The 461,373-nt window shown below is 32.0% G+C and carries 359 protein-coding genes, 4 tRNA genes and 1 pseudogene; 203 read left to right on the top strand and 161 right to left on the bottom strand.

Annotation, left to right across the window (positions count from 1 at the left end; all coding sequences use genetic code 11):
- From AWE51_RS27145 to AWE51_RS26690, 4 genes and pseudogenes are all read right to left on the bottom strand, one after another.
- Positions 1–4,583, bottom strand: a pseudogene (locus AWE51_RS27145) (choice-of-anchor L domain-containing protein); the annotation flags it as partial.
- Positions 4,584–5,843: 1,260 nt separating this feature from the next.
- Positions 5,844–6,512, bottom strand: a complete 669-nt coding sequence (locus tag AWE51_RS21065) for a response regulator transcription factor (protein ID WP_066318935.1) — start codon at positions 6,510–6,512, stop codon at positions 5,844–5,846.
- Positions 6,513–6,528: 16 nt separating this feature from the next.
- The gene (locus tag AWE51_RS21070; protein ID WP_066317856.1) at positions 6,529–8,484 is read right to left on the bottom strand and encodes a tetratricopeptide repeat-containing sensor histidine kinase; all 1,956 of its coding nucleotides are present in this window, start codon (positions 8,482–8,484) and stop codon (positions 6,529–6,531) included.
- Positions 8,485–8,574: 90 nt separating this feature from the next.
- Positions 8,575–8,736: a hypothetical protein gene (locus AWE51_RS26690; RefSeq protein WP_157766188.1), complete on the bottom strand. Its 162-nt coding sequence runs from the start codon at positions 8,734–8,736 to the stop codon at positions 8,575–8,577.
- 344 nt (positions 8,737–9,080) lie between these two features.
- On the opposite strand from AWE51_RS26690, the gene AWE51_RS21075 reads away from it, so the two are divergent.
- Entirely contained in the window at positions 9,081–9,626 is a 546-nt protein-coding gene (locus AWE51_RS21075; RefSeq protein ID WP_147405054.1) for a hypothetical protein, read from the top strand.
- A gap of 335 nt (positions 9,627–9,961) precedes the next feature.
- Here the strand turns inward: AWE51_RS21075 and ccsA are convergent, their stop codons facing one another.
- The gene (gene ccsA, locus AWE51_RS21080; RefSeq protein ID WP_066317861.1) at positions 9,962–13,123 is read right to left on the bottom strand and encodes a cytochrome c biogenesis protein; all 3,162 of its coding nucleotides are present in this window, start codon (positions 13,121–13,123) and stop codon (positions 9,962–9,964) included.
- 311 nt (positions 13,124–13,434) lie between these two features.
- Between ccsA and AWE51_RS21085 the strand changes: the two genes are divergently transcribed.
- From AWE51_RS21085 to AWE51_RS21095, 3 genes are read left to right on the top strand one after another with little or no spacing between them, the layout of a single operon-like run.
- The gene (locus AWE51_RS21085) at positions 13,435–14,199 is read left to right on the top strand and encodes a Rossmann-like and DUF2520 domain-containing protein (RefSeq protein WP_066317863.1); all 765 of its coding nucleotides are present in this window, start codon (positions 13,435–13,437) and stop codon (positions 14,197–14,199) included.
- Complete coding sequence (locus AWE51_RS21090) at positions 14,183–14,707, top strand: KdsC family phosphatase (RefSeq protein WP_066317865.1); 525 nt, start codon at positions 14,183–14,185, stop codon at positions 14,705–14,707. The genes AWE51_RS21085 and AWE51_RS21090 overlap by 17 nt, the downstream gene beginning before the upstream one ends.
- A 46-nt stretch (positions 14,708–14,753) precedes the next feature.
- Positions 14,754–15,326: a non-canonical purine NTP diphosphatase gene (locus AWE51_RS21095; RefSeq protein WP_066317869.1), complete on the top strand. Its 573-nt coding sequence runs from the start codon at positions 14,754–14,756 to the stop codon at positions 15,324–15,326.
- Here the strand turns inward: AWE51_RS21095 and AWE51_RS21100 are convergent.
- Complete coding sequence (locus tag AWE51_RS21100) at positions 15,323–15,955, bottom strand: CPBP family intramembrane glutamic endopeptidase (protein WP_066317871.1); 633 nt, start codon at positions 15,953–15,955, stop codon at positions 15,323–15,325. The two genes, AWE51_RS21095 and AWE51_RS21100, sit on opposite strands and share 4 nt — an antisense overlap.
- Positions 15,956–16,727: 772 nt before the next feature.
- On the opposite strand from AWE51_RS21100, the gene nhaC reads away from it, so the two are divergent.
- Positions 16,728–18,212 carry a Na+/H+ antiporter NhaC gene (gene nhaC, locus AWE51_RS21105; RefSeq protein ID WP_066317872.1) on the top strand — a complete coding sequence of 495 codons (1,485 nt, stop codon included), beginning with the start codon at positions 16,728–16,730 and terminating at the stop codon, positions 18,210–18,212.
- A gap of 81 nt (positions 18,213–18,293) precedes the next feature.
- On the opposite strand, the gene AWE51_RS21110 is transcribed toward nhaC, so the two are convergent.
- Complete coding sequence (locus AWE51_RS21110; protein ID WP_066317874.1) at positions 18,294–18,689, bottom strand: acyl-CoA thioesterase; 396 nt, start codon at positions 18,687–18,689, stop codon at positions 18,294–18,296.
- Between the two features lie 88 nt (positions 18,690–18,777).
- Between AWE51_RS21110 and AWE51_RS21115 the strand changes: the two genes are divergently transcribed.
- The gene (locus AWE51_RS21115; protein WP_066317875.1) at positions 18,778–19,407 is read left to right on the top strand and encodes an NAD(P)H-dependent oxidoreductase; all 630 of its coding nucleotides are present in this window, start codon (positions 18,778–18,780) and stop codon (positions 19,405–19,407) included.
- A gap of 128 nt (positions 19,408–19,535) precedes the next feature.
- Positions 19,536–20,726, top strand: a complete 1,191-nt coding sequence (locus AWE51_RS21120) for a DegT/DnrJ/EryC1/StrS family aminotransferase (RefSeq protein ID WP_066317876.1) — start codon at positions 19,536–19,538, stop codon at positions 20,724–20,726.
- Between the two features lie 17 nt (positions 20,727–20,743).
- On the opposite strand, the gene ribB is transcribed toward AWE51_RS21120, so the two are convergent.
- From ribB to AWE51_RS21165, 9 genes are all read right to left on the bottom strand, one after another.
- The gene (gene ribB / locus AWE51_RS21125; RefSeq protein WP_066317882.1) at positions 20,744–21,895 is read right to left on the bottom strand and encodes a 3,4-dihydroxy-2-butanone-4-phosphate synthase; all 1,152 of its coding nucleotides are present in this window, start codon (positions 21,893–21,895) and stop codon (positions 20,744–20,746) included.
- Between the two features lie 48 nt (positions 21,896–21,943).
- On the bottom strand, positions 21,944–23,389 hold the full coding sequence (locus tag AWE51_RS21130) for an LptF/LptG family permease (protein ID WP_066317884.1): 1,446 nt from the start codon (positions 23,387–23,389) through the stop codon (positions 21,944–21,946).
- A 93-nt stretch (positions 23,390–23,482) separates the two neighbouring features.
- Positions 23,483–24,118 (bottom strand): LolA family protein, encoded by a 636-nt coding sequence (locus AWE51_RS21135; RefSeq protein WP_066317886.1) that lies wholly within the window; start codon positions 24,116–24,118, stop codon positions 23,483–23,485.
- A gap of 54 nt (positions 24,119–24,172) precedes the next feature.
- Positions 24,173–26,686 (bottom strand): FtsK/SpoIIIE family DNA translocase, encoded by a 2,514-nt coding sequence (locus AWE51_RS21140; RefSeq protein WP_066317888.1) that lies wholly within the window; start codon positions 26,684–26,686, stop codon positions 24,173–24,175.
- Positions 26,687–26,753: 67 nt separating this feature from the next.
- Positions 26,754–27,122 carry a diacylglycerol kinase gene (locus AWE51_RS21145; protein WP_066317891.1) on the bottom strand — a complete coding sequence of 123 codons (369 nt, stop codon included), beginning with the start codon at positions 27,120–27,122 and terminating at the stop codon, positions 26,754–26,756.
- Between the two features lie 6 nt (positions 27,123–27,128).
- A complete protein-coding gene (gene tpx / locus AWE51_RS21150; protein WP_066317894.1) occupies positions 27,129–27,629 on the bottom strand; it encodes a thiol peroxidase in 501 nt (166 codons plus the stop codon).
- A gap of 113 nt (positions 27,630–27,742) precedes the next feature.
- Positions 27,743–28,000, bottom strand: coding sequence for a DUF6952 family protein (locus tag AWE51_RS21155; RefSeq protein WP_066317901.1), 258 nt, complete (start codon positions 27,998–28,000; stop codon positions 27,743–27,745).
- On the bottom strand, positions 27,981–28,295 hold the full coding sequence (locus tag AWE51_RS21160; RefSeq protein WP_066317903.1) for a thioredoxin family protein: 315 nt from the start codon (positions 28,293–28,295) through the stop codon (positions 27,981–27,983). The genes AWE51_RS21155 and AWE51_RS21160 overlap by 20 nt, the downstream gene beginning before the upstream one ends.
- A gap of 71 nt (positions 28,296–28,366) precedes the next feature.
- Positions 28,367–29,005, bottom strand: coding sequence for a peroxiredoxin (locus tag AWE51_RS21165; protein ID WP_066317906.1), 639 nt, complete (start codon positions 29,003–29,005; stop codon positions 28,367–28,369).
- Between the two features lie 352 nt (positions 29,006–29,357).
- On the opposite strand from AWE51_RS21165, the gene AWE51_RS21170 reads away from it, so the two are divergent.
- The 4 genes from AWE51_RS21170 (at position 29,358) to AWE51_RS21185 (ending at position 33,664) form a co-directional block, all read left to right on the top strand.
- Positions 29,358–31,517 (top strand): tetratricopeptide repeat-containing hybrid sensor histidine kinase/response regulator, encoded by a 2,160-nt coding sequence (locus AWE51_RS21170; protein ID WP_082832546.1) that lies wholly within the window; start codon positions 29,358–29,360, stop codon positions 31,515–31,517.
- A gap of 118 nt (positions 31,518–31,635) precedes the next feature.
- Complete coding sequence (locus AWE51_RS21175) at positions 31,636–32,811, top strand: trans-sulfuration enzyme family protein (RefSeq protein WP_066317908.1); 1,176 nt, start codon at positions 31,636–31,638, stop codon at positions 32,809–32,811.
- Complete coding sequence (gene bshB1 / locus AWE51_RS21180) at positions 32,808–33,530, top strand: bacillithiol biosynthesis deacetylase BshB1 (RefSeq protein WP_066317910.1); 723 nt, start codon at positions 32,808–32,810, stop codon at positions 33,528–33,530. The genes AWE51_RS21175 and bshB1 overlap by 4 nt, the downstream gene beginning before the upstream one ends.
- Before the next feature lie 58 nt (positions 33,531–33,588).
- Positions 33,589–33,664, top strand: a tRNA-His gene (locus AWE51_RS21185).
- Between the two features lie 307 nt (positions 33,665–33,971).
- Here AWE51_RS21185 and AWE51_RS21190 read toward each other — a convergent pair.
- Positions 33,972–35,015: a M28 family metallopeptidase gene (locus tag AWE51_RS21190; protein ID WP_066317911.1), complete on the bottom strand. Its 1,044-nt coding sequence runs from the start codon at positions 35,013–35,015 to the stop codon at positions 33,972–33,974.
- Positions 35,016–35,187: 172 nt separating this feature from the next.
- Here AWE51_RS21190 and AWE51_RS21195 point away from each other — a divergent pair.
- The 5 genes from AWE51_RS21195 (at position 35,188) to AWE51_RS21215 (ending at position 38,948) form a co-directional block, all read left to right on the top strand.
- Positions 35,188–35,272 (top strand) — tRNA-Ser (locus AWE51_RS21195).
- 274 nt (positions 35,273–35,546) lie between these two features.
- Positions 35,547–36,314 (top strand): helix-turn-helix domain-containing protein, encoded by a 768-nt coding sequence (locus tag AWE51_RS21200; RefSeq protein WP_066317913.1) that lies wholly within the window; start codon positions 35,547–35,549, stop codon positions 36,312–36,314.
- Positions 36,315–36,333: 19 nt separating this feature from the next.
- A complete protein-coding gene (locus tag AWE51_RS21205; protein ID WP_066317920.1) occupies positions 36,334–37,635 on the top strand; it encodes a ferredoxin reductase family protein in 1,302 nt (433 codons plus the stop codon).
- Positions 37,636–37,653: 18 nt separating this feature from the next.
- Positions 37,654–38,388, top strand: coding sequence for a hypothetical protein (locus AWE51_RS21210; protein WP_066317921.1), 735 nt, complete (start codon positions 37,654–37,656; stop codon positions 38,386–38,388).
- 23 nt (positions 38,389–38,411) lie between these two features.
- Positions 38,412–38,948 (top strand): hypothetical protein, encoded by a 537-nt coding sequence (locus AWE51_RS21215; protein WP_066317922.1) that lies wholly within the window; start codon positions 38,412–38,414, stop codon positions 38,946–38,948.
- Positions 38,949–39,040: 92 nt separating this feature from the next.
- Here the strand turns inward: AWE51_RS21215 and AWE51_RS21220 are convergent, their stop codons facing one another.
- Positions 39,041–41,683, bottom strand: a complete 2,643-nt coding sequence (locus tag AWE51_RS21220; protein WP_066317924.1) for a TonB-dependent receptor plug domain-containing protein — start codon at positions 41,681–41,683, stop codon at positions 39,041–39,043.
- A 218-nt stretch (positions 41,684–41,901) separates the two neighbouring features.
- Positions 41,902–42,777 carry a helix-turn-helix domain-containing protein gene (locus AWE51_RS21225; protein WP_066317926.1) on the bottom strand — a complete coding sequence of 292 codons (876 nt, stop codon included), beginning with the start codon at positions 42,775–42,777 and terminating at the stop codon, positions 41,902–41,904.
- 243 nt (positions 42,778–43,020) lie between these two features.
- Here AWE51_RS21225 and AWE51_RS21230 point away from each other — a divergent pair, with 243 nt between their 5' ends.
- On the top strand, positions 43,021–43,413 hold the full coding sequence (locus AWE51_RS21230) for a DUF983 domain-containing protein (protein WP_066317931.1): 393 nt from the start codon (positions 43,021–43,023) through the stop codon (positions 43,411–43,413).
- Entirely contained in the window at positions 43,410–44,258 is an 849-nt protein-coding gene (locus AWE51_RS21235) for a helix-turn-helix domain-containing protein (RefSeq protein ID WP_066317934.1), read from the top strand. Before AWE51_RS21230 ends, AWE51_RS21235 begins: the two co-directional genes overlap by 4 nt.
- Before the next feature lie 56 nt (positions 44,259–44,314).
- Here AWE51_RS21235 and trxA read toward each other — a convergent pair whose 3' ends face one another.
- From trxA to AWE51_RS21350, 23 genes are all read right to left on the bottom strand, one after another.
- Positions 44,315–44,632, bottom strand: a complete 318-nt coding sequence (trxA, locus tag AWE51_RS21240) for a thioredoxin (protein ID WP_066317937.1) — start codon at positions 44,630–44,632, stop codon at positions 44,315–44,317.
- Between the two features lie 20 nt (positions 44,633–44,652).
- Positions 44,653–45,072, bottom strand: coding sequence for an OsmC family protein (locus tag AWE51_RS21245; protein ID WP_066317940.1), 420 nt, complete (start codon positions 45,070–45,072; stop codon positions 44,653–44,655).
- A 4-nt stretch (positions 45,073–45,076) separates the two neighbouring features.
- Complete coding sequence (locus AWE51_RS21250; RefSeq protein WP_066317943.1) at positions 45,077–45,805, bottom strand: isochorismatase family protein; 729 nt, start codon at positions 45,803–45,805, stop codon at positions 45,077–45,079.
- 156 nt (positions 45,806–45,961) lie between these two features.
- Positions 45,962–46,594 (bottom strand): copper homeostasis protein CutC, encoded by a 633-nt coding sequence (locus tag AWE51_RS21255; RefSeq protein WP_066317946.1) that lies wholly within the window; start codon positions 46,592–46,594, stop codon positions 45,962–45,964.
- A 9-nt stretch (positions 46,595–46,603) separates the two neighbouring features.
- Positions 46,604–47,503, bottom strand: coding sequence for an ROK family protein (locus tag AWE51_RS21260; RefSeq protein WP_066317949.1), 900 nt, complete (start codon positions 47,501–47,503; stop codon positions 46,604–46,606).
- Positions 47,504–47,528: 25 nt separating this feature from the next.
- Entirely contained in the window at positions 47,529–48,935 is a 1,407-nt protein-coding gene (locus tag AWE51_RS21265) for a sugar MFS transporter (protein ID WP_066317952.1), read from the bottom strand.
- A 19-nt stretch (positions 48,936–48,954) separates the two neighbouring features.
- On the bottom strand, positions 48,955–52,293 hold the full coding sequence (locus AWE51_RS21270; protein ID WP_066317953.1) for a VCBS repeat-containing protein: 3,339 nt from the start codon (positions 52,291–52,293) through the stop codon (positions 48,955–48,957).
- A gap of 79 nt (positions 52,294–52,372) precedes the next feature.
- Positions 52,373–53,923: a SusD/RagB family nutrient-binding outer membrane lipoprotein gene (locus tag AWE51_RS21275; RefSeq protein ID WP_066317955.1), complete on the bottom strand. Its 1,551-nt coding sequence runs from the start codon at positions 53,921–53,923 to the stop codon at positions 52,373–52,375.
- 26 nt (positions 53,924–53,949) lie between these two features.
- Complete coding sequence (locus tag AWE51_RS21280) at positions 53,950–57,102, bottom strand: SusC/RagA family TonB-linked outer membrane protein (RefSeq protein WP_066317957.1); 3,153 nt, start codon at positions 57,100–57,102, stop codon at positions 53,950–53,952.
- A 250-nt stretch (positions 57,103–57,352) separates the two neighbouring features.
- Complete coding sequence (locus AWE51_RS21285) at positions 57,353–59,662, bottom strand: GH92 family glycosyl hydrolase (RefSeq protein WP_082832549.1); 2,310 nt, start codon at positions 59,660–59,662, stop codon at positions 57,353–57,355.
- 55 nt (positions 59,663–59,717) lie between these two features.
- The gene (locus AWE51_RS21290; RefSeq protein WP_066317960.1) at positions 59,718–62,054 is read right to left on the bottom strand and encodes a GH92 family glycosyl hydrolase; all 2,337 of its coding nucleotides are present in this window, start codon (positions 62,052–62,054) and stop codon (positions 59,718–59,720) included.
- Between the two features lie 13 nt (positions 62,055–62,067).
- Positions 62,068–64,179 (bottom strand): c-type cytochrome domain-containing protein, encoded by a 2,112-nt coding sequence (locus AWE51_RS21295; protein ID WP_066317962.1) that lies wholly within the window; start codon positions 64,177–64,179, stop codon positions 62,068–62,070.
- 2 nt (positions 64,180–64,181) lie between these two features.
- Positions 64,182–65,009 (bottom strand): chitobiase/beta-hexosaminidase C-terminal domain-containing protein, encoded by an 828-nt coding sequence (locus AWE51_RS21300; protein WP_066317963.1) that lies wholly within the window; start codon positions 65,007–65,009, stop codon positions 64,182–64,184.
- Positions 65,006–66,049, bottom strand: a complete 1,044-nt coding sequence (locus tag AWE51_RS21305) for an NHL repeat-containing protein (RefSeq protein WP_066317964.1) — start codon at positions 66,047–66,049, stop codon at positions 65,006–65,008. The genes AWE51_RS21300 and AWE51_RS21305 overlap by 4 nt, the downstream gene beginning before the upstream one ends.
- An 11-nt stretch (positions 66,050–66,060) precedes the next feature.
- The gene (locus AWE51_RS21310) at positions 66,061–67,533 is read right to left on the bottom strand and encodes a DUF1501 domain-containing protein (protein WP_066317966.1); all 1,473 of its coding nucleotides are present in this window, start codon (positions 67,531–67,533) and stop codon (positions 66,061–66,063) included.
- Positions 67,534–67,538: 5 nt separating this feature from the next.
- Positions 67,539–69,911 (bottom strand): PSD1 and planctomycete cytochrome C domain-containing protein, encoded by a 2,373-nt coding sequence (locus AWE51_RS21315; RefSeq protein ID WP_066317968.1) that lies wholly within the window; start codon positions 69,909–69,911, stop codon positions 67,539–67,541.
- Positions 69,912–69,944: 33 nt separating this feature from the next.
- Positions 69,945–70,940: an isoaspartyl peptidase/L-asparaginase family protein gene (locus AWE51_RS21320; RefSeq protein ID WP_066317970.1), complete on the bottom strand. Its 996-nt coding sequence runs from the start codon at positions 70,938–70,940 to the stop codon at positions 69,945–69,947.
- A 2-nt stretch (positions 70,941–70,942) separates the two neighbouring features.
- On the bottom strand, positions 70,943–73,192 hold the full coding sequence (locus AWE51_RS21325; RefSeq protein WP_066317971.1) for a GH92 family glycosyl hydrolase: 2,250 nt from the start codon (positions 73,190–73,192) through the stop codon (positions 70,943–70,945).
- 46 nt (positions 73,193–73,238) lie between these two features.
- Positions 73,239–74,351, bottom strand: a complete 1,113-nt coding sequence (locus AWE51_RS21330) for a family 10 glycosylhydrolase (RefSeq protein ID WP_066318944.1) — start codon at positions 74,349–74,351, stop codon at positions 73,239–73,241.
- A 1-nt stretch (position 74,352) separates the two neighbouring features.
- Positions 74,353–75,465 (bottom strand): carbohydrate-binding family 9-like protein, encoded by a 1,113-nt coding sequence (locus AWE51_RS21335; RefSeq protein WP_066317972.1) that lies wholly within the window; start codon positions 75,463–75,465, stop codon positions 74,353–74,355.
- 1 nt (position 75,466) lies between these two features.
- Positions 75,467–76,435 (bottom strand): glycoside hydrolase family 130 protein, encoded by a 969-nt coding sequence (locus AWE51_RS21340; protein WP_066317973.1) that lies wholly within the window; start codon positions 76,433–76,435, stop codon positions 75,467–75,469.
- Positions 76,436–76,449: 14 nt separating this feature from the next.
- The gene (locus AWE51_RS21345) at positions 76,450–78,279 is read right to left on the bottom strand and encodes a sodium:solute symporter family protein (RefSeq protein ID WP_066317974.1); all 1,830 of its coding nucleotides are present in this window, start codon (positions 78,277–78,279) and stop codon (positions 76,450–76,452) included.
- Positions 78,280–78,291: 12 nt separating this feature from the next.
- Positions 78,292–80,562, bottom strand: a complete 2,271-nt coding sequence (locus tag AWE51_RS21350) for a GH92 family glycosyl hydrolase (protein ID WP_066317981.1) — start codon at positions 80,560–80,562, stop codon at positions 78,292–78,294.
- A gap of 142 nt (positions 80,563–80,704) precedes the next feature.
- On the opposite strand from AWE51_RS21350, the gene AWE51_RS21355 reads away from it, so the two are divergent.
- From AWE51_RS21355 to AWE51_RS21370, 4 genes are all read left to right on the top strand, one after another.
- Positions 80,705–81,784: a sensor histidine kinase gene (locus AWE51_RS21355; RefSeq protein WP_066317983.1), complete on the top strand. Its 1,080-nt coding sequence runs from the start codon at positions 80,705–80,707 to the stop codon at positions 81,782–81,784.
- Positions 81,784–82,518, top strand: coding sequence for a LytR/AlgR family response regulator transcription factor (locus tag AWE51_RS21360; protein WP_066317985.1), 735 nt, complete (start codon positions 81,784–81,786; stop codon positions 82,516–82,518). The genes AWE51_RS21355 and AWE51_RS21360 overlap by 1 nt, the downstream gene beginning before the upstream one ends.
- A gap of 236 nt (positions 82,519–82,754) precedes the next feature.
- A complete protein-coding gene (locus AWE51_RS21365) occupies positions 82,755–84,959 on the top strand; it encodes a PAS domain-containing sensor histidine kinase (protein ID WP_066317993.1) in 2,205 nt (734 codons plus the stop codon).
- Positions 84,956–85,330, top strand: a complete 375-nt coding sequence (locus tag AWE51_RS21370; protein WP_066317994.1) for a response regulator — start codon at positions 84,956–84,958, stop codon at positions 85,328–85,330. The genes AWE51_RS21365 and AWE51_RS21370 overlap by 4 nt, the downstream gene beginning before the upstream one ends.
- A gap of 42 nt (positions 85,331–85,372) precedes the next feature.
- Here the strand turns inward: AWE51_RS21370 and AWE51_RS21375 are convergent, their stop codons facing one another.
- From AWE51_RS21375 to AWE51_RS21385, 3 genes are all read right to left on the bottom strand, one after another.
- Positions 85,373–86,482, bottom strand: coding sequence for a DEAD/DEAH box helicase (locus tag AWE51_RS21375; RefSeq protein WP_066317996.1), 1,110 nt, complete (start codon positions 86,480–86,482; stop codon positions 85,373–85,375).
- Between the two features lie 78 nt (positions 86,483–86,560).
- Positions 86,561–86,953: a hypothetical protein gene (locus tag AWE51_RS21380; protein ID WP_066318003.1), complete on the bottom strand. Its 393-nt coding sequence runs from the start codon at positions 86,951–86,953 to the stop codon at positions 86,561–86,563.
- A 216-nt stretch (positions 86,954–87,169) separates the two neighbouring features.
- A complete protein-coding gene (locus tag AWE51_RS21385) occupies positions 87,170–88,060 on the bottom strand; it encodes a DUF72 domain-containing protein (protein WP_066318004.1) in 891 nt (296 codons plus the stop codon).
- Positions 88,061–88,332: 272 nt separating this feature from the next.
- On the opposite strand from AWE51_RS21385, the gene AWE51_RS21390 reads away from it, so the two are divergent.
- Positions 88,333–88,737 (top strand): glyoxalase, encoded by a 405-nt coding sequence (locus AWE51_RS21390; protein WP_066318008.1) that lies wholly within the window; start codon positions 88,333–88,335, stop codon positions 88,735–88,737.
- Between the two features lie 62 nt (positions 88,738–88,799).
- On the opposite strand, the gene AWE51_RS21395 is transcribed toward AWE51_RS21390, so the two are convergent.
- Both AWE51_RS21395 and AWE51_RS21400 read right to left on the bottom strand, forming a co-directional pair.
- Positions 88,800–89,750 carry a phosphoribosylaminoimidazolesuccinocarboxamide synthase gene (locus tag AWE51_RS21395; protein WP_066318010.1) on the bottom strand — a complete coding sequence of 317 codons (951 nt, stop codon included), beginning with the start codon at positions 89,748–89,750 and terminating at the stop codon, positions 88,800–88,802.
- 55 nt (positions 89,751–89,805) lie between these two features.
- Positions 89,806–90,762 (bottom strand): PhoH family protein, encoded by a 957-nt coding sequence (locus tag AWE51_RS21400; RefSeq protein WP_066318013.1) that lies wholly within the window; start codon positions 90,760–90,762, stop codon positions 89,806–89,808.
- Between the two features lie 267 nt (positions 90,763–91,029).
- On the opposite strand from AWE51_RS21400, the gene AWE51_RS21405 reads away from it, so the two are divergent.
- The 11 genes from AWE51_RS21405 (at position 91,030) to AWE51_RS21455 (ending at position 100,709) form a co-directional block, all read left to right on the top strand.
- Positions 91,030–91,860 carry an SAM hydrolase/SAM-dependent halogenase family protein gene (locus AWE51_RS21405; protein WP_066318016.1) on the top strand — a complete coding sequence of 277 codons (831 nt, stop codon included), beginning with the start codon at positions 91,030–91,032 and terminating at the stop codon, positions 91,858–91,860.
- 68 nt (positions 91,861–91,928) lie between these two features.
- Complete coding sequence (locus AWE51_RS21410; RefSeq protein ID WP_066318019.1) at positions 91,929–92,213, top strand: putative quinol monooxygenase; 285 nt, start codon at positions 91,929–91,931, stop codon at positions 92,211–92,213.
- An 80-nt stretch (positions 92,214–92,293) separates the two neighbouring features.
- Positions 92,294–94,690, top strand: coding sequence for a gliding motility-associated ABC transporter substrate-binding protein GldG (gene gldG, locus AWE51_RS21415; RefSeq protein WP_066318021.1), 2,397 nt, complete (start codon positions 92,294–92,296; stop codon positions 94,688–94,690).
- A gap of 111 nt (positions 94,691–94,801) precedes the next feature.
- Complete coding sequence (locus tag AWE51_RS21420) at positions 94,802–95,536, top strand: ABC transporter ATP-binding protein (RefSeq protein WP_317041848.1); 735 nt, start codon at positions 94,802–94,804, stop codon at positions 95,534–95,536.
- 57 nt (positions 95,537–95,593) lie between these two features.
- Positions 95,594–96,343, top strand: a complete 750-nt coding sequence (locus AWE51_RS21425) for a DUF2927 domain-containing protein (protein ID WP_066318025.1) — start codon at positions 95,594–95,596, stop codon at positions 96,341–96,343.
- Between the two features lie 67 nt (positions 96,344–96,410).
- Positions 96,411–97,814: a DNA recombination protein RmuC gene (gene rmuC / locus AWE51_RS21430; protein WP_066318027.1), complete on the top strand. Its 1,404-nt coding sequence runs from the start codon at positions 96,411–96,413 to the stop codon at positions 97,812–97,814.
- A 10-nt stretch (positions 97,815–97,824) separates the two neighbouring features.
- On the top strand, positions 97,825–98,163 hold the full coding sequence (locus AWE51_RS21435; protein WP_066318033.1) for a hypothetical protein: 339 nt from the start codon (positions 97,825–97,827) through the stop codon (positions 98,161–98,163).
- Between the two features lies 1 nt (position 98,164).
- Positions 98,165–99,310 (top strand): serine hydrolase domain-containing protein, encoded by a 1,146-nt coding sequence (locus tag AWE51_RS21440; protein WP_066318035.1) that lies wholly within the window; start codon positions 98,165–98,167, stop codon positions 99,308–99,310.
- A 7-nt stretch (positions 99,311–99,317) separates the two neighbouring features.
- Positions 99,318–99,686 (top strand): 6-phosphogluconate dehydrogenase, encoded by a 369-nt coding sequence (locus tag AWE51_RS21445; protein WP_066318037.1) that lies wholly within the window; start codon positions 99,318–99,320, stop codon positions 99,684–99,686.
- On the top strand, positions 99,687–100,229 hold the full coding sequence (locus tag AWE51_RS21450; protein ID WP_066318043.1) for an acyl-CoA thioesterase: 543 nt from the start codon (positions 99,687–99,689) through the stop codon (positions 100,227–100,229).
- Positions 100,230–100,322: 93 nt separating this feature from the next.
- Complete coding sequence (locus tag AWE51_RS21455; RefSeq protein ID WP_066318046.1) at positions 100,323–100,709, top strand: hypothetical protein; 387 nt, start codon at positions 100,323–100,325, stop codon at positions 100,707–100,709.
- A 66-nt stretch (positions 100,710–100,775) separates the two neighbouring features.
- On the opposite strand, the gene carB is transcribed toward AWE51_RS21455, so the two are convergent.
- Positions 100,776–103,628 carry a carbamoyl-phosphate synthase large subunit gene (carB, locus tag AWE51_RS21460; protein ID WP_066318048.1) on the bottom strand — a complete coding sequence of 951 codons (2,853 nt, stop codon included), beginning with the start codon at positions 103,626–103,628 and terminating at the stop codon, positions 100,776–100,778.
- 101 nt (positions 103,629–103,729) lie between these two features.
- Positions 103,730–103,888 (bottom strand): 50S ribosomal protein L34, encoded by a 159-nt coding sequence (rpmH, locus tag AWE51_RS21465; protein ID WP_066318051.1) that lies wholly within the window; start codon positions 103,886–103,888, stop codon positions 103,730–103,732.
- 171 nt (positions 103,889–104,059) lie between these two features.
- On the opposite strand from rpmH, the gene AWE51_RS21470 reads away from it, so the two are divergent.
- A complete protein-coding gene (locus AWE51_RS21470; protein ID WP_066318063.1) occupies positions 104,060–104,575 on the top strand; it encodes a hypothetical protein in 516 nt (171 codons plus the stop codon).
- 148 nt (positions 104,576–104,723) lie between these two features.
- Positions 104,724–105,596, top strand: a complete 873-nt coding sequence (locus tag AWE51_RS21475; RefSeq protein WP_066318065.1) for a TlpA family protein disulfide reductase — start codon at positions 104,724–104,726, stop codon at positions 105,594–105,596.
- Positions 105,597–105,620: 24 nt separating this feature from the next.
- Here the strand turns inward: AWE51_RS21475 and AWE51_RS21480 are convergent, their stop codons facing one another.
- From AWE51_RS21480 to AWE51_RS21490, 3 genes are all read right to left on the bottom strand, one after another.
- On the bottom strand, positions 105,621–105,989 hold the full coding sequence (locus AWE51_RS21480) for a sulfite exporter TauE/SafE family protein (RefSeq protein WP_066318067.1): 369 nt from the start codon (positions 105,987–105,989) through the stop codon (positions 105,621–105,623).
- A 61-nt stretch (positions 105,990–106,050) separates the two neighbouring features.
- Positions 106,051–106,998 carry a lytic transglycosylase domain-containing protein gene (locus AWE51_RS21485; RefSeq protein WP_066318069.1) on the bottom strand — a complete coding sequence of 316 codons (948 nt, stop codon included), beginning with the start codon at positions 106,996–106,998 and terminating at the stop codon, positions 106,051–106,053.
- Between the two features lie 64 nt (positions 106,999–107,062).
- Positions 107,063–107,734 (bottom strand): alpha/beta fold hydrolase, encoded by a 672-nt coding sequence (locus AWE51_RS21490; protein ID WP_066318070.1) that lies wholly within the window; start codon positions 107,732–107,734, stop codon positions 107,063–107,065.
- A gap of 286 nt (positions 107,735–108,020) precedes the next feature.
- Between AWE51_RS21490 and AWE51_RS21495 the strand changes: the two genes are divergently transcribed.
- Positions 108,021–108,323 carry a GNAT family N-acetyltransferase gene (locus tag AWE51_RS21495; protein ID WP_066318073.1) on the top strand — a complete coding sequence of 101 codons (303 nt, stop codon included), beginning with the start codon at positions 108,021–108,023 and terminating at the stop codon, positions 108,321–108,323.
- Between the two features lie 56 nt (positions 108,324–108,379).
- Here AWE51_RS21495 and mtaB read toward each other — a convergent pair whose 3' ends face one another.
- On the bottom strand, positions 108,380–109,708 hold the full coding sequence (mtaB, locus tag AWE51_RS21500) for a tRNA (N(6)-L-threonylcarbamoyladenosine(37)-C(2))-methylthiotransferase MtaB (protein ID WP_066318074.1): 1,329 nt from the start codon (positions 109,706–109,708) through the stop codon (positions 108,380–108,382).
- A 115-nt stretch (positions 109,709–109,823) separates the two neighbouring features.
- On the opposite strand from mtaB, the gene AWE51_RS21505 reads away from it, so the two are divergent.
- Together AWE51_RS21505 and AWE51_RS21510 are read left to right on the top strand one after the other, a co-directional pair.
- Complete coding sequence (locus AWE51_RS21505; RefSeq protein WP_394332240.1) at positions 109,824–111,461, top strand: ABC transporter substrate-binding protein; 1,638 nt, start codon at positions 109,824–109,826, stop codon at positions 111,459–111,461.
- A 104-nt stretch (positions 111,462–111,565) separates the two neighbouring features.
- The gene (locus AWE51_RS21510; RefSeq protein WP_066318080.1) at positions 111,566–112,663 is read left to right on the top strand and encodes a YajG family lipoprotein; all 1,098 of its coding nucleotides are present in this window, start codon (positions 111,566–111,568) and stop codon (positions 112,661–112,663) included.
- Positions 112,664–112,737: 74 nt separating this feature from the next.
- Here the strand turns inward: AWE51_RS21510 and AWE51_RS21515 are convergent, their stop codons facing one another.
- The 3 genes from AWE51_RS21515 to AWE51_RS21525 form a co-directional block, all read right to left on the bottom strand.
- Positions 112,738–113,910 (bottom strand): GlmU family protein, encoded by a 1,173-nt coding sequence (locus AWE51_RS21515; protein WP_066318082.1) that lies wholly within the window; start codon positions 113,908–113,910, stop codon positions 112,738–112,740.
- A 172-nt stretch (positions 113,911–114,082) separates the two neighbouring features.
- On the bottom strand, positions 114,083–114,334 hold the full coding sequence (locus AWE51_RS21520) for a type B 50S ribosomal protein L31 (RefSeq protein WP_066318090.1): 252 nt from the start codon (positions 114,332–114,334) through the stop codon (positions 114,083–114,085).
- A 125-nt stretch (positions 114,335–114,459) separates the two neighbouring features.
- Positions 114,460–114,942 (bottom strand): hypothetical protein, encoded by a 483-nt coding sequence (locus AWE51_RS21525; protein ID WP_066318093.1) that lies wholly within the window; start codon positions 114,940–114,942, stop codon positions 114,460–114,462.
- 217 nt (positions 114,943–115,159) lie between these two features.
- On the opposite strand from AWE51_RS21525, the gene AWE51_RS21530 reads away from it, so the two are divergent.
- From AWE51_RS21530 to AWE51_RS21570, 9 genes are all read left to right on the top strand, one after another.
- Positions 115,160–115,762, top strand: coding sequence for a DUF4199 domain-containing protein (locus tag AWE51_RS21530; protein ID WP_066318094.1), 603 nt, complete (start codon positions 115,160–115,162; stop codon positions 115,760–115,762).
- Between the two features lie 166 nt (positions 115,763–115,928).
- Positions 115,929–116,456 carry a DUF4199 domain-containing protein gene (locus tag AWE51_RS21535; protein WP_066318096.1) on the top strand — a complete coding sequence of 176 codons (528 nt, stop codon included), beginning with the start codon at positions 115,929–115,931 and terminating at the stop codon, positions 116,454–116,456.
- Between the two features lie 495 nt (positions 116,457–116,951).
- Positions 116,952–117,521: an RNA polymerase sigma factor gene (locus AWE51_RS21540; protein ID WP_066318098.1), complete on the top strand. Its 570-nt coding sequence runs from the start codon at positions 116,952–116,954 to the stop codon at positions 117,519–117,521.
- Between the two features lie 233 nt (positions 117,522–117,754).
- The gene (locus AWE51_RS21545) at positions 117,755–118,702 is read left to right on the top strand and encodes a glycosyltransferase family 2 protein (protein WP_066318101.1); all 948 of its coding nucleotides are present in this window, start codon (positions 117,755–117,757) and stop codon (positions 118,700–118,702) included.
- Positions 118,703–118,804: 102 nt separating this feature from the next.
- Positions 118,805–120,535 (top strand): phospho-sugar mutase, encoded by a 1,731-nt coding sequence (locus AWE51_RS21550; RefSeq protein WP_066318103.1) that lies wholly within the window; start codon positions 118,805–118,807, stop codon positions 120,533–120,535.
- A gap of 28 nt (positions 120,536–120,563) precedes the next feature.
- The gene (locus tag AWE51_RS21555; protein WP_066318106.1) at positions 120,564–122,390 is read left to right on the top strand and encodes an ABC transporter ATP-binding protein; all 1,827 of its coding nucleotides are present in this window, start codon (positions 120,564–120,566) and stop codon (positions 122,388–122,390) included.
- 1,494 nt (positions 122,391–123,884) lie between these two features.
- On the top strand, positions 123,885–124,412 hold the full coding sequence (locus tag AWE51_RS21560; protein ID WP_449371665.1) for an RNA polymerase sigma factor: 528 nt from the start codon (positions 123,885–123,887) through the stop codon (positions 124,410–124,412).
- A 31-nt stretch (positions 124,413–124,443) separates the two neighbouring features.
- The gene (locus tag AWE51_RS21565) at positions 124,444–124,974 is read left to right on the top strand and encodes a hypothetical protein (protein ID WP_066318111.1); all 531 of its coding nucleotides are present in this window, start codon (positions 124,444–124,446) and stop codon (positions 124,972–124,974) included.
- 10 nt (positions 124,975–124,984) lie between these two features.
- Complete coding sequence (locus AWE51_RS21570; RefSeq protein ID WP_066318949.1) at positions 124,985–125,434, top strand: hypothetical protein; 450 nt, start codon at positions 124,985–124,987, stop codon at positions 125,432–125,434.
- A 50-nt stretch (positions 125,435–125,484) separates the two neighbouring features.
- Here AWE51_RS21570 and AWE51_RS21575 read toward each other — a convergent pair whose 3' ends face one another.
- On the bottom strand, positions 125,485–126,549 hold the full coding sequence (locus tag AWE51_RS21575; protein ID WP_066318112.1) for a WD40/YVTN/BNR-like repeat-containing protein: 1,065 nt from the start codon (positions 126,547–126,549) through the stop codon (positions 125,485–125,487).
- A gap of 78 nt (positions 126,550–126,627) precedes the next feature.
- Here AWE51_RS21575 and AWE51_RS21580 point away from each other — a divergent pair, with 78 nt between their 5' ends.
- Positions 126,628–127,836, top strand: a complete 1,209-nt coding sequence (locus tag AWE51_RS21580) for an RsmB/NOP family class I SAM-dependent RNA methyltransferase (protein ID WP_066318114.1) — start codon at positions 126,628–126,630, stop codon at positions 127,834–127,836.
- 72 nt (positions 127,837–127,908) lie between these two features.
- Here the strand turns inward: AWE51_RS21580 and AWE51_RS21585 are convergent, their stop codons facing one another.
- A complete protein-coding gene (locus tag AWE51_RS21585; protein ID WP_066318116.1) occupies positions 127,909–130,113 on the bottom strand; it encodes an RICIN domain-containing protein in 2,205 nt (734 codons plus the stop codon).
- 291 nt (positions 130,114–130,404) lie between these two features.
- Between AWE51_RS21585 and purL the strand changes: the two genes are divergently transcribed.
- The 9 genes from purL to AWE51_RS26230 all read left to right on the top strand — a co-directional run bounded on the left by purL (position 130,405) and on the right by AWE51_RS26230 (position 149,072).
- Positions 130,405–134,070: a phosphoribosylformylglycinamidine synthase gene (purL, locus tag AWE51_RS21590; RefSeq protein WP_066318120.1), complete on the top strand. Its 3,666-nt coding sequence runs from the start codon at positions 130,405–130,407 to the stop codon at positions 134,068–134,070.
- 5 nt (positions 134,071–134,075) lie between these two features.
- Positions 134,076–134,633, top strand: coding sequence for an isochorismatase family protein (locus AWE51_RS21595; protein ID WP_066318123.1), 558 nt, complete (start codon positions 134,076–134,078; stop codon positions 134,631–134,633).
- A 319-nt stretch (positions 134,634–134,952) separates the two neighbouring features.
- The gene (locus AWE51_RS21600; RefSeq protein WP_066318129.1) at positions 134,953–136,725 is read left to right on the top strand and encodes an AMP-dependent synthetase/ligase; all 1,773 of its coding nucleotides are present in this window, start codon (positions 134,953–134,955) and stop codon (positions 136,723–136,725) included.
- Positions 136,726–136,917: 192 nt separating this feature from the next.
- Positions 136,918–137,373, top strand: coding sequence for a MarR family winged helix-turn-helix transcriptional regulator (locus AWE51_RS21605; RefSeq protein ID WP_066318131.1), 456 nt, complete (start codon positions 136,918–136,920; stop codon positions 137,371–137,373).
- A 19-nt stretch (positions 137,374–137,392) separates the two neighbouring features.
- Entirely contained in the window at positions 137,393–139,798 is a 2,406-nt protein-coding gene (locus AWE51_RS21610; RefSeq protein ID WP_066318133.1) for a 3-hydroxyacyl-CoA dehydrogenase/enoyl-CoA hydratase family protein, read from the top strand.
- A 14-nt stretch (positions 139,799–139,812) separates the two neighbouring features.
- Positions 139,813–141,003, top strand: coding sequence for an acetyl-CoA C-acyltransferase (locus tag AWE51_RS21615; protein WP_066318135.1), 1,191 nt, complete (start codon positions 139,813–139,815; stop codon positions 141,001–141,003).
- A gap of 22 nt (positions 141,004–141,025) precedes the next feature.
- Entirely contained in the window at positions 141,026–142,843 is a 1,818-nt protein-coding gene (locus AWE51_RS21620; protein WP_066318137.1) for an acyl-CoA dehydrogenase family protein, read from the top strand.
- Between the two features lie 406 nt (positions 142,844–143,249).
- Positions 143,250–147,197, top strand: coding sequence for a T9SS type A sorting domain-containing protein (locus tag AWE51_RS21625; RefSeq protein ID WP_066318139.1), 3,948 nt, complete (start codon positions 143,250–143,252; stop codon positions 147,195–147,197).
- A 339-nt stretch (positions 147,198–147,536) separates the two neighbouring features.
- Complete coding sequence (locus tag AWE51_RS26230) at positions 147,537–149,072, top strand: RICIN domain-containing protein (protein WP_082832552.1); 1,536 nt, start codon at positions 147,537–147,539, stop codon at positions 149,070–149,072.
- A gap of 102 nt (positions 149,073–149,174) precedes the next feature.
- On the opposite strand, the gene AWE51_RS21635 is transcribed toward AWE51_RS26230, so the two are convergent.
- Positions 149,175–149,975, bottom strand: coding sequence for a hypothetical protein (locus tag AWE51_RS21635; protein ID WP_066318141.1), 801 nt, complete (start codon positions 149,973–149,975; stop codon positions 149,175–149,177).
- A gap of 509 nt (positions 149,976–150,484) precedes the next feature.
- On the opposite strand from AWE51_RS21635, the gene AWE51_RS21640 reads away from it, so the two are divergent.
- The 3 genes from AWE51_RS21640 (at position 150,485) to AWE51_RS21650 (ending at position 155,223) form a co-directional block, all read left to right on the top strand.
- Entirely contained in the window at positions 150,485–152,773 is a 2,289-nt protein-coding gene (locus AWE51_RS21640) for a starch-binding protein (RefSeq protein WP_066318144.1), read from the top strand.
- Between the two features lie 198 nt (positions 152,774–152,971).
- Positions 152,972–153,766, top strand: a complete 795-nt coding sequence (locus tag AWE51_RS21645; protein ID WP_082832553.1) for a sugar-binding protein — start codon at positions 152,972–152,974, stop codon at positions 153,764–153,766.
- Positions 153,767–154,104: 338 nt separating this feature from the next.
- Complete coding sequence (locus AWE51_RS21650; protein ID WP_317041849.1) at positions 154,105–155,223, top strand: MFS transporter; 1,119 nt, start codon at positions 154,105–154,107, stop codon at positions 155,221–155,223.
- Between the two features lie 29 nt (positions 155,224–155,252).
- Here the strand turns inward: AWE51_RS21650 and AWE51_RS21655 are convergent, their stop codons facing one another.
- The gene (locus AWE51_RS21655; protein WP_066318150.1) at positions 155,253–155,789 is read right to left on the bottom strand and encodes an RNA polymerase sigma factor; all 537 of its coding nucleotides are present in this window, start codon (positions 155,787–155,789) and stop codon (positions 155,253–155,255) included.
- Between the two features lie 136 nt (positions 155,790–155,925).
- On the opposite strand from AWE51_RS21655, the gene AWE51_RS21660 reads away from it, so the two are divergent.
- The 7 genes from AWE51_RS21660 (at position 155,926) to AWE51_RS21690 (ending at position 167,850) form a co-directional block, all read left to right on the top strand.
- Positions 155,926–157,095 (top strand): FecR family protein, encoded by a 1,170-nt coding sequence (locus AWE51_RS21660; protein WP_066318152.1) that lies wholly within the window; start codon positions 155,926–155,928, stop codon positions 157,093–157,095.
- A gap of 121 nt (positions 157,096–157,216) precedes the next feature.
- Complete coding sequence (locus tag AWE51_RS21665) at positions 157,217–160,921, top strand: SusC/RagA family TonB-linked outer membrane protein (protein ID WP_198403853.1); 3,705 nt, start codon at positions 157,217–157,219, stop codon at positions 160,919–160,921.
- Between the two features lie 14 nt (positions 160,922–160,935).
- Entirely contained in the window at positions 160,936–162,417 is a 1,482-nt protein-coding gene (locus AWE51_RS21670; protein WP_066318155.1) for a RagB/SusD family nutrient uptake outer membrane protein, read from the top strand.
- Positions 162,418–162,427: 10 nt separating this feature from the next.
- Positions 162,428–163,330: a substrate import-associated zinc metallohydrolase lipoprotein gene (locus tag AWE51_RS21675; RefSeq protein WP_066318158.1), complete on the top strand. Its 903-nt coding sequence runs from the start codon at positions 162,428–162,430 to the stop codon at positions 163,328–163,330.
- A 13-nt stretch (positions 163,331–163,343) separates the two neighbouring features.
- Complete coding sequence (locus tag AWE51_RS21680) at positions 163,344–164,723, top strand: DUF4302 domain-containing protein (RefSeq protein ID WP_066318161.1); 1,380 nt, start codon at positions 163,344–163,346, stop codon at positions 164,721–164,723.
- A gap of 198 nt (positions 164,724–164,921) precedes the next feature.
- Positions 164,922–166,106, top strand: coding sequence for a nuclear transport factor 2 family protein (locus AWE51_RS26915; RefSeq protein WP_198403854.1), 1,185 nt, complete (start codon positions 164,922–164,924; stop codon positions 166,104–166,106).
- Between the two features lie 16 nt (positions 166,107–166,122).
- Positions 166,123–167,850 (top strand): amidohydrolase family protein, encoded by a 1,728-nt coding sequence (locus AWE51_RS21690; protein ID WP_066318163.1) that lies wholly within the window; start codon positions 166,123–166,125, stop codon positions 167,848–167,850.
- 2 nt (positions 167,851–167,852) lie between these two features.
- On the opposite strand, the gene AWE51_RS21695 is transcribed toward AWE51_RS21690, so the two are convergent.
- From AWE51_RS21695 to AWE51_RS21710, 4 genes are read right to left on the bottom strand one after another with little or no spacing between them, the layout of a single operon-like run.
- Positions 167,853–169,637, bottom strand: a complete 1,785-nt coding sequence (locus AWE51_RS21695) for a hypothetical protein (RefSeq protein ID WP_157766189.1) — start codon at positions 169,635–169,637, stop codon at positions 167,853–167,855.
- Positions 169,638–169,688: 51 nt separating this feature from the next.
- Positions 169,689–170,912, bottom strand: a complete 1,224-nt coding sequence (locus tag AWE51_RS21700; protein ID WP_157766190.1) for a DUF4249 domain-containing protein — start codon at positions 170,910–170,912, stop codon at positions 169,689–169,691.
- Positions 170,913–170,915: 3 nt separating this feature from the next.
- The gene (locus tag AWE51_RS21705) at positions 170,916–173,684 is read right to left on the bottom strand and encodes a TonB-dependent receptor (protein ID WP_066318170.1); all 2,769 of its coding nucleotides are present in this window, start codon (positions 173,682–173,684) and stop codon (positions 170,916–170,918) included.
- 4 nt (positions 173,685–173,688) lie between these two features.
- The gene (locus tag AWE51_RS21710) at positions 173,689–174,441 is read right to left on the bottom strand and encodes a hypothetical protein (protein WP_157766191.1); all 753 of its coding nucleotides are present in this window, start codon (positions 174,439–174,441) and stop codon (positions 173,689–173,691) included.
- 267 nt (positions 174,442–174,708) lie between these two features.
- On the opposite strand from AWE51_RS21710, the gene AWE51_RS21715 reads away from it, so the two are divergent.
- Positions 174,709–176,046: a M28 family peptidase gene (locus AWE51_RS21715; protein WP_066318177.1), complete on the top strand. Its 1,338-nt coding sequence runs from the start codon at positions 174,709–174,711 to the stop codon at positions 176,044–176,046.
- Positions 176,047–176,081: 35 nt separating this feature from the next.
- Positions 176,082–177,011: an alpha/beta hydrolase gene (locus AWE51_RS21720; RefSeq protein WP_066318178.1), complete on the top strand. Its 930-nt coding sequence runs from the start codon at positions 176,082–176,084 to the stop codon at positions 177,009–177,011.
- Between the two features lie 18 nt (positions 177,012–177,029).
- On the opposite strand, the gene AWE51_RS21725 is transcribed toward AWE51_RS21720, so the two are convergent.
- The 5 genes from AWE51_RS21725 to AWE51_RS27200 all read right to left on the bottom strand — a co-directional run bounded on the left by AWE51_RS21725 (position 177,030) and on the right by AWE51_RS27200 (position 191,345).
- The gene (locus tag AWE51_RS21725; RefSeq protein WP_066318181.1) at positions 177,030–177,659 is read right to left on the bottom strand and encodes a LysE family translocator; all 630 of its coding nucleotides are present in this window, start codon (positions 177,657–177,659) and stop codon (positions 177,030–177,032) included.
- A gap of 216 nt (positions 177,660–177,875) precedes the next feature.
- Positions 177,876–178,907, bottom strand: coding sequence for a M12 family metallopeptidase (locus AWE51_RS21730; protein WP_066318183.1), 1,032 nt, complete (start codon positions 178,905–178,907; stop codon positions 177,876–177,878).
- Between the two features lie 30 nt (positions 178,908–178,937).
- Positions 178,938–181,364, bottom strand: coding sequence for an Ig-like domain-containing protein (locus AWE51_RS21735; protein WP_066318184.1), 2,427 nt, complete (start codon positions 181,362–181,364; stop codon positions 178,938–178,940).
- A gap of 5 nt (positions 181,365–181,369) precedes the next feature.
- A complete protein-coding gene (locus AWE51_RS26235; RefSeq protein ID WP_198403855.1) occupies positions 181,370–185,632 on the bottom strand; it encodes a glycoside hydrolase family 19 protein in 4,263 nt (1,420 codons plus the stop codon).
- Positions 185,633–185,753: 121 nt separating this feature from the next.
- A complete protein-coding gene (locus tag AWE51_RS27200; protein ID WP_066318187.1) occupies positions 185,754–191,345 on the bottom strand; it encodes a glycosyl hydrolase family 18 protein in 5,592 nt (1,863 codons plus the stop codon).
- A gap of 526 nt (positions 191,346–191,871) precedes the next feature.
- Here AWE51_RS27200 and AWE51_RS21750 point away from each other — a divergent pair.
- Positions 191,872–192,663 carry a sensor histidine kinase gene (locus AWE51_RS21750; protein WP_082832557.1) on the top strand — a complete coding sequence of 264 codons (792 nt, stop codon included), beginning with the start codon at positions 191,872–191,874 and terminating at the stop codon, positions 192,661–192,663.
- A 42-nt stretch (positions 192,664–192,705) separates the two neighbouring features.
- The gene (locus AWE51_RS21755) at positions 192,706–193,440 is read left to right on the top strand and encodes a LytR/AlgR family response regulator transcription factor (protein WP_066318195.1); all 735 of its coding nucleotides are present in this window, start codon (positions 192,706–192,708) and stop codon (positions 193,438–193,440) included.
- A gap of 19 nt (positions 193,441–193,459) precedes the next feature.
- Here AWE51_RS21755 and AWE51_RS21760 read toward each other — a convergent pair whose 3' ends face one another.
- The 4 genes from AWE51_RS21760 to AWE51_RS21775 form a co-directional block, all read right to left on the bottom strand.
- On the bottom strand, positions 193,460–195,523 hold the full coding sequence (locus tag AWE51_RS21760; protein WP_066318196.1) for a beta-N-acetylhexosaminidase: 2,064 nt from the start codon (positions 195,521–195,523) through the stop codon (positions 193,460–193,462).
- A gap of 9 nt (positions 195,524–195,532) precedes the next feature.
- Positions 195,533–197,449, bottom strand: a complete 1,917-nt coding sequence (gene nagB, locus AWE51_RS21765) for a glucosamine-6-phosphate deaminase (protein ID WP_066318964.1) — start codon at positions 197,447–197,449, stop codon at positions 195,533–195,535.
- Between the two features lie 274 nt (positions 197,450–197,723).
- Positions 197,724–199,316 carry a RagB/SusD family nutrient uptake outer membrane protein gene (locus tag AWE51_RS21770; protein ID WP_066318198.1) on the bottom strand — a complete coding sequence of 531 codons (1,593 nt, stop codon included), beginning with the start codon at positions 199,314–199,316 and terminating at the stop codon, positions 197,724–197,726.
- Between the two features lie 11 nt (positions 199,317–199,327).
- Positions 199,328–202,330, bottom strand: a complete 3,003-nt coding sequence (locus AWE51_RS21775) for a TonB-dependent receptor plug domain-containing protein (protein WP_066318200.1) — start codon at positions 202,328–202,330, stop codon at positions 199,328–199,330.
- On the opposite strand from AWE51_RS21775, the gene AWE51_RS26695 reads away from it, so the two are divergent.
- The 22 genes from AWE51_RS26695 to AWE51_RS21880 all read left to right on the top strand — a co-directional run bounded on the left by AWE51_RS26695 (position 202,329) and on the right by AWE51_RS21880 (position 221,039).
- The gene (locus AWE51_RS26695) at positions 202,329–202,478 is read left to right on the top strand and encodes a hypothetical protein (RefSeq protein WP_157766193.1); all 150 of its coding nucleotides are present in this window, start codon (positions 202,329–202,331) and stop codon (positions 202,476–202,478) included. The two genes, AWE51_RS21775 and AWE51_RS26695, sit on opposite strands and share 2 nt — an antisense overlap.
- A gap of 158 nt (positions 202,479–202,636) precedes the next feature.
- Entirely contained in the window at positions 202,637–203,362 is a 726-nt protein-coding gene (locus tag AWE51_RS21780; RefSeq protein WP_066318208.1) for a LytR/AlgR family response regulator transcription factor, read from the top strand.
- Between the two features lie 11 nt (positions 203,363–203,373).
- Positions 203,374–205,314 (top strand): sodium:solute symporter family protein, encoded by a 1,941-nt coding sequence (locus AWE51_RS27080; RefSeq protein ID WP_232517429.1) that lies wholly within the window; start codon positions 203,374–203,376, stop codon positions 205,312–205,314.
- A gap of 24 nt (positions 205,315–205,338) precedes the next feature.
- Positions 205,339–206,961 (top strand): M1 family metallopeptidase, encoded by a 1,623-nt coding sequence (locus tag AWE51_RS21790; protein WP_066318210.1) that lies wholly within the window; start codon positions 205,339–205,341, stop codon positions 206,959–206,961.
- Positions 206,961–207,473, top strand: a complete 513-nt coding sequence (locus tag AWE51_RS21795; protein WP_099098811.1) for a DUF2867 domain-containing protein — start codon at positions 206,961–206,963, stop codon at positions 207,471–207,473. The genes AWE51_RS21790 and AWE51_RS21795 overlap by 1 nt, the downstream gene beginning before the upstream one ends.
- Before the next feature lie 20 nt (positions 207,474–207,493).
- Complete coding sequence (locus AWE51_RS21800; protein ID WP_066318212.1) at positions 207,494–208,300, top strand: arginase family protein; 807 nt, start codon at positions 207,494–207,496, stop codon at positions 208,298–208,300.
- Positions 208,301–208,347: 47 nt separating this feature from the next.
- On the top strand, positions 208,348–208,827 hold the full coding sequence (locus AWE51_RS21805) for an OmpH family outer membrane protein (protein ID WP_066318214.1): 480 nt from the start codon (positions 208,348–208,350) through the stop codon (positions 208,825–208,827).
- Between the two features lie 53 nt (positions 208,828–208,880).
- Positions 208,881–209,669: a hypothetical protein gene (locus tag AWE51_RS21810; protein WP_066318216.1), complete on the top strand. Its 789-nt coding sequence runs from the start codon at positions 208,881–208,883 to the stop codon at positions 209,667–209,669.
- 61 nt (positions 209,670–209,730) lie between these two features.
- A complete protein-coding gene (locus AWE51_RS21815) occupies positions 209,731–210,771 on the top strand; it encodes a zinc-dependent alcohol dehydrogenase family protein (protein ID WP_066318219.1) in 1,041 nt (346 codons plus the stop codon).
- 26 nt (positions 210,772–210,797) lie between these two features.
- On the top strand, positions 210,798–211,523 hold the full coding sequence (locus AWE51_RS21820; protein ID WP_066318222.1) for a sulfite exporter TauE/SafE family protein: 726 nt from the start codon (positions 210,798–210,800) through the stop codon (positions 211,521–211,523).
- A 26-nt stretch (positions 211,524–211,549) separates the two neighbouring features.
- Complete coding sequence (locus tag AWE51_RS21825; RefSeq protein ID WP_066318229.1) at positions 211,550–212,476, top strand: carbon-nitrogen hydrolase family protein; 927 nt, start codon at positions 211,550–211,552, stop codon at positions 212,474–212,476.
- Between the two features lie 4 nt (positions 212,477–212,480).
- Positions 212,481–213,011, top strand: a complete 531-nt coding sequence (locus AWE51_RS21830; protein WP_066318232.1) for a GNAT family N-acetyltransferase — start codon at positions 212,481–212,483, stop codon at positions 213,009–213,011.
- A 20-nt stretch (positions 213,012–213,031) separates the two neighbouring features.
- Entirely contained in the window at positions 213,032–213,508 is a 477-nt protein-coding gene (locus tag AWE51_RS21835; protein ID WP_232517430.1) for a nuclear transport factor 2 family protein, read from the top strand.
- 101 nt (positions 213,509–213,609) lie between these two features.
- Complete coding sequence (locus AWE51_RS21840) at positions 213,610–214,272, top strand: DUF2306 domain-containing protein (RefSeq protein ID WP_066318236.1); 663 nt, start codon at positions 213,610–213,612, stop codon at positions 214,270–214,272.
- A 98-nt stretch (positions 214,273–214,370) separates the two neighbouring features.
- Positions 214,371–215,357: a toll/interleukin-1 receptor domain-containing protein gene (locus AWE51_RS21845; protein WP_066318238.1), complete on the top strand. Its 987-nt coding sequence runs from the start codon at positions 214,371–214,373 to the stop codon at positions 215,355–215,357.
- 160 nt (positions 215,358–215,517) lie between these two features.
- Positions 215,518–215,886, top strand: coding sequence for a superinfection immunity protein (locus AWE51_RS21850; RefSeq protein ID WP_082832558.1), 369 nt, complete (start codon positions 215,518–215,520; stop codon positions 215,884–215,886).
- A gap of 91 nt (positions 215,887–215,977) precedes the next feature.
- The gene (locus tag AWE51_RS21855; protein WP_066318245.1) at positions 215,978–217,243 is read left to right on the top strand and encodes an alpha/beta hydrolase-fold protein; all 1,266 of its coding nucleotides are present in this window, start codon (positions 215,978–215,980) and stop codon (positions 217,241–217,243) included.
- Between the two features lie 179 nt (positions 217,244–217,422).
- Positions 217,423–218,262: an alpha/beta fold hydrolase gene (locus tag AWE51_RS21860; RefSeq protein WP_066318248.1), complete on the top strand. Its 840-nt coding sequence runs from the start codon at positions 217,423–217,425 to the stop codon at positions 218,260–218,262.
- On the top strand, positions 218,255–218,752 hold the full coding sequence (locus tag AWE51_RS21865; protein ID WP_066318249.1) for an RNA polymerase sigma factor: 498 nt from the start codon (positions 218,255–218,257) through the stop codon (positions 218,750–218,752). Before AWE51_RS21860 ends, AWE51_RS21865 begins: the two co-directional genes overlap by 8 nt.
- Positions 218,742–219,347: a hypothetical protein gene (locus AWE51_RS21870; RefSeq protein ID WP_066318251.1), complete on the top strand. Its 606-nt coding sequence runs from the start codon at positions 218,742–218,744 to the stop codon at positions 219,345–219,347. The genes AWE51_RS21865 and AWE51_RS21870 overlap by 11 nt, the downstream gene beginning before the upstream one ends.
- A 216-nt stretch (positions 219,348–219,563) precedes the next feature.
- A complete protein-coding gene (locus AWE51_RS21875; RefSeq protein ID WP_066318255.1) occupies positions 219,564–220,451 on the top strand; it encodes a 3-keto-disaccharide hydrolase in 888 nt (295 codons plus the stop codon).
- An 18-nt stretch (positions 220,452–220,469) separates the two neighbouring features.
- Positions 220,470–221,039, top strand: a complete 570-nt coding sequence (locus AWE51_RS21880) for a Crp/Fnr family transcriptional regulator (RefSeq protein ID WP_066318261.1) — start codon at positions 220,470–220,472, stop codon at positions 221,037–221,039.
- Positions 221,040–221,472: 433 nt separating this feature from the next.
- On the opposite strand, the gene AWE51_RS21885 is transcribed toward AWE51_RS21880, so the two are convergent.
- On the bottom strand, positions 221,473–222,864 hold the full coding sequence (locus AWE51_RS21885; protein WP_066318263.1) for a S41 family peptidase: 1,392 nt from the start codon (positions 222,862–222,864) through the stop codon (positions 221,473–221,475).
- Positions 222,865–223,064: 200 nt separating this feature from the next.
- On the opposite strand from AWE51_RS21885, the gene AWE51_RS21890 reads away from it, so the two are divergent.
- The 15 genes from AWE51_RS21890 to AWE51_RS21960 all read left to right on the top strand — a co-directional run bounded on the left by AWE51_RS21890 (position 223,065) and on the right by AWE51_RS21960 (position 242,763).
- Entirely contained in the window at positions 223,065–223,511 is a 447-nt protein-coding gene (locus AWE51_RS21890) for a hypothetical protein (protein ID WP_066318267.1), read from the top strand.
- Positions 223,512–223,698: 187 nt separating this feature from the next.
- The gene (locus AWE51_RS21895; RefSeq protein ID WP_066318270.1) at positions 223,699–224,820 is read left to right on the top strand and encodes a GAF domain-containing protein; all 1,122 of its coding nucleotides are present in this window, start codon (positions 223,699–223,701) and stop codon (positions 224,818–224,820) included.
- A 157-nt stretch (positions 224,821–224,977) separates the two neighbouring features.
- Positions 224,978–225,553, top strand: a complete 576-nt coding sequence (locus AWE51_RS21900; RefSeq protein ID WP_066318273.1) for a YdeI/OmpD-associated family protein — start codon at positions 224,978–224,980, stop codon at positions 225,551–225,553.
- A 267-nt stretch (positions 225,554–225,820) separates the two neighbouring features.
- Positions 225,821–229,129, top strand: coding sequence for an amidohydrolase family protein (locus tag AWE51_RS21905; RefSeq protein ID WP_066318277.1), 3,309 nt, complete (start codon positions 225,821–225,823; stop codon positions 229,127–229,129).
- Positions 229,130–229,146: 17 nt separating this feature from the next.
- Positions 229,147–230,220 (top strand): proline iminopeptidase-family hydrolase, encoded by a 1,074-nt coding sequence (locus AWE51_RS21910; RefSeq protein WP_066318280.1) that lies wholly within the window; start codon positions 229,147–229,149, stop codon positions 230,218–230,220.
- A gap of 27 nt (positions 230,221–230,247) precedes the next feature.
- Positions 230,248–231,669 (top strand): amidohydrolase family protein, encoded by a 1,422-nt coding sequence (locus AWE51_RS21915; RefSeq protein WP_066318282.1) that lies wholly within the window; start codon positions 230,248–230,250, stop codon positions 231,667–231,669.
- An 11-nt stretch (positions 231,670–231,680) separates the two neighbouring features.
- On the top strand, positions 231,681–233,057 hold the full coding sequence (locus AWE51_RS21920) for an amidohydrolase family protein (protein WP_066318285.1): 1,377 nt from the start codon (positions 231,681–231,683) through the stop codon (positions 233,055–233,057).
- A gap of 8 nt (positions 233,058–233,065) precedes the next feature.
- Positions 233,066–234,577 (top strand): S10 family peptidase, encoded by a 1,512-nt coding sequence (locus AWE51_RS21925; protein WP_066318288.1) that lies wholly within the window; start codon positions 233,066–233,068, stop codon positions 234,575–234,577.
- 101 nt (positions 234,578–234,678) lie between these two features.
- The gene (locus tag AWE51_RS21930; RefSeq protein WP_066318291.1) at positions 234,679–235,143 is read left to right on the top strand and encodes a DUF3291 domain-containing protein; all 465 of its coding nucleotides are present in this window, start codon (positions 234,679–234,681) and stop codon (positions 235,141–235,143) included.
- Between the two features lie 17 nt (positions 235,144–235,160).
- Positions 235,161–235,748: a hypothetical protein gene (locus tag AWE51_RS21935; RefSeq protein ID WP_066318294.1), complete on the top strand. Its 588-nt coding sequence runs from the start codon at positions 235,161–235,163 to the stop codon at positions 235,746–235,748.
- Between the two features lie 50 nt (positions 235,749–235,798).
- Positions 235,799–236,455, top strand: a complete 657-nt coding sequence (locus AWE51_RS21940; protein WP_157766194.1) for a DUF2490 domain-containing protein — start codon at positions 235,799–235,801, stop codon at positions 236,453–236,455.
- Between the two features lie 78 nt (positions 236,456–236,533).
- On the top strand, positions 236,534–237,544 hold the full coding sequence (locus AWE51_RS21945) for a pirin family protein (RefSeq protein WP_066318297.1): 1,011 nt from the start codon (positions 236,534–236,536) through the stop codon (positions 237,542–237,544).
- Positions 237,545–237,656: 112 nt separating this feature from the next.
- Positions 237,657–239,717, top strand: a complete 2,061-nt coding sequence (locus AWE51_RS21950; RefSeq protein ID WP_082832559.1) for a response regulator — start codon at positions 237,657–237,659, stop codon at positions 239,715–239,717.
- A 139-nt stretch (positions 239,718–239,856) separates the two neighbouring features.
- Positions 239,857–241,941 carry an ATP-binding protein gene (locus tag AWE51_RS21955; RefSeq protein ID WP_082832560.1) on the top strand — a complete coding sequence of 695 codons (2,085 nt, stop codon included), beginning with the start codon at positions 239,857–239,859 and terminating at the stop codon, positions 241,939–241,941.
- A complete protein-coding gene (locus AWE51_RS21960; RefSeq protein WP_066318300.1) occupies positions 241,942–242,763 on the top strand; it encodes a DUF1853 family protein in 822 nt (273 codons plus the stop codon). It begins immediately after the preceding gene.
- Between the two features lie 46 nt (positions 242,764–242,809).
- Here AWE51_RS21960 and AWE51_RS21965 read toward each other — a convergent pair whose 3' ends face one another.
- Positions 242,810–244,273: a MoxR family ATPase gene (locus AWE51_RS21965; RefSeq protein WP_066318302.1), complete on the bottom strand. Its 1,464-nt coding sequence runs from the start codon at positions 244,271–244,273 to the stop codon at positions 242,810–242,812.
- A 23-nt stretch (positions 244,274–244,296) separates the two neighbouring features.
- Positions 244,297–245,421, bottom strand: a complete 1,125-nt coding sequence (locus tag AWE51_RS21970; RefSeq protein ID WP_066318305.1) for a vWA domain-containing protein — start codon at positions 245,419–245,421, stop codon at positions 244,297–244,299.
- Between the two features lie 219 nt (positions 245,422–245,640).
- Between AWE51_RS21970 and AWE51_RS21975 the strand changes: the two genes are divergently transcribed.
- Both AWE51_RS21975 and AWE51_RS21980 read left to right on the top strand, forming a co-directional pair.
- Positions 245,641–247,113: a M28 family peptidase gene (locus tag AWE51_RS21975; RefSeq protein WP_066318307.1), complete on the top strand. Its 1,473-nt coding sequence runs from the start codon at positions 245,641–245,643 to the stop codon at positions 247,111–247,113.
- 360 nt (positions 247,114–247,473) lie between these two features.
- Positions 247,474–247,833, top strand: coding sequence for a hypothetical protein (locus AWE51_RS21980; RefSeq protein ID WP_066318310.1), 360 nt, complete (start codon positions 247,474–247,476; stop codon positions 247,831–247,833).
- 1 nt (position 247,834) lies between these two features.
- Here the strand turns inward: AWE51_RS21980 and AWE51_RS21985 are convergent, their stop codons facing one another.
- Complete coding sequence (locus AWE51_RS21985) at positions 247,835–248,071, bottom strand: hypothetical protein (RefSeq protein ID WP_066318313.1); 237 nt, start codon at positions 248,069–248,071, stop codon at positions 247,835–247,837.
- Between the two features lie 112 nt (positions 248,072–248,183).
- On the opposite strand from AWE51_RS21985, the gene AWE51_RS21990 reads away from it, so the two are divergent.
- Both AWE51_RS21990 and AWE51_RS21995 read left to right on the top strand, forming a co-directional pair.
- Positions 248,184–248,957, top strand: a complete 774-nt coding sequence (locus tag AWE51_RS21990) for an MBL fold metallo-hydrolase (RefSeq protein WP_262482911.1) — start codon at positions 248,184–248,186, stop codon at positions 248,955–248,957.
- 19 nt (positions 248,958–248,976) lie between these two features.
- Entirely contained in the window at positions 248,977–252,186 is a 3,210-nt protein-coding gene (locus AWE51_RS21995) for a VPS10 domain-containing protein (protein WP_066318316.1), read from the top strand.
- Between the two features lie 61 nt (positions 252,187–252,247).
- Here the strand turns inward: AWE51_RS21995 and AWE51_RS26700 are convergent, their stop codons facing one another.
- The 6 genes from AWE51_RS26700 to AWE51_RS22020 form a co-directional block, all read right to left on the bottom strand.
- Entirely contained in the window at positions 252,248–252,394 is a 147-nt protein-coding gene (locus tag AWE51_RS26700) for a hypothetical protein (protein WP_157766195.1), read from the bottom strand.
- A 454-nt stretch (positions 252,395–252,848) separates the two neighbouring features.
- Positions 252,849–253,508: a hypothetical protein gene (locus tag AWE51_RS22000; RefSeq protein ID WP_066318326.1), complete on the bottom strand. Its 660-nt coding sequence runs from the start codon at positions 253,506–253,508 to the stop codon at positions 252,849–252,851.
- 256 nt (positions 253,509–253,764) lie between these two features.
- Complete coding sequence (locus AWE51_RS22005; RefSeq protein WP_066318329.1) at positions 253,765–254,187, bottom strand: hypothetical protein; 423 nt, start codon at positions 254,185–254,187, stop codon at positions 253,765–253,767.
- Between the two features lie 4 nt (positions 254,188–254,191).
- On the bottom strand, positions 254,192–255,709 hold the full coding sequence (locus AWE51_RS27085) for a hypothetical protein (RefSeq protein ID WP_232517431.1): 1,518 nt from the start codon (positions 255,707–255,709) through the stop codon (positions 254,192–254,194).
- A 252-nt stretch (positions 255,710–255,961) separates the two neighbouring features.
- A complete protein-coding gene (locus AWE51_RS22015) occupies positions 255,962–256,234 on the bottom strand; it encodes a hypothetical protein (protein ID WP_066318333.1) in 273 nt (90 codons plus the stop codon).
- 376 nt (positions 256,235–256,610) lie between these two features.
- Positions 256,611–257,105: a hypothetical protein gene (locus tag AWE51_RS22020; protein ID WP_066318337.1), complete on the bottom strand. Its 495-nt coding sequence runs from the start codon at positions 257,103–257,105 to the stop codon at positions 256,611–256,613.
- A gap of 330 nt (positions 257,106–257,435) precedes the next feature.
- Here AWE51_RS22020 and AWE51_RS22025 point away from each other — a divergent pair, with 330 nt between their 5' ends.
- From AWE51_RS22025 to AWE51_RS22045, 5 genes are all read left to right on the top strand, one after another.
- Positions 257,436–258,728 carry a tetratricopeptide repeat protein gene (locus AWE51_RS22025; RefSeq protein ID WP_066318340.1) on the top strand — a complete coding sequence of 431 codons (1,293 nt, stop codon included), beginning with the start codon at positions 257,436–257,438 and terminating at the stop codon, positions 258,726–258,728.
- Positions 258,728–259,168 carry a helix-turn-helix domain-containing protein gene (locus AWE51_RS22030; RefSeq protein ID WP_066318342.1) on the top strand — a complete coding sequence of 147 codons (441 nt, stop codon included), beginning with the start codon at positions 258,728–258,730 and terminating at the stop codon, positions 259,166–259,168. Before AWE51_RS22025 ends, AWE51_RS22030 begins: the two co-directional genes overlap by 1 nt.
- Before the next feature lie 123 nt (positions 259,169–259,291).
- Entirely contained in the window at positions 259,292–261,235 is a 1,944-nt protein-coding gene (locus AWE51_RS22035; protein ID WP_066318344.1) for a S9 family peptidase, read from the top strand.
- A 212-nt stretch (positions 261,236–261,447) separates the two neighbouring features.
- Complete coding sequence (locus tag AWE51_RS22040; RefSeq protein WP_066318346.1) at positions 261,448–262,137, top strand: DUF2490 domain-containing protein; 690 nt, start codon at positions 261,448–261,450, stop codon at positions 262,135–262,137.
- Entirely contained in the window at positions 262,137–262,718 is a 582-nt protein-coding gene (locus AWE51_RS22045; RefSeq protein ID WP_066318349.1) for a cysteine hydrolase family protein, read from the top strand. The genes AWE51_RS22040 and AWE51_RS22045 overlap by 1 nt, the downstream gene beginning before the upstream one ends.
- 44 nt (positions 262,719–262,762) lie before the next feature.
- On the opposite strand, the gene AWE51_RS22050 is transcribed toward AWE51_RS22045, so the two are convergent.
- Positions 262,763–263,590 (bottom strand): alpha/beta hydrolase, encoded by an 828-nt coding sequence (locus tag AWE51_RS22050; RefSeq protein ID WP_066318350.1) that lies wholly within the window; start codon positions 263,588–263,590, stop codon positions 262,763–262,765.
- A 193-nt stretch (positions 263,591–263,783) separates the two neighbouring features.
- Here AWE51_RS22050 and AWE51_RS22055 point away from each other — a divergent pair, with 193 nt between their 5' ends.
- The 13 genes from AWE51_RS22055 (at position 263,784) to AWE51_RS22115 (ending at position 274,393) form a co-directional block, all read left to right on the top strand.
- Positions 263,784–264,998, top strand: a complete 1,215-nt coding sequence (locus AWE51_RS22055; RefSeq protein ID WP_066318352.1) for a bifunctional alpha/beta hydrolase/OsmC family protein — start codon at positions 263,784–263,786, stop codon at positions 264,996–264,998.
- A 64-nt stretch (positions 264,999–265,062) separates the two neighbouring features.
- Entirely contained in the window at positions 265,063–265,587 is a 525-nt protein-coding gene (locus tag AWE51_RS22060) for a GNAT family N-acetyltransferase (RefSeq protein ID WP_066318354.1), read from the top strand.
- Positions 265,588–265,740: 153 nt separating this feature from the next.
- Positions 265,741–266,244 carry a hypothetical protein gene (locus AWE51_RS22065; RefSeq protein WP_066318356.1) on the top strand — a complete coding sequence of 168 codons (504 nt, stop codon included), beginning with the start codon at positions 265,741–265,743 and terminating at the stop codon, positions 266,242–266,244.
- A gap of 128 nt (positions 266,245–266,372) precedes the next feature.
- Complete coding sequence (locus tag AWE51_RS22070; RefSeq protein WP_082832561.1) at positions 266,373–266,873, top strand: thioredoxin family protein; 501 nt, start codon at positions 266,373–266,375, stop codon at positions 266,871–266,873.
- 74 nt (positions 266,874–266,947) lie between these two features.
- On the top strand, positions 266,948–267,748 hold the full coding sequence (locus tag AWE51_RS22075) for a hypothetical protein (RefSeq protein WP_066318363.1): 801 nt from the start codon (positions 266,948–266,950) through the stop codon (positions 267,746–267,748).
- 170 nt (positions 267,749–267,918) lie between these two features.
- Positions 267,919–268,329 carry an Rrf2 family transcriptional regulator gene (locus AWE51_RS22080; RefSeq protein WP_147405034.1) on the top strand — a complete coding sequence of 137 codons (411 nt, stop codon included), beginning with the start codon at positions 267,919–267,921 and terminating at the stop codon, positions 268,327–268,329.
- A 50-nt stretch (positions 268,330–268,379) separates the two neighbouring features.
- Positions 268,380–269,234, top strand: a complete 855-nt coding sequence (locus AWE51_RS22085; RefSeq protein ID WP_066318368.1) for an alpha/beta fold hydrolase — start codon at positions 268,380–268,382, stop codon at positions 269,232–269,234.
- Positions 269,235–269,255: 21 nt separating this feature from the next.
- A complete protein-coding gene (locus AWE51_RS22090; RefSeq protein ID WP_066318370.1) occupies positions 269,256–270,134 on the top strand; it encodes an SDR family oxidoreductase in 879 nt (292 codons plus the stop codon).
- A gap of 78 nt (positions 270,135–270,212) precedes the next feature.
- Positions 270,213–271,142 carry a pyridoxamine 5'-phosphate oxidase family protein gene (locus AWE51_RS22095; RefSeq protein ID WP_082832562.1) on the top strand — a complete coding sequence of 310 codons (930 nt, stop codon included), beginning with the start codon at positions 270,213–270,215 and terminating at the stop codon, positions 271,140–271,142.
- A gap of 15 nt (positions 271,143–271,157) precedes the next feature.
- Positions 271,158–271,556: a YybH family protein gene (locus AWE51_RS22100; protein ID WP_066318372.1), complete on the top strand. Its 399-nt coding sequence runs from the start codon at positions 271,158–271,160 to the stop codon at positions 271,554–271,556.
- 14 nt (positions 271,557–271,570) lie between these two features.
- Entirely contained in the window at positions 271,571–271,954 is a 384-nt protein-coding gene (locus AWE51_RS22105) for a YybH family protein (RefSeq protein WP_066318374.1), read from the top strand.
- A gap of 383 nt (positions 271,955–272,337) precedes the next feature.
- Positions 272,338–273,108: a hypothetical protein gene (locus AWE51_RS22110; protein WP_066318376.1), complete on the top strand. Its 771-nt coding sequence runs from the start codon at positions 272,338–272,340 to the stop codon at positions 273,106–273,108.
- Positions 273,109–273,193: 85 nt separating this feature from the next.
- Entirely contained in the window at positions 273,194–274,393 is a 1,200-nt protein-coding gene (locus tag AWE51_RS22115; RefSeq protein WP_066318379.1) for a serine hydrolase domain-containing protein, read from the top strand.
- Between the two features lie 59 nt (positions 274,394–274,452).
- Here the strand turns inward: AWE51_RS22115 and AWE51_RS22120 are convergent, their stop codons facing one another.
- Positions 274,453–278,367: a chondroitinase-B domain-containing protein gene (locus AWE51_RS22120; protein WP_066318381.1), complete on the bottom strand. Its 3,915-nt coding sequence runs from the start codon at positions 278,365–278,367 to the stop codon at positions 274,453–274,455.
- Between the two features lie 381 nt (positions 278,368–278,748).
- On the opposite strand from AWE51_RS22120, the gene AWE51_RS22125 reads away from it, so the two are divergent.
- Positions 278,749–279,669: a GNAT family N-acetyltransferase gene (locus AWE51_RS22125; RefSeq protein ID WP_066318382.1), complete on the top strand. Its 921-nt coding sequence runs from the start codon at positions 278,749–278,751 to the stop codon at positions 279,667–279,669.
- Between the two features lie 74 nt (positions 279,670–279,743).
- Here the strand turns inward: AWE51_RS22125 and AWE51_RS22130 are convergent, their stop codons facing one another.
- From AWE51_RS22130 to AWE51_RS22140, 3 genes are all read right to left on the bottom strand, one after another.
- A complete protein-coding gene (locus AWE51_RS22130; protein WP_066318386.1) occupies positions 279,744–282,020 on the bottom strand; it encodes a fibronectin type III domain-containing protein in 2,277 nt (758 codons plus the stop codon).
- A 178-nt stretch (positions 282,021–282,198) separates the two neighbouring features.
- Complete coding sequence (locus tag AWE51_RS22135) at positions 282,199–284,586, bottom strand: Ig-like domain-containing protein (RefSeq protein ID WP_066318393.1); 2,388 nt, start codon at positions 284,584–284,586, stop codon at positions 282,199–282,201.
- Positions 284,587–284,843: 257 nt separating this feature from the next.
- Positions 284,844–288,080: a M36 family metallopeptidase gene (locus AWE51_RS22140; RefSeq protein WP_066318394.1), complete on the bottom strand. Its 3,237-nt coding sequence runs from the start codon at positions 288,078–288,080 to the stop codon at positions 284,844–284,846.
- A 658-nt stretch (positions 288,081–288,738) separates the two neighbouring features.
- Here AWE51_RS22140 and AWE51_RS22145 point away from each other — a divergent pair.
- From AWE51_RS22145 to AWE51_RS22160, 4 genes are all read left to right on the top strand, one after another.
- Entirely contained in the window at positions 288,739–289,476 is a 738-nt protein-coding gene (locus AWE51_RS22145) for a superoxide dismutase (protein ID WP_232517432.1), read from the top strand.
- A gap of 87 nt (positions 289,477–289,563) precedes the next feature.
- Positions 289,564–290,130, top strand: coding sequence for a superoxide dismutase family protein (locus AWE51_RS22150; protein ID WP_066318396.1), 567 nt, complete (start codon positions 289,564–289,566; stop codon positions 290,128–290,130).
- 104 nt (positions 290,131–290,234) lie between these two features.
- A complete protein-coding gene (locus AWE51_RS22155; RefSeq protein ID WP_066318404.1) occupies positions 290,235–290,765 on the top strand; it encodes an RNA polymerase sigma factor in 531 nt (176 codons plus the stop codon).
- A gap of 7 nt (positions 290,766–290,772) precedes the next feature.
- Positions 290,773–291,573, top strand: coding sequence for an anti-sigma factor (locus AWE51_RS22160; RefSeq protein WP_066318405.1), 801 nt, complete (start codon positions 290,773–290,775; stop codon positions 291,571–291,573).
- Between the two features lie 132 nt (positions 291,574–291,705).
- On the opposite strand, the gene AWE51_RS22165 is transcribed toward AWE51_RS22160, so the two are convergent.
- The 6 genes from AWE51_RS22165 to AWE51_RS27155 form a co-directional block, all read right to left on the bottom strand.
- Positions 291,706–292,863 (bottom strand): hypothetical protein, encoded by a 1,158-nt coding sequence (locus AWE51_RS22165; RefSeq protein WP_066318406.1) that lies wholly within the window; start codon positions 292,861–292,863, stop codon positions 291,706–291,708.
- A 244-nt stretch (positions 292,864–293,107) separates the two neighbouring features.
- On the bottom strand, positions 293,108–293,593 hold the full coding sequence (locus AWE51_RS22170) for a hypothetical protein (protein WP_066318407.1): 486 nt from the start codon (positions 293,591–293,593) through the stop codon (positions 293,108–293,110).
- Positions 293,594–293,777: 184 nt separating this feature from the next.
- On the bottom strand, positions 293,778–294,800 hold the full coding sequence (locus AWE51_RS22175) for a TonB-dependent receptor (protein ID WP_157766196.1): 1,023 nt from the start codon (positions 294,798–294,800) through the stop codon (positions 293,778–293,780).
- 14 nt (positions 294,801–294,814) lie between these two features.
- The gene (locus tag AWE51_RS22180; protein ID WP_066318410.1) at positions 294,815–296,104 is read right to left on the bottom strand and encodes a tetratricopeptide repeat protein; all 1,290 of its coding nucleotides are present in this window, start codon (positions 296,102–296,104) and stop codon (positions 294,815–294,817) included.
- A gap of 95 nt (positions 296,105–296,199) precedes the next feature.
- Positions 296,200–296,805 carry a DUF4331 family protein gene (locus AWE51_RS27150; RefSeq protein ID WP_066318412.1) on the bottom strand — a complete coding sequence of 202 codons (606 nt, stop codon included), beginning with the start codon at positions 296,803–296,805 and terminating at the stop codon, positions 296,200–296,202.
- A gap of 20 nt (positions 296,806–296,825) precedes the next feature.
- Positions 296,826–297,500: a DUF4331 family protein gene (locus tag AWE51_RS27155; protein WP_082832585.1), complete on the bottom strand. Its 675-nt coding sequence runs from the start codon at positions 297,498–297,500 to the stop codon at positions 296,826–296,828.
- Between the two features lie 225 nt (positions 297,501–297,725).
- Between AWE51_RS27155 and AWE51_RS22195 the strand changes: the two genes are divergently transcribed.
- Positions 297,726–298,910, top strand: coding sequence for an LETM1-related biofilm-associated protein (locus tag AWE51_RS22195; protein ID WP_066318414.1), 1,185 nt, complete (start codon positions 297,726–297,728; stop codon positions 298,908–298,910).
- 5 nt (positions 298,911–298,915) lie between these two features.
- On the opposite strand, the gene AWE51_RS22200 is transcribed toward AWE51_RS22195, so the two are convergent.
- Together AWE51_RS22200 and AWE51_RS22205 are read right to left on the bottom strand one after the other, a co-directional pair.
- Positions 298,916–299,539: a hypothetical protein gene (locus tag AWE51_RS22200; protein WP_066318417.1), complete on the bottom strand. Its 624-nt coding sequence runs from the start codon at positions 299,537–299,539 to the stop codon at positions 298,916–298,918.
- A gap of 4 nt (positions 299,540–299,543) precedes the next feature.
- Entirely contained in the window at positions 299,544–300,038 is a 495-nt protein-coding gene (locus AWE51_RS22205) for an RNA polymerase sigma factor (RefSeq protein ID WP_066318420.1), read from the bottom strand.
- A gap of 211 nt (positions 300,039–300,249) precedes the next feature.
- On the opposite strand from AWE51_RS22205, the gene AWE51_RS22210 reads away from it, so the two are divergent.
- On the top strand, positions 300,250–301,545 hold the full coding sequence (locus AWE51_RS22210; protein WP_066318422.1) for an NAD(P)/FAD-dependent oxidoreductase: 1,296 nt from the start codon (positions 300,250–300,252) through the stop codon (positions 301,543–301,545).
- Between the two features lie 2 nt (positions 301,546–301,547).
- Here AWE51_RS22210 and AWE51_RS22215 read toward each other — a convergent pair whose 3' ends face one another.
- Positions 301,548–302,315: a GLPGLI family protein gene (locus tag AWE51_RS22215; RefSeq protein ID WP_082832563.1), complete on the bottom strand. Its 768-nt coding sequence runs from the start codon at positions 302,313–302,315 to the stop codon at positions 301,548–301,550.
- A 149-nt stretch (positions 302,316–302,464) separates the two neighbouring features.
- Positions 302,465–303,277 (bottom strand): GLPGLI family protein, encoded by an 813-nt coding sequence (locus tag AWE51_RS22220; protein WP_082832564.1) that lies wholly within the window; start codon positions 303,275–303,277, stop codon positions 302,465–302,467.
- A gap of 205 nt (positions 303,278–303,482) precedes the next feature.
- Here AWE51_RS22220 and AWE51_RS22225 point away from each other — a divergent pair, with 205 nt between their 5' ends.
- The 8 genes from AWE51_RS22225 (at position 303,483) to AWE51_RS22260 (ending at position 309,999) form a co-directional block, all read left to right on the top strand.
- Entirely contained in the window at positions 303,483–305,636 is a 2,154-nt protein-coding gene (locus tag AWE51_RS22225; RefSeq protein ID WP_066318425.1) for a TonB-dependent receptor, read from the top strand.
- A gap of 18 nt (positions 305,637–305,654) precedes the next feature.
- Positions 305,655–306,077, top strand: a complete 423-nt coding sequence (locus AWE51_RS22230; RefSeq protein ID WP_082832565.1) for a DUF2141 domain-containing protein — start codon at positions 305,655–305,657, stop codon at positions 306,075–306,077.
- Positions 306,078–306,215: 138 nt separating this feature from the next.
- Positions 306,216–306,839: a tetratricopeptide repeat protein gene (locus tag AWE51_RS22235; RefSeq protein ID WP_066318428.1), complete on the top strand. Its 624-nt coding sequence runs from the start codon at positions 306,216–306,218 to the stop codon at positions 306,837–306,839.
- Positions 306,840–306,874: 35 nt separating this feature from the next.
- The gene (locus AWE51_RS22240) at positions 306,875–308,239 is read left to right on the top strand and encodes a 2TM domain-containing protein (RefSeq protein WP_066318431.1); all 1,365 of its coding nucleotides are present in this window, start codon (positions 306,875–306,877) and stop codon (positions 308,237–308,239) included.
- Positions 308,232–308,549 carry a 2TM domain-containing protein gene (locus AWE51_RS22245; RefSeq protein WP_066318433.1) on the top strand — a complete coding sequence of 106 codons (318 nt, stop codon included), beginning with the start codon at positions 308,232–308,234 and terminating at the stop codon, positions 308,547–308,549. The genes AWE51_RS22240 and AWE51_RS22245 overlap by 8 nt, the downstream gene beginning before the upstream one ends.
- A 17-nt stretch (positions 308,550–308,566) precedes the next feature.
- On the top strand, positions 308,567–308,866 hold the full coding sequence (locus tag AWE51_RS22250; RefSeq protein ID WP_066318435.1) for a 2TM domain-containing protein: 300 nt from the start codon (positions 308,567–308,569) through the stop codon (positions 308,864–308,866).
- Positions 308,867–308,884: 18 nt separating this feature from the next.
- Entirely contained in the window at positions 308,885–309,199 is a 315-nt protein-coding gene (locus AWE51_RS22255; protein ID WP_066318442.1) for a 2TM domain-containing protein, read from the top strand.
- 44 nt (positions 309,200–309,243) lie between these two features.
- On the top strand, positions 309,244–309,999 hold the full coding sequence (locus AWE51_RS22260; protein ID WP_066318443.1) for a LytR/AlgR family response regulator transcription factor: 756 nt from the start codon (positions 309,244–309,246) through the stop codon (positions 309,997–309,999).
- An 80-nt stretch (positions 310,000–310,079) separates the two neighbouring features.
- On the opposite strand, the gene AWE51_RS22265 is transcribed toward AWE51_RS22260, so the two are convergent.
- The 3 genes from AWE51_RS22265 to AWE51_RS22275 form a co-directional block, all read right to left on the bottom strand.
- The gene (locus AWE51_RS22265) at positions 310,080–311,462 is read right to left on the bottom strand and encodes a beta-propeller fold lactonase family protein (RefSeq protein ID WP_066318444.1); all 1,383 of its coding nucleotides are present in this window, start codon (positions 311,460–311,462) and stop codon (positions 310,080–310,082) included.
- Between the two features lie 431 nt (positions 311,463–311,893).
- Entirely contained in the window at positions 311,894–312,697 is an 804-nt protein-coding gene (locus AWE51_RS22270; protein ID WP_066318445.1) for a lysophospholipid acyltransferase family protein, read from the bottom strand.
- A gap of 247 nt (positions 312,698–312,944) precedes the next feature.
- The gene (locus AWE51_RS22275) at positions 312,945–313,544 is read right to left on the bottom strand and encodes an NUDIX hydrolase (RefSeq protein WP_232517433.1); all 600 of its coding nucleotides are present in this window, start codon (positions 313,542–313,544) and stop codon (positions 312,945–312,947) included.
- Between the two features lie 38 nt (positions 313,545–313,582).
- On the opposite strand from AWE51_RS22275, the gene AWE51_RS22280 reads away from it, so the two are divergent.
- On the top strand, positions 313,583–314,332 hold the full coding sequence (locus tag AWE51_RS22280) for a peptidylprolyl isomerase (protein WP_066318450.1): 750 nt from the start codon (positions 313,583–313,585) through the stop codon (positions 314,330–314,332).
- Positions 314,333–314,390: 58 nt separating this feature from the next.
- Here the strand turns inward: AWE51_RS22280 and AWE51_RS26710 are convergent, their stop codons facing one another.
- Both AWE51_RS26710 and AWE51_RS22285 read right to left on the bottom strand, forming a co-directional pair.
- On the bottom strand, positions 314,391–314,552 hold the full coding sequence (locus tag AWE51_RS26710; RefSeq protein WP_157766197.1) for a hypothetical protein: 162 nt from the start codon (positions 314,550–314,552) through the stop codon (positions 314,391–314,393).
- A gap of 106 nt (positions 314,553–314,658) precedes the next feature.
- A complete protein-coding gene (locus AWE51_RS22285; protein ID WP_066318455.1) occupies positions 314,659–315,384 on the bottom strand; it encodes an RDD family protein in 726 nt (241 codons plus the stop codon).
- A gap of 40 nt (positions 315,385–315,424) precedes the next feature.
- Here AWE51_RS22285 and AWE51_RS22290 point away from each other — a divergent pair, with 40 nt between their 5' ends.
- The 6 genes from AWE51_RS22290 to AWE51_RS22315 are packed head-to-tail and all read left to right on the top strand — an operon-like array spanning position 315,425 to position 321,534.
- Positions 315,425–316,408, top strand: a complete 984-nt coding sequence (locus AWE51_RS22290; protein ID WP_066318458.1) for a stage II sporulation protein M — start codon at positions 315,425–315,427, stop codon at positions 316,406–316,408.
- Positions 316,374–317,297: a glycerophosphoryl diester phosphodiesterase membrane domain-containing protein gene (locus tag AWE51_RS22295; protein WP_066318460.1), complete on the top strand. Its 924-nt coding sequence runs from the start codon at positions 316,374–316,376 to the stop codon at positions 317,295–317,297. The genes AWE51_RS22290 and AWE51_RS22295 overlap by 35 nt, the downstream gene beginning before the upstream one ends.
- Positions 317,290–318,024: a hypothetical protein gene (locus tag AWE51_RS22300; RefSeq protein WP_066318462.1), complete on the top strand. Its 735-nt coding sequence runs from the start codon at positions 317,290–317,292 to the stop codon at positions 318,022–318,024. Before AWE51_RS22295 ends, AWE51_RS22300 begins: the two co-directional genes overlap by 8 nt.
- A complete protein-coding gene (locus AWE51_RS22305) occupies positions 318,017–319,204 on the top strand; it encodes a DUF4350 domain-containing protein (RefSeq protein ID WP_066318464.1) in 1,188 nt (395 codons plus the stop codon). The genes AWE51_RS22300 and AWE51_RS22305 overlap by 8 nt, the downstream gene beginning before the upstream one ends.
- A gap of 3 nt (positions 319,205–319,207) precedes the next feature.
- Entirely contained in the window at positions 319,208–320,200 is a 993-nt protein-coding gene (locus AWE51_RS22310) for an AAA family ATPase (RefSeq protein WP_066318467.1), read from the top strand.
- Positions 320,200–321,534, top strand: a complete 1,335-nt coding sequence (locus tag AWE51_RS22315; RefSeq protein ID WP_066318469.1) for a DUF58 domain-containing protein — start codon at positions 320,200–320,202, stop codon at positions 321,532–321,534. The genes AWE51_RS22310 and AWE51_RS22315 overlap by 1 nt, the downstream gene beginning before the upstream one ends.
- Before the next feature lie 76 nt (positions 321,535–321,610).
- Here AWE51_RS22315 and AWE51_RS22320 read toward each other — a convergent pair whose 3' ends face one another.
- Positions 321,611–322,363, bottom strand: coding sequence for a polysaccharide lyase family 7 protein (locus AWE51_RS22320; RefSeq protein ID WP_066318471.1), 753 nt, complete (start codon positions 322,361–322,363; stop codon positions 321,611–321,613).
- Between the two features lie 244 nt (positions 322,364–322,607).
- Here AWE51_RS22320 and AWE51_RS22325 point away from each other — a divergent pair, with 244 nt between their 5' ends.
- From AWE51_RS22325 to AWE51_RS22335, 3 genes are all read left to right on the top strand, one after another.
- Complete coding sequence (locus AWE51_RS22325; protein ID WP_066318472.1) at positions 322,608–323,141, top strand: GNAT family N-acetyltransferase; 534 nt, start codon at positions 322,608–322,610, stop codon at positions 323,139–323,141.
- Between the two features lie 443 nt (positions 323,142–323,584).
- Positions 323,585–324,412 (top strand): M57 family metalloprotease, encoded by an 828-nt coding sequence (locus tag AWE51_RS22330; protein ID WP_082832566.1) that lies wholly within the window; start codon positions 323,585–323,587, stop codon positions 324,410–324,412.
- 204 nt (positions 324,413–324,616) lie between these two features.
- On the top strand, positions 324,617–325,039 hold the full coding sequence (locus AWE51_RS22335) for a DUF2141 domain-containing protein (protein WP_066318473.1): 423 nt from the start codon (positions 324,617–324,619) through the stop codon (positions 325,037–325,039).
- 101 nt (positions 325,040–325,140) lie between these two features.
- Here AWE51_RS22335 and AWE51_RS22340 read toward each other — a convergent pair whose 3' ends face one another.
- Complete coding sequence (locus AWE51_RS22340; RefSeq protein ID WP_066318474.1) at positions 325,141–326,643, bottom strand: TlpA family protein disulfide reductase; 1,503 nt, start codon at positions 326,641–326,643, stop codon at positions 325,141–325,143.
- A 530-nt stretch (positions 326,644–327,173) separates the two neighbouring features.
- Here AWE51_RS22340 and AWE51_RS22345 point away from each other — a divergent pair.
- A complete protein-coding gene (locus AWE51_RS22345; RefSeq protein ID WP_066318475.1) occupies positions 327,174–327,977 on the top strand; it encodes a hypothetical protein in 804 nt (267 codons plus the stop codon).
- A 265-nt stretch (positions 327,978–328,242) separates the two neighbouring features.
- Here the strand turns inward: AWE51_RS22345 and AWE51_RS22350 are convergent, their stop codons facing one another.
- From AWE51_RS22350 to AWE51_RS22360, 3 genes are all read right to left on the bottom strand, one after another.
- Positions 328,243–328,812, bottom strand: a complete 570-nt coding sequence (locus tag AWE51_RS22350) for a TlpA family protein disulfide reductase (RefSeq protein WP_066318479.1) — start codon at positions 328,810–328,812, stop codon at positions 328,243–328,245.
- A 113-nt stretch (positions 328,813–328,925) separates the two neighbouring features.
- A complete protein-coding gene (locus tag AWE51_RS22355; RefSeq protein WP_066318481.1) occupies positions 328,926–329,978 on the bottom strand; it encodes a hypothetical protein in 1,053 nt (350 codons plus the stop codon).
- A gap of 336 nt (positions 329,979–330,314) precedes the next feature.
- Complete coding sequence (locus tag AWE51_RS22360; protein ID WP_066318484.1) at positions 330,315–330,968, bottom strand: hypothetical protein; 654 nt, start codon at positions 330,966–330,968, stop codon at positions 330,315–330,317.
- Between the two features lie 293 nt (positions 330,969–331,261).
- Here AWE51_RS22360 and AWE51_RS22365 point away from each other — a divergent pair, with 293 nt between their 5' ends.
- Positions 331,262–332,206, top strand: coding sequence for a LysR substrate-binding domain-containing protein (locus AWE51_RS22365; RefSeq protein WP_066318486.1), 945 nt, complete (start codon positions 331,262–331,264; stop codon positions 332,204–332,206).
- Between the two features lie 94 nt (positions 332,207–332,300).
- On the opposite strand, the gene AWE51_RS22370 is transcribed toward AWE51_RS22365, so the two are convergent.
- The 3 genes from AWE51_RS22370 to AWE51_RS22380 form a co-directional block, all read right to left on the bottom strand.
- Entirely contained in the window at positions 332,301–332,498 is a 198-nt protein-coding gene (locus AWE51_RS22370; RefSeq protein WP_066318489.1) for a hypothetical protein, read from the bottom strand.
- A gap of 134 nt (positions 332,499–332,632) precedes the next feature.
- Positions 332,633–333,433 (bottom strand): TIGR00266 family protein, encoded by an 801-nt coding sequence (locus AWE51_RS22375; RefSeq protein WP_066318491.1) that lies wholly within the window; start codon positions 333,431–333,433, stop codon positions 332,633–332,635.
- 98 nt (positions 333,434–333,531) lie between these two features.
- Positions 333,532–333,987, bottom strand: coding sequence for a DUF4442 domain-containing protein (locus AWE51_RS22380; protein WP_066318496.1), 456 nt, complete (start codon positions 333,985–333,987; stop codon positions 333,532–333,534).
- Between the two features lie 155 nt (positions 333,988–334,142).
- Between AWE51_RS22380 and AWE51_RS22385 the strand changes: the two genes are divergently transcribed.
- The 6 genes from AWE51_RS22385 to AWE51_RS22410 all read left to right on the top strand — a co-directional run bounded on the left by AWE51_RS22385 (position 334,143) and on the right by AWE51_RS22410 (position 339,035).
- A complete protein-coding gene (locus AWE51_RS22385; protein WP_066318499.1) occupies positions 334,143–334,595 on the top strand; it encodes a DUF4870 domain-containing protein in 453 nt (150 codons plus the stop codon).
- Positions 334,596–334,626: 31 nt separating this feature from the next.
- Positions 334,627–335,160, top strand: a complete 534-nt coding sequence (locus AWE51_RS22390; RefSeq protein ID WP_066318501.1) for a hypothetical protein — start codon at positions 334,627–334,629, stop codon at positions 335,158–335,160.
- A 52-nt stretch (positions 335,161–335,212) separates the two neighbouring features.
- Entirely contained in the window at positions 335,213–335,548 is a 336-nt protein-coding gene (locus AWE51_RS22395) for a PadR family transcriptional regulator (protein WP_066318509.1), read from the top strand.
- Position 335,549: 1 nt separating this feature from the next.
- Positions 335,550–337,298: a PspC domain-containing protein gene (locus AWE51_RS22400; protein ID WP_066318512.1), complete on the top strand. Its 1,749-nt coding sequence runs from the start codon at positions 335,550–335,552 to the stop codon at positions 337,296–337,298.
- A 45-nt stretch (positions 337,299–337,343) separates the two neighbouring features.
- Entirely contained in the window at positions 337,344–338,063 is a 720-nt protein-coding gene (locus AWE51_RS22405; RefSeq protein ID WP_066318515.1) for a head GIN domain-containing protein, read from the top strand.
- Between the two features lie 174 nt (positions 338,064–338,237).
- Complete coding sequence (locus AWE51_RS22410) at positions 338,238–339,035, top strand: nuclear transport factor 2 family protein (RefSeq protein WP_066318518.1); 798 nt, start codon at positions 338,238–338,240, stop codon at positions 339,033–339,035.
- On the opposite strand, the gene AWE51_RS22415 is transcribed toward AWE51_RS22410, so the two are convergent.
- Positions 339,036–339,803 (bottom strand): DUF5995 family protein, encoded by a 768-nt coding sequence (locus AWE51_RS22415; protein ID WP_232517434.1) that lies wholly within the window; start codon positions 339,801–339,803, stop codon positions 339,036–339,038.
- Positions 339,804–340,035: 232 nt separating this feature from the next.
- Here AWE51_RS22415 and AWE51_RS22420 point away from each other — a divergent pair, with 232 nt between their 5' ends.
- Both AWE51_RS22420 and AWE51_RS22425 read left to right on the top strand, forming a co-directional pair.
- Positions 340,036–340,899 (top strand): GIN domain-containing protein, encoded by an 864-nt coding sequence (locus AWE51_RS22420; protein WP_082832567.1) that lies wholly within the window; start codon positions 340,036–340,038, stop codon positions 340,897–340,899.
- Between the two features lie 255 nt (positions 340,900–341,154).
- A complete protein-coding gene (locus AWE51_RS22425) occupies positions 341,155–341,994 on the top strand; it encodes a T9SS type A sorting domain-containing protein (RefSeq protein WP_066318525.1) in 840 nt (279 codons plus the stop codon).
- Between the two features lie 76 nt (positions 341,995–342,070).
- Here the strand turns inward: AWE51_RS22425 and trxB are convergent, their stop codons facing one another.
- Positions 342,071–343,039 carry a thioredoxin-disulfide reductase gene (trxB, locus tag AWE51_RS22430; RefSeq protein ID WP_066318526.1) on the bottom strand — a complete coding sequence of 323 codons (969 nt, stop codon included), beginning with the start codon at positions 343,037–343,039 and terminating at the stop codon, positions 342,071–342,073.
- Between the two features lie 161 nt (positions 343,040–343,200).
- Between trxB and AWE51_RS22435 the strand changes: the two genes are divergently transcribed.
- A complete protein-coding gene (locus tag AWE51_RS22435) occupies positions 343,201–343,812 on the top strand; it encodes a trimeric intracellular cation channel family protein (protein WP_066318528.1) in 612 nt (203 codons plus the stop codon).
- Positions 343,813–343,851: 39 nt separating this feature from the next.
- Positions 343,852–344,262 (top strand): hypothetical protein, encoded by a 411-nt coding sequence (locus tag AWE51_RS22440; protein ID WP_066318530.1) that lies wholly within the window; start codon positions 343,852–343,854, stop codon positions 344,260–344,262.
- 79 nt (positions 344,263–344,341) lie between these two features.
- On the opposite strand, the gene AWE51_RS22445 is transcribed toward AWE51_RS22440, so the two are convergent.
- Positions 344,342–344,863, bottom strand: coding sequence for a fasciclin domain-containing protein (locus AWE51_RS22445; protein WP_066318533.1), 522 nt, complete (start codon positions 344,861–344,863; stop codon positions 344,342–344,344).
- A 101-nt stretch (positions 344,864–344,964) separates the two neighbouring features.
- Here AWE51_RS22445 and AWE51_RS22450 point away from each other — a divergent pair, with 101 nt between their 5' ends.
- The 14 genes from AWE51_RS22450 (at position 344,965) to AWE51_RS22510 (ending at position 356,575) form a co-directional block, all read left to right on the top strand.
- Positions 344,965–345,540, top strand: coding sequence for an RNA polymerase sigma factor (locus tag AWE51_RS22450; protein WP_232517435.1), 576 nt, complete (start codon positions 344,965–344,967; stop codon positions 345,538–345,540).
- Entirely contained in the window at positions 345,513–346,328 is an 816-nt protein-coding gene (locus AWE51_RS22455; protein ID WP_066318539.1) for an anti-sigma factor, read from the top strand. Before AWE51_RS22450 ends, AWE51_RS22455 begins: the two co-directional genes overlap by 28 nt.
- Before the next feature lie 72 nt (positions 346,329–346,400).
- Positions 346,401–346,925, top strand: coding sequence for a hypothetical protein (locus AWE51_RS22460; RefSeq protein ID WP_066318542.1), 525 nt, complete (start codon positions 346,401–346,403; stop codon positions 346,923–346,925).
- 1 nt (position 346,926) lies between these two features.
- Positions 346,927–347,379, top strand: coding sequence for a GNAT family N-acetyltransferase (locus tag AWE51_RS22465; protein WP_066318544.1), 453 nt, complete (start codon positions 346,927–346,929; stop codon positions 347,377–347,379).
- Between the two features lie 78 nt (positions 347,380–347,457).
- Positions 347,458–348,390: a TolB-like translocation protein gene (locus AWE51_RS22470; RefSeq protein ID WP_066318547.1), complete on the top strand. Its 933-nt coding sequence runs from the start codon at positions 347,458–347,460 to the stop codon at positions 348,388–348,390.
- A 93-nt stretch (positions 348,391–348,483) separates the two neighbouring features.
- Positions 348,484–348,864: a hypothetical protein gene (locus tag AWE51_RS22475; protein WP_147405032.1), complete on the top strand. Its 381-nt coding sequence runs from the start codon at positions 348,484–348,486 to the stop codon at positions 348,862–348,864.
- A 168-nt stretch (positions 348,865–349,032) separates the two neighbouring features.
- Positions 349,033–349,824 (top strand): transporter, encoded by a 792-nt coding sequence (locus AWE51_RS22480; RefSeq protein ID WP_232517436.1) that lies wholly within the window; start codon positions 349,033–349,035, stop codon positions 349,822–349,824.
- A 24-nt stretch (positions 349,825–349,848) separates the two neighbouring features.
- Entirely contained in the window at positions 349,849–350,052 is a 204-nt protein-coding gene (locus tag AWE51_RS27100) for a hypothetical protein (RefSeq protein ID WP_232517437.1), read from the top strand.
- A 53-nt stretch (positions 350,053–350,105) separates the two neighbouring features.
- Positions 350,106–352,247, top strand: coding sequence for a TonB-dependent receptor (locus AWE51_RS22485; RefSeq protein WP_066318558.1), 2,142 nt, complete (start codon positions 350,106–350,108; stop codon positions 352,245–352,247).
- 54 nt (positions 352,248–352,301) lie between these two features.
- Positions 352,302–353,561, top strand: a complete 1,260-nt coding sequence (locus AWE51_RS22490; protein WP_066318560.1) for a PepSY-associated TM helix domain-containing protein — start codon at positions 352,302–352,304, stop codon at positions 353,559–353,561.
- Positions 353,562–353,571: 10 nt separating this feature from the next.
- The gene (locus tag AWE51_RS22495; RefSeq protein WP_198403856.1) at positions 353,572–354,312 is read left to right on the top strand and encodes a PepSY domain-containing protein; all 741 of its coding nucleotides are present in this window, start codon (positions 353,572–353,574) and stop codon (positions 354,310–354,312) included.
- Between the two features lie 232 nt (positions 354,313–354,544).
- Positions 354,545–354,970 carry a hypothetical protein gene (locus AWE51_RS22500; RefSeq protein ID WP_082832568.1) on the top strand — a complete coding sequence of 142 codons (426 nt, stop codon included), beginning with the start codon at positions 354,545–354,547 and terminating at the stop codon, positions 354,968–354,970.
- Between the two features lie 71 nt (positions 354,971–355,041).
- The gene (locus AWE51_RS22505) at positions 355,042–355,869 is read left to right on the top strand and encodes an OmpA family protein (RefSeq protein WP_066318567.1); all 828 of its coding nucleotides are present in this window, start codon (positions 355,042–355,044) and stop codon (positions 355,867–355,869) included.
- Positions 355,870–356,128: 259 nt separating this feature from the next.
- The gene (locus tag AWE51_RS22510; RefSeq protein WP_066318568.1) at positions 356,129–356,575 is read left to right on the top strand and encodes a hypothetical protein; all 447 of its coding nucleotides are present in this window, start codon (positions 356,129–356,131) and stop codon (positions 356,573–356,575) included.
- Positions 356,576–356,721: 146 nt separating this feature from the next.
- On the opposite strand, the gene AWE51_RS22515 is transcribed toward AWE51_RS22510, so the two are convergent.
- The 3 genes from AWE51_RS22515 to dinB form a co-directional block, all read right to left on the bottom strand.
- The gene (locus AWE51_RS22515; RefSeq protein ID WP_066318570.1) at positions 356,722–356,979 is read right to left on the bottom strand and encodes a hypothetical protein; all 258 of its coding nucleotides are present in this window, start codon (positions 356,977–356,979) and stop codon (positions 356,722–356,724) included.
- Positions 356,980–357,155: 176 nt separating this feature from the next.
- Positions 357,156–360,182 carry a DNA polymerase III subunit alpha gene (locus AWE51_RS22520; protein WP_066318571.1) on the bottom strand — a complete coding sequence of 1,009 codons (3,027 nt, stop codon included), beginning with the start codon at positions 360,180–360,182 and terminating at the stop codon, positions 357,156–357,158.
- 25 nt (positions 360,183–360,207) lie between these two features.
- Positions 360,208–361,428 (bottom strand): DNA polymerase IV, encoded by a 1,221-nt coding sequence (dinB, locus tag AWE51_RS22525; RefSeq protein WP_066318573.1) that lies wholly within the window; start codon positions 361,426–361,428, stop codon positions 360,208–360,210.
- 544 nt (positions 361,429–361,972) lie between these two features.
- Between dinB and katG the strand changes: the two genes are divergently transcribed.
- The 4 genes from katG (at position 361,973) to AWE51_RS22545 (ending at position 368,082) form a co-directional block, all read left to right on the top strand.
- Positions 361,973–364,174, top strand: a complete 2,202-nt coding sequence (gene katG, locus AWE51_RS22530) for a catalase/peroxidase HPI (RefSeq protein ID WP_066318575.1) — start codon at positions 361,973–361,975, stop codon at positions 364,172–364,174.
- A 781-nt stretch (positions 364,175–364,955) separates the two neighbouring features.
- Positions 364,956–365,951: a lipocalin family protein gene (locus AWE51_RS22535; RefSeq protein ID WP_066318577.1), complete on the top strand. Its 996-nt coding sequence runs from the start codon at positions 364,956–364,958 to the stop codon at positions 365,949–365,951.
- A 352-nt stretch (positions 365,952–366,303) separates the two neighbouring features.
- Complete coding sequence (locus AWE51_RS22540; protein ID WP_066318579.1) at positions 366,304–367,209, top strand: M57 family metalloprotease; 906 nt, start codon at positions 366,304–366,306, stop codon at positions 367,207–367,209.
- A 426-nt stretch (positions 367,210–367,635) separates the two neighbouring features.
- Positions 367,636–368,082 (top strand): avidin/streptavidin family protein, encoded by a 447-nt coding sequence (locus AWE51_RS22545; protein WP_066318582.1) that lies wholly within the window; start codon positions 367,636–367,638, stop codon positions 368,080–368,082.
- 345 nt (positions 368,083–368,427) lie between these two features.
- Here the strand turns inward: AWE51_RS22545 and AWE51_RS22550 are convergent, their stop codons facing one another.
- The 9 genes from AWE51_RS22550 to AWE51_RS22585 all read right to left on the bottom strand — a co-directional run bounded on the left by AWE51_RS22550 (position 368,428) and on the right by AWE51_RS22585 (position 376,099).
- Positions 368,428–369,081: a Yip1 family protein gene (locus AWE51_RS22550; protein WP_066318584.1), complete on the bottom strand. Its 654-nt coding sequence runs from the start codon at positions 369,079–369,081 to the stop codon at positions 368,428–368,430.
- Between the two features lie 214 nt (positions 369,082–369,295).
- Positions 369,296–369,817, bottom strand: a complete 522-nt coding sequence (locus AWE51_RS22555; protein ID WP_066318586.1) for a hypothetical protein — start codon at positions 369,815–369,817, stop codon at positions 369,296–369,298.
- A 218-nt stretch (positions 369,818–370,035) separates the two neighbouring features.
- Entirely contained in the window at positions 370,036–370,626 is a 591-nt protein-coding gene (locus AWE51_RS22560) for a hypothetical protein (RefSeq protein WP_066318588.1), read from the bottom strand.
- A gap of 420 nt (positions 370,627–371,046) precedes the next feature.
- Positions 371,047–371,121 (bottom strand) — tRNA-Pro (locus tag AWE51_RS22565).
- Between the two features lie 215 nt (positions 371,122–371,336).
- Positions 371,337–371,543 (bottom strand): hypothetical protein, encoded by a 207-nt coding sequence (locus AWE51_RS22570; protein ID WP_066318590.1) that lies wholly within the window; start codon positions 371,541–371,543, stop codon positions 371,337–371,339.
- Between the two features lie 54 nt (positions 371,544–371,597).
- Positions 371,598–371,747 carry a hypothetical protein gene (locus AWE51_RS26715; RefSeq protein ID WP_157766198.1) on the bottom strand — a complete coding sequence of 50 codons (150 nt, stop codon included), beginning with the start codon at positions 371,745–371,747 and terminating at the stop codon, positions 371,598–371,600.
- Between the two features lie 166 nt (positions 371,748–371,913).
- A complete protein-coding gene (locus tag AWE51_RS22575; RefSeq protein ID WP_157766199.1) occupies positions 371,914–373,587 on the bottom strand; it encodes a T9SS type A sorting domain-containing protein in 1,674 nt (557 codons plus the stop codon).
- A gap of 185 nt (positions 373,588–373,772) precedes the next feature.
- On the bottom strand, positions 373,773–374,795 hold the full coding sequence (locus AWE51_RS22580) for a cytochrome d ubiquinol oxidase subunit II (RefSeq protein WP_066318592.1): 1,023 nt from the start codon (positions 374,793–374,795) through the stop codon (positions 373,773–373,775).
- 2 nt (positions 374,796–374,797) lie between these two features.
- Positions 374,798–376,099 (bottom strand): cytochrome ubiquinol oxidase subunit I, encoded by a 1,302-nt coding sequence (locus AWE51_RS22585; RefSeq protein ID WP_066318595.1) that lies wholly within the window; start codon positions 376,097–376,099, stop codon positions 374,798–374,800.
- A 356-nt stretch (positions 376,100–376,455) separates the two neighbouring features.
- Here AWE51_RS22585 and AWE51_RS22590 point away from each other — a divergent pair, with 356 nt between their 5' ends.
- From AWE51_RS22590 to AWE51_RS22605, 4 genes are all read left to right on the top strand, one after another.
- Positions 376,456–377,208, top strand: a complete 753-nt coding sequence (locus AWE51_RS22590) for a hypothetical protein (RefSeq protein WP_066318596.1) — start codon at positions 376,456–376,458, stop codon at positions 377,206–377,208.
- Positions 377,209–377,309: 101 nt separating this feature from the next.
- Entirely contained in the window at positions 377,310–378,035 is a 726-nt protein-coding gene (locus AWE51_RS22595; protein ID WP_066318597.1) for a hypothetical protein, read from the top strand.
- A 123-nt stretch (positions 378,036–378,158) separates the two neighbouring features.
- The gene (locus AWE51_RS22600) at positions 378,159–380,213 is read left to right on the top strand and encodes a sensor histidine kinase (RefSeq protein WP_066318598.1); all 2,055 of its coding nucleotides are present in this window, start codon (positions 378,159–378,161) and stop codon (positions 380,211–380,213) included.
- Entirely contained in the window at positions 380,210–380,842 is a 633-nt protein-coding gene (locus AWE51_RS22605) for a response regulator (RefSeq protein WP_066318599.1), read from the top strand. The genes AWE51_RS22600 and AWE51_RS22605 overlap by 4 nt, the downstream gene beginning before the upstream one ends.
- Positions 380,843–380,916: 74 nt before the next feature.
- Here AWE51_RS22605 and AWE51_RS22610 read toward each other — a convergent pair whose 3' ends face one another.
- The gene (locus tag AWE51_RS22610; RefSeq protein WP_198403857.1) at positions 380,917–384,234 is read right to left on the bottom strand and encodes a starch-binding protein; all 3,318 of its coding nucleotides are present in this window, start codon (positions 384,232–384,234) and stop codon (positions 380,917–380,919) included.
- 426 nt (positions 384,235–384,660) lie between these two features.
- Here AWE51_RS22610 and AWE51_RS22615 point away from each other — a divergent pair, with 426 nt between their 5' ends.
- The 4 genes from AWE51_RS22615 (at position 384,661) to AWE51_RS22630 (ending at position 386,016) form a co-directional block, all read left to right on the top strand.
- Positions 384,661–385,017, top strand: coding sequence for a hypothetical protein (locus AWE51_RS22615; protein WP_066318602.1), 357 nt, complete (start codon positions 384,661–384,663; stop codon positions 385,015–385,017).
- Between the two features lie 120 nt (positions 385,018–385,137).
- A tRNA-Pro gene (locus AWE51_RS22620) sits at positions 385,138–385,212 on the top strand.
- A gap of 180 nt (positions 385,213–385,392) precedes the next feature.
- The gene (locus tag AWE51_RS22625; protein WP_066318604.1) at positions 385,393–385,653 is read left to right on the top strand and encodes a hypothetical protein; all 261 of its coding nucleotides are present in this window, start codon (positions 385,393–385,395) and stop codon (positions 385,651–385,653) included.
- Positions 385,654–385,809: 156 nt separating this feature from the next.
- Positions 385,810–386,016 (top strand): hypothetical protein, encoded by a 207-nt coding sequence (locus AWE51_RS22630; RefSeq protein WP_066318607.1) that lies wholly within the window; start codon positions 385,810–385,812, stop codon positions 386,014–386,016.
- 663 nt (positions 386,017–386,679) lie between these two features.
- Here AWE51_RS22630 and AWE51_RS22635 read toward each other — a convergent pair.
- The 28 genes from AWE51_RS22635 to AWE51_RS22760 form a co-directional block, all read right to left on the bottom strand.
- Positions 386,680–388,248, bottom strand: coding sequence for a hypothetical protein (locus tag AWE51_RS22635; RefSeq protein ID WP_066318610.1), 1,569 nt, complete (start codon positions 388,246–388,248; stop codon positions 386,680–386,682).
- 189 nt (positions 388,249–388,437) lie between these two features.
- Positions 388,438–389,397, bottom strand: coding sequence for a 2-dehydro-3-deoxygalactonokinase (locus AWE51_RS22640; RefSeq protein ID WP_066318613.1), 960 nt, complete (start codon positions 389,395–389,397; stop codon positions 388,438–388,440).
- Positions 389,398–389,804: 407 nt separating this feature from the next.
- Positions 389,805–391,703 carry a T9SS type A sorting domain-containing protein gene (locus tag AWE51_RS22645; protein ID WP_066318616.1) on the bottom strand — a complete coding sequence of 633 codons (1,899 nt, stop codon included), beginning with the start codon at positions 391,701–391,703 and terminating at the stop codon, positions 389,805–389,807.
- A gap of 891 nt (positions 391,704–392,594) precedes the next feature.
- A complete protein-coding gene (locus AWE51_RS22650) occupies positions 392,595–394,487 on the bottom strand; it encodes a T9SS type A sorting domain-containing protein (protein WP_066318618.1) in 1,893 nt (630 codons plus the stop codon).
- 881 nt (positions 394,488–395,368) lie between these two features.
- Entirely contained in the window at positions 395,369–396,883 is a 1,515-nt protein-coding gene (locus AWE51_RS22655; RefSeq protein ID WP_066318620.1) for a sulfatase family protein, read from the bottom strand.
- A gap of 22 nt (positions 396,884–396,905) precedes the next feature.
- Complete coding sequence (locus AWE51_RS22660; RefSeq protein WP_157766200.1) at positions 396,906–399,128, bottom strand: beta-galactosidase; 2,223 nt, start codon at positions 399,126–399,128, stop codon at positions 396,906–396,908.
- Positions 399,129–399,185: 57 nt separating this feature from the next.
- Entirely contained in the window at positions 399,186–400,634 is a 1,449-nt protein-coding gene (locus AWE51_RS22665; protein ID WP_157766201.1) for a hypothetical protein, read from the bottom strand.
- Between the two features lie 10 nt (positions 400,635–400,644).
- The gene (locus AWE51_RS22670) at positions 400,645–402,549 is read right to left on the bottom strand and encodes a CRTAC1 family protein (protein ID WP_082832569.1); all 1,905 of its coding nucleotides are present in this window, start codon (positions 402,547–402,549) and stop codon (positions 400,645–400,647) included.
- Between the two features lie 4 nt (positions 402,550–402,553).
- The gene (locus AWE51_RS22675) at positions 402,554–404,209 is read right to left on the bottom strand and encodes a sulfatase (RefSeq protein ID WP_066318629.1); all 1,656 of its coding nucleotides are present in this window, start codon (positions 404,207–404,209) and stop codon (positions 402,554–402,556) included.
- Positions 404,210–404,317: 108 nt separating this feature from the next.
- Positions 404,318–404,923, bottom strand: coding sequence for an SMP-30/gluconolactonase/LRE family protein (locus AWE51_RS22680; RefSeq protein WP_394332242.1), 606 nt, complete (start codon positions 404,921–404,923; stop codon positions 404,318–404,320).
- Positions 404,924–405,013: 90 nt separating this feature from the next.
- Positions 405,014–405,265: a hypothetical protein gene (locus AWE51_RS26245; RefSeq protein ID WP_082832571.1), complete on the bottom strand. Its 252-nt coding sequence runs from the start codon at positions 405,263–405,265 to the stop codon at positions 405,014–405,016.
- 255 nt (positions 405,266–405,520) lie between these two features.
- Entirely contained in the window at positions 405,521–406,651 is a 1,131-nt protein-coding gene (locus tag AWE51_RS22685) for an FMN-binding protein (protein WP_066318632.1), read from the bottom strand.
- A gap of 3 nt (positions 406,652–406,654) precedes the next feature.
- Positions 406,655–408,577 (bottom strand): FAD-dependent oxidoreductase, encoded by a 1,923-nt coding sequence (locus tag AWE51_RS22690; RefSeq protein WP_066318634.1) that lies wholly within the window; start codon positions 408,575–408,577, stop codon positions 406,655–406,657.
- Between the two features lie 12 nt (positions 408,578–408,589).
- A complete protein-coding gene (locus AWE51_RS22695; protein WP_066318636.1) occupies positions 408,590–410,227 on the bottom strand; it encodes a sulfatase in 1,638 nt (545 codons plus the stop codon).
- Entirely contained in the window at positions 410,224–412,611 is a 2,388-nt protein-coding gene (locus AWE51_RS22700; protein WP_066318637.1) for a beta-galactosidase, read from the bottom strand. Before AWE51_RS22700 ends, AWE51_RS22695 begins: the two co-directional genes overlap by 4 nt.
- Before the next feature lie 50 nt (positions 412,612–412,661).
- Positions 412,662–413,636: a family 16 glycosylhydrolase gene (locus AWE51_RS22705; protein ID WP_066318638.1), complete on the bottom strand. Its 975-nt coding sequence runs from the start codon at positions 413,634–413,636 to the stop codon at positions 412,662–412,664.
- A 23-nt stretch (positions 413,637–413,659) separates the two neighbouring features.
- Positions 413,660–415,225 carry an MFS transporter gene (locus tag AWE51_RS22710; protein WP_066318640.1) on the bottom strand — a complete coding sequence of 522 codons (1,566 nt, stop codon included), beginning with the start codon at positions 415,223–415,225 and terminating at the stop codon, positions 413,660–413,662.
- A 22-nt stretch (positions 415,226–415,247) separates the two neighbouring features.
- A complete protein-coding gene (locus AWE51_RS22715; RefSeq protein WP_066318641.1) occupies positions 415,248–417,113 on the bottom strand; it encodes an FG-GAP repeat domain-containing protein in 1,866 nt (621 codons plus the stop codon).
- A 140-nt stretch (positions 417,114–417,253) separates the two neighbouring features.
- Entirely contained in the window at positions 417,254–418,549 is a 1,296-nt protein-coding gene (locus tag AWE51_RS22720; RefSeq protein ID WP_066318643.1) for an MFS transporter, read from the bottom strand.
- 35 nt (positions 418,550–418,584) lie between these two features.
- Positions 418,585–419,751 carry a galactonate dehydratase gene (gene dgoD, locus AWE51_RS22725; protein WP_198403858.1) on the bottom strand — a complete coding sequence of 389 codons (1,167 nt, stop codon included), beginning with the start codon at positions 419,749–419,751 and terminating at the stop codon, positions 418,585–418,587.
- 1 nt (position 419,752) lies between these two features.
- A complete protein-coding gene (locus AWE51_RS22730) occupies positions 419,753–421,555 on the bottom strand; it encodes an arylsulfatase (RefSeq protein ID WP_317041845.1) in 1,803 nt (600 codons plus the stop codon).
- A 19-nt stretch (positions 421,556–421,574) separates the two neighbouring features.
- Positions 421,575–423,551, bottom strand: coding sequence for a glycoside hydrolase family 127 protein (locus tag AWE51_RS22735; RefSeq protein ID WP_066318647.1), 1,977 nt, complete (start codon positions 423,549–423,551; stop codon positions 421,575–421,577).
- A gap of 178 nt (positions 423,552–423,729) precedes the next feature.
- Complete coding sequence (locus AWE51_RS26720) at positions 423,730–423,870, bottom strand: hypothetical protein (protein WP_157766202.1); 141 nt, start codon at positions 423,868–423,870, stop codon at positions 423,730–423,732.
- Between the two features lie 195 nt (positions 423,871–424,065).
- Positions 424,066–425,484, bottom strand: a complete 1,419-nt coding sequence (locus AWE51_RS22740; RefSeq protein ID WP_066318648.1) for a sulfatase-like hydrolase/transferase — start codon at positions 425,482–425,484, stop codon at positions 424,066–424,068.
- Between the two features lie 684 nt (positions 425,485–426,168).
- The gene (locus AWE51_RS22745) at positions 426,169–427,887 is read right to left on the bottom strand and encodes a RagB/SusD family nutrient uptake outer membrane protein (protein ID WP_066318650.1); all 1,719 of its coding nucleotides are present in this window, start codon (positions 427,885–427,887) and stop codon (positions 426,169–426,171) included.
- Positions 427,888–427,909: 22 nt separating this feature from the next.
- On the bottom strand, positions 427,910–431,104 hold the full coding sequence (locus AWE51_RS22750; protein ID WP_082832572.1) for a SusC/RagA family TonB-linked outer membrane protein: 3,195 nt from the start codon (positions 431,102–431,104) through the stop codon (positions 427,910–427,912).
- A 168-nt stretch (positions 431,105–431,272) separates the two neighbouring features.
- Positions 431,273–432,139 carry an AraC family transcriptional regulator gene (locus AWE51_RS22755; RefSeq protein WP_066318652.1) on the bottom strand — a complete coding sequence of 289 codons (867 nt, stop codon included), beginning with the start codon at positions 432,137–432,139 and terminating at the stop codon, positions 431,273–431,275.
- A gap of 157 nt (positions 432,140–432,296) precedes the next feature.
- Positions 432,297–432,944: a bifunctional 4-hydroxy-2-oxoglutarate aldolase/2-dehydro-3-deoxy-phosphogluconate aldolase gene (locus AWE51_RS22760; RefSeq protein WP_066318654.1), complete on the bottom strand. Its 648-nt coding sequence runs from the start codon at positions 432,942–432,944 to the stop codon at positions 432,297–432,299.
- Between the two features lie 307 nt (positions 432,945–433,251).
- Between AWE51_RS22760 and AWE51_RS22765 the strand changes: the two genes are divergently transcribed.
- The 8 genes from AWE51_RS22765 (at position 433,252) to AWE51_RS22800 (ending at position 445,759) form a co-directional block, all read left to right on the top strand.
- Positions 433,252–434,286, top strand: coding sequence for a family 16 glycosylhydrolase (locus AWE51_RS22765; protein WP_066318657.1), 1,035 nt, complete (start codon positions 433,252–433,254; stop codon positions 434,284–434,286).
- A 15-nt stretch (positions 434,287–434,301) separates the two neighbouring features.
- A complete protein-coding gene (locus AWE51_RS22770) occupies positions 434,302–434,655 on the top strand; it encodes a hypothetical protein (protein ID WP_066318659.1) in 354 nt (117 codons plus the stop codon).
- 462 nt (positions 434,656–435,117) lie between these two features.
- Positions 435,118–438,249, top strand: coding sequence for a SusC/RagA family TonB-linked outer membrane protein (locus AWE51_RS22775; RefSeq protein WP_082832573.1), 3,132 nt, complete (start codon positions 435,118–435,120; stop codon positions 438,247–438,249).
- Between the two features lie 5 nt (positions 438,250–438,254).
- Positions 438,255–440,036: a RagB/SusD family nutrient uptake outer membrane protein gene (locus AWE51_RS22780; protein ID WP_066318664.1), complete on the top strand. Its 1,782-nt coding sequence runs from the start codon at positions 438,255–438,257 to the stop codon at positions 440,034–440,036.
- A gap of 5 nt (positions 440,037–440,041) precedes the next feature.
- The gene (locus tag AWE51_RS22785) at positions 440,042–441,763 is read left to right on the top strand and encodes a hypothetical protein (RefSeq protein WP_066318667.1); all 1,722 of its coding nucleotides are present in this window, start codon (positions 440,042–440,044) and stop codon (positions 441,761–441,763) included.
- 45 nt (positions 441,764–441,808) lie between these two features.
- Complete coding sequence (locus tag AWE51_RS22790) at positions 441,809–442,966, top strand: mandelate racemase/muconate lactonizing enzyme family protein (RefSeq protein WP_066318669.1); 1,158 nt, start codon at positions 441,809–441,811, stop codon at positions 442,964–442,966.
- Positions 442,967–442,976: 10 nt separating this feature from the next.
- On the top strand, positions 442,977–444,431 hold the full coding sequence (locus AWE51_RS22795; RefSeq protein WP_066318670.1) for an aldehyde dehydrogenase family protein: 1,455 nt from the start codon (positions 442,977–442,979) through the stop codon (positions 444,429–444,431).
- Positions 444,432–444,691: 260 nt separating this feature from the next.
- Positions 444,692–445,759: a formylglycine-generating enzyme family protein gene (locus AWE51_RS22800; protein WP_066318671.1), complete on the top strand. Its 1,068-nt coding sequence runs from the start codon at positions 444,692–444,694 to the stop codon at positions 445,757–445,759.
- Positions 445,760–446,058: 299 nt separating this feature from the next.
- Here AWE51_RS22800 and AWE51_RS22805 read toward each other — a convergent pair whose 3' ends face one another.
- The 6 genes from AWE51_RS22805 to AWE51_RS22825 all read right to left on the bottom strand — a co-directional run bounded on the left by AWE51_RS22805 (position 446,059) and on the right by AWE51_RS22825 (position 457,551).
- The gene (locus AWE51_RS22805) at positions 446,059–448,161 is read right to left on the bottom strand and encodes a carbohydrate-binding protein (protein ID WP_066318673.1); all 2,103 of its coding nucleotides are present in this window, start codon (positions 448,159–448,161) and stop codon (positions 446,059–446,061) included.
- The gene (locus AWE51_RS22810; RefSeq protein ID WP_066318676.1) at positions 448,158–448,664 is read right to left on the bottom strand and encodes a right-handed parallel beta-helix repeat-containing protein; all 507 of its coding nucleotides are present in this window, start codon (positions 448,662–448,664) and stop codon (positions 448,158–448,160) included. Before AWE51_RS22810 ends, AWE51_RS22805 begins: the two co-directional genes overlap by 4 nt.
- A gap of 192 nt (positions 448,665–448,856) precedes the next feature.
- The gene (locus tag AWE51_RS22815; RefSeq protein ID WP_066318678.1) at positions 448,857–451,613 is read right to left on the bottom strand and encodes a right-handed parallel beta-helix repeat-containing protein; all 2,757 of its coding nucleotides are present in this window, start codon (positions 451,611–451,613) and stop codon (positions 448,857–448,859) included.
- A gap of 157 nt (positions 451,614–451,770) precedes the next feature.
- The gene (locus AWE51_RS27240; RefSeq protein WP_157766208.1) at positions 451,771–451,941 is read right to left on the bottom strand and encodes a DUF1565 domain-containing protein; all 171 of its coding nucleotides are present in this window, start codon (positions 451,939–451,941) and stop codon (positions 451,771–451,773) included.
- Positions 451,926–453,845, bottom strand: a complete 1,920-nt coding sequence (locus AWE51_RS22820) for a CBM96 family carbohydrate-binding protein (protein ID WP_066318687.1) — start codon at positions 453,843–453,845, stop codon at positions 451,926–451,928. The genes AWE51_RS27240 and AWE51_RS22820 overlap by 16 nt, the downstream gene beginning before the upstream one ends.
- A 109-nt stretch (positions 453,846–453,954) precedes the next feature.
- Positions 453,955–457,551, bottom strand: a complete 3,597-nt coding sequence (locus tag AWE51_RS22825; RefSeq protein WP_066318690.1) for a carbohydrate-binding protein — start codon at positions 457,549–457,551, stop codon at positions 453,955–453,957.
- A 1,246-nt stretch (positions 457,552–458,797) separates the two neighbouring features.
- On the opposite strand from AWE51_RS22825, the gene AWE51_RS22830 reads away from it, so the two are divergent.
- On the top strand, positions 458,798–459,670 hold the full coding sequence (locus tag AWE51_RS22830) for an AraC family transcriptional regulator (RefSeq protein WP_066318693.1): 873 nt from the start codon (positions 458,798–458,800) through the stop codon (positions 459,668–459,670).
- Positions 459,671–461,373: the final 1,703 nt, after the last annotated feature.

Consider the following 461,373-nt stretch of genomic DNA (forward strand, 5'->3'; position numbering starts at 1 on the left):
TCTGGAATACCATCATTATCATCATCTAAATCTACATTATCGGCAATATCATCGCCATCAGCATCTAAAGGATCTCGCCAGTCTCTATCACCGCCTACATTATCATCATCTGGAAAATCTGTTGCTAACTCCCCTCCATCGGTAGCATTCGTTGCGGGGGTAGTACCTAAATCAATTGTATCATAATTATCATCTAAACCATCTCCATCACTATCAGCATTTGCAGGTAAGGTATCCGGAACATTATCACCATCGGTATCATAAGCCTCGGTAGCATCAGGAATACCATCGCCATCAGCATCGGTATCTATATAATCACCACCACCGGTACCATCGATATCAACAGTATCAGGATCCAATGCAGTACCGTTAGTATCATAAGCATCATTTACTCCATTACCGTCAGTATCTGATTCATCAATTAATGGTGTAGCTGGGTTATCTACAATAGGAGCGATATAACCAACCGTAGGTTGACCCTCAATATTATCCTGAATACCATCATCATCTGAATCAATATCCAAATAATTAGGACCATCATTTACATTACCATCAGTATCAGTAGGTGCACTACTTACTCCTGCTCCATCTACGCCCCCATCTTCTGCAGTATCAGGAATACCATTTGACCCTACACTACCGTTAATAACTCCATCATTATCTGTGTCTAAGGCACCGTTACCCGTCTCGACAACATCATATAAACCGTCATTATCACTATCTAAATCTAAATTATTCGGAATACCATCGTCATCGGTATCTAAACAAACAAATTTAAACGCACCTACACCAATTCCTGTCAAACCACCAGGCTGTTGATTTATATTGAATGTCAATTGTGTTGTATTCCTTGAAAGAAATATTGCTACAGGTGCATCTGCAACAGTCGTGTTAGTTGTATTTATATTTAAAGTTTGCGTGCTTACTAGTCTAGGGTCTAATCCATTAAAATCGAAAAAAGCATCATTCCGTATATCTAGTATCTCAAAAGGATCTCCATCTGTAATTGCTTGAGAAGGTTCCATTACACTTGTTTCTGCATCAAAGAAAAATACATTAGTAGGTTTATCAAATGAATAAACTAAAGTATAACTCCCTCCTTGAGAACCTCCTACTCCACGAAAACCATCGTCTGTATTTGGTGGAGTTCCATTACCTGTTAGTCCAAGAAACAGACCTGCAGGTCGTCCATCATTTGTTTCAATAGAGTTAATAGAAACACTACCTGGATTGTTTGTAATTGTAGCAGTTACTACACTTCCATCTGGTAATGTGACAGAGCTATTAATTGATTGACCGGCATTAAGTACTGTACCCGTAGGCAATAAAAAAGTTTCTAAGGAATTTGCATATGGAGTAGTTGAACCTAATGAAGTAGAAGATAAAAAACACTCAACATCATCCGAAATACCATCATTATCATCATCATCGTCAAAAAAGTCAATAATCTGATCATTATCTGTATCTAATCCAAGCGTATTGTCTCTATAATCTACCTCTATAGTATTTGGATTCTGATTGTTCGGTAAATCTAAAGAACCTCCATTTTGATCATCATCATAATCGATTGCTCCTGCAGCATCTGTGGGGCTGGCATCGTATTGATTTAACAATCCATCACCGTCCGTATCAATTGTATTTGTTGCTGCGGTAAAACCTGCTTCTATAGTATCATTATCACCTTCATCATCTGAATTAAGATCCAAATAATCAGGTTCATCAGCTGCTCCATCTGTATTTTCAGGAGTAAATCCAATTGCCGGAAATCCGTTAGGAATACCATTGGCAGCTACGTTAGTACCCACTACTCCATTATTAGGTAGTGGTATATAGCCGCTGGTAGGTTGTGCTTCTACAACATCAGGAATTCCATCATTATCACTATCTATATCTCTACAGTTTGAAATACCATCCCCATCAAAATCTGCAAATAATTTGGCTAGTGTTATATCATCTAAACGAATGTCATTTCCAAAGCACCCTCCTTGTGTATTTGCTATCTCTATAGTTACAGCTCCAGATACGGCTACAGAATTCCAATTAAACTCTACTTCTTGCCATGTTCCTTCTTGACCAACAGAACCATCGCCCACTGGACTATTAAATATTGTAGCTCCATTGATAATAAAAGCTAATTCTGGGTTTTGCTCTACTATATATATGAAACATCTAAAAACATATGTCGAGTTTGCTTCAATATTAGGGACAGTTTGTTTCCAATAACTTTCTCCTGCATCATCATTTGGATCTATATATAACGTATTATTAGGATTCGCCAATGTACCTGGTGTACCATCGGTAAAAGATATATAATTGGCATCACATGCAACATCTCCTCCAGTCCCTGGTGGTACAGGTCCACCCGTATAATATACGTTTGCTCCTGTTTGATCGGCATCTACAATTAATACACTTCCATCAGGTATTCCTGGTAAAGTATTAGGATATGAATAATACGTGTTACAACGACCATCTGTACTATTGTATGGAGAAATCGCTACCCACCCTTGATCTAGACAAGTATTACCAGAGGTAGAAGGGTAACCTGTACCCCCGTCTTCGTTACCTCGTCCACGATTAAAATCTGATGTCCAAAATGCATAACCATCATCAAAATTAGAGTTTAACACTAGATTTGGGCCTTCAACCGATGTACCCGTAACTGCAGGACATTCTACGGTGTCTAAAATACCATCATTATCATCATCAAGATCTGTAGTATCTCCTATTCCATCTAAATCATAATCTCCATCTACTATTATTGTAATTAAAGACGTACTACAAGGCATGGCTGAGCCTGCTTCACAAATTTGATATCCTATGGTATAAGTCCCTGCAGCAGTCCCTGGTGCAACATTCACTTCACCATTGGCTGTATTCAAAGTTACATTAGGATCAGATGATGAAACTACTGTAATATCAACTGTTCCTATAGTTGCAGTAGCCCCACCAAATGTATCATTAACCAGAACATTTGCTATAGCTAAACCACCGGTACTACCAAGAACTTGTATAGAATTTACATCTGTATTCGCATCAATACAAGTACTGGCGTTACTGCTAAATGTTACTGCAGTATTGGTACCTAGAGTATAGTTTATTCCTGTTTCTGTGACTAATCCATCTCCATCTACTGTAGCTGGATCTGTCATTCCGTATTGACCGCCATCACCTCCATCGGCATCTGGATCACTATATGCCTCATTGGCATCACTACATCCATCATTATCACTATCAAGATTTAAGTGATCAGGAGTTCCTGCTGTGGTTTCTATTGGTACGAGTCCAGTTCCTGCTGTCGCAGGGATCCCAATAGTTCCTGCAGTATTACCTGGCGCTCCATCAGCATCTCCATCATTATCATCATCTGTTCCTCCTGCTTCTACAACGTCATAAATACCATCATTATCACTATCAAGATCAAGATGATCTGAAACATTATCACCATCAAAATCAAAAACTGGATCTAATGTATCACAAATACCATCAAGGTCTGCATCAATGCAAACTGGAGCTGTAGCTGTTCCATTATCATCAAAATCTTCATAATTTAGGATAAAATCCCCATCTGCATCTCCCGAAGGATCTACATTTAATGTATTTTCAGCAGTATCTAATATACCATCATTATCATCATCAAGATCTGCCTGATCTGAAGTACCATCACCATCGATATCATTTGTTCCTATAATTTGATTAATAAATACTGCAGAATCCAAAGACCTATCACCTGTATCCGCAATGGCAATCTTAAATCTATACGTAACTCCTGCAGTAAGCCCATTTATTGTTCCTGTAAACTGATTCGTAATACCATTATATTCTGTAAATATGGGAAATGCTCCAGAGTTCGTATTACAAGTCGCAGGAGGTCCAGGAGGAGTTGCTGTATCAAAACCATTGTTTATAAATAATGCAGATTGCGATAAATCTGCCGGTGCCGCTATTCCGGCATTAGCATTATTACATCCCAAAAAACCTCCATTAACAGAATTTACTGCTACGGGATTTGATGTACCGGGTACCAATGCTAGATTTTGTGAGCCCGTTATCCCTGGCCCTGAAACAAAAAAACCAAATACATCATTAAAAACAGTACCAACATAGTCAGGGTATTCATCTGAACCAAATTGATATACAATCTACAATGCTGTTAATCTAGGATCCAATACCACATCAAATGAAAATACAACTACATCAAAATTAGCATTTGGGTCTATCGCAATGATATCGGGATCGTTATACGTTGTTGGTTGTACTTGTTCAGTAGCAGCGACACCCGAGTTAGACGGAAACGCAGCTGTACCATTACTGCCAAATGCTTGTGTAGCAGTTCCTGTAGTCATCAATACCCCTGTATCTATCGAAAGACTAGCCCCTGCATTACCGTTAGAAAAAGTTGCTAATTGAAAAAACCTACTTCCATTTTCTAAAGTAGGGTTAGATATGGTTATACCTGTACCTCCAAGTTGTGTGGTCAATGCTACATCTGTGGGATTGGCAGTAAAAGTAGCTTGAGACAATACTTCCTTACCATTAAATAGCAATACTATAAAGAAAGTGATTAGCGTAATTTTTTTCATATACTATAAAATTTTGATGCTGTTTTATATTTTATTGATCCTTTACTACTATAAATAAGTAGTTTACAACCAATTAAATTAATGTGTATTGCACACTATGGTTTTTAATATCGTTGAATCAACCGATAGGAAAGGTGAATTACCAAAATGTTGAGATAAATCAATATTATCTTCTCGCATTTTTCTTTCAAAAAAAAAGTTATCTATATGTTGTACTGTTTTTTTTATCTTGAAGAAACTATAAGATACCTGCTCAACAGTACTTACTTTGTAAGTATTAATCATGATGGTTGATTTACAATTTATTGTTATTCAGATTCCCTGCATTCGCTGACTCGCCAAAGGTTACAATTGCAGTTCGTTTTATTTATAATACATTCTAATTCATATCTCTTGTTTAAAAATATAATAGATATGAACTTTATATTTCAAAAATTCAGACAACGGTTAAAAAAGATAGGCATGACTTTTACATACTAAAATTCATGCACAATCATCCAACTTCTACATGAACTCTTTTAAATAGTATTAATGATAATATATCATTATAAGATAATACATCATTTATACTATTACATTGGACGATAAGGAATAAAGGCAGTTTTTTTAGAAACATCTACAAAAATTGTAGTTAAAAAGGGGTAATCGTATGTTTTCTAACAACTTATCTTTATGACTAAAAATTGTATTTACTGTTAAAATATTTAACATAATAAATGTATAGATAATACTTTGATTAGCACTATTTGTTTTCCGCATTTTTTTTACGGTTTTTGTGTATTTTTATTTGCTATAATTTAAAATGAAAACAAATTACTTGCCACATAAAAATTTGCTATTATTCCCTATAATAGTATATTCTATGCTAATTCTTATTGATTTAGCAGTGTAAATCATACAATTTTATTACTTATCATCGATTAATTATGGCTCATAACCAAATAAATTATTTATGGTTTCCCGTAAATAATTAAAAGCTTCTTAGTATATTGTGCAAGATAAAAGGTAAGAAAATTCTATTTAAAAATATTTTTATCTGGTTGTAAGGATAGTGTATTCAACCGTCAAAATGCATAGTATTTTGAATACATTAGTTTTCAAAAAACATCCAGTTAATGATTGGTTTAAATTAAATCGATCGTTATTCAGACCCTGCTTTTGTTGGCTCGCCAAAGTTTTACAATCGCAGGGTTGTTTCTGCGTATAACTGATCTATTAAACAACCATTAACTGGTGTACTTTAAGTTAAAATATGCTTAGTTACAAAAGACCTAAATCTTTTGTCATAGCCACTAAATGAATTGCATTTTTAGCTTTAAAATTATACTTTAATTTATTTAATCTTTTTTCTATAGAACTAATGCTATTTGGGGATATATGGTTTCTTTTAAAGTACATTCTGATTTCTTCCTGAGTTAATCCATCTGATAAATGTTTTAATAGGAGTAAATCGTAATCTTTGAGTTCGAATACATTATTTTTATTCATCGCATTTGCAAGTAGCGGAGATATAAAAGTATTGTTATGATATACCTCACCTACCGATTGCACTAATTCATTTAGTCCATATCGACCTTTACATACATAACCATTTATACTTTGTTCTTTAAAAAATGATTTTACTTTTGCAGGTCTATCTTCCATAGAATAAATAATCACCTTAATGTCAGGTTGTATTAACCGTATTGCATCTATTAGTTGAAGTCCAGATACGAGTTCTCTTTGCCTATGACTTTCTTTAAAAGAAAGATCTGTTATTAACAAATCAAAAGGCTTATCATCTCTTAATGCACGTCTGAATTTTAGGTAGGCATCATCACAATATTGGGCTTGTTGCACCTCTTTTACTCCTGTTCTTTCATGAAGAATATTTGCTATACCATGATTAATACTACCAAGGTCCTCTGTTACTAAAACTTTCTCGAACATATGCTCAAATATTAAATTAATTCGGAAAACATATATTGGCTTTAAAGCCTTTTCCTTTTTCTGAATCAAAGATAAATGATCCACCAATTATTTTTATACGGTTTTCCGCATTCCTAAGTCCACTACTAAAAATAATTTCATTTTTATCTACTCCAATACCTGTGTCAGCATAAGTAATTTCAACATTTTTAGGAGTTTGTCTAAAACTTACAGCGACTAATGCCGCATGACTATGTTTTTTCATATTCACCATTAATTCCTGAATAATACGGTGAGTAATAATTTTTTTCTCGGGAGTAATCGATTGCCAATTGATAATATCAATATCCTTTATAATAATTTTTGTTTCGTTGGTACTATAACTACTTAGCATATTACCTAATTCTTCAGAATAATGTGTACCTGTATCAAAATTATTATTCTCTCTTGATATGTCTCTTGTACGATTATATATATTTTCTAACTTATCAAGTACATCATGACTATGTTGATTATTCTGTATTTGTGTCATTACATTATACACATCATTAGCTAACTCATCATGTATTCTTTTAGAGATACGAGTTTCTGCGTTAAAAACATCTCGTATTTTTTCTCTTTTATGCCGTTGCCTGAATAAATAAAATACAAGTCCACCAACCAATATAAGTATAAGGGTTCCTAACAGATTAATCACCTTTTGTCTTTCTTTCTTGGCAGTTTCTGCTTTTAGAATTAGGTTTTCGTTCGTGAGTTTGTCGTTTTCATACTTAGTTACTGCATAAATCTCACGGTTACTCTGATTAATATTTTGCAATTTTATATACACTTCATGAAAAACTTTTGCTTCTTCATTACTATCAGACTGTAGTTGAAAAATAAATCCTAATGATTCTAGAATTGATGTTAGACTATTTAATTCTTTTGCATTTTGATACGCAGCTTCGGCATATTGTAAAGCTTTTTCCTTATTTTTTGTCAAATAATACTTAGTAAGATGTATATTACTTGCTATAAGCCCATCAACATCTCTAATACTATCACGTATACTTCTGGCTTGTAACAATAATTTTTCAGAGGTAGTATTCTTGGGGTTCTGAAGCCACTTGACATAACCTAGATTACCAATTACCCTAGCATACTCTCTCATACTTTTTCTAACAACCACATCTGATTCTAATTGGGTAAGAATTGATACAGCCTCTTTATAATTACCTTGACTAGCTAGTATATTTGCTTTAGTGTTCTTGAATACTAAGATATATCTTTGTCCAATTTTTTTAATCGATACACTATCTATCCCTAGATTTAAGGCTTTTTCATTATACTTTAACGCTTCTTCATAATTTTTTTGCTCTCTATTAGCTACCGAAATACCGTGATATAAACCTGAAAGACTTCGTAAATCTTTGTCTGTATTTTCTAAATATTTTACACCTTCTATTGCTGTAGTTTTATTTCCTGAGTAATCACCAAGACTTTTTTGAATATTGGTCATATTTAGCAAACTCTTTCCTGCCATAACACTATCTTTCATTGCCTTGTAAATTTTAAAGGCCTCGTTATGGTATTTAAATGCTTCGGTAAGTTGGTTGTTTTTATTATGATACACTCCTAATTTTATTAGTGAAATACCTAAATAAAAGCTATCTTGATTTTTAGCAGCTAAATCATATAATTTATGTGAGTATATAACGGCACTATCATAATTTTTCATCATACCCAGTAACATGGTCTTTTGCATCAATCCATTATAAATCAATGAATCTTGTTGATACAAATATGCAACTTCAAGGAAAGAAGAAACATATGCTAAACGTTTCGACAGAGGAAGTGTTTTTTGTTTACTTAATTCATATTGTTGAGCAATACTATTTAGTGCTTTTTGTCTAGAAATTCTATTAACATCCTGACTAAAGGCACTATTACTATTAAAAACAAACAAAATCCCAAATACAATAGGGATAAAAGAAATGACACGCCAAAGTTTCATTTCATAAAATTACTAAATTAAATTTGGTCTATATAGCAGCTTTTGCACTACATAGACCAAATTTAACACTTCTTTATTTTTTAAGGAATTTTAATTCCCACCTGGATCCTCTGTTTCTACACTTCCATCTTCACCTGTAGTTGCAACTTCATCTGTTGGGGTTTCTAAATTGTCAGCAATACTATCTGATGTACAAGAGGTAAAACTAACTGTCATTACTAAGGCTAATAGGATATAAGATATGGTTTTCATAATTGATTATTTTTTTTTCGATTTAACACAGGGGTTTCTAGCCGGAATTATTCCAGGAAACATGATCTCTAATTACTGTTACAATATTTGGGAGTACTCCTTTTTACTATGGAAAGTTGAAATCCGCTAATGTAGTATTTGGCAACTTTCCGATTGACCACTGACTACATAATTACGGTTTTCCGTAAAAACTAGGCGGATACATTTACTATGTTAGCAGTACGTAACCGGAACTAATTTCTTATGGTAAATTTATAAAGAGTGGTGACCTTTGTAAACGAAGAATTCCAAGGATTCCAAAGATTCCTAAGAAATCCTAAAGATTCCGAAAATCTGAAATAATTATGAAACGAAAAACAAGTGTTACTTACAGGGATGAGATCCTGCAGAAGTACAAAAGGGAAAAAGGTGGTGAAATGAGTTGCTACTTATTAGAGCCGACCCGCAAACAAATCAAAGAAGCGTGCATGTGGCTTCTAAGTCGAAGAAACGAAAAATACGATCAAGGTATTTTAAATCGTTTTTTTAAATTTAAAGAAGGTGAAAATAGATTGTTTGCAATTGAAAGAGTAAAAGGTGATAAGTTTAAACCTATCGTTAATTTTTTAACCGGAGAAACAAAGTCAACAACTCCAGCCAATTTAGAATTAATTGCTTGGCTTATCGATTTTAAACCTAGACCATTATCTATTTATCTAAGGTCTATACCTAAAATTGAAGAGGAAAATGTAATTTTAAATGTAGGAAGTGATTCTTTACGATCTCTTAAAGAAGAGTTTGAAATAGTAGAAACACCAGAGACAAAGGTTATCCAGAGAAATGAAAAAAGTATTACTATTATTTCTCAAATTAACCCGTCTCTAAAAATTACAACAATAGTATCCTTATGATACTATAATGAAAAACAAAAAAACGTGAACTAAACATTTACTACTTGGATACATAAACTAACCAAGAATAAGAAAGTTTTAATTAAGTTGATTTTAGTTTGAAAACAAATTAATTACATAAACATCTTAATTAAGGGGCATTAATTCTTTAACAGAATATACATCGTCGACATTGCTCTCTTCTTTTTTAAATATACACTTTGCTAATTTTTCTAAGTACTTAGTTTTTAGATAAAACATCTATTTGTGAATTGTAATAAGCCATAGCCCCCCTATCAATTACCGTTCACATCACATTAAACCATATTTTTTTAACACAAGATCTCTTGGAACTTTTATTTTTTTATCTTTTGATAGTGTACTTTATTCCTCCAATATGAAAGTGCGCCTAAAATAATAAGCACGGCTACAGAATAATAAATTGAATTTGGAGTGATTACCTTATCTCCACTTGCATAAGAATGTAAACCTTTAAGGTAAAAGTTTACTCCAAAATAAGTCATTAAAACACTGTAAATTGCTAATACTGAAGCTAGATTAAACCACCATCTACTACGTAGGCCAGGTACTAATCGCATATGTATTACAAATGCATACACCATAATACTAACTAAAGCCCATGTCTCCTTAGGATCCCAACCCCAATAGCGCCCCCAACTCTCGTTAGCCCACATACCACCAAGAAAATTTCCTATAGTAAGCATAACAAGTCCAATGGTAAGGGCCATTTCATTAATAACGGTAATTTCCTTAATATTAAGATCCATTCGTTTCTTATTTGACTCTGTAGTTAAAATCATCAACAATAACGAAAGAATTCCTAAAATAGCTCCTACAAAGAATGGTCCGTAACTTCCAACAATAATAGAAACATGAATAAGCACCCAATACGAATCTAGAACTGGTTGCAAATTAGCAATTGCAGGATCTGTCCAATTTTGATGTGCAAAAAATAAGATTATGGCAGCAACAAATGTAGTAGCGGCAATAGTAAGGTTACTGCGTCTACCAAAAGCAAAACCGATTGCTAATGTAGCCCATGCAACATAAATCATAGATTCATAAGCATCACTCCATGGAGCATGTCCAGAGACATACCAGCGAATAATTAATCCTGCCGTATGTAATATAAATAGCAATGTAACTATACCTATAGTACCATTAATTAAAACCTTAACTATTTTAGATTCTTTAAATATTCTAAGAATTACAAAAATCATTAGTAATAAGCCAAACATCCCATAGTACCTGTATAGTGTTCTAAAAATATCATACTTATTAAGTGCTATTTCAGCTTTAACTTTTTTATCTGTAGGCATTACTTCGCTACCAAACTTTTTTTGAAAACTTTTTATACTAGCAACATATTGGTCTGGTTTACTGTAGTCTCCAGTCTTGCGCGCTTCTTGCAAGGATTGTCTATAAATAGGAATAATCTGTCTTGTATACACAGAGTCCATACCCGTAAACTTAAATTCATTTAATTCAGGTACAGAAACCCATTTATTATCTTCATTTCCAGGAACAGGAAAAACTTTTAAAATTCCTCCCCCTAAAGCTTGATTTAATAAATAAAACTTTTCATGTGTTTTTAAGAATTCTTTTTCAAACTGACTAGGTGTATTTGTGCTACTTGCTTTCTCTAAATATGGATCCAACTTATAGGCCCCACTAGGTTCAAAAAGATCAATTAAAGATACTTTTTTAGCAGATTTAGGAACTCCTAAAATTTTACGAATACTATCATTTTTCCAATCAATTTCGATAATTGGAACACTGTACCATACAAGTGGATTTTCAACCATAGATACAAATACCTGATCTGCATTTAGCTTTTCATACGTATCCTTTTTGCTAATTTTACGCAATAATTCTGAAGAAAATGTATTAACAGGTTTCATTCTACCTCGCTCATCCTGAATTACAATACTTCCAAATTTAGCAGCATGTTCTTTAGGTACTATGTTAGCTTTAATAATAGAATCTAACTCTGCCTTACTAGGTAACGTTTGTAGATGATCATTATGACCTGGTACGTCTTGTGCAAATGAAATTGTAGTTACTAGTAAGGTAATACTTATTGTTAAAGCTTTCTTTTTGGCTTTTATCTTACTTAACTTTTTTTCTAAATCTTTAAATCGTGACCCTCTAGTAAAAAGAATCAGCATTAATCCTAAATACAACAACATATATCCTGCATATGTAATTAACGTTCCCCATCTATCATGATTTACAGAAAGTACCGTTCCTTTTTCATCTGGATCAAAAGAAGCTTGAAAAAATCTATAGCCTTTATGATCCAGAATATGATTCATATAAATATCATATGGCCGTGATGTATCGTTATCTATAATATCCACTTTACTCATATATGATTTATATACATTTTGCGTACCTGGATATTTTTCAGCAATAAAGTCATTTAATTTTAATGAAAAGGGAAGTTCCATTCGTTTAGAACCATATGTAAAGTACATATCAAGACCTCCTAAAGAAATCTTATCCATATCATTTGAGTATCCTTTTCCTCCGAGTAGTTTTATTTCTTTGGTTTCTCCATTAGTTGAAACATCTAAAATTAACGCATCTTGTTGCCCTTTACCTTTAACCTCAATTGGTACGACATCATAACTACCTTTGATTACAGGATCAGGAATTACAAATTGCATTCCTGCAGTTTGATACAAGGAACGCAACATTAAAGGTTGTACACTATCTTTAAACACAAGCCCTTGTTGTTGATCAGCCATTCTAAGATAAGAACCTTCAAAAGGGGATTCTATAAAATAATCATCATTTTTATATGTAATATTGATTGCACCTTTGGTTGGCTTATTAAATGCGATTAGTACATTATGAATATTTGAAACTTCTCCTTCTTCAATAAAATGATCATGACGATCGCCATCACCAGCTTCAACAATTTTCAAATAATTGTTTCCTTCTTCAGATGGTACTAAGCCCATTTCGGCTCCTTGAATATAATTTTTATAAGCTATAGAAACTGGTTGTTTATTATAATCGGTATCTATAACAAAATCGTTACTAGTTGCCTCTGCCAACTCTACAGCCTCAGAAATAATTCTACGACGTGGTTCTCCATTAATTTCTCCATCTAAAAAAATTGTGATGTATGTTTTTTCTGAAAGAAAGGTCGATGTAGTTTCACCTTCACGTATGGGCATCACTCCCTCATAACTAATATAACGTGTAATAAAAGCGCCTACAATAATTAAAATAAAAGATAAATGCAATAGTAATGTGGCCCATTTCTCTTTTTTATACAATCTATATCTAAAAATATTTCCGGAAAAATTTATTGCAAAAAACACCATAATAGCTTCAAACCACCAAGTATTATATATCCATATTCTTGCTGCCGTAGTACCGTATGCATCTTCTAGAAATGTTCCAACCCCCATCGAAGCAGCAAAAACAATAAATAAAACCGCCATCAAACGTGTAGAGAACAAAAGACTTTTTAGCTTATCTAGCATAATGTTTTTTCTTTTTTTTAGCTCGGCAAATTTAATGTTTTTAACAAGATTATATTATATTATGACACTATGATTTAAAGGTTTTAACAGAAGTTTGCATATCGTATACCTAACCAGCCCCTTTTTATGCTTTTTATATGCTCATTAAAAAAAAGTTTCTGCTTTTTGCAAGAAATTTAATAGGATAAAAAAGATATGATCATATAAACCCTTTTGTCTTTGAATTATTAAAATACTATATCGTATTTTATATAATAAAAACCAATACTTTATTATTCTACTTTTTAAGAGAACTTCCTTACTTTTGTCTAATGATTAGGGTTATTTTACTTGGTGCAGGAAATGTTGCACAACATTTGTATAAGGCTTTTTATAAGCAACCAGCTATAACTATTGTACAATGCTATAATCGTAAAGGGGTTCGATTACATCCTGATCAAAATGAAAATAATGTTACCAAAAATATAGCATCCATAAAGGAAGCAGATATTTATATTATGGCTGTAAGTGACGATGCTATAAAAACACTTTCTAGTCAACTCCCTTTTACTAATCGATTAGTAGTACATACATCAGGAAGCGTTCCTATGATTGCTATTAATAATTCTAATAGACAAGGTGTTTTTTACCCCTTGCAAACCTTTACCTCTGATAAAGCTGTAGATTTTGCAAAAATTCCTATTTGCATAGAGGGAGATCAAGAAAAAGACCTTTTCTTGATAGAGAGACTTGCATTACTTTTATCAAAAAAAACGTATCAAATCTCATCTGCACAACGTAATATATTACATGTTTCTGCTGTGTTTGTAAATAACTTTACTAATCATTTATTCTCTATCGGAAATGATATATGTAAAGAAAATAATATCCCTTTTGAAATTTTACATCCTTTACTTCAGGAAACTGCTAAAAAAGCATTAGAAATAAACCCTAATAAAGCACAAACTGGTCCTGCTATGAGAAATGATACTAAGACGATAGCTCGTCATCTTAAATTATTATCAGACCCTTCACAACAAGAAATATATCAAACTCTTACTAAAGCAATACAATCTAAATATGGAAAAAAGTTATAAAGAATACTTACAACACATTACTACTTTTATTTTTGATGTTGATGGTGTGTTAACCGATGGCACTGTTCTAGTACATACTGATGGCCAGCTATTGCGAACAATGAACATAAAAGATGGTTATGCTCTTAAAGCTGCCGTACAACAGGGATTTAACGTTTGTATTATTTCTGGCGGAAAAAACGAAGGGGTACGACAACGCTTAAAAAATCTTGGAATTAAAGACATATATTTAGGGGCGCATCAAAAGGTTGAACAACTAGAAGAATATCTTAAGCTTCATGATATAAAAATGCAAAATGTATTGTACATGGGCGATGATATACCTGATATTCCTGTAATGAAAATGATAGGTTTACCTAGTTGTCCTCAAGATGCTGTCGCAGAAGTTAAGGAAGTATCGAAATATGTTTCTTATAAAAAAGGAGGAAAAGGCTGTGTTAGAGATGTTATAGAACAAGTACTAAAAGTTCAAGAAAAATGGGTATCTAATTTTGATGCAGAAGCATAACTTTAGAACTGTAAAACAAAAAAACAATCTTACTACCTCTTGATAAATGAAAATTGTATTCGCGACCAATAATCAAAATAAAATAAAAGAAGTGAAGGCCTTAATTCCAAGTTCTATAGAATTATTAAGTCTTGAGGATATTAACTGTTTAGAAGACATTCCTGAAACTTCAGACACAATTGAAGGCAATGCAAAACAAAAAGTTTTATACATAAAAGAGAACTATGGATATGATTGTTTTGCTGATGATACTGGCTTAGAAGTAGAAACTCTAAATGGGGAGCCAGGGGTATATTCTGCTAGATATGCTGGCCCAGCAAAAGATGCTAATGCAAATATGGAAAAACTTTTGAATGCATTAGAAAATAAAGAAAACCGTAATGCCCAGTTTAAAACTGTTATCGCCTTAGAATTAAATGGAACGTTAAAAACATTCACCGGAATTTGTAAAGGTCGTATTATTGATCAAAAAAAAGGAGATAAAGGTTTTGGTTATGACCCCATTTTTTTGCCTGATGGGTATACTCAAACTTTTGCAGAACTACCACTATCAGAAAAAAATAATATTGGTCACCGTGGTAAAGCCGTGCAGCAATTAATCAAATTCTTGAATTCCTAATCTGCTTCAGGAAATGCAAGCATCTCTCCCATTCCAACTGTAAACAACCAATTACCGTAAATAGCATGCTCTATAGATACTAAAGTGGTGGATTTTGTTTTTTGAAAAGTGTAGGCGAATAACAATCCTCCAACAAAAGTAAGTAACTGTACCAAAAAACTTCCTAAAAATAGGTGCGCCAAAGAAAAAAGAGTTGCATTAATAAAAATAAACAACCATTTATTTTTCACAAGTTCTTCATAGCGTTTATAAAAAAAAGTTCTGTAGATTATTTCCTGTGGCCAAACAGATAGAAAGGTATACACAAACAAAATCATAATCCACAATTGTGGTTTTTTAATTAAAACCGAAAACAACTTTTCTTGATCAACAAAGAATACATACATTCCTGTTACGATCATTATAATACATAACTTTATTAAAATATTCTTCCAAAAAGGTCTCCAAAACTGTTTATTCGGGAGTTTCAACTTAAGTACACCTTCTCTTTTTGATAAAATCAATATATAAATGAATCCAATAAGAGTTACAATAACCTTAATGATAATAGGGTACTCTATCAAAAAACTAACAGGAAGTAAAATGAAGAGAATGAACAACTCTAAACCTTTGTATAAATTAGTATGCATTGTTAGTCTATTTTTTGACTAATTTCAATATAAAAAACGAACTAAAACCTATTTCCATAAAAAAAACCTCTTGGGGCAAGAGGTTTTTTTCAATTAGGGGTAATTTTTGACGTTTTAGTTTAATTCAATCTAGGTAATCAAAATTTTTATATTTTATGCTTTTATTATCTTTCTTATACTCCAAAGATACCTTGCTTTTATTTATTTTTTAATTGGTATTAGCCAAAACACCTTTTTTGTATCGATGAAAAACAATATACTATCGATAAACTAACACTATTCCTATTAAAGTCGAAGATTTTTTTACTTACTTACATAATAAAATCTCTTTGGGGCAAGAGATTTTATTGGATCACTTTTAAAAAATAGGTAACCAGAATAATTAAAATTGTATTGTACTTTATCTCATTCTAACAACAACAATAAAATTGTTAAAAATAAAAGCCTCGAGGGGATGAGGCTTTATAGGTTAAGGGGCAAAAAAAAGTATACACACAATCAATTCCAATTTTTCTCTTACTTGTTTTTCTTTTACACTTCAAAAGTAGTCTATATTACACATCAATTCACAAAATCAGTTATGAAGAAAACACAATAAATCGACAAAATACACAAATAATCGACAAAATAACTTTTCGTGTTAAAAAAGAACTAATTGTTTTAAGAAATTGTTTATCCTTTTGATTTCCTAAAAGCAATTAAACTAAATATAGCGTTGCATAAATTTTATTAATATCGTAACATTACATCCATAAAATTCTGAAAACAACAAATGGAAAGCACAAACATCACTCCTAAAGATCCCAAAAACGAAGAAATCATTGAAAACAAAGAACTAAGTATTTGGGAAGCCTTGCTACCTGTTATTATATTAGTAGGAATGTTATTTTATAATGTATCTTTTGCTTTTGGGGATGATGCATTAAGTGGTAGTAACCAGTTTATTTTATTACTAGGTGCTGCTGTAGCTGCAATTGTTGGCTTTTTCAACAAAGTGTCTTATAAACAAATGATGGAAGAGGTAGCTAATAATGTTAAATCAACAACAGGAGCACTTCTTATTCTTTTAATGGTAGGGTCACTTGCAGGAACATGGTTAATTAGTGGTATTATACCCACTATGATCTATTATGGGCTACAGATTTTAAATCCTACTATTTTTCTGGCTGCTTGTGTCATTATTTGCGCGATTATATCAATTGCTACAGGTAGTTCCTGGACAACTTCTGCTACAGTAGGTATTGCTCTTATTGGAATTGGTGATACCCTCGGAATATCATTAGGTATGACTGCAGGAGCTGTAATATCAGGAGCATATTTTGGTGATAAAATGTCACCATTATCAGATACTACGAATTTGGCACCAGCAATGGCAGGAGGAGAATTATTTTCTCATATAAAGTACATGGCGTACACAACCGTACCTACCATTATTATTACTCTTATAGTTTTTATAATCATTGGTTTTACTATAGATACTTCTGGAACTCCTGAAATAGGCGAACAATTACAAGCAATTAGCAGCGCCTTTACCATTACTCCATGGCTTTTTATTGTTCCTGTGTTAGTAATCGTTTTAATTATTAGAAAAACACCACCCTTGATCGCTCTATTGGCAGGTACTTTACTTGGAGCAATAGCTGCTATCATAGCTCAACCAGGGATCGTAATGGGTATAGCCGGTAGTACTGAACTTACATTTAATTCTGCCTACATTGGTGTAATGAAAGCAATGACCGTGGATACTGCTGTAGAAACAACCAATGCACAATTAAATGACTTATTCTCTGCAGGAGGAATGTCAGGTATGTTAGGTACGATTTGGTTGATTGTATGTGCTATGGTATTTGGTGGCGTTATGGATGCTATTGGCGCCTTAGCCAGAATTAGTAAAGCTTTATTAAACTTATTTGATACTGTTTTTGGGTTGTTTGCCAGTACCGTAGTAAGCTGCTTAGCTTTAAATGTTACAGCTTCAGATCAGTATTTAGCAATTGTTGTACCTGGTAGAATGTATGCTAAGGCTTTTAAAGATAAAGGACTCGCTCCAGAAAATTTGAGTAGAACATTAGAGGATTCAGGAACTGTAACTTCTGTTTTAGTACCATGGAATACCTGTGGAGCTTATCAAAGTGGAGTTCTTGGTGTTCCTGTCGTAGATTATTTCTTTTTCGCCATATTTAATTGGTTAAGTCCGTTTATGACATTGTTATTTGCAGCATTTAGGATAAAAATCAAACAGCTTGCAAAAAGCTAATTGTATATAACAAACCCCACTCTACTTGGTTAGTGGGGTTTATTTTTTTATATTATGTATTACCTAAAACGGAAGCATTACTTATTTCCTATCAATTATAGGTATGGGCTTTTTATGATTATCTATCGCTACAAACTTAAAGTAACCAGAAACTGCAATCTCACGATCATAATTATACATTTCTTCTTTATAAATATCAACTTTTACAGTGCAACTAGTTCTCCCAACTTCAGAAACTTTTGCTACTAACTCTATAATAGTACCTTCAGGAATAGGTTTCTCAAAATCTATTTTATCCGTCGAAATTGTTACCACTTTTTTTCTAGAAAAACGAGTAGCACAAATAAAAGAAACCTCATCCATAAGTTGTAAAGCAGTCCCCCCAAACAAGGTCTCATAATGATTTGTAGTATTCGGAAAAACAGCCTTAAAAATTCTAGTTTCGGATGCTCTAATCAATTCTTCTATAGTTTTCATAAAGTAGGTATATAGTTTTTTCTTATAATTATTAGGATCAAAGGTAAATCATATCGTAGTATCTTTGCATTGGATTAAAAAAAATCTAATGAATATAATAGAACAATTACAGTGGCGCTATGCTACAAAAAAGTTTGATGACGAAAAGATGCTTCCGCAGGAAAAATTAAATACTTTAATAGAAGCTTTCAACCTTACTGCCACATCATATGGTTTACAACCTCTAAAACTAGTTGTAGTAAAAGATAAAAAGTTACAAAAAGAACTTACAAAACATTCTTGGAATCAACAACAAGTTGCAGATGCTTCACATGTACTAGTGTTTTGTATTGAAAATACTATTGGCGAAGAATATATTAGTAAACATTTTGATAATGTACAAACGATAAGAAATACTTCTGAAGAAATACTAAATCCATTTAAAAAACAGCTAATAGATTCTTTCAAAAACAAACCGAATGAGGAAATCTCTAGTTGGGCTACCAAACAAGCATATTTGGCTATGGGGAACTTATTAACCGTATGCGCCATTGAAAAAATTGACGCATGTCCTATGGAAGGTTTTATTCCTGAAAAGTATAATGAAATTCTTAATCTTACCGAATTAGGATTATCTTCTGTACTTGTGCTACCTGTTGGATATCGAGCTAAAGATGACATGTTTTCTGATTTCAAAAAAGTAAGACGATCAATAAAAGACACTGTTATTACTATATAACTCACTCCTAATCAGCACAAGAAAGCCATGTAAAATAGCTTGTTCAAAAATTAAAAAAACAGCTATTAAATCAAAACTCTTTTCGGTACTTTTGTCAAAATTAGTATTCAATTTAATAAAGTAAAGGTATGCCAGGATTTGAGATATTTGGTGACGAAGAAAAGAAAGAAGTTCAAGATGTTTTGGACAATGGTGTTTTAATGCGCTATGGTTTTGATCCAATGCGAAATGGTCACCATAAAGCTCTAGAACTTGAAAAAGATTTGGCTGATCGTATGCAAACCAAATATGCTCAAGTTGTGTCTAGTGGTACTGCTGCCTTGACTGTTGCTTTAGCTTGCGCTGAAATAGGTTCTGGAGATGAAGTTATTATGCCAACCTTTACATTTGTTGCTAGTTTTGAAGCTATCTTATCCGTTGGAGCCGTACCGGTTTTATGTGATATCGACGATACACTTACTCTTGACCCTAAGGCTGTAGAAGCTACTATCACTACTAAAACTAAAGCTATAATGCCAGTTCACATGTGTGGTTCTATGGCAGATCTAAGCGCTCTTAAAGCCATTTGTGAAAAACATAATTTGATATTATTAGAAGATGCCTGTCAAGCAATTGGAGGAACTTATGATAATAAACCCCTTGGAAGTTATGGAGATCTTGGATGTTTTTCTTTTGATTTTGTAAAAACCGTAACCTGTGGAGAAGGTGGCGGTATAGTAACGAACTCGAAGAAATTTGCTGATAGAGCTCATAAATACCAAGATCATGGTCACGATCATGTGGGTAATGATAGAGGTGCCGAATCTCATCCTTTTTTAGGGTATAATTATAGGTTATCAGAATTAAATGCAGCAGTTGGTATTGCACAATTAAGAAAACTTGATCATACAATCTCTGTTCAGGAAAGAAACTATACAATACTTAGAAATGCATTAAAAACTATCCCTGAAGTAACGTTTAGAAGAGTACCAGTTGGTGGTGTTGAAAGTTATGCTTTTTTGACCCTCTTTTTACCCTCTGAAGACCTTGCTAGAAATACACATAAAGCCCTTGGTAATTATGGTGTAGATGCTTGTTTTTATTGGTATGATAATAACTGGCACTACTACAAAAAATGGGAACACCTGTTAGATCAAAAATCTTTAGGAAAATTTTCACAAGAAATACAGACAGGCCTTCAAAAAAATAACAAAACCTTTGATGCCAGTGATGCATGGATGGGAAGATCAATATCTTGCCTTATCAAACTAGGTTGGTCAGAGACTGAAGTTAATGAAAGAGCTTCGAAAATGGTTGAAGCAATAAAAAGTGTATTATAATATAAAGTACTTTTTATTTAGTAATTAACATATTCTACTATTTCTAGTCCGTAGCCAATCATTCCAACACGTTTTTGTTGTACCGTATTTGACACTAAGCGCAGTTTATGAATATTTAGGTCATGTAATATTTGAGCTCCTATTCCAAAATCTTTACTATCCATTACGATTTTTGGAGCTTTTACTACATCTTCATTATTTTGAATCTCTTTTAATGCTTTTAATCGTCCTAAAAGATTAAGAGACTGACTTTCTTGATTAATAAAAATTATAGCACCTTTACCCTCGCTATTAATACGCTTAAACATCGCATCTAATCGCTTATCGGCATTATTTGTTAATGTTCCTAAAATATCATTGTTAAACAAAGTAGAATTCACTCTAGTTAAAACGGGTTCGTTTTGGTTCCAATTACCTTGCGTCAAAGCTATATGAATCTGGTTATTCGTAGTTTGCTTATACGCTCTTAATCTATATTTTCCAAAACGCGTAACGATATCAAAATCTTCTTTTTTCTCAATAAGAGAATCGTGTTGCATACGATAAGCCACGAGATCTTCGATAGATACTAGTTTTAAATCAAACTTTTTAGCGACTTCTACCAATTGTGGTAATCGTGCCATAGTACCATCTTCATTCATTATCTCAACAATAACCCCTGCTGGTTTTAAACCTGCTAATCTTGCAAAATCTATTGCAGCTTCAGTATGACCTGTTCTTCTCAAAACACCTCCTTCTTTAGCTTTCAGAGGAAAAATATGACCTGGACGAGCCAATTCATAGGATTTAGTAGTATCATCTGTTAAAGCTAATACGGTTTGTGCTCGATCACTTGCCGAAATACCAGTAGTAACTCCTTTTCCTTTAAGATCTACAGAAATTGTAAATGCAGTCTCCATTGGATCGGTATTATTACCAACCATCATATTCAACTTTAAATCTTCACAGCGATTCTCTGTAAGCGGAGCACAAATAAGTCCTCTACCATGAGTTGCCATAAAATTAATCATCTCTGGAGTCACTTTTTCTGCTGCCGCTAGAAAATCCCCTTCATTCTCTCGATCTTCATCATCTACCACAATAATTACTTTACCCTGTCGAATATCTTCGATAGCTTCTTGAATGGTATTCAACTTAATTTTATTGTTGGATTCGGTCATTTGCGACATAGTACTATGATATAAAATAATTACCTGCAAAGATATTCAAAAAGAACTCTATTTTTTAGATTTAGATAGGCGTTTTGCAAAGAAATCTCGTATGGGCTGTATAACGGTATCAAAATTAGAAATCCCCCTATCCGAAGTGGCCCTACGTGTAAGGAATATACTTAACGGAAATATGATAAAAGTAGAAAGCCAAGACCCTACAAAAGGAGGTATACCACCTTCTTCCGCTCCATTTTTAGCAAAAATACCAATAAAATGATACGTTAAAAACAATACTACTCCAATCACTATTGGTAAACCTAAACCTCCTTTTCTAATAATGGCTCCTAATGGTGCACCAACGAAAAAAAGTAAAACACAAGCAACACCCAAAGCATATTTATCATGCAATGACATTTCATATTTATTTAAACCTCGCTTTCGAATAGCCAAACTTCTTTTTGTGGTACTTATTTTTCTGATCATACCATCTGCATTCGAAAAGGCTACACCATAAATTTGTATTTTTTGATTGGTATCAAAATGATCTTTAAAGTCTAATGAATCGTTCTCTTTAACATTTTCATCAACCTCTATTTTTAAATTTTTATTTAAATCTCTTACTCCATTTGATCTATCCACATCGCCCTGAAGAGAATTAATTTCTTTATTTACGGCATCAGATAAGGTATCAATCTCACTTCTTAATTCACTCACATTAAGCATATGATACCCTTTGTTATGCACTTGAGCATCCATATCAACATCGCCTAGAGCTGATAAATCCAAGTTGAGAACATATTTCTTGAAATGCGTTTTTGCAAATGGAAGTTTCTTTCTTCTTTGTGATGATCTTTGTTGAATTTCATCATAATAATTACCATCATTAAGCTCTAAAGTGATCAAATCCGAATCTACACTTCCCTTTAATTCTCCATTCACCGCTTTGATCACCGTAAAATTGCCAGGACGCGCAGCTTTTTTATGAATTATAATATCGTTAAGAAATTGATCATTATCGCCAAATTTCTCGGCTACTTTAATATTAATATCTCCTAGATCATTAAATTGATTAGGAGCAATTACCATGGCGGGTTTGACTTTCACTATATTCTTACGCAGGTTTATAAATCGCTTTTCTGACCTAGGAATCACAGTATTAGAAAATAAAAATGCTCCTATACCTACAAAAAAGATAAATACCGATAATGTTCTCATTGCTCTCTGTAAAGAGATCCCTGAAGATTTCATCGCAGCAAACTCATAGTTTTCGGCAAAATTACCAAAAATCATAATAGAGGTAAGTAATATAGTAAGTGGCAAAACCATAGGAATAAGCCTTGGTGTTGCAAAGGTTAGAAACTTTACTATTACTGAAAAATCAAGATCTTTTCCTGCTAACTCTGAAATAAATAACCAGATAGTTTGCAGTAAAAGGATAAACATTATAATAATAAAGAGTGGAAAAAAAGTCTTTAAAAATGTAGTTAATATATATCTATCGAGAATCTTCACCTATTTTATTTTTGCCGAGTATCTGCCTGTAAAAGTAATTTAAAAATTAAAGAACATAAGCATGTTTAACTTATGTTCTTTAATTTTTTTGTTTTAATCTAATCGATTAATATAGTAGTTTGCATACTTTGACTCATTGAACTTAAATAACATTTCAGACAATGGCTGGTTTGTTTTAAAGTTATGAATTGTAATCGTAGCATTAGTACCATTATTTTGCTTTTCAATTACTTTATAAATATGTTTAGTTTCTTTATCAATACCAAGTAATATCTCTTTTAAATCACTTTTAGAATCTATGGGGATCAATTTAACATATTGTATTTTTCTTCCTTGAACATCCTGAACAATATCCATTTTATACGTATAACCTTCTTCATAAAAAGTTAACATTTTTGAGGGTGTGATACTACTATCATCATTTTCGTCTTGAGATGATATATTAATTTCCTCATCTTCAGGAATAATTACATGTAACTTTTTTCCGTCATACAACTGTTGTGTACCCATTAAATTAAGAAGATATTTATTTCCTTGTAAGGTAACATCTCCTCTAGTTTCTTGAGATACATTTTCTGCTGGATTATTTAAAGCATATTTAAAACCTATAACAATATTAGAATAGCTCTTTACCTTTTTAGATACTTCATCTAAAAGTTCTTTTGCGCTTTGTGCTTGTATAGTCGTTATGCTAAATACGAATACTAAAAGTATTATTTTCTTTATCATTTTGTTTGTTTGTTCTTATTATACTATTGTAAATTTGAAATACTGAATAATGATTTACTCATTATCCAATAACTGTTGAAGTGCCACTAAATCAGTGACAAGCACTTGTCTAGCTTTACTTCCTTCAAAAGGACCAACAATACCTGCTGATTCTAATTGATCAATTAATCTACCTGCTCTATTGTAACCTAATTTTAATTTTCTCTGTAATAAAGACGCCGAACCTTGTTGCGCTGTGACAATTACTTCTGCCGCTTCTTTAAATAATTTATCCCTATCACTCTTATCTATATCAAGACTTGTGCCACTTTCCTCTCCAGAATATTCTGGTAACAAGTGTGCATCAGGATATGCTTTCTGGCTTCCGATATACTCGGTTATCCTTTCTACTTCGGGAGTATCTACAAAGGCACATTGTATTCTTATAAGCTCATTTCCTTGAGTAAACAACATATCTCCTCTACCGATTAACTGATCCGCACCTCCAGTATCAAGTATCGTTCTAGAGTCTATCTTAGAGGTTACTCTAAATGCTATTCTAGCAGGGAAATTGGCTTTAATCATACCTGTAATCACATTTACCGAAGGTCGTTGCGTGGCTATGATTAAATGTATTCCGATTGCTCTAGCTAACTGCGCTAGTCTGGCAATAGGCGTTTCTACTTCTTTACCTGCAGTCATAATAAGATCCGCAAACTCATCTACCACAAGTACAATATAAGGTAAAAACTTATGTCCGTTTTCTGGATTTAATTTCCTTGCTTTAAATTTGGCATTATACTCTTTTATATTACGTACCATGGCGTTTTTTAACAGGTCATAACGCGCATCCATTTCAATACACAAAGAGTTAAGTGTATTGATCACCTTGGTATTATCGGTAATGATAGCTTCGTCTGTATCTGGTAATTTTGCCAAATAATGACGTTCTATTTTATTAAATAAAGTTAGTTCAACTTTTTTTGGATCAACAAGTACAAATTTTACTTCGGCAGGATGTTTTTTGTACAATAATGAAGTTAAAATTGCATTAAGTCCTACAGATTTACCTTGTCCTGTTGCTCCTGCCATTAACAAGTGAGGCATTTTAGCTAAATCTACTACAAAGGTCTCGTTTGATATAGTTTTACCTAAAGACAGCGGTAGCTCCATTTCTGCATTTTGAAATTTTGAGGATGCTATTGCCGATCGCATAGATACTATGGTTGAGTTTTTATTAGGTACTTCTATTCCTATGGTACCTTTACCTGGTATAGGAGCTATAATACGAATACCTAATGCTGCTAATGATAACGCAATATCATCTTCTAAGTTTTTTATTTTAGAAATACGAATCCCTGCTTCAGGTACAATCTCATACAATGTTACCGTAGGTCCTACTGTAGCTTTAATTTGGGCTATTTCAATCTTATAATTCTTTAACGTCTCTACAATTCGGTTCTTATTTTCTTCTAATTCGCCCTGATCAATAGTAATGCCTCCTGATTGACTTGTATAATCTTTTAACAAGTTAATTGCCGGGAATTTATAATTCCCCAATTCTAGTTTTGGATCAAACTCTCCAAAATCTTCTACTAATTTGGCACTTAAATTTTTAACCTCCTCTTCTTCGATCGTAGTTTCAACTTCCATCGCGATATCTTCAGGATTATCTTCGGACTTAATGATTAATTTCTCAGGCACTTCATTATCCCTATTATTAGGGTTTCCATAAAAATCATTAACCGTTGGATTTAAGCTAATTTCATTTGTATCATCATCCTTAACAATCTCTTTTCCTTTATTGGAAGGCACTTTTTTATCTGTATTGTCACTTTCTTTTTTAGTAACATCTTTAGATTTAGCGATAAGAGCGTCAATTCGTTTTTTAATTGCTGAACTACTACTTGTATCTTCCTTTGATTCTGTAGACAATTGATGCCCATTCTTTACATCGGGAACAGTTTCATAATCCTGAACTATCTCTTTTTGTGTAGTTTTTAAAGATGCTGTGAGTTTTTCTGGTGTATAACGCAGACGAACAACAATATATACTATTGCAAAAAATGCTAATACTAATACAGTCCCTATAAATCCAACATAATCTTGTAAAAAGTCATTCGTTTCATAACCGATTACTCCAGCTAATAAACCACTTTCTTTTTCTACAAAACCTAAAATTACCGAAACCCATATCATTACCAGGGTGCCCCAAAACCAGAATCCAGCTAATTTCTTTTTATTTAAATCAAAAAATAAATAAACCCCTGTTAGTGAAGTTAATATTGGCAACGCTAAAGAAGAAACTCCAAATCCTTTAAAAATAAAGAAGTGACTTACTGTTGCCCCAAATTTGCTTAACCAATTCTTTGGAGAAGCTGTTCTATTATAAAATTGAGAAATTTCGCTTTGATCAATTTTCCAATTGAAGAAAAACGAAATAAAAGCAAAAAATAACCCTATCCCTAAAAAGAACAAAAAACTACCCAGAACAACTTTTTGTTGTCTGGATAATTTAAATTTTTCTTTTAATGGTGTTTTAGGTTTTTTTGTTGTTTTCCTTTTTGTATTTACCTTTCTTTTAGCCATTCTTTGGATGTCTTATCGCAAAAATACGAATATCTATATTGGAACGTAAAAATGCCAGAAAAATTTTCTAAATGAAATAAGGGATATAAATTATAAAACCAATAATCATTGCAGTAATTGCAGCAATAAAAACAGCTCCTGCAGCTACATCTTTTATAAACCCTATTTTATCATGAAAATCCGGGTGTATAAAATCAGCTATAGCTTCTGCGGTTGTATTTACACCTTCGATACTCATCACGAGTCCTATTGCAAAAATTTGCAAAATCCACTCGGTAGATGTGATATCGAAATAAAACCCTAATATCGTCATTATAATTGCAATACCTGCTTGAACTTGTATACTAGCCTCTGTTTTTAATAACAACAATGCTCCTTTAAAAGCATAACCACAACCTCTTAGTCTACCTAAAACAAATTTGGAGATGTTACTCATTATATTTTATGACAATGTATTAAGTGCCGCAGTATAATCTGGTTCTTGCACAATTTCAGGTACCTGTTCTGTATATTTAACTACACCCTCTTCATCAAGTACAACAACTGCTCTTGAATGCAAACCTTGCATTGGTCCATCGGTTATTTCAACACCGTAGTCTTTTCCAAATTTACCTGTATTAAAATCAGAAAGGTTAATCACATTTTCTAATCCTTCTGCTCCACAAAAACGTCCTTGAGCAAATGGTAAATCTCTAGAAATACATAAAACTTTAGTATTTGAAAGATCACTCGCTTTTTTATTAAATTCTCTAACCGAAGCGGCACAAATTCCTGTATCTATAGATGGAAATATGTTTAACACGACTCTAGAGCCTTTATAGTTTTCTAAACTTATCGTCGATAAATCTGTATTTATCATTTCAAAATCTGGTGCTTTTTGTCCAACTTCTGGTAAAGCGCCATTAGTGTGTATCGTATTTCCTTTTAATGTAATTGAAGTCATAATAAATGATTGTTGTTTTGGAGCTTTAAAATTAATAAGATTATATCGTAAAATTGTTATAGTTTCCCGAAAATAAAAAAACCTTCTTATTTAGAAGGTTTAGTTTTTCTTTTTCAAGTATCTATTGATCCAAGGACTCGTTGCATAAAGCTATTTAAGGCTTCCTTTTTTGGAGTACCTTGTTTAATCATTTTATCTACTTCTATCGCTCCATATAAATTAGAGATTAATTCTCCCATAACATCTAGTTCTTCATCCTTCAATGAAGGAACCTCGGTTAATGATTCTAATGTTTCGATAGTTTCAACTAAAAAATCCTCATCATTTTCTTCAATAAAATTAACAAGGTGCTTAATTACTGGTAACTTCATCGACTAGTTCTTTAAGAATTTCAAATTTATTGGTCTGCACCTGATTTACAAAGCTTCCTTTAGTAAAAGCAGCAAAAGTAGGTAGGTTATCTACGGTTGCCATTTTTCTTGATTCCGGAAATTTCTCTGCATCAACAACCACAAAAGTAGCATCACTGTTTTCTGTTGCTAGTTTCTTAAATTTTGGTTTCATTATACGACAGTTACCACACCATGATGCCGAATACTGAACAATTACAGTACCATTATCTTCTACCAATTGAGAAAGGTTATCCTCTTTTAATTCTTGAATCATGCTTATTTTTTTAAACTGAAACAAAGTGTTTTCTGTTCTGCGATAGAAAACACTTTGTTTCTAATTCTATATTAGTTTGCTGCCAAATAAGAAGCTACTCCTTCTCTATTTGCATTCATTGCTTCTTTTCCTTCTTCCCAGTTTGCAGGACAAACTTCTCCATTTTTTTGAACATGCGCATACGCATCAATTAATCTCAAAAATTCTGCTACGTTTCTTCCTACTGGCATGTGATTTATTCCTTCATGAAAAACTGTACCTTCTTCATCGATTAAATATGTTGCTCTGTAAGTAACATTATCTCCTTCTACAGTAACTACACCTGTTTCTTCATTATACGTTTCATTAGTAATATCAAGAATACCTAATGTGCTAGATAAATTACGATTAGAATCGGCAAGAATAGGATATGTAACTCCTTCGATACCTCCATCATCTTTAGAAGTATTCAACCATGCAAAATGAACCTCTGGTGTATCACAAGAAGCACCAATAACAATAGTGTCTCTTTTTTCAAATTCTTGCATTGCCTCTTGAAAAGCGTGTAACTCTGTTGGGCAAACAAAAGTAAAATCTTTTGGGTACCAAAAAAGTAGTACTTTCTTATTTTTGTTTTTAGCTTCTTCCAAAACATTAAGCTTAAAAGTATCCCCCATATCGTTCATCGCGTCAACGTCTAGATTCGGGAATTTTTTGCCTACAAATGCCATATTTTTCTGTTTAAAATTTATAATTGATTTTTTTGATGGCGCAAATATACATTTACTTAAACAACTATTATAAACAGCCAATTTTAATTCTCTATATCTTAATAGTTTTTACTAATCATACATCTTGTTTCTGATCATTCCTAAAAAATTCTTACAAAAAACAGATAAACCTTACAATAATTACGGATAAATTGTACTTTTTTTACGGTGAATAACACTGTCTTTAATCTATTTTTGTATTTTCGCTTACGGAAATAATTAAATTAATGAACAGAAGTTGAACAACTTTTCAAAACATATAATCCTTTTATTTATAATTGGTTGTACTCAAATAATACAATCACAGAACTCATTGACTTCTGATAGTATCCAAATTTATATAGAAAAAGCTGAAAAACTTCAGAAAGAATACAAGTATGAAAAATCTCTTGAGATAGCGCAAGCTGCTTTGCAGAATGCTAAATACAATAATGATGATAAAAGTCTTGGTCTTATCTATAATATAATAGCTAAGAATTATGAAATTAATGAAGACGATACTAAAGCAAGAGGTAACTATAGAAAAGCACTTACTTATGCTAAAAGCTCGAAGAGTAAAACTTTAGAGACCGATCTTTATAATAACTTAGCCCGAGTATTTACAAAACATAATCTTACAAGAAAGACTGGTGTTGATTATTATAAACAATCTTATCAATACGCAGTAAGCTTAAAAGATACTGCTAGAATGATACGCCCTTTACTAAACCTTGGGGAGTATTATATCTCAAGGAGTGATTTTGATAGTGCTTTCGAATATCTTGATCCTGCAAGAAAATTGATTCAAGATAAATCTTCTAATCTTGATAAAACAAAATTAAATGGACTTTTAGGAAAGTATTTTCTAAATATTAGAGAATATGAAACAGCCGAAGAACATATTGATCAAGCGATCACCTATTCTTTAGGAGAAACAAAAAATAAAAAAAATGCTGATGAATTAGTTTCTACATATTTTGAATTATTAGCATCTAGCTATGAAACCAAATCAACTTTGTACAAAAAACAAAATGATTATCAAAAGGCATATAATTATCAAAAAAGACAATTTCAAAATATAATAAGAGCTAGAGATTTAAAAAAATTAAAAGAATTAAGAAGAGCCAATATAAAATACGAAGTGGACCTTCTAGAAAAAAGAGCTGAAAAAGCTGAATCTCAAAAAGAAGAAAGTGATGACGAAGTTGCCAAATGGCGAATTATTATCATTCTTGGTATTATATTAATTTTAATTTCTTTAGCATTTTTGATTAGTTCGTACAAAAACAATATTCAAAAGAAAAGATTGAACTCTGACTTAATTGAAAACAATAAAGAACTAATTAGCGCTAAAGAAACTGCAGAACAAGTTTCTACTTTAAAATCACAGTTCATTTCTACGGTAAGTCATGAACTTAGAACACCTCTTTATGGTGTTATAGGTCTTACTTCTCTTTTAATGGAAAATCCCGAAGGAAAGAAAAAGAATGAATACCTAGAATCTTTAAAATTTTCTGGAGATTATCTACTTGCACTTATTAATGATGTTCTTCAGTTAAGTAAAATAGAAACAAATGAAGTACGTCTAGAAAAAGTTTCCTTTGATATTAGAACACTTATAGAAGGTATTGTTAACTCGCTTCACACTAAACAAAAAAGCAATAATAATACAGTTCATATAGATATTGACAAAAAGATAAATACAACCTTGTTAGGTGATTCGGTTCGGTTATCCCAAATATTGATCAATTTAATCGGTAATTCTCTCAAATTCACAAAAGACGGGAACATTTGGGTATCGGTAAAACATCTAGACGGTGATAATGACAATTACCTATTGCGCTTTACAGTTAAAGATGACGGTATTGGGATTCCAAAAAACAAACAACAAACTATTTTTGACAATTTTGCTCAAGTCAAGAATGAGAACCAGGAATATGAAGGAACTGGTTTAGGACTAGCGATTGTTAAAAAACTTATCCATCTTCATAATAGTGAGATAAAAATTAAAAGTCAAGAAGGCAAAGGCTCTGAATTTTATTTTGATCTTTCCTATGAAAAGGCTGTCAAACAAGAAACTATCTCTCTACAAAAAGGAGAAAATATAAGTATTGGTACAAGCAATTTTAATGTTCTTATTGTAGACGATAATAAGATCAATCAGATAGTTACCAAAAACATCTTAAAAAAGAAGGGGTATACTTGTGATATAGCGAGTAATGGTATGGATGCTATTACTATGTTAAAAAACGAGAAATTCGATTTAGTGTTAATGGACATTAATATGCCCGAAATGAATGGTCTTGAAGCCACTAAGGTTATTAGAACGTTTAATACGCATATACCTGTGATTGCTTTAACAGCTGTAGAGGAGGGTGAAATCAGAAATCAAGCCTTATCTGTAGGTATGAATGATGTAATCATAAAACCTTACGATACTCAGCAATTCTTCCAAACTATAATGAGAAACATATCTAAAGTCAAAATGGTATAATTCATCATTATAAAATATTAAATTCTTAATATTTAGACCTAATCTGTTAAATCCTATCTAAATTTCTATTGAATATCTTAATTTAGGTGCTTAATTTTTCAAAGTCATCGTTAGCATTATGAATTCAAAGAAACCAGGTTTTAATACCATTTGCACACATCTTGGTGAAATCAAAGATGAGCAGTTCAAAGGTGCTGTGTCACCCATATATCTATCTACGTCTTACGCTTTTGAGGATGTTGATGTAAAACGTTATCCTAGATATTTCAATACTCCAAACCAAGAAGCGCTTTGCAAAAAAATAGCAGCACTTGAAAAAGGAGAATCATCTTTAATTTTTGGAAGCGGAATGGCTGCTATTAGCACAACCTTATTTGCGTTTTTACAAAAAGGAGATCATATTGTATTACAACGAACACTTTACGGTGGTACAGCGAATTTGGTTAATGAAGAATTCGAAAAGTATGGAATAGAGTTTTCTTATGTAGACTCTCAAGGAATTGAAGGTTTTAAAGAAAAAATTAAACCCAACACCAAAGTTATCTATATAGAAACACCGTCTAATCCTTTACTCACTTTAACAGATATTAAGGCAGTTGCGGACATAGCTAAGCAGAATGATATTGTCACAATGATTGACAATACATTTGCTTCTCCTGTAAATCAAAACCCTATAACTTTAGGGATTGATATTGTTTTGCATTCTGCAACAAAATATTTAGGAGGCCACAGTGACATTTTAGCCGGAGCTGTAGTTGCCACTGAAGCTCATATCGATAAAATATTTCAAGTAGCTAAAAACTTTGGCGGTAGTTTAAGTGATTTTACTGTGTGGATGCTAGAACGTAGCATTAAAACTTTAGGAATACGAGTAAAACGTCAAAATAAAACTGCTTTAAAATTAGCAAAGTGGCTTAAAAAACATGATGATATTGCCGCTGTTTATTATCCTGGGCTATCTTCTCATCCAGATCATGAGTTAGCAAAAAAACAAATGAAAGGTTTTGGTGGAATGTTATCTTTTGAACTCAAAAACGGACTAGACGCTAGTACTTTTCAAAAAGAATTAAAATTGATTAAAAGCTCTATGAGTTTGGCTGGAGTAGAAAGTACCATACTATCTCCTCACCTCACCTCACATGCATTACTTTCAGAAGACGAAAGACAGTTACAAGGAATTAATGATGGATTATTAAGGTTTAGTGTTGGAATAGAGGAAAAAGAAGATTTAGTCTATGATATCTTACAAGCTTTAGAAAAAACAAAAAAACTAGTATTAGAACATAATATATGAAATTAGATATCCTTGCAATAGGAGCTCACCCAGATGACGTAGAACTAAGTTGTTCTGGCACTATAGCCAAAGAAGTAAGCAGAGGTAAAAAAGTTGGGATTTTAGATTTAACTAGAGGCGAGTTAGGAACTAGAGGAAGCGCCGAAATTAGAGATCAAGAAGCAAAAAGAGCCGCCGAAATTTTAAATGTTCATGTACGAGAAAATTTAGCCTTTAGAGATGGTTTTTTTGTGAATGATGAAAAACATCAATTAGAAATTATTAAGATCATTCGTAAATACAAACCCGAGATAGTGCTTTGCAACGCTATAACCGATCGTCATATCGATCACGGAAAAGGGAGTAAATTAACAAGTGATGCTTGCTTTTTATCTGGATTAAGAAGAATCGAAACAACTTTAGACGGAGTGCGGCAAGATGCATGGAGACCGAAACATGTCTACCACTATATTCAATGGAAAAATATAGAACCTGATTTTGTTGTTGACATTTCTGATTATATGGATGTAAAAATGGATAGTGTTATGGCCTATAGTTCTCAATTCTATAATGAAAATGACAAAAATTCAGAACCGTCTACTCCTATTTCTAGCAAAAATTTTAAAGATAGTGTTAGGTACAGAGCATACGATTTAGGACGTATTATCGGTGTAGAATATGCAGAAGGGTATACTGTAGAACGCTATGTTGCAGTCGATTCTATTTTTAATTTAATTTAATGCAAAAAAAAGTTTGTAGAAATATAGAAATGCTTTATTTTTGCACCCGAAATTAAATGGTGGTTGTAGCTCAGTTGGTTAGAGCATTGGTTTGTGGTACCAAGGGTCGCGGGTTCGAATCCCGTCTTCCACCCATAATTAAAGGATTGTAAGGAAACTTATGATCCTTTTTTCTTTTACTTCTTTATAAAAGGCATATTTACCCTACCAAAAATCAATACTACTTGCAATATACTAAGACCAAACGCAAAAAGTTTAAAATTTAGTAAACGCTCTTAAACAAAAGAACTGTTATCTTTTTAAACAAGAATGGTGCGGTTTAAAACCCCACCATCTATATTTACGTCATAAATAATCCCCCTTATTTATGAATTTGACGCTCTACAAATTACGGTAAAACCGTAATATCTGCAAATATATTTTTAACAAGTATTAAATACATTATTGATCAACACCATCTACAACTATACGTCTTGCCCTATTAGCTAGTTCCCATGCTGTATAAAATACTAATTTAGTTCGTGTAGCCATTAAATCATATTCGATTTTATCAGGTGTATCTGTGATTTTATGATAATCTTCATGAACTCCATTAAAATAAAATATAATCGGAATATTATGTTTAGCAAAGTTGTAATGGTCGCTTCTAAAATAAAACCTATTAGGGTCATTTCTTTCATTATAAGTGTAGTCTAATTCTAATTGTGTATATTTTTCATTGACCATCTCACTAATAGCATGCAATTCTGTACTAAGCCTATCACTTCCGATCAAATACAAGTAGTTATTTTTATCTTCTCCTTTATGTTTATCATCAATTCTACCTATCATATCAATATTAAGATCGGCTACTGTATTTTCTAATGGAAAAACTGGGTTTTCTGTATAATATCTAGAGCCATATAAGCCTTTCTCTTCTCCTGTAACATGCAAGAATAGGATTGACCGTTTTGGACCTAATCCATCCTTCTTCGCCTTCATAAATGCCTCTGCAATTTCTAACAAAGCAACTGTACCTGACCCATCATCATCTGCGCCGTTAAAAATATTACCGTTCTCATCTTTCCCTACATGATCTAAATGTGCAGAAATCACGATAATTTCACTAGGTTTTTCACTACCCTCTATATATGCCAAAACATTTTCAGATGCTTTTATTCCTCCTCTAAAATAACTTTCAGGAATTTCTTGAAAATAGCTATTATTTTCTATTGGTGAAGGAATTCTCATTCTCTTATATTGTTGCTTTATATATTCTGCAGCTTTTTTTTGACCCGGCTCTCCGGTATCCCTACCTTCAAACTCATCACCCGCAAAAGTATACAGGTATTCTTTAAGTTCTTTTGCCGTGATACGATCCGCATACGCCTTTGCTTTAGGTGAATAATCTACAATGGTCTCAGTCTGAGAGGTACTAGAGTTATTTTTTGATGTTCCGCAACAAGAAACAACAAATAAGCTACAAAGTAATACTATATTTTTCATGCATTAAAGTCCTATATAAAACTACAATATACTGAATTCGTAGCAGATGCGTGTAAGCTTTATTTTATTTCAAAAAAATGCTTTAAAAAAAATTAAAATTATTCTTTTTAGAATTAAAAAAGGTTTTATATTTGCACCCGCATTCAAGGAATACTTGATGAGACTAAACACTGGAGAAATGGCAGAGTGGTCGAATGCACTGGTCTTGAAAACCAGCGAGGGTCACACCTCCGGGGGTTCGAATCCCTCTTTCTCCGCAAAAAGCCTTGTAAACATTTGATTTACAAGGTTTTTTTTATTTAAACTCCCCCCTTGTCCTATAAAAATACTTTTTACTGTCTTAAACTAAGTAAAACCTTTATACTAATTATCTAATATGTTTATTTAATTTGTAACTATACAATTATCATTACAAATGTGTTTTGTAATCCAAATCACAAAAAAGTATCAAACAGAATCAAAAACAATGACCATTTTATACAATCAAAATATATAAACACAACATATGTTTGGAAAAATTATATGTTATAAATGCCATCAAATATTATTAGAGAATATAACGAACTATATCCAAGAAAAGAATTAGAAGATTTTGTAGCTTCTTATTGGGAAAACAAAAATTTAACTGAATTCCCCCAAGAGGTTACTATCTGTCCAGATGGTTACATAAAACTTATAGTTCAATTGAAGGATCATAAAATTGTTGCCTATTTTTTAACCGGTATTTGGGCTAAAGAAATAGACATTATTGTTCCTCCTGGAATTATCACTTACGGAATACGTTTCAAAATAATAGCTCCAGAATATATACTACAACGCGAAGTAAGTTCTCTTTTAAATACTGTAGAACAGTTAAATACCTCTTTTTTTAATATTAGAAATGTAGAGTTCTCTACATTTTCTGAAATCGTAGATCAATTTGAGTATACAATTCTAGATAGATTACCAAATGCCGATGAGATAAAACCAAATAGATTAAGATTGAGCCAATTTTTATACAGTACTTATGGTGACATTCAAGCAAGCGAGGTAGCCATGCAAATATATTGGTCACAACGAACCATTAGCAGGTACTTAAACAAATACATAGGTATTTCACTTAAAAAATATCTTAACATTCAAAAATGTTACAGGGCATATTTTCAAATAAGAGATGGAGCATTTTTTCCAGAAAAAGGATTCTTTGACCAAGCTCATTTTATTCGTGAAGTTAAAAAGCATACTGGTCATACTCCTACACAACTTCATCAACTTCAAAATGACCAATTTATACAATTGAAGAATATGAAGAAGCCATAAGTTTGAAGAAAACTTATTTATGCGAATCTTAAAACAGGAAATCTATTTTCCAATAATAATTGGTATCCATTTTATCTTCTGGGCCATTGATCTATATTTTTACAATGGCAATTTTACAGAAGTATCATCAGACACCTTACTTTTTGGAGAACTCACCAATGAGTCTTGGCAAAATATACATCGTATTCTAGGAGAGGTTTTTTCTTCCTGGGTCGTCACTGTATTTGCTTTTAATTTTCTAATGGCGACTAGAGCACATTGGGTTGAGCATACCTTTGGAGGTTTAGATAAAATGTACTTGATTCACAGACGCTCTGGTGTTATTGCTGTATTTTTATTACTAGCACATTTTATTGTTGTTCCTAGGGATTTAGTAGAATTTAATGCAGGTAAGCCATTAGGGTTTTATGCCTTTATCCTAATCATAATAGGTGTTGTTCTTTCTGCGGCACCTATCTTCAAAAAGAAAATACCTTACCATAAATGGATCAACATTCATAAACTTATGGGCGTGTTTTATGTTATGGGAGTGGCACATGGAATTCTTGTCGATAGTTTAATTAAAGAACTTCCTATAACACGTATATATGTCTTTGGGATGTCATTTATAGGTATTGCAGCTTGGTTTTATAAAGCTTTTCTATTTAACATATTCAACAAACAATTAGAGTATACAATTCAATCAATTAAAGAATTAGGCAATGATACTTTTGAATTGACAATGCATGCTCAATCAAATCCATTACTATATAAAGCAGGACAGTTTGCCTTTTTCAAGTTTCCTTCTATTAGCAAAAGAGAGCAGCATCCATTCACTTTAAGCAGTCATCCTCACGATGAAAATTTGAGAATTACGATAAAAGGTTTAGGAGATTATACATCCGGCTTATCATCAAAATTATCTATTGGAGATATCGTAAAAGTCGAAGGACCATATGGAAAGTTTTCTAGTAGTTACTCAAAAGAAAAAGAGCAAATTTGGATAGCTGGTGGTATCGGAATAACACCATTTCTTTCTTTAATAAAAGATTACTACACTAACAAAGTGACTTTGTATTGGTGTGTTAATGACGAAAGTGAAGCACCATATAAAAACGAACTAGAAAAACTAAGTAATGATAATCCCCTATTTGAATTTATTTTATGGGATTCTGTATCAAAAGGTCATATCACCGTTGATCATTTAAGCTTAAGAGATCCAGAAAAAAAATCATACCTCATCTGTGGTCCTGATACTTTAAAAGGAAGTATAGTAAAACAGCTCAAAGAAGAAAGAGTAAAACAAAAAGATATTTATGATGAGGAATTTGCCTTCAGATAAAAGCAATTAATAAATAGTATGGAAAAACAAAATTTCAATCCGCTTATAGAAGCAGTAATTTCTATAAGACACTTATCCATAGCATCTTCTAAAAAATGGACAACTATGAAAACAGTTGGTGCTGAAGTACAAAATAATTTAGATCAAATATCAAGTTTGGTAGAAAAACATGCTTCAGAAAGTACTAAAAGTAAATGGAAATCAGAATTGGCTAACTACAGCAAAAATCTCGATTATTTAAAGAAAATTATGGATTTAGCTATTTCTAAGATAAATGAGAAAAAAGCTGAAGGAATTTTTGCAGAATGGAATAATTACCTTCCGTACGTAAATAAATTAAAATCAAACCTTAGCAATCTTCAATCTATCGGAGTGGTTTCGTTACCAGAAAATAAATTTTTAGACTGGAATACTATTTGGTCTAAAATTAATACTGACCATATTAAAATTGAAAATGAAGCTGAGGCCTGTAGTATCCATCTTAAAATGATTGAAGAATATAGTCCAGAAGAAATTGATCATTTAACAGATACTATCCTCAAACATATACCAACAAAATATTCAAAAGACCAAGCCAATCTATATACAGAGGAATATATGAAAGCTTATCATGATATTAAAAAAGAAGCTAATCAAAAAAAGAATCTGTGGGATAGGTTTTTAGATATTCTTGCAGGAGGCTTACAACAAACACCAGCTCAACGTGTAATGATCCAACGTTGGGTAGATGGTGAAAAAGGAGAATTACACTAAATAACAATTATAAAAACAAAATAATGAACAAAATCTTTTACATAGCTTTTAGTGGCTTAATAATGCTCGCTTCTGGTATATTCTTATTTTTATCAAGTAAAATAGGAGTTGAAATCATTAAGATTCTGGTACCTCTCTTACTTCTGTTATCAGGAATAAGCGCACTTGTTTTCTCTAAATATGAGAAAATACCAAGAATAGCACAACAATATCATATAATACAAGGGGTAGGACTAGTAGCATATGCCATAATATTATTTTTTTTAGCGAATTCACTACCTTCATTTCTTATGATAACTACCTATTTTGTTATTATGTATGGTCTGTTTGAAATAATTTTTATTTTTGGTGTCCTAAACGCAAAACATACAATTAATAAAGGCATTTTAATGAGCCGTGCTATTGCCGGAGGGCTTAATTTAGTTGGAGGTTTTTTTCTACTTCTAGCATCTTTAAATGATGAAATACAAGGATTATCAATTGCTGCTCTTTTAATCTCTATCGGTGGGCTTTCTATAGCTATTTTTGCTCATAAATTAAGTGTTAAAGATATTTTATAACTTTCTTGTATAATAAAACAATAAGAGTAATACACTTTAGCTACACCTTATATTTATCATTATTAAACGCAAATATTTTAATAGATGTACTACTAAAACGAAATTCTAAATACTAAATCGGCAGTAAAACCTAAGGTACGATTCGAAACTTCTTTGATGGTTCGATTATTATTATCGTCTTGTACAATTGAATATGTTTGTTGTAAAAGTTGTTTCCTATTATAAAGATTACGTATAGAAAATCCTATTTTGCTATTCCATCGTCCCACACTTTCAAAGTGATACAGAGAAGATAAATCTAGTCTGTGATAATCTGGAAGTCTTTTTGAATAAAAAAGGTTATTTGCTTTAATATTATTAATTTCATTTATTGTACCACTGCTCAATTTATTTGATGGTAAACCACTACCATAGGTCCACCCCAACGCAAACTCAAAACGTTTGTATTTATAAGTTTGTGAAATATTAAACCGATGTCTTTGATCGAATACTTCAGGAAAGTATTCTGACTGTAAATCTTCATATTTTACATTATTTTTACCAAAACTATAACTCATCCAAACACGATAATCTAAAATTTGTTTTTTTACAAGAAGATCAATACCAAAACGTTTAGCTTTTCCAGTAGTTAATAGATCACGATTCTCAATAAAATAAATAGACGTTAAAAATGTATCGCTAATTGGGATAGTATTATTAATCCTTTTATAATAACTTTCTAGCTCAAAAGACCAACCATTTTTATCATATAGCGCTCCTAAAGTGAATTGATCACTTTTTTGAATAACCCATGGCGCAAAAAAATCCCCTGCAAAACTTTGATCAGACCAAAACCTATTAACGGTGGATAAAGAATTAAAAAATGATGATCCTTCTCCAGAAATCTCAGGGGTACTGATTTGACTAAAGGATTGATTTTTACGCTCTAATGAGCCTGTAAGCCTTAAGTTATTATTTACTTTTACAGTACTATAAATTCTGGGTTCGGTTATCGCTTGCTCAGAAAGGTTGTTGTAATCTGTTCGCACTCCGGCACTAAAAAGAACATGTTCAGAATGAAATCTATACTCCCCATAAGCAATTAAACCTACTTTCGTTCCGAAATTCGATTCTCCAAAAAGTGGATTAGAAATTGGTATTTCTTCTACCCCATTACTATCTCTTTGTATATTAGACACAAAATTATCTACTGCAGTAATTACTGTTTGATGCCCTAAAAGAACATGGTGTTTTTTTCCGAAAGGAATATCATAAAATAAATCATAGCCTAACTCTGTGACAATATTTTCGCGTTGAACTTCTTCAGAAGTATTTTCGGAAGTATTAGTGTTAGTAATTTTATTATTAAAAGTATAATCAGATAAATAATTGGATAAATATAACTGAAATTGTTTTGTCGTAAATCCTTGTTTTTCTCGTCGCCATGTAAAACTCCCTCCCGGGTTTATTCTTTTTAATCTATCCTCTGCTTCCTCTTCGATCCCATTTTCTGATCTTTTACTTATATTTTTTAACTGATTTTCTACAGAAATAAAACTCCAAGAATAACTATGATCTTCTTTAGGTTTATAACTCAATTTAATATTATAATCAGAAAAAAAATAGTTTAATCCACTTTCTGCTCTACTTGATGAGGCATTTACTCTGGAGTTTTGAAATACTTTAGAAGAAAGACTATTAAAAGTAAACGATTCATAAAGATCTGTTAGAGATCTTCTTCCTGCGACTAGCAATCCTAATTTCTTTGATATTGGAATTTTTAAATACGCATCTCCTCCTAATAAATTAACTCCTAAACCCGCTTTAAAACCATTAAAAAGATCATCATCAGATTGCATATCAATAACCCCTGAAATTCTATCTCCGTAACGTACACTTGTTCCTCCCCTATAGACATTAACTTTTTTTGTGATATAGGGGTTAAAGCTGCTAATTTGATTAAAAAAATGACTATTTTGATACATCTTAATACCATCCCATAAAATAAGGTTTTGATCAGGTGTACCTCCTCTAATATGCAATGCCCCAGGATCTTCTTCTGGACTACTAATACCTGGAATAAGTTGTAAACTCTGAAAAATATCTGGTTCTACAAGTCCTGGAAGTATGGCCAAGGCCTTTGGTGATACCGTAAGGGATGAATTTTTGTTTTTTACTATACCCCTTGTCAAATAATTAGTAAGTACAATTTCGTCTAATTCTTGAACATTATTTTCTAATAAGAATAATTCACAATTTTCTTTTTGGGTTACAATAACATTTTGTGTTGTATAACCCGTATAGGAAAGGGTGATAAGAGCCCCTGGCATGATCTCAAGATTAATCTGTCCAGATATATCTGTAGTGCCTAAATAGTTATCTCCTTGCATAACCAGTACATCGGGGATTTCAAAACTTGTATTCTTATCCCTTAAAATCGCACAGTATGAAATCTCATTACTAGTTTGAATAAGTAAATAGTTATCAGAATCTTCTTCTTCTAAATCAACCTGAATGCTTTTTAAAAGTTCTTTAAAAGAACTGAAGGACAATGTTAACTCAGGAGTTAAAATATAAGATTTTTGCATCCGCTCAACATCATAAGAAAATTGTAAGTTATGCGTAACACTAAAGCTTTGAGCAAGTTCATGTATACTCGTGTATTTATTTGGGGTTGCAACAGTAACCTCTTGTGCACTAGTCACTAAAGAAATACATAGAAGAAAAGTAAAGATGGTTAATTTTAATAATTTCATGTATACTGTAAAAGTACTTTTTTACTTGCAATTTCAAAATCAAAAGTCATACTATTAAAACCAATACTAAGAGGTTTACCCTACCCTATTTTGGCAGTTTATTTAAAAACAACCAATAAACAACTAAAAATCAAAAAATTAACACCGTAATATATATATAGAAAAAAACCGAAAAATCATTTTGGTAGAGGTTAATTTTATTTAACAATAGTAATACTTCAAAGATATTCTCTTTTAAACTCTAAAGGCGTTTTAGTAGTTTTTAGCTTAAAAACTTTAGAAAAATAAGCATAATCCTCATAACCTAATATGTCTGCAATAGCAGATAAAGAATTATCAGAATGCACAATAAGACGTTTTGCTTCTAGCAAAACTCGCTCTGCTATAAGTGCCGATGTTGTTTTGTTTAAAGTATTCTTAGTAATTCTATTTAAATGCTTAGTACTAATATTTAACTGATTTGCATAAAACTTTGCCGATTTTTCAATTTTATAAAATCGCTCAATCTCATTTTCTAAAATCCTTATAGTTTGCAAATATGTAGATGATGAAGTTTGACCTAAGGACACCGAGGAAACATAGCACCGAGCCAAATCTATGTATGCTAAATTAACAAGACTGGCTAGTTTTTGTCTCTTATACGTCAGGTTTTCATGATACTCCAAGTTAATTTCTTCAAAACATCTTTGTAGTAAGGGGATTTCATGCTTGGTTAATAACAGATTAGGAGGGTTTTTATGAGAATAATAAAATGGAAACTGGGTCAGTTTTTTATTTGAAAAATAAAAATCATAAAAATCTTGAGTGTGAAAAAATATAAAACCTTCGGGATCTTCTGTGAATTTCCAATAATGTGTTTGTCCTGGCTTCAAAAAAAACACGCTTCCGGGTTGGATTGTGTAACTATTAAAATCAACTTCATGAATTCCTGAACCTTTAGAAAATATAACGCACAGAAAAAAATCATGCTTATGCGGTTTATGAAAAATTTTATCATTCTGTTTTAAGTGCTTTCTTAAATCATTACTATAAAAATCAGCCAAAAACTCTTCATGCTCAAATTGCTCTATATTTAGAATTGGGATTCCGCTCATAAAACTAGTTTATGTCTTAAAAGTACAAAAAATAGAGAATATTATATAAGTACTTAATTCTAATATATTATTAATTTTGTAATATAATTATTGTATTTATATGATTTTCAAGCTACTTCAGGTACAAAATGACTAAACTAAGCTTATCGTTATGAATATAAAAAGGTCTAAAAAATACAAACTCAATACACTTGTCTAAATCATAATACAATACATCATTAATCTATAGTAAAAGATACCCGTATGAAATTCTTAAAAGGCACAAAATTATATAGTATTGTAAGTGGAAAATGTCCTGTTTGTCAAAATGAAAGTATGTATTCAGAAACCAATCCATACAAGTTAAGTAAAACATTGAAGATGCAAGAAAGATGTAGTTCTTGTAATACCAAATATAAAATAGAACCCTCTTTTTTTTATGGTGCTATGTATGTGAGTTATCCTGTGGGAATTATGTTTGCAGCAACTGCGTTTATAGTAGCACACCTCATATTTAATCTAAATTTAATTGTTACCTATGGTGTTATTGTAGTTGTAATGATTAGTATGTTACCCATTATCATAAGGTTATCTCGAAATATTTGGATTAACTTTTTTATGCATTATGGAAAACCCAAAGTAAAGAATACATTATGAAGTTTACCGGGCACACCCAAGAATATATATATCTAAATACCATTACCAGTCAAAATTGTAGTGTCCTTCAAGAAAGTATCGAAAGTAGTTTAACAATTTTATGGTTTCAGTCTAATAAAAATATAATTAGTATCGATGGAAAGGAAGAAGTATTTACACAAAATCAGATAGTATTTCTCACTGAGTTTCATAAAGTAATTCCTAAAAAAATTGGTACGATTAGAGTTCTGCGATTTAACAGGCCTTTTTATTGTGTTTTAGATCATGATAGTGAAGTGGGATGCAAAGGAATTCTATTTTTTGGTGCTGCTCAACTTCCTGTTATACAAATCCCTGAAGCGGAACTTACTAAGTTTAACACTCTTTGGGAAATGTTTATGATTGAAATTCAATCTGATGACAAATTGCAAATAGACATGCTTCAAATAATGTTAAAACGCTACCTTATATTATGCGCAAGGTTATATAAGGCACAAAAAAAGTATCCTGAAAAAGAACAAGAAATCAATATTTTAAGAGAATACAACTTTTTAGTAGAGCAACATTTTAAAGATAAGCATAGTGTTGCCCAATATGCCGAGCTTTTGCATAAATCTCCCAAAACACTGTCTAATATTTTTTCAAGATTTGATTCTAAAACTCCGTTGCAATATATACAAGAACGCATCATGTTAGAAGCTCGAAGGTTGTTACATTACACTGAAAAACCGATAAAAGAGATTTCATACGATTTAGGTTACGATGACATACAGGCATTTAGTAGGTTTTTTAAGAAGCAAGAAGGAATTTCTCCTTCTGAATTTAAAAAATTATTGAATAATAAAGATGTTTTAGAGAACTCATAATAATAAAGCCGTTTGAAATATATTTCAAACGGCTTTATTAATAGTATTACACCAAATCAATCTAGTAAAGTATCTAACTTTTCTCTTAATTGAAACTCTGGTGCTGCTCCAATTAACTGATCTACTATTTTTGAATCTTTAATAAAGAAAAGCGCAGGAATATTTCTTACTTTAAATCGTGCAGCTAATTCATTATTTTGATCAACATTTACTTTTCTAACCTCAACCTTACCATTATACTCGGTAGATAATTTTTCGACTATAGGTAAAAGTGTTTGACATGGACCACACCAATCTGCATAAAAATCTAATACGATAGGTTTACCTTCACTTAATACTGCTGTAAATTGTTGATTATTTTCTATTGCTTTCATTATATTAACCTTTAAGTGTATTATACAATAGGTTCTAAAACATTAGAATCTACAAATTCCCAATCCCCTCGTACCATTCTGGTTACATAACAATTATCTGCTTCTTTTATAAGTAAAGCTCTTTGTTCTTCGGATATATTTCCTTCAATACTTATAGAAGATTCTACTCTTGTTTTTAATGTACCATTATCCTGTCGCGAGACTACTTGTGATAAATTGGCATCAACATTACCAATTTCCCAACCTTTTCTACGAGCCACGTTACGTATTGTAGCCACTTTACACATTGATATTCCCGCTAGTAAAAATTCTACTGGCGAAAATCCTAAATCTGTACCTTTTGCGGATATTGGTTCATCACCAATTACTGCATGTTTACCATTACTTATAACGGATTGATATCCTGTTGGAATATTTTTTATTTTTATCTCTGTTGCCATAATATTATTTTTTAAAATCGTTAATTTCTTTTACAATTTCTTTTGTCGTAAAAACATGACTTGCAATCATTTGAAAATTAACTACAGAAGCTTCATAAGCGTTTAATCCTGGTAGAATCGCACCTGCAGTTGCGTCTTTTACTACTGAAACTCGAAAGCCTGACTCAACCAAATCTCTCATATGTGATTCTGTACATAGATTAGACGACATTCCTGCTAAAATTACGTTATCAAATCCGTGCTTACGAAGTTGCAATGCTAAATCATTAGACTCTGGACCATACACTTTATGTGGGTTTGTTACAATTACATTATCCTCCTCGATGTATTTTTTATAGCGATCTAACCAATCCGCTCCTGAACCTTCAAAACCATCGATTTTTAAGACATGAGTTCGATCGAACATATTTATTTTATGCATTAATGCTTCTAAGGCCCCTTCTATTTTCCAGTTATGATCATGTTTAAAATAATAATGTGGAGAGACAAATACTGTTATATTCTTCTTTTTAGCTATTTTAAAAAGTTCTTCTAGGTTTTCTACTGTATTGTTTGCTGTTACACTTTCTCCTACTACTCCCCATGTTACACCATTAGGGCTTAAAAAATCGTTTTGCGGATCGGTTATTACTATTGCCGTTCGTGAATCTACTGTGAATCCTGGATCTGGTAATTGAGCAAATGTGCTTAGTCCTGATAATACTGCTATTACTACTGTTATTATTTTTTTCATTGTCTTATTTTTTAAAAGTTATACTTAATTTGACAATGCAAAGATGAGATAGAAACAGAGGTATCTGGTAGGTAACTATTCCTGAAGAGTTGGCAATTATTCCTTTAATAAATTGATGGAGATACGAACTTATATTCGTATTGTTTAAAAAAAATCCTAATCATAAAAATCACATACAATCCTTTTACCGTGATATGCTTTCGCATTTACAAATTCATGTAGTCTTGCAACATTAGCCGTAGTTATTGATCCTGCAGGCATTATTTCTAATTTTTCCTGAGCCAATTCAATCATGCCTCTCAATGTTTTCTTTCCTTCTTCTGCTGTGGTTCTACCTCCCGAAGTTAATATTGTAGTCACAGAATCTATCATTGAGAGCTGTTCTAGTGCTTGCATTATATTGGGTGTCTTATCGATGGCTTTATGAATCGTTACTTTTATAGGAAATGCAACTTTTGCTAATTCAGAAATAGTTTTTACGTCTAAAGTATTATCTCGTTTTAATACCCCAAATACTACTCCTTCTATACTTTGGGTTTTGCAATATTTTATCTGCATTTTCATCATTCTTATTTCTTCTTGAGAATATGTAAAATCACCACCTCGCGGACGTATCATTATACGAATGGGAATATTAACTCTTTCCTTTACTTCTCTAATAAGTTCAAATGAAGGTGTAATTCCACCTGCATCTAAATTAGCACACAATTCGATTCTATCTGCTCCAGCTTTTTCTGCCCGTATAGCCTGTTTTAACGTTTCTACACAAGCCTCTTTTATATAATTCATATTCATAAATTATAATCTAGAATAAAAACTATTATCAATTAATCTTGCTGCACCTAATAATGCAGCATTTTCTTGAAGTTTACTTTTAATAATTGGTATCCTAGTATTAGATGTACTCTTAGCTTTCTTTAATTGAGTTTCAAAAAAAGACCATGCATTACAAATATTACCTCCAACAACTACAGCTTCTGCTTTAAAATCGACTATCCACGGAGCTAAAAATAGTATTAAGTTTTCTGCGAATTCATTAAAAATTTGATTTTTAATTTGATCCATATTCTTCAACTTTACAAGATCTTTTACACCTTGAATTTCGTCTCCGGTAAGTTCATTATATCGCCTTTGAAACCATTGTGTTGAAAAATGAGTATCTGCAATATCATCTCCAAAGGGCAAATGATATAACTCGCCATGTAACGGAACTCCTTCACCACTCGCTACAGGAATTCCTTTATCTATAAAAGTAGCCCCAAAACCGGTACCTAATGTTATTGCAATTGATTTTTTAAATGTCATTAATTCACCAGTCCATGCTTCTCCTATCCCAAAGCATGCAGCGTCGTTATAAAAACGTATTGGAAAAGACGGATCTAATTTTAATTGTTCTCGAATTGTATTTTTAAGGTTTATATTGTATAATGTTTCAAACTTATGTTCTCCTTTATCGGGAAAAACACCATTCTTATAATCAAAAGGACCTGGTATTGCAATACCAATGCCTTTAAGTTTTTTTATATCCAGATGATCAATGGCTAAATCCATCGTAGAAATCCAACTCTCTAGTATAAGATTCTGATCATCTTTATGATCTATTTTCATAGTAAAAAGTTGTTGTATTTGATCTTTATGATTTTCCTGTATAATTGCCACTGTAATATGACTTCCTCCTATATCAACTCCTAATACCATTCGAAAACTACATTTAAATTATTTATTAGATTACATTTTTTACTTTATACCCGATCAATCCATAAAAAACCAAGTACGAGTAACAAATCACTGGTATAAAAAATGATAACTGGATACCTATACTATCGGCTATAGCACCTTGTAATAATGGTATTAAAGCGCCACCAACAATCATCATTACCAATAAAGAAGAGGCCTGACTAGTATATTTACCTAAATCTTTAATTGCTAGCGTAAATATATTGGACCATAAAATAGAATTAAATGCTCCTATAGCAATTGCGCTCCAAAAAGCAATTGCTCCATTAGTAATCATCATAATCAATAGAAGGATAATAACGATTCCTGCGAACAATGTTAATACATTTGACGGTTTTGTTCCCCCTACAAGAAATGCTAAATAGTTTATTAATAAGAAAACAATAAACAACCAGATTTTGGCAAAAGGTACTAGTTGCATTGAAAATATACCTTCTTCAATTTTTATAGCTGTTATAAAATATAATACAAAAAAGAAAACTACAGACAGACCAGCCATAATTATATATTTTCTTGTTGCATCTGTTATACTTCCCATTGAAACAGATCCCAAAAATCTACCTATCATAGCGCCACCCCAATAATACGATAAAAACACACCAGCTTCAGCTTCCTCCATCCCCATAATGTTTTCTAATCCAAAAAAGTTGATTAAGAAACTACCCACAGAAACTTCTCCTCCTACATAAAAAAAGATAGCAAACATCCCTAAAACCACATGTCTAAATTTTAATACTCCTAATCCCTTTTCTATTTTTTCGGTATTAACAAAAGAAGGTAACTTTATAAATTTGATAATAATGGCTAATGCAAAAAAAAGACATCCGTAAATAAGGTAAGGCATCTTTAAGGAATCTACCGTAATTTCTCCGTTTGAAAATACCTTATACAATAATACTGCTCCAATAATAGGAGCTAAAGTAGTACCAAAAGAATTAAATCCTTGTGCTAAATTAAGTCTACTAGAAGCTGTTTCTGGTTTACCCAGTATTGCTGCATAGGGATTTGCTGTTATCTGTAAAATTGTAACTCCAGAAGCTAGAATAAACAGAGCTCCTAAGAATATAATATATCGTTGATAACCTGCTGCAGGATAAAATAGGCAGCAACCAATACCACATAATATCAGGCCTATAATAATTCCATTTTTATATCCTATTTTGGCAATAGGATCCCCCTTGCTCACAGAAATAATAAAGTATATTAATGAAATTACGAAAAATGCTCCAAAAAACGCAAATTGTATTAATGCTGCTTGAAAATAGCTAAGTTCAAAGACGGCTTTTAAATGCGGAATCAGAACATCATTCATTACTGTAATAAACCCCCACATAAAGAATAAAAAAGTTATTGTAATAAATGGTTTTTTATAGTTTGTTTTTTCGTTATTCATAATATTACGTTTAAACTTTTTATTCGTTTTTATTTTCTTTTGTTAATGGAACATATTCAAAAAGCTGTACTTCATCATTATTATTAGCGACTAAAACAAGTTTCTTTTTACCATCTATCATTCTTATTTTCTTAGCATCTTTATCAGCAAAAAAACCACTTTCTTCGTTATCAATTGGGATAAAACTACCATTCCCATTTCCATAAAGTAATACTCCGGTACCAGCATCGTTTCGCATGGTTTCTATCTCTGAAGTATATAAATTACCAACTAATAATACATCCAAATGTTTATCATTGTTAAAGTCTTTTACAAGTATATCGTTTGTACTAGAGAATTGTGCGTTATTAGGTAAATTTGATAAAATAAATTTACCATTCCCTATATTTTCGAGATAAGAGGTTGCAAATGTTTGAGCTTCATAATGCAATGCATTATCGAGATTAGTATTTCCGTAAACTTTGTCTATTTCTAAAGATGCAAACAAGTCGTATTTACCTATTTTTTTTGTGAGTTCAGGAACTTGTTGCGCAGAACATGAAAACCCTCTTACTGGATAATGTTTTCCGTAATTATAATATCCCAATACGATATCTTCTTTACCGTTTTGATCAAAATCTTTATAATAAATATCAAAAGGTTTATCTACTGTCGTTTTATACTTATAATTAAGTCCTAAGTTTCCAACTATAAAATCTGTATCGCCATCATGATCAAAATCTCCTTTTTCAATACTAAACCACCATCCCCTAGAATTTTTAATCATAGTATTTTTGGGGTTAGTAAAATTACCTCTATCATTTTCAAAAATGGTAATGGGCATCCATTCTCCTACTATAATTAAATCTTGGTCCCCATCTTTATCAAAATCATCCCAGGAAGCGTCGGTTACCATTCCTAAGTTTTTCAATTTTGGTGCTATCTGCTGCGTTACATCTACTAATGTTCCTTTTTTATTTTCTAAAATAGTACTGGAAGCAGGAAGTGGGTATTCACTAGGCACTAATCGCCCACCTATAAATAAATCAATATCGCCATCATTATCAAAATCTTTGGGCACTACACATGCCCCACTACTTTTAGGTAAATCAGGGTTGTTTTCTTTACTAAAATTTCCTTGACCATCATTTATATACAATCTGTCTTTATACTGTTTTGATTCTAGAGGATATTCATTTCCTCCACTTACAACATATAAATCCTGATCACCATCATTGTCGACATCAAGAAAAACAGCATCTAAATCTTCTGACTCACTATCTTTTATGAATGAATCTTGCACTAATTCTGTAAAGGTTCCCAATGTATTCTGAATATAAAGTTTTCCTCTATCTCCTACAGAAGCACCTATATAAACATCGATAAGACCGTCATTATTAACATCTGCAACTGCTAATCCGGGACCCAACTGTGACAATTTATGCGGTAATAATACTTGGTTTTTATAATCATCAAAATCGTTTTCTTTATGTTTATGTACTAATTTTTGAAGTTGTGTAATCTCCTTAAAAACAGATTTAGTTATGGCACTTTCTTGACCATGTTTAGACTGAGCATCATTCATGTAAAGTGAGAGCACTTGATTTACTTTTATATCTTTTATTATAGTTTGTTTATTATTTGGCCAATTCACAACTACTTTATCAATCTTATTTGTTTTTCCCAGACCAAAATGTACTGTTTGTTCACTGGTAGAATAGATACCTCGTACATTAGTAGTCTCTACAAACTGCTTTTTTTCTCCATAATAAATTGTAATCTTCGTCCCTAATGTATTTTTATACGTTTTATCACTAATCTTGAATCTCAAAAAATTATTTTGTAAAGTGCTGGTTGTATTATTTCTATAAATAAGTGCTTCTTCATTAATTGTATTTACTATAATTTCTAAATCTCCATCATTATCAAGATCTGCATAGGCTGCTCCATTTGAAAAGGTTTTTTGGTTTAGCCCCCAATCTTTCATGGTTTTTGTAAACGTATAATCACCGTTATTTTTAAAAGCATAATTGGTTAGTTTTTCTGAAGGAAGAATTTCTATAGTTTTTTCAAGATCTAAAATTTCCCAAATACTAACATCTCCAGCATTCGGATTATTTTTCACAAAAGTATTTGCGACATCAACTACATGATCCCCCATCTTTTTATTGGCATCTGTATTTCGTATATCTCTTAATAAACCATTTGTGACATAAATATCTTTTAATCCATCATTATCAAAATCTGCAATTAAGTTTGCCCAACTCCAATCGGTAGAAGATACAGATGCCAACTCAGCAATTTCACTAAAAGTACCGTTTCCATTATTTAATTGAAGTGTGTTAAACATATATTGATAATGTCCGCCATTATTAACAACTGTCCAAAAATCCTTTGGATTCATTCCGCTCATATTTGATTTTAATCGAATATTATCTTCTGCTGCCATGTCTGCTACCATAATATCAAGTAATCCATCATTATCAATATCTGCAGCATCTACTCCCATACTGAAATATGACATGTGTTTTAACGCTTTATTTGCAATATTGGTAAATGTTCCATCACCATTATTGATATAAAAAAAATCTGGTAGATAAAAATCATTGGCGATATACAAATCGGTAAAACCATCATTATTGAAATCTGATGCAGAAACGCTATTTGCATTGCTGGTCCTTAGCACTCCTGCTTCTGCACTCACATCAACAAAATGTGTATTGTCAACATTTTTATAAAGTTTTGAAGCATACTTCAAGTCATTCTTAAGATTGATCCCAAAAAATTTAGAGTAACTACCAGGGTTTGGAGGTTGATTAAGTAAAAAAAGATCCAGTAATCCATCATTATTATAATCTAGAAAAGTAGCATGTCTTGTTCGCTCATTATTTGCTATTCCAAACTTCTCTGCTTGTTCTGAAAACGTAAGGTTTCCATTATTTATGTATAATTTATTCTTTCTTAGGTTTTGATCATCATCATAAAGTTCTCTACATACATAAATATCTATATATCCGTCATTATTTACATCTGCTAGTGCTACTCCCGATGACCACCCTCCATTATCCTTAATACCAGCTTTTTGTGTTATATTCTCAAAAGTTAGATTACCTTTATTGATATAAAGTTCATCTCCTACTAAATTTCCACTAAAAAAAACATCTTGTAATCCATCGTTATTAAAATCTGCAACACCTACTCCTCCTCCTCCATAATAATTTGAATACAACAAGATATTTCTGTCTTTCTTATCGATTACATTGTTGGAAAAAGTAATTCCAGTTTGATCAGATGGCAATAGTGTAAATAGTGTATTTTCCTGTGCCTGAGCACTTATCAGAATTAAAATAAAAACTAAACTTATTGGTATTTTATTCATAACTATTACGATAAAAAAGAAGGGAAAATGGGAATCCCTTCTTTTTTGGTTAAATCAAAAACTATTATGAAAATAAAAATTATTCTACATCCCACCATATTCTGGTGGTAAATTGATCTGGCCCTTGTCTTGTAATGGCCTCTTGATAGTTCTGTGGATTCGCAGTTTGTTCTCTTTCGAAATATCGTAATCTTCTTGGTATTTGCCCGTTACTTTCATTTCCTGGAAAATTCACTGGGGTTAATACAGGAAACCCTGTTCTTCTCCAATTGGCATACGATTCAATATCATTTAAGAAAGTGCATACCCAATACTGCGTATTTATTTGTTCTAATCCTATTGCTGGGTTATAAGGGTTTGTTGTAAGATAATCTGCAATATCGCTATCGGGTATTATAGCGTTTTCGCCATACAGTGCTAAGAATTTCATTGCTGCAGTGACCCCGTTATTATAATGTGTAGCAGGATCTCCCCCAGCTATTCCCCATCTTAATGCTGCTTCTGCTAACATAAATTCTACTTCGGCATAAGTTTGAAAGAAATACGGAGCATCTTCTCCTGTTATAATTAACCGATTTGCTTCTGTATAAGCTTGGTCATTTGTTTCTCCTGTTAATGCTAATAATCCATCTGCATTTAACCCATTAGGCAAACCTCTTTGCATAGTTGGATCCATTCGTTCTGCTTCTGTTCTTAAAATAGCGTTACCATCTGCATCAGTTTCTCCTGTATCTTCTGGCAATGAACCATAAATTGTAAGCCTTGGATCACCATTTAATATATTTACAAAAGTATCACTAAGTCTAGAATCACCATCTGCACTAAAAACCTGTCCATTACCGTTTCTGTTTAGTCCATCAACTAACGTATGTTCTATATATGCTATATCATCATTAGATTGCATTACACCACCATCAATTGCTCTTTGCGCCCATTGTTGTGATGCAGCAGGATCTACTTTAATCAGACGTAATCCGAGGCGTAACATCAAAGAATATCCAAAACGTTTCCATTTTTCCTGACTACCCTGATAAAGTATATCTGCACTTCCTAATTGAGAAGCTCCAGTACCTAAACCAGCAGTAGCTTCTGCTAATTCATTAAGCATATCGGCATATATTTCACTTTGCGGATCGTATTTTGGTCTAAAAATACCACTTATAAATCCTTTCCCTGCTTCACTATATGGTACATCTCCGTATAAATCGGTAATCTTATGATAAATAAAAACTCGTAAAATTCTTACAATAGATACCATCTCTTCAGAAAATTCACCATCTGCATTAGTTTGCAATTGAGATAAAAGATCCTCTACTGCTTTAACCATATCTCCATACCCTCTTTCAAACCATGCACCGGACCATTGGGCATTATACAGATATTTATCTCCAGCCCAAACTCCTCCTGTAGCAGACATATGCTGGATCATAGTCGAGGAATAAATTAAATTTCCTCTCCAATTTTCGAAACGATCTCCTGCCGTTCTTAAAAGAGTATTTGTAAGTTTTGGTCCGGGATCTAATTGCAAAGCCGAATTAGGATCCTGATTTAGTTCTTCAAAGCCGTTATCACAATTGGTAATGGTCAATACTGTGATAGCTGTTAAAAAAATTTTCAATATTTTTTTCATAATATGACTATTATTATAGTATTCACTTAAAATTTTACATTCACACTCAATCCATAACTGCGAATTGGAGGTAGCCCAAAATACTCTAACCCCTGTGCGTTTCCTGCATTAAATCCTGCTTCAGGATCTATGTTATCTGCTTTTTTAGAGATAAAGAACAGATTTCTACCTATTAACGAAACACTCGCTGAATTGATAAATGTTCTTCCCAATATGTCTGAAGGAAAGGTATATCCTAAGCTAAACTGACGAAGTTTAATGAAATCGGCATCTTCTACAACCTCCTCTGCTATACCAGAAATACGGCCATAATATCCTTGTATTGTTGTAGGATCATGGGTAAATGTAAAGGGATCTCCACTGGGGTTAGCATCTGTAACATTTGTGACTCCTGTAACTGTAAAGTTACCTTCTCTTCCTACTAATGTCTTTTTATGCAACCCTGTTGAAATAGCCGTTGCATTAGTTCCTGCATATACTTTACCTCCAAATTTTCCGTCGATAAGAAAATTTAATGTGAAATTCTTATAACTAACTGTATTTGAAAAACCAAGTGTTAATGGAGGAACACCTTCTCCTAGAACTCTCCTTTCTGGATCTATAACTGGGAGACCATCTGCATCATATACCAATTGACCTGTATTGTTTCGCAAATATGCTGTTCCTAATATTACACCAAAAGGTTGTCCTACAACTTGACTAACGTTTGCGGCAAACGTACGAACATTACCAATAGTCAAATTACCATTATCTTCATCTGTTGCAATTACCTCACTTTCATTATAACCAATATTTACACTGGTATTCCATTTAAAATTATCATTTTGGAAAGGCGTTGCAGAAATTAAAAGCTCTATTCCTTTATTTTCTAATTCACCAATATTTGATAGTACATTAGAAAACCCTGAAGTATTAGAAATATTAACATTAACAATATCCCTTTTAGTTGTATTCGTATAATAAGCAAAATCTATCCCTAATCGGCTATTAAAAAATCGCATATCAAATCCAACTTCTATTTCTTCTTTAGAAAATGGTGTAATTGCAGAGTTAGGTACTGCACCTGTAGCAATCTGACCTAAAGGTTGGCCTTGATGTCCTTGCCCAAAAATTTGGAATGGTAAATTTAGACTATAAGGATTCGGTGCGCCACCCGCAACTTCAGAGTATCCTGCTCTTACTTTTCCAAAAGTAAACCATGAAGGCATTTCAAAAGCATCAGAAAATACAAAACTACCATTTACTGATGGATAAAATTCATTATTTGGACTGTCTTTACCCACTGCAGAAAGGGTAGAAAACCAGTCATTTCTTCCTGTAACAGTCAAGAATAAATAATCATTATATGATAAACCTATCGAGCCATAGATCCCCGATAATGCAATTTCTTCTAATCTTCTTTCACTTGCTCCTGGGTTTCGTACATTTCCTATAATTTCTAAGAAAGGAACTATAAAATTACTTCCCCTAAGATCTAATCTATCAGATCGTTGTGTATTTTTATTTGCTCCAAAAGTAGCATCAATCTTAAACTTATCGGTAATATCTTTATTAATATTTAAAAGCAAATCTGCATCAACTTGGGTAAGATTCACTTCTCGTTCTAGAATATCTCCACCTCCTGTTCCATCAGCTTGAATTTGGAAAGCCGTACCATATCCTGTAATAATTGTAGTTCTAGTAGTGTTATGATCAATACCAGCTCTTGCACTAATGTCTAACCAATCGAATATTTCATAATTAACGGTTGCAGCACTAATAATTCTGTTTCGTCTATCAAAAGTTCTAAACCTACTTGATGCCCAATATGGATTGGTTAAAAAAGGACTTCTGCTAATTCTTCTTTCGAAACCATCACTCTCTCTAGCTCCTCCTGTATCTGCACCCAGATCGGTTACATTTACATTTGCCGGTAATAGTGCTGTTCCAAAATTTGCATTTCCTGGAGCATCAGAAACTCTAGGTCTATTGGTTACTTTTTCAATAATATACCTGGCGCTCACATCTAAAGTTAATTTATTTGCTACTGTAGAGCTAGAATTTAACGAAAATGTTTTTCTATTAATTTCTGAATTGGGAACAACATCTAAATTATCTAAATTACTAATCCCAAATCTATAATTATATCCTTCTCCTGATTTGGATAAGGCAACTGTATTAATCAATGAGCTTCCTGTTCTATAGAATCTTTTTAAATTATCACCAACATTTACGTAGGGTCTTGAAACTCCATCAAATTGTACAGAACTTGGTATACTACCTAGTCTTGCTCCCCAAGATGTAAAAGCCGCATCAAGCGCTGCATCCTGAGTTGTAGGAGCGACTCCTTGAGTACCTTGACCATATTCTTTTTGAAAATCTCTAAAGCTAGTATCAATCTGATCAAAGTTAATTTGGTTAGAATATTCAACTCCCAATCCTTTTTGATTTTTTCCATTCTTGGTCGTAATAATTATTACTCCATTAGATGCTCTTGAACCATATAAAGCTCCTGCTGCTCCACCCTTAAGTACACTTACAGACGCTACGTCATCTGGATTAATACTAGAAATACCATCTCCTAAATCCGAACCTCCCCACTCACTTGCTGCTCCTAATTGTGTGTTATCAATAGTCACACCATCGACAACATACAAAGGTTGATTTCTTCCTGCTAAACTTGAAGCTCCTCTAATAATAACCCTACTTGTACCTGCTGCCCCTGTAGAAGGTTGTGTAATATTAACTCCTGCAATTTTACCTTGTAAAGCGTTTATAGCATTTGTTGATTTTACTTCAGAAATAGACTCTCCTTCTAATTGAGTAACAGAATACCCCAGTGTCTTTTGTTCTTTTCTGATATTAAGTGCTGTGACGATAACTTCGTCAAGTTGTTCTTCTGATTCTGATAATGATACATCAATTCTTGTTTGCCCATTAACAGGAATTTCTTTTGTAGCAAACCCCAATGATGAAAAAATTAAAATCGCATCTGGTTTAGGCAAATTAACCGAATAGTTACCTTCAAAATCAGACAACACACCTATCGATGTACCTTTGACTATAACATTTACTCCTGGAATAGGCCTACCTACTTTCTCATCGGTTATCGTACCCGATACTGTCGAATCTTGTGCTTTTATTGTTTGAAAACCAACAAAAGACACAAACACTAGAAATACTAGTAACTTATTACACATATTAGATTGTTTAATTTACATTAAGTTAATTTCTGCTCTCCCAGGCTAAAAAAACCAATTATGGTTTCTTAATTAACCCAGTATAAATGTTATAATATCATTAACTTTTCGAAAAGTTTTTCGACCAATGACAATGCTGAAAAGTTAAAGGACAAGATTACGAAAACGTTTGAAGTCACTTCTTTTTATTTTATTTTAACATTTAGAACTACAGTTTCTTTAGTATTTATGTTAAAACTACTTAAAAGATCTATTTCAGGCTAAAATGCAACTTCCCTGAATTAGTGAGCTTTTTATGAGAAACAAAAAAGCTATTGTACGTTTCATCTCCAATTTTTATAGTATCTATATTTTTTTTACTGTTTACATTATGAGCTGTTATTACCAAAGTATCATTTTTGTAATACTCATTATCCAAGTGAATTATTACTTTATCAAATTTTGGTTTACAAAAGGTATATATTGGTGATGCCGGAGTAATAGGGTAGATTCCTATCATTGAAAATATTGCCCATGCAGACATTGTTCCTGTATCGTCATTTCCCGGTAAGCCATTTGGAGTGTTTTGATAGTGTTTATCTAATAGTTCACTTACTTTTTTTTGTGTTCTCCATTCTTGACCTTTTACATAATTAAATAAAAATGGATAGGCTATATCGGGTTCGTTAGCCATATCGTACTGCTCATAATCAAAAACTTTTTGGAGTTGTTCTAAAAACATCTTATCACCTCCCATATTATTTTTTAGTCCCAAAATGTCATGTGAAACCATAAATGTATATTGCCACGCATTTCCTTCTATAAATCCTAAGTTTTTAATAAAATTTGCTCCTGTTTCAGGGTTATAGGGAGTTAACCAGCTCCCATCATCATTTTTAGGTCGTAATAGATTAAACTCTTTATCAAAGAGTTTTCTATATGATAGTGCGCGCTTCGAAAACCGTTCATGATTTGTTTTATCGCCTAATTCTTTGGCTAATTGCGCGATAGCAAAATCTGCAATATTATACTCTTGTGTAGTAGATACAGAACCACTACTTGTTGTTTTTGTTGTTAAATACCCTTTTTCGATATAGTCTCTAATACCTGGACGTAAAGGATTATGGTCTAATTGATTTGCACTTTTTAACATAGCCGAATATGCTTTATTTATGTCAAAATCACGAATTCCTTTAAGGTACGTATCTGTTATTATAATACCTGCGGGATCTCCTACCATAGTCGTTGTTTCGGTACCATTTAATTCCCATTTAGGAAGCCAACCAGTTTCATCATAAATTTGCAACATACTTTTGACCATATCAGATTGCTGTTTAGGATACACTAAACTCATTAATTGATGTAGATTTCTATACGTATCCCATAATGAAAAAACGGTATATCTGGTATTCTTAGTTTCTAAAGTTTCTCTGGTTCTCATTTTAGGGTATTCGCCATTAACATCATTTAGTGTATTAGGATGAATCAAAGTATGATACAATGCTGTATAAAAAACAGTCTTATCATCTTCTTTTCCTCCTTCTACTTCTATTTTTGACAAATACTCATTCCATTCTCTTTTAGTCTCATTTTTGATTTGATTAAACGTCTTATTTCGAGTTTCTTTTTCAAGATTTTCACGAGCATTTGCTATACTAACATAGGATATTCCTATTTTCATTTCTATCTGAGTAGGTTTTTCAAAATTATATCTCATATACCCACCAATACTATCTCCTGTAATTTCTTTGGTAAATCCTTTCTTAATTCTAGTATTACCATTATAATTACTCATCCAATCCGCTTCTATTCCTTTATACTTTAAAGGCTTTTTCCACACTCCAAATTCATTTGCAGGTTCAGAGAATTTTGCTACAAAATAAACAGGATATGCTTCTTCTGGTTTATAGTAACAAAATGAGCCTACGGTTCGAATACCTTCAATCTCTGTAGGGGAAACAATTTTCATGGTAGCGCCTTGCTCATTAGTTAACCCCAACCCTAAGTTTAATAAAATGTTTGCTTCACCTTTTGGAAAAGAATACTTATTTACTCCTACTCGAGTGGTTGCCGTTGTTTCTACTTTAACGTTGTATTTATCTAAAGTAGTCGTGTAGTATCCAACTTTTGAAATTTCATCAGAATATGTAGATCCGTATTTTGTATACTGTGTTTCCAGATCTCCTGTAGTTGGCATCGCTACAATTACACCCAAATCAGGACACCCTACTCCACTTAAATTTACGTGACTAAATCCCGTCAAAAAAGTATTTTCATGAACATAAGGTGTAGATAACCAGCGGCTATCCTTTTCTAACGGTAAATTTCTGCTACCCGCAACATTAAAAGGCGATACATTGACCATACCTCTTACTGCTATGGGGCCTGGGTTAGTAGTTCCAAAATTTGATGTCCCAATAAAAGGATTTACATATTGGATAACGTCTATTCTATCTTCTTTGACAATTTCTTTTTTCTCTGATCGAAATTTTTCTTTTTCTTCTTGAGAACAAGAAGCTAGTAAAAAAATAAGTAGTAGGCGTATGAAACTATCAAATCTTCTTAAAATGTTAAATATCATTCTCATTTTTCTTTTATAATACCCCCTTAGAATTAAAACTAGAGTAATTAATAAATTACTCTTTACTTAGTGAATATGGTACTGCTCCAATTGTACTTGCCCAGTTTTTATTAGGTTTATTATGAAGTTTAAAATTTAATGTCCCACCTTTTTGAATATCTTCAAAATTTATAAAACTTTTATCATGAAGCACTCCATTTAAAGAGACTGAATTTATGTATACATTTTTTTTAGAATTATTTGGAGCATCTATGATAAATGAATTGCCATTTTCTAATTTTAAAGTAGCTTTCTTAAATAATGGGCTTCCTATTACATATTGGTTTACCCCTGGAGTAACTGGATAGAATCCCAATGCACTAAACACATACCAAGCAGAAGTCTGCCCGTTGTCTTCATCACCACAATATCCATCTGGTGTTGCAGCATATAACTTGGTAAGTACTTCTCTAATTTTTTCTTGTGTTTTATAGGCCGCATTGGCATAATTATATAAATAAATCATATGTTGAATCGGTTGATTTCCATGTGCATAATTACCCATATTAACAATTTGCATTTCACGAATTTCATGAATTGTAAATCCATAATAAGACGCATCAAACTCTGGTGGCATAGAAAATACATGATCCAATTGTTTTTCAAACTCAGTTTTACCACCCATTAATTGTATTAAACCATCAACATCATGAAAAACTGACCATGTATAATGTAGACTATTACCTTCAGTAAAAGCATCTCCCCATTTTAGTGGATTAAATGGAGTTTGAAAGCTACCATCTTTGTTTTTTCCTCGCATTAATTTTGTCGATGGATCAAATAGGTTTTTATAATTAAGTGAGCGTTTGTAAAATTTAGTAGCTAGCTCATTCTTACCTAGTTTTTCAGCCATTTTCGCAATTGTAAAATCTGCATATGCATACTCTAATGTTCGTGCTGCATTTTCGTTGATCTTAACATCATACGGCACGTAACCCAGAGTATTATAATAGTCTATTCCTTCTCGACCGACAGAACGAATGGGGTTTCCATCAGACAATGGTCTTCCTGTTGAAGTTGTAGCGTTTTTTAGGATTGCCTCAAATAAAATTTCTTTATCAATATCTGTTACTCCTTTTAAAAATGCATCTGCAATGATTGGAGCCGAATTTGATCCAATCATACAATCCCTATGACCTGGACTTGCCCATTCTGGTAACCATCCCGATTCTTTATATGTATTTGCCAATCCTTGCATAATATGACCATTTAATTCTGGATACATCATATTAAAGAAAGGGAAAACTGCTCTAAATGTATCCCAAAAACCATTATCGGTAAACATATAACCAGGTAATACTTTACCATTGTAAGGACTATAATGAACTATTTCGTCTTTCTCATTGTATTCATAGAATTTTCTTGGAAACAACAGTACACGATACAGACAAGAATAAAAGGTCTTAATATGTTCTGTATTATCATCTTCGATTACAATTTTTCCTAATTCTTTTTCCCACTCATTTTTTGCTTTATTATAGGTTTCTTCAAAAGTATCTTTCCCTATTTCTCTATCTAAATTTAATTGTGCTTGTTCTAAACTTATAAAAGAAGAGGCAACTTTTACATGCACAGCTTCTCCTTTTTTAGTGCTAAACCCTATAATAGCTCCTACATGTTCTCCTTCATTTTCTTTAGAATTGTTTATTAATGTCCAGTCGTCTGTCCAAGTATGATTAACTTCAAAATCTTTATCAAATTGAGCCACAAAATAATTATGAAAATTATTAGGCACACCACCACTATTATTTCTACAATATCCTATAATCTTTCTTTCTTCTGGAATAATTTTAACCATAGACCCTTTAAAAAAGGCATCTAACATGATATAAGATTGTTTTGCTTCTGGAAAAGTAAATTTAAAATGTGCAGCTCGTTCTGTAGGCGTAACCTCTGCAGTAACATCATAATCCGCTAAATATACCTTATAATAATGTGGTTTAACTGTTTCTGCTTTATGCGAGAACCAAGAAGCTCTTTCGTCTTCTTTATATTTAAGATCTCCTGTAATTGCCATTAAGGAAAATGCTGCATAATCGTTTATCCATGGGCTTGGCTGATGAGTTTGTTTTATGCCTCTAATTCTATTTTCATCATATTTATAGGTCCAGCCATCTCCCATTTTTGAAGTCATTGGTGTCCAAAAGTTCATAGCCCAAGGAGTTGCAATTGCCGGATATGTGTTTCCATTAGATAAATCAAAGGCAGAATCTGTTCCCATTAACGGATTTACATAATCTGTTAATGATACTTCCTCTTGTTCTTGAATCTCTTCTACTTTTTCATCTTTTTGTTTTGACTTACATGCCAAAATAAAAGGTACTAAAGCGTATATAACAAGTTTTATTCTCATTGATTATTTTATTTTATTGTATTACTATTTCATCAACAAAAAGCCATGGAACTTTACCTGCTCCTTGATGCCATTTTGGAAGTTTTCCTGCGTTTTGAACTATTATTTTTAGGTATTTAGCTTCAACGTCCTTTATTTTGATATTAAATCGTTTTTGACTTTTATCTCCTCCTTCTCTTTGATGTGTAGCATCATAATCCATCTCTCCTACTTTTTGAAAAGAAGTGTTTTCGTTTCTGGAATATACTTCTATCCTCTTTGGGAATAGAATCCATGAACCTGAATCTCTAAGGCAACTTACAGCAACACCATTAATACTTTTAGGTTCTTCAAAATTAATTGTGCTAATTAGATCTACCCCTTCATAACCGGTCCATTTTCCATCAGAAAAAAGAGTACTTCCTTCTATAAAATCAAAAATTTTATGTGCTCCGGGATATTTAGTAGATGGCTCATTTACAATTTCAAAATTTGTGACTTTATATTTTATTTTGAAAAAATCTTTTTCAAAGATTGGACTTGGTAACCATTCATCTTGATACATTTTTGCTTTTAACTTAGTAGATTTTACTATTTTAATGGGCTCATTATATCGAGTAGATGTACTGTCAGGATCCGAACCATCAAGACTATAAAATAGTTTTGCAGAACGGGCAGGATCATTAAAAACAATCAAAAGACTATCTGAAAAAAGAGATTGTTCTGTAATAAGTTTAGGAGGTTTTAATGGTTTGATTTCGGTAAATCCTTCAAAAATCCCTTCGTGGATTTTTGTTTTACTAGCTTTTTCTACTTGTCTAACAAATTCCTTATCAACATTAGTATTCCAAATAAATACATCGTTTAAAGCTATTTTTTCTAGAACTACCTTTAAGCCATCATTATCAACAGCTGTGTGATGAAGATTTAAAACCTTAAGTTTCTTTAAATCTATTAAATAATTGAGAGTTTTATTGGTGATTTTAGTATTATCAAGACGTAATTTTTCTAATCGCTTTAGGTATTTTAATCCTTTAGTCATATCATCTGTAAGCAATGTAGTATTCATATCCAATTCTACCAACTGCTCAGAGATTCCTGCTAATGTATTAACAGCTTCTTCTGAAATCGAGTCTTTGGTAAATTTAACTATCAATTGTGGTTGATTAATAGCAATCCTATGTACCGAAAAGCCAGCTTTCACTACTTTATTTAAGGCTCTAATAGAAGCTTCAGGAATATTTTCTATATCTTTTTCTATATAATTCTCTAATAGACTTATTAACGTATCGTTACTTTGATAAGCTAATGCTTTTTTCTTGAAATCTACACCATTATTTATCCAATGTTTTAATAACCATAATTCATCGGTAGTAATTTGATTTTTACCCGCAGGTGGCATATGTTCTTCATTGTCTAATGGCAATAAAATTCTTTTAATCATATGACTTTTTAAAGCATTTCCTTTTTGTACTAATGCCCCATTTTTTCCTCCTTTTTGTATCATCTCTTCAGAAATTAGAGATAATCCTCCTTTTTGTTTGGTTGCATTATGACATTGCACACATTTAGCATCAAGAATTGGATATATTACATCAGAGAAATAACGTAAACTATCTATCGCTTGAGGCTTCTTCGTTTTTGTCTTTAATGGTGAATATTGCGTTATAAAATTATCCCCATGAGTTAATATACTACCAAAATGTCCTGTTATACTTATCAAAATAATAGTCATGACAAATAATGGGAAAAATAGTTTTTCTAAATTTTCTTTTGAAGATCTTTTAATTAGAAATAATACTAATGTCAAAATTGCTGTACCAATACCTGTCCACATATGAATATTTGTGGTACTTTCCTCGTAACCTCCTTCTAACGATAAAAAATAGCCTAAAACACATGCAATACTTGCAAAAAAAGTACTAAAACCTAATCCGTTCTTAATAAGTGTTTCTGGGTATTTTTTACGAATACGTCCAACAATATCGAAGTAAAACACTAATAGTAATCCCCCAATTGGTAAATGCAATATTAAAGGGTGAAAACGCCCTAAAAACAAAATAAACTCTGGTGTATTACTTTCTATTTGAACAAAGAACATTTGACTCAAAAACAAGTACCATATTTCGGGTATTATAAAATTCATGATTAGTTCTTTTGGGTATTAAAAATCCATTCATCCATAAATAGCCAGGCAGGGTTACCTTTTCCTTGATGCCATTTAGGAATGGCTGTAACATTAGATATTTTGATTTTCATTTTTTTAAGTCTCTTTGAAACTGAAATATTAATATTTTCTAATTTGGTACTGTTACTCTCCTGCTTTTCTATTTTCTTTATTGGTCCTATCGGCATGTAATTAATCCCATCTTCAGAAAAATCTATAGAAATATCTTGAATAGGAAAAATCCATGAATCAGTATTTACTAAATATCCTATATCGATTGATTCTATATACATAACATCATCAAATTCTACAATAGCTATAAATGGTTCTGTAACTCCTAGCCATTCGCCATCTCTAAAATTTAACGTTCCTTTTTCACCATTTACTAAGGTATTCTGACCCTTACCCGGATATTGTTTATTCAAAGCGGTCTCTAAAGCAATACTACGAACATCTACTCCTTTATTAAAGAATGATACATCTATTGCATCACTAGGTTTAAAATCTAAATGAAACGCCTTAAAAGTATATTTACCAGGTTTTGAAATCGAAATTGAGTTCGTATACTTATTTGATGTTTCATCTGGTTCACTTCCATCTGTTGTGTAATAAATTACTGCTTGATCCAAATCTAATAATGCTGTGATCGATGAAGATGAATCTATAATTACACTTTTTGTTTCAATTTTTGGATTTACTAATTGTACATCTTTGGTTTGTACAAAATGATCAGATAAATCACTTTTATTACTATTCTTTTTACAAGAATACATACATAGTAATGCTGCTATCACAAATACACATCTCATACTCTGATTAATTTTATAGGATATGTCTGACCTGAGTTCCATTGCGCTACATACATATTATCGTCTTCATCAATACATACATCATGAGGATGTTGAAATAATTTTATAGTTTGATATAACTCTGCTAATGAATTATTTTTATACAAAGGTTTTGTAGCACCGGGACAAGAAATAACCTCGTTTTTATCATTCATGATTAAAAGAAACCCAGAATTATTTTGGGTTGCTCCTCTAGATTTGAGAACTGCAAAATAAATTTCATCCTTATGAATGACAGGTCGGCAAATAAGTGCGCCAGGAACTTCTATCGAAGACAAATACGTACCATCTAAGCTAAATCTTTTTAATTGATTTTGCTCTCTTGCTGTTACTAAAAGGACAGGAGATTCTTGATTTCTTGCATCTAAACAAATACCATGCGCATTTAAAAATTGATCATTTTCTATTCCCCTGCCTCCAAATATATTTAAGAGTTCCCCTTTATAATTATAATGTAATATAAATTGATTTCCGTAGCCATCGGCCACATAAAAATCTCCATTTTCTAAAATTGTTGTTTCAGTCGGTTTAAATTCTTCTTTGTTTTTATATTTTCCAGTATCTGCAGGATACTCTATAGTCATTACTTCTTTGCCATCTATGGTTGTTTTAATAACCTGATGACGTTCATAATCAGTAATAAATAAAAAATCTTCTCCATTTTCCGTAGAAAGCGTTAATCCGTGACCTCCGGGATATGTCGTGCCCCAAGTTTCTATAAGTTTTCCAGATTTGTCATAGATTATGATATTATTCTTGACATGATTAGTAAGCAATATAATTCTTCCTTTAGAGTCTTGAATAATTTCATGACAGTCTTGAACCGGAACTTTGTTCGCATCTAATTTACCCCAATTCATATCAACTTTATATTGATGTGAATTATGGCCAATAATCAAATCTTTATGATAATCAAAGGAATACGCTCCAGAGTACATTGGTAACGTAAGTACCCCTGCAGAGGCGCATATTGACTTATGTAAAAACTTTCTTCTATTCATGATTTACAATATTATGCTATGAGATCTTTAACTACGTGACCATGAACATCTGTTAACCTAAACCTTCTTCCTTGATGTTTAAAAGTGAATTTGGTATGATCAATTCCCATAAGATGCATTAGTGTAGCCTGAAAATCATGAATATGCACTGGGTCTTTTATGACATTATATCCAAGTTCATCGGTTTCGCCATAAGTAAATCCAGGTTTTACTCCTCCACCAGCCATAAAAACTGTAAATGATCTAGGATGATGATCTCGTCCATAATTTGTGTCTGTTAGTGTTCCTTGGCTATAATTTGTTCTTCCAAACTCACCTCCCCAAATTACCAATGTATCTTCTAACAAGCCTCTTTGTTTTAGATCTAGAATCAAAGCAGCCGAAGCCTGATCCACATCTTTAGCTTGTTTTTCTATTTGTGTTGGAAGATTATCATGTTGATCCCATCCCATATGATATAATTGTACAAATCGTACATCTTTCTCTATTAATCTTCTAGCTAGTATGCAATTGGCAGCATAGGTTCCTGGTATCTGAGAATCTGGACCATACATTCTAAAAATGTGATCTGGTTCATCATCTATATTCATTGTATCCGGAACAGACGTTTGCATGCGATAAGCCATTTCATATTGTGCTATCCTACTATTAATTTCTGGATCTCCAAATTCTGTTTCCTGTTTGTAATTTAACTCACTTAAATAATCCAGCATTTTTCTTCTATCAGATCTAGACATTCCTTCTGGATCTTTAAGAAACAAAACAGGGTCCTTACCAGAACGAAATTGGACTCCTTGATGTAAAGAGCTTAAAAAACCATTACCCCATAACTTAGAATACAGCGGTTGCGCATTAGGTCGACCGGTACCTCTACTTAATAATACAGAAAAAGCAGGTAAATTATTATTCAGGCTTCCTAAACCATAACTCATCCATGACCCTATACTTGGTCTTCCTGATTGTTGAGATCCTGTTTGAAAAAATGTAATTGCAGGATCATGATTTATGGCATCTGTTTGCATAGATTTTACAAAGCACAATTCATCAACAACTTTTGAAACATAGGGCATTAGACTACTCACCCATGCTCTTGATTCTCCATATTGTTTGAATGTAAAATTACTATCGGCCAAAGGGAAACTAGATTGTCCAGACGTCATACCAGTTAATCGTTGGCCTTTTCTAACAGATTCTGGAAGATCTTGCCCTCTCATATCGGTTAGTTTTGGTTTGTAATCAAACAAATCTAATTGCGAAGGTCCCCCACTTTGAAAAAGATAAATCACTCGTTTTGCTTTTGGAGCAAAATGTGGAAGTTTTAAAGAACTAGCTCCTAAATTTAAATCTTTGGCAGTATTTGATGCATTAAACATACTTATTGGATCAATCAACGACCCTAAAGCAACTCCCCCTATACCTAATCCAACCTTCTTTAAAAAGTGTCTTCTATTATTATTATTAAAATGTTTAAATAACTCGCTCATGATCTTTAACTTTTAGTAATGGTTTCATCTAAGTTGAATAACAAACTAGCTAGAGCTGTGTACGCTCTTAGTTCTTTAGGCGGAATATTTTCGGGGATCGTTACGCTTTGTTTTGTAACTTTACTTTCTGTTTTCTTGACAATTTCTGTCTGTCTTTGCTCATTTAAATAGGTAGATAGTTTATTAAGTTCAATTTCGTCTGGACTTCTAGACGTAATCTTCCTGAAAAGAGTTTTTATCTTTTGTTTTTCATCAAAACTATCATTTTCTAATACTTGAATTGCCATTATTGTAGCAGCTTCAATAAACTGAGGGTCATTCATAAGCACTAATGCTTGGAGCGGTGTGCTTGTTTTTTGTCGTTGTACAGTACAGAAATCTCTAGAAGCTGCATCAAAAGTTAACATAGAAGGTGGTGGCACTGTTCGTTTCCAGAAGGTATATAAGCTTCTCCTATACAAGCCTTCTCCTTTATCGGCAATATATTCTGTAAGTCCAACCCCAGAAGTTGTCTCTGCCCATAAACCTTTTGGTTGATAAGGTTTTACACTAGGACCACCAACTTTTTTAACCAACAGTCCACTTGCTAACAATGCATTATCTCTAATAGCTTCTGCAGGCAATTTATAGCGTGATCCTCTTGCTAATAATCGGTTTTCAGGATCTTTTTCTAATAACTCAGGAGTTATTTTAGAATCTTGTTGATACGTTGCGGATAAGGCTATTTTTTTTAATGTACTTTTTATATCCCATCCTTCTTCTTTAAAAGTTACTGCAAGCCAGTCCAATAACTCAGGATGTGTTGGCAAAGCCCCTTGGTTACCAAAATCATCGGCTGTTATAACAATACCTGCTCCAAACATTTGTTGCCATAACCGATTGACCATTACTCTTGCTGTTAATGGATTTTGATCATCAAAAAACCATTGAGACAGTCCTAGTCTATCTTCAGAATATTGATCAGAAAATGGTAGTACCTCATTTGGTAGTGCATATGATACTTCTTCACCTGGGGCATCATAAAGTCCACGTTTTAACAAATGGTTTTTACGTATCCCTTTTTCGTCTTTCATTACCATTAACTTTACTTCGGTGATTGAATCAGGTATATTCACAAATGGTAATTCTGTTTTAATAGTTTTCTGATCTAATGCTACATATGGTTCTGGTATTTCTCCATAGTCTATCTGTCCTTTTTCCTTTAACTGATTAAAAAAACTGTACATACCATAAAATTCCTTTTGCGATATGGGATCATATTTATGATCATGACAACGAGCACACTCCATAGTTAACCCCATAAATGCTTTAGCTGTTGTATTTGCTCGATCCATTACATATTCTACACGGTACTCTTCATCAATTACTCCTCCTTCTTGAGTGATTTTATGATTTCTATTGAAACCTGATGCTACTATTTGTTCTAAAGAAGCATTATCAATCTGATCTCCGGCCAGTTGCCATTTTACAAATTCATCATAAGGTAGATTTTTATTAAAGGCATGTATGACCCAGTCTCGCCAAGGCCACATTATACGTTCTAAATCATCTTGATATCCATGTGTATCTGCATATCTTGCTACTTCCATCCAGTCTAATGCCATACGCTCTCCATAAGCATTAGAATTAAGTAATCTATCAACAACTTTCTCAAATGCTTTTTCAGAAGTATCTTTTATAAAGTTTTCAGTTTCTTCTATTGTTGGTGGCAAACCTGTAAGATCAAAAGATACGCGTCTTATTAACTTTTCTTTACTTGCTATTTCAGACGGTAAAAGTTCTTCATCCTCTAATCGTTTAAGAATAAATTTATCAATTTCATTATTTCCCCATGTTACGTTTTTCACAATAGGTAAAGCTCCTTTAACAGGTACTTTAAATGACCAATGAGAATCCCATTGAGCTCCACTTTCTATCCATTTTTTCAGTACTCCTTTTTCATACTCACTCAATGTCAAATTTGAATCTGGCGGAGGCATTAGTTTGTGATCATCCTGACTATATATTCTTTGAATCATTTCACTATTTTCAACGTCTCCCGGTTTGGCTGCAAATCGATCTTTATTTTCTCCTAAAGGTATATAAGCACCATCTTTAGTATCAAAACGAAGTCCTGCTTCACGAGAACCTTCATCAGGACCATGGCAAGCATAACATTTATCAGAAAGTATTGGTTTTACATGAAAGCTATAACTGATTACTTCTGGTATTTTAGGTATAGCTACTGTTTTAGTTCCTTTTTTACTTGAATTACTATGTTCACTTTTGTTTTCGGTCAACAGTATATATTCTTCATCTTGATTAGAGAACATCCATTTAACAAAAATGGCTGCTATAAAAAAAACTAAAAAATATAGTGCGGCATCTTTCTTTTTCATTGGTTTACATCTTAAGGTTAAACAATTGACATCTTATTTTATCTTAAAATCAGCATTTTTTAATTCATTATTTACCATTGCATTTTTTACTGCAAAATTAAAACCAGGACGTAGGCAATAAGAACCATACTCTCCATTTTTATTTAATGCAATAAATCCTACTTGTAAATATTCTAGGTCTTTATGATTTTTATGTACTTTATAAATTCTCTCAACGACTTCTTTGCATGCTTCATAGGGTGATTTTCCTTGACGCATTAACTCTACAACCATGGCACTACCTGCAGTTCTAATCACAGCTTCTCCTAAACCCGTTGCTGCAGCTGCACCTACCTCATTATCCAAAAACAAACCCGCTCCGATAATTGGAGAATCTCCTACTCTACCATACATTTTCCAAGCAGCACCACTTGTAGTACAAGCTCCAGAAAGATCTCCGTTTTCATCTAATGCCAGCATGCTAATCGTATCATGATTTTCGACATTGATTACAGGTTCATAGTTTGATTTTTGCAACCACTCTTTATATGCTTTTTTGGACTCTGGAGTCAGTAATTCTTCTTTTTCAAACCCTTGTTCTAGTGCAAATTGTAATGCCCCTTCTCCTGTCAACATAATATGAGGTGTTTCTTCCATTACTTTTCTAGCTACAGAAATAGGGTGTTTAATATGTTGTAAAAAAGAAACCGATCCACAATTACTATTATGATCCATAATACAAGCATCAAGAGTAACATTTCCTTCCCGATCAGGAAAACCTCCTAACCCTACAGTCTGCACTTGTGGATTTGCTTCGGCGGTTCGCACTCCTTGTTCTACTGCATCAAGTGCTGTACCTCCTTTAATTAAAACTTTCCAAGCTTCCTTGTTTGCTGGAATACCATGATTCCACGTAGAAATTACTACAGGTTTGATAATTTCTTTTGGTGTTGTATTCTCATTAATTTTGTTTACAGCGATATCCTTATTTTTACATGCTGTAAAACTTAATAGTAAAAGAATAAGGCCATATATACGATTGTGCGTCATGATCAATATATTTTATTACGTTTTGGTAATTCTCCATTTATAAATAGAGAATCGTTTGGAGTATTACTCATTTCAAATTCGAGAGTACCACCTTTCATTATTTCTTTGTGTTCTATATATATATTCTGAAGAGGTTTCCCATTTAATGTGATTTTTTTCACATACTTATTTTGATCTGAAATATTTTTTGCGATACAAGTAAAAGTCCTACCCTTAGACAATACAATTTCTGATTTTTCAAACAATGGCGTGCTTAAGTGATAAATACCTTGTACAGGATTTACTGGATAAAATCCTAATGCATTAAAAACGTACCAAGACGACATTTGTCCACAATCTTCATTACCACAATGTCCGTTTGGTTCATTTTTATATTGTTTTTCTAAAATTTCTCTTGTTAGTTCTTGTGTTTTAGAAGGTTGATTTATATAATTATAGAGATAAGCAACGTGATGACTAGGCTCATTTCCATGGGCATATTGACCTATCATTCCTGTACTAAATATTGGTAATTTGTCCTCTGGTAGAGGATTTAAAGAAAACATAGAATCCAATTTTTGAGAAAACCGTTCTTTTCCTCCTGTTTTTTTAATTAAACCTTCTATGTCATGAGGGACGAACCAATAATACTGCCAAGCATTACTTTCACAAAAATACGGTGTGTATTCTTTAGGAATAAAAGGTGTTATAAACTCTCCTTCTTTATTCTTTGGTTGTAACCATGATCTTTTTTCATTGTAGAGGTTTTTCCAATTTTCTGATCTTTTCAAAAAGTAATTGTAATCTTCTTCTTTTCCCAATTCTTTGGCAAACATTGCAATGCACCAATCGTCATAGGCATATTCCATAGTTTTTGACACTGACCAGTTTTCATGATGTTTGTCGACAGGGATATATCCTGTTTCTCTATACACCTTAATTTGTCTATCGTTAACCATAGCGCTTTTTTTACATGCATTATACGCTACATTGGTATTAAACTTAACCCCTTTAAAATAGGCATCTACAATAACCGGAACCGCATGATACCCAATCATCATATTTGTTTCATTTCCTTGCATGGACCATACTGGTAGTATTCCTGTTTCATTATAATGAGCTAATAATGAATGTATCATATCGGGAACTCGTTCTGGTTGAAGTAATGTATATAAGGGATGTGCTGCTCTAAAAGTATCCCAAAGTGAAAAAGTATCATATCTCTTGTACCCATTCGCTATCGCAATTGTATCATTTGCTCCTTTATATTCTCCCTTAGCATCACTTAATAACGTTGGCGCTAACATAGATTGATACATCATGGTATAAAAAATAGTCTTCTTATTTTCGTTAGAAGTAGTGATTTTGATTTTTTGCAGTTCTTTTTCCCAGGTACTCTGAGCTTTTTTTCTATAAAAATCAAAATTAAAATCACTTGTTTCTGTTAACAATGATGCTTCTGCTCCATCTAAACTAGACGTCGAGAGACCAGTTTTTACTATTATTTGTTCATCTTCTTCTGTATTATAATTAAGTATGATTTTTGTATTCTTACCTCTTACGGGAATAGTGGTAATACTATCATTCTTAAATACTGAATACTTTTCAAAAGGCTTTGAAAACTCCATAACAAAATAGATCCGTTGATCTTTTGCCCAACCTGTCGACATTCTATATCCTCGTATTTTAGAATCACTTACCTTTTCTATATATGTATCAGTTGGATCATCCCAATTAATGGCATACCCAAGGTCTACATGAATGGCCGTAAGTGAATCTTTTGGAAATGTATATCGGTGTATGCCTACGCGTTCTGTTGCCGTAAGCTCTACCTTAATATCATAATCTAACAAATGAACACTGTAATAACCTGGAGCAGCAAGTTCTTGATCATGACTGTACTTAGAAAAAGGTTTAAAGTTATTTTCTTTGATTTTTTTTGAAAAACGACTATTGGTAGGCATTACCAAAACATCGTATAAATCCCCTGCTCCTGTACCTGATAGATGCGTATGCGAAAAACCTGTTAGTATAGAATCTTGATAAAAGTATCCTGAAATTCGGTCCCATCCAGGAATTCCTATATCTGGACTTAATTGAACCATTCCAAAAGGAAGTGTAGCTCCGGGATATGTATTTCCAGGGCCATCAGTACCAAGAAATGTATTGACATATGTTGTTAATGCCTTTTCTGATACGTCATACTCTTTTTGTTTATTTGTACAAGAACAAAAAACAAGTATTCCGGCAATATATACATATAATTTTTTCATCCTGTAACTTTCATCTTGTAAAGGATTTGATAGTTATCAATAAAACTCATTTTTTTGAATTTTTAATTGCTTCAAATTGTTCTTCTGTTATTGCATTACCATCAAAAAAAGAAATTCCTGAAGCTCCATTATTTTTTGCTAGCTCTATTGCTATAGAAACATCTTTTGCACTCATCGGAGGTAAATAAATACCAGTATGTAATTTGGTATTTTTTCCTTTAAGGTCCTCTACACCTTGTCGAGTAGCAAAACCTACCCAATCAACGGTTTCGTTATAAAAGTTATAGTAAATCATTGGCAACACCTCATCTACGTTCCATTTATCCCAACGTTGTCTCACCATATGATCTGCCATTTCTGGATAAGGAAAAACCGCTGCTGTTAATTGTTTCCCATGTTTATGGGCTATATCATAGGCACCATCTACTACCGATTTGATTTCATTTAACCTAAACTGTTTCCATTCAATGTCTATTGCCGGAACTTCAGCTTGCCTAATATCTTTACCATATTGTTGTTCAAACTTATCTACAGCAACTTGAGAGTAATCAAAATCAAAATCTGGTAATTCTTCATTTTGAATTAATTTGTATTTTGGTAATAATCCTATTGGTAAATAAATATCTGGATATCTGATATAATCTAAATGTACGCTTGCTACATCCTTAACTTTAGCTAAACTCTCAACCAAATCCCAGATATGTTGTCGAGCCTGTGGATGACTAGGCGATAACCATTGGTAATAATCTACATAGGGTCTATTATCAAAACAAGACTTACCACTTCTACTCACCATATACCATTCTGGATGTTTTAATGCAATAGCATCATTTGGTCTATTCATTGTAAACATCCAGGCATGTACCTCTAACCCCTCTCTTACAGCCAATGGAGCTATTTTTTCTAAAATCTTGGCATTAGCTTCTGTGTTAATTAATACAGCATCGATTCCATTGTTTTTATATTTCTTAAATTCATCAATATACATTAAGTCTGTTTTTGATGGTTCTGCAGTAATCCAAACCCAATACTTGAATGGTAGTGTTGTATTTGATGTAGCTATCTTTTCTGCTACCACTTCTTTATCTTCTTTTTGTTTAGAGGTGCAACTTATAGCAATAAGTAGACTACATAGATAAATTACGTTAAAAGCTCTCATGTTAATCTTCTTTAGTGATGATTTTACCATCTTCTTTTATAATAAATAAACGTTCTGTAAATGGGCTCGCTATTGTAATATTAAAACCTGTTTGATGATTTTCTATAGTTCGTAAAACCTTTTTATCTTCGATTCGAACATCATTTTGTCCTAGTTCATTAAATGAGGTAGCCCAACGGTTATTATTTTTAAAAAATACTTTTTGTTTTCGGTATAACTGATATAATAATTGTTTTACTTTTTCATCTTTAGGTATTTCGAACACATCCAATTCTCCTACTTTTTTTGAAGAAAAATAAACATATCCCCAGTCTTCTGGTCTATGCATATTTATCACTCCCATTGGAGACCACACCCAATTATATTCGGATTCAAATTTTCCTTTTTGGTCTTTTTTTCTGTAATACTTGTTATTATGAATCTCAAAATCCCAGTTTACTCTCGAAAAGTTCACCCTCCAAAAGATATCTTTAGGTATATTATTCTGGTAATAGGATGTTTTAAAAGCTTTAAATGGAATAGCAATTTCTATAGCCCATCCTTTATCTATATCTTTTGCATTGTTTAGTGTTCCATTAATTTTAACCGCCGATTTAAAACCATTTGCATCCCAATCATTTAATACTGGTGTACCTTCTCTATATGGCTTGGTAATAAATAAGTCCCAAAGCGTATTCAATGCATTTACTTCGAACTCATAGTAATTATGAGTATCATTATCTGGATCGATAAAAATTTCGAAATCATTATTATAAAAAACAATAGTATCTCTTTTCTTCAAATCACCCCATACATGAGGTTCTTTTATCGCTGCAAAAAAATACACAAATTCATGATCCCAAAGCATTTTTACAGAGGTTTCATATTTTGGTATTTTAGTTCCCTCAATATCGATAAAAAGATCTGTTGATTTTGATTTTTCCCAAGATTCCTCAGAAGCTACTCCATCAATAGTGATCTTCTCGCTTGTTTGATACGCTATATATGATTTGGGAGATAAATTTTTAATTGTATTTTGTGAATGACCAGGTATCCCTATAAAAAATAAGAATAGTACATAAAAACCTTTATGATTTATTATGTATTTTAAAATACTATTTCTTATCTCAATCATATCACAAGGTATTTTCTTTAGTAAACTTAATAATTTCACTAATCCTTCCAAAGGCCAACGCTACAACAGTATCTGCTGCTCCATAATAAATAGCCACTTTATCTTGTGCTATATCTTGTAAGGTTGCACAAGGAAATATTACATTTGATACATCTCCAATTTGCTCGTAATCCACAGAAGGCGTTAATAAATATGGTTTTGTTCTATATTTTACTTCATCTGGATTATTTTTATCAAGAATAGCCGCTCCCATTGCATATCTAAAACCGTTGCAAGTATTAATAACACCATGATAAAACATCAACCAGCCATCTTCTGTCAAAAAAGGAACAGAACCAGCTCCTATTTTTGTGCATTGCCAAGCACTATCTTCAAAAGGAGCTACTTGCATAACATTTCTATGTTCACCCCAGTATTTCATATCGGGACTATAACTAATAAAAATATCTCCAAAAGGAGTATGCCCATTATCACTTGGTCTACTTAACATGGCATACTTTCCGTTAATTTTTTCAGGAAACAACACTCCGTTTCTATTGAATGGTAAAAAAGCATTTTCGCATTGAAAAAATTCTTTAAAATCAAAAGTATAGGCTATGCCAATAGTGGGGCCAAAATACCCATTACACCATGTGATCCAATATCGATCCTCGATAAAAGTAACTCTAGGGTCATATTTATAATCTGAGGCAATCATTTTGGTATTTCCTTCTTGCATTTTTATTGGATAATGATCAATATCCCAATGAATCCCATCTATACTAAACCCAGCATAAATATTCATTTGTACTGCTTTATTATCGCATCTAAAAACACCTGCAAATCCATTTTTAAAAGGTACCACCGCACTATTAAAAATACTATTTGACATAGGGATAGCATCTCTGGCTATAATTGGATTTTCTGAATATCTCCAAATAACATCACTACAACCTTTAGGTTTATCTTGCCACGGAATTGCTTTTTGCATATTTAAATAATCACTTAGTTCTTAATTTGTTTAATTTTATCGTACCATGTTCTTTTTAAAATTAAGGATGTTATTAGCATCAGGACTAAGACAATACTTAGATAATAATATTCCTTAATAATTAAATATATAGGCGCCAATACAAATGTCATTTGCCAAACAACTCCAATTATACAATTTAATACATCTTTTCTAAAATCCTCGTTTGGAGTAAATGTTGGGTCATCTTTTTGTAATTCTTTAATAACAGGTTTCCAAAAACCCCAAGGCTTTGTTGTCTTATAGAAGTTTTTTAATACTTTAATATCATCTGGTTTTCCTAAATAAACTCCTAAAATGCAGCCTAAAAAGGATATCACTAGTATAAGCGGAAACAAATAAATATCTGAAGTATCAGTAAAAAGAGTAGGCACAATAGTAGCAGCTATTAAACCAGCCAACATACCACCAAAATACCCATATGAATTAAATCTCCACCAAATCCATTTAAGCATGTTTGCAGCTGCATACCCGCCATACAAAGCCGAAGTTAACCACAATGTTAATGTATTTATAGATGATGCAAAAAAGCCAAACAGCAATCCTATTATAACAATCAGAATAGAAGATAAATAACTAAATCTAATATATGTCTTATTCGAGGCGTTTGGTTTGATATATTTTTTATAGATATCATTTACCAAATATGCGGGAGCAGCATTAATAAAAGCTGCAAATGTCCCCATAAAAGCTGCTAATAACCCTGCTAAAAGTAATCCTTTCAGTCCTACAGGAATAAAGCGTTGAATAGCCAAGGGTAATATAGTTTCAAAATCTATTCCTGAACCTGCTTCTTGCAATTCAGGGCCTAAATATACAAGTCCTAAAATAGCAAATCCTGTAATCATAAGATATCTAGGAATTGATAATACTATAATTGTTAGTCCGCTCATTTTAGAGGCTTCGACTTCATTTTTTGTCGATAAAATTCGTTGCATATCATAGCTTGGAACCGGACCTGCCAAACTTGCAAAAATTCCTTTAAAAATCATCATCATAAATAAAAAACCAAAAAGAGAAAAACCATCTTCTTCTATCTTGGCATTTACACTATCAATATACCCTGTCCAATCTAAATCCAGTTCCATTCCGAAAAATAAATTTTTCCAATTTCCTGGAACTGCATTTGTAATTTGTTCTGCAGAAACCGAAGTAAAAGCAATATAACCTATTACCAAACAAGATACTGTCATTAAAACAAATTGAATCACTTCTGTACCAACAACACTATACATTCCTCCTTTTAAGGTATATATAGTAGTAATAGCAATTATAATTAAGGCATAAGATTGTTCAGAAGAAATTAACACTCCCCCTATTGCAAATGATAGATCCCATGGAAAAAATATAGTAGCAAATTTTCCTATTCCTTCAAAAAAGTATGCTATAAACCCAAGGGTGCTTATAATCGCAAAAACAGTTACAATAATATGAGATAGTCTTGCACCAAGATTTTTTCCAAATCTATACGTGATCCATTGTGCGCCGGTCATAACATTCGAACGTCTTAACCATGCAGCTAGAAAAACCATAATAAAAACTTGATTCCAAACGGGCCATAACCATGGTAACCAAGCACTTTTAAGTCCATAAACAAACATAGCTGTAACGGCCCACATTGTTCCAGAAATATCAAACATTCCAGAAGCATTGGACAATCCTAAATAATACCAAGGAATTTCATTTCCTGCAAGAAAATACGATTTGATATCCTTTGATGCTTTTTTAGAAACATAAAACCCAAAAAGAAGAGTAATAATTATATAACATATTATTATTACAATATCAATGGTAGCTAGATTCATTTATTAAGTTTATTAGTTCTTTACACCCCAATTTTTATTAGGTGATGCTCCCATTACAAAATGTAACTTGCCTCCACTCATGATTTCTTGATGTGTAATATATGATCGATTAAGTTTTTTTCCGTCTAGAGTTGCTGATTGTATGTATATGTTTTTATCTGATACATTTTCTGCCTCTATTATAAAATCTATTTCTTCAGTAATTTTTAAAACTGCTCTATCAAAAATTGGACTACCTATTTCGTACTCTCCCGATGCAGGGTTCATTGGGTAAATACCTAATGCGCTAAATACGTACCATGCAGACATTTGCCCACAATCTTCATTTCCGCTTAACCCATTCGGAGTCGTATTATACTGTGTCTTTAAAATCTCATTTACCCAATATTGCGTTTTCCAAGGAGCATTGGCTTTATTAAACATATAGGCAATATGGTGACTAGGTTCATTTCCGTGGGCATATTGCCCGATTAGACCAGAAATATCTACAGAAACATTATCTCCTGTAATTTCAGAATCTTCTGTAAAAAGCTGTTCTAATTTTTTAACAAAAACTTCTTCACTTCCATAAAGTTGGATTAAACCATCTACATTATGCGGAACAAACCAACTATGCTGCCATGCATTACCTTCTGTATAATCTGCATGTACGCGATGCGCCGAAAATTTAGGATCAAATGGTTCATGCCAACTTTTACCATCTTTAGATTTCCCCCGCATAAAGCCTGTTTCTTTATCAAAAAGATTGGTATATGCCTCAGATCTTTTTAAGAAATAGATATAGTCTTCTTTTTTTCCTAGGGCCTTAGCTACTTGTGCTAAACACCAATCATTATAAGCATATTCTAAAGTTATTGTTACCGATTCGTCTAACAGTTTATACGGTATATATCCATATTCTTTATAAAAATTCAGCCCCCTATCATCTTGCATCATTGTTGTTTTCATTGCTTCATAAGCCTTATTAATATCAAAACCTTTAATTCCTTTCAAATAGGCTTCTGCAATTACTGAAACAGAATGATATCCTGTCATGGTATTGGTTTCGTTTGCGTATAAAGTCCAGACAGGTAGTACATTTTCATTTTCATAATATGCCAGCATAGAATTAATAATATCTGCAACCTTATGTGAATCTAAAAATATAAGTAATGGATGTTCTGCTCTAAATGTATCCCATAGGGATAACGTTGAATAGGCAGTATACCCATTAGCAGAAACGATACTATCATTTTCTTTCCGAAAAACTCCATCCACATCGCTATACACTACGGGAGCTATTTGAGAGTGATATAGAGCTGTGTAAAACATCGTTTTAAGAGAATCAACTTTTGTATCTACTTCTATTTTTGATAGTGATTGTTCCCAACTATTATGCGCTTTTTCTTTTACTTCATCGAATTCAAACTTATTATTGTATCTCGCTATGTTCTTTTTTGCATTAGCAATACTTACCGAAGAAATACCAACTTTTACATTTAATTGATTTTTTGTTACTTGGTTAAAAAACAATTGTGCAGTTACATCTTTTCCTTTTACAGAATTAATGTTTTCATGTTTAGTTTTATCTACATATAAATCATACTGATGTATTGATTTTGAAAATTCTATAACAAAAAATACTTTTTGATTTTTTGCCCATCCGGTACTATGTCTATATCCTGAAATTGTAAATTTATCTTCGATATTTATTTGTGAATCGACTGTCTTATCCCAATTTGTCGTATATCCCAAATCCAAAACAAGTGATTGTTCATCTCCTTCTTTAAACGTATAACGATGAAAAGCTGTTCGAACATCGGCCGTTAATTCTGCTTGAATATTAAAATCTTCTAAAAACAAACTGTAATACCCAGGAGACGCTTTTTCGTTAGTATGAGAGTATCTAGATTTAAAAGGAATATCATCCCTTGTTTTTATAGATTTAGACAGATCTACCTTTTTATTAATAGGCATTACTCTTATATCCGTTAAATCTCCAATTCCTGTTCCGCTGAGATGTAAATGACTAAAACCGATTGTTATCGAATCTGAATGATGATATCCAGAACACCAATCCCATGCAGAAATGCCATTATCCGGGCTAACTTGAACCATACCAAATGGAACTGTTGCCCCTGGATAGGTATGGCCATGACCCCCAGTACCTATCAAAGGATCTACAAAATTGGTTAGGTTGTTTTCTTGCTGATGAACAGTATTATTAATGGTTTCTTTTTTATTACATGAAAAAACTAGTATTGATACTATCGCTAGTAGTTTAATATTGTAAAATATCTTCATCTGGTTATATTTAGTATTTTTATGATTACTAATAGGGGAAAACAACAATAATATAAATATTTACAAATCTTAACTTTAAAAGAATAATTTTAGACCAATAACAGCGTAAGTCTGTTAAACGTCTAAAAAAAACTCGGGGAATATGTTACAAAAAATTAGACGTCTTATAAATATTACTCCTGGTAACAACTATAGTATAACACTAAAGCATCATATCATCTTCTGGTTGGTTTATTTTCTATTTACTACTTTTAGATGGGGTAGTTACTTTAACGATTATATATATTCTTTTAAGACAACTGCATTAGGTTTTGTTATACACATGACTCTTAGTTATTTTAACATTTATTACTTAATGCCAAAATTTATACATCGTCGCAAATATCTCTTGTATATAATATCTGTGATCATTTCACTTTTCCTAATGCTGTTAGCCAAATTCTACTTAACCTATTTCATGGTAAGTCATAATGTTTGGCCAGAAGGTCCAGAAGTTACTAATAATTTGACACTAAATTATGCTATCGAAATGATGCTAGGAGAACTTTATGTCATGGCGTTTGTCGCTGCTATAAAAGTTACTTTAGATTGGTTAAGGGAGCATAAAAAATTAATTGATGTCGAAAAACTACAATTAGAAACTGAACTTAGGTTCTTAAGAACTCAAATATCACCTCATTTCTTTTTTAATACACTTAATAATATTTACGCTTTATCTGTAGAAAAATCTGACAAAACTCCAAAAACAATATTAAAACTTTCTGAATTAATGAGGTATTTACTTCATGAAACCAATCAAAAAAGACAAAGTCTCTCTAAAGAAATTATTTGTTTGCAAAACTACCTGGATTTAGAAAGAATTCGATATGGAGATTTATTAAAAATAAATATTAATATTTCTGGTGAAATAGAAGATAAACAAATAGCTCCCATGCTACTCCTAGCATTTATAGAAAATTCTTTTAAACATGGCGCAAACAAAAATATTGGAGAAATAGAGATTAATATCGATTTTAATGTCATTGACGATTTTCTTTACTTCAAAATTTCTAACCCTATACCTACGAAAATGGATAATAATGAAATTATATCTTATCCAGGTGGCATTGGTATTGGCAATGTTAAAAAAAGATTAGAATTAGGGTATAAAGCAGAGGAATATAACCTTACTATAGGCGAAAATAATAGTCAGTATATTGTTGATTTAAAAATAAAAGTGTAATGGATTTAAAATGTGTAATAGTAGACGATGAGCCATTGGCAATTAATGTTATAAAAAATTATATTGATCAAACAAAAGGATTGCATCTATTATGTTCTTTTAGTGATGCTACCGAAAGTGTTGATTATATAAGAAGTAACAATGATGAAATCGATCTTCTTTTTTTAGATATTAATATGCCCTTATTAGACGGTCTAAATCTATTAAAAAGTATCCCCAAAAAACCATTAACTATTATTACAACAGCCCACGAAGAATTTGCTGTAGCCAGTTATGAATTAGAAGTGGTTGATTATTTGGTGAAACCTATTTCTTTTCACAGATTTATCATGGCCATTAATAAAGCTTTTAAAATAAGAGAATATCAACAAAAAGAGGATATTCCTTTATCTAATGAAAGAGCATATATCTTTATAAAAATTGATAAGAAAAAAATGAAAAAGATATATCTCGATGAAATATTATCTGTTGAGAGCCTAGGAGATTACATCAAAATCAATACAATAGTTAACAAGTATATAATTCATCAAACACTAAGTAGTTTCACTGATGAATTACCTTCAGAAAAATTTATAAGAATTCATAGATCATATACCATTTCTATAGAAAAAGTAGAAACAGTTGAAGGAAATAGTATCGAAATAGCCGATATAAGATATCCCATCGGAAGAAGTTATTTAAACGAAGTTAAAAATGTAATTTTTAAAGAAAATAATACTAATCCTTCTTCATAATCGAAAAAATGGTCTATATAATTATAGTAATGTCTGATTAATGTATTGAATCATACTAATATATTTTGCGTAACAAAGTCAATTTACAGATCATTTTTATCACAAAGTATGCTATTATCTTACAATTGAATTTCGTTAAATAGGCATATAATATTTAACTAATTACTTTAAAATCCCTTGTTCAGGAGTTTTTTTCTGAATCATTTCGTAACTTTAAGAGAATTTAATCTCAAATTATGCCTTTCACCGCAGAACAATTTGGAGTTTTAGCTGAAAAAACGTTACACTTTCTTCTAGTTTTAAAAAAAAATGGGAGAATAGTAGCTTGCAACAATAGATGCCATGTCTTATTCCCATTCACTAATTCTGAAATAAAAGGAAAACGTATTACTGATTTTATCATTGATGATGATGTTCAAGTCTTTAATAATTCGATTTCAAGTTTAAGCGTTGAAAATTCAATAATTAGTGAATCCTTTAGTTTTGCCACCGAAAGAGACGGAGTATTAGCTCTAAAATTTGATTTAACATATCATAATGATCTAATTTATGCTGCTGGTATTGATACTACCGAGGAGTACAAAGAGCATAGAGCTTTACAAACACTTTCTAAATTAACCAAAACTGGAGCATGGTATTTTAATCCCAGAAATAAAGAAATGTTCTGGTCTAAAGGATGTTATTTGGTTAAAGATTTAGATCCTGATACCCCTATGACACGTGATTTAGGTGCTAGTTTTTATCCCGAAGCTTCTCGCCCGAGAGTAGAAAGTTATCTAGATAACCTTATAAAAAGTAAGAAACCATATACTTATACTGAAAAAATTATTACAGCAAAAGGAAATCTAAAATGGGTTAAAGTAGTAGCACAGCCTATAATTTATAGAAATGAAGTTGTATATGTTAATGGTACTATTGCAGATGTAACTGATCGCTATAATTATATCGAAAAACTGAAATATAGTGAGGAAACAAAAAACTTAGCATTAAAAGGAATTCAATCTGGGCTCTTTGACTACCTTATTGATAGAAATGAAGTATTTTATAGTCTGGATTTCAAAAACATGTTAGGGTTACCATTAGATCAAGATGTTGTGTCCGAGGAGGATTTTCAGGATATGATACATCCCGATGATAGAGAAAAAGCCCATCAGAGGCATATTGACAACCTTCTTGAAGAAAGTAATCATTACTATAATCACTACCGTCTTATAAACAACGCCGGTGAATATCGCTATTATGAAGTACATGGATACCAGAGAAAAAATGAAAAAGGAGAGACCATTCGAATGATCGGAAACCTTATAGATGTACATCAAAAAAAGATAAATATAAAAACAATAGCAGAAAGTAAAAACAGATTACAAGCCATTGTAAACAACGGTTTTGCTTATACCGTTTTATTAGATACTAAAGGCAAAATTTTAATGACCGATAAAAAGTTATTAAAAATCATTAAAAGAGATTTTAATATCGACCCAAATATTACACCGTCTCTTTTTTATGATGTAGTTCCTTTAAACTTCAGAACATCATTTAAACACGCTTTTAATGAGGCTGTAAAAGGCAACACGACTATAAAGGAATTTGAGCGTATAACACACAAAGGTAACGTGCAATGGTTAGAATCAAAATATACACCTGTTTTTGATAATGAGTATAAAATAAATTCTATTCTAATTAGTTTTTTAGATATTACTGAACAAAAACTTGCAGAACAGACCATAAAAGAAGCACATATTAAAGAACAAGAACTAAGTAATTTAAAATCAAATATTCTTTCGAATTTTAGTCATGAGATACGCACACCCTTAAATGGTATTATGACAATCGCTAAATTATTGCTTCAAGGAAATGATCTTGATGATAAAGATAAGCTACTTGAATATCTAGAAGAAAGCAAAGATCGATTATTAGACACCATGGATAAATTATCCAATTTTAGTGAAATTGATGCTATAAATGATAATTTAATTTTCGAAGAACTCGATATAAATTATATTGTAGAAACCTCTTTTAGAGAATATAAACATATGGCGGAGGCTAAGAAGTTGAAGTATGAACTCGAACTAGATGAAAGCTGCCCTCAATCTAATATTGATAAAAATTTATTCAGACCTGCTCTTAATAATATCATACACAATGCCATAAAGTATACTGAAAAAGGTACTGTCACGGTAAAAATAAAATCTGATAATTCCGAAAAAAAAATATATATTTATATAAAAGATACTGGAATCGGTATCGACAAAACAAGTTTTGAAAAAATATTTGATCCCTTAACACAAGAAAGTATAGGGCTAAGTCGAAAATACGAAGGAACTGGTATTGGGCTTAGTTTATCAAAAAGATACATTACTATGTTAGGAGGAGAAATAAAGTTAAAAAGTACACTAGGTAAAGGTACAAAGTTCAAAATTATAATTCCTAGATGCCTATGAATATTCTTTACGTTGAAGATAACAAGATAAATGCGATGGTTATGGATAAAATGTTATCCAGAAATGACTCTAATGTGATTATTGCTGAAAATGGATCACAAGCACTTAAAGTAGTAAAAGAAAAAGAAAAGGAACTTGATCTAATTCTTGTAGATATTAATTTAGGTTTAAACCAAATGGATGGTTGTGAACTACTTCAACGATTTAGGAAATTAGAAATGTTAAAAGGTATACCAGTATTTGCCGTTACAGCATATGCCATGCCAGGAGATAAGCAACGTTTTATCAATATTGGTTTTGACAATTACTTTTCTAAACCTGTGAATTTTGAAGAATTAATATCGGTAATTTCTACAATAGGAGTTAGCTAAAAACAAATGATTTCTTAAAATTCAATACATAGTTATTACCAATTATCTAATCTGAAGAAACTTTATACCCAATTGTTTCTCTAATTCTCTAATCACTTTAATTTCTGGTTTGGTAATAAGCGCCAGTGATATACCGGTTTTTCCTGCCCTAGCTGTTCTACCACTTCTGTGCGTATAATATTCAATTTGATCAGGAAGTTGATAATGAATAACAAAACTAAGATTAGCGACATCGATACCTCTAGCGGCAACATCGGTTGATACTAATAATTGTAAGGTTTTGTTTCTGAATGCTCTCATTACCTTATCTCGTTCTTTTTGAGTCATTTCTCCTTCCAAAAGCCCAACATCATAATTTTTTGCTTTCAATTGCTTAGAAAGTGTTCTGGCTGCGGCCTTTGTTTTGGTAAAAACAATCCCTCTACCCCCTTTTTCACTCTTTAGAAAATAAGTTAATGTATCTAGTTTATTTACTTCTTCTCCAACTACAAATTGATGATTGATACCTTTATTTACAGCGTCGCTTTTATCTATGCTAACCCGAAGTGCATGTTGATTTACATATGTATTTATAATTTCATCTAAAGAAGAAGGTATTGTTGCCGAGAAAAGCCAAACGTTTCTGCGACCTTTTGTTTTACTTAGAATAGTAGTTAGATCTTTTTTAAAACCCATACTTAGCATTTCATCTGCTTCGTCAAGTACAATTGTCTTTATATTAGAGATATCAACAACTTTTCTTTCAATAAGATCAATTAATCTACCTGGAGTAGCTACGATAATTTGAGTAGGTCGACTTAATCTAGAAATTTGTTTCTCTATTTTTTCACCTCCATAAACAGATTCTGTAAAGATTTTATCTGTATACTTTGTAAATTTAAATAGTTGTTTAGCTATTTGTTGACCAAGTTCTCTCGTAGGTGCTAAAATTAAAGCTTGCGTATGGTTTTTTTGAGCATCTATCTGGGACAATAAAGGAATTCCAAAAGCTGCAGTTTTTCCTGTGCCCGTTTGTGCTTTACCTACAAAATCTGTTTGGTTTTTTAAAAGCAGTGGTATAGCTTGTTCCTGTATTTTTGTTGGAACAGCAATTCCCATTTCCAAAAGTCCTTTGTTAAGTTCATCGGATACTCCTAACTCCTTAAATGTCATAGCCTCTTAATTTAGGCTGCAAAAATAATCGAATATATTTACAACTCAAGAGAAATGATGAATTACTAAAAATAATTCTTAACAGGAAATACTCATGAAATATCCAAAAAATTGCTTTTTTGAAGTTAATCCTTTTTTATGAAAATGTAGATCGTTCATACAAAATCCTCCAGAGCAATTAAAATCTGTACTTTCTTCTGATGATATAATATCTATTAAGGTGACACCTTCTATATGATCAGAATGATCATGATCAAGTTTATATTTTACATCAAGAAACTCAGTCATGTAAGAAAAAACTTTCTTGTATGATGCTGTATCATTTCCCAACGTAATAGTCTGAATGTCTACAATACTTTCGTTAACAGTTATGGGGTCTAAATCATTAACAATGATTGTTGATTGAGCATTACCAAAATTGGCTATCAAAATGGTAAATAGTAAGATGGAGCAGTGTAATAGTTTAGTCATTTAGTTCAATTTTTAGGATTATGGGGGTTAATCTTAATTTGATTTCAAAGTACTACATTTATGTGCATTTAAACCGTATATAAAAATGTAATAATTCTAAATTCATCGGCAAAATACATAAATTGACGTTAAAAAGCAATTTTATATCGTTTTTTAACACTTACACTATGTAAAACTGTTTTTTTTATACGTGAAAACCATAAAAACTCAAGAAATCTAAAACAATGTAGGGTCATCTGTGGTATGATTAGGTAAGCTAAGTCTTGTATTTAAATTTTTATTTAATTGTTCTATAAAATATTTAGATAATAATGGTGATTCTTTTTCGATATTCTGATGAACAAAAAAATGTATTTCGTTAATTCCTGCTTCTCTCCATGATTTCAATCTAATAATCCAATCATCAAGTCGTGTATAATCTGTTGGATGATTTGCTCCAACATATCTAACAAATGCCTCTCCATTAGTTAATCGCATATGCAGTAAATCTCTTCTTCCTGCTGTATCTGTAATTATATTAGCAACATTATGATCTTCTAAAAGACTATACAGTTCGTTTGCAACTACACTATCATTAAACCAATCGGTATGTCTAAATTCAACTGAAAGGCGAATTTCTTTTGGCCATTTTTCAATAAACCTAACTACCCTATCAAAATTTTTAGGCCCAAAATTGCCATGCATCTGTAAAAAAATGGTTCCAAGCTTTTCTTTAAGATGTATCGCACTTGCAAGATATTGATCCACATAAGGCTGGACATCCTCATTTAATCTCTTTAAATGAGAAATATTTTGAACAAGTTTAGGAAAAAACTTAAATCCCTCTGGAGTCTTATCATACCATTTTTTAAACTGGTCTTCGGGAAAAATTCTATAAAAAGTAGCATTAAGCTCAATACTATTAAATTGTCGAGAATAATATTCTAGTTCGTCTTTTGTACCTCTGGGATAAAACCCTTTTAGATCCTGACGATTCCATTTGGCACAACCTACTGATACTGATAGATTATCTTTAGAATTATTTTTTATTACGTCTAATGTGTCTTTATGATCTTTTGGTAACAAAAAATCTATAGTCTCTGGATGTTCTACTTTGCCAAATTGCATATATTAATATGAATTAATTTAGGATGAGTAACAAAAATATCATTTGATTAGTAATAAGTAAAAAAAGTAAAAACTTTTTATTTCCTTATTTTTTTCATCGTTCTTTTAGAACTAACTTATTATTTACTTAATCTTAAACGAAAACAAAACGAATATATTTATTTAAAATGTAACCTTGCAACATTCATATTGTTTATAAGTCGTTTAAAACTCTAAGACACAAGGTCAATTTTGCGCTTAACTATTAGTTAATTTTAGTAAACCTCTTTATTATGGAAAACAGGGAATCAAATTTATTGGCAATACGTCCAAAGTTATTAAATGCAAGAGTTTCTGAAAACATGTCAAATGATGAACAATTTCAGAATAAAACAATCAGACCAATAGTTAAACTTCAAGGTGATCTTTTTATTGAAGTATTTAAAAATTATATCAAGAAAAGAAAGAATACTTTTTACGAGTTATCTCTTGAAAAAAGAATGAATTTTATTGAAAATGCCGTTCAAAAGGACATGAAATTTAGAAATAGTCTTAAAGGGATGATCATTGGCCAATTTACGGTAGAAGAATACCTGCAGTATACGCAAAACTCTTCTGCATTAAATAAGCGTATGATGAGTATCGTAAAAGAGCGATTACAGGATAACGTACAACTATTGGAATATAAAGTTGCCTAATAAACTAAAAAAGGAGCTGTTGTTTACAGCTCCTTTTTTAGTTTATTTACTATCGTTTTTAATTATTCAGTTTCTAAATAATTTAAAACATTTTTTTCTATTCGTTCTTCTACGTTAGAAACATCTGCTTTTACAAAAGTAGTTCCCGCAATGTTCTCGTACAGTTCTATATATCGTTCAGAAACTGAATTTATATATTCGTCTGTCATTTCTGGAATTTTTTGTCCTTCTTTTCCTTGAAAATCATTACTAATAAGCCATTGTCTTACAAATTCTTTAGACAATTGTTTTTGAGCTACTTTTTGTTGTTGTCGTTCTTCATAACCTTCTATATAAAAATAACGAGAAGAGTCAGGAGTATGAATTTCATCTATCAAAACAATTTTTCCTTCTTTTGTTTTTCCAAATTCGTACTTGGTATCTACCAAAATAAGACCTTGTTTTTCAGCAATTTCTGTTCCTCTTTGAAACAATTTTCTCGTATACTCTTCAAGTACTACATAATCCTCTTTTGACACGATATTTTGAGATAAAATTTCTTCTCTAGAAATATCTTCGTCATGTTCTCCATTCTCGGCTTTGGTAGATGGCGTGATTATAGGTTCGGGAAATTTGTCATTCTCGATCAGGCCTTCTGCCATTGGCACACCACATAAAACTCGTTTTCCTGCTTTATACTCTCTAGCTGCATGACCAGAAAGGTAACCTCGAATAACCATTTCTACTTTAAATGGCTCGCAAAGATGTCCAACAGCTACATTAGGATCTGGAGTGGCAATCAACCAATTTGGCACCAAATCTTCTGTAGCCTTCATCATTTTGGTTGCTATTTGATTTAAAATTTGACCTTTAAAAGGAATTCCTCTGGGCATTACAACATCAAATGCAGATAAACGATCCGTCGCAATCATCACCAAAAGTTCATCATCTATATTATATACCTCTCTAACTTTTCCTTTGTATACCGATTTTTGTTTAGGAAAATTATAGTTTGTATCTACTATTGTATTCATTACTTAATTTCTAAGTGTATTTAAAATCTCTTGTATTAGCTAATACCAGAATAGGTTATCCATTTCTATTTTCAATTTCTTTGTAGGCAGCAATTACTTTTTTAACCAATTTATGGCGAATTACATCTTTATCATCCAAATAAATAATACCTATACCTTGTATGTTTTTAAGTACCAATAATGCTTCTTTTAATCCAGATGTTACTCTTCTGGGTAAATCTATTTGTCCAGGATCACCAGTAATGATAAACTTTGCATTTTTACCCATTCTTGTTAAAAACATTTTCATTTGGGCATGAGTAGTATTCTGTGCTTCATCAAGAATTACAAAAGCGTTATCTAGAGTTCTACCCCTCATAAAAGCCATTGGGGCGATCTGAATAACCCCTTTTTCTATAAAACTGTCTAATTTTTCATTAGGAATCATATCTCTTAATGCATCGTACAATGGTTGCATATACGGATCTAATTTTTCTTTTAAATCCCCCGGTAAAAACCCAAGATTTTCTCCTGCTTCTACTGCAGGTCTTGTAAGAATAATACGTCTAACTTGTTTTTCTTTTAGCGCTTTTACTGCTAGAGCAACTCCTGTATAGGTTTTCCCTGTACCGGCAGGACCAATCGCAAAAACCATATCATTTTTATTCGAAGACTCTACCAGTTTTCTCTGATTTGCAGTTTGTGCTTTAATCAGCTTGCCTCCTACTCCATGTAATAAAGTTTCTCCGCTTACTGCAGATGTTTCATAATCTGCTTTGCTCTCACTAGTAAGTACTCGTTCGATGACATTTTCGTCTAATTTATTATACTTCGCAAAATGTTCAAGAAGCATATTAAGACGAAGATCAAACTCCTCGAGCATGTCTTCATCTCCATAAACTTTCATTTTACTACCTCGTGCTACTATTTTAAGCTTCGGAAAGTATTTCTTTAATAATTGAATATTGCTATTCTGAAGTCCGAAAAACTCTCTCGGATTAATCTCTGTAAGTTCAATAATGAGTTCGTTCAAAAGCTATACGAATTTTAGTATGAATTGTTTTTTGGATTGATTAAGTTTGCTAAAGTTATTTTAGATTTTTTCTAAGGGAAAACAAAATGAAAATTTAAAATAGATCAAACAAATATTGATGATCGTAATACGGTGTATATCAAAACATGTGAAATACTAAAGTATTATACTTCATTTTGAAGTCAAAAGAAAAACTCGAAATAACCTCATAACAAATTTACATATTTTTAAGCGCTTACAATCAAAAGATATTAACAATTATTGTACATGCCAATAATCACATTAACTACAGATTTTGGAATCAAAGATCATTTTGTGTCTGCGGTTAAAGGAGCTATATATACAGAGCTACCAGAAGCAAAAGTTGTTGACATATCGCATGAGGTCTCTCCTTTTCATATAACAGAGGCTGCATATATTATACAAAACGCTTACAAAAGCTTTCCTAAAGGTAGTATTCATATTGTTGGCATCGACAGTGAACTTAATCCTGAAAACAAACATATTGCCGTAAAATTAGATGATCATTATTTTATTTGCGCAAATAATGGATTAATATGTCTAATTACATCAGAGTTTAATCCTGAAAAAATTGTAGAAATTAATATTCATGATGCTATTGTATCTAATTTTCCAGTAATGGATGTTTTTGTCGCTGTAGCATGCCATATTGCTCGCGGAGGCACTTTAGAAGTGATTGGTAAAACTATATCAGAGATAAAAACTATCAAAGGCATGACTCCTATCGTTAATGTCGGTGATAAACAAATAGTAGGCAGCATCATTTATATAGATAACTATGGAAACTTGGTTACCAATATCACTCAAAAATTATTTGACGAAGTTGGTAAAGGACGTAAATTTAAAATAACTGCACGAACCGCTGTTTTTCAAAATGTTTATAAAAGATATAGTGACGCTATTAATTTTGATATCGAAAAAAGTAAACGAGAAGAAGATGGTAAAAAATTAGCCATTTTTAATTCATCTGGCTATTTAGAATTAGCGATTTATAAAAGTAATCCTAAAACTGTTGGAGGTGCGTCTAGCCTTTTTGGATTATACTATAGAGATACGGTAAGTGTTAATTTTGAATAAATACCCATTGTTGTTTATCTATATAAAATCCTAAAACTTTGTAGCTTTGTTATTTTGAAATCTACCATATGATTATACGAATTGTAAAAATGGGATTTGTTCCTGAAGAAATAGATAATTTCTTAGAAATTTTCGAAGAAAATAAAAATAAAATTAGAAATTTTGATGGTTGTCATCATGTCGAATTAATACGAGATGTAGAACAATCCAATCAATTTTTCACATATAGTCATTGGGAATCGAAAGAACACCTCAATAACTACAGAAACTCTACGTTATTTAAAGGTGTTTGGGCAAATACTAAAAATAAATTTAATCAAAAACCCGAAGCTTGGAGTACAAAAAAGGTTTAGGTTTACATGTCTATAATTTTAATAGTGCCATTAGATTTTGATCATTGCTTAAAAAACGAATTATAATACCTTAAAAATACATGTTTGCATTAATACGAAAAGAGTTTAATACTTTCTTTGCTTCTGCGGTGGGATATTTAGTCATTGCTATATTCTTAATACTTAATGGACTCTTTTTATGGGTTTTCAAAGGGCAATACAATATACTAGACAGTGGCTTTGCAGATCTTTCTCCTTTTTTCCAGATCGCACCATGGATACTACTTTTTCTTATTCCAGCAGTTACTATGCGCAGTTTTGCTGAAGAAAAAAAACAAGGTACTCTAGAATTACTACTTACAAAACCAATACAAAATTGGCAATTGGTATTAGGTAAATACCTGGGAAGTCTTTCTTTAATCATCATCGCATTATTACCAAGTCTATTATATTGTTTTACGATCTATATTTTAGGTAACCCAAGTGGTAATTTTGATGTAGGAAGCACATTTGGTTCTTATATTGCTTTACTATTATTAGCTTCTCTATATACCGCGATAGGGATTTTCTCATCTACAATTACTAACAATCAAATAATTGCTTTTTTGATTTCTCTATTTTTTTGTTTTTTATTTTATTTTGGCTTTAGTAGTATTTCAGATTATGGGCTTTCTGAAACTATTAGTCATTTTTTTGAACAACTAGGTATTCGTCTTCATTACGAACGTATGAGTCAAGGTATCTTAGACACACGAGATATTTGTTACTTTTTAAGTATCATTTTATTTTTTGGAGTTTTAACCAAAATCATACTTCAAAAATCTGTAAATAAATCCAAAATTAAACCTATTCTTATTGCACTTACTCTTGTATTTATTCTTAATAGTATAGGTAATCGTGTTTATAGCCGGTTTGATCTAACTCAGGATAATCGATTTACGCTATCCGATGCCACTAAAAGTTTAATTTTAGAAACACCTGCTCCTGTTGTTATCGATGTTTTATTGAAAGGAGATTTTCCATCTGAGTTTAGAAAACTTCAATCCGAAACCAAGCAGTTACTTGAAGAATTTAATGCTTTAAATTCCAACATTCAATATATTTTCACAAATCCTTTAGAAGAAGAAGCTTTAAGAACAGAAACGATAAATCAATTACAACAATTCGGTCTTACTCCGATGGAGGTTAGTGTGCAGGAAAGTGGCAAGACAGAAATTGAAACCATTGTTCCTTGGGCGATTTTAAGTTATCAAAATAAAAGCGTAAAAATACCATTAGTCAAAAATAATATTGGAGCCACCTCAGAAGAAAGAGTAAACAGTTCTATTCAACAATTAGAATACGCATTTGCAGATGGCTTAACAAAAATATTACATCCTAAAAAGCATAAAATTGCAGTGCTCAAAGGAAACGGACAGTTACCTGATTTAAAGATTGCAGATTTCATAAAAACACTACAAGAGTACTATTTTGTAGGTGCTTTCACATTAGATTCTGTATCCAGCAACGCCACTAAAACCTTAGAAGATTTACAAAAATTCGATCTTATAATTAATGCAAAACCTACTCAAACATTTTCTGAAAAAGAGAAGTACGTACTTGATCAATTTATAATGAATGGAGGGAAGTCTTTATGGCTTCTAGAATCTGTAGCAATAGAAATAGATAGTCTAATGAATCCCGAGGGCTCTACCGTTGCGTTAATGAGAGATCTTAGACTTAATGATGCTTTATTTTCTTATGGCGTTAGAGTTAATCCCGTTTTAGTGAATGATCTTCAGTCAGCACCACTTGTATTAGCCTCTGGACAAGGTAATGATACCCAATTTACTCCTTATCCTTGGTTTTATGAATCGCTAACAAAAAGCACTAGTAATCATCCTATTGTTAAGAATATCGAATCTGTAAAGTTTGAATTCGCTAACCAAATAGATACAATAAAAAATAATATCAAAAAGACTATTTTACTTACAAGTTCTGAAAAAGTAAAATTAGAGGGAGTTCCTAAAGAAATTAGATTAGATATTATAAGAGAAAAACCAGATTTTAGCACCTACATCGAAGGAAAACAAAATCTTGCTGTTTTATTAGAAGGAGAATTTAAATCTAACTATAAAGATCGAATCAAACCCATCAAAATAAAATCCCCAAAAGACAATAGCAGTCATACAAAAATGATTGTTGTAAGTGATGGTGATATTATCAAAAATAAAACTAGAAAAGGACAACCATTAGCTCTTGGATTTGATCCCTATCTTAATTTAAAATATGGTAATAAAGAGTTTTTACTTAATGCCATTAATTATCTCTTAGATGACTCAGGGCTTATCGAGGTTCGTAGTAAAGAAATTAATATCCCTTTTTTAAATGTAGAAAAGGTAGTTGCTCAAAAAACTAAATGGCAAATTATTAATATTATTGTGCCTTTAGTACTCCTTGGGATCTTTGGATTCCTATTCTCTTTTATCCGAAAGAAAAAGTATAAAAAGGTATTATAAAGGCTAATTGAACGAGTTTATCTATATTTGAAATAGAAAAGCCCTAGAATTATTAATACTGAAAACCCAAATATTGTTCTTAAAACGGAAGACCTCTCTATTGGTTATCACATCAAAAAGAAGTTAAATGTCGTTGCTGCTGACATCAACCTTAAATTATATGAAGGTGAGTTAGTTGGGCTTGTGGGTGCTAATGGTATCGGCAAATCGACCTTACTAAGAACACTATCACGCGTACAACCTGCTCTTCACGGTAGTGTATATTTGTCGGACAAAAAGCTTAATACGTATAAGCCTGTCGAACTTGCTGCACAATTAAGCATTGTTTTGACCGAACAAATTGCTTCAAAAAATATTACAGTGCAAGAACTAGTAGCACTCGGCAGACAACCATATACAAATTGGGTAGGTAAAATGGCCGAAGAAGATGTTGAAAAAGTTCGCAAAGCTATAGAAGTTACTCATATAGAAGGATTAATATCCCGAAGATGTTTTGAACTTAGTGATGGTCAATTACAAAAAGTTCTTATAGCCAGAGCTATAGCTCAAGACACACCTTTTATTATGCTTGATGAACCTACTACTCATCTAGATGTGTACCATAAAGCATATATCTTAAAACTTTTAAAACGTCTTGCTTTTGAAACCAAAAAAACTATTTTGTTTTCTACCCATGAAATTGATTTTGCTATACAATTATGTGATAAAATGATTGTGATGAATGAAGATGGGTTTGAGTTTGGTCGCCCTAAAGAGTTAGTACAATGTCGTGCTTTTTCTTCTTTATTTCCTGAAGATTTAATTTTATTCGACTCTAAATCTGGCAGATACAAAGTAAGAAATTAAGCTTTTTAGTATATTTATATTTATCAAATCTTGTCGATTAAATTCCAAAATGTTGCTATGAAAAAGCATGCCTATATTTTTTTCTCATTTTTATGCATTACTGTTCTTTTTGTTTCTTCCTGTTCTAATGACGATACTGCGATACCAGAAGATCCCGAAGTCATAAATAATCCTGTCGAGCATGATCTAACAGAAGAGCAATTAAGGATTGTTGATTACTTTAAAGAAGTAGCACTAGGATTTGAATTTGGTAGTGCTTCTAGAGTAACAAGAAAATGGAAATCCCAGATGAAAATATTTGTAGATGGTGATCCAAGTCCTGCACTCAAAACAGAATTAGATAATATCATTTCTGAAATAAACGCTTTAACCACTGATGGATTCAAAATACAGATTGTAGATAATTTCGATCAGTCAAATTATCATCTTTTCTTTGGTACCGGTACCGCATATGCTTCTATATATCCCGATCAAAGAGATTTTGTAGAAAATAATTGGGGGTTATTTTATCTTCTATGGAATTCTTCAAATGAGCTTACAAGTGGACATATGTATGTCGACACAAGACGCGCAAATGATATGGCACAAAAACATCTTTTAAGAGAAGAACTAACACAATCTTTGGGTTTAGCTAGAGATTCAAAAAAATACCCTGAAAGTATATTTCAATCAGACTGGACTACTACAAATCAATATGCACAGATAGATAAAGAATTAATCCAACTTTTATATCATTCTGATATGGCTACTGGATTAAATAGATTTGATGTCGATCCTATTTTAATTCAATTATTAAAAGAAGAATAAAAACTTCTAAACACATCCTTCTCAATTTTCAATGCTTATATTTATCTTTGAGTAAATATAAGATTACATGTCAGGATACACACCGATCATTATTGCTATAGGAGCAATTATTATATCTATTTTTATTGGTTTTTTTATTGGTAAATATGTCACTTCTTTAAAGAATAAAAGTGAAAAAAGTACAGATATAGAACGATCCAATCAACTAAAATTACAATTAGACGAGTCTAAAAAAAATGCAGAACACCAATTAGAATTTGCAAAACAACAACATGCAGAATATAAAAACAGTATAGAAAAACAACTTATAGATTTAAAAAAAGAACGTGAAGATATTCGTAGAGAAAAAGACTTTTTAAACACCGAACTTACACGTAGAAATTCTGAATTTGAGAATCTTCAACTCAAAAATCAAGAGCAAAAAAATGAAGTAGAGAAGCTTCAGGAAAAGTTCTCTAAAGAATTTGAAAACCTTGCTAATAAAATCTTGGACGAAAAATCCAACAAATTCACAGAACAAAATAAAGAGAATATTAAAAACATTCTCACACCTTTACAAGAAAAAATAAATACATTCGAAAAGAAAGTAGAACAAACACATAAAGAAAGTATAGACTATCACGCTGCGCTTCGACAACAGATTTTAGGGCTTAAAGACCTTAACGAACAAATGAGTAAAGAAGCTACCAATTTAACTAAAGCGTTAAAAGGAGATAGCAAAATGCAAGGAAACTGGGGAGAACTAGTACTAGAAAGGGTACTAGAAAAATCCGGCCTAGAAAAAGATCGTGAATATTTCGTACAACAAAGTTTTACTACAGAAGATGGTAATCGCGTATTACCAGATGTAGTAATTTATCTTCCTGATCACAAAAAAATGGTTATAGATTCTAAAGTAACATTAACGGCATATGAGCGTTTTGTTAATGAAGATGACAATGATCTAAAAGCTAACTATCTTAAAGAACATATAGCTGCACTAAAACGGCATGTAGATCAGCTTTCAGAAAAGAATTACCAAGACCTCTACGATATAGAATCCCCAGACTTTGTATTACTTTTTGTACCTATAGAACCTGCTTTTGCAATCGCTATTAATGAGGACAATAAACTATACAATCAAGCTTTTGAAAAAAATATTGTCATCGTAACCCCTTCTACTCTACTTGCCACTTTACGTACTATCGATACCATGTGGAATAATGAAAAACAACAGCGTAACGCTATCGAAATTGCAAGACAAGCAGGAGCCTTATATGATAAATTTGAAGGATTGGTCAAAGATCTTACAGGAGTCGGTAAAAAAATCGATGATGCTAAAAAAGATTATTCTGCCGCTATGAATAAATTAGTAGATGGACGTGGAAATCTAATTACAAGTGTAGAAAAACTTAAAAAAATGGGAGCTAAAGCAAAAAAATCTCTGCCTGAAGCTATTATCAAGCGTGCTTCTGATGAAGATGATTTATAAAACTTAATCTATGAACGCAGATACGTCACAAATTCTTATCCAAGCTTTAACTGGTCTTTTTTATGCCATTCCGACACTTCTATTTATTGGTATCGGCATTCATTATCTTATAAAAAAAGGAAATACGACCGATGGAATTTTTATAGTTATCGGGAATATTATAATACTACTGTCTATAGTGATAGGGAAAATCTTATTTATTCAATTTGTTGTATACCAAAAATGGGATAGCACTGTATATACTTATATAATTTCTGCTATTAACATTGTCTCTTTTATAGGATCAATTCTCTTTGTAATTGGCCTCTTTTTATTAACTAAGAAAGTCATTAAAGTAAATAATTCTTAATATGAAATTTAAACACATTTTTATACTTTTATTTTTAATTGGGTCCATTGCACAAGCCCAACAATCCTATTTTCCTGAACGTGGAAATTGGGAAGAAAAAACCCCCTCAGAATTTAAAATCGACACTCAAAAATTACAAGAAGCTGTTCAATTTGCAAAAGACAATGAATATTCTGGTTCTAAGGATTTACGCATAGCTATTGTTAAAGGTTTTGAGCGAGAACCATATCACAAAATTTTAGGACCAACCAAAAAACGAGGAGGCCCTGCTGGTTTAATTATTAAAGATGGCTATATCATTGCCAAATGGGGGAATGTTGAGCGTGTTGACATGACTTTTAGCGTTACAAAAAGTTACTTATCTACCATGGCCGGACTTGCAGTAGATAAAAAACTAATACGCTCTGTAGATGATTTTTCTTATACTTATTTATGGGACAATACATTTGACGGAAATCACAATAAAAAAATTACTTGGAGACACTTGCTTACACAATCCTCAGATTGGTCTGGACAATTATGGGGTGGATATGATTGGGCAGATCGTCCCCCACGCGAGGGAAATATAGATGATTGGAAATTAAGAAAACTAAATCAACCAGGCTCAGTTTTTGAATATAATGACGTTCGAGTTAATGTTCTAGCATATTCATTATTAAATATTTGGAGAAAACCTTTACCACAGGTTTTAAAAGAAAACATAATGGATCCTATCGACGCTTCAACAACATGGAGATGGTTTGGCTATGACAACTCATGGGTTACTGTAGATGGTGCTAAAATGCAATCAGTTAGCGGGGGTGGTCATTCTGGAGGCGGGCTCTTTATAAATTCATTAGATCATGCTCGATTTGGGCTTTTGTTCCTAAATGAAGGTAACTGGAACGGAAAACAACTTGTTTCTAAAGAATGGATCAAAGAAGCCATTACACCTTCAAAAGCAAACTCTAATTATGGTTTTATGTGGTGGTTAAACCAAAAAGGGACTAGACATTGGGAAAACCTACCAGAACATATATACTATGCTGCTGGTTTTGGAGGTAATTTTATTGTAATTGATCAAAAACAAGATTTACTAATAGTAACAAGATGGTTAGAACCTAGTCAAATTGATGAGTTTGTAACCAAAGTATATAAAGCTTTATAAAATAAATATGAAAAAAGTACTTGCGATAATCATAACCGTTCTAGTACTGCTATTTGCAGCGTGGTATGCTTTTATATACTATGCATCCTATAGTGAAGGAACGAGAAGTGGGGAACTTATTAAATTTAGTAACAAAGGTGTATTAGTAAAAACTTGGGAAGGTGAAATTAGTCAAGGAATTTCTGGAGCACAAATATTTAGTTTTTCTGTAGAAGATAAAAACAAGAAAATTATTGAAAAGCTTGAAAAGTTTCAAGGTCGATATGTGAAACTGAAATATAAAGAGCGATTTGCTAAAATTTCATGGCTTGGAGATACGAAGTATTTTGTAATAGATGTCGTAGAAGAAGTATCACCACATTTTAGAAATAAATAGATGAAAAAACATAAATCAAACAAAGAGTCCCGAGTAATCATTTCAGAATTAATGCTCCCATCTCATTCAAATTTTAGTGGAAAAATCCATGGAGGTTACATTTTATCTTTGATGGATCAAATTGCTTTTGCATGTGCTTCTAAACATTCTGAGACCTATTGTGTTACTGCCAGTGTTGATAAAGTAGATTTCTTAAAACCGATTGAGGTCGGAGAATTAGTTACCATGAAAGCCTCTGTTAATCATGTAGGAACAACATCTATGGTGGTTGGAGTACGAGTTGAATCTGAGAATATACAAACTGGAGCAATTAAACATTGTAACTCTAGTTATTTTACAATGGTCGCAAAAAATGATACTGGAAAAAGTGTCCCAATTCCTGGTTTAATTTTACAAAACAAAACTGATATACGACGATTTGTTCGTAGTATAATTCGTAAGGAAGATGCAAAAGCCAGACGTGATCGTTTTAAAGCCTCTGAATTCAAACTTGAAGAGCATCTTGAGGTCTTAAAACAATACAATGTAAAAATTACGTTATAATATTATATTATAAATAAAAATTGACCTGAATATGTAATGATCCCCTATGTCTTTACGTCAAAAATTGTATATTGACTAAAAAAATCCCCTTTTATGAAAAAGATTGCTAAGTTTTCAATTTTAATTCTGACCGCTGTTATTTGCTTTAATTGTAGCAGTAGTGATGATGGCGGCGACACTAACGGAGGTGATCCAGAGCCAAACCCTAATCCTAATAAAATAACTACGTATGATGCAGATGTGAAAGCTATTATTGATGGGCAATGTATTCGATGCCATACGACACCTCTTCAGAATGGAGCTACGTTTCCAATGGATAATTTTAATGAAACTAGAAACGGTATCAATCGTGGTATGATTGAAAGAATTCAATCTACAAGCTCAAGAAGAGTTATGCCTCCTCCTCCTGCGGCAATGCTTACTCAAGAAGTTATCGATATTATTCGTGACTGGGAAGCCGATGGTTTATTAGAAAACTAATTCTTAAATATAGAATTATATTATATATAAAAAATCCCGCAAGTTGCGGGATTTTTTACTTTATCTTTATTTACTTAGATACATTTTACGTCTAGAATATAAATCGTAAAATTGATCGTCTTTTAAATCATCGATAAACAAAATACTTTCACCAGTACTTTTCATTTCTGGTCCTAGTTTCTTATTTACATTAGGGAATTTATTAAACGAGAAAACTGGTTGTTTAATCGCATAACCTTCTAAATGTGGTTTAAAATCAAAGTCTGTAACTTTCTTATCGCCCAGCATTACTTTTGTTGCATAATTTACATATGGCTCGCCATACGCTTTAGCAATAAAAGGCACAGTTCTAGAAGCTCTTGGATTGGCTTCAATGATATACACCATATCATCTTTAATAGCAAACTGAATATTAAGAAGTCCTACTGTATTAAGTGCTAACGCAATTTTATGAGTATGATCCTTAATCTGTTGCATAACAAACTCTCCTAAGTTAAAAGGAGGTAATGTAGCATTAGAATCTCCAGAGTGAATTCCACAAGGTTCTATATGCTCCATAATACCAATAATATAAACATTTTCACCGTCACAAATGGCATCAGCTTCAGCCTCGATAGCACCATCTAAGTAATGATCTAATAGTAATTTATTATTTGGTATTTTTCTAAGAAGATCCACAACATGCTCTTCTAGCTCTTGTTTATTAATTACAATTTTCATTCCCTGTCCACCAAGTACATATGAAGGTCTTACCAGAATTGGGAAATCTAATCGATCCGCTACTTCAAGAGCTTGATCTGCAGTCTCGGCAGTATCAAACTCTGGATAAGGAATATTATTTTCTTGTAATAATTTTGAAAAACTTCCTCTATCTTCTGCTAAATCTAAAGATTGAAAGCTAGTTCCTATAATTTTAATGCCGTATCGATCTAATTTTTCTGCCAGTTTTAAAGCCGTCTGACCACCCAATTGTACAATAACACCTTCGGGTTTTTCATGCCTTATGATATCGTAGATATGCTCCCAAAATACTGGCTCAAAATACAATTTATCGGCAGTGTCAAAATCTGTAGAAACCGTTTCTGGATTACAATTTATCATGATAGTTTCATATCCACATTCTGCAGAAGCTAAAACTCCGTGTACACAACAATAATCAAATTCAATCCCTTGTCCGATTCTGTTAGGGCCAGAACCTAAAACAACAATCTTTTTCTTATCGGTAACTTTACTTTCATTTTCAATATAAACTTTACCTTCTGGAGTTTCTATTTCTGCTTCAAAAGTAGAGTAGAAATATGGTGTTTTTGCTTTAAATTCGGCAGCACAGGTATCAACTAATTTATAAACTCTATTGATCCCTAAATCGCTTCTCTTATTATAAACTTCACTCTCGTAACATCCAACCATATGAGCTATTTGTCTATCTGCAAATCCTTTTTGTTTTGCTTCTAGTATTAGCTCTTTGGTTAATGATTGTATGGTATACGTAGAAATTTCTTTTTCAAGATTATAAAGGTCTTCATATTGCCTTAAGAACCACATGTCGATCTTAGTAATTTCATGAATTCTACTTAATGGAATTCCCATTTGAATAGCGTCATAAATCACAAATACTCTATCCCAACTGGCATAGGTTAGCTTATCAATAATTCGATCGTAATCCTTGAGTCCTTTTCCGTCTGCTCCTAAACCATTTCTTTTAATCTCAAGAGATTGTGTGGCTTTATGCAACGCTTCTTGAAAAGATCTACCAATACCCATTACCTCTCCTACAGATTTCATCTGTAGACCTAGAGTACGATCTGATCCTTCGAATTTATCAAAATTCCATCTTGGAATTTTCACGATTACATAATCCAAAGTAGGCTCAAATAATGCCGATGTTGATTTTGTTATTTGATTATCTAATTCATCTAATGTATACCCTATTGCTAATTTTGCCGCTATTTTTGCAATTGGATACCCTGTCGCTTTTGAAGCTAAGGCTGAGGAACGAGAAACTCTTGGATTAATTTCTATAGCTATAATTTCTTCTCTGTCATCAGGGCTTACAGCAAATTGTACATTACAACCTCCCGCAAAATCCCCTATACTACGCATCATATGAATTGCCATATCACGCATACGCTGAAACGTTTTATCACTAAGTGTCATTGCAGGAGCAACAGTAATAGAATCTCCTGTATGAATCCCCATCGGATCCATATTTTCTATGGTACAAATAATAACTACATTATCATTATTATCCCTAAGAAGTTCTAATTCATACTCTTTCCAACCTATCAATGCTTTATCAATCATTACCTCATGAATAGGCGAAACCTCTAATCCACGCGTAAGTAACTCATCAAAATCTTCTTCTTTATATACAAAAGAGGCTCCAGCTCCACCAAGAGTATAAGAGGCTCTAATTACTAACGGAAAACCAAATTCCTGAGCAATTTCTTTACCTTTCAAATATGAATTAGCAGTTGCCTGAGGTGCCATACCAATACCTATTTTAAGCATTAGCTCTCTAAACTGTTCTCTATCCTCTGTTATATTAATAGCATCGATATCAACTCCGATGATATCTACATCAAAATCTTTCCAAATACCTTTTTCATCAGCTTCGATACAAAGATTTAATGCGGTTTGCCCCCCCATTGTTGGTAATACAGCATCAATTTGGGGATGCTCCTTTAATATACCAATAATAGACTTTGTAGTTAGCGGCTTTAGATATACATGATCCGCCATAGAGGGATCAGTCATTATAGTCGCTGGATTCGAGTTAATTAAAATAGTTTCAATTCCATCTTCGCGAAGAGATCGTAGTGCTTGAGTTCCAGAATAATCAAATTCACACGCTTGACCGATTACTATTGGACCAGATCCTATGATCAATATACTTTTGAGTTTTTCGTTTTTAGGCATGTAATAAAAAATGTTGCTGTTTTGATAAATTTATTTAATAGATATAAAAAAAGGCGTTACCTATAAAAGTAACACCTTAATATTTTAGAAACACTTAATCATTAGTGCTTATGTCTTAACTCTGAAGAAACAGATATCTTTTTTCTTCCTTTAGCTCTTCTACGAGCAAGGACTTTTCTTCCATTTACTGAAGCCATACGCTCTCTAAAGCCGTGTTTATTTTTTCTCTTTCTTTTCGATGGTTGAAATGTTCTCTTCATTGCTATATATCTTTATAAATCTTCTTGAAATATCTAATTTGATCTATTTTGGACATCTTCCCCAAAACTGCGGGCAAATATACGAAGAGTTTTTACTTTGACAAACCTAAATATCAATTTATTTTTAATTGTTTTTATTACCTTTGCCGCGACTTAAAAAACATACCTTTCATGTATAACAAAAATATAAAATTAGTAATTGCTGCTCTAATTGTTGGTGTAGCTGTTTGGCAAATGATCGAAGGATATATCGGCAATGGGATAATGCTTATCTTATTAGCAGCAATTTTTGTCTTTTTGTATTTTAAAAATGAATTAATTCTTTTAGCATTTCTAAGATTACGTAAACAAGATTTTGAAGGTGCTAAGAGATGGCTTGATAAGATAAAAAACCCTGAAAGCGCCCTTACAACTAAGCAACAGGGTTATTATAACTATCTTTTAGGGATTATGCTTTCTCAAACAAACATAACGCAAGCAGAAAAATATTTAAAGAAAGCGATAAAATTAGGATTATCTATGAATCAAGATTTGGCAGTCGCTAAATTAAATCTTGCGGGAATAGCAATGACTAAAAGAAGAAAACGAGAAGCTCAAAATCTTCTTACTGAGGCCAAGAAATTAGATAAACACAATATGCTGAAAGATCAAATTACGATGATGAAACAGCAAATGAAGAAAATTTAGGCACACTAATTGTTCTATATAATACGTTATCTAATAGAATATCGTACCAAATAGTACTCAAAAAAGACTTTATTAAACCTAAGTTTAATACTAATTACTGTTTTTTTTAAGACTTAAACAGTACATTAGCTATTGTAATTGTGATATAATGAAAAAATTATTAATTCTAGGAATACTATTTTCTTTTTCTAGCAATTTATTTGCTCAACCAGAAGTGAAAATCCCTTTTTCGACTGCAATCTCGGCACATATTGTTAAATACAATCAAAAAATCGATGATGCATATAAAGACAAAGACCTTGAACGTGCTGGTTTTTTGTTTGATTCATTAGTAAGAAACCATCTTAATGGTACTTATATGGATAATTTTAGTCTAAACACCCTGAAAGGTGATCCTATACTATTAAGAGATTACGAAAAACCAATGTTTCTTATCACATATGCTGCATGGTGTGTTCCGGGTATTGGCGAGATCCCTGCGTTAAACGACTTAGCAGATAAATTTCATGATCAGTTGGACTTTGTTGTATTATTTTGGGACACAAAAGAAAATTTAAAGTCAAAAGAAAAAGAATATACTCAGAATATCCAATTAGTATATGTTAATGAAAAAACTAATCAAGATTCGTATATCATTAATAAATTAAAACATGCTCTTGGCTTTCCTATGATGTACTTTATGGATCAAGATAAAAAAGTGTTGGATATCCGTAAAATTGAAACACATCATTCTAGTGAAACCTTAACCAATTCTTACAATATCCATTTCAATTCCTTATCTAAAGGTGTATCATTATTAATTGCTGATCTTGATGCAAAGGGTCTTTTAGAAGGTGATGAAAATGATGAAAGCGACCAAGAAGGTAGTGACAAAAGAAGAGGCAAAAAATCTAAAAAGTCTAAAGAAGAACTTGATGAAGAAGGAAGAACTGCCGAAGAAAGAAAAATTGATGAAGAATATGAGCGCTATAAGCGAGAAAAAGATTCACTAAAAAATAATCGCAGAAAGAACAACAGATAAGAATCTATTTAAAAACTACGACGTTTATTTACCAAATATCATTTTTAAAGCAACTAATAAAAGGATACCTCCAAATATCTTTTTAAGCTGTTGTTGATTTACAGAGATTGCTAATTTACTTCCTAGGTACCCACCAATTATAAAGGTAAGAGCAATAATCACAGCGTATTTCCAGTTAACATACCCTTCTTGATAATAATTATAGGCAGCCAGAAAAGTAACTGGAACTGCTAAAACCGCCAAGCTAGTTCCCTGAGCTTCATGTTGAGAAAAATTAAGCCACAAGATCATCAAAGGAATCATAACTACACTTCCTCCAATACCAAGTGTCCCACTAAAAAAACCCGCTAATAAACCTATTAGAACTAAAGAAATAAGTACAGATACATTCATGCCGCTTAAAATAAGCAGCTAACTTAAACAAAAAAACTAATAAATGTCTGTAAAAAAATTACTATTGACCCGTTCCGGTTTTATAATATCCTTCTCTTGGAATTTGGATATAATATTCTTTTCCTGAAGTATTATTTAAATGAGCTTCTCGTAACCAAGGGTTATGCAACTTTAAGATTTTATAATTTATATTATGCTTTTTTGCAAACTCATTAAAGTCAGTAATTTGTTCCTCAACCAACACTTTAAAAGTTGGGATATGCTTATAAAGGTCTTCGTTTGTAAAGTTAAACCCGTATTTCTTTGGGTTACTTAATATCTCTTTAACAGCTACAATTCTAAACACATATCTTCCAGTTTCTTCACCTAATAATAAATCATAATACGAAACAGCATTCTGTCTTTCTAATTGTCTATTTACACCTGCTCTTCCAGCATTGTATGCTGCAGCGGCAAGGGTCCATGATCCAAACTTTTTCTTTGCACTTTTAAGGTATTTACAAGCAACTCTTGTAGATTTCTCTATATGGTATCTCTCATCTACATTCTGATTAACCTCTAATCCATACTCCTTAGCTGTTCCTTTTAATATTTGCCAAAATCCAGTAGCTCTAGCAGGAGAAACGGCTTGGGTAAGACTACTTTCTATAACTGCTAAATATTTAAAATCATCTGGAACACCTTCTTCTTTAAGTATAGGTTCTATAATTGGAAAATACTTGTTTGCCCTTTTAAAAAGAAGCAAACCATTCGATTGCCAATACGTATTTACCAAAAGTTCTCTATCCATTCTTTCTCTAATATCTGGATTTTCAATAGGAACTAACTCTCCTGAAAAGTTCAGGTTATCAGGCATAGGAATTGCGTAGACATTATAGTCATTAATCAATTTATCTTCAAGAACTTCTTGAGCTAAGGGCTTTTGCGGAGCATCTTGGGTAGCATTCACCAAAATACTAAAGGTAAATAATACACCTAGAAAAACTAAAATCTTCTTTATCATCTTCATTGTTATAAGTAGGTTTTATTGGGGAAATAATATATTCTATCACAATATAACGTAAAAACTTAGACTATTGCAAGTTATCATTAATAATTTCGGGTAAATACTTATTAAACCATCTTGCACGATTAACAATCATTACATGCGTTCCTTTTTCAACAGTAATACAATTTTTAATATTCACTATCGGAAAAACGACATCTTTATCCCCGTGTATATGAATAAGATCATCTGAAGGTTTCTCCTGATCCCAACATACCATATTTTTGATAGCCCAATCCAAATATCTTTTATCATTTACAGAAAGATATCTTTGATACATTGCAGCTCTTTTTTTTGCAAAATCACCAAAAGCAAGTTTTTCCCAGTTTTCAATTTTAGAAATTAAAGATGTAGGTAATAATTTGTAAAACCCTGTTTTACGGGCTATTTTCATGCGTTTTGGCAATTCAAACTTACTCTTAACACTAGAAATGATAATCACTTTTCTAAACTTCATGCGTTTACTCATTTCCTGAACAATTATCCCTCCAAAGGAAACTCCAATCAAAACAGCATTATCATGTTTTACCGCTTCACACATTCTTTTTGCATACTCAGAGATCGATTCTTCTTTATCCGGAATCTTCCATGGTATCGTATATATACTAAATTGATTGGTCGGTAATTTTATGTTTTCAAAAATAGAAACATCCGCTGCCATTCCGGGAACAAAATAAATATGGCTAACTTCCTGCGACATAGGTATTTTAACAGAGGTTTTAAGGTTTAAAGCTCTAATTTTCTTATATTTGCACGTCAAAATTATGGTATTACCCTTTTAGAAAAAAGCAATACTTGATTAAATTTTGGTAAAAGGGAATTTTCAACTAACAAATCTTAGTTAGCCCATATAGTAGAAAAATTAGATTTTATGTATCAAATCAGCAAAAATCTATTTTTTTATTGGCTAATAAAGATTAGATATTACAGGGGATTTGCCCTATTTATGATTTAATTACCTCATAATTTAAAAAAATATGGAGAACATGAGTGATGTTGAATTAGAAATTACTGATAATGAATTTCTAAGACAATTCGAAACTACAATTGATGGTCAAAAGGCAAAGATCGAGTACGCTCAACAAGAAAGAAAGATTTTCTTAACAAAACTTATCATGAGTGAAGAACAGATTGAAAAAGGGTATGAACAGGATTTTATTATTGCAGTCTTTAATATTATCCAAGATCGTAACATCAGATTAGTTCCTACAAGCCCAATAATTGCTAAGTTTATGAGAAAAAACAGACGCAAATACAAAGACTTATTGCCTGTAGGTATCAATATCTAGTCAAAATGATCTTTTAGAAAACAAAAAAATCTGTCATGCGGCAGATTTTTTTGTTTTTAGGCTACAATTTCTTTTGAAGTAAAATCAAACCTAACCATTCCATCCTCATCAATATCTTTTAATTTTATTTGATGTACTGTATTTATATACTCAGGATTCCAGGGCATTTTTACTTTTACATAATTCTCTGTAAAGCCATGTATATATCCTTCCTTATTTTCAGATTCAAAAAGTACTGTTCTTGTCGATCCTAATTGACTTTCATAAAATGCTCTTCTTTTTTTAGCAGACAGACCACGTAACATTTTACTTCTTTTCTTACGAACATTCATCGGGACTACTCCATTCAGATTTGCAGCCACTGTATTATCTCTTTCTGAATATGTAAATACATGTAAATATGAGATATCCAAATCTGATAAAAATTTATATGTGTCTAGGAAATGATCTTCTGTTTCTCCAGGAAAACCAACAATGACATCAACACCAATACATGCATGCGGCATTACTTCTTTGATTTTCTGAACACGATCAACGTACAAATCACTAAGATATCGTCTTCTCATTAATTTAAGAATTTCATCATTTCCTGATTGTAAGGGAATATGAAAATGAGGAACAAAAGTTCTTGAATTAGCAACAAAATCGATAGTTTTATTCTTTAATAAATTAGGCTCTATTGAAGAAATTCGTAAGCGCTCAATACCATCTACCGTATCAAGAGCTTCAACCAATTCATAAAAGGTATGTTCATGCTTTTTATTACCAAACTCACCTTTTCCGTAATCTCCTATGTTAACTCCTGTTAGTACTATTTCCTTAATTCCTTTTTCAGAAATCTCTTTTGCATTTTTTAATACATTCTCTAAAGTATCGCTTCTAGAAATCCCTCTAGCTAATGGTATTGTACAATATGTACATTTATAATCACAGCCATCTTGAACTTTTAAAAATGCTCTTGTCCTATCACCAATAGAATAACTTCCTACATAGAAATCAGCCTCTTCTATCTCGCAAGAGTGTACCTCTCCAAATTCATTTTTAGACAGATCATTAATATAATCTATAATTTTAAACTTCTCTGTTGCGCCTAAAACCAAATCAACACCATCTACTGCCGCCAACTCTTCAGGTTTTAATTGGGCATAACAACCCACAGCTGCTACAAATGCATCGGGATTACTTTTTTGTGCCTGTTTTACAATAGTTTTAAATCGCTTATCAGCATTTTCAGTAACAGAACACGTATTAATTACATAGATATCCGCATTATCAGAAAAATCAACACGATCAAAACCTTCATCAGTAAAATTCCTCGCTATTGTGGAAGTTTCTGAAAAATTTAGCTTACATCCTAATGTATAAAAAGCAACTTTTTTCCTCATAAAACAATTTCATATTTCGACATAGGTAGAAATCTCATTATATTTACCACGCAACTTAATCTTAAGATTAAATTTTAAGCGTGCAAATATACCAACAATAATTCGTTTACTAAAATTGAAAACAAAGCATTTTACTTTTATAATTCGTTATTTAACAATAACTTATACACTGTTTTCTTTAGTTTCTTGCGAAAAATCCTCTCAAAATAATAAAGATCATCTTGTATTTAGATACAATCACCATAATAATGTAAGTTCTTTAGATCCTGCATTTGCCAGAGATATTCCTAATATATGGTCTACCAATCAATTATTTAATAGTCTTGTACAATTAGATGATTCTCTTCATATCATTCCGGATATTGCAAAAAAATGGGAGATTTCTAAAGACATGTTGACGTACACTTTTACCCTACGCAACGATATAAAATTTCATAAACACAAATTATTTAACACTCAAGACAGTACTCGTACTGTAGTTGCAAAAGATTTTGCATATAGTTTTGACAGACTTATAGATCCTAAAGTAGCCTCACCAGGCAATTGGGTACTTAAAAGTGTAGAAAATTACAAGGCTATTAATGATACTCTTTTCGAGATACGTTTAAAGAAACCCTTTCCTGCCTTTTTAGGTTTAATGAGTATGCGTTACTGTTCTGTAGTACCAAAAGAAATTGTAAACTTTTATGGAAATGAGTTTCGTTCAAACCCCATAGGAACAGGTCCTTTTAAATTTAAGCTTTGGGAAGAAAATGTAAAATTGGTATTGCGAAAAAACGAACTTTATTTTGAAAAAGATAGTAACGGAAAACAACTTCCTTACCTCGAAGCTGTAGCCATAACCTTTTTACCTGATAAACAGAGTGAATTTTTACAATTTGCGCAAGGTAAAATTGATTTATTGAATAGTCTTGATGCTTCGTATAAAGATGAATTACTAACACCGAGTGGTAAATTACGTGATCAATATAAACAACAGGTACATATTAGTAAAGGTCCTTACCTAAATTCTGAGTACCTTGGATTTTACTTAGATTCAGAAAAAGAAGAAATTCAGTCTATTTTGCTTCGCAAAGCAATCAATCATGGTTTTGATAGAGAAAAAATGATCACGTACCTTAAAAATGGTATTGGAATCCCTGCTATTAATGGTTTTATTCCTAAAGGTATTCCTGGATTTACTAATCGCTCTGGATATGAATATAATCCAGAAAAGGCCCGAAAACTTATTGATAGGTACAAAAAAGAGACTGGTAACGACACACCAATGATCAGAATTGCAACTGATGCCAATTACCAGAGTATATGCGAGTTTATTCAGAGAGAATTAGAAAAAGTAGGGCTAACAATTATAGTTGATGTGATGCCTTCTTCAACTATACGACAAAAGAAATGGGCCGGAAAACTAGAATCCTTTCGAGCGAGTTGGATCGCCGATTACCCAGATGCCGAGAATTTTTTATCACCTTACTATAGTAAAAATCATACTCCAAATGGTCCCAATTACACACATTTTAAGAATGACTATTTTGACTCCTTGTACGAAGAAAGTTTTTTAATAACAGACACCAAACTAAGAGAGCAACACTATTCTAAAATGGATTCTATTATTATTTCTGAAGCTCCAATTGTTCCCTTATACTATGACGAGGTTGTTCGTTTTACACAAAAAAATGTAAAAGGCCTTACAAATAATCCGCAAAATTTCTTGATTTTAAAACGGGTATGGAAAAAAAGTTTAAATAAAATTTAAAACAAATAAGTGTTTCAGCTGTATTTTTTGCTTTTTGTCGATTCATTTTTCTTATATTCGCTTTTCATTAGTTAAAATTTAACATTTAAATTAACCCAAATTTCATGAAAAAAATTAACCTAATTTTGCTCGCATCTTTATTTTTAGGAGTAATATCCTGTAGTAGTGATGACGAAAATCCAAACTCAAACCCTAATCAAGTTGATCCAAATCCTATAGAAGATATGGTTTTAGAAGCAAATTCGGTTTCTCAAGGCTTAACCGTTGATGGCGCCAATAGAATTACAGGTAATGCTCCTACTCCAACCGGAAATATACCTTTTGCTATTGATGAAACCAATCAATCTGGATTTTTGAATAGCGGATTTGATATCACCTTTGACGCCCCTCAAAATTTTGCAGGAGCATATCTTCAGGTAAGATCAAATGATGGCACTATCGCTTCAGATTATCTTGATATTCCTTCAACCGCTATAAGAGCTACAAGAAGTCCTATTAATCTAATGAAGTCAACTAAAATGATGGATGATGAGATAGCAATTGATGTAGATTTTGATGCTTCAATTCCTCCAGGTAAATTTTGCTACTTAATATGTATTTATGATACTGAAGGTAATATTAGTAATCCCGTAGAAGTCTGTGTTGTTGTAGAAGCCTGGGGTGGAAATTCCAACTTAATAGGGACATGGAACTATACCAAACAAATCTCTAATGGGGTAACTATACCTGTTGGAAGTATTAATTTTTGTGAAGGTCCCGAAACTATAACTTGTAATAATCAAGAAACTATTGAAGTTCCTGAAAGTGAAGGTTGGTGTTATGCTTCAACTGAAATACTACTAACACTAAAAGAAGACGGCACTTATACCCTAACGGATCTTTCTTTTCAAAAACAAAACTTTTTATTCTCAGAGAGTCAATCAGGTTGTAGTATTGTAAACGAACCTTATATTGATGAATTTGGATCTAAAGAAACATCAACAGGCTTCTGGGCATATAATGAAGAAGGTAGTGAGTTAAATCTTATAGAATTTGAAAATAAAACAATCTATTTTGAAGATAATACTGAAGACAATTATATAGAGGATACGGGAAGTCTCTTTTACTTTAGTGGAATTACAGTACTCGATGGAAATAATCTAATTATAAAAGGTACAGACTTTGATTTTAATGTAACTACCGAGTATCACTTTACAAAATAACGCTTTTTACATACCAAATACCATACGCCATCTATTTATGACAGATGGCGTTTTTTTTATGCATTATCCTATTTTTAATTTTTACGCCATTGTTTTGTCTCTTCAAAAACATGTTCTAATATTTGCTCTTCCTGTTCGTTAAATTCAAGATTTCTTCGAGACATCACCACTTTTGCTACTTCAAAAGCTTTTCTGGTTAAATAGGTTGTAAAACCAGCGCTCCCACCCCAACTATAACTTGGGATAAAATTACGCGGAAATCCACCACCAAAAATATTTGCGTTTACACCTACAACGGTTCCTGTATTAAACATTGTATTAATACCGCATTTAGAATGATCTCCCATCATTAAACCACAAAATTGTAGCCCTGTCTTAGCAAAGCCTTCGGTTTCATAACTCCATAATCGTACTGGTGCATAATTATTTTTAAGGTTCGATGTGTTAGTATCTGCACCCAGATTACACCACTCGCCTAACACAGAATTACCTATAAAACCGTCGTGTCCTTTATTCGAAAATCCAAAAATTACAGAATTATTAACCTCTCCTCCAACTTTAGAATGTGGTCCAATAGTAGTTCCTCCATAAATTTTTGCACCCATTTTTACGGTTGCAGATTCACATAACGCAAAAGGGCCTCTAATCATGCTTCCTTCCATAATTTCTGCATTTTTTCCTATATAAATAGGTCCATTACTAGCGTTAAGCGTTGCAAATTCTACAGTAACCCCTTCTTCTAAAAATATTTGTTCTTCTCCTAATATATGATTTGAACTTGAAAGGGGTTCGCTCTCCCTATCTTTTGTTAATAGATCAAAATCCTGACGAATTGCTTCTTCATTTTTCGAGAAAATATCCCACGTGTGCTGCACAGTCAAGGTTTCTTCTTCAAATTGTAATATATCATACTTATCAAAATCTACTTCTTGCCCTTCTTTAACATAGAAAGCAACTACTTCATCTTTGCAAAAAATAGCTTGATCCGTTTTAAGTTCTTTAATGCGATCAACAAGTTGATTTGTTGGCAAGTAAGATGCATTAATCATTACGTTATCTTCTAACTCCACCATCGGAAATTTAGCATTAAGATAATCTTCTGTTATGGTAGATGTAGTAAAACCCAGATGCTTTTCCCATTTTTCTCTTATCGTTAAAATACCTATTCGTATTTCTGCTACTGGTCTGGTATATGTAAAAGGCAATAGTGCATTACGTGAAGCACCATCAAAAAGAATATAATTCATGATTTGATTTCAAAAAATTTATAATTCTGAACTACTGCAAAAATAAAGACGTTCATGTTAAAAAGAATACTGTTTAGCTATTTTATTTGTAAAATAAATTTTTGTAAAAAATATAAACCATAAAAAAAGCCTTTCTAAACAGAAAGGCTTTTTAAGATATTGTAAAGCTAAATTATTTTTTGAATTTAGCATATTTGTTTTTGAATTTGTCAATACGCCCTGCAGTATCGATAAGTTTAGATTTCCCAGTATAAAAAGGGTGAGAAGATCTAGATATTTCTAATTTTATCAAAGGATACTCAACACCATCAACTTCTAACGTTTCTTTTGTATCTGCTGTAGATTTTGTTAAAAAAACATCATCGTTAGACATATCTTTAAACGCTACTAATCTATAATTTCCTGGGTGTATATCTTTTTGCATAGTATTATCTTTTCATTTTTCGAGCTGCAAATTTACAATTATTTTTTTAATTGCAAAATATTTTTAAGTAAAGAAAGTGAAAATATCTACAATTCTAAAATCAACAGCAAAATTTAAACATATAACTACGCAGATTCAGATTCACATTCATAAGCCCAAGTAAGAATAGCCCTTATTATACTTGATGAATCTCCTGCTGCGGCTATAGAACACGCATCAGAATTACTCTCTTTACTTAAACTCATTCTTAAATTTATTCTGAGATAATCAAATTGACTTGCAATTATAAAAAATTCCTCAGGTGTTATTTCCAAGTCTATAAGAATATTGTATAAATTAATAAATTCTTGAGTTTGATCACCAAGAAAATCTTGAAATAAAACTTCTAATTGAATAGTCGTAAAATCTTTTTCAAATGATTTCCTAGATATTATTTTAGTAAAATCATCCAATTTACCTGTTTTAACCGCACTATTATTAAACTCTATTAAAGTCTGTTTGACTAAATCTTCTTTTTCTGAGATTGTAATTTCACTGGAGTCTTCTTTTGAACAAGAAATTATGGTAAGCAAAAAAAGTCCAACTATAAAAAGTAATTGTTTTTTCATAATTCATAGTTTCGTTAATAAATTTTTATATAATCCTATTTTGGTATTCCTAATTTCAATTTAAATTGATTAAGCCTAAATAACACAAAATCAAACAATTGATAATTTTTGTTTTTTTTAACAGTAACCTAGTAATTACACTAGCTAACACCTTCTTTTAACTACGGTTTTACCGTAATACAAAAACGAATATACGATAAAATAACGAAATAGCCCGATGAAGTGTTTTTTTTTCAATCAAACTGTAACATTTTATTATATTTGTGAACAGATTGTAAATATTCTTACTGCTATGGAAGGATCAAATGTTTCTATTAAAAAATACATATTAAAATTTGGAGTAATTCTTGGAATTACGTCTGTTTTATACAATATCATTATTTATTTAACAGGTAATATTATTAGTGGAAAGTGGTTTTTGCCGTTAATAAGCGCCATCATTCTTATTAGTGTAATAATCTCTGGAATTTATTCGTATAAATTAGCTAATAATAGTTTTTTAAAATTAAGCAATTCAATAAAAATAGGTTTAGGTGTTTCATTACTAGGTGGTTTAATTGTTGTTATTTGGAAAATCTTCCTTTTTAATATCATAGAACCTGATATGATGGGGCAGGCTCTAAGTACGAGACAGGAACAAATAATAACTAGTAATCCCAATATATCTCAAGAAAAATTAAATCAAAGTATGGCAGTAGCCGAAAAACTTAACTCTTTATACATAAAAGTATTATATTCATTAATAGAAACATTAATATTAGGATTTTTGATTACCTTGATCGGAGGGATCATAATGCGTAAACAAAGAAACCCGTTTTAATACGCAATAGGTAATTCTAGTTATTTATTTTATTAAAATTGGATATTCTTCTTTGTCTAACAAAACTTCTTCTATCTAATCAATAATATTAATTTATATTATCACATTGTAACATTTTAGTATCTTTATATACTTATGGTGTATAGATAATCAAAACACATAACAAATGGAAAATGATCAAGCATCTACTAAGAAAATTATTATTAATTATGGCATAATCCTAGGTGTCTTATCCGTCTTAATGGGAGTTGTAATATACATCATGGATGGATATGCCGAACAAAACTGGATACATACTGTAATTGGTTTGGCTATCATAGCGGGTGTTATTGTATATGGTATCAAGGCATTTAAAGCCGTAAATGGTGGATTTCTTAAACTTGGTGAAGCTATAAAAGTAGGTATTGGTATTGCACTTATTGGAGGAATTATTGGTGTGGTTTGGACCATTCTACTAATGAACGTTATAGAACCAGGTATTGTTGACCAAATCAATGATGTACAACGTGAACAAATGTTAGAACGTTTTCCTGATATGCCAGAAGAACAGCTAAATCAAAGTTTAGAAATGGCTAAAAAATTCACTTCGCCTTATATCATTTCTGCATTTGCATTAATATGGAACCTATTTATGGGACTTATCATTTCTGTTATTGCGGGATTTGCGATGCAAAGAAAACAAGATTTACATTAAGCCCACACTTACATATCAAAATATAAAAATGGATTACAAGAAAATGTAATCCATTTTTTTTTGTAATCTTTTTACAAATCTCTCATTTGGTATATTAAAAACCAATATCGTTTTTCAGTATTTATCCAGGTTTCATTTTTTATCATATCATATCCATTTTAGCTTAATACCATCATCTACATTTTGGAGTATTATGATCAAGTTTTATGTTAAGTTTATCCATATATCCAACGAAATTTCCTCGTTGAAAACAAAATACAACCCCATATAAAATCAAAACTGAGTCAAAAATCCAACACCTTAATAATCAATTTATTAACCAGAAAAACACAATGTAAAAGCAAGTCTAATTTTATAAAAAACGACCTATTACTCTTGTGTTTTTGATTGTATTCCTTATACATTTGTGATGAACAAGCAACTCATTAAATTTTATATCAATTCAATAAAAGATGCTTTTCTACTATATCATTTCAAGAAGGTAAACTTAAAACTATGGCGTTAAAAAGTGAACAAGAAATCATAGACGGAATTATGTTAGGAGACGAAATTACTTTAGCCTCATTTTATCGTCAACATTTACCCTACATAAAAAATCATATTCTAAAAAAAGGAGGATCTAAAGAAGATGCCGAGGATATTTTTCAGGATGCACTATTGGTAATGTATTTAAAGTTAAAATCAAACGATACATTAATAAGTACTACTATTGGAGCCTATTTTTATGGTGTTTGCAAAAACTTATGGTTAAACCGCTTACGAAAAGAACGAAAGTGGTTAATGGCCGATATCCTTGCCGATGATTTTAAAGATCCACAAACAGCGATAACAGATCAAATACAACAAAAAGATCGTAAAAAACTCTTCAACACCTATTTTTCTACTTTGCATACCAGTACAAAACAATTGTGGAGTCTTTTTTTTGAAGAAAAAAACAGTAAAGAAGTATCATTAGCAATGGGATATACCGAAAAATATGTACGGAAAAAGAAATGCGAAACCAAAAAAGAGCTTATTCAAACTATATCTAAAGATCCATTATATAAGGAATTGGTAGATATTTAAACAACTTTAACTAAAAACCTTAATTAAAGTATGAAAAACCAGTTTATACCTTAAACTCTCCATTGGGCACGTATTCGCTAATTATAAAAGATCGATCATAAATTAAGAAACTGTACATATCCCAACTTATAACATTTTACTATATTTGAATATTGGTTTCTTTTTTGTTTTACGTCTGTGATGTTATTCAAAATCATAGTAGTGCTAGAAAGAAGCTTATCTTAAATTTATCTATGAATATATCTGTGGTCATACCGCTGCTTAATGAGCAGGAATCACTTAGCGAATTATACAATTGGATTGCAAAAGTTATGCAATCCAATTCTTTTTCTTATGAAATTATCTTTATCGATGATGGTAGTACCGATAAATCCTGGAGTACCATTACCCAACTCTCAGAAAAAGATAACAATGTAAAAGGAATACGGTTTCTTAAAAACTTTGGAAAATCTCAAGCATTACATGCAGGTTTTGATGCAGCTCAAGGTGATGTTATCATTACTATGGATGCCGATTTACAAGATAATCCAGAAGAAATTCCTGAAATGTATGATCTTATAGTCAACGAAAACTATGATCTTATTTCGGGTTGGAAAAAGAAACGATATGATTCTGTAATTGCTAAAAATTTACCCTCAAAGTTATTTAACGCAGCTGCACGAAAAACCTCGGGAGTAAAACTTAATGATTTTAATTGTGGTCTTAAAGCGTATAAAAATATTGTTGTTAAAAATATCGATGTGCATGGCGAGATGCATAGATACATCCCTGTTTTAGCAAAAAATGAAGGCTTTTCTAAAATTGGTGAAAAAGTAGTACTTCACCAAGCTAGAAAATACGGTAGTACAAAATTCGGAATGAGTCGTTTTATTAATGGCTTTCTTGACCTAGTCACCATTTGGTTTATGTCCCGCTTTGGTAAAAGACCCATGCACTTTTTTGGATTAATTGGTACCATATTGTTTATTATAGGTTTTTGCTTTGCTTTATATTTAGGAATAGACAAACTATTTATTGAAACCAAAGGTAGATTAATAGCACAAAGACCAGAATTCTATATTGCTCTTACAGCAATGATATTAGGAACACAATTTTTTCTTGCAGGATTTCTGGGAGAAATTATATTAACAAGTAAAAGAGATAAAAAAAGATATAACATCTCAGAAAAAATACATTTATAATCTCGGTAAACAAACTAAGCATTGTCAAGTAAGCATTACCCCATTTTTTTAGTATTTATCCTAGAAATTATATAGTATTTTTGCAATTTAAAACCATATAACATGCAAGTCGTAGCTTCTGAAATTAATAAAAGAGTCAGTGAATGGCAAACCGATACTTTTGATAAGAAAACTCAAGAGGAAATTGAAAATTTAAAAAACACAAACTCAGAAGAGTTAACTGAGAGTTTTTATAAAGATTTAGAATTTGGAACCGGCGGTATGCGTGGTGTAATGGGGATTGGAACCAATAGAATCAATAAATATACTTTAGGAAAAAGTACACAAGGATTAAGTAATTACTTACAAACACAATTTACTGGAGAAGAAATTAAAGCTGTTATTGCTTATGATTGTAGACATAATAGTGACACGCTAGCGCAAATAGTAGCAGATGTATTTTCTGCAAACGGAATTAAGGTTTTTCTATTTTCTAGCCTACGTCCCACTCCAGAGTTATCATTTGCCGTAAAAGAACTCGATTGCCATTGTGGTATTGTATTAACAGCAAGCCATAACCCTCCAGAATATAATGGCTATAAAGTATATTGGCAAGATGGTGGGCAATTGGTACCACCCCAAGATGGAGAAATTATTACTGAAATAAATGCATTACAATATTCTGATATAAAATTTCAGGCAAATACAAGCCTTATTAAGAAAATAGATTCTGAAATAGACTCTGTTTTTATTGATCAAAGTGTTAAAAACGGGAGTTTTGCTGCAGATCAAGAAGCTAAAGACAATACAACGATTGTTTTTACCTCTTTACATGGTACATCTATTACTGCTGTTCCTGAAACATTAAAAAAAGCAGGATATCAAAACGTACATATTGTAAAAGAACAAGAAGTTCCTGATGGTAATTTCCCTACTGTAAAATCTCCAAATCCAGAAGAACCAGAGGCGTTAGCAATGGCTATGCAACTCGCCAAAGAAGTAAACGCTGATATTGTAATTGGTACAGACCCTGATTGTGATCGATTAGGAATTGCAGTTCGCAATACTAAAGGAGAGTTACAATTGCTAAATGGTAACCAAACCATGATTGTAATGACATGGTTCTTACTAGAACATTACAAAAATAAGAAAGGATTATCCGGTAACGAGTTTGTAGCTTCTACAATTGTTTCGACTCCTATGATGAGAAGTCTTTCAAATGCATATGGTGTTGAATACAAAGAGGTATTAACTGGTTTTAAATGGATTGCAAAGCTCATAAAAGACTTTCCTGAACAGCATTTTATTGGTGGTGGCGAAGAAAGTTTTGGCTTTATGGTCGGGGACTTTGTTAGAGATAAAGATGCCGTTACCTCTACCTTATTGGCATGTGAAATTGTTGCTTTTACCAAATCAAAAGGTAGTTCTTTCTATACCACTCTACTTGATTTATACGTTAAACATGGTTTCTATAAAGAGAACTTAGTATCCTTAGTAAAAAAAGGGATTGATGGTGCTGCAGAAATCAAAAAGACGATGATTGATTTAAGAAATAACCCACCTAAATTTATCAATGAAGAAAAGGTTGTATTAATTGAAGATTACCAAACTAGTATTGCTACAAATATTCAAGATCATACCGAAAAAAGTATCGATGTCCCTAAATCAAACGTACTTATATTTTATACAGAAGAAGGGAGTAAAATAGCTGCTCGACCAAGTGGAACAGAACCAAAAATCAAATTTTACATGAGTGTTCAGGGAGCATTAACGACTATCGATGACTTCGAAAATACACAACAACAATTGGATGACAAAATAGTCGCCATTAAGAAAGATTTAAATTTAACTTAACCAATGGCTTGGCCATTACAAATAATTAATGAATTACTTTAAACAAATTCTTCGCTTTGCGAGACCTTATAGAATCTATGCTATACTAAATATAATTTCTAATATTTTCTATGCACTTTTTGGTACATTAGCAATGGTATCTTTATTTCCTATGCTAAATGTATTATTTGGTAATACTGTACCTGTAAAAGTAGAACCTAAATGGGAAGGTATCCTTAAAGTGAAAGAATACTCAGAAAATTACCTCAATTTTTTTGTCACTCAAAAAGCCGAAGAAGGGAATCAGGACGTACTTATTTTTATGGTAATTCTTGTTATTAGTATGTTTTTTCTGAAAAATATATTTAGCTATATGGCTATGTATTTTATAACATTTTTAAGAAATGGTGTTTTAAAAGATATTAGAGAAGAGCTTTATGAGAAAACTATGGATTTACCACTCTCCTACTTTTCTGAAAAAAGAAAAGGAGATACTATTGCAAGAATTACTACTGATGTTCTAGAAATACAACATTCATTTTTATCTATACTAGAACTTATAGTAAGGGAACCTTTAATGATTCTGTTTACCATATTTGCAATGTTATTGATAAGCCTTAAACTTACCATATTTGTATTCATATTTATACCTGTATCTGGTTTTTTAATTTCTCTTATTGGTAAAAAGTTAAAAAAACATTCAGATAATGTGCAGAAAGAGCAAGGCTATTTCTTAAGCATCATTGAAGAAACCCTAGGAGGTTTAAAGGTTATTAAAGGATTTAATGCAGAGCATATCTTTGGTGGTAAATTTAAAGAATCTACTACTAGGTTTTTTAAATATGGAAACTCATTGGCAAATCGCCAAAACTTAGCATCTCCAACTAGTGAATTTTTAGGCATTACTGTTATTGCGATATTATTATGGTACGGTGGACAAATGGTGTTAATAGAAAAATCTTTAGCTCCAGGTTTGTTTATTGTTTACATGGGACTGGCCTATAATATTCTCACACCAGCCAAAGCAATTTCTAAGGCCAGTTATGGTGTGAAACGAGGTAATGCCGCGGCAGAGCGTGTTCTTGAAATATTAAATGCATCTTCACCTTTAGAGGATAAACCTGATGCTACACATAAAGTAGACTTTACAACAGATATATCTTTAGAGAATATTTCGTTTAAATATGAAGATGAATATGTTCTTAATGATTTTTCTTTGGTAGTTCCTAAAGGAAGTTCTGTAGCCCTTGTTGGACAATCCGGAAGTGGTAAATCCACTATTGCCAATTTAGTTACTCGTTTTTATGATGTGAATAAAGGAAGTATTAAGATTGACAACTTTGACATTAAAAACCTTACAAAGAAATCGTTACGAGATCTAATGGGCCTTGTAACACAAGATTCAATTCTTTTTAATGATACAATTAAAAAGAATTTATTGATAGGACGTGAAAATGCAACAGATAAAGAAATAATAGAAGCTCTTAAGGTTGCTAATGCTTGGGAGTTTGTAAAAGAATTACCTAAAGGAATTGAGACCAACATTGGAGATAGTGGTAATAAATTAAGTGGTGGGCAAAAACAACGATTATCAATCGCAAGAGCAGTCCTAAAAAATCCACCTATAATGATTCTAGATGAAGCTACTTCTGCTTTAGATACAGAAAGTGAGCGATTGGTACAATCGGCTCTAGAAAACATGATGAAAAACAGAACAAGTATAGTTATTGCCCATAGACTATCTACTATACAAAATTCAAATTTAATCGTTGTATTGCAAAAAGGAAAAATAGTTGAAAAAGGAACTCATGAAGAGCTTATATCCAAAAATGGGGTCTATCAAAAATTAGTAACAATGCAATCTTTTGATCAATAAACACAGGTAAATCAATATTTACAAAACAAAAAAGAGTGCCTCCGCACTCTTTTTCTTCACACAAATCATCTTAATTTAGGGGCTTACTCTAAAAATTAAAACTCACTCTTATTAAAAGCTTTCATCTTGGGGAGAATGAAAGCGTTAATTCTTTATTACACTGTAAAGATACTATTTATTTTTAATTACACAAACAAAAAACGTATTTTATCTAAAAAAAATAGATTTAATCTAATAAATACATCAATAAACACAATTTTTATAGGTATTTTCTTACAAATTTTAAATTATTAAAATACTGTAAACGAAAAAAGAGTGCCTCCGCACTCTTTTTCTTCACACAAATCATCTTAATTTAGGGGCTTATTCTAAAATCAAAACTCACTCTTATTAAAACTTTTCATCTTGGGGGAAATGAAAATATTAATTCTTTATTACACTGTAAAGATACTACTTATTTTCAATTATCCCAATAAAAAATGTATTTTATCTAAAAATATAACATTTCATCTGTAAAAATTCATTTTATCATTAATAAAAGTAATACTTTTCTTACTTATTAAAAAATATGCAAAAACAAAAAAGAGTGCCTCCGCACTCTTTTTCTTCACACAAATCATCTTAATTTAGGGGCTTATTCTAAAATCAAAACTCACTCTTATTAAAACTTTTCATCTTGGGGAGAATGAAAATATTAATTCTTTATTACACTGTAAAGATACTACTTATTTTCAATTATCCAAATAAAAAATGTATTTTATCTAAAAATATAACATTTCATCTGTAAACATTAACTTTATCATTAATAAAAGTAATACTTTTCTTACTTACTTAAAAATACACGAAAACAAAAAAGAGTGCCTCCGCACTCTTTTTCTTCACACAAATCATCTTAATTTAGGGGCTTACTCTAAAAATTAAAACTCACTTTTATTAAAAACTTTTCATCTTGGGGAGAATGAAAATATTAATTCTTTATTACACTGTAAAGATACTACTTATTTTTAATTATCCAAATAAAAAATGCTTTTTATCCAAAATAAATGCGTTTTAATAAAGATTACAACCAAATATTAACAAAAATAGTAGTCTATTTCCTACTTTTATAAAAACACAAGACTATATGACATTATGGTATAACCATAAAAAAAGAGTGCTTTCGCACTCTTTCTCTTCACACAAATCATCTTAATTTAGGGGCTTACTCTAAAATTAAAACTCACTTTTATTAAAACTTTTTCATCTTGGGGAGAATGAAAATATTAATTCTTTATTACACTGTAAAGATACTACTTATTTTTAATTATCCAAATAAAAATGCTTTTTATCTATATAAATATTCGTTTAATCTTTATTATTTATTTAATTCTTACAAATTCTTACAATAATTGTGATTTAGTTTATTTACTATATTCAATTAAACCTTTTTTAATTAAATTAGTCTAACCTGTACATCCTTTAAATTAATTGTATTTGGATACCGAAGAAGAAAAAATTTTACTAATTGCATTACAGTCAGATAAGGACATTGATAAGGCATTTACTAAACTAGTGACGATATATCATAAACGATTGTATTGGCACATCCGTAATATGGTCAAGAATCATGCTGACGCAGATGATATATTACAAAATGTATTTCTTAAGGTTTATAAAAGCATAAAAAAATTTAAAGGTGACAGTAAATTATATTCATGGTTATATAGGATAGCCACAAATGAATCTATATCCTTTTTGACTCAAAAAGCCAAAAGGTATAATATTAGTAATGAAGAACTAAGTCAACAACTAATTCAAAATTTGGAAACAGATGTATATTTTGAAGGAAATGTAATTCAAATGAAATTACAAATGGCTATTGCCTCTTTACCACAAAAGCAACAACAAGTTTTCAACATGAAATACTTTCAAGAATTAAAATACAAAGAAATTTCAGAAATTCTAGAAACTAGCGAAGGGGCGCTCAAAGCATCCTATCATATTGCTACAAAAAAAATTGAAGCTTTTTTAAGAGACGATTAAACCTTTTTATATCTTTTAAGTCATATATATAGTGAAAGACAAAAAAACACATAAAAACGATAGTGGATTTAAAACACCAGAAAACTATTTTGAAAGTTTCAACCATAGACTTTTAGAAAAAATAGCTCTTAGTGAAAAACAAAAAACCTCAACACTAAAAAAAATGGATTCAGGTTTTAAAGTTGCTGATGACTATTTTATATCAGCACATGATACTATTTTACAAAAAACTATTGCACCTAAACCAAAAAGCAAATTAAGGAACTTAATATCAACTAAAAATATTATATACGTATCAGGAGTAGCGGCTATGATAGCCTTAATTTTATCTATCTCTATTACTAAAAAATCACCTCTAGATTTTGATACTATTGAAATGACGGCTATTTATGAATATTTAAATGAAGAAAATATTGAATTAAGTACTACGGATATAGCAGGTTTATTAGATGAGGACATTAACTACATACAAACTTTTGAGGATGAGCTAGGTAACCATGATAACTTACTAGACTATTTATCTGAAGAAGATTTAGAAAATGAAATTATATTTACCGAATAATTGTTTAAACATGAAAAAGATACTATTACTTACATGTATTATACTTATTTCTAACATTTCCTTTGCTCAAAAGGGATCTAGAGAAAAAGTAAAAGCATTCAAAGTAGCATATATAACTGAGAAACTAGAATTATCTAGTACAGAAGCACAGGAATTCTGGCCATTATATAATGCTCATCAAGAAACGATATCAAAATTACGAATGCAAAAACGTAAAATCATAAGAGCTCTAAAAGAGGTTAATGCAAACCAGCAAGATCTTAGTGATGAAGAAGCTACAAAATATTTAGATAATCATTTCAAATTAGAAGAGCAAAAACATCTTTCTCGTAAAAAACTTCTTACAGATCTCAAAAAAGTAATTTCTAGTAAAAAGATTTTAAAATTAATAAAAGCTGAAACAGATTTTAATAAAAGAATACTCGAAAAAATTAAAGAGAAAAGAAAAAGAGGCAATTAGCCTCTTTTTCTTTTCTCTACATCAAATGCATTTAATGTTAGATCCAAAAATTAATCGAATATCAATCTAGCTATTCTTCCTTTACCAGCGGCTATCGCAGTAGTATTAGAAATAAAGCGTAATGTATAAAAGCCTTCCTTGCTTAATTCGACCCAATTCTTTCCAAAATCATTTGATACTGAAATACCGGTAAAACCGATAGCAACCAATTTTTGTCCATTACTATTAGGAATATATCGCACACTACTTTTATAACCAGGTCCATTATCCTGAGTTATCAAACTCCAAGTTTTTCCGCCATTAACAGTAATAGCTTTATTTTGTAAATTTTTAGTAGGATTTGTGTAGTCTCCGCCAAAAATTACTCCATTATCTTTATCATAAAAATGAATAGCATATCCTCCTGTTGTAGAAGTTCCTTGTATTAAAGGAGTATTATATACCTCCCAATGTGCACCTTTATCTGGTGAATAGAACACTCTTGATTTCATACCTCCTGATAGTATCCAAGTGTTATCCCCTACACTACTAATATTTCCGTTACTTGCTGCAAAAGCAGCTTCTCCTTCTTCCGTTTTTGGTAAATCATTACAAGAAATCTTTGTCCAATTTTCACCACCATCTTTAGTTATAATGATCGACAAACAATCCTCTGTGGGGTCTCCCATTGCAATTCCTTCATTTTCATTCCAAAACAGCATAGCATCATAAAACACTTTATCATGAGTTTCTGTATACACTATTTTTTCCTCTTTAGTAATCAGGTCAATTTTTCTCATCCTTGCAGGAGAGCCAATACCCAAACTAAAAAAAGATGAATTATTAAAACCTACTGCACGTTGCTCTGTAATCCAATTGTTTTCATTTTTAGTCTTCTCAGAAATTTCAAATTCTATTAATTCATGATAATTCGTTTTTAGATTAATAAATCCATATCCTTTATTATATCCAAATCCTATCAACGTATCATTATATATATCCAGTGCGCGTATACTTATTGAATCTTCAAGAATCATATCAATTTTAACCCGAGTAAAATCATGAATATTATTATTTTCTTGACTAGTACAGCACATAGAACCTAAAACCAATATAAAAATAATCGTGTATTTCATTAATTAATAATTTTAACCAAATATAATTGTATTTCCCAACAAAGACATACCTTTGCACACCTTAAAAAAAACAATACCATGCGTTTACATAGAAACCTTGTCTTTGCTGTTATAGATGGATTGAATGAAATATTCAACAAAGGAGCATATGCAGATAAAGTTGTTCAAAAACTATTAAAGAGAGATAAAAGATGGGGCGCACGTGATCGTGGTTTTGTTGCTGAAACTGTGTATGAAATTGTAAGATGGAAACGTCTGTATGCTGAAATTGCCGAAGTAAAAGAGCCTTTTAATAGAGATAACTTATGGCGGATTTTTGCTGTATGGGCCACTTTACGAGGTATTCCCCTGCCCGATTGGAAACAAATTGAACCAACTCCAACTCGACGAATTAAGGGTAAATTTGATGAACTTAGTAAGATAAGAAAGTTCAAAGAATCTATTCCTGATTGGATGGACGAACTAGGAGAGCAGGAATTGAAAAAAGCATGGGATCAAGAAATCCACGCATTAAATGAACAAGCTCCTGTAATTTTACGTGCTAATACTTTAAAAATATCAAGAGATAAACTAAGAAGTATTCTTGAAGACGAGAATATTGATACCGAATTTATTAAAGGTCATAATGATGCTCTTAAACTTGTAGAAAGAACAAATGTGTTTTCTACAGAAGCTTTTAAAAACGGAATGTTTGAAGTACAAGATGCATCTTCTCAACTAGTTGCCGATTATTTAGATGTTCAACCAGGACAACGTATAGTAGATACATGTGCCGGAGCAGGAGGAAAAACACTTCATCTTGCTGCTTTAATGCAAAACAAAGGACAAATCATAGCTATGGATATTTATGAAAATAAATTAAAAGAGCTAAAAAGAAGAGCCAAAAGAGCAGGTGCACATAATATAGAACCTAGAGTAATTACGGGAACAAAAGATATCAAAAAACTTCACGGCAAAGCAGATCGTGTATTAATTGATTCTCCTTGTAGTGGTTTGGGTATACTTAGAAGAAATCCTGATGCAAAATGGAAATTACAACCTGAGTTTTTAGATAACATAAGAAAAACGCAATCAGACATACTAGAAAGTTATTCTAAAATCGTTAAATCCGGAGGGAAACTTGTTTATGCAACATGCTCTATCCTGCCCTCTGAAAATCAGGATCAAGTGAAAAAATTTCTTTCTACAGAAATTGGCCAAGATTTTACCTTAATCAAAGACAAAAAAATTCTTGCTCACAAATCTGGCTTTGATGGATTTTACATGGCATTATTAGAAAAAAAGTAACATCAAATACATTAAATTGACCTATTTACTAATTTTGAAATTGTAAATAGGCCATAATTCTTATCCTATATTTTATCGATGGACTACAAATCGGTGAATAAATTCATAATTGTTTTCTGTTTTAAGCCGTATAGCATATAGTCCTGTTTCTAAATTACCAACATGGATCAGTTCGGTAGTGCCATGGTCTTTTGTTACAGTATTTGTATATATTTTACTTCCTGTAACAGGACTAAATATAGTATACCGTAAGGTTTGCCCCATGAAATTATCTAATGCTAATTTTAATGTATTTGTAACAGGATTAGGAAATATCGTTAAACTAAATTCTTTGTTAGATTCAATATTAACATTATTTGGAGTTACGGTTGCATTTTCATCATTTTTACTAACAGATATTAAATCAAATTGTTGATTTTTATTATTTAATGTTTTTGTCCAGGTATGAACATTCGCACCATTTTCATTATTCTTATCCAGAGCTTGATCTTCGCAATGAACAGGAATTAGGAAATAACTATCATTATATTTTTCAACATACCACTTTTGGTGGTCTGAATTTGGGCTAGTCCAAGTATTTACATTTTTTCTATTTCCGCATTCACCCTTATAAACCTCTAAAAACCTTCCTGTACCAATGTTTCGCACAGTATGTTTTCCATCTGATAGATGTTTAAATTCCCATTTGTGGTCACTAAATACTTTTGCGCTAGAATACATTCTTACATTAAAATTATCCCAACTCGGTGACATTACATTTTCATTATTAGCATTACTCCTAATTGTAAAAACTCCATTTACCGATTCTCTCCCAGTAGCAATAGGATTTCCAATGGTAATTGTTATTTGTTTTTCTTTTTTACCTCCTTTATTATCTTCTGCTATTGCCTTTAACTTATAAGTTCCTGACGACAAGTTTTTTAACTTAGCATCCTTATCTTCTAAATGTCCCCATTCATAAGGAGCATGAGTTTCTTGTCTAATAAAATTATTATTAATGTATAGTTTCACATTGGCAACATTTCCATCTTTATCGTCCGCTAGAATTATAGGTTTCAAATCGGTACCAACGGCAAATTGATCTCCATTTTTAAGTGTTTTAAATACTACAGTAGGAAGTTGATTATTGTTTCCATTACCTATATGTTTAATCGCATATAAAATTCCTCCTTTTGGTCTTACAGACCTAAGTACTTTAGGATTACCAAAATTGTTATAAATAAAAACTTTATCTGATCCTCCAAACTCTCCAACTTTACCTTTCACATCGGTGGTATTGTTGTATATTATATTATTTGGACCCGGAGGCTTATGACCATACTGCGCTCCCCCTGTAGCAAAGGCTCCCCAACTTCTCCAACGTTGTATGGTTATTTTGTTTTTTTCGATAAGATTATTGCCATCATCTTTATTATGGAAATTAATATCTGTATTCACAAAATTACAATCAAACACAACATTATGATCCGCTCCTTGTTGAATGGCAAAATGACGAATTCTTTTTACAGTTTCATTATAAAATAAATTATCATGTCCTCTAACGTCGTAGTATCCTTCTCCTCCTCCACCTTTGTTATAAGAACCATCTATTAGATTATCTCTAAACGTATTATAATTACCATCTACTTTAATAGGATTAGTACCGGCTTCAATAAACTCACAATTATCTACCCAATTATCATTAGAATCATTCTCTATCCGAACAAAAGTCACATATAAATTTTTAATTCCATTAGGATCATTCTCATGACATCTCCTGCACCATTTATTGGTTGGATTATTACGATCATCTTGAGGTGATGCATTGGATACGGGAAAAGTAAATTTTAAATCTTCTAACCCTGCCTTGGACACCTTATCAAAAATAATTGCATATTTATCATTAGTTCCTCTTAGAGTTACTCTAACAATACTTTGTCCTGGTATACCTCTAAGAATAACACCACTTTTCATTCTTATCTCCTTGTTAAGGATATGAATTCCTTTTTCTAAAAATACGACACCGCCTCCTTTGGTGCTCGTTCTATCAATTGCTTTTTGAATATCTGTGCCAGGACCAAGTCTTTCTATTACAGGTAACTCTGTTCTTAGCGGAATTCCTCCTCGGACTCCTACTTTTGACCATCGTTCCATTTTTGGATAATCACTATCATTTTTAGAAACGTCAAAGGTCCATCCTGGATCACCAATCCTTTGTGCGTTAATATGAGATAAAGTAAGTAAGAATATTGAAATTAGGAATGTGATCTTAAATTTTGTGCGAAATGGGGTTTTCATATTTTTTATTGTGATTAGTATAAGTTATAAAAGTTGGTATTTAAAATAAATCAAAGATTAAAAATACTACCATAAAACATAGAGACCTTTAAAGTTCTAGTATCCGTAAGGCAATATTTTAAAATCGTTTTTTCTTATAAAGAATACGTTCATAATACTAAAATTCAAGCTTAGACAAGTAATTGTTAAAATTTGGTGGATAACTATATGTTTGAATGCTAATTTTATGCAAAACTTTGTGCAGAAAACAGTAAATTTGCTCCTTGTTTAATACAACACAATAATCCTAAAATGATTCATTTCTTCGGAAACCAAAACGAGAAGCTATTTGCAGTTCAAACAGACAAAGAAATCTCACCTGAAAATATTAAAAAATTAATCTGGTTATTTGGCAACCAACCTATACTTTCTGCGGCGTCTATTGACGCTTTTTTTGTTGGTCCACGTGCCGCGATGATTACTCCTTGGAGCACCAATGCAGTTGAAATAACGCAGAACATGGGTGTTAAAGGAATTATCAGAATAGAAGAATTTCAAGCTGTTTCTAAAGATTTTACAGATTTTGACCCAATGCTTTCTCAAAAGTATAATGGATTGGATCAAGATATTTACACTATTGCTATTAAGCCTGAGGTCATTTTAGAGATTGATGACATTGCAGCCTATAATGCTCAGGAAGGTTTAGCACTAAACGATGAAGAAATAGAATATTTAGAAAGTGTAAGTATTAAAATTGGAAGAAAACTAACAGACTCTGAAGTTTTTGGATTTTCGCAAGTAAATTCAGAACATTGTCGTCATAAAATATTCAATGGCACTTTTGTTATTGATGGAGAAGAAAAACCAACTTCTCTTTTTAAATTAATTAAAAAAACTTCAGAAACAAATCCAAATGATATTGTTTCTGCTTATAAAGATAATGTAGCCTTTATAAAAGGACCGAAAGTCACACAATTTGCACCTAAAACTGCCGATAAGCCAGATTTTTACGAAGAAAAAGAATTTGAAAGTGTTATTTCTCTTAAAGCAGAAACACATAATTTCCCTACAACTGTAGAGCCTTTTAATGGTGCAGCAACAGGATCTGGTGGTGAGATTAGAGATAGACTTGCAGGAGGTAAAGGTTCTTTGCCTTTAGCAGGAACTGCAGTTTACATGACTTCCTATTCGAGATTAGAAGATAATCGTCCATGGGAACAAGGCACAAATGAAAGAGATTGGTTATATCAAACTCCGATGGATATTTTGATAAAGGCCTCTAATGGAGCCTCTGATTTTGGGAATAAATTTGGACAACCCCTGATTACTGGATCAGTATTAACTTTTGAACATGAAGAAGAAGCTCGAAAACTAGGGTTTGATAAAGTTATTATGCAAGCAGGTGGTATCGGATATGGTAAAGCTGAACAAGCTTTAAAAGCTACCCCGCAAAAAGACGATAAAATTGTAATTCTAGGTGGTGAAAACTATCGAATTGGTATGGGAGGTGCTGCCGTTTCCTCTGCAGACACAGGAGAATTTAGTAGTGGAATAGAACTAAATGCTATTCAGCGTTCCAATCCCGAAATGCAAAAAAGGGCTGCCAATGCTATACGTGGAATGGTCGAAAGTGAAGAAAACACTATTGTTTCCATTCATGATCACGGTGCAGGAGGACATCTTAATTGCCTTTCTGAACTCGTTGAAGAAACTGGTGGTAACATAGATCTTGATAAATTACCAGTAGGTGATCCTACACTATCTGCCAAAGAAATTATTGGTAACGAATCACAAGAGCGTATGGGCTTAGTGATAAGTAAAGAAAATATATCTACTCTCGAGCGTATTGCCCAACGTGAGCGTTCTCCTATGTATCAAGTTGGTGATGTAACCGGAGATCATAGATTCACGTTTACTTCTAAAACCAAAGGTGATACACCTATGGATTTAGCACTTGAAGATATGTTTGGGAGTTCTCCTAAAACTATTATGAATGATGTTACTATTGACCGTAACTACAAAGACATTTCATATGCTAATAATGATTTTTACAACTATTTAAACAAGGTGCTACAATTAGAAGCTGTAGCCTGTAAAGATTGGTTGACAAACAAAGTAGATCGTTGCGTTGGTGGTAAAGTAGCCAAACAACAATGTGTTGGACCTTTACAAATACCTCTAAATAATTGTGGTGTAATGGCATTAGACTATACCAGTTCTGAAGGTATTGCCACTAGTATTGGTCATTCCCCAATATCTGGATTAATTGATCCTAAAGCCGGAAGTAGAAACTCTATAGCAGAGGCCTTAACAAATATCATTTGGGCTCCTCTTAAAGATGGACTAGCATCAATCTCTCTATCTGCCAATTGGATGTGGCCTTGTAAAAATGAAGGTGAGGATGCCAGATTATATGAAGCTGTAAAAGCAATTTCTGATTTCGCTATAGAACTAGATATCAATGTTCCTACAGGTAAAGATTCTTTATCTATGAAACAAAAATATCCTAATGAAGAAGTCATTGCTCCTGGAACGGTAATTATATCAGCAGCTGCTAATTGTAATGATATTAATAGTGTTGTTGAACCTGTACTTCAAAAACATGGAGGATCTATTTATTACATAAATCTGTCACAAGATTCTTATAAACTAGGAGGATCTTCTTTTGCTCAAATACATAATAAAATAGGAACTGCAGCACCAACAATAAAAGACTCGGCGCAGTTTAAAAAGACATTTAATGTTATTCAGGATCTAATCCGAAATAAACATATAGTAGCTGGGCATGATGTCGCTTCTGGTGGTTTAGTCACAACATTATTAGAGCTCTGCTTTGCAGATGTTCATCTTGGAGCAGATATCGACCTTACTTCTATTCAGGAATCCGACTCTATTAAATTATTATTTGCAGAAAACTCAGGAATCGTTATCCAAAGTGCTCTCAATTCGGATATAGAATCTGTACTATCTGACCATGGCATCGAATTCTTTGCCATTGGAAAAGTAACTCAAGAAGCTGTTGTGTATCTTAAAAATTCAACTGATACTTTCACTTTAGATATTGAAGAATTAAGAAACACTTGGTATAAAACTTCTTTTTTATTAGATCAAAAACAAACTGCCAATAATTTGGCAAAAGATAGATATCAGAACTTTGCAAAACAGCCATTGCAATATGAGTTTCCTATTCATTTTATGGGTAGAAAACCCATAATAGACACTACCAAACCAAAACCCAAAGCAGCTATCATTCGTGAAAAAGGAAGTAATTCTGAACGCGAAATGGCAAATGCAATGTACTTAGCTGGATTTGATGTTAAAGACGTACATATGACAGATTTAATATCAGGTCGTGAGACTTTAGAAGACATACAATTTATTGGCGCCGTTGGAGGTTTCTCAAATAGTGATGTATTAGGCTCTGCAAAAGGTTGGGCAGGTGCTTTTTTATATAATGAAAAAGCCAATACTGCGCTAAAGAATTTCTTTAAAAGAGAAGACACTTTATCTGTAGGTATTTGTAATGGGTGTCAATTGTTTATGGAGTTAGAAGTAATTAACCCAGATCATTCAGAACACGGTAAAATGATTCACAATGAATCCCAAAAACATGAAAGTAGTTTTACTTCAGTTAAAATACAAGATAATAATTCGGTGATGTTATCGTCTATGGTAGGTACCACACTAGGAGTATGGATTTCTCATGGAGAAGGAAAGTTTAATCTCCCTCTATCAGAAGATCAATATCAAATCGTAGCTAAATATGGATATGAAGAATACCCTTCTAATCCAAACGGCTCAGATTACAATACAGCTATGATGGCAGATAAAAGTGGACGACATTTAGTTACTATGCCACATATTGAGCGTTCAATATTTCAATGGAATTGGGCAAATTACCCAAAAGGAAGAAAAGATGAAGTTTCGCCTTGGATAGAAGCTTTTGTCAATGCTAGAAAATGGCTAGAGAATAAATAGTTTTCATGAAACATAAAAAAGCACTCTTGGTTATTGATATGCAAAAAGGTTCTTTTATATCAAAGACTCCTAGATTTGATACCGAGGGTGTAATACTTAGGATAAATAAATTATCTAAACTTTTTAGAAACTCCGGATTTCCTGTAATTTTCATACAACACGATGGCACTAGTGCAAATGAGTTTATTCCTAACACTACGGAATGGGAAATACTAGATGCATTAAATGTTGACGCCATAGATATCTGTGTAAATAAATATGCTAATGATCCTTTTTACAAATCCAAATTACAATCGTTATTAAGCTATCATAAAGTAGATGAGTTGTATATTACAGGATGTGCTACAGATTTTTGTATTGCTTCAACAATTCAATCAAGTATTGTAAAAGATTATGATATTACAGTTGTAGAAGACGGACATACTACGGGAGAAAGACCGCATTTAAAAGCTAATAAAATTATTGAACACTATAATTGGGTGTGGAAAAACATGATCAAAACAGAAGGAAATTTGGTCGTTAAAAATTTTAAACAGATTGAAAAAGAAATGATAACTACTTAATAATAAAATACCTACAATAAAATTTAAACAAATCTTATTCTTCTAAAAAAAATACTTTCTAATACTTATCATTAAAAATTATAAAATTACCTATATTTATAAGAACCTATTTCACAAAGCATTACATTAAAAGCTTTTGAACATCAGAACAAAAAATATAGCAACAAAAACAAGAAAATATTGAAGAGTTACTAAATTAAAGCTTGTTTTTTTATATATTAGGGTTGCGTATTATCAGATTTTTTATAATTTGCGAAACTATGCACGCATAATAGTTTTTAATACCCTCAAAAACTATTAAAATATTTTAAAATAACATATGACTACAATTACTAGACTATTTGATTTTCCTCACTATCAACTAAACAAATTCAATTTAGATAAGGCCTTAATAACCAAATATGATGGCAAATGGGTAGCTACCTCTTCTGCAGAATATGTAGAAAAAGCTAACCAACTTAGTCGAGGCTTACTGCGTTTGGGTGTAAAACCAAATGATAAAGTAGCAATAATATCTTCAAATAATAGAACAGAATGGAATATAACAGATATTGGTGTTTTGCAAATTGCAGCCCAAGATGTTCCTATTTACCCTACGATATCTCAAGAAGATTACGAATACGTTTTAAATCACTCTGAATCGGTATATTGTTTTGTTTCAGACAAAGAAGTATATCAAAAAGTAAAAAATATCCATGCTAATGTACCTTCACTAAAGGAAGTGTATTCTTTTGATGACATCGATGGTTGCAAAAATTGGAATGAAGTATTAGAACTTGGTAAAGATGATAGTAATCAAGACGAAGTTGAAAAAATTATGGCTTCTGTAAAAGAAGATGATCTTGCAACTTTAATCTATACATCCGGAACAACAGGAAGACCTAAAGGTGTAATGCTAAGTCATAAAAATATTGTTAGTAATGCACTAGCAAGTTCTACAAGGTTTCCGTTAGCATCTGGAACTACAAAAGCATTAAGTTTTTTACCTGTTTGCCATATTTATGAGCGAATGACCATGTATTTTTATCAATATCTTGGAGCGTCTATTTACTTTGCAGAATCTTTAGAAACTATTAGTGATAACCTAAAAGAAGTGAAACCAGATGTAATGACTGCGGTGCCTAGACTACTTGAAAAGGTATACGACAAGATCATAGCTAAAGGAACAGATTTAACAGGTATCAAAAAGAAACTATTCTTCTGGGCTGTAGAATTAGGTTTACAATATGAGCCCTATGGAGCTAATGGTTGGTGGTATGAAAAGAAACTAGGGATTGCTAGAAAATTAATTTTCAGCAAATGGCAAGAAGCTCTCGGTGGTAATATCAAAGTTATCGCATCAGGAAGTGCTGCATTACAGCCTAGACTAGCAAGAGTATTTAATGCCGCTGGACTTGCTGTTATGGAAGGTTATGGATTGACAGAAACATCACCAGTAATTTCTGTTAATGACACTAGAAATAATGGCTTCAAAATTGGAACCGTAGGAAGAATACTTCCGGATACAGAAGTAAAAATAGCAGAAGATGGTGAGATTCTAGTAAAAGGTGCTCAGGTAATGCAAGGGTACTATAAAGATGAAGAAAAAACTAGTGAAGCCTTACAAAATGGATATTTTCATACCGGTGATATCGGTGAAATTGATAGCGAAGGGTTCTTACGTATTACAGATCGTAAAAAAGAGATGTTCAAAACCTCTGGTGGTAAATACGTTGCTCCACAATTGATTGAAAATGCCATGAAACAATCTCGTTTCATAGAACAAATCATGGTTATTGGAGAAGGAGAAAAAATGCCTGCAGCCTTTGTGCAACCAAATTTTGAATTTTTAAAAGATTGGGCACAACGTAAAGGGCTAGACATAGGATCCACAACGCAAGAAATGATATCCAATCAAACTGTAATTGATCGTTATCAAGAGGAAGTTGATGAACATAATGAGAAATTTGGAAAATGGGAACGCGTAAAACGATTTGAACTTACACCAGACGAATGGAGTATAGATTCTGGTCACCTTACCCCTACAATGAAACTTAGAAGAAAAATTATAAAGGAAAAATATACAGAATTATATTCTAAAATTTATGGCTAATTCAATTCGCTGATTACAATAGAAGATGCGTACAAGCTTAACTATAAATCAGTAAACTCCTCATTTTATGAGGAGTTTTTTTATTAATTCAACAGAAAAACGTAAATTACTTCAGTTTTTCTTAAAATATTACATTATTTATTATGCGTGCATAATAAATTTTCTTACCTTTACCTTCATAATAATTTTTGAATGAGGGAAAAAACAATTGATTATGCGCTCAGGGCCACTTGGATGGCTGTAGCCAAAATGTATAATGAAGAAGCGAGTAAAAAAGGAAGCACTATGGCTACTGGATTTGCCCTACTTAGCATCGATCCAGAAACTGGTACTCCTTCAACTTCTTTAGGTCCCAAAATGGGAATGGAAGCTACAAGTCTGTCACGTACTTTGAAAACCATGGAAGAAAAAGGTTTAATCTTTAGAAAAAAGAATCCTCAAGACGGCCGTGGTGTACTCATATATTTAACTCCTTTTGGTTTAGAAATGAGAAATTTCTCAAAAGAAGTAGTATTCACTTTTGATAATGCTGTTAAAAAACATATTCCAAAAGAGAAGTTAGAAACTTTCTTAGAAGTCTTTCAATTAATCAATGATCTGATTTCTTCTAAAAAAGTATACACAAAAAACGAATCTATAACACCTTAATAACTCGAAGTTAAACAAAATGAAAAGAACCATTAAAAAAGTTGCAGTCGTAGGATCAGGAATAATGGGATCCGGTATTGCATGTCATTTCGCTAATATTGGTGTCGAAGTGCTATTATTAGATATAGTTCCTAGAGAACTAAACGACAAGGAAAAAGCAAAAGGACTTACCCTTGAAAACAAAGTGGTACGTAATCGATTGGTAAATGATTCTCTTACCGCAGCTCTTAAATCTAAACCTTCTCCTATCTATCATCAGAAATTTGCAAGTAGAATCACTACAGGTAATCTGGAAGATGATATTGCAAAAGTAGCGGATGTAGATTGGATTATCGAGGTTGTTGTAGAAAGACTTGATATTAAAAAAATAGTTTTTGAAAACTTAGAGAAACATAGAACTCCAGGGACATTAATAACTTCTAACACCTCTGGTATTCCTATAAAATTCATGAACGAAGGACGCAGTGAAGATTTTCAAAAACACTTCTGCGGAACACACTTCTTCAACCCTGCGCGTTATTTAAAATTGTTTGAAATCATACCAGGACCTAATACCTCTCAAGAAGTATTAGATTTCCTAAATGGTTATGGTGAAAAATTCTTAGGGAAGACATCTGTAGTTGCCAAAGATACTCCTGCGTTTATAGGTAACAGAATAGGTATTTTTAGCATCATGAGTTTATTCCATATGGTTAAAGAGATGGGATTAACTATTGAAGAAGTAGATAAACTTTCTGGTCCTGTGATCGGTCGTCCAAAATCAGCTACTTTTCGTACAGTAGATGTAGTAGGATTAGATACATTAGTACATGTTGCAAATGGTATTGCTGAGAACTGTACAGATGATGAACGTCTTGAGTTATTTAAACTTCCTGAGTTTATTAACACCATGATGGAGAATAAATGGTTAGGAAGTAAAACGGGTCAGGGATTTTATAAAAAAAGTGTTTCTGCTGAAGGTAAAAAAGAAATCCTTTCTCTGGATCTAGACACACTAGAATATAGAACAAAAAAGAGAGCTTCTTTTGCAACTTTAGAAATGACCAAAACTATTGATAAAGTAGTAGATCGTTTTAAAGTTCTAGTTTCAGGAAAAGATAAAGCTGGTGAATTTTACAGAAAAACACTATCTGCTTTATTTGCATATGTTTCTAATCGTATCCCCGAAATCACCGATGATCTATATAAGATTGATGATGCAATGAAAGCCGGATTTGGTTGGGAGCACGGACCATTTCAAATATGGGATGCTGTTGGTGTTGAAAAAGGAATAGAAATAATGAAAGCAGAAGGTTTAGAACCTGCAGCTTGGGTAAATGATATGATCGCTTCTGGTAGTACTTCATTCTATACAGTAAAAGAAGGAGCTACTTATTTTTATGATATCCCTAAGAAAGAACAAACTAAAGTTCCGGGACAAGATGCCTTTATTATTCTTGACAATATCCGTAAATCATCAGAAGTATTTAAAAATAGTGGTGTTGTTGTAGAAGACCTTGGAGACGGCATCTTAAATGTCGAATTCCAAAGTAAAATGAATACTATTGGTGGAGATGTTTTAGCCGGTCTTAATAAAGCAATTGATATTGCTGAAAAAGATTTTCAAGGGCTGGTTGTTGGTAATCAGGCGGCAAATTTCTCTGTAGGAGCAAATATTGGAATGATATTTATGATGGCAGTAGAGCAAGAATATGATGAGCTTAATATGGCTATAAAATATTTCCAGGACTCTATGATGCGTATGCGATATTCTTCAATTCCAACAATTACAGCTCCTCATGGTATGGCTCTTGGTGGTGGTTGTGAAATCTCACTTCATGCCGATAAAGTTGTTGCAGCTGCTGAAACTTATATGGGGTTAGTAGAGTTTGGTGTTGGTGTGATCCCTGGTGGTGGTGGATCTAAAGAAATGGCACTAAGAGCTTCAGATCTTTTTAAGAAAGATGATGTTGAGCTAAATATATTACAAGAACATTTCTTAACTATTGGTATGGCTAAAGTATCAACTTCTGCCTATGAAGCATTCGACACAAATTTACTTCAAAAAGGAAAAGATATAGTTGTGGTTAACAAAGATCGCCAGATCGCAACCGCAAAAGCTCATGCTAAGTTAATGGCAGAGCAAGGATATACACAACCTCCTCGTCGTAAAGATGTTAAAGTACTTGGTAAACAAGCTTTAGGAATGTTCCTAGTGGGTACAGATTCTATGGAAGCTAGTAAGTACATCTCTGAACACGATCAAAAAATAGCTAATAAACTTGGGTATGTAATGGCCGGTGGAGATTTATCTGAACCAACTTTAGTATCAGAACAATATCTATTAGATCTAGAACGTGAAGCTTTCTTGTCATTATGTACAGAACGCAAGACACTTGAGCGTATCGAGCATATGCTTAAAAAAGGTAAACCGCTAAGAAACTAGAAAAAGAAAAAGAAATGAAAACAGCATATATAGTAAAAGCATATAGAACAGCCGTGGGAAAAGCACCTCGCGGAGTATTTAGGTTCAAAAGAACAGATGAATTAGCAGCTGAGACCATCCAACACATGATGAAAGAGCTTCCTAATTTAGACAAAGATCGCATAGACGATGTTATCGTTGGTAACGCAATGCCAGAAGGATCTCAAGGACTAAACATGGCACGTTTAATTTCACTTATGGGATTAAATTCTATTGATGTTCCTGGAGTAACCGTAAATAGATTTTGCTCTTCAGGTATCGAAACTATTGGAATTGCAACAGCTAAAATACAAGCAGGAATGGCCGATTGTATTATCGCTGGTGGTGCAGAAAGCATGAGTTCTGTTCCTATGACAGGATATAAAACAGAATTAAATTATGATTTAGCAAAATCAGGTCATGAAGATTATTATTGGGGAATGGGAAATACCGCAGAAGCTGTTGCCCACCAATTTAAAGTATCTCGTGAGGATCAAGATGAATTTGCATATAATTCTCACATGAAAGCTTTAAAAGCTCAAGCAGAAAATCGTTTTCAAGATCAGATTGTGCCAATCAATGTAGAACAAATTTATGTTGATGAAAACGGTAAAAAAGCTACAAAATCATATACTGTTAATAAAGACGAAGGTCCTCGTGCAGGAACCAGTAAAGAAGTTCTAGGTAAACTTAGACCAGTTTTTGAAGCTGGAGGTAGCGTTACTGCAGGTAACTCATCTCAAATGAGTGATGGTGCGGCTTTTGTAATGGTCATGAGTGAAGATATGGTAAAAGAGCTAAACCTTGAACCTATCGCTAGGTTAGTTAACTATGCAGCCGCTGGTGTAGAACCAAGAATAATGGGTATTGGCCCGGTAAAGGCTATTCCAAAGGCTCTGAAACAAGCTGGATTAAAACAAGATGATATTGAATTAATAGAGCTTAATGAAGCTTTTGCTTCTCAATCCCTTGCCGTAATGCGCGAATTAAATATCAACCAAGATATTGTAAATGTTAACGGAGGTGCAATTGCACTTGGTCATCCACTTGGATGCACAGGAGCCAAACTTTCGGTTCAATTATTTGATGAAATGCGCAAACGAGACATGAAAGGAAAATACGGAATGGTTACGATGTGTGTTGGAACCGGGCAAGGTGCCGCTGGTATTTTCGAATTTTTAAACTAAAAAGCTAAGAAAAAATAAAATAATGAGTACAGAAACTACAAACAAAGATATTCTTAGAGGAGGACAATTCCTTGTTAAAGAAACTAAAGCTGAAGATGTATTTACTCCAGAGGATTTCTCTGAAGAACAGAAAATGATGCGTGACAGTACCAAAGAATTTGTAGACCGCGAACTTTGGGCACATTGGGAAAAATTTGAATCAAAAGATTATGCCTATACAGAAGCATGTATGAAAAAAGCCGGTGAGCTTGGATTACTTGGTGTTTCTGTTCCAGAAGCATATGATGGATTGGGAATGGGATTCGTATCTACGATGTTAGTTTGTGATTATATTTCTGGTGCAACAGGATCATTTAGTACCGCTTTTGGAGCACATACCGGTATTGGTACAATGCCTATCTCACTATATGGAAACGAAGAACAAAAGAAAAAGTATGTTTCTAAATTAGCTACTGGTGAATGGATGGGATCATACTGTTTAACAGAACCAGGAGCTGGATCAGATGCCAATTCTGGTAAAACAAAGGCTGTTTTATCAGATGATGGTAAACATTATTTGATTTCTGGTCAAAAAATGTGGATTTCAAATGCTGGATTCTGTAATGTTATGATCGTATTCGCTAGAATCGAAGACGACAAAAATATTACTGGGTTTATCGTAGAGTATGATCCAGAAAATGCAAATGGAATTACTTTAGGTGAAGAAGAAAAGAAATTAGGTATTCACTCATCCTCTACTCGTCAAGTGTTTTTTAGTGACACTAAGGTACCTGTAGAAAATATGTTATCTGAAAGAGGTAACGGGTTTAAAATCGCCATGAATGCATTAAACGTTGGGCGTATCAAATTAGCAGCTGCTTGTTTGGATGCACAGCGTAGAGTAATTGGTGAAGCTACAAAATATGCAAACGAGCGTATCCAGTTTAAAACACCTATTATGAACTTTGGCGCTATCAAAGCTAAAATTGCTGAGATGGCTACAAACACTTATGCTGATGAATCTGCATCCTATAGAGCTGCAAAAAATATAGAAGATAGAATTGCTATCCGTCAAGCGGAAGGAAACTCTCATCAAGAGGCAGAGCTTAAAGGAGTTGAAGAATATGCAATTGAGTGCTCTATACTTAAAGTAGCTGTTTCTGAAGACGTTCAGAGTACGGCTGATGAAGGTTTACAAATTTTTGGTGGAATGGGATTCTCTGCTGATACTCCTATGGAATCTGCTTGGAGAGATGCTCGTATTTCTCGTATCTATGAAGGGACGAATGAAATCAACCGAATGCTTGCTGTTGGAATGTTAGTGAAGAAGGCCATGAAAGGTCATGTAGATCTTCTTGGACCTGCTATGAAAGTAGCCGATGAATTAACTGGAATTCCTTCTTTTGATGTACCAGATTATTCTGCTTTACTTTCTGAAGAAAAAGAAATCCTTGCTAAACTTAAAAAAGTATTTTTAATGGTTGCTGGTTCTGCAGTACAAAAATTCGGACCTAAATTGGAAGAACACCAGCAATTACTTATGGCTGCATCTGATATTTTGATCGAGATTTACATGGCAGAATCTGCAATTCTTAGAACTGAGAAAAACGCTAAACGTTTCGGTGAAGATTCTCAAGAGGTTCAGGTTGCAATGACACAATTATATTTATATAATGCCGTAGATATCGCTATCAAAAAAGGTAAAGAAGCTATAGTTTCTTTTGCTGAAGGAGATGAACAAAGAATGATGCTTATGGGACTTAAGCGTTTTACTAAATATACAAACCAGCCTAATGTAGTTGCATTAAGAACTAAAATAGCTGATAAAATTGCCGAAGAAAACGGGTATTTTCTTGGGTAGTATGAGTACGCCCTCCCTATGGCTTTAAACTAGGGAGTTGTTTAATTTTGATTTAAAAAACCGCTATTTCTAACGAAATAGCGGTTTTTTCTTTTTACATAGTAATAGCATCAAAAAAATAAAATAATTACATCAATAAAGTATAGCTTCTACTAAAAATCAAATTAGTATGCTACAAATTCTCATACAAACAAAACGAATACTAAAGGAGTCCCTGATTTCATAAATGTAATATTTACATTTATAAGCTTGTAAAATTAGACTTGGCAAAATCAATAAGGCTAATCATATTACAGCATACCTTATACATTATTTAAACACAAGTTAATCAAAGTATTATCTATCTTTTAAAAGTTTAAATATAGACAGATAATATCTTCCCAATCATATAAAACTTAACTAAACTATGAAAACTCTAAAACCAATTTTCTGTGTCGTACTACTTTTATTGGGACTACTAAAAAGTTATTCCCAAGAACACCCTTTTCTTATCGTCAAAGAAAACCAATACCCTGCATTAAGAGCAAAATGGAAAACCAACAAAAGACCCTTTAAACCTATGAAGGATAGAGCTTTTGAACGATGGAACAATGCTTATGAAAATAATAATTTTGGATCCATGAGCACTGCTTTAAATTATAATATTTTGGCATACATTCTTGAAGAAAACACTTCGAACAGAATAAAGTATAAAAATAGAATGTTCGAGATTTTAAAAGCCTGGGAAAGAGGTACTGATTTCTTGAGTGGCAACCATGGTAGGTTTACAGGTGGAGCAAGTATGCAATTTAATGCTATTGTTGCTCTAGATATTATTTATAATGATTTAACGTCTTCTCAAAGAATTGCTGCCGAAAAAGGAATTATTAAAGCAAATAATTTTTATAAAAATAACAGCTCTTCTTGGACTTTGGTTGATTACGGTATAAAATTGGTTTATGCAATATTTAAAAAAGATGCAAAAGAAATAGCCAAATGGAAAGGAAAATATGACAATTATTTATTTGATAAGTCTATGATGAATGATGGTTCTTGGGGGCAATCTTCAGGATATGTGTTTGCAAGAATGCACGGAGATCGGTTAGCAAAAAACTTTCCCATAGATATATTGCATTTTACTGGTCAAGGCAACTATTATAACGATTCAAGACTTAAAGCACTTTTTGAATGGTCTAATACATTTGCTGTAACTCCATCAGGTAGTACTACAAAATTCGGTGATACAGGTCACAATAGTTTTAGACTTAATAAAAGTACAAACTGGTACTTTGCCGAAAAATATGGCGCTACTAATGGAGGCATGGCTAGATGGAATATGGGGCCCAATAACTATCCCCCATCATATGTACATTCAAATTATTTAATATATATTTTAAAAAGTGTGAACCCTCCTACTCCTGTAATGCCTGTTTCTAAACTAAGAGAACACTCTGGTGCAGCACTTTGGGACAAAACTAATTCTAGAGAAGCTTTGCAAGGTGTATTACATTGCTTAAAAAGAGACAATCCTTCTGTAAATCAATTCGGGCATACACTAGAAGAATCAAATACTTTTGATCTTTCAGGGTACGGGCAACATATGATCATGAATTCTGGAGTAAATTATGTAGGTTTAAATGGTCAAGGCGGTAATTACCCTGGTTATGCTCCTGATAATGGTCGTTGGAGTAGAGCTATTCTTCATAATACCGTTTTAATTGGAAATAAAACCAAACATGATCAAAGAGATGGAAATGGTCTGATCGATGGGCTTGTTGGTGGAAATATCGAATTTGGGACCACCGATGCAGGTCTTGCTATAAAAAATGGCACCCATAAAAGAACCTTAAGTCTTATACACCCAATAGTAGGTAAGTCTAATGGATATTTTGTAATTTATGATGAAGTGAAACCTACTAAATCTTCGGATAAGGTAACCATTAACTTTCAAGTAAATACCAAAAGAGGGGGTACAAATACTATTAAAACTAATCAAGAATATGTAGCACCCATTACGGCTGCAGTATATAAGGATTTTAACAGTCATGATACTACCGAAAAAGTAAACTTGTTTTTTGCTTCTAGTCCACAAGTTGCCATTGTAGACTCTTACAAAGGAGGGTTTGATATTACCGATGTGAAATCTGATAATGTAAGAGCACAATACAATACTGGGGCTGATGGTTTTGTAAGAGCCACAACAATTGTCTTCCCAGAAGATAAAACGCATAAAAAACCTCCTATATCTAAAATTTCAAATGTAAATTATAGCGGAGCAATTGTCTCGCATAGTACTAATTTCAAAGATTACTATATTGGTGCAAGCCCTAGCAAAACAAATACATATAGTAATATATCATTTAAAGCTAATACTACTTTCTTTAGAAAAGAATCGGGTAAGACTACAAAATTTTCTTCTACTAATGGAACTAGTTTTAGAGATACCCAAGGTGTAGACTATGGATACCAGGCCTCTCAACAGGTTAGTATTGTCTTAGAAAATAATTCAGGTCATATTTATGCAAGAAAGAACTCAAACGTTACTTTTTACAAACAAAACATTACTGGTGTCAAAATAAATGGAACTAACACTACTATTATTTCTTCTGCTTCAAATGCAGTTACCATCACCATACCAACCGGAAGACATAAAATAGAATTAATTATTAATGGAACTCCTCCGGTTATCACACCAAGACCTGCGGCTAATTTAGCAAATGGAGATTATTTTATCGAAAATCCTACCGGAGGGGCTAGAATCAAAAATACTAATGGTGCAAGTATTTCTGTTACTAATGGTTCTGGAGATGATGTTAAGTGGACCTTTACTAAAATTAATGGTAGTAACAGCAACTATACCTTGAAAAATGTACAAACAGGAAGATATTTAGAAGTACCATATGGGGCTTGTAACGCAGGAGACAATACTCAAAATCCTAATGTTAATTTAGGTACCTACACGCAAGTCGTTGCGGATCACTTGAGATGGAATATTACTAAAGTTGGAAATGATTATTTCTTACAACCGCTACATTGTGAAAAGGTAGCGGATAGAAATAATGGAAAAAAGATGCACCTTTGGCCTTATCAAGCAGGCAATAAAAACCAAAACTGGAAAATTGTTAGTGTCAACAAACCTATTAACAAACCACCAACACTATCATTCTTAAGACCAACTTCGACTGCCTTTGAAGTTGGTGATAATCTTACCGTAGAAGCTAAGGCAAATGATGTAGATGGATTGATTTCTAAAGTAGAATTATTCTTTGATGGAAATATTGTTAGAAAAAGTCCACAATCTAATACTCATATTTGGTGGAGTAAATATGATGCCTTAATGACTAATTTAGAACAAGGGAGTCACACTTTGAAAATTGTTGCTAACGACGACTTAGGGGCCACCACAGAAGTATTTAAGACAATATTTGTTGGAAATACTACAAACTGTAGTTGGATCAAACAATCTGGTAAAGCAAATGATATTGGAGCCAATGGATCACATGTATATCTTATCGGCACCAATGGTTACTTGTACAGATCTAATGGAAATGGTGAGTGGATTAATACAGATAGATCTAAAAAGTTAAAACGTCTTGATGTGTCTCCAAATGGTGATGTATGGGCAATTGGAGAAGATAACAAACTGTGGCAATATAAATATCCTAATGGGCCTTGGTTAGATAAAAATGGAACTGGTATTGATATTGGCGTAGGAAATAATGTATACTACATTTTGGGCTTAGATAACAGAATTAGAAAATATACTGGAAATGGAACTTATGCTACGTTAAGTAATGGTACCGGAAAAAGAATCGACATTGATGGTAATGGCAACCCTTGGATAGTAGGCATGAATAACGGACTCTACAAATGGAATGGGAGTAGCTGGAATAGAAAGGGGTCCCTAACAATCTTAGATGTTGGAATAAAACCTAATGGAGATCAAGTGATGGTAACAAGTACGGATCAAAAAGTATATCTGTATTTAGACAATGGAGTATTTACAGAGTTACCAGGCAAAGCGACACAGATTACAACAAATTCTGATCATATCTCCTGGATCATAAACAATAACAATGATATTTATAAACAAAATTGTGATTCTAATATTGACCCCAATAAAGATATAGACATCACAAATACTATTACCATTTATCCCAATCCGGTACATGATAATGGTTTCACAATTTATCTTGGAGACTTTGGAGTGTCTAGAATTAGTATTTTAGACGCTCAAGGTAAAGTAATTTACAAAACACAAACCGACAAGAAAAGTATAGAAATAGAGCACGCATTATTAAAAAATAGTGGATTGTTTTTTGTCAAAGTCGTACAAAACAAACAATTGCTTGTAAAGAAAATATTGCTTAAATAAACCTTCTTGATAATACAGAAGTTTTAGAAAAATTTTGACAAGCAAAAAACCGTCTTTTTATAATATAAGAAGACGGTTTCTTTTTACCGATACCTCATTAAAATATACTAAAACAGAGTTATCTTTCTATACATTTAATGACTTAAACCCTATAAAAACTACAAATTCTTTATTCGACTAGACTTTTTATAGACATTTTAAAATTTAAAGTTTTTGAGCAACTACAAATAAAAACAAATTCATAATTTAAAATTGGTAAAATTGGTAAAATAGGTAACTCCAAATATGTATTAAATCTAAACACCTATTAATTACTAAACTCACCTAAACTTACTAATTATGAAAAACAAACTTATCGTTACTATTGGAATTTCTCTAATATGTACCTTCACATTTGCACAACCTACTCCTCCTTCTGGAAAAAAATGGGTAAAAGTTGCTAGTTTATCAGATGAATTTAATACTACTTTCGACACAAACAAATGGTCAAAAGTTTTATGGGATTATCCAAACACTCCCACTAAAATGGTTGCACAAAACTCAGGAGTATCCAATGGAAATTTATGGATTAAAGCCACCTTAGATAATAATTCTCAAAGATGGTTTCAAAGTTCTAGAGTTCAATCTAAAGCTCAAATAAAATACCCCATGTATACCGAGTCTAGGATTATAACCGCGCATTTATCTGCATACAATACATTTTGGTTAAATAACGGAGATATAAACAATAGAGATGAAATAGATGTTATCGAAAATAACTCAAGACCAAGTTGTGGATGTCAGCCTAATTTTCCTTGGCAAATGAACTCTCAATATTTTCAAGTTATTAATGGAGACACTAAAAGAGCTCATGGAAATTTTGATAACAGAAACCTATCTAATACTAATCCAAAAAAAGGGGTTCGATGGAACGAGCAATATCACACTGTAGGTGTCTGGTGGAAAGATGCTAAAAATATTCAATTCTACTTAGACGGAGAACCTGCAGGTAAAGTAGTTTCTGCCAGAGATTTTACAAGAAATTTAAATCTTATTTGGGACTTATGGACAGATGATGAAAATTTTCTTGGTGGTGTAGCTGTTAAAAGCCATCTAAATGATAATAGTATCAATACCATGAAAGTTGACTGGGTACACACCTATAAATTAGAAAACACCTCTGGAGGGGGTGGTAATGATGATTCTTATGTTATTAAATCGGTAAAATCAAATAAATGGATCTCTCCTATTAATGACACTTCAAGTAATGGAGGTAAAATCGTTAATCATCAAAATGAAAATGGAGACGCTAGATTATGGAAATTTGTAAATGCAGGTAATGACTATGTGGAAATTAAAAATATTAAATCTGGAAGATGTATAGCAGTTCCAGCAGGCAATACAGACAATGGTATTAAGCTGGTTCAATGGGATTGCAAAGGGTATCAAGATCAACATTGGAAGAGAGTAGATCGTGGAAACGGGCAATTCGCCTTCCAAAATAGAAAAACAGGAAAATGTATCGACCTAACAGGAGGAAATACGTCGCACAATACAGAATTTCAACAATGGGATTGTGGTACTTCTAATCAAAATCAACGTTTTTGGATTTTGAGTCCTGGTAAATTAACCTCTGATGATATTGGGTTCGATTCGTCAGGATTTGCTTCTTTAGGTTCATTTACATATCCAAACCCCACGCGCAAAGAGTTAAATATTCCCAAATTACCTAAAGGTACACATATTTTACAAGTAATAGATATGTACGGACAAGTACTCCTAACGCATAAAGTTAAATCAGGTGGTGATGATGTTGTACTTAATGTTGATGGTTTATCTCCTGGCATGTATACCCTTTTGATAAACAATAAACCTCTTAAGTTCGTAAAAGAATAAAATGATTATATAATCGCAAAGAAAGTTGTTTGATTAAATTTAGAAACCGTCTTTTGACATAGCAAATAGACGGTTTCTTACTATTTTCTGAAAATGATTCAATTAACCTCTACATCCTCTGATTACTCCAAACAAATAATCATCTGCAGCTTCTCTATATTCATCTCCGCAATTACGATCAATAGGATTTGTACTTCCGCCTAACACTCTGCCACATTGATCATGATCTAAACAATCCTTTGTCCATGCACTAGCGATTGTAAATACTCCCGGACATCCTGAACCACATCTTCCTAAACAACGATCTCCGTTCACCAATTTACGATCTCTGTAATTTCTTCCACTTGCATCATCATATTCTGCCGTAACAAAAGTATTTTTTCTTATACAAGTAATACCCTCATTTCTACTTTTTAAATTAGTATTGGATGATTTTGAAGCTTTCACTTTTAATTTTGAGTATTTGTAACCATTAGGAGATTTAGCCCAATACTCAAGTAAACGCAACAGCGTATACTCTGTCATAGTAAAGTTATCAACTGATTTCTCTTTGAATAAAAAAAGAGAAATCTCTTCACCAAGTTTTAACAAGATTTTTTTCTGATCAAATGTTAAAACAGCATTCTTTCCATCAAAATCAATAGTCTCATTATCATAAGCTATTGCTGCATTAAGTACATGATCATCTATTTGCACTTCAACAACAAAATACAACTCACCCTTAGAAGATACTTTATACGAAACATTATGTCCTTCGATAATTGTTTTTCCTTTAAACAAATCTTCTTGTTGCATTTCTAATCCAATAACCTCTGAACCCTGATCAGTATCAGGATCACTACAACCAATTAATAACGTTGATAACAAAATAAACAGCAGTCCAAATTTCAATTCAATTTTCATGATATGTATATATTTTAAGTTAGTGAAGTAAAAATAAATCACGCTTGCTATCTTATATAAACCTAAATGTTATAAAATAATTAAGCATAATTTGACATAATCGCTATTTATAGCTTTTGAAAAGTAAGTTTCATCAAAAAATTACCGATTTATCAACACGAAAACGTTGTAGTACAAGACTTATCCAATAGAATTAAGCATTTCATAATAACTTAGTAGAAAGTTAACACAAAACATACTTTTATAAACGAAAAATTACTTTTTATGAAATTGAAATCTTTTAAACCGAAAACATCTTATTTATTTTCGATATTTCTAAAAACCAGAATCCATAACCTTTACTAGGGAAAATAACACTTCGGGGCAGCAATTATTTACTACCAAATTTTCGTAAACACCATTAAAACGAACAAAAGCCACATATTCAAAATTGTACTGACCCATATACATTTTTACTGTAAAGGATAGTGAAAACACAAACTCATAATTGATTACCAAAAAAAAATAAAATGAAAAACACAAACTTAATGCGCTTTCTAACACTCCTGTTATTCTGCTTACCACTATTAAATGCAAATGCCCAGGATGAGGATGTTCTATTTCAAGCTTTTGATTGGAATGTTCAGAACCAACCAGCGGGTCAAACTTGGTATGACGTAGTATCTCAAAATAGAAATGCCATAAACGATGCCGGTATTGATTTAATATGGATGCCACCACCAAGTAACTCTGCAGCTCCTCAGGGGTATCTACCTCGAGAGCTAAATAATCTAAACAGTGCTTACGGAACAGAAGCTCAATTAAAAGATCTAATCAATCAATATCATTCACTTGGAATTAAAGTAATCAGTGATATAGTTATTAATCATAGAGTTGGTACTAATGACGCTGTTACATTTACTAATCCAGCATGGCCTACGTTTTATATTACTGCAGATGATGAAGGAAGAAATTTTGTAAATGGACCCGTAGAATTTAGTATTAATGGAGATTTTGTACCTGGATTTAGCCTTAAAGCAGATGGTTCTAACGGAACATTTGCAGCAGCAAGAGATTTAGATCATAAAAACCCTGCTGTAAGAGCTGAAATCATAAAATGGATGAGATTTCTTAAAAACGATATTGGTTTTGATGGCTGGAGGTATGATTTTGTACATGGATATGACCCTATTTATAATAAAGAATACAACGATGCGACCAATCCATATTTTGCCGTTGGAGAACTCTTAGAAAGTAGCAGAGTACAAACTAATAATTTTGTGAATAGAACACAGCAATCATCGTCTGCATTTGATTTTAATACAAAAGTTAGTTTACAAAATGCAATAAGAGCTAATAACTTATCTTTCCTTAGAGACTTTCAAGGAAGACCTTCTGGAATGATTGGAATAAATCCTGCTAAATCTGTAACGTTCTTAGATAATCATGATACAGGTTTTGCTCAACAATGCTGTGGATCGGATTTCGTTTTCCCTGGAGGAGAAAGCAACTTAAGAAAAGGATATGCCTATATTTTAACACACCCAGGAAACCCAATGGTCTTTTGGACTCACTTCTTCGATACAGGTTCGGGCGTACGCAATGCTATTACCGATCTTATAGCCATACGAAAAAGTGTTAGAGTTTTTGCAGGTTCATCAATAAACATTGCTGAAGCAAGAAATGATTTGTATGCAGCATATATAGATGGTAGAGATGGAACTATAGCAATGAAATTGGGGTCAGGCAATTGGTCACCTAATGGAACCGGATGGGTATTAAGAACATCAGGAAATGATTATGCGGTCTGGACACAGGGAGGAAATAATAATGGAGGTGGAAATGAAACTGTTGCTCCATTTACTGTAAATTTCAAAAAACCTTCTGGATGGGGTAACACTATTAATGCTTATTTCTTTGATTCATCAGCAAACTCTACATTGCCCGGAACTTCAAATTGGCCTGGACAACAAGCTACAAACTTATCCGGAACGCAGTGGTACTCTTATACGGTAACTCCACAAGCAGGCACATCTGCCGATGATATTAGAGTTATTTTTAATGATGGGGGAAGTAATCAAACCGGAAACTTATCTCGAAATACTACAGGTTGGTATACTGATACATGGACAAATACTTGTCCTTCTGGATGCCCAGGAGAAACAAATCCCCCTACTAATACTTTGGTAACTCTAAATTTCTTAAAACCAAATAGCGGATGGGGAAATACTGCCAATGTATATCTTTACAACAAAGCTACGAATCAGGTTCTCTCAGGGACACCGCAATGGCCCGGAACCGCAATGAATAATTTAAATGGAACTTCTTGGAGTAGAAATACATTTACACTACCAAATGGTATAAATGCAAACAATGTTGGTGTTGTCTTTAATAATGGAGGTAATGATCAACAAACCATCGATCTCACAAGAGGAACCGATGGATGGTTTAGGGTTACAGGCAGTAGTAATGGAAAAAGAACTGGCGTATGGTCTAATAACTGTCCAACAAATTGTCCATCTCAAAATGCAAGAACTTTTATCGATGATTCTCCTATAATTGAATCAAAAGTTGCAATAGCTCCTAACCCAATTACAGATCAAACTAAATTGTATATCACAACTGTTAATAAAGGTATGTTGGATATTACCGTGTCAAATTTAATTGGTCAATCAAAAACGATTTATAATCAACCTATCCAAGCAGGTACACATGCGATTGATATAAAAAATAATACAACACAACCTAAAGGAATATATTTTTATACCATAAAATTAAATGGAAAAATTTTGGATCAAGTAAAGGGGATCCAAGAATAAGCCCAATTTTTATCTTAACCTAGCTATCGTATTATTATTGAGAGAGATTAGCGGTTGTTACTTATTCTATAAGTAGCAACCGCTTTTTAAATTTTGTTTATTACTTTTAACCTAAATTATATTCTATATACTATTTTGATTATACACTTATAGCATGTCGAATATTTAGTATTAACCGCAAAACCATAAGAATACTAGATGAAACAAATACTCATCGCTTATATTTTAATAATTGTATTAAGCTGTAAAACAGAGAAAAAAAATGCTATCGCAAATACTTCAACCAGTATTGAACCAACTACAACGACGCGTATATCAACAAAAAAAGATCATCAGATAAGAGAAATCAAAAAAGCTACAATTGTACCTAAACTTGATGGAAATATGGACGATCCTATATGGAAAGAAGTAAAATGGTATGGGCTGGATCAACGATGGTTAGGTGAAGAATATACTGTTGATGACTTTTTTGGACGTTACAAAATGGCTTGGACACCAGAAGCCATTTATATACTTGTAGAAATTAAAGATGATAAAATATACGATCAATACAAAGATCCACTTACACTATGGTGGGATGATGATTGTGTAGAAATATTTATTGATGCAGATAATTCTGGTGGAAACCATCAGTTTACAAACAATGCTTTTGCGTACCATGTGGCACTTGATGGTAATGTCGTTGATTTAGGAAAAGATGAAAAACCTCTTTTATATAACAATCATATTACGACTAAAAGAGTAACTAAAGGTGATGTTACTGTATGGGAATTTGAGATGATTGTTTATGATGATTCATATGAAGAAGGAAAAGTTAACGATCCTGTAATACTTAGTAAGGATCAAAAGCTTGGTTTTGCAATTGCTTATAATGATAATGATGGCAGTAAAGAAAGAGAAAACTTCATTGGTTCGGTATTTATACCTGGTGAAGAAAAAAATTTAGGTTGGATTAACGCAGACGTATTTGGTACAATTGTTTTAAAAGAATAACATCTTAATTTCACAAGAACATAGAGAAGCTTTTCTATATGTTCTTGTGAATACTACTTATATGAAATTAATTTTGTTAGTTAACGATAACCAATACCAATTACTTTTAAAATATTAAAATTAGCTAACCGATTTACATTCTAAAACTTCCCTCTATCTTTTGTCGTATTATTTTCTTAATTTACTTCTATTAAATTTGTAGTAAATATAGAAGTTGAAAAACCTTATCATAATAACCGTCGGCATAAAGGTTTTCATTACTTTTGAGTAGCGCACTAAATTAACCTTATTAAAAAAATATTCTGAAACCAAAGTTTTACATACTTCCGGTAATCATTATTTCACAATTTTTTTGCACATCCTTATGGTTTGCAGGTAACGCAGTAATTGATGACCTTGCTACACAATTTACGGTTGATTTTGATATTTTGGGATATCTATTATCTTTTGTACAATTCGGTTTTATAATTGGCACACTTACTTTTGCCCTATTTACTATTGCCGATCGGTACTCGCCATCACGAATATTCATGATTTGCGCTATATTAGGAGGTATTTGTAATTTATTATTATTAGTACCAAATATTACGGTATTTAATTTATTGACTGCGCGTTTTGGTACCGGATTCTTTCTTGCGGGGATATATCCTATAGGAATGAAAATAGCTTCTGATTATTATAAAGGTGGATTAGGAAAAGCTTTAGGTTATTTGGTAGGAGCATTAGTATTAGGAACCGCTTTTCCACATTTTATAAATGAATTTTCATGGAGTAGCGATTACAAAGCTGTTATAATAAGTACTTCGGCATTAGCCTTTATTGGCGGAATCAGTATGTGGTTGTTTGTAGCTGATGGCCCATATAGAAAGCCTGTTTCTAAACTACAATTAGGAGTGATTACGCAACTTTTTACTATTCCAAATTTCAAAAAATCTGCATTTGGTTATTTTGGTCATATGTGGGAATTATATGCTTTTTGGGGATTTGTTCCTGTAATCTTAAAAACCTACGCCAGTATTCATCCTGTTAGAATTCAAATATCATTTTGGTCTTTTATTGTTATTGGTATAGGCGCAATATCTTGCATAATCGGAGGGTTAATTTCTTTAAAAAAAGGTAGTAAAAAAGTAGCTTATAATTCTATACTCATTTCAGGAGTATTTTGTTTAGTTTCTCCTCTATTATTTAAATTACCTCCTGATTGGTTTATTATAGCATTATGTATATGGGGCATGGTAGTGATTTCGGATTCACCGCAATTCTCAACAATGGTCGCTGCTTCTTCCCCTCCAGAACTAAGAGGTACTGCTCTAACAATTACAAATAGTATAGGTTTTGCCATAACTATTATCAGTATTCAGTTGCTATCATTTTTAATGAATATAATAGACCCTACTCTACTTTATGTATTCTTATGTATTGGACCAATCTTTGGGCTATACTCTTTAAGAAAATAATGGTATACCCTATGAATTTCTATGCAGTACTATATAGAATTAAGACCTTCTTTAATTCTTGACATAGCTTTAGACATATGTGTCTCTACAGTCTTAATCGAAATATCCAACTGTTCAGCAATTTCTCTATACTTAAAACCTTGTATTTTGTTTAATATAAAAATTTCTTTACACTTCGGAGGAAGCTTTTCGATTTCTATATTTACTAAGCGTATGCGATTTTTGATATAATTACTATCTTCTTCTACAAAAAAATCTAAAGTTTCCTTTTTTATACGTTCTATATAGCTTAGTTCTTTTTTATTTTTTTTATAACTATCGATCAACTCGTTATAACATGATTTATACAGATAGTTTTTAACAGATGTGTTGATATTTAGTTTTTCTTTATTCTTCCAAACATTGAGCATAACATTTTGCACAATATCTTCAGCTTGCTGTTTATTTCTTGACAAACTAAAAATATAAGCACATAATTCGTTATAGTGCATTTCATAAATACGCCTATAAACGAACTCATTCCCTTTTTTGAGCTCTTCTATTTGAATTTTATTCTCTATAACAATTCCTTTTTAACCCACTTTTAACTCTATTCCCGAAACAATTAACAAAAAAATTACATAAATAATAAAAAAAACAGTTTCAGGAGTAAGGGTTTTTTAATTTTTTGGAGTCTTTCATATAAATAAGCCAATAATTAGGATGAAAAGTACTACAGATTTGGAAACAAATCAAATTTTAAAATACTTAAATAACGAGATTTCCGAAATTGATACAATTGAGATCGAAGAGTTATTAAAAGATGAAAAAAATCTTCGATTATTTAAGGAGTGTATTCTTGCTGATCATTATGTCCAGTTAAGCAAAAAGGATTTTGATGATGAAAAGGCTTATTTGTTATTTAAAAAACATATCCAGAATAAAAAACCTCTTCCTAAACCAGTTAAAAAAAGAAAAACCAATTATTTAAGATATGCTGCTGTTTTTGTTGGTTTATTGGTTGGGATAACTGCATTCTTAAACCGAGATTTTTTTACTACAAAAGATACCACTACTCTAATTACTTTACAAAAAGATAATGGTAATGTCGAAATTTTAAAGGCAGATGAATTATTCAAAGAGATTGAAAACAAAGAAGGAACTACTATAGCTTTTCAAGAAAAGAATAAAATTGTTTATGAAAATAAAAATAATGATACTTCTAAAGAAGAAATTAGCTACAATACTCTTAAAATCCCTTACGGTAAAAAATTTCAATTAGTGTTATCTGACGGAACAATCGCGCATCTTAACGCTGGCTCAACTCTTAAATTTCCGTCACAATTTATTTCTGGAAAGATTCGAGAAGTTCAATTATCTGGCGAGGCATATTTTGAAGTTGCAAGAAATGAAAAAGATCCTTTTATTGTTTCAACTAATGGAATTCGTACAGAAGTGCTTGGCACAAAATTTAATGTTTCATCTTATGCCAATGATTCTTTTTCTGAAGTTGTTCTTGTAGAAGGTAGTGTTGGTATTTTTAAAGATAAAAACAGATTTGATCATAAAACTGATAAGATTTTAGCTCCTAATCAAAAAGCAAGCTTATCAAAATCTTCACAAAATCTAGATATTTCTAATGTAAACACACAACATTATATCGCTTGGGTAGATGGAATACTTCTTTTCAAAAATGAAAGTTTTGAAACTGTTATGAAGAAACTCGAGAGACACTATGATAAAAAAATCACAATAAATTACTCAAAAATAAAGTCAGAAAAATTCACCGGAAGATTTGATATCGAAGGTATTGAAGATGTATTAAAAACTTTTAAAAGCAATACATTTTTCAATTATACAATCAGAAAAAATGAAATAATTATTAATCCCTAAACAAAAAAAGAATGGTAATGGAATGACCCCAAAAATGAAAATCGAGAAATGCTGGAACATCTCCCGATTTTAGAATAAGCGTAATTTAACAATGGTTCAATCATTAAATCATATTAAAAATATGAAAAAAATTAAACAGAACCGCACTTGTGGTGCGGCAAAATTAATATTTAATTTAAAAATGAGACTAACAATACTTCTAATTTTACTGTCTCTCTTTAGAATAAATGCAAATACCTACTCCCAAAACACTAAAATAAGTTTGGATGTAAAAAATTCAACTATTGAAAATGTTTTCGATTTAATTCAGAAAAAAACAGAATTTAAAGTATTTTTTAAGGTATCAGACGTAAATACAAACAGAAAAGTTTCTCTTAAAGTTTACAATAAAAGAGTTGAATTTATTCTAGACAAAATTTTCAGAAATACAGATGTTTCCTACAAAATAGTAGACAAACAAATTGTATTAATAAAAAAACTTACCAATGCTAAAAAAACTACAATAAAACCTAAACGTCAAGCAAATACTACAGTAAAACCTCAAACAGGTTTTGAAATTACTGGACAAGTTCTTGACAATAGAGGATTACCCATTCCCGGTACTACAGTATCCATCAGAGGTACTAATATTGGAGCTGTTACAGATTTTGATGGAAATTTTACATTAACAGTTTCGTTAACTAATGTATTACTAGTCGAAAATTTAGGATTTCAAAATCAATTAATAACCATTTCTGATCGTAACAAGAAAAATTATGTTGTTACACTTGTAGAATCTGTAGAATCTTTAGAAGAAGTTGTTATTAGTAACGGTTTTCAAAAAATAGATCGTCGTTTATTTGCCGGTGTAGCAACTAAATTGAACACTGAAGATATAAAAATTGATGGTGTTTCTGATGCTTCAAGATTACTTGAAGGACGAGATGCCGGTGTAGTTGTTGATAATGTTTCTGGGTCTTTTGGAGCGTCACCAAGAATTAGAATAAGGGGTAATACCTCTTTAAATGGTAATAACAATCCTATATGGGTTGTAGATGGAGTAATTTTAGAAGATAATGTAGAGCTAGCTCAAGATGACTTATCTTCTGGAGATATTAACTCATTAATAGGTTCTTCTGTTGCTGGATTAAACCCAGATGACATTAAGAGTTTTTCTATCCTAAAAGATGCTTCTGCAACCGCGTTATATGGAGCAAGAGCTAAAAATGGTGTAATTGTAATTACAACTAAAACAGGTAAAAAAGGTAAACTTAGAATAAACTACAACAATAACTTCTCTTACAGACTAAGACCTAGATATACTAATTTTAATGTATTAAATTCTCAACAAGAATTATCTGTATACTCCGAATTAGTTCAAAAAGGATTAATTGATTTAACCACAGCCCAACGTGCAGAGTCTTTTGGTGTTTTAGGGCAATATTTCAATCTTAGAAGAACAAATGATGTTGAAATAGGAGCTAATGGACAGTTAGCCGATAGTTTTTTCGATAGGTTTCAAGTAGCCAATACAGATTGGTTCAGAACATTATTTAAAGATTTTTCTTTACAACAAAATCATTCCTTAAGTATTTCTGGTGGTAGTGATGATGCTGTTTATTACTTTTCTGCAAGTTACTTAAATGATGAAGGTCAGACTATTGGTGATGAAGCGCAGCGTTACACTACAAAATTAAATACTAGGTTTAGAGTTTCTGATAATTTTTCTATAGGTACTTCGCTAATAGGTAGTTTTAGAGATCAAGTTGCCCCAGGAACCAATGATAGAACTTTAAACCCTTTAAATGGTAATTTTGAACGTGAGTTCGATATCAACCCATATAGTTTTTCTCTAACTAATAGTAGAAGTATCACTCCATTTGATGAAAATGGTAACTTAGAATTTTTTAGAAAGAATTATGCCCCATTCAATATTATACATGAATTAGATAATAACTTCATTAATATTGATGTAACCGATATTACATTTCAAACTGATTTAGATTATAAGATTTCTAAAAACCTTACTGCCAATTCAACGTTTAACTATCGTAAAGCTATTACGCAAAGAGAGCATGTTATTGGAGACAATTCTAACCAAGCAGAAGCTTTTAGAGCAGATGAAGGGGTATTGGCAGGTGTAAACCCATTTTTGTACCAAGATAGAGATAACCCAACTAGACCGCCATTTTCTATACTACCAGAAGGAGGTATTAATATCTATAATGAAGATGTTTTAGATTATTTATACTGGAGAAACTCAATTTCTTGGAATCCAAGAATTAACGAAAACAATGAGTTTACATTTTTATTAGGACAAGAAATCAAATCTACCAATAGACAAAGAAGAGAATATAATGGTATAGGTATTTCTTATGAAAACGGTTTCTTAATTAATACTGACCCAGATGCAATAGATCAATTAATAGATGGAAACGATCAATATTTCGATATTGAAAATTTCAGAGATCGTTTTGTAGGATTCTTTTTTAATGGTGGTTACACTCTAAATAATAAATATACCGTTAATGGTACATTAAGATATGACGGTTCTAACCTACAAGGCTCTAGTCCTAAAGCAAGATATTTAACTAACTATAATATTAGTGGAGCCTGGAATATTGGAAGAGAAGATTTCATGAAAGCTGATTGGATAAATGCATTAAAGTTAAAAGCTACTTATGGATTATCTGGTGGAAGAGGTCCTTTGACAAGTGCATCTCTTGACTTAAGAGGACAACTTCCTTTAAGACCTCAAGATATAGAGAGTATTATCAGAATTAATTCATTAGAAAACAATGATCTTACTTTTGAAAAATTAAAAGAATTTAGTACTGGATTAGAATTCGGATTGTTTGGAAACAAAGTGTTAGGTGAGATAGGATATTACAAACGTAACTCTTTTGATTTAATTGGAACTATAAAAACCAGTGGTGTTGGTGGAGAAGCATTTAAGACTGGTAATTTTGCCGATCTAAGTGTTGAAGGTTATGAATTTGCTTTAACTACTACAAATATAAAAACTGGTAATTTTGAGTGGACGAGTAATATAAATGTAGGGTACAATACTGAAGAAGTTGAAGAACTTCAATTTAATCCACGTTTGGTAGATTTAATATCTCCAACTGGATCTCCATTTACAGGTCGTGAAATATCTGCATTATACTCAGTACGTTTTGCTGGACTTAATGAATTTGGTATTCCAACATTTTTTGATGCTGACAATAACATTGTTACTGATATTAACCTTCAAAGTAGAGAGGATATTGAACGTATATTAAAATATGAAGGACCTACACAGCCAAGAGGAGCTGGAGGTTTTAATAACACTTTTACTTATAAAGGATTTACACTTTCTGCTAATGTTTCTTTTAAATTTGATTATAAAATTCGTTTAAACAGTAACTTTTCTGGTTCTTATACTGATTTTAACTCTTTACCTGGTGAGCTAATCAATAGATGGGCAATTCCTGGAGATGAAAATATCACTAACATACCTGCAATTTTAGATCGTAGAATTCTAATTTCAGAACTTAATGCTACGGTAAATAATGGTGTTTTAGTTGGAGGAGATAATGCATATCAATTGTATAACAATAGTGATTTAAGAGTTGTTGATGGTACCTATGCTCGTATGAGATCTTTAGCACTAGGGTATACAATACCTGATTCTTATGCAAAAAGACTTGGAATTAGTTCTGCAAAAATCAGAATGCAAGGAGAAAATTTATTCTTATTATATTCTGATAAAGGTTTGAACGGTCAGGATCCTGAATTTTTCAATTCTGGTGGTGCTGCATTACCTGTACCTAAGACAGTAACACTTTCACTTAATGTTGGATTTTAAAAAAAGGAAAAATTATGAAGAACAATAAAATACAATCCTATATACTCTTATTTCTTCTTGCAACTATAGTAGGAAGTTGTGACAGTTATTTAGATGAATCACCAGATGACAGGTTAAACCTAGATACTGTAGACAAAGCAGCAAAGGTAGTTGCTGATGCATATTCGCAAGGAAGTTATGTTTTTACAGATACATATACTGATTTAGTAGGCCCAACAGGAAATCCAGATGGTGCTGGTGTAATACAAAATTCTGGAGGAAATACTATCCGTATACAAGATGTACAAACTTATACCTGGGCTGATGTTGATGCTATTTTTCAAGAAACGCCAACCTATTTTTGGGATAATACGTATGAAGCAATTGCACAGGCTAATGAAGTTTTGGCAGTAATTGATAACCTACCTGGTGATGACAAACAAAGAGAAGCTGTAAAAGGTGAAGCTCTTTTAACACGTGCATACAACCATTTCATGTTAGTAAATGTATTTGGTTTGCATTTTGATGCTAACGCATCTTCAAATCTTGGTGTACCTTATGTTTTAAAGCCTGAGACCGAGTTCTTACCTAGCTATACTAGAAATACAGTAGCGGAAGTTTATGAACTAGCTGAAAAAGATTTATTAGAAGGATTAGCCCTGATCAATGATAATTTCTTTTCAGGAACTGGCAAATATCATTTTACGAAAAAAGCTGCTCAGGCTTTTGCATCAAGATTTTATTTATGGAAAGGAGATTATGCTAATTGTAAGAAGTATAGTGATCTTTTCTTAGATGGTGCTCCGCAAATTTATGTAAAAGACTATGCAGATCTTCAAGGGTCAGGTTATAATGACATTGCAGATAAATATAGTAATCCAGAAGACGAAAGTAATGTCCTTGTGATATCTAAAATTAGTAATTTCCAACGTAGAGGTACTGGTTTTAGATTGAACATCAATGGTATCAATCAATTATTTAGAAACGCATTAGGTGTAAATGATCAAAGAACATCTACTGGAATATGGAATGTAGGTACTGATGCAAGATATTTATCAAGACTAAGAGAATTCTTTTTTAGAGAAAATTTATCTTCTAATTCAGGATTACCTTACCATATCGCACAAGAGTTAAAAGGTGAAGAAGTACTACTTAATAGAGCCGAGGCTAATTTATTTCTTGGAGATCAACCAGCTGCATTAAACGATGTAAACGTTTTAGCGAGATTACGATATAATGGTAACGAATATACGGATGTTGCAGCCATTGTAACTTTTTATGGAGCAGCTAATGAACAAGATGGAGTTTTAGAACTTATCCTTGATGAAAGAAAGAAAGAATTTCTTGATCATGGTCTACGTTGGTTCGATATCAAGCGTTTCAATATTCCAGTAACTCATGTACTTCCTGAAAGTCAAGGTGGGGGAACTTTTGAACTCTTAGCTAACGACCCTAGAAAAGCTGTACAAATTCCTAGTGATGCAATTTCATTTGGATTAACTCCAAACCCTAGATAAAATATAAACTATGAAAACGCCAAAAACAATAATTAAAAATATAGTATTGCTCGCATTTTGTTTAGTAGTTGTTGCTGCTTGTGAAAGAGAAGAAACAATACAACCTACTGCTATATTCGAAAATGGAGATGCAGAATCTACTGCAGAACTAGATCAATTTCTTAAACGAGAGTTTAGAGATCCTTATGGAAGCTTAATTCTCTATAAGTTCGTTGATCGATATATTGACCCTAGAAGATCGGCTACCCCACCACGTCTTGAAGTGGTTAAGCCGATTGCTGAACTTATTAAGCAAGCATGGATACAACCATACAACAAAGCATCTGATCGTGGAGAAGATTTCTTAAGAGATTTCTTTCCCGGAGAAATTGTGATTTTAGGATCTCCACTATTTAATGGTGATGGAACAATTACTTTAGGGATTGCAGATTCTGGAGTAAGAGTAACACTTACTCAAGCTAATGACTATTTTCCTGGTAATGACGCATGGATTCTTCAAACATTTAGAACATTACATCATGAATTTGCCCATATAGTGGATCAAAACTTCAATTTTGATGTAGATGCGTTCTTTAAAATTTCTGGTGATGATTATACCTCTCCAGGAACTTGGACACAAGAAAATTTAAATAGTGCAATTGAAAGAGGAATGGTTACCCCTTACGGTACTTCTGCAGTAGGTGAAGATTTCGCAGAATTAATCGCCTATATAATTACTACTGATCCAGACGAATTTGCAGCAACATATATCACTCCAGAGGATTGTACAGGTCTTGGACAAGATTGTTTAGATAGAAATATCGGTAGAGCTCGTATTCAAGAAAAATACGATGTTGTTGTAAAATATATGAAAGAAGATGTTGGGATTGATCTTTTAACATTAAGAGATGAATTCTTGAACAGTGTTAATTAATAAAATTTAGAATATGATGTTAAAAAATATTAAACTATATATAGTACTTTTTATTACTCTAGGTTTTATAGCTTGTAGTAGTGATAATGAAGTAGCCCCCTTATTTGATGGAGACATTGATAGTCGTGTAAATGAGCGATTACAAAGTTATACAAACACACTTGTTAGCTCTGAATTTGGGTGGAAAGCAGACTATCGACCTCAAGATGATAGCGGTGTATATAATTTTTACTTAAAGTTCAATGCTGATAATACAGTTGAAATAGTTTCAGATTTTAATAATGGAACTGATGATTTACCAACTACCTACAGAATAGGTAAGAGTCAATTCCCCGAATTAGTTTTTGAAAACTTTTCTACTTTTCATAGATTATTTGAGCTAGAAGGGTTTAGACTAGGTGCAGAGTTTGAATTTCTATTTGAAGAAGTTACCAGTGATATGGTTACTTTCAAAAGTAAAACTGATGCAGGCGATAATAAATCAACTTTAACCTTAGTCAAAGCTACTGCTGCCGATAAAGAAGCTGTAGAAAATCTTCAAGGTCTAGACACACGTATTGAGGATGGCCATATGACAACACTTCCTTTTAGAGGAATCACTGTAGCTAATACAGCTGCCGAAATTGTATTTTCAGGATCACTAGCATACGATGATCTTGAAAGAGTAGCAACTGTAATTTCTGAAGGAGACGACAGCAGTGAAGTAGTTACTGAAATCCCTATAGAAGTAACAGAAGGTGGTTTAAATTTTGTAGAACCAGTTACATTAGCTGGAACAGCTTTTCAAGAATTTACATATGATGTTACAAATAATAATTTCACTTCTGTAGTAGATGGAAACACGGCAGTTATAGCACATGCAAGTTTACCTTTATATATCAATAATGATATATTTGGTATAGGAACTAGTCCTTCTGGTAGTAGATTTTTATATCGTCCTTCTTTAGGAGCTAACCCATTAACTTCTGCAGGGTTTGATGCCATAGTTGCTCAAATCAATACCGATCTTGCTGCTTTTGGTTTGGTTTTTGAACAATTTATTTTCACTACAGACCCAAGTGCTACAGGAATAAACACAACGCTTACTATTGGTTTCACAAGGCCTTCTGATGGTGGTTTCTTTACAGGAATTTATGATTTTGAAGGGTCTATTGTAGACAAAAAATTAGTACTTACTTATCAAGGTCCAAATCCAACTGAAGGAAACCCTGGTAATAGCGGGTTCTTTGAGGCATCATCTTTAAATATGATCAACTTTTTTGGTAACCCTGACGGTTTAATTTATACAGATAGAGGACCTTTCAGATCAGATACAAGTGCGTTCTCAAATGAAGCAGCATCACTTTTAAGTGCACAAGACCCTTCATTAAGTGTATATGCTGTATGGTTTTAAATCTTAATTGTATTTATAATAAACTATTGATTCCCCAGCAATAGCCTTACTAACTCAACTTTCTAAAACCCAGAACTTAATGTTCTGGGTTTTTTCATTTTCGAAAACCTCAGTATTCAACAGAGACCACCCAATATCTTATTAACATTTACTTAAGAATAACTTCGTTTTTTCAATGTATTTTAGAAAATAAAAATAATGGGTAAGTCTATTTTCATAATTCTTCTAGTCTTTATTACTCCAAATGTATTTTCGCAAAGCAGTACAGAAGTGTTTATACTCGATATTTCAAAAAAGGGAAACAATTTTGAATTAAAAAATCAAAGAAATATTTCTAACAATGAGGGATATGATAATCAACCATCTTTTTTAAATAACGATATCCTATTATTTTCATCAACCAGAAATAAACAAACCGACATAAAAACCTATAATGATAAAACTTCTGAGATAAATTGGATTACAAATACCAAAGAGGGGAGTGAATATTCTCCTATCAAAATACCCAATCAGAATGCAATTTCTTCTATACGCCTAGACACAAACGGAACTCAATTACTTTACCGTTATGATTATAAAACAGGAATACCTAAAATTCTTTTAAAAGATTTAAAAGTTGGCTATCACTGTTGGTACAACGAACATACACTTGCAGCTGCTGTTTTAGAAGACAATGGATTGTCTTTAGTAATCTCAGACCTAAAAAATACTACTAATAAAACACTTCAAAAGAATATAGGAAGAGCCCTTCATAAGATACCTGACACTAAATTGTTAAGTTATATTAGTAAGGAAAATAAGCAATGGAAAATTAAATCTATAGATCCTATTACTGGCAAGACTTCTACAATAATAAATACAATAGCACAGTCTGAAGATATATGTTGGCTACCAGATGGCACTATCTTAATGGCAAAAGGAAATACTATTTTTAAATATAATTCTAAAACAGATAAAAACTGGAGTATTTTACATACTTTTTTAGATAAAGAAATTAATACCATCACTCGGATTAGTACTAACCAAAAAGGAGATCGTATAGCGATTGTATCTGATATTTCACCAGAACATATCGTTCAAAAACAGTTAGACGCCTATAATGCCAGAGATATCGATGCTTTTCTAGCTACGTACTCCAATACTATAAAAGTATTTTCCTATCCCAATGAATTAAATTATGAAGGAAAGGAAGCTATGAAAAAATCATATGCTAGTTTTTTTGATTCTACTCCTGATCTTCATTGCGAAATTAAGAACCGAATTGTTATAGGTAATAAAGTAATCGATGAAGAGTTTTTAACCATCAACGGAAAAAATTATGCTGCTGCTGCCATATATGAAGTTAAAAATGGTAAAATCGTAAAAGTTACTTTTATTCAATAACGACATTTTATTTATTATGAAGATACAACTTGTACTTATAGTACTATTAACTTTTGTAATTACTACACCCAATAGAGCTCAATCTATTATAATCGAAAACATTAATATTATTGATGTCGAATCAGGAAAAATAAAAAAGAATCAATACATAGCTATTGAAAACCAAAAAATTTCTATAATTTCTACAAAAAAAATAACTCCATTAGAAAACACTAAGGTGATTAACGGTATAAATAAATTTATCATTCCTGGAATGATAGATTCTCATATACATTTTTTTCAAACAGGAAATATTTATACCAGACCAGATGCAATTGATTTAACGAGTATTGTTCCTTATAAAAAAGAAATTCAATTTGCAAAAGACATCTTAACCGATAATTTCAGAAGATATCTTAGATTGGGTATAACAACAATCATGGATCTTGGAGGGCCCTTTTATAATTTTAAGATACGAGATAGCATTGCTAAACATAATTTATCTCCAAATGTATATGTTACTGGGCCTTTGTTTTCTTCATACCAACCTAAAGCTTTTTCTAAATTAAAAGATACCCCAATTGAAAATATAAAATCAATTTCTGAGGCAACTGCTCTTTTCAACAAAATGCTGGTCTCAAAACCGGATTTTATAAAAATATGGTATATCGCAAGTAAAAATAATCCCGCCGAAAACTACTACCCAATTGTTGAACATGTAGCCGAATTAACACACAAAAATAATCTTAAGCTAGCTATTCATGCAACACAACTCAAAACCGCCAAACTTGCAATAAAAGCAGGAGCAGATATACTGGTTCATAGTGTTTCGGATACTTTAATTGATCCAGAATTTATAAACCTTCTGAAAAAAAATGAAGTTACCTATATCCCCACATTAATTGTTTCAAAAAATTATGGTAAAGGTTTTTTAACTAAACTAGATAATCATTATCAAGATTTGACTTATGCCAACCCTATGGTTTATCGGTCTTTTACAGATTTAAAACAGTTTTCAAATAAAGAAATCCCTGAAAGAATTGCGACTTTAAGAGAAAATCAAGATGCATATATTAATCGTATTAATGCAAGTGAAAGTATAATGCTCAAAAATCTAAAAACAATTACTAGTTCTGGAGTTAATATCGCTACTGGTACGGATGCAGGAAATATTGGTACCGTACATGCTTCGTCTTATATTCAAGAAATAGAAGCTATGCAAAGATCGGGCATTAGTAACCTTGATATTCTTAAAGCATCTACAATAAATGCAGCAAGAGGATTTGGACTATCAGAAAAACTAGGGACTATACAAAAAGGAAAGATAGCAGATTTGGTTATCCTTAAAAACAATCCCTTAGAAAATATTAAAAATATTAATTCGGTTGATATGGTCATAAAGAATGGAGAGGTTCTGGAAATTGATGAATTAATTAAAGAAACACCAGAGCAGCTTATTCAAAGACAAGTTAATGCTTATAATGCCAGAGATCTTGATGCATTCATAAACACCTATTCTGATGATATCAAAATCTATAATTTTCCAGAACAGATAATCATGGATGGAAAAGAACAAGTGAAAGAACGATTTGCCAAAATGTTCCAAAATACACCTAATCTATATTGTGAAATAAAAAATCGGATGGTATTAGGAAACAAAGTAATAGATCAAGAACATGTTAGGTTTGGTAATAAGTATTCTGATGTTATGGCCATCTATGAAATTAAAAATGGAGTAATCTCGAAAGTTACTTTTGTAAGATAAGTTTATTCGACTGCAAAATACTCTTTAATAGAAATAGGTTGATTATCATTTGTAAATCCCTCGATAGAAATTTCATATTGCCCGGCAACATCTGATGTAAAAAAATTTATATCATATTTAGGATTATTTAGTACTACATTTGGTCGCCACAGCAATTGATTTCTGTAATCCGGGATACGAGAATACTCTTCTTGACTATCATAACGCTGATTAAAGTATTTTTTTTCGGTTTTTAAATCGGCTAACTGTATTGGTGCTAGGTTTACTTTTTCTTTAGAGGTTTTTAAAAAAGTTTCATCTATATTTTTTATAATAACTACCCCATCAAAAACTTTCGCTCCTACATAATATTTATCTCTAATAAAACTAATACTCTTTACATTACGCGCATCATACTCTATAACTTTATCTTGTTCTTGAATAAATATACCATCGACTATTAACAATGGAGGCATTTGTTTTGCACCTATTTCAGGATAATTCCCTCGGACTCCAAACACTCGATTACCATTTGCATCTTTCTTAATCCAAACACCTTCTACAACTTCAATTATGGTTTCTTTTACTGTGTTAAACCTTGTATAATCGTCCAAATTATACGTAATGATGTTTTCGCCATAAAAAGAATTCATATTAAATGCTTCTTGTATTGTATCAGGTTTTACCCCATAGAAACTGTTTTCTATTTGATTATGCACACTACGTTTTTCTATTTGATTTTTATACGAAGTAGTGATTTTAAATTGATAAAAATCATTGGTAAAATTCTTTATTTCCGGAAATTCATCAAGTTTGATAACATATTTTCCTTTGTTTTCTCCTAATACTTGAATACGTACTTCATTTTTATTATTTCGGTCATGTAAATTAAATACAAATCTTCCTTTTTCATCTGTTGTCACTATTTTTAAGTCACTTACTTCTCCGGCAATAGATACACCAACATTTTGCAATGCAATTGGTAAAGATGAATCTGAAGTCAAGATTCTTCCGTACATGAGCTCTCCTCGCATTTCTGGTAAGAAAACTAAGGTACCTGGCGAGATATTCTTTTTTTCTAAAGAACCGTCTATACTCGCTTTAGAAAAACCAATTGTATTTTGCGGTATTGATTTTATAAAAGTATCTTTTCTTCTAATTGAAATGGAAACATTAGCTTTATTATTCTGAAACGCATTACACTCTAGCGTAAGTTTTACAGGAGCTCTTCTAGTATAAGTAGTACGATCTAGAGTTACCCCTAATTTTAATTCATTTATCTTTTTAGTGCTCGAAAAATTAGTATTTACTAATGATTGTTTTGAAGGAACTAATAGAGAATCGTTTTCTACCAATACCTTACTTTGATTACCTTGATAAGGATTAAGAATGCTTATATCTTCATTAAAATACCCAGAATTTTCATTTAACATCCATTGCGTATATCCCACTAGTTTATAATTACCAGATGGAATAGCTACAGGTACAAAAAAATCCCCTTGTCCTCTACCTTTTACTAATTTGATTTTATGCTGAAAAACAGATTCGTTATTTTCATTAATCAAACTTACATAAGCTACTGTACTTATAGTACTTAGTTGATTATTTTGGGTATTAAAACAGTATAAGCTGTAATAAAGGTATTCTCCCGCAAAAATCAAGGAACTGTTATAATGTATAAATACTTTCTCTTGAGGAATCAGTTTATAGCCTTCGATCTCTTTGTCCGTCTTTAGTGCTGTTTTACGTTGCGCATGCAAACTTGAAACTAAAATAAAGATGATATATAAAAGTGATTTTATCTTCACAAGAATATTTTTAATATTAAACATTAGTAAATTTTTATAGAGATCTAATACTTACTCTATCCAAAAATCTGGTGCCACTCCTCTACCAAAAACACTACAATCCCCACATGATCTTGGCACAAAAACAAAATCTCCTGACATAGGTGGATCTTCTTTAAAAAATTTAAAGCCACCTGATCGTATAAAATCAGTTGCTATCCTTCTTCTAAATGCCTCTGCCGTTTCAAAATCTTCTTGTTCTGGAGCTACAAAAGCACAATTAAGTGTAAATCTTGGTAAATCTCCAATTACCTCATCGCGATTAAAAAATATACGTTTTTCAGAAACTGACGAAACATCAAAAAAGCCTAAGACTTTTTCGTCTGGGTTTTCATTGGAAACTATATTACTACTTATAAAACCAGGTTGAATTTGAGAAAATATACTTTCTGAATCTGAAAAACTATCAAGTGTCTCATAAAACCCATTGGCATCTCTGGATTGCACATACTGTCTAATAAATATACTATATCTGTCTGCTACACGTATATCATCTGATTTTATAAAATGCACTAAAAAACCATCTAATCTATCTTCACTTAAAGCAGTTGTATTTGTAGTAATTATAGTATTTGATTTACCACCGTTATAACACTGACGTTCACTACTAGGTCTATCTACCCTGCTAAATATAGTTTCTCCTGCTTCAACAGTAGATACCAAATCTTGTCCAACCCAAAAAGGTGCAGAAATCCTATAAGTTTCTTCAAATTCATATCTATAATATTTCGAGTTACCGCTTGGATCAAAAGCATCGATTAAAATACCTACACCTCCTACTCCATCACTATTAAACATTTTTACAGGTCGAACATCATCAATTGCCGTCTCCTGAGGTAAAAACAGTTCCTCTGTTGTGTATGATTTACCTTCTAAGGTTTCAATAGATAATCGATATCCCTTATTGGGTAATGCTTTAAATTCTTGAGCAGAACGATATACTCCCGGAGATGGTTCTTCAAAGATGTATTCTACTGTAGAATCTTCTATTATTTTTATAGTAGCGCCTTGTTCAGCCTGCGCTTTATCTTCTTCGAACTTAAAGGTTCTTGATAATAATATTTGCTGAAATTTCATTTCATTAGTAATTGTAGTATTAATTACTAGTATACTCTCAAAATCCTGACTTTCTACCTCAAATGTTTCTACACAACGAGATGAAATCATGCCTATGAAAACTAAAGCTAATACTTTGGTTAACTTCCTATATCTTTCTATTTTTTTAATACATCTCATCATCTAAAATTTAAAGTTATAGGTAATTGAAGGCACTGGAACAGAAAAAACTGAGCTCTTTAATCCTTTAACCTTTCCGTTTTCGGTAACAAAAAACACTGATAGCGGATTATTTCTACCAAGTACATTGTATATTGATATGGTCCAGAAACTATGTGCCAATTTCTTGAGTTTATGAGTTCCTTCAATATTAAATCCAATATCTAATCTATAGTAATCCGGTATTCTAAATTTATTACGATCGCTAAATACTGCAAAATCAGATCCATTAAATGTAAACGTCCCTACCGGAAAAGTAACAGGCCTCCCTGTTTGATAAACAAAATTAGTTGCTAGGCTAAAACGTTTCGTAAATTTATAATTCATGACTACACTTAGATCATGTGGTTTATCAAAATTTGAAGGAAAAAAATCTCCGTTATTGACGCGCTCTTCTCTAAAAGGGCTATCCAATTGTACAAAAGAGCGGGAATACGTATATCCTAACCATCCATAAAGTTTTCCCTTTTGCTTTTTAAGCAAAAATTCAACACCATACGCTTTTCCCTTTCCTTGTAACACCTCTATTTCTATATCTTCATTAAGTAAAATTTCGGCCCCTGTTTTGAAATCAAGTGTATTCTTAGATCGTTTATAAAACCCTTCTAAACTCAACTCATACATTCCATTTTTTAAGTTGTTATATATTCCTAAAGCGTACTGTTGTGAACGTTGTGGTTTTATATTTAGATCAGAAAGTTTCCAGGTATCGATAGGGGAAACTGTTGTATTATTAGATAATGTATGAATAAATTGATATGTATTATTATAAGAAGCTTTAATAGAAAGATTATCTCCTATTAAATATCTCCCAGACATTCTAAACTCAGGACCCCCATAAGTTTCGATTACTTCGTTTTTATCAAAAGATAAGGTTTCTCGTATAGTTTCTTCATTTCTTGGTACTCCATCTTGAAACACATTTTGTGTTGCTTCGCCTAAGGCATTGTATACAGAATAGCGAATTCCTGTATCGAAGGTTAAATTTGAAGTTACATCAATCTCTGCAGATAAAAATGCTGCAGATTCTAAGCCTCGTTCTTTATCGAGGGTTAGTGGAGTAACAATGGATTCATCGCCAGTCGGGGTAATATTACCAGGGTTTAACGTGTATAGCTTACTTGAGACTCCGTAATTAAATTTTAAACCGTCATTGTATAAATACTTAAACTTAAGTCGTAATGCTGTTTCATCGATACTATAGCCTAACTCAAAATCTCTATTGGTATCACCATCAAAATCAATATTAAATTTATATTGACTATTTGATACCGCTAATTTTGCCGTATTCTTATCATTAAACCTGTGATCTATTCGAAGTGAGAATGCTCTATTATTATAAATATATAAAGAATCTGATGTAATACTAAAATCATCTCTACTTAGATACGCCATAGCCTCGAGTTTTGTATTTTCTGTAATTTGATGATTATATTTAGCTATAACATCATAAAAAGAAGCCTCACTATTTTTAAGAGATTCTTCATCCAGAGAATTTAATACCCAATTGGCATATGCACCCCTACCTCCTATCATTATTGCCGATTTTCCTTTAACAATAGGCGCTTCTAACAAAATATTACCTGTTATGGGGCCTATCGAGCCTTCTCCCTTAAATTTATCCACGCTTGCATCCTTGGTGGTTAAATCAAAGACAGAAGATAATCTACCTCCATATTCTGCAGGTATATTGTTTTTATAAATACTAACATCTCCCAATGCAAAAGGATTGAGTGCAGAAAAAATACCAAAAAAATGTTGTGGATTATATACCACCGCATCATCTAATAAAATTAAATTTTGATCCGATTTCCCTCCTCTAACATTATATCCCGATGAGGCTTCTCCTGTTGTCGTAATCCCTGGTAAGGTGGTAGCCACTTTAAGCACATCACGTTCTCCTAGCGCTAATGGAATATTTTTTGATTCTTCAACATCAATTTTAGTTTTAGTAATCACTTCTTCAACAGCATTTCTAGCAGATGTTCGCAAGATTACTTCATCTAAATTTTCGATCTTTTCATTTAGTGATACATTATATTGACCATCATTATAAAGAATAATTTTCTTTTTAAACTTTTCCATCGCAATGGCATCAACTTCGAAAAGGTTAACCCCAATAGGTAATTCAACTTGATAAAAACCAGCAACGTCAGTAATTACCCCTGTATCATTTCCATTTACTATAATATTTCCGTTTGATATAGGTTTACCTGTTTGTACATTTTTAATATATCCTGACAAAACAAATTTTTGACTGGTAGCATTGTTACTTGCCTTTCCTATCTTAATGGTTTCTACAGTAGTATTTTTGGTAAACTGTTTAGCATCTACAAATACCGAAGATTTGTTATTTTTATTTTGTGAATTGACTTCTAAAATGCTATCCTTGGATCGTCCAAAAAAACCATCAGGTACCGCATCATAAATACTATTATTTCTTGTTAGTATAACCCTATTTTCTTCAATAAAATGAAAATTTATTACTGTCTCTTTTAAAAGTTCTTCTAAAACAGTAGTAATGGGTATATCTTTAAAATCAACCGAAATAGAGTCATATTCTTGAATCCAGGAATCAATAAAATAGAAACGGTAATCCGTTTGCTCCTCTATATGACTTAAAATCGTGCTTAAATCTGAATTCTCTACTGAAAGTGTAAGTAATACATCTTTTTGTTGTGCCCATACATGTTGTACACAAATTAAAAAAAGTAGCCCCAAATATTTTTTCATAGGTTTACAACTGGTTTTTTGATTCTATTGGTTGAATAATTTTTTCAAATAACCTTTGCATGAATCTATCGGGTTGGGATTTTCTTAACCTCTTATTCTTTACATAAAATTGTTTGATTTCTTTTTTTACAATAGGATATATATTGAACAAATCATACTTAGATGAAATAACTTCGGATTTGCCTTTTGACAACAATATGTACTTATTTACACTTACAAATTCATAGTACAGTTTATTTCCACCTACATTTTCAATTCTTTCTTTTTTCTTCTTTCGATGACTTTTAATAAGTGAAAATGATGGGTTTTCTAACAAAACTTCAAAAAATTTACTCTGAGGTATATCTTTATAAATGTCTTTATCTATTCTAATGAATCTAGAACCATCAATTGTAAATTCTTGTATATTATGATGAACCAACTGTAAAACCGAAACCATAGCTCCCGGTTTCAATGTTATTAGAAGGTGATCAGAATTTAGATTGTATTTCATCCCTACATCATAATAGGTCTGTCCGCTGTAAGTTACTGATCCCTTGTACACTTTATCTAAATGAAAAAATGGATGTTTGTTTTCATATATTTTATTTATGTATGAATCTATATATTGCCGACCATTATATAATCCTGTATGTTCTTGACCAATAACAGTATCAAACCAATTATAATACGCGCTTTCTTCTTTTAATTGAGCAAAAAAGATAAAAGGTAGCATAAAAAAAACACTAAAACTTTTTATATTATTTATACCATACATAGTAGCCCCTTTTAACATCAATCACTGCTTTAATAAGCGTAATTTTAACATTTATTAAGTAAATTTAGCAGAAAAATTCGATAATAAAAGTATTATCTATTATTTAATATAAGTAGCTCAAAATTTGCTATAACGTTTTCGTGTTGATAAGTTTACTGCTTGATTTTCAAAAATCTTCAAATTTTAAGTCACAAACCTTCTTATAAATTTGTTAACACTTCTTTTTCTTTAACACTTTTATTTAAATTGGCGATAAAAATTATTAAAATGAAAATATTTCTTACCGCTACGTTACTTTTATTATCAAATCTCTTATTAGCGCAAACCGATCAAAAAATTTATGATATTATCCATTCCATCTCTGCAGAACGTCTGGAAAATGATGTAAAAACTTTAGCTGGTTTTGGTACTCGTCATACATTAAGTGATACCGTTTCGCAAACAAGGGGTATTGGAGCCGCTCGTCGTTGGATTAAATCAGAATTCGAAAATATTTCAAAAGACTGTAAAAATTGTCTTGAAGTCTTTTATCAAAAAGATCTCGTTAAAAAAGGGGCCAATCAGCGTATTGTAAAAGATGTTTGGGTAGTCAATGTTGTCGCTATTCAAAGAGGTACAAAATACCCTAATCGTTTTATTATCATGAGTGGCGATATAGACTCTAGAGTAACCGATCCTACAGACTATACTTCAGATTCACCAGGAGCTAATGACAATGCAAGTGGTATGGCTGGTACCATAGAAGCTGCTCGTGTACTTTCTAAATATTCCTTTGAAAGTAGTATTATTTATGTTGGATTGTCTGGAGAAGAACAAGGTCTTTTTGGAGGACAAGGTTTAGCCAAATACGCAACAGATAAAGGTTGGGAGATTATGGGAGTTATGAATAACGATATGATTGGAAATATAAAAGGTGTTGATGGTATAATTGATAATAGAACTTTTAGAATATTTTCTGAACCTGTTCCTCCTACTGAAACAGAACAACAAAGAAGAGCAAGACGTTTTTACGGTGGTGAAGTTGATGGTATTTCGCGTCAGTTAGCAAGATATATTCACAAAACCGTTAAAACATATATGCCAGAGATGAACCCTAAAATGATTTATAGGCTTGATCGTTTTGGACGTGGAGGGCATCATAGACCATTTAATGATGAAGGTTTTGCAGGGATTAGAATTATGGAAGCTCATGAAAATTATACGCAACAACATCAAGATATCAGAGAGGAAAATGGAATTAAATATGGAGATGTTGTCGAACATGTAAATTTTGAATATACCGCCAAATTAACAGCTGTAAATGCTATAAATCTAGCGAGTATCGCATCAGCTCCTCCTGCTCCTCAAGAATTAGAAATTGGAGGGATTGTAGAAGCCGCTGCAAAATTTAAATGGAAAAAAGCTACTGGGACAAATGTAAAAGGATACAAAATCTACTGGAGAGATACTACATCTCCTACCTGGGATCATAGCAGATTTGTAGGAGATATAGATAATTTTGTTCTTGATGGTATTGTAGTAGATAATTTTTTCTTTGGAATTGCTACTGTTGGAAAAAACGGATTTGAAAGCCCTGTGGTTTTTCCTTCAAAAATCTTTAGATAAACTTTACCATTATATAACCAAATTAATACTACGTTATGAACTTTCTTAAAATAATTGTATTAGCATTTCTAATTGTACTCACCTCATGCAAACAAAAGTCAGGAGGTAACGGTAATTCAAAAGAAATTGCTGAAAAATCAATCATAAAAGAAAGTGAGATCATCATGTATAAAGACTTCGAATCCAAATACGTAATTCCTCGTAATGTCGAAGTCTTTTTACCTGAAGGTTATGATAAAAATTCATCAAAAAAATACAAAGTTTTGTATATGCATGATGGGCAGAATGTTTTTAATCCTAAAACATCCTATACTGGTATTGATTGGGGTGTAGATGAAGCTATTGACAGTCTTGTAAAACTAGGAGTAATTAAAAATACAATTGTTGTTGCTCCTTGGAATACAGTAAAAAAACGTTTTTCTGAATACATGCCAAAAGCACCTGCCGCGATAAGTGAAACTCCAGAAGCAAAAACTTCATTAAAAGAAAATACTGGATTCGACGCTTTGTATTCTGATGACTATTTAAAATTTCTGGTAGAGGAACTTAAACCATTTATAGATAAAACATATAATGTATCTTTAAAAACCGAAGACACTTCTATTATGGGATCATCTATGGGTGGATTAATTTCATTGTATGCCATTTGTAAGTATCCTAAAATATTTGGTGCTGCTGGTTGCGTATCTACGCATTGGCCTGTTCCTGTATTAGGAGATGCATATATCCAAACATTGCCCAAAACATTACCGGATCCAAATACCCATAAAATATACTTTGATTTTGGTACCGAGCAACTAGATGCACAATATGAACCTTATCAAAAACAAGTGGATTCGATTATGATCACTAAAGGATACACCAAAGATTTAAATTGGGTAACCTTAAAATTTGATGGCGCAGGGCATAATGAGAAAAGTTGGAATAACAGGGCTCATATTCCTCTAGAGTTTTTATTAAAGTAGTGATTTGTAGGTTACCATTTAACTATTTGTTCTCTTCACCAAAGAAAGCATCAAACCACTAAAAATAAGTAATATGCCTATAATTTTGTTCTGAGCATGTACTTTATCTCTGTCTTCGAGATATGATTTTAATTTTGAAGCAAATTTAACATACATTAATAAGCAGATACCATCTATCATTAAATATGTAACACCTAGAAGTAATACTTGTGGTAAAAATGCTAAATGTTGATCTATAAACAATGGGAAAAGTGCAGCAAAAAAAACAATAGCCTTTGGATTTGAAGCTGACATAAAAAAACCCTCACTATACAATTTTAAAAAGCTTTTTTTTGTATTATTACTTCTGAAATCTCCTGTTTTGGGATTACTTAGAATTTTAGTCACTCCCATATATATTAAATAGGCAACACCTATCCATTTAATGATTCCAAAAATTTCCCCAGAAGTAATTACTATAGATGCTAGGCCTAATGATGACAATAATATCTGTATTGCATTAGCCGATAAATCTCCTAAAATTGTTCCTACAGTCTTTTTTGCTCCGTGATTCATGCTATTTGCAGATGCTAATAAAACACTAGGTCCTGGAGTTACACCTATTATCAAAACTGTTCCTATAAAAGAAATCCATAATGTTGTATTCATATCCAATGATTTTAAAGAATTAACTCTTATTTAGATAATTAGACTAAAGTTACCAAAACTTCTTTCGTTTAAACAATGATACGTATTAGATTATCGTTAATCCTCTAAAATTTTCGAAATATAATTTATTACCCATAAAAAACCCTAAATCAACTAGTTGATTTAGGGTTCTACTCTCCAAAACAAATCTAATAAATAGAGGGCTATTCTATTTATTTAATCAACATAATACCAAGTAGTTCCTCTTAATTCTACTTGTCTCCAGCGGTTTTGGCTAGCATTCCAATACCACCAAACATCACTATATCTGTATACCTGTACCCCATAAATAGTATAATAGTTTCCATTTTCATAAATTTCTCCTCCACCATTTCCTGGATACATTTGATTAATACCGGATTTATCTCCTGTAGACAAACCATTTCGTTGTGTAGTATACGCACTTCCGTCTTTTCTTGTAATAGTGGGTCTTCCATTTTTAGAAAAAGCATAAGATCCATACATCATAATTGAACCTAAATCTAAATTACTAGTCAATTCTTCTCCATCTCTACCACGTTGTGCATAAGTTTGAAAATTATGTGATTTTCCGGATTCTATATTATTAAAATTAATAGTAATAAAACGATTTCTATCTGCTCTACTTTGCTCATGCCATAATCCTACAGCATGACCTATTTCATGAATAGTACTTCCAGTCGAGCATCCACTTGCGAGTGTTATGTTTTGTCGACCGCCAACCATACCAACGCTTGATGAACACCCCGAACCACTTCTAAATCGTATATAATTTGTTTGATTTGTTCTACGAACAAAACGTAATGCAGTATTAGCTTCCCAATGAGCGATTGCATCTGTTATTCTATATTGTTTGGTTAAACCATTTTCAATAGTGTAGTATACAGTATTGTTTGGCCATCTTCCTCCTGTTCTACCAACACTTTTATTTTGCGGAGCAATTTCTCCTTCTTCAAAGACTACTTTCTCTGAAACATCAGATAACATATCTTTTTCGAAAACAATATCTCCTTCATAAATAAACTCTCCGTTTATTTTTTCAATAGGAATTTTCATTCCTGCATAATATTTATCCAAAACTTCACCTTTTTTATTTGGATATGCTTTTTCTGCATCTACATATTTATTTTGATTATCTGTAACCGCTGTTGGTTCATCAAATTGTTCTGTCGTACAAGAAGCTATTAAAAGTCCAATAGCATAGATTCCTGTAATTTTAATTCTTGTCATTTTAGTTGAGTTTGTGTTAGTAAAATTTATTTATTTTTTAATTATTCTTCCTGTAAATACTTTCCCATTGACTTTCATTTCATAAAAATATAGCCCCGATTCTAAGATGCTTAAATCATATCTATGCACATTAAAGTCATGAGCATTATTTACTTTGATACGGTCTATTACCTCAGTTCCTAAACTATTATAGATTTTTAAAGTGTACCCTATTTCTTTTTTTGAAGTAAATTGAATATTCAGGTAATTGTCTACGGGATTTGGAAATAATACCGCCTTTACTCCATTAGAATTTATATCCAATGCTTGCATGTCTCCTTCTTTTCCTGAAAGCCCATCCAAATATATTCTTACTGGGTTTGAAAAAGCAAATCCACCAAATTCATCCCAATTAATCGACCAACTCATTACTCCTCTAAGACCGGGATAGGTTTGAGATAATTGATATTGTCCACCAAAAGAATTTCCTTTAACCAAATAATCGAAAGCATCTATTACTCCGTTAGCACCCGTAAATCCACCTCCTGCATTTACCGTAGCTGGTACACCTATTAAAATTTGATCAGGTCGTAACGCAGGAAAAAATTTACTTGAATCTCTCGTTATAGGAAAACCTTTAAGAAGCATATCTACAAGAGCTACATAAAAATCAGAATTTCCCATACTATAAAAACGATCATCTAAGCCCGTAATTGATCCAGAATTATAGTATTGCACTTGTAAAAATGTCAATTTATCTCGTAATGCATGAATTAATGGTAAGTAAGCTCCGGCTCTTCGGTCAGCTCCTTGAGAAATACCACCATAAAATGAATACCCTAGTTGAACAAAGAATGTTTCTGGAGCCATTGTTAACATAAAATCATTACCAAAATGATTACAAACACTTTTTACTGCATTTATTGTATTCACTAATACCGGAGTAGTAGGATTTTTAAAATCGTCATCACCAAGATCAAGAGAAAGTGATTGCCCTTCAAAATCAATATCCATACCATCAAAATCATATTCTTCTATAATAGCAATCATAGAATTCACAAATTTATCCCTTGCCGAAACAGTATTCAATCGAACTTGTCCTTCGGCTCCTCCGATAGAAATAATTACTTTTTTACCTATTCCTTTAAGGTATTGAATATCTGACTTAAAATCATTTTCGGTATAGTTTATAGTACTAAATTCTGGTGCGAGTTCAAAACTAAGTTCTCCATCTGTAGAAGATACTCTTGGCTCTGCAAAAGAAACATTAATCACATCCCAGTTAGACGAAACATCTCGAAGACGTATTAACCCTGAACCGTTTTGAAAATTATGCCAATATCCATTTAGTATTTTTTGAGGAAGTGGACCTCCTCCACCTCCAGAAGTGGTTACTCGAATATTCACTGCTGATGAAGTAGTTGACAAATCTTGATTATCTGTAGCTTTTGCTGTAAGGGCATAATTTCCTACTTGCAACGTATTCCATGTGTAACTATATGGTTCAGTAGTATCTTCTCCTATTTTACTGCCATTACTGAAAAATTCTACTTTAGTAATAGTACCATCTCTATCTGTGGCATTCACATTAATAATCGCATTACTTCCTTCTACAAACGATTGTCCATCATTAGGAGATACTATCGATACCAAAGGCTCTCCATTTCCTCCATCAGGATCACACTCTCCCAATAAAACCCATGCATCTTCCCAATTGGTACCTGTTCCAGGAGCATATGCTGAGGCTATACCATTGCACCAACCCGAAAATGGCCAAGGCTTACATTCATAAATACTTCCTGCCTTTTGTACTGTACTTCCTTCTGTATAATCATCACCTTCACTGTATTGCGGAGTATTACAATCTGTACCTCCTCCTGTATCTGATTGAACGGTAATTGTTATTATTCCTGAAGTATTGTTTGCATTATCATTATCAATAGCCTTTGCCGTTATGCTATGATTTCCTTGAACAGCTATCCAGTTTACTGTATATGGCGCAGTAAGATCTTCACCTATATTATTTCCATTTACGTAAAATTCAACTTTACGAATCTCACCATCTTGATCAGAGGTACTCGCAGTAATACTTATAGAATCTCCTGTAATAAAAGTTTCTCCAGAGATAGGTGTTATTATCGATACCACTGGAGGTATGTTACTATCTCCACCTCCATCACATGGACCTAATCTTTTCCATTCATCATCTCTACCAGAATAAGTTTCTGGATTTTTGTTTTTGTTCCACCATTTGGCTTCATATACTATACCATTAAAAACAACTTGGTTTCCCCCAACATATGTCGCACTGGCACTCCATGTGGGAGCATCACAAACAACATAAGGTTTAACATCGATTACCTTTATTAGGTTACTTGCTAATGAATTGTAACTATTTCCCAATAGTATAAAAACAAGCAATACTAAGCTGTATTTAAATGGCAACCATCTAGAATACGGTTTATGTTTTCTTTTCATTTGATTTATTTTTTAATCATTTTAAATGTTTGTTGTTGTTTTCCTATTTGTATTTTACAGAAATACATGCCCGATGGCAACTTGGTTACATCCTTTGTTATGGTATTTGATCCTTTGCTAAAAGGGCTTTCTAATAGTTCTGTAACTTGATTTCCGTTAATGTCAATAATGCTGATTCTAATTTTAGCATCTTGACCTATTTTAAAGCTAAAATGTATCTCGTTATTAAACGGATTAGGAAACAGATCTATGATCGTTTTAAGTCCATCATAATTTGATACTTTTCCTGAAACTTCATCTGATTCTGGTTCTAATCCTGTAAATGGTGTCATTTGAGCGCAGCCACATTCAGAACAATCATCTGTAGTATCAAGATCATTATTAACTCCTAAAATATCAGAGAAACGATTATAATGTCCTATCCTATGCAGTACTTTGTTAATTTCTGTTCCTTTACCACATTCTACTCCACCATTAATAATATTTATGGTCATACCAAAACCTGGTGTTCGATTACGCTCTAAATCATAATTAGAAGGTGACCAATTACCAACCATCACATCATGTGCAGATGGTTTTGGGTATTGCGGTGTCATCCAAAACCAAATAGCGGTTTGAAATGCTAATGCTCCGTCTTGTACAATTTGTTCTGGATTGGCAAGGAGTACATTTTTATCCCCAAATAAGAATTCACTTACTTGGCCATAATTGTAGTTATAACTTAACTGAATTGGACCACGACCATGATATGATTTACCCGGTGCAGGGGGATATATTAGATTATTCTCATCACGATACCCTATATTATTGGTTCCCTCATATCCCTGTTCTTCTCTAAAGTACAGTCCCCAAGAATATCGACCGCCTGGTGCTGTATCCCATCCTCCGGTTGTTTCTTGAGCGATATTGGCAAGAAAAGCAGCTAACTCACGTTTTCTAACAGTATCGTTGCCTTCTTTTGCAAAAACTCCATAATCTATTACTTGTGTTATAATTGGCTTTGATTGATTCCAACTTGCATCAAAATCTGGATCTGTACGGATTATTGAAGATTGATTTGTTGTTTTATCTTTACGCGTAAGTCGATACAAATTTGTACCCTTTCTTCTTTCAAAAGTTACCTCGATAGTAGCCATTCTTGCTATGGCCTCGTTAAATGCATCGTAGGTATAGAAATCTTTTGCTGGGTCTAATTCATATGTATTGAGATCTGTACCATATCTATATGGAAAAAACTCATCATACTGTACTTTTGAAAGTACTGTATTATCTCCTGATGAACTCTTTTTTATTGTGATCTCAAACGAAAAATTGGTAGCATTACCTTTATTATCCGTAGCTTGTGCTGTATAAACATATGTTTTGTATTCTGAAAAAGACCAATCTGTTTCATATATATCTTCTCCTTTTTGAGATAAAGGTATTTCCTCTCCCAGAATATTTACGTAAACCGGTGTTTGAATACCGTCTGTATCAATAATACGAGCTCGAAGTGGAACAGTAACAGGTAACGCATCTGTATATATAATGTTTGATGTTAATACAGCCACTTGAGGTGGTAAATTTCCTTCTTGACAAGGTCCTAATTCTTCCCATGCATTTGGCCAAGCCCAATCACTAGATCCTCCAGGAGTATAAGCTCCTCCTAAAGAACACCATCCACCAACTTTACAGCGATACTTATTTCCAAGGTTTTGCACCTCATCACCTGTTTGATATGTTTTTCCGTCTATATACTGTGCCGTACTACAACCATCACTTCCTGTTTGGGATTTTACAGAAATTAAAATTTCTTTGGATTGTGTACTTCCTCCTTCATTGTCTGTAGCAATAGCTTTTAACATGTGATCCCCATCGACAGGAGAAAAACTAAATTCAAATGGAGTACTAGAAATCTGACCTATCTCAACCTCATCCATCAAAAAAGTAATATTTACTATACTACCGTCTAAATCCGTAGCATCAACTTTAATACGTACTGTTTCTCCAGATTCAAAAGTATTTCCATTAGTTGGAGAAATAATTGCTATTGTTGGCAATTGGTTTCCTTCACCATCAGAGCATGTTCCTAAATCCTCCCATGCACTTGGCCATGCCCAGGTGTCCGGACCTCCTGGTGTATATACTCCTCCTAAAGAGCACCAGCCACCGACTTTACATTTATATTTTTTACCTAAATTTTGTACCTCATCTCCTGTTGCATAACTATTTCCATTTTGGTACACTACTACGTCACAGTTTGTGGTTACTTTATTACTTTTTTCTCTTAAAGGAGCGATTGTATTGCAATCACCTATTTTTTTCCAAGCACTTGGCCATGCCCAATCATCAGGTCCACCGGGGGTATAAGGGCCTCCTAAACTACACCACCCACCAACTAAACATCTAAATTTTCCTCCTAAATTTTGTACTTCATCTCCTGTTTGGTATGTTTCACCGTTACGATATTGTTCAAGGTTACAGTTTCCTGAAATTGCGCCTACGGTAATGTTAATTGTAGAGGAAGTTGTCGAAGAGTTAGCATTGTCCTTTGCTACGACCACAACAGAATGATTACCTGATGTTGCAGTCCAATTTACTTGATATGGATATGAGTTATCCTCAGAAATTTGATTTCCATCTATAAAAAATAATACCTTATCAATTGTTCCATCACTATCATTAGCATTAACTGAAATAGGAATTTCTTGACCAACTGCATATGATTCTCCTTGTTGTGGAGATACAATACTTATGGATGGGGGCTGATTTGATGATGTTCCAGAATTTTTAAATACCAAATGATTGATGTTAAAATCATCGCTATCCATTACAATACGCAAAATCCTAATCCCCTTATTAAGGGATAAAGTAGTGGTAACTGTCTCCCAGTTTTGCCAATCTCCTGTATTAGGAACTGAGATCTGGTTACTTATATTTTGGCCATCTACCTCTATATGAAACTTTTTACCCGATGAAATTGCCGCAACTCTTGATTCTAAAAGGTATGTTTTTGTTTCAACTATATTCACTGTATACTCAAGCCACTCCCCTGTTTTTGTCCAACCAACATTGTATCCTCCTTCTGTACAAACTTCAATATCTACGGCATCATTGCGATACTCGCCACCTTCATTGTTAATAGAAAGATCATTAAAAGCTATATTTTGCCCTCCAATATCATAATTTTCTACTTCTATTTTACCAGGAATAGGCCATGGTGTCCCGCCAAAAGCGGTTTGCGTATCACCTGTTGGATCTCCACCAGGGAAATCATCTGCAGGAAATTTAATTTTATTTCTTATCCAGCTTCCTGCAGGTTTTAATTGATTTATAGTCCAAGGACCTCCCGAGCATGTTCCTGTTTTCCAAGCTGCTCCAGACCTCGTATCATCAGAATAATTCCAACTCGTCCAACTGATTTTTTTCCTTTGCATCAAATCAATAAACTGCTGTGTCATCGGAAAATCATTAGGGCCATCACCTGTAAATTCCTGACTACCAAATTCAGTAACAAATACAGGTAATCTATTAGAGGCTTCATCTAACCTGTTTAAATATGCTTCTCTATGGCTATTAGCATAAAAATGGAATGTATACATAACATTTTGAAACTGTAATGGATTATCAATTACATCCTGTAAATTTCCTTCACCAGATACTCCAAAAGTTGCCCAACCATGGGTCCCCACAAGTACAACAGCGTCATCATCTATTTCTCTAATAACAGGGATAATCTGGTCAGCATATGTTTTAATTCGATTCCATGTTACACCTGAACCATTAGGTTCATTACAAACATCATAAATAATATTGTTCTTATTTTTGTGTTGATTAGCAATATCTTTAAAAAACCGTTTAGCATTTTCTAAGTTACTATTTGGATCACCGGGATTTAATTGATGCCAATCAACCAAGGCGTACATCCCTCGTTCTGTTGCTTCATTTATCAAACGACTAACTTGATTCGTAAAACCAACAGGATCAGTTTCATACCCACCTTCTTGAACATATAAAGATATTCTTAGAATATCAGCGTCCCAATCATAGGCCAATGCATCTAATGAACTTTCAGTTAGACAATTTCCCCAACCATACCATTGTATACCATGGGTACTCATTCCTCTAAGCTGGATCGGTTTATTATATTGATTACATAATTGGGTACCACAAACTTTGAGTTGTCCGTTTTGCGTAACGGGAGTATTTTGAGCTATTCCTATAGCGCTAATATGTATCCAAATTATACATTGAAACAAAGTAAAATACTTTGATATTATACTTCTCATATCCATAAATTAAGTTTTAAGAAATAGGTAAGCTTGTAACCCATCTGGAATACAAGCAATTTTATACAAAAAATCACCCAACGACTTTTATAAATCGTTGAGTGATTAAAAAATTTAAATATTAATGTTTTAGAAGTTTGCCTGTAGTCTTACCACTAGGCGTATTAATAGTATAGAAGTAAAGTCCATCTTCTAATCTACTTACATCAAAAGTATTTAGGTTTTCTCCTTTTTGTATTTTAGTATTTCTAATGTCCAAAACTTGAATACCTGTAGCATTAAATATTTGTAGATCAAATGTCCCTTTTTGTACGTTACAATTAACATTGATATTAATTACATCTCCACTTACTGGATTTGGAGTTAATATTACATCACTATTTTGGTCTTTTTGTACAAGGGCAGATTTACCAGCTAGTCCATCTAAATAAGCTCTATGTGGATTAGAAAATCCAAAACCTCCTACAACATCCCAATTAATCGACCATGTCATCAACCCTCTAAAGTTAGCATATCCTGATGGGTTTCTTAAGGTATATCTACCTCCAAAAGACTGTCCTTTAATTAAATAATCTAATGCTTTATGTACTTCTGCAGGTGCAGTATACCCTCCTGCAGGTGCAGCTGCAGCTGTTGACGGTAATCCTATGGCCACTTGATCAGCACGTAATGCAGGGAATTGAATTCCATTTACTGGAAACCCTTGTAATAGCATTTCAGCCATGGCTACATGAAAATCAGCAGTTCCTTGAGCATATATCTGATCATCAAGTGCTCGCATAGTACCTGTATTGTAATGCTGCACATGAATATAATCCATATCGTTTCTTAAAGCATAAATTACCGGTAAATAAGCTCCAAACGAACCTCCATACGCAGAATACCCACCTTGTACGAAAGCTGTTTCTGGAGCCATAGATAATATAAAATCAGATCCAAATTGAGATAAGATCGATCTAAATGCAGTAATAAGATTTACAACTTTTGGTCCAACTGGATTTCTAAAATCCGTATCTCCTGCACTTAAAGCTATAGAACTACCTTCAAAATCTATATCCATTCCATCGAAACCATATTCATTGATAATACTAATCATAGAATTACTAAAAATTCGAGCGTCTTCGGCACTATCAACATCTACAGCTCCAGTAGCACCTCCCATAGAAATCAATACTTTTTTTCCTCTACTTTGCAGTAAAGCAACATCATTCTTAAACTCCTGCACACTGCTATAAATCGCAGGATCTGGAGTGAATGTCATATTAGCACCTCCAGGAACTGTAGGTATCGCAAAAGATATATTGACTACATCCCATTTATCTGAAATTTCACTTAATTTTGGGATAGAGGAACCATTATTAAAATTATGCCAATATCCTACTAAAATTCTTTTAGGTAGATTTCCACCTCCTGGAGGTGGTGTCGATCCAACTGATATTGTTGTCGGCGTAGCATCACCTGTAGCATTTAAGTTATCTGTTGCTGTTGCAGTAATGGTATGATTACCTTGTGTTGCTGTCCAATTTGTCGTGTATGGTGCCGAGTTATCCTCGCTAATTACGATACCATCTACAGAAAATACTACTTTTTCGATTGTACCATCAGAGTCACTTGCTGTTGCAGCAATATTTACTGTTGCTCCAACATCAAAACTAGTGCCGCTTGCTGGACTTGTTATGGTTACTGTAGGTGCACTATTACCTCCACCGCCTGTACAATCACCAACAAATGTCCAGGCATCTTGCCAATATGTTCCTGTTCCAGGTGCATATGCCCATGCAGCTCCATTACACCATCCGCTATTTGGGTAATCTCTACATTGGTATACTTTTCCATCATTTTGAACCTTGCTTCCTGCAACATAATTACCTCCACTCTCTATATATTGAGCTTCATCACAATCTCCCCCACCTGTACTTGTATTTCTAGTTACTCTAATAGCATTAGATAAATCGTATGTTCCTACTAAATTAGAAGCGTTATTTCCAACAGTAGCTCCCTGCAAACCATCTTCATAACTTAAATGCCATATCAAACATACGCCAGCTCCTGCCTCATCAAAATTAACAGCTTCTGGAGATCCCGGAAGTCCAAGAATTTTGCCTTCTTCATCTGTAATTACCCATTGCGAGTTTGTACCTTTATTTCCGTTTAATGTAATTCCTGATACATTATCGGCAATACCATCTCCTACGGTAAATGTAAACGGTCCTCCTGTAATTACTCCTCCATCAACCTCATCATTTCCTGAACATGGATCTCCTACGACTTGATGAATCGCAGTAAGTAAAGAAGTTGATTGATCATTAGTATCATGAGATAGCTCCCAAATCATAATTCCTCCTGCTCGTTCTTTAGCTATTTCAGTTTTCTTTTTAATTGTTGGAATTCCATTATAATTTGTTCCTTGATAAGAATCTGCATTTGGGCCAGCGCCTGAAGCTAATAATTGGCTATAACTTTTTACTTGAGGTCGGCTATAAAAAGGAACACCTAATATTGCTTTTTCTTTAGGTAATCCTCTACCTAACCAATAATCTAAACCTCCTGTTGCTTGATCCATAGATCCATGCGTGGGACCATCATATGCCATAATATTTAGAAAATCTACATCATCAAAAACACCATTAAGTACGCCATCTGCATTCCATCCAGAAACCACTACAGCTGCTGTTAACAATTTACCTCTGCTGTGCATAGCCTGTCCCAACTCCTGCATTAATAGTTCGAAATGTTGTGGTTCACTACCCTCTCTTGGATATTCCCAATCCATATCAACTCCATCAAGATTATATTGATTTACAAAACTTACAAGATTATTTACAAATGCCGTTCTTGTAGATGCATTAGCAGCCAAAGTCTTGAAAGGACCATCGTTTCCATCCATCCAACCACCAACAGCGATTAATACTTTTGTATTTTGCGCATGTCCTTTAGATACAATCTGTTGTAATTTAGCTATATTATCTAGTGCACGTAAACTTCCGTCTGCATTTGGTAATATAAAAGAGTAATTAATATGCGTAAGTTTATCATATTGAATATCATTTGCGCTTCCTTGCCAGCTTGCAGCATATCCAACTACTTTAAAATCACTACTACTTGTACAACCATCACCTCCATCGGTTGTGACACTCACATTTACAGCGGTAGAAGTTGTTGATTTATTATCGTTATCTGTTGCTTTAGCAGTTAATGAATAATTTCCAGTTGCTACATTACTTAATGTATAACTAAATGGACTAGATACATCTTCGCCTAATTTAGTTGTGCCATTATAAAATTCTACTTTAGTAACAGTACCATCACTATCAGATGCATTGGCATTTATTGTAATATTATTACCTGCTATAAAACTTGCTCCCGAAGTAGGAGATGTAATTACAACTTGTGGTGCAGATCCATCACCATCTCCACAAGGACCAATTAGTTTCCAAACATTTTCATTATTTGTAACAGGGTCATTGTTTTGAGTCCACCATTTTGCTTCGTATTCATTTCCTTTGTAAGATACTTTGTCTCCGCCAGTATATACTTGTCCTGCTACATACGCTGGTGCTGTACAAGAGCCTCCATCACCATCGGTAATAGTAATAGCAACAGATGCAGAACCAACTGCATTCTTATTATCTGTAGCTTTAATCGTAAGTGTATAACTTCCTGCAGCAACCGAATTCCAACTATAACTATAAGGAGCAGTGGTATCTTCTCCTAACTTAGTTGTACCATTATAAAATTCTACTTTAGTAACAGTACCATCACTATCAGACGCATTGGCCTCAATATTTATCGAAGCTCCTGCTGTAAAAGTATCTCCTTCTTGTGGTGAGGTTACAACTACAGAAGGTGACTCATTACCTCCAATTCCATTCACTTTTATTGAGACTGATGTCGTTGCAGTTCCTCCTTTATTATCAGTAGCTTTTGCCGAAATAGTATAATCTCCTGCTACTACGTTATCCCATGTATATGCATATGGTGCAGTTGTATCTTGCCCTAATAATGTACCACCGTTATAGAATTCTACCTTGGTAACAGTCCCATCTGTATCTGTTGCATTTGCCGAAATTGTAACAGAAGAACCAGCACTAAATACCTCCCCTGATTGAGGCGATGTTAAAGTAACAGAAGGATTCTGGTTGTTAGGTGGGTTACCACCTTCTGCAAATACTTCGTTTATCTTATTAATCAGAGGAGATTTTACATTTGACCATCTTTTTAATTTGGTACCAAATGATTGGGGGGAACCGCTAAATTCTAAATCCCCAAATACTGTCCATACAATAGTACCGGCAAGGTTATTATCATTTATGAATTGAGCTTTAATAGCTATAGATTCTTCATCATCATAACTTAAAAAGAAATTACCTTTAACCATATAAGGTACTTTGGCTTGATCATCCCATTTTTTTGTCCATCCACTTCCTGCACCTGTTTTTTGCTTGATAAAAAAGTAATTCGGAGTTCCGTCATATACTTCTTGAGGCCAATGCGTATAATCTGCTGCGGTACTAACAGGACCATCAGGTTGTATGGTAACGTTTCTTTTTACAGTTGGAGCGTTAAGAGCTGCAGTACCATCTGTTACTACACCTCTTCCATAAAATGGAGCACCAAAATTAATTTTGCTAGCAGGAACTCCCATAGCGGTCATTTTAGTTAATAATGTCTGCCAATTAAAGTCTGGGGCTTCTGCTCCATCATATGGATACACTGGTGCATTATGTCCCGCTATATTAGACCAACCTCCATTAAAATCATAGGTCATCATATTAAAATAATCCATTGAGCTTGCTAACTTAGACCAGTTAAATCCTTCGAGTTTCTTATAATCGGCAGCCATTGCTGCTGTGATTAATTTTCCTGGACCTATTGCATTTCTAATTTCCTGAACTAAGTTTTCAAAATTTGCATAATCAGCATTTGTCCCAGTAAAGTTCATTCCCGCAAATGGTCCCGGATATTCCCAATCGAGATCAATCCCATCAAAGCCCATATTGATAAGTTTTTTACAATCCTCAATAAAACGAGCTTTTTTAACGGGATCCGCTGCCATTTCAGGGAAATGCTTACACATACTCCAGCCACCAATAGATGCCATTACTTTTACTCCATTTTCATGAGCTAATTCTAATAGTCCTTTTGCTCCACTACCAACTTTGGGTAAGGGTAAGGGTAAAACTCCTGATAGTCCCCACTCGGGATGAGTCCAAGAAGTACCACCTACAGTAACTTGATAACCCATAGCTTCAGCTCTTTCTTTAACAGCTGGGCTTATGTAATTAACATTTTCAATTTCGCCAAATAAAATATGAAAATCCCAACTACTGTAAGGATCGCCATATAATAAATCTGCTGGTTCTTGTGTTACACCGGTTTGGTATATTTTTTTATTTCGTAGGTCTCCGCTATGTAAAGATCCATCATTTGCTACTCCAAAAAAAGAATAATTTAGAATAGTATATTTCGAGTAATCTATATTTAATTGTGTTAATGCTCCCTGAGCTGGTACTCCAGCGGTTGGTTGTTTCCAAGCATCCCAATTCGTAATATAACCAATTACCTGTTTATTATGGTTTGCGGTAGTTGCAGAGCCACCTGTATTGACTTGTGCATTTAGCGTACTTGAGCCATATACAAATAGTAATAAAATGAATGCTATTGGAATTTTTTTCCAACACCACTCTTTTAGAGTAAATTCTGGGTCTTTCATAATTGTTTGTGTTACGTTAGATAAAAATGATTTTGTGTTTTTTAGAAAAATATTATTTGTTAATACTTTCTAGGTCGAAAAATAGAAAGAAGTCCATTTCTCAAAAAACTAATTAGCTGAATGACTTAATTTTGTAGCTGTTTAGAAGTGAAAAGTCAACGAAAGGATTTCCAAAACATCATTGCATTTAATGCTTAAAATTGTGTCGTTTAGCTAAAAAAAACATCACTTTTGTAGAAATAAAGTATTTTCATTATCGAATTAGTATTATCTCACAAAACATAAACTCATCAACATAAAAAAAGAAATCATACAACATAGTCTTTTTTGGCTAATTTATTTCACACTAAACACTTTAAGGTGGGGTAGTTATTTTGATGATTACCTATACTCCTTTGAATCTAACTTGGTAGAGTTTGTGGTTCACATTATTTTAGTGTATTTCAATCTTTATTTTTTACTTCCTAAACTAATACCAAACAAATATTTAGAATATCTTTTTATACTTCTTGTTGCTGTCTTGACTATGACATTGGTGAGAATCATTTTTACCTATGAATTTGTAACCACAAATGTTTTTCCTGAATCTGAAAAACAAGGCAATTCGATTTTTGATTTTAATTATATACTAGCTGCTTTTATTGGTGAGATATATGTTATTGGCTTTACGACAGCAATTAAAATCACTATCGATTATGTAAAAAATCTTAAAAGAACCGAAGCATTAGAAAAACAAGGGCTCAAGAACGAGTTATCTTTATTAAAATCTCAACTACAACCTCATTTTTTCTTTAACACTTTAAACAATTTATACTCTTTAACTTTAGAAAAATCCGACCAGGCTCCAGAAACTGTAGTAAAGCTGTCAGAATTTATGAGTTATGTAATTTATCAAGGAAATAAGAAAAGTGTTCCTATTATAGACGAGATAAAATATATCCAGAATTACATTGATTTAGAACATTTAAGATTTGGTGATCGCGTTCAGGTAGACTTTTCGTTAACTGGCACTATCGAAGGTCGTAAAATACCTCCGTTATTACTTCTACAATTTATAGAAAATGCTTTTAAACACGGTACCGATTATGAATTAGGAAGTGTAATTTTATATGTTGAAATTAATATTGAAGATAATTGGCTTTACTTTAAGACAAAAAATAACAAAATAGATCCTGAAATTAAGAACACAAAAACTAACGGAATAGGATTAAAAAACACCAAACGCAGGCTTGGATTATTGTACAAAAACAAATATAAATTAACCCTTAATAAAGACAAAAATTACTTTGAGGTAAACTTAAAAATACCTCTTGAATAATACTTTTTTTTGTATTATCCTTTTAAAACCCACCCCAATCTTATGAAAATAAAATGCCTAATAATCGATGATGAACCACTCGCCATACGTGTAATTGAAAATCATTTAAAAAATTTCAGTGATTTTGAAGTAATCTGTACATGTAATAATCCTATCGAAGGTTTTAATTTACTAGTACAAGAGTCTGTTGATTTAGTTTTTTTAGATATTAATATGCCACGAGTAAATGGTTTGGATTTTATAAGAAACCTAAGCGTTTCCCCCCTTATTATTATTACGACGGCATATAGAGAATATGCGGTAGAAAGTTTTGAACTTGATGTTATTGATTATTTAGTAAAGCCTATATCATTAGAAAGATTCATGATATCTTTGAAAAAAGTCTCAAGACAGATGCATCTTCAAAAAGAAGCTAAAAAAAACAGTACTAAATCAACAATAATGCCCTTAGAGGATAATGATCATTTTTTTGTAAAAGTCAACAAAAAACTTATCAAAATTTTCTTCAACGATATTTTATATATCGAAAGTTTAAAAGACTATGTTTCTATTAAAACTATTTCCAAAGATTACATTACACATTATAATCTGGCCGCTATAACTAGATTAATTCCCGAAGACAAGTTTATTAGAATACATAGATCTTTTACTATTTCTCTGAATAAAGTAGACGCTATAGAAGGTAATTGTATTCATATAAACGGTAATATCGTACCTATTGGTCGAAATTATGTTAAAGAGGTAAAAGATAAAATTCTAAAAGGATCAATAACATAATCACATTAATACACTCTTTTTATTTATGTGCCACTTTACTATAGTTTTTAAGATGAATCATCAATCTCTCAAAAGACACTATGACCACTAGCTCTACATCTGCAACCGGTTTTTTTGCTCTTTCTATATATTCCTTTAGGGTCTCTTCTTGATTTGTCGAAAGGTTATTATTTTTAAGAGACATTGACAAAATGCTAGATATTTGAGATAAGTTTTCTGAAATTGGTTTTATTTCATTAATTATAGGGTTATCAAAGCCTTCTAAACTACTAGACAATAAATTCCATTTATGTAAGTACTGATTTAATCGAATTCTTATCTTCTTATTCTCTGGTTGATTGATAAGCTCATCGACTAATTTTTCAAATTCTTTAGCATCTTTAGCATCAGTTGTACAAGCATCTGCGAATAACGTAAATGGAGAATATGTCTGATACTCTGTACCTCCTTTATTACGACTATATAACTTTAAAGGCTCACATACTTTAGTAAGTTCGGAAATAGCAGTAATATCTTCTGTTTTTGTAATGTTACGTAAAATGACTTCTCTATTTCTTAAATGCATCGTTCCGAGTTTTTCTAACTCTAAACTAACATTATGCAATCTCATCTTCATGTTTTCAACATCTGAAACTTCTTTTGGAGACCAAAACCGTTCTGCTATTGCTGCTGTTCTAGGCCAAATACGAGAATCAATTGTTAATGGTGTTACTAGTTCACTCCACATTGTCGCTTCTCCTCCTAAAATCATATCCTCTTGTTCTTTTGTGAGTACGTTATCATAAGGCACAGGATCTACCGCATAATGTTCCTCTACTGGTAACATTAAATCAATATAATATCCATTAGAAAGTATTGTTTTGTACCCCATTTCTGTTGCTTTTATAAGAGATTCACCTGCGGGGAGTCCTTCATTTACACCTTTCCAAGAATGGATAATAGCAGATTTATCGATTTCTGGACTCATAATTTCTTCCCAGCCAATCATTTTCTTTCCATATTTTTTTAAAATTTCTTGGAGTCTAATATTAAAATGCGTTTGCAATTCATGATTAGAACTGAATCCTTTCTTATTCATAAATTCTTTAATATCATCATTTTCACTCCAATGCTTCCCTTCATTTTCATCTCCACCGATATGTACGTACTCATCTGGAAACAACTGTGTCATTTCTTCAAATAAATCAGACAATACTTCATATGTTTTTTCATTAGTTGGATCAAGAGTTGGATCAAAAATACCTGCATTTCTTTCTATTGTGTACGATTCATTTTTACTGGCAATTTCTGGATATGCGGTCAATATAGCCGTAGCATGTCCTGGAACATCAAACTCAGGTATCACCCGTATACCTTTATCTCCGGCATACGATATTACTTCTTTTATTTGTTGTTGCGTATAATACTGCCCATCTGATCCCAATTCATGTAGTTTTGGGTGTGTCTTAGATTCTACCCTAAATCCTTGATCATCTGTCAAATGCCAGTGAAAAACATTAAGTTTAACCGCAGACATTGCATCTAAATTACGCTTTAACACGTCTACTGGTTGGAAATGCCTTGCTACATCAATCATTAAACCTCTCCAAGGAAATCTAGGAGCATCAATAATCTTTATTGATGGAATATAAAAATGATTAGTTTCAAAATTTAGTAATTGATATAGCGTTTCTAATCCTCTTAATACCCCAATGTCGGTAACCGCATGAAGTTTTATACTTTGATTTGTAACTTCTAAATTGTAGGATTCATCTTCAAATAGTTTTAATTCTCCAATGCGATCGTAAGAGATGTGTAATGATGGTTTATTTTCTGTTATAGTCAAAGGAAAACCATGATTTAAAAAAACCCCAGTTTCGTTGCTTAATCTTCTAATAAATCGAGTTGTCGCATTGTATATACGTTTATTACTTGTGTCTTGAATAGCAACAGTAAAATTTTCCTGAATAATAAAGCTTCCAACACCTATTTTTGTGTCTTTAGGTATTGGCATAACTTTATTTAATTCTCTATTATCAAACTGACCAAAAGCTAGTTGCATAGTAAAAATGGTGACAAGTAAAATTAAAAAATGTTTTCTCATTAATATGTGTTAAAAGTGATATCTCTTAAATGCTTCTATTGCAGCATAATCTGCTAATCCTAATTGATGATATTTTTTTGCGGTTTGTTGATTGCGTTCTTCTGCTCTAACCCAAAATTCTCGAGAGTCATCTCCTTGAAACATTACACCATCTTTTTGTGACTGATGAAAGAAGATTGCTTTTCTTTTTTTAAGTACCTCATCAGGACTTAAGGGTACTGCCATTTCGATGTCATGAATATCCCATTCATGCCAAGCTCCTCTGTACAACCAAACCCAACAATCTTTCATAAATTCTTCTTCTTTTAACCTTTCTAAAGCTTTAAAAAGAATATCTAAACATACTTTATGAGTACCGTGAGGATCTGCTAAATCACCCGCGGCATATATTTGGTGGGGCTTAATTTTCTTAATCAATTTAACTAAAATTGTTATATCTTCTTCTGTATATGGATTTTTTTTAGCAGTTCCTGTTTCATAAAAAGGTAAATCCAGAAATTGTACATAAGCATCTGGTAATCCTAAAAAACGAGTAGCTCCAAGAGATTCTCCCCGTCGAATTAATCCTTTAAGGTTTCGAACTTCGATAGTATCAATTGCATCTTTTTGTTTTTCTTTTAGGCTTCTTAAAATATCAACAGCCTTCTGTCCCTCTGGTTGAATAGTTTGTATAACTTCAGCATATTTTATAGTCTCTTCATCAGATACAGCAATATTACCAGAAGTTTGATACGCTATATGAACTGTATGTCCTTGCTCTACCAAACGATGAAAAGTTCCTCCCATTGAAATTACATCATCATCTGGATGTGGACTTAAAATTAGTACTCTTTTTTTGTGAGGAACATTACGCTCTGGCCTATTGGTATCGTCTGCATTAGGTTTTCCTCCTGGCCATCCAGTAATTGTATGCTGTAGCGTATTAAACATTTTTATATTAAGGTCATAAGAAGCTCCTTCTTCTGCCAAAAGACTGGACATACCATTATCATTATAGTCTTTCTCTGTTAATTTTAAAATAGGTTTTTGCACTTGATGACTTAACCAAACTATTGCTTTACTTTTTAATTTTTCATTCCAACGACAAGGTCCTACTAACCAAGGTGTTTTTATACGTGTCAACTCTTCTGAAGCTTCTTTATCCAGAATAAAAGTTGTATTTGTATGATTTTGAAGATATGTAGCGGGAATAGTAGCGGATATAGAACCCTCTATAGTCTCTTTTACTATTTCGGCTTTTTTATGTCCCCAAGCCATAATAACAATACGAGATGCCTTTTTTATTGTTCCAATCCCCATAGTTATAGCTCTTTTAGGAACATTATCTATTCCCAAAAAAGAAGATGCAGCATCCGACCGTGTTAAATGATCTAATGTAATGCTTCTTGTTACAGAATTGTAGTGAGATCCTGGTTCATTAAAGCCAATATGCCCAGTTCTACCTATTCCTAACAACTGAAAATCTAATCCCCCAAACGAATTAATCTTTAATTCATAATCAATACAATATTGATGTAAATCTTCCTGTTTAACGGTACCATCTGGTATATGTATATTTTCTGGTAAAATGTCAATATGATCAAATAAATGCTGATGCATAAAATAATGATAACTCTGCATATCATTTTTATCCATTGGATAATATTCATCCAAATTAAATGTAACTACGTTAACAAAACTTAAGTCTTCTTCGTTATGAAGTCTAACTAATTCTTCATATACCTTAATAGGAGAAGAACCCGTAGCCAATCCTAAAACACAATATTCTTCCTTTTTTTGTTTTTCTTTGATAAGTTTGGCTATTTCATGAGCTACGATTAAAGAAGCATAATCTGAACTTTTGAATACTACGTTATGAATTTTTTCAAATCTTGTTTCTTCAAATTTCCCAGCCTCGCGATAGCTGATATCTTTATAGTAAGGCATAGTGTGATCATTGCTTTTGGCACTCTCCTGTCTAGTTTCTGAATTCATTTTATGGTAATAAATTAGTTGTTTAATGGCTTATCTAAAGATGAAGTTATAATCTTAATTGTATTTATTGAAAGTTTTTCGACAGATGACATAAAAGCAATCATAAGCGACTTAAAAAAACATATTATTTTATCCAAAACAAAAACCCAATAATAGTAGCTACTACATTGGGTTTTTAACTAATTTCAAAATTTAATTGTGATCAGTAATACATTCTAGTTCTTTATTAAAAATTCCCTCCTTGCACATCCCACCATAGTCTGGTTCCTGCATTATCCGCCCCACCAAGCTTACTAATGGCATTAGAAACTCCATCTGGATTTGTCTGCAGTTCACTATCTACAAAGGGGATTCTGCGTATCTGAAGATCTGTATCTACTACTCCTCCGCTTTGATTACTTACAACTGGAAACAATTTAGGATATCCCGTACGTCTATATTCACTCCAAGCTTCCTGACCTTCTGGAAACATTGCTATCCATTTTTGTGTAATAATACGTTCTAATTTTTCTTCATTAGATGCACTATTATCCCATGCAATAGTAATAGTACTCAAAGCATTTGTACTATTTGAGGTAGTGACCGGATCTACGTAATCTTTAGGAGTCAATATATTATTACCTATGTAACTTGCAGCACCTGAAATACTATATTGATCAAAAGACGTTACTATACCTTGTTCATAATTAGCTTGTACATCGCCTGCACCTGACCAACCCCTTAAAGCAGCTTCTGCTTTCAAGAAAAAAACCTCTGCCGCGGTCATAAGCTGTACCCTTGGCGATAATACTGTTTCTGAAAGTAATGAAAAGGTAACATAGTCTGCTTTTTGTGCAAGTTCATCTGCATATCCAGGTAATAATGGTAAACCATTTCGTATTCCCTTAAATTCTCCTTCATTTACCTCTGAAGTAATAAAATAACTATTAATTCTAGGGTCTTCATAACCTACTAGTATTGACTCTATTGACGCATTCATCCTAATATCTCCCCAAGAATTGTTAATCGTTTTTATAGGATGATCAAGTGTTCCGTTTATGAAAAAGCTTTCTGAATTTGCTTCAATTACTCCAATAGGGTGATTTAATGATTTTTCTCCTTCTGCCTTTGCCTTTGCTGGATTAATTTTTGAAATGCGTATGGCTAAACGTAACCTTAGAGAGTTTGCATATTTTATCCAACTTTCATAATTTCCTCCATATGCCAAGTCAAAAGCAGTAAACCTTGGACTATCTATGTTTTCTGACAAAATCATTATTGCCTGTTCTAAATCTATAAAAAAAGCATTGTAGGCTTCTTCCTGAGAATCATACTCACTTGTTGTAGCGGAGGCTCCAAACTTAGTATATACTATTGGTCCAAAAACATCAGAAACGCGATGCATCGCACTTACTTTTAATAATTGAGAAACTGCAAATAGCTCAGGAAATTCTTCTTTTGTTTCGTTTTCTATTGTTCTCGCGTTGTTCATTACATTAGAGTACGGTACACTCCAAATAAAATTATTCCAACCACTAACCAAATTATAAGTTGAATTATTAGCTCCAGCCACAAAGGGTCTAGGATTAGTCATATATCCAGAAAAAATATCAGCATTTAAATTTTGTTGCAGCTGATATGACCAAACTGGAGTATATTGATAAATGTTTTCAAACATGGGCTTATATAAAGACCCTACATTTTGAAAATCTACTTCTAATTGTTCTTGAGTTATATTTCTGGGGTTGCCATCTATTTCTTCTAAATTATCTGAACATGCCCAGAACACCAAAGAAAAGGCAACAAGACTTGATAAAAATATATTATTTCTATTTTTCATTTTTCTTTTTTTTAAAACATTAAATTCATATTCAATCCCCAGCTTCTTGTTGAAGGAAGCCCGAGTACATCAACTCCTTGCAATGCATTTCCTGTACTTAATGAAACATTGGGGTCATGAGGTGCATCTTTATAAAAGAAGAATAAATTATTTCCAATTAATGAAGCTTTTATATTTCTAAAAAAAGATGATTCTGATAATTTAAAATTATACCCTATAGCCAACTCTGCAAGACGAATATTAGTTGCACTATAAACATATTCTCCTGTAAATCCGTTTCTACCACCAGCTAATCCATAATATTCTTGAGCTGTTAAAGTAGATGGATCACCTGCCAGGTTTACTACTTCGATAGTCTCATTAGTGGTTTCTCTTTGAGAGTTATTACTTAACCCCTCGATAATAGCTTCTGTCATACTTATCGTTTCTCCTCCAAATTTTCCATCAATTAAAAAGTCAAGACTTACTTTTTTATAGGTTATTGAATTATTCCATCCTAATGTAAAATCCGGATTTGCATTACCAACTTTTTCAAGTCCTGCAATAGTATTATCAGGGTTTTCATCATTAAGAACTATAGCCCCGCTATCAACTACTGGTCGACCATTAGCATCTCTTTTAACGACTTGTGCATAAATATCTCCGTAAGATCCTCCTTCTACCAAATATGACGCAAAAGTATTCACACCAGGAGCAGAAATAACTTGATTATCAATTTGCACATCATCAGAAGGATTACTAATTTCTTTTACTTCATTTCTATTCGTAGCAAAATTTATGTTAGAAACCCATTTAAAATTTTCTGTTTGTAATGGTACAATGTAAATCGCTCCTTCAAAACCTTCATTAATGATATCTCCAGAATTAACTCCGACCGTAACAGATCCCGTTCCTGTAGAAACCGGAACTTGAAAATACTGATCTACAGTACTTGTATGATAGTACCCTAAGTCAAACCCTAATCGATTATCAAAGAATTTCCATTCTGTACCAATTTCGTATGATTTTTGTTGTTCTGGGCGAACTTCTCCCAAAGGTCTCACAGGATCCAATGGGCTTATCCCTCCTCCAAAAAGAATTTGGCGTTCTGGAAATACTGTATTTGCAGGTACATCATTCCCTACTTCAGCATAAGATCCTCTAATCTTTGCAAAGGATATCTTATCACCCATTTCAAAAATTTCGCTTAATACTCCTGTGACTCCCACAGATGGATAGAAATAAGAGTTGCTTCCCGAAGGCAATGATGATGACCAATCATTTCGTGCTGTTAGGTCAACAAAAACCTTTTCATTAAATCCAAAAGTGGTACTGGCAAACACAGAGTTTACTTTCTTATCTAACGAGGTTTGAAATATCGATACTTGTGGGTTAGCATTAAAGTTTTGAATTGAAAAAACATTTGCGAATTGCAATCCTCCATTTGTACCTGAATCGGCATTTAAAATTTCAATAGTTGTTCTAGTTGTACTCCCTCCAACATTAGCAGATATTGTAAACTCGCCAAATTGTTTATTAATAGTAGCTATAACATCCCCATAAAGTTGTCTTATATCTTGTTCATTAAAAATATATCTTCCATTTGCAGGTGCTAATGTAGCATCTGTTGTAGCAAAAACTTGTTTGTCATAATCTAACAAAGTTTGATCATATGTTCCTCTAGTCTGTAATGATATCCAATCCTTGATCTTGAATTTTAAACTCATTGATGCTAATAATTTTCTATTCCTATCTTCACTCGCATTTCTATTTAATATCCAATACGGGTTTTGTTCTATATCTGAAGTAGCTCTGAACCATCGTTGACTTTGTATATTCCTGTTTGGATCAAATGTTTCAAAATTTTCATAATCAATCAAACGTTCTCCCGCGGCATCAAAGTTATAAGCACCCACTAACGGATTAAAGTATAACCCCGATACAGGTCTATTCGTAATCGTTTGAGTTGTCGCTAGAACGCTCGCGTTAGCCGTAACTACGCCATCAAAAAATTTAGCCGTTTCTCTTACGTTAATTGTATGTTGTTTTAAATCATTTGTTGGTAATATCCCTGATGCAAAGGTATTTGAGTAAGAAAAATAAGTTTGTGCATTTTCACTACCTCCTGATGCTGATAATGAAGTAATCGAAGTAACGCCTGAATTAAAAAAGTCGTCAATATTATTCTCTGCCTCATCATTCAGCTCTACAAAATATGCTGCACTATCTACCGATAAATTAGATGAAAAATCTACTTTAAAGCTTCCTGATCTTCCTTTTTTGGTAGTTATTAAGATAACTCCATTTAAACCTGCACTACCGTATAGAGCAGAAGCAGATGCTCCTTTTAAAACCGTTAATGATTCTATATCATCTGGATTTACTAAAGATAACACATCTCCCCCATCTTTATTTCCGCCATTAATATCTCCAAAGGTATCATTAGGTTGACCTCCCGTGGGATTAGACAACGGTACACCGTCTACAACATAAAGTGGTTGATTATTTCCTAAAGAAGAATTACCACGTAAAGTAACTTTAACTGACCCTCCTGCTCCAGAAGAACTTCGATTAACAACAACTCCTGATATTTTACCTGAAAGGCTGTTCACAGGGTTTGTTTGTTTTACTTTACTAAGTTCTTCGGCATTTATATCCTGAGCTGCGTAGGTTAGCGATTTTCTACTTTTTTGAATCCCTAATGCTGTGACGACTACATCTTCGAGTTGCTCCAGATCTTCTTCCATGGCAACATCGATTTCATTAGCATTATCAATAGTCCTAAATGTAGTTTTAAGTCCTAGATAGCTAAACTCTAAAATTTGTCCTAAAGAAGCCTCGATCGTATATTTACCATCAAAATCTGTTAATACTCCTTTTGTTGTTCCCTGTACAATAACATTAACTCCAGGCAGAGGTGTCGAATTTGCTCCTTTCGAAGTTACTGTTCCTGAAATTGTTCTTTCTTGTGCTTTTGCTTGATCTATAATTAATAGACAAAAAAAAGCAGAAAAAATCAAAATAGTTTTTTTCATGAAATATAAGATTGATTTGTTTATTTATTCTTTCCTAAAGGTAGATAGCAATAAAATTGAAAAAGAAATTAAATATCCCAACAACACAAAAGAAACAACAAACAACACTTTTTTAGAGACAAGTGTTTTACAGAAAAAAGGATTTTAAAATAATTAGTCAACTATTTTGTTTTTCATCAAAAAAACGCATAATTTTTTCACGATTTTAAACATTTATTAACAAAGTCGTAATAAAACGTAAATGTTTTTTCAGAAAACTAATATTGTTTAGAATTCATCCTATACAATACTAAAACCCCCAATTTTATGACTATAAAATGTATAATCATAGATGATGAACCATTAGCCATTAAGGTAATTGAATCTCATTTGGCTGAATTTAAAAATATAGAACTTGTTAATTCGTTTGGGAATCCGTTGGATGCTATACAAACAATTGAAAGTGGTGATATTGATGCTTTGTTTATAGATATTAATATGCCAGGTATGAATGGTTTAGATTTTATTAAGAACAGTAAGCACAATTATCAAGTAATTATTACAACTGCCTATAGAGAATATGCTGTAGAGAGTTTTGAACTAGATGTCTTAGATTATTTAGTTAAGCCAATACCATTTAACAGATTTCTAAAAACGATCAATAAACTAAGTCAAGTTTTAAATAAAAGTCAATTAAGAAATGACGATTATACAGGGAATAAAGAGCCTTTTATTTTTGTTAAAGTAGACAAAAAGCTTGTCAAAGTGCTATTAAAAGATATTCTATGTATTGAAAGTTTAAAAGATTATATAAAAATAATTACAGTTTCTGGTAATTACCTTGTTCATAAATCCCTTACGGGTATTACTGAAGAATTACCAAATTCTAACTTTATTCGTGTGCATAGGTCTTATACAATAGCTATTGATAAAATAAAATCTGTAGAGGGAAATCTCATAGAACTAGCAGGTAAAAAAATCCCAATAGGACGTAATTATGTAAAACACGTTAAAGAAACAATTTTTAATAACAGTAAAGATTTACACACATAAATATCATCTTCATGATCACATTATCAACATTAGATCTTATTCTAATATTTTCTTTTTTTACGATAACATTAGTTATTGGTATCGTAGTTTCAAAAAAGTCAGGAAAGAATACTAACGAGTTTTTTCTTTCTGGAAGAAATATGCCTTGGTGGCTTTTAGGGCTATCAATGGTAGCCACTACTTTTTCTACAGACACTCCAAATTTAGTTACAGATATTATAAGAAAAGGAGGCGTATCTGGAAACTGGGCTTGGTGGGCATTTTTGATTACGGGGTTATTAACCGTCTTTGTTTACGCCAAACTCTGGAGAAAATCAAACGTGAATACGGATATTGAGTTTTATGCTTTGAGGTACGGTGGTAAACCTGCTCATTTCTTAAGAGGTTTTCGTGCAATTTATCTCGGTGTGATTTTTAATGTTCTAGCCATGTCTGGAGTAACACTCGCAGCGATTAAAATTGGACAAGTAATGCTTGGGCTTACTGCTTTAGAAACAGTAGGAATAGCCTCATTGGTAACCGTTATTTTTAGTGCTATTGGCGGATTTAAAGGAGTAGTATATACAGATTTTATTCTTTTTTTTACAGCAATGATTGGTGCTATCGGTGCAGCATATTATATTGTAAACCTACCAGAAGTAGATGGGATTACTAATCTTATTTCTCATCCGCAAGTATCCGACAAAATATCTTTGTTACCTGATTTTGACAATACAGAATTGTTAGTTTTATTATTAATCATTCCATTGGCCGTACAATGGTGGAGTGCTTGGTATCCCGGTGCAGAACCTGGAGGGGGTGGATATATTGCACAGCGTATGCTTGCTGCAAAAGATGAAAATCATGCAATCGGTGCGACTTTCTTTTTTAACATTATGCATTATGCATTGCGACCTTGGCCTTGGATTTTAGTGGCTCTTGCATCCTTAGTATTATACCCTAAAGATGATGCAAATACTATGGAAGCAGCTAAACATAACTATATTAAGATGCTGACCATATCCGATACAAGAGAACTCACAGAAGGGGAACAAAAACAAATGGACGCCTACTACTTTGCTTCTGAAGGACTTACTGCTATTCGCGAAGCTTTTCCTGAAGAAGTTGTGCAAAAAGATAAAATAGGTCATGACCTTGCATATTCTGCTATGTTGACTCGGTTACCTTCTGGATTACTAGGCATCGTATTAGCCTCGTTAATAGCGGCATTTATGTCAACAATATCTACCCATCTAAATTGGGGATCATCCTATATTGTAAATGATTTTTATAGACAACAAGTAAACAAAAACGCATCAGAAAAAGAATTGGTATTAGTAGGTAGAGTATCAACTGCTCTACTTATGGTATTAAGCGCTCTACTAGCATTACTATTAACAAACGCAAAACAAATCTTTGACTATATACTCATGTTTGGTGCAGGTACTGGATTAATTTTTATTCTTCGTTGGTTTTGGTGGAGAATCAATGCATGGAGTGAAATCTCAGCCATGTTTGCTTCGGGGATAATATCGATTATTTTTAATTTAAAATCTGTAAATCTTGTTTTGTTTAATGAAGAAATGCTTCCTACATGGTCAAAATACCCAATAATTGTTGGTATCACAACGGCAATTTGGATTGGCGTTACCTATTTAACGAAGCCAGAAGATAATAAAGTATTATTTGATTTTTATAAAAAGATACAACCCGGAGGTCCCGGTTGGAAAACAACATTGCAAACCGCAGAAAAAGAAGGAGTAACTATAAAAACAGACTTTACAACATGGAGTGTCCCTTCTGGAATTCTTGCTATGTTAGTTGCGTGTGTTCTTATTTATGGGGTGCTTTTTGCAACGGGGTACTGGATTTATGGTAACTATACCCTCGCTATTATTTTAACAATTGTTGTGATTGTTGCAACCTATATTTTAAGTAAGTTGTGGATGAAAATAAAATCTACAATTTTATAGTAGCTAAGTTGCAATATTAAAACAATGAATAACTTTTTTTTAGCATTCCTATTTTTTTTAGGAAGCATGATTTTATCTGCTCAAGAATCTAATTTTACGAGGAAAGATACTTTACGAGGATCAATTACCCCAGAACGGGAATGGTGGGATCTTACGTATTATCATCTGGATATTAAAGTTGATCCTGATCAGAAAACAATTTCTGGAAAAAACACTATTTATTACAGAGTGCTAAAAGGTAGTACTGTTATGCAAATTGATTTACAACCACCTCTTAAAATTGAAAAAGTAATACAACAAGGAAAAGAATTACAAGTAAAATCAGAAGAAAATGCACACTTTATAACCCTTACTCATAAACAAAAGGAAAATGATCTTAATTCTCTTACCGTTTTTTATAGCGGAAAACCAAGAGAAGCTATCAATGCACCCTGGGATGGTGGCATTTCTTGGACCAAAGATACAAACAACAAACATTTTATTGCTTCTTCATGTCAAGGTTTAGGTGCTAGCGTTTGGTGGCCAAATAAAGATCATATGTATGACGAGGTTGATAGCCTTTTGATTAGTGTTAATGTACCTGATGATTTAATGAATGTATCTAATGGAAGATTGCGCAAAGTCGAAGAACATGATGATAAGACAAAAACTTTTCATTGGTTTGTTAATAACCCTATCAATAATTATGGGGTAAATATCAACATAGGTGATTATACCCATTTTGGTGAAAAATACAAGGGAGAAAAAGGCGAATTAGACATGGATTATTATGTTTTAAAAGATAATCTTGACAAAGCAAAGAAACAATTTAAGGATGCTCCTAAAATGATGAAAGCTTTTGAGCATTGGTTTGGTCCCTACCCTTTTTATGAGGACAGTTTTAAGTTAGTAGAGGTACCTTACTTAGGGATGGAACATCAGAGTTCTGTTACTTATGGAAATAAGTATATGAATGGATATTTAGGCAATGACCTTTCTGGTTCAGGTTGGGGTTTAAAATTTGATTTTATTATTATTCATGAAGCTGGTCATGAATGGTTTGCAAATAATATCACGTATAAAGATGCCGCAGATATGTGGGTACATGAAGGGTTTACGGCATATTCAGAGAGTTTATTTCTTGATTATCACTACGGAAAAAAAGCTTCTTCAGAATATGTAATTGGTACACGTAAAAGAATTCAAAATGACCGGCCTATCATAGGTCCTTATAATGTAAATAAAGAAGGATCCGGCGACATGTATTTAAAAGGTAGTAATATGCTGCATACATTGCGACAACTCATCGAAGATGATGAGAAATGGCGTAGTGTTTTAAGAGGTCTTAATAGTGAATTTTACCATCAAACGGTTACCACAAAACAAATTGAAGAATACATTAGTAAAACTACAAAAATTGATCTTACCCAGTTTTTTGATCAATACCTTAGAACAACAAAAATTCCTACTCTAGAATATTCATTCAAAGATGAAAAGTTAAAATTTCGATACACGAATATCATAGAAAAATATGATACTCCCGTACGTATTTTTATTGATAACAAACCAAAATGGATTCAACCAAATGCAGATTGGCAAACTGTTAATTTAAAAGGTGATACAATTAGTGTTGATCCTAACTTTTATATAAATGTGAAATCCATGTAATGCAAATTAAAAAAGTAGCCCTACCTGAAACGTCGATGTTAATTAATAATCCTAACGATTATAGGGATAGTTACTGTGGACAAATTGATCTACAGGATAAAACAATTACTATTGATCAAGTAGGAAATGCTTTTTTTGTTTCTTCACCAAAATGGATTGGTTTGTTACTTTCGTTTCGAAATAAAATAGTATCCCTCTTTGGTTTAAAAACAGGACACGCAATAAGCAAAGAAAAAAAATTAATTATAGAAAAAGGAGAACAGATAGGTTTGTTTAAAATATTTGATAAAACTGAAAATGAAATAATCTTAGGAGAAGATGATAAACATCTTGATTTTAGAGTCTCTCTTTTTCTGGATTCACATACACAACATAAAAAAAAGTTAATCATTTCTACGATTGTTGTATTTAATAATTGGTTCGGCAAAGTATATTTTTTACCCGTTAAACCATTTCATAAGGTAATTGTTAGAAATATGCTTAAAAATACGATACAAGAACTTAAGTATTAGATTTAATATCCACAAAACACATGAAAATATATTTTCCACAATGGCAAGGTTCTGGTAATGGTAAAAATATTGAACCAGGAGCCAAAGCCATATTAAATTATATAAATGATTCTGAATTTATAAATATTCCCCTATCTGAAATTCCCGCCGGAAAAAACGGTGAGAAAAAACATCATATTAATAACTATGAGGCGATAACGGAGCAATTAAATCGTCTAAAAAACAACATCGAAAATAATCAACCAGATTTCATTAAAACTATCGGTGGGGATTGCGGTCTAGAGATTGTGCCCGTTTCATACCTCAATCAAAAATATCCGAACTTGGGTGTCATTTGGTTTGACGCCCATGCAGATATTAATAAACCCTGCGACTCTCCAAGTTGTAATTTTCACGGTATGCCATTGCGCACTTTATTAGGTGAAGGTGAAGCAAAAATGAATCCTCTTTTATTTTCGACAATACAGGCATCACAGATTCACTATGTAGGTCTTCGTGATATTGATAAAACCGAACAAGAAAGAATTGATAAAGGAAATATTTATGCTCCTATCAAAACAGATAGTAATGATTTAGTACAAACACTAAAGTCAAAAAATATTACGAATGTTTATCTTCATTTTGATTTTGATTGTTTAGAACCTCAAGATTATAGTAAAACGTACTATCAGGTACCAAACGGGGTTACCATTAAAGAAGCAGAGCGTTGTATAAAAGCATTGCAGGACAACTTCACTGTAGTGGGAAGTAGTGTTCTAGAATCAATTACTGTTATTCCTTCAGAATTAAAACCTATTGAGAAGATAATTGATTTACTTGTCACATGATTTTGTTTTATTCTGTCTTTTATTATGAATAAAATAAGTTTAATCCCATGAAACATTTATACAGTATTTTAATTCTACTCCATTTTGGTCTTGATACCTTTTCACAAAACAAAGAAGGGTATATTGAATATGATAAAGTAATTCAGAACGTAAATGAATATTCAAATGATCTAAAAGGTATTGAACTCCTAAAAATAAAGATTGAAGATTCTTTGAAAATGATGGTACAACAATTCTCAAACTCAGTTAATATTCATGATGATGGTACTCAAGATTGGACTACAGAAGAAATAGAAAAAAGACAAAATCAGATAATAGAACTTGAACAGCAAATAGAAAAAATTCGTGCCGAAGGAATAAAAGCTATAGCTGATCGAAAGAAAAAAGTAAAAGATAAGCTTGTTTCTAAACTTAAAGAATATTCTAAAAAAAATAATATAACATGTGTGATAGATAAGACTTCGTTACTTTATTGTTTAAATTGTATTGACTATACTGATTCTTTTGTTAGCTTTTTAAAAAATTAATTGAATTATATTCTTTTCTAAAAACATAGTATATTATTTAATGAAAAAATAAAATGAATTCCATATATAAATTTTTATGCTTTCTACTTATAGCAGGGCTTATTTTAAGTTGTGACACATCCAACAAAACAAATTCTCAAAAGAACAAAAATGAAGTATTGGTTTTAGGAACTATTCATAGTGGGCATCGTACCGACAGCATTTATAATATCTCTTATTTAAAAAGACTAATCAAACAAATAAAACCAGATTATATTCTTGCAGAAATCCCACCTGATCGTTTTGAAGAAGCTGCTTTGGGTTTCATAAAAAATGATAGCATTTCAGAACCAAGAGTAATGCGTTTTCCAGAATATACAGATGTTGTTTTTCCACTCACCAAAGAAATGGAATTTGAAATTATTCCTACAGCTGGTTGGACCAAACCTATGGCAGATGAGCGAAGTCAAAAACTAAGGGCTATACGTAAAGATAGTACTCGTGCAAAAGACTGGAAAACTTACTTAGCCGCAAACAAACAATCTGATGACGTATATAAAGCGACAGGTAAAGTAAATGATCCGTATTTTATACACACAAATACATATGATAGCATACAAGATATAAGCCTACAAGTGTACAATAGATTATTTAATGTAGAATTAGGTCTTGGAGGCTGGGACAACATTAATATCGCTCATTATTGGAATATTGAAAAAGCACTGGAAAAACATCGATATCAAGGAAAAAGAATGTTAATCATATACGGTGCAGGTCATAAAGGTTGGTTTTTAAGAGAATTGCGTAAACGAGATGATATCAATTTACTAGAAATGAAACCTTTTTTAGAAGCTATTCGATAAAGCAAGATAACATATATATCAGTAATTAAAATAGTATAGAACTAAAGAGAATCACAAACAAATGAAAGCACTTGTTTACGAATCATTTCAAGGCCCATTAAGCATCCAAAATGTTACAGATCCAACACCAAAAGAAAATGGTGTTGTTATCCAAGTAAAAGCTACAGGGCTTTGTAGAAGCGACTGGCATGGGTGGATGGGACATGATCAAGATATAGAATTACCACATATACCTGGACATGAGTTAGCTGGTGTAATTGTTGAGCTTGGTAAAAATGTATCTAATTTCAAAATAGGAGATCGTGTTACGGTACCTTTTGTTTGTGGTTGCGGGACATGTGCTCCTTGTATCTCTGGAAACCATCAAGTATGCGATCATCAATCTCAACCAGGATTTACACATTGGGGGTCATTTGCAGAGTATGTAAGTATTGATTACGCCAATACAAATCTTGTAAAACTTCCTAATGAAATTAATGATATTACGGCCGCTACACTTGGATGTCGTTTTATTACCTCTTTTAGAGCTGTTGTAGCACAAGGCAAGGTTACTGGGGGCCAATACATAGCTATACATGGTTGTGGCGGTGTTGGTTTATCTGCTGTTATGATTGCCAATGCATTAGGAGCTCAGGTAATAGCAATTGACATTAATGATGATAATTTAAAATTAGCTTCTGAATTAGGGGCAACCAATACGATTAATGCAGCTAATAATAAAAACATAATAGAGCATATAAAATCAATATCTAATGGTGGCGTTCATGTATCTATAGATGCTCTAGGAAGTGCAACGACATGTTTTAATTCTATTGCTAATTTAAGAAAACAAGGGAAACATATTCAAGTAGGTTTAATGACTGGAGATCATCAACACCCAAAAATACCTATGGATCAAGTTTTGGCAAATGAGTTAGAAATTATAGGAAGTCATGGGATGCAGGCTTATAAATATCCAGAAATGTTAACTATGATCAAAAACGGTACTTTACAACCTGAAAGATTGATTCAGAAAACTATTTCGTTAGAAGATGCTATTACTGCTTTACCTAACATGAACACCTTTGATAATAAAGGTATGCAAGTAATTAATTCATTTTAAAAATATCATGGCCTAATACTATAAAAATGATACCATATATTATCACATTTATTGCTGCAATTATTCTTGGCATGTCCAAATCTGGACTTAAAGGTATGGGAATCGTTATTGTTACATTAATGGCGCTAGTTCATGGTGCCAAAGCATCCACGGGTATACTTTTACCACTTTTGATTTTTGCAGATATTCTTGCTGTAACTTACTATAATAGGCATACTCGATGGAAATATCTTTTGCAATTCTTACCATGGATGATTGCTGGAGTATTAGTTGCAGTATTTGTTGGTAAAAATTTACCAGAAGAATTATTTAAAAAAGGAATGGCTATTATTATCATTATTAGCGTCATTATAATGTTCTTTTGGGAACGTTACGATAAAAGTAATGTACCAAAGAAGTTATGGTTTATTGGTACTACTGGTTTTGCCGCTGGTTTTACCACGATGATAGGTAATCTCGCAGGAGCATTTACCAATATCTTTTTTATGGCAACTCGGATTCCTAAAAATGAATTTATCGGCACAGCGGCTTGGTTATTCTTTATTATCAACCTATTTAAATTACCTTTTCATATATTTAGTTGGGAGACAATACATAAAGAATCTCTTACAACAGATTTATACCTTATTCCTGGAGTTATCATAGGTTTTATTATAGGAATTAAAGTTGTAAAAAGATTTAAGGATCACCAATATCGAAAATTTATTTTGATTATGACCGCTATTGGCGGAATTGTAATCTTATTTAAATAATATCATTCAAATCTAGAATCGAAAATATGAAAATAAAAGTTGGGTTAGTACAAAATAGTCCTGTCTTTTTTGATAAAAATAAAACTATCAAAAAAATAGAAGATCTCACTATAAAATATGCAAAACAAGGTTGTGAACTTCTTGTTTTTCCTGAATCCTTCATACCAGGATATCCACGTGGGTTTTCTTTTGGAGCTAAAGTAGGTAGCAGAACAGACGAAGGAAGAATTTTATATTCTGAATATTATAAAAATAGTATTGATCTAGAAAGTGACGATTTAAAAAGACTAGAAAAACTTTCTAAAGCTCAGCATATATATTTAGTTATAGGTGTTACCGAAAAACAAGAAATTAACGGAAGTTTATATTGTTCTATGCTATACATATCCCCAACAGACGGTTTATTAGGTGTACACAGAAAAATTAAACCTACGGGAACAGAAAGAATTATTTGGGCAGAAGCCGCGGGAGAATCTCTTGTTACTTTTAAAACCAAGATTGGAAAATTAGGAGGGCTGATTTGCTGGGAAAATTATATGCCTCTGGCAAGAATGTCAATGTATAAAAAAGGTGTTGAAATTTATATCGCACCAACTGCAGATTCTAGATCCGAATGGACCGCAACTATGAAGCACATAGCCTTAGAAGGAAGGTGTTTTGTATTGGGCTGTAATCAATATTATACCAAATCCATGTATCCTCAAAAATATCAAGACCTTGTTAAAGATGATCCTGAAGAGATATGCCCGGGAGGCAGTATAATTGTTTCTCCTCTAGGTAAAGTTATCGAAGGGCCACTTTTTGGAAAAGCCGGAGTTTTAATTGCAGAATTAGATTTAGATGAAATCAGTCATAGTAAACTTGATTTTGATGTTATTGGACATTATGCACGAAATGATATTTTTCAATTCGAAGCAAAAGAGCAACCTAACATAAAAGAAGAAAGTAAATAACATAATGAATACAGTTCCTGAATTAAAAACCGAAAGATTAACTCTAAGACCATTAGTAGATAGTGATAGAGAAGCTATTCGTTTCCTTAGGTCCAATGAAGAAGTTAATCAATATATAAAAAGACAACGAACAAATACCGACGAAGATGTTACTAATTTTATAACCAGAATTAATAATCAGACTAAAAAAGGCGAAATATTATTTTGGTGTATCACAAAAAGAGATACAACGCTTACCATAGGTACTATTTGTTTATGGAAATTCTCAAAAGATTTTAAAACAGCTGAAGTTGGTTACGATTTGCATCCTAAATCGCACGGTCAGGGCATTATGAGTGAAGCATTATATTGTGTGCTCAACTATGGATTTAAAACGTTACACTTAGACACTATAGAAGCATATACGCACAAAGATAATATCCCTTCTAAAAAACTACTTAAAAACAACAACTTTAGTTATCATAAAAATAAAAAAGATGAAGGTAACCTAGACAATAGTATTTTTAGCATTCATAAAGATAACTTCAAAAAATAATATCTCTAATGGAAAAAATTATGAATAGCAAGCTCATTATTCTGATAGTTATTATTTCAATAGTTTTTATAGCTTGTTCTACAAAAGACGATCAAAAAGACGATAATTCTAAAAACGAACAGCTACTTTGGCTAAGTATCGACAAATTTAATAATGCCTTTAAAGAAGGTAATGTTGAACAGTTAGCCTCAATGATTACGAATAATTATACGCATACTAATAGTACGTCAAAAGCTATAGACAAGAATACATGGCTGACGTACCTACGCAAAAGGAAAAAGGAAATTGATTCTGGAAACCTTATTGTTAACGCATATGAAATGACAGAAAAAAAAGTAACATTTTATAATAACACTGCGATAGTAACCGCAAAAGTTAGTACTTCTACCACTAGACTCGGCAAATTAACAGAAAATGAATTTCGAGTAACTAATATTTGGATTCTTGAAAAACCGAATTGGAAAAGAGCAGGATTCCATGATGGAAAAATCAAGTAATTTTTTAAGCCCACTATTCATCCTAAAAAATCAACAATTCAGTAAGTTTACCCTTAGAAATTCAAATCTAATTTCAATCTTTGGGATCATAAAACTAACTGATGGAACAAACAATTAAAATTTTCATTTACATACATGCTTTTTTTGGAGGGCTTGGATTGTTAACAGGAATAGTAAGTATAATCGCTAAAAAAGGAACTAAACTTCATAAAAAAACTGGAAAACTATTCTCTATTGGCATGATCACAAGTTCATTAATTTCATTGCCAATTTCTTTGATGCCCAATCATGAAAATATCTTCTTATTCTTAATTGGTCTTTTTACTATTTATTTAGTTGTGGCAGGCAAAAGAGCACTTTTGTTTAAATCTAAGCATAAAAAACAAACAGATTGGATAGATAAAGTAATTTCCGGAAGCATGTTATTATTTTCTGTAGTAATGATAGCTGTTGGTAGTTATGGTGTTATAAATGTGATAGAAAACAGTGTTTTATTTTTATTCTTTGGCGCTTTTGGGCTATTTACAACGGTAAAAGATTTTAGGTTTTACAGCACGTATTCAGTAACAAAAAACGCCTGGCTAACCTCTCATATAAGTAAAATGATAGGTGCTTTTATAGCTTCTGTAACTGCCTTTATTGTTGCTGGCTTAGGTATCGGAAATTTATTCGCTTGGATTACGCCTACGATTCTAGGAATCATTTATATGATATATTGGAAAAGAAAAACAAAAGTAAAACCCTTGTTAAACAGGCAGGTGTAAATTTTAAAACATCTCATCTATAATTCCTTGATTTTTTATAAATAAAGATGCTATATTTATTCTACAAATAGTAATCAATAGTATAAACCAGAATATCTATGGAGCTTGTTTCTGAATTAAAATTGTCAGAAAAAAAATCTCTTCAATTGTTTAAAGGAGATTTAACTAATATTTCAGATGACCACAAGGTTGATTTCCTTGTACTTTCAGCTTTTCCTGATAACTACTCTCCTACCACAACTTCTCTTATCGGTGGACTGCATCGCAAAGGATTGTCTATAGAAAAATTATCCAAAAATAAAGAGTTAGATCTAAGAGCTTTTTCTCATTGTTGGATCTCTAAAGAAATTGATTACCCAAATACTAAAAGGATTTTGTGTTTTGAACCTATCCCCCATACGAATCCGTATTCGCAAATCGCAGAAATTTTTCAAAGCTTAACATTCATTTCAAAAAGCCATTCAATAAAAACAATTGCTATGCCTTTATTAATGACTGGAGACCAAAACTATTCTGAAGAACTTGTTGTAAAAGAACTGGTTAACACAAGCCTGTTATGGTTAGAAAAAACACCTTTTGAAACCATCAAAATTGTAGAGATAGACGAGTCTAAAGTAAACTCTCTAAAATTACTTTTTTCACAAAAAAAGAAAATTAACACTGGTCAACTTCCAAAAGCACCAGCTCCTCCTTATGATTTTTTTGTAAGTTATAGTCGAAAAAACACCAAAGAAGTAGAAATCATTAAGAATGTTCTGGGAGAAAAATTTAATCTCTTTATAGATACCGAAGATATTGATATTGGAACGAATTGGTTAGATAAATTAAATACTTCTATGGCAAACTCTAAACGATTTATAGTATGTTTATCTGACGCCTTTGTACAATCCAAGTTTTGTAAGTATGAATATTCCTTTTGTAATTTAAAGTTTATAACCGAAGGTAGTGATACTGTATTGCCAATCTATTTATACTCTGCAGATTTACCTTTTGAGATGAGTATTCTAAACTTTTTTAATGCCAGAGAAGGCGATACTGAAAAAATAAATGAATTTTGCCAAATGATTTTATCTAAATACAATTAAATTCTTTTTACTAATGTGGTATTTAAAGAATCTATATAGAAATCAACACTTTTATTCATCACTATTTAATATTTTTTATTAGTTTAGTGCTCAAATACATAAAACCATTTTCCCCTTCCTGTTTTATGTATCCCAAATAATTATTAATACATAAAATTCTATGAATTTCTTTTTGCAAGCAAAGAGCTTATCCGAGCAGGATACAGTGATCGTCATAATGATAATTGTTGCTATTGCTTTCTATTTTATACCATCGATCATTGCACTTATACGATGGAAAAAAAATTTAGTTGCTATAATAGCATTAAACTTTTTTCTAGGGTGGAGTCTTATTGGTTGGGTAGTATCATTAGTATGGAGTTTATCCAGCGATAGTAAACCACAACCTATTGTCGTAAAATCGCAAACACCTATCACTAAAGAAGATGGAATTGACAAGTTAACCAAACTAAAGAAACTTCTAGATGATGGAGCTATTACGCAAGATGAATATGACCACCAAAAAAGTAAGATTTTAAAAAAACGATAAATTCAACGTTTATAATTACCAACAAAATAGTTACCTCTTAAAACCTATAACCGTATTAAAACAATAGAAAGTAACTTCAGTAATAACCGCCATGAAACTCCGAACCTTTTTTTTAACTTTTATACTTGCTCATTTTATATATAATACAAGCGCTCAGGTTAAAGTATCTCCAATTGCATCAATAGAACAGCATACTATAAATTCAAAAATTCTAAAGCAAAACGTAGGGCTTAACATCTATTTACCAGAAACTTATGATAATGATTGTCCGTTGCATACCTATCCGTTAATTGTATTACTAGAGGATGAATTTTTCTATCAAATAACTGGTGTAGTAAAACATCTTAGCTCTGTAAGTAGCATGCCCGAAGCAATTGTAGTAAGTTTTCCAAATGACTTTGAAAAATTTTATGCTCCAAAAGTGTATACAAATAATAGTGAATTTTGGCCAAAAAGTTGGAAACAAATGCCCTTTGATGGAAACCCTGATGTATTTAGTAAGTTTTTAAAAGATGAGCTATTTTCATATCTCTCTAAGCAATATAGAACTGCTGATTATAGAATGATCGTGGGAACCTCTGCTACTTCAACTTTTCCTTTACATACTTTTAGTAAAATGCCGGATTTGTTTCAAGCTCATGTTGCTATTGCCTCAGGAGATATTCTAGGGATGGGATATAAACCTGAAGAAACATTTATAGATGCCATTATAGATCGATTAAATACTAACAAAAATCGCAGAGCACATTTATACGTTACATCTGCCGATGAAGATGTTACATATGATGCTAAAATTGCTACCAACATAAAAACATTACAAAACAAAACATCATCATATACTTCAGACAAAATCAAAATAAAGGCAGAAGTTATTGCTAATGAAAGTCATTATGGAGTAGTCTTATCTGGTTTTATTAAGGCCATGGAAGTATTTTTTCCAAAAAATAAATGGAATAAAGAGTTTAGCGATTTTGAAAAACAAAACGGCAATACGATAAGTAATATTGATACATATTACAAAAGGCTATCCTCAGAATATGGGTATCCAATTTTACCAAAAGCAGAACGTTGGAATAGTGGAAGCAGTTTACAGGCAAGTGCCAATAGACTTTTAAGACAAAAACGATATGATGAATCTATAGAAGTATACAAACGTTTGGTGACCTATCGTCCAAAATCTGCACAAGCATTAAGTACTCTTGCATCTGCGTTAATTGCAAACAACAAATTTAAAGAAGCACTAAAAGTACAGGAAAAGGCTATAAAGCTAGCTAAAGAATACGATCGTGAACATTTAAAATACTATGAAGACCACAAAAAAGAAATTACTTTAAAAATGGAAGCGGTTCAAAACTAATCTTTTATAAAATAGTACTGTTTATTTTTAGTGTAGTATCAAAGTAACTAGTCTTATACATAATTAGCTGTATTTAAAGGAAAAAGCATAATATCGTTTACTCTTTTTGATTTTTTTTTAGAACAGGTGTAACAATACTAAAATTTGTGCATCAAAGGGAAAATCAAAATACAAAAACGATGAAAACATTTAGAACAACTTTAGTAGTATTATTTATTGCATGCTTCGGGTTTAGTCAAAATTCGGCAATAAAATCAGAAGTTATAGGAAAAGGGAATACAATTCTTTTCTTACCAGGTTTTACCACTCCCGGATCAATCTGGAAAGAAACAGTAAATCATTTAGCTTCAAAAAACGAAGCACATTTAATTTCATATGCTGGTTTTAATGGTAATCCACCAATAAAAATGCCTTGGTATACTACTATCAAACAAGAGTTAGTAAACTATATTAAAGATAGAAAGCTAAATCACGTTACAATTATCGGGCATAGTATGGGAGGTAATCTTGCAACAGATTTAGCTGCAATACTTCCTCAAAACATACATAAAATAATTATTGTTGATGCAATCCCTTGTATGCGTGAACTCATGATGCCAGGAGTACCAGAAAGCAATATTCAATATGAAAGTCCTTATAATCAACAATTATTGGTCATGAAAGATGCTGCATTTAAACAAACGGCAACTATGATGGCGCAGAATATGACCAATCAAAAGGACAAATATGATACTCTTGTTAATTGGATGTCAGAGGCCGACAGAGAAACTTATGTATATGGATATACTGATTTACTAAAACTAGATTTAAGAACAATACTAGATAGGATTACTGCAAAAACTCTAATTTTAGGAGCATCGTACCCAAATAAAGCCATTGCACAATCAAATTATGAAAAACAATATAAAAAATTGTCAAACAAAACGATAGTAATGGCAGATGACAGTAAACACTTTATCATGTTTGATCAACCCGAATGGTTTTATGCAAAAGTTAATGCCTTTTTAGCAGATGAGTAAGAAGAACCAACAGTTTTTTGATACTATATATAGACAGTGTTATCCTATGGTATTACAAATGTGTTTGGGTTTTATGAAGGGTGATACGGATATCGCTAACGATTTATCTCAAGAAGTCTTTATAAATATCTGGAAAGCCATCGATAAATTCAAAGGTAAATCATCTTCTAAAACATGGGTATATCGCATAACCGTAAACACATGTCTTCAATATATCAGAAAAGAAAAAAAGAAAAGTAATATACCCTTAGAAAAAATAGAAGGAATACTAGCAGACGAACATTCGGGTTCTAAGACAGAACAAGACCAAAGTTTATACCGAGCAATAGGTAAACTAGAAAAAATTGACCGATTAATTATCATGATGGTATTAGAAGGTCAAGACTATGACAACATATCAAATGTTTTAGGTATTCAACCTACTAATGTTAGAGTAAAAATTCACAGAATTAAGAAAAGACTTAAAAAAATATTGGACAATGAACAATGAATTCGATGACTTACAACGTAAGTGGCAAAAAAATAAAGAACAAATACGAAACGAACCAATGGCAATGGACACTATGTTAGCTGCCGTTACAAAGAAAAAGGCTTCAACTATACGATTTCAGTATGGAAATATAGTCGTATTACTAATTACTTTAGTTGTTATAAGTTTATTTTTCTATTATATCGCTCCAGTACAACAAATACTAAGTAGAATTGGTGTTGGATTAATGATTGGTGGTCTTTTTTTAAGAATAATTATAGAATTTATCAGTATTATAAAATCCAAAAAAGTAGACATAGTCAACAATGTATTATCAACAACACAAGAAACAATAAACTATTATAATTTTAGGAAAAGGATACATGGACCTATAACCGTAATTATTATTCTTTTATATACTATTGGGTTTTATATGATAACACCAGAATTTAGTCTTTATTTTAGCACTTGGCAGATGATTCTTATCAATACTTCTTATATTATTGCAGCGGCTATTTTTATTCCGATCATTAGAAAAAGTGTAAAACAAGAAGTCAAAACACTTCATGAGATTATTGAATTAAAAGAAAAAATAATAGCGGAAAGTGTCTCGTGAATATGATTAAGAGTAATTAAATCAAGAAAGATCATATTTATTATGAGTAGGTAAAACAAAAAAACAATCTATTCATTAACCATTGTCTTGCTATTAATGGTTACCCAAAAGGTACTTTTGACCTTTGTATTGATATTAAATTTTCATAAGTTTAACCTGAAGGAAATGACGGCTTACTATTAATTTTATTAATGCATTTTTTTCTTGAAACACGTTATGGATAAAACAAAAACAAAGAGTTTATTAATCATATTTTTAACAATAATTACTTTTTATTCTTGTAAAGATAAAGAGGATGATAATTGGACAAATTTATTAGATAAAGAACTTACAAACTGGGACAATTATCTAAGTTTTAGACATCAATTAGGCTATGATGGAAAAGCTCCTAAGGATGAAAACGGAAATGATATAGCTCCAATTGGTTTAAATCAAGACCAGTACAATGTTTTTAGTGTTATTGAAGAACAAAATGATCCTGTTTTAAAAATTAGTGGTGAAATTTATGGATGTGTGGTTACTAAAAAAGAATATTCAAATTATCACTTAAGGTTAAAAGTTAAATGGGGTGAAAAAAAATGGAATCCCAGAAAAAATTTATTAAAGGATTCAGGTATATTATATCATTCAATAGGGCCCATGGGAGCAGAATATTGGAGATCTTGGATGCTCTCTCAAGAATTTCAAATTATGGAAGGCCATATGGGTGATTATTGGAGTCAATCAACTTCGGCTATTGATATACGTGCTTTCATACCAGAGTATATCATGAACCCTGTTGCGGATAAAAGTCAACCTTTTCTGCCCATTGGTAAAGGTGAAAAAATATCAGGTTTCTGTCTTCGCAGCGCAAATTATGAAAATGAACCTGGTCAATGGAATACGTTAGAGTTAATATGTTTTGATGACAAAAGTATACATATTGTAAACGGCCATGTAGTTATGATTCTTAAAGATTCAAGATACTTAGATAACGGTAAACCAATTCCTATGAATAAAGGAAAAATTCAGATACAAAGTGAAGCTGCAGAAGTATTTTATAAAAACATAGAAATCAAAACACTAAAAACCCTTCCAAACAAATATTCTCAATACTTTTTGTAACGCTATAAGATTAAAACAATGATTCTATTAAGAGAATGTATATCAGATCAGGTTGATATTGACAAAAGCAGTCTAGACGCTATTATATCTTCTTTTGAAGTAAAAAAAATAAAAAAAGGAGAGTTTTTTCTTGAATCGGGAAAAATATGCAGAAAAATGGCATTTATAGCTTCGGGTTATTTAAGAATGTATGATATAGCAGATGGAAAAGAAATCACTTTATGGATAGGAAGCAGTGGTAAATTTATTACATCCTTATCAAGTTTTGTCTTCGAATCCAGTAATTATTGGAACATTCAAGCATTAACAGATTGTACACTTTATGTTATCAATCGTAAAAAACACTTTGATTTAGGTAAACAAACTCCAAAATGGATTGAATTTGACAATCAATTACTAGCACATTCATTTGCGTTGTTAGAACGAAGTATGTTTGCTCAATTACATACTACAGCGAAACAACGGTTTGAATCTTTGCTCGAAGAGGAACCTGCCCTTTTTAATCATGTCCCGTTACAACACATAGCTTCAATGCTTGGTATTACTCCAGAATCCCTAAGTAGATTAAGAAAAAAAGTAGCCGATTAAGTTTCTTTAATTTTTTTCTGTAACACCATCGTTACTTGGTTCGGAAAACAAAATATTACTATATTTTGGGCTATTGGCATTACCCTCTTACGTTTTTCTTACTTTGTTTTCACTCAAATAAAACAGTGAAAAATAAATGCTATCATCTTTATTATAATTCAAGATTTATTGTGGGTTATAGCCATTATAATTATTCTAATATTTGGTTTTTTTGATATATCGCCATTAGGTATTCTAATTATTGGTATTGTAGCATTTATCGTTTTATTTTTTGAAATAGGGCAATCTGTTGGTGTAGCTCAAGCTGGATTCATCAAAAAGAGAAAAAAGAATTAATAAAATAAAAATTAAATCCAATTAAAGAGCGGAAATGATTAAGACAAAGACAATCATAAATTATGATGTATAATTTAGATTGTCTTTGTCTTATCTCTTACTTGTTTAATACTTCAATTGCTTTATCTATACCACCATCTTTATTGTTTAAAAAATCATCATTAGATAAAAACGGTACTTGATTTGCAGTAGAAGGTCCTACTCCAATAGCCTCATAAACTTCTCCTTGAGCATCACTATAAATTTCATTTGATAATCCAATTTGTGCTCCATTTGGTAATACATGTTCTAATACGTCAGAAAATACACCGTTGGTATTCTCCCCTACTATGGTAACATTGGGCAAATCTTTTAAATACAATGTAAATATTTCGGCAGCGCTTGCAGTAAGAGGACTAGTCAATAAAACAATATCATCTGTAAACTGAAATGCTCCCTTGGGGCCTAAAGAAACATTTAAATCCTCAGTAAAACCATCTCCTAATCTAGCTTTTTTCGAAAATACCACGCGCTGTTGATCGGTAAAACGTGAGGCAATATCTGATGAAACTTTATCAAAACCTCCTTCATTAAATCTAATATCTAAAATCAGTTTAGTTACTCCGGACATTTTAATATCATTCATCATTTTGTCTAAAACTATGTTTAATGTGGTAAGTTCATTATTTATAGTAGTACCATATCCAGCCATTCCAAAAATATTAACATAAGCTATTTCATCATTTATAATCTGCCATATGATAGTTTCGGTATCATCAGATTCGTATGAACCACCAAGATAATTTTGGATAATAATCCTACCCTTTTGAATCATAATATTATCAAAATCGTCTTCACTCTCTATTATCAAATCTCCACTTAAATTCGCGTTGAGTCTCTCTAACAAAATAGAGGTTCCAGAATTTATATCGATATCTTTCTCATCATCACTTATTCCCACATGACCATCTTCTAATTTAAGAACCAACTCTTCTAAAATAGTGTAAAGGTTATCTTCGGTAACTTGATCTCTTAAATTTTCATATGCTGACCAATCTACATTGCGCAACTCAAAAAATGCATAATAATCATTAAAAATGTTCCAAAAAAAATCGAAATTAATCTTTGGATCTTTTGTTTTTGAGAGTTGTTCAGGAAGACAGCGTTCATCAAGGTTTACTAATCGTGTTAATTTAAAATTTGACAAAGACTGATCTGTTATTCCAACAAGTTCATTATCATTTACAACACTTAAGGTAATTCCAGAATCTTCTATTTTAAAACCACTATTTAAAACTACACAACCCGCATTAGACACAGAATAAACAACATCTTTATCATCTGTTATTTCTACTATGTATCCTTTATCTGCAATTAACCAAAATCCGTTCATTGGATCTTCTGGAGGTGATTGATCATCATCAGAATGACAGGAAAAAAAAACACTACATAAAAAAAATATAAAAACTGATTTTATGTTTTTTACTTTGGCAATCATATTTAATTTCATACTACTTTAATTTTTGATTAATAAATGTCACTAATAATGACAATAAAAAAACCTATAAGGTTGCATGTAAATCATTTTTTAGTTTAACTTTTTTGATTTACGTATAAGAAAAATATGATCATTTTAAAAATGCATTTTCGATTGCATTACGCAACCCTTTAGATATATCGCATCTAATAAGTAAATCAAAAAATTACCTTGTGAAAAAATTATTATTTATCCCTTTGACGATCATATTTCTCATATCTTGCTCAGAAAGCACAGAATCAGAATTAATTCCCTTTAATTCAAAATTATTCCCTCAACAATGGCAATTAGTTGCTATGACAGGTAGTATTGCAAATATGCCTCCTATTACAGGTAGGAAAATGTCCTGGCAAGAGTCTTATACTTTAAATACTAACAAGACTTTTGTTAAATCCCGGGATATTAATGGAAATATAAGTCTTGCTACCGGAACATATACTTTTGTTATACTATCAGATGGCACCTATTTAGAACTTACCTACATTTCAGAAAATAACCTTATAGGCAATTGTACTAGTGATCTTAAAGAAATACTTAGATTAAATGATTCTCAAGATAAATTAACCGCAACATGGTGGGCATGTGATGGACCTGGTTTATTTTATGAAAGAAAACAGTAAATGTAATCATATATCTAAAGCTGGATATGATATCTTAAAGCTATAAAGTTTTGATGATAAATGGATATACAAAAAAAAATTAAATTCTTTTTATGGGTATCCATAACGAACATATTAATTCTTGCAGTAGTTTAGTACTAATAGTGAGGCTGTTATAAAATTCACTATTTGATTTAGCAAGGTGATTATGGTAAATGAACAAAGTAGACTACAAGATTTAGAAGAGTACCATATTATGGATACTCCTCCAGAGAAAGAATTAAATGACCTTGCTGAAATTGCATCTGCTCTTTGTGATACTCCAATATCACTTATATCATTATTAGATAATAAACGACAGTGGTTTAAAGCAGTTAAAGGGCTAACTGTAAAAGAAACACCTATTAAAGATGCTTTTTGCCGATTTGCTTTACATAATGCAGATGAAGTTTTAGTAGTCGAAGATTCTTTACTTGATGATCGTTTTAGAGAAAATCTTTTGGTAATTGGTGATCCAAATATACGTTTTTATGCAGGTGCTCCTTTAAAAACGCCTAACGGAAATGTGCTAGGAACATTGTGCATTATTGATCGCAAACCTAGGTTTATGTCAAAAAACCAAAAAAAAGCTTTGAAACTTTTGGCAAGTAGAGTAATGGATTTTCTTACTACTCGAAAAATAATGATTCAACAAGCTCATAAGATTGAGTTTAATCGTAAGAGGTTAAAAAAATTAACTGATCAAGTGCCTGGTATCATTTTTCAATTTGAAATGACCCCAGAAAAAGAAATGTCATTTTCATTTGTAAGCAAAGGTGTAGAACAAATGAATTCTGGATTAAACACTAATGAAATTTTAAAAAACCCTAGTGTTTTATTCAACAGCATTTACGAACAGGATTTGTCACTTGTAGAAAATAGTATTTTGAAATCATATTCTAATATGTCATTATGGGAAACAGAGTTTAGAGTAGTACTTTCCAGCAATTCAAAACCCTTATGGTATAAGGGTACTGCAAAGCCTGAATCACAAAAAAATGGTAACGTAATATGGTATGGTATTATTCAAGATATTTCTTATCAGAAAGAATACGAAAAAACCATAGAACAAATTTCTTTCGATATTTCACATGTACTACGCAAACCTATTTGCACTATGCTTGGTTTAACTACATTAATTGAAAATGAAGAAATTAATGAAGAATTATTAAAAAAGTATTCTAAATACATTAGAGTTGTATCTGATGAACTGGATAACTTTACAAAAACTCTAAATGAGACCTATGCTAAGAAAAAAAAGAGAGCATACAGCAAATCACAAATTAACTAATTTTTCTTTCGTATAAGTTTATCGTATCGCTACTGTATACAATCTTCTCGTAAACCACAAAATTATAACCATTCACTATTCGAGTATAACATCTCACTTTTAAAATAAACTAAAATATGTACCTTGGTATAATTACATATTATAACAAGGAATTTTTATGATGGATAAGCCAGAGTTTTATTTTAAAAATGATCAAGAATGGCGTTCTTGGCTTCATGATAATCACCAATCATCAAATGGTATTTATCTTATTTTTTATAACGTACAAAGCAAAAAACCCAGTATGCGCTGGGAAGAAGCTGTAAAAGTAGCCCTTTGTTATGGGTGGATCGATTCTACAGTTAAAAAGTTAGATCACGAGAGACGCAGACAATATTTTTGTCCTCGTAAACCTAAAAGTGTTTGGAGTAAAGTAAACAAAGATTACATTATTGATTTACTCAAAAGTAATCTTATGCACCAAAGTGGTTTATTAAGTATAGAAACCGCCAAAAAGAATGGATCTTGGATAGCGCTTGATGATGTTGAAAAAGGCATAATTCCTAAAGATTTAAAACTTGCTTTTGATGCAAACCCAAAAGCTTTTAGGAATTATCAAAATTTTGCCCCAAGTTATCGTAAACATTACCTGTATTGGATCAACCAAGCCAAAAGACAAGAAACGAGAGACAAACGAATTCTAGAAATCATTAAATATTGTACCGCAAACATAAAGTCAAGAGGAAATCGGTGATTCTACTCTTAAATTTAATAACACAATGATTCTTTATTCTTTTCCCTTTGATTAAAAAAGCCGTAAACATTATGCAAAACCTATACTATAATACTCAACGTATCTTTCGTTATAAAAAATCATATGATTTCTAAAAAAACATCATTAGATTATTATACGACTTATTATACACATGTGATCCATGATATATTACACTTATGCCTTAACAACACTTTAAGATAAATTACTCTGTAATTCGTTATTTTCGAAGCATATAAATTACACATCATGCACAAACACATCATCACATCCCTAATTCTGGGATTATTTATCATTACCTCTACACAAGCACAAAAAAATAAAAAAAACGAAAAAGAAGACGAAAAATGGAATGTTTCTAATCCCAATGGAGAATTTAACTACAAAAATCATGCTTTCTCTACTACAGAAGGAACTTGGATGAATCTGGATGTTAGTCCAGATGGCAAAACTATTGTCTTTGACCTTTTGGGTGATATTTATAGTATCCCTATTTCTGGTGGAAATGCAAAAGTATTACGCTCCGGTATCCCTTTTGAAGTACAACCACGCTTTAGTCCTGATGGAAAAAAAATATCTTTTACAAGTGATGCTGGTGGTGGTGATAATATCTGGGTAATGAATATTGATGGTAGTAACCCTAAACAACTTACTAAAGAAAAATTTAGATTGCTAAATAATGCAACGTGGATGCCCGACTCAAATTATCTAGTTGCACGAAAACACTTTACATCTCAACGTTCTTTAGGTGCAGGAGAAATGTGGCAGTATCATATTACAGGAGGTGACGGACTTCAATTAACAAAAAGAAAAAATGATCAGCAAGATGTTAATGAACCTTCAATTTCTAATGATGGAAAATATTTATACTATAGTGAAGACATGTACCCCGGAGGCTTTTTTCAGTATAACAAAGATGCCAATAAACAAATTTATGCGATTAAAAGATACAATTTTGAAAATGGTAAAACTAGTACTATCACAGGTGGTCCCGGCGGTGCATCTCGACCTGAAGTATCAAGAGATGGAAAAAAATTAGCATTCATCAAAAGAGTACGCACCAAATCCGTATTGTATGTACACGACCTTGAAACTGGCGAAGAATGGCCGATCTATGATAATTTAAATAAAGATCAACAACAAGCTTGGGCCATTTTTGGAACGTATCCAAATTTTAGTTGGATGCCCAATAACAATGAAATTATCTTTTGGTCCGGGGGAAAAATTAATAAAATAAACGTAGATACTAAAACAAGTACAGACATACCATTTAAAGTAGATGCAAATATAAAAATTGCAGAAACTATTCATTATAATTCACCTGTTGCTCCAGATACATTTACTTCAAAAGTAATCAGAAATGTAGTTACTTCTCCTGATGGAAAAACTATTGTATTTAGTGCATTGGGGCAGTTATGGAGTAAAACATTACCCAAAGGAAAACCACAACGTTTAACCAACCAAAGTAAATATTTCGAATTTGAACCTAGTTTTTCTAACGATGGTAGACATATAGTTTTTGTTACCTGGAATGATGAAGAATTAGGCTCGGTAAGTAAAATACCTAGTACTGGCGGTACAGCAACCAAACTTACAACCGAAAAAGGTATCTATAGAACTCCAAAATTTAGTACATCCAATACTTCTATCGTATATAGAAAAGAAAATGGAAATAGCGATCAAGGTTTAAGTTTTACAAAAAACACTGGTATTTACACCATGTTGTCCTCTGGATCAAACCCTAAACTTGTTATAGAAGAAGGAGAATATCCGACCTTTTCTAAAGATGGAAAACGCATATTTTATCAGACCGGTGGAACATACTTTGGGAGTCTTACTAAAGAATTGAAATCGGTTGATCTAAATGGAAAGGACAAAAGAATTCATGTTAAATCTAAATATGCTAACCGACTAGTAATTAGCCCAGATAATAAATGGATTGCTTTTACCAATCTTCATAAAGCATTTATTGCTCCCTTGGTTTTAAATGGAAAAGAAATCAACCTTGATAACAAGTCCAAAACCGTTCCTGTATCTCAAGTTTCAAAGGACGCAGGTGTAAACCTTCATTGGTCCAGAGATAGCAAAAAAATATTTTGGACGTTAGGTGATGAATATTTCACTAACAATATTAAAGATAGATTTACATTTTTACCAAACTCACCAGAAAAAGTTGGAGAAATTACTACTGCAGGTATCAAAATTGATCTTGTTGTGAAAACCGATACTCCAGAAGGCAAAATTGCATTTACAAATGCTCGAATAATCACTATGGAAGGAGACCAGGTTATTGAAGAAGGGACAATCATTATTAATAAAAATAGAATAGAAAAGATAGGCAAAGTCAATGAAATAAATGTCCCAGCAGATGCAAAAGTATATGATGTAAAAGGAAAAACAATTATGCCAGGAATTGTAGATGCACATGCTCATGTTGGAGGTTTTAGATATGGATTAACAACTCAAAAACATTGGCAGTTATATGCTAATTTGGCTTTTGGTGTTACTACAGCTCATGATCCTTCTGCTAATACAGAATCTATTTTTACAATGTCTGAAATGATTAAAAATGGACGTATGGTTGGGCCACGCCTCTACTCTACTGGGATTATATTATATGGTGCCGATGGCGATTTTAAAGCTGTTGTAAATAATTTAGAAGATGCCAGATCATCAATTAGAAGAACTAAGGCATTTGGAGCAAAGTCTGTAAAAAGCTACAATCAACCTCGTAGAGACCAACGTCAACAGGTAATTCAAGCCGCAAGAGAACTACAAATTAACGTTGTGCCAGAAGGGGGTTCTACATTTTACCATAATATGTCTATGATTATGGATGGGCATACGGGTATCGAACACAATATCCCCGTAGCTCCTGTCTATAAAGATGTAAATGAGCTTTGGAAAACAAGTAAAACCGGATATACCCCAACGCTCATTGTAAATTATGGAGGAATGAATGGAGAATATTACTTTTATCAAAAAGACAATGTCTGGGAAAACGAAAAACTTCTAAAATACACTCCAAGATCAATCGTTGATGCTAGATCAAGACATAGAACTATGGTACCAGACGAAGAATATGAAAACGGACATATTTTAGTCTCCAAAACATGTAAGGCATTAACCGATTTAGGTGTTAAAGTTAATTTAGGTGCCCATGGACAATTACAAGGACTTGGTGCACATTGGGAGTTATGGATGTTACATCAAGGAGGTATGACTCCTATTGAAGCGCTACGAGCTGCCACAATTAATGGTGCAGAATATATTGGTGCCGGAGCAGATATTGGTTCTTTAAAAGAAGGAAAATTAGCAGATCTTATTGTTTTGGATAAAAACCCTTTAGAAAACATTAGAAATACCGAAACCGTTAAGTATACCATGGTAAATGGAAGACTGTACGATACTGATTCTATGAACGAAATAGGTAATACTTCTCTAGAAAGATCAAAATTTTGGTGGGAAAACAATAAATACAGTCAAGCATTTCCTTGGCATCAGGAGTCGCAAAGTTTTATGAAACCAGGATGTGGTTGTCATATAGGTCATAATTAAAATCAAAATTTAATATTATGAAACATCTTATATATATACTGACTTGCTCCTTGTTGTTGCAAAGCTGCGTGAACCAAAAAACAGAAAGTCATGAGGTCACCAAAGAAACAAAAGAGGACATTAATTACTTTGATTATACCAATCGAGATGATCAATTTATGGGTGGGATTAAAATGATACCTATTACTACTCCAAAAGGTGAGTTTAAAGTATGGACAAAACGAATAGGTAATAATCCCAAGATTAAAGTTCTGCTGCTGCATGGAGGTCCTGGAATGACTCATGAAATTTATGAATCCTTTGATGGTTATTTTCCACAAGAAGGAATAGAATATTATTACTATGACCAGCTTGGTTCTTATTATAGCGATCAACCAAAAGATAAAAGTCTATGGGATCTTGATCGTTTTGTTGAAGAAGTTGAACAAGTACGCATCGCTTTAGGTTTAAATAAAGATAATTTTTATCTCTATGGGCAATCTTGGGGAGGTATATTAGGGATGCAATATGCACTAAAATATCAGCAAAATCTAAAAGGATTAATTATCTCTAATATGGTCGCTTCTATACCTGATTATCAAAAATATTCTGACGAAGTATTAGCACCACAATTAGATCCTGAAGTCTTAAAAGAGATCATGAGTTATGAAGATAAAGAAGACTATAGCAATGAGCGGTATCTGGATTTAATAGTCCAGAATTACTATACTAAACATATTATTAGAATGCCTGTAGATCAATGGCCCGATCCTATTAATCGAGGCTTCAAACATCTTAATCCCGATGTATATGTAACAATGCAAGGACCAAGTGAATTTGGTATTAAAGGTGATGCTACACTTAAAAATTGGGATGTAAAAGATCAACTTTCTAAAATTACAACACCAACTTTGGCTATTGGTGCTCAGTATGATACAATGAATCCTAAAGAAATGGAATGGATTGCTAATGAAGTACAGAACGGTAGCTATTTACACTGCCCTAATGGTAGTCATTTATCTCAGTTTGATGACCAAAAGATTTTTTTTGAAGGTCTCATTAAATTTATTAAAGATGTAGATAATCAAAACTTTGATCAGGACAATTCTTAAACATAGGTTCTAAATGAAAAAAATATAATGAGAAACTTTCTTTTTACAATACTAACGATAAGCCTACTAAGCTGTTCGCAAAAAGAAAAAGAGCGCTTTGATATTGTTATTTCAAATATCAATCAAATCCAGATTGAAAATGGAGATATTGCTACCAAAACTGTTTTCATATCTAATGGAAAAATCGTAAAAATCACCAATTTTGATAGTATTGAAAATTATGTCGCCGAGCATAAAATTAATGGTAAAGGAAAATTCTTACTCCCGGGTTTTTGGGATAATCATATTCATTTAAGAGGTGGTGAAACCTTAATCGAAGAAAACAAAAGATTATTACCTTTATTTATAGCTAATGGAATTACAAGTGTAAGAGATGCTGGAGGTGATCTTACCACTGAAGTTTTGCAATGGAGAAAAGACATTAAAAACAATTCATTAATAGGCCCTACTATATACACTTCGGGACCAAAACTTGATGGTAAAGATGCTACTTGGGCAGGTTCATTAGTAGTAGAATCTAGTAATGATATAAATTCGGCATTAGATTCATTACAAAAAATACCTTCAGATTTTGTAAAAATATATGATAGCAAAATTTCAAGAGATAATTATTTAGAAATCTTGAAAGAAGCTACAAAAAGAAATATGATTTCCTCTGGTCATATGCCTTTTACAGTAGAACTTAATGAGGCTGTTTTTTCTGGTATTAATGCAATTGAACATTTATACTATGTTTTAAAAGGTTGTTCTTCTAATGAAAAAGAAATAACACAAGCTATTATAAATAAAGAAATCGGTTTTTGGGATTCAATGGAACAATTAATTAACTCCTATGAAGATACTACTGCTCAAAAGACATTTACGTTATTAAAAAATCATGACACCTATGTTGTACCAACACTTCATATAGGTAATGTATTAAGTTATATTGATGAAGTAGATCATACACAAGATCCCTATTTAAAAATTATAGGACCAGGAATTATCGATACTTATAAAGGAAGAATCAATCGTGCTTTAAATGCTTCAAATGAAGCTAAAAAATCTAGAAAAGAATTAAATACTTTTTTTAAAAAACTATCCAAATCATTGAATGACGCTGGTGTTAAATTATTAGCAGGGTCAGATAGTGGTGCTTATAATTCTTATACTTATTCAGGTATTTCATTACATAAAGAACTAGAAGCAATGGTAAATGCTGGCATATCCCCTATTAAAGCCATTCAAGCATCATCTTTAAATGGTTCTAAATATTTAAAAAAAGATAGTCAAACCGGAACAATATCCGTTAATAAAGCATCAGACTTGGTGATTTTAAATTCAAATCCTTTATTAGATATAAAAAGTACTCGTGATATTTATCGAGTAATTAAAGGAAATCAAATATTTGATCCCGTCGTGATTGCAAAGCAATATGATTGCTCAGAATGTTTTATCATCAATCACTAAATAAGTAACCTATGAAAAAGTTTTTATTTATAATTCTTACAATACTTGTAACGTCATGTGCGCAACCACAGAAACAAATTAGTAAAACCGCAATTTTAATTACAGATGCCACTATTATTAATGTCCTTGACGGTTCTTTACAAGAAAAACAGCAAATCGTAATCGATTCTGGTAAAATAAAAAGCATAAGTAACATTGTCGAAAATGCAGATAAGTATACTACTCATATTAATGCATCAGGAAAGTATGTACTTCCTGGACTAGCAGAAATGCATGCACATATACCTCAACCCTCAACAAATAAGGAACGTATAGAAGATGTGTTATTTTTATATCTCTCTAACGGAATTACAACCATTAGAGGAATGTTAGGACATCCAACTCATTTAAAACTTCGTCAAGAAGCAAATACTAATCAAATTGTAAGTCCTAGAATTTTTACTTCTAGTCCATCACTGAATGGAAATTCAATTAAAACTAAAGAAGAAGCAATTACTAAGGTTACCGCTTATAAAAAAGAAGGGTATGATTTTCTGAAAATTCACCCAGGAATTAAACTTGATGTATTTAATCAGGTCGTAAAAACTGCAAAAGATGTAGGTATCCCTTTTTCAGGACACGTACCCGTTGATGTCGGTGTACGCAATGCCTTAAAAAGTAAATATGCGTCTATAGATCATATCGATGGTTTTCTCGAAGGTCTCGTTCCAGAATCTGAAAACGTAAACCCAAACGACAATGGATTTTTTGGTTATAATTTTACTCCATTAGCAGATGAAAGTAAAATTGAAGAATTAGTACAATTAGCAAATTCTAATGAGATTTGGATTGTACCAACACAAAGTCTATATGAAAGATGGTTCGCTCCTATAACAGCTGAAGAACTTCTAAAAGATCCCGAAATGAAATATATGCCTGCCTCTACCTTGCAAAATTGGAAAGAACGTAAAGGACAGTATACAAAGGGCAATCCAAATTTTAACGAACCTCAATGGAAACAGTTTAATAACATTAGAAGAAAGTTGTTAAAACAATTAAATGATAATGGTGGTAGAATATTACTTGGATCTGATGCTCCACAACTATTCAATGTTCCAGGGTTTTCTATTCATCATGAAATCGATGGAATGATAGGTGCGGGATTAACTCCATTACAAATTATCCAATCAGGAACGATAAACCCAGCAAAATTTTTAGGAAAAGAAGATACTTTTGGGCAAATAAAAGTAGGTCTCGATGCAGATATATTGATTCTTAATGCCAACCCCATTGATAACATTAAAGCGTTACAACAAATTAATGGTGTACTCTATAGAGGACAATGGTTATCTAAAAAAACTATTGAATCTAAACTTGAAAAAATTGCTATAGAAGCATCTAAAAACTAGCAACAGCTATGACTACAAATTCAACACAAAACATATTACTTTGGACAATTATGCTGATTCTTTTTGTTCCTCAGAATGGAAAGGCTCAACAAATCAAGGTTCCTAAAGATACTACAATAGTTACCAATCACACTACAAATATAAAAGGGAAAACTATTCCTTATAAAGCAACGGTAGGGTTTCAACCCGTTTGGGATCAAAACAGAAAACAAATAGCCTCATTATCCTATACCTATTATAAAAGAACTGATATAAAAAATGATCAGAACAGACCCCTACTAATCTCTTTTAATGGTGGACCAGGATCTGGTTCGGTTTGGATGCATATTGCATATACAGGGCCTCGAATCCTTAAAATCGATGAAGAAGGTTTTCCTATTCAACCCTACGGTGTTAAATCTAATCCTAATTCTATTTTAGATGTAGCCGATATCGTATTTATTAACCCAGTCAATACTGGTTATTCAAGAATGATAATGGATGCCGAGGGTAAAATGCCCGAAAAAGAAGTTTTCTTTGGAGTAAATGCAGATATAAAATATCTCGCCAGTTGGGTAAATACTTTTGTTACTAGATATAACAGATGGAGATCTCCTAAATATCTTATTGGCGAAAGTTATGGAACCACAAGAGTTTCTGGGTTGGCCTTTGAATTACAAACTAACCATTGGATGTACCTTAACGGTGTTATTTTGGTTTCACCAACTCAAATAGGATTTAAATTTGATGGACCTGTAGAAGTAGCAAATCGTCTACCTTATTTTGCCGCTGCAGCTTGGTATCACAAAATGCTACCTTCAGAATTACAAAGTAAAGATTTATTAGAAGTATTACCCGAAGTAGAACAGTATGCGGTAAATAAACTACTTCCTGCTATTGTAAAAAGTGGATATTTAGATGCTTCAATAGAAGAAGAAGTAATTACAAAAATGGCATATTATTCAGGTTTGTCTAAAAAAACTATAAAACAACATAATCTCGAGGTTCCTAAAAGTTATTTTTGGAAAGATTTACTACGAAATCGTGATGGATTTACTATTGGAAGATTAGATTCTAGGTACAAGGGGATGGATATCAAAGAGGCTGGTGAAATGCCTGATTATAATAGTGAGTTAACCGCTTGGCTTCATGCTTTTACTCCAGCTATTAATTATTACTACACACAAGAATTAAATTTTAAAACGGATCTTAAATATAATATGTTTGGGCCTGTTCGCCCTTGGGATAGAACAGAAAATAACGCAGGAGAAAGCCTAAGAAAAGCAATGGCGATGAATGCTAATTTACATACAATGATTCAATCAGGATATTATGATGGTGCTACCACATATTTTAATGCCAAATATGTAATGTGGCAGCTCAATACTAATCGAAAATTAACAGATCGACTTAGTTTTAAAGGATATCGTAGTGGTCATATGATGTATCTTAGAAACGAAGATTTGATTAAGGCAAATGATGATATTAGAGATTTTATCATAAAATCCTCTACCACTATTAGTAAAGGTTCAAAGTATTAGAGACTTCAAAACATGCTAAAGAATAGCAAATCAAAATTCTTGTTTATTGAAATTCTGTTTATCTTTAAATCAAAAAACACATATCCAACTTAATTAATACTATGCAATTAGCACAAGTAAATATAGCAGAAATGCTAGCGCCAATAGACGATCCTATTATGGCTGATTTTGTAAATAACCTTGATCGAATTAATGAACTTGCCGAAAAAAGTGATGGTTTTGTATGGAGACTTAAAGGTGACGAGGGTAATGCAACAGCAATAACAGTATTTGATAATTTATTCTTGATCATAAATATGTCTGTATGGAAAGATTCAGAGTCATTATTTGATTTTGTATATAAAACAGCACATTCTGATATTTTAAAACGTAAAAAAGAATGGTTTCATAAATTACCGCGGATGCATATGGCATTTTGGTATATCGAAAACGGACATGAACCTACTCCAGAAGAAGCAAAAGAACGTCTTTACTATTTGCAAGAACACGGGGAAACGCCTTATTCTTTTTCTTTTAAAAGCAAGTTTACAGAAACAGATGCTAAAGAATATATTCCGAAAAAATAAGGATATTTACTCACAAAATGGCTTTGACACCAAAGATTATACTACTTTTTTTCTGTCTTGTATATTGTAATTTATTTGGCATACAGGAGCAAATAAAATTTGAAAAAGAACAGCGTATAAAAAAAGTACAAGTACCGCAAAATGCATTGTCATTTATAGACTCTTGTTTTACACAAAAGAAAATAAAATGGTTTGCCGAAAAAAGTCAAGACGGAAAAACATTTGAAGCCAAGGCTAAATATAATAACTACAGATATAGTATCGAATTTGATACATCAGGGAACCTTATTGATATAGAGAAAACGATTCCTTATAAAAGTTTGCCTACAGAGATCAAGACCAAAATTAATCTTAGATTATCTAAAGCTTTCTTGAAACCAAAAATTATTAAAATTCAAGAGCAATGGGTAGGCAATAAAAAAGCACTCCTACAACTAATTAAAAAAGGTAATACATTAGAACAGTATGTTTTAAATTATGAAATAGTACTTAAGGCTAAAAAAAGTGGCGCTTTTAAAATGTTTGAAGTGCTTATCAATACTAACGGAGAAATTATCAAAACGTTAGAAATTATTGAACGTAATACAGATAACTTAGAATTTTAGTAAAAAGGTGTAAGTTAATGAGGAAAACTTTTTATTTATTTTTCTGTATCATGATATATTCATTCTCCTGGTCGCAATCTACGTTTACCTCTGGTTTGTTACCGCGAATAAGAATATCATCTAAGTTAACAAACACTATTAAATGGGTAAACGGTATAGAATCCAGACAACTCTTTACAGATAATACTAAGAAAAACTCCTTTGACTATGTCTTAACAGATATATCTTCTCTAGCATCCTTTAAAATTGGACATAATAGCTCTCTTAATGGTGGGTATTTGTTAAGAATTGAAGATAATCAAGTAACCCATAGAACTATTCAACAGTATAGTTTTGTGTATTCTTATCATGCTATACGAGTAGGCCATAGATTTGTAACCGATCAGACATTTAGTACTACTACTTTACCTAAATATAGAGGTCGTTATAGAGTAACTTTAGAAAAACCACTTAACGGAGATAAAATAAACCCAAATGAGTTCTACATAAAACTAAGTAATGAATATTTGTTTTCATATCAAGACAGTAAATTAGATATTGAACTTAGAGTATTGCCATTTTTAGGTTATGAGCTTAATCTTAAAAACAAGATAGAAGCAGGTATTGATTATCGTCTTAGTAAATTCATAAATTCAGATCCAAAAAACACGCTATGGTTTACAATTAATTGGTTTTATACCATTCAAAATCCTAAGAATAAAAAGTAACTGGATACAAAGGATTAACTCTATTTTATAATGAAGTTTCTAACAAAATATATACATTAGTTATATAAATCAATAACAATGTCAGCAATTATCAAAATAAGACCTTTAGGATTTCCATGGGAAACGAATGATCCTTTTTTATTCTGTGCATATCATGAAGATCAATATCCCAAAGGAAATGGAAAATTAGGTCCAGAAGCTTCGTTAAATGGACGTAATATCGGGCAAGATTTTACACTTAAAGATGGTTGGAGAATGTATCATGGTAGTAAAATCCCTGGATTCCCCGCACATCCCCATAGAGGTTTTGAAACAGTAACTATTGCCCAACATGGACTAGTTGACCATTCGGATTCTCTGGGAGCGGCAGGCAGATTTGGCAATGGTGATGTGCAATGGATGACCGCTGGTAAAGGAGTACAACATTCAGAAATGTTCCCTTTACTTAAAACAGAAGAAGAAAACCCTTTATTACTTTTTCAAATTTGGCTTAACCTTCCAAGGGAGAAAAAAATGGTAGAACCGTATTTCAAAATGCTTTGGAATGAAGACATACCTATCATAAAGTTAACAGATGAAAATCAAAAAGTTATCGAAATTACATTAGTAGCAGGTACACTTAATAACCACATAGCACCAGAACCTGCACCAAATTCATGGGCAGCAAACCCTGAAAATGAAATACTAATATCAACAATAAAAATAGATGCTAATGCAAAATATACTTTTCCTAAAGCTTCTTTAGGAATTAATCGATCTATATACTTTTTCAAAGGAACTGAAATAATGGGCGAAGAATCTACAATCCCTGTTAATCATGAAATTGTTTTGAACGCTAATCAGGAGTTCACGATAAAAAATGGCGATACCACAGCACACCTACTCCTATTACAAGGCAAACCAATAAATGAACCTGTTGTTAAACATGGCCCTTTTGTTATGAATAGTCAAATTGAAATTCGAGAAGCAATACAAGAATACCAACAAACTGAATTCGGAGGATGGCCTTGGCCCGGTTATGATCATGTTCATGATAAACGTAAAGGTCGTTTTGCACTGTACCCTGACGGAACAGAAATTATAAAATGATGTAACTTTTAAAATACGAAAAGAAATAAATTAGCAACATTAGTTTCATATACTTTAACATTATATTATCTTTAAGCATATCATTGTCAATATCTAAGAAGATTTTACCTGAATGTTTGCTAGAAATACGCTTTTCTTACTCCTAACCTTTTTTCTATATTCAACATTCTTTGTTTCTTGTTCAAAGAAAGAAATTTTAACAGATGACGAAAAAAAATGGCTTGATAATAATAAGGTTACCTTAGGATTTTTCCCCTACTACCCGCCATATGAATTTGTAAGTAAAGAAAATGAAATCATAGGATTCTTTGTAGAATACTTTGATTTGATAGAAGAAAAAATTAATTATAAATTCGACAGGAAATATTATGTAGAGTGGCCAGATGTAATGCATGATGCAAAAAATCAAAATGTTGATATAATTTCTCAAATACAAGCCACTCCAGAAAGAAAAGAATATTTAAACTTTTATGCAGAGTTGTTCGAGTCTAAACATGTTCTTGTTACAAGAAAGAACTCTTTGTTTGACACTATTGATGATTTTAAAAATAAAATTATTACGATCCCCGAAGATTATGCCATTTTAGATATTCTAAAACTTAAATACCCTAATCATAACTTTGTAGAAGATGAAGATGACCTAAAATGCCTTCAAAAATTAAACTCTGGAGAATACGATGCCTATATAGGTCCAAGGTCTGTTATTAATTTTTTGATAAAAAACAAAGAACTTAACAACCTACAAATTGCTTCTGAAACAAATCTTTCATATAAGCCAGGTCTATCCGTTCATAAAAACAATAGGGTTTTAAACAATATTATTAGAAAAGCAGTAAACAGTATTTCTGAATCAGAAAAAGAAGATCTAATTGGAAATTGGTTGTATACGCAAACACAACCTTTTTATAAAAAAAATAATTTTCTGATTCCTTTTATCATAATTTTATTGTCGGTATTAAGTACCATATTGGGCATTAATTTTTATTTAAATTATATTGTAAAAAAGAAAACAAAAGAACTAAGAATTTCGAAAGAGATTGCCGAGAAAGACAATCAACTTAAAACAGCATTCATTAATAATATTTCACATGAAATTCGAACACCAATGAATGGAATCATTGGATTTTCAAAGTTTCTTGAAGAATCACTTACAAGTACCGAAAAAGAAAAATACACTAAAATTATTATCAATAGTAGTAAACAACTTATCACTACTATGGATAACATTCTTGAGATTTCTAAACTACAAACGCAACAGGTCGCCCTTAATCTCAAAAAAACTGATGTATTCAAGTTATTGGATCAAGTGTTTTCTAATTTTGAAGAGAAGGCAAAGAAAAAAGAGATTGCTCTTATTCTTAATAATAATTTATTAGAACATGAACGATTTGCGCTGCTTGATCAATCTAAATTAAATCAAGTTATTTCAAGTTTAATCGAAAATGCCGTTAAATTTACAGAAATAGGTGCTGTACTTATCTCATGTAATATTTTAAATTCATCACTTATCATCGCCATTAGAGACTCTGGGATAGGAATAAATTCAAAAGATCAAAAAAATATTTTTAAAAGTTTTTCTCAATCAGAGAACCAAATTTCACGAAGATATGGTGGCCTAGGTTTAGGATTGACTATTGCTAAAGAGAATGTTAGTTTAATGGGAGGTAAATTATCATTTTCTTCTATTCAAAATCAGGGATCCACTTTTAGGCTTGAACTACCATATTCTATTATTAAAACACAAAACTCAAATGTTTCTGAACAAAATGACTCTCAGTCTAGTAAACTCAAAGAATATAGAGCATTAATAGCCGAAGATGGTGAGGTTAATTTTTTATTCCTCAAAACTATATTAATGAAAATAGAAAACTACTTATTTGTCGTATATCGGGCAAAAAATGGTAAAGAAGCGGTAGATTTTTGTAAAAACAATGATTATTTGGATATCGTTTTTATGGATATAAAAATGCCCGAAATGGATGGATATGAAGCTACAAGGCTCATAAAAAAAATGAATACCCAACTCCCGGTTGTAGCCCAAACTGCATATTCTAGTAATGAAGATATTCATAATGCCTTTGCTGCCGGATGTGACGATTTTATTTCAAAACCCGTAGATCCAAAAGCATTAAAAAAAATAATTGAAAAATACCTAGTAATTTCTTCTTCTTGAAGAATACAGCATACTTAGGTTGCATTGATTATTTGCAACTATTTTATAAATATCTTAACACTTTTCTTGAAAGTGTTGCTATTAAATAGTATCTTTAATTTAAGGGAGTAAAAAAAGTAAGGGATAATTAGTATAAGTTATGCCAAAACACATACAACAAGTTTTTCTTTTAGCTCTTGTGCTATTAGGTCTTTTTTCCTGCTCCAAGTCTCAAACTCTTAGTGAGGCTGATAAAAAATGGCTCCGAGATAATGATAGTATTTCTGTAGCTTTCTTTCCGTACTATGCACCGTATCAATTTATAAACGAAAACGAAAAAATAGATGGTATTCTTACAGATTATCTATCATTGATCGAAGATAAGATGGGGCATAAATTCGAACGGAAATTATACAACAACTGGGAACAATTATTAAAAGATGCAGAAAATAATAAGATAGATATCATCTTAGAAATACAACAGACAGAAAAACGTGATAATTATTTAAATTTCTATTCTCAACTTTTCAAGTCCAATTTTGTCTTGATTACAAAAGATAATTCTTTCCAGAACTCTAAACTTAGTGATTTTCATAACAAAACAGTAGTGGTTCCGAAAGATTACGGGATACATGAAATGCTTAAAGAGCAAGAAAAAAAATTGAATATTGCAACAGAAGTAGATGATATAGCATGTTTAAAAGAAGTTAATAGAGGAACATATGATGCCTATATCGGGCCTAAAGCAGTAGCTAACTATCTTATAAAAACAGAAAACTTAGAAAACCTTAATATCGTTCTTGAGACTCCGTACAGTTATACTCCTAGCCTAGCTGTACAAAAACAGAATGTAGAGCTTAATCAAATTATATCCAAAACAATCAAAACAATAAAAGATTCTGAAAAACAGGTTATCTTTGACAATTGGCTATACAATGCGATAGTTCCTTTCTACAAAAAACCAAGTTTTTGGATTGGTCTTTCTGGTATTATTTTAATCTCGCTTATTATTATTCTATTACTTAATAGATATTTAAAGTACTTAATTCGAGAAAAAACTAAGGAGTTAAAGGTTGCTAAAGAACGTGCAGAAGAAAGTAATAAGCTAAAAACTGCATTTATACATAATATCTCTCACGAAGTACGGACTCCTATGAATGGGATTATTGGTTTTTCTGAATTACTTAATGATCCACAAATAACAGTTCCAAAACAAAAAGAATATTCAAAAATTATCATTGATAGTAGCAATCAACTTATCAATATCATCGATGATATTATTGAAATTTCAAAATTAGAAACCAATCAGGTAGAGGCCCGTTTTGAAGAAACCAATTTAAACGATATACTTAGACTACTATTTTCTGATTTTCAAAGTAAAGCTATTCTAAAAAAAATAGCCATTTACCTTAATAACGCCATACAAGATGAGCAGGCTATTATCTTAACAGATAAATTAAAACTCAACAAAATACTCTACAATTTAATTGATAATGCCATTAAATTCACAAACAAAGGTAGTATTGAAATTTCTTGTAAAATCGATAATGGAAATATCCTTATACAAGTAATAGATACTGGAATAGGTATTAAACCAGAGGACCAAGAATTAATTTTTAGAAATTTTTCTCAATCCGAAAAAGAAGTCACAAAGAGTTATGACGGACTTGGATTAGGCTTATCCATTGCTTTAAAAAATGCCAAATTACTTAATGGAAATATTTCTTTCACATCAACTCCAAAAAAAGGATCTACTTTTATCTTAACGATTCCTTATCATCCCATCGTAGATCCAAATAAAGTTGATCCGTCTTTAAAAGAAATTAATGATATTTCAACAAATACTCCTATTAAACAAGTTATTTTAATTGTCGAAGATGGAGAAGTAAACTTTCTATTTCTTAAGACTTTATTATTAAAAATGAAAGGTTATAAATTTGTGATTCATAGAGCTGAAAATGGAAAAGAGGCATTAAATATTTGTGAAAACAATACACACATTGATTTAGTACTTATGGATATCAGAATGCCTATAATGGATGGATATACGGCTACACGAAAAATCAAAAAAATCAGACCCGAACTCCCGATTGTAGCACAAACTGCTTATTCTACAGAAGAAGATATCCAAAAAGCCCTTGATGCTGGTTGTGATGATTTTGTATCTAAACCTGTAGACAGAAAACTCCTTGGTCCAATTATCAGTAAATATTTTTCTGGTTTAAAAAAATCAATACACTCCTAAATGTCTATAAAAAATCAGTATTTGGGTTTTTTAAACAGCAGTTCATTATGGCAAGGCCGTTTTTCTGATGTAATCCAATTTGATTTTGAAGCACTAAATACTCCCGCAATTATTCCAGATATTTTACCTTTTTCGATTTCAGAAAATGAAGTTTTAGGAAAGTGTATCGAACAGTTTTTTGCTTATACTATTGACAATACTAAAGACTATCAAATTATTACTAAAAACAATCAAATATTTAACGATAAAATTACAATTGGTGAGATTGATTTTATGATTAGAGATCTCCAAAATTCAAAAATTTTACATATTGAATTAGTTTATAAATTTTATATCTACGATCCTAGTATTACTACTGAAATTGATCGATGGATTGGTCCAAATCGTAAAGACTCTTTATCCCAGAAGATTAAAAAATTAAAAAACAAGCAATTACCTTTACTTTATCGACAAGAAACTTTGTCCCTACTAGATTCTTTAAATTTAAAATCTCAACATATCGATCAAAAAGTATGTTATATGGCTAATCTTTTTGTTCCTATATCACATATTGGGAAAAAATTACCGCATATTAATCCTAAATGTATTATTGGGTATTGGATAAAATTTGAAGATTTTACTGCCAAAGGTTACTTTACAAATCAGTTTTATATCCCTAAAAAAAGAGATTGGGTAACATCCCCTGATACTAATCGCATTTGGTTTTCTTTTGCTAGCATTCTAGAACAAGTTAAATCTTCACTTTTACAAAAAAAATCTCCATTACTTTGGATGAAAAGTAATGAAGATTCTTATCAACGTTTTTTTATAGTTTGGTGGTAATTTATTATTTCGATTAATTTCAAATTAACAAAAACCAATTTCTCTTTTACAATCCGCTAATATAGCTTCCGTATAGATCGTTAAACCTAAAACCTTCGGATAATCTATACTTGCTCAATTTTTTGTATTCTACCAATCCCCATAACAAGAATTCTTTCATAAAATAACTATCCTCATCATTCAAATCGGCTTGATACTCTTTTATCAAATCTGTAAGCGGAGAAATCGCATCGAGTTTTGAGGTATATTCTTGATCAGAAACATCATCTAACAATTCAAATCCACTTTGTTCAAAAAACCAGCTTAATAATGTTTCGTACGGGCTTTTATAGTCTTCTTTTTCTAATTTTTCTATCGCAGGAAAATAGTCAGGAAATAAAGTTTTAATAGCATTTGCAATTAGAGAATGTGCTACAGAAGAAGCTCCTTCTTGTTCTCCTTCATAAACCAGTTCTACTTTACCTGTTACAGCAGGAATAATACCTGTAAAATCACTTAATCTTAGTGCAGTAGTATCATCTCCAGATATCAACGCTCGATGTTCTGCAGTACTTAAAAGGTTTTCATAGGCTGTAATACTCATTCTAGCACTAATACCACTCTTATGATCAATAAATTCACTTTCGCGGGCTTCAAAACTAATTTGTTCTAAAAGATCTTTGGCTAGTTCAGGAACATATACCAAATCACTTTGTCTAGTATCTAATTTAGCTTCTTGTTGCGTAATTGTCTTTGCTATAGCGATAGTCTCTGGATAATGGGTTAGGATTTGAGAACCAATCCTATCTTTTAGAGGAGTAACGATGCTTCCTCTGTTTGTATAATCTTCTGGATTTGCAGTAAAAACAAATTGTATATCTAAGGGTAATCGTAGTTTAAATCCTCTAATTTGAATATCCCCTTCTTGTAAAATATTAAACAAAGCTACTTGTATACGAGCTTGTAAATCTGGTAATTCATTAATCACAAAAATACTACGATTTGCTCTAGGAATCATTCCAAAATGAATAACACGATCATCGGCATAACTTAACTTTAAATTAGCTGCTTTAATAGGATCAACATCTCCAATAATATCCGCTACGGTAACATCTGGAGTTGCTAATTTTTCAGAAAAACGTTCTGACCTATGTAACCAACTTATAGGTGTATCATCTCCTTTATCTTCTATTAAATTTGTAGCATATCTAGAAATAGGATTAAAAGGATCATCATTAATTTCAGATCCATCTACAATAGGAATCCATTCATCTAAGAGATTAATCATTTGCCTTGCCAACCGTGTTTTGGCTTGCCCTCTTAATCCCAATAAATTAATATTATGCCTAGAAAGAATCGCTCTTTCAAGTTCAGGAATAACAGTGTTTTCGTATCCATGTATACCTGTAAAAGTATCTTCTTTTTTACTAATCTTAGTTCTTAAATTATCCCTGAGCTCATCTTTTATAGACTTTCCTTTGTAACCTGTCTCTTTTAGTTCACCTAAGGTTTTTATATTTTGAATCTTCATATAATTTTTATTCTCTTTTCTTTTTATCCTTTAATTCTCTTTTTTCTATTGGTTTCGTAATCTTCAAAGATCATCTCTCCTAAACCTTTTAACCCTGTATAAAATGCTTTTCCTTGATTTGCATAGGTAAATTCTCTTACAAACTGCATTAAATAAGAGTCTTGAGCAATCATAAATGTAGTGATTGGTATATGTAATTTTCTTGCTTGTTGAGCCATCATATAGCATTTATTTACAATATGTCTGTCTAAACCATTACTATTTTTATAATATTGACCATCCGGCATTTTTAAACAACTAGGTTTACCGTCTGTAATCATAAAAATTTGCTTGTTTGTATTACGTTTTCTGCGTAACATATCCATTGCCAACTGTAAACCAGCAACAGTATTAGTATGATAAGGGCCTACTTGCAAATAAGGTAAATCCTTGATTGCAATTGGCCAGGCGTCGTTTCCAAACACCAAGATATCTAGAGTATCTTTGGGGTATCGCGTTGTAATAAGCTCTGCAAGTGCCATTGCCACTTTTTTGGCAGGAGTGATTCGGTCTTCGCCATACAAAATCATACTATGACTAATATCTATCATTAACACCGTACTCATTTGAGCTTTGAACTGAGTTTCTTCTACAACAAGGTCATCTTCTGTAAGGTTTAGGTCCCCAATACCATGATTAATTTGTGCATTTTTAAGACTTTCTGTCATCGAGATTCGTTCTAGAGAATCGCCATATTGGTAATTGCGAAACTCACCAGAGTGTTCGTCTCCCCTACCAATATAGTTCGTTCGATGATTACCCGATCCACTTCGTTTTAGTTTACCAAAAATTTGATCTAATGCTCTTTTACGAATTGCTTGCTCGGTTTTAGCAGTAATTGACATCCCTCCTTTTCCATCAGGTTTAATCTCTTCTCGAATATATCCCTTCTTTTTTAAGTCTTCGACAAAATCATCCAAAGTATATTCATCGTCTGTTAACTGATATTCTTTATCCAACTCTTTCATCCAATCAAGTGCTTCATCCAAATCTCCAGAAGTATGAGTAATGATCTCTTGAAAAATATCAAAAAGTTTATCAAAAGGAGATTGTTCAGGGGCTTCGTAGATTTTAAAAGAGAAACCCTTTTTAAAATTTTTCTTTTTCATAAGTTAAAGTTAGTACATTTTTATATAAGAAGAGGGCATATCAACCCGATAAGAAATCAGAATTAACATTTGTTTTACAGAACTTTTATAGAAAAATATCTTACTAGTACGTTTAAAAATAAAAATAACTAACAATTGTTATCTTTGGGAAAGCCTAAGAGGCAGATAAAACATCTTAATACGTATACATATTCATCACTCATTTATCACATCAATCCTATGAAAAAATATTTCTTACCAATAGTATTCACTCTTTTTTCAATCTTAACCTCGGCTCAAGATGATGCAGAAAAAGTGGCATCTACTGTTTCTAAATCCGAAATAAAAGGGCATATCTATTTCTTAGCTTCTGATGAGCTAAAAGGAAGACAAACGGGATCTTCAGAAAATAAAATTGCCGCACAATATCTAGCAAATATGCTTAGAAGCTACGGAGTTAATCCCATTCCCGATACAAAAAGTTATATTCAGAATGTCGCATTACTAAAAACATCAAGTGCTACTACAACTATATTTAAGTCCAATACTACTGAAATAAAAAAGATTATTCCTATTACAAAAGCAAATGCAAATTTTAAGGGTAAAGCTGTTTTTGTAAACTATGGCACTCCTGAAGATTATAAAAAAACTAATGTAAAAGGAAAATACGTTATCTCTTATGTAGGTACTAAGGATAATAATGACATGAGATTTGCTTTTTCTAAAATAAAAGAAAAAAGAGAGCTCGCCGAAAAAAATGGAGCTATTGGTTTTATAGAAATCTCTAATATTAATGACAACATTTGGGAACGAATTTCTCATTCTCTTAACGGAGATAAAATGGAAACTGTGGGTAGTAACAATAGTAAATTAGATCAGTTTTCTTATGCTTGGGTCAATGATCAAAAAGAAGAAATCAGCAAACTTTTTACGGATAAAAATGAAATTGATATCGCACTTACTATCGAAGGGATCAAACAAAGTAAAGTAACTTCTCAAAACGTAGTTGGTGTTGTACAAGGTACAGATCCTAAACTTAAGAATGAATATATTATTTATTCTGCGCATTATGATCATGTAGGTATAGGAAAAGCTGTTGACAATGACTCTATTTATAATGGAGCACGTGATAATGCAGTAGGAACTGTTACTGTGCTTTCTGCAGCAGAGAACATTGCTAAATATCCGACTAAAAGATCTGCACTTTTTATACTATTTACAGGAGAAGAAAAAGGCTTACTTGGTAGTAAGTGGTATGTTGAACATCCTGTTCTACCATTAAATCAAATGGTGTATTGTTTTAACAGTGATAATGGAGGGTATAATGATACTAAATTAGCAACCATAGTAGGACTTAGTAGAACAACGGCACAAAAAGATATTGAAACTGCCGCTCTTAAATTTGGATTAAAAGCTATTGATGATCCAGCACCAGAACAAGGTTTGTTTGATAGATCTGATAATGTAAATTTTGCTGCTAAAGGGATACCAGCTCCAACATTTAGTATGGGATTTACTGCTTTTGACGAACAAATTACCAAATATTATCATCAGGTAACAGATAACCCTGACACATTAGATTACGATTATTTATATAAGTTTTTTCAATCTTATGTTCTAGCATGTCGAAATATCGCCAATAACCCCACTACTCCATTTTGGGTAAAAGGCGATAAGTATTATGAAGCTGGTGTCAAGCTTTATAAAAAATAATCAATCCGACTATTTAGATGAGTTTATAGAAAACAGGCTTAAAAGTAATTTTAAAGCCTGTTTTTATAATTTTAGAACTTTATTTTTTTATTAAATCAAATACTATGTTCTTAGATAATTATTAATTAATTCTCATCTTTTGAAGCAAAAACCATCTAAAAACATAAAATTTAAGAAAACATATTCCTTTTTTAACAAAACAATATTATAAATAGGGCATTTTATACATTAATTTTATATTACCCTAGAATTAAGATAATTGTTAAAGCAACATAACAAATACATATGACAATAAGTAGTAACCCCATGTAATTGCATACTGTGTAGGTGACGATATGTAATTCATTAAATCATAAGATTATGAAAAATTACATATTTATAGTATTCGTGATTTCTTCATGTTGGCTATATCCTAACAATACTAGTCATTCTTTAAAATCAAATTCAGAAGAATATTCTCAAAATCCTCGTGATCGTAAACTCTCAGCAGACGAAGTCAAACAAAGAGGTCTCGATGTATTAGCTAATGAAATAACCGAAAACTTCGAAAGTTTAGACTTAAAAAAAACAGCAAGGTCTGCTATATTTGAAACTTCATACGGTTTTAGATGGAAACTTGTAAATCTTCATACAGGTAAAAAGATTATTGTAAAAGTTGATAAAGACTTTAAGCTTATTTCGGCAAGAGATAATAAGAATACTAAAATTATGAAACCTTGAATTAAGAGGAAAGTAAATTCTTAACTGTTTCAAAATCTTCTTCATACTCCCAATAGATTACTCTATCATATGCGTATTTAATTAAAATATAATTTTCACTTACAGATAGAACCCTTTCTATGGCTACAAGTTTTCTAGAAGCTTTTTCGACCTTTACCTCTTCAACTATTTCTTGATTACGGGCATCAAAACCATGAACTATGGTATGACTTTTTAATGTTAACTCTATAAATTTCATTTTAATTGTTTTTTAGATCTTTAAAAATCTCAAATTTTAACTTAACACCACTTTAAGACTTTATCGTTGTCATTTTATTTATTTTAGACTCTTCATTATCAATCATCCAAAGGTGCCAAAATTTTTTCTTCTTTTCGCCACTATTTTTTCATGTTTTTTTAGTCGTGCTCAAGAAAATATCTCTATTACATACACAGGTAACATGGGGGTGTATATTACGGATAAACAATCTTCAGTTCTTATAGATGGTTTACACACTAGATATGGTGATGATTATTTATTTCCAACTGCTAAGCTAGTCAATGAAATTAATACACAATTACAACCCGATGTTATTTTATTTACACATTATCATGGGGATCATTTTAGTGTTGAATTGGCAAAAGAATATCTTAAAAAAAATAAGGAAACTCATGTCTTCGGAGCGAACCAAATAACAAAGCATTTTTCATCAAATAGTAATCAAATCCATACGATAGCAACAAACGATTATAACAAACAAATAAAACCTATAAAAAAAGCAACTATTACAGGATTTAAAGTCGATCATGTAGGAAAACGACATAGTGCTGTAGAGAATGTAGGATTCATAATTGAGATTAGTAATAAAAAGATACTACATGTAGGGGATACTGATTGGCTACAAGAAATTAATCTATTTGATCAATTAAAATTATCCGAAGAAGCCATTGATATAGCCATTTTACCGTATTGGATGCTTTTATCTGACAATGCGACTTTATTGATAAAAGAAAACATAAATACAAAACATATCATTGCTACTCATATTTCACCACAAATAAAAAAAGAAGAGCTTTCAAAATTAAAAAACACATATCCCCATGTGCATTTTTTTACAAAACTCAAACAACAGATACAACTATAATTAACACACATCCAAAAAAATGAAAAAAATATTATTGTTACTACTACTCACAACAGCCATAGGGGTTTCACAAGAATTCTCTATGGATCTTATCAAGGATAATACACCACGTAATATAGGGCCGGGAGGTATGAGTGGGCGTGTGACCTCGATAGATGTAGTAACTTCTGATCCAAATACAATCTATGCAGGAACAGCCTCTGGAGGATTGTGGAAATCAACTTCGGGAGGAATAAAATGGAATCCCATTTTTGATAATCAAGCCACCGCTTCTATTGGTGCCGTTGCAGTTCAACAATCAAATCCATCTGTTATATGGGTTGGCACAGGAGAAGGAAATCCTCGTAATAGTTTAAATGGTGGATATGGTGTATACAAATCCTTAGACGGTGGTAAAAACTGGAAACTTATGGGATTAGAAAAAACACGTCATATTCACAAAGTGATTATTGATCCAACTAACCCAAATATTGTTTATGTTGCCGCTATTGGATCGCCTTGGGGAGAACATCCAGAAAGAGGCGTTTTTAAGACTACAGATGGTGGTGATACATGGTCAAAAATTCTTTTCGTTAATAATAAAACTGGAGCCGCAGATCTTGTGATTGATCCAAAGAATCCTAATAAATTAATTGTGGCCATGTGGGAACATAAAAGAGATCCTTGGTTTTTTAAATCAGGAGGAAAAGGATCCGGGCTACACATTACTCATGACGGCGGAAAAACTTGGAAAAAAAGAACTGATTTAGATGGGCTTCCGAAAGGAAACCTTGGACGTATTGGATTAGCAATAGCTCCTAATAAACCTAATATTATTTATGCGCTAATCGAAGCAAAAAAGAATGCCTTATACAAGTCTACAGATGGTGGTTTTAAATGGAAAAAAGTTAATGATAAAAATGATATCGGTAATCGACCTTTTTATTATTCAGATATTTTTGTAGATCCTCAAAATGAAAACAGAGTCTATTCTGTTTTTACATATGTAAATGTTTCTGAAGACGGAGGTAAGAATTTTTCGCAATTAATGCCTGCATATGGAGTGGATAATGGTGTTCATCCAGATCATCATGCATGGTGGATCCACCCTAACGATGGAAATTATATGATAGATGGTAATGATGGTGGTTTAAATATTACACGTGATGGTGGTAAAACATGGCGATTTATTGGTAACCTACCTGTTGCTCAATTTTATCATATTAATGTAGACAACGAATTCCCTTACAACGTGTATGGGGGAATGCAAGATAATGGTAGCTGGAGAGGTCCTGCTTATGTTTGGAAAGCACAAGGGATTAGAAATTCATATTGGCAAGAAATTTCTTTTGGAGACGGTTTTGATGTTGTTCCTGACAAAGAAGATTCACGTTACGGCTGGTCTATGAGTCAGCAAGGATTTGTAAGTAGATACGATTGGATGACAGGTAATAATTATACAGTTCGCCCAACTCACCCTGATCCCAAAGTAAAACTTCGTTTTAACTGGAACGCGGCCATTAATATTGATCCCTTTGATAGCAGTACCTTATATTTCGGAAGTCAGTTTGTACATAAAAGCACCGATAAAGGATTAACATGGAAAGTAATTTCTAGAGATTTATCTACCAATAATCCCGAAAAATTAAAACAGTCTGAAAGTGGCGGATTAACAATGGATGCTACTGGCGCAGAAAATCATTGCACAGTTTTAGTAATAGAACCTTCTACTTTAGAACAAAATATGCTTTGGGCAGCTACAGATGATGGTCGAGTGCACGTTACACAAAATGGTGGTACCAACTGGACAGATGTTTCTGCTAATATTAAAGGGTTACCTAAAGGTAGTTGGATTGTTCAAATCAAAGCATCTAACAAAAATAAAGGTGAAGCTCTACTTGTTGCAAATGATTATAGAAGATTTAATTATACGCCTTATGCATATCGCACTAAAGATTATGGTAAGACTTGGGTACGTATCGTAGATCAAAATGATGTAAAAAGTTATACGCTAAGTATTGTTGAAGATCCAATAGAAAAAAACCTTTTATTTCTAGGAACTGATGATGGATTGTATATTTCTTTAAATGCAGGTAATAATTGGGTTAAATGGACCAAAGGATTTCCTACAGTTTCTGTTAAAGATTTAGTGATTCAACCTAGAGAACATGATTTAGTAATTGGTACATTTGGTAGAGCAGCCTGGGTACTAGATGATATTAGACCTTTACGAGCATTAGCAAAAAACACCTCTGTTTTAAAGCAAAAATTACAAATTTTTGAACCACCAATTGCATATCAAGCAGCATATCAGCAACCTACTGGTAGTCGTTTTGGTGCAGATGCCATTTATAATGGTGATAATCGTGATTATGGTGCACTTATCTCCTACTATCTACAAGTGGAGAAAAAGAAAAAAGAAGACAATGACAAGGACGAAGAAAAAGAGGATGAAGATGTGAATACAGACGAAAAAGAAGAGACAAAAGTAAAATGGGACTCTATTCGCTTAAAAGTATATGACGGTGATCGATTAATTAGAACACTCAAGCAAAAAACTCCTGACTCTACTGGATTTCATAAAATTACATGGTTTATGGATGAAAAAGGAGTAGATCGACCTTCTAGAAAAGTTATAAAACAGGATAAAGAACCTAATGGAGTTTTGGTAAAACCTGGAAACTATAAATTAGTCATGGAATATGGCGATCAAACTTCTGAGACTTCTATAAAGCTACAATCAGATCCTAGGTTACAAGTATCTACGCAAAACATAAATGAGGTATACGCAGCTTCTAAGAAACTAGAAAAAATGATGCAAACTGCATCTGACGCTGTAAAACAGTTAGCACAAAGTAAAGAGGTCGCTGCGAAATATAAAAAAGAGCTTCAAAAATTAGACAAAAAGAAGTTTAAGGAGCAGATCAAATCATCTAAAGGTATTTCTAAGAAAATTGATAGTGTAATGGCTTTTTATATTGGTAAGATTGATAAACGTCAAGGGATTACACGTAATCCAGAAGTTACCATAATGCAACGTCTTGGAAAAGCAAATCAATATGTAAGCAGTCGTAAAACGGGAATAACTGATACAGAAAAAACACTAATGCAACAAGCCAAAGATGCTCTGCAAGATGCCTTGCAAAAAACGAATACCTTCTTTACCAATGACTGGAAAACATATCGTGAAGCTATCGAGAAATTAAATACGTCGCCTTTTAAAGAAACTAAGAATTTTAATTTAGAATAATTGATTTTAAAAGAAATAAGCCAATAATAAGGCTGTCTAAAAAGTAATTTAGACAGCCTTATTATTTAAACTTTTCTTCAAATGTACAATCTTTAAGAGTATAATTAGTTTCCATAGATGTTATACCTCTTGTTGTATTAGGCTTCCCTTTGTAAGTTACCTCTCCTTTCTTAGTCATTTTATCAGAAATACCATAGGTGGCTACCATTTTATCATAAAATGATCTATCAAGTATACCATTAATGCTAAAAGTTATTTTTTGAATGATTTCATTTAAGTTTGTATCAATAATTATGTAATGATATGATTTACCAAAAAAAAATGAAATTTCCTTGCGTTCTATAAAATTTTATATTGGTTCTGTATGACTCTCATTTAAAAACTTCATAAGGAAATTCTTCAATATGTTTATCCAAATATTCATTAATATTTAATGGTTTCATATAGAATAAAACTAAAAAATTTAATAATAATATTTTCATGTTATCTATAATCTGTATCTGGTCTTACAGATATTAAATAAGGTGCAGGACTTCGAATATCGTAAACATTTTTACTTATGATATTACCAATACAATGGGTCATCAAAATAATTTTAACCACAACAAAGCAGACAAGGTATTAAATAACATTTTGAGCCTTTAAAAGAATTAACTTTCAGACTAACCATAAATTTTATTGACAAAAAAATCATGGGCAATAATGTACGGTTGACCTATATTAAAACCATCAGGAGAAATGTAATTATTTCCAAACACTAAAACCTTCAAATAACGTAGTTTACTATTATCTTGCTCTATTGTTGTTTTGATATTAAAAGTTATATCATGTGCTTTACAAATATCTTCTATACTGTCTTTAAAGTTTTCAGGTATGATAAGTGATTTTCTACCATTTTTTTTATACGCATATTCTGTAGCATAAAACTCCTCGGTAGCTTGTATCCAATTATTAGAAACTTTTATATATGTCTGATATATTTGACCTAAAAAAGTATCTATATCTTTTGGATATCCTATTAGTTCACAATCTAGATTGTCATTATTGTATCTCCAAAGTAGAGGATGATCTGTAAACAATTTTAATTGTATGTAAGGCATAAATTTTTCTAATCGCATGTTTTGAAAACCTTCACATCTATGTGCAGTTAATTGCCATTTTTGAACATTAGTAATTCCATTAAAATCACCTGACTCATGAATGAAATTAAAATTAGCAGAATTAACTCCATCCTTTTTGTGTTCTATTTTAATTAGCTGTAAATCACATTCCTGATAATATTTTTCAGAATTAGTAATCTTTATTAGTTTTTCTAAATTCATAAGCAGTTTAAATAGTTTAGAAAGGTATACATAATACCTTGAGAAGCCTTTGTTAGTAAATGTTTAAAGTTTGATAACATAAAATCTCAAAATGCTCCAGCGGACTTGCTCACAAGAAATTTACTAACTCGGTGGATAATTAACCGCCAAGTTAGTAAACATTTTTCTTTGCTTCAAGATAAGAATATAGGCCAAGGCAAGCACTAAATTACGCTCCGTTTAGACGTTTTACGTATTTAAATAATAGATAATAGGATCATTCAAATTGAATAAATGGCTCTACATTATAAAAAATATTATTCTTACCTTCTTTTTTTACAAAATAAATATCATATTTAGATAAATATTTCATTAAGCTATAATATTTCCTACGATTGGTATTACCATCTTTTATATCTAAAAAATAATTAATTATTTCTGAAAGAGGTTTTATATTTAAGGAATAGTAATAGTCTCCTTTTTCCTTTCCCTTTGTGTTTTTAAAACCAATCTGGGCACCAATATTATTTTCACATCTCAAATAAAAGGAATAACTATATTCTATTTTATCTTCGACAAAGTTTAATATTTCTCCATGGTTATCGATGCTTAGATATAAAGTTTCTTTTTCTTCGTTAATATTTTGGGAAAAAACAACGAAAGAAATAAGTGTAAAGATTAGAGATAGTTTTTTTTTCATGTCATTAACTTTCTGGGCAGGCCTTACCTGCCACATTTTGATCATTGACTAAATGTTTTAAAATATTTTGTTCTTCTTCAAAACTAAGTTGCGAATAATAATTTGTGCCTTTTAATCCCGTCATTGCAATAGCTTTATAAAAGTCCAAAGTAGGAATCCCATTAGCATAAATAGAACCTTCATAATTCATTTCTCTGATAAAATTGTTATAATCATCCGTTAATATATTTTTATGAATTTTCTGCAAAGATTTTGCCATAGATCGAACATACAAATCTACCATGGCATCATGATAAATATTTCTACTATCTGCATAACCATCTAAAGTTTTTCTGAATTTTTGTTCTCCAGATGTAGGGTTAGAAGTATTATCCTTTCTAAACATATCAGCATGAATGTATTCATGTAACAAAACATTTACCGCACTTATTGCACTCATTCGATTTATACTACTAGAATTGATTTGTATTTCAATTTGGGTTGAATTTACATTATAAATTGTTAACCCAGCTACTTCTTTATTATTATTATTGTAGACTTTATTTTTTGATACTATTTTAACATCAAATTCCGAATCACCTTCAAAGTTCTTCAACAAATCCCTTAGAAATCTATCCCCTGTTTTGTTTAATAATTTATTAAGGCATTTTGCTTTTCCAGTTAATTCTTGGTCATCAATGGAAAGAACATACCATAAATTAGGATCAAGTTCTTCTCCTTGTTTAGGAATATGAACCTTACTTGTTACTGTACCAGTTCCCCCAGAACTTCCATTGCAGCTAGTTACTTGTTTTGTGGATTGACCTCTATTTATTCTATGAGAATAAGTAACAGATATGATTTCTCTGGTTCCTGTATAGTACTCTACGTCATAAAAATATTCCCAATGTTGAACCGTTACTGTTCTTGTAGAACATCCACCATTACCACCACCATTACATCCTACTGGTTCTAATCCATCAAAAATTGCGCATTTTGATGGCGTTCTTGGTATTAAATTTTGACCAATTGATTTGTCTAATGATTTTAATTGCAATTCGCCTTGTTCATAGGATTCAACACTAATTTTCTCTCCATTCATATCATATAAATATGCCATTCCAGAATAAGTCATAATATTTAAATAGGATAACTTTTTCTGTTCGTTATCTAATGATGGTAATAACTCAACTAAAAAGTATTCTGGCTGATTATTATCATTAAATCTAGCTAAAAGTTGATAATCCAATTTTGAATTATATCCATCAATATTTAAAACTGCTGTACTGCTATTTTTAACTGCGAATTCATAAAATAAAGACGTCTCTCCTTTTCTTAAAACAAAAGATGACCAATCAATTACCAGGTTTTCTTTTTTTAAGGCAGGTGTATTTACAAAAGAATTAAAAGAAAATTCTTGTTGTAAAATTTCTTGGGGAGTAAGATCAATTATATTTTCTTTCTCTTGCTCACAAGAGGTAAATAATAAACAATATACCACTGAAAACATCAGTATTCTTATGAGTGAATTAACTTTTCTCATTTTAATTAGATTAATTTGTATGCCTACTCTATTTATTGGATTTTCGGTTTCTCCATAGTAAAGAACAAAAGAGTATTTTAAAGCTAGCTCTCCTTTGGTCTTTGATTAATTTCTTTTACACTTAATTTTCTATATTTTTTTATCGGTTAATTTCATAATTAAAAATATTGTGTTTAGCAACAGGGGTAATAGTTATTATTCAATATTAACCTGTATCTGTTTCATTTTTCAGCACTAAGTTTTTTTGATTGCCTATCCCACAAAAGGATTCACCCAACTGGTACTTCTTTGTTTTTCATAAAACCCAAACTGAAACCCTACGGCTTCTTCATACACAAAACTTTGAGCAGCTACATTATAAAGAATAGGTGCGTTTAAATCTTTCATGATATTAATGATTCTATAAAGTTTGGTTTTTGAGACCCCTAACCGATAGGCCAGAACTTCTGGAGTACCCGTAGCTTGTAGGCGGATCAATTGATCAATTCTTTCTATGACTTCGATTTGTTTGATTAAAGTATTCATTACTTTCCCCTTTTAATGATTATTAGTTATTAGTGCTTTGACAAGTTTGACGATATGTTTATTAAGCTGATCAGTATTTATTCTCTGTTAATAATTTTAGTAATTGGTCCCCCCCCACTTCTTAAGTACTCTTACCCACTTAATAAGTACCCCAAGAGGCTCCATATGTTAAAGCTTTGCGTAAATTTGTCAGTTGGGGTACTTCTTTACTAAGTGGTTCGGGTAACTCTGTCAGTTGATGTATTTATTTAAGTAGGGCCTCCTACTTCGTTATTAAGTGATCGGTCAAATTTTGTAGGCTTATTTGTCTTTTTTATAGTACGGCCTATTCTTTTTAACCTCTTTCATACCATATGTATAGATGATCACAGAAATATTAAGCTACAGTCTTCTTTTCTTTTGTATTACGCTGAGTATTTACATTCTGTGTAAATCGAGTCTTTAGCAATTCATGAGCACTTTGAGCTCCTTCCATGGGCATTTTACGAGCTGCATCTGCAAGATTATATACCGATAGTGCTACACGATATACTTCACTACCAGCGATCATTTGGGTATCCTTCATTTGGCGTAACAGACTTTCTAATTCTAGAATAATAGGATCTAATTGTTCAAATAGTTTTAGATCCTTTCGAGCCTCATCTGCAGTTAATGCTTCTGGTATCCATCTGGGTTTACCTTCTAGAATATGAATACTATCTTCGGCAAATATTTTATTAGCACTATTAATCTTTGGTAGATTTTTACGCTCTTTTGGTGTTAGATTTTGTAAAAAACCTAAAGTTCCTTTTAGCTCATTAATACTTTGCTGTATAGCAGACACTTCTTCTTTGTTGAGAACCTTACTAACTCTGTTGTTTTCCTTAATCATACTTATAATTTTAAAACTGAAATAATTAATTTTTCCTTTGTCAAAAGTATGATGGTAATAAGAAGGAATCCAAAAGAAGTATATCTTAATTCTAGAATTTTGAACACTAAATTCTAGAATTAAGAGCTTATAAAAAAGGACACAAACACCTGATTTTCAAATAATTTATTGTTTTTTTAATACTGTATATTAAATGTATCTTTGTTATGTTTTGAAAATGAAGAAAAACTAAAAAAAAACTTCTTAAATCTAAAAAAAAACAATTTTCAATACTTTTGGGGTAATACTTTAAGAGGATAAAACATATACTATAAAAGAATAAGGATTAAAATGCCTAGATATACGTTATTATTTTATTTGTTTTTTTTATTTGGTATACAGGGTGTATCATATAGTCAAGAAATAAGTTCCAAAGATTTAGATTCTCTGGTCAATTTAGATTTTAAAACATTATCTGATCAGTTCTATAAAATCCTAGAAACAAAACCTTCTATAGCAATCTTATATGCAAAAGCACACTTAAAAAAAGGAAAAAAAGAAAAGGATCTTAATAAAATTGCCACAGGGTTTTACCTAACATCTCTTACTCATCTTGATAATCTTGAAAAACGAATTCAGTATATCGATAGTGCTATCACTATTAGAGAAAGAACTAAATACAAAAAATTTCTTTCCTTCTTATATGTACATAAAGGTTATGTATACAATATCAATAATCTTTTTGACAAATCATTAGATCATTATCTTGAAGCTTTAGAATATGCAAAAAAAACAAATAATAACGCATATATTACTATTGCACAAAATAATATTGCTCTACTAAAAAGAAAATTAGGGAAATATGATGAGGCAAAATCTCTTTTTAAAAAGTGTTTATCATATCGCAAATCTAGATTGCCAGAACATAAAAACGATTCTATACGGTATCTTGTTACCCTCTCTGAATTGATAATTACTCACATACATAATAAAGAAATAGATTCTGCCTCTATATTAAACAATCAAGGCATGCTAATGTCTTTGAAAATAAAAATGCCTAAAGGAAAAGAAATAATACGATTATTTAAATTTAATAAAGGTATACTTGATTACCATAAGAAAGAATATCCTACTGCAATTAAAAACATAAATAACGCATTAAAACCTAATGAACAACTTTTTTTTGAGAATACCAGTTTAATCAATGCTTACCTTTTTCTTGGTAAATCACACAATGCTTTATCAAAAAAACAAGTAGGTCTCACATATTTTAAAAAAATAGATTCTATCGTGCAACAGACTAACTATGTGATTCCCGAAACTAGATTGGCTTATTTAGAAATTATTGAATATTATAAATCTTTAGGAGATAAAAACAATCAACTTCTTTATATTGACCGGTTACTTTATAATGATAGTTTATTTAATACTTATTATAAATCAATGAGTACTAAAATAAATAAAGAGTACGATACTCCTAAACTACTATATCAAAAAGAACAGCTTATTTCTGATCTACAAACCAAAAAAGATACATCTTTTTATGGACTTATCTTTTTATCGATTATAATTATCCTAATCACTAGCTTTTTTTTATTAGTTATCAAAAAAATAAAGTTTACAAAAAGCGTTTTGAGGAGTTAATGAATTCTTCAAAAAAAGAATCTTCTAATAAAAAAGAAAGTGAATTTATCGAACGAAAATCTTCTATAGCAATAAATCAAGATGTTGTACAAATGATTCTTAAAGAGTTAAGTTCTTTTGAAAAAAATCATGGTTTTTTAAATGCCCATATTACTTCGGTCTTACTTGCCAAAAAAATGAATACTAATGCTAAATATTTAACCAAAGTTATTAAACATTATAGACAAAAAAACTTTTCGTGGTATATCAATGATTTAAGGATAGCCTACATTACCAAAGAATTAAAAACCAATACTAAACTACAAAAATATACTATAAAAGCGCTAGCACTAGAAGCTGGTTTTAATTCTACAGAAATATTTTCTAAAGCATTCTATAAAAAAAATGGGATATATCCTTCATATTTTGTGAAGAGAATACAAGCAGAAAATATTGATTGAAATACGGCCAGTTTTTTTAATCTTAACTTTAAAATTAAGATTAGTTTATGTTTATAAATACTTTATCAAAATGTCTTTTATCATATATTTATCATTGTTAAGAATAACCAATATACATTTCTTATGAAAAAACTTATCATATTTTGTGTTAGTTTACTAATCCTCCACTCTTGTAAAGAAGAACAAAAAAAGGAAGCGATTATAAAACCAATAGAAATTGGACAATATTCCATAGAGCAATTCATGGATAACGAAAATGCCTTTACCAATGGATTTTCAGTAGACAAATCTAAAGTCTTAATAACTAGTAATAGATCAGGTATATATAATATGTATTCTGTATCTGCTAAAGGAGGAGAACTTCTTCCTCTTACCAAATCCGATAGTGCATCTGTCTTTGGCATATCCTATTTTCCCAAAGATGACAGAATTTTATTTAGAATGGATGGTAACGGAGATGAGATCTTTAAAATCTTTCTAAAAGACAGTTCTGGTATTCAACGGCTAACACCAGAAAAAAATGTTAGAGCTTTGTTTAGAGGCTGGTCAAAAGATGGTAATAGCTTTTACTACGGAACAAATGAACGTGACTCTAAATTTATGGATCACTATGAAATGGACATTACTAATTTTAAGTCAAAGTTAGTTTATCAAAATAATGATGGATTAGATTTTTCAGGAATGTCTGAGGATAAAAAATACATTATACTTCGGAAAACCATAAATACAAATGATAATGACTTATTTTTAGTTAATACTACTTCTAAGGAAAAGATAAAAATTAATGAAAATTTGAGTAATAACTCTTTTCAAGATTTTTCACCAGATGACTCGGCATTTTATTATACAACGGATGATGGAGCAGAATTTTCATATTTAATGAAATATAATCTTCAAGATGGTAGCAAAGAAAAAATATTAGAAAAAGATTGGGATATTTCCGGTTTTGGATTTACACAAAAAGGAAAATATCAGGTTACATTTACCAATGAGGATGCTAAAACTGTTTTTAATGCAAAAGAAGTTGCGACTGGGAAAACTGTTGATTTCCCAACTATTGACGGTAAAGAAATTAGCCAAGCATCATTTTCCAGAGATGAAACGATGGCTATTCTTAGTATTGGGGGTTCAAATTCGCCAACAAATTCATATACATATGATCTTTCTACTAAAGAGTATTCTCAGTTAACAAATGTCCTAAATAAAGATATTAATCCCGATGATCTTGTAAGTGCTGAAGTAGTTCGTTTTAAATCATTTGATGGCTTAGAAATCCCAGCTATTTATTATAAACCAAAACAAGCTACATCTGATCATAAAGTTCCTGCCTTAGTTTGGGTACATGGGGGTCCAGGAGGGCAATCAAGGCAAGGATTTAATTCTACGATTCAATATTTAGTGAATCATGGTTACGCAATCTTAGCAGTTAACAACCGTGGTAGTAGTGGATATGGAAAAACCTTCTACGGCTTAGATAATCTTAATCACGGAGATAAAGACCTTAAAGATTGTGTTGCAGGTAAAGACTGGTTAGCACAACAAGAGATAATTGACAATAATAAAATAGGTATAATTGGTGGTTCTTATGGTGGATATATGACCATGGCCGCATTAACCTATACTCCTGATGAATTTAATGTTGGAGTTAATCTTTTTGGAGTAACCAATTGGATCAGGACATTAAAAAGTATCCCACCATGGTGGACATCCTTTAAAGATGCATTATACCTTGAATTAGGAAACCCGAATACAGCTGATTCTGTTCGACTAAGAAAAATTTCTCCCCTTTTTCATACCGAAAAAGTTACAAAACCATTAATTGTACTTCAAGGGGCAAAAGATCCTAGAGTATTAAAAGTAGAATCTGATGAAATTGTAGCCGGAGTAAAGAAAAACGGTGTTCCTGTTGAATATGTTTTATTTGAAGATGAAGGCCATGGATTTGTAAAAAAAGAAAACCAAATTGAAGCCTACGGTAGGGTATTAAAGTTTTTAGACAAATATCTAAAAGGTAATGGAAGCGAGGTTATTAATGATGGCAAAACTGAATCTACTAAAATTGAATAAACTTTAGTAAAATTAATTAAAAAAAATCTAGTTCGTCTCTATCCTAGTATAGAGATGAACTTTGAATATAAAAGCAATACCAATTATGATATTTAAAGATTACGATAACACGTACAAACAAAAGAATCACCAGACTTTCTACAGAATTTCCCTATACATTTAATCCGATGTATACATATTACAAAATTAAATTTTAAAATAGTAACCCAATAATGAATAGTAACAAAACACTTTTCGGTTTAATCGTATTGTTTACCATCACAATGTCAAATGCACAAAATACCGGCGAAGATGAAATCGGCGCTTGGTACATGTATTTTGGTACCAATAGAGTATCAGAAAAATTAAGCATCCATTCTGAGGCTCAATTTAGATTTTATGAGGTAGGATCTACATTTAATCAATTATTATTAAGAACAGGATTAAATTATCATATCGAAGACAAAGCTATAGCCACATTAGGGTATGGATACATTAGTACTGATGGTAGTTTTGAAGATATTCCTGGTGAAGAAAACGCAAAAGAACATCGAATTTTTCAACAATTTATTCTTAAAAATACAAGTGGAAAATTCAAGTTTGAACATCGCTACCGTTTAGAGCAACGATTTATTAGTACACAAAACGATGATTTTACAGAACATAGAGCTCGCTATCGCTTACAACTTACATATCCTATAAATGATAAATGGTTCTTAAATGCTTATGATGAAGTTTTTATCAATTTGCAAGAGCCAATTTTTGGTCAAAATCGATTATATGCTGCAATAGGATATAACGTGCAATCTAATTTTAGTATTCAACTAGGCTATCTTAAAAATCATTTTACCGGAATAAATTTTGATCGTTTGCAGTTAGGTGTTTTCTATAATACCGACTTTAGAAAGAAAGATAACAACTAATGGATATTGTAAAAAGTAAAAGACCTGCATTACTGCTAATTGATATACAAAAAGGATTTGAAGATATTGAGTATTGGGGAGGAGAACGTAATAATCCTGATGCTGAGAAGAATATGGAAAATCTACTCATTTTGTGGAGAAAGAACAATCTACCCGTTTTTCATATCAAACATTGTTCTACTGAGCCCAATTCTCCTCTTGCAAAAAGCCACCCTGGAAACGATTTTCAAGATTTCAGTGCTCCTCTAGAAGACTTAAAAGGAGAGCATATTGTAGAAAAAGAGGTAAATAGTGCTTTTATTGGTACTGGACTTAAGCAGTTATTAGAATTTAAAAAAATAGACACCTTAGTCATCGTTGGTTTAACCACAGATCATTGTGTTTCTACAACAACTAGAATGGCAGGAAATTTTGGTTTTAAAACCTTTTTAGTTGAAGATGCTGTCGCCACTTTTAATAAAACTGGCGCAAACGGTCAAAATTATAGCGCACAATTAATTCATGATACAGCAATAGCAAGTTTAAAAGATGAATTCGCAACTATTGTATCAACAGCATCTGTTATAGAAAATCTAGCATAACACACCACAAATACAATTTTACGATACACAAGAACCTTATTAACTTATTTCTTGTGTATCATTGTGTGTATAAAATCCAAAACATCATTTAATACAATATTCTTTTCTGGTTCATTATGTAATTCGTGATATAATCCTTCATAACTTTTGAAGTGTATCAGAGTATTTGAAAGTGCAAATTCTTTAGAACTAGTATAACTGGTTAAGCGATCTTTGGTTCCATGCAGCACTAGTGTAGGAATAGGTACAGCTTCTCCCCTATCTTTAGCCCACTTTCCTGCTTCGAAACAAGATAAAAAAAACGATGGTGTTATTTTATTATGGACCAAACTATCTTTTTGATAAGCCTCTACAACATTTTTATCTCTGCTAATGGCATTGGCATCCAGATTAGTAATATCACTAAAAGAAGGGTAAATAATATTCATAAACTTAGCTAAGGCTATTTTAAATGTAGGAGGTTTAAATGGCAATGTAAACCAAGGAGCAGAAAGAATAGCACCTGCAATTTCTGGAGTTCTTCTAATTAAATAATTAGCCACTACATTTCCCCCCATACTATGGCCATACAAAAATATAGGAAGACCTATATTTTCTCGAATCGCAATGCTTAAAATCTTTTCTATACTTTCTAATAAGAAATTATAATTAGGTGTGTGCCCACGTTTTCCATCAGATACTCCATGACCGATATGATCAAAGGTATACATACTAATACCATTCAAGTTAAAAAAATCTTTTACATGCATATATCTAGAACTATGTTCTCCCATGCCATGTATCAAACACACTATCGCAACAGGGGTATCAACACGCCAAGATTGCGCATGGATATTTTTACCTTCTTGTAACCAGCTAAATTTTGTATGCATTATTTGATTTTATTTTATACAATATAACAATCTTCATCTTGATTTTTGGTATTATTTATACAAACAGTATTGATCATGAAAATTAATTAAAGTGAAAAAATAGTTTGTATCTGGCCTATTATTTTAAGCGTAAAAAATTATCTTTAAAGCAAGTATTCTTCTTAAATCTCGACTCTTAAATAAAAATAACACAATGAGTTTATCAAAAGTCACTTTTACGAACGCCGAAGGTCAAACATTATCAGGTCGTTTAGAACTTCCTGCCGATCAACATCCTCATAATTTTGCATTGTTTGCACATTGTTTTACCTGTAATAAAAACTTAGGTGCAGTACGAAATATTAGTAGAGGACTTACAGCTCAGGGGTTTGGAGTCCTTAGATTTGATTTTACAGGTTTGGGAGAAAGCGAAGGAGACTTTGCAGATACTAATTTTTCTGGAAATGTAGAAGACTTAGTTGCAGCAGCAGATTTTTTAGCCAAAGAATATATGGCTCCCGCTTTGATTGTTGGTCACTCACTGGGTGGCGCCGCATCAATTTTTGCCGCTTCACAAATCGATTCGATAAAAGCAGTTGCTACCGTTGGGGCTCCTTCTAATCCAAAACATGTAAAACATCTATTAAAAAGTGGACTAGAAGAAATTCAAGCCACTGGTAAAGCTGTAGTTAATTTAAGTGGACGGGATTTTACTATAAAAAAACAATTTATTGATGATTTAGATACGAAATCATTACCAGAAGTTGCTAAAAACTTAGACAAGGCTCTTTTGGTCATGCATTCTCCTCAGGACACTACGGTAGGAATCAAAAATGCCGAGGAGATTTATCATGCTGCCAAACATCCTAAAAGTTTTGTGAGTTTAGATGGTGCAGATCATTTACTTATGCGAAAAGAAGATTCTAACTATGTGGGTAAAGTGATTGCAGGTTGGTCTTCAAGATATATGGATATACCCGAAACTTCAAAACTTAATAGTCAGCATCATGTAGTGGCCAGTTTAGATAATACAGAAGGATTTACTACACAAATGAAAATTGGGAATCATTACATGATTGCCGATGAACCCGAAAGTATAGGAGGTAATGATTTTGGTCCATCGCCTTATGAATTAGTATCTGCAGGATTATCAGCATGCACTGCTATGACTATAAAAATGTATATGGCTAGAAAAGGTTGGGATTTACAAAATGTAGAGGTACACACTAGTTACAGTAAATCTCATGCTGCAGATTGTGAAAATTGTGAAGATCCTAATGCTAAAATTGACACATTCGAAAGAGAAATAAAAATTGAAGGTGATCTTGATGAAAAACAAATTAATAGAATTCTACAAATTGCGGATAAATGTCCAGTACATAAAACATTACACAGCCAAACACAAGTAATAACTAAATTAATATCTTAATAAGAACTACTATACTAATTTATATGTAATTATTGCATATTCTTATAAACAAGTGGGCAATCAAATGAAGTGTATAAGGCTTACAAATATATCTGATAATTATTTTAAGCTTGCATGGGAACTTTATCAAAAAGCTTTCCCTTCAGAAGAGCAAAGGTTATTGGATGCTCAAGCCCTTGTAATGAAAAAATCAAATTATCATTTTGAAATTATAATTGAGGAAAAGGAATTTGTAGGGTTTCTTTTATGGTGGGATTTTGAAACCTATAAATATATTGATCATTTTGCTATTGCTATGCAACGAAGGAATCTGGGTTTGGGAAAATTAATTCTTGAAAAGTTCATTGACACCACTGATAAACCAATTTTGTTAGAAGTAGAATTACCTAGTTCGACTATCAATCAACGTAGAATAAAATTTTATGAAAAGATTGGATTTAAACTTAACCAACATTATTATGAAATACCACCCTTGATAGAAGAACAATCGTCTTTGCAATTGTTATTAATGTCTTATCCTGAAATTGTTTCAAAAAAGGATGTTGAAGAATTTATAAAAATATGCCATCCCATTATGTTCAAAAATTAGTTATAAACCCGACGTTTTTCTAAAGTAGAATTAAATCAAAACAAGGTATTTCTCTTTTCATACTCATAGCTTTTAAAGAGTTAACGAAGAAATTGAAATACAAAAACTCAACTATTTAGTAACAAAAATAATTTCAAACAAACAACCAAAAAAATGATATACACAAAATTTAGTACGCATTTTAGGATATACTCTTATATCGTAATTATCCTTTTCTCTGTTAATTCAGGTTTTAGTCAAAGAGTACGACAAGAAAAAATGGAAAAACTTAGTTATCTGGTTGGTGAATGGATTGGTACCTCAACTATTTACAAAAACGATTCTATTACTAAACAAGTTCCTGTTTTTGAGAACGTAAGTTTTAAACTAGATAAGAATATAATTACGCTAGATGTGTACTCTGAATTAATTCAATTACATACTATAATTTACTATGATGAAAAGGATGAAAAGTATTATTACAATCCTTTTTCAAAAAATGGTGCTGGAAAATACCCAGGTGAATATAAGGGTGGAAAATTTATAGTATGGTTTAATGAAAACAGGAGATTAATATTTAGCTTAACTCCAGAAGGATATTTTCAAGAATATGGTGAGAAACTTGAAAATGGAATATGGCACAAATATTTTGAAGATGTTTTAAAAAAAACACCCTAAAGCTCATTATGGATTAATAGTTAAAATAAAATTTAGATATATTTTCAAAAAAACATACAAACCTGGTAACATTTTTTACTACTTGGGTACCTATATTTACCAACTCAATTAGTATAGGAATAGAATTTATGAAACTTAGAAATCACGTTATTAACTTTCAAAACTCAGCAGAAAAAGAGTTTAACGAGAAAAAAAATATAATTACATGTATCAAATTTTTACTTGCATTACTACTGTTTTTTGGCTCAACTATTTTTGCGGGTTTGACATTGCCTTTTAGGGTTCTAATAAAACAATTCTCTAAAAAAAGTAAAAAGTCTAAGGTTTATGTAGGTCATAATCAAAACATCGATGAACTTCTAAAAAAAGAAGAATTAGTATTGATCGATTTTTGGGCAGAATGGTGTGGTCCTTGCGTCATGATGAATTCAGTAATAAAAGAGTTTTCTGAAGTATCACAACATATTAAAGTAATAAAGATCAATGCAGATATGAATATGAAAACATTAAAAAGGTTTAATGTTAGAGGTTTACCTCATTTTTTACTTATTGCTAATGGTAAAGAAATTAAACGTCATGCCGGACCTATGACATTTAAGGATTTAAATGAATTTTGTTTTAACCCATAACCATACGAGTACAGTAACATCACATCAATTTATAACTTGATTCTTTATACATTATAAAAAAATAAAATTTATACTTGAAAAAAGTATTAAAAATAATATCACCAATATTACTATTTGGGTTTCTAACCGTAGTGACTCAAATTGGTGGAATTATTTATCTAGGGAGCCTCTTAATTGCAAAAAAATGGAAATGGGATTTAAAATATAAACTTCTAATTATTTTTACCGGATTCTATTTAATTTCCACCTTCTTTATTATACCATTTATTGCTCCCTTCTTTGGACGAGAAAAGGTAAAACATCATGATAGTATAAAACCCACTAATTATATGACTGTTTTACTGAATAGAAATTATGTCACACCTGCACTAAATGAATTACTTTATCAAACAGAAAAAGAATTAGAGGGAACAGGCATTCAAATCCATTATCTAGATGCAAACTTTCCTTTTTTTAATAAATTTCCCTTACCGCCTCACTTAAGCCATAATGACGGAAAGAAAATTGATCTTAGTCTGATTTATGAAACAAAAACTGGAAAGCTAACCAATAAACAAAAATCAATAAGTGGTTATGGGGTTTTTGAATCTCCTAAATTAAATGAGTACAATCAAATTGACAAATGCCTGAAAAACGGTTATTTTCAGTATGATTATCCTAAATATGTAACTTTTGGAAAAATAAATAAACAGTTAGTCTTTTCTAAAAAAGGAACTTATACACTTATAAAAAGTATTTTAAAAAATAAAAACTTAGGAAAAATTTTTATTGAACCTCATCTTAAAAATAGAATGAAGCTAACTCATGAAAAAGTAAGGTATCATGGTTGCAAGGCCGTAAGACACGATGATCACATTCACATACAATTAAAGTAAATAGTACTCACAATGCTTTGTTTTTGTATATTATATGTAAAAGAGCTCTTTAAAATAGTCACATTTTTTTTCAAAAAGAATTCATAAAAAAACAAAAAACTTGTTTAGTTGAGAATTTTTTATCATCTTTGAACTGTAATTAAATTTATTACAGTTAAAAAATAAGAGTTTTGGTTAAAAGTAAATTTTCTATTTCGTTACATATAATGACTTTATTGGCATATTATCCCAATGAATGGCATGCCTCATCTCAAATTGCAGATAGTCTTAACATCAACCCTGTTCTTGTTAGAAAGGAAATAAAAACATTAAAAGAAAGCGGTCTTATAGAAAGTAAAGAAGGTAAAAATGGTGGTGTAAAATTACTAAAGCCTTCTAAAAATATCACGATAGCCGATATTTTTGAATCTGTAAAAGGAAGTAGCCATGTACTTAACCTTTCTAGTAATCTACCCGATGTTACTTGTAAAATAGGCGGTCAAATTAATGAAAAACTACTTTCGATGTTTAATGATATTGATAATGCAATTCTAAATACCCTAAAAAACCAAACATTAGAAGAATTTAAAAATCAGTTTTAGTTTTTTTTGACTTAAACTGTAACAAAAAATATAACAGTAAAAACAACAACATGAATACCTCAATTGAAATTAATGGACTATCGATTTTCTATAGAGAATCAGGTCAACAAAACCAAGAAACAATTTTGTTTTTACATGGTAACCCTTCTTCATCACATATGTACAAAAGTTTAATGACCATATTAGAAGATAAATACCATGTTATTGCTCCTGATTATCCAGGTTTCGGATTTAGTGACAGGCCTACAATAGAAGAATTCGAGTACTCATTTGATAATATTAGTCAAATTATTGAACAATTCATTGATAAACTTAAGCTTAAAAATTTCTACCTGTTTGTTCAGGATTATGGGGGACCTGTGGGGTTTCGTATCGCAACGCGACGACCTGAGTTAATAAAAGGATTAATTATCCAAAATGCAAATGTCTATAAAGAAGGTTTCGGCGAATGGGCAATAGAAATAGGGACCTATGTACAAAACAATGATATTGAAGGTCTTAATACATATAAAAAACACTTAACATCCTTAGAAGGTATTAAAGAGCAATATATTACCGGTGCCAAGGATACTAATCTAATAGATCCATCTTCCTATTTCCTTGACTATGCTTTCCTAAATCGTCCCGGTGTAAAAGAAATTTTCTTAACGCTATTTGATAATTATGGCACAAATTTCGAAAAATACGAAGAGTGGCAAAATTATCTTAGAACATATCAACCTCCAACTTTAGTCGTTTGGGGTGAAAATGATAAATTCTTTAGTAGACCCGGTGGTGAAGCTTATGCAAAAGATCTAAATGATGTAACACTACATTTTTTTGATGGAGGTCACTTTATGCTAGAAGAGTATAAATCAGAAGTTGCGATCCTCATAGATACATTTATTCAAAAACAAATCAATTAATAAATTAAAAATATATAAGAAATGAAAATATTTGTAACAGGAGCTACAGGGTTCCAAGGTGGTAATATTGCAAAAGCATTATTAGATGATAATCATAAAGTGATAACTCTTAAAAGAGATCTTACAAGCGGAATGCCTGTTATGCCAGGTGTTGAAGTAATTAAAGGTGGGCTAGAGAATAAAGAATCTTTAATTGAAGTAATTAAGGGTACGCAGGCAGCCGTATATTCATTCCCGCTTATTTTTGATATTGATCTTGCCAAAACATACACCAAAAATTTCATTGCAGCTGCAAAACAAGAAAATGTTGAGCTAATCATATTTAATACAACTTTTTATTTACCCACAAAAGAAACCGGGTTTTTAGCACTTGATATGAAAGTAGCCATGAAAGAATTATTTGATAATTCAGATCTAAATGTAATAACTCTTGTGCCAGATATTTATCTTGATAACATTGCCGCTCCATGGTCTATTCCTGTTATTTTAGAAAACAAGATTGTACCTTATCCTATAGCTTCAAACAAGAAACTACCTTGGATTAGTCATTTTGATCTTGCAAAATATGTCGCCAAAGCAGTTACAAAACCTGAACTAGCAGGCCAAACACTTCCAATAGGTGGCAATCTTGTAACTGGTAAAGAAATTACATCTGCTATATCCTCAAAAATAGATCAAAGTCTTGATTTTATAGAAGTTCCAGTAAATGAATTTGAAGAACAATTAAAGCCTGGATTTGGAGAAGTAGGAGCCAGAGAAATTTCTAATCTATATCGTTTTGTAGAACAAAATCATTCAGATTTTATAAATAAGGATTTTCAAAAGACAAACGAATTACTAGGCATCTCTCCACAATCCATTTCAGACTGGGTAGCTTCTGTAAATTGGAATGTTTCTTAAACTTTTAAATCCTAAGTTTTAGCATAGGACAATGTATGATGGAATTTGGCCAATTTTAATTATAAATTCAATATTCAAATGAAGACTCATTTTCACGAAGGAGAATTAAAACTCCAGAAAAAGTATAATGCTTGGCATGACCCAAAATTGGTAGAACGCTTGTTAAAAGATCATATTGTTAGTCAATTAATTCCATTTATAGAACAGCAAACTACTGTTATTCTAAGTACAACAGATTCAACTAAGAATATATGGGCATCTATGTTTATTGGTACCAAAGGCTTTGTAGAGGTATTATCACCTAAGTATATTCGTATTCATCTTGACAAATTAAAAAGTACCAAAGCAGATATTCTTTTTAAGAACATTAAGGTAAACTCGAAGATCGGGCTTTTATTTATAGATACCGTGACAAGAACCAGATATCGTTTGAATGGTTATGCTAATTTATTGCAGGATAGGTTAGAAATAGAGGTACTTGAAGCTTATCCAAATTGCCCTAAATATATTCAACAACGCATACTTAAGTTTTCAGAAGACAGTTCTGATCTTGGTGCAGAGCAAACTGTAGGAACAGTATTAACAACTATTCATAAGCAATGGATTAATGAAGCAAATACTTTTTTTCTTGGCAGTATGAATGCCAATGGCGATATGGATGCATCGCACCGAGGAGGGCCTACAGGTTTTGTAGAGATTTTAGAAAATGGAGTACTTAAGATTCCCGATTATGTTGGAAACAACTTGTTTAATACACTCGGTAATTTTGTTGAATTCCCTAAAGCCGGTTTGCTTTTCATTGATTTTGAAAAAGGACACTCTCTTCAACTCTCCGGTAAAACTGAATTAGTTTTTGATCAAGAAGAAACTAAAGATTTAGAAATTACTACCGGAACAGGGCGTTACTGGCTATTTAAGACTGAGCAATGGATTCAAACACAAACACATCATAAAATAGATTGGGAGTTCGTGAGTTTTTCTCCTTTCAATCCACAACTAAAATCATAAAAAGCAAATAAAATTATGAATGAAAATTTAAAAAATGAAATTAGAAATGCTTTAGACAAATGGCTACAAGCATTTAACAATAATGATTTGGATGCATTAATGGATTTATATGATCCAGAAATCAATTATGCAAATAGTAACAAACCTATTGAAGTTGGGATTACAACGGTAAAAGAAGGTTTTGCTCAAAGTTTTGCAATCAAACCTCAAGTTACTTTTAAAGAAGAGCAAGTAATTGCTACTACTGACTTGGGCTTTATTGCAGGTCAATTTAGAGTTTCTGGAACAGATCCAAAAGATGGAAATGCTGTTGGCGAAGCTGGTCGTGTAGTCGCTATTTTTAGAAAAAATACCGAAGACCAATGGAAATTAGTATTTGATATGGATAACCGTCCACCAGACGTAACAATTTAAAAACAAATAATCACATGATTAGAAAAGCAATGCGACCAAGAGATGTTGCTAACGAGATAGGAAAATGTATAGCGGAAGGAAATATTGATAATATAGTTGATTTTTTTCACCCCGATTATCGCATGTCTTTTCCTCCTACCGAAGCACCAAAATCAGGTTTAGACACGGTAAAAGAAGTTTTCTCTTCTTTCATTGAATCAAAATCAGTCTTGAACAGTACAGTAACCGGTGAAATTATTAATGGAAACATTGCATTAGTACAGGCAAAATGGAACATTAAAGATTCAACTGGAACAATTATAAGTGAAGGTAACGCAACAGAAGTTTTTAAGCAACGTGAAGATGGTAGTTGGGTATATTACATTGATTGCCCAATGGGTCTACCACCGATAGAATGATTACATCGTTTTGATTATAAATCAAGTGCATAAAAACCACTTGCAGTAACACCTACAAATAGCAATATAGAATTTAAACACAAGTTTAATTTTGTATTGCTATTTATATATACAAACTATTGACAACAAATAAACACTACTATAAAATTATAAGCAAATTTTGATTTCTATGAATTTAAAACACAGCCCTACATCGGATTAATTATGGCCAAACTTTTAAATCGATATAGATAGATACAATTATGCTAGAGATACTAAACAATGATTAATAATATAGATTTAAGACTAAAACCACTATAATTATTTATTTTGTAAATTCATTTCCGAAAAAGTAGAGATTAAAAACTTGGTATCAATCATCTTCAAAATGTTCTTAGTAATCAATGATAAAATTCTTTAGAAAAATTAGACAAAAAGCATTAACCAACAATAAATTTAGTAAATACATTTTATATGCAATTGGGGAAATTGTGCTTGTGGTAATTGGTATTCTTATAGCGTTACAATTAAACAGCAAAAAGGCAAAATCTGATACCTTCAAAAAACAACAAAATTATTTAGCGTTGATCAAGGGAGAGATGAAGAACAATCTTCTTACATTATCGAATGAGAGTGAAGACTTACTGTCAATTATAGAAAATAACCGTAAGATTATCGCACTAATGGATTCAGATTCTGCGGCTACCGCTATTAATGAAAATGATCTTTCCTCGTTGTTATTAATGCCCATATCTAGAGCTATTAGTATTGATTATGAAAATGGGGCTTTTAAGGAACTTATTTCTTCTGGAGGATTAAAAGATATACATAATGATAGTATTCGAACTATATTAAGATCTTGGGAAAGTAAGCTAATTACTATAAAAGAACAAGAAAATGCACTTCGTCAATCTTTAAATAAAACTATTGAATATGTAGAGGCCCATGGAAATTATAGAGCAGTTTTTGATAGAATAGGGCTATCAGAAGATTTAAACATTAATCTGTCTTCAAAGGTCACGACCAATAAACATTTGTTAACATCTCAAAAACTAGAAAATATCCTGTTAAATTACTTGGCTTGCGCTATTCAGCTACATGAAAAGAATTATCCAACATTTAAAAATGATATACAGTCATTAATTGATATGATAGACAAAGAATTGAAAAAGTAGTTTCAAAAAAAACACACAAAATTATATAACGCTACTCCATTTATTATTAATACTATAATCATACAGTACAACAATTTCAACGCATATGAAAAATATAGTCCTAACTCTACTTTTGAGTATTTCAGTTTCTATCGGTTTTGGTCAATCTGATCAAACAATACCAGATAAATTAACTAAAGAATTAGAGTCTATAAGTGCACAAAAGCATATTAATGGGTTTTCTGTAGCCATAGTAAATCAAACCGGTGTATTATTTACAAAAGGGTTTGGATCGTCTGATATTAAAAAAGGAAGTGAATACACTCAAAATACAATTCAGAATATTGGTTCTATTTCAAAAACTTTTATTGGAATAGCCCTGTTAAAAGCTCAGGAACTCGGTAAACTAAAGTTAGACGACCCCATAAGTAATTATTTATCTTTTAAAGTGATTAATCCTTATTTTCCTGATCAACCCATAACTATAAGACAGTTAACAACACATACTTCTAGTATTAAAGATGCGGCTAGTTATGAAAAGTATGGATATGTTTTGAAAGAAAAAGCCAACAAAGAAGTTAAGGTTAATAGTAATTTTCGATCGCCTAATGAAATGATGGATCAACAGTCATTCTTAAGAGAAATACTTGATGTAAAAGGAAAATGGTACAAGAAAAAGAACTTTTTAAAAACCGCACCGGGAAAACAATTTGAATATTCTAATATAGCAGCAGGTTTAGCTGCGTTAGTTTTAGAAAAAGCTACTAAAGAGTCATTTAATGAATTTACTAAAAAACATATTTTTGAACCTTTAGACATGACAAATACAGGGTGGGATTTTAACGAAATAGATATCTCAAAACACTCTAAACTTTACAGCGATAAAGAGACTCAATTAGCTTTTTATAAATTAATCAATTATCCAGATGGAGGGTTAATCACCTCATCTTCTGAGTTAGGAAAATACTTATCTGAATTAATTGCTGGCTTTAGTGGTAATGGTAAAATACTAAATAAAGAAAGCTACAAGGAATTGTTTACCCCTCGGCTTACTGATAAACATTATCAAGAACGAAGTGAAAGGGTTTATAATGATGAATATAATATGGGCGTTTTTATGGGGTTTTCTGCTAAAGACCAAATAGGACATACTGGTGGTGATCCAGCAATTGCTACATTAATGTTTTTTAATACCAAAACTAAAGTCGGTAAGATTTTAATTATAAATACAGAGTTAGATAAGAGCGGTATCAAAGAATTTATTAGTATTTGGAAAAAGCTTGAAGCATATGAAAGTAAATTCTAACACTTTTTAATAAAATTAGGAGCGAGTAAGGATTTACCCGCTCCTATATAGCTTAATTCTTATTGTTTTACAACTTTTTTAGATCCTAACAGTTTGCCATTTGCACCTATAACCTGTAATATATACATACCTCTAGGTAGCTCTTGCGACAAATCTAAAGTAATGTTATTGTTATTTTGTAATTCTTTGTTTTCAGTTATTATACCTCCTAAAAGGTTAATTAAACGAACGCTAGAAACCGATGAAGATTCTTTGGATGATAAAGTAACTTGAAGCTGATCACTAAATGGATTTGGGTAATACGAAAAACCAACTGTTTTATCAAGCGATAAAGATCTAGATTGACCTCCTGCACAAAAAACTTCGAATTCTTCTATTGAAACCCATGGACCTGAATATCCAGAAGCGCCAGTTACTGTTAATTTAATAAATCGTGCTTCTTTAGCTGTAAAATCTCTTGTTATAATCGACCCTCCCTGGGTATTATTTCGAGCATCTGTAAGTGTTGAGAATCCAGAATTGGATGAGTCCAAAGAGCCTTCAACCAAAAACTGATACGCTCTATTTTTATATGGATGCACTTGTATTTTATCGATACTATAAACGTCTCCTAAATCAATAACCACGGATTGCGAATAGCTATTAGCAGACCAGCGATTAGAGGTATTACCATCAAACAGATTACTCGCGGGATGTGTAGATTGTTCATCACTAATACTAACAATAGTAGTATTTGCCGCTAAGTTAGCTCCTAAGGTACAGTTTGAACCTGGAGGTGATGTATCTAGAGTAAAATCAATCCAGTTGATATTCCATCCTCCTCCTGTGGCCAATACCCTTAGAGTTTGATCTCCTGAACCTAAAGTAACCGTAGCAGAAACTGTCTTCCAAATTTGCCAACCATTTGTTGTTGGAGTACTTACAGTGGTTAGTATCGTATTTCCATTACGTAATTGAAAATTCATAGTATTCGATAAAGAAGCTACCCTAAAAGAAACATCGTACGTCCCAGCAGTAGCTACATTTACGGTGTAATCCATATAGTCATTGGTGTCAATATATCCTACATTGAGTCCTCCGCCAGTATCCCCTGTATTTTCAGTTTGAATCCCATTTTGTAGCGAAAAGTCTTCTGCTTCAATTTTACCCGGTATAGCTAAAGCCGGACTTGGTACCGAAGAAATCATTAATGATGTAGTATCACTAAAATTACCATCGGTAGTGGTAACAGTAATAGTAACCGACCCTGCCGATAATGCTGTTACTACCCCATTAGAACCAACTGTTGCAATAGCCGTATTGCTACTCATATAACTAACACTTTTATTACTGGCGTCAGCTGGACTTACAGTAGCTGATAATTGTTGTGTTTCTCCCACTACAAGTTCTGAGTTTGGTGGATTTAATGTAACCCCAGTAACGGGTATTACTGCAGGTCCACCATCATTACCAAAAACCCTGAATTCGGTTAAACTTACCCATGAACCTGTATAACCAGAAGCTCCAGTAACTGTTACTTTTACAAAACGTGCGTTTACTGTTGAAAAATCATCTATAATAGGGCTAGTTGCTGTTCCCGGTGTGGTATTTGAACTTCGGTCAACTATTTGCGAATACGTTCCGTTTTCTGCTGTTGCTGTTTCAATAACATATTGATAAGCTCTGTCATTATAACAAACTAATTCTGTTCTCTCTATATTGAAAGCAGCTCCTAAATCCACAGTAAAAGATTTTGGAAAACCAGATACTGACCATCTTGACGTCGTAGATCCATCTACCAAATTTGCTGGTACATTTGCTCCATCTGCATTACCGGTAGCACTTACGTTTTTATTAAGTGCTAAATTAGTTCCTGTTGAAGGTGCCTTAACCGTTATAGTCATCGTATCTGTGAATCCTCCATCTACGGTAGTTATTTTGATCGTAGCACTACCTTGACTCACAGCTGTTACCAAACCATCAGAATTAACCGTCGCTATTGCTGTATTACTACTTTCATAACTTACACTTTGATCTGTAGCATTATTAGGAATTAATGACGGGGATAATTGTTGTGATCCTCCAACACTTATTGATGCGGTAGAAGGGCTCAATGTTACTCCTGTAACAGGAACATTGACAATGACTGCCGCTTGTGTGATACTAATAGTTCTTGTTAACCCACCTCCAGATACTGTAACGGTTCCTGATCGATCTGAATTACTTGTGTTTTCTGATACAGATATTGTAATACTTCCGTTGTTGGAACCTGTAAGTGGACTTACACTAATCCAAGTACTGGAATCAGAAACAGTCCAATTTACATTTGATGATATCGTAGCTGTTTTACTACTAGCAGACGCTGTAAATTGAGCTACAGCAGAAATGGATAATGTTTCTGAACTATTTGAGCATGTATTTATCGATGCTCCTGTAGCATTTAAAAAACATGCTCCAACATCTGTACCCACTTGATTATTTGTAAATGGAGTAAATACAACACTTCCGCTTCCTCCAGAAACTTCATGTGCACCAACATCCATATTGTTATTTGGACGTGAACGCCCTTCAATATCAAAATTTACTGTTGTACTATAATCACTTCCTGCTGCATTTGCTGCAGGTCCTGAGCTACTCGGTTTAAACGTTTCTCCATTGGCAGAAAAATTAGCATTTGCACTTGTGATTCCTGCATTTGAAATACCAATTGTGCTTCCCCCTGCTATATTGCCCACATATTGCATCCCTTGACCTGTACCCGAAATATCACCTGTAACAATATTGGATTGTGTTGTATAGATAGCATTATATGCCAATACACCTCTTGGATCATAACTTGATCTATCATTATAAAAAATAGGTGAATCAGAATTATAAATTGTATTAAAGGCTACAACAATATCATCTACTTTTTGATATCCATTACTTGTTCCTCCTGTTGTAGCAGAACCACCAACTAACGTAATTGGATTATTCCATTTATCTCCTGTACTAATTACATCTTGTATATAATTATTAGTAATTACATGAAAACTATCTGAAATACGTATTCCTCCCGTTCCTTCGACATTTTCTCCTAAAAAGAAATTACCGTCTACCGTTGCACGTGCTCCATGACGCAATACTAAGGAACCTCTACATCTTCTAAAAGTATTATTCTTGTATGTATTGCCTGCACTTTTATTTGTTATTATTTCGTTTTCACCATCTGCTTTAAAAAAATAATTACCCTCTACTGTGGTACTTGCACTTTTATTTTGAAATTCACTAGTTCCTACTCTTATGGTTTCACTATCTCCTGCATGAGTAGTTCCCGATGGTCTTTTAACATAATTATAGAAATAATTATTTCTTATCATATGCCCAACTGGATTTAGGTCATTATACTCCAACTCGACTAGTACTAAGGCTCCTGGACTATTTTTATTTAAAAAAGAACAACTTTCTACAGTATTGTTTGTCCCATATAATACGATCCATCTATGTTTTGCTGTTCCGTCTGGAGTTAAATTATTGAAAGCACAATTTCTTATTGTAGAATTGTTGGCATATACACTACCTTTTCTAAATTGTACATGATTATTCGTCCCCGTTCCTTCTTTCCAGTAAAACCCTTCAATGATTACAAAATCTCCAGAGATATTCATAGTAGTTTCACCAGTAAAAATAACCCCTCCTGGTGTCTCTGCCTTTAAAATAATTGGGTTTGAAGATGTGCCATTAGCAGTAAAGCTTATTCGTTGATCAGCACTGTATGTCCCATTGGTCCATGTTACCACATCACCTGGTGAAAGATTAAGATTATTAAATTGACTTGCAGAACTTACAGTAAAGTCTGCCCCAAAAATATTTCCGAAAGAAAGAAAAGCTACCACAAGCAAAAACATTTTAAAAAAAGCTTTGCTCGTTTCCATCATTATTAAATTAGAGTTACTAATTTTTTGTTGCCAAATAGATTCATTAAAAATGAATGTTTTGTGTTGTAATTGTTCCATTTTAAGATTTTAGTGTTTGTGTTTAAATTGGTCAACCAATTATTAAATTCACAATATACTACTTTTATAATAAACCACTTACACATTCATAAATATTTATGTTAATAAACTAAAGAGTTTTTATTTAATTATGATTTCAGGTTTAAAAGAGCCAATACTCTTACCTATTTTGTAAGGTTCAAACACTTTTTAATTACTCCTTTAATTTTACACTGTTCGCGATTTTAAAAATTTCTTTTCTCAGTAAAACTGAAATTCTATTTCTACTACGGTCAAATTTTAATACGTTTATATACTGTTTTCTCTTTCATAAAACTATTTTTACTTCTAAGTTTTAACTCTTATTCACAATCTTAGATTAACGATAATTCTAGTATAACAATGGTTTCAAAAACGATATTAACAACTAGCAGACTTTCTCTTCGAGAATTTGATATAAATGATGCTTCTTTTATTTTGGAACTACTAAATTCTCCTAATTGGTTACGATTTATTGGAGATAAGGGAGTTAAGACTATCGAGGACGCTAAAAACTACCTCAAAAATGGTCCTATACAAAGTTACCTGAACAACGGATTTGGACTTTGGTTAGTTGAATTAAAAGGTACAAATACTCCTATAGGTATGTGTGGGTTAGTGAATCGAGAAATATTGGATAATATTGATATTGGTTTTGCTATGCTCCCTAATTATATGGGATTAGGTTATGGTTTTGAAATAGCTTATGCCACATTACATTATGCAAAAAGTAATTTAAAGATTCCAAAAATTATCGCTATTACTGATACTAATAACATCGCATCTATAAAACTTTTAACCAAAATTGGTCTTCGATTTGATAAAACTCTAAATCTACCAGAAGGTGATAGTCTTCTTGTTTTTTCACCGCCAAAATATAATAATGATCTAAGTAAAATCGACAAATTAACTACATCTTTTTTTAGTCTTTTCTCAAATATTAATGGGCAAATTCCAAATGTAAAAAAGGTTAAGGATTTGTTTATTACACAAGGAATATTAATAAATAACTCAAATGAATCTCAAGAAATCTATAACCTAGAAGATTTCATAATTCCAAGAGAAGAGATATTAACTAATGGAACACTTGTAGATTTTAATGAATTTGAAATTTCATATACAACCGAAGTATTTGATACGATAGCGCACCGCTTCAGTCTTTATCAAAAATCTGGAAAGTCAAACGGAATTCCTTTTGAGTCTAAAGGTATGAAGACTATACAATTTGTCAAGATAAATCAAAACTGGAAAATATCCTCAGTAGTTTGGAGTGATCAAACATAACCACGAGAAATAGAAACAGCTACTAATTATGAAATTAGTAGCTGTCTTATTCTAATGATTAAAAATTACAATTTCTATCTTTTCAAAAGTCTTTTGGTCTTTATTGTTTTTCCATTTTCATCATTAATCTTTAACATGTATATGCCTGATTGACTAATATTAGGATTCAATTTTATATGGTCATTTTGTGATATCGGCAAGATGCTTTCTTTAAAGATCAAACTCCCACTAACGTCATATATAATAACTGTATATTTTTTATCAGTTCTTAGTAAAGGCAAATCTATACTTATAATGCTATCAAAAGGGTTTGGATGTATTCTAAATGTTGTGATAGTTTCTTTTAAGGAAGGAGGAAAAAACATTCCATTTGTATTTTTACCTGTATTTCTTGTTGTACCGCAAGCGCCTAGTAATTTCCAATCAGATGGAATACGTTCGAATAAATTACCTTGATAAGTAACTTTATCACCTTCTACATAGTTTACACCACTTTGCCAAGGTGCTATTCCTGCACAAATATCAGGAGGTGTATTACCATCTGTGGTATAGTTTACCAGTAACCTTGCTGCTTTACTTGCTCCTCCTTCATATGAATCTGCGACTCTTTTTGCTGATGTACTTGTGAGACTTACCCCTTTTCCTCTTACAATAAAACTTGCATTATTACCAGATGTCCATCCACTTTTGTTTACCAAGCTTTGCACCATAGTCTTCAAATTAGGTGAACGCTGACGGCTTCCGCTTTGATTACTAGTCCAAGATTGTGGTCTCCATGTAACCTTGCTTGAAAAAGTTGTTCTTCCTGATACGTTATTAGATGAGGAAAATGATGGTGAGTTACTACTATTATGTAATGCAATCTCTAACTCTGCATTACTACTATTACTTTCATCTGCAGTAAACTGAAGATACGCACTCGTAATTGTAGCATTTTTTGGTAATCCTAAAGATTGAAAACGTAACCCTACTACCTGATAACTCGTATTACTTGAGTCATAAACTAGTTCTAAATCACTGCTATTAGTATACAAACTTCCATCTTTTTCTTCCTCTACATCATCATTACCATTACTAATGGCTACTTCTATACTTCCATTATCTGGGTTTGGATCCACAATGGTTCCTTTGTTGATAGTGACTACGCTTCCGTTAGACGGTCTCCAAATATCTAAATTAGCAGGTATTGCAAATACATTATTATTTGAAACTGATCCAACCTGAGAAGCATTATCAACCTTTATTGTTCTTGCTTCGATCTTGCTTTCGCTAACAAAAATCCATTTAAATTGATTAAATCTAGAAGAATTCCGTGTCCAACTTTTATTATCATTATTTGATCGTAGTGGTGCTCCCCAACAACCTTCTCCGACGTATACTGTACCGTTCTCATTATCTCTTTTAAAGCCTTCATCATTTCCTGAACTTGTAGATGGACGAAGAGGCCAGGTTGTTTTTACAGTATGTGCATCACACTCTACTACAAGTTTTACTCCTTTATCATAAAAAAGACGTGCCCAATTACTATACTGGCTATTTCCTTCTCTTTTAGAAGATACATGTGGACGCATTGGTTTATGGTACTGTGCCATTTTCCAAACTGTATTTGTATTAGCATTTAAATCATTACGTAACCATGTTGTTTGACTTCCTGAAATAGAAATCTCTGTATTAAGTGTATATGTTCTAACTAGGTTTCTACCAAAAGTAATTGCATAATACACACTTGATGATGGTACATCAAATAAATTATAAATACTATTATTACTATCTTCATGATTTCCCCTTGCCGCTATGATCGGAAACATTCTTCCATCGCTAGCAATTGTTAATTGCCAGTCGTTAAACCACGTTCTCCATTCTGAACTACTATCACCATTAGTCATATCACCACCAAATAATACAGCATGTGGTTTCAATTTTGCTACTAAACTATTTGCATTACGCCTTGGAGTTCTATTATTTCTAGAATCCCCTCCCGCAATAAAAGATAATCTTCTATTATCTGAAGGTGCAGTTTTAAACCAAAAACGACTACTTGTACCTTGACTATCTCTTATGACAAAATAGTACGCTGTATTTGGAGTCAATCCTGTAAGCCTTGCAAAAGTATTATTCATACTTTTATAAGAAACGGTTCTGCTTGGTGCTTTTGAATTTGGATAATTTCTATAATTTGTGCCATAATCTGTTGTGCCATAATACACGACTGGATTACTGCCAGATGTTTGGTCCCATCCTATTACTATCGAAGTTGCAGGATTTCCTCGTAATGTTAATCGATATTTACCATTAGAAGCCTGAGTTTGCAATCCTATAAGAATTGCAAACAGAAAGTAGAGTTTTTTCATTTTTAAGAGTTAAGGTTAGTGACATCGAAGATAATGATACTTTGTTAAAAAGTTGTTTTACACTTATTAATTTATCTTAAATTTAATTTAAATATAAAGAACCCTAAAAAACTCTTAACCCTTTGTTTATATAAGGAGATCGAAATGGCCGCCTTTACTTTTTTTTACTTATAACACACTAGTTTTTAACAACTTGTCTCCTTATTAACAAACCTCCTTTTGAATCTAAAACTTGTATAATATAAATTCCCTTATCTAAAACCTCTGGACGAATGCTAACATTATTATTCTTAATACTTTTGTTTTTTGAAAAGACCATTCTGCCGTTAGTATCATAAATATGTACCAAAACGCTATTTACAGTTAATGGTATAGTTATATTTAACTCTTGATTAAATGGATTTGGATAAATTTTAATTTCTTTTAAATCCTTACTATTAGTCTTATTTATTGTAGTAATAGTATTACTTTTTTGATTTATATTCTCTTTAATTTCTCTATTAAGGCTATAGTTTATAACTAGTCTAGCTGCTTTATTAGGATCTCCTTCATAGGAATGAGCAACACGCTTATATTTTGTTCTATATGTACTTTTTCCTTTTCCTCTAATAATAAAACTCATACTATTACCCGGTATCCAACCATTTCTATTTACTACTTGTTGCACCATACCTTTAAGATCAGGAGTTCTTTGTTTAGTGCCTGATTCATTTGAACTCCATGTATCGGGTTTCCATCTTATTTTATTTGAAACCACTCCTCTACCAGAAACATTATCTCTATCCGTAAATCTTGGTGAGTTATCACTATCATGCAATGAGAATTCTAACTCGGCTCTTTTTCGATGGTATTCATCTGCTGTAAATTGTATATACGCCTTATTAATAACTGCACCTTTTGGAACCGTAATATTTTGAAAACGGATACCGACTTTTTGAAAACTTAAAACATTACCACTATCATACACCAGTTCCAGATCACTACTGTCTACATACAATTTTCCTAGAACATTCTCTTCTACATCATCAAAACCATCAGATACTGGAATAGTAAGATTTCCTGAAAATTGCCCCACATTTATGGTAATTTCTTTTTCTGTACACAGTTCATGATTATCAAAAGCAATAACTTTGATTTTATGCACCCCATTAGAAAATGTTCTAAGTGCACTATACGGGGCTACATTATCTGTTTTTATCAAATTTCCATCAAGATAGAATTCAACTTTAGTTATCTGCCCGTCGATATCTGCTGCATTTGCTGAAATTGTATAAATATTACCTCCTGGTAAGTTTTGTCCTTGATTAGGTGAAGTAATTGTTAGTTCGGGTGCTTTTAAGTTCTTATTAATTATTTTTATGACACTCCCGTTTGAAGGATTCCATATATCTAAATTACTCGGAATCTCAAAAACATTATCATTAGACACTTCTGCAACGTGTATAGCATTGTCTACTTTAATGGTTCTTGCTTCAATCTTAGCTTCGTCTACAAAAATCCATTTAAATTGATTGAATTTACCAGAATCTCTAGTCCAACCTTTAATATCATCATTCTCTCTAAGAGGTGCTCCCCAACCTCCTTCTCCTATATACACAGTACCGTTATCATCTCTTTTAAAACCTTCTTCACTACCCGAACTAGTGGACGGGCGAAGTGGCCAAGTACTTTTAACAGTATGGGCATCGCATTCTACCACTAATTTCACTCCTTTATCAAAGAATACTCGAGCCCAATTTGCGTATTCGATTAGATTTTCTCCTTTTGAAGATACATGAGGTCTAATTGGAAAATGATATTGAGCAATTTTCCAAATAACATTCTGATGTGCATTTAAATCATTTTTTAACCAATCTGTTTGTCCTCCGGAAATTGCATTAAGAGAGTTTAAGGTATATGTCCGTAATATATTACGCCCAAAAGTTATTGCATACCGTATTTTGGAAGAAGGAACATCGAATAAATCTTCGATAGTACGATTACTTTTTTCATGATTTCCTCGTGCTGCAATTATGGGAAACATTCTTCCGTCATTAGCAATTGTTAATTGCCAATCATCAAACCAAGTTCTCCATTGTGAATCACTATCATTATCTGTCATATCACCGCCAAAAAGTACAGCATGCGGTTTTAATTTTGCTACCAGGCGGTTTGCATTTTGTCTAGGTGCTCTATTATTTCTTGAATCCCCACCTGCGATAAGAGAAAATTTGCCATTCTCTAATGGTGCTGTTTTGAACCAAAATCGCTTGCTTACTCCTTCACTATCTTTAATCACAAAATAATATGCCGTATCTGGGTTTAGTCTTGATAACCTCACAAAGTTATTATTCATACCTCTGTAGTTGACTATTCGACTTGGTGTAATCGAATATGAATAGTTACTATAATTTGTTCCATGATCTACAGAACCATAATATACTGTAGGATTGGTACCAGAGATTTGATTCCACCCTATCACAATAGTTGTGGCAGGATTCTCTCTCAATGTTAGTCGGTATTTATCATTAGAAGCATGCACTTGTACACCTATCAGGACTACAAGAAGTAGGTAGATTTTTTTCATGGTTGTATAGCATTAGGTTACAATTATAAAGTTAACTCATAACGACACAATACCATACCACGACTCTAAATCTTAATCAATTATTAAATCAGATAACCAAGGCTTTTACATAACATAACAATGAATTGAACTATGATTAACATATCTTAATAAACCGTCAATTATATATTGAAAATAAAAATACTGCCATTTTATAAATAAAAAAAAGACCATCAAAATGATGGTCTTTTTAATTTGAAATATCTCAACGAATCGAATTATTGAATAATAAAGCGTTGTGTTGAGTCTTGCACTTTAAGTATATACATACCTGCCCCCAGACGGCTCACATTGATAGAGCCACTATTATTTAATTTTCCTTTTCCAACAACTTGTCCCATAATATTTATTATAGAATATGGTGTTTCTGATAATTGTTTACCAGAAATAGATACTTGTAATGAGCTTCCTTTAGATAATGGGTTAGGATGAACTCTCATTGCAAACGCTCCTTCATTTTCTGTTCCTAAAGTTGGTGTTGTAGGACCAAAACTTGCCACCACAGATGATCCTGGACAAGATCCTTCATAAATCTTCACATTCGAGAATACAGAAGTGTTTCCAGAACCAGCGTCATTATCATTAATAAATACTAATCTATCCATACTACCTGTATAGAAATTACCAACAGGTATTGTATACGTAGTAGTACCACCAGCATAATTATCAAAATCTAATACTCCATAACTTTGAGTACCGTGAACTTTGAAATATCGAGTTTGTGTTAGTGTATTATCATCTTCGAAACCAACTGCATGGATTTCTCCTTGAGCTGTACTGCTAAAGTCAAACTCTATTACAGTATTTGCCGTAACAGTATAGTTAAGAGCAATAAATTTCCAAGTATTATTTGACATTGATAATCCTGCACCTCCATTAATAACTGTTGCATTATTACCTGTTGCTGTATCTTGATTAGAGAAAGGAGAGATTGTGAAATCATTAAAACTTAGTGCATCACAAGTTGGGTCAGGATTTCCTGTACCATCCTGAATACTAACAGCATCTATAGCTATATCACTTTGCCAACCTTGACCTCCATCACCAGTTAGTACATTAAATCGTAATTGTACACTAGCGTTTCCTGCATATGCAGAAAGATCAACGTCTGCAGCATTCCAGTTAGTTCCTTGAGCTCCAGCTCTATTAAATACGCTTACCCAGTTTCCGGTATTATCGGTTCTTGCTTCTACGGTTAATGATTCAATAGCACTACCTACCATATGGTATTGGAAAGTAAGGCTAGGTGACGTAAGTCCGCTAAAGTTTAAACAAGGTGAGTTTAATATTGCTCTTTTGTTAGGGAATCCAGTACCATTACCAGATGCTTCTACATAGATATATGTACTACCATCTACTGCACTACTTGGTCCTGTTCCGTTTGATGGAGTACCACCAGAGTTTCTAGTGAAGTTTAAATCATCTCCTGAAGTAGCATCTTTCCATAACCCTAAGTTTGTTTCAAAACTTTCAGCAAATGGGAATGATGTAACATCTCCAGTACAATCATCTCCGCCTGGTCCAGGTCCACCACCATCACAAGGGTTTACAAATGAAACCGTTTGATCAGTTTGACCGTTAGAACCGCCATTATTATTTTCGTTAGCATCTTGACCAACTCCTCTTTCTGCAAATGCTTTCCAGATTAAACATCTGTATTGTCCGTTATATAAATCTTGATCAGCTTGAAGAATACCATCACGACCAGAAACGAATCCAGGATTGTTTGCAGTATTTTTTAATCCTTCGATTACTAATGCCATTGCGATATTGTTACCGCCTGTACCATTATAAAAATCTGGATTAAACCCTTCTTGATCAATTAGCGCCCATGTCATATCCCATAAAATAGTTGCAAAAGCATATCCTACTCCATGAGGTCTTGCTAAACCACCTATATCTGCATAATCTGTATTATTAATAGATCTGTTTGTAGAATATCTTGTAGGACGAATTCCTGCTCCATCAACTGGTTGCCCTAAAACGTAAGGTCCAACTCCTCTACCATCGGTTCCTCTATCTCCTGCTTTCATAGTAAGCATTAATCCGAACCAATCAGACCATCCTTCTCCCATTTGCTCAGATCCACCAAGTGTATTAGAATTTCTACCACCTACTAATCTTGTAGAAATACCATGACCATATTCATGCGCAATTATAATATTATCGAAACTTCCGTCTCTTCCTGGGTTTGTTCTATTCCATAGGAACATTTGCATTCTTGGATTACTTCCATCAGGTGGTGTACCAAAATTAGCATTATTTGTTCCACTTCCATCTTGTGCATCAGCATTTACAGAATCACTTCCTGATCCACCATTACCGTAGTTATTTTCTTGAAAATTACCACTAGCTTCATCAAAACCATACTGATACCATACATCATGCATAATATTGTTCCAGTAAAATAAGTTGGTAATTGAAGCATCTCTATAATTACTTGGTGCCTGGTTTAAATTTACTGGGAAACTAAAATCTAAACTACTGCCTCCACTTGGTGAAAAACCTGTTCCGTTGTTTCCATTACTATCATCTTGAGCCCAAACATTATTACCTCTAGTAATAGTAAACTCTGCTCCTGCACTACCATTTGTATCATGCCATCCAAATGGAGAAGCTGTTGTATTTGCAGGATCTGTTACTATAGATCTATTTCCTTCATCAGGACTTCCTAATGGCATTGCGTAAACGTTATATGAATCTGGTGCCAATGCCGCTGTAGCCGCTTTAGTTAAAGGACCTATTTTATTAGCATCAATTAGTACTGATTCGTTATGGTCGTGAGATTCATGACCAGGTGCATCAAAGTTACAAGAGATTACCCAGTTGTTTTCATGAAGTATTTCATTAGTAGAAATATCAACATAACTATCCCACCAGTTTTCTCCTCCTTTTTCATATAAGTTTACATTCCAAGCAAGGCGTAACTCATTATTATGATATACATAAACCTGCTTAGCTGTAATTGCTTTTTCATCTTCTGTTATCCCAGAATTTTTAAATTCAAAAACATCATTTCCGTTTTTTTGGATAACCGCTTTTGAAAGACTTTTTGGTTGAGCAAGATTATGCATTCTTGCCACAACTCCAATTGCTGCTTCTGGTGTACTAGAAGATTTAGCCGCTACTACTTTAGAAGCTGCATCTTGAACAAATTGATTTATTGCATAAGTAACTTGTCCATTTTCTACAGAAACTTTATATGTTCCGTTTACAATTGGTGTTCCATTAAGGTACTGTGTAATATAAGCATGAACTAAACCTGGTTTTAAGGATGATGCTGTACTTGTGATTTTAAATTCTGAATAATCATTAGTAGTTGAAGATTTTGCATCGTTAGCTGCGGCAGCTTCTGCTTTGAAATGGTTAAGGACAGCTGTTTCTATGTCCTGTTGTGCAAAAAGTGTTTGTCCGATTAAAAGAATTAATACGGCAAACGAGTAGACTTTTTTCATAAAAATTAGTATTTGAGTTTGTGTATAACAAAATTAAAGAAAATCTAATGATATTTAACAATCACTGAGAAAGACGTATTAAATTACCATAAATTAACACATATATTGAACTTTTTTTATTAATGTTGTTAAAAAAACAACAACGAGTCTAAAAATACCTATTAACTACTACCAACACTGGGCTAACTCAAATAATCAAATCCATAATATTCAGAATGAGGTATTTAAAATAATAATTATCCCTTTTTTGTATTACGGTAAACCTGTCGAATTAAATTTTAAAAAAAATTTAACTAACGTTAGTTCAGGGTATAAAAAAACTTGAATTTGATTAACAAAAAGAAATAAAGTTTAAACAAGATATTCAGAAATCCATATCCGTAAATATTACACTTATTTAAGAAAGGTAACAATCAAAAAGTTTAGGCGAATACGTCATCTTATAGACTAAAAAACAATCATAAATTCTTACGTTAAGATCAACCAATTTTTTTAGTTATTAAACAATCTAAAGAAAATATCAATCAATAATAAGAATAGAACTATCTAAAAAAAGAACTTGCAATCAAATATATTATAAACTTTAAATAAGATTTTTTAATCTTTGATGTTCTTTAATATAATATGTATTTTTAAATATCACTAAATCTCTTAAATAATGGACAAACGTAAATTTCTTAAAACTACAATAATCGCATCAACAGGTATGGCCGCCGTTCCTTCGATGGTTTTATCGTCATGTACATCTACAAAAAAAGAAGAAAATAAAAGCGAAACTGTACCCGTGGTTGCTGAAAAAGCTTCATCTGTATTTACACTACCTAAATTGAGTTATGGATATGATGCTTTTCCAGATACTATAGATGCAATGACAATGGAGATTCATCATTCAAAACATCATCAAGGTTATGTTAACAAATTAAACAAAGCACTTGAAGAAAGCGCTAATACAAGTAAAGATATTACCGATATATTAAGAGGTAAAAACCTTTCTGCAGGAGTAAGAAATAATGGTGGCGGACATTTTAATCATTCTTTATACTGGGATATTTTAACCCCTGGAGGAAGCATGTCTGACGCCTTTAAGGAACTTATTATTAAAAACTTTAATTCTATAGAAGCCTTTAAAGGTGAACTTGCAAATGCAGGTAAGAAAAGATTTGGATCTGGATGGGCATGGTTATGTCAAGATACAGATAAAAAGTTATTCATTACCTCAACAGCAAATCAAGATAATCCTTTAATGACAGTTGCCGAAAAACAAGGACACCCAATTCTAGGAATTGATGTTTGGGAACACGCATACTACTTAAAATATCAAAATAAAAGAGGTGATTACCTCAATAATATTATAAATATAATAAACTGGCAAAAAGTAGAAAGTAGAATTCTGTAAGTCCTTATTTAGGTAATTAATACCGATTTAATATATAAAATAATTAAATTGCATGTAAAAAGTAATATTTATAAGCAATATTGGATTATGAAAATCGTAAAATTAATATCATTTATCTTTTTAACCCTTATTTTAGGTTGCAAAGGAGAGAATAAAAAGGAAGTTACTAATCAAGAGACTGATATCAAAAAGTCGAATACAATTGAAAAGATAGAAATCAATTTAACATCTAAAAGTAATAGTAATGTTACTGGTAAAATTTCTTTTATTGAAGAAGAAGGATTAGTAAATATGGTAGCAGAATTAACAGGACTTAGTGAAGGTGAACATGCTATCCATATTCATGAAAAGGCAGATTGTTCGTCTCCCGATGGTAAATCAACTGGTGGACATTGGAATCCTTCATTAAAACCTCATGGTAAATGGGGAGCTAAAGAAGGTTATCACGCTGGCGATATTGGAAATTTTAACGTCGATGAACATGGTCATGGAGTAATCAATTTTTCTACTAACGAATGGTGTATTGGTTGTGACGACGATAAAAAGAATATCCTTGGCAAAGCTATTATTGTTCATCAAGGCACAGATGATTTTACTTCTCAACCTTCTGGTGCCGCAGGAAGTAGAGTAAGTTGTGGAGGAATAATCCAGTAATCTATTCTTTTTACTAAAAAATATAAAGAGGTTGTTTTATACAACCTCTTTTTTGTTTTCTTAAACGAAAACAGTATCTTCCCAATCTATTGTAGATAAACTTAATGCAACCCACAGCACTAATCATAGCTTTACAGAATAAAGATCAAAATGCTTTTAAAAGTATATATGATATGTACTCTGAAAATGTATATGGTATTATTAATACTATTTTGAAAGACGATACTCTTTCTGAAGAAGTACTGCAGGATGTATTTATAAAAATTTGGAATAAAGCTCCTTTATATTCCGAAAAAAAAGGTCGGTTCTTTACTTGGATTCTTAATATAGCACGAAATGCTGCTATTGATAAAACAAGATCTAAAAGTTATAAAAACACAACACAAAACCTTACCGTCGATTCTTTCGTAGATATACTAGAAGACAAAACTAACTTTGTTAGTAAAATTGATAGTATTGGGATCAAAAAATATATTCAATCTTTAGAACCGATTTGTAAAAAAGTAATTGATCTTTTATTTTTTAAAGGATTTACTCAAAAAGAAACGGCTGAAGAATTGGATATTCCTCTGGGGACGGTTAAGACGAGAAATAGAATTTGTATTGATAAACTAAAAAAAACATTGGAAGTATAGGCTATACATGGATATTAAAGCATACATATCATCTGGTATTTTAGAATTATATGTCTATGGTTCTCTTTCTGAAAAAGAGAACGAAGAGGTGTATAAGATATTGCAAGAATATCCTGAAGCTGTTGAAGAAGTTGAGCGTATTGAAAAAACACTGCAACAATTATCCAGTGTTATGGCTTCTCCTAATGTAAATTCTTTATACCATAAAATTGAGTCACAACTAGAAGAATCAACAGATAAAAACACTGTTATACCAATTAATCGTTCTTCAAAAAATTGGGCTGCATATATTGGTTGGGCTGCATCTGTTGCTTTATTAATTGGATTATTTATTCAATTTAATAAAAATCAAAAATTGCAACAGCAAGTTGTAACTAATCAAATAGAACAAAACTTACTTGAAGGTAAAATAAATGTAGCTGAAGAGGATCTTTCTAAGGTAAAGTCCCTATTAAATGTATTACGAAACAAAGATATTATACAAATACCTTTAAAAGCACAGCAGGTTGACCCTAGTGCTTATGCAGCCGTATATTGGGATAAAGAAAAACAAGTGACATATATAGATGTTGCTGGATTACCTACTCCTCCACCTGGCAAAGTATACCAAGTATGGTCATTAAAATTAGACCCTCTTACACCAACTAGTCTTGGAGTTTTAAATAACTTCTCTGAAGACGATCAAAAAATCTTTAGTCTTAAAAACACCAATGCATCAGAAGCATTTGGTATTACCTTAGAACCCGAAGGTGGTAGTGAATCGCCTACTTTAGAACAATTATACACCTTAGGAATAATTGATTCTTAAATCTTTTTACGTTTACTAAACTTAGAAATACATTTTAATTTTAATAAAAAAAAACAGAAGCAAGATTTATATTCTTACCTCTGTTTTAGTTTTTAGTATCTATGTTTTAAGGAAACTTTTCCTTTGTTTGTTTTAGTTACTTACCTCTGTAATTTTAGCTTCACTATTCATATAGATATTTGTACCGGTAAGCTTATCGATTTCAAAACTATATGTTGTTGTTGGAGTATCAAATTGCTGAGAAACATTATTTGGAGTTGTAAATCTAAAAGCTCCGTAGCTAAAGCTCAATTCACACATTTCATACCCAGCATCTAACTCATACTTGATCCTTAATTTTGTTTCACTAATAGAAGATACATTGATACGCCCTACCTCGGTACTATTACTTATATCACAACCATTAGGATTGGTTAAAATCTCGATATTAAAACCTCTTTCTCCTTGACCTGCTATAAAGCCATATGCTAAAAAAGTATTGAAAACGTCATTTTCACATATACCACAAGCATCATGATATCCATACGCCTGAATACATTCAGCTTCACATTTTTGAACACAGTATTCAAAAGATCTCACCCAATCTTTATAATAAAAACATCCTGAATAATAAGAATAATAATACTCTTGAGTCAAGTTTTTGTTATACGCAAAAGCAGAATAAAGACAATTACTATCTTTATCATAAACTTTAGAGTATGCTACGATCTCAAAACAATCTAAATTGATTGAAGATAATGGTATTACATAAGTAGCTTTTTTTGTTCCTCCGAAATAGTAAGGAAAGGCTTTGAAGTTAAATTTCCATAATTTTGGAAAACCATTAGAATAGAAAGGTATATTTCCTTTTTCCCCAATATATAGGTATACCTTTTTCATAAACTTATTCTTGTCTGCTTTAAAAGTAAGGTATAGATTTTCATCATCATTAGATACAATAACTTTACCTACTTTTTTCTTGTTTTGCCCAACTAATAAAGGCATCACTTTAGATTCTTTACACCTTAGATTTTTAACATCACTCTGCGATAATTCAGAAGGTTTAAGTAATGTATAATCATAATTCCAGTATCCTTTTTGATTAGTTTCAGCAAGTAATGGAGCTTCCTCTTCTTCTGCTCTTTTTTCATCACCTTCTAACCCTTGAGAACCATCATTTTCTACAAAATCCGGTTCGGCAACAACGCTTTCTGGTTGTTGCTCTGTAATATCACTTTCGTCTTTACTACAAGAAGAAAAAGCTAAAAACAAAGCGATTAAACAATAATGTAATATGTAATTTTGTTTCATAATAAAAAATTAAAAAGTTTAAATTGTTTCCCTAAAAGTTCAGCAAAATTAAAAAAAATTAGGACTTGAAAAATATTTCATCTTATTTCATAGTAAATAAAATAGTGGATAACATCTTTAAACTTCAAGTTGTACTCAACATCGCTTTAGACAAACACTAACTGTTTTTAAACATTTTCTTGAAAAACTAGAGTTTACTTAAATAATTATTTGATTTTTAACAAAATAGCACCATAAAATACTTTTAATGTGTTTCTATTTTAATCGGAATTTTCCCCAATTTATACGTGTCAAAAATTTCAATAATTTCTTTATTGTTTATAAGTTTTACATCAATTTGTTTTAAAACTTCTTCTTCAGACATCATAGATCTCATTAAGATCAGTTTAAATCCTTCCTTTCGTTTTTCTAATTGATCATCTCCTCTATTTTTTGAAGAAAACTCTTTATATGAATCGGCCATAGCTAACCAAACTTCAATTTCATTATCTGGATGTTGATCTCGTTTAAAATTTGTTATTGTTTGTTCTAAAGAAACCGGATATACTTCTCTAAATGTTTCATGAATTCTTTTTATGCTTCCCAACTGCTTTTCTGTCAATTTTTCGTGTACTACAGATTCCGGAGTTAATTTTTCGATTTCAATATTTTGATACTCCGAATTTCCTTGTTTTGTATTTTGACAAGCCGTTAAAAGGAATATGGAAACTATAAACAACAAACTTTTCATTGTATGCTTTTTTTAAATTAGTGTACATCTAAAGTAGTAATTGCTAAGTTCGAACTTATTTTAGTGATTATTAGTACAACCATAAATAAATATTCATAAAACGAAAAGCTTGTTCATAATAGGGTGAACAAGCTTTTAACAAACATCAAAAAATAAAACTCAAAATTATTATATTAAAATACCTTTAAAAATTATAGGTTATTTGCGCCTCTATTAAAAATGGCCTGTCTTGAAGTATATACGTTTCATCTGTAGTCTCTAATGCATCTGTTAACCTTGCCGAAGTAGCAACTAATGGATCTTCCCATTTGGTATTAAAAACATTCTCTAAAGTAACTCCAAACTTTATAGCTTTGATGGTATACTCTAATGTAATATCATTAACCAGGTATTTATTGGTATTTTGATTATCTATAGCGCTAATATTGTCAAAATATCTATATCGCAATCCTCCTGAAAAATTCTTATAGTTTTCTATCATTATTCCTCCTTCTATACTTAATTCATTTACAAAAGAAGGTTTATTATTCTCTAACCCAACAATACCTCTAGCAAAAATCATTTTAGAATCAATAGATAACCATTTATTTAGTTGATATGAAGCATTAAAATCTATCCCCAATCTTTGATCATCTAATTCTAAATTTGCAATATCCTGATCATCAACATATGTGTATCCATTATTTAAATTAAAATACCAAACATTAGCACCTATCAAAATTTGATGAGAAAGCACTCTGGTTACTCCTAACTCTAATCCATATGATCTTGCTATTGTATTAGTAGTGGTGGCTATATTGTTATGACTATATAATCCTAACCCTGAGTTTAGAGATATCGCAAAGTATTCACTTGGCATAAAAACTATATTAGTTTTAGGTAAAATGATCATATTAGATGAGTACTCTGTATCAAAATCATTTTCAACATATTCAAAATAATCTACTTGCAACTTTGGAATAATACTAAGTTTTTTATTTCTAGAGTTATTATTGTTTAACTCGATTGTATTGGTTCTAAAACCTAATATGTTAGTCTTTACAATATCAAATGGTCTTTTTTCAAATTTATTAGCATATAACTCAATTTGGAAATCATGAAAAATATCTACAGGTATTTCTAGGTTATGTTTTTCTTCTGTTATCATTTGGGTATATCCCAATCCAGATATAAAAAACAACATTAGTAGTATACGAAACTTTTTCATCAGACCTTCTTTTTTTAGAGTTTTGCTATTTTCTGAGATAAAACAGGTCCCAACTCGTAAGCGCTTTCTATTAATTCTTTTTTGATTGTATTTACTTTATTTTGAAATCCATTTGTTTTGTAAATTTCAGCGATGTGATACTGCGTTTCAGGTTCAAATGTTTTACCAATAATAAATTTTTCTGCTATCTCTAAAGCTTTTTCATGCTCTCCTTTTAAATTCAAAATATGTGCTTTTAAATCGTAAGACTGTGGAGTGGGTCTGTTATCAATTTCTTCTTCGGCTATTTCTAAAGCCTTATTAAAATCCTGATATTCCTCTGCCAAAAGCATTGCATTGTATGTATTATACATTTTACCATATCTCTTATCAGCAATTGCATATTTATACCCTATAAGATTTCCTTTTTTTGTTAAATGATCTTTTTGAAATTCTGCAATTTCAGCTTTTAATAAAAAGTAATCTGGACTTTGATACGACTCTGTAACGGCATCTATAATTCTTAAAGCTTCTTGTGGATTATGTTCATATGAATAAATGATCCAAGCAATACCCTTCATTGCATAGGCGTTAGATGGATCAATTTCTAATGTTTTTAGATAATAATCGTATGAATCCTTAATTCTACCAGCATGACCATAGTAATCAGCAAGGTTTGTGTATGACCATAGCATTAACCCTTTCTTGTTACTCTGCTCTGCGATTGTTTTAGCTTTTTCCATATTGCGTATCGTTGCGTCCAGATCACCTTTGTAATCGTTCCATTTAGCTAACCGAATTAAAAAATTATACTTACTTTGATCGGCTATTTCTTCTAAGTATTTTTTAGCTTCATTGTATTGACCTAACTCCATAGAAACATCAAACAGTACCATTTTTGCCGATGCATTTGGATTTAGAATATAAGCACCTTGAGCAGCATTTTTTGCTTCTTTAAATCGATGTTGTGAAATGTAATTTCTAGCTAATGCTAGTAAGTATCCTTCTTTTTTGATGGCAGCTACTTTTACAGATTTAACCAATACCTGCTCTGCTTGCTTTAAAAATTGAATATTTCCAGTTGACTGAAACATCTCAGAATATACACCTGCTACTGCAATCATCGCCGGTAATTGTATACTATCTGTTTTTATTTTTGTGTTCCAAAAATTTAATTTCTTATTTGTTTCATTAATATTTTGGTGATTATTGTGCGATAAATATTTAACATAATCATTTGAATTTGTAACTACTTGACTCGGTTCTTGGCATGAAGTTGTAATTGCCACAAGTAATACGATGCAGATATAATATATAGGTTTCATTTGTTTTGTTTTTTGAAGTTACATTTACCCCTGCCACTTAATAGCGTACATTTTGCAAAATCCGTAAAATGACAGAAGGCAAGTATTTTATTCGTTTATAAACTATGAGGAGCTTCTAAATAAGGAAATACGTTTAACGGTGTTTCTCCAGCACTACTCACACCATCGGTGACTAAGATTGGTAAGTCTGGTGTACCATCATTATCAATATCCTGTCCATTAAATCGATCTCCATTTTGACCACCAAATATTAGTATTAAAGAAATATCAATAACATCATCGGTTAATCTTCTACCTGTCAAAATATTAGTTCCATCAAAATATGTAGTTGGCGCTCCCGGAGCTACCTGTAATACATCAGAAGCTAATATTGTTGTTAGCGTTGTGGCATCTAATCCTAAAATGTTATTTTCATACTCAACACCAAATGCAGCGTGTAAAGCTACCGCCTGATCTAAAAATAAGGGTTGAAATTTTGCTCCTTGTTCTGAAGGAACTGTGATATTAAAATCATCCTTAATTGATGAACTTCCACTTAATACAGTATTGATACCTGGTCTCCCCATTTGATCTTCTTGTTCAAAAGTGCCACTAAAATCTAAAGGTTCAGGTCCTGTTGTATTATCGTCGTTTCCGCAACTCATTAAACTTGTTAGTAAAACAAATACTGCTATTATATTTTTTAATTTATTAAGTTTCATAATCTATATTTTTATTTTTATTATTGTTTTCTTTTAGCCTCTACCCAAGCATTAAACACCTCTACTCCTGTTCCTGCAGGATGACTAAATGTCCCTCCTAGTAAAGAATTAGGTACTTCTACAACAATAGACAGCACATTTGTTTGGTCAAAATCATCATTCCCCGGATTATTAAATCCGTTTGGTGCCATACCACCTATTACCTGATTAAATTGACTAAAATCAAAAAAGAACGGATCTTCTCGCAATCCCGCGAAATAAGAAATTCCATTATCAGAAGAAGTAGTTGCATTTGCACCAGAACTGATAGCAACTTCGCCTAAGTATTGAGTTTGATCATTAATTGTACTATTTAAACCAGTGGCAGAAGGTTGATAAGGTCCAAAAAAGTACATAACTCCATTTCTTGGTATAGCCTGAATTACAAGATCTTCTACGAGATCACCATTATTATCTATGTTTATTTCAACCAATACATTTTCGTCAAATGTAGCATCATTACCCGCAGGCGCTAAAGAGCTTTGTACGTTTGCTACAAAAACTGTATTATCAGGATTTGCAGCCTCAAAAGCATAAAAATCTGTGATATCTGCAGTAGTTCCCGAAACCGCTGGAGCATCTAGATGATCAGCTGCTGTTAAGACTACCCCAATACAAAGCAGTCCTCCAATAATAAATAAGTTTGTTTTTTTAATCCGTTTCATTTTTTTAATTTTAAAGTTTACAGCAATATCTACGAGAAGAAATATCTAATGGTTTTTATTTGATTGTTAAATATTTGTTAACACAAATTCTTTCTAAAATTTATACCTTGAAACTTAGTTAAATGAGAAGTAACCAAATCCTCAACGATATGTAAACAAATTTTCGGTAAAGCATTTGATAAAATAAAACTAACTTTGTAACAAACAGTATCGCCTATGAATCCATCAACTCTAGGTTGGATTGATAAATTTCTACGAGAACAGGAAGAGAACAAAATACTCTATTCTATATCTCTTGATAGGTTGTATCTAGATTTAAAAAAAGCAGGATTTATTTATGGTACTTCGATTGAGACTATATTACCGCATAATCCAAGTATTACATACTCTGAAGAAGAGCGTACTAAAATCAATTTGTTTACTGCATTAATTGTTACGTACCACGATACTATAGAAAATGGAAGTAAAGACGATTGTATTGATGCACTGATTCATTTTTACGGTTTTTTAGATACCAAAAAATCATTATTTTCATTTGTTAACGCACTTACAACTAGTAAAAGTGAAAAACTAGAAAAAATCATTCATACTAGAATTCAAACCAATGAATCTATTTTCAAGAAAAACTTTAGCCATTTACTCACTAATGCATTACTTTTTATTGATATTCTAGCTTTTGAACATTATCTGATTCATGATAAAGATCCTATAGAATATGCTGCTAAGTTAGAAGAAACCCTAACAAACACTGTTTTTTTAGCCTTAAATTCTAAAGAAAAAAAAGATGACTATGATGAGTTATTGGTAAAGTTATTTGCTTCTTCTGTTCGATATACTAGTGTTTCGACAGAAGAAGAAGCCAGTTTTGATCATATAGACCTTGATGAGTATACCGATGATTTAGAGAAAAGGTATATTCTTGATCTTACTTGTCTCGCGGTGTGGAATGATATAAAATTAGATAAAGGAGAGCAGGACTTTATTTCTGCACTGGGAGCAGTACTTACTTTACCCAATAGTCTGGTTCTGGATTCTCTTAAGGATGTATATACTTTTATAGAAAATCATAAAGAGAATATTACATTTTTTAATTATTCACATCCAGCGTTACATTTCTATCAACAGACTTCAAGAACAGTAAGTGTTTTGATTCTTAGAAATAAAAAACGTCTTATAAAAGAAATTTCTGAAAGTAAAGATCTTATGATTTTATTAGGTCAATCTGCTATGAGAGACTTATCTAAAGAAGAAAAAAAACAAGTAAAGCAGCAATTGCTTGATATTTGCAAAACGATTCCTTCTTTAGCAATATTTATATTACCAGGGGGTAGTCTTTTGCTTCCTTTATTGGTAAAGTTTATTCCTCAATTACTACCCTCTGCATTTAACGAGAATAAATAGTCTTTTTACAATTCTAGTTTTTCAAGTTCATTGTAGTTATTTTTAAGTCTACGCGTTAAGATGCCATAAATCAATCTATAGAATAAGGCTATAAACGCAATTGTAACTGCCATAACAAAGATTGTAATTGCTATTACTAAGAAAACTGGTATATCTTCATCTGCAGACTGTTGTGAATATGTATCTGTGAAAAAGGTTAAATACCCTACTATACTCATTGTAGTAATGACAAGAAAACTAATATTTACCCAAATATAATGTCTAACCGTCTTGCGTGTTTTTAAAATATTTTGCATTAATATTTTAGCAGAATCTGTTGTTTTAATCCTTTTATAATTGAGATAAAATCGAATGATAAAATAAATTAAAATAGAATAGGATAACACTGTTGAAACAATCGAAAAACCTTCTAGTCCAGCTACTTCTAAACCATCATATTTGCCACTAAGTCTTACGGCAATGTCAATTGAAGCCCACAATAAAAATTCTAATACGCTAATAACAAAAATCCATTTCACGATTGAAGAAGATTTTTTCAATATCATTTGATAAATTTCTTCAAACGATAACCTAGGAAGGGCGGCTTCTTGCTTCTGCCAGTCTTTTTTTAATAATTCTAATTCATCCATGGGGTTATGGGTTTAATATTTTTTTCAATTTTGTCTTAACTCTATTCATTTTCACTCTAGCATTTACCTCGCTTATACCCATAGTATCAGCGATTTCTTTATATGATTTATCTTCTAAATACAAAAAAACCAAAGCTTTTTCTATATCATTAAGTTGTTTTACAGCAGCATACATTAATTTTAATTGTTGCTCTACTTCATCATCGTACTCTTCTGCCTTAATTCTAAAATTCATCGTATCAATATCCGTCGTCTTAAGACTTCTTTTTGATCTACGATATAATGTAATAGCCGTATTTAAAGCCACTCTATACATCCAGGTACTAAATTTAGCATCTCCTCTAAACTTTGGATAAGCTTTCCAGAGCTGAATTGTAATTTCCTGAAACAGGTCATTATGCGAATCCTGATCACTGGTGTAAATTCGGCAAACCTTATGAACAATATTCTGATTTTGCTCAAGGTTCGTTACAAAACTATGTTCTAATTCTTTATTCACTTTAGTTAGTTACATCTTATTGGTAGTTCAAAAAACAAATATGTTACAATCAAAACTAAAATTTATTATTCTACTATATTTTTCTTCATTAACAAAAAAAATAACTACTTCAAATAATACTATAATTTAATATATAAAAACAACCTTTTTTTAGGGTATATAACTTTATCATTTTACCTTTGTCTGAGATGAATAGCATAAAAATATATAGATGAATATTCCTTTCACTAATTTACCCAGATTAGTAATTATTGGTGGTGGTTTTGCCGGAGTTGCCTTAGCAAGAAAAATGATAAAAGAAGATGTGCAGCTTGTTGTTATAGACCGACATAATTATCATACCTTTCAACCTTTACTTTATCAAGTATCTACTGCATCTCTAGAACCCGATTCAATAGCCTATCCTTTACGTAAAATAGTTAAAAGAGGTAAGAATACCTATTTTAGAATGACCGAGGTAGAATCTATCGAACCCGAAACGAAAAAAATACATACATCTATAGGGTCTATTAGTTATGATTATTTAGTAATCGCTACCGGAGCACGCACAAATTTCTTTGGTAACACCAATATTGAGAATAATGCAATGCGCATGAAAAACCTACCGCAAGCATTAAATTTACGTAGTTTGATGCTTGAAAACCTTGAGCAAGCTGTTATTACTACTGATCCGGAAAAAAGAAAAGAATTATTAAGTTTTGTTTTAGCAGGTGCTGGTCCTACAGGAGTAGAATTGGCAGGTGGTATTGCCGAATTAAAACTAAATGTATTACCAAAAGACTATCCGGACATGGACTTTAGTGCAATGGAAATTCATTTGATAGAAGGTGCTAGTCGTGTATTACCACCTATGAGTGAGCATGCTTCAAATAAAGCTTCAAAATTTTTATCAAAACTTGGGGTACATATTCATCTAAACACCCAAGTAACTAATTATGAAAATAATTTGGTTAGCACCAATACTGATGTAACGTTAAAAACTGCCACCTTTATTTGGTCTGCTGGAGTTACTGGAGCTCCTGTTCAAGGAATTAATGCTTCTTCTATAATTCCTAGGGCTAATCGATACAAAGTAAATGAGTTTAATCAAATAGAAGGTTATGATGATGTTTATGCGTTGGGTGATATTGCCTTAATGGAAACCAAAGACTATCCTAAAGGGCATCCTATGGTCGCACAACCTGCTATACAACAAGGAAGTCATCTCGCCAAAAACCTAAAACGCCATTTTAAAAATAAACCGATGACTCCCTTTAAATATTTTGATAAGGGATCTATGGCTACTATAGGTCGTAATAAAGCAGTCGTCGATTTAGGAAAATTTCGATTTGGTGGTTTTTTCGCTTGGTTTGTGTGGATGTTTATTCACTTATGGTTTTTGGTAGGTTTTAGAAATCGTTTTGTTACTTTCTTTAATTGGACCTATAATTACATCAACTATGATAAAGCAGCTCGATTAATCGTGAGGCCTTTTAAGAATAAAGATTATAGTCGAAAGAGAGTTTAATACTAATCGATATTCATAAAGCCTGGACTAGGAAGATTTTCTCTAGCAATTTTTTCACCTTCTGATGGAGGTTTTACTTCATATCCATCAATGGTAAATGATATACTATCCAGAACAATTGTCGCTTTATCTTCTACGATCATAATAATTAGTCCTGGTAGCCCCCAATACCCTAAAGGTCCTGCTGTTGATGGTATATCTTTTGTAAACCAGACCTCTACCTTTTGGTTATGGTATTTGTACTTTTCAGAAGTGTTGACCAAAATCGCTTTTGTACATTTATAATCTTTTACTACTTTGGTTTCCCCTGTGATTTTCCAATTCATTGGAATCAAATTTTCAGAAATTATATAATTCTTATCCGAAACAAAATCATTACTAACTCTGCTGTTAGCATCAAGATCCATATAAGTAGTAATCGGTTTATCCCTTCTCCAAGTTTGCCTTACTGTAAAAACTTCTCCCTTTTCTCCATAAGAAATAGCATTATTAATAGTAATATCTGATATTTCTTCCTCAGTATAATGAATAGATTTACTACCATTAATTCTTAAAACACTCGTATACTCATAGTTAGAAAACTCTTTTCGGTAATTTTCTATCTTATCATTAATATGTTCTTTCTCCTCCTTCGTAAATTCTTTTTCATAAATAAAAGAATGTAGGTAATCATAAATTGCCGTTCTTTTTTCTTTATAATACACGGTCATTTCCTGGCTTTTCCCAGAAAAAGAAATTAAAAACACAATACAAAGTAATTTTATTTTCATATTTAAAAATTAGTAATAGTTCACAAAATAAAACATTAAAAATGATAATTACTTTAATACTCGTTAAATAATTTACTAGTTAAACCCTTTAACTCTTCTCAGGTAATTTTTAAAAAAAATAGATAGTTACTTTAAATTTATAATCTGGTTTAGTTTTCCATAAACTGTAACATAGGTAAATCATCGATATGATCTCTTGTCACTTTTTCTCCAACACTTGGTGGTTTTACTATAAAACCATCTAGATCGAACACAACTTTATCCAATAAAATATGTGTGGATCCATTTTTAATTTCTAAGATAAGTCCCGGCAACCCCCAAAACCCTATTGGGCCAGATTTTATGGGAATATCTTCGGTATACCATACTTCTATTAGTTTTTGATAAAGTTCTGTATCACGAGAAGTTATATATTCAGGTACTTCATTAGGGTTTTCTAGAACTGCTTTTTTACAAGAGTATCTTCCGATTGTTTTTTTTTCATTTTTAAAAATCCACTTTTGAGAAACCAGTTTCTCCTCGACTAAAAAATCCTTACCGTACGCATGCTCTGTAGACACTTTTAACTTAGCATCCAAATCCATAAAAGTAATTGTATGATCCCTTTGAGCAACTTCTCTAGAAATCACAGTCTTACCTTTTTCACCATATGCAATAGAACTATTTATAGTATCGTCCCATATTTTTTTTTGCGGATAATGAATAGATTTTTGTCCTTTAATTCTTAAAACACTAATATATTTAAATAACGAAAACTCCTTTTCATGTTCTTTGGCTTTTTCTTGCATTAGAGTACTCAATTCTTCTCCCCCAATAGCTTTGATTCTATATTGGCTATGTCTAAGTTTCTGGTAGTCAGACTTTCTTTTTTCCTTATAAAACACTGTTATTTCTTGCCCTGCACCGACAAATGACATCAATAAAAAAAATAACAATAAATTGATTTTTAGAGATTTAACCATGATCACCTATTTAACTTTTATTTTAAACTAAAAAACTAGTTAAATATACCATCTTTTCAACTAAAGACTTAGTTAAAATTAATTTTTATTTCACAAACCCACTTTTGCAATCCATCCATGTTTTTCTACAATTCGGTATATTTCAATTTCTGTTCTTCTTCATTTACAAGACTTTTGACTCATCAATCAATACAAATTCATATCGATGAGACGAACATTAACTTTAGCTTTTACCCTATTTACATTGCTTTCAAATGCGCAAACAACTATAACAGGAAACGTAATTGATCCTTCTGGAACGCCAATTCAAGGAGCTAATATTTACCTAGATGGCACATATGATGGTGCTTCTTCTGATGAAAATGGATCATTTTCATTTGCCACTACAGAAACAGGAATTCAAACATTAATTATCTCCTTTCTTTCATTTGAAACATTTTACTTGACAACAGAGCTTACCAAAATGTCTCCTTTAGCAATCACTCTAAAAGAAGATGTTAATTCGTTAGGAAGTGTAATCCTAAATGCTGGAACATTTGCTGCAGGAGATAATAGTAAGGCATCTGTTCTTACTCCTTTAGATATTGTAACTACTGCCGGTTCCAACGGTGATTATATTGCAGCCCTACAAACATTATCAGGAACATCTAATGTAGCCGAAGATGGTCGACTTTTTGTTCGAGGTGGAGATGCCAATGAAACCAACGTTTATATTGATGGGTTACGGGTTTTTCAACCATTTTCGGCAACTGCTAATAACATTCCTACTCGCGGACGTTTTTCTTCGTTTCTTTTTGAAGGAACCAATTTTTCAACCGGAGGTTACTCTGCAGAGTACGGAGATGCGCTCTCTAGTGTTTTACTACTAAATACAATTGATGAACCTGATCAGGAAAAAACAGATCTTCAATTTATCAATGTTGGCCTAGGTCTTGGTAACACACAAAAATGGAAAAAAAACTCACTAAGTGTTAATGCATTCTACGTCAATTTAAAACCATATCAAGATATTATTGAGCAGCGTGTAGATTGGATAAAACCATTTGAATCTTTAACCGGTGAAGCTGTATACAGACATCATTTTAAATCTGGTACACTAAAGGTTTATGGAGGACTTACTTATACTGATTTTAAACTTATACAAGAAGATATTAATACTCCCGAAGGGATCAACCTTAATCTTAAAAATCGTAATTTATATCTAAATACGTCATACAAGGGATCTTTAGGTAATGATTGGACAATAACAGCAGGAACAAGCTTTGCTAATGATCATAATGACATCTTATTTGTCACTACAGATGTAACTAATAATGAAAATAGTTTTCATGGGAAATTAAAGTTAAGAAAACGGTTTAGCAATAGGTTTAAACTAAATTTTGGTGCAGAACAATTTTTAACTTCTTTCTCTGAAGAAACAGAAAATCCTGATTTTGGTGCTTTTCAAACATCTTACGATAATAATAGTACAGCTCTTTACACCGAAGCCAATATATTTTTTAGCAAAAAACTGGCACTACAAACCGGTATTAGAGGAGTTCATAATACATTATTAAAGTATACAAAAATTTCGCCAAGAGCCTCCTTAGCCTATAAAACCACATCCAAATCACAAGTATCATTAGCTTATGGCGACTTTTATCAAGCTCCGCAGCAAGAAGTCCTAAAATATAATTTTGATTTAGAACCTGAAAAATCATCGCATTATATCTTAAACTATTTATATCAAAACAATGGTAGAACTTTTAGAGCAGAAGGGTATTATAAATCGTACGACGGACTTATTAAATACGATACAAACTCTCCTATGTTTAATAGCGTATTTAATAACAATGGAGATGGTTATGCCACCGGTATCGACATCTTTTGGCGTGATAACAAGTCAATAAAAGATCTTGATTACTGGGTAAGTTACTCATATCTGGACACAAAAAGAGATTATAGAAATTATCCGGATCGTGCTACACCAAATTTTGCCGCGAAACATAACCTTTCACTTGTTACAAAATATTGGATTGGTGATTGGAAATCTTTGTTAAGCACAACATACAACTTTGGTTCGGGCAGACCATATAATAATCCAAATGAAACTCTCTTTCAAAATCAAAAAACAAGAACGTTTAACACACTCAATTTTAGTTGGGCCTATTTAATAAGTCAACAGAAAATTCTTTATTTCTCTGTTTCCAACGCTCTCGGCTTTGATAATGTTTTTAACTATCAATACGCTAATACTCCTGACTCTAATGGAACTTTTTCAAGAAGAGCGATTAGACCAACGGCAGATCGGTTTTTTATTCTGGGCTTCTTCTGGACTATAAGCGATAACAAAACAGATAATCAATTAGATAATTTATAACCTTAAAATTAAACAAATATGAAAACCAGAACACTAATTTTTCTTCTTACTGTCTTAGTAAGTTTTCAAACAATTACAGCTCAAAAATCAAAAAGCAATATTGCAGTTACCATCACTAATATAGACTCTGCTGATGGCACTATAAAAGTTGGTTTATACAAACAAAAAGAGAATTTTCTAAAACAACCATATAAGGCGCTTAGTATTAAAGCAAAAAAGGGAAAAGTACACGTAGTATTTGAAAACATACAACAGGGAGAATATGCAATTTCTTTATATCATGATGAAGACGACAATCAAAAACTAAATACAATTATAGGTATCCCAACAGAACCTTATGGCACAAGTAATAATGCTAAAGGTAAGTTTGGACCTCCAAAATGGGAAGATGCTAAATTTACATTATCTGACAAAAATGTAGAACAATCGATACAATTATAACAGTGTAATAGTGACTATTTTGATAAACCGTAGCATAATTACAGTTCATCTAAAAAAAAATACACTTCGGTCAGAAATACTATAAAACTCGCATCTTATACATGACCTTTATACTATAAAACTAAAACAAAACTAATTATGAAAACAATATTAATCCTTCTAACGTTTTTTACGTTTACAACAATAACCTCACAAAATTCCTATGAAAAAGGAATGTCAAAGGCTTTTGAATTATGGGGAAGTCAAAAACCGGATGAAGCAATTAACCTTTTTGAACGTATTGCCAAGGCAGAAAAAGAAAATTGGATTCCATATTATTACGCAGCGCAAGTTCATATCATAACTACCTTTGGAATTAAGGATGCAGAAGAAATAGAGTCTCGGTTAAAAAAGGGGCAAGATTTTCTAAACGAAGCCAGAACATTCTCAAAAGATAATGCAGAAATTTTAATTATGGAAGCCATGCTAAATACTGCTTATGTAGCCTACAACCCATCCGTTTATGGTATGACACATTCTGCCAAAGTTGAAGAATTATACCAAAGAGCTAAAAAGTTGGATCCCGAGAACCCTAGAGCAACTTTAAATCACGCAGAATGGAAAATGGGAAGCGCCAAATTTTGGGGTAAAGACCCTAAAGCCTTTTGTCCCGAAGTAGAAAAAGCTATCTTGTACTTTGAAAAAGAAGCAAATAACAATATCCCTTTTTATCCGAAATGGGGTATGGATCAAGTGACTAGAATTCAGCAGAATTGCAAATAGAAAATAACATTTAAGACAAATACCCAATAAATTACATGAATGTAGGTATCCTAAAATTAGCGAAAATAAGTATCATTATTGCCATAATTATAGATCTGGTATTTATCTTATTTAGAATAGGTACACCTATAACTTGGTTAGGGGAACTAGAAAACTTATCAATACATTTTATGTTTTCTTTTGCATTAACCTCTGTAAATGGCTATTTCTTTTATTTTTTGGATCGTTGGTATACATGGGAAAAACACCCGAAAAAAAAATTATGGTATGGCGCCATAGGATCCATTATACTAACAATGATAACCTTAGCAATAGTACGACTACTATTAATCGTAGGTATTTATGGAAAACCTTTTAATAAGTTTATAAAAGATGAAAAATTAGATTTTTACATTATAGGATTTGTCATCACATTGGTTGCATCACTTTTTTTTCATGCATTTTACTTCTTTAAAGAGTTACAAAAGCAAAAAATAACAGAGCAAAAAATCATTGCGGGTACCGCTTCTGCAAAGTTTGCCGCTTTAAAAAATCAATTAGACCCACACTTTTTGTTTAATAGCCTAAATGTGCTAACCTCTCTTATCGAAGAAAATCCAAGGATGGCACAGAAGTTTACTACTTCATTATCCAAAGTATATCGTTATGTATTAGAACAAAAGGATAAAGAATTAGTAACTGTTGATGAAGAATTAAAATTTGCAAGAACGTATATGACATTAATACAATTACGATTTGAGGACAGTATTGTATTTGACATACCCGACAAAGCCACTAATGCTGATGCTAAAGTAGTACCATTGTCACTTCAAATTTTACTAGAAAATACGGTAAAACACAATGTCGTAATGCCAGAGAGACCTTTGCACATTAAGATCTACGAAAAAGATAATTTTTTAGTGGTAGAAAACAACCTTCAACCTAAAGAAGTTATCAAACAAAGTAGCGGTGTAGGATTAGGAAATGTAATGCAGCGATACGCATTACTCACTAAAAGAAAATTTTCAGTATACAAAACGGAAGATGCCTTTATAGCAGAACTTCCCATATTAACTAAAAAAATAAAATTCGCAGATATGCAAGTTTCACAGACCATACAAGATATAGAAATGGCAAAAAGTTTAAAATATGAACGTGCCAAAGAACAAGTTAAAAAAATGAAAGAATTTTATGGAAACCTGATAGCATTTTGTATTGTTATTCCATTCTTGGCTTTCTTGAATTATTATACAACTAGCTTTAGATTTCCATGGGTACTATTTCCAATTGCAGGATGGGGAATTGGATTAGTATTTCATTATGCTGAAGCCTATGACAGACACCCCATTTTTGGAAAAGATTGGGAAAAGAGAAAAATAAAGAAATATATGGACGAATCTAAAAACTTTTATAATGAATAATTTAGAAGAAAAACGCGTATATGAATCTGCCAAGAAAAGATTAAAAGAAGAAAAAGGTTTTTATGTACATGTTGGTGTATATATTACAATTAACATAGTTAGTTTCATCTTTTTTATGACTGCGTTTGATACTGATTTTCCTTGGGTATTTTGGGTTAATGCACTTAGACCCTTATTATGGGGACTAGGATTGTTAGGTCATGGTCTTTGGACATTCAGAAGAAATATTAAGTGGTTTAAGAACTCAATATATAGTAAACAATGGGAAGAGCGCAAGATTAAAGAACTCATGAAAGATGAAGATTTTTAACTTTTAAAGCTATTACAATGGAAAACTTTGAACAACAACGATACGAAAAAGCAAAAAAAAGAGTAGAAAGAGAAAAAGGCTTTTATACACACTTTACAATCTATTTAGCAATTAACCTGATATTACTAATTATTAATTCTAATTTTTTGAATGAAGGATTTAGTAATTTCTCACAATGGTGGTTATACATTACACCAATATCATGGGGAATAGGCCTATTGTTTCACGGGCTATCAGTTTTTGCTAAAACCCCTATATTTAATAAAAAGTGGGAAGAAAAAAAGATTAAAGAGTTAATGGATAAAGATGAGTTTTAAACTTTAAAACATGAGGTTATGAGAAATTTTGAAGAACAAAAACGATATGAGCGTGCTAAAGATCGCGTAATAGAAATAAAGAAATTTTATAATAATTTGATTTCTTATATATTAATAATTGGTTTTTTAGCAGGAGTAAATTATTATTCAAGCGGAGAAAACTGGGATCACCCTTGGTTTCTCTGGGCTGCACTGGGTTGGGGAATTGGTCTAACTATTCATGCCATAAAAGCTTTTAGAGTTAATCCTATGTTTAATAAAGATTGGGAAGAACGTAAGATTAGAAAATATATGGAAGAAGAACAAGATAATCAAAAACAACTTTGGGAATAAAACAAACCATTACTTAATTTAATAAAAACAATGCATATATACTTATGAATGTAATCATCATAGAAGACGAAAAACCAGCCGCAAGACGTCTTAACAGAATGCTTGGTGATCTTAATATTAATGTACACACCATGCTACATTCTGTACAAGAAGCTATAACATGGTTTAATACCAACAAACATCCAGATCTTATATTTCTAGATATTCAATTAAGTGATGGATTATCTTTTGAAATCTTTGACGTGATTAGTATTAAAAGTTCGATCATATTTACAACAGCCTATGATGAGTATGCGCTAAAAGCATTCAAACTAAATAGCATCGATTACCTACTTAAACCTATCGACGATGAAGAATTAGAAGCTGCGGTTATTAAATACAAGGAACAAACCCCTCAAAAACAACAAATACAGGTAGATTTTGAGGATATCAAAAAACTACTGGTTAACCCTATGGATCGTACTTATAAAAGACGATTTACAGCAAGAGTTGGACAACATCTAAAAATATTCTCTGTAGAAGATATAGAGTGTTTTTATTCTGAAAACAAAGGGACATACCTACATACCAATGATAATCGAAATTATCTAATTGACACAACTTTAGAAGCATTGGATGAAGAGTTAAATCCGCAACAGTTTTTTAGAGTTAGTCGAAAATTTTATATCAATATCAATGCTATAAAAGACATTATTTCTTATACTAATTCTAGGTTACAAATAAAACTTAATAGCTTTAATGAACAGGAAGTAATTGTAGCCCGAGAGCGTGTCAAAGATTTTAAAGCCTGGTTAGAGTAAAAATAAAAACCAAGAGGAAAAACAGCACCTCTTGGTTTTTTTGGAAAAATAATTGTTTGCGTAATTCTAACAATTCATTTTTATATAGCGACGATACCTTGAGTATTGGTATCTGGGAGATTCCCTGATTCTTCTCCAATAAACTCTAAACTTTGTCCATTAACTCTGTAGATTCCTATAGTTCCATCTAATCCAAATAATTGGTATAGAAACTGTCCGTCGTCAGAAATCCACATGTCGATCCATCCATCGGTTCTTGCAAAAGCATCCGGTCCGTTATCTGCTCCACCTGTTCCTGTTCCAACAGCAGCAGTTTGATCGATTAACTCTACTACTCCATTATCAAAACTGTATGATGCTAGACCTGCTTCGATTGCATTCGACACAAAAAATGTATTGCCATCTGAAGTAAAATCTAACCAACAAGCGGTTCTTCCTGTATTACCTTCTCCGGATCTTACATCTAAAGTGATTGGTGATAAGCTACCATCTCCCTGAATTTGCCATGTAGATACTGATCCATCTTGTAAAGCAGGAAATGCCGGAGGTGTACCATCTGGTTGAAATTCTCTTGCTTCTGTAACTACTACATAGTTATTTCCTACGATTTGAAACCCAATTGCCGAAGGAAGGTTTCTTCCTTCTGTATTGCCTCTTAATGTAGACGTTGCAGCAGCCACTTGGTTTGCTGATAACGTCCCATCTCCATTTACAGCATAAACTACAATCTCATCTTCACTACCAGAAGCTAATGCTGCTGCTCCAGAATTAATAGAAGCTACCACTAACCAATTCCCATCAGGAGAAAACTGAACTGCAGAAGGTCTGTTTGCTAAATTTCTTGTTGATCCTGCTATTGCAGATAAAGATCCGTCTTCTAATAACCAAAATCCTGTTACTGTTCCTTGTTGTTCTGGTTCGCCACCCGCTAAAAACTCTTGACGAGTAATATTAGATACATATACGATTCCCTTTACTCCATTTGCACTTCTTGCTGAGTAAGCAATACTATTTGGTCCTACTGCTCCCGTTGCTACAGGATCTCCAGCTTGTTCTAGAGAAAAATCATCCTGAATATTAAAAGAAGTTATGGTGTTACTACCTGCGTTTACCGCTAGTAAATTTTTATTATCATCTGTTTTCGTAAGCGCATATGCCGAAATAAGTGGATCTAATCCTTCTCCTCCATCATAATCACCTCCATTTCCACCAGTAAACACAGGCCCTATTGGGGTTAAAGTTCCATCTGCATTTCTACCGTAAGAAATAATTGTATTAGGCCCTTGTATATTTGTTCCTGCAACCTGTCCATCACCATTTGTCATAGCATATACTGCTCCAACAAAATCATCATTGTCTCCACCACCATCGCCCCCTCCTCCTGGGAAATCATCATCTTTACAAGAAGTATATGTGAATGCTACTGCCAAAAGTGTAAACAGACTTAGTCTTAAATTTTTCATTTTCTTTTTTTTTGAGTTTTACGTTACTGTTTAGAATACCCAATAAGTTAATTTGTATACCATTTCTAAATGTTTTCTAAAGAAAACGTTCAAAACTTATAAAGTACTTTACACATTTCTAATTTGGCCAAATAAGATATGAAGATCAAGAATGTGTGAATTTTACTATTTAGTTTTCTTGACTAAAAGTTGGTACGTAAGTGAAAGAACAACTTACAACAAAAAAAATGTTATATAAATTTTAAGAAAGAATAATAAAGAACAAAAAACATAGCTAAACTATTAATTACTAAATATTTAACCCAAACAACAAAGTTCTAAAGAAATCATAATTCATCACAAAATTTGTGATAATATTAACATTTCTATAACTAAACTGTAACAGTAATTATGTATTGCAAATGTTAGCTGTCTAACAAAAAAACAGTGGATTAGTATTCCCACTGTCTCTTTTTGTTTAGTTCTTCTTCAGCTTCTAATTCTTCTTGAGGAATTACTTTTAGGAAAGATGAATGTTGTTCGATTGCAAATTCTAATTTATTAACGATATCATCAATAGAATCATTTTCGTAATCAATATCTAAAGGTTCTTTGATCACCATTGATTGTAATATTCCACGTTTTTTTATTCGAATACCTTTTTTATCAAAAGATCTTCTAAAACCATCTATCACAATAGGAATTACAACTGGTTTATATTTTCTTATAATATGTGCCGTTCCTTTTCTAATAGGTTTAAAAGGCTTTGTAGTACCTTGAGGAAAAGTAATAACCCAACCGTCTTCTAAAGCTCTTGAAATATTGGTAATATCACTCATTTTTACTTGGCGGTTGATTTCTTTTCCTTTCTCTCTCCAAGTACGTTCTACAGTAATTGCACCTGCATAAGCCAAAATTCTTGCTAAAAGCCCTGCCTGCATAGTTTCTTTTGCAGCTACATAATACAAGTTCATTTTAGGCTGCCATAAATATCCCACGTTTTTAATAGAATCTGTACGACCGCTTAAACTAGCATTAAAAACATGAAACATAGCTACTACATCTGCAAAATAAGTTTGATGATTCGACACAAATAATACTCCACGCTCAGGAAGATCTTTAATAATTTCACTTCCTTCTATCTGAAGCTCATTAAAACCACGATAACGCCTATGCGTCATAGTTCCCATAATTCGGATGAGCCATTTTTTTAAAAATAATATATGTCCAAAAGGATTTCTCTTAAACAATCCCATAAATAAATTTAATTTGTCACTTATATATACAAAACAAGTAAACTTAATGCTTGCACAATTTGTGCATAGTTAAGGTTTTTAATAAAAAAACATTCGTGTTTTTAAATCTTTTTTTTAAAACCGAATCTCTAGACAACCTGTAACAACCTGAATAATAAATATTTTAGCATTCATTTTTAACATCCAAGAAAATTCTTGTGGGATGTGAAGAAGGTTTTAAACGAACTAATATAGTAAAGATACAAAATCATTGCACTATGGTCGTATTCAAAAACACTTTAAGTTCACTTAACATCATTGCTGTTGCACCCCAAACGACATAATTATTTAGCGTAAAAGATGGTACTTCGATGTTCTTTGCATAGGATGTGGTAAGAATTTGTGATGTTACATTATCATCATTTAGTAAATCTGTCAATTTTACTTCTATCACATCTGCCACTTCTTCTTTTTGTAATATAAAATTTGGTCTCTGCTCTACAACACCTATGAATGGAAATACCCAAAAATTAGAAGGAGGTATATATACTTTGGTTAACGCCTTTAAAACGTCTACATCATTTCTAGGAATGCCTATCTCCTCTTCTGTTTCTCTTAAAGCAGTCTCTGTATAATTTAAATCAAAAGGTTCTACTTTTCCTCCTGGTAAGGCTATTTGTCCTGAATGGACTCCTTCATATTTAGGTCTTAAAATTAAGGCTATATATGTTTCTGTTTCTTTTGGATAAAAAAGCATCATTACTGCTGCTTTCCTAGGGTTTCTTTCTTCTATATTAAAATTATTTAACTCCTTCATACGTAACTCTGGCGCCATAATAAAATGAGAAGATTCTCCCGGTACTGACATTTTCTTTATTTTTGGAATTAATTTTTTAAATGTTTCAAATGTCATTTACTCGATCTATTTTTTTATTAGCAATCTGTCTTCTGGTATTCTCTAATTGTGAAGATACACAATCTAAAAAAAATAAACAGGAAACAAAAAAAAATGAAACTAATGAATCTAAAGGCGCTACTCCTAAAAAACAACATCAAGAAAAGGGAAAGAGTTCTGATAATCAAATAGCAGAATCAGAAAAAGAACCGTTTAGACTTACTAATAAAAATCTAAAAGAATTTATGATTAACTATGGAAAAGAGAATCCTGAAACCATGGTTAGAATCAAAACTAAATATGGAGATATTGACATCCAACTTTATAACAAAACTCCTATTCATAGGGCTAATTTTATTTATCTAGTAAAAGAGAAATACTTTGATGAAACTTTTTTTTACCGGGTAGCAAAAGGATTTGTTATCCAAGGTGGTAATAGTGATCGACAGCAAATGGCCAATAAACGATTTGAAATTGGAGATTACACTATACCTCAAGAGCCTGTTAAAGGGTTAACTCATAACCGTGGGGCAGTAGCTTTATCAAAACAATGGGTAGATAACCCTTCTAACCGTTCCACTCCTTTCGAATTTTTTATTGTTATTGCAAAAAAAGGAGCGCATCATCTTGATGGAGAGCACACTATTTTTGGAAAAGTTATAAAAGGAATGAATGTAGCTGATAAAATATCTAATGTTCCTGTAGATGGTAGTGAGTGGCCCAAACAAAACATATTTATAAAAGCTGAAATTTTAAAATAATTAAGATATTTAGAACTATTAAAAAAAGAAAAAGCGGACCGAAGTCCGCTTATACTATTTAACATGGAGAAGCTATAGTTTCGCATTGGCATGTATTTCTTGTTCCTACATACCATTTTACTCTATCCTTATACGGTCCCATAGGATGCGCTAAACCTCCTTTTAACTTTGCAATTGCTGTTTTGTTTAATACTAAGTTTTTAAAATTCTTTTTCTTCATGATATAAAAATTTATGATTTATACCCTTATATCAATCAAAAGAAAAATTGTTACCCAAAAATTACAATAAAATCAATTTACTGTATGTATTGTCTACAGTAGTATCTTAAATCTTTTGCGTGTAGTAATTAAAATCTTTTAAAACAACATCTAAAAATTGTTTATCATATAGCTCTGATTTTACATCAAGAACTTCTTCTACTTTATTTCGCAATTCGGTCATCGTTCTAAAGTCGTTAGACTTTACGGCAATGCGATATGTTTCTTTAATAAGGCGAACATCCTTATCCGATAATTTAGTTACATTCAAAAATTTAGGCTGGTATTCTTCTTCTACATCTTCCAAAATAGTATGTGAAATCTTAACTTTTTGCTTTGTACTAATAACAACCGTACCTGCTGCTGCATCCCCTACTCGTTGATGCTTGTTAGAAAACAAAATACTTAAAACTCCTATAGATGCAAAAAACATCCAAATATCAACTAATCTCAACATCCACCTTATCATATAATTACTCCAATGCGCTGGTAATCCATCAACCCGAACCACTCTTGTTTTAACAATCATTTTACCTACTGTTCTACCATTAAAAATAATATGCATATACAATGAATAAAAGGATATTGGCAGAAATAATAATGATTGTATACCAAAGACTGTCCAATTATCACTAAATGCCATACCCAGTAAGCTAGTTGCAAATTCTACAATTAACAAATACAACCATAATATTGCTGCATCTATTAAAAATGAAAGCATTCTTTCTCCTATACCTACAGTTTTGTATGCTAGGTTTACATTTTGAGTAGTATTGATCGCTAAATTTGCCATTTACAAGTAAGTGATTATCTTTATCCCTAAAATTCGATAGATGCGGGAAGCAGCTTTTGTGAAGCAAAATAAGGAAAAATGGGTAGCTTTTGAAAAAGCTATAACAGAAAATTTAAAGATTAGTCCAGATCATCTTGCTGATTATTACATACAGCTAACTAATGATCTATCTTATGCCCAGACCTATTATCCAGATAGTAAGACACTTTTATACCTTAATTCTTTAGCATCGCAAGCACATCAAAAAATATATCGTAACAAAAAAGAAAACAAGAATAGAGTCGTATCCTTCTGGAAAACTGAATTCCCTTTATTTTTTTATCAGCATCAAAAAACATTATTCTACACCTTCATTATTTTTGGCGTTGCATGTTGCATAGGCATAATTTCTGCTCTTAATGATGCTTCTTTTTTACGATTGATATTAGGTGATGCTTATGTAAATGAAACATTAAGTAATATCGAAAAAGGCGATCCTACAGGAATTTATAAAAGTGGTAGTATGGTAGGATCATTTTTAGGAATTACTATCAATAATATTAGAGTAGCCTTTCTGGCTTATGCCTTTGGTGTTATAACTTCTATCGGAACTGCATATATACTTTTTAGTAACGGAATAATGCTAGGAGCCTTTATGACTTTTTTCTATAACGAAGGACTACTTTTTGAAGCTTCTAAATCTGTTTGGCTTCATGGAACAATAGAAATCTCGGTAATTGTAATAGCAGGTTGTGCTGGACTTGTAATGGGTAATAGTATTCTGTTTCCGAAGACATTCTCTAGAAGAGTTTCTTTTATGAAAGGTGCTAAAGATGGGTTAAAAATTGTAGTAAGTACAATACCCTTTTTTATTATTGCAGGATTTATCGAAGGATTTATTACAAGATATTCTAATATGCCCGTATGGCTAGCAATGTTTATTATTTTTAGCTCATTAGGACTCATTATTTTTTATTACATTATATATCCAATACTTTTAAATAAAGCGAATGAACGACAACTACATAGAATTAAAACAGCGTAGAGATCTTGGAGAAATTATTTCTACCTATTTTGATTTTCTTAAGCAAAATATAAAAAGCTTTACAAATGTATTTATAGCCTACAATGGCATATTTATTTTCTTACTATTAGGCGCAAGTTATCTCATGGTAACAGGTTTTATTGGTGTTTTTAGTAGCGAATCCGGTTTTGGTAATTCAACAGAAACAGAATCTAATTTGCTTATTGGACTTGGATTTATACTTTTCTTTATGGTTTTTATAGCTGTAGCTGCATTAAATTACAGTCTGGCATCTTCATATATTATAAGTTATAATAAAGAAAAAAAAATCATTGATAACAGAAAAGATGTTTGGTCAATAGTGATTAATAATTTAGGGCGAATCATCTTATTTATTCTTTTGCTAATTGTTATCTATATCGCATATAGTATTGTCAATTTTATTATCAGTATCATTCCTGTACTTGGATTCTTTGCCAGTGTTGTATTAAGTCTTGGGATATCATCATGGTTGGGGATATCATTTATGGTGATGCTATCTGAAAATAAAAGCCCAGGAGACGCACTAGGAGAAGGATGGGATTTGGTAAAAGACAATTTTTGGAAATGTATTGGCAGTAACTTTGTTTTAGGAATTCTTGTCGGAATATTAATTCTGTTAATCCTCACAATCCCAGGTTTTATCGTTGGCATCTATACATATCACATTGTAGAAAATGGATTTGATTTTGAAAACTCTATTGTTGCTAAAATCATATTTACCTTTGGTCTCTGTGCTTTACTCGTTGTAATGGCCTACTCGCAATCTCTGTCACAGCTTGTTAATGGTGTGCTTTACTTCTCTTTACATGAAGAAAAATATAATATTCACACTCGTGAGAAAATAGATCAAATTGGAGCTGGTGAATAAAAAATTATACTACATATTCTGTTTAGTTTGTATAACTCAAATTAGTTATTCATTTCCTGAGACTCAAGATTCGCTTGTTGTTTCAATTGATACTAGTTCATTAACTATCGATGATTTTTCTGATCATCTTAAAGAGAAATATAATGGAGATGAATTTAACTATGATACCGTAGAAGGTGAGGCTCAAAACTTTCTAGCCAGAGCTATCGATTGGTTATTTAATGGTATACGCGATATCTTTGGAATAAATGTAAACCCAGAAGTAGCAAAATTAATTGAAAACATAATCTATTTTTTATTAATTGGAGCAGCTATCTATTTTGTAATACGTGTACTTACTGGTAAAGATGCCGTATCATTTTTTAGAAACAAGGATAATATGGTAGCACCAATTAATATTAGTGAAGAACATATCGAAAATATTGACCTTAACGAGCTTATTGCTAACGCTATTTCAGAAAAAGACTATCGCTTAGCCATACGATACATGTATTTAAAAGCATTACAAGATTTATCAATTAATAAAATAATTGATTATCATTTTGAAAAAACGAATACCGATTATTCCAGAGAAATTAGTGATACTACATTAAAAAAGAATTTTAATAGAGTCTCTTATTTATATGATTATATCTGGTATGGCGAATTTGAACTAGACGAAGAAAGGTATTATAGTGCTAAAAAATCATTTGATCAATTACAAACAAAAATGAACAACCTTGGATAAAAAATCAAGAAACATATTACTATTGTTTGGGGTTGCATTATTAACCATCATTATAGTCGAAATTACAAGGCCTAAACCTATAAATTGGAAATCTAGCTACACTTCTGTAGACAAAATTCCTTTTGGTAGTTATATCCTATACAATGAACTCAAGAACTCTAAAAAGGATAAAGCCGTGCATCTAGTTTCTGAAAATCCTTATCAATTTTTAAGTGACTCTAATTACAATCAAAACTCGGCTTATTTATTTGTAAACTCTTCCTTTAATTTTGATAAAAGGTCTTATGAAAAACTTATAGAATTTATCCAACAAGGTAACGATGTCTTTATTGCCGGGCGTTCTTTCGGAAATTTCTTAAAAGATTCTTTAAAAATAGAAACAGATATTGATTATCAAATAACTGAAGAAGAAATCACACCCACTTTCTTTTCAAAATCGTTACAAAAAGATTCATTACCAACATACAAAAAAGGTGTTTACAAAAGTGTTTTTAAGAGTTTTGACACTACAAAAACTACTGTTTTAGGGCATTTTAAAAATGACGAAGAGGCTCTTAACCAAGTAAACTTTATAAAAATCTCAGAAGGAAAAGGTAATTTATTTCTAAATACGCTTCCACAGGCCTTTTCTAATTATTATATGTTAAAAGGTAACGATCATTACGCAGCCACAAGTCTTGCTTTTTTAGAAGATCAATCTGCCTTATATTGGGACGATTATCTTAAAGATGGTCGTAAAGTAATCGACTCACCTATGCGATTTGTACTTAATCAGGTACCCTTGCAATGGGCGTATTACTTGTTGATTTTTGGGTTACTCGTATTCGTGATTTTCAGAGGTAAAAGAGAACAACGTATTATTCCTGTTGTAGAACCCTTACAAAACACATCGATAGAGTTTGCTAAGACCATAGGAGATCTTTATTTTCAGCATAAAGATTACAGTGATATCATATCTAAAAAAATCACCTATTTCTTAGAAAAATTAAGGAGTCAATATTATCTAAATACCAATGAGCTAAATGCTGAGTTTATTGATAAATTAGCAGTAAAAAGTAATCACTCACTTGAGGATACGAAACGATTAATTGACTTGATTAACACATTAAAAGGAAGAGCCACTCATAGCGAGGCCGATCTAATCGAATTAAACAAAAGAATTGAAGCATTTATACTATAGATTATGGAAGAAACGAATGAAAACCCTATAGAATTTAACAGTCGAATAGATCTAAAAAATCTGCAAGATGCCGTTCAACAAATCAAAGACGAATTAAGTAAAGTTATTATCGGTCAGCATGATATGATAGAGCTTTTAATTATCTCTATTCTAGCAGATGGTCATTCTCTAATAGAAGGGGTTCCTGGAGTTGCAAAAACAGTAACTGCCAAATTACTTGCTAAAACAATGCAAGTAGATTTTAGCAGAATTCAATTTACTCCGGATTTAATGCCTAGTGACATTTTAGGGACGTCGATATTTAATGTAAAAACTTCTGAATTCGAGTTTAAAAAAGGTCCAATATTTTCTAATATTATACTAATTGACGAAATTAACCGAGCTCCTGCAAAAACACAAGCCGCAATGTTCGAAGTTATGGCAGAACGCCAAATAACTATAGACGGGATTGAAAATAAAATGCAAGCTCCATTTCTTGTGTTTGCTACACAAAACCCAATAGAACAAGAAGGTACATACGCCTTACCTGAAGCACAATTAGATCGATTTCTTTTTAAAATAAATGTGGGTTATCCATCAGTCGAGGAAGAAGTTAAAATACTTGAAGGGCACCATCACAGAAAAAGTGCCGTGGCTACCGAAATGATTAAACCTATTTTAAACGCAAAACAAATAGCTGAATATCAGGAGATCATTAAAAGTATTATTATAGAAGATAATTTATTAAAATATATTGCCTCTATTGTAAATAACACACGTAATAACGGAAACTTATATCTTGGGGCTTCGCCTAGAGCTTCAATTGCCATTATGAATGCAGCTAAAGCTATGGCCGCTATAAATGGTAGAGATTTTGTTACCCCAGATGATATCAAAAAAGTATCACCTTCTGTACTAAGACATCGAATCATACTAACTCCAGAACGCGAAATGGAAGGGTTTACTGCAGAAAAAGCAGTTATGCAAATTATAGAAACAATCGAAATACCTAGATAGTGAAAGTCTTTTTTAAAAGTTTATACTTAAAAAAAACATTCTTTACCGCATTCTTTTCAATAGCGGTATTATTCATTGTTTCCTATTTTTTTGAAGATCTATTGGGAGTTGCTAAACTATTATTCTATATTCTATTAATACTACTAGTTTTTGATATACTTCTGGTCTACAGAAATAAACTGGGTATACAAGCCAATAGGATTTTACCCGAAAAGCTATCCAATGGTGATCAAAATACGATTACACTTTCGGTAATTAATAGGTACCAATTTAAAAGTAAAGTATCTATAATTGATGAACTACCTATACAATTTCAACAAAGAAATTTTGGGATTACTGCCATATTAAAACCATCGCAAGAGCGAAAATTCACATATACTGTGCGCCCTACAGAGCGTGGAGAGTATCATTTTGGAAACCTTAATATTTTTTCTTCCTCCTTAATTGGGTTTATTGCTCGAAAGCAACAATATTCAACAGAGGCTATGGTTCCAAATTACCCCTCTTTTTTGCAGCTTAAAAAATATGAATTTGTAGCCTTTACAAATAGATTAAAATTATATGGATTAAAAAAAATAAGAAGAATAGGCCATACACTTGAGTTTGAACAAATAAAAGAATATGTATCCGGTGATGATGTACGAAATATCAATTGGAAAGCTACCGCCAAAAGAAACCATTTAATGGTTAATCAATATCAGGACGAGAAATCACAACCTATTTATTCTGTAGTTGATACAGGAAGAGTAATGAAAATGCCATTTAACGAGTTAAGCTTATTAGATTATGCTATTAATGCAACGCTGGTTATTTCTAATATTGCTATTAAAAAACAAGATAAAGCTGGAATGTTTACTTTTTCACGTAAGGTAGAAAACACTGTTGTAGCGCAACGTAGAAAAAGTCAAATGAGTCTAATACTAGAAACTTTGTATAATGTAAATACGGATTTTGCCGAGTCAGACTTTGCAAGGTTATATATTGACATTAAACGAAGTATCACACATCGAAGTTTATTATTACTATATACTAATTTTGAAACATTAGATGCTTTACACAGACAGCTCCCCTATTTACAAGCTATTGCAAAAACACATTTATTAGTTATTATTTTTTTTGAAAATACAGAACTTAAGTCTCTATTAGACATACCGGCAATAACAACGCAACAAATTTTTGAAAAAACAATAGCCGAAAAATTCGTGTACGAAAAGAAAATGATTGTTAATGAACTAAGTAAGCATCGTATACATTCTATTCTTACGGCTCCTGAAGATCTTACTATAAATACAATTAATAAATATTTAGAAATCAAAGCTAGAGGATTGTTATAGACGAATAAACAATCTATAAGTTTAGCAAAATAGAATAATTTATTTTGCTAAACTTATGAAAAGTGAATTCTAAGAATTACCAACTTATATTGGAAATTTTTGAATGTGATTGTCCACTTTTTTGATTGTAAGCACCGGTTTTCCAATAAAATTTACCATCCCAACCATTTTTTTCTACCGTAAAGCTAAAGTCTTTATCTCCTCCCTTTATTGTAACAGTACGCTTATTAAAAGTAATTTTAAATGTTCCTGATGTCCCATCTTTTAATCGATGTGTTTTATTCTTAGCACCATTCTTTGTTCGATAATCAGCTTTAAAATAGCCATTTCCTTTACTATCACCATGGTACTCTATTTTTAAAGCTGGGCCACTACCAATATCATTATGAAGCTGCATAACAGTAAATCCGCCATGTTTTTTACCCTCTCCAACAACTTGAACCTTGGCTTCAAATGTTTTTTTAGCATCTTGACTAAATCCATTTTTATACCTTAATTCAGAACGATTTGACTTACCTTTTGCTTTAAAAACCAAAACATTCTTAGAATCTCTAGAAAAACTAGCGTCATCGTGTGTGATACCTTTAAATTTTTCACTGGGTTTATTCGATTTATCTTTCGCTGGTTTCCCCATCTGTAATTTTGCTTTATCTACTGTCTTTCCTGAGACTTTAGCATTTACAGAAAGTTCACTAGATTCTGGTTCATCAATAGGGTCATCTTTAGAACAAGAAAACGCAAGCAATAAGAATGCGGAAATTAAAAAAAACAAACTCGACCTAAAGAAATTACTGTTTTCATTTTTGATTTTTACATTTTTAATCATCATTATTTAAAAGTTTTAAAAGTTAACATGTCCAATATGAACATATTTACCTCTATAACAAATAACTATGAATCCACCCTATCATAAAACTATACTAAACATTGTTAAACAATCATAAGACGCTAACGGTTGATCTTATGTTAAGTGTCTATTTATGCCACTAAAATCAATTTTTATGATCTAAATCATAATATTCATTAATTTTAAAACCATCAATTAGAAAATACTACAAAATAGATCATCAAAAATGACAAAAAAAACGGATACACAACATATCATACGAGAAGCCAAACCTAATGAATATCAAAAAATTGGAGAACTAATGGTTACTACGTATTCACAGTTAAAAGATTTTCCGAACCAACAAGAAATACCTGAATATTATAAAATGTTGACCAACATTGGTGAATTAACCAAAAAACCCAAGGCTAGGTTACTTGTTTGCGTTTCTTCTACAAATGATATAATGGGCGGTGTTGTATACTTTGGAGACATGCAATATTATGGATCAGGTGGTAGCGCTACTAAAGAAAAACAAGCAGCTGGATTTAGATTACTTGCCGTAAGTCATGATTTTAGAAAAAGAGGAATAGGCAGACTATTGACAAAAGCTTGCATCGAAATTGGAAAAACAGAGAAACAAAAGCAAATAATTATACACTCTACTAAGGCTATGCAAATAGCATGGGATATGTATGAGAAAATGGGCTTTACAAGATCTGAAGATTTAGATTTTACTGTAGACAATCTTATTGTTTTTGGGTTTAGACTTTATCTGTAGGTTTAATTGTTTTCAAAAACATAACCAGCAACCACGTTTTCTAAGTACACTATTTCTATCATTTTTAACCAAAACATTAGAATACCTTGTTAATTTAACAAAATGTAATGTTAATTTTTGTTAGTAGAAGTTAAAATTTTATTGTTAAACCTCAAGTATATTGAATGTAATCACATTCAATTTTAACATTTTTACCGTACATTTTGCAAGACAATCAAATTTGATATTTATAACTACCTAAATAATCTAAAATCAGATATATAATTCTTTTAATGTTTATTAATAAACAAATGCAATTCTATTCTCTTCTATGCTATAACAGTTTTGCAAAAAAGGTTTTACCACACCCCAAACCTCCTGTGTTTACTGGATTTTGTTAAAATTTACTTTTATTTTTTTATATACATTCGCTGCCTTAATACAAACTCTTAATATAAAAAATTATGAAAAAAAATGTTTATTACGGCTTTTTAGGATTAGCTATCGCCGGACTCGTTTCTTGTCAATCAGAACTTGAAGACGGACAGGATAACCAACAAGCATTACGTACTTCTCAAATAGAATCTTTAGGATTTAGTTCTGAAGGAATGTATAATGCTACTATGGAGGGTAAATCAGGTATCGTAGTCGAAGGTGATATATTTTTAGATGATTCTATGATTAGTAATCTTTTAGGTAATGATAAAGGTAGTAATGATGAAATTCAACAAAAACATTATGTTACTCCCAATTTGTTACCCAGAAATAGAGATGTCACTATCGATGTATATTTAGATTCTTCTTACGGGTCTAATATGGTTGCTGCATTTAATGAAGCCCTAAGTCGATATAATGAATTGAACTTAAATGTTACCTTTAGAAGAACTTTTAGAGAACGAGGATCTGATATAGCCATACTTTCAAGAAACATTCCTAATACTCCTCGAGGAGGTACTGTTTTAGGAAGAAGTGCTGGATTTCCTAGAAATAGTAGACCGGCAACACCAATCACTTTAAACTCTCGTATATTTGGTGGTACTAATGTTCCTGCCGACACACCTACTGTAATTGCACATGAAATTGGTCATGCTATTGGTTTCCGTCATACAGATTTTGCCGATCGTTCATTTAGTTGTGGTGGTGACTTTGATGCCGAAGGTAGAAGCGGCGCATTGTTTGTTCCTGGTACTCCTAGAGGTGCAGAAGCAGGTTCTTGGATGCTAGCTTGTAGTAATGGTAGTGATCGCCCATTTACAAGATCAGATAGAACTGCTTTACAGTTTGTTTACTAAAAAGCAAAACCAATATATATAATTTTAAAAAGAGTGGAAATTGTTCCACTCTTTTTTTATGTAACTCCTAATTGTGAATAGTTAATCACATTTCATCCTATTAAAACGACAACTCGGTAGTTTAGATTGGGCAAAAGCTTCGTATTTATAGACATTTGAATCATCAAAATAAAACAAATTCTATACATCAAAACTTAATATATTATGAAAACTATTGCCTTATTAATAGCATTAATGATTTCAAATTTTATTCTTCAAGCTCAAGAAGAAACCAAAGGAATAACTATTACTGTAACCGTACCAAATGTAACTAGTTCTGAAGGTGAAGTACTATTTGGCCTGTATGATGAAAGTACATTTTTAAAAGCCGCTCCTATCCAAGGTGAAAAAAGTAATATTGTAGATGGAGTAGCTACCATCACATTCAAAAACGTCCCTAAAGGAGTATTTGCGATTTCTTGTTTTCATGACAAGAATGGTAATAATAGAATGGATTTTGAAGATAATGGAATGCCTAAAGAAAACTATGGTATATCGAACAACAATATGAGTTATGGTCCCCCAGTATGGCAAGAAGCCAAATTTGAAGTGAATTCTGAAAATTTAGAAATGGAAATTAGAATGTAATATCAATTAAAAAAAAGAGGTTGCTTAAAAAAGTAACCTCTTTTTAATTTATGCTGTCAATAAATGTCAACAATGTTCTTTCTTAAGAATTTTATTAAAGTTTAGCTTTGTTCTTTTACAATACCTTTACTCACAAAAAGTTTCTTTAATCTCATATCTGAAGGTCTGGGAGCATTACTAGAAACAATATTTCCATCAGGATCTATTAGTATAAATTTTGGAATAGATTTTACAGCATATGATTTTATAAAATTAGAGTCAAAATCATGATCTGCTAAAAGTTGTATACCTCTTAATTGTTCTTTGTTTATATATTTTTTCCAAACATCACGATCTTCGATTTTATCAACCGAAATACTCACAAATTCAATAGTGCTATTTTTATATTCTTCCTCTAATTCTTTCAAATAGGGAATTTCCCTTTTACAAGGTACGCACCAAGTAGCCCAAACATCTATATATACATATTTACCTTTAAAGTCTACAAGACTACTCGTTCCTCCCAAAACATTTTCATAATTTTCAAAAACTGGTGATGGATTACCTACTTCAATCTTTTTTGCTTCTTTAATCACCTGTTCTACAACATTTATATAATTCTTGTCAACACTATTTTTTAGATAAAACTGTCTAAAATTTTCTCGAAATACTCCTGTACTTCCATTTATCCCAGTAATACTAGTTTTATAGAGATAATATTCTCTAAGAGGTGGGTAAGTAAAAGAATCTAAAATGAAAGTTTTATAATAGTATTGATTGGGTAGAAAAAACCTTTTATTTATAGTATCTGCTCTTCTATTTTTACTAGCATAGTGTCTCAACTTATTTTCTATAATGGTATTAAGCACTAAAGATTCTCCAAAAAACAATATAGAATCATTAATATTAATGTCCTTATCCACTATCGATTTTAAACTATCGATTTTCTTCTTCGGCAATTTATTTCTAAACGTTTCTTTACGAAGACTATCCATTTTTTTTCTAAACTCAGGTTGTCGCATTTCATCTCCTTTTGCTTGACTAATCATGAATTTAGCCTTCTTAAATGCGTCTTGATTAACGCCATAATTATCAGCATATGTTGTAAGTGCTAACACTGAGAATACTTCTAGCTTTTTACGTTCGGCACTAACAAAATTATTATCAAAATCAGAACTATTAAGTAGACGTTTAAGCTCTTCAATTTCTGTATGAATATCTTTTTTGTAATCCTTCAAATTCTTTTTGATAAGGTCATCAAAAGCACTTGAAGTAGTTTGGTATCTATCATAAATCAATTTTGATTTTTGTAAAAAGTTATTTTCTTCGGCACCGATACCATCAAAAAGAACCTTATCCCCTTGAATCTTCATTTTTAGATCAAAACCAGGCGAGATATAAATCACAATATCATTAATAGTGTAATACCCTTTTTTAAGACTATCGGAGCTAATGACAAATTGATTTTCTTTATTTAACAGAACTTCCTTAGAAAAGTTTCCGCGTTTATCAAAATTCACAAAATTTTGATCTATTTTTTCTATTGTACCAGCTATACTAATTTTTTCTTGACTACATGAAATTAAGCCAATAATCAAAACTAAAAACACACTTCTATAAAACATAATTTTTCTTTTTTTTAAGGCGACTAATTTAAACTAAATAATTAGTTCAAACTAATTATTTAGTTTAAAAATATTATTCACACAAAAATGCACCTCAAAAATCATCACAAACGTCACTATTATCCTCGTTAAAAGTTTTGAGAGTAATTTTAAACTCTTCTAATTTCAAACAATACAACACTACGTTTTCACAAGAACAGAATGTTAAAGAAAATTATCTAACATACATAAGGAGATACAAAATCATGCATGAGCCAACGTATGAACGAGTTATAACATTATAAATGGATAATATTTAATTTAAAAAAATACTTGTATAAAAAAGTAGGGTAAATACGTTTTAAAATGTTTTTAATTAATACAAAAAACTGTCATGATTACTTTATAATAGAGACTCAATAATAGATATAAACTAAAATAAGATAAAAGAAACTGATCAATCTATCTACTCAAATTACCTTTCAACTCTTAAATTTGCGCGCCAATAAAATTACAACTACACTCTTTTCAACCTAAAAAAACCAGACATTATGAAAACCATAGTTTTTGAATCACAAAAAACTATTCTATTAAGAATTCCTCTTATAGCAATATTGATTTTTAACACCAAAATGCTAGCGCAACAAGAAACCATAAAAACGACTCGAATAGCTAACAAATTAACAAGACTTTATAAAGAAGTGATTGCCAATGATTATCAAGTAAGAGAAACCGAAATTAACAACTTAAAACGCCTTTTAAATACCAATACTGTAAGGTTCTCTAAAAAAGAAACCATATTAATGTCGATCGTATTATCTATTGGTTTAGGTAGTTTGATAGTAGTTTATTTAAGAAAGCGAAAAAAACTAAGAGCTATAAGACATAAAAATAGAAATCAAGAACTTTCCTCTTATAATGAACATATCAAAGCAGAGCAACTTTCTGCTACACTTATTGCTCAAGAAGAAAAGATAAAAAAGTTAGCAGAGTATAATAATGAACTCTTTGAAGTAATAGAAAAGAGCGCACCTCAAGATGTAGAAAAAATAAAACAGGATATTGATCAATTGCTTAGCGATCTCAAAATAGATTCTATAATACCTCATAAAACCGAAAAACCTCAAGAGACAAAGCATAGTAGGCTGTTATATGTGTTAAAACAAAAACATCCAAGTCTTTCTAAGACAGATCTAAAACATTGTCTTTTTATATACATGCAGCTTTCACTAAAAGAAACTGCAGCATTACTTCATGTAACTATTGCAACAGTAAAAAGTGGTAGACATCGAGCAAAAAACAAAATTAATCTCAATCCTAATAGTAAACTAAGAGAATACTTAGATCAAATATGATTAATTTTATTTTTTAATTCTTATTGGTTAAAATATAAAGAGCCACTCATAAATATATACAACCCCCTATTACCCGAAAAATAATAGCATATACATCTAGAGCAACTCTTTACTATACAAACTAATTCTGTTGTGAATTATAATTTTCTAAAGTCTTTTCTTTTTACATTCTTAATAGATAATTTTCGCTTCTTACTATTATAACAGATTGCTTCTAGAAGGATGAGAAAAATAGATTCGAAACAAAACATTTTTAACTTGCCTTTTAAACTTTAAAAACAAAACTTTCTAGGTCTAGCTTTGTATTTATGATCCCTACTCGTACAATATTATTTTTTTCATCTAATAAATAAGTTGTGGGTGTAGACTCGACTTGGTAATCATTGATCACTTTGATAGTCCCCACTAATTGCACAAAACTATACTGATTTTCTTTAGAGTGTTTTTTTAAATCTTCAACAGTAATCCCTTCTTCAATAACAATTACATCAAGATTTGTATATTCTTTCGAAAAATTGTGTAGCTCAGGATAATACTCTTTGCAATAGTTACAGTCTTTAGATCCAAAGACTAAAATTTTTCTTTTTTCGTTAGAAAAATCATTAAGACTAATTATTGCACCTTCTTTATTAAGCAATTCAAAATTTGGTGCTGGTGGTTTATCTATACTGGTTTCTGTATAAACATTATTTGTAAAAGACATAGATGCAACTTTATCTTCTAGTGTTTCTATTTTTACTAAAGCCGTATCTAAAGAGAACTTCATTATCACCAATAAAATGATACAAGAAATTGTTACAGTAGTCAGAATCCCAGAAATAATATTTGATTTCATGTTTTCTTAGTTAAAAATTAAAGAGCTGTCCTAAGATATTTTAATCCCCCTTTGCCCCAAAAAAGCAAGCACATCCAGAACAACCCTTTAATAAAAGTTGGTTTTATGAAGTTTTATAAATTTCTACAGTTTTCTCTTTTTTTCGAATACCTCCAAAAAGTACTTTTTACCTTATAGGTTTGTTTTGGAATATTTCTAAAATGATTTGGGAAAGCTTTCCAGATACTATTTCTCTCAAAAACGGTTACTGGATCCTTACCAAATGGCTTTACATATGTTACATTAGCATCTCCAAGGATATGTACATCTAGGCTATAATTTCTTTCTTCCTCTCTTTTTTCAGCTATAATTCTAAAATCGCAACGTTTACCCTTAGGTACTACATCTCCATTTTGCCAATTAATAACATCTGTTCTACTTTCTTTTTTAGTTCTTTTTGTGTTGATTCCACTTTCAAAACCTATTTCGGTACCAAAATCAACTCCAGCACCCAAAAATTTAGATGATACTTTAAAAGTTAGTTTTGCATTTACTTTATTGGTAAATTCAAGAGATTCTTCTGTAGATCTTTCATAACTGTACGCTCTACCACTTAGTGTAACAGCTCTATCCCTACGTCCTCTTTCGTTTATTACTTGTAATGTAAATGGCCCTTGAATGGTACGAACTTTAGCTCCTCTTACTTCTTTTCTTCGTAACTCCCAAGTTGCGGGGTTTTCGCTACCCTTACATTGTGCAAAATATTGTGGGCGATGCGGAAAATTATACCAAGAACATATATTTCTATTTTCATGTCTAAACGTCCAACTCATACCACCTACGAATTGTCTTTGATCTCTTCTCCATTTTGGAGCTTTTGTAGTATATCTCGCCATGGCTTGTTGCTCATCAGAGCCACTCATTCCATTATTATTCAAATCTCTACTAGTCATAACTCTACGAAAATGACTGTTGTTCTTAGCATTATTGAACCTGGTAGCTCTTAATTTTAAATACTCCTCTTCAGAAATTTGATCTCCCGACTTTGTGATGACAAAAGTGTTTTCGGTGTCTAAGGTTGTATCAATAAGAGTCGATTCTGTTGGAAGTGTTTCTTCGGTTTGTTTTTCACAGGATACAATTATTAATATTGCTCCTACTAAAATTATTGGTTTTAAGATTTTCATAATTTTAAGTTTAAAGATTTAATAAATAAAATTAATTATCAAGTTGATCAACGTGACAAATCTATTCTTTAGACAGGAAGAAAAATAAATTTTTAGGTATGCAAAAGGTTGGCAAAAAGTATGCATTTTGCTAGAAAAGGTTGGCAAAAAAAGTTCTTTACGCTAAACAAAAACTTAACTTATGGTTAAACCCCACTACTACTTAAATTAAACTAAACTATTGAAGGAAAATTATTTGAACATATTTTTTACAAGGTGTCTATAAAAAATCTAGTTTATAGTTTAGACGTATATATAATTTGGTAAATCATGGTTGCGAAAGATAGGACTCCAGGACTAGTTCATCATCAGGGATTTAACATGTGATTTAAAATTTGAAACATTATTCTTAAGAATTTTGCTTCGAACTTTGCATCGTATTGTTTGAACTTCTGAAATTTGCATTTGAAGCGTTTTTGCAGTTTTATCTTCAGGTATTTCTAAATATAAAAAAACACAATGCTGTATCTCGGCATCAGAAAAATTTGGATATAAAGGTCGTAATTGGTTTGCTATAATATCATGAAAAGGTAAATAGCTTATTTTTTTTTCTTTGGGTTTAGATTTTAAACTATGCTCATGAAAACCTGTTACCATATCGCAATTTGCTGCCATTTTAGTTTCAAAAAAATGCCCTAACGCTCTTCCTCTTCCTGACTTAATAAATGCAAGTTCTTGTTTTTGTTTTTTCAAAAGTACATCTGCAATTTTATTTTCTAGCTTATACTTTTTTATTTTTTGATCTCTCTTTTTAATTTCTGTAGAACACCATAGAAATAAGCCTAACAAACCTATTACTAGTATTGGTAAAATTATAAAAAACACAAGCTCTGTATTGTAAGAAAGTCCAACTATCTCATAGCTATGATAGTCTCGTTCTTTAGGAAAAGAAAGAGTATTTGATACTCCTTCTAAATCAGATAATATATAATCATTTAAAGTAAGTGACATTTGGATATACGAATTTGTGTTATAGTTTAAGCCTAATTACTTATTATATAACAATCAAATTCGGGTTTACCCTACTCATTAATGGGTAAAATATTCAATACTTTACCATAAGGATTACATTATTTAAACCTTGACAATTAAAACTACTACTATACACTTAATCCAAAATAGTTCCTATTTTAGGTAACAAAAGATTATTTACTTAATAAAATAGATAAAATAAATTTTTACCACAACCTTAATAGTTTTAACTAATAGCTTTATTATTTTTGTGATCCAAAAATAGCACAACTATGACCATAACTCAATTAAAGTATGTATTGGCGGTAGCAGAACATAAAAACTTTACTAAAGCCGCAGAGAAAACTTTTGTAACACAACCTACATTAAGTATGCAGATTCAAAAATTAGAAGATGAATTAGACATTCTTATTTTTGATCGTAGTAAAAAACCAATTGCCCTAACAGAGGTAGGAAGTAAATTAGTGCATCAAGCTCGAAATATTGTAAATGAAAGTGAACGAATTCAAGATATTGTTGATCAACAAAAGGGATTTATTGGGGGTGAGTTTAAACTAGGAGTTATCCCGACGGTAATGCCTACTCTATTACCTATGTTTTTAACTAATTTTATTAAGAAATATCCCAAAGTAAAACTTAAAATAGAAGAACTTCATACAGAAGCTATAGTAGAACGGTTACAAGACGGTCATCTTGATGCGGCAATTGCGGCAACTCCATTAGAAATAGATACAATAAAGGAACGTGTTTTGTATTATGAACCTTTTGTTGGATATGTCCCTACAAATCATAGGTTAAGTAAGAAAAGTAAACTTGACACTGCTGATCTTGATATTGATGATATGTTACTTTTAGAAGATGGTCATTGTTTTAGAGATGGGATTCTTAATTTATGTAAAACAAAAAGAAGTTATGATGAAGATCATTTTCAATTAGAGAGCGGAAGCTTCGAAACCTTAATAAAATTAGCTAATGAAGGATTAGGAATGACATTGCTACCCTATCTACACACTTTAGATATTAAAAATACTGAAAAAAGCAATCTTCATTACTTTAACGAACCATCTCCTGCAAGAGAAGTAAGCCTTATTTTTAACAAGAGTGAATTAAAAATGCAAATCATAGAGGCTTTACATAACACAATAGCCGGAGTTATAAAAGGTGCTATTACTTTTCAGAATGTAGAAATTATTAGTCCTTTGGCTAAAAACTTATAATAGTTATTCTAAGTCTTGGGTAAAACCTTAAATATATTAGATACTAAAAAACTACAATTATTAAAAAAGCGACTCGAAAGTCGCTTTTTTTATGTTATTGATTTAAATAAATTAAACAAGATTGTAATTCTGGTTGTTTCACTGTTAGTGATTGAATCCAAATCTTTAGTTCTTCAATTTCATGTGGAAGTAATCTGTTTAGTGCTTTCAGTACTTCCTTTGTAAAAAGATTAACATCAAAACTTACTTTTCTAAGGACCGTCTTGGTATAATCAAACATAGCTCTAGCCATATATCAAATAGGGGTTTAAAATGTTAGGTTTAAACAAGTAATTGTAGGAATAAGCTTACTGTTTTTAAAGTTGTTTACCCAAATATAGTGAAACATATCTAGAAAAAAAGTGTTTTAGCGCTTATTTAACATTGCTAAAAACTATTATCGCCATCTAGAAGGTCTCCTAAACCACCTAATATACTACCTTCTCCTTTACTTTTGCCCCCACCTCTTGGAGCTAAAGCTAGTACCCTATTTGCTAATCTACTAAAAGGTAAAGACTGTATATATACTACTCCTGGTCCTGTAAGTGTTGCAAAAAATAAGCCTTCGCCCCCAAAAATGGTATTTTTTATACCACCTACAAATTCGATATCATAGTTTACACCTTTAGAGAATCCTATAATACACCCTGTATCAATTTTTAAGCGTTCTCCTGCTTGTAATTCTTTTCTAGCTGTGGTACCACCTGCATGTACAAATGCCATACCATCACCTTCTAGTTTCTGCATGATAAACCCCTCTCCACCAAATAATCCTCGTCCTAGTTTTCTAGAAAACTCTATGCCAACAGAAACGCCTTTTGCAGCGCATAAAAAAGCATCTTTTTGACAAATAAATTTTCCGCCATAATTAGTTAAATCTATAGGTATTATTTTTCCTGGATATGGTGATGCAAAACTTACTTTCTTTTTTCCTACAACTTCATTATAAAAGGCTGTCATGAACAAACTTTCTCCTGTTAAAAGCCTCTTTCCCGCTCCAAAGATTTTGCCCATAACACCTTTGTCTTTATTCGAGCCATCTCCAAAAATGGTATCCATTTTAATCCCATCTTCCATCATCATAAAACTACCAGCTTCTGCTATAACCCCTTCTTGTGGATCTAATTCTATTTCCACATATTGCATTTCTTCACCTATAATTTCGTAATCGATTTCGTGTGCTGTCATACTATTTACTATAAATTGATTTATGAATATTTACTTTATGAGTAAACAATACTTCAATTATGTTACACATTCTTAAACGAACCTTATAACTCACTTGATTAATGCTTCACTTTCACTGTCCATTCAAAATTAAAAGTTGATACTACTACTCCCTCTTTATTTGTACCAACTGCTTTCATCCATACAGTCTGTCCTTCTCCAGTCTCAATAGTCTTTTTTATTGCATCTGCCACTAAATGGCCATCGTTGCAGACAAATGTTATTCTACCCGTTGCTTTTTTGGTAAAACTTGCATTATTATTGGCTACTAACATTGATATTTTTTTTCCACTATTACGTATATATCCTGTAACTAGAGCTCCTGTCGTTAATTCTGCAGCCATACCTTGAACTGCCCAGAACATAGAGTTAAAAGGATTTTGATTTATCCACCTATGCTTTACACTAACAGTACAGTTATCTCTATCAATACTTTTTACACGCACTCCGCATATCCAAGCAGATGGTAATTTTAGAAATAAAAAGGTATTTAACTTACCCGGAGTAATATTCATGATTTTCTAATTTTAGTTATTACAATATAGGCAAAAGAAACAAGCATCAAAATAATTCAAAATCTTAAAATTATGTTAAATTATGGTACTATGTTTTGCATAATACCTTTTTTTAACCATATATTTGCATAAGAAACTATTATATACTTTTAAAAATGTTAGACAACAACCACAAGAATATAGCCACATTTATGCATCTAGGTGCATTTTCAAAGTATTTTATTCCTTTTGGAAATTATATAATTCCAATACTTTTATGGACAACCAATAAGGAAAAATCAAACTTTGTAGATGAGAACGGTAAGGAAGCGATTAACTTTCAATTAAGTATTTTACTATATACCGTAATATTAGGAATGCTTTCTTTTCCATTCTTCATTTTTAATGTATTTGGTGACGCTTCTGTATCTGACCTCTTTCATTTCAATGATTTTTCAATCAATTTATCTGAAGCAGGAGGGTTTAGAACATTAATAGGAGCTTCTTTTATAGGTATTATAGCCTTGGTTGGTTTTTTCTTAGAAATCATTTTCATTATTACCGCTGCGTTAAAAGCTAATAAAGGAGAGTCATATAGATATCCTCTTTCTATAAGGTTTATTAAATAATAGTAAAAAAAACGAAACACAACATACATAAATGAACCCTTCTATCAACATAACATATATTTTAACAACTCTTTTTGCAGGAGTGGCGTCTTTTTTCTTTCATGAATTAGCGCACTTTGTAACGGGCAGTTTATTAGGATATGAAATGGGTATGACATTAAACTCTGCCTATTTAATAGAAGGAAAGTATTCGACCGTTTGGCACAATCAATTGGTTAGTGCAGCAGGACCAATTTTTACGATATTAACCGGGTTTCTATTTTTTTATATTATCAAAAAAACGAAAAACGTGTATTGGTACCCATTTCTATTTTTTGCCTTTTTATTCAGGTTAATGGCAATGATCGTATCTATAATTAACCCTAATGATGAAGCAAGAATTAGTGAGTGGTTAGGCTTAGGAACGTGGATACTTCCATTATTAGTTAGCTTTACACTATTTTTTCTAGTCATTAAGACATCAAAAGAACAGAAATACTCTGTAAAATTTAATCTCATCAATTATCTTTTAGCATCTGTATGTATTGCAGCTGTTGTATTCTCTGATCAATATTTTTTTAAATAACCATCAAACATCAATCAAAAAATGAACAGTTTAACCTTTAAAAATTAGTTTTATGAAGATCGAAAACACAAAAGCGCAAATGCGCAAAGGTGTTCTGGAATATTGCATACTTTCTATCCTCAAAGACGATGATGCTTATGTAGCTGAAATTTTAGAAACCCTAAAAGATGCAAAGATGCTTGTTGTAGAAGGTACTATATACCCCTTACTTACAAGATTAAAAAATGCAGGATTACTTAGCTATAGATGGGAAGAATCAACATCTGGACCACCACGTAAATATTATGGATTAACAGAAACAGGAAAATTGTTTCTAAAAGAATTAAATACCACTTGGAACGAATTACAAAATGCTGTAAATCTGGTAACCAAACAAAAAAAGAAGTAAAATGAACAAGACAGTTAATATAAATTTAGCAGGTATATTTTTTCACATAGACGAAGATGCGTATCTAAAAATGCAACGCTATCTTGATGCCATAAAACGCTCCTTTACAGATTCGCAGGGTCGAGATGAGATTATTGCCGATATTGAAGCTCGTATAGCAGAATTATTTAATGAAAAAATAAAAGACGAAAAACAAGTCATAGGTGTCAAAGAGGTAGAAGAAGTGATCACCGTAATGGGACAACCCGAAGACTATAGATTAGATGAAGAAATATTTGAAGACGAACCAAGTACAGCTAATCAAACGCCTAAGACATCTAAACAATTATTTAGAGATACAACCAACTCTTATGTAGGAGGTGTAAGTTCTGGACTATCACATTATCTTGGTATAGACCCTATTTGGATTAGATTGGCGTGGATATTATTTACTATTTTTTCTAGTGGTGCTTTTGTCCTTATTTATGTGGCCTTTTGGATATTTGTTCCCGAAGCGAAAACTACATCTGATTTTTTGGCAATGAAGGGTGAAGCCGTAAACATAAGTAATATCGAAAAAAAAATCAAGGAAGGTTTCGATGGAGTGGCTGATACCGTTAAGAATGTAGATTACCAAAAATATAGTAACAAAGTAAAAAGTAGTTCTACAACATTTTTTGATGCATTAGGAGATGTGTTACTCTTTTTACTAAAGATTTTTGTAAAATTTATAGGTATACTACTCATTATAGTATCAGGAATAACATTAATTAGCTTATTTATTGGTCTATTTACAGTAGGAACATTTGGATTCATGGATATGCCATGGGTAGAATATTTTGAAGTAGGTAGCCACCCAGAAGTACCACTATGGTTACTATCGTTACTATCATTTTTTGCTGTAGGAATTCCTTTTTTCTTTTTATTCATTCTTGGACTAAAGATCTTAATCAACAATTTAAAATCTATCGGAACAGCCGCAAAGCTTGGATTATTAGGAGTTTGGATATTTGCAATAATAGGATTAATTATAATAGGCATTAGACAAGCAACACTTGAAGCGTATGATGCCGAAGTAATTACAGAAGAAAAACTGTTACCGATCACGCAAAGCGATACACTTACGATCAAAATGCAAAAGAATAGTCGATATACAAGACATTTACAACACAGGCATGATTACAAAATTAAGAGAGACAATCAAGGGAATCGAGTAATCGTTACTCAAGATATAGAGATATACTTAAAACCATCTAACAGAAATAATAATGTAGGCATTAGTATCGAAAAGAAAGCCGAAGGAAGATCATATGAAGAAGCCTCTACTAGAGCCGAAGACATTAAATATTCCTACGAAGTAGATGATAAAACTTTATTATTAGACGGTTATGCGATTACAGAGTATGCTAATAAGTATAGAGATCAAGAAGTTAAAGTAATACTAACATTACCCGATGGAGTAACCATTTTTGCAGATGATAATACATCATCTTATAACAACTCCTGGAAGTATGATGATTATATCACTATTGATAATAAAGAAGAAAAGTATTTACAAATAATTAACGGAGAATTAGTATGTGAGAATTGCCCAGATGATGAAAACGAGTGGGAATATAAAGAATCAGATGATGATAGTGTAAATATTAATATCAACACAGATGATTCTGATACTAAACTTAAAATTAATGAAGAAGGAGTGCGACTCAAAAGTGAAGAAGTAGATATTAAAATAGACGAGAACGGAATAGACATCAAAACCGATAATTAAATTAATCAAAAAACGAACAGTTCAATCACATTAAAACACACAATTATGACAACGCTAGCCAAAATTTTAGTAACCTTATGCTTATCATTAGCATGTTGCTCCTGTAATATCACTTTTAATGGTATTAAAGGTGAAGGAGAAGTAGTAAAAAAAGAAATAGCTATTAATCAAGATTTCGAAGCTGTAAAAGCAAGCAGAGGATTAGATGTAATACTTATCAAGAGCCCGGATAAAAAAGTAGTCGTAGAAGCAAATGAAAATCTTCATAAACATATAAAAGTAACTGTAGAAGGAAATACCTTGATTATTACTTCTGACAAGAATATTTATATGGCAGACGAAAAAAATATCTACGTATCTTATGATAAACTAAACAAGGTTCATGTTAACAGTGGCGCAAGTGTTGCTTCTGAAGAAACAGTTGTTCAAAAAGATCTTGATCTAAGTGCTACTAGTGGTGCTGATATAAAATTAAAGATCAAAGCAGAAACTGTTGTTACATCTGTAACTAGTGGTGCTATGATTGGTCTTACAGGAAAAGTAAATAATCATAAAGCTAATGCTACCAGTGGAGCAAATATGCGTGCAGAGGATTTATTAAGTTTAGTAACAGAAGCAAAGGCTACCAGTGGAGCTAATATTAGAATTCATGCAAAAAATGAATTTACCGGAAAAGCCACTAGTGGAGCCAATATTATATACTATGGTAAACCTGAAAAAGTATCCGAGGTGGATAACTCAGGTGGAAATGTAAGAAGACAATAAAACCTAACAACCTAACCAATCAAATTAATCAACCACAACAACTATCCAATCAAAACTAACTGTCTAGAAAGTAACAACTAATCAACCAATCACTTTTTAGGCAGTTTTCTTTTTAATACAACATCAAATCAAAAAAAGACCTCATCAGTCTATATCAATCAAAAAACGAACATTATGATAGCAACTACACAAGCTAAAAACATAATCTTATTATGTTTATTTATAGTATTATCAAATAACCTCCTAATTGCTCAATCACCTTCTAATACAGATACTGACTCTGTAAAAAACACTATTTTAAAACTTGATCAAGAATTCTGGAAATCATATAACACATGTGATATAGAAACTTTTAAAACATTTTTTATACAAGATTTTGAGTTTTATCATGATAAAGGTGGATTAACTGCTGGGTTAGATCATATGATGGAGCTTGTAAAAAGTGGGTTGTGCGGTAGTGAAAACCCTAGAGTCAGAAGAGAAGTTATAGAAGGATCTGTAAATGTATATCCTTTACGAAACTACGGTGCGATTATAAGTGGTGAACATCGTTTTTACATTACAGAAAAAGGAAAAAAAGAAAGATTAACAGAAGTTGCAAAATTCACTCATGTCTGGCAGCATAACGATAAAAAATGGAAAATGACCCGAGTTTTAAGTTATGATCATCAACCTGCTCCACAAAATACCGATAAAAAAGAAATCTCGGTAACTGATGAGATTTTAGCACAATACCTTGGAACGTATCAGGCTCCTAAAACAGGAACTGTAGTTGTATCAAAAAAAGATAATTTATTACAAATTACGGCTGGTAAGATGGAAATGATCGTATATCCTCAATCAAAAAATCTATTTTTTCATAAACAAAGCCCACTTACCTTTGAGTTTGTTAAAGATGCTCAAGACACAACAATCAAATTTATTGTTCGCGAAAACGGAAACATAGCCGAAGAAGCAAAAAAAGTCAAGTAATCAAAATGTAACTATTTTCAGGTTTAATGTATTAATTTTATCTTTAACAGTCCCACGTTCTCCTAATCTTACAATCATAAGTATTATTTTGACTGCCAATCCCGGGGCATCGATTATATTCCCTTTTTTTGCCGCCTTATAATCTCGTTCTTTAATAAGTTCTGGAATATTTTCATCTATAGTATTTGCCATTTTTACAGCAAAATCCCACGCACCATCTCTTGCTAATTTCATACTAAAATCCACTAAAAAATCATCTGCCTTTCGTGTTAGTTTTAATATCTTCTTTAAAGTAGGCCAAATTTCTGCTAAATCATTCTCTACTTCGTTAACCAATGATGATAAAATATCATTAATTTTATCAAAATCCCCTTTTAGATCTTCAATAGTACTTCTATTAGAAATCTGGGCAGCAGCAATCCCCAAATCAAGGTTAATATGGGCATTAATTCCTACCAATAAATGTTGTAACACAATCGGCCAATACATTTTAGACAATGTAAATGCTTTTGTCCAACTCATCGTTATCTCTTTATCTTCTTGATAAGCAAAATAAGCTTCAAGATACCTGTTCGCAAATATCACATCTAACTTTTCCATTCTTGGGCCATCATCAAAAAAATCATTTTCGATTCCTTCTTTTACTTTGATCGTCACTTTTCTATATAAAGCTGCAAAATATCCCAATGGATTATTATCGGTCTTTGATTGAATAATGATATCTTCTAAAATAACAATAACATCATTTATGGTTTGTGCTGGTATCACGTTACTTATTGGTTTTGGTTTTAATACGTTTATTAAATATACGCTCTTTACTTTTGTTTTTGTACATGTATAATTTTCTAAATATCAAATATGAGATACAAAATCCTTAATTCTCACACTGCGATGCAACTTTAATTAAGTATATAAGTCTTTTTTGAAAAGAAATTTTACAATAAATCATATACTTAAACTTCAAAAAAATTGTTTATTAGCATACAAATCTGATATAAATATGAAAACGTCAATGTTGTTATTAGGTTCTCTTTTATTTATAGGGAATGTTTATAGTCAAAAAGAAAAAATTAAAGGCAATAAAATTGTTAATACAGAAGAAGTAGCTATAGAAGGTTTTCATACTATAGAAATATATGACAATTTTGAAGTCGCTATTGATGAGAGTAGCGATAATCAAGTTCGAATTGAAGCCGACAGCAACCTACACGAACATATACAAGTTACTGTTCAAGATAGTATATTAACTATTACGTCTGATAAAGATTTACGTCGCGCAAAAGCATTAAATATTGAAATTTTTTATGCTTCAGACATAAAGAAGATAACGCTTTATAATAAAGCACATATAAAGTCATTATCCACAATTAATTCTGGCGAATTAACTGTAGAGGCAAATGATAACACCGAAGTTTTTATAACCGCAGATGCGGGCAAATTATCTTGTACTGCAAACGGGAAATCTACAATTGAATTTCATGTAACGGCAAAAGATGTCGTTTATCAAATAAACGATAATGCAGAAGCTAAAGGAATAGTAACTACCGATAATCTGAAAGTCGATTTATATCAAAAAGGATCGGCTAAGCTTGAAGGTACAGTGCAATCCATGTTGCTAAGAGCCGATAATGAAACTGACTTTTATGGTGAAAAATTAAGCAGTACTAAAACCTCTTTAATAGCAGAAGGTTCTAGTGATTGTTATATTTTGGTAAACGAAGAAGTTATCATAGAAGCTACCGATAAGACTGAAGTTTTTATTTTAGGTGAACCTACTACCACTACAATTAAGGCATTCTCAAACGAGGCTACATTATTTAAGAAAAATGTAGATTATGTTCCTAGTAAGCTTAGATTAAACTAAAAACACACTATTAAAATCTTAATAAAACCTCATTTTTCAACCATATAACTTACACATTTATTATTTTTAATCACTTCGTAATGACTAATGAGGTAGTATGAGTTTAATACGCATAGATAGCTCTATACAAATCATTTTCATGCACCATGCATAATCAAAAGTATTAAAAGCATAAACTGATCAAATAATAAGAAATTTTCAGCTCTATAATTTTGTATTTTTAAGATTCTAATTTTAACTCTTAAAACCAAAATCATGAAAAAAATTTCAATCCATTTATTGGTAACATTTTTTATGCTTACTAGTTACAACAATCTGTTTTCTCAGTGCACCAGTTGTTCCTTGAGTGGTCCATCTGAAATAAATTTAAATCAAACCAGAACTTTTTCTACAAGTACATTAAGTGGCGCAAATTATTTTTGGTCAACAACAGGTGGATTAACAATAGTAGGAAGTAATACTTCGTCTTCTGTTTCTGTAAAAGGCACTACCGCAGGTAGTGGTAAAATATGCGTGACCAGATATAAAAATGGATCAGAGCCTTGTTGTTATTGTAGAACAATTAACATTAAACCACCTTGTACTGTCCCATCTGTATCCATAGCTCAAGAACCTTTTGGTTGTCAAGGTGATGTATTAACTTTTAACGCAGTTCTAAACCCGTCAAACGCATCTGGGTCTTATAATTGGAATGTTTCTTCTGGGGGGACTATCATTGGTTCAAACTCAAATAAAACGCTTAATGTACAATCTTCTACCAGTTTCGGGTTTAGTATAAGTTTGACCTTTACATCAACGTGTAACAATACACAGGTTAATGCTTTTACATTAGCTCAATTCTTAGATTGTGGTTTTGTTATTTCACCTAATCCATCAAGTGACATGTTAATAGTTCAACCTACTACAGAAAATGATAAAGCAACAAAACCATATTCTGTTGAAGTCATAGATCAAAACGGAGAAGTGCAATTAAAGGCAAAAGTTAATAAAGATAATAACCAAATAGACATCAGTAATTTACCAAATGATTTATATTTTGTTAGGGTTGTCATGAATGGAAAGGTCATAAAAACGACTAAATTGATTAAAAAATAACAATTGAAAACCTATTAAAAACAACACCCATCAAGTTTTAAAACCTGATGGGTGTTTTATATTTCTATAATTCTTCTTAAGCAGAAACTTCTTCGCTAGTTTCTATAGTTGCCAAATATCGTTCTGCATCTAGTGCCGCCATACAACCGGTACCAGCAGCAGTAACTGCTTGTCTATATTCTTTATCCTGCACATCACCCGATGCAAATACACCTGGAAGATTCGTTTTAGTAGATTTACCCTCGGTAATAATGTACCCAGTATCATCCATGTCTATCTGTCCTTTAAAAATATCTGTATTTGGTTTATGCCCAATCGCAATAAATAATCCTGTAATCTCAATTTCAGATTTATCTCCAGTTTGATTATTTACCATTCTTAATCCTTCTACAACCTGATCCCCTAAAACTTCATCAACTTCTGTATTATATAATACTTTAAGGTTAGGTGTATTGTTTACTCTATGTTGCATTGCCTTAGACGCTCTCATATAATCTTTACGCACTAGCATAGTCACATTAGAACAAATGTTAGCTAAATACGTTGCTTCCTCAGCTGCAGTATCCCCTGCTCCAACAATAGCAACATCTTGTCCTTTATAGAAAAAACCATCACAAACTGCACAAGCAGAAACACCACCACCTCGTAATTTTTGTTCGCTAGGCAGACCTAAATACTTTGCTGTTGCTCCTGTAGAAATAATAACTGCTTCAGCTTCAATCTGCTTAGCATTATCAACAGTAACTTTATGAACTCCTCCTTCTTCTGTACTAAAATCAACAGCAGTCACCATTCCAATACGTACTTCAGTACCAAAACGTTCTGCTTGTTGTTGTAATTGTACCATCATGGTAGGGCCATCAATTCCTTCAGGATATCCGGGGAAATTATCAACTTCTGTAGTGGTTGTTAATTGTCCTCCTGGTTCCATACCTGTATACATAACAGGTTTAAGATCAGCTCTAGCTGCATATATCGCTGCAGTATATCCTGCAGGTCCCGATCCTATAATAAGGCATTTTATTTTTTCTATTGTATCAGACATATTGGTATCTTTTTGTATGATGTAAAAGTAGCAATTTGATCATAAACCTTACATTAAAGTTATTAAGAATTATTATTACTCTATAAAGTTGAATGATTGTTTTTTTCTTAACACGTAATACTATTAAATTTATACCCAAGAAATTAAGTCATCCCATAATTATGTCGTTTTTTAATGTATTAGATATTTTAGGTACTATAGCTTTTGCCATTTCGGGAGCTTTAAGTGCTATGAATAGAAAGTTAGATCTTTTCGGAATATTTATAATTGCCTTTGTCACCTCTATAGGAGGAGGAACAATACGAGATGTACTAATTGGCAACACTCCTGTATCATGGATGGAGAATACTATAAATTTGTATTTAATTGGATGTGTGACCATAGTAGCCATTATATTTAGAAACAAACTAGATTATCTTAAAAAATCATTATTTTTATTTGACACTATTGGGTTAGGTGTTTTTACAATAATTGGTGTTGAAACTGGAATAATGGCAGGTTTAGAACCTATTGTCTCAATTGCTTTGGGAGCTATGACCGGTTGCTTTGGTGGCGTATTAAGGGACATTTTATGTAATGAAATCCCCGTTATCTTTAGAAAAGAAATATATGCTACAGCTTCTATTGCAGGAGGAGTTTGTTTTATGGTGCTATATACATTAAACATCACTCAAAATAGTATCTATATAATAACAACATTACTTATTATTAGTATTCGGCTATTAGTTGTAAAATATAAAGTGTCATTACCATCATTTACGGTACAAAAATAAAAATGATGTATCATGTGAGTTAGATATTAACAATCTAGTATGGAAAAACATAGACAGTTAAATGATTTGGATTTTAAAGAGCAGTTTAAAAATACAATTTTAGACCCAACTCTTTTTTCTCACGAAGCGCATATTAGATTAGCTTGGATTTATATTACAAATTATAATGTAGTTACAGCTTGTGAATTAATTCCTGGGCAGATATTAAATTTTGCAACCAAGCACGGTGATCCTGATAAATTTAATGCCACAGTAACTATTGCTGCAATACATATTGTAGATCATTTTATACAAAAATCAGAATCTTTAAATTTTCAAGATTTCATTGCCGAATTTCCAAGGATTAAATACAACTTTAAAAAGCTTTTAAATTCTCATTATGGCTTTGATATATTTACATCTAAAAAAGCTAAATTAAACTATATTGAACCAGACATATTATCATTTTAATGTAATCTCTTGTCTTAATACCTATAAAAAAGCGCCATTTATAATGACGCTTTTTCAAAATTTCAATTTTGTATTCTAATTATTTAGGCATTACGACATCACTAATCACATGGATTACACCATTTTTTGCCATAACATCAGTTTTTGCAATTTTACTATAGTTACCATTTTGATCTTTTAACCATATTTTACCATCTTTTTCTAAAACCAAAACCTTCGCTCCTCCAAGAGTTTTTAATTCTACTTTGCCTTCACCCTTCTTTAGGGCACTAACCACATCACTAGCAGTGATTTTACCAGCAATTACATGATAGGTAAGTATCGCTGATAATTTTTCCTTGTTTTCAGGTTTTAATAAAGATTTTAATGTTTTTGAGTCAATCTTACCAAAAGCATCATTGGTAGGTGCAAATACTGTAAAAGGTCCTTCACCTTTTAGGGCTGTAACCAAATCAGCAGCTTTTAGGGCTGTAACCAATGTAGAAAAATCATCTACAGATACAGCTACATCAACAATATCCTTATTTGTTTTTTGAGCGGATATAGTTTGTGTAAATACAAATAATATAATAGTCGAAATAATAAAAACTAATTTTTTCATGATATTTATTTTAATTATTAAACAATTTTAAGCGCGCTTTACATATTCATATACACAAGTTTGATACGTTTGGATGAGGTTGGCATATTTTTTTCTTAAATTTGAGTAATCCCACCGATAAAATGCAAGATAATTTAGGGCTCATAAAACGATTACAAAATCAAGATAGCACTGCGCTTTCTAGCATATATGATCAGTATTCTGGAGCTTTGTATGGTGTAATTTTGCGTATCTGTAAAAATGAAGAACAAGCACAAGATTTACTTCAGGAAACATTCTTGAAAATCTGGCAAAAGGCTCATCAATATGATCCTCAAAAGGGGAAATTTTTTACATGGTCCTATCGAATTGCAAAAAATATATCGTTAAATGCGATGAGAAAAACTTCTAAACTCATCCAAAACGAAGATTTAAGTGTATATGAAAATAAAGAAGTTAATGAAAACCAAATAGATATATTACAACTAAATGGTTCATTAAAGCTCTTAGACCCTCATCATCAAAAAGCATTAGAACTTGTTTATTTTAATGGGCTTACTCATCGGGAAGCACACAAAGAAATGGATGTGCCCTTGGGCACCTTTAAATCTTACATTAAACAGGCATTAAAAAAATTGAGAGAGACATATCAAAAAGAACTCTTTTTATTGTGGATAATACTAGAAAAGATGATATGATGGATAGGAATTCTATAAAAGATACAGGAATATTAGAACAGTATTTGCTAGGTGAGCTATCAGATAAACAAATGACTGAAGTCGAAAATATCTTAAAGCAAGATCAAGAATTGCGTGAATATTTTCTGGCTATGGAAGATGATTTTGAAAAATTAGCTATCGAAAATGCTATCCCACCTCCTATTCATATAAAAAAATCATTATTAACTGCTGTGGCATCAACTAAAACTTTAGATGATTCAGATAAAGTAATCTCTATCAAAACAAAAGATAGACGTTCTATCTACATGACTATAGCTGCCAGTTTCGCTTTATTATTTGCCTTAAGTTCTGGTTGGTTATATAATCAATGGCAAACTGCCAGAAACACAATAAAAACTGTTCAAAATCAAACAGTTGATTTTCAAAATCGTATTAACACTCTAGAGAATCAATTAAATGAAACAAATAAATGGTATACAGCAATTAATACTCCTAATACCATACAATTAATATTAAAAGGAAATAAAATATCTCCTAATTCTACTGCTATTACTTATGTAAATCATACAGAAAAGACAGTTATATTAAATGCTAAGGGGTTGGTTAAACTAGATCAGAACAAAACGTATCAGATGTGGGCAGATGTGGATGGAGAAATGATAGACATGGGCATTGTAGCATCTAATCAAGATATGATCGCCATGAAATATATCGATAATGCCGCCTCTATAAATATTACAATAGAACCAGCCGGAGGTAATGATCACCCTACTGTTGAACGTTTAATTTCTAATGTATTTCTATAATTTATAGGTCAACCCCTATAAATACTCACATATTTAGTTTTAATATGTTTTAATTTTTAAATATACTGACTAATGAAAAATATACTTTGTATTCTACTTTACTTTACGATTAGTATTTCTTTACATGCGCAGGAAACTAAAAAATACCTGAAGAAGGTTTCATCATTAGATACTACATTAGAAACATTATATGATGTAATTTCTGGTGAAAAAGGCGAACAACGAAATTGGGAGTTGTTTAAATTTTTATTTGCTCCAGAAGCAAAACTTATCCCTTCAGGAAAAAGTAAAGAAGATATTTTTAAAGTCAGGTATCTATCTCCTGATGAATATATCAATACTTCTGGAAAGTGGCTCTTAGAAAATGGTTTCTTCGAAAAAGAAATACATCGAACCGTAAACACATTTGGAAATATTACTCACGTTTTTAGCACTTATGAATCCTTTAAAAGCAAGACTGATAAAAAACCTTTTATGAGAGGCATTAATAGTATTCAATTATTAAATGACGGCAAACGGTGGTGGGTTGTTAATATTTATTGGACTCAAGAAACCAAAGAAAATCCAATTCCAAAAGAATATTTATTAACTCAATAAAATGAATTTTAGAAAAGCTACTATAGCCGATGTACCTATAATTGTGAAAATGATTGCCGATGATGAATTAGGTAAATCCAGAGAGAACTACAAGAATCCTCTACCTGAACAATATTTAGAAGCTTTTCGAGCCATCGATATTGATCCCCAACAAGAACTTATTGTTGTAGAAAATCAAAACGCAGAGGTCATCGGTACTTTACAATTAACCTTTATTCGATATTTAACGTATCAAGGAGGGATCAGAGCACAAATTGAAGCCGTTAGAATACGAAAAGATCAAAGAGATAAGGGTATCGGAAAAAAAATGTTTGAATGGGCTATAGTAAGAGCTAAACAAAAAGGCGCCCATTTGTTACAACTCACATCAGACAAAAAACGTCCAGAGGCTATACATTTTTATAAAAAACTAGGCTTTAGATCATCTCATGAAGGCATGAAACTTCATTTCTGAACATAACTTTATAAAAAAATTAATATGTGATTTAGGAAAAACGAGTTAAATTCCGATCGTCATCAATCAAAATAAATCATGAAAATAATTAGTACTAGTTTTTTAATTCTTGTTTCATTATTCTCTCATTGTCAAGAGATTTCTAAAGTTCAACCGTTTTTACCAGAAATCATTTCTAAATTTCCAACAGTTAGAGATATTACGATTTCTCCTTGGCAAGATGAAATTTATTTTACTGCGCAGGGGTATTCAGGAGAGCTTTCTACTATTATAAAAATTGTAAAAAAAGGGAATCAATGGTCTACTCCAGAAGTAGCTCCTTTTTCTGGTCAATATCGTGACCTTGAAGCTATGTTTTCTCCCGATGGATTAAAGTTATATTATGTTTCTACACGCCCATTAGATAATCAAAGCACCGAAGCTAAAGATCACGACATATGGTACATAGAACGATCTAGTAAAACTGCTAAATGGTCTAAACCAAAAAACTTAGGAAGCCCAATTAATACTAAAGACGATGAGTTTTATCCTTCTGTAGCTAAAAATGGTAATTTATATTTTACAAGTACTGCTTCAACTTCTAAAGGAAAGGATGATATTTTTATGAGTAGTAAAAAAAATAATCAATATACAAAACCAGTATCATTAACCAGTACTATTAATTCTGAAGGGTATGAATACAATGCCTATGTTGCTCCAGACGAGTCGTTTCTACTATTTGGAGGCTATAAACGTAATGATGGTTTAGGTAGTGGCGATATATATATATCCTATAAAAATAAAGATGGTGATTGGGAACAAGCCAAAAACTTAACTAAAGAAGTAAACTCGGACAAAATGGATTATTGCCCATTTTACGACATAAAAACGCAAACGCTTTACTTTACCAGTAAACGAACAGCTCTCAAAAAACAACTTAATCAACCTAAGACTATAAAACAACTACTAGAAATGATGAATTCATATGAAAATGGTTTAAGTAGAATATATGCTATTCCCATAAAATTTTAATTGTACCAATAGTTAAGTTTACTAGTACCTTATTTACTTTTTTTGCTTAAAAAACAATCAAAAAATTGTATTTTTGCAGGAAAATAAGACCTCTTGCTAAGATTTCTATTTTCTATATTATTATTTGCCTCTTTTGCTATACGGCCAGCTATTCAACTTAGCACGGTTATGTATTATCAGCTTAATATTAATACTATAGTAGAAAAGTATTGTGTAAATAAAGAAAGACCAAAACTAAATTGTAATGGTAAATGTTATTTAATGAGTCAAATGAAGGCTAAAACGCAGCCAACATCAGAAAACTCAAATGCCATTATGATAACAGAAGCATTTATTCCTTTATTTTTTCAAGAAAATACATTTCAATTAGAAAATGTAATAACCAACTTCATAATTATACACAATTGGAAATTAAAACATTTTAATGTTGCTGAAATTTCTAATACCATAGATCACCCTCCGCAGTACCTATAATTTCTTACCTAATTTTCAAAAATTTACTTTGATCAATTTACAGATTCAAAGCATAACTCAATATAATTACTTTCAAGAACTACACCCCTTGTAGTTACTTGAACTATCAAGTGGTGCTTTTAATATAGTAGAATTACTATCTACTTGATACTATATATCATTAAACTAATGAAGAAATATATTTATGCCCTATTTATAGTGGCTACCCATTTTTTTTACGCACAAGAAGAAAATACTAAATGGACTGGTTCAAGACCAGACGGACATGCTCCCATTTCGGTCATGGGAGATCATACACATGGTAAAGGTGAAGTAATGTTTTCATATCGCTATATGTATATGAACATGGAAGACCTAAATAGAGGTAGTGAAAATGTACCCTTCTCAAATGCATTGCGCCCCAATGATGTATACATGGTAACACCTACAAGTATGCCTATGAATATGCATATGCTAGGAATGATGTATGCACCTAGTGATAAAATTACCTTGGTAGCTATGGTAAATTATCTTTCTAGTGAAATGGATCATATCACCGCTATGGGAGGCACATTTACCACAGAATCCTCTGGATTTGGTGATACAAAAATTTCTGCTCTATATAAATTTTTCAATAAAAACAAGCAGCAATTACAAGCTCAGGCTGGTATTTCTATACCTACAGGAAGTATTGATAAAATGGACATTATTCCTGCATCAGCTCCAAACCAAGTCATTCTACCCTACCCTATGCAAATTGGTAGTGGTACATGGGACACAGAACTAGCATTAACGTATTTAAAACAATGGAACATAATTTCATATGGCGCCCAGGCTAGAACTACATTACGCATTGGAGAAAATGATAACGAATATCGTTTAGGCAATAAATACAGTTTTAATAATTGGTTAGCAGTTAAAGCTGCAGACTGGTTAAGTTTTTCTGGACGAGTAGAATTGGGTGCCATCGACAAAATTTAAGGAACTAACCCAGCATTAAACCCAATGATGGTGATTACGGCAGATACTGCTAATTCTGGTATGACCTATGCCAATGCAGGTTTAGGCCTTAATCTTTACGCTTTTAAGGGATCTCTAAAAGATTTACGTCTTGGTTTCGAAGCAGCAGTCCCATTATTTCAGAATATGAATGGTGTTCAATTAAGAACTAAAGAAACATTAACACTAGGGCTTCAATACGCCCTATAATCTAAAAAAATAATAAAGTCCATGTTTAAAAGGACTTTTTCACAGCATTTAAAATGAAAAATATATCAGCTTTTGCTATTGCTCTATTCATAGGAGTATATAGTTATGCACAACAATCATATGAAGAAAAAGTAGCGGATAGTGTAGCTCTGGACGAAGTTTTGGTAACCTCGGCAAGCAGAGAAATTCAGAAACGATCCGAAGTTCCTGGATCAATAGCTACACTAAATGCTAAAAGTATTAAAGAAACAAAAGCCTTTGGTATAGACCAATTAGTCAATCAAGTTCCAGGTGTATTTATGTCTACATCAAGAGCAGCAAGTAACGAACAACATTTTATGGCCGTTCGCTCTCCTATCTCAACAAAAGCCTTATTCCTTTATTTAGAAGATGGATTACAAATTCGTCCAACATCTGTATTTAATCATAATGCTTTATTAGAGATGAATGATGTTTCTTTTGGACGTATTGAAGTTTTAAAAGGACCGGCATCCAGCATTTATGGTAGTGAAGCTATCGGAGGAAGTTTTAATTTTATTACTAAAAACCCTACAGAAAAACTAAGTGGTAGTATTGGGTTTCAAACCAATGACTTAGGACTAACCCGTTATGAATTCGAAATTTCAGATCAGGTAAGTGATAAACTTGGTTTTTATCTAGGTGGGCAATACGGGCAAAGAGAAGACGGACTAATAGAGCATAGCGATTATGAAAAATTAGCCGTTACCTTAAAAACAGTATATGAATTCTCTCCAACAATCAAATGGACCACTATTTTTGATATTGTGGATTATCGCTCTGATATGACAGGCTCATTAAGTGAAAATGATTTTAATGGTGGAAACTTTGAAAGTGACCAAACATTTACAGAAAGAGAAGCTATTTCTTTTAGAGTACGAAGCACAGTAGATAAATTCTGGAATGATACCAACAAAACCTCATTTAACTTTATTGTTAGGGATAATAGAATGGATCAAAACCCATCATACAGAATACGACAATTTCGAAATCAAGGACAATTAACAGGCTTTGGGTCTGGAGAATTAAACTCTAATCGTTTTAAGAGTTTTGTAGGATTAGTACAACATAAATTAGATTTCAGTTTTGCTAACTCCTCTTTAATTCTTGGAGCTACAGCAGATTATTCTCCTCAGGATTATAGTGCCGAAACCCTTGATATTATTGTAGATCCAGATACTGGTAGAAATATTGATTTTACTCTTAACTCTGGAGATTTTATCCTAAACTATGAAGCTAACATCTTTAATTACGCAAGTTTTCTTCAGTATGAAATATCGCCTATTGATGCTTTAAAAGTTACCGCAGCACTCCGATATGATGGTTTTGAATACGATTATAACAATCTCGCCGATGGTATTGTTGGTGTAGATGATGCCGTAGATAATTTTAATAATCTAACTCCTAAATTGGGTGCTAATTATAATTTCAATACTAAAACAGGTATCTATGCTAATTATTCTCAAGGGTTTACACCTCCACAAGTATCAACTCTTTATCGTAATCGAAATGAACTTAGAGGAATAAAGCCCAGCCGCTACAATAATTATGAATTAGGTGGTTATTTTACAGTTCCTTCAAAATTAAAAGTAGATGCCGCTATCTATGTTCTTGAAGGAGAAAACACATTAATAACTTTGCGTGATGAAAACGATCAGTTTTTTAATACGAATGCAGGTAAGACCAGGTCTTATGGTGTAGAATATGGCGTTACCTGGTATCCTACAAAAGAGTTATCCTTAACACATAATGGTAGCTATGCAATGCATCGATATGTTGAGTTTTTTGATAGTGGAATTGATTATTCTGATACCGATAGAGAGACCGCTCCTAACCTTTTAGGAACTTCATTACTAACATACCGCAAAGACTTTGAAAATCATTTTGGTTTTAATGTTACTGCCGAACATGAACTTGTAGGATCTTATAATACTAGTTTTGAAAATCAGATAGATAATCAAGATGGCACTTTTGAAACTGCTGAATATGATGGCCATAGTGTTTTTAATCTAAGAACAACTATTTATTATAAAAGCTTCGAAATATGGGGGCATGCACTCAATGTTTTTGATGAGTTATATGCTGCTAGAGCTTCTTTTAATCGATTTAGAGGAGAAAATAGTTTTACAATCGGAAACCCAAGAGCTTTTCACTTTGGGGCCAAGTATAATTTTTAATAAACAACACTAACCCTACAGGTTTTTATAAACTGTGGGGTTAAAAAAAAGATTATGAAAAAAAACGAAAAACTAAATCAATGGCTTTGGAAATGGCATTTTATAGCAGGACTTATTTCTCTTCCATTTATTATTATACTATCTATTACAGGAGCAGTATATCTTTTTAAAGCAGATTACGAAAAGCCAAAACAACTACATATTAAAGAAGTAACCATACAAGGAAAACCCATACCGTTACAAAAACAATGGGAAATCGCTAATACCAATGCTCAAAAAAAACCAAACAGTATGGTATTATCAACCTATAAAAATCAGGCAACTCAATTTGTATCTGGACGTTTTGGAGGAAAAAGCAGCCTATATATAAACCCATATTCTGGTGAAGTAACTGGTGCTATTACTGCTAAGAAAACCGATATGTATAAAATTCGAAAATTACACGGGGAATTACTAATGGGATCTTTTGGCACTAAAATCATTGAGTTAATAGCCAGTTGGATGATCGTATTGATCATTACTGGAATATATGTATGGTGGCCTGCGAGAGGATGGAATTTAAAAGGTCTTTTTATTCCGCGAATAAAAGCAGGTAAGAGAACTTTTTTTAGGGATTTTCATGCTATTTCTGGGTTTTGGATTTCTGGTTTATTACTACTCATTTTAGCTGGTGGATTACCTTGGACCGATGTTTTTGGTTCAAACTTCAAACAAGTACAAAAAATGACCAATACAGGATATCCTGTAACATGGGAAGGTCGCCAATTAAAATCTAAACCTAGCGGAGAACCAATGACTTTGGATCAAATGGTTAATACCGCAACAGCATTAAAATTACCCGGAATAGTGACCTTGCATTTCCCCAAACACCCTAAGGCTACTTTTAGCGTATCAAATCTAAATCCATCTGATCTAAACAGTCAAAAAAAAATACATTTCGATCAATATTCTGGTAAACAAATTTTAATCAATGATTGGCAAGATGTTGGTATACTTATGCGAGGTCGTATGTGGGTTATGGCATTTCATCAAGGAGAATTTGGTAACTGGAACTGGTGGTTACTCTTTTTTATTGCCATAACATTGGCTGTAATGAGTATCTCTGCTTTAGCTTCTTACTTACTTCGAAAACGTAAAGGTTCTTTTGGAACTCCAAAAATCCACTCTAGATTTAAAGTTGGATATGGTGTTATAATTGCTATTGTGGTTCTTGGTATACTATTTCCTTTATTTGGTATTAGTATAATTGCTTTGCTCATCTTTGAATATGTAAGAGTAAAAAGAAATAAAAGTATAGCAGTACAATCTGCTTAATTAACAATATATGACAATAAAGAAAAGTAGAATCGTACGATTAACCCGAAAATGGCACCGATACCTTGGTGTTATTTTAGGGATTCAGTTTTTATTATGGACTATTGGTGGGCTATATTTTAGTTGGACAACTATTGATGAAATTCGTGGGGATAATCTAAAAAACGAAGTTCCCATATTATCAAAAGATGTAAATTACATTACTCCTACAAATTTTATCAAACAATATTTTAATAGTAGTGATCGAATAACCTCCTTAGAATTAACTACTGTTTTAGAACAACCTGTATATCGTATTACGTTTATTAGAAATCACGAAAAGAGTGTCACTCTAATAGACGCCATTACCGGAAAAATACGAAAACCTTTACAAGAAAAAGAAGCTATTCTTGTTGCCAAGAATACCCTAAATGTAGTTGCAGAAATTAAAGATATAGAATACTTAAAAACAACTGGGAATCATCATGAATATCGTAATCGCCCTTTGCCAGCTTATGCGATTTCATTTCAAGAACCCGCAAATACAACCATATATGTATCTACAGAGTATGGAAATGTACAAACATTTAGAAATAATCAATGGCGCATATTTGATTTCTTATGGATGCTTCATACTATGGATTATCAAGAAAGAGATGATTTTAACAACGTAGTATTAAGAGCATTTTCACTTTTCGGAATTTTTACCATTTTATCAGGATTTGGCCTATACCTACTAACATCAAAAACATTTAATCGTAAAAAATCATAAACAACAAAAAAATAAAACATATGCTAACTTACATTTTAATTATAGCGATTCTATTTTGCGTTTTTCAGATCATCTTACAGAGTTATAAAATGAATCAAATAGGTAAACGATACAAAGAAGTTAAGCAACAACAAGATAAAGAAAAGTAATATCTTTACCTTTTATTAAAAAAAACAAAATCTTGGTCTAGTATAGCTGTATTAGACAAATTATTTTTGAAAAAAATATTATTATGAAATTACCTATTATATATACTTTGGTATCCGCAGTAATACTACTAACATCTTGCAATCAACTCTCTAAAGAAGAACAAGAATTTGATGCAATTATGGAAAATGTAATTATAGTTCACGACGAAGTGATGCCCAAAATGACTGAACTAAGTTCTTTAATCAAGAACTTAGACCCCAAAATTGATACTACTGCTGTAGGAAAATCTCATGCTAAAGCTCAGCAGGATCTTAAAGATTCTTATGATTTTATGATGGAATGGATGAGAGATTTTAGTGAGAAGTTTCCGCATACAGAAGAAAAATTAAGTCCTGAAAAAATGGCTTCACAAATGAATCTACTTAAAAAAGAAGAAATTGAAGTTAAACAATTAAGAGATCAAATTAATACCAGTATTGCTAATGCTAAAAGCTTATTAGAAAAGTGATGACATCCCTTTGTTTTGTTATTTATAAAAAAGTTTTACTTTAGCATCTGCAACAAATCATATCATAACCGATGAAAAAATTTATTTTATTAGCCGCAGTAATGCTTATTTCAACCTCTTCTGTATATAGTCAGAAAAAAAAGGATCTTCTTGATGAAATAAACAAATTAAGAAAAGAATTAAAAACTACAGAGGGTGAATTAAACGACTCACGCAAAAAAGAAAAAGCTACAATAACTCGTGTTGAAACTATGGAAGCACAAGTTAAAGATCTTAAGGAAACAAATGCTTCTCTTTTAGCTAATATGGGAAATTTCACAGAACTTTCTAAAAAGAAAGCTCAAAACCTAGAAACCTCATTAAATAGTCTTCAAGAAAAAGATAAACAGCTTAAAACTATCAATGATGCTATTACCAAAAGTGATTCTACAAAATTAGCTACACTAACTGTTCTTAAAAACGCATTAGGAGATCAAGCGAATGCTATTGCTGTTAAAAACGGAAGTGTTTTAATAACACTAGCTAATACTGTCCTATTTGGTGATAATGATAAAAGCTATGCTGTAAGCGCAAAAGCAAAAGGTATCCTAGGTAAAATAGCAACTGCATTAAATGCGAAACCAGATTTAAAAGTTATTGTTGAAGGTAACAGTAACGCTCTTAATATTAAAGACAAGAGTATCACCGATAACTGGGATCTTAGTGCTAAACAAGCCGCTGCAGTAGTTAGAACTTTACAAAACGATTTTAAAGTAGATCCAAAAAGAATGGAAGTTCTTGGGAAAAGTGAATATGGTTCTCAAAGTATCGAAACTGCAACAAGAATCATTATTGATGCAAAATTTGATGAATTTTATAGTCTTGTAAAAGAGAACATGAAAAACGGGTCTAAAGAATAATAACATAATAAATACATTATATATGAATCCGATCAAAATGATCGGATTTTTTTATTCTCAAAATAACATTTAATCTTATAAACTGACTATACCAACAGTATAACCATAAATACTATACATTTAAATCAGTAGTGATTAATTTGTTAGTTTTTATAAAATTAAGAGTACGTTTTAAAGCTATCACAAAAGCGGATCAAAACAATCTAATTTCATTTTTTTTTCGTAACTTAATGAAATACAGATCATAAACCTCTCAATCATGAAAACCTTATTATTGATTCTATTCGGGATGTGTTCTTTTCTAACTTTTATACAAAAGAACGATACCCCCTCTACCGAGCCGTATAACCTTGAAGGTGTTTGGGAACTTAAACATCAATTCCTTTATGAAGACAATCAAATAACAGATACCGTTTTTAACCAAAATGGGTATCGCCAGGTAAAAATGTATAGTAAAGGAAAAGTGATGTGGACTCGATTTGATCCTAAAGATAATAATGAATGGTTTGGATATGGCACATATACCATTAAAGGTAATATTCTTGAAGAACGTTTAGAATATGCCTCTGGACCAATGATGAAGATTGTAGATACAACTCAAGTATTTAGGTTTGAAATAGTAATGGGATCTAATTCATATCAACAAATTGATATCGATGAGGAAGGACATCATTCATTAGCCGAAAATTATGATATGATTAAGTAAACTACCCTGGGGCATCTATTAGAAAAAATATTTTGATTTAAAGATAAGTCTCTATTAGTAGTTACATCTCGATTATCGAGTAAAAAACAATCTGCAAGTATTATTACGATCAGGATGAAAAAATGAATAGGGCATATATCGTGTCCTTATTCATTTTTTATATACCATCTAGATCCTTTTCTTATATATTCTAAATTATCTAATTTTATAGATCTTGTTAATTTAAAAGCGTCTAAAAATATCGTTTCTATACTAGCTATTGTTTTTGGTTGTTGGTGATTATTGAAAGAAAAAACTCCCTTATTTAATACCAAAACATTATTTCTATGATCTCTGATTTGTATACAATGAGCTACCAGAGCTTTTTGTATATATTCTTTAATCATATTCTCATCAATTTTCATTTTATAATAACTATTTACAATTCTTGTCTTCCTTTTTAATGCAGAAGAGCAAAATTACTAATAGTTATAAATTAAAAGCTGTGGAAACCCATAATTATCAATTTTTTACGATTAAAATCTATAAAACATAGTGTAACTTAGTTTAATAAAGACCTCATCATCTAAATGGTATATTATTATCTTAACAATCTAAATGATTTTACTTGTTCTTCTGGTAATTCTTTACGGTTATAAGTAGTATCAAATCTAGGGTCAGATACATATGGCATGCGTTCTTGTTTCAAAACTTCGATACTCAAAAAATCAAATTCAGAAACTACTTTACCTGTAATACGATAGATTCCTTTTCCTCTAAAAGGGTATCTTTTGGCCACCGGCGGAAAATGTACCGTATCTATCCATTCTCCTTTCTGATCCAAGAATGTTCCAAAAAACATACGATCTCCTTTAGCAGTACCCGTATTTTTAACCGTGACTAAATATCCATAAATCACAATAATTTTGTTTAGATATAATTCTAAATCCGTACTCACCAAATTACTTGTAGTTGGAGATTCCAACAATATAAAAGGGTCATACAGTGTGAAATTTAAGAGCTCTAATTGATCAAAAGCACTTTCTAGCTTTGTAATTGTAAATTTAGGTAGTGTAAAATCTTTACTATGTATTTTAAAAAGTTGCCCTTGAGATTCATTAGCCGCAATATGATTACATTTATAATGAGCTTCCCATAACAAACTTCTTTTATCTTTTCCTAAGGTTCTAAATGCATTTACACGAATAAGAATATCCAATTGCTCTATAGAAAGTGGTACACGCTCCATAAAATCATCAAGCGTTGTAAATAAGCGATGTACTCTAGCATTCATGATTTTTAACATTGTTCGCTTCTCAAGACCTTGTAAATGCTGAAAACCTAAATAAATTTCTTTTTTAATAATCGTAGTATCTATTGAACTTGTATTGATACAAGGAGGATAAATTATTGCACCGTGTATTCGTGCCTCATGCAAATATGTTTCTACGCGATAAAACCCTCCTCCATTATTAATTGTGGCTACCATATATTCTAAAGGATAATAGCATTTTAAAAATAGACTTTGATATGATTCTACTGCATAAGATGCAGAGTGCCCCTTGGCAAAAGCATATCCCGCAAAACTTTCTATCTGGCGCCATACTTCAAAAATTACCTCATCTGCTTCTCCTTTTTCTCTACAGTTGGCTATAAATTTATCTCTTACAGCCTGAAATTCTTCTCGTGAGCGATATTTACCACTCATTCCTCTACGTAATACATCGGCCTCTCCTAAATCAAGTCCTGCATAATGATGTGCTACTTTAATTACATCTTCTTGGTATACCATTACACCATAAGTATCTGGCATAATATCCCACAATACGGGGTGAGCTTGTTTTCTACGTTCAGGATTTTTGTGTCGCAAAATATATTCACGCATCATTCCGCTTTTTGCAACTCCTGGACGTATAATAGAACTTGCAGCTACTAATGTTAAATAGTCACGTACTCCTAACTTTTTTAATAGCATACGCATGGCAGGAGATTCTACATAAAAACATCCAATACACTTAGCCTTTTCGATCATTGCATTGATTTTTGCATCTTCAAAAAAAGGTTTTGCATTATGAATATTAGGTAAGATAACATCTGGGTGGTTTTCTTTTATAATGGCAATAGCATCTTTTATTTTTCCTAGTCCTCGCTGCCCTAATATATCAAACTTATATAGCCCAACATCTTCGGCAATATGCATATCAAATTGAACTGTTGGAAATCCTTTAGGCGGTAAGTGGGTTGCCGAAAAATAATGAATAGGTTTCTCTGAAATAAGAATTCCAGCCGCATGAATACTAATATAATTAGGTTTTCCATGTAAATATTGGGCATACTGAAGGACTAGTTTTGAGAGTTGATCTAGTTTCTGTATATCATATTTACCATCACTTAGCTTATCTATTTCGTGCTTAGGCAATCCAAATACTTTTCCTAATTCTCGTACTGCTCCACTATGTTTAAAAGTTACATAAGCTCCTAATAGTGCTGCTTGTCCTTTATTTCCAAAAGTTTCAAAAATAAAACGTGTTACATCTTCTCGATCCCAGGTAGAAAAATCAATATCAAAATCTGGAGGACTAGCTCTATATAGATTCATAAAACGTTCAAAATATAAATCCAACTCTATGGGATCTACATCTGTAATCTCTAGTAAATAAGCCACAATACTATTGGCTCCGCTCCCCCGACCTACATGATAATAATCTTTAGATTTTGCATATTGAATAATTTTCCAATTAATTAAAAAAAAGCTTACAAAATCTTGTTGTTTAATTAGTTTTAGTTCTTTTTTTAAACGTTCTCGTATCTCAACAGTTATATCATTTCCATATCGATTAGGAAGCCCTATTTCACATAATTCAACTAGTTTTTTATAATCTTCATCGACACTATTAAAAACTGTCTTTAAGTTTTGGTTTTTTCTATTCTCTAAAAAATCAAAACCAATAGTACATTCTTTAAGTAATTGTTCTGTATTTTGTAAAATATGGGGATACTCTCCAAAAGCTTTTCGAATAACCTCTAAAGGATACATTTTATCTTCTGGACTACCTTGTTGGGATACTGATAATTTACTTAACAATGTATTTGTATCTATCGCACGCAACAACCGATGTGTATTAAAATCTCGTTTATCTCGAAACGTAACCGAATGTAGGACTACTAATTTATGTTTAAACTCACTAAGTTTTGAAAATCGTAATTTATTAATCTCATTAAGCCCTACTCCTATATACTCATGAGGTAAAAAGGTAAGCTTATCCAATGCCAATAACTGCTCAAAAGGATAAATTACAATACTGTGCTTAAATGCTGGTGCTTCTTCTGGAAAAGCTATACTCTCATGTAAATGTGTAGAGAGAAAAGTATTAAGTTCCTCAAAACCTGCATTATTTTTAGCAAGACAGGTGTAGCATTGTTGAGCATCATTGCGAAAGTCAATCCCTACAATAGGCTTAATATTATATGAAGGAGCTTTTCTGATAAAGTTTAGACATGCCGAGGTAGTATTAATATCTGTTAAAGGAAAACGATCACAACCATACTCTTGAGCCATTGTCAATAGTTCTACTTCTGATATGGTACCATAGCGTAAACTATAGTAAGAATGGTTATTTAGGTACATTTTTTATATTTTATAATATAATTGTTTATTGAGTTCTATGTGCTAAAACAATAGGTGGTTCTCCATTAAAAGGGTTTGTAAAGTTTCCGATAGTACGTGCTCCTTCTCCCATAGTAGCCGCACGCATAATACTTCTATCTCCATAGCGAGTTCGTATGGCATCCATAGCTGTGTATAAGTTTACCGTTTTCTTTTCATCATCAAATAAATTAATTTGATATGTTCCTGTAGTTAAGCTACTATACCGTACTCCTACAAGACGTATTAATAGTCTTCTGCTAAATAGTGTATCAAAAAGCTGCATCACAACAGGTATTAAATGATGATCTGCAGAGGTATAAGGTATTTTAAGTTGTTTTGAATAGGTCTGAAAGTCTGAATATCGAATCTTAACGGTCACGCAAGAAGTAAGTTTTCCTCCGCGTCGTAACTGAAAAGCCAGATTTTCTGCCATAGCTGTAATTGTGGTTTTAAGTGTAGTAATATCGATAGTATCCTGACCATAAGTACGTTCATTAGAAATTGATTTACGCTCATGATATGCTACTATAGGAGTATGATCGATTCCATTAGCTCGTTGCCAGATCATACGGCCGTTCTTACCAAATACCGAAGTCATCATTTCTACAGGCATCTGTTGTACTGCATGAACATTTTTAATCCCCATATTACAGAAAGTACGATAGGTCTTCTCCCCTACCATTGGTATTTTTTTAATTGATAAAGGTGCTAAAAATGCTTTTTCGTAACCTGTATCTACTTTTAATTGATTATTTGGTTTTGCTTCATTAGTAGCAACTTTAGAAACGGTCTTATTCACCGATAGCCCAAAAGAGATGGGCAAGCCTGATTCTCGAGTAATTGTATTACGTAATTCTGAAGCAAACTTATAGCATCCAAAAAAACGATCCATACCTGTAAGATCGGCATAAAATTCATCTACACTAGCTTTTTCTAATACAGGCACTTCACTTTGTAAAATTTCTGTCACTTGTTTAGAAAATTTAGTGTAAGTACCTGCATTACCTCGTATGTAAATAGCATTGGGACAAAGTTGCCTAGCCATTTTCATAGGCATTCCAGAATGCACACCATATGCTCTGGTTTCATAACTAGCCGCACTAACTACTCCTCGGTCTCCAGTTCCACCTACAATGACAGGTTTATTATTTAACCTGCTATCTAAAAGACGTTCACAAGAAACAAAAAAGGTATCTAGATCAAAGTGTACGATGGTAGTATTCATAACGATTCCTTTTTAAGTGTATAAACTTTTATTTCCCTATGTTAAAGATGCCATATGCTCGTACTATCATGAGATACTATTATAAACCAATCAGAAAATATTTTTCCCGGATATTTTCTAAAATCTATGACAGTATTATTATAGATTTTGAGTTAAACAATTTAGACTTTCCTTAACATTACAAAACTACTATAAAAAAATGAATTAATGGAATTATTCCTAAATTTAGGAATAATTCCATTATCATGATTATTTATAAAACCATAACTATTTCTTAATAGAGGTATCAATAGCAAAATTTTGGTTTGACTGTACGCCAAATCTTTTGTATTTTGTTAGGGATTCTTTGTTTTAATAGAAGGATAATGATCTAGAGAATTGTAAATCAAGTACGTATTTACAATTTTCACACCTTATGATAGATATCATCTATAGCAACCTAATTTAAATATATAACAAATCTATAGAACTAAATATGTATTTCAGTAAGTTTGGTTATATCAAAACGTAAAAATCAATAAACGTCAATAAAATCAATTTAAACATGGATAATCATCACAGTCACCAAGGGGGTGATATAAGCAATTGCCCATTTATGGGAGGTACTCAAAGACAAACAGCTGGGAACGGTACGAGAAATCGTGACTGGTGGCCTAATGAATTAAAGTTAAATATCCTTCGTCAAAACGCTACTAAATCTGATCCTCTAGGAGAAGATTTTGACTATGCAGCTGCATTTAATAGTATTGACTTTGCAGAGCTTAAAAAAGATGTAGTAGAATTAATGACGACATCTCAAGATTGGTGGCCTGCAGATTACGGGCATTACGGTCCTTTTATGGTACGTATGGCTTGGCATAGTGCTGGAACTTATCGTGTTGGTGATGGTAGAGGAGGCGCAGGTTCTGGAACACAACGTTTTGCCCCGTTGAACAGTTGGCCAGATAACGGAAACTTAGATAAAGCACGTTTATTATTATGGCCTGTAAAACAAAAATATGGAAACAAAATCTCGTGGGCAGACTTAATGATTCTTGCGGGTAACTGTGCTATGGAATCTATGGGGTTCAAAACTTTTGGTTTTGCTGGTGGTCGTGAAGATGTTTGGGAGCCAGAACAAGATATTTATTGGGGATCTGAAACAGAATGGTTAGGAAATGAAGAACGTTATGAAGATGGTGATCTAGAAGGACATTTAGGAGCAGTACATATGGGATTAATATATGTAAACCCAGAAGGACCTAATGGAAACCCTGATCCTGTAAAATCTGGTCAAGATATTAGAGAAACATTTGGTCGTATGGCCATGAATGATGAAGAAACTGTTGCGCTAACCGCTGGTGGGCATACTTTTGGTAAAGCTCATGGGGCAGCTGATCCAGATAAATATGTAGGTGCAGAACCAGCAGGTGCTCCTATTGAAGAAATGAGTACCGGGTGGAAAAACACATTTGGTACAGGAGTTTTAGATGATGCCATTACTAGTGGTCTAGAAGGTGCCTGGACTCCTAATCCTATACAGTGGGATCATGACTATTTTGATGTATTATTAAACTATGATTGGGAATTAACAAAAAGTCCAGCAGGTGCACACCAATGGACACCAACAGCGGCATCTAATGCTAAAATGGCACCAAAAGCCGGAGATGCATCTGGAAAACAAGCATTAATGATGACCACTGCAGATATGGCACTTAAAGTAGACCCTGCTTATTTAGAAATTTCTAAACGTTTTCATAAAGATCATAAAGCTTTTGAAGATGCTTTTGCTAGAGCTTGGTTTAAATTAACACATCGAGATATGGGACCTAGAGCTTTATATTTAGGACCAGAAGTTCCTAAAGAAGAATTAATCTGGCAAGACCCTATCCCTGCAACAAATAATAAACTAGGTGATGCTGATATTGCTTCATTAAAAAAGATGATTCTTGCTTCTGGACTTACTGTATCACAATTAGTAACTACAGCATGGGCTTCTGCTTCAACTTTTAGAGGTTCTGATAAACGTGGTGGAGCTAATGGTGGTCGAATTCGTTTAGCACCTCAAAAAAATTGGGAAGCTAATAACCCTCAAGAACTTGCTAAAGTATTAGCAATATATGAAGGCATACAAAATGATTTTAACGGTACCGTTTCTATTGCTGATCTAATTGTATTAGGAGGATCTGTAGGAGTTGAACAAGCAGCAAGTAATGCTGGTCATAATGTGAGTGTACCTTTTACCCCTGGAAGAGGTGATGCTACACAAGAACAAACAGATTTAGAATCTTTTGCACATCTTGAACCTAAAGCAGATGGTTTTAGAAATTACTTGCAAAATAATTTAAGCCTAGCGGCAGAAGAATTACTGGTTGATCGTGCACAATTATTAACACTTTCGATACCAGAAATGACAGCTCTTGTTGGAGGATTAAGAGTAATAGGTGCTAATTATGACGGTTCTAATCATGGTGTATTTACCGATAATGTTGGTGCCCTTTCTAATGATTTTTTCGTTAATCTATTAGATTTTGCTACAACATGGGCAGCGACCTCAGATAATGATGCAATATTCGAAGGACGTGATCGTAAAACAGGAATCGTAAAATGGACTGGAACCAGAGCAGATTTAATTTTTGGTTCAAATACCGAACTTAGAGCTGTTGCCGAAGTTTATGGTTCTAATGATGCTAAAGAAAAATTTGTACATGATTTTATTGCAGCATGGACAAAAGTAATGAATCTTGACCGTTTTGATTTGGCATAAATCAAACAGAACAAGATCAACATATAGTTACTGTTTTAAAAAAGGTGGTTCCAATTTGGGCCATCTTTTTTTGTTTTTCATAATATTCTCAGATTCTTCTTCACAGTAACTACTAAGTATATAATTCTCTATTCTTAAATTATTTGTTTTTATCATATCTATACTAGCTTTATACCTTCCTTAAATAATTCATGAATATATTCTGCATATAGTATCGTATTGGTCATTTTCTAAACAATGAAACAATAAATGTATGAATCAGTAATCTCCTAGACTACCTCTATATTCATGTATCTCTCTCTTCTTTACCCATATAATAAAACTGCATAAACGTACTATTTCATCTATCTTTTAGACACTCTTTTAATGCCATTCTTGCGTATTCATTGTATTACGTTTACAAAAATTATAATTATTTATTTTTTTTAAAGTAGGGTTTATATGTTCTCATTTGTTTTTAGTTTACCTGTATATACAGATAAACTAAAAATAAAATAAAAAATAACCCTTATAGGGGGTAGGTGTCTAAGGCAATAGTGCGTTCTATATCTAAAAAAAGTAATTATGTATTTGAAAAAATTATTAAAAGTAAATCTAAAGGCTATTGTTGATTTTTTAAAGGAGCTTCCTAATGCCTCATCTAATTCAATCCACAGGTGATTCTATACTATAAAATGCAAATAATAAGATCCTTTCTTTTTGCAAAACAAGATCGGTATAGTTATTGAAAATTCGACACTCTTAATACATTAACGCAATAAAATTGTAATATTAAAAACTCATGAAAAAATCAATCAGTAGATTCAATACATTATTTGTTATGTTCGCATTATTTTCTTTAGTGCTTGTTTCTTGTGCATCAGATGATGATTCTGGCCCAAGTAATGAAGAAGTTTCTCAAAATGTAGTTGAAACCAAGAAAAAGTTAGTTGGAGATTGGAAACTAGTCAGTACCACTATTGATGGACAAAGCGTTTCTGCTTCAGAATTTGAATGTTTAAAAAGATCTGTTGCAACCTTTAATGAAGATAATACCTATACAATAACATTTAAAAAGAAAGGTAGTCCTAGCTCTGATCTGTGTTCTCAAACCATTGCACAAGGAGGCACCTATACTGTAGCAGGTTTAAACAGTGTAACCTTTTTTAATTCTACCTCAGAAATCAAACTTGTAGACGATACGCTACAAATAACTTCAAAAGTTACTAATGGCAGCACAGAAGAAACACAAGTTGATACTTTTATACGAGGTGATAGTGAGGATTTAAGTGATAGTGATCAAGAAGAAACTGATGACGTAACCGTAGAAGAAGATGAGACGACAACAGAAGAGGACAATACTTATGATGGTACTGCAGTAATTGCTAAATTATTAGGAAAATGGAACATCGAGACCACTAACAATGAGTGTTTACAAAAAAATACAATCGAGTTTAAAGCTGAAAGTGTTTTTGAATTTATACAACATAAGAAAACATTTAACAGAAGAGATTTACTAAACTATAATATAAATATTAGTTATCCTTTTTCTGGAGCATTTTCTGCCTCGGTGACCAAAGGCAATGATATGGTTGTTTTTGATACCAATGCTGATTGTCAATTTATCAAAACAAGCACACTTCAATATATCGTAAAAGATGAAAAAACGGTATTACTTAAAAATATTCCGCAGGTTCAAATATTGATAGTAGATGATACCACTATTAACTTAGTATACAAATACACTGATAGTGATGGTAATAAGCAAACGTTAACGTTTACCTACAAAAAAGCATAACATATAATAATATATTCTTTATTAAAAATAGCGATGGTATTTACTATCGCTATTTTTTTGTTTGAAACTTAATGTAAAAAACTTCTTTTAAAGGCTCTTCTCATTATTTTAAATTTTTCTATTGTATTTAGATCACCACAAACCATTTTTTTAGAATTTCATATCTAGTAACTTCTCTGACGATATTTTCTGTTTCTATTACTGTTATTATGAATATTAGACAAAAAGAATATTCAAGTAACACAATATAAATGCACCTTAATGAAAAGAGAATAACACTTCATACATATCACGGTTTTTTATTTTTTGTAAAACTCTAGTTTTAACCAAATTAATTTAAAACCATACTACAATGAAAATCAACTTATTAAAAACTCGCTATTTACTAATGGCAACATCTTTTTTATTAATCCTTAATTCTTGTGAAACAGAGGATACTATAAATCAAGAAGAGATGAATACAACTACTATAGCACTAAACGAAACACAACTTAATGCATTAAAACTAAATGGCATTACTCCCGAAAGTAATATTGTAGAAGAATTTAAAGAGACTATTCTTGGAGAATCTATCGAAGGTTTATTAATATCGGATAACTTTATTTCGTACAAAGAGCTGGACCAGATGATAGAAAACACAGATCAAAAACTATTCTTTAATAAAAGTAGAATAACCTTACCTAAAAAAGGTAAAAGAATGATCACTGTTGGTGTGGTTACTTCGGGTTCGCAAGGTTTAGACAATAAACAACGAAATGCAGCACAAACAGTAATCCATCGTTATAAATCATTAAACTTGAAAAAAATAGATTTTAGAATCTTAATTGGAGTAAATAATTTTGGAAATACACGTCCTGACATCGTTATCATATCTAGTGATAGTTTTACTAGTGGTGGTTTTGATGGTAGAGCAAGATTTCCTGAAAACGGAAACCCAGGAGATCTTATTGGTATTAATACAAGAACACAAGGGTCTAATTGGCCACAATCAGAACTTGTATCTTTAATTATGCATGAACTTGGCCACGCAATAGGGTTTGTACATGCAGATTATAAAACAAGAAGAAGTTGTATTCCTTTTGGTTTAGAAGATGCAGGAGATTTTAGTGATAACCAAGTAGATTTAATCCCTGGTACTAACTCTAGTGGTGATTATATCAATTCTATTATGAGAGCATGTAATTTTTATGCTATCGGTGATTTTACTGCAGAAGATAAAAAAGCTATGAGAAGAGCCTATAACGGACAATCTTTTTAATAGGTACACATTCATACCATTTGTGATCCAAATTAAATAATAAATTTATTAAATGCCCCACTAATTTAATCCAAAATTAGTGGGGCATTATTATTTCATATAGTTAATGATACGAAGAGTTTTACCATCACAATTTTCTACTTCATAATATACAACTTAGACCACAAGTTTCTTAAAATTAAATTTCAATTTAAAAAGCAAAAAAACCAACACCTATAATATGGAAAACGCGTATCACCAAAATCACTTAAACACCAATAAAATAAGGGTATACCGGTGCAATAAGATGAAATATTTTTAAGGGAATTTTCCCCTAATTTAGTGTAAACCTTATGAAACACGAATCAAGTAGCTACAGATAGTTTTATTACGTAAGAAAAATCCAAAACCCGATTTAAAATTAGTAATAATTAAATATCAAGAAAGATGATTGAAAATTTAGATAAAATTGAACAATATATTGATAATACTATCGGAACTGCAATACGAAGCTATAACCCGATGATAAAGTCTGATATCTTTGGCCCGATATACGGCCATTGGGAAAGTGAAGCTGGATCAAAATTATTTTTAGCATCACAAGGAAGCATACTACATGGAAGCTTTACCCGAGAAGGAGGAAGACCTCGCAGATTATTAGGTACCATTGATAATCATCAACCTATAAAAGACAAAGGTTTAGCACTATCGTTTTCTGTCTATTGGCCATCTAACAATGACCCAGAATACAGATCTGTAACTTCGTATACCGGTCAATTTCATCCCACAGAAAATAAAATAACAACGATTTTTTTATTAGCAAACGAAACTATCCCTAGTAAAGATTATGCCTCTGTATTTGTTGGAAACGATGTTTTTACTCGCATAAAATAGATACTATACTACAAAAAAATTGCTATCCTATTATATAGTTAGTATTTACAAATAACCCAAATAGTACGAATTCTTGTAGTGTTCGATCATACAACATTATGTGTGTCTGTTGTATGATTTTAAAAAAAGCCTTAAAAATTATAATTTTTAAGGCTTTTCTTCCTCTTTATTTTACATCTATAAAATTCAAAATCAAATAGTTTTTTTTTTTTTAAAATTCCATTTTTTATAATAACTAAAGCAAGGAGTTTTTAACAGCTCTCCTTCTTCTACCCTTTTATAGTTGTGCACGTAATAATATGTTAGAATAGATTTCATTTTTAGTACAAACCATATTTCTTCTTTTTAAAACCCGTTTAAAATGAAAATAAGTATTATAATGGGAACACCAAAGACCAAGATGGGTAATAGCAAATTTAAAATAGATTTACCAATCGATAACTTTTGAACTTCGGACATTCCAATTACACAAAATACAATTGTCCAAATACCTAAAATAAACTCTAAAATCATAGCGCCATAAACAATAATATTTGAAATAAGTCCTGCACTTGTAATATCACCATTTGCTTTAAATATTTCATTACCATAAATTCCAATCTGGGGAATAAGGAACAACAAAGCTATTATTGCCGGTGTCATCGCATATGATAAAATTCGTAAAATGGATGTAGTATCACCTTTTCCGTTTATCCATTTTCCGGTCCAACTTAGTAATGCGGCATAAATGTAATATGATATCCAACCTAAAAGTCCACCAAGTATAATACACAAACCTAAAATCACTAATACAGGCATTTTATCCCCCATATTTCTCATGGATGCTCTGTCAAATGCTCTAGAAATCCCAGCAAGCACTAACAATAATTTTACATATTTATCATAATGTTTATCATTAATAAACTTAAAAACTTGCCTAGGTTTTGTCCATATTTTCGAAAAAATTTCTTTATCAGTTAAACTCTCAAGCTTATTACTGTTTTCTATCTCGTTATCCATTTGATTTGATATTTTGCCTTCTCTCTTATTACTAAATATTTATTATAAGTGTCTTGGCAAAAACAAATGTTACCTCGATATTTTTTTACACTATGACTAATAGAATATTAATTTATCAATAAGTTTGACATCATTACAAAATACGTTAACCTTTCGGCTCATTCTTAAACTTTACATTGATATATATGTCATGTTTTATATAAACGTTAATTTGTTAATCAAATATTCCTCGAGCACCTAATACACCTTCCTTTTTTTTGTTAAATAACTTTTGTATACTTTGACCTTTTAACCCCTTCCAAATCCCATTTTTACTTTTTTTAACAGGGTCAAATTGATATTTTTGATGGTAAAAAGCACCACTTTTCTTGTCTTTTGAAAGATATAGAATCACATGTTTATAATTCTCAAACCCAGGTCGTCCATAATGATTGTAAGCCACAAAATTTATAGTATCGCCCTCTATTTTATTAAACACATTTTTTAACACTTTGTATTTATTATTAAATCCAAGATCCATTACAAAACTTACATACCTAATAGTATCTCCTGTAATAGAGTCTATTTCGATTCTCTTATTTTTTCTGTTTGGATTAAATTCTGTTACGGATATTTTCTCCCCTATAAATGCATAAAGGTTTACGCTAGTATTAATATTGCTATTATCATTTGTAACAAATGTTGATTTGCAAGAGATAAAGAATATTACAATAATTAGGATATATAGCTTTTTCATCAGATTTATTTAGATTTCAAATCTACATTTCTTAAAACTATTTCAGAAATAAGATTGAGTGAAGTATATCTTTATTCAAGTGGAGTAATAATTTGATTTAGTTAAATATTTTACAATGTGTTTGTGTATGATTGCATTGTGTATTTCTGTAACTAAATTAGCAAATACAAACCGAATTGAAAATCTGCCGTAACTGCGATTATAAATTTTATGTTTTTTTAGTAATAGTTTTTGTACTTAACGTCAAATCGACCGTTTCTTATTTTAACTATATTACCTTCTGGATCAACACAGTCAAACCAAAACGTCCCTGATAGAATTTGTTTGTCTTGATCTAATTTTATGATATTTAACTCTCCAGCAGTTTGATTTGTTGTTGCATAATTAGTCCATCTTCGAAAATCATTCCCATATTCGTTCGTTACAATGTCTCCAATCGTCTGATAATCGGCATTTAACACTCCATGCTCTTGATTTCCAAAAGTATAGACTCTTTCTGTTAATGGCATATCCGATAAAATTCGTTCAATCGTAATTGATTGACTTAAAACCTCATTGTCTGCAAAAATTGAAAACCAATATCCGTTTGGTGCATCCAGGTTAATGAATACATATTGCGAAGTTAATTCGGGAATAGGGTCATTTAAATTAAATCCACTCTCTCTCGGTAGAAAGTTGACCCCATCGATAGTGCAGCCAAATGTGTTTTTTCCTTCAAAGGTTAATTCTGGCAATGGCGAACTAGTACCGTCATCATCATTAACACAACTTGATAAAACAATAATAAATAGTAAAATCATTTTTCTCATAGTATTTGATTTTTAAAGTTACATTTAACGTTATGTGTAAGAATAGTATGAGATTAAAAATAGTAAGCTTTCAATTAAGTATCTAGTCAAAACTTTTTATTTTGTCAATTATTTTTCTATTCTAAAACCCATTTTTTTAAATTTGGTAGTCGTTTAAAACGAAAAACAATTTTGCGAATTAGCACTTATTTGCTATATACTTCTTGCTTTTTTATTTCTCATCGTGAATATATTTACATTTATGTAAACTTCTTTATGGCAAACCACAATCATGGCTATAGTGAAAGAAGTTTTATCAAAACACAACAAGATTTCTATGTATTACATTTTGATAATCAAAATAATACTATTAGAGAAAAAGAATAAATAGGAAACGTATAAAAATAAAAAAACTCCCTAGATAAAGGAGTTTTAAAACTGTCGGGTAGAGAGGATTCGAACCTCCGATCTCTGGTCCCCCAGACCAGCACTTTAACCGGACTAAGCTACTACCCGAAATTGGATTGCAAATATAATTTTTTCTCGCTATTTAGTAAAACGCAAAGGTTTCTTTTTTATTTTTTTTATACCTCATCACCATCTCGTCTCTTCTAAAATATACAACCACAAAAAAGCTCTGGAATGCATCCCAGAGCTTTTAATGATATAGGATCATATCCTATAATCTAAAGTAAAAAGACTATCTAACCTTTTAAGATAATCTTTGCATATTAAAATGCAAATGCTGCTAAGTCAGAACATATAAGTTGCGCTGTACATGTTTTTAAATTAAGGTGCCAGTTACATCCTTCTGGTGGTGCCGCCAAAGGAAATCTACAATCGTTAAGATCGTTCATTGGTAATCTGTCTAATCCCCCTTTTATATCTTTTTGTTGTGCTCTATTTAGTGGTTTCCCTATTTTTTTTAAATCTTTCATAAGTCCTAATTTTAGTAATGTTTATTTTTTGCCCTTAATCTTTACGATATCTTATTAGTGGATATCGTCTGTAGTACCTGTTAATGATCCTAATTTCTCGATAGCTTGTCTTTGTCTTTCGATTTCTGCAATTGCTGCTAATATGGCTAAACCATCGATTCCACCATTAGTTTCTCTTAATTCTTTGTTTGTTAGGTTTTTCATTTTAATTGAATTTTAAATAGTACGCTTTGTATTGTTTCTTATTTTAATCTGGGGTAAAACTAGCTCGAAGAAATCTCAAATTCTGAGACAGCATAAAAAAAAGCAGTACGATGTACTGCTTTTATAATATATAAAGTGAATAAAATTAGGTAGTCTACGACTTAAATTATTCTACAAAGATTTTTTTAGTAAAACTTGCGTTAGAGGCACTATTCGCTATCTGAACAAAATATACTCCTGATGCTACTACCGATAGGTCTATGGTATTGTTTCCTTTATTCATAGCACCTTGAAGAACCTTTTTACCCAAAACTGTAAAAACAATATAATTTAGTGTATCATCACCTATATTAGAAACAAAAAGTTCTCCTTTGGTTGGGTTAGGAAACAAAACAGTTTCTTTATTAGGTTCTTTTACGATCTCGGTATCACAAGCAATCACACCTGCATTAACTTCTGACAACATATTTAGCACTATACAACCTGTATTTTCTGGATCCAACCAATCGGATAAACGTGTATCACTTGTAGTTCCAAAATCCCATGAAGTAGCAAATCTCCCGTAGTAATCATGTAAATCATTATCATTGGTTGATGCACATGCCGCATCTCCCCCATATAATTGCCCTATTATTCTTCCATTTTGGTCAAATAATGCAGAACCAGAAGATCCTCCTTCGGTAACGCCTTGCTCCCAACCTAGACCAGCATTTGTAATATCCCAAGTTTCTGCTTCTGGTGTAAACCCACCAGCATTTTGTCTTATCTTGGTAACGCCGCTATCATCTCTGCATACTTTCATGATATCACCACTAGGATGGTGTATACCTACCACATATGTTGGTGTATTATCACTCCTATCCCATCCAGCCCATTCTAAATCCCAAGCATTATCTAATCCTCCTGTTATCTCAATTAATTCGAAATCAGATTCTTGGTTTTTTGCCAAAACTTTTGATCCACTAGTTGTATAGTAGTTACTAGGACCATTATCTGTACTACTTGTTTCTGTTGCACATACTGTATTGGTGCTTATCCAATTAAACCTGAAAGACCAATTTGCTTCATTTCCGCTACAGTGATTAGCAGTAAGAAGATAAGGAGCTTTATTATTACTCGTATTGTTTATTAAAGTTCCTGTACACCAATCACTCCCATTATTTAATATTAAGGCTACGGATTTTTTAAGTTTATCTTTTAATGGATCAAAATCAGATCCTATTGAACAATTTACATCTAAATTACAATCACCAGAATCGTTTAGTCTTTTTTGATGAGCTTCAAAATTACTTACACTTCTATATCCGTGAATGACAGAACCTATATGAAAGCTACCTAGCCCTTTTACTTTAGCTGGTATATAATATTCGATTGTTATTGTATCTCCGTCGGCAATCCAGGTTCCTAAAGATTTATTTTCATTATTCATCCTACTGGTATAGGCGCCTAAAGTGAAAGATTTATCCTGATTATATAGGTAAACCTCTGCTCCATCTGCCAACTCAAAAGCATCAAAAATAAAATTTAACGTATGAGCTCCAGGAGATTTAATATTAATTCTCCAAATTTGATCTCCATTAGGTAGTTTTTCTATAACTCCAGAGTTCTTAAGATCTAAATCAACATTAAATTCATGTCCAAATCTAAAAGGTTTAGCACTATTTAAGTCATTTATAGCATCTTCTGCTTGAAGTTTTTTAAGATCAAAAGATGGCATTTCTACTACAGGAATATTTCTATTCAGTTTCATAGAAGAGCTTCTGGGGACTCCGTTTGTAACTTGACCATTAGTAATTAAACACCCAAGTAGGACTGTAACACAAAGAATAATTCTTTTCACAAATATTGATTTAATATTAATTAATCTACGCTAAAGATTTACATTCCAAAAACTACTTGTCCCTTAACAAAACTAGAGAATTAATTCTAAAAATCAACATACTCCAACACCTAAAAAAATGTTTTATAAAACTTAAATTTTCAATATGGTATTATAATCTTACAAAAATATCCAAATCCATACGACTACTTTCTTTCTAAGATTTTGATCATTTTAAAAGATTTAAGAAGATGAAACAGTCCTGGTAGGATTACTGCACCTCCTATTAATAGAGAAATTCCAAGTACCTTGATTACACTATCAGGGGCAATATTATCTAATAAGCTTATGCTACCAGTGGTGGTTATTATAATATCTGGAAAGTGAGATACCATAGCTGCCAATAAAATTAAAAACACTTGTAATCCTGCAAAAAACCGACTCCAAACTTTATTACCACTATTAATCGTTTTCCATAATGGAAATAATAATAATCCCGAAATAGCCACCAAAATAATAGTCCATGGATTTTTTATAAAATCTTGCACAAAAACATTATCTGAAAAATATCCATAAACAAAAGTTAGTAATCCCACTACAAAAACAACTATTGTAGCTATGGTAGCTTTTCTTACATAGATATTTTCGTTACCCTGCTCTGCTTCTCCTATTAATAGTACGGCTGATAAAAATGCACATAAAGCGGCAAAAAACAATCCAACCAATACACTAAATACATTAAGCCATGAACCAATAAAGGCATCATAAAAAGTTAAACTACTTATATCTGCTTCTAGTGGTATTTCACCACTAATCAAAGCTCCAAATACAATTCCTAAAAATATTGGAGTAACAAAGCTTGAGATTTTAAACAAGGTGTCATACAATTTTTGTGAATCGTCTATAATCGCATCATAATGTCTAAATACAAAAGCAACGCCACGTAATGTAACTCCTAATAAAACAATAGTAAGAGGTATGTGTAGATAAACAACCAAGACATTGTAATATGCGGGAAAAGCGATCCACAAAATTACGATAAGGATAATAATCCAGATATGATTTGCTTCCCAAACGGGGCCCATAACACGATAAATTGTTTTTTTGGTAATCTTTTGATTTTCTTCTGAAGAAAAAAGTTCTACAATACCTGCTCCATAATCGGCACCTCCCAAAATAACATAGAGATACAACGAAAATATAAGAAAGAATAAAACAACATATAACATACTTAATGATTTGAATGATTTAACACTCTTATTTGTCGTAGCATTAACCAAGTTACTGCAACAGAAAGTGTAAGATAAACAACGATATAGGTATAAAAACTAACCACAATACCTGGCATTGGAGTTACTGCATCTTTTGTTCTCATGATATTATGAATGATCCAAGGTTGTCTACCCACCTCTGTAACGATCCAGCCTGCTTCTAGTGCTATAAATCCCATTGGTGCCAATACCACAAATAATAACCAGTATTTGGTATTAGAGAGCCACTTTTTCTTTTTTAGCGATACAAAATATAATAGCCCCGCTAAGAGTAGCATTGTACCTATCCCAACCATCACCTGAAATGCATAGTGTACCATAGCTACATTAGGCCGTTCATCTTCTGGAAAATCATTAAGTCCCTTTACTTCTGCATCAAAATCTCCAAAAGCTAAAAATGATAACATCCCCGGAAGAGCAATTTTATATCTTACTTCTTGTGTTTTATCATTTACTACTCCTCCAATATACAAAGGAGCTCCTTTTTCAGTATTATAATGTGCCTCCATAGCTGCTAATTTTACTGGCTGCCTTTCTGCAATATCTTTTGCAGAAATATCACCACTAATTGGTTGTAGTATCGCGGCCACAGCTCCAAACGTAATTGCTATTTTAAATGCTTTTTTATGCAGTGCTACTTTTCGATTTTTATATACTTGATATGCATGAATTCCTGCTACGGCAAAACCTGTAGCAGTAAACGCTGCCAAGGTCATGTGAAGTGCCTGAGTAAACCAAGCCGGATTAAGCATCGCCTGCACCGGATCTATATTAAGAAACTTGCCATCTATATAATCAAAACCAGTGGGAGAATTCATCCAACCATTTGCTGCCACAACTAATATCCCCGAAGCAACTCCTGAAACACCTATTATGATCCCCGTTATCCAATGGAAACGTTCTGGTAATTTGCCCCAACCGTAGAGATAAAATCCTAGGGCTATTGCTTCTACAAAAAATGCCGCCCCTTCTAATGAAAAAGGCATTCCTATAATAGGCCCCGCATGTTTCATAAACTCAGGCCACAAAAGCCCTAATTCAAAAGATAATGCCGTTCCTGAAACAGCACCGGTTACAAAAAATATGGCTACTCCTTTTTGCCATGATTTGGTAAGGGTAAGATATACTTGATCTCGAGTTTTTAACCACTTGTAATGAGATACTACCATAAAAAAAGGCATTACCATACCAATACAAGCAAAAACAATATGAAATATAAGGGTGAATGCCATCTGAAGTCTTGCTGCATCAAGGTTTTCCATAAATTACTTTTTTAAGTCTTTTAATTCTATAAAGGTACTATTAGACACTAGTATAGTAGGTAACATTAGTTACATATGTCTAAAAAAAGATCATTTTCCCGGAAGTTTCTTTTATGTCATAAAGATACGATCTAAACGTGGTTTTTTAAAGAAAAAACAGTGTTGTTTTATAGGCGTATCAATAAACTTTTATCGATATGCCTTTTATCGACCTAGGGAAAACCCTAGGTTTTAAACTCTAGGTTTCACCCTTACAAATAAATAATTGATTACCAATAATTTAGCAACAACAAATTTGTACGTATAGGATTTCGAAAACCAATTAAAAAAAGTAAATAATCTTAACATTAATAAATATGAAAAATTTTAGAAATCAAAGAATCATAGCATCCTTAATCCTAGGAGTATTATGTATTACTTCTTGTGAAAAGTCAGAAGATGTTATCACAAAAGAAACCATAGAACTTAATGACGAAGGGTTTAGAAGTGAAACCGGTAATAACGATCTAATTTTAGATGTTAAAAATGAAGATGTCCAATATCCCGTATTACATATGAGTTTTGATAAAAGTATTAGCAAAAAAGAAGCAGAATTCCAATGGAATGAAGCTATTAAAGAGTATTTAAAAAAGAATCCGATTAAAAATACTAAAGGATCTGCAAGCGATTGGCATTACTGGATACAAACTGAAACAGGTGATGAACTCTATAATCAAACAGATGGACTGGCTAGAGCAAAAGTTTCATTTAATACAAGTGCCGGGAATCATCATACAAGTTATGTTGATCTAAATAATGGAGATGATCGAAAATCAGGGCAATGGGACTATTATTTTTTTAGAGCCTCAATAGTAGGACAGCTTGTATCTTGGGTAGAAGCAGAACATGCTCATCTAGAACTTACTGGTACTAATGGTTGGGTTGTTAAAAGTTTTTTTGTAAAAATATATCCAGGTGATCAAACTGGATATGCATCTTCAACTCTACAAGACGGTGTATATGGATCGTTTATATTGTCTTCACCTAATATTTGGCTAGATAATGATTATCTAAATACATGGGATAGATATAATACTGGAAACGTTGGTATTGGACGCGTTATCTTTTAATAACAAAACAAAAAAGTGTATCTAATATACCTTTTTTTTAAAGTAAAGAGGTTTCAAAAAAACCTTGTAAAAATAAAAGTACAATCTTAAAACTACATATTATGAAAACAACAATTTTTAAATTATCGACAATAGCACTGGTACTAGTAATAATATCTACTGCTTGTGAAAAACCAGAGGAAATAATCCATGAAGAAACTAACATAATAAATGATGAAGGGTTTAGAAGTAAAACCGAACATCATGATGAAGAATTAAATGAACAACAAGAGAGTATACTTCCTTTATTGCATATGAGTTTTGACAATAAAATGAATAAAGAAATAACCGAACTTCATTGGAATGAAGCTGTTAAAAACTTTTTTAAAAGAAAAACTATGCAAAATAAAGTAAACGGCACTATAGTATATTTTCAAATATCTACTCAAACGGGTAATCATCCCTATAATAATACAAATGCAATTGTTCAGGCCTCAGTAGATTTTGATCATGATTTTGGAACTTATAATTCTGGGTATTTAACTTTAAATAATCCAAATAATGATAGAGAGTTGGGACAAACAGATTTCCACCTTCTTGGTATTTGTATCCCATATACAGGGCTATCGTGGATCGAGTTAGAACGAGCAAATATAAGATTACAAGGAGAAGATGGATGGTTTATAACTTCTTATAACGTTTCTTTACTTAATAGTAACCAAGTTTTTCCTGCTTCAGGAAGCTCCTTCATTTCTACAACACCAAATACATGGTTAGATAACATTACCAATACGGGCTGGGATTATTACAACACTACGTCTGTAGGCCTAGGTACACTACTTTTATGATTTCAACACAAATAGGAGGATGTCAAATACTTGACATCCTCTTTTAAACAAGAAGAAACATTCATTATAACAAAGATTTGTACCTTTAGATATGAACCTTTATCATTAAACTAACCATTGGTCATGAAACCAATATTACTATATATCTGTTCTCTTCTATTTCCTTATATCTGTACTATATCTGCACAACATAATAATGATATAGATACCTCATCAGTTAAAAAAAGATTAACCTATCAACTGCATGAATCTCTTAACCAAACTAATTTTGAAAACGCATTAAAAATTACCGATAGTCTTGTTGACTACGGCATCCAAAACAACGATAGCTTATTTATAGGGTATGCATACAGCGCAAAGGCAACTATATATAGATTTAAACAAGACCTATCTACAGCTAAAATACATCTAAAAAAAAGTATCAAAATCTATAAAAAATACCGTAGGTATAGCTATCTCGTAGAACTAAATACGCAACTCGCAAATACATTAAGAGCAGAAGGAAAATTAGATTCATGTTTTTATGTATTAAATACAAAAACACAACAACATATCTCTGATAGCACATCTAAAAGTAGTTTAAGGTACTTTTATAATGCAAAAGAAGTGGCCTATTCTAACATAGGAAGGATTGACTCTGCCGTATATTATATTTTTAAGCGAATAGCAATTGTTGATACAAATGATTATTATAGACTTGGAACGCCACACTCTACATTAGCCCGAAATTTTTATAAAGTAAACGATCTACAAAAAGCCTTAATACATACAGATAAAGCTTTAGATTATTTTGCTAAGACTAGCTATAATGTAGATCGCACGATTTGTCAAACATACATCCTAAAAGCTTCTATTTTACTAAAACTAAAACGATATAAAGAAGTAGAATCTTATATCTCTAAAACTCAGGGATTACTTAAAAAAAAGGATGTTCCCCGTTATAGAATTCAAATAGAAATTTTAAGCGCTAAGTTATATTGGGAAACAAAACAATTTGAAAAAATCCCTTCTTTAAATACTAATCAAATCGAAAACGAAGAAATACCAAATCATACTTTGTTTGATCTATACCTAACAAAACTTACTCAAGATATTACATTTAAAAACTGGAAAGAAGCCGATATACATCTAAAAAAACTAAATATTCTCATAGCTACTATAAGTGATTTACATCTTAAACAGTCTTTTTACAAATTATCCTCTATCTATTGGGTCGAAACAAGAGATTTTAAAAAAGGATATGAAGCGCAACACAAATATCTTGAAACAAAAGAAAAGATTACGACTCAACAACAAACCTATATGGCCTATGATCTAGATCAAAAATATCAAGTCACAAAAAAAAATAAAGAAATCATACAGCAGAATCTGACGATACAAAAGCAAGAAAATCAGTTATTAAAAACAGAGAAACATCAAACCTATTTAACACTATCTATAGTATCAGCTATACTAGGTTTCTTTTCTTTATTATTTATTTACCAACAGCGACAAAAAATCAAAAACAATGAAATACTAGTATTACAACGTCAACAAGAAATTGTAAAACTAGAATCTTTAATTAATGGAGAAGAAAAAGAGCGTAATCGTATTGCTCAAGATCTGCACGACGGTTTAAATGGTGATTTAGCTGTAATCAAGTACAAAATAACCTCGTTACCATCATTTACATTAAATGATACAGAAAAGACAATTCATAAGGAAACCATAGAGATGCTTGATAACACAGTAGAACAGGTGCGCAGAATCTCACACAACCTATCCCCTGCTTCTTTACAAAACTTTGATTTGATAGAAGCTATACAACAATTTTGTAATACGACAAACAATACAAATCCATTACATATAAATTTTCAATACTTTGGAAACCAACTAATTCTTGAAAAAGAAAAAGAAACGGCCATATATAGAATCATACAAGAACTCGTTCATAATATTATAAAACATGCTAATGCCAGCGAAGCTTTAGTCCAAATTAACAAACATGACGATTTCGTAAATATTATTATTGAAGATAATGGTAACGGATTTGATCTATCTGCAAAAAGTAACGGAATAGGGTTACAGAATGTAAGATCCAGAATCAATTTTCTTAATGCTAATCTAGATATTGTTTCTAACCAAAACGGTAGCACTTTTACCATTGTACTTGACCTCAACAAAATATATAAAGCATGATAACAGTTTCAATTTTAGATGATCATACAATGGTATTAAAGGGATTAGAAATAATGCTCAAGGATACTACCGATATACAATTAATTGCCACTTATACTAAAGGAGAGGAATTGCTAACCAATATCACGAATTTAATACCAGATGTAGTACTTCTGGATATTAACCTACCCGATAGTAACGGAATCGAATTATGCAAAGCTATTACTAAACAATATCCCGATCTAGCCGTGATTGGTTTATCAAACTATAATGAAACAGGGTTTATAAAAAATATGATGCGTAACGGTGCCAAAGGATATTTATTAAAAAACACTTCTAAAGAAGAATTAGAACTTGCTATCAAAACCGTACACTCTGGCAAAACCTATCTACCCAACAATCTTAAAAATCAATTATTGAATGAAAGTATTGGTATAACCACATCTTCTTTTATTCCTAAACTCACCAGAAGGGAAAAAGAAGTATTGCAATTAATCGCCAAAGAATATACCACTGAAGAAATTGCAAATACACTTTTTGTTACAGTTAAAACTATCGAAGCACATCGTAGTAACTTGATTCAGAAACTAGGTGTACGAAATACTGCCGGGCTAGTTAGAGTAGCTTTTGAAAAAGGATTATTAGTCTAATAATCAATCTATACTACTAAAACACCTACTATGTTATTAATACAATAGTAGGTGCCCTCTATAAACAACAGGTCCTATTTAACCAATTTAACTATTTGCGTACCATTACCAGATAGTACTTTTAAAATGTACATCCCTTTGGGTAAATCAGAAGTATCTACTGTAACTGTAGATGCTCTAATAATCTTATTGGGGATTATAGTAGTTCTTTTTCCATTTAATGTATACAGCATAGCACTTACAGGTTTTTTATTTGTATCGCCAAAGAAAGACAATGTTAATGTATCACTAAATGGATTAGTTAAAGGCTTTACCAAATTAATGTCATTACCCGCAGCCACTTTACCATCTGGACATTCCCTCGGACAGGTATCAAACCATCGGTCATCATACCAGCCTGTTGTCGTTCTACACAGGTCATCGGTTTGAGCACCTCCATTATCATTAAACACAATCCCAACTTCAACATTTTGATCTATAGTTATTGAATACCAAGAAGTTCCTGGAATAGGGTTCATTGCTGTACCAGGCCAAGCCGGAGCTCCCGTTATTGGACCATTTATATTTTTATCATATATATAAATAAAAGTACTTCCCCATGTTGGTGGTTTCTTAAAATACACCTTAAATGAAGTATCTATAGTATCAGGACAATCGCCAGAACATATATCTGCCCATTGATTATCATACCAACCATCGCTAGTTCTAAACAAATCATCTGTTTGAGAACCTCCGTTATCGTTAAATACTATTCCAACTTCAACATCTTGATCAATAGTATAAGTATACCAAGGAGTAGAATCTAAAACTGTCATTTGTATTCCTGGCCAGGCAGGAAATCCAGGTAAAGCTGAATTTGTATTCTTATTAAAAAGATAGATATATGCTGTACTCCAAGCATTTGGTTTCTTGAAATTCACCGTATAACTAGATGTGTTTTGGGTTATGGTATATGTTTTAGTAATAATATTAGAACTTCCTACACTATTTATTGCAATTGCATTTACCTTTGTAACACCTGATGTATTTATAGAAAATGTACCTGTATACGGAGTACTATTCGCATCAGGTAAAGCGTCTCCTAAAGTGTAAAATATATCTCCAGAATTTGTAGCACTCATAAACACATTTACACTACCAATAACCGTGCTTGAATCAGGAGTTATGGTAAGTTCAGGTTTCCCTGTTGCAATTGGACATTCACTTGAACATGTATCGGTCCATTGGTTATCATACCAACCTTCTTTTATTCTAGTAAGATCATCGGTCTGTTCACCTCCATTATCATTAAACACAATACCAACTTGAAAATTCTGATTTATCGTATGTGTAAACCAAGGTGTATTCATTATTTCTTCCATAGCGATTCCTGGCCAATCAGGAAATCCAGGTATCGTTGCTCCTGTATTTTGGTTAAACAAATAAATAAAAGCTGAAGACCAACTTGCTGGTTTTTTAAAATATACATCAAAAGGACCACCAAATATATAATCTCTAGTTAGTATTTGAGATTGGTTCCCTTCTGAATCTATAGCGATAGCTCTAATCGTAGTAGTTTCACTAATTCTAAATGGAGTAGTATATAATGTACTAGATGCCGATGGAGTTGATCCATCTTCGGTATAAAATATATCCATTGTCGCACCATCTACTGAAGAAGAAGCTGTCATTGTAACATCAATTGGATTTGTATTAAAACCAGAATCGGGATTTATTGATAAACTTACAGACTCTGTAATACTTAATGGTTTTGCGATTAAAACCAGGCCAAAAGCAGTGTCGAAAGTTACATTTCCTCCTGATACTGTTGCGGTTTTTTCAGAAAAATAATCTTGTAGCACTGTACCATCTGGCCACAAACCAAAGACATTTAGCTCACCTGTAAAATCACCATCAAGCCCTGTATATACAAGTGCTTTATCAGTAATTCCTGATGCATTATATTCCCTCTTAAATGTATAAGGAGTATCCTGTAATTTGGTATGTTTACCTGCGCCCACCGAAACATGTTCTCTTCTAAACTTACCTATTTTCTGGAAATGTTTTAACGTTAACGCTGCCTTAGAATTTGGATTCCCTAGTTCATTAAAGTTCATATTAGACCGTAATGTTGCATCTCCAAATGCTCCCCCACCAGGAGTTAATGTTCTTGCGGTTTCATCACCATAATAAATTTGTGCTGGTCCGGGAGTAAGTAACAATTTAGTACCTGCTTCAAAAGTTCTAGTACGATTTCTATCAAAAACTTCATTAGTATCATGGTTTGCTAAAAAGTTCATCGCGCTTTTACCATTACCTAACTGATTTTGTAATAAGTTATCATATTTACTAAATATACTTTCTAAGCCATCATTAGCATTAAATCTAAACTCAAAATTGATAAGATTTTCGAAACCATTATCATAATAGTCTACATTAAACCCATCTCCTGTAAATCTTCTCCCCATGCTAGGAGCCATATAATTAAATATTTCTCCTGTCATCCAAAAATCCAGATCATCTATTTTTTTACTTGGATTGTTATTTTTCCACTTTTTTAAAGCTTTAATACCTTCTTGTTCTAATTCTTTCCAAACAAATTCTTCTACATGTTTAACAGTATCTACTCTAAACCCATCTACTCCATATTCTTCTACATAATCTGTAAGCCATTTTATAATATAATATCTCGGAGCTCTTGGGTACCCCGTACTATTGAAAAAATCATTTAACTCAGCCTCTTCCTGTTGTCTTCTACCCTCTTGATCCCATTTATTAAGCAACCAACTTGGAACCGAAACATTAGTATTAGATTCTGTTCTGATATCTGGTAAATTATCTACTAACTCACAAGGAATATTACCTCCAGGACCTTGAAAATTGCAAGTAGGTTCTCGTCGTACCCATTCATTGGGCCATGATTCATCACTAGAATTATCAGGGCCAACATGGTTTAAAACAACATCCATAATTATGCGAATGCCATGATCATGAGCTTTATCTACAAAGGTTTTAAAGAGCGCATCTGTTCCTAAATTACGATCTATAGTTGTCCAATCTTTTGCCCAATAACCATGAAAAGCATATCCTGCTCCGCCAATAGAACCATGTATATTTTCGTAAGGAGGTGTTACCCAAAGTGCATTAACTCCCAGGTCATCAAAATATCCGCTGTCAATCTTATTAATCAAACCTTGAAGATCTCCTCCTTCGTAATTTCTTAGTGGTGGACCATTTCTCTGTCTACCATAAGAAAAATCATTAGAAGTATCACCATTTTCAAATCGATCTGTTAAAACAAAATAGACTGTAGCGTTCTCCCAAACAAAGGGAATATCCCTATTTGATTGAGCCAAAATAATTTTAGGTAGACATAAAACAAGTACAAGCCCTAAATAGAATAATTTTTTCATGACATATTTTAATTTGTTGGTTAAATAAGTAAACATTTGATAATCTGTTTTTTAAAAACACTAAAACGTTGTAATAAAGGTTTCAAAAAAAAATGATCTTTTAGTTAAAAACAGTTTATCTATTTTTCACGCAAACGTTTGAGTGTTAATAAATAATCAATAATTACGTTAAAACCTTATGACTTTTCTAACAAAAACGACTTAAAAATATTAATTTGAAAAACTTTATTTGAAATTATAAAGTCATTACTATTCACGTCAAAAAAATTATAATATGACAATTTAGTTAGCATATAAATTTTAATTTTTAAGGAAAAATTGACATGAATTAAGGCAAAAACTACATTTTAATAACAGCATTCTTTGCGCATCTTTGTACCCATAAATGATTCAAACTAAAAATTAATCTAAAAATTTAAAGAACCTATGGAAAATACAATCGAAAAAAATCTGAAACACGTTCATGAATTATTATCTAAAGGAGCTTTTATAGAAGCTATGGATACTTATCTTCATGATGATGTAGAATTAGTTGAAGCCAATGATGCTCCAAAAAAAGGAAAAGCATTTAATTTAAAATTCGAGCAAGATTTTATAGATAATCAGTTACAAGATTTTGTACGATATGATGTTAAAAACTACGCCATTAATGGTAATCATTCTTTTTATGATGCTGTGATGGAATTAAAGTTAAAAGATGGAAGCACTATGCTTTCTGAACAAACAGTAGTTACAGAATGGAAAGATGGAAAAATTTATAGAGAACGATACTATCACGCATAGAAACACTTATTTTTAAGTCATAACGGACCTTCGAAAAATATATTCATTTATTATTCTAATTAGTTATGAAAATTAAATGATTTACTTATATTTGCACCCTCAAAAGGAAAACCTACACTTCGGGGTGTAGCGTAGCCCGGTTATCGCGCCGCGTTTGGGACGCGGAGGTCGCAGGTTCGAATCCTGCCACCCCGACTAAATAGGACCGTTTATTATCATATGATATAAACGGTTTTTTGTTTTTATAAGTAAAAGATCAGAAGTTGATAGTTTTTTAATATAATACCAAAGTATACAAATAAAGACATACATAAATTAAAAAGGGCTCACTTTGTCAAGTCAAAAGCTGTAAAAAGCAACTATATCACCTTTTATGTGCGGGATGTACAGAAGAATGATCTAATCAGACAAAGACAATATATTCCGAAGAAATACAAAACAGAAGCTGAACAAAAAGCATCTACAAAAGATGTTATTAAACAAATAAATAGGTTTCTTGCTAATGGATATCATGTTGACAGGAAAAAGGTTTCTAAAAATACTATAGATCAGAAGCGAGAAGTGTCAGAAAGAATATATTCTATTCAGGAAATAGCTAAAGAATTTATTGAAATCAAGAAAGCTAAAACTCTATAAACGAGGACTAGAATTTTATACCAATATTTTAGAGTGTTTTCTTAAACAGTTTGAAAATCAGGGATTGGATAGTGTTTGGATTGGAGATTTAATTTGTTTTGTTTATTATTCTTTTATGCGACTTTTGGAAATTAGACTATTAAAAGTAAGAGAGAGATGGAAAAAAACCTTATTTGGGTAGCCGGTCAAAAAAGTAAAACTAAAAAAAGAGATGTGATCCCAATTGTTCCTGCATTAAAAAAGATTATTTTAGAAATAAACTTGGAAGATTACCATCCTGATGATTTTTTATTTGGAATTAATCAGAAGCCCTATCCTACTAAAATGGCCGAAAATTATATGGTAAGCATTTCAAAAAAATAAAAGACTATTTTGAATTTGCTAATGATTATACTCTATACGGTTTTAAACATACAGCTGTTGTGAACTGGCATCATAAAGAAAAAGATATCCGAAAAATTCAAAAAATATGTAGCCATTGTAGTATGCTCATTACCGCACGTTATTTAAAATCTCTTGGTTTATTGGATAATAAGGATGTAGTTTCTCAGTTACCAGAGATATGATCTCATTATTTTGAAGTTTGAATCCTGCTAAGATCACTTTTAAGACAATTTTTACCGACCCAAGACAATATTCTCTCGGTTTTTTGTTGGACATTGTTACTTTTCTATTTTAGAAGTAAGGGACATCTATCTTGCATTTAATTGTTAGCACCAAGCTGAAAAACCAATAGGAATCTTAAAACAAATATAAAAGAATATTTTATTCGCTTTGACAAATGTCATAATTGCTGGGCTTCTGAATTATGCTATATTGCGGATTTTTCATTTTTAGGATATGGTGCTTTCATTTTTACTTATATATCAATAATTGAAGGTGTTATCTTATTTTATAGATTCACTTCAATCTTAAAAGAAAAAGGATTGATATTTAACAGTTTCAAATACAACTTAAAAGATAGAGCGAAAAACAAAAACTCCAATGATATAAAATCAAAGGAGTTTTTGTTAAAAATCTATAAAATTAGTTTGGAAAACTTGCAATATAATTAGTTATAGTATTGGCATTATTGCCGCAAGCAGGCGTTGTTATATTAAATTTAATATTTTGTGTAAATCCATTAGGAAAACCATTAAATTGTTGCCTCTCTAAAGTTACTCTATAGTTTCCACCTGTATTACCATTAGCTGTATTATCATAACTTAAAGCTACTGAAGGCCCATGATATTCAAATCCATTAAACATATTCAAACTTGTACCTGGGTTTCGTAAACCATTAGCCCAAATATTACAAGGAATAAACTGTAAATGAATTTGTTTAATTTTAGCTCCTCTATCATTCTGAAATTTTGCAGTAATATTTTTTACTTTAGCATTAGTGAAACCACCAGCTTCTAATCCATTTCCTATTTCACCTAATTGGTTTTTAACAAAAGTATTTCTGGGAGCAATACTAGCTGCTGGAGATAATCTAACCGCCCATCTTCTTCCGTTATTACGTTTATAAGCTCTTCCTGACAAAGCAGTTCCATTAATGTTAAACTGACTTTGGATAAACTGTTCAAATCTTCTTTGACCATCATTATTTATCGGAAATGTATCATTTAAATCAAATAATTCTAAAAACCCTTTTTCAACTCTAACAGCAAAAGTAGACCCTGTAGCTTTAACTTTCTCAACGGTAACATTACCATTTTTAACGAAATGAGGAGAAAACATTACTGCCGTTATACCATTCGTATTATTTATGTTGTAAGCAAAAACATCATTAATACCACCTTTTTTAGAACCATTCTTTAATTCACCTTTCATGATTATATCATCCGTTTCCATTCTTAATGTAACACCTCCATCACAATTAAGATTCTTGAATAGTACATTATTGGCATTATAGGTTTGTATTAATCCGTATCCCGTATGAGATCCCGTTTGTTTAATATTTTCTATAACTCCATCAGCAGGACCAGGTCTGTTTTCTGAGGCTCCTCCCACATGAACTAATACAATAGAGTTAACAGAAGATCTTCGATCTTTAATGTTTATATCGGCAATTCTGAAGTTATCAACACGACCAATTTTAACAGCATTTACATTTTTGTTTACAAGATTTGAAGCTGAAATATCTACCATAAATTTTCTCCCATCTTGTCCACTAATACTTACGTTTTTAAGTCGTTTACCACCTCGGGCTGCTCCAATAGAAAAGACCCCGCCACGTGTACCATCAAATTTAATTATAGTCCCTTCTGCAATTTGTAAATGAATATTTGATTTTAATATAACTTCATTCCAGTTGTAGGTTCTTCGAGGAATCTCAATGATAACACCTGGACCATTCGCCTTTGAGTTTTGCTTAATTAATTGATTTAGTTGCGCAGTTGTAGTTCCTGTAAACTGAACTTTTCTAATATTTGAGGCAGGTGGATTATAAAAATTCTGATTTTGAAATTCACTTGGAATTTTTTTTTCAATATCAATGTTGGAATCACTTAAAGTTTTATCCAAGTCTTCTAAATCATTAGAACAGCTCCCCAAAGCTATAACTACTAATAAAAGTAAGAGGTTTTTCAAATTTTTACTTGTTGTTTTCATGACGTTTGTTAGTTTAAGTTTGTGTTAATTTCTTTAATAAAATCACTACAAATTTAAACTTAAGAAGCCCTCTGATATATACAGTATTATTCCATTCATAACATTATTTTACCTATTAAACATTAATTTTATTAAAAAAAATCATAAAAAATTAAGAAAAACTTGTTTCAAACAGTAACATCCTATATCTTATTTTTCAAGAATAACTCTTTCAATCATTTTTTTATGGCCAGTTATTAATGCTTTATCTATAACCTCTTCTTCAAAGCAGAACACTCTATTAGTCGGAATGAAAGAGGTTAATGCCAATAAATACAACTCCCGTAAAACTCCAGATGTTGCCAAGAATATTTTTTCTTGTTTATCCTTTAAGTATGATAATTCAATTCCGATAAGTAAGCCCGATAAATAATAATAATTTCTTTCTGATGAAGTATTGTAAAGTAAATGATTAGCTCTTATTGAAAAAAATGAAGATGAATAATTATTATTTATACCGTTATTTACACCGTCTAAAAATGATTCACTAAACTTAGAATCCCACTCAACTCTTTTTATCGAATTTGATAGAATACTATGCATACTAAAAATTTCAAAAAACTCACCTGTCATATAAGTAGTAAAGTTATTTATTCTTTCTGGATTAAAAGCTAAATGTTTGCTATGTGTTCCTGGTAAAATCAAAACACCCTCTGAAGACTTAGGTAAATATTCTATCAAACCTACAGCTTGAATCTCTTCTCCTCGCATTACATCATTATCAGTTTTCACACCTGAAATCAAAAGAATTTCATGTTGTTTGTCAATAATTTTCCACTGAGATGTTAAATCTTCACAACTAAATGACACAGGTACTTCTGCATAAGGCAATTCTATCATACCAATAGCCGAAGTAATCATACCCGAACCAACAATTAATGTTTCTTCTCCTCTTATTCCTTTAAATAACTTAACATATTTTAATAAATAATCTATAAAAAATTGTTCCTGTGAAATCTCATTTTGATTTTTATATTTTTGGTAGAGTGTATGTACACCAAAATCAGTTTTAAACTCTTCAAGTATTTTTAATTTATGTGAATCGATCAACCTAATTCTAAAATTCGAAGTACCCCAATCACAGCTTACAAATTGTTCTGGTAATATCATTTTTTATATTTATTTTTTTTGTTACTTCATTAATAATTCTTAAAAATCATTTATTAAAGTTGCCATCTTAATTTTTGTTTAGCTTTAATAAAATTTTCAAAGTTTATAATGTCTTTTTATAATACAAGCAAAGAAATACAACAAAAATTCATCATCTTAAACTATAGCTATCTATAGCATACATTATTTTACCTTATTTATGTGGCCCATAAACAAAATCAAGAGATTATTCTTTTAGCCTGATCAGCCCTTTAGTGATTTAAATGGATTATTTATCCTATTTCATTGAATCATAAATTACCCTGAAGAGAAGACTAAGTAAAATATGATATTTATATAAAAAATTAAACTATCGTTATGTATTGAGTTTGTGCTTAAGAGCGAAAAAATATTTTTAAAAACAGAATTTAATCTATAATCAGTTTCTTAGTAATTACTTTCTTTTTATTTTTAATCTTAATAAGGTATAAACCTTTAGCTAAATTCTGAGTATTAAAAGAAATAATTTCTCCTTCACCTGCTTTAGTCTTTACTACCTGCCCATTAGCATTAACAATTGAAATAGTTGATCCTTTCTTAGAAGTTATGTTAACTACATTAATTGATGGATTAGGATAAACCTGAACTTTATCTGATGATATAGATTCTTTACCTTGTCTAGCGGCACAAGATCCGATTTCTTTCCATTGGTTACGAGAACACTGTGAGGTTCCTCCTGGTTTACACTTACCTGTACTATTGTTTTTTAATTCATATAACTTACCATTAAATTGAACTTTATCTCCTTTAGTGTATGTATTTGACTTTCTCCAAACTGGCACATTTTCACAACTAGAATCACCATCACCACCCCCATCACCGTCACCGTCGGTTGGCGCTAAACCAGCAGATCCTGGAGGTGCAGGAATATTAGCATTTCTTGTTTGTCTTGGATTTTCATTAACTGTTACTGTAATGTCATCAAAAAAGTTTCCATCATCAGTTATAACTCTAAACGTTGCGGAGCCCTTTTTCAAAGCTGTCACTATTCCTGTTTTTGAGTCTATTCTTGCTACATCCATCCCTGAAACGCTATAGAATGTAAAGTTTTTGTTTGTAGCTTCCTTAGGTGCTATTACAGGTGTAATAATAGTGTTTCCTCCTACTCGTAATGGCACTTCAGACTTCTTTAAAACAACATTATTTACATCAATTTTTGGTGAAGTATCACTTATTGGCTCGAACACTTTTACATATAAAACTTGCATAGTTTGGGGAAAGAAATCTTTTGCATTTTCTAACTCTCTTGGTGATGGCATCACAAATCTATTGCTACAAAATTGGTTGAAAGGAGCCCTAATACCTAAAGAAAGTGTAATTCTCATTGGATTAGATTCATCGGCTTCTTTTTGCCATAATACGTTTGGTTTTCTTCCTATCTCTTTACCATTTACATACCACACAATTTCCTGAGCAGTGACTAGACACCCAAAAATATTAATATCTCGAGGTTCAAACTCGTCAGTAATATTTCTTTCTGCAGCAGTGTTTTGTTTTGGTCTCCACCATCTTCTTCCGGCAGTACTGTTAATGGGCCCTACAGAAAGTCCTCCATTTTGATCTACCGCAGGAATAAAAGCTCCTACAGGAGAGTTAAGTGAAGAGTCAAATCTTTGTCTACTCGAAGCAGATGTAATTGCATGTAAATTATGATCCATTACTTTACGCGTAGATTGACTCGTTCCTTCTTGTGTGAGTTCGACAACATCAATTTCTTGATATCGAACCTTACCAACTGTAGAATTTGATTTTATCGAATTATATAACCAAAAAGACGGTGAAACACCGGGAAAACCTGCACTTCCTTTTATAGCAGCTTCATAATAACCATAAACAAAACCTGGAGACGTACTTCTTAACATTCCCGATGAAAATCTAACAGGTACCATTGTAGACGATGGATTACCATTAACGCATCCATCTGGAACTCTTTTTTCAGGAAAACCAGATTCATTATACCTAGCTGTAATATACAGAGAACCTTCTCGTTGCTCAATATTTTGCTTGTTTCTCCAAACCCAACTCTGAACATTTTCTGGAGTCTTTGTCCATATCCTAGTATTATATTTAAAGTCTGGGTCCGGAAAATTGTCATTCTTAAAAAGGTCAGATCTATCCCAACGTATTTTCCAAGATATACCTGGTTTATCGGCTTCTCCATAGGGACGAGTTCTTTCTTCGAAAGATTTTTCGTCAAATGATTGACCTATAGAATTGAATGTTGTAAACAAAATTACAACGAGTGTAAAAAAAAATTTCTTTTTCATTTTGATAGTTTTTGATTATAACGATAGTCTAATCATACTGTTAAAAAAAGCCACAATAATACTTGACTTTAATTAACAAAATATTGATAATTAGTTTTTTGAATAAAAACGCTTATGCTTCTAGAAATTATCTTCTAAAAACACTAAATGCTGTAAAATCCTGATTAATTAGTTTCTAAAATACTAATGAAGTGAGGGGAATGGTAAGCGAAAGGCTTAAAGTGTATTTTAAAAAAATTTACATTAAATATTTAGCTTTTTTATTTTGAGGTTTCGAACAAAATTACGTTTTCCTTAATGCTGCATAGGTGAATATTTTAAAGGAAAAAATAAAAATCTTTAATTTAGTGTGTCATGTTTGTGTTTATTTTAAATAATCATTCAAAAATATCTTTATTAAAAACATTTTACATACACCAAATTACCTGAAAATCAGTCTATTTTATCTTCTTTTAGTTATAGAGTATCTATTAATTCAAATTAAAGCTTGAGAACATATTTTTATATAATCAATTCTTGAGTTCACAAAGATTAATTATATCCTGTTACTTTTCATTGGGTTTTAAATTTAATCAACTCTAATTTAAGTAAATACTACGCTTTAATCAAACAATCATAAATAGACAGCCTTTGGGGTAAGAAATCCAATAAAACCAAAAACAAGAATACTTTCTATAATTTTTAAATTTATTAAATAATCGCAATAATTCCATATTTGAAACAAACGTTAGCAATCCGAAAAACCCGCTGTATTCATAATCGATGAATTCTAATTCCGATTAAGGTAAATATCCTCGTAATTTTAAAATTACGAGGATATTTATGAGATTTATTAAACTATCATAACAATTATTTTGAGTGTAAAAACTAAAAAGCTTTTATTAATTCTTGTTAATTTATGATAAGTTTCTTAGTTACTGTTTTGTTATTCTTTTTAACTCTAACAAGATATAAACCTTTTGGCAAATCCTGTGTATCAAAAGAAGTGATATTTCCCTTGATTGTTTTTGTTCTTACCACTTTTCCTTTAGGGTTGATAATTGAAACTGTCGCTCCTTTTTTAGAAGTTATATTAACAGTATTCACAGTTGGATTAGGATACACCTCTATTTTATTATCAATAGATGATAAAGATTCTGACTTATCATTATCACATGACCCAATTTCTTTCCATTGTTTTCTTGAACACTCAGAATCTCCACCTGGTTTACACTTACCATTACTAAACATTAGCTCATATAATTTTTCATCTAGTTGAACCTTATCTCCAATAATATAAATATTAGATTTTAACCAAATAGCTGCATTTTCGCAATTAGAACCATCTGTACCATCGCCATCACTACCAGCATCAGTTGGTACTAAACCAGCAGATCCAGGTGGGATCGGAATATTAGTATTGCTAGTTTGCCCAGGGTTTTCTGCAACGGTTACTGTAATATCATCAAAGAAGTTTCCGTCCTCTGTAATAACTCTAAAAGTTGCAGAACCTTTTTTCAAAGCAGTGACTACACCTGTCTTAGAATCTACTCTAGCTACATCCATACCTGAAACACTATAAAACGTAAAATTTTTGTTTGTTGCTTCTTTAGGGGCGATTACTGGAGTAAGTATTGTATTTCCTCCTACACGTAATGGCACTTCAGACTGCTCTATAACCACATTATCCACAGCTACTTTTGTTGTGGCTTCACTTGTTGGTTCGAATACCTTTACATATAAAACCTGCATAGTTTGTGGAAAGAAATCTTTAGCTCTATTTAATACACTTGGATCTGGCAGTACAAATCTATTACTACAGAATTGAGTATAAGGAGCTCTAATTCCTAACGAAAAAGTAATTCTCATAGGGTTTGATGGGTCATTTTGCCATAAAACATTTGGCTTTCTTCCTATTTCTTTACCGTTTACATACCAAACAATTTCTTGCTCAGTAACTAAACAACCAAAAATATTAATATCGCGTGGCTCAAACTCGTGTGTTTCATTCCTCTGCGCTGCAGTATTTTGCTTAGGTCTCCACCATCTTCTTCCCCCTACAGAAGCGATAGGTCCTACAGTAAGATCTCCATTAGAACCTACTCTAGGCTTATAAGCTCCGACAGGCACATTAATTGATGGGTCAAATTGTTGTACTGTTGAAGCACTAGTAATCGCATGTAAATTATGATCCATTATTTTTCTTGTTGCCGGACTTGTACCTTCTTGAGTAATTTCTACGATGTCAATTTCTGAATACCTCACCTTACCAACTGTAGAATTTGATTTTATAGTATTATACAACCAGAATGCTGGTGAAACTCCAGGGAAACCTGCACTACCTTTTACAGCTGCTTCATAATAACCGTAAACAAAATCAGGCGTAGTCCCCCTCAACATTCCTGTTGAAAATCTAACAGGCGCAGTATTAGGATCAGGAGATCCATTTATACAGCCTTTTGAAACTCTTTTTTCTGGAAAACCAGATTCTTTATACCTAGCTGTGATAAATAAAGATCCGTTTCGCTGTTCGATATTTTGTTTGTTTCTCCAAACCCAAGTCTGAACATCTTCAGGGGTTTTTGCCCATTTTCTCGTATCATATTTAAAATCAGGATCCGGAAAATTATCATTTTTAAAAAGATCAGATCTATCCCAACGTATTTTCCATGAGATATCTGGATTATCTGCTTCTCCATATGGACGGGTTCTTTCTTCAAAGGTTTTCTCATCGAATCCTTGACCAATAGAATTGAATGTTACAAATAAAATTGCAACAAGTATAAAAAAATTATTTTTTTTCATTTTAAATAGTTAATAGGTTTTAAGATTTATGATAGTTTAATAGTTTGGTTATAAATAAATATGACGTAGTCTGTCCTTATAAAGAACAAAAGGTTATTCCCCATCTATTAGGAAATTAAGTCTGTTTCTAAAGTTTAAATTTCTAAAAACGCTAAACCATCCAAAACAATTAATAATAGATATAGACGATCAATCTTTTGGAAACGTTAAATAAATAGTACATGGAAACTAACATATTAAAGACCTTATATTAAGAATCTTAAGTTTTGTTAATTAAGAAATTTTGAGCAAAACAACTTGGTGTCTGAGACTTCTCGAGGCTAAAATATTAAGTAGGAAAAAGATAAGAGTCATTGTTTAGTTTGTACAAGTATAGTAGAGTGATACAAAACTACTTTTATTAAAAACATTCGGCATACATTAAATTACCAAAACACTGAATTATCTTATCATCTTTATTCGTAGAAGAACAATTAATCTACAGTAAAATTAAACAGCTAAATATAGTCTTACCTAAGTTTATATTTTACATCCCTTACAGAAAAAAATAGAGATTCCTAATCCAATTATTATGTATAAAAAACCTAAGCCAATTTCTTTTGGATCATTTATTGATGGCACAGAATAATGTTTAAATTTTATAATACCTGCTATAAGAAATAAATATAAGCAAGTAATCCATAAAATCGGGATAAATGATGTACTTCTAAACTAAGTAAGTGTTTAAATTTTTAAGTATCATTAAACCAATATTTATAATTTAAAAAAAAGACTTCATATTTCTATGAAGTCTTTAACAAACAACAAATATTTAGTATCATCAAAAAATTATCATGTTATACAGGAATTCATGAGTATTTATTGATCCAATTAAAACTCTATTAATCAATACTAAATGTCTTTTCAAAATGTGGCATTTTATCTTTGGTCCACTCTTCTCCCGTTTTTTTGTTATGCCACCATTTTGGTTGAATATGTGTTTTACTCCAAGCCTCTGCTTCTAAAATTAGTTTTTTAAGAATTTTTGGATGATTAGCACTAATATCATTAGATTCTTCAATATCCTCTTCGATATTAAATAGCTCCCACTTTTGATCATTTGCTTTTACAGCTTTCCACTTTCCACTGCGTACACCGACATCACTAAAACCAGTTCTATGTCTCATAGTAAAGATATAATCACCTTGCTTTACTTCTTTGTTCATCAAAAAACCATCCCATATATTTTTTCCGGTCAATACCTTATCAGCAGGGATTTTACTATTAGCATTGGCTAAAGCCGTAAGAGTAGGATATAAATCTAAGGCCGATACTGGATAATTATAAATCATCCCAGAAGCTACTTTTCCTGGCCAATGAAAGAACATAGGAATTCTGAAACCTCCTTCATACACGCTTCCTTTCCCTTCTTTAAGCGGAAAGTTGTTTGCTCCTTTACTTAACTTTCCTCCATTATCACTAAAGAAAATAATAAGTGTATTCTCATATTCGCCTGTTGTTTTTAAAGCTTCAACCATTTTACCAACCCCACGATCTACTGCATGAACCATTGCAGCATATGTACGACGATTTTTATCTTCTATGTTCGAAAACATCTCTAAATCTTCTTTTTTTGCCTCTAAAGGTGTATGAGGGGCATTGTATGACATAAATAAAAAGAAAGGGGCGTCTTTCTTAGAATATTCTTGTATAAATCGAACACCTTGATTTGATAAAACATCTGTCAAATACTCATTGTCATCTACAACTTCTTTACCATTATGTTCTAACGGACTCAAATAATCCCATATTACTTTCGTACCCTTTGCTTTTGCTACTGCATACTTAGCTTTATAATCTGCTGGATGATAATTGTGTCCACCTCCCAGAAAACCGTAGAAATCATCAAAACCTCTATTATTCGGATGGTATTTATCGACAGCCCCAAGATGCCATTTACCAACCAATCCAGTGCTGTATCCAGATTCTTGTAAAACTTTACTCATAAAAGTCTCACCGACGTCAATTCCTTTACTTATTGTTTCGCTATTTGGAGGTAAGTTAAACTGAGCACCGATTGTATGTGCATAACGACCTGTCATTATACCTGCACGACTTGGTCCGCAAAATGGGTGAGGAACATATGCTGATGTTAACTTTGTTCCTGTTAAAGCCAATGCATCCAAAGCTGGTGTTTTTATATCCTTTGAACCATTGAAACCAACATCTGCATATCCTAAATCATCACATAAAACCAATAAAATATTTGGTCGCTTTGGTGTTTCTATCACTTTAGCTACTAACTGTTTTGTTTCCTTTTTAGTATCATCTGCGCCTTCTTTTTTGGTATCATTACAAGAACTTACTATAAGGGCAATAACACTATATAATGCCACTATTTTTTTTGAATAATTCATCATTTAAATTTAAGTAAAGTCATTAGTTTTTCAATTCCTCAATGAATAGAACGCCATAAGGTTCTATTGTTGGTTTCTCGGAAATTTGAATCCCCTTAATTTTGTCTTTAAAGTTGATTTGACTTTTATTTTTTCTATTTTTTATAGTCAATTGTATACGTTCTTTTCCCACATTAATTATAGATAAAATTGCGTTGCCTTCTTTATTTTTAATTAATCTCCAAATACATTTTTTAGCATCATTTCTATTATTCTCAATAATTTCTAATGAAGGTAAATTAGCATTCCTTTCTAAAATTGTAAATGCTTTCATTTTCATTTCTTCCAAAGAATGTACAGCAATCAATTTACCGTTACTTTCGTTTAAGTTAGAAATTGGTTCATTGTATTCATTTCCCTTAAGACTAAATTCATCTATTAGAATTGTTCCACCATTGTTTAAATATGTTTGAAGTGCTTCTAATTCATAAGAAGTAACTTGTTCTGTTTTATGAACTAGGATAACATCCCACTCAGAATTATTAATCCTTCTAATAATCTTTTCGGTGGCAAAACCTAAAGATAATCCTTCAAAATTTAGATTTTCATACAATTCAAAAATCTCATCCATATAAGTCGATTTTTGAGTTGCATTTGTTTTGGAATAAAAAATACGAATTGGTTTACGTTGATTTTGAATTGCTGTAATATCTTCAGAAAAACGATTCAAATCTAAAAGTGTATTTTCCAATTCGAAAATCACTCGTGGTTGCTGGTTGTTTGACCCTGGATAACCTTTTCCTGTTCCCTTCCTTAATGAACCATCTACTTTTCTTGGCCAATACCAAGTTTGTGTGACATTTAATCCCAAAGTATGTGCTGCCCAATATGCTGATCTTGCATAATTAGGGTTCATATACAAATCGCGAACATGAGCACCACTTAACAAATGACTTTCAGAATTAAAATTAATCTGTTTGGGTTGTACAGATTTTAAAAAATCGTAACCCATATATAATTCTCTCCAGCCCCAAGCATAATCCACTTCCCAATCCCTAATCTCTTTCTTTTTATTATTGTAATGCGAAGCAATATCATTACCATTAATTTCGCTAAGTTGCGTTAACGTTTCAAAATCAATACCGGAATCTGGATCATTATCTGTAAATATTGAAGGCATAATTTTTAAATGAATCTTAGCGTTTAGATCATATTTACGAATTTCTGCTTTCATAAACACAAACCAATCAGTAACTCGTTCATCATTAAAAGTCGTCCAATCGTACCATTTTGCCGTTCCTCTTTCTGATAAATCTATCGGAAGAGCAGAGGATACAGCTTCAAAATTCTTAAAACTAGTGTCCCAAAGTGTATTTAGCCTTTCAATTGTTTTATGTCTTTTCTGAAGCCATTTTTTAAATTTTTGAATCGTATAGTTTGAAACATCCGCTCTAAAATATACTTTCTTTTTACCATCTGTATAGTTAGACCAACGTGGTTCGTTAGCGAGCATATAACCAAATTGGGTATATTTTGTTCCAGCTAATTTTGGCACAATTATCTTAAATAAATTAGATAACATTATTCTAGCTCCAGGATTATCAATATCATACGATGTAAAAGGAAAACCATGAAATTTAGTAAAATCATCTCCATAAGATTTTGTTGTCCATTTTGGAGGATTATGTCCAATAAACACAAAACCAGCATTATCTGATAAATTGTTTAAAAATTTATCTTTAACGTTTGAGTCCAGTGTATTTATTCCATTTTTTAATTGCACTGGATTTATATAGAAATTATTTAAATCTCCAAAATAAGTATTTAGCCTTTTTGACCTTGGTTTCCATGTGTAATCAGATAGAAATACAGGTTTAACACCATTTAACAAACGATTATCTGATAATTTCAGCTTCGACCAATCAGGTCTTATATAAGGTGCTCTCTTATATTCTCCACTTATCAATTTTGAAGCATACTTAATAGTTTCATCAAGTAGGAGCATAACATCTTTCCGTTCAAATTCTGCTAAATCTTTAGCCATCTGTTCTGCATCTTTTTTATAAAAATGCTCAATCTTATTGATTCTGGTGTTTTCCTCAACATTTTTTTCATCCCAATTAGCAAACTCTAAAAATGTTTCTGCAGTTGCAATTGCTAATTTTTCTTTAAATGCTGTAATATTCTGCTTCTCTAAATCTTTAATGAGTTTTTTAAGCGTCTTAATCTTTTCTTTAGCTATAACCTCATTAGATTGTGCTTGCATGTTTATGCAAGACAAGCTTAAAAAAAGTAATATCAAATATGAAAGTTTTCTTGTCATTTATTGAAAATATAATACATCTAAAAGAGTTTCTTTTTTATCTGTGTCAATTATCACAATTTGCATAGTATCAAAATACTTAGGCTTGACCAAAGAAATATTTACTTTAAAAACTTCAAGAGGATTAACTAATCCTATATCTTTAGATATTAATACTTTATCTCCTGATTTGAATTGTAGCACAGCCGTACCTTCATTAAAAACACCGTATTTACCGGTAATTCTATTTGAATTTTTAATAACAGTCAGTTTTTTAGTTGTTACACCTGCTAGGTTAACGGCAAGAACTGGTGCATTTTCTATTTGTGCAGCACCATGAATTTCTCTATAATTAAAACTTTCGTCTGGATTTAATTTATAAAGTGGTGTTTGCACCTCTGTCTCAATATATCCTTCTGATAAGCCACTACAAAAAATAGCATTATTCAAACCTTGATCATATTCCAAATCAGAGTTATAAGGCTCCAAAATTTTCGCAAAAGCAGTATTTGTTTTCTTATTAACGTAACATAACCAAGATTCTGAAGCAATCATATGTATACCTGCCATTTGGTTGTAATCATACGCTATCTCATAAATTCCTGGTGCTACTTCTCCATTCCAATTTGTCCCATGATTGTAATATTTCTCTACATGTTCTGGATTCTCTTTATCCAATTTAAAACGATTACGATTTACATATCGCCAACGTTGTTCTGCATTTGTTGTTATTTCAAATTGTTCTCCATTTGGTAACTTCAGTTCTTTACTAAAAGGCACATATGCCACATAATTTTCACCATCATGCATACCTAACTCAGTTTCTGAAATATGCTGACTCGATATTTTTAAACCACGCTTTACAGGAGCGTCCCCCACATTTTTGAGCGTATGATCTATGTATACTAAGCTGCTATTAGGCTTAATATAAAGTATTCTAGAGTATTGTAACTCCTCTTCTATTTTATCTGGGTATACGAAACCTGTATCTCTAAAAAACTTAGGTACTGGTAGTTTCTGTTTTCCTGAAGTAGCTTCAATGGTCTGAAATCCTAAATTGTTTTTACCCACTTTAACATCATATGTAGCTGCTCCAATAATTACTGGTGGTGGCCAACGCTTTCCTTTATTACCTTCTTTATCTACAGAACAGTTTTCATAAGGTAATGGTACTAATCTATACCCTCCAAAGTTTCTCCATTCATTCTGCTTTATTTCATCGGTTGCTGGAAATGTTTTTCCCAACATTTTGGAGTTTAACCATAATGATGGTACTTCACCTAAATTATATTCTAAAATTCGCCCTCCAGCTTCTGGCACAACTGCTAAACTAATGTACTTATTTTTTGCAACATGTACATTTTGCCAGTTCCAGTTTTTGTAGTTTTCTTCAACTGAAACTGTTTTTTGTTGTGCAGAACAATTTAAATTTAACAGTAATAGTATTGCTGCTGTTATATTCAACTTCAAAATATTGATTTTAATCATTTAGTTTTGCTTTTCCTACTGAATATATTTTATTCAAGTCTTTTATATCAAGAGTAATTGTTTCTCCGTTAGTCCAAGTTATTTTGGTATTTTCAATAGTTTTGCATTCTCCCAAACCTACGTGTAAATAGGTATTTAAACTATGGGAATACGACGACGATGTTTGGCCAACAACACGCTTGTAAGTATTTCCGCATGCATTAAAAGTAAGTATTGCTCCCATTGCTGTGGCCTTACCAGTTGGCGAATACCCAACATTAACTTCGACATAATTATTGGAATTAGGTGTGCTATTATTTGTAAACAAATGCCATTTTCCCCGTTCATTGGAGTAAATGATGTCTAAATCACCATCTTTATCATAATCAAAAGCGTCGGCTCCCATTCCTGTTGCTCCTAATTCTTTAGTAACAATTCTGTGTGATTCTGACCTAATAAATGTTTTACCTTCTTGATTTAAATATAAAATCTGTTTCGTTTCACTTGCTGAATTCCCAAAACGAACCACAAAAATATCTGCCCATCCATCGTTATTAAAATCCCCCATTGCTGAGCTACTGGTTTGTTCCTTAATATGTATACCTAAATCATTGGTAACATCAAAAAATTTGCCATCACGATTCTCGAGTAATTTGGCAGGCATGCTTTTAAGTTCTATGATTTCTGGTTTTTCAATTACATTATGAATTACTGCCGTTGTGGGTGAGTCGGTATGTCCAGCAACACGCCAAATACCGTCACCCAAATAACCAATATATAATCCTTTTTTAAAGAAATCCCTTGGAAACCCTTCATTTTCCAATGATTTTAACGTTAAATCATGATGACCATGTTTGTCTTCTGTGCGCTGCCATTCGCTTTTATTTTTTCCGATGTAGACATCAAAATTTGGAAACGCCATTTGAAGGTTTTCAATTTTTAAATCGCCCTTTACTTTAAGTTTAAAATCGAAAGGTTTTCGTCTTGCAAAAAAATAGAATCTTTGGTTTGCTTCGTCATAGTCAATTTCTGAAGGGAAAGGTAACTTTGAACGTGTTAAAAACAAATCGAAATCACCATCGTTATCAAAATCTATTTCGGAAATACTATTAGTATTATTAATTTTTGTAACCCCAGCAAAAACAGTGTCAGTGACATCTTTGTAAGTTCCATTTGTCTGGGCTTGAACTACCACTAATCTTTTCCCACCATGAAAAATAACATCCATTAAGCCATCATTATTAAAATCGGTTAGTGATGTACGCATACTTATACGATCAGCATGTGGTAAATAGTTAATGAACTTAAAGTTTTTTTGTTCATCTCGTCTGTACAATCTATTACCTTTATCTAAGTTTTTAACTGTTGGAAATGCGGAGGTCAATAAATCTAACGAGCCATTTTGATCTATATCTATAAGTTTTACTGCTCGGCCACGACTACTTTCAAAGTGTTTAAAATCGTCTCCACCATGAATAATTCGGTCTTTGTTAACCTGAAAATAATTTAGTTTTCGTGGGTTTTTACCATCTCCACCGCCAGGTTGAACTAAAATATCTATACGACCATCCATATCGTAATCGCCAACGGCTATGCCATGTGTATCACCAAAAATAAAAGGATCTCCTTTTTTAAATACTCCTTTATTATTCCAATATAATTCGACACGTCTTGCATGTTCAGTTAATAATAAATCTAAAAAACCATCTTGATCTAAATCTGCAATAACAGCATTATCAAATTTTCTGCGGTTTCGTTTTTCTAATGTGATTACATTTTCATATTCTGAAAACATCTCATTATTCATAGAGTTCTTTTGGCTATTATTAGATTGTGCGGCGCAACTTAAAGTAGCAATAAGGCAAATAAAAGTATTTTTTTTTAATAATAGATGACGATGTGTATGGGTACTGTTCATTGATTTATCTTGCTATATTCCCTTCCCAACCTTTATCAAATTGACTCATAAGTTTTTTTACAATTTCAGGATTATCTTGGGCAATATTTACAGTTTCTTTAGGATCTGATTTATGATCAAATAACTCTACAAAAACAGGAGCTTTATCTTTATTTTTATAATCTTTCCATACAATAAATCGATATCTATTCGTTCGCATTGCATACCCCATAAGGTTATTTTCAAACAAATTTCTATCCCATTTTTCACCTTGTTGCTCTATTATTTTTCCTTCTACCTCTTCTATCAAAGGTCCAAAATAAGTTTCACGCATACCTTTTGACAAAGGATTTGCTGCCCATTCTCTCAATGCAGGTGTTGGAAACTGACTAAACGCAGCCTCTTTCCATTTTCGATTAGGATTCTCAAGTAGTGGCACAAAACTTTGCCCCTCTAGATGAGATGGCTTTTCTAATCCTGCAAGTTCAACCAATGTTGGATACATATCTACTAATTCTACCAAAGCATCTGTAGTTTTACCTTTACTCTGCTCTGACATATCTGGTGTCCAAATCATTAATGGCACTCTTGTTCCAATTTCATAATTTGTTGCTTTACCCCAAATTCCCATATCACCTAAATGCCAACCATGATCGCTCCAGATAATGATAATGGTATTATCCCTTACTCCAGTGTCTTCAAGACCTTTAATCATTTTTCCTATTTGTGCATCAACATAAGATACACAAGCTAGATAAGCATGTTTTAACGTTTTTGCCATCTCGTCATCAATATCTCCTTTCTTTGGAATCCCATATCTCGCGCGCAACTCAAACGATGGGTGTAACCCCATAGTTGCGCCATTCTCTGGCATATTCTTATGTTTGGCTAATTTAATATCTTTCGGATCATATAAATCCCAATACTTTTTTGGCGCTAACCAATCTAAATGCGGTTTTTTCATTCCCATACCCAAAAAAAATGGCTTAGTAGGATTTTTTTCTAACATATCTTTCAAAGTCACTATAGCCAATTCTGCATTATAACCGTCTTCATAAAAAGTATCTAGCACATCTGCACTTTCATATGCTGGTCCTTTACCCAAGCCATTTCTTGGAGCATTTGGACCATATTTTGCAATCATATCAGCTCTGTTCTTTTTGAACATTTCTTGACTTTCTTGATTGGCAAACCCTCCTGGTGTTGTACTTTTTTCTACAGTCATTTTATGAACTGCCGGTGTTCTACTCCAAGAAAGTTCCAAATCTGCGAAAGCTGGTTTATGATAAATCTTTCCTGTATGCACAGTTTCATATCCATTATTTTTAAAATGTTGCGGAAGGGTTATAATATCTGGATTAGCTTCCCTAAAATATGTGAAATTTTCAACGACATTTATAGTTTCTGGACGAGCACCAGTCATTAAACTTGCTCTAGATGGACTACAAATAGCTTCTTGGCAGTAAGCACGATTAAACAACAAACCTTCACTGGCTAACTTATCTAAATTTGGAGTTATTGCAATATCCGACCCATAAGCACCAATTTCTGGTCGTAAATCATCGATAGCAATAAATAAAACATTAAGTTGCTTTTTAGGTAATTCTTCTTTGCTTGTCTCTTTAGTTTTACAACTTAAAACAAGTCCTAAAAAGCCAATAAGAATAAGGCGTAATCGCATGCTAAATTTATTTTTTATTTGGTTTCACAATTTCAATAAAATCAAACATATTTAAACGATTGATATTATCTTATGTGTGCAATATTTTACCCCTATAATCCTCTCTAACTATTTTAAAATAGCGCGAAGTACTAAATCATCACAGGTAATATATAACACTGTCTCATCTTCATTAAATGCACAATTAGAAGTCCGTTTATTTGTTCTTATAGTTCCTAAATGCTTTCCTCCTGGAGTGATAATTAACACTCCAACTGGCCCCCTCATAAAAATAATATCGTCTTTATTAATAACCATTCCATCTGGTTTTTGTTTCGATACACTCGCTTTAACTAATACTTGTGCATTAAAAATAATACGTTGATTACTTAGGTCTCCTGTATTGGATAGGTTGAATGCTATTAATCCTGGTGGTCTTGTATTTGTAATATATAAAGTCCTATTATCCGGTGCCAACCCAATACCATTTGGCCCGGGCCAATTATTGGTTAATAACTTTACATTTCCTTCTTTATCAATTTTATATACACCTTGAAAACCTTGTTCATTCAATTCTTCTCGTCTGTCTTTAGGTAAGCCGAAATACGGATCTGTAAAATAGATATCCCCTTTCTTATCGATAACCAAATCATTTGGGCTATTAAATCTTTTACCTTTATAATGTGATACTATAGTTTTATAATTAGGTTCTGGATTATCTAAAGAGGTAATCATACTTGCAATTTCTCGATCTCCACTTCTGCATAAAATTAAACATCCTAGATTGTCTAAAGCTAATCCATTCGATCCTTTACCTCCGTTTCTTTATATTGTATCAGAATAGCCACTTGGATTTAAAAAAGGTTTCGCCCCCTCTTGTTCCGTCCATTTATAAGCGATATTTTTAGGCACATCAGAATAAATCAAACATTCTTCTTTAGGTGACCAAACGGGGCCTTCTGTCCAGTTATGACCGCTTGCTATAACTTCAATGATCGTTTGTTTAGAAACGAGTTTATAAAATTCTGGCTGCAATGATTCCAAATATCCAATGGTAGGATATTTAGAAACGTTCATAGTTTTACAACTAGCTAAAAAAAAAGATTAAAACGAACCCAAATAGTGTATGTTTTTTCATGTGTCTTTAATTATATTTTTAAGTGTTTTATCTACTATCTGCTATGTCTGTATTTTCTTTTTTGCCTAAATAAAAGACCCTCGTGTTTTATTTGAGTATTTTTAAATCAGAACTGGTACCTTATTGATTGGATTCATGTAAACTTTTAAGATTTAAGTGAGTTCATTACTCATCTCAACAAAGGAAAAACAACCTCATAATCTTGCTTTATATTTCTTCTGAAACGCTTTTATTACTTTTATCTGAGATGGGTTCAATCGTTGCTTGTACAGAAACCAATAAGCCCGTCTCGCTATTAAAAATTCTGATTGAAGAAGAGGTGTTACAGATGTATTTACTTCTTCTGAATCTATATCCTTTTTTTCTATTAAATCCAATAATGCAGATACTTCTTGAAAGGTTCCAAGGGTTGATATGACTTCTGTCCACTCCTCTAAATATGCTACAGACACTTTAGTATCTACTTCAAGTAATGAACGCATTGCTGCTAGTTTTTGGAGCTTTTCTCCTTTAAAAAACAATACTGAAGCTACTTGTAAATAAGTTTTAATTGGTGCTTTCTCCAAATAAGTAAAGCCTCTATCGAGTAATGCTTCATTTTTTAAAATTCTGTTCATAACAGCATCTACAAATATTGCTTCGTACAAATTTCTATCTTGTAACGCTTGTAATGCTATATCAAAATAAGTTACATCCCGATGTGATATAAATACTTCTAATTGCTCATTAGAAACTGATATACTTGTACAATTTTTGATCTCGGAAACAATATTTCCATTGGCCCAATGCCATAACGTATAGCAGGTAAGAGCTGCTCCTGGTACTGTATCTTTTTCATCTAGCTCTAGTATCGTAGCTCCAGAAATAGCATCCACTTCTTCACTTAATGTAGAAGGTACTGTCCAGATATCTTCAATATATACATCCTTAAAAGGAGAATCATCATTTTTTAGAATAGCATCTAATTTCACATAATCATCAGTTTCAAACAAATCTGCTTCGTATTTTTCTAATGTTGCTTCTTTTTGCAATTCATACCGTTGATATTGACCTGTATTACTCCAATACAAGGTTACAGGAATTACCTTACAAACTTGAGCCAGACATATTACGGAATTAACATCCATGCGGTATTGAACAGGAAAACCTGCTTCGTTTTGAATCTCAAATAATATGACTTGCACAGGTTTTTTTTCGCCAGGATGTTTTATCATAATTTTATGAGGTACCTCTAGAAATTCAGATGGATTTTTAGAGGTAAAAAGACTACCTCCTAAAACTAAAGAAAGGAAGCACCAATATATTATGTTTATTTGATTGATCATTCATTAAGCATAACAGCGTACTTCAAATAACTTAACATTTTTTGCTCCATAAGTTGCTGCCATTTTTACTCGAACCGCAGTTACTTTGATAGCATCAAATTTTAACGTAATCAAACGTGTTCTATTCTCTTCGATGTTCCCTAATTTTTGCCATTTACCATTAATACGTGCTTCAAAACTCAATGTTTTCAACATTTCTTTGGGAACACTATTTCCGAACAGCTCATCGTTCCTACTATCTTTTCGCATCATAATGTTGCGTGCTAAGTTAGTATCACATTTTAACTCTATTGCAGCTAATAGAATTGGTGTTTCCCATTCTAATTGAATTTCAGCAGGCAAACCATTAGATTTCCAATGATTAATGGTACCATCTATATCCCTAGACATCCCATTTATCAAATTATTCACATCCCCTGATGAAGTAGATGAAGCAAACAATAAGCTTGCTTTTCTTGCCAAATCTTTAGGATCTCTTGCAGGTCGTTTTGGAATAAAAGCATCATCTCTCATCAATTGTTCTTGCAATTCATTGATATGTTTCTGCGCAACTTGTCTTGGCAAAACGTTTCGCTTATTACAGATAGTTGCAGCAGTTCCAACAGCTTGGCCTTGCAAAGCACATGTTGCCATAATACGGCTAGAGGACAATGCAATATGCGTCTGGCTTACATTACGACCTGCAAACATCAAATTAGCAATATTCTTTGAATACAAACTCCTAAACGGAAATTGATATACTTCTTTAAAATGATAATGAAAATAACTTGGAGGTTCGGATATGTTTTCTATCCCTCCGGGGTTGTGTTCATCTAATGACCAACCTCCAAAAGCAATACAATCTTCAAAATGTTTGTGTTCGGTCATATCGCGTTCAGAAACAATATAATCCCCGATAAAACGACGGGATTCTCGTCTTCCCGGTAAGGAACCCACCCAATCTAATGCCAAATTTTCAGCTTCAGGGAAGTTTCCTGAATTTTTAATATAATCCCAAACGCCATGTAAGTACCCCATAAGCTTGTGTCTATTGACTTCTGCATCTGCAATAATATCATCATTACTTCCTACTTCTATCCACCAAATTCCATCTTTAAACCATTTAAAATGTCTACGAGGATGAGCTCCTTCATGTGTATATTTTATTGCATAAGAAGGGGGCGAATATTTCATGGGACGTCCCATATCCTTTGATGACATCAAAAGTGTTGCACCCATTTGCCAACCATCTGGTTGATCAGGAGCAAAAGTTTCATTAAATTCTGTTTTTCCTTCTCTTCCTGTTCTATATATAGCTCCAGCAGTTGCTGCTAATAGACCATCTCCAGAACAATCAATAAAAATTGAGGCATTGATTGTAAACATTTTTTCGGTAGTAGCCTGCCAACATAAAGCTGATTTTATGACATCTCCTTCCATAACTGCTTCTACAGCTTGAGTATTTAACATCAAATCTAAGTTTGGTTCACGTACTACAAAATCATATAACACATAATCAAAAACAGGATATGATTCTTGTTCATTTTCAAATCTATTATGTAATAATATTTCTTCTATAATCCCTGTTTCACGTTCAGCTTTTCCTTTAATATCATTAACCCCGTTGAGGTGAACTCTTATTTCACTAGAGGCATTTCCTCCTAATACAGGGCGATCTTGTACTAAAACTGTTTTGGAGCCATTCCTTGCTGATGCTACTGCAGCACAAATACCTGCAGCACCGCCACCTATTACTGCAACATCATACGTCACTACAGGTTTTCTATTAGGCATACCTGTTTTACCAGTACCTAAATGATACCATTTATCATTTGGTTTATCATATATAATATCTTTGGTATTGGCGCATGAGGTAAATATCATAGGCACAACACCTGCTGCAACTGCAGCTTTTGTTCCCTTTTTAAAAAAATCTCTACGCTTCATCTTCTCAGATATTTATTTTTTAGGAAAGTTCCCTCTCCAACCTTTATTAAATTGTTCTAATAGTTGACTTACCAATTCTGGAGTAGTATCTGCTATATTATTTGTTTCCATAGGATCAACGTTATGGTCATAGAGTTCTATAAAAATAGGGGCTGTTTCTGGATGATCCCTATCTTTCCAAATCACAATTCTATATTGACCTGTCCTCATAGCATATCCCATTAATGTATTCTCAAACAACTTTCTATCCCATTTATTTCCTTGTTGCTTTATAATTCGTTCTTCAACTTCTTCAATAAGTGGACCAAAATAGGTCTCTCTCATTGCTGGTCTTAATGGATATGCGCCCCATTCCCTTAATGCAGGTGATGGAAATTGACTAAAAACTGCATTTTTCCAAGGTATAGTAGGATTCATTAATAATGGTTTAAAACTAGTCCCTTCGACATGTTGAGGAATATCAAAACCTGCTAACGCTGCTAGTGTTGGATATATATCCACTAACTCTACCAATGCATCAGTGGTCCTACCGCTACTTTCTTTTGGCATATCTGGTGTCCATATTATGAGAGGTACTCGTGTTGCGATTTCGTAATTGGTTGCTTTTCCCCAAATACCCATTTCACCTAAATGAAATCCATGATCACTCCATAGAACAATAATTGTATTATCTCGAACATTTGCATCTTCTAGAGCTTTAATCATCTTACCAATTTGGGCATCCACATAGCTTACACATGCTAAATACGCATGCTTTAAGGTTATTGCTAACTCTTTACCTATGGTACCTTTTTTAGGAATACCACTACGTACTCTAAGTTCGAATGAGGGGTGTAATCCCATTTCAGCACCTTTTTCAGGTCCATTAACATGTATTGCTAATTGAATACTATCTCTATCATATAAATCCCAATACTTTTTTGGTGCTACCCAATTCAGATGTGGTTTATTGAATCCTAGTCCCATAAAAAATGGCTTAGATGAATCTTGTGCTAGCATTTCTTTCATGGTAGCAATTGCTAACTCTGTATTATATCCATCATGATATGTATTATCTGAAACATCCGTTGATTCATAAGCAACACCAGAAGCTAAGCCGTATTTGGCCACCTTACCATATTGAGCAACCATTTCTTTTCTAGTTTCGGCACGTTCTTTATTATTCTTCTCTAAAGCAAAACCAACAGGATTTTTAATTCCTTTAGAAATCATACTATCAAGTGCTGGCAACCTACTCCATGATTTTTCTTCGTCTAAATCTCCATGATGAAATATTTTACCTGTATACGCTGTTTCATATCCATGTTGTTTGAAATATTGTGGTAATGTTACAACTTCTGGATTTACGTCTCTAAACTTAACATAATTATGAAAAACTCCGCTTGTCTCAGGACGTATACCTGTAAGTACGCTAGCTCTTGAAGGACCACAGATAGCTTGTTGACAATAGGCGTTTTCGAAAAGCAAACCTTGACTTGCCAACTTATCTATGTTCGGACTGACCGCCAATTGTGAACCATACGCCCCTAACTCTGGTCGTAAATCATCTATAGCTATAAAAAGAATATTTGGCTTCTTCCTTTCTTCAATTTGCTCCGTATTACAAGCAAAAAGTAGTACTAGTGTAAGCCAACTAAACGTTCGATTCATTCTTGTTTTATTTCCAATAACAATACTTCTTCTGAGGCTAAATTAAATTCGGAATCAACCGAATTAGATGTCATTAAATTTTTAATAGTTATCGATTTGCCAGATTTTAAAGACAACTTAATCTTAGCTGTATTATGACCAACATTAAGTAAATTAACCAAATACGAACCATTTCCTTGCTTAACAACACGCGAAATCGTTGTTTTGAAACTCTTACCATTATCGGATTCAATAATTACATCAGGCATTTGATCTGCAACTTCAGCTAGTGCTATTTTTTTTATTTCTGCTATACTTGCATTTTTTAAAATTACAAGCTTGCCTTTACTAGCAGATAATTTTTGACTACGCTTTTTTCCATATTCATTCATTAATAGACTTTCTGAAGAATCTATAATTATGGTTCCACCTTTATCTAAATAGGATTGCATCGCTGCGAACTCAGCATCGGTTACATATTTAGTTTTATAAACAATCACTGTATTCCAAGTACTATTATCTTGTTTTTCAATAATATTTTTTGTTAAAAACCCTAGTGGTAAACCTTCAAAAAATAACGACTTGTATAATTTTCGGATTTGAGTCATATACTGAGGTGTATTGATAGCCGAAGTTTCTGAATAAAATAAACGTAGCGGGCGGGATTGTTCACGAAGCGCTATAATCTCTTCAGAGAAAGAGTTTAAATCATACATTACCTGAGTAACTTCGTTAGCAATATGAGGTTGCATATTGTTAGAACCGGCATAAGCACCGCCTAGACCAGGGTCAAAGAAATTTAGTTCACCTTCTAAACGGTCTTCTGGTGATCCATCTGGGTCTCGCGCCCAAAACCAACCGGTATTAGCATCCATTCCCATTAAGGTCGCTAACCAATATACATTACGAACATAACTAGTTCGTGCTTCTAAGTCTCTCCACATACCAGAAGAGAGGAAATGCGATTCTGAATTTACATTAATTTTTTCTGGACTTACCGACTCCACAAAATCATGTAAAATAGCCATTCCATCCCATTTATAAGCATAATCTTTATACCAGTCTGAATTAATATGAGGTCTGATACTTGGACTGCCTAGGGCCTTGGCATCATGACCTATCATAGTCGTTAATTCAGTCAAGGCTTCGAAATCCATTCCATGAGAACGTGAATCTTCATAAAATGTACGAGGGAATAGTTTTATATGCGTGTCTGCTTCTGGATTAACCGCATGTAATTCATTTTGATTAAAAGTAAACCATTCGGTAGTTCTATGCATATTATAACGACACCAATCAAACCAGACTGGTTTTCCTATTAAAGCTTTATCAATCGGTACTTCTATTTCTATAGTATTGAAGTTGCTAAATGACGAATCCCAGTTTGAATTGAGTGCTTTAATATTACCATTATATTTATCTTTTAACCAAGACCTAAACTTATTTAACGTATAAGAAGATATACCATTCATCTCCTTATACTTATAAGTCCAATGGTCTTTTTCTGAGTACCAATGTGGCTCATTGGCAAAAACATAACCTAGTTCAGTAACTTTTTTACCTTTAGTCAATTCTCCTGTATGACGAATAATCTTACCCCATACTTCTCTCGCTAAAGGATTATCGATATCAAATCCAGTAAATAATGAACGTCCTTTTCTAATTTCTGGTTCTTTTTTTTCAACCCACTCAGGAATACCCATTGACCAATAATATAAGAAGCCAATATTAGTATCTGGAATACTTGTAATTTCTTTCATTAATTCTTGGTCAAACGTACCATCTTCTTTGAGTAAGAAAGAATTAATAGCACGATCGTGATCAACTGGATATAGGTTTTCTCCTCCGTGATATAATGCTCCCAAATGATCATTATAAACAGCCTCATTAGTTAAGGGTTGCCCTACTGTTTTTGAAAAATAATCATACGGAAAAGATGGTTTACCATTACTTACAAACATATTATCTGCAGCTTTTGCATTCTGCCAATCTACTTTGTTTACTGGACGACGTTTTATCTCTCCTTTAAGTTCTTTATTTAAATCCTCAATACTTTTATCCAATATTTGAATTACTTTTCTTCGCTCAAAATCAGGTAACATTTCGGCTAAAGAATCTTTATTTGGCTTATAATAACGCTCATATCCAAATAACTTTGAAATAGCATCTTTGTGAGCTTCATCCCAATCTGCAAATTTTATAAATTCTTTTGAGAACCAAAGAGTAGTTTCTTCTCTCGTAATATCTATTGATTTTTTTTTAGCTTCATTCATTAAACTTTTAAGAATTTCTATTTTACTAATAGCTTCTTCTTTTGGTGTTTTATACTTATTTTCTGATTTTAAGTTACATCCCGTAAGAAGTATCAGGAATAAAAATCCTAATAATAATGCTTGTTTTTTCATAAGTTTATAGGGTTGAGATATAGATATATTTCTAATTATATTTTTTGTACTTAGTTATTTTGCCATATTCGCACATAATCAATTTCATAAGCTACAGGTAGGTCTGTTTTTTCTGGTAATCCCAAAAAACAAAATGTCTCAGAATCAAACCAGATCCAGTAAGCTACATCAGTAACCCAACGATCTGGATCGACCCCATTATTAGTGATTTCTGATTTCAAAATTGTTCCGAATGGATGAAGCTCACCGTCAACGTAAACTTTAATAAAATCTGCTGTCCACTCAAAACCATATACATGAAAGTCATCGGCAGTATTATTTTCTACTTGAATATTCCGAGTATGCGCCGGACCATTTCCATCGGGTAAATAATAAGGATTATTCGGATTCCAACTTATCATATTAAACTTTAATCGTTTTCTCCAATCCAGACTCGTTTCTCCAGCTTTAGGATCTCCAAACATTTCGAACATATCTAATTCTGATTGAAAACCAGTGGTCCAAAATGAACTAGTAATTCTTGCTTTAGCTGATTTAGAACGAATTTCCATATAGCCATACTGAAACTGTTGTCTACTAATTACAGCTGCTGTTGTAATATTTTCATAACTATAGACCTCCCCGCATTGTTCTCTTGTTGTATCAGAAAAAAGAAAATCAGGTTCCCATTTTGTCAAAATCTTAAGTTTACCATCTTCTACAATAACATTATTAGGCGAAAATTGAGAAGGATGTCTCCCCACAAAATTAGATTTATAAATCCCTTCTTTTCCTTGAATTTGCCATTTATCTTCATCCAACCCTATTGTATCAAATTCATCACTTATTTCTGAATTAAGAATCCAACTACCTACATTATCCTGATCTGAAAGTGGGAAATTTGGATTACACAAAGGATTATCAACATCTTCATTATCAACATCTTGAACATCTGAATTTGATTCATCACCATTTGAACAGGAAATATTAATTATTACAAGCAATAATGCTAAAAACCATAACTGCATCTTATCATTTCCTTTCATAATTACTCGTTTTTATAAAACATCTACTTTCTTTTTAATTTTTCCTGAATTTCCTCAATTGTTAAATTTTTAGTTTCTGGCAAAAACTTAGCCAGTATTAACAAACCAATAAAAACAATTCCAGCGTAAAACAAAAAGATACTACTTGCCCCCATATTGGCAAGTTGCCATGGAAAAAAGAATTGCGTAAGAGCACTTATTGTACTAGATATTAAAGCAAAAAAAGGAATAGCTATCCCCCGCAAAGAGATTGGGAAGATTTCGGATAACAATACCCACATAATCGGTCCAACTGAAAAATGGAATGCTGCAATAAAACTTAAAATTCCTATAAGAATTAAAGTAGCATTAAGTACTGCAGATTTTTGTAAAAACACACTTGAGTTATCTCTTGCCGAAATATCTCCCACAATACTTTTTATGACCTCTTTAAATTCGATATCGGTTTCAAATTGTTTACCTACTAACTTTGTTAGTTTTGTTACTTCAGGAATATCACTCATCTCTTCAATGGCTTCATCTGTTAACTCGTATTTAGCAGTACCAAAACCATAAGCACAAATCCCTAAGCTTAGCACAACCCAAACTAATCCCCAAATCATCATTGGACGTCTACCAACTTTATCAATTAATAAGATTGATAAAACTGTGAACAAAATACTTACCAAACCAATCCAAATAGCTTGCTGAAATGCTGCCTGTTCTCCTAAACCCAATTGTTCCATTACTGTTGGCGCATAAGTTAAAACTGCATTAATACCTGTAAATTGCTGTACAAGTGACATGGTTAAAGCAACAATAACAATTATTGTCATTTTTGAACTAAATATTTCTTTTAACTGAGAACCAACCGAATTGATTTGATCGCTTTTTGTTACACTTTGTAACATTTCAGCAATGTGTGCGTCGATTTCATTTTTGGGCATAACTTTAGCTAATGTCAGTTTTGCCTCATTAGACCGATCTTTATAAACTAACCAAGCTGGGCTTCGAGGAACCAAATATAATAAGCCAAACCAAATTAAAGCTGGTACAATTTCAATTCCTAACATCCATCTCCAGGTATATTCCTTTACACCCAAACTATGAACCCACGTTGCATCACTATTAGTCACGGTTAATAACCAATAATTTATAAAATAGGCTGCTGTTAAACCAATTACAATATTTATTTGTGTCATAGATACCAATTTACCACGCCAATTAGCAGGTGCGACTTCGCCAATATACATTGCCGCTAAAGTAATAGAGCTAAATGCTAATCCGCCTAAGAACCGCGCTGCTAAAAGTGTAACAAAAGAAGGTGCAAACGCAGAACCTAACGCTGAGACAAGATATAAAGCTGCTATAATCTTTAAGGTTGATTTACGTCCATATTTATTGCTTGACCATGCTGCTAATGGCAAAGCTATTAAAACGCCAATTCCAGGTCCAAACCCAAGAGCTCCAACTTGCCAATCATTCAGATTAAATTCTGACGTAATGAATTTAAAGGCTCCTGAAATTAAAGCAGCGTCTAAACCAAATACAAAACCTCCTAATGCCACAATGATTGAATAGGTGTAAGCATTTTTTTTGAATGAACTCATATATATATATTATTAATTTTAATTAGTGCCCTATTTTTATTTTTTTATTGATTGTTGAAACAGTTTTCGTTTCAGTTTCTCCATTTGTCCAAGTAACTTTTACTTCTACTGAAGAACAGTTTTTTAACCCGAAATGTACAAATGTATTATGACTTAAAGAATACTGCGCCCCAGTAGAACCTACACGTTGTACTTGATTATTTTTGCAAAATTTTGTTTCAACTTTTGCTCCTAGTGCACTTGTGCCAGATTTAGAATTTCCGATCTCAACGATTAAATAGTTATGTGATTTATGAACCGATTCATTTTTAAATAAATGCCATTTTCCGCGTTCATTTCCTATAACTATGTCTACTTTTCCGTCTTGGTTATAATCAACAGTTTCTATTGCCATACCAATAGCGCCAAGTTCCGTGGATACTATATTATGATTTTGAAGAGTTTCAAATCCAGATTCTCCTTTATTTAAATACAAGATTGATTCATTAAAATGGATTAAATCACCACGTCTAATTACCAACAAATCTTGGAATCCATTGTTATCAAAATCAGCAACACTAGCTGCCATATTGTGCTCTTTTTTTGATAAGCCAAATTCTTTTGTAATGTCTTTGAACTTATTTCCTTTATTTTCTAGCAAAATATCCTGTAAACCCTCTGAATGCTTTACTTCGGAATAGCCTTCTACACCATGAATAATTCCTGTAGCTGGTGCCCAAAGAAACCCTGCAATACGCCATTTCTTATTACCTACATAACCTATATACCATCCTTTCTTATTTTTGTAATTAACTTTATCGGGATAACCTAAGGCATCGCTATTCACTAATTTGATATCTTTTCCTGAATGTGTTTCGCCTTTAAATTCGTAATCATAAGACGTTTCTCCAATATAATAGGTGTTGTTATTTGGCCACTGAGATTGGAAATTTTCTAGATTCAATATATCTCCAATTTCTAAATCTTCAAGTTCTAATTCTCCTCGCTTTGTAAAGAAACCTAAGGTTTTCGTATCCTTATCGTAAAAAACATCTCCTTTGTTAAATTCTGAGCCTCTAGTGATGTACAAATCAAAATCACCATCGTTATCATAATCTATTTCAGTAATACCTGATACATGTTCAATATCGTTTGGAAATACTTTTTTAGATACATCACTATAGGTTAAATCACCATTACCCTTATAGGCTTTTATAGGTCCGTGTCCGTATAAAATAAAATCTAAAATATCATCTCCATTAAAATCAGTTATTAATGTCTTTTGTCCATTACCTTTAGCCGCTGGTATAGTACCATGTAAAGTTAATTGACCGTTTCCATCATTCTCATAGATATAATTTTCACTTGCGCCTTTTTTCTGACCATCTGGAAATGCAAAATTAAGCAAGTCCAAATCACCATCGTTATCACCGTCAATAAAAGAAACTGTTCTTCCGCGCATCATCGCTAATGGTTCATTGAACTCTCCTAGCTCGATAAATTTTCTATCCTTAGTAACACGATATAATTTTGAATTCCTAGCATTACTACCAGAGCCTCCTCCTCTAGACATAATAACTTCTAAATTACCATCTTTATCTATATCCCCCACAGAAACACCATGTAAATCGCCCATAATAATATCATAAGGCTTAGTATATTTACCGTTGTTATTCCATTGTACCTGTACACCAAAACCGTGATCATTAATAAGGATATCTAAATAACCATCTTGGTCTAAATCTGCGATCACAGGTGCATCCCATTTTCTTAGATTTTTGTCTTGTCTAGGAAACTCTTTGATAACTTCTTTAAAAGTAGTCTGTGCAGAATTTAAAAAAGGTATCAAACAAAACACAAAACAAAAAGTTAGTGATAAAATAAATTCATGATGTATTGTTCTATTCATCAATTAAAAATTTATGTAATAAATTAAACCTAAAATAAGTATCCCATAAGCATTCTTACAAAAGAAGAAAGAATAACCAATTGTTAGTGCATATATCTTAACAGAAACTACCTATATTTTACCTTTAGCAATAAGCTAAATTATTCTACCAATTCTATACGTTTTACTTTTCCAACTAAGAAAAGATAGCTGCAAAAACCAATAAGTGCTAAAGCACCAATGTAGAAAAGTGCTGGTTTAAAGTCACCATCTTTAGCTAACCATCCAATCAAAATCGGTGTTAGAGCCGCCGCAAGGCCTCCAATAAAGTTGAAGACACCACCTACTAATCCTATCATTTTTTTTGGTGCTAATAATGATACGAATACCCAAGTTATAGACGCTAAACCATTTCCGAAGAAGGCTAATGAAAGAAAGAATATAATGAGCACAGTATTATCTGTGTAATTTGCTCCAATAATGGCTAGTGATAAAAACATACCTATAATGATTGGTGCTTTTCGAGCCAGTTCATTAGAATAGCCTTTTCGCACTAAAAAATCCGAAGTAAACCCTGATAACAATACACCCACAAAAGCCGCCAAAAAAGGAACAGATGCTAAAAATCCTGATTTTATAAAATCTAACCCTCTGTATTCAACCAAATACGTTGGAAACCAAGTCAAGAAAAAAATAAATAATGAACCCAAGCAAAACTGTCCAAGATATACACCCCAAAGTTTTCGATAAGTGAACGCTAGCCTTAGATCTTTCCAGTTAAATTCTTGTTCTTCCATTTTAACTGTAATATGAGTGGTTAAGCCTCCTCCTTTTTCAATATACTCAAGTTCTTGCTTACTTACTTTCCCGTGTTTATTTGGATCTCTGTAAAACAGGTACCAAATTAATGCCCAAACAATCCCTAAAATTCCAGAAACAATAAATAAGCCTCGCCAACCTAAAGCATCTTGAATCAAAATAAGTACCGGTGTTAAAAATGCCAAACCTATAAATTGCCCTGATGTGTAGACTGCTATTGCAGATGCACGCTCCTTTTCAGGGAACCAACTCGTTACAATTTTATTATTACAAGGATATGATGGTGCTTCAAAAGCGCCAATAGCAATCCTACAACCAATTAATGCGCCCAACGAACCTACAAATCCTTGAACGAGTGTAACGATAGACCACAATATCATCATAAAAGGATATAATATTCTTGGTTTTACATAATCTACAACAATACCTCCTGGGATTTGTAATGATGAATATGACCAAGCAAATGCAGAAAAAATAAGTCCCATTTGTACTTTGGTTAAACCTAATTCACTTGTAATTGCAGATGCTGCTACAGAAATATTACTTCTGTCCATGTAATTTATAACTACAGTTATAAAAACAAGTAAAAGAATATTATAACGCTTATAAGTTCTTACTTTGGTTGTCATTGTACTCATTGATAGATGGATGGATTGATTAATTAGTTACTGAATTACCATTCGGTTATAGAACCGTCATCATTTCTCCAGATCGGATTTTTCCAATCGTGACCTTTTATAGCTGCTTCTCTTACTTTATCTTCATCTATTTCTATTCCTAATCCAGGTGCTGTTGGTAAAGGCACGCAACCATCTTTTAGTCTAAATACATCAGGATCTTTTAAATAGTCAGTTAATTGTGTTTCATCATCATAAGGAATTCCTAAGCTAGTTTCTTGAATTAAAGCATTGATGCACGAGAAATCTATTTGAAATGCTGCTGCTAAGGATATTGGTCCAAGTGGACAATGTGGAGCAACGGCTACATCATATGCTTCTGCCATATTTGCAATTCTTTTTACTTCTGAAATTCCACCTGCATGACTTAAATCTGGTTGAACAATATCTACCAATCCTTTTTGAATTATATGCTTAAAATCCCAACGAGAATACATTCGCTCTCCTGTAGCAATAGGAATTGATGTAAAAGATTTAAGACTTTCTAATGCTTCATTATTTTCTGATAAAACTACCTCTTCTAAAAAATAAGGTTGATATGGCTCTAGAGCTTTTGCCAAAACTTTAACCATACCTTTATGCACTCGCCCGTGGAAATCAACGCCTATTGGGTATTTATCTCCGATTACATTTCTTACTGAAGCTAATTTTTTAGCTGCTTCATTGACTTTATAAGGAGCATCAATCCATTCCATCTCATTGGTTACAACCATTTTTACAGCTGTAAAACCGTTATCAATCCTTTTTTTTGCGGCTTTAGCTAGGTCTTCATTGGTCTCACCATGTACCCAACCATAAATCTTCATTTTATCTCGTACTGCACCACCAATTAATTCATAAATTGGAACGTCTAATGCTTTTCCTTTAATATCCCAGAGAGCCTGATCAATCCCAGATAAAGCGCTCATTAAAACCGGACCACCTCGATAAAAACCACCACGATATACCATTTGCCAAAAATCTTCAATTTTATTAGCAGGGTGGCCGATTAAAAAAGATTTCATTTCATTTATAGCTGTTTCTACGGTAGCTGCTCTACCTTCAACAACGGGTTCTCCCCAGCCTATCAAACCATTTTTAGTAGTTACTTTTAGAAACAACCAACGTGGTGGCACTTTAAACAGTTCCACTTTTTCGACTTCCATTCCTGTAAGTACACTCATGTTATTTTATTTTTTTTACGTGAACAAAATGTGGTCCAATGGCTAAGCGTTCTTCTTTTAGATACACATGAAAATTTCCAACACTTTCAGGAAGTTTCACAGCCTCAAACGTTAATATCTTTTGCCCTTCTTTAAATGGAAGCTTGTAATGCACATTATTATATTTCACATGAGCCATTCCATCTGAAGAGAGTTCTGGTAAATCTAATATGACTTTATAATTGCCCTTTTCAGTTTTAACACGCCAATGCCCGAGTTGATTATCTTCAATCACTCGTGGACCACCATAATCAAATCGTGAAATTACTCTTGGGCCACCCCAATCAAAACGGGTTAAGGTTGTATTGGGTTGTTTTTTACTTCCTAAGTATATTCTTTGAATACCCTTGGCATCCCGTTCTTCGGTGACTTCATCAAACCAATTTTCATATTCTTCCAATAAACTTTCAACAATTTCTGGATGCTGCTTCGCGATATTTGTACGTTCGCTTGGATCATTTTCCATATCGTATAACTCCAAATTTTTCAATACATTTTTAAGAACATGGTCTGTTGGCTGATGCACAATACCGTGGGGAAAATCATGCGGACTTACTAATTTATATTTTTGTTGTCTTGCCGAAAAATGCATATATTTAAATGGTGTTGGTCCATAATGCATTTGCATAAAAAATGTTCTATCTTTTAAATCAATAGGTTGTTCTTTCCATAATGGCATTAGATTTTCACCATCAATTTTAACCTTATGATCACCCGAAATTCCGCATGCTTTTAGAAGTGTCGGAAACACATCAATAACAGCTCCCATGGTATTCATCTTTTTCCCTTTAGGTAATTTTTTTGGCCATTTTACATAAAAAGGAACACGTGTTCCATTATCGTATACACTCGTTTTTGTACCCCTTAAATTGGCTACGTAGCGTCCAGGATAGGAATCGTTTTTTGTTCGTCTGTGTCTTGGTCCATTGTCTGATAAAAAAATAACGATGGTATTATCTTCTATACCTAATTCTTTTAATTTAGCTAAAACACGACCTACATTATAATCAATATTATCAATCATACCGAAAACACGAGCATTGTCTTCATGTAAACCTTGTTTACGATAAGGTTCTACTCTTTCATCTGGTACCTGAAGCGGAAGATGTGGCAAGTTTGTAGCTAAGTAAGCAAAGAATGGCTCATTGTTATGTTTATTGATAAAATCAAGTGCTGCATCTGTAAAAATATCGTCGCAATATCCTGCGTATTTTTTCGAAATATTGTTATGCTCTAGCACAGGATCAAAATAAGTGTTTCCTGCTGGTCCTGCTGCTTGTCCAATTCCACCTCCTCTATGCACTAAAGTTTCTTGAAACCCTTGATCTGTTGGTCGCATTGGGGCATTATCTCCTATATGCCATTTTCCAAATATCCCTGTTTTATAACCATTAGCACTTAACATTTCTGCAATAGTAATCTCTGATGTGTTCATAAAATGATCTACTTGCGTTACAGCTGTAACGCCTGTTCGATAAGGATAACGCCCTGTTAACAAAGCTGCCCTGGATGCAGAGCAGTTAGGATATGAAAAAAAATGAGTCATTTCTATACCTTCCTTACCAATAGATTCGATATTTGGTGTTTTTAGATATGGATTACCATGTTCACCTATATCGCCATAACCTTGGTCATCTGTCATCATTAAAACTATATTTGGTTTCTTTTGACCTAAAACCGAAATACTATTACAACAGATTAAAAAGCAAACAGTCAATCTAAAAAACCGTTGCATATTATTGTGGTTATTAAATTGACTGTTCATGTTCAATTCATATTTTAAATTAATTCCAAATTACAGGAACAAATACTGTCATTTCTGCTTGCCCTCTATTGCTCCAAGCAAAATATGGTACAAGCTGTGTTTTATAAGACTTAAATTTTGGTCTTGAAATCGTTTGATACATCTCATCATTTCTATCTTCTCTTAACGATAATTCAGTTTCTATAACTGTAACACCTTCAAGAAAATCGGGTTTATGTATTGCTTCCAACGGCGCATCTCCTTTTATATAAGCATTTAAAATTGATGTATTTTCTGGTAAGTCCGGCGTTTCTAAGCAGTAAACAATTGGGCCTCTCTTTATAGCAATTTGATTTCTGGTTTCTTCAATTCTATTATGACCTTCTAATCGTTTTATTTCCATTGGCATATCTAAAGTAATTGTATCACCGACTTTCCATTTTCTCCTGATAGTTGCAAAAGTTCCGGGATTTACATTAACGTTTGTATCTTCTCCATTTACTTTTAAAGTGCTACCAACTGCCCATTTTGGAATTCTAACTTGGATATTAAAAGCATCACTTTTACATGCATCAATCGTTATTTTAACAAGTCCTTTCCAAGGATACTCTGTGTCCTGAGATAATTTTAACACAGAACCGTCTAGCATAGTTGTGTTTAAATTATTCCCTCCGAATAGTACTACCGCTACACCATTCTCTGATAAATTATATGCCCATCCTGAAGTTTTGCATATGGTACGCACTAAATTTGGTGGACAACAAAAACACTCTAAATAAGGTTCTCTTTTTGGGCTTTCTGTTGCATTTTCATTTGCTCCATAATCTCTAGAGTTATTGACCATACGTAATGGGTTAGAATAGAAATAATCTTTCCCTTCTAAACTAATTCCCGATAATCCACTATTGTACAATACTAATTCTATAATATCTGCATATCTTGATTCTGCATGAATCCCCATCATTCTGCTACTAAACATGGCATTGCAAAGGTTTGCACAAGTTTCATTATAAGCTGTCATGTTTGGCATCATGTATGCATCTATAAAACCTTCTTCTATCATATCTAAATTGGTAGATGCTCCGTAATGCGCTTGACCAACGGCGCCTGTAACGTACATTTTTTTATCTGTTATATTTCCCCATAACTTGTCCAAAGCTTCAATTAAAGCTTTTTCACCTGTTTCAGCATATACATCTGCAGCACCTGCATAATAATATAATGCCAACACTGCATGACCAACTGCTTCATCAGATTCTCGAAGAGGTGTTCTCTCTTGAACCATATCCCCTATTGGATAACCTATGGTTGTAGAATCATGTTTAATTTCAAAAGTTCCTCTTCTATTGATAAACTTTTCGGCTAGCTTTAAATATTTTTTGTCATTTATTGTTCTGTATAACTCAACCAGTCCCATAATTTGAGTTTGATTAAAACCAAAACGTTGGTAATGTTTTGTATCAGGCATGAAATAGGTGTATAATAAATCAGCTTGCTTGATTGCTATGTCTAAAAAATTACGTTTACCTGTTATGCGATAGTGTACAGAACCTGCAATAAATAAATGTCCGAAATTATACATTTCGTGATACTTTCTATTCTCGAATCGGTCTGCACCTTCTGTAATTTGTATATGTGTATGAATATAGCCATCCTCTTCCTGAGCTTTACCAATCATTTCAATATACTCATCTAATTCTTTTAGAATAGATTTATTTTTGGTAGTGCCATAGATATACATTTTAGCTTCCATAAACTTAAAGAAATCGCCATCATGCCAATAAAACCCCTTGTGAACCCCTTCTTTTTCACCAGCAGCAATTTTAAAATTGTTAAGTCCATGGCCTATATCACCGCATAATAAATCACCCATATATGGTAACATACGTTCTTGAGCAGCATTTACTTTTTCAGACCAAAATCCTGAATTCCATTTACAATCTCCAAAATTGATACTTTTCAATTTTACGTAAGGACTTTTGGAAGTATTTGTTATTGCTTTATTATGTGTACTCATGTAATGTATTCGTTTTAAAAATAATTTTAAATTAATTTTCTTAATTGTTCTTTAATAGAAATGTCATCTATAAAAATTTTTGGTAAATCTACTTTTCTTATTTCTATGGCGAAAGCATCACTTTCATTAGAAAATTCATAGTCCGGTTTCCATGCGGTTCTTAATTTTATTTACCATCTTAAGGTCTAACATCGTGAGGTACAAATTGTGAAGATGTACGACCTTTCTGTATATAACAATCTCCATTATTACCTTCCACAAACCATTTATCTATATCTATTTCTTCATCATTAAAATTATCACTTAATTCTGTATTCAAAACTCACCTCCCTTTGTTGGTGTGATCTAAAAAAGGTATTACTTTACCTTCTTGTTTTACATTTTCTTTTCCTATTAATTGGTTTTGTGCTTTGCAATCGGTATATATATAACTACAAAAAATATTACTGGGAATAGAAAATTTCTAACCGTGATTTGTTATGACTAATTCAAAATTTATATCTCCTGTTAGAACTTAATTTTTATAATACTTTTCCATCTCCTTTTTCACCAATTCTGGAGTCCTATAACGATCCATTCTGTCAATATCATATTTTTCAAATTTTTGTTGGAGCATCCAGAGTGGTCGTTCTTGAGTTAATTCCCATTCAAAGAGTTTTTTGAACATTGTTTTAAGGCGTTTAGGGTATTTTGCAGCTAAATTATTTTCTTCAGTTACATCGGTGGATACATCGTAAAGCTCCGCCGGTCTGTCTGCAAAGCGAATTAATTTCCAATCATTATGTCTATAAACGGCGCGCGCTTCTTTTTTCCAATATAAATCTTCGTGTGGTCTTTCTTTATTTAATCCATTTACAAAAGGTATTAAATCAACACCATCTATGTCTTTTAAATCTTCTGTATTTCCACCAGCCGCAACATAAAATGTAGGTAATAAATCAAAAGTACTCACAGGGTAGTTATAAGTTTTACCTGCTTTTAATTTTTTAGGCCATTTAATTAAAAAAGGCACTCGTAAACCTCCTTCTAAATGGTTTGATTTGGTACCGCTTAATGGTAAATTCAATGAAGCGTTTTTATCTGTTGGACCACCATTATCATTAGAAAACACGATAATAGTATTTTCTTCTAAACCTAATTCCTTAACCTTATCCAGCACCTTACCGCAAGCTCTATCGAGTGCTAACGTCATTGCAGCTACTTCTTTTCGTTTGCCTTTTAGATTAGGAAATTGTTTTAAATCTTCTTCAGTAGCATCCATTGGTGTATGAACTGCATTAAAGGCTAAATAAATAAAAAACGGATTGTTTTTATTTCTCTCAATAAATGAAACGGCTTCAGAAGCAAATACGTCTGTGACATAACCTTTTGGTTCTTCAAAATCTTCAAAATTTCGCTCCATTTTATTATCATGGTGTATACCTTTGAAATTATCATATCCAAAATAACTTCGTGCACCGCCTCTAAATCCATAAAATTCATCAAAACCTCTTTTTAACGGATGAAAACGATCTGCATTACCTAAATGCCATTTACCATAAACTGCACTTTTATACCCCAATTTTCTTAGATAATCTGCTATTGTTTTTTGGTCTAATGGCAAACCCATATCATCTCCTAAAAACTTTGAGTTTTTACTCATGTAATTTGGTACATTGATTTCCTGATAACCAAAACGTTGTTGGTATTTACCAGTAATTAAACCTGCTCTAGATGGACCACAAGTAGCATCAGTTACATAACCTTGTGCAAACTTTACACCTTGCTTTGCAAGTTTGTCAAGGTTTGGCGTCTTCATGATCTTACTTCCTTGAAATCCAAAATCTCCATAACCAGCATCATCTGCAAATAAAAATATAATATTAGGTTGATTCTGTGCTCTAATAATTCCTGACAACAAGACAATTAAAAAAAATATTTGTGTTTTCTTCATATATAATTTATTCTAGGAGTAAAAATACTTGGTAAATAAAAACTATAATCTACAAAAGTTACCATTTAATAACACATATTTACCTTTGTCAAATGCGAACAAGAAAACAAACATATGTCATCAGTAATTTTGATTAGATATTTATGACAACCTACAGAAAAGGGATAAATTTCTTGCAATTTACTTAACCATTTTATGGTGAAGAGTCTTTTAAGATCCTAAGAAATCGCACTGATTCACAATAGTTGTTTTCCAAAATAGGATAAAATGAAGAAAAATTATATCTAAATTAGAATTTTGTTAGAAGCCTACTTGTTTTAAGCACATTTTTGTTAACGCAAAAAAAACTCGAAAAGACATGTTTTTTTTCCAAAACGCATGCTATTTATTCTTTAGATTTACTGGAATCTAAAGCAAGCTCTTGTAGACAAAAAAACACCAAGATAAAATATATCTGGTGTTCTTATTCCGTTACAAATGAATCGTATCATACTTTAAATTCACAAGAAACAGCATGGTTTTTATCTAATGAAATTTTCTTGCTTTGTAACAAGAAAACTTCAATAAATAAGGCTAATCGACAATAATTATTAGGCGCACTACTTTATTACTTTTTCTTAACTTGCAAAAATCAAAATGCTTTCAACAAATTAACTCAAATCAAAAAATAGAGCTATCAAAATTTTAATATCCATCATTTTGCAATAAGGAAGGTGCCTTTAACACTTCATTATTAGGGATAGGTAAATAATATTGTTTATTAAACCAAGGTCTAGTAACTATAGTTTCTTCAATATAACTTAAATTACCAGAAGCATCTTTCTCCCATCTCAAACCTTTAATATCAAAACCTAAATTTTCAGTATTCATCCATCTTCTTTCATCCCAAAAATTATGTCCTTCAAAAGCTAATTCAATTCTTCTTTCTCTTTTAATAGCTTCCAGAAGATCTGGTCCGCTAGCAGTAATTAATGGTTGAAGTGCTCGACTTGATACTTTATTCAAGAAGTCCCTTGCCTGTCCTTCTTGTCCGAGCATATATTGAGCTTCTGCATAGTTTAGATAAATTTCTGCTAAACGATATAGAATATACGGCCTTCCAGCTGTAGTTTCATTAATAGCTGATAAATCTTCATTATGAAATTTTCTAATATTATATCCAGTTTTTGAGGAGTGTAAATCATTCCCAGGGCTACCAACAGTAGATCCTTCAGGAGAATCTAAACCATGTAATGTTGGGTCTGAAGGACATAAGGCATAATCGACTTGACGGCCTCTAAATTCAGATCCTTGAAAATTCAAAACTGCATAATACCTCATTTCTCTATTATCATTAGGGTTTGCAGCATCGTAACTTACTCCATCTGTAGTGGTCCCATCTGCCATATTGAATTCTAAAGCAAAATTATGCGTTGGCGAAGAAATCCCCCAACCACCATAACCTGAAGGTGATTGTGTTTGATCTATCAATGAATTAGCATCTAATCCGAAATCATACAAATCACTACCATAAGGTCTTGCAAATATAATATCGTCATTTACCGACAAAAATAAATTTCGATACGCTTGCGCATCAGAGACAGCAATTAAATCTCTAGCACCAACAATATCTATTACCTCCTGAGCAGCATCTACAGCATCCTTCCATTTGGACGCTTTTGGATAATCATACATTGGTCCACTTGGTTCTGTAGAAGGATCATGTAATGTACTTGCCGCAAAAAGCAATGTTCTACTTTTTACAGCCAAAGCTGCTAATTTAGTTGCTCTACCGAACTCTCCAGCTGGTCTAGTTTCAGGTAATACAGCTGCTGCTTCGTCTAATTCTCTTACTATAAAATCTACACATTCTTCATAAGAATTTCTTTCAACATCAAAATCAGAATTTAATCCAAACGCTGTGGTAAAAATAGGAACACCTCCAAACATCTTTATCATTTTGGTGTAAATATTGGCTCTTAAAAACTTCATTTCTGCTTTTAAGGAATTTACTTTATCAGGGTTCACTGCCATGGCCTGGCTATCATCTACATTATCCAAAAACTGATTAATCTCGTTAACAAAACGAAAGTTATCTCTCCATTTGTTTCTAAAGTCTCCTTCATTTTGAGCTGTCCAGCCATTACCCCGTAAACGTAGTCTGTCTAAATTTTTAAAATTAAATTTGGCCTCAAAAGAACCTGCTTCAATATTATATCTTCTTGACCACCAGACTGACTTATTAAGCGCCCAACCTTCAGTACTGTTATAAGCAGAGAAAACCACTTTTTCTAAAAGATCAGGATCATTGTATACAGAATTCTCTGAATAAGCTCCTAAATTTTCTGTTTCTAAAACGTCTTCACAACTTGTTATTGACAGAACTCCAACAACAAGTAAGAACATTTTCTTAATCTGTTTCATAATTTCTATTTTTTTTATGTTCTTAAAAAGTAAAATTCATACCAAACGTATACGTCTTTAACGATGGGTATGTAGAGTCTCTAAAATTGTTATATCCAGATGCTTCTGGGTCTAGACCTAATTTTTGTATATCTGAAAACATCGTTAACAAATTGAAACCTCTAGCAAAAAGCTTTATATCTGCAAACGTTGTTTTCTCTTTTGATAATGTATAACCAATTTCCAACTCTTTTAATCTTAAAAAAGAGGCATCATGATACCACAAATCTGCGTATACGGAGTTATTATTATCCTGAGGCCCACTATATTGGTCATTTAAACCAAATGCTCTTGGATATCTTGCTCCTCTGTTATTAGGTGTCCACCTGTCTGTAAAGACATGTTCTGGTTTAGAACCTATCTGATCAAAATAAACCAAGGCTTTTGCTTTTGCTTGCCCTTGTAATAAGAAGTTTAAATTAACATTTTTATAATTTACTCCACCAGTAATACCATATTGAATTTCTGGGATATTAGAAGTGTTTATTCTAATCCAATCTCGGTTATCTATAACTCCATCGTTATTCACATCTTGATAAAATGGCTCACCCTCTACCGTATCTTCAATTGTTGCTGCAGCGTTATCTACTTGTGTTTGATTCGCAAAAATACCATTAGTAGGTGCAACAACATAAGACCCTATCCTAAAACCTGTAACATCCTGTCTTTCTGGTAGGTTTTCTGGCTGCGGCAAAAAGACTACCTCATTTTGAGCTTGTGTAAGATTAAAACCTAAATTGTATGAGACTTCACCAACTGTATCTGCCCATCCTAATGTAATCTCTACACCTTCGCTGTCAACTCTTCCCAAATTTTCATCAGGCAATACTACACCTGTAAAGTCTGGTACAGCATTAGCGTTTGGAACTAAAATGTCCGATCTTACTTGCTTATAAAAATTAACTTCACCAGATAATCTACTATCGAACATTGAAAATACTAGAGCAATGTTGCTCATTTTTGCGGTCTCCCAAGTAACATTTGGATTTGGAGCAACTCCTGTTCTAAAACCATTAAAAACAGCTCCAGATTCTCCGAAAACGTAATAATTAGGTCTTGGAGCATTAGGATTATTGTTTCCGAAGGTAAATTGAGAAAGGAATTGAAAAGGAGTAATTCTATCATTCCCCATCACAGAATAAGATCCTTTAATGTTTAATGCATTTAACCAAGAAACATTTTCCATAAATTTTTCATTCCCTAAAGCCCAATTACCGCCTACACTATAGAAAGTACCAAATCGTTGACCTGAACCAAACCTGCTAGAACCATCTCTTCTAATTGTTAAATCCATGAAATATCTTTTATCATAATCATAAGAAAGGGTTCCAAAATAACTTAAAAGCGCCAATTCAGATCCGTTACCACCATTTATAGCTGTTTCTGGATCACCTGCAAACAAAAAGGGTAATTGATCTGTTGGTAAATTATTGGCTTGTGCAAAAAATGTACTTGTCTCTGTTGTTATTTGCTCAAAAGCTACTAGTCCACTTACAGAATGAGCACTTCCAAATGTACGCTTATAGCGCAAAGAAGCATTAAGCAAAGTTTCATCAAACTCAAAAGAAGTCTCTCTTAGAATATTAACCGATCCTTGTTGAGAGAAACCAGTATTTGCTTCTAACTCATTTGTTGTTTGATTCAATACATAGTAAGTCCATGGGTTATAAAAATCTTTCGACGAAGTCAAAATTCTTCTTAGCCCTGCATAAGCATTAAGACTTAAACCTTCTGTTAAACGATCTAGTTTCCAGTCAATAGCTAATCTTCCTCTAAGGTCATTTGTTTTGTCATCGTTAAACCCTGCTGTTCTACTGGACATTATTAATGGATTTGCTCCATTCTCTCCACCTCTAGCTGGTAATCCATTTGGAAATACAGCAAGTTCTGTAGGAAAGTTTGTATAAATATGCTTATAAATAAAATCTACAGGAACTCCTGGTGCTCTATTTTTTGCGAATCTACCAGATAAATCTACACTAAATTTTAGATCATCAGTAATATTTATATCTATATTTGACCTAATTTGATTTTGCTTAAAATCAGTATCTCCAGAATCAAATAAGCCTTCTCTTTGCAAGTTATCTAAACTCACAAAATAGTTTGCCTTTTCTGTACCTCCCGAAAGAGAAATTGAATTTCTAGATTCTGGAGCCGTACTGGCAAAAGTCGCATCAAACCAATTGGTATTTGGAAAATTTACTGGATCTGAACCAGATGCAAAATTATCTATATCTGATTGCGAAAAAGGTAATGCATTCCCAAATCTATCAGCTATTTCATTCTCATAAATCGCATATTGTGCTGAACTCGTTAAATCTGGTTTAGATGAGAAAGTAGAAACACTATAAGAAGTAGAAGCATTAATTCTAAGCTTACCTGATTTACCTCTTTTTGAAGTCACCAATATAACTCCGTTTGCAGCTCTATTTCCATAAACCGCTGCCGCACCATCTTTTAAAACACTAACATTTTCAATATCTTGGGGGGATAATTGGTTAAAGGTACCTATTCCAGCGGGGATACCATCTATCAAAATCAAAGGCGCATTATTATTTAATGTTGCTTGTCCTCTAATCAATAAGGTTACATCATTATTAGAACCTGGTAAACCACCTCTATCAGAAACTATTAGACCTGTTACTCTACCGGCTAACGATTTAGCTACTTCTCTATTCGAAGTGTTTTCTATATCTTCTGCCTTTAATGTACTTATAGATCCTGTCACTTCACCTCTTTTTTTACTGCCATACCCGACAACTATTATTTCATCAAGCAATCCAGCATCTTCTTCTAAAGTGACATTAATTGTGTCTTTATTTTCAACAACTATTTCTTGAGTAGCATAACCGATGTAAGAAAATATTAATACCGCATTATTATCCCGTATGTTAAGACTGTATTTTCCATCAAAATCAGTCTGTGTTCCTACGGATGTTCCTTTTACTAAAATATTAACACCTGGTATCGGACCATTAGTTCCTGATACAGTTCCTGATACAATAAAATCTTGTAATCCTTCATTATGGTTATATTCCCCAACAGTATCAGACTCAAAAGCAAAGTTGATAAAACAGCAAAACAAAGTAAGAAATAGTGTTACTATTTTCACTTTTGGTTTTGGTATTTTAACTCTAAGTTGTGTTGTTTTTTCCCTAAAAAAATGTGTTTTCTTCATAAAAAGTGAGTTATTTTATTGATTGTGTTATCAAGTTTTTAGAATAATTCCTGAATTAGAATAAACACTTGACAATTTTTTAATAAAATAACTGGATAATTCACACAAAAGGGTTAATTAAATTATCATTTAATAACTCAATTTTACCTAAAAATATTTTCTTATTTGTTAAATTGATAATCGATAGTCTTTGGGAGTGGTTCCCATTATCTGCTTAAACTGTTTATTAAAATTAGTTATAGAATTATATCCTACGGCATAACAAACGGTAGATACAGAGACATTCTCCTGAACAAGCATTCTGGAGGCATTACGTATACGAACTTCATTTAAAAATTGAGTAAATGACTTGTTTGTCATTTTTTTAAAAAATCTACAGAACGAATTTGTAGTCATACAAGCAACTTCGGCAACATCGTTTAAAGTAATTTCTATAGCATAATTATCTGAAATATACTTTATAACTCTATCTATCCTATGAGAGTGTTTTTTGGTAAACTGTCTCATATCCGTAGAGGAAAGGAATATTCTTTTTTCAGTCTTAGAGAGTCTATAAAGAATATTTAACAACTGAATACTTTGTTCGAGACGAGATAAATTTGGTAATTCAATTAATTTTTCACGCAATTCTAAACTTACATCTTCTCCAAAACTAATACCATATTTTGATTCTTTAAGTAGCTTATCAATCTCAGAAAACTCTGGATTACTAAAAGTATCTTCGCCTAAAAAATCTTTGGTAAATTTTGTTACAATTGTTTTTACTTTTTTAACCCCTTTATTTTCTTCGTCATTATAATAAGCCATATCGTTTCTCCACAAATGAGGAAGATAAGACCCAACCAATACCAAATCACCCGAATTAAAAGGCGAAACATTATCTCCAACAAAGCGTATTCCAAAACTGCTTGAGATATACAAAAGCTCAAATTCAGGATGATAATGCCAAACAGAATCTAAACAGGGATCATGTTTTTCAATTACATTAAGACGTTTATCCTTTAAGGTATCGTTATTTTTTATTACAAGTTTCACAGTTTTCAAATATAAAAAAAATAAATTTGATAATTATTTAACAAGTAATTGACACAATATCAATAAAAGACCTCTATGTAATTATTTTAAGTAAAATAAAAGAAGCCAACAAAATAGCATTATCCGATTAACAATTATTTATATTTATTGATGGATTTTAATTCGCTACAAACGGGTTGGTTTTATTTTTTATTTTTTTAAAATGATTTAAAAGCCCTTCAAAATCATTAGAATTAATCAAGTCTTTATTAAAAAGTGAACTTCCCATACCCACACCTACAGCACCAGCTTCAAAGAATGTTTCTATATTACTTTCATTAACACCCCCCGTAGGCATTAATTTAATAGTATCTAAAGGCGCCAAAACGTCCTTAATATATTGTACTCCTAATTTGGTGGCTGGGAATACCTTTACACTTGAAGCTCCTAAAGTCCATGCCTTATATATTTCAGAAGGGGTATAAGCTCCTGGAAAAATTGGAATGTTTTTAGCTACACAGCACTCTATTACTTTTGCATCAATGATTGGTGTAACTATAAATTGAGATCCTGCATCTAATGCATTATTCAAATCGTTCATTGTACAAACTGTACCTGCTCCAATATTCAAGTTGGGAAAATCTCTTCTGAGTTTTTTGATTATATCAGAAGCATTCGGAGTATTCATTGTAATCTCCATTGTAAAAAGCTCTGCACAAAGGTATACTTCAGCTATTTTTTCAACAATATCTATGGGCAACCCTCGCACAATACCAACTATTGGGGCTTTATCATAAAGTTCCCAAGAAAAAGACGAATTCATCATATTATATCAAAATCTATTATTTTAAAATATTAATTATCATTATTCAAATAGTATAAATGATACACTTATATACTCAAAAAGTAACAAATATCATTTTACACATTAAACCAACTGATACAAAAAACATGAATATCGTTAAATAAAAAGAGGTGATTTTTATCTCATAATCGCATTATATTACCTTTTAAAATATCGATTTATTAACAAAAAGGTAATCTGAACCTACTAAATGATAATTTTTGACAACACCTTTATGTATTTAATCTTGAAATTTGTCCTTAATACAACACCTTTTCTATTCAATTGAATGAACAAAATAATTACTTTTTATCCTTATTTTATTCTTTTTAGTTTTGGACTACTATTATCGTGTGCTAATCAAAAAAATCCCATCCCTCTAGATTCATTTACAGATAAAAACAAAATAGTTGTTTTCCCTGTATCGGACCCTAAAAATATAGGAAGGTGGAAATTAAATCAGGAAATTAGTGATGAGTTCGAGTCATCAGTGATGGATGAGAATAAATGGTATATAGTTGGGAAATTTAAAAACGGTAAGCCATTTTATAAACACCCAGATAAGCCAAATAAGAAAGTTTGGAAAGGTAGAGCTCCATCTCAATTTTCCGGCAGAAACTATAGATTAAGTAATGGAAAGCTAATCCTTGAAACACGATGGGAACCAGACTTCCCTTTTAGCGATGAAATAAAAAAACCCGTTTTTGGTGACCCACTGCCCTATCAAAACATAACTACTGCCTGCATTATTGGAAGAAGAGAATTTAAATATGGTTATATAGAAATAAAAAGTAAAGCTGCTGATGCACCCATTTCTAGCGCATTTTGGTCTATGGGAGAAAAATTAGAATTTGATTTTTTTGAGCTATATGGTGGCACAAACAAACCTGACAAAATACACCTCGACAGTCAATTATGGTGGTCTATAAGAGATTGGAAGAAACCTATAACTGGTAAACCCACTTATACAGAACGAAAAGATGTTGGATTTAGAGTTGCAGATGACTTTCATGTCTGGGGAATAGAATGGGATGAAAAAGGTATTAAGTATTATATAGACGGGAAACTTTTTTCCGAAGTAATCTCGGATGAAGTAACCAAATGGGCTAAAGAAAATAGAAAGAAGGTTAAGTTACCAGAAGATTACAATGGCTATGTTGCAACAAAACCAATTAGCTTATGGCTTGATCAAGAAACATTTCCATGGCATGATATCCCTAAAACTAAAGAGGAACTAGAAGCTAAAAGTCCCGATAATGAAAAGGAAGATGGTATCGTTGATTTTGAAATTGAATACATTAGAGTCTGGCAGAAAACCAATTAGTTAACATTAAAATTTATGACAAAAATATTTATCATTTTATTCTTATTTGTAGCCTCTACAGCGTATTATGGACAAGGAAAACGTCACGAAAAACAAAATGCCTATTATGTTGAAGAAGCGACAAAAGAATTTAACTTAGATGAAGAACAACAGACAAAACTATCTAATTTTAGAATGGATATGGTCAACACTTACATAACTAGTACTACTTCATTTAAAGCTGGTAATATATCCCAAGAAGAACTAAAAAATGTCACTAAAAAAGCCAGTGAAACTTTCCACAATAAATTATCTAAATTGACCGGAAAAACTCATAAAGAAATGCAAACTTGGTTAAAGAGTATGAGAGAGAAATTAAAGAAAACATAGTTTAAACTTATCTGGAATACATCTTGAATTAACAAGAAACCCCAATTCATTCAATTGTATTTTTTTAACAACCAAGTACTTAAATATTTCGAATCATTAATTTTTTTATCAAGTTTTTTAAAAACTATTAAAAATTAACAACTAATAAGTTAATATTGTGCAGGTTCAAGTTAATATTAACTTAATTGTTTTCACCATCTACGCATACATTTGAAGCTAAAGTATTCTTTATCGTATAAATAAAAACAGTTTTTCCACAAAAATGAATTAACCATTAAGGTTTTCACCTTAGCAAACGAAAAACAAATTAGTTTTAGGGAACTAAACTCAATACTAAACAAATTGATATTTCTCTGTTTTCAGAAGGGATGTATCTTTTGATAAAAAGAACAAATAATCAAATTTTAATAAAAAGTAACAAAAATTTAATGATGGGGAATAACAAAAATAAATTTTAACTAAATGAAACACATAAACCAAATACATAAAATGCAAAACTTAAAGTTTTCATTACTTCTGTTTTTCACAATACTTTGTAGTTTTTCGATTTTTTCACAAACTATTAATGTAAATGGAACTGTCACTGGGGAAGATGATGGTTTACCTATACCAGGAGTAAATATTTTAATTAAAGATACGTCTACAGGAGCATTCACGAATTTTGATGGTAATTTTGAAATCGAAGCCAATATAGGAGATGTACTAATTTTTACTTATTTAGGGTTGAAATCTCAATCTATTGTAGTGAAAAACTCAATAACAAACGTTATTATGGAGTTAGAAGCTAATAGCTTAGAAGAAATTGTAGTGGTAGGGTATGGTACTCAATCAAAAAAAGAAGTTACAGGCGCTGTCTCTCAGGTAAAAGCTAAAGAAATTGAGAATATTATTACACCCGATATAAGTACGGCACTTAGAGGACAAGTTGCAGGACTAAATGTTACTTCTTCTAGTGGAGAACCTGGAGAAGGTTCTGGTATACTTATAAGAGGTGTTTCATCATTAACTGGTTCTAATGACCCACTTTTTGTAGTAGATGGAGTACCTCAATCAGGTGATCCGCAATTAAATCCAAATGAAATAGAAACAATTGATATCCTTAAAGATGCAGCTTCAGCATCAATCTATGGTGTGAGGGCATCTGGTGGTGTTATTTTAATCACTACTCGGAGAGGAAAACAGGGTAATACTAAAGTAGAATTTAATTATAGTAATGGTATTCAACAAATAACAAGAAGAGCCGCTTTACTGAATACCAATGAGCAAATTTTCTTTGATTTAAATGATCAGTCTCGTGGTACTCCTTTTTCACCAGCACGCTCAGATAGATTTAGTTTACTAAATGATAATGAACCTAGAGATTTAGTACAAAAAGATAATGCCCCTTTAAGAAGGGCCAACTTAAATATATCAGGTGGAAACGAAAATTCCAACTATAACTTTACCTTGGGGTATTTTGACCAAGAAGGTAATGTAATAAACTCCTCATTAAAGCGGTACAATCTAAGAGGTGGGTTTAGAATAAAAAAAAGCCGTTGGTCTTTTAACAATAGTTTTGGTTTTACTATAGACGATAGAGAACGACCTAATTTTAATTTATTACTTCTAGCTCAACGTGCTTTCCCATATTTAGAGCGTGTAGATTCTAATTCCAATAATATAACTGATGATAATGACGAACGTCTATCAAATATTAACCAACTTCTGGGTGCCCTGACAAGGATAAGAGAGTTAGGTCGCTTTAGATTCGATGCGAGTTCGGAGATAGGATATAAAATCAACACTAATTTAACATTTAAAATGCTTACAAGTGGTGTTGTTACTAATGAGTTTGAAACTCAAACGCAACCACCTTTTCAAACTTTTGATCAAGCTGGAAACCCACAGCAAACTGAATTTGACAATTTTGTATATGAATCTAGAAGTAGACGAATATTAATAAACTGGAATAGTAGTTTAAATTTTGTTAAAGACTTTGGCAGTCATAGAATAGAAGCGCTTGCCTTATTCTCTGTAGAACAAGATAACTTTACTTCTATAGGAACGTTTGCTCAAGGTCTTTTATTTGACAATCCTACAAATCTCTCTCAAGGTACAGTTGGTGCAGGTGCTGCGTCTAATGGTCTATTGCTAAGAGGAGCACCTTTCATAGATCCTGATTTTAGAGATCGCCGAATCGGTTCTATTGGTCGTATTCAATATAACTATGATGGTAAATATCTATTAAGTGCCAGTGGTAGATATGATGGTTCTAATAAGTTTGGACCTGGAAATCAATATGCATTTTTTCCTTCAGCGTCCGTAGGGTGGAATATTTCTGACGAAAACTTCTGGAAAAGCCTAAAACCTGTTGTAAATAATCTAAAACTTAGAGCAAGTTATGGTACCTCTGGTAACGATAGAATTCAATCCTATTCTTTTCAAAACGTATTGTTGGGTGGTTTCGATGCTGCATTTCAAGACTCGTCAGGTAGTAGCATTGTGTCACCAGGAGCTGCAGTTACAAGGTATGGCAATTCAAATTTAAAGTGGGAAACAAGTACACAAAGTAATTTTGGAATAGATGCAAACCTTTTTCAAAATGCACTTGAGTTAACTTTTGATTATTATACCGGAAATAAAAATGACTTACTGGTTAATTTACCTATAGCACCAAGCTTTGGAGGAATCACAGTCGGAGACCTTTTTGCAAATCAGCGTTTTACACCGTTCAATGTTGGTGACATGAAAAACAGTGGATTTGAAGCCTCAATACGTTACAGACCAAAAACTGGTCAAGTTAGATGGAACATCTTAGGTACTTTTACTGCCAATAAAAATAAAATCATACAATTAGATGGTGATATCAACCAACAATTGTTTAATACATTTCCTGTATTTAACGATGGTAGGTCTAATGTAATTGGTCTTCAAGTGGGTAGAGAAGCAGGAGCTTTTCTAGTTTTTCCAACAGACGGTTTACTAAAAACTCAATCCGAAGTAGATGCTTATAATGCACAATTCAATACAAATGCAGAAATTGGAGATTTAAGGTATGTTGACTCAGACGGTAATGGACAATTACGAAACAACGGTGATCGCATTTACGGGGGTAGTGGATTACCTGATTTTGAGGTTGGTTTAAACCTATCAGCTACATATAAAAATTGGTATTTCAATACTAATTGGTACGCATCTGTCGGTAATGAAGTCTATAATGCTACCAGAGCTAATGCCATTAATGATAGACGTTCTCAAGATTTACTTTACCAATTTATCCCAGGAGTAAATGAGAATACAAACATACCAACTTTTAGAGGACGTTCACCTCTACATCCAAATTTTAGACCAGATACTGATTTCTTTATTGAAGACGGTTCTTTTGTAAGATTAGCAAATGTAGTTGTCTCTTACAGGTTACCTACAAATGTTACTGATAAATTAGGTTTGGGAACGTTTAATATTTATGCTAATGCCCAAAACTTACTAACGCTAACAGAATACTCAGGTTTGGATCCAGAAGTAGGAGGCAATAATATTCAAAGAAGAGGATTAGATATCGGAGTAATTCCAATTACAGCAAGTTATAACTTAGGAGTAAGATTAAATTTTTAAAGAAGATGAAAAAAACACAATATATATTAACGATTATTTGCATATTTTTTATCATTTCATGTGATGATTATCTAGATCAGCCAAATCCCAATGCACCTGAGTTTCCGGAAACTATTCAGGACTTAGAAGATACTAACCTGCTCATAAATGCTGTTTACAATAGCTTATTTCATCATTATGTTTTGAGTATTGAAGAGAACACTTTAAATTCTGACGAAGGTTCTGTTGGTAATAGAGGAAATGGTGGTAACAACCCGTTAGACAGATTAGTTTGGTATAGACACGAGTATAACTCTGCGACAACTGAAGTTTCAAGAAAATGGGCAGCTTTATATCGCGGTATCTTTATAGCCAATCAAGCTATTCATGGACTAGAACTTATTGAACCCACGATTAGTTCTCAAACTGAAATTGATGAATGGAACAAACAAAAAGCAGAAGCTCAATTCTTTAGAGGACTCTATCATTTTTATCTGCATTCTACATTTAACAATGGAAACATAATTATTCGTGATCGATTTGAAGCCGATTTAGATGCTAGAAACAAAGATGTGTCTTCATCAGAAGAGGTAATAGATTTTTTTAGACAGGATTTAAAAGCCGCTATTGAGTTTTTACCAAACCCAAGTGAAATTCAAGAACAAGGAAGAATTACTAAAGGTACTGCTACTATGATATTAGCCAATAGCTATTTATATGAAGGTACAGATGCAGCTATAGAAACAGCGAAAAATCTTTACCAAGATTTAATAAATAATTTTGGCTATCAATTGGAGACAGACATGGCCAAAATGTTCACAACAGAAGGAGAGTTTAATAGTGAGTCTATATTCGAGGTACCTTATACTATAGACTTTAATGTTACAGATAATGCTTTTGATGAAAATAGTCTACATAATCGATTAGCCGGTCGTAGCGCACCTTTCACTTTTGGAGGTCAACAACGTTTTTTACCATCGTCTTGGTTAATTCTTGAGTATTTAAACGAAGAGATAGATCCATTAGATAATAGAAATGTCATTCAAGCTGGTAATGGCTCAACCACAACCAGAAGAGTATCTATGAGAGCTTCAGCAATGGTGGCACTAAATAATGATCTAGACACTCGAGTTTATCAAAGCCCAAATGTACTACAAGCTGGAAATCTTGGTGGAGGCAATAATAACTTTATTACCTCATTATTTAAAAAGTATACAAATCATGATATCGCCAGTAGCGAACAAGCTACTTCTTCTGGGGATCGCAATAAATCGGGTAAAAATGTAACGATCAATAGATTGTCTGAAGTTTACTTAAATCTTGCAGAATGCTATATAAGACAAAATCAAATTAGTGATGCTTTAAATGCTATAAATGCAGTCAGATCACGTTGGGGATTAATAAAATTAGGTGTTGGTTCGCCAAGTGCAAGTTTTGACAATATCGTTTATGATCAAACAACTTTAATGGAACATCTAATGTTTTTTGAAAAACCTTTAGAATTATCTTCCGAAGGTCATGCAATACGCATCATTGATCTACGTCGTTGGAATGTTGCTCAAGCCAGATTCTCTGATTTAGCTTTAAGGCAATATCATCCCATACAATATGATGCCCCAACAGGTCTATCCAGAGGATCTATCACATCACGTGCTAATGGAACAATTACTTTATTTGATCCTTCAGATCCACCTGGAAATTTGAATATTATATACAATGAATTTGAAGGTGCTGCAACTAACTATAGTATAAATCAAGGTTATCTTCCTATTCCCGAGGATGAAGTAAATAATAATACTGCAAACTAAACAAGATGAAAAGATATATATATTTAATATTAATACTCCTTATTGCATTTTTAGGGTGCAATAAAGACGATGGTAATTTTACTGAGTTTTCTAAACCGGAATTATTTACTCCTGCATTGGGAACTATTACTGAAGAAACTATTAACAATCCAATACCGATTGCTATAAATGACTTTTCATCGATAGCAGACGTATCACGAGGTGTTATTTCGAGATTTTGGAGAATAGACACAGGAATGTCATTCTTGAGTGAAAGATTCACACCAGCTGACAGTTTAAATTTAAATCAATTTATTATTGGAGAAGGAGGAAATTCTAGTAATGTTTTTTTCCTCTTCAAAACAGCTGGTTTAAAGGCAGTTAATTTGAGGCAAGTTTTTGATCGAGAAGTAAGTTTTCTAGGACAAACAGCAATACAAGAAGGGAGTGACTGGGTCTTAAACACTACGTTTACCTACAATGTTTTTGATAACCTTAATCCGGAAGCAATAATTTTTAATCAAGATGGGACTATAGAATTAGGACGTCTAAATGCCAATCAGGATCCAAACCAAGATAATATCAGTAGTTTCGAAACTATTACAATTGAAGCAGGTAGTTCTTTAAATTTCGTGGATAATACTACAACAGGAAATCCAGACGGAAGATTATGGGGTTTTGCAGAAGGTAGTCCTTCAGAAAGTACTGAAGAATCTGTAAATGTATCTTATAATCGATTGGGAGAATATCTAATAGATATTACTTCAACGAGGGACTCAAAAGGTAATACTTTAAATGCAGCATCAAGAACAAAAACACTTCCATATATTATTAAAGTAGTTCCGTCTTCACAGCCATTTATTGCTACTAATGCTACCGTTATTGATGATGGAGGAACTCTAGGAGAAGGAAGCTCTGTAATTGAGTTAGGAGTAAATGGTGAATTAGAAGATTTTTTAGGAGTAGAGAGTAGTTTTACGGTAAATGCAGTAAATGGTGGCTTCAACCAAAACATTCCAATTAATTCTGCTGTTGTGAGTAGTACTGATGCTACTACTATACAATTAACACTGGCAGAACAAGTTTACAATACAGACACTATTACAATTTCTTACGACGGGGCAATACCAATTACGTCTGTAGATACAAGAACACTTAATACCTTTACCAGCCTTACCGTAAATCCTGCAATAATTAATGTATTACAACCTGCTTCAAACCCAAGTTTTGAAGTCGGTGTTAGTAACGATAGACTAGGTAATTCGCAAGGATATAATCTTTTTGTTGGTGGCGGTGGTAATAATTTAGACAATGCAAAAAATACAGATGGCAGCTTACAGATTAATCGTAGTACAGAGCAATCGAGCGAAGGTAATGCCTCAATGAAATTTGACGCAGAAATGCCATTAACCGCTGGTTTTCTTAGTTACAGCAATACAATAATTTCCAATTCAGATATCCCAAGTGGCGAATTTATACTTGCTTATGATATTTATATCGAAGGCGGATCAACTTTTAATAACATTTTCAACAGAATTGTTGGTGCTACACCCGCCAATCAGTTAATGCCGTTAGATTCTTCTATCACTGATGAATGGTTTACTGTTGAGCGTCAATTTATATTAACCAACCCTTTATCTGGTAATATTGTTTTTAATTTTAGAAACAACGATAACACTGGAATTACAGGGAGACAAACCTTTTATTTAGATAATATAAGAATTTTAGTAGTCGAAAACAGACCTTAATTTCGTTTTGCTTGAAAAATATATTATTTTAAACAAACCACTATTATGATCATAGAAAAAATAGAAACTTTTATACTAAACGATAAGCTATCTAAAAGCTTTTTCTTTTCGCAATGGGAATATTCAGAACGTTGTATTTGTGTTGTAAAAATCACCACAAAAGATGGAAATTACGGATGGGGTGAAGGTTATGGCCCTGCTCATATATTAAATGAAGGCGTTAAGTTTTTAGCACCACTCGTCATTGGACAAAATCCATTAGAAAATGAGGTAATATGGAACACTATGTACCGTAAAACATTGGATTATGCAAGAAGAGGAATTTTAGTAGCCTCTATGAGTGCCATTGATATAGCTCTCTGGGATCTGAAAGGACGAATACTTGGATTACCCGTATCTACACTACTTGGTGGAGCACATAGAACAGAAGTAAAACCTTATGCAACTGGATTATACTTTACGGATAAACTCAACCCAACAAAAGACTTTGAACAAGAAATAACGTTATATAAAAAACAAGGATTTAAGGCTTTGAAAATGAAAGTAGGTCTTGGTATAGAAGAAGATTATAAAAATATTAAGTTTGTAAGAGAACTTATTGGCGAAGACATTCAGCTAATGATCGATTCTAATCACGCCTACAGTCTAAGAGAAGCGGTAATTTTGTCACAAAAGATTGAAAAATTTAATATCAGTTGGTTTGAAGAACCAGTTTCACCAGAATATTATAAGCAATATAGTGAACTTAGAAGTAAAACGAATATTCCTATTGCCGGTGGTGAATGTGAATACTTAAGATTTGGATTTCATCATCTTTTAAGAAATAATTCCGTTGATATACTCCAGCCAGACATATGCTCAAGTGGTGGGTTAACTGAAGCCAAAAGAATTGCCACTTTAGCAAGCACATATGGTGTAGATGTTGTACCACATACCTGGGGAACATCTATTGGAATTCATGTAGCCTTGCACTTCATTGCTAATTTAGAATGCATGCCAGGTAGAATGAAATCACCAGATTTTTTACTGGAATATGATCAAACAGAAAACAGATTACGAGATCATCTTACCTTTCCTAAAATCGAAATGAAAAATGGCATGATTAAAATACCCACAAGTCCTGGACTAGGATTGGAAGTCAATGAAGAAATACTATTAAAATATTCTTTAGATAGTAAAAAACTAAACGGATTATACAATTAATAAAGAAAATATGATCACCAAAAATTTTGGATATAAAAAATTATATATAGATGGCAAATTGTTAGAAGCCAAGGACAAAAAAAAGATGGATGTTATCTGTCCGGCCAACGGTGAAGTGATTGCTCAGGTTGCAGAAGCAAGTAAAGAAGACACTATAAATGCTTTAATCGCAGCTCAAAAAGGTTTTAAATACTGGTCTAATTTAACGCTAACTCAACGTACCGAATGGATGCACAAACTACGTGATGCTATAAAGGAAAAAGAACATGAATTACGTACCGCCATGGTATATGAAATGGGTAAAACGTATGATGGGGCATCCGAAGATATTGAGGGTATATTAAATGGTCTAGAATGGTATCCAAATGCGATGAAAAACCTTAGAGAGGAGCAAATTCCGGATTACGAAGGCACACATACACACAAGATGATTTCAAAACCCGCAGGAGTAGCTGTAGCGTACTTAGCTTGGAATTTTCCAATACTAAACGTTGGTTTCAAACTTGCACCTGCATTAGCTTCGGGGTGTTCTATAATTATAAAACCTTCAGAAATATCTCCGTTATCTACTTATATAATTGGTGAAATACTACATCAAATTCAGTTTCCTGCAGGTGTTGTCAATATTCTTGCGGGACCTGTTAATGGCGTGGCCAAAGTATTATCTACAAGTAAAATACCAGCCGTCTTAACTATGATAGGTTCAACAGAAACAGGTAAAAAAGTTATAGCAGATAGCACAACAAGTATTAAAAAATTAGGAATGGAACTTGGTGGTAATGCTCCATTCATTGTTTTTGAAGATGCAGATTTTGATAAAGCTATTGATTTAGGTATTGCATTACGATATGGAAATACAGGTCAAGTATGTGTAGCTGCTAATAGGATTTATGTACATCGAAAAATTTATGACAAGTATGTAAAATCTTATGTTGAAAAGGTTAAAAATATTAAGGTTGGTTTTGGCACAAAAGAAAATACAGATGTATTTATGGGACCAGTAGCTACTAGAAAAGATAGAGATCGTATGTTTTCTCTAGTAGAAGATGCTATTAATAAAGGAGGAGTTTTAGAATATGGCAATACAATTCCAGCAGATTTACCCGAAAATGGTAATTGGATAGTACCCACCGTAATATCTAATGCAAATCATGATATGGACCTTTTTGCTAAAGAAACTTTTGGACCGGTTGCTGGTATTATGCCTTTTGAATCTGATGATGAAGTTTTAGAATTAGCCAATAGCACCGAATATGGGTTAGCATCCTATATTTTTACAAATAATCACAAACGTATTGAGCGTTTTACCCAAGAATTAGAATTTGGTGAAATTCAAATTAATGGTGTAAAATATTCTATTTATTTACCTCATGGTGGAATTAAAAATAGTGGTATTGGGCACGATTGTTCTCATTTAGCCTTAGACGATTATTTAATAAAAAAACGAGTTTCGATTGCCAAATAGGGGAAAACATTAAAGTGAAATTTCTTATATATACTTATTTAGTGAGCACAACATTATCAGTATAACTCATGCTAAATAAATTATTTTTTCAAGGAAAGAAACATGCGTATTGATTAAAATATGATTAAAAAATAAATGAGGTTTACCTCATAAGGTAAACCTCATTTATTTTTTAATCATCATACAATTAGAGTTATTCAAAATTTATCCTTTAACCTGAGAAAATTAACCTTTATATTACTACAAATTTTTAAAAACCTATGAGACTTTTTAAAACCATCTTTCTTTTGTTTATAATCATCTTTGTTAATTGTAAGGGTGAGCCTAATAAATTAGGCCAGCATAGCACGATGATGAAACCTCCAAATGGTATGATCTGGGTTGAATCTAAAACTTTTTTACAAGGTGCTAAACAAGATGATAAATTTGCTATGAACAGAGAAAGGCCATCTCATTATGTAACAGTTGATGGTTTTTATATTGATGAAACAGAAGTAACTAATGCACAATTTAAATCTTTTATTAAGGCTACAAATTACATCACAGTTGCAGAACGTCCAATTAATTGGGAATTGATGAAAAAAGAACTACCTCCAAATACACCAAAACCTCACGATTCTGTATTACAACCAGGCAGCCTTGTTTTTAATAAAAACGTTAGGTCTGTTGTCAATATGCAAAATTATGGGCAATGGTGGACTTGGATGATCGGCGCTAATTGGAAACATCCTTTTGGTCCAGAAAGTTCTATAGAAGGAAAAGATAATTACCCTGTGGTACACGTTGCTTTAGAAGATGCTTTGGCATACTGTAAATGGGCAAATCGCAGATTACCAACTGAAGCTGAATGGGAATCAGCCGCATTAGGAAAAAACAAAAATACCATTTATACTTGGGGTAACGATTCTAGTTTACTAAATAAAAATGCCAATACATGGCAAGGTAAATTTCCCAACAAAAATGAATCTAAAGATGGTTTTGCCTTTATATCTCCTGTAAAATCATACTCTCCAAACAGTATTGGCTTATATGATATGATTGGTAATGTTTGGGAAATAACCACCGACTTATTCAATATAAAATATTATAGCGACTTAGATACTTCGGAACCATTAAATAACCCTCAAGGTGCTTCTAATAGCTTAAATTTAAACAATCCTTATCAAACTGAAAATGTTATGAAAGGAGGATCATTTTTATGTCATCAATCCTACTGCGCAAGTTTTAGGATTTCTGCTAGAATGGGTGTTGCGCAAGATTCTGGTAGTGATCATATGGGTTTTAGAACTGTTGTTACTAAAGATATGCTGAACAATAAAAACTTCTAAACGGAATCTGAGACATAAAACTATTAGAGATTCGATAGAAAAACCTTTAACATATTCTAAGAATAATCTTTACTTATAAAAATTAGATTCTCTGAACGATTAGTTAGAATAAAATCTATAAAAAAAGAGGTTTGTAGACTTTTTAAATTTATAATTTATAACCTAATCTTACATTAATGAAAAAAGTTGCACATACTAATCGACATAGTTTGACTAATCATTCTACTCGATATTCTTAGTATGTACAACTTCTTAAAGGTTTAAATTCAAATCAGTTTATAGTTATAATATCAATACTATTATTGAATTGTGAACTTTGTACTATTTGTATTTGATTTTAATACATAAATCCCATCAGCCAATCCAGAAACATCTATAGTTGTTTCCTCCTGACTAACAGTCAACTCTTTAAGAACAGCACCAGACATATTAAGAATTTTAAGTTTTGTGTTCCCTTTTTGGAAAAGATGCATAGAGCCTCCTTTTATAGGATTAGGAATAATTTTAAGATAAGAACCTCTATCCTCTTGATCTATATTTATTGTCTTATTAGATCCCATTTTTTTAAAACTCAACCAATTTAAGTTAAACAAGAATCCATTACCTCCAGAAAAATCTAATCTAATTTTATTATCACCTTCAGTCAAATTGGTAACCATGGTAACGGTTTTCCAAGATTGCCAACCACCTGTATTAACAACATTTAATTCACCTATATTTCTTTTCTTATAGGTAACATTTATCTTACCACTTGAGTTTAAAGAAGCTACTCTAGCGGATATCTTATATTCTCCCGCCTCTTTTACGGTCACCAAATATTCTGTATGATCACCATTTTCTATATATCCAATACTTTTTCCTCCTCCTGTATCTGTGGTATTTTCTAATCGCACTCCTGATTGAGTTAGAAAATCTTCTGCTTCTATTTTTCCTGGAATTATATGTCTCTCTCCCGAAGTATTTCCTCCAGAATGGTTTCCAGAATTAAAATCATTTGGATTAAGAGTAGACCCCACATCAGGAAATGAACTACCATATTCAATAGCTCCAACATCTGGTTTAGGTCCATTAACATTTGTTGTTATACCATTAATAAATCTTCCATTATTTATAGGAGAGGTACCTTGTTTTAATCTAAAGTCTCCTTGTGCAGCATTAACAAACAATGCATTACCATTACCTGTTACATTTCTTACATTATTCTGAAAATTTATATTTTGATAAATATGGTTTTTATCATCATCTTTAGCCTTAGTATCAATAATATTATTCCAGAAACGTATATTTTCTATCTTACCTTTATTATCTCTATTCCATATTCTAATTCCCCAATCCATATTCCAAACGGTATTATTATAAAAATAACTATCCTTTATCTTCGCTTGTCTAGGTCCCAAATAAGCAAAAGTTCCATCTGGTACTACATCAGTTTTAAAATTGTAAATCAAATTATGATGAACCGTATAATTATAACATCCTTCTAGATATAATGCTAGTACAAACTCTTTATGACCATCAGTTAAGGTATTGGAATCGTGTATCCTATTATAGGCTATCTCTGAACCTTTCATATCAACAGGAACACCCCAGTTACCTCCATTAGTACATTGTATAGAACCCGCATCCTGTCCCATTTTCATACAGTCATAAAGATCATTATATGTAATATCAATCTTACCATCATTAGTACGAATATGAAATCTACCTGTTGATCCAAGTGTTGTTTTTGTGATTTCGGTTCCATCTCCCCCATTATTCTGTATCGACGAGGTGAACTGAGCAATCCAACCGATATCTTCGATAAAGCAATTCTTTATTTTTGTATTTTTTCCTTCATCTATAAATAGTCCGTGACCCCAACTATGGGCGATGTAACAGTTTGTAAACTTATTGTTATTCCCATTTACAAAAACACCACCTTGCTCTGTTCTAGAAACTCCGTATCCTTTTCTGGTGAAAAATGGCCATAAATATTGAATTGAAGAATCCACGACTTGACAATTTGAGGATTTATCCATTTGAATTGAAGCTGCATGGATATTTAAACCTTGTATTTTGACTCCATTTTTTCTGTTAATTTGAAAGGCCCACTTTCTATTTTTAGCTGTAATTAATAAATTATTCGGATTTGTGCCATTAGGAGGTTTGAAATAAATTTTGTTTCCTTGTTGAAACCACTCTCCTTCTCGATTAAGGGCATTTAAATGAAAAATAAACCCAAAACCTTTACCATTATCCGTAAAGATTTTCTCGCTGTTATCGATCCAACCTTCAGTTATTGCATCTACTCTAAGTTCTTTTCCATTTGAAGCAGTAATAATTCCCATTGGGTTGATCCACTTCTTTCCATTTATTCCTCTAAAGATACCTCCTTTGAAAAAATTTGAAGGAAAACCGGTCATATTTGGGAATAATACTCTTCTATTTTTTTTTCTTTGACTCCTGTAAAAACCTGACAATCCTCGTATCCAGAGTTTTTATTTTCTGGATTCATCATTTCGCCAGTTTTATTATCTGGCCATCTAGCCATTTCTTGTCGTTTACCTCTTAAAAATAACATTGTGTATTCTGTTTCTGCTCCTGAGAAATTCGCAGAGTAAATTCCGTCTTTGTATATAGACCAATTCTTGATTTGATCTGCACCGGATACTGTTACTTTTTGACCATTGTAATTTTTAAACGTTGTATTATTTTGTTTTACAACAACATTTTCTCGATAAGTACCTGCTAGTATATAGCAAGTGTCTCCTGCAGCCATCATATCAGCGGCTTTCTGAATTGTTCTAAATGGTGACTGTAGATTACCATTGTTTGTATCCTTTCCATTGATTGAGACATAATAATCCTTAGCGGTCATACTCAAGGATAATAGTAAAACGGTAAGCCTTAATAATTTAAATTTCATGATTGAATTAGGGTTTTAAAAATAATTTATTAAAATTATCAGTGTTAGTGTTAAGTATTACAAAATGTTTATTCTTTCTGATATTCATTAATTCAACACTATTGATAATGAAAATACAAAGTGAGATCATTTTGTTTTATTTTATAAGCTATCAGAGACTTAAAATTTCTAATAGTAGCTTATTATTTTTTTTTATTCTTTAATAAATTGAATTCTATTTTTACCTGATGCTTTAATTATATATAATCCAGATTTTAATTTTGATACATCTAAAGATTCCTCTTGATTTTTTGAAACTTGTTTCTTTAAAGTATTTCCAAATAGGTCATAAATAATAATAGGCTTTCCTGAATTAACACCAGAGATGGTAATAAAATCTTTAGCCGGATTCGGGAATACACTAATTCCTATTTCTTTCTTATGATTAGTCGGTAAGTCTTTTGAAACTTGGCTATTTATGACTACTGGTTTGATTTTCCATTTTTGATTACCATTACCTAGACCAAAAGAATATGTTGTTACGTTAGCATTTATCACTCCGTTCTTTCTATCCAAACCTTGAGATAAACAATGAGAAGGCTTCAAACCATAAACTCCTTCTCCATTTTGAATTACTTTCCATTTTTGATGATCACCTAAGACTTGAATATATGTAGAAACCTGAATTGAATTTTCACATTTAGCATAGGGCACCTCCAAATATTTACCATTGGCCCTATTTTTTATGGTATAAATATTATCCCCTAAATGATTGAAAATCCATTTTTGATCGTCATATTCTCCTGGGTTTACCATTTTTGCTTCATAATTTTCTCTAGCCCTGGATAATAATCTTTGATTTGAAGTTATAGATTCAACTGTATAAGTTCCATTTGTTATTAATTGGGTAGGTGGTGATATTTCACCTTCACCTTTAAGCAGAACTATCGAGGAATAAGCTGCTAGAGTTATGTTTCCAGAATATGAGATGTTTTTAGCATCTATATAATTGATATTCCCTAAATTTATTTGTTTTTCAGAATTCGTTTTGTTCACCTCGAATCTCATAATAGTATTTGGGTCAACTGAAGCATTAAATTTAACTGGTGCATTTTTCCCTTTTTTTTCATAGTTAGGATACTTAGACTTAAACTGAGGTAATAAATATTCACTAGTTTGTCTTCCCGCTCTTATACTAAGTTCTTTCCCTCCAGTAAATGGCTGACAATAATAATTGCTATTTATATTACCCAAAAAAGTATTGAATCCTGTATCTGTAATTTGATTTGTATATCTGGCACAGAATTGAGATGGTTTTCTTGTAAAGAATGTATTTCTTAAAACTGTATTTCTTGTTGCTTGTGCTACACTTCCTCCCGATCCAAAACTATTATTATATGTAGATAAAACTATACCCATTTCGCAATTATAAACTATATTATCTCTAATTGTACTTTTACTAGATAGGTTCGCCATTAACCCCCAACCTACTACATTATAAATTGTGTTTTCATATATAAGCTGATTTTGAGAATCATTATCTATATAAATACCTGCTGTTTTTACTCCCCTATTAGAAGGAATCCCTCTAATAGCTCCAGGAGAATCATGGACTATATTTTTGTAAATACTATTATTACTTTCACGATTACCAACAGTGTAAATCCCCCCTCCATCATCTTTGGTAAAACAATAATTACTTATATCGTTATAGCGTATCTTGAAATTGTCGCCTCCAAATTGTAATGCATGATACCCTATTCCTTCTAGTGTATTTTTTTCTATAATATTAGGTAATCCGCCAGAACGACCATAAAACCTGATTCCCGAATACCCAATAAAACTACGCGCTCCCATTCCTGATCTCATCCCTATGTTTCTAATCTTATTATTAGAAAAAGTAACTCCGCTGATATTCTCCCATCTTAAACCTAGGTTATTACTTTGATCTAAAACATTATTAGAGAAATTAATATTAGTTAACGTGTATCCTAAAGTCAAGTATTGATTTCCATTATATAAGTAACAACCTGTTACTGTAATGTTTGAAGAACCACTCATCAATAGTGTCTGAGATAGTCCTCCTTCAAATCTCAAATTTTGTATTCTAAAATATTTACCATTATTAATATTTATAGCGTTTTCTCCAGAAGGGATTTCAACATTCAAATTATTTGGATTTGTTGTAGTATATAAATACAATATTCCCGCATTAATATCATGAGCCCATTCTCCATTTTTATCTAGGGTGTTTACATGATTTTGAAAAAAATAACCAAAATTATCTTCAATTTTATTTTCAAATGAATCGTTAGGCCTTGATAAATTGAAATTAACCGTTTTTCCTGAATGAGATGTGATTGTTTCAACTTTCACATTATCATCAGTAGTTCTAATTGTTATTTCTCCACCTCTAAATCTGTTTGCTACATAAGGCAAATTAGACGATTCAGAAATTGACCTATTATTTGATGTATGTGAACTAATAGTTCTGTATCCTCCATCGGTTATATTAAAATTAGGTTCTCTCCCGATTTGTTGTGCTACATTGTCTAGAAATAATGAAGATGTTCTTGCATTATCAATTTTGCCTAGATTGGTTTTCCATATATTACCGTTATGACGTGTCCAGTTATTGAGTTTTCTAGCCGCTCTTATAACAGCTTGTTTTCCGGATCCATAGGATTTGACCACAATAGGGCTACCAAAATTACCACTTTTACCTTTTAAATCAAGAGATCCATAAAAAACATCTCCCCTGTTAAAATTTATAACATCACCAGCTACAAAAGATCCTTTATTACTATTTACCTTGGCAACTGTTTTCCATGGTGTTGATGGAGAAGTTCCGTTATTTAAATCATTACCCGAAGAACTGACATAAAAGTTCTTTTGAGCTAGCCCTGCATTTATTCCTAGACATACTAGAAAGACAATAAAGCATTTGGTTTTAAGTGTTTTTTGTTTCATGTTAATACTGCTTAGTTAGTTTTATTTGTGATTTTGTGTTAGTAAATCATAATTTTTTGATGAAAATTATTGTTATTATTATTTATTTTCGCTTCCAGATAGCATATAAATTCCTAGTAACAGATTTAAAACCAAATAGTCTACAACTACCTCTTCTTTAATATGTTCCATTACCTATTAGCACTCTGTTGCCGGCTAAAGCTTCATTAATTCCTTTCTGTATTGTCAAAAAAGGAGCATCTGTTGTACCTGTATTGGTATCATTGCCTATTTTAGAAACATAAATATTCTTTGAAAAAAGATTTAATTTTATTAGTACTTTATAAATCTAATAACTCTGTTCGACACTTTGATAAGGTATGTTCCTGATTGGATACCCGAAAGACTGACTCTTTCCTTTTTATTTGTGGATTTTTTTCTTTTTATAACCTTTCCATGAAGATTATAAATAGCGATATTATCACCTATATTAATCCCAGAAATTACAACAACATCTTTTACAGGGTTTGGAAAAGCTTTAAGGTCAGGTAAGCTCGATATATTAGCATGCAATTCAGAATCGCTTAGTTTATTTTTGTCACAGTTTAACTCCAAAATAAGTCTTGGGGCTGTATTACCTTCTTTTGAAGAAAAAGAAACGTCATTCCCGCCTGTTTGTTTAATAATTAAAGAAACATTTTCACCAGGAGTGATTCCTGATAATTCCCACTGATACGACTGTCCTGATCTATATGTAGTATTGAGAGATCCTATTTTAGCTCTTTCTGAAGGCTTATTACTATTCGAAAGATTACCTTCTGTCCAGTTGTCAGAATTTCCTTTAAAGATTTCTATAAGTCCATTACCACCATCTGTAGATACTGTAAGTTTTAATTTTGTACTTGTAACGTTTTCTGTCACTGCTGGTACAGTAAACTGAAGATACGATACTCTTTTTCTGCTTTCTACTCTAAGTTCTCCACTATTAAATCGAGTACCACTCTGTAGATAAACATCTTGACTAGCAATTACGTTTCTTAAATTATCACAAGTATTATTTCCTTCCAAAACCACGGGGTATAACGTTCCTCCTTTTGGAGACTGATTTGCTTGTAAAGGAGGGAAATTTGTTGCTGGATTTGAGGGTTTTACTTGTCGAGGTCCTTTATATAAAAGGTTCGGATCAGACCAAGGTGTCATATTGTTATGATTCTCTTCAAGGCATCTATTTTTATATATGAAATTTGGTTTTTTTGAGTTCTGATGTTGTGTAGACCATGGTCCCATAATAGCATAATAGTTGGGTTCTCTACTATTATTATATACAGCATTAGGCGTATCTGCCTTTGAATTAGGCATATCAAATGGTAGCGTGATTCTATTGTTCTCTATTAAATTGTTACCATTATCACCACTGTGAAAGCTTACCTCTTGCCTAAAATTATTATCATATACCACATTATATTCTACTTTACTTCCTTGTAGAGATATATGACGTAAATGAGTAACTTCACATCCTGTAATAAGATTATAAGCTCCTTGTATAAAGAAATACCCCTGAGCCCCTCCTGCTTTTTTATGAGCTCCATCTACTTTTAGATCTCTTAATGTAATATGGTTAGCGGGGACTCTTACAGGGTCTTTGGCAGAATTGATAATATTCACTTTATCTAACCAACAGTCCTGAGAATCGTTAAACTTTACAGATATATTATCATTACCTCTTAATTCATCATTAGCACCCAGACTATAGTTCCAGTCGTATTTTGGTTTCCCCCAGCTTCCTTCAATTGTTAAAGTGTATATCCCACTTTTACTAACCTTATAGAAGCTAAAAGCACTACTATTATTCATCCTAATGATACACTTCACCCCTGTTCTACTTTCCCCTATCAAGGAGACATTAGATTTCATAGAAACACGTTTATTAATATTATATGTTCCATTTTTAAGCAATACGGCGACTAATCCACTTTGTTTGGAAGCATCGTTAATGGCCTTGTTAATAGCATCACTATCTGCTCCATTAGTAAGTGTTTTTACTATTCTAATATCTTTTAGAAATGGAATACCACCTCTAACACCTGCTTTTTCCCACTCTTTCATCTGTGGATAACGGCTGTCGTACTTACTCGAATCAAAAATTACTCCAGGATCACCTATGTTTAGCTGTCCATACGTTTGCGTAAGTGTATTAGATAATAAAAAAATCCAAATAAAAATATTCTGTTTAGGTTTTAAAAGTAGTTTCATGGTTTTAATTTTAAACTATTTTAGATTAAAGAGATAAAAGAAGTTTTCTATTGATTTAAGCTGTATGAAATTTAAAATTTCACACAGCTTAAACTCCCTTAGAATAAATTTATTCTTTGATAAATTGAACCCTATCTTTACCTGGTATTGTAACGATATACAATCCTGGTTTTAATTTTGACACATCTAAAGATTCTTCTTGATTTTTAGAAACCTGTTTCTTTAAAGTATTTCCGAAAAGGTCATAGACAATAATGGATTCTCCTGAATTTACTCCAGAAATAGTAATAAAATCTTTCGCTGGATTCGGAAAGACTTTAATTTTTATATCTTCAACTTCTAAGTCGCTTGTTGATGTTGTAAATGTAGAGCAATCTTCCAATATTTCAGCTGGTCCAAATCCTATAGGTTTGGTATATGTTTTAGATAATACAAATTTATCCATCTCGAATCCATCTTCTCTCATTGAAAAAGAAATAGTATGAACTCCAGCAGTCGGTACATTAATAAATATTTTTTGCGGTTCCCCACAATGATTTGCTCCCGTACGCTGTTTACTCTCCCAAGTCCATTGTTGCTTACCACTACACCATTGCATCTTTTGTCCTGAAGTTGGCCAAGTTCCATCAATACCAACATGTACACCATTATCCTCTGATCCAGTAGAATGTGCTCTTACCCAAACAAAATATTTTCCTGGGTTTGTGAATTTAACTTTGTAATTTACAATAGCAATTTTTCCTGGTTGATTGGAGAAACTTTCAGAAGTAAGAGGGTCACCATGAGTTACTCTTGTATCTGGTAAAATTTCTAAATATTCATTACCACTTGCTCCATTAAAATGATTTGGATCCGGATCAGGAGTTGGTGTGCCTGTAGTAGTAGTATCAAATGCATACCATTTTCTTTTATCATCTTTAGATTGGCTATCAAAATGTTCTGCTTCTACCGCCAATACTCCATTACGTTCTACAGCGATGCAATCAGTTCCTCCACTATTATCATTCTCGATAAAACTTAATTTATTTACATTAAATAAGAATCCGCTACCTCCGGAAAAATCCAATCTTAACATTTGTTCTCCGACTGTAAGGTTTACTAAAGTTTTAATAGCTACCCAAGTTTGCCATCCTCCTGTATTTTCAACAGATAACTCGCCTACTTCAGCACCCTTTGCTTTTACTATTATCTTCCCACCTGACGTATTAGTAGCAACTCTTGCGGTCAACTCATATTCTCCAGAGGCGCTTACATTTACCTTATAAGTAGAAAAATCTCCATTTTCAATATATCCAATATTTTGTCCTCCTCCGATATCAGAAGTACTCTCTATCTGGATTCCTGATTGAGTATTAAAATTCTCAGCTTCTAGCGTGCCAGAAATCGTTACTACTTCTTCATTATTATCATTATCACTACAATCCAATTCTAGAATAAGCTTTGGGGTCGTATTACCCTCTTTTGAAGAAAAAGAAACATCATTACCTCCTGTTTGTTTAACAATCAAAGAAACAGTTTCACCAGGAGTGATTCCTGATAACTCCCACTGATATGACTGCCCTGTACTATATGTAGTATTGAGAGATCCTATTTTAGCTCCTTCTGAAGGTTTATTACTATTCGAAAGATTGCCTTCTGTCCAGTTATTAGAACTTCCTTTAAAGATTTCTATAAGTCCATTACCTCCATCTGTAGATACCGTAAGTTCTAACTTTGTACTTGTAACGTTTTCTGTCACCGTTGGTACAGTAAACTGAAGATACGATATTCTTTTTCCACTTTCTACTCTAAGTTCCCCATTATTAAATCGAGTATTACCTTGTAGGTAGGCATCCTGACCCGCGATTACGTTTCTTAAATTATTACAACCACCTCCATTGCCATTACCATCTTTACTTTTTATTAATGCTACCCAATCTTTATTATCTGGTGCTACTAAATTATTTCCTAATGTTGTTTTAGCAGTTAGATTACCTCCAGTTCTAGGGTTAAACCATTGCACATCATATTTGTTATTACCAGATGGCAAATTTAATCCTGTTGATCCTCCATTAGGTCTGTACACTGCATATACATTTCCTGCTTTTGCGAACACATAATCATTACCATCAGAAGTAACTCCGTCAGAAGAAACCATCTCTGTTAAATACGATTGCAAATGACTATTAAAAAATTTAAGAGCGTAACTTCCTTCTTTATATTTATTTCCTCTTTTTCTATGATCTTGTCCATTAAGATCACCATCATCACTTGTATACCCACTATAATATTCTACTCCAGTGCCTCCTGCCATTAATGTAGCCCAAAGTACCTTTTCTCTTACTTGTTTATCAGAAACTCTTATACCTTCTGTAGCACTGCCTTGTTCGTCATTCGCAACTACCCATTTTCTTCCAGAATCACGAGATTTTTCGATCCATTTCTTTACATCCCTGTGGATATTATTTTGACCCGATTGAATAGAAGCTCCTGTAAGTACTGAGTTGTTTCCTAATAGTGGGTTATATCTTTTATCTTGTTCTCCTGGATAGGTATGGATCACAATATTATGATCATATGGATCAATTTTTTTTATATACGAAGCAGTTGATTTTACAACATCGTCACTTAATGTTGTCTCTTCTGTTAAGTTCCAATTTAGTGCCAAATGATGACCAAATCTTGCAATAAGCTCACGATAATATAATTTTCTTTCTCTACCAAAACTATTACCATCCATAAAGTTATCATTTTCAGTCTCCATAGTTTTGAAGTGTAAATACACTCCCTTTTTATCGGCATACTCCATCACTTTTTCCCATTGTGCCAATTTAGAGACATCAAAACGATCTTTATATAGTTTGTTCCATTGTCCAGCTTTTCCAGTATTCGAATAATCTTGCATTGACCCTTTTAAAATATGAGGAAAAACACCACCATCATCACCTCCTGCTGCCCAAGTTAAAAATGACATTACATTTGCCCCTTGACCAGATAAGTAGTTAACAACTCCTAATAACTCAGTTCCTTTACCTCCATTCCAAGTATATTCACTCGCGTCTGCAGCTACATAGTCTCTTTGGTGAGGTTGCCATGTCTTGCTTTTATTCCCTCCCGCAGTATTACCAGGTGTCCCGTCAAAATCCTCATAATGAAATCGATTTTCTGGAGAATCTGCTCCTGCTTTCAAAAACCAAGGTCCATTAGGGTTTTCTGGATTTGTTCCTATATGTTTCAAATAATGTTCTCCAACATATTTAAGTCTACCAAGATTTTTACTTCTAAAATCTCTACCTGACTTATTAGATTCCATAATATTAAATGTTCCTGTATTACCATTCATAAATCCAGCATCAGACCCTCCGCCATTTATAGCGACATTAGATCCTGATTTAAAAGAGACTGACCAATTCCAAGCTCCAATATCATCTGGAGTAAAATGAACCTTCCATTTATTGCCGGAATCACAACCTGTATTTTCTGCATTGCCACAAGCGGCAAAAAATCCTGGTACAATATAACTTCTATTACTCCCTTGATGAGTAAAAGTAACTTCTAAACGATAATCAGAAAATGGATTGGGATTTGATGTTTCTGTAGTATTAGGACCATTAAAAGTAAGACTAAGTTTGTGCCATCGTTTGAGTTCTCCATCTAGAGTTTGAGCATTTAGTATAAGACCAAAAAGGGCAAATACAATTAAAAAATAGGGTTTTAAAAGTTTCATTGTGTTAAAAGTTAAGTTAGTTTTAATCTTCACAAAGAAGATTCTAATTAAAATTTATAAATAATAAAAAATTGATTTACATGAAGAGATATCAATATTAAATTTATTTGATATTCGACTGGAATTTGACTGTGCTTAACATCGCTAATACAATCTTATTGAATGAATTACATGAATGTATTACTTACCATGAGAAGACATAAAAAGAATCAAAAACTAATACAAAAATGACGAGGAACTGAGACTAATTTAAAATAGTTTTTAAAAAAGTTTTAATTCATTGTTTTTAAAATAATTTTCAGAATTAAATAAATCAGATACATAAATAAAATGACCTTGCAAAGTATAGTGCTCTGGACACTGTAACCTTATAAATTAATCAAAAACCGCGCTGAATATTATAATTAAAAGTTCTCTATTTTTATACAATTACAAGACTTTTAAGTAAAGAGATCCCAAAACGGTTCGACTAAAAATTATCAATCCTTTTTTATCTTCAAAAGAAAAATTACACCACAATCTATACCGACTTACCAACTGAGATTAATCTGTCAACTTATCTGAAATTATAAATTATGATTGTCCAAAATGCCCTTGGTTACGATTTTATTACTCTAAATGATATTTAATTTATAAATAAATCCTATACCACAGTCTGGGATCGTCTACTATAAAATATAGTATTGTTTTTTACTTTTTGATGAAGAATCCAGCGGAATGTTATCAATAATTTCAACATTGTGGAAAATGCAATCACACTAAAAATTGCTGTGCCTAGCCCGAATAATTTTAAATTTTTCATTTCAATAGTTGAGTTTGTGTCTACATAAATCTTAAAATGGTATTTTAAGATTTATTATAAGAATTGGGAATAAGAACTTCGTTGACAAATAAGCTTTCCATAAATAACCATTTATATCCAAATAGTGCACTGATTAAGATCCTTTTTATTTTTGAATAAATTAATTAATACGAAAAAACAGATTAGAAAAGAGTTCATTATAATCTACGTTTAGGTTAAAATGGGGGATTTAGATTTTAAATCAAAATTAAAGTAAATACTAATGCCTTAGTAATCATATTTTATCCTTTGATTACATTTTTTTAACCTAGTTTATTAAAACAAACAATACATTTTTTTTTTTTGAGTTTGAACGACCTTAAACATCTGTTTTAATACAAAATACATTTCAAATTTCATAAAAAATCATAATTCCATATTTACCCAACCAAGAATCTTAAAGCAATGAGACTTACTTACAAAGAAATTGAACTTAAACCTGAAAAATCCTTTTCTGTTCAACGGGCTAACATCCCCTGCTTAGAAGAAGATTGGCATTTTCACAAAGAATTAGAGTTGTTTTATATTATAAAAAGCACAGGAACTCGTTATGTTGGAAATTCTGTTAATAGATTTGAACCGAACGAATTATATCTTATAGGAAGTGATTTGCCACATTTATTTAGAAATGATAAAGAATATTATAAAAATAGCATCATAAACACTAAGACGGTTGATGTTATTATCATAAAGTTTAAACCAGATTTTTTAGGTAATTATTTTTTGAACCTCACAGAATTACAGGCTATAAAATTTCTTTTTCAAGAAGCTAATAAAGGTTTAAAATTTTCTAAACACGCATCAAAGCAAGTTCATGATCTTTTAATACAATTAGTAAAAAGTGAAGGAACACTTAGCATCTTAAAACTCCTTGAAATATTGCATTTGTTATCATCAAATAAAAATTATAAACTATTGTGCCCTAAATTAAATAATTTTTATTTCAGAAAAGATGAAAAAGAAAAAATGGCTAAAATTATTAATTACTTGAATACAAATTTTGATAAGAAAATTGATTTAAAGACAATAGCTTCTATTGCACATATGACGCCTAATTCTTTTTGTAGATACTTCAAAAAACATACTCATAAATCTTTTTCACAATTCTTAAACGAAATTCGAATACGAAACGCTTGTAAACTACTAATACAAGGAGAGTTACAAATAACCACCATATGTTATCAATCAGGTTTTAACACGATTACTAACTTTAATAGACAATTCAAATCATTTATTGGTATTACACCTTCTGATTATCTTAAAAAGTATGAGCTTTAAAAAAAATCATATCCTATACCTTAAATTAAAATTTGACACTTACTAAAATTAACTAATAATCAGGATGTATTTTACAAAGGAAAAGGAAAAGAAGAAGAAAAGAATGCATTTAATTAACGATTTGTAGATACACTTAATACTAGAATTAAAATAAGAACTAGAAAGGATAAATTTAAATGTAATGGTTAAGACTTAATCATTAAATAATTTCTATTGCGGTTAATAAACTTTTTATTGTTTAAATAAATACTTGAAATTTAATGGATTCGTTATGATTTGAATTATTATGGTTCACTATGCAATCTAATATATTGTTCTTTGTATTGTGCCTTTTTTATTCGCTCCCATTTTCTGGTAGACTTTTTAGTATAATGTTTTCGCTCCATTATTTCTTTCAGTTACTTAACATTTCTCCTAGTCTCTTTAATTATCCTATATACAGGTGAATAACATTAGCTTCTTTATCTGTTAGTATATCTAATACACCTTAGACATCCGATTTTAGTAAACCCTTTAATAAAATTGACCTGGCAGGAGATTCTTCATGTCCAATAAGATCATATAATGTTGATGTTTCTTCTTGTCGCAATGGAGCATCCATCGAAACATAACTAGTGGCATTTCGCTTTGATTCTTATGTGGCAGCTATTGGAACTTCCATTTTTTTAGAAATTTCTTCATTACTCAGTGAATGCTCATGTTTCTGTTCTAGAGAAGCATATGCCTTTTTAATTTTACTAATAGTATTAATTCTATTTAAGGGGACAATCCTGAATTGCTCGGCTAACGATTCTAAATTGGATTGATGTATCCATCATACGGTATAGGAAATGAATTTAAACCCTTTAGTTTCATCAAAACATTTTGCTACTGTAACTAAACCTATGTTTTCTTCGTGAATAAGATTAGACAGCTTTAAACCTTGATTTTGGTATTGCTTGGCTACCGAAATCATAAAGCGTAAGTCAACTTGCTTATCAGTTTGTCTAAAGTTGCCACATCCACTTCTCTCATGTGTTGAGCTAGTCGTACTTCTTTATTGGTGGTAATAAGATCTAATTTAGAAACATAGTATGGTTAAATAACATTCTGCCACCCAGACCAAATTTATCCGTTGATTATCATGGATAATCAACGGTTTTTTATTTCTACAAGTCAAAGGTTAAAAATTGAATAATAAGGTATTAAATACTAAAATTACAATTTTAATAAAATGTTTTTCTTAAAACATACATAATAACTATAAAGTATATTTATTCTTAAAAAAGGCCCTTTCTGATTGAAAAAGAGTTTTTTTATAAAAACCGCACATTTTTATTGTGTACCATAAATTTTATAAAAAAACAAACAGTTTATTTGTTAATTTATTTAACAACATAGGCATTTTTTTAACACTACTTATGTTAATTACTATTGATTAAGGTTAAAGCCCGTTAAAGCACTTGACAAATGTATCTCAGACCTTATATTGTTCTTATATGAATAAGAAATTAATATTTCCCGAAAGAGTACTTTATCTTTTCTGATGCATTCCTGCACTTAGTTTTAATTATTGATTTCATACAAATCAATTTAAAATTCTGGAAAACCTTTAAATATTACTTTAAAATTTAATTCAACCCTTTTATTCAATTTTTAAAAGAATTACCTAGTACTAGCAGATATGCCATAATAATAGGTAAAATAAAAAACCAAGTAATCAA

The sequence above is a fragment of the Aquimarina aggregata genome (assembly GCF_001632745.1).
GTDB classification, from domain to species: Bacteria; Bacteroidota; Bacteroidia; order Flavobacteriales; family Flavobacteriaceae; genus Aquimarina; species Aquimarina aggregata.

Excerpts from the sequence above, each read along its gene's own strand:
- AWE51_RS21065 (WP_066318935.1), bottom strand. The coding sequence starts at position 6,512 with ATGTTCGAGAAAGTTTTAGTAACAGAGGACCTTGGTAGTATTAATCAT.
- AWE51_RS21070 (WP_066317856.1), bottom strand. The coding sequence starts at position 8,484 with ATGAAACTTTGGCGTGTCATTTCTTTTATCCCTATTGTATTTGGGATT.
- AWE51_RS26690 (WP_157766188.1), bottom strand. The coding sequence starts at position 8,736 with ATGAAAACCATATCTTATATCCTATTAGCCTTAGTAATGACAGTTAGT.
- AWE51_RS21075 (WP_147405054.1), top strand. The coding sequence starts at position 9,081 with ATGAAACGAAAAACAAGTGTTACTTACAGGGATGAGATCCTGCAGAAG.
- ccsA (WP_066317861.1), bottom strand. The coding sequence starts at position 13,123 with ATGCTAGATAAGCTAAAAAGTCTTTTGTTCTCTACACGTTTGATGGCG.
- AWE51_RS21085 (WP_066317863.1), top strand. The coding sequence starts at position 13,435 with ATGATTAGGGTTATTTTACTTGGTGCAGGAAATGTTGCACAACATTTG.
- AWE51_RS21090 (WP_066317865.1), top strand. The coding sequence starts at position 14,183 with ATGGAAAAAAGTTATAAAGAATACTTACAACACATTACTACTTTTATT.
- AWE51_RS21095 (WP_066317869.1), top strand. The coding sequence starts at position 14,754 with ATGAAAATTGTATTCGCGACCAATAATCAAAATAAAATAAAAGAAGTG.
- AWE51_RS21100 (WP_066317871.1), bottom strand. The coding sequence starts at position 15,955 with ATGCATACTAATTTATACAAAGGTTTAGAGTTGTTCATTCTCTTCATT.
- nhaC (WP_066317872.1), top strand. The coding sequence starts at position 16,728 with ATGGAAAGCACAAACATCACTCCTAAAGATCCCAAAAACGAAGAAATC.
- AWE51_RS21110 (WP_066317874.1), bottom strand. The coding sequence starts at position 18,689 with ATGAAAACTATAGAAGAATTGATTAGAGCATCCGAAACTAGAATTTTT.
- AWE51_RS21115 (WP_066317875.1), top strand. The coding sequence starts at position 18,778 with ATGAATATAATAGAACAATTACAGTGGCGCTATGCTACAAAAAAGTTT.
- AWE51_RS21120 (WP_066317876.1), top strand. The coding sequence starts at position 19,536 with ATGCCAGGATTTGAGATATTTGGTGACGAAGAAAAGAAAGAAGTTCAA.
- ribB (WP_066317882.1), bottom strand. The coding sequence starts at position 21,895 with ATGTCGCAAATGACCGAATCCAACAATAAAATTAAGTTGAATACCATT.
- AWE51_RS21135 (WP_066317886.1), bottom strand. The coding sequence starts at position 24,118 with ATGATAAAGAAAATAATACTTTTAGTATTCGTATTTAGCATAACGACT.
- AWE51_RS21140 (WP_066317888.1), bottom strand. The coding sequence starts at position 26,686 with ATGGCTAAAAGAAAGGTAAATACAAAAAGGAAAACAACAAAAAAACCT.
- AWE51_RS21145 (WP_066317891.1), bottom strand. The coding sequence starts at position 27,122 with ATGAGTAACATCTCCAAATTTGTTTTAGGTAGACTAAGAGGTTGTGGT.
- tpx (WP_066317894.1), bottom strand. The coding sequence starts at position 27,629 with ATGACTTCAATTACATTAAAAGGAAATACGATACACACTAATGGCGCT.
- AWE51_RS21155 (WP_066317901.1), bottom strand. The coding sequence starts at position 28,000 with ATGAAGTTACCAGTAATTAAGCACCTTGTTAATTTTATTGAAGAAAAT.
- AWE51_RS21160 (WP_066317903.1), bottom strand. The coding sequence starts at position 28,295 with ATGATTCAAGAATTAAAAGAGGATAACCTTTCTCAATTGGTAGAAGAT.
- AWE51_RS21165 (WP_066317906.1), bottom strand. The coding sequence starts at position 29,005 with ATGGCATTTGTAGGCAAAAAATTCCCGAATCTAGACGTTGACGCGATG.
- AWE51_RS21175 (WP_066317908.1), top strand. The coding sequence starts at position 31,636 with ATGAATTCAAAGAAACCAGGTTTTAATACCATTTGCACACATCTTGGT.
- bshB1 (WP_066317910.1), top strand. The coding sequence starts at position 32,808 with ATGAAATTAGATATCCTTGCAATAGGAGCTCACCCAGATGACGTAGAA.
- AWE51_RS21190 (WP_066317911.1), bottom strand. The coding sequence starts at position 35,015 with ATGAAAAATATAGTATTACTTTGTAGCTTATTTGTTGTTTCTTGTTGC.
- AWE51_RS21200 (WP_066317913.1), top strand. The coding sequence starts at position 35,547 with ATGCCATCAAATATTATTAGAGAATATAACGAACTATATCCAAGAAAA.
- AWE51_RS21205 (WP_066317920.1), top strand. The coding sequence starts at position 36,334 with ATGCGAATCTTAAAACAGGAAATCTATTTTCCAATAATAATTGGTATC.
- AWE51_RS21210 (WP_066317921.1), top strand. The coding sequence starts at position 37,654 with ATGGAAAAACAAAATTTCAATCCGCTTATAGAAGCAGTAATTTCTATA.
- AWE51_RS21215 (WP_066317922.1), top strand. The coding sequence starts at position 38,412 with ATGAACAAAATCTTTTACATAGCTTTTAGTGGCTTAATAATGCTCGCT.
- AWE51_RS21220 (WP_066317924.1), bottom strand. The coding sequence starts at position 41,683 with ATGAAATTATTAAAATTAACCATCTTTACTTTTCTTCTATGTATTTCT.
- AWE51_RS21225 (WP_066317926.1), bottom strand. The coding sequence starts at position 42,777 with ATGAGCGGAATCCCAATTCTAAATATAGAGCAATTTGAGCATGAAGAG.
- AWE51_RS21230 (WP_066317931.1), top strand. The coding sequence starts at position 43,021 with ATGAAATTCTTAAAAGGCACAAAATTATATAGTATTGTAAGTGGAAAA.
- AWE51_RS21235 (WP_066317934.1), top strand. The coding sequence starts at position 43,410 with ATGAAGTTTACCGGGCACACCCAAGAATATATATATCTAAATACCATT.
- trxA (WP_066317937.1), bottom strand. The coding sequence starts at position 44,632 with ATGAAAGCAATAGAAAATAATCAACAATTTACAGCAGTATTAAGTGAA.
- AWE51_RS21245 (WP_066317940.1), bottom strand. The coding sequence starts at position 45,072 with ATGGCAACAGAGATAAAAATAAAAAATATTCCAACAGGATATCAATCC.
- AWE51_RS21250 (WP_066317943.1), bottom strand. The coding sequence starts at position 45,805 with ATGAAAAAAATAATAACAGTAGTAATAGCAGTATTATCAGGACTAAGC.
- AWE51_RS21255 (WP_066317946.1), bottom strand. The coding sequence starts at position 46,594 with ATGAATTATATAAAAGAGGCTTGTGTAGAAACGTTAAAACAGGCTATA.
- AWE51_RS21260 (WP_066317949.1), bottom strand. The coding sequence starts at position 47,503 with ATGGTATTAGGAGTTGATATAGGAGGAAGTCATATTACAGTGGCAATT.
- AWE51_RS21265 (WP_066317952.1), bottom strand. The coding sequence starts at position 48,935 with ATGAATAACGAAAAAACAAACTATAAAAAACCATTTATTACAATAACT.
- AWE51_RS21270 (WP_066317953.1), bottom strand. The coding sequence starts at position 52,293 with ATGAATAAAATACCAATAAGTTTAGTTTTTATTTTAATTCTGATAAGT.
- AWE51_RS21275 (WP_066317955.1), bottom strand. The coding sequence starts at position 53,923 with ATGAAAAAAATATTGAAAATTTTTTTAACAGCTATCACAGTATTGACC.
- AWE51_RS21280 (WP_066317957.1), bottom strand. The coding sequence starts at position 57,102 with ATGTGTAATAAGTTACTAGTATTTCTAGTGTTTGTGTCTTTTGTTGGT.
- AWE51_RS21285 (WP_082832549.1), bottom strand. The coding sequence starts at position 59,662 with ATGATATTTAACATTTTAAGAAGATTTGATAGTTTCATACGCCTACTA.
- AWE51_RS21290 (WP_066317960.1), bottom strand. The coding sequence starts at position 62,054 with ATGAGAATAAAACTTGTTATATACGCTTTAGTACCTTTTATTTTGGCA.
- AWE51_RS21295 (WP_066317962.1), bottom strand. The coding sequence starts at position 64,179 with ATGAATTTTATAATACCCGAAATATGGTACTTGTTTTTGAGTCAAATG.
- AWE51_RS21300 (WP_066317963.1), bottom strand. The coding sequence starts at position 65,009 with ATGAGATGTGTATTTGTGATAGCAGCATTACTATGTATGTATTCTTGT.
- AWE51_RS21305 (WP_066317964.1), bottom strand. The coding sequence starts at position 66,049 with ATGAATAGAAGAAAGTTTTTACATAAGTCAATATGCGCCTCTGCAGGG.
- AWE51_RS21310 (WP_066317966.1), bottom strand. The coding sequence starts at position 67,533 with ATGAGCGAGTTATTTAAACATTTTAATAATAATAATAGAAGACACTTT.
- AWE51_RS21315 (WP_066317968.1), bottom strand. The coding sequence starts at position 69,911 with ATGAAAAAGAAAGATGCCGCACTATATTTTTTAGTTTTTTTTATAGCA.
- AWE51_RS21320 (WP_066317970.1), bottom strand. The coding sequence starts at position 70,940 with ATGACGCACAATCGTATATATGGCCTTATTCTTTTACTATTAAGTTTT.
- AWE51_RS21325 (WP_066317971.1), bottom strand. The coding sequence starts at position 73,192 with ATGAAAAAATTATATGTATATATTGCCGGAATACTTGTTTTTTGTTCT.
- AWE51_RS21330 (WP_066318944.1), bottom strand. The coding sequence starts at position 74,351 with ATGAGAGCTTTTAACGTAATTTATCTATGTAGTCTACTTATTGCTATA.
- AWE51_RS21335 (WP_066317972.1), bottom strand. The coding sequence starts at position 75,465 with ATGATTGAGATAAGAAATAGTATTTTAAAATACATAATAAATCATAAA.
- AWE51_RS21340 (WP_066317973.1), bottom strand. The coding sequence starts at position 76,435 with ATGCAAAAAGCAATTCCGTGGCAAGATAAACCTAAAGGTTGTAGTGAT.
- AWE51_RS21345 (WP_066317974.1), bottom strand. The coding sequence starts at position 78,279 with ATGAATCTAGCTACCATTGATATTGTAATAATAATATGTTATATAATT.
- AWE51_RS21350 (WP_066317981.1), bottom strand. The coding sequence starts at position 80,562 with ATGAAGATATTTTACAATATTAAACTACTAGCGATAGTATCAATACTA.
- AWE51_RS21355 (WP_066317983.1), top strand. The coding sequence starts at position 80,705 with ATGTTACAAAAAATTAGACGTCTTATAAATATTACTCCTGGTAACAAC.
- AWE51_RS21360 (WP_066317985.1), top strand. The coding sequence starts at position 81,784 with ATGGATTTAAAATGTGTAATAGTAGACGATGAGCCATTGGCAATTAAT.
- AWE51_RS21365 (WP_066317993.1), top strand. The coding sequence starts at position 82,755 with ATGCCTTTCACCGCAGAACAATTTGGAGTTTTAGCTGAAAAAACGTTA.
- AWE51_RS21370 (WP_066317994.1), top strand. The coding sequence starts at position 84,956 with ATGAATATTCTTTACGTTGAAGATAACAAGATAAATGCGATGGTTATG.
- AWE51_RS21375 (WP_066317996.1), bottom strand. The coding sequence starts at position 86,482 with ATGACATTTAAGGAGTTAGGAGTATCCGATGAACTTAACAAAGGACTT.
- AWE51_RS21380 (WP_066318003.1), bottom strand. The coding sequence starts at position 86,953 with ATGACTAAACTATTACACTGCTCCATCTTACTATTTACCATTTTGATA.
- AWE51_RS21385 (WP_066318004.1), bottom strand. The coding sequence starts at position 88,060 with ATGCAATTTGGCAAAGTAGAACATCCAGAGACTATAGATTTTTTGTTA.
- AWE51_RS21390 (WP_066318008.1), top strand. The coding sequence starts at position 88,333 with ATGGAAAACAGGGAATCAAATTTATTGGCAATACGTCCAAAGTTATTA.
- AWE51_RS21395 (WP_066318010.1), bottom strand. The coding sequence starts at position 89,750 with ATGAATACAATAGTAGATACAAACTATAATTTTCCTAAACAAAAATCG.
- AWE51_RS21405 (WP_066318016.1), top strand. The coding sequence starts at position 91,030 with ATGCCAATAATCACATTAACTACAGATTTTGGAATCAAAGATCATTTT.
- AWE51_RS21410 (WP_066318019.1), top strand. The coding sequence starts at position 91,929 with ATGATTATACGAATTGTAAAAATGGGATTTGTTCCTGAAGAAATAGAT.
- gldG (WP_066318021.1), top strand. The coding sequence starts at position 92,294 with ATGTTTGCATTAATACGAAAAGAGTTTAATACTTTCTTTGCTTCTGCG.
- AWE51_RS21425 (WP_066318025.1), top strand. The coding sequence starts at position 95,594 with ATGAAAAAGCATGCCTATATTTTTTTCTCATTTTTATGCATTACTGTT.
- rmuC (WP_066318027.1), top strand. The coding sequence starts at position 96,411 with ATGTCAGGATACACACCGATCATTATTGCTATAGGAGCAATTATTATA.
- AWE51_RS21435 (WP_066318033.1), top strand. The coding sequence starts at position 97,825 with ATGAACGCAGATACGTCACAAATTCTTATCCAAGCTTTAACTGGTCTT.
- AWE51_RS21440 (WP_066318035.1), top strand. The coding sequence starts at position 98,165 with ATGAAATTTAAACACATTTTTATACTTTTATTTTTAATTGGGTCCATT.
- AWE51_RS21445 (WP_066318037.1), top strand. The coding sequence starts at position 99,318 with ATGAAAAAAGTACTTGCGATAATCATAACCGTTCTAGTACTGCTATTT.
- AWE51_RS21450 (WP_066318043.1), top strand. The coding sequence starts at position 99,687 with ATGAAAAAACATAAATCAAACAAAGAGTCCCGAGTAATCATTTCAGAA.
- AWE51_RS21455 (WP_066318046.1), top strand. The coding sequence starts at position 100,323 with ATGAAAAAGATTGCTAAGTTTTCAATTTTAATTCTGACCGCTGTTATT.
- carB (WP_066318048.1), bottom strand. The coding sequence starts at position 103,628 with ATGCCTAAAAACGAAAAACTCAAAAGTATATTGATCATAGGATCTGGT.
- rpmH (WP_066318051.1), bottom strand. The coding sequence starts at position 103,888 with ATGAAGAGAACATTTCAACCATCGAAAAGAAAGAGAAAAAATAAACAC.
- AWE51_RS21470 (WP_066318063.1), top strand. The coding sequence starts at position 104,060 with ATGTATAACAAAAATATAAAATTAGTAATTGCTGCTCTAATTGTTGGT.
- AWE51_RS21475 (WP_066318065.1), top strand. The coding sequence starts at position 104,724 with ATGAAAAAATTATTAATTCTAGGAATACTATTTTCTTTTTCTAGCAAT.
- AWE51_RS21480 (WP_066318067.1), bottom strand. The coding sequence starts at position 105,989 with ATGAATGTATCTGTACTTATTTCTTTAGTTCTAATAGGTTTATTAGCG.
- AWE51_RS21485 (WP_066318069.1), bottom strand. The coding sequence starts at position 106,998 with ATGAAGATGATAAAGAAGATTTTAGTTTTTCTAGGTGTATTATTTACC.
- AWE51_RS21490 (WP_066318070.1), bottom strand. The coding sequence starts at position 107,734 with ATGTCGCAGGAAGTTAGCCATATTTATTTTGTTCCCGGAATGGCAGCG.
- AWE51_RS21495 (WP_066318073.1), top strand. The coding sequence starts at position 108,021 with ATGAGTGATGTTGAATTAGAAATTACTGATAATGAATTTCTAAGACAA.
- mtaB (WP_066318074.1), bottom strand. The coding sequence starts at position 109,708 with ATGAGGAAAAAAGTTGCTTTTTATACATTAGGATGTAAGCTAAATTTT.
- AWE51_RS21510 (WP_066318080.1), top strand. The coding sequence starts at position 111,566 with ATGAAAAAAATTAACCTAATTTTGCTCGCATCTTTATTTTTAGGAGTA.
- AWE51_RS21515 (WP_066318082.1), bottom strand. The coding sequence starts at position 113,910 with ATGAATTATATTCTTTTTGATGGTGCTTCACGTAATGCACTATTGCCT.
- AWE51_RS21520 (WP_066318090.1), bottom strand. The coding sequence starts at position 114,334 with ATGCAAAAAGATATACACCCAGGAAATTATAGATTAGTAGCGTTTAAA.
- AWE51_RS21525 (WP_066318093.1), bottom strand. The coding sequence starts at position 114,942 with ATGAAAAAACAATTACTTTTTATAGTTGGACTTTTTTTGCTTACCATA.
- AWE51_RS21530 (WP_066318094.1), top strand. The coding sequence starts at position 115,160 with ATGAAGTGTTTTTTTTTCAATCAAACTGTAACATTTTATTATATTTGT.
- AWE51_RS21535 (WP_066318096.1), top strand. The coding sequence starts at position 115,929 with ATGGAAAATGATCAAGCATCTACTAAGAAAATTATTATTAATTATGGC.
- AWE51_RS21540 (WP_066318098.1), top strand. The coding sequence starts at position 116,952 with ATGGCGTTAAAAAGTGAACAAGAAATCATAGACGGAATTATGTTAGGA.
- AWE51_RS21545 (WP_066318101.1), top strand. The coding sequence starts at position 117,755 with ATGAATATATCTGTGGTCATACCGCTGCTTAATGAGCAGGAATCACTT.
- AWE51_RS21550 (WP_066318103.1), top strand. The coding sequence starts at position 118,805 with ATGCAAGTCGTAGCTTCTGAAATTAATAAAAGAGTCAGTGAATGGCAA.
- AWE51_RS21555 (WP_066318106.1), top strand. The coding sequence starts at position 120,564 with ATGAATTACTTTAAACAAATTCTTCGCTTTGCGAGACCTTATAGAATC.
- AWE51_RS21570 (WP_066318949.1), top strand. The coding sequence starts at position 124,985 with ATGAAAAAGATACTATTACTTACATGTATTATACTTATTTCTAACATT.
- AWE51_RS21575 (WP_066318112.1), bottom strand. The coding sequence starts at position 126,549 with ATGAAATACACGATTATTTTTATATTGGTTTTAGGTTCTATGTGCTGT.
- AWE51_RS21580 (WP_066318114.1), top strand. The coding sequence starts at position 126,628 with ATGCGTTTACATAGAAACCTTGTCTTTGCTGTTATAGATGGATTGAAT.
- AWE51_RS21585 (WP_066318116.1), bottom strand. The coding sequence starts at position 130,113 with ATGAAAACCCCATTTCGCACAAAATTTAAGATCACATTCCTAATTTCA.
- purL (WP_066318120.1), top strand. The coding sequence starts at position 130,405 with ATGATTCATTTCTTCGGAAACCAAAACGAGAAGCTATTTGCAGTTCAA.
- AWE51_RS21595 (WP_066318123.1), top strand. The coding sequence starts at position 134,076 with ATGAAACATAAAAAAGCACTCTTGGTTATTGATATGCAAAAAGGTTCT.
- AWE51_RS21600 (WP_066318129.1), top strand. The coding sequence starts at position 134,953 with ATGACTACAATTACTAGACTATTTGATTTTCCTCACTATCAACTAAAC.
- AWE51_RS21605 (WP_066318131.1), top strand. The coding sequence starts at position 136,918 with ATGAGGGAAAAAACAATTGATTATGCGCTCAGGGCCACTTGGATGGCT.
- AWE51_RS21610 (WP_066318133.1), top strand. The coding sequence starts at position 137,393 with ATGAAAAGAACCATTAAAAAAGTTGCAGTCGTAGGATCAGGAATAATG.
- AWE51_RS21615 (WP_066318135.1), top strand. The coding sequence starts at position 139,813 with ATGAAAACAGCATATATAGTAAAAGCATATAGAACAGCCGTGGGAAAA.
- AWE51_RS21620 (WP_066318137.1), top strand. The coding sequence starts at position 141,026 with ATGAGTACAGAAACTACAAACAAAGATATTCTTAGAGGAGGACAATTC.
- AWE51_RS21625 (WP_066318139.1), top strand. The coding sequence starts at position 143,250 with ATGAAAACTCTAAAACCAATTTTCTGTGTCGTACTACTTTTATTGGGA.
- AWE51_RS26230 (WP_082832552.1), top strand. The coding sequence starts at position 147,537 with ATGAAAAACAAACTTATCGTTACTATTGGAATTTCTCTAATATGTACC.
- AWE51_RS21635 (WP_066318141.1), bottom strand. The coding sequence starts at position 149,975 with ATGAAAATTGAATTGAAATTTGGACTGCTGTTTATTTTGTTATCAACG.
- AWE51_RS21640 (WP_066318144.1), top strand. The coding sequence starts at position 150,485 with ATGAAAAACACAAACTTAATGCGCTTTCTAACACTCCTGTTATTCTGC.
- AWE51_RS21645 (WP_082832553.1), top strand. The coding sequence starts at position 152,972 with ATGAAACAAATACTCATCGCTTATATTTTAATAATTGTATTAAGCTGT.
- AWE51_RS21660 (WP_066318152.1), top strand. The coding sequence starts at position 155,926 with ATGAAAAGTACTACAGATTTGGAAACAAATCAAATTTTAAAATACTTA.
- AWE51_RS21665 (WP_198403853.1), top strand. The coding sequence starts at position 157,217 with ATGAAAAAAATTAAACAGAACCGCACTTGTGGTGCGGCAAAATTAATA.
- AWE51_RS21670 (WP_066318155.1), top strand. The coding sequence starts at position 160,936 with ATGAAGAACAATAAAATACAATCCTATATACTCTTATTTCTTCTTGCA.
- AWE51_RS21675 (WP_066318158.1), top strand. The coding sequence starts at position 162,428 with ATGAAAACGCCAAAAACAATAATTAAAAATATAGTATTGCTCGCATTT.
- AWE51_RS21680 (WP_066318161.1), top strand. The coding sequence starts at position 163,344 with ATGATGTTAAAAAATATTAAACTATATATAGTACTTTTTATTACTCTA.
- AWE51_RS26915 (WP_198403854.1), top strand. The coding sequence starts at position 164,922 with ATGGGTAAGTCTATTTTCATAATTCTTCTAGTCTTTATTACTCCAAAT.
- AWE51_RS21690 (WP_066318163.1), top strand. The coding sequence starts at position 166,123 with ATGAAGATACAACTTGTACTTATAGTACTATTAACTTTTGTAATTACT.
- AWE51_RS21700 (WP_157766190.1), bottom strand. The coding sequence starts at position 170,912 with ATGAGATGTATTAAAAAAATAGAAAGATATAGGAAGTTAACCAAAGTA.
- AWE51_RS21705 (WP_066318170.1), bottom strand. The coding sequence starts at position 173,684 with ATGAAAAAATATTTGGGGCTACTTTTTTTAATTTGTGTACAACATGTA.
- AWE51_RS21710 (WP_157766191.1), bottom strand. The coding sequence starts at position 174,441 with ATGTATGGTATAAATAATATAAAAAGTTTTAGTGTTTTTTTTATGCTA.
- AWE51_RS21715 (WP_066318177.1), top strand. The coding sequence starts at position 174,709 with ATGAAAATATTTCTTACCGCTACGTTACTTTTATTATCAAATCTCTTA.
- AWE51_RS21720 (WP_066318178.1), top strand. The coding sequence starts at position 176,082 with ATGAACTTTCTTAAAATAATTGTATTAGCATTTCTAATTGTACTCACC.
- AWE51_RS21725 (WP_066318181.1), bottom strand. The coding sequence starts at position 177,659 with ATGAATACAACATTATGGATTTCTTTTATAGGAACAGTTTTGATAATA.
- AWE51_RS21730 (WP_066318183.1), bottom strand. The coding sequence starts at position 178,907 with ATGACAAGAATTAAAATTACAGGAATCTATGCTATTGGACTTTTAATA.
- AWE51_RS21735 (WP_066318184.1), bottom strand. The coding sequence starts at position 181,364 with ATGAAAAGAAAACATAAACCGTATTCTAGATGGTTGCCATTTAAATAC.
- AWE51_RS26235 (WP_198403855.1), bottom strand. The coding sequence starts at position 185,632 with ATGAGAAGTATAATATCAAAGTATTTTACTTTGTTTCAATGTATAATT.
- AWE51_RS27200 (WP_066318187.1), bottom strand. The coding sequence starts at position 191,345 with ATGAAAGACCCAGAATTTACTCTAAAAGAGTGGTGTTGGAAAAAAATT.
- AWE51_RS21750 (WP_082832557.1), top strand. The coding sequence starts at position 191,872 with ATGACATTGGTGAGAATCATTTTTACCTATGAATTTGTAACCACAAAT.
- AWE51_RS21755 (WP_066318195.1), top strand. The coding sequence starts at position 192,706 with ATGAAAATAAAATGCCTAATAATCGATGATGAACCACTCGCCATACGT.
- AWE51_RS21760 (WP_066318196.1), bottom strand. The coding sequence starts at position 195,523 with ATGAGAAAACATTTTTTAATTTTACTTGTCACCATTTTTACTATGCAA.
- nagB (WP_066318964.1), bottom strand. The coding sequence starts at position 197,449 with ATGCCTTACTATAAAGATATCAGCTATCGCGAGGCTGGGAAATTTGAA.
- AWE51_RS21770 (WP_066318198.1), bottom strand. The coding sequence starts at position 199,316 with ATGAAAAATAGAAATAATATATTTTTATCAAGTCTTGTTGCCTTTTCT.
- AWE51_RS26695 (WP_157766193.1), top strand. The coding sequence starts at position 202,329 with ATGAAATATAAGATTGATTTGTTTATTTATTCTTTCCTAAAGGTAGAT.
- AWE51_RS21775 (WP_066318200.1), bottom strand. The coding sequence starts at position 202,330 with ATGAAAAAAACTATTTTGATTTTTTCTGCTTTTTTTTGTCTATTAATT.
- AWE51_RS21780 (WP_066318208.1), top strand. The coding sequence starts at position 202,637 with ATGACTATAAAATGTATAATCATAGATGATGAACCATTAGCCATTAAG.
- AWE51_RS27080 (WP_232517429.1), top strand. The coding sequence starts at position 203,374 with ATGATCACATTATCAACATTAGATCTTATTCTAATATTTTCTTTTTTT.
- AWE51_RS21790 (WP_066318210.1), top strand. The coding sequence starts at position 205,339 with ATGAATAACTTTTTTTTAGCATTCCTATTTTTTTTAGGAAGCATGATT.
- AWE51_RS21795 (WP_099098811.1), top strand. The coding sequence starts at position 206,961 with ATGCAAATTAAAAAAGTAGCCCTACCTGAAACGTCGATGTTAATTAAT.
- AWE51_RS21800 (WP_066318212.1), top strand. The coding sequence starts at position 207,494 with ATGAAAATATATTTTCCACAATGGCAAGGTTCTGGTAATGGTAAAAAT.
- AWE51_RS21805 (WP_066318214.1), top strand. The coding sequence starts at position 208,348 with ATGAAACATTTATACAGTATTTTAATTCTACTCCATTTTGGTCTTGAT.
- AWE51_RS21810 (WP_066318216.1), top strand. The coding sequence starts at position 208,881 with ATGAATTCCATATATAAATTTTTATGCTTTCTACTTATAGCAGGGCTT.
- AWE51_RS21815 (WP_066318219.1), top strand. The coding sequence starts at position 209,731 with ATGAAAGCACTTGTTTACGAATCATTTCAAGGCCCATTAAGCATCCAA.
- AWE51_RS21820 (WP_066318222.1), top strand. The coding sequence starts at position 210,798 with ATGATACCATATATTATCACATTTATTGCTGCAATTATTCTTGGCATG.
- AWE51_RS21825 (WP_066318229.1), top strand. The coding sequence starts at position 211,550 with ATGAAAATAAAAGTTGGGTTAGTACAAAATAGTCCTGTCTTTTTTGAT.
- AWE51_RS21830 (WP_066318232.1), top strand. The coding sequence starts at position 212,481 with ATGAATACAGTTCCTGAATTAAAAACCGAAAGATTAACTCTAAGACCA.
- AWE51_RS21835 (WP_232517430.1), top strand. The coding sequence starts at position 213,032 with ATGAATAGCAAGCTCATTATTCTGATAGTTATTATTTCAATAGTTTTT.
- AWE51_RS21840 (WP_066318236.1), top strand. The coding sequence starts at position 213,610 with ATGGAACAAACAATTAAAATTTTCATTTACATACATGCTTTTTTTGGA.
- AWE51_RS21845 (WP_066318238.1), top strand. The coding sequence starts at position 214,371 with ATGGAGCTTGTTTCTGAATTAAAATTGTCAGAAAAAAAATCTCTTCAA.
- AWE51_RS21850 (WP_082832558.1), top strand. The coding sequence starts at position 215,518 with ATGAATTTCTTTTTGCAAGCAAAGAGCTTATCCGAGCAGGATACAGTG.
- AWE51_RS21855 (WP_066318245.1), top strand. The coding sequence starts at position 215,978 with ATGAAACTCCGAACCTTTTTTTTAACTTTTATACTTGCTCATTTTATA.
- AWE51_RS21860 (WP_066318248.1), top strand. The coding sequence starts at position 217,423 with ATGAAAACATTTAGAACAACTTTAGTAGTATTATTTATTGCATGCTTC.
- AWE51_RS21865 (WP_066318249.1), top strand. The coding sequence starts at position 218,255 with ATGAGTAAGAAGAACCAACAGTTTTTTGATACTATATATAGACAGTGT.
- AWE51_RS21870 (WP_066318251.1), top strand. The coding sequence starts at position 218,742 with ATGAACAATGAATTCGATGACTTACAACGTAAGTGGCAAAAAAATAAA.
- AWE51_RS21875 (WP_066318255.1), top strand. The coding sequence starts at position 219,564 with ATGGATAAAACAAAAACAAAGAGTTTATTAATCATATTTTTAACAATA.
- AWE51_RS21880 (WP_066318261.1), top strand. The coding sequence starts at position 220,470 with ATGATTCTATTAAGAGAATGTATATCAGATCAGGTTGATATTGACAAA.
- AWE51_RS21885 (WP_066318263.1), bottom strand. The coding sequence starts at position 222,864 with ATGAAATTAAATATGATTGCCAAAGTAAAAAACATAAAATCAGTTTTT.
- AWE51_RS21895 (WP_066318270.1), top strand. The coding sequence starts at position 223,699 with ATGGTAAATGAACAAAGTAGACTACAAGATTTAGAAGAGTACCATATT.
- AWE51_RS21900 (WP_066318273.1), top strand. The coding sequence starts at position 224,978 with ATGATGGATAAGCCAGAGTTTTATTTTAAAAATGATCAAGAATGGCGT.
- AWE51_RS21905 (WP_066318277.1), top strand. The coding sequence starts at position 225,821 with ATGCACAAACACATCATCACATCCCTAATTCTGGGATTATTTATCATT.
- AWE51_RS21910 (WP_066318280.1), top strand. The coding sequence starts at position 229,147 with ATGAAACATCTTATATATATACTGACTTGCTCCTTGTTGTTGCAAAGC.
- AWE51_RS21915 (WP_066318282.1), top strand. The coding sequence starts at position 230,248 with ATGAGAAACTTTCTTTTTACAATACTAACGATAAGCCTACTAAGCTGT.
- AWE51_RS21920 (WP_066318285.1), top strand. The coding sequence starts at position 231,681 with ATGAAAAAGTTTTTATTTATAATTCTTACAATACTTGTAACGTCATGT.
- AWE51_RS21925 (WP_066318288.1), top strand. The coding sequence starts at position 233,066 with ATGACTACAAATTCAACACAAAACATATTACTTTGGACAATTATGCTG.
- AWE51_RS21930 (WP_066318291.1), top strand. The coding sequence starts at position 234,679 with ATGCAATTAGCACAAGTAAATATAGCAGAAATGCTAGCGCCAATAGAC.
- AWE51_RS21935 (WP_066318294.1), top strand. The coding sequence starts at position 235,161 with ATGGCTTTGACACCAAAGATTATACTACTTTTTTTCTGTCTTGTATAT.
- AWE51_RS21940 (WP_157766194.1), top strand. The coding sequence starts at position 235,799 with ATGATATATTCATTCTCCTGGTCGCAATCTACGTTTACCTCTGGTTTG.
- AWE51_RS21945 (WP_066318297.1), top strand. The coding sequence starts at position 236,534 with ATGTCAGCAATTATCAAAATAAGACCTTTAGGATTTCCATGGGAAACG.
- AWE51_RS21950 (WP_082832559.1), top strand. The coding sequence starts at position 237,657 with ATGTTTGCTAGAAATACGCTTTTCTTACTCCTAACCTTTTTTCTATAT.
- AWE51_RS21955 (WP_082832560.1), top strand. The coding sequence starts at position 239,857 with ATGCCAAAACACATACAACAAGTTTTTCTTTTAGCTCTTGTGCTATTA.
- AWE51_RS21960 (WP_066318300.1), top strand. The coding sequence starts at position 241,942 with ATGTCTATAAAAAATCAGTATTTGGGTTTTTTAAACAGCAGTTCATTA.
- AWE51_RS21965 (WP_066318302.1), bottom strand. The coding sequence starts at position 244,273 with ATGAAGATTCAAAATATAAAAACCTTAGGTGAACTAAAAGAGACAGGT.
- AWE51_RS21970 (WP_066318305.1), bottom strand. The coding sequence starts at position 245,421 with ATGAAAAAGAAAAATTTTAAAAAGGGTTTCTCTTTTAAAATCTACGAA.
- AWE51_RS21975 (WP_066318307.1), top strand. The coding sequence starts at position 245,641 with ATGAAAAAATATTTCTTACCAATAGTATTCACTCTTTTTTCAATCTTA.
- AWE51_RS21980 (WP_066318310.1), top strand. The coding sequence starts at position 247,474 with ATGAAAAATTACATATTTATAGTATTCGTGATTTCTTCATGTTGGCTA.
- AWE51_RS21985 (WP_066318313.1), bottom strand. The coding sequence starts at position 248,071 with ATGAAATTTATAGAGTTAACATTAAAAAGTCATACCATAGTTCATGGT.
- AWE51_RS21995 (WP_066318316.1), top strand. The coding sequence starts at position 248,977 with ATGAAAAAAATATTATTGTTACTACTACTCACAACAGCCATAGGGGTT.
- AWE51_RS26700 (WP_157766195.1), bottom strand. The coding sequence starts at position 252,394 with ATGGTAGCCACCTATGGTATTTCTGATAAAATGACTAAGAAAGGAGAG.
- AWE51_RS22000 (WP_066318326.1), bottom strand. The coding sequence starts at position 253,508 with ATGAATTTAGAAAAACTAATAAAGATTACTAATTCTGAAAAATATTAT.
- AWE51_RS22005 (WP_066318329.1), bottom strand. The coding sequence starts at position 254,187 with ATGAAAAAAAAACTATCTCTAATCTTTACACTTATTTCTTTCGTTGTT.
- AWE51_RS27085 (WP_232517431.1), bottom strand. The coding sequence starts at position 255,709 with ATGAGAAAAGTTAATTCACTCATAAGAATACTGATGTTTTCAGTGGTA.
- AWE51_RS22015 (WP_066318333.1), bottom strand. The coding sequence starts at position 256,234 with ATGAATACTTTAATCAAACAAATCGAAGTCATAGAAAGAATTGATCAA.
- AWE51_RS22020 (WP_066318337.1), bottom strand. The coding sequence starts at position 257,105 with ATGATTAAGGAAAACAACAGAGTTAGTAAGGTTCTCAACAAAGAAGAA.
- AWE51_RS22025 (WP_066318340.1), top strand. The coding sequence starts at position 257,436 with ATGCCTAGATATACGTTATTATTTTATTTGTTTTTTTTATTTGGTATA.
- AWE51_RS22030 (WP_066318342.1), top strand. The coding sequence starts at position 258,728 with ATGAATTCTTCAAAAAAAGAATCTTCTAATAAAAAAGAAAGTGAATTT.
- AWE51_RS22035 (WP_066318344.1), top strand. The coding sequence starts at position 259,292 with ATGAAAAAACTTATCATATTTTGTGTTAGTTTACTAATCCTCCACTCT.
- AWE51_RS22040 (WP_066318346.1), top strand. The coding sequence starts at position 261,448 with ATGAATAGTAACAAAACACTTTTCGGTTTAATCGTATTGTTTACCATC.
- AWE51_RS22045 (WP_066318349.1), top strand. The coding sequence starts at position 262,137 with ATGGATATTGTAAAAAGTAAAAGACCTGCATTACTGCTAATTGATATA.
- AWE51_RS22050 (WP_066318350.1), bottom strand. The coding sequence starts at position 263,590 with ATGCATACAAAATTTAGCTGGTTACAAGAAGGTAAAAATATCCATGCG.
- AWE51_RS22055 (WP_066318352.1), top strand. The coding sequence starts at position 263,784 with ATGAGTTTATCAAAAGTCACTTTTACGAACGCCGAAGGTCAAACATTA.
- AWE51_RS22060 (WP_066318354.1), top strand. The coding sequence starts at position 265,063 with ATGAAGTGTATAAGGCTTACAAATATATCTGATAATTATTTTAAGCTT.
- AWE51_RS22065 (WP_066318356.1), top strand. The coding sequence starts at position 265,741 with ATGATATACACAAAATTTAGTACGCATTTTAGGATATACTCTTATATC.
- AWE51_RS22070 (WP_082832561.1), top strand. The coding sequence starts at position 266,373 with ATGAAACTTAGAAATCACGTTATTAACTTTCAAAACTCAGCAGAAAAA.
- AWE51_RS22085 (WP_066318368.1), top strand. The coding sequence starts at position 268,380 with ATGAATACCTCAATTGAAATTAATGGACTATCGATTTTCTATAGAGAA.
- AWE51_RS22090 (WP_066318370.1), top strand. The coding sequence starts at position 269,256 with ATGAAAATATTTGTAACAGGAGCTACAGGGTTCCAAGGTGGTAATATT.
- AWE51_RS22095 (WP_082832562.1), top strand. The coding sequence starts at position 270,213 with ATGAAGACTCATTTTCACGAAGGAGAATTAAAACTCCAGAAAAAGTAT.
- AWE51_RS22100 (WP_066318372.1), top strand. The coding sequence starts at position 271,158 with ATGAATGAAAATTTAAAAAATGAAATTAGAAATGCTTTAGACAAATGG.
- AWE51_RS22105 (WP_066318374.1), top strand. The coding sequence starts at position 271,571 with ATGATTAGAAAAGCAATGCGACCAAGAGATGTTGCTAACGAGATAGGA.
- AWE51_RS22110 (WP_066318376.1), top strand. The coding sequence starts at position 272,338 with ATGATAAAATTCTTTAGAAAAATTAGACAAAAAGCATTAACCAACAAT.
- AWE51_RS22115 (WP_066318379.1), top strand. The coding sequence starts at position 273,194 with ATGAAAAATATAGTCCTAACTCTACTTTTGAGTATTTCAGTTTCTATC.
- AWE51_RS22120 (WP_066318381.1), bottom strand. The coding sequence starts at position 278,367 with ATGGAACAATTACAACACAAAACATTCATTTTTAATGAATCTATTTGG.
- AWE51_RS22125 (WP_066318382.1), top strand. The coding sequence starts at position 278,749 with ATGGTTTCAAAAACGATATTAACAACTAGCAGACTTTCTCTTCGAGAA.
- AWE51_RS22130 (WP_066318386.1), bottom strand. The coding sequence starts at position 282,020 with ATGAAAAAACTCTACTTTCTGTTTGCAATTCTTATAGGATTGCAAACT.
- AWE51_RS22135 (WP_066318393.1), bottom strand. The coding sequence starts at position 284,586 with ATGAAAAAAATCTACCTACTTCTTGTAGTCCTGATAGGTGTACAAGTG.
- AWE51_RS22140 (WP_066318394.1), bottom strand. The coding sequence starts at position 288,080 with ATGAAAAAAGTCTACTCGTTTGCCGTATTAATTCTTTTAATCGGACAA.
- AWE51_RS22145 (WP_232517432.1), top strand. The coding sequence starts at position 288,739 with ATGGACAAACGTAAATTTCTTAAAACTACAATAATCGCATCAACAGGT.
- AWE51_RS22150 (WP_066318396.1), top strand. The coding sequence starts at position 289,564 with ATGAAAATCGTAAAATTAATATCATTTATCTTTTTAACCCTTATTTTA.
- AWE51_RS22155 (WP_066318404.1), top strand. The coding sequence starts at position 290,235 with ATGCAACCCACAGCACTAATCATAGCTTTACAGAATAAAGATCAAAAT.
- AWE51_RS22160 (WP_066318405.1), top strand. The coding sequence starts at position 290,773 with ATGGATATTAAAGCATACATATCATCTGGTATTTTAGAATTATATGTC.
- AWE51_RS22165 (WP_066318406.1), bottom strand. The coding sequence starts at position 292,863 with ATGAAACAAAATTACATATTACATTATTGTTTAATCGCTTTGTTTTTA.
- AWE51_RS22170 (WP_066318407.1), bottom strand. The coding sequence starts at position 293,593 with ATGAAAAGTTTGTTGTTTATAGTTTCCATATTCCTTTTAACGGCTTGT.
- AWE51_RS22175 (WP_157766196.1), bottom strand. The coding sequence starts at position 294,800 with ATGAAAAAGTTTCGTATACTACTAATGTTGTTTTTTATATCTGGATTG.
- AWE51_RS22180 (WP_066318410.1), bottom strand. The coding sequence starts at position 296,104 with ATGAAACCTATATATTATATCTGCATCGTATTACTTGTGGCAATTACA.
- AWE51_RS27150 (WP_066318412.1), bottom strand. The coding sequence starts at position 296,805 with ATGAAACTTAATAAATTAAAAAATATAATAGCAGTATTTGTTTTACTA.
- AWE51_RS22195 (WP_066318414.1), top strand. The coding sequence starts at position 297,726 with ATGAATCCATCAACTCTAGGTTGGATTGATAAATTTCTACGAGAACAG.
- AWE51_RS22200 (WP_066318417.1), bottom strand. The coding sequence starts at position 299,539 with ATGGATGAATTAGAATTATTAAAAAAAGACTGGCAGAAGCAAGAAGCC.
- AWE51_RS22210 (WP_066318422.1), top strand. The coding sequence starts at position 300,250 with ATGAATATTCCTTTCACTAATTTACCCAGATTAGTAATTATTGGTGGT.
- AWE51_RS22215 (WP_082832563.1), bottom strand. The coding sequence starts at position 302,315 with ATGAAAATAAAATTACTTTGTATTGTGTTTTTAATTTCTTTTTCTGGG.
- AWE51_RS22220 (WP_082832564.1), bottom strand. The coding sequence starts at position 303,277 with ATGGTTAAATCTCTAAAAATCAATTTATTGTTATTTTTTTTATTGATG.
- AWE51_RS22225 (WP_066318425.1), top strand. The coding sequence starts at position 303,483 with ATGAGACGAACATTAACTTTAGCTTTTACCCTATTTACATTGCTTTCA.
- AWE51_RS22230 (WP_082832565.1), top strand. The coding sequence starts at position 305,655 with ATGAAAACCAGAACACTAATTTTTCTTCTTACTGTCTTAGTAAGTTTT.
- AWE51_RS22235 (WP_066318428.1), top strand. The coding sequence starts at position 306,216 with ATGAAAACAATATTAATCCTTCTAACGTTTTTTACGTTTACAACAATA.
- AWE51_RS22240 (WP_066318431.1), top strand. The coding sequence starts at position 306,875 with ATGAATGTAGGTATCCTAAAATTAGCGAAAATAAGTATCATTATTGCC.
- AWE51_RS22245 (WP_066318433.1), top strand. The coding sequence starts at position 308,232 with ATGAATAATTTAGAAGAAAAACGCGTATATGAATCTGCCAAGAAAAGA.
- AWE51_RS22250 (WP_066318435.1), top strand. The coding sequence starts at position 308,567 with ATGGAAAACTTTGAACAACAACGATACGAAAAAGCAAAAAAAAGAGTA.
- AWE51_RS22255 (WP_066318442.1), top strand. The coding sequence starts at position 308,885 with ATGAGAAATTTTGAAGAACAAAAACGATATGAGCGTGCTAAAGATCGC.
- AWE51_RS22260 (WP_066318443.1), top strand. The coding sequence starts at position 309,244 with ATGAATGTAATCATCATAGAAGACGAAAAACCAGCCGCAAGACGTCTT.
- AWE51_RS22265 (WP_066318444.1), bottom strand. The coding sequence starts at position 311,462 with ATGAAAAATTTAAGACTAAGTCTGTTTACACTTTTGGCAGTAGCATTC.
- AWE51_RS22270 (WP_066318445.1), bottom strand. The coding sequence starts at position 312,697 with ATGGGATTGTTTAAGAGAAATCCTTTTGGACATATATTATTTTTAAAA.
- AWE51_RS22275 (WP_232517433.1), bottom strand. The coding sequence starts at position 313,544 with ATGTCAGTACCGGGAGAATCTTCTCATTTTATTATGGCGCCAGAGTTA.
- AWE51_RS22280 (WP_066318450.1), top strand. The coding sequence starts at position 313,583 with ATGTCATTTACTCGATCTATTTTTTTATTAGCAATCTGTCTTCTGGTA.
- AWE51_RS26710 (WP_157766197.1), bottom strand. The coding sequence starts at position 314,552 with ATGAAGAAAAAGAATTTTAAAAACTTAGTATTAAACAAAACAGCAATT.
- AWE51_RS22285 (WP_066318455.1), bottom strand. The coding sequence starts at position 315,384 with ATGGCAAATTTAGCGATCAATACTACTCAAAATGTAAACCTAGCATAC.
- AWE51_RS22290 (WP_066318458.1), top strand. The coding sequence starts at position 315,425 with ATGCGGGAAGCAGCTTTTGTGAAGCAAAATAAGGAAAAATGGGTAGCT.
- AWE51_RS22295 (WP_066318460.1), top strand. The coding sequence starts at position 316,374 with ATGAACGACAACTACATAGAATTAAAACAGCGTAGAGATCTTGGAGAA.
- AWE51_RS22310 (WP_066318467.1), top strand. The coding sequence starts at position 319,208 with ATGGAAGAAACGAATGAAAACCCTATAGAATTTAACAGTCGAATAGAT.
- AWE51_RS22320 (WP_066318471.1), bottom strand. The coding sequence starts at position 322,363 with ATGATGATTAAAAATGTAAAAATCAAAAATGAAAACAGTAATTTCTTT.
- AWE51_RS22325 (WP_066318472.1), top strand. The coding sequence starts at position 322,608 with ATGACAAAAAAAACGGATACACAACATATCATACGAGAAGCCAAACCT.
- AWE51_RS22330 (WP_082832566.1), top strand. The coding sequence starts at position 323,585 with ATGAAAAAAAATGTTTATTACGGCTTTTTAGGATTAGCTATCGCCGGA.
- AWE51_RS22335 (WP_066318473.1), top strand. The coding sequence starts at position 324,617 with ATGAAAACTATTGCCTTATTAATAGCATTAATGATTTCAAATTTTATT.
- AWE51_RS22340 (WP_066318474.1), bottom strand. The coding sequence starts at position 326,643 with ATGTTTTATAGAAGTGTGTTTTTAGTTTTGATTATTGGCTTAATTTCA.
- AWE51_RS22345 (WP_066318475.1), top strand. The coding sequence starts at position 327,174 with ATGAAAACCATAGTTTTTGAATCACAAAAAACTATTCTATTAAGAATT.
- AWE51_RS22350 (WP_066318479.1), bottom strand. The coding sequence starts at position 328,812 with ATGAAATCAAATATTATTTCTGGGATTCTGACTACTGTAACAATTTCT.
- AWE51_RS22355 (WP_066318481.1), bottom strand. The coding sequence starts at position 329,978 with ATGAAAATCTTAAAACCAATAATTTTAGTAGGAGCAATATTAATAATT.
- AWE51_RS22360 (WP_066318484.1), bottom strand. The coding sequence starts at position 330,968 with ATGTCACTTACTTTAAATGATTATATATTATCTGATTTAGAAGGAGTA.
- AWE51_RS22365 (WP_066318486.1), top strand. The coding sequence starts at position 331,262 with ATGACCATAACTCAATTAAAGTATGTATTGGCGGTAGCAGAACATAAA.
- AWE51_RS22370 (WP_066318489.1), bottom strand. The coding sequence starts at position 332,498 with ATGGCTAGAGCTATGTTTGATTATACCAAGACGGTCCTTAGAAAAGTA.
- AWE51_RS22375 (WP_066318491.1), bottom strand. The coding sequence starts at position 333,433 with ATGACAGCACACGAAATCGATTACGAAATTATAGGTGAAGAAATGCAA.
- AWE51_RS22380 (WP_066318496.1), bottom strand. The coding sequence starts at position 333,987 with ATGAATATTACTCCGGGTAAGTTAAATACCTTTTTATTTCTAAAATTA.
- AWE51_RS22385 (WP_066318499.1), top strand. The coding sequence starts at position 334,143 with ATGTTAGACAACAACCACAAGAATATAGCCACATTTATGCATCTAGGT.
- AWE51_RS22390 (WP_066318501.1), top strand. The coding sequence starts at position 334,627 with ATGAACCCTTCTATCAACATAACATATATTTTAACAACTCTTTTTGCA.
- AWE51_RS22395 (WP_066318509.1), top strand. The coding sequence starts at position 335,213 with ATGAAGATCGAAAACACAAAAGCGCAAATGCGCAAAGGTGTTCTGGAA.
- AWE51_RS22400 (WP_066318512.1), top strand. The coding sequence starts at position 335,550 with ATGAACAAGACAGTTAATATAAATTTAGCAGGTATATTTTTTCACATA.
- AWE51_RS22405 (WP_066318515.1), top strand. The coding sequence starts at position 337,344 with ATGACAACGCTAGCCAAAATTTTAGTAACCTTATGCTTATCATTAGCA.
- AWE51_RS22410 (WP_066318518.1), top strand. The coding sequence starts at position 338,238 with ATGATAGCAACTACACAAGCTAAAAACATAATCTTATTATGTTTATTT.
- AWE51_RS22420 (WP_082832567.1), top strand. The coding sequence starts at position 340,036 with ATGAAAACGTCAATGTTGTTATTAGGTTCTCTTTTATTTATAGGGAAT.
- AWE51_RS22425 (WP_066318525.1), top strand. The coding sequence starts at position 341,155 with ATGAAAAAAATTTCAATCCATTTATTGGTAACATTTTTTATGCTTACT.
- trxB (WP_066318526.1), bottom strand. The coding sequence starts at position 343,039 with ATGTCTGATACAATAGAAAAAATAAAATGCCTTATTATAGGATCGGGA.
- AWE51_RS22435 (WP_066318528.1), top strand. The coding sequence starts at position 343,201 with ATGTCGTTTTTTAATGTATTAGATATTTTAGGTACTATAGCTTTTGCC.
- AWE51_RS22440 (WP_066318530.1), top strand. The coding sequence starts at position 343,852 with ATGGAAAAACATAGACAGTTAAATGATTTGGATTTTAAAGAGCAGTTT.
- AWE51_RS22445 (WP_066318533.1), bottom strand. The coding sequence starts at position 344,863 with ATGAAAAAATTAGTTTTTATTATTTCGACTATTATATTATTTGTATTT.
- AWE51_RS22460 (WP_066318542.1), top strand. The coding sequence starts at position 346,401 with ATGAAAAATATACTTTGTATTCTACTTTACTTTACGATTAGTATTTCT.
- AWE51_RS22465 (WP_066318544.1), top strand. The coding sequence starts at position 346,927 with ATGAATTTTAGAAAAGCTACTATAGCCGATGTACCTATAATTGTGAAA.
- AWE51_RS22470 (WP_066318547.1), top strand. The coding sequence starts at position 347,458 with ATGAAAATAATTAGTACTAGTTTTTTAATTCTTGTTTCATTATTCTCT.
- AWE51_RS22480 (WP_232517436.1), top strand. The coding sequence starts at position 349,033 with ATGAAGAAATATATTTATGCCCTATTTATAGTGGCTACCCATTTTTTT.
- AWE51_RS27100 (WP_232517437.1), top strand. The coding sequence starts at position 349,849 with ATGATGGTGATTACGGCAGATACTGCTAATTCTGGTATGACCTATGCC.
- AWE51_RS22485 (WP_066318558.1), top strand. The coding sequence starts at position 350,106 with ATGAAAAATATATCAGCTTTTGCTATTGCTCTATTCATAGGAGTATAT.
- AWE51_RS22490 (WP_066318560.1), top strand. The coding sequence starts at position 352,302 with ATGAAAAAAAACGAAAAACTAAATCAATGGCTTTGGAAATGGCATTTT.
- AWE51_RS22495 (WP_198403856.1), top strand. The coding sequence starts at position 353,572 with ATGACAATAAAGAAAAGTAGAATCGTACGATTAACCCGAAAATGGCAC.
- AWE51_RS22500 (WP_082832568.1), top strand. The coding sequence starts at position 354,545 with ATGAAATTACCTATTATATATACTTTGGTATCCGCAGTAATACTACTA.
- AWE51_RS22505 (WP_066318567.1), top strand. The coding sequence starts at position 355,042 with ATGAAAAAATTTATTTTATTAGCCGCAGTAATGCTTATTTCAACCTCT.
- AWE51_RS22510 (WP_066318568.1), top strand. The coding sequence starts at position 356,129 with ATGAAAACCTTATTATTGATTCTATTCGGGATGTGTTCTTTTCTAACT.
- AWE51_RS22515 (WP_066318570.1), bottom strand. The coding sequence starts at position 356,979 with ATGAAAATTGATGAGAATATGATTAAAGAATATATACAAAAAGCTCTG.
- AWE51_RS22520 (WP_066318571.1), bottom strand. The coding sequence starts at position 360,182 with ATGTACCTAAATAACCATTCTTACTATAGTTTACGCTATGGTACCATA.
- dinB (WP_066318573.1), bottom strand. The coding sequence starts at position 361,428 with ATGAATACTACCATCGTACACTTTGATCTAGATACCTTTTTTGTTTCT.
- katG (WP_066318575.1), top strand. The coding sequence starts at position 361,973 with ATGGATAATCATCACAGTCACCAAGGGGGTGATATAAGCAATTGCCCA.
- AWE51_RS22535 (WP_066318577.1), top strand. The coding sequence starts at position 364,956 with ATGAAAAAATCAATCAGTAGATTCAATACATTATTTGTTATGTTCGCA.
- AWE51_RS22540 (WP_066318579.1), top strand. The coding sequence starts at position 366,304 with ATGAAAATCAACTTATTAAAAACTCGCTATTTACTAATGGCAACATCT.
- AWE51_RS22545 (WP_066318582.1), top strand. The coding sequence starts at position 367,636 with ATGATTGAAAATTTAGATAAAATTGAACAATATATTGATAATACTATC.
- AWE51_RS22550 (WP_066318584.1), bottom strand. The coding sequence starts at position 369,081 with ATGGATAACGAGATAGAAAACAGTAATAAGCTTGAGAGTTTAACTGAT.
- AWE51_RS22555 (WP_066318586.1), bottom strand. The coding sequence starts at position 369,817 with ATGAAAAAGCTATATATCCTAATTATTGTAATATTCTTTATCTCTTGC.
- AWE51_RS22560 (WP_066318588.1), bottom strand. The coding sequence starts at position 370,626 with ATGAGAAAAATGATTTTACTATTTATTATTGTTTTATCAAGTTGTGTT.
- AWE51_RS22570 (WP_066318590.1), bottom strand. The coding sequence starts at position 371,543 with ATGAAAGATTTAAAAAAAATAGGGAAACCACTAAATAGAGCACAACAA.
- AWE51_RS26715 (WP_157766198.1), bottom strand. The coding sequence starts at position 371,747 with ATGAAAAACCTAACAAACAAAGAATTAAGAGAAACTAATGGTGGAATC.
- AWE51_RS22580 (WP_066318592.1), bottom strand. The coding sequence starts at position 374,795 with ATGTTATATGTTGTTTTATTCTTTCTTATATTTTCGTTGTATCTCTAT.
- AWE51_RS22585 (WP_066318595.1), bottom strand. The coding sequence starts at position 376,099 with ATGGAAAACCTTGATGCAGCAAGACTTCAGATGGCATTCACCCTTATA.
- AWE51_RS22590 (WP_066318596.1), top strand. The coding sequence starts at position 376,456 with ATGAAAAATTTTAGAAATCAAAGAATCATAGCATCCTTAATCCTAGGA.
- AWE51_RS22595 (WP_066318597.1), top strand. The coding sequence starts at position 377,310 with ATGAAAACAACAATTTTTAAATTATCGACAATAGCACTGGTACTAGTA.
- AWE51_RS22600 (WP_066318598.1), top strand. The coding sequence starts at position 378,159 with ATGAAACCAATATTACTATATATCTGTTCTCTTCTATTTCCTTATATC.
- AWE51_RS22605 (WP_066318599.1), top strand. The coding sequence starts at position 380,210 with ATGATAACAGTTTCAATTTTAGATGATCATACAATGGTATTAAAGGGA.
- AWE51_RS22610 (WP_198403857.1), bottom strand. The coding sequence starts at position 384,234 with ATGAAAAAATTATTCTATTTAGGGCTTGTACTTGTTTTATGTCTACCT.
- AWE51_RS22615 (WP_066318602.1), top strand. The coding sequence starts at position 384,661 with ATGGAAAATACAATCGAAAAAAATCTGAAACACGTTCATGAATTATTA.
- AWE51_RS22630 (WP_066318607.1), top strand. The coding sequence starts at position 385,810 with ATGGAAAAAAACCTTATTTGGGTAGCCGGTCAAAAAAGTAAAACTAAA.
- AWE51_RS22635 (WP_066318610.1), bottom strand. The coding sequence starts at position 388,248 with ATGAAAACAACAAGTAAAAATTTGAAAAACCTCTTACTTTTATTAGTA.
- AWE51_RS22640 (WP_066318613.1), bottom strand. The coding sequence starts at position 389,397 with ATGATATTACCAGAACAATTTGTAAGCTGTGATTGGGGTACTTCGAAT.
- AWE51_RS22645 (WP_066318616.1), bottom strand. The coding sequence starts at position 391,703 with ATGAAAAAGAAATTTTTTTTTACACTCGTTGTAATTTTGTTTACAACA.
- AWE51_RS22650 (WP_066318618.1), bottom strand. The coding sequence starts at position 394,487 with ATGAAAAAAAATAATTTTTTTATACTTGTTGCAATTTTATTTGTAACA.
- AWE51_RS22655 (WP_066318620.1), bottom strand. The coding sequence starts at position 396,883 with ATGAATTATTCAAAAAAAATAGTGGCATTATATAGTGTTATTGCCCTT.
- AWE51_RS22660 (WP_157766200.1), bottom strand. The coding sequence starts at position 399,128 with ATGCAAGCACAATCTAATGAGGTTATAGCTAAAGAAAAGATTAAGACG.
- AWE51_RS22670 (WP_082832569.1), bottom strand. The coding sequence starts at position 402,549 with ATGAACAGTACCCATACACATCGTCATCTATTATTAAAAAAAAATACT.
- AWE51_RS22675 (WP_066318629.1), bottom strand. The coding sequence starts at position 404,209 with ATGCGATTACGCCTTATTCTTATTGGCTTTTTAGGACTTGTTTTAAGT.
- AWE51_RS22680 (WP_394332242.1), bottom strand. The coding sequence starts at position 404,923 with ATGATTACCTCTTTAGATAATCCAGAACCTAATTATAAAACTATAGTA.
- AWE51_RS26245 (WP_082832571.1), bottom strand. The coding sequence starts at position 405,265 with ATGAACGTTTCTAAATATCCTACCATTGGATATTTGGAATCATTGCAG.
- AWE51_RS22685 (WP_066318632.1), bottom strand. The coding sequence starts at position 406,651 with ATGATCAATCAAATAAACATAATATATTGGTGCTTCCTTTCTTTAGTT.
- AWE51_RS22690 (WP_066318634.1), bottom strand. The coding sequence starts at position 408,577 with ATGAAGCGTAGAGATTTTTTTAAAAAGGGAACAAAAGCTGCAGTTGCA.
- AWE51_RS22695 (WP_066318636.1), bottom strand. The coding sequence starts at position 410,227 with ATGAATCGAACGTTTAGTTGGCTTACACTAGTACTACTTTTTGCTTGT.
- AWE51_RS22700 (WP_066318637.1), bottom strand. The coding sequence starts at position 412,611 with ATGAAAAAACAAGCATTATTATTAGGATTTTTATTCCTGATACTTCTT.
- AWE51_RS22705 (WP_066318638.1), bottom strand. The coding sequence starts at position 413,636 with ATGAAAGGAAATGATAAGATGCAGTTATGGTTTTTAGCATTATTGCTT.
- AWE51_RS22710 (WP_066318640.1), bottom strand. The coding sequence starts at position 415,225 with ATGAGTTCATTCAAAAAAAATGCTTACACCTATTCAATCATTGTGGCA.
- AWE51_RS22715 (WP_066318641.1), bottom strand. The coding sequence starts at position 417,113 with ATGAATAGAACAATACATCATGAATTTATTTTATCACTAACTTTTTGT.
- AWE51_RS22720 (WP_066318643.1), bottom strand. The coding sequence starts at position 418,549 with ATGAGTACAATGACAACCAAAGTAAGAACTTATAAGCGTTATAATATT.
- dgoD (WP_198403858.1), bottom strand. The coding sequence starts at position 419,751 with ATGAGTGTACTTACAGGAATGGAAGTCGAAAAAGTGGAACTGTTTAAA.
- AWE51_RS22730 (WP_317041845.1), bottom strand. The coding sequence starts at position 421,555 with ATGAACAGTCAATTTAATAACCACAATAATATGCAACGGTTTTTTAGA.
- AWE51_RS22735 (WP_066318647.1), bottom strand. The coding sequence starts at position 423,551 with ATGAGTACACATAATAAAGCAATAACAAATACTTCCAAAAGTCCTTAC.
- AWE51_RS22740 (WP_066318648.1), bottom strand. The coding sequence starts at position 425,484 with ATGAAGAAAACACAAATATTTTTTTTAATTGTCTTGTTGTCAGGAATT.
- AWE51_RS22745 (WP_066318650.1), bottom strand. The coding sequence starts at position 427,887 with ATGAAACAGATTAAGAAAATGTTCTTACTTGTTGTTGGAGTTCTGTCA.
- AWE51_RS22750 (WP_082832572.1), bottom strand. The coding sequence starts at position 431,104 with ATGAAGAAAACACATTTTTTTAGGGAAAAAACAACACAACTTAGAGTT.
- AWE51_RS22760 (WP_066318654.1), bottom strand. The coding sequence starts at position 432,944 with ATGATGAATTCGTCTTTTTCTTGGGAACTTTATGATAAAGCCCCAATA.
- AWE51_RS22765 (WP_066318657.1), top strand. The coding sequence starts at position 433,252 with ATGAACAAAATAATTACTTTTTATCCTTATTTTATTCTTTTTAGTTTT.
- AWE51_RS22770 (WP_066318659.1), top strand. The coding sequence starts at position 434,302 with ATGACAAAAATATTTATCATTTTATTCTTATTTGTAGCCTCTACAGCG.
- AWE51_RS22775 (WP_082832573.1), top strand. The coding sequence starts at position 435,118 with ATGAAACACATAAACCAAATACATAAAATGCAAAACTTAAAGTTTTCA.
- AWE51_RS22780 (WP_066318664.1), top strand. The coding sequence starts at position 438,255 with ATGAAAAAAACACAATATATATTAACGATTATTTGCATATTTTTTATC.
- AWE51_RS22785 (WP_066318667.1), top strand. The coding sequence starts at position 440,042 with ATGAAAAGATATATATATTTAATATTAATACTCCTTATTGCATTTTTA.
- AWE51_RS22790 (WP_066318669.1), top strand. The coding sequence starts at position 441,809 with ATGATCATAGAAAAAATAGAAACTTTTATACTAAACGATAAGCTATCT.
- AWE51_RS22795 (WP_066318670.1), top strand. The coding sequence starts at position 442,977 with ATGATCACCAAAAATTTTGGATATAAAAAATTATATATAGATGGCAAA.
- AWE51_RS22800 (WP_066318671.1), top strand. The coding sequence starts at position 444,692 with ATGAGACTTTTTAAAACCATCTTTCTTTTGTTTATAATCATCTTTGTT.
- AWE51_RS22805 (WP_066318673.1), bottom strand. The coding sequence starts at position 448,161 with ATGACCGGTTTTCCTTCAAATTTTTTCAAAGGAGGTATCTTTAGAGGA.
- AWE51_RS22810 (WP_066318676.1), bottom strand. The coding sequence starts at position 448,664 with ATGAAATTTAAATTATTAAGGCTTACCGTTTTACTATTATCCTTGAGT.
- AWE51_RS22815 (WP_066318678.1), bottom strand. The coding sequence starts at position 451,613 with ATGAAACAAAAAACACTTAAAACCAAATGCTTTATTGTCTTTCTAGTA.
- AWE51_RS22820 (WP_066318687.1), bottom strand. The coding sequence starts at position 453,845 with ATGAAACTACTTTTAAAACCTAAACAGAATATTTTTATTTGGATTTTT.
- AWE51_RS22825 (WP_066318690.1), bottom strand. The coding sequence starts at position 457,551 with ATGAAACTTTTAAAACCCTATTTTTTAATTGTATTTGCCCTTTTTGGT.
- AWE51_RS22830 (WP_066318693.1), top strand. The coding sequence starts at position 458,798 with ATGAGACTTACTTACAAAGAAATTGAACTTAAACCTGAAAAATCCTTT.